A 461,373-nucleotide genomic window follows, 5' to 3' on the forward strand; every position below is an offset into this window, starting at 1 on the left:
TTTTTACTTGTTGAAAGTCTATAAAATTAGAATATTCAGTTGATTGAACTGAAACTGGTTGATGAAAATATAAAAAGCAAAAGAGAACAATTTGCTTAATTAATCATCATTGGATATTTACGTAATTAATTTTTTCAAATAAACGCTTTATTGTCAATAAAAATATCTCTATATGAGAATAAGTATGATTTTTTATCATTGCATAGGCCATTATGCTGAATATTTGTCTCTTTTCTTCCTATATCCTCATGATTCGAGAATTTCAGGTAAATAGTTGCCTCTACTGCCCTCTTTTAAGCTAAAGTGAGTCATCACCTTTTTCAATGGTCAGCACTTCAGGTTTTTTTATGGCGCAAGCAAGTTTTGGAAAAATTCTTACGGTTCTCGATCTATTTTCGTTATCACGTTCAGTGATTAATGTAGATATCATCAGTGAAGAATTAAACCTCTCCAAACCCACCAGTTATCGCTATTTAAAAGAATTGGTATCGGCTGAACTTTTACAGCGAATAAGTGGCACATCCGGTGACTATACGCTGGGTTCAAAAATTGCTGTTCTGGATTATATTTCAAGAAAAACTGATCCTTTGGTACAGATCAGCATTCCCTTTATGCAGGAAATCGTCGAACGGACTGAGTTCTCTTGTATATTGACTCATCTCAATTATGATTCGTGTATCGACTTACATGACGAAGTCTTTAAAAATGCACATCTGCTTTCATTTGGACGCGGTTGTCCACGTCCGGTCTATGTAGGTTCATCTTCAAAAGTCATCATGGCACATTTATCGAAACAAGCGTTGCTTGATTATTACCAACGTTATGCAGATGCATTTGCAGAAGTAGGATTTGTGCAGAATGAAACCGCTTTTCTGGAACAAATGAGAAAGATCAAAAAACAGGGGTATTATTATTCTAGTGGTGAACTTGATCCTCAAGTTGCAGCTTTGTCTGTCCCAGTTAAATTCTCTCTTAAAGAACCGCCCTTAGCGCTTACTTTATTAGCCTCAAAAAATAGATTTGATTTTGTAAATCTGGAAAAATTAGTACAAATTCTTCAGGAGAAAGCACAGATTATTGAAAATAAGTTCCTCTACCATCCTGAAAGCACCAGTGACATTCGTAATAATTTAACCAAATAAAATTTAAATTATGTTTGAAAAACTATTCATATTCTCATAATATGATTATCAGTCTTTAAGCCATAGCATTCTTACTGAATTAAATGACGAGAAGATTCCTCAGAGGTAAAAAAGCCTATTTCGAATGAGATAGGCTTTTTTATTTTAATTTTGGATTTATCGCAATAATGCAGATACATTTAACGATAGTTAAGAGTTTCGCAATTGCGATGTGTAGATAAAATCTAAAGTTAGAAATTTGAAATCGTATAAATTCATCCATTTGATGCTTTTAATCTTAGCTCTTCCTTAGAATCCTTGTTGATCAAAAAAGGGATAACTAAAAAACCATTGAAGCTTTCTCTAATTAGATCATAAAAATTTTATAATTTAAGAATATTATCCCAGTACGGCGGATCTCCAATTTCTTTTAAAATGAAATCAAGCACAGTTCTGACTTTTTGTGAACGAATTCTGTTTTCGGGAGAAACCAGATGAATCCCTATAGAATAAGGCTCTACTGTACTGATCCAGTTAGGAAGGAGTTGAACCAGTTTATGTGTTTTGAAATAGTCTTCCGTAAAAATCCAGGTTGGAAATAATACAATCCCCCGTCCTTCCAATGCCGCATCTACCAGGACTTCTGCATTATTACTTCTTAAAGGCCCTTGTGGCTCAATTAAAACCGGAGTGTCATGCTCTTGCTGACGGAAATACCAGCGTTGGCTTCCGGAAACGCCCTTATACACCAGACATTGATGATTCTGAATCTCGTGTGGAGAATGTGGAGTTCCATATTTTTCAAGATATGCAGGACTCGCACACAGCACATACTGTTGATCACAGACCTTGCGTGCAATTAATGCTGAATCCTGTAATGAGCCAATCCTTATCGCAATGTCTACGCCTTCTTGTACAGGATCAATAAAAGTATCCGTCAAGATTAGCTCGACTGAAAGATCTGGAAAGCTATCATGCAATTTATTCACTATACGCGATATATGTAGCCTCCCCAGCGCAACCGCTGTATTGATACGAATTAACCCTCTGATCGCGTTTTTACCAGAAATTTCTTCATTGGCCAGATCTAGCGTATCCAGTACTTCCTTAATTTGCACAAAGTACTTTTCACCTATCTCAGTCAGGCGAACAGAGCGTGTATTACGATAAAAAAGTTGCTGTCCAATTTCCTGTTCAAGTTTGGAAATAAAACGAGATACTGAGGAAGATGGAACCTGAAAATGCTTTGCTGTAGCTGAAAAACTGCCTGTCGTTGACACCATCACAAAATAGCGTAATGCATTGAGTTGCATAATTGATCTGTCCCTGAATTTAATTCAATCATTTTATTATTGTCATAATAGCAATTATGTTTTGAAAAATTGTGGAATTGTAGCTTTTAAATAAGAGAATATAATTCGGTGCTTTCTTCCTTTGGAAAGCATATATGAAACAGTTGTGGATTTTCCCATTAGTCGTTCTTGCAGGTATGGGGTTATCTGTTGAAGCGGGTTTACTGGGTCCACTCGGGGAAGAAATTGGCCATTTCTGGGCGACCTTAGGAATTTTCGCGATCGGATCACTGCTCTTAACCTTGGGGTTGATCTTCAACCGTCCAAAGCTTTCTCTCATGTTCAAGCAGCCACGGTGGCAACTGACTGGCGGTATATTAGGCCCTATATATGTAGTGGCTTTAACTGTAGCGACACCTCATATTGGCGTTGGCCTGACCATGGTGGGCATCCTGTTTGGCCAGGTTGCAACCAGTCTTATTATTGATCACTGGGGTTTGTTAGGTAGCCATAAACGGGCTGTAGACAAATATCGTATTGGCGCGCTGGTAGCTATTTTAGCTGCATTATGGCTTATTCAATAAGGAAGCTTCTCCATGATTTATATAATGTTATTAGTCGTTATTTTTGGCGGAGCAGTTTTATGTACTCAATCTTCAATTAATGGTCGTTTGGGTGCTAAAGTAGGTGTATTAGAAAGTTCTTGGCTGACCTTTGTCTTAGGTGCTCTAGTCAGTTTTCTAATCGCTTTCTTTCTTGAACCCAACCATGCATTGAATTTATTCACCGCACCAAGATGGCAATTAACAGGTGCATTTTTTGGCGTGGCCTATATGCTTACGATTGTATTTGCTATGCCTAGACTGGGCGCTGCTGCCACCACTGTCGCCGTCATTAGTGGCCAGTTATTAATGAGTCTGCTCATCGATCATTTTGGATGGTTGAATAATCCGGTGATTCATTTAGATGGATCCAGACTAGCAGCAATTGCCCTATTAGCTGTTGCACTATTTTTTATCTATAAAAGTAATATTGCAGCCAAAGCACAAGCTGAAAATTAAGATACTGTGAAAGGAAAGAGATTTTAGGTTTTAAAATCTCTTTTTTTATGAGCTCATAAAGTTATTTTGAGGAATCTAAGGGTAATATTAGGCATAGTTCATAAGTCATTTCACTTAAGCATGCATAATCAATTTTCAGGCAATAAACAAATTCGTGTAGTCTCAAACTTTTCAGAACTCGTTAATTCGGATTTTAAGGGTGCGATGAATGCGATTTGCTGGTCTAGAAATTTAGCGGGTGATTTTGCCGAGATCGTGAATAAGCTTCATTTACAGGAAAATATGACTGAAGTTTCAATTGATGATCTTATGAAACTCCAGCTGTCAGAAAGCGGTCATCTGGCAAGAAAGATTATCTTAGAAGATATACAGCGACTGACTGACTACGGCGCTTCCCCTTCACTCAATTTACTTAAGTGCTATGAACGGGATGATGAGCTCGATTTCATTACTACAGATGTCTATTCATTTCATGTCGATCGCTCACCGATTGAAACAGATACTTTCTTATGTACCTATCATGGCGCTGCAAGCGATATCTTGCCCAATGATCAGGTGGAACAAAAGATTCTGATTCCAGAAATCAGGGCAAAGCTGAAAGAATTATATGATGGCCCAGAAGCCGGATTTAAAGATTTTCTGGAAGAGTATTTCTTTGATCTGCATTATCAACCTAAGCCTGATGCAAAACCTGTAAATTTAGGTCAGGGACATCTTTGGCGATTGGCAGTCGATCATCCAGCCCAAAGAGCCCTACCTTGTGTACATCGGGCTCCGGTTGAAAATGAGGGTGAATATCGATTGCTTTTGATTTGTTAAATTCGATACAAATCTTAAAAATGAGAAAATCCACATTATCTTATTGTCATTTTTCTCATTTTCATTCAAGCAAATTCTAACTGTCCAACCGAATGGTAAGTACGATTAAAATACACCAGGCTCTGATCTTGTTCGCTCCGTTGAATCGCAACCACTCGACACATAAAGATACTATGTGTCCCTACTTGCTGGATATTCTCGATTTCACAGTCAAAACTCACTAATGCATCGCCTAGTACAGGTGAGCCTGTTTTTAGTATTGTCCAAGAACCTAATTGAAATCTTCGTTCAGAACTGAATTTGCTGGATGCAAATGCATTGGAAATCTGTTCGTGTTGTGGACCCAAGACGTTCACTGACAAAATTTTGTTCTCAATAAAATGCACATGTGATCGAGATGACTGATTCATACAGACCAGCAATGTCGGTGGCGTATCGGTTACGCTGCATACGGCAGATGCCGTAAAACCATGCATTCCCGTCTCACCCGAGGTTGTAATGACATTCACTGCTGTGGTGAGTAAGGACATTGCATTTCTAAAGTCAGTCGCTTCAATCATCTCTTAAATCCCTAATTGACTATCGCTTTGATGAAGAGCGGTAAAAGTACATGTATTCCTTATACAGCTCTTAAGACAAATGAATACTCAGGCTGTCAGTTCTTGACGAACAATAGCTGCGCCAGCACTTAAAGCATTCAGTTTGCCTTGTGCGACTTGACGCGATAAAGGTGCCATACCACAGTTGGTTGAAGGATACAGCTTGTCAGCATCCACGAACTGAAGCGCCTTTCGTAAAGTATCTGCAACCTGTTCTGGTGTTTCAATTTGATTGGTTGCGACATCTATGGCGCCGACCATGACTTTTTTGCCACGAATCAATTCAATCAGATCCATTGGTACATGAGAGTTTTGGCATTCAAGTGAAACAATGTCGATCTTAGACTTTTGCAGTTTCGGAAAAATTGCTTCGTATTGGCGCCACTCTGAACCTAGAGTCTTTTTCCAGTCCGTATTGGCTTTGATACCGTAACCATAGCAGATGTGTACTGCTGTTTCACATTTCAGACCTTCAAGCGCTCGTTCTAATGTGGCAATGCCCCAGTCATTTACTTCATCAAAAAATACATTAAATGCAGGCTCATCAAACTGGATGATATCTACACCTGCTGCTTCGAGTTCAAGTGCTTCCTGATTCAGGATTTTTGCAAATTCCCAAGCCAGTTTTTCACGGCTCTTATAATGAGCATCATAAAGCGTATCGATCATGGTCATTGGACCCGGCAACGCCCATTTGATTGGCTGCTTAGTTTGACTACGCAAGAACTTGGCATCATCTACAAATACAGGTTTCTTGCGAGCGACAGCACCCACGACGGATGGCACACTCGCATCATAGCGATTTCGAATACGCACCGTCTCACGCTTTTCGAAATCCACACCTTCCAGATGTTCAATAAAGGTGGTCACGAAGTGCTGACGGGTTTGTTCGCCATCACTGACGATATCAATGCCTGCCTGTAGTTGCTCATGTAGGGACAAGCTCAAAGCATCTCGCTTGGCTTCAAGGAGCTGCTCGCCTTCCAGTTTCCAGGGTGACCAAAGTTGCTCAGGTTCGGCAAGCCAAGACGGTTTCGGCAAGCTGCCAGCTGTAGATGTTGGGAGTAAAATGCTCATGTCTAATCTTCTATCTCTATATTCGTTAATTTATTTCTTCATTCAGGCAGTATGCTCTTGATGAGCATTATCTACAGTAAAATTTGCGGCCCACTTTTCAAGAATGTCTTTATACGGCTTAATAAAATTTTCTTCTGTCCATTTGCCCTGCTTAACTGCTAATTGACTACGCTCCACACGGTCGTAAACGATTTGTGTCAACGAATAATCCTGATAATTCAGGCTTGGTTGATAGATCAAACCTGCAGGCGAATTGGTGTTGTAAATTTCAGGACGATAAATCTTCTGGAAACTTTCCATGGTACTGATCGCACTGATAAGTTCGAAGTCCGTGTAATCACGCAATAAGTCACCGGCAAAATAGAATGCCAACGGTGCATTGCCATGTTCAGGTTTGAAATAGCGAACGCTTAAGCCCATCTTCTTGAAGTATGCATCTGTACGTGAATAATCATCATTTTTATATTCCACACCGAGTACAGGATGCACATGTGCAGTACGGTAATAGGTTTTCGTGGTAGATACACTCAGACAAATCACCGGCTGTTTCTTAAACTCGGCTTTAAACACATCTGAATGAATTAAATGCTGATAAAGTTTGCCGTGCAAATCGCCAAAGTCGTCAAGCTTTGCATCAGTTTTATCGCTGATGGATGGCAATACAACGCTAAAGTCATAATCACGTACATAAGATGAAAAGCTATTGCCAATCATGCCTTCAATGCGCTCATTGGTTTGATGATCAATGACGGTACTTTTCAGCATCTCGATAAAAGGGAAAGTTTGACCATTGCCTTCAACATCCAGTTCCGCAGAGATAATGTCAATTTCAAGGGAATAACGGTCGCCTTTGGGATTATCACTTGTTGCTAATGAATTAAAACGATGATTAATCATGGCCAGAGTTCTGCACAGGTTTTCCTGTCGACTTTCACCACGTGCCAGATTGGCAAAGTTTGTGGTTAAACGTGTGTTGTCTGCTGGTTGATAATTTTCATCGAAACGAATGCGCTTGATTGAGCATGTAAATTGATTACCCATGGAGATTCACTATCCTAAATTTTTAAATAAAGCCAATTTTCTGTATGACTTCATTTAAACGTGAATCTAAAGATGAGTAAAACGATATAAATTCAGTAAAAGATGAGAAAAATTCACTATAACCAGGTTAATTGTATGAATGCCTCCTTAAGATCAAATAGGAAAAAATACATTTACTTATTAAAAACTACTGGAGATCCCTTTTTGTAAAAATGAGCTATCAAATTGATTTTAAAGGCAGAAGTTATTTATATGTTTTTGCAGCTGGTTCCCTAGCAATAGTACCTAGTTTGCATCTTTTATTTTAACAACACACAACTTCTGCGTATAAGAAGAACCGACATCGATATAGTGGCAATTATCAATTTGGGTATGTTCTTTTACAATCGTATGACCCAGATAGATCTCATCGATATTTTTAACGGTTCCATAGCGATAAGAATGATTGCGAATTCTCCCTCTACCCCAAAGTGCATTGGTATATGCTGAAGTTAAGCCTGGAATTCTACTTTCACCTTTTGCAATTTTCTTTTTAAATATATTCCAGTCATTAAGCGCAATATCTGCGTGCAAAATGCCAATCTTTTTATGTTTTAGGTTTAGTTCAATGGCCAAAGGAAGTGCCGAAAAAATTTCACTGAGTTCATCCTGTCTTTCAGTAGATAAAAGATAGAACCACTCACCGCCATTCTGTGCATGCATATCTTGAATCCATGCATCGTCACGGCCCTTAATACACATTTCCTCATGATTACCGCGAACGCAATAAAACCAGGGCTGACTTAGCAATGAAACGCATTCTAGATTTTCATTACCGCGATCGACTAGATCTCCGGTACAAATCAGTAGATCTTTCTCAAAATTAAAATGAACTTTCTCCAGTTCTTGCATGAGCAAGCTATAACAACCATGCAGATCCCCAACCACATATATGGCAGAGAAATCAGATCCATCAATTACCTTAGTGAAAGTGTTCATAAATATCTTCTATAATATGGAATCCTGTCTTCCAAACCTGAAGCAAAAGATGATTCTTAAATCATATCTTTTAATTTTAATGCTGTTTATAACTGGAAAATAGTTATTTATACACTACACTTGAATGATTTTTATCTTCAAAAACCTTTGTAAAATATAAGAATATTCACATAATGTTAACTTTTGTATAAATATATTATTTTTTGTAAGTTTTGGCTTACATAGATTGGAGTAAATACTCTATATCTTGATTCCTCAATTTTTGACATTATGTTTCACATAAAGAGTCAGCAAGGAAAGCTGATAATAATCGCATTACAACGATAATAAAGTCGAAAGACAGCGAACTTACTGGGATGGTAAGTGATAAAAGTAGAGACTACAGCCGCTAAGCCTTATAGTTTTGGGAGAGACTATAAGGCTTTTATTTTATTAGCATCTACTTATTTATTGATTCGGTGATACTCGCCAAATCACGTTCCCTACATCATCAGCAACCAATATTGCGCCTTGAGCATCTGTAGCTACACCCACAGGTCGACCAAATGCATCCCCTTTTTTGCTTAAAAATCCGGTCAAGACATCTTGAGGCTGACCAGAAGGTTGACCATTTTGAAATGGTACGAAAATAACTTTATAACCACTATGAGGTTTTCTGTTCCAGGAACCATGCTGACCAATGAATGCTCCATCACGATATTGAGGCATTAAATTGGCTTTATAAAATGTCAGTCCCAGTGATGCAGTATGATTTCCCAATGCATAATCTGGCTTAATTGCTTTTGCGACCAGTTCAGGCTTTTGCGGTTTTACCCGGGAATCTACATGCTGGCCATAATAACTATAAGGCCAGCCATAAAAAGCACCATCTTTAACCGAAGTCATATAATCAGGAACCAGATCATTACCCAGCTCATCACGCTCATTCACTACGGTCCATAAAGCTCCACTCTGAGGCTGCCAGCCCATGCCATTGGGATTACGCAGGCCTGTAGCAAACGGCCGGGCTTGACCTGTAGAAAAATCAAACTCCATGATCAGGGCGCGCCCTTCTTCTTGAGCTATGCCATTTTCCGCCACATTACTATTGGAACCTACCGTAATGTAGAGCTTCGTCCCTGCAGGATTGGCAATAACATTTTTTGTCCAGTGATGATTTAAGGGGCCAGCGGGTAAGTCCAATACTTTAGTGCCTTTTTCCTTGATCTGGGTCATACCTGGCTGATAAGAGAATCGCACTAAAGCATCGGTATTTGCGACATAAAGCACATTACCCACTAAGGTCATTCCAAACGGCGAGTTTAAATTTTGCAGAAATACCGTTTTCTGATCAGCAACGCCGTCTTGATTACTGTCACGTAGCAGGCTAATACGGTTGGCGCTTGGATGGGATGATCCTGCTCTTCTCATCACCATTTTCATGATTTTGCCTTTAATCCCTTTACTGTCTTCGGGCTTAGCCGGAGCATCGGTTTCAGCCACCAGTACATCTCCATTCGGCAATACATATAACCAGCGCGGGTGTTGAAGGCCTTGTGCAAATGCTTGCACTTTTAAACCCGATGCCGGCGTCGGCATGACGCCTTCAGGCCAACCTTTTGCAGGGGCAATGTTGACGACCGGAAACAATCTTGATTTCGGTTCAGGTAAAGACGGCTGGGAGCCATAACTATCTGTTACGGGTGTTTTGGATGAAACCGTACAGCCGGTAAATGCCAATATGATTACGGTACTTAAGGCTGATAGGAAAAATTGAGCCACCATGGTATTTCCCTGCTTTTTGTTTTTATCTCTCCCATTTTAAAAGGTGATTGAAATCGTAATGATATAGTTCTTGTAGTTTCTGGTTATGGATTGATTGCCATAAATTTACTAGTGACACAAGCTGCCCAAAGCATAGAACACGGTCTAATTTTTTACTTATATTCACTCCGACCTTCTTAAATAAATGGCCATGCAATACTTAATAAAAGTAAAAGTCCTAATACAGCACTACTGATTTGCCAAAAGCGTAAAGGATCACGTTCAATGATGGTAGGAGCTTTGGATTTTAATAATTCTTTAGATGGATGTTCCAGATCATGAATCAATTCAGTCAATGCCTCATAACGATACATTGACTCAATATTCAGTGCCTTTTTTAGAATCCGGTCTAACCAGAGTGGTAAATCTGGCCGATATTTCTGGATGGCATGATATTGAACTTTCTTAAGCTGCTTCAGCGTTTTACAACGAGCCAAATCTGTACCATAAGGAAGCTGTTTAGTTAGTAAATAATAAGCCATTGCCGCCAAAGAAAATTGATCAGACTGAACGGATGGTGAATGTTCAATGAAATATTCAGGCGCCATAAATGCCAAGGTACCAAGTGGCCGATTTGCATGTTTAGGATTAATTTCAACTAAACCTCGTACAGCAGTTGAACCATAATCAATCAGTTTGACTTTAAGTGTATTATCGACGTTTAAGACCATGATATTTTCCGGACGTATATCCTGATGCAACATTTCCAGTCGGTGCATTGCATTCAAGGCCAATGCTGTTTGCTGCAAAATAGGGAGAATATTTTCTAGTTGCAAAGGCTTTTTCTGTTGATGCAGCCAGCGATCTAAGGTTTCTCCCTGTAAATATTCATAACTTTGGAATAAATATTTTTTCTCTGATTGATGCGGATAACATTGCAGCAGATTTTCGTGCTTAAGACGCTTTGAAACCCAGTCTTCAAGTTGAAACTGTTCAACAGCCTGTTCATCTTGCTGTAAATCTACTGCCAGAGTTTTAATCACTAGCGGTTGCCGATCATGATCGTGTGCCAAATACAGGCAACTGCGATGATTTTGGTGCAGGATTTTGTCAATGACATAGCCTTCGAATGCTTCACCTTTGCTGAGCTGCGGTGGAAAGACATAATCTTGGTGCATATAAAACTGATCTGCTTCAGGCAATTGATCAATACGGAGTACTTGAAGACTTAAATTGTCATCACTACCCTGTTTTAAAGCCTGTTCAACCAGGAATTTGGCAAGCTGATTTAAGTGATCTGCAGCCAAAGTGAAATCTAATAATTGTTGGTCTGTAACAAATTCATAAACCCCATCGGTCATCAGTAAAAAGATATCTTTTTCTTTTAGCTCAAGGCTTTGATAATCAATTTCCACACGATAATCCACGCCTAAGGCACGACTGAGATAATGTTCTGTCGAAGATAGACAAACGCGATGATCATGGGTTAATAATTCAATTTCACCGTTCCTGATTCGATAAATACGACTATCACCGACGTGAAAAATATGCGCCTGATGCTGCTTCAAAATCAGTGCGGATAAGGTACAGACATAACCCCGATCTTTGTCGAAACGTCCCTGACTTTGTTGGGTTTGTGCATATAACCATGAATTAGTGGCACGAATCACCCGTGCTGCTGAAGTCTGAGTGCTCCAGGCATCCGAAGTCGAATAATAATCAGAGAGAAAACTGCTAACGGCTGTTTCTGCGGCAATGTGACTGACATTGCTACTACCGATCCCGTCGGCAATCGCACAAGCTATACCTTTTTGCTTCAGTACATGACCTTCTGGTAAAAAGATGCCATAAAAATCCTGATTCTGATCTTTAATACCAGCCGTAGAATATTGTCCAATAGCGACTTTTAATGTTTTTTTCATATTGAAAACTCAAAAAAGGGATCATATTGATCCCTTTAAAAATGATTCATTATTAGAATTCTTTTTTCGCGCCAGTACGTACATGTGTGGTGTAAAGTGCCAGACCTGTTAAGGCTAAACCACCGACCAGATTACCTAAAGCAACCGGTAACTCATTCCACAGGAAATAATCTGCAATCGAGAAGTCACCACCCATCATCATAGCAAATGGGAACAGGAACATGTTTACTACTGAGTGTTCAAAGCCCATGGCAAAGAACAGCATCACTGGCATCCACATTGCGATGAATTTCCCACTCACTGTAGTTGACATCATTGCGCCAATCACACCTAAAGACACCATCCAGTTACACAGCATGCCGCGAATAAAAATAGTCATCCAGCCTGAGAAACCATAAGCCGCATAACCTAAGGTGCGGTCTTCACCAATATGAGAAATCTTTTCACCGACTGGATTCGGATCAGTCGCAAAGCCCATGGTATAAACAACGGCCATCAGTACTGCAACGACTAAACACCCAGTAAAGTTACCTAAAAATACCAGTCCCCAGTTTTTTAAAATGCGTGCCCAAGTTACGCCAGGACGTTTATCCAGCCATGCCAGCGGTGTTAATACAAATACCCCAGTCAGCAAGTCATAGCCCAATAAATACAACATGCAGAAGCCAACAGGAAACAGTAATGCGCCAATCAGTGGCACACCAGTTTGCACTGCAATCGTAATTGCAAATACGGCTGCCAAGGCCAGAATCGCACCTGCCATAAAGGCACGAATCAAAACATCACGGGTTGCCATATGAAGCTTGGATTCACCCGCATCTACTACTTTTTTTGCAAACTCCGCAGGAGCAAGATATGCCATGTTGTCGTCCTCTTTTTCAATATACGGACCTGTTTTTCGAAAAAAAGACGCCTAAGATCACTGAAGACCTTAGGCGCCGTTGCCTTGAATATTAGAACAGGTAATGGTGAATGGCGTCGTTGCCATGTATATCGAAATAGAAGCAAAAGCTGTGCCATAAATAATTAACAATCGCTTAAATATTCATTTTTTATTTAGCATGAACTCTAAAATGCTATTGGCATGATATCTGCATTGTCCGTTCTGCATACATTCGTTTGAGAATAATTTGGAGAGGATTATGATTACCCATCGTCAACAAGTAACTGACATGATCATTTCAGCGAAAGTTCTAAAGTCAATTAAGTGGTCAGATGTTGCCAAAGAGATTGGTCTTTCTAAAGAATGGGTAACCGCTGCATGTTTAGGTCAGATGGCATTTAATAAAGAGCAAGCAGAAAAGATTGGTCAGATTTTTGGCTTAAGTGATGAAGCTGTTGCATGGCTACAGATCGTGCCATATAAAGGTTCCCTGCCAACCAACGTACCAACCGATCCTTTGATTTACCGTTGGTATGAAGTGGTGAATGTATATGGCTCTACCATTAAAGAACTGATTCATGAAGAATTTGGTGACGGTATAATGAGCGCGATTGATTTTAGTATGGATATTCAACGCGAAGAAAATCCGAATGGCGACCGTGTCAATGTCGTATTGTCTGGCAAGTTCTTGCCTTATAAAACTTATTGATCAATATCATTTATAAAAAGCCATCAATGTGATGGCTTTTTTTTATTTCATTTTTCTTTTTATATTTGAGCATTAATCTCATTCTCTACATGAAAAAAATTTAGCGAATATACTTTATAAATTTAAAAAATTAATATGAAGTCAATAATTTACATATTATTTTACTAAAATAAATCGTTTTTATTTTAAGCAAAATCTTAACCCCTTCTTCTTTTAATCTGCTTTAACTGCAAAGTATTCCTCTATCAATGAGTAATTTTTAATTTAAATTTCCTATTGTATTTAGATTGATTTAAAAATATCTAATCAATAACATTAGCGATAATTATTATCATTTACATTCATTAAAATGTTTTATACCAATCATCCAACTTTCAAGCTATCTTTGCTCAGTTTTGCCATATTGATGACACAGCAAAGTTTTGCAGAAAATAGTCAGCAACTTCCTACCATCACGATAGTCACTGATGCAGCACAAACAACAGAAAGCTCTGAACAGACTAAAAGCTATATTATTCAAAATTCTGCAACAGCTTCTAAACTAAATATTCCTCTTAAGGAAACGCCACAAACAGTGAATGTAGTGACGCGTCAACAATTAGATGACTTTGCACTGGATAATACCCGTGATGTACTCCGCAACTCACCGGGGATCATTGTAAGTAACCAGGAGACCGAACGAACTTCCTATCTATCACGTGGTTTTGAAATCTCAAACCTATTGGTAGACGGCGTTGGGATTCCGCTTGAAGGCTATAACTACAATAATGACAATCCAGACAGCTTTTTATTTGACCGTATAGAGATCGTTAAAGGTGCAAATGCCTTAAATAATGGTATTGGCGATCCGGGCGCTACCATTAATATGATTCGAAAACGCCCTACTCAGGAGCTTCAAGCCGCGTTTAACACCAGTTATGGTTCATGGAATACCCAACGTTATGAAGCGGATGTTTCCTCTCCCCTGACACAGGATGGAAAAATCAGAGGCCGAGTATTTGGCTATCAGCAGACAGGTGATAGTTATCTGGATCACTATGAACTCGAAAAAAATGGCATTGGTGCAGTTGTTGAGGCTGACCTGACTGATTCGACCTTAATAACTGCTGGTTATACCGAAACGAATCATAATCCCAATGGTGTCAATTGGGGTTCCAATCCTTTAATCAATACTGAAGGTGAACAGTTAAGCTATTCAAGAAATTATAATTACAGTCCGGACTGGGCCTACTGGGACAGTAATATTAAAAACTATTTTGCCGAGATCGAACAACAACTTGGCGCTGATTGGAAAGCTAAACTTAGTTATGAGGAAAAACGGACTGACCGGGATTCAAAACTTTTATTCCTGTCCGGTAAACCTGGTGCTGACGGTACTTCAGGTATTTTCTTATATCCAGGTATGTATATTGATGACAACAAGGAACAGCAGGCTAGTCTAAGTTTTAGTGGTACCTATCCACTTTGGGGACAACAACATGAAGCATCTTTTGGCTATATCTGGGCTGAAAACAATCTGAATGAGTCAGGTTATGCAGGCAGCTTTACCAACCCACTTACCACAGATTTATCCAGCTTTACGCCGCCCGAACCAGTCTGGGATATGTCAAAAACCAGTGGTGAAATGCACATCCGGCAAAAAAACCAAAGCCTATATGCCGCCACCCGATTACATATGACTGATGATCTGAAACTGCTTTTAGGTGCCAACTATGTTCAGGCTGAAAGTACAGGCAGTAGTTATGGAACAGACACGATTTATGATGAGAATAAGCTATTACCTTATGCAGGCCTGACTTATGAATTTAGTCCTGAATATACAGGTTATCTAAGCTATACCTCAATTTTCCGTCCACAAACAACCAAAGCTCTGGATGGCAGTATTAATAAACCGGTTGAAGGTGAAAGTTATGAAGCTGGGATTAAAAGTTCCTGGCTAGATGATAAGCTCACCGCCAGCATGGCCGTATTCAGAACAGAGCAAAGCAATTATCCGTTACGAGATTCTGACGGTATCCCGACTTTACGTAAAACCCAGGTGAGTGATCTACGTTCACAAGGTTATGAATTTGGTTTGGCTGGTCAGTTAACGGATCATTTAAATCTAAGCTTTGGCTATACTCAGTTTAGTCTTAAAGATCTGATCAACGGTGGTGATGCCCGTACCTTTAATCCTAATCAGTCTTTTAATCTTCTGACCACCTATCAGGTGCCACAGATTCCAAAACTGAAACTGGGCCTTGGTGTGCAATGGCAGGATAAAACTTATCTAGAAGTTCCTGAAGCTGCTACAGAGGGTGTTGTTACCCAACAAGCAGGCATTATCAAACAGGATGCATATGCGCTTGTGAATCTGATGGCCAGTTATGAACTCAATGATCACATTACTTTGCAGGCCAACGGGAATAATCTGACCAATGAAAAATACTTATTTAATTTCCCGAATCAGCAAGGCTTCTATGGTGCACCGGCAAATTACAGTGTGGCCGTAAAATTCAAATATTAATTTTTCGCTTGAGCTTTGAAAGAATATTCGGAGCTCATTTTCTTATATGTAAACAATAATCAGGTAGAATTCATGAAAAAAATCATTACTTTGACAATTGGACTGTCACTGACCCTTTCTGCTCAGGCCCATATGCTTTGGCTAGAACGTGCTTCAGATGCAAAAACACATGCATTCTTTGGTGAATATAGTGAACAGCTCAAAGAGACTCAAGAAGGTGCCTTAAAGTCATTCAGCCAAGCAAAAGCGATTCAGACTAAAAAACAATTTAGTCCCCAACTACACCAGGATCATCTGGTCTACTCTACAAAAGATCAAGCAGATGTACAGCTCCATCATGAACTGATCTATGGGGAATCCTTACTCAGCTATCACGCGAAATCCGGCAGACAAAACCAGAAAGCAGACTCAGAGCTGGATATCGTACCGGTTCAGCCGAACAGTAATACTTTTACAGTCATGTATCAGGGTAAACCAGCTGCGGATGTCAAAGTGACTGTCTATTCCCCACAGCACTGGCTTAAAAATTATACGACCAACAACCAAGGCCAAATTAATATTGCTACGCCATGGAAGGGTCAATATGTACTAGAGGTGAGTCAAGAAGTAGACAAGAAAGGAAAATTGAATCAGCAAGTGTATAAGAAACAGTACCTGGTCACTACTTTAAGCTTCGTGCATTAAGTTGCCTCAATATTTATTTATACAGATTCATATAAAGGCCTTTCCATGATTTCTACCTTTCAGCCCCTTGCTATCCTGTATCGATTAAGCATGAGCTTTGGTATTGGTTATTTATGTAGTTATCTGATTGCTCTCGATCTGGCCTATTTTTTACAGGCGAGTTTACCTAAAGCTGAATCGGTTTATCTGGCTGCCTTTATTGCCCTGATTTTTTATGTCTGTTTTGTGATTAGAATCTTCTGTATCCAAAGTCTTAAAACACTTTCAGTCTATAGCCTGATTCCTCTCATTGTTTTATTTGTCATTTCCCGCTTCATAGGTTAAACCATGCATAAATCTGTCCGTCAATCTATGGCATGGCTACATTCATGGCTAGGTTTAAGTTTTGGCTGGCTCCTCTTCGCGATCTTTTTAACAGGTGCGGTCACTTATTATCGCCATGAAATTACAATGTGGATGCAGCCACAATTCGCCACGATGCAGGTTAACCAGGAAATTGCTTTAAAAACTGCTTATAGCTATTTACAGCAACATGCACCTGATGCACAGAACTGGTATATCGGGGTAGCGAATCAGGATTCACCGGTTAATAAAATTTATTGGCAAACTGCAAAGGGTGCTTATCAACTTAAAACCTTGGATGCTATGACAGGTAAGGAATTAACGCTTTCGGCTACACAGGGCGGAGATTTTTTCTATAACTTTCATTTTCAGCTATATGGCGTACCTTATACCATTGGTCGTCTGATTGTAACCATTGCTGCATTCATCATGTTAATGACCCTGATTTCCGGAATCATTACCCATAAAAAAATTCTGACTGACTTCTTTACCCTGAGAGCTTTTAAAGGACAACGTTCCTATCTGGATTTTCATAATGTCAGTTCCGTCATTGCACTACCGTTCTTTTTAACTATGACTTTTACTGGACTGGCTATTTTCTTTTATATTGTTTTGCCTTCTGGCATGAAGCAGCTATATCCAGAAAATCCATTTCAATATTTTGAAGAAATCCGAACCATAAATGTGTTTGCTCCCTCTGCTGTGCCCATTAAAACGGAGATGTTGCCGATTCAACATTTTATCACTACGGCGCAGCAGCACTGGGGAAAATCAGAATTTGACAATATTACCGTGAAGCAGCCGAATACCCAGCTGGCACAGATTACCTTAACCGAATTGAAAGATCATTCTATTACCCGCAATCAGGCACAACTCGTATTCAATGCGACAACAGGCAAATTGCTTGAAAACACCCGTAATGACAGTGCAATTGCTACCCTGAATGCCGGAGTATATGGTTTGCATATGGCACGTTTTGCTGAACCTGTTTTACGTTTCGCCCTATTTTTCTCAGGCATATTAGGCTGTGCCATGATCGCTTCCGGATTATTGCTCTGGAGCCTGAAACGACAGATGCAGAAAAAATCGGATCGTTTTCACTTTGGACATTATCTAGTGAATCGTCTGAATATCACCATGATAATTGGTTTACCTATTGCCATGCTGGCTTATCTTTATGCAAACCGTTTGATTCCCATTCCTGTAGGCACCACAAATTATGAAATCTATATCTTCTTTAGTATTTGGCTGAGCAGTTTGATCTTGGCCTGTTTAACGCCACAACAGCACTTATGGAAAACGCAGCTTAAAATTCTCATCTGTGCCGCTTTTATGCTTCCACTCATCGACTTATATTATTTATGGTCCCAGCATTATCTGGATTCTTTTGCAAACTATTGGCTGTTTTTGCGTATCGATCTGATGCTCTGGATCTTGGCACTTCTCGCTTACTTCCTACATCAGAAAATTACACCTATCCAGCAAAAAGCCGTTCATAAAATTCAGGCCAAGCTTAAAACTGCACAGCAGGAGTCTTCTTCATGATATGGATGGCAATAGTAGGACTAATCTGGATGGCCTGTTTTGGTTTTTATGCAGTGAGTGAAAAACAGATTTTAAAAACCAGACAATCTCGATATTCTTTTCTGGTGAGTTATCCGGTCATCGTTAAATTGATCTCAAGCAGTCTTTTACTGTTGGTATTGTTGCTTTTACGAACTCAATTCAGTAGTAGTATTAGCTTTATGGCACTTTGGGTTTTTATAAGTCCAATCGTATTTATATTTATTCTGAAGATGAATAATTTAAAACAAACAAAAGCATGATTACAGTCTTATGAAAGTCTGTGAAAAATAAGATCTAGCTAAGCATAGATGAGGCGAGAAAATGATTTTCCCGCCTCATAAATATTGCTTATATAGATATCTGTTTAGAACATCATTCTTAAACCGATTCCATAACGCCAGCCTTGTTCAGAATCAGATGCGTCCTGCCATGAGGTTTTCTCATTGCCCTTGGAATATTCATAAGCAATATCAAGGTAAGGCATGATCTTTTTATTGATCTCATAACGGGTTTCCAGACCTAATGCCGCATGACTTATTCCAGTCTTTTTAGCATTGACTGCCTTATCCTTTAGAATGAGGTCAACTTCAAAATAAGGTTGCAAAATCAGTTTTTGTGTGAGTAGCAGATCACGTTCTGTTTCTAGCTCAAGTCCGATAAAATCATCTTGACCAAGATACAGATGTGCATTGGTTTCAAAGAAATACGGCGCCAACCCATGGAATCCAAATATTGCATCTACATGTTCAATATTTTGCCCAGCATTAGGCTGACCCAAATTTTCCTGACGGTAGCGAAGACCCGCCTGAGCATCCCAGAAATCTGAAATATTCCGGCTATACAGCGCTTGGACTGCATATTCTGTTGCTCTGGATTCCTGCTTGTCAGCTTTGAGTTTAATGAACAGTTTATTTTCATCCGTGCCAATCCGAAGCTCATTCTCAGACTGTAAGCCTCCCTCACCTTCTGAGTTTTTGATCCATTTATTGTCCAGTTTGACCCGCGTATAAATTTGCCCTCCATGTTCCTTGCGATGATCATGTTCGCTGGAATAGGTTGAAGCTGAATCTGGAATTAAATTTTCAGTAATTTCCGGTGCTACTGAAGTTAAATGATGCTCTGAAGATTGGATAAATTGTTGATGATGCATCGAATGATCAGCATGCTGTTGAGATATATCTTCGGCAAAAACAGTCATATTTCCCAACGCCAATACACTAGCCAAAACAGGCTTCAAACAAAGATTAATGGTGTGCATGAGCATCTCCTTGTTTTTCTACTGGTTTTGTCATGTGATGATGGGAATGCTCTTCCCGCACAGTATTCTGAGTCGAAACGTCATTTTCCTGAACATTTGCTACAATCAGTTTATTCATCATTCCGGCAGTCATGTGATACAACAGATGACAATGAATCGCCCATTCACCTAGTTCATCTGCAGTCAGCAAAGTCGTAACGGTTTTTCCAGGTGGGACAATCACTGTATGTTTATTCGGCATATCTATTGCAGACTGGCCATTTTCGAGCTGCATGAACATGCCATGTAAATGCATCGGATGTGCCATCATACTGTCATTGATAAATTTCAGCCTGATCCGTTCCCCAAATTTCACTTTGAGCGGCTCTGCTTCATTAAATTTCTTGCCGTTCATGGTCCAGATATACCGTTCCATGGTGCCGCCTAAACGAATCACCAATTCGCTTTCTGCGTCGCGAATATCTTTTTGCGGAGTTAAAGATTTGAGATCGCTATATTGCAAAGCTTTATGCCCTACCGGTGTAGAGGCATTGGCCCAGCCGTAAACTGGTTGCTGCGTAGAAGTTTTGGCATCTTTTTTATGTTGCATATGCCCGGTCATATTTGTGTGATTCACATGATCTATAGCGGATGGAGTATCTGAATGCTCGGTATGATTGCCCTCTCCTTGCTCGATCACTTTGGCCGATGCATGCTGCTTATGCCCTATCATTGAATGTTCAGTATCCCTTTTAACATTTATGTCATGACTAGCATGATTCTGATGATTCATCTGCTCGTGTTCTTCACCCTGCATGTTGCCATGTCCCATATCTTCCATGGTCAATAAGGCACGAGGACGGGATATAGGTTTATGTATGGCATGATGAACTGGCTTTAATTCATTCTGTAAGCTGCCAATCGCAAAACCGGAACGGTCAATCGATTCAGCTTCAATCTGATAATGTTCCGCAGTGGGTTCCACAATCACATCATAGGTTTCTGCGGCACCAATGCGGAATTCATCGACAACTACAGGTTTGATAGGCTGCCCATCTGCACTGACGACTGTCATTTTTAACTGTGGAATACGCACATCGAAGAATGACATGGCAGAGGCATTGATGAAACGCAGTCGCACTTTTTCATTCGGTTTAAACTGTCCTATCCAGTTCTGTTCAGGCGTTTTTCCATTCACCAAAAAGGTATAGCCGGTTACATCAGACAGATCGGTTTTCAGCATGCGCATCTGGTTCCACATTTTGCGATCATTCCAGGTGGCTTTAAGCCCTTCCCGTTTGATTTGCTGAAAAACATCGCTCAGAGTTTCACGCTGATTTTGATAATACTCGGCAGATTTTTTTAAATTATTCATGATCTGCTGGCCGGACTGCTCATGAAATTCTGAAAGCATGACCACATAATCACGCTCGGTCTGCTCATGTGCAGGAACTTCCGCCTGGTTTTTGGGATAAATCACAAAGGCGCCGTAAAGGCCGTCCTGTTCCTGCCCCTTGGAATGGGCATGATACCAGTAGGTTCCACTCTGACGAATTTTAAAGCGATAGACAAATTCCTGATCAGGTGCAATGCCCTGAAACCCGTTAAAACCGGGGACGCCGTCCATCAAACCAGGTAGCAATAAACCATGCCAATGAAGAGAGCTTTCTTTATTCTTTAGCTTGTTTTTGACGCGAATAACAGCTTCATCACCTTCCTCAAATTCCAGTAAAGGTGCAGGAAATTTTCCATTCACTGTAATACGCTGTACGGTTTTACCGGTGAGATTAACAGGTCCTTCTTCAATAACCAGCTGATATTCTTTTACAGCAGCCAATAATGAAGACGAAATCACTAAACTTAAGCCCAATAACAGGCTTTGACTAATTTTAATCGACATAACTTAATCCTTGATTTATTAAAATATAAATAACGAGGATTAAGCTTTAGGTGGGCGCAGAATTTCCTGCCAATACCCGGCAAGGTGCTTGGCTTGATAATTAGAAATAAAAGTAGTTTCTAAGGCATGAATCACAGGGAGATTTAACTTCGAGATTTCCACATCGATCCAGCTACTCAAGTTATGGCAAGAGCTATAAATACAATCCGGACAGTCATCTTTATGGTCATTTAAGTCGGAGTGGCAATCCATGTCCTGACTCATATCATGAGCAGAACCATGCATAGTTTGATGCTGGCTATGTAACTTCTCTATTTCTGCCATTTCCTGACAATGGGAACTCATCTGCTTGGCTGACGTTTCCAGATGCATCGTTTTTGATGAAGCAACAGACATGCTGCTCCAGCCTACGGCGAAGACCATAAGCATCACAAACCAGATCTGTTTAAAGAACTGTCTGAGCACGATGCACCCTGAAAATATAAAAATGAGTTAACCCAAATAGCATAGGGTGGAATATTAAAATTCGCAAACTTTATAAGCGCTTAATTTAAAGATTAATATTTCGTTCTTGATAAATTGATCACTTCTTAAAATAATTTAGCGGCAGCTTCAAATAAGACACACCATTGTCTTCTGGCATTGGAAACTGCCCTCCATTCATATTGATCTGGATGGCAGGCAAAATCAGCTTCGGCATACTTAAACCTGCATCACGCTGCTGACGCATCTGTACAAATTCAGATTTGCTAATCCCTTCACGGATATGAACGTTTTGCTGTTTTTGCTGATGGATCGTCGTTTCACATTGATATTCATGACGTGACTCTGGCAAATAGTCATGACACAGAAATACTCGGGTACTTTCCGGGAGCTGAAACAGCTTTTGAACAGAGTCATATAAAACCGGTGCACTGCCATTTGGAAAATCACAACGAGCCGTGCCATAGTCTGGCATAAACAGTGTATCTCCTACAAAGACGGCGTCACCAATCACATAGCTTAAACAGGCAGGTGTATGGCCTGGTGTAGGAATATTATAAACTTCCAGTTCGCCAATTTTGAAATGCTCACCATCTTCAAACAGATAGTCAAAAGGCTGATGCGCATTAATCTGTTTCATGTCTAGATGATAAATTTCGGCAAACGTTTCCTGCACCAGCGCAATTTTCTTACTGATTGCAATCTTGCCACCTAATTGCTGTTTTAGATATGGGGCAGCTGTCAGATGATCAGCATGTACATGAGTTTCCAGAATCCATTCCACGGTCAAACCTTGTGATTTTACATAGGCAATCATCTGATCGGCATGCTCGGTCGATGTGGTGGCAGACGCAGCATCGTAATCCAGCACGCTATCAATAATGGCACATCGGGCAGTTTGAGGATCGCTCACTACATAACTAAAAGTATTGGTATTTTTATCAAAAAATGCTTTGACGTTTGGCTGCTGTGTCATATTTATACTCCTGCCCATTTACGGTGAATCCAGACCCCAAGCAGCATAGCTGCAATAAAATACAAGGCTTGATAATGTCCCAAACCAATCAGGGTAAAACTGGGTGCCGGACAAATGCCTGCAATTCCCCAACCGATACCAAATAATAAACTACCCGACAGCAGTTTAGGGTCAATCTTTTGATTCTTTGGTAAATCAATGGGTTCATTAAATAAAGTGGTCGGATTTGGATTATGTTTAGCTTTCTGGAAAGGAATAAAAGCCACCAGAATTGCCCCCATCATGACAAAGGCAAGGCTCGCATCCCAATCCCCAAACAGATCCAGAAAATCCAGAACTTTTTCAGGATTAGACATACCTGAGAGCATCAAGCCGACTGAAAACAGGCCACCAAATAGAAAAGCGAATAGATTTTTCATTTAGATAGCTCCAACCAGATGACGAATCACATAAACCGTGATAAATCCCGCCAGCATAAAAGACCCGGTCGCAACAAAGGAGCGATTTGACAGACGGCTAATCCCACAGATGCCATGCCCACTGGTACAACCTGAACCTAAACGTGTACCAAAACCGACCAGCAAACCGCCAATGACCATCATCCATGGGCTGGCATTCAGCTCAATTTCTGGCTGAAACAAAACGCCATAGATAAATGGAACTATAAATAGTCCTGCTAAAAACCAGACCGCAGGAGTTTTGAAAATCGTCTTTCGATTGAGTACCTGCCCAACCAACCCACTCACGCCCGCAATGTGGCCATTGACATACAGATAGCCGACCACTGAAAGACCAAGCAGTAATCCACCGAGAAACGCTGCCAAAAAGTCATGCATGAGCATATCCCACTTACAATATATAATTTTATAATATATAATTAAAAATATTAATCAAGACAGTTTTTGAATATTGCGTGACTAATACAGGTTTTTTATATGACAGCAGATGAATCTCAGACACGTATTGATTTTTCTCAGGCTCATGTGGTGAGCGAACGCTTAAAAGTGTTGTCGAATTCTGACCGTCTGAAAATTCTATGTGTACTAGTCGATAGTGAAATGAATGTGCAACAGATTGAGCTACAAACTGATATTCACCAACCTACACTCTCGCAACAACTTACCGTACTGCGAAAAGCCGAAATGGTCAGCACGCGTCGGGAAGGCAAGCAGATTTTCTATCAGCTTTCCGACCCCAAATTACTCACCCTGATGCAAACCTTATATCAGCTTTACTGTAAGGCTTAAGTGATAAGAAAAATTTTCATTTAGCTATAATTGCAGAATACAACTATTAAAATATTTAAAGATTAAGTATTTTCAGGAATATCTGCTGGAGCTGTTCTGGTATCACTTTGAATCAGGCCGTCAACTAACTTGATGGTGCGATCACAACTAACAGACAAGCGCGGATCATGAGTCACCAGCAAAATGGCACAGCCCTGTTCCTTATTTACTTTACGGAACAGTTCAAAAACTTCAGATGCGGTCTGGGTATCCAGGTTCCCGGTCGGTTCATCAGCCAGTAACAAGGCGGGTTCTGTAATGAGTGCTCGAGCGATTGCAACACGCTGCTGTTGTCCACCGGAAAGCTCATTCGGTTTTCGATGTGCATATTTTTCCAGTCCGACTGCAGCCAGCAGTTCATGGGCACGATCTAGAGCTTTTTGATCCGGCTTTCCATGTGCCATCATTAACGGCATTAGGACATTGTCTAATGCATTAAAAGCTTGAATCAGATGGTGAAACTGAAATACAAAACCAATACTGCTGCCGCGTAATGCGGTACGTGCAGCGTCATCCATACGGCTGGTGGGTTGACCAAGCAGATACAGTTCACCGCTAGTCGGCTGGTCCAATAGACCCAGAATATTCAATAAGGTACTTTTTCCCGATCCTGATGGACCTATTAGTGCTGCAAAGTCATTACGTTCAATACACAAATCAATGCTATGCAGAACTTCAACTTCATTGGGCTGACCAATATTATAGGATTTACGGAGTGCTTCCAGCCGCAGAACCTCATTCGATGAGTCAGACATGACGAATTGCCTCCACAGGGTCCAGTGCCGCAGCACGACGGGATGGTATAGCCGCTGCCACTACACCAGTCAATGTGGCCAGCAATAAAGCCAGCAATAGCAGATAGATTGAAATTGGGATATAGAACAAACCTGGGCCAAATTCATTAAAGATCCAGACCAGTAAATAACTGACTGCACTGCCGATAATAGACCCCAACAAGCCAAAAATTGCGCCTTGAAACAGGAAAACGCGCAGGATTTGTCTTTGTGTAGCCCCTGTTGCCCTTAAGATGCCAATTTCACGAGTCCGTTGTACGACACTAACTGACAAGACGCTGGCGATACCAAAAGCGACGGAGATGGCCACAAAGATAATAATCATATTGGTTGAAAGGCTTTGTGCTGAGATGGCATTCATTAACTGACCATTGGTTTTAATCCAGCTTTCTGCCTGTAAGGAAGTCAAACGCCCGACCTGCGTTGCAATATTTTCTGCTTCAAAAATATCTTCTACCGTCAGGTCGATTACAGTGATCCCACCTGGCAGGCTGAGTAAGGACTGCGCCTGTTTTAAATCCATATAGACATAGCGCGAATCCAGTTCACGTACTCCGAGTTCAAAAATCCCGGCAATATTTACGACAGTACTGTTATCCTGACCGGTATCTAATCGTAGCTTGCTACCCACCTGTACACCCAGATCTTTAGCCAGCTGACTGCCAATGAGTACATCATCCGCGCCGACACGTAACTGCCCACTGATCATATATTCTTTAAGTGGAATTATTTTCTGATAACGTTCTGGATCCATGCCCACCAGCGCAACCGATTCCTGAGCTTCACCGCGCTGTGCAAATGCAGGTCCAGAAACTACAGGAGAAACAGCTGTCAATAAAGGCACCTGATCCAAGGTCGTCACAACCTCTTGCCAGTTATTGATAGAACGCAGACGCTGGGCCCGTTTATCTTCCAGAACCAGCTGCACAGTGCCTGCGGGTGCTGGTATAACTTGGTTCACTTCATCGGGAGACAGTAAACGGATATGTGCCTGTGTCCCCAAAGTCCTGTCTATAATATTGGACTGCAAGCCCTGTATCAGTGCCGAGATAAAAACAATCACAGACACCCCTACAGCAACACCCACTGTAATCATCAGAGACTGCATCCGGCCTTCTCGCAAAAAACTGATTGCGATCTTCCATTCAATCCAGAGACGCCCTAGTAATTTTTTCACTCGAATTTCACCGGTAATTCATTTTTATTGCTGGCATCATTGTTCTGGTTGGCATAGTTAATTTCTTCGGGCTTAAATCGAACTCGTGTGCCATCTTTTAAAGCTGAAGTTGCATCAGACAGTACCTGATCACCCGTTTTTAAACCGGAAATCACTTCGGACATGGCAAGTCCACGCAGACCCAGTTGCACTTTTTGTCGCTGGATTTTGCTATCACGTACCAGTAATACGGTGGCCTGATCGCCCTGTACTTTCCCTAGCGCATCATTCGGAATTGCTAAGGTACGATCACGGCGACCTGTCTCGACATTAACCGATACCGTCATATCCTGACGCAGAAAATCTGGTACCGGATCAACCGATAAACGCACTTCTACTGTGCCGCGTTGGGGATCGATACTCGGTGCAATAAAGTTAATCCGGGCTGGGAAAGGCTTATCCGGGTATGCATCGGCAATTGCAGTCGCTTTCTGGGACAACGCCAGCCGTGACAGATTACGTTCATCCAGTGGTACACGGATTTCGGTATTGCCATCCATTGCAATGGTAAATAAGGTACGTCCTGGCTGAACCAGATCACCAGGCTCAACATCACGGGTCAGCACCGTTCCAGCAATAGTTGCCCGGATTTTGGTTTTAGCCAGTTGAGCCTGTGCCACCGAAAGCTGCTCACGTAATGAAGCCTCTTCTACCTGACCCGGTGCCAGTGCAGCTGCTTTTAAACGCACGGTTTCATAATTATTGCGTGCTACCCTTTCCGCCTCTACAGCCTGTTCAATTTCTTCTGCCGAAAGGATGCCTGCTTCGGCATTGCGACGACGCGTCGCTTCACGGCTGGCCTGTTCCAGCTGAGCTTTTGCTGAAGCTAATTCTGCTGAGGCTTGTGGACGGCGATTGGTTGTCAGTTCATTCAATGCGACTTCTGCCTGACGAACTTGGGCTGCCAGTTCATCCGATTTAAGTACAACCAGCAAATCGCCCGGTTTGACCCGATCGCCTTCCTTGACCCGACGTTCCAACACCACGCCGGTTACTTCACTACCGACTTGAGCACGCGAAACGGTAATTACCTGCCCGGTAGCAACGACTGATTGCACCAGCGGCATCGGTTCCAAGGTATAACCTGTGACTTGTGGCCCTTGCCACCAGCGAAATACGCCAAATGCAACGAGCAGAAGTAGAAGAATCAGGACAATATATTTATAGCGGATAGCGCGCAATGTGCTTCTCCATTCTGGTTAAAAGCGCAGTTGTAAAGAAATACTTGTAGCTTATCTAGCTGTATATTTTAGATTTATTTGGTTGTAAATAAGTTATTGGTTTTATTTTGCAGATTGGTTCTTAAATCGACTTAACTCTTCTGTAATCCACTGAAGGTATATTCCTGCTTATCGCTCTTTTCCTTAAAAAGAAACCCGATATTTCATTCTAGAAGTCGACTTTAAATAACTAAAACAGGCAGTTCTAAAGTGTCAATTTAAGCTAAATGAATAAATGCTAAATCCTGCAGAGGTTCTGTTATGAAATGTTGAGTCTAATTTAATCCCAACTAAAAGCTCCTAATATATTTTTTCCTCAAGAGCAATCAAGGAAAAAATATGAATAACTATCCTGAAACTCCAGCTTCAACTGAAACCCAAGCTCATCAACCCGGTGATCAGACCAAAATGGATCCTACCCCGGAAGTCATTAAAGAGAATTATAAAGGTAGCGATAAATTAAAAGGCAAAGTAGCACTCATTACAGGTGGTGACAGCGGGATCGGTCGCTCTGTATCAGTATTGTTTGCCCGCGAAGGTGCTGATATTGCCATTTGCTATCTGGATGAAGACCGGGATGCGCTTGATACCAAAAAAATGGTTGAAGCAGAAGGACGCCGTTGCCTGTTGATTCAATGCGATTTACAGCATCCTGATGAAATCAAAAAAATGGTTGAGCAAACCAACCCTTCAGGAATTTAAAACCATTAATATTCTGGTGAATAATGCAGGTGTGCAATATCCGCAGGACAGTATTACTGATATTTCTCCAGATCAGTTATTCAAAACCTTCAATGTCAATATCCTGTCCATGTTCCATCTGACTCAGGCGGTGCTTCCGCATATGCAGGCAGGTGACAGTATTATCAATACCACCAGTATCACCAGCTATCATGGGCATGACACGTTGATAGACTATTCGAGCACCAAAGGCGCAATTACTTCATTCACCCGCAGCTTATCTACCAATCTGGCGAAGAATAAAACCGGAATTCGTGTGAATGGTGTTGCACCCGGCCCAATCTGGACACCACTCATTCCAAGCAGCTTTGATGAAGAACAACTGGAAGATTTTGGTAAACAGACACCAATGGGACGTATGGGACAACCGAGTGAAGTCGCTTCTGCCTATTTATTTTTGGCCAGTGAAGAAGCCAGTTATATCTCAGGACAGGTCATCCATGTAAATGGCGGCAGTATTATTAACGGTTAATCAAAGTTTGAAAGTAGATAGCAGTCTTTCTAGCTGTTATCTACTTTTTTCTAAAATATTTAATACGTTTTAGTTTTTGAATCTTTAAAAAAACAGAATTTAATGAATATCAATAAAATTCATCTTATAGCTATAAAACAATTCAAACAAATCCTGACAGATGATTACCCGCGCCAAAATCGTCCCTTGTTATAGTGATTTCAGACTCTACCTGATGAGGATTCTAAAATGCCTAGAGGTGATAAATCAGCTTATACCGAAAAGCAAAAACGGCAAGCTAAGCATATTGAAGACAGTGAAAAAGATCGTGGTCGTTCTGAAGATGAAGCAGAACGTATTGCCTGGTCGACTGTGAATAAGCAGGACGGCGGTGGCAAGAAAAAGAAAGACTGAGCTGTCCAAAGTTCAAGGAAAGTGATGCTATTGATTTAGCATCATTTCAACTATTTCGATTTTATTCCTTTTATTTTTAAGTAATCGAAAAAGTCTGATGGCCTCAGGTATTCAGATTCTTTCCTCTGTTTTGTTATTTCATCAAGTCATTCAAGATAATTTTAAGGAAAAATATGAAAATTCTGATTATATTAACCTCCCATGATCAACTTGGCGAAACGGGTAAAAAAACCGGATTCTGGCTCGAAGAACTCGCCGCGCCTTACTACACTTTTATTGATGCAGGCGCAGACGTAACGTTAGCCTCTCCTGCTGGTGGCCAGCCACCACTTGATCCAAAAAGTAATGAACCTGATGCGCAAACCGAAACAACCAAACGTTTTGAAGCAGATGAAGTAGCCATGCAGGCTCTTGCCAATACGCATAAATTAAGTGAAGTGCTAAATCAGGATTTTGATGCGGTCTTTTATCCGGGCGGTCATGGACCGTTATGGGACCTGGCCAAGGACCAGAATTCTATTTCCTTAATTGAACAGACTCTACAGGCTAATAAACCTGTGGCACTTGTGTGTCATGCACCGGGTGTACTTCGCGATGTTAAGAATGCAGAAGGCCGACCTATCGTTGAAGGTAAGTCGGTAACTGGTTTTAGTAACACTGAAGAAGATGGTGTTGGCCTGACTGATATCGTGCCATTTTTAGTTGAAGATACGCTGAAAGAACAAGGCGGACAGTATTCCAAGGCTGAGGACTGGCAGGTGCATGTACAGCAAGATGGCCTGTTAATTACCGGACAAAATCCGGCATCTTCTGCTGCAACGGCTGAGGCGCTGTTAAAGTTATTAAAATAATTTCATCCAGATATAAGTCATTGGAGACCAGTTACTTATTTGCTGGTAAAAAACCCTGATGTCATGTCACATCAGGGTTTTTATTAGTTTTATGCCGAGATTCTAATTCACTACTGCTGCTGTTGATGCAATATGCTGGGCCAGTAACTCTCTGAGTTTAAATTTCTGGATTTTCCCCGATGGCGTCATGGGAATCTCGTCCCAAATTTCCAAACGTTCTGGAATATATTGCACTGCCAGATTATGGGTTTTCAGGAAATCGACCAAATCATTAAAACTTAAAGACTGTGAAGGATCTTTTAACTTAATAATCGCACAGGCACGCTCACCCAGCCGTTCATCTGCATAAGCCACTAAAGCGACCACCGCCACATTGGGATGTTTATATAAAAGTGATTCAATTTCTGCGACCGGAATATTTTCACCGCCACGAATGATTACATCCTTTTTACGGCCACAAATCCGGATATAACCTTTTTCATCCTGATAGGCGATATCGCCCGTATCAAACCAGCCATCTGCATCGGTATCATTTAAATGAGCACGTTTGAGGTAGCCACCGAATCCAGAACAAGCACGAATCATCAAACGACCAGACTCATTTACCGGCTTGGTCTTCCCTGTTTTATCGACAATTTTGACGTCTACACCCGGTAAGGCAATACCATCAGTATTAAAAGAACGTTCATCGTCATCTTCTGGACAGGTAGTAGTGACCGCACCACATTCGGTCATCCCCCAAGCTGAAATCACTTTAACCCCTAAAATTTCCCGGGCTTTTTGTACCAGTGGTCCAGGAATTGGCGCACCGGCACAAAGGAAAATTTTCAGTGAGTCGACTTTGTCATGCTGTTCAGCCACAGTATTGGATAGGTCATTCAGGAATGGTGTTGAAGCCATGGTGAAATTCACCTGATGCTGATGAATCAGATCCACGGCTTTGGAGACATCCCAAACATCCTGTAATACCACTTTGGTATTGAGCTGAATTGGCATCATCAGACCATACATAAAACCGGTCTGATGCGCCATCGGTGAAGCCATGAGTACCACATCATTTTCAGTTAAATGTAGTCGCTCGGCATAAGGCACAATATTGGAAAACAAGGTATTAGCGGTATGCATCACGCCTTTCGGTTCACCTGTGGTGCCCGAGGTAAAGATCAGTTGGGTAATATCATTGGGGCCAGACTCAAGCTCACCCAGTGCAGCAACGGCTGTAGGATTCTGTTCTAGCCCATGATTCAGCAACAGGCGATCAAAATTATTCTCGCCCTCCCCATTCACTACGACGACATGTTGCAGGGTGTCCAGCTTGTTGTGTAGGTGATTGGCCAACTGTTCATGGCTAAAATTGCGGAAAGTCTTAGGCACAACAAATACTTTAGATTCACCATGTTTAAGCATGAATTCGAGTTCACGCTCACGGAATATCGGCATGAGTGGATTCAATACGGCGCCAATACGACTACAAGCCAGATACAGCAAAGTAAATTCCCACCAGTTCGGCAACTGACAAGACACAACATCATTTTTCCCGACGCCCAACTGTTTCAAGCCCAACGCAATTTTATTGGTCATGTCCCAAAGCTGCTGGTAGCTGAAGGTCTGTTCAGTTTGATTCTCGACCTTAAAACTCACTAAAGCTGTTTTGTCCGGATTTTTTTCTACCGCACTGCGTAAAAAATCGAGAATTGTTTGATTGAGCCAGTGTCCCTGTTTGAGCATGGCCTCTTTTCTTGTCGGGATCAGAACCGCATCGAAATCCATTCGCTTACTCCTCATTTTTTATAATAGTCTTATTCAGGCTGGGGCGTACTTTTCTTAAGCTGGTACAGCCTTACGTCCTGCCTTATGCCGAGCGATAATTGTTTTCATAATCTGTGCTGTGCCATCACCAATCTGGAAGCCCAGCACATCACGCATGCGCTGTTCCATCACCCCACGGTCATAACCGGCATGACCAAAAGTCAACAGGCATTGATGAATCACATCATAGGCCAGTTTTGGCCCCCACCATTTACACATGCCAGCTTCAGAGGTATGCGGCAGATGGTTGTCTTTGAGCCATAAAGTTTGTAGACAAAGTAAGCGCGCAGCTTCAACCTGCGTTTCATATTCTGCCAGTGGATGCGAAACGCCTTGGAAAGCGGTGAGTGGCTGACCAAAGGCTTCACGTTGTGCCGCATATTCCCAAGCCTCATCCAGACTGACGCGTGCAACCGCCAAAACTTGCAAACCAATCAGGGCACGCGAGAAATCAAAGCCTTGCATGACTTGAACGAAACCTTTGTTTTCATCCCCTAGACGGTGGTTTACCGGTACACGGACATTGTCAAAGAAGATCGAACCGCGGCCAATCGCACGCTGGCCGTGACAGTCAAATCGTGTGGTGCTGATGCCCGGTAAATTCATTGGCACCAGTAAGGCGGTTACGCCATGTGCGCCACTTTCATTTGAACCAGTGCGACCGAAGACCACTGAAGCATCGGCCTGATCGGCTGCTGAAATCGAAGTCTTTTCACCGTTAATGACATATTCATCGCCATCACGTTCGATCTTTAAACGTAAGTTGGCAGCATCTGAACCACCACGCGGTTCGGTCAGCGCAATTGAGAAAATTGCTTCACCACCAGTCAGTTTTTTTAACCATGACTCAACCACCTCAGGCTGTCCATGTTCTGCCAGAATCTGGCCATTTAACGATGCAAGCAGGTTGATATAGGAAAAACTTAAATCAGCCTTGGCAATGGCTTCATGGATAATTCCTGCTGCCAGTCGACCCATACCCTGACCGCCATATTGTTCTGGGAGCTCTGGTGCAATAAAGCCCATTTCACCCATCTTTTTCACCAGATCACGATCAAAGACTCGGCTTTGATCACGCTCTAGAAATCCCGGAGCCACATATTTCTGGGCAAATTTTTCTGCTGTTTCAGCTAAAAATTCTAGATCTTCGGTGATATAAGGATTCTTTTTCATTAATGAGTCTCCTTATTTGGCATATTTACGGAATTCAGGCTGACGTTTTTCCTTCAATGCATTCACGCCTTCACGAGACTCTTCAGTATCGTAATAAAGTTTTAGCGCATACATGCCCATGCCAGCGATCCCTGCCTGATGTGCGGTATCCATATTGAAACTGCGTTTGGCAATCGCGATTGCGGTCGGACTACGCTGACAGATTTCTTCGCCCCATGCCTGAACTTCTGCATCGAGTTGATCTGCCGGCACACATTTATTGGCCAAGCCAATTTCAACCGCTTCTTGACCAGAATAACGGCGGCACATATACCAAATTTCACGGGCTTTCTTCTCACCCACGACGCGCGCTAAAAATGCTGTGCCATAGCCTGGATCAACTGAACCCATCTTTGGTCCGACCTGACCGAAAATAGCTTTGTCTGAACAGATCGTCAGATCACAAATGGTGGCCAGTACATTACCCCCCCCAATAGCATAACCTTGTACGCGCGCAATTACCGGTTTTGGAACATCACGAATGGCGGTATGCAATTCTTCCATCGGTAAACCAATGGTACCGCGACCGTCATAATTGCCATCATGCGCAGACTGATCACCACCAGTACAGAAGGCTTTTTCACCTGCGCCAGCCAATACAATCACACCAACGTTACGGTCATAACCAGCTTTGTTTAAGGCCTTAATCAGTTCGTCACAGGTTGTACCACGAAAGGCATTCATTTTTTCTGGACGGTTAATCGTGATCCAGGCTACACCGTTTTTAACTTCATATAAGATATCTTCAAAATTCATGTTCATTACGTCCTGTACTGTTTTTATCTATCTAATTTAGTGTTAATTAATTTGATGCTTTAACCGTTCATGGTCAGACCGCCAGAGACACTAAGCACCTGTCCGGTAATAAAGTTGGCATCTTCACTCAAGAAAAAGGCAATCGCAGAGGCTAAATCATCTGGTTGACCCAAACGGCCCAGTGGAATAGCACGAATAAAGGCTTCACGTAATTTTTCCGGATTTGATGCACCTTCAGTTACACCTGCCAGTAAGGCCGTATCCGTCGGTCCTGGGCAAATCACATTAATTTTGATGTTGTGGCGTGAATGTTCGCGTGCCAGAGTTTTGGAGAAAGATAGCAATCCTCCCTTACAAGCTGCATAAACTGCTTCGCCTGAAGAGCCGACACGAGCCGCATCTGAGGCAATATTAACTATGCTGCCAGCATTACGCTCGACCATGCCTTTCAGCACAGCAAAGTGCATATTCAGCATACCAACCAGATTGATCTGGATGAGTTTTTGCCATTCATCAGGCGTACTTTTGATGAAAGGTTTGAAAATGTCCCATCCGGCATTATTCACCAGTCCATCGATCGGACCCAATTCATCTTCTGTTTTTTGAACCGCCTGTTCAACGATGTCACTTTGGGTAATATCACACTGAATTGCTAACGCCTGACCGTATTGATTAATTTCATTTGCCAGCTTCTCGGCAGCTTCCAGATTCATATCAAAAATGGCAACTTTTGCGCCTTCTTCAGCCAGACGTCGGCAGGTTGCGGAACCAATTCCGCCAGCACCACCTGTCACAATCACGACCTTATCTTTTAATCCTTTCATTGTTTTATCCCTACGCTATTTGTTGTCGAATTTAATCGGCTGTTGTTCTAATTCGGTGTGTTTTATCTAAAATAGAAAGAGATTAGATTTATGTCAATATATTTACATAAAATAATATTTATATTTCTATAAATATATATATAACAAATACTTAATAATTTTATTTATTCAATGTATTGACCTATATTAACTTTTTTCTTTAGAGTAGCCCATATCTAGCCCCAGCTTATAACTAAGCTATTTCTGTTTCATGAAGGATGTTTTATTTCTTTAGATTGCTAGATGGCTGCCTTGATATTCAGCTAGGGAACGAACTGAGACCGTGAATATCAAGAGAGATATTTGGAATGATTCAACTGCTTAGTACAGAATTTAAAGGTGCAGATTTCTGCTAAAACACTATGATTTTTAAAACAAATTATAAAAGAAACTGATTTATGCGAAAAAGCGATAGGTTATACTTTGCGCCGTTTGGCTATTTCAGTTTTGAGGATGTTGCATATAGTGAGTGATACTTTGTCAAAAAAATATGATCAATCCTTATATTCCGCTCATAACCGGCTGTTTTTCCGTCTGTTTCAGGTGGGAAACAGTCTGGATCGAAAGTGCTTAAATGAGCTAAAAATATCTCCTGTGCATTGGGCTGTGCTGGGTGCCCTGTCTCGTCCTAAAGTTAAATCTGGTATGTCTTTTTCAGATCTGACCGAATATCTGGGTGTGAGTCGCCAAAATCTGGATGCTGTCTTAAAACGACTGGAACGTGATGGACTGGTAGAGCGTGTTATCAATGAACAGGATCGCCGTGCCAAAATTGTTGCGCTCACCACTGAAGGTTTTCAGACCTGGGATAGCCTGCAGGATGATTTTTTTGAGTTTTATGGACAGGCCTTAAATAAACTGGCTTTTGATGATGTGATTACCCTGATTCATTTACTCAATAAAGTAAATGATGGACTAAAAAGTATTCATCTGCAAAAAGAGCCGGATCAATAAAAAATAGACATCTTATTTTTAAATTAAATAGAAAAAAAATGAGCCCTTATGAGGCTCATTTTTAACATCATTGTTTAAAAGATCATTATGCTTTTTGTGGGTCGTATTGACGATCTTTGATAAAGATCCCGGATACTGCACCACACAAGAAATAGGCACCGCCCATAATCAAGAAGCCCAAACCAATTGAACCACCACTCGCTGCTGCACCAATAATCGCAGGTGCAAACATGGCCCCAATACGCCCTGCATTATAAGCACCACCGACGGCTGTACCGCGGATCGAAGTGGCAAAGCTTTCGGTCATATAAGTGGCATTAATTGCATACGGAATACCATAGAGGAAGCCAAAGAAAATCAGCAGATAGGCAATATTATCCGGGGTGTTGAACAGCACAATTACCGGTAAGAAAATCGCTGTACCAATCGCGCCAAACGAGAAAACGGCGCGTCGACCTAAACGGTCTGCAGCAAAACCGGCCAGAACTTTACCAAAAATCATGGCAACATAGGTTCCGATCATATAACCCGCCATTGATTTAAAGTTCATATGTAATTCAGATTCTAGATAAGCTGGCATCCAGTTATTTACACCGTAATAGCCAAACTGCAGAAAACCAGCCGTGAAAATCCATAAAATAAACATCTTGCGATTCGCAGGATCTGCAAAGATTTCTTTGACGGTACTTTTCTTAACAGGCTGTTTGGTAGTGACTTCAGCGGGTGCATATAAACGCAGTAATCTTGCACGCTGCCACGATTCTGGTTCAGGAACCAGTTTCTGGATAAAAATCGCCATAACGGATGGGATAATCGCGACAAAAAACAGTGTACGCCAGCCATATTCAGGAATAATCCAACCTGCCAATACAGTAGCTACGATATAACCAACCGTCCAACCTGCCTGTAAGGTACCTAAAATTGTAGTCCGGTATTTGGTTGGTACATATTCAGCCATCAGTGTACTGGCTGCAATATATAAAGACCCGATCCCAAACGCAGACAGGAAACGTAGTACGGCGAACTGTTCATAGTTTTGAGTAAAGCCCAAGGCTGCAGTTAATACTGAAAAGATCAGAATTGAAATAACGACTGTACGTACCCGGCCTAAACGGTCACAAGCCCAGCCACCAATAAAACCACCGATCGCCATACCCGCGAGTGTAAAACTACCCAGGGTACCGGCTTGTAAATTACTTAAACCAAATTCTGCTTTCAGGCTGTTTAAGCTGAAGGACAGCAGTAGCATGTCCGCGCCATCGACCAGGAGTGCCAAAAAGGCAAAGACAAAGGCAATCTGCTGGGTTCGCTTGGTGGTGGGTTTTATCTTTGCGAGTTCTCTTTCTAAAACTTGTTCTCTTACTAATTCCGTCATATTTAAATCTCTATTCCTATCCTTAGGTTTTTTCATTCTGATCTTGTGTATGCACACTTCTATATGCATGCGCTTTAAGCGCGATCCGTTTTCAAAGCACAGTATTTACTCCTGTTCTTATAGTCTCTTTCCCGAGACTTTTCCCTCTCCCTGTTATTTTTGAACCGTATTTATTCTCATCATCAGGCTAAAGAAGTTAGGATGATTTTTTAATCATTTTAGATGTTTTATTTTGTTAGGCGAAATTAAGTATCATAAAGTTGATTGTTTTTCCATTTTCCTATAGCTTTAAAGCGATTATTAAAAACGACATGCAATCTAAATAACATCGAACAAGGAGCGTAACGATGGGTGCTTTAACAGGCTTTCGTGTACTGGATTTAAGCCGGATTTTGGCTGGTCCTTGGTGTAGCCAGATTTTGGCTGACCTGGGTGCAGAAGTGATTAAAATTGAAAAGCCTGATCATGGAGATGACACACGCATCTGGGGACCACCTTGGCTTAAAAATAATCAGCAGGAAGATACCCATGAATCGGCTTATTATCTTTCAGCCAATCGTGGTAAGCATTCGGTTGCCGTAGATTTATCTACCCCGGAAGGTCAAAGCATTATCAAGAAACTCGCAGAACAAAGCGATGTAGTTATTGAGAACTATAAAGCGGGTTCGTTGAAAAGATATGGTCTGGACTATGAAAGTCTGAGCCAGATAAATCCTCGTCTGGTGTACTGTTCAATTACCGGCTTTGGCCAGAATGGCCCGCGTGCGCAAGAACCAGGCTATGACTTCATTGTTCAGGGTATGGGCGGCATGATGAGTGTTACGGGTGAACGTGATGACTTACCTGGTGGCGGCCCGCAAAAAGCAGGTCTGGCCTTTGCCGATCTGACCACCGGCTTATATGCCGCAATTGCGATCCAAGCTGCTTTATTGTCCCGTGAAAAAACTGGTGAAGGTCAGCATATTGATATGGCGCTGCTGGATACCCAGGTCGCTTCCCTCTCTGTTTTGGCCATGAATTATCTGACCTCAGGTAAAGTACCTGGGCGCTTTGGTAATGCCCATGCCAATATTGTGCCTTATCAGGTGTTTAAAGCACAGGAAGGTGAATTCATTATTGCCTGCGGGAATGATCTGCAATTTCAAGCACTGTGTCAGGCCGTGGGTTTGAATAACGTGGCAGAATATCCGCGCTTCTTGAAAAATTCAGGACGGGTTACACATCGTGAAGAACTCACCACTCTCTTACAGGCTCATTTCTACTCTCAACCGGCAAAACACTGGGTAGATCTGATTCATGCAGTCAAAGTTCCAGTGGGCATGATCAATAACCTGAAACAGGCTTTGGAAGAAGAACAGGTTCTGGCGCGTGAAATGGTCATTCATATGCCGCATACTCTACGTGACGATTACACCTCGATTGGTTCGCCAATTAAACTTTCCAAGACCCCGGTAGAATATAAAAAAGCACCACCGTGTCTGGGTGAAGATACAGATGCCATTTTGAGTCAGTATTTAAGCCCTGATGAAATGCAAGAATTGAAAAACAAAAAAGTCATTCAGCAGCGCTAAACTGCTCAGCAATAAAAAAAGGAATCTTTCGATCATTGCTGTCCCACAATTTTTCACAAGAGGAAGCTCAAATGAGCTTCCTCTTGTTTTATGGGTATTTTATCGGGTGAAAATAAAGCTTTTAAAGTTCTTCTTTCAAACAAATTCACTTGAATTATTCTGAGTAAACGTTGAACTGTCCAACCTGTTTTTCCTAAATGTTGAGCGAAACTCACCAATAAATAGGCGATCATCGCAATCCAGATTTGTGTCTGAATTGCGTTCCTGCTGCGGCCTAGAAACGCTTTTAATTTGAGATTCTGCTTAATCGCCTTAAAGAACAGCTCAACTTTCCAACGATCTTTATAAATCGCCGCAATGGTGGAGGCGGCTAAATGAAAGTTATTGCTGAGAAAGCTAAAGTGCTTGCCACTTTGCTGATCTCTATATTCAATTCTTCTTAACACTGGGGCTTTTCTTTTTAGGGCATGTGCGCTATTCAGCTGAATGGTTTCATCTTTTAGAATACCTTTGGATTCAAGCACTGGATGTTGCTGGATCACCTGATACACAGATTTAGGCCTAAAACGTGTGACAAATCCAATGTTTTGAGCAGTCAGATTTGCATACCATTGGTAATCGACATAGCCTTTATCAAAAACTACAATGCTGCCAGCAGGAAACTGGAATTTGCGGCCTTGTACCATGTCATTTTCTTTGCCATTTTCAACTGCAACAAACTCAGGAATATCATTGCTGTGATTCAATCCTATACTGAGTTTCATGCTGGCTTTTGAGTCGTGAACTTTGGCCCATTCACATAAGGAAAGCGACAGGTCAATATGACTGGCATCCAAGGAATACAAGGGATTCTTAAAGCGAAATTTATGAGCGACTTTTGAGTGTTCATAGTATTTAAGCAACTTGTAAAATAGCTGTTGATACAAGGCAGCAGGCTGCTGCTCATTGATTCGTGCCAGCGTGCTTCGGGGAATAGACTTTGCTCCGAGATGACTTAGCTTTTCCTGTTGGCACTCCAAATTGGATTGAATATCTCTCAGACTTTGCCTACAAGAGAATTGAGACATCAATATGGCAATAAACTGATCCCACCGGGAAGCTGCTCTAAATTTCTGTCCAACATGGTGTACTTTAGCAAGTTGTTCAAAATCCTGTCGCACAACAGGTTTAATTAGCTCATGAAATACGGTATTCTGATGTGACAAAACCTGAATCCTGGTCGTTAAAGTGTTTGTTTGCACTCATATTTTAACTGTTAGGACTCAGGTTTTTTTATTTAAAGCAAACTATGGGACAGCAGTGATCTTTCGATTCCTTTTTTATTTTGACTATGTCATTCCTTAACAGGCTTTGGCATCCGGCTGCACGGTTTTAGGCAACTCACGACGTAGAATTTTACCGACTGCAGATTTCGGTAATCCAGACACAAACTCAATATATTTTGGCAGCTTATAACTGGTCAGTTGTAGTCTCAGATAGGTCATAACTTCATTCTCGGTCAGACTGGTATCCCGTTTTACAATAAAGGCTTTCGGAACTTGTCCAGATTTTTCATCATCCACTCCAATGACGGCACATTCCAGAATTTTCGGATGTTTGGATAAAACGCCTTCCAACTCATTTGGATAGACATTAAAGCCCGAGACCAGAATCATGTCCTTTTTACGGTCCAGAATGGTGATATAACCCTTCTCATCCATACAGCCGATATCACCTGTCAGGAAGAAACCATCTTTGGTAAATACCTGTGCTGTTGCTTCCGGTTGCTTCCAGTAACCTTTCATCACCTGAGGGCCGCGAATAGCAATTTCTCCAGCCTGATGAAGTGCTACAGGTTTTCCTTCATCATCCAGAATCTGAATTTCTGTGCCTGCCAATGGCAAGCCAATACTACCGCTAAAGCGCTTGCTTAAAGGCGGGTTAAATGTTGCCGTTGGTGAGGTTTCAGAAAGACCGTAGCCTTCATAGATATGACAGCCTGTGACTTCGCACCATAATTCTGCCGTGTTTTTTAAAACAGATGCACCGCCGCCTGTCGTGGTTTTTAGGCGTGAGTGATCCAGCTCGCGGAAACGTGGATGATGAGCCAATGCATTAAACATGGTATTCACGCCCGGAAACACCGTCGGAGGATGCTTATGATATTGATCTACCAGTGCATCCAGATCTCTTGGATTTGGAATCAGGACATTGGCAAAACCGCGACTCAGACCATAACTGAACAGGCAGATGGTAAAACCATAAATGTGATACAGCGGCAAGGCACAAAACACATATTCATCTTCAGTCGCATAGCGGTCCCCAAAATGACTGATAAACACCGTACTGTTCTGGGCGATATTAAATAAGATATTGCGATGACTGAGCTCAGCCCCTTTGGAAACCCCTGTAGTTCCACCGGTATATTGCAGAATAACGGTATCTTCCTGCTGCTGTACAGGGGCTTCAAAATCAATCACCTGTACCTGGTCAATGGCCTGCTTAAAGTCAGAAAACTGTTTTTCTGGATATTGCGCCGTTTGGCTATAAATTGATATCGGCTGATCCTGAATGAAATCAAGTGGATGGGTAGAAATCACATATTTCAGTGCAGGACATTCATCTAATTGATTCAATTGCTCCAAAGTTGAACCCAGAATAATCAAGGCCTCTGCCCCTGAATCCTGTACTTGATGATACAGCTCGCGTTGGGTATACATCGGGTTTACATTGACCAGAATATAACCCGCACGAATAATCGCAAAAGTCGCAATTGGATATTGAATAATATTCGGTAACATCACCGCGATTCGGCTACCGGACGCCAAGCCTAGATTCTGTAGGTAAGTAGCCAGCTTCTGGCTATAAACATCAATCTCCTGATAGCTGAACTTTCGATCCAGATAAAAGAAAGCAGTCTTATCTTTGAACTTAAGTAGATTCTCAGCAATTGTCGTGCTCAAAGTTTTATCAGGGTCAGGCCGGGTAAATTCCGGATTGACGTTCCATTTTTTATATTCTTCCATCCATGGCTGGCTGTTCATGACAACACTCCTTTCTTTTAATTTGATTCTATTTTGTATGTTGAAACTCTGAAGTTCCGATTATTCCTGATTGATCTTTACACCACTTTCTGCTGCATTGCTTCGATGTACTGGTAGTGATAACCGCTGCGAATAAAATGCTGGTTTTTGTCTCTGAATGAATGCGCATAATCTGGCCAGACCAAAGTCAGCTTGCGACTCAGCGGGTCCAGATACCAGCTTTTACAGCTTTCTGATAACCAGACACTGCCTTGGGAAAGTTGCTGTAGTTCTTGCATATAGTGATTTTCAGCGTTCTGATCGGCTTCAAAGACCTGAATCTGTTCTTGTTCAAAAAACCGCAAGGCATCCAGTACCAAATCAAACTGGGTCTCCAAGAAATAAAGCGCTGAGTTATGCCCACTTCCGGTATTTGGACCATTCAGAATAAACAGGTTTGGAAAATTATGCACTGTCGTAGATTGATAACCCTGCATCCCACTAGACCATTGCTGCTCCAAGCTTAGGCCATGTTTACCCACCACCTTTGCGGCATAAGGTGGGCGTGCTGCTTCAAACCCGGTAGCAAAGACAATGATATCTGCAGGAAATTCATTGCCTGATTTGCTGATTACACCGTCTTTCGTAATTTCAGCCAAAGCTGAATCTTCAAGCGTGACATTCGGTTTTAGAAAAGTCGGATAATAATCATTGGACAGCAATAAACGCTTGCAGCCCGGTTCATAATTCGGTGTGAGTTTCTGCTGTAATTCAGGATCTGAAATCTGATGTTTTAAAAATTGCAGACAATTTTTCTTGACCCGCTCGATCTGGCTTTTCAGATTACGGCGCTGGGCAAAATTGTATTCATTACCCCAGAACAAGGAATGTCTTAACGCTGACATGCTGTCCGGATCTTTGCGGAAGAGCTGTTTTTCTGACTCAGAATAAGGTCGGTCTGGTCGCGGCAAAATATACGGTGCACTGCGTTGCAATACGGTCAGACTTTTTGCTGTTTTGGCAATTTCCGGTACAAGCTGAATAGCAGAAGCCCCTGAACCTACGACAACGACGCGCTGATTATCCAGATTAACTTCGTGATTCCAGCGTGCAGAATGCATCACCTGACCTTGGAATTCTTCTAGTCCCGGAATTTGCGGGAGATGTTCATCTGCCAGATGCCCAGTAGCGGTAATTAAAAATTCCGCTTCATAAACACCTTTAGAGGTCTGAATATTCCAGCTACGTTTTTCGGTATTCCAGCTGGCTTTTTCCAGTTGTGTCTGAAAATCAATATGTGGCCGGATATTTTCCTGATCACAGCATTGAATCAAATAGCGCTGAATTTCTGCCCCTTGCGGAAAGACACGTGACCAGTTGGGATTTTTAATAAACGAGAAAGAATATAAATGTGACGGTACATCACAGGCGACTCCGGGATAAGTATTATCCCGCCATGTGCCACCTACTTCTGCTGCACGTTCAATGATTTTAAAATCGTGAATGCCCTGCTGTTTAAGACGGATCGCCATTCCTAGGCCACCAAAACCGCTGCCTACAATTAAAATCTTGCTGCGCTGTCCTTGAGCTTGCATTATTTTTCTCCTTTTTTAAGGCATCATGGGCTGGATTTTTTGATTCGCCGGATACTGCTCTGGATGCTGGCTAAACAGGTTGATCAATTGCACCACTTCCGCTGGTGCTTCAATATGAATCGCATGTCCCGAAGAAATTTCGATATAACGACTATTCTGAATCGAAGCAAACAGTAATTTGGCTTGCGCTAAAGGCACCATACGATCTTCACGACAGGCCACGATCAAGGTCTCAGCAGAGATGTCCGGCAAAATGGCGGTGATATCAATGCAATAATTCAGTTCACGCTGTTTGGCTGCATCTTGAGAAGGTTTTACAAAGCGTGCCAGATCAAGCACCTGTTTTTCAGTTCGTGCAGACAGATAATCATCGCTATACAGGCAATAATTTACAAAATGTGGCAAAGCCGCGGATTGATCATTAAATAACTGTTGCCAGATCGTGGTCCGCAGTTGTTGGACTGAACTGGTTTTTGCCCAACCGGCTAGCAAGATTAAATGTGCTACGCGTTGTTTAAGACTCGCGGCTACTTGTGCAGCAATCACGGCACCGAGTGAATAACCCACCACAGTAATCACTTCATCAGCTGCTACCGCATGCTGGATCAGTTCTTCAACTTGCTGACTAAAATCAGTCACTGCCAGATCGGTTTTATCTGGGGTATGTAAATCAATGGATAAAACCCGCTGATGAATACCGAGCATGGGAAAAATATAACTGAAATGCTTGTCGGTATTTCCACCTGTGCCATGAATCAGAATAATGGTGGGATATGAGGATTTCTGTCCGACTTCATGATAAGTCAGTTGTAGATCACCATAAGGACATTGTCGTGTAATCGTGTCTAAATCCATATAGACTCCTGATCTTGTTGTTTTATGGCCGATGCAATACTGAAAAGTATCCATCGATATTGAATTTTGTGCAGGATGAAAAAAGTAGTAAGAAAAAAAAGACCCACAATCGAGAGATTGATCGTGGGTAAAAGGATTAATCGAATTTAAACTCTTCTGGTGCAAGCAGGAACAGGCTCTCACCACCGGCCTGAATATTGGCAATGTGGGTTGAAGTTCTTGGCAGAATCCGGGCAAAGAAGAATTGTGCGGTTTTGATCTTCGCTGCATAGAACGGATCGGTATTGCCCTCTTCAATTTTTTGCTGCGCCGTAATCGCCATTTTCAGCCATAAATACGAAGACACCACATAACCAGAGAAATATAGGTAATCGACAGATGCCGCACCGATTTCATTGGCAGACTGTTGTGCCTGCGCCTGAATCGTTTTGGTTAATTCTAGCCATTGCTCAGTCAACTGGCTCACTTGTGCCACTTGCTGATTAAACTGGGCATGTTGCTGATGTCCTTTCACAAAGCCTTGAATCTCATCCGTTAATGCAGTGAGCAGACCCAATTTTGAACCCAGCACTTTACGCGCCAGCAAGTCGATTGATTGAATTTCAGTAGTACCTTCATACAGACTGGCAATACGTGCATCACGGGCAATCTGTTCCATGCCATGTTCAGCAATATAGCCGTGTCCACCAAAAACCTGCATACCATGTTTGGCCGCTTCTACACCTGTTTCGGTCATTAATGCTTTAGCAATTGGGGTTAATAATGCCAGACGGTCTTCTGCGGCTTTCTTCTCTTCAGGATTGTCCGTTGCTTCCGCAATATCAGCATAAGTCGCCAGATAATAAGCCAAGGCACGTGAACCTTCTGCAAATACTTTTTGAGTCAGTAGCATATTACGCACCGCTGGATGCACGATGATTGGATCCGCAGGTAGGTTTGGCTCTTTGGCACCTTCAAGTGAACGCATCGCCAGACGGTCTTTGGCATAAGCCAACGCGCCTTGATAAGAAGATTCAGCTGCAGCCAAACCTTGAATCGCTGTGCCGATACGCGCAGAGTTCATGAAAGTAAACATGCAATTCAAACCGCGGTTTTCAGGCCCGATCAGGAAGCCTTTGGCATTGTCAAAATTCAGTACACAAGTCGCATTGCCATGAATACCCATCTTGTGTTCAATCGCACTACACACCACGCCATTGCGAGAAGCCACATTTCCAGCTTCATCCAGACTGTATTTAGGCACGATAAATAGTGAAATACCTTTGGTGCCGGCAGGTGCATCCGGTAAACGCGCCAATACGATATGCACGATATTTTCCGCCAGGTCATGCTCACCTGCAGAAATAAAGATTTTCTCACCGCTGATGCTATAGCTGCCATCTTCATTTGGCACTGCTTTGGTACGGATCAGCCCCAAATCAGAACCGGCATGTGATTCAGTCAAACACATGGTTCCGGTCCAGCGACCTGCAATTAAAGGCACCAGGAATTTCTGTTTTTGTTCATCGCTACCGTGATGCTCTAAGGTACGCATCGCACCATGTGACAGGCCTGGGTACATACCCCAAGACCAGTTGGTCGCCGTAATAATTTCAGAAATGGCAATACGGTATAAGGTCGGGAAGCCTTGGCCACCATATTTTTCATCGCCAGTTAATGAGGTAAAGCCGAGTTCTACATATTTGTCATAAGCCGCTTTAAAACCATCCGGTGTAGTTACGACGCCATCCTGCAAACGGCAGCCTTGCTGGTCGCCTGTTGCATTAATCGGTAGAAGTTCGTTTTGGCAAAAGTCCGCAGCGACTTCCAGATATTGTTCCATAATATCCATAGAAACTTTGTCTGCGAACTTTGCATAGCCTTCATATTTCTGTTCAACATTGAGCAGATCTTTCAGCACAAACTTCATGTCTTTTAATGGCGCAATATAATTTCTCATCGTAATTCCCTTGTATGAGTTCTAATTTGTATATTTATGACAATTAATTTCATAATACGAAATTATGTTTTAGATCGAATATAATATAAGTTCATGGATAAAATCTAGTCATGACATAAAAAATCACATTTAAAAATTAAAACTTTGGTATAAAAAAGCCATTCGGTAATGAATGGCTTTTGATTAAATGATTAAAATAAAGCGATCTAGCGCGGGAAAAACTGAGCCAAACGTTGCTGAACAATCTGTTCTGCTTCTTGCATGATAGTGTCAATCAGCGTTTGACAGGTTGGAATGTCATGGATCAATCCCATCACTTGACCTGCTGTCAGTATGCCTGCATCAACATCGCCATTCTCCAAAGCCAGCTTGCCTTTTAAGCCACTGACATAAGGGCGAATCTGTTCAAATTCCAGATTTGGATCTTCACCCATTTTAACGACGAGATCAGATACTGCATTTTTGGCAACACGGGCCGTATTCCTGAACTGACGGTAAAGCAGATGCGTTGCCCTTTCATCATTGTCGACATAAAATTGCTTGATGTTTGGATGGATTGGCGCTTCTTGAGTAGCACAAAAGCGTGTCCCCATATTGATGCCTTCAGCACCTAAAGCAAGTGCTGCCACCAGACCACGTCCATCAGCAAAACCACCACTAGCAACAATTGGTACGGTAAGCTGATCAGCGGCTGCAGGAATCAGAATCAGTCCGGGAATATCATCTTCACCCGGATGGCCGGCACATTCAAAACCATCAATCGAGATCACATCCGCACCGATTCTTTGTGCCGAAAGTGCATGACGGACCGAGGTACACTTATGAATCACAATGATGCCGTGCTGTTTAAAGGCTTCAATGTGTTCATGCGGCTTGTTGCCTGCCGTTTCTACTATCTTGATGCCACTTTCAATAATGGCCTGACGATATTCGGCATACGGCGGTGGGTTTACAGCGGGCAATAAAGTCAGATTTACTGCAAAAGGCTGATCTGTCATTTCACGGCAGCGTGCAATTTCCTTGGTCAGCGCTTCAGGTGTGGGTTGTGTCAATGCCGTCAGCGTTCCCAAACCACCTGCATTGGAGACTGCACTGGCCATTTCTGCGGTACCGACCCACATCATGCCGCCCTGAATAATCGGATAGCGAATGCCTAAAAGCTCGGTAATACGCGTTTGAATTTTCATGAATGCTCTCCTTAGCGTCCGGTAAATTGTGCGGGGCGTTTTTCGACAAAGGCCTGTACACCTTCTTTATAGTCCTGACTACTCAAGGCTAGATATTGCAGGTTTTGTTCCAGCTCCAGTTGCTGGTCTATGCTATTTTCCGCACTGCGTTGCAGCGCCTGTTTAGTTAAAGCCAGCGCATAAGTTGGCTGTTGTGCTAGTCGCTGTGCAAGGTCATCGATATAAGCATCAAATTCTGCATCAGGGATCATTTTCCAGATCATGCCCATTTCAGCCGCGTCTTTGGCATACACAGGTTCACCGAGTAAAGTCAGTGCCATAGCGCGTGCATAACCAATTAAACGCGGCAACATCCAGGTACCGCCGGCATCGGGAATCAAGCCAATTTTAGAAAAGGCTTGAATAAATTTGGCACTTTCCTTGGCAATGACCAGATCACAAGCCAAAGCGATATTAGCCCCTGCACCGGCAGCCACACCATTTACCGCTGCAATCACCGGTTTGGGACTTTTGCGGATCAGATTAATCAAAGGATTATAATATTTGGCCAGCGAACCCTCTGGTGGTAAAGGCACATTGCCGAGCTGCCCAGCACGTTCTTTTAGATCTTGTCCCGCTGAAAATGCCCGGCCATTACCCCGAATCACAATTACCCGAATGTCTGAATCCGTATTCCAGCTTTTCAGCACCTGCTGCACTTCCTCATGCATTTGCCGGTTGAAACTGTTCAGTGAATCTGGACGGTTAAAACTTAAAGTGGCGACGCCTTGCTGAACCTGGGTCTGAATCATTTCCCACATCATCAATTCCTTATTTTTTGTCTGTATCCCTACAATTAATAGCCTTTATTGACATCCACTTGATGACACAAATCCAGACCCTGATTTAAACGACGGTCATTTTCCAGTATCTGCTCTACCACCACAGACATTGGGGCATGTGAGGCCACATGTGGTGTCACCACAATTTTTTCGTGCTGCCAAAACTGATGATCCGCAGGTAATGGCTCCTGCTCAAAGACATCAACAATCGCACCACGTAGATGGCCAGAATCCAGTGCATCCAATAAATCCTGCTCGATTAAATGCTGGCCACGCCCGACATGAATCAAAGCTGACTGTTCAGGCAGTTGCTGAAATAATTCAGCAGAAAGAATCCCAGTATTCTCTTCGGTGAGTGGTAGCAGGTTAATCAGAATCTGACTTTGAGCCAGGAACTCGGAAAGCTGTTCTTGGCCCACATAACTTTTGACTTGATTAATGTCTTTTGGGGAATTCGACCAACCAGAGACTTGATAGCCCATTTCTGCGAAACGTTCTGCTACATAACCGCCCATATGCCCCAGTCCCATAATCCCGATCTGGATATGATGGCTATAGCTCTGGCGATACTGCTTCCAGAGCTGCTGATTTTGCTGCTGGATCATGCGGTCAAAATAACGTTGAAAATACAGTACACCCCAAAGCAGATAATCAAACATGCCCTTTTGATGATGCGGATCCAGTACCCGACAAACGGCTTGATCTGGGCGTACAGTATTTAAATTTAAATGTTCTACTCCAGCAGCAATCGAATGAATCAGACCCAACTTTGGTAGCTTCTGCACTTTTTCCAGATCTGGAAACCAGGCAGCAACTGTGGTTGCATGTTCAGCTTCAGGACTGTCCACTGTACAGAAACTGCCAGCAGGCGCATATTTTTGAAAAGACTTGAGTAGAATGGCCTCAATATTCGGTACAGAACTGGAAATAACAATCATGATGCATACTCCGTATATTGATGCTCAATCAGGGACAAAGCGGCCTGCCAGGCACGCTGTAAAATCGGTTCAATGAGAGGACTGGCGAACTGCTTAGCGGTTTTAATTCGGACTTCTTCTGCTGGATAATGCAATTCAGCACCGCCACTTAAGGCCTTGACCTGTGCCTGACAGGCGCGTTCTAGGAAATAGATTTCATGAAAAGCCCGTGCAATAGTCTCTCCAGCCGTTAATAGGCCATGATTACGTAAAATCATGGCACGATGACTGCCTAAGTCCTGAATTAAGCGTTCTTGTTCATCAGTTGAAAGCGCAACGCCTTCATATTCGTGATAGGCCACATGCTGATAAAATTTCATGGCGTGCTGGGAAATTGGGAGAAGCCCGTGTTTCTGAGCAGAAACAGCAATTCCATCCGCGGTATGCGTATGAATGACACAGTTCAGATGAGGATGTGCTTCATGAATCGCAGAGTGAATCACGAAACCAGCCATATTTACTGGCTTGTCTTGTTCATAGCTTTCCACCACCTGCCCTTTATGATTGATTTTGACTAATGTGGAAGCACGCATTTTTTCAAACGCGACTCCATATTGATTAATCAGAAAGCAGTCTGGTTGATCTGGGACTCTTAAACTGATGTGGGTATCAATCAGGTCAGTCATCCGATAATGCGCAATAATGCGATAAAGCGCTGCGAGTTCACAGCGTGCCTGCCATTCAGCATCTGTGACGAGATTTTTTATTGTCATCATTCCATCCTGGAAAAATATAGCATTTCGATCACTATCTGTTATATCATAATTTTAGAAAAACAGAATATTATTTCATAAAGCGAAATAAATCGTTACAAGGAGTAGATATGCCCACATCACAATTAAACGGACTTGAATATCTCACCGCAATTAAAAATGGGGAAATTTCCAGTTCAGCCATGAGTGAAATTATTCCCATGCGTCTGACCTTAGTGCGCGAAAACTATGTGGAATATGAAGTGCGTCCTGATCAGCGCCATTACAATTTACAAGGCGGAATTCATGGCGGCTTTTGTGCAACGGTTCTAGATAGTGCTACTGGCGCTGCCGTGCATACGACAATAGATGCAGGTGTCAGTTTCTCAACAATTGACCTGAATGTGAAAATGCTGAAAGCAATGAAAAGTGGTGAAACCTATACTGCGATTGGTGAAGTCATCCGGATCGGACGTAATGTACTGACCTCAGAAGGCCGGATTGTCGATAAAGAAGGTAAAGTTTATGCATTTGGTTCAGCGACTTTATTAGTCACTGCCCGTAAGTAAATCATTACACTGATGTAATCAATCCCTGCATGTGCAGGGATTTTTATTTTGAAAGAAAAATCCCAATAAAAAATGCCATGCATATCACATATACATGGCATTTAGGTGATGACTTAAGCTGTTATGCAGCTTCAGGGTTTTCAATCACCATCGCCAGGCCTTGACCCAGACCGATACATAAGCTGATCACGGCATATTTTTTACCGGTACGCTGTAACTGACGTGCAACGGTTAAAGCTAAACGCGCACCCGAACAGCCCAGTGGATGACCAATGGCAATCGCACCACCATTTGGATTGACACGCGGATCATCCAAAGCGACATCCAGACCTTTCAGGCAAGATAATACCTGACTGGCAAAGGCTTCATTAATCTCGATGATATCCATATCGTCTAGCGTCAAACCCGCACGCTGTACTGCCTTTTTAATCGCTTCAATTGGGCCTGCTCCCATGATGCGTGGCTCAATGCCAGCGGCTGCAGAAGACAGGATACGTGCTAAAGGTTTTAAGCCATACTGTTCCTGAACTTTTTCACTGCCGATAATCAGTGCTGCAGCGCCGTCATTGATACCTGATGCGTTACCCGCAGTCACTACACCACCTTCGAAAAGCGGTTTTAGCTTGGATAATGCTTCAAATGTTGAAGATGGACGTGGATGTTCATCTTCAGTCACTAATTTAGGCGGTAATTTACGCCCTTGTGAAACTTCAATCGGGGTAATTTCACCTTCAAAGAAACCTGCTTCTTTTGCAGCTTGATATTTCGCTTGTGATGCAGCAGCAAAAGTATCTGCCTGTTCACGCGTAATGCCAAACTCTTCAGCGACGTTATCACCTGTTTCTGGCATGCTGTGCGCGCCAAACTGGTCGGTAAATTTACGGTTCGGGAAACGTGTACCAATCGTGGTGTCATAGATTTTTGCATCACGTGAATACGCGCTTTCAGCTTTAGCCATTACAAATGGTGCACGCGTCATGCTTTCTACACCACCTGCAATATACAGCTCACCTTCACCTGCGGTAATAGCACGTGCTGAATCAATCACAGCACCCAAGCCTGAAGCACAAAGACGGTTTACCGTTTGACCCGGAACTGTCACTGGCATACCTGCAAGCAGTGCCGCAAAACGAGCCACGTTACGGCTGTCTTCACCGGCCTGATTCGTGCTGCCAAAGATCACATCTTCTACGTCAGCTGCTGGAATACCGGTTTTTTCTAACAGATTTTTAATAACTGTTGCTGCTAGATCATCTGGACGCACAGTGGCCAGGCTTCCTGCGTGGCGACCGATTGGTGAACGTAAACCATCATAAATATAGGCATTTAACATGAGTGTTATTCCTTTAACTTTTTAATTAATGTGTAGTATGAACAAGAGCTAAACCGAGCTGAACGCGGCGGCGCAACCAAGGACTTGGGCGGTAACGCTGGTCACGAGTAATCGCAGTCATACGGTCTAAAATTTTCAGAATTTTTTCAGCACCTAATACATCGCCCCATTCAATTGGGCCGTATGGATAACCAAGGCCTAATTTCACGGCAATATTAATGTCTTCTACAGTGGCAACACCTTGCTGGGCAATATCACAGCCGAGATTCACAATCATTGCCAAAGCACGCTGAGCCACAAAACCAACACTTTCCTGAATTGTGCTCGCGGTCACACCATCCAGATTGAAAATCGATTGCGCTGCGTTTACCAGTTCAGCTTTGGTCACAAACGTTGGCATCAAGGTACGGTGTTTATTTAGGCCATAAAGCAGATCAATGCAGACTACTTGCTGCGGAGACACCTGATAGCGGACTGCGGCTGAAGTGGCATCTTCGCCATAAGTGGCAATTAAAATTAAAGCATCTGCTGAAGGTGTTTCAGTTTGCTCAATCTGGATGTTGAACTGCTGCAGATATTGCTCAAGCGCCTGACGGTCTTCGCTATATTCTGTACCTAACCAAACCGATGGATATTGATCCAGCTTTTCAACCAAGGTTGGAGCCACATCACCTACTTTGCTCCCTGAGGTATAATCGTAAAAACCTTTACCGGTTTTACGGCCTAATTGTTTGGCAATAAAACGCTGGCGGGTAATCACACTTGGGCGGTAACGCGCTTCTTCATAATATTGGTGATAAATCGATTCACTTACTGGATGCGATACATCCATGCCGGTCAGATCGCCTAGCTCGAATGGCCCCATCTTGAAACCGATCCCGTCACGGTAGATGCGATCAATGTCATAAAATGGAGTAACATTTTCATTCAGAATCGCATAGGCTTCGCTACCGAAAGCACGACCAGCATGATTGATAATGAACCCTGGGGTGTCTTTGGCTTTTACCGGGCGATGTCCCATTTTCGTAGATAGCTGAGTGAGCGCATCTACAATATCAGCACGGGTATTAAAGCCTTCAATGACCTCAACCACTTTCATCAGTGGAACCGGGTTAAAGAAATGATAACCAGCAACACGTTCCGGCTGACTGCAGTTGGCAGCAATTGCACTGATTGACAGTGAAGATGTATTGGACGCAAGAATTGCTTCCGGTTTCACAATGCCTTCAAGTTGCTGCATCAGCTTTTGTTTGATTTCCAGATTTTCAATAATCGCTTCAACAATTAAATCGCAATCTTTCAGGTCTTCGATCTGATGAGCAATCGATAAATGAGCAATATCTTCAGCAGCTTTTTCATGGCTGAATTTACCTTTGTCAGCCAAGGTATTTAATGTTTTAGCCAGCTTTTCCTGTGCCTGTTCAGCAGCACCTGCTTTGGCATCAAACAGTACGACATCATGGCCAGACTGAATTGCGATCTGGGCAATGCCCGCACCCATCGTACCTACGCCAATAATACCGATTTTCTGAATTTGAATGCTCATGCTTATCGTCCCTGATAATTTGGTTTACGTTTTTCAATAAAGGCTTGCATACCTTCTTTTTGATCTTCTGAAGAGAACAGCATCTGGAAGGATTTACGTTCCAGCATTAAGCCGGCATTGAGTGGCACATCTTCAGCCAGTAAAGCCACTTCCTTGATTTGTTCCAGCGCGATTGGCGGCATTTTTGCCAGACCTTCAGCCATCTTGATTGCTGTTGCCAGGGTTTCGCTGTCTTCCGTTACTTGTGACACCAAACCAATCTGATACGCTTCTGGTGCAGGTACCAGGCAACCGGTCATGATGATACGCATCGCATGGAATTTACCCACGGCACGGAATAAACGCTGTGTACCACCAGCACCCGGCATTACCCCTACTTTGACTTCAGGCTGACCGAACTGGGCACTTTTCCCAGCAATAATAATGTCTGCATGCATCGCCAGTTCACAGCCTCCGCCCAATGCATAACCGTTTACTGCTGCAATCACCGGCTTTGAACACTGTGCAATGGCTTGCCAGTAACGCTCAGTACGACGTTGCATCATCTGGATGGTTTCAGCATTGGCTAATTCTTTAAGGTCAGCGCCTGCTGCGAAATCAGTTTCACCACCAGTGAGAATGATGGCACGGATATTTTCATCGTCATTCAATTGCAGAAAAGCCGCAGCCAGTTTCTGACGTACTTCTGTATTCAGGGCATTTTTAGCTTCTGGACGATGGATCTTGACCATCGCCACATGTGTCGAGATTTGCTCTACTTGAACTACCTGTTCCATCAAAAATCTCCATTTATTTTGTATAGCGAAATTTTATTTTATATAAAACTACGGTTTCTAGACCCATAAATCAAGATTTTTTCTCTCAAAAACTCAAAAAAGTTATTTTTTAATAAAAATTAGAGTAAAAACTCTTGTTCAGTTGGCTATTTTATGATTAATTGATTTCGCAATACGGAATTAATTATTTAATTCGAATTTTGGTTATTCATTTATGTAAATAATAACCACAATACAAAATAAAAAAATTAATTTCCGTCATAAGGATACTACGTTGTTCAGTGATTTTTCACTCAAGGTGAAACGGAAAAATCAGATCCAGCCTGATCGTAACAGGACGAATGTGCACAGACGCTTAGACCGTAGATAAGGAAAATGCTTTTCCGTGAGGAAGAAAATGGATTTAGCGGTAGCAGAGGAAATGCTACTTTTAATTTATAGAGGATATAAGAATGACAAGCGATACCATCGTAGCTGAGGAAACTAAAACGGGGGTCTCCTCCGACGGCACCGTTAAGCAGGCACCTAAACGTCTGTGGATGACGGCCTTTGTCTTTGCTTTTTTGATTTTACTATGTGACGGTGCAGACATTGGTATTCTGGCTTTCAGCTTGACCAGTCTGAAAGCGGAATGGGGACTGACTTCTGTACAGGCTGGCGCCTTGGGAAGTTATTCTCTTTTGGGTATGGGAATTGGTGGCTTTGTCGGTGGATGGGCTTGTGACAAGTTTGGACGCGTACGTGTCATTGTATTAGCAACCATCGCCTTCTCAATTTTATCTGCCTATTCAGGTTTTGCCCAGTCTTATCAAGAGTTTGCGATTTTACGTACCCTTTCGTGCTTGGGTTTAGGCTGTTTATATATTGCCTGTAATACCCTGATGTCAGAATACGTACCGACTAAATACCGTACCACCGTACTGGCAACATTAATGACCGGTTTCACTTTAGGTTCTCTGGTCATCACCATGCTTTCAGGCTGGATTATTCCTGAATTCGGCTGGCGTATGCTGTACTGGATCACGATTGCTCCATTGGCTTTAGGTATCCTCATGCATTTCATGGTACCAGAGCCTGAGTCATGGAAGCGTGTCCGTGAAATGAAAAGAACTGGTCAGATTGTGGATAACGATGCCAAAAAGGGCAATCCATACATCACCATTCTTAAAGACAAGACCCATGGCAAGATGTTCATCCTGTGGTCTTTCAGCTCCGGGTTCCTATTATTTGGTTACTTCGGTGTAAGTAACTGGTTGCCAAGTTATCTTGAAGCTGAACTAGGCATCAAGTTTAAAGAAATGGCGTTATACATGGTAGGTACCTTTATCACCATGATGTTCGCCAAAATCATTGCAGGCTATGTGGCTGACAAAATTGGTCGCCGTATCGTATTTGCTTTCGGCACCATGGGAACAGCGCTATTTATTCCTGTTGTCGTGTATATGCATACCGCCGATAACATTGGCGTTCTCATGCTGATCTTCGGCTTCCTGTATGGTATTCCATATGCGATTAACGCAACCTATCTCACTGAAAGCTTCCCGACTGGCGTTCGTGGTACTGCCGTAGGCGGTGCGTTCAACATTGGCCGTATCGGTGCGATCTTCGCGCCAATTACCATTGGCTATCTGGCGATGCAAGGTTCGATTGGTACAGGCTTGATGGTGATGGGTGCAGCATACTTCCTGTGCGGCTTGATTCCAGCCCTGTTTATTAAAGACCGTTTATACGATCCGCAAAAAGCAGAATAAGTTTTAAATCAGGAGAGCTGTGTATTTACGGCTCTCCTGAATCCAAATTTCATGACTTTAATATCGAATCCATATGCTTTGATCTGATCAGGATGTGTCGGGTTGAACTGATCGCGTATTCACTATTTAAAAGTCAAAATTTCTGCACTTAGCAATAAGAGCAACGACAAGGAAAGATTTTCCTTTTTAGATATCAGAAAATTTCTTTAGGGATTAAGAAATGAAAAAATTAGTTTTAGCGACACTATGTGGCATTGCTTCAGCACAGACATTTTCAGCAGAAGCATCTGAAGACCGGATGCAGTTCTTAGAATCACAGTTAAAGCAAATCCAGGCCGAACTGGAACAGCAAAAAGCCGCGCAACTTGCGTTAAAGAATCAGCAGGAAGAAGCCAAAGCACAAGATTCTAAAACTTTAAGTTCGATGGTGGATAATGTCGATGTTTATGGATTGATTCGCTTTGATGGCGCAGTCGATTTCAAAAGTACCACTGAAGCTCGTGGCCGTACCATTAACCAGATCAATAAAGTCCCTTTTACTGAACCTGACTCTACCCGTTCAGATTTTACTGCAGCTGCCAGCCGAATTGGTTTCCTGGCAAAAGACCTCGGTGGAAACCCAAATGTTTCTGCTCGTTTAGAAGCGGACTTCTGGACCAATAATGGTAAAGGTGATGGTGGATTACGAGTTCGTCATGCCCACTTAAAATACTATAACTGGACATTTGGTCAGGCCTGGTCACTGATGTCCACCCCTGAAATTAGTACAGAAGCTGTAGATTACAGTCTGTTCCTGGGCGGGTCGATATTACGTACTCCTCAAGTCAGTTATGCTTTTAAACTTGATCCGGAAAATACCTGGAATGTCGGTTTAGAGTACATGGCCGGTGGTGATCGTTCTTCTGCCTTGCCTGCTTTAACCACTAAATATGTTCATCAATCAGGTCCGCTGCATGTATTAGCTCAAGGCTTTGTCAATCAAAAGCAGGCGCAAACAGATACAGGTGATATTGAAAAAGTTGGTTGGGGTGTAGGTCTTGGTGGTCGTTATCATCTCGATGATCAAAACTCGATCCAGGGTAACTATTTCCATATGGTCGGCGACCAGCGTATTGCAGCTTTCTTGACTCAAGGTTCAACAACTGATGGTGCTGCCTGGGGTGGTGATTATTCAGTCGACCCAATCAATAATGAACTTTTACTCAATGAATTTAATAGCTTAAATATCGGCTTTACGCATAAATTTACGCCAAAACTACGTAGTAGCATTAATGCCAGCGTTGTTGATTTTGATGATTCCAGCGACTATGCACGCGCGAATCCTGAAACCAATAAACGTTTAACCGACTATGTGGCTAACGTGATTTATTCTCCAGTTCCAAAGATTAATCTGGGCGCAGAATATCACCACGGTAAGCGTGAAACTTTTGATAATCGAGAAGCGGATGTTTCTCGTGTGAACTTATCAGCGACTTATAGTTTCTAAAGCCTTAGGAGACAAGGATGTCAGCCCAAGGGCAAATTTCAAGAAAATTTATGTTTATGATGGCTATGACCTGCGCACTCTGCGCGGGTTGTAACTATTTTAACCAACCATTAATTTATTCTATTGCAGAGGATCTGCATATCAGTGTAGCCGAGTCGGGCTGGACTGTTGTTTTAACCCAGATTGGTTATGCTACTGGGTTATTTTTGTTTGTGCCTCTAGGCGATTTATTTGAAAAACGCCTCTACATTTGCAGCCTCATGCTATGTACCGGTCTGGCATTGATCGGGCTTTCTGCCAGTACTAATCTGCATATGCTGTATGGTTTTACCCTGCTCGCCTCTTTCTGTTCGATTACCACCCAGATTCTGATTCCTTTTGCGGCCAACCTGTCTCAAAGAGAAAAAAGTGCTGAAGTGGTTGGTCTGCTGATGAGTGGTGTTTTGGTCGGCATCCTGTTTGCCCGGACTGTATCAGGACTGATTTCTACCTTATGGTCTTGGCATGCCGTTTACCTATTGAGTGGCTGTTCTATTCTCATATTGAGTATCGCCATGTGGTATCAGTTACCTAAGGCGAAAAGTCAGCTACAGATGAGCATCTTGCAGATTTATCGCTCACTATTTACCTTTGCTAAAACCGAACCGATGCTGATTCGACGCAGCATCATTGGTGGTTTGGGCTTTGGTATGCTGAGTATTATTTTTACCACCATGACTTTTGTGCTGGCGGAAGCACCCTATCATTTTAATGATTTCCAGATTGGCTTGATGGGCATCGTTGGTATAGTCGGCATCTGGTCATCACAATGGACCGGTAAAATGATTGGACGGCACCGAGAAAAATGGGTCGCACAACTCGCTACCACAGGATTAATTCTGGCCTGGATTCCCCTATTTTTTGCGCAGAGCTATTTATGGGTATATATCATTGGTTTAATTCCTGCCTATTTTGGGATTTCTTCACTGCACGTCTTAAACCAAAATCTGGTTTACCGGATCTCGGTGCAGGCCCGTTCCCGTATTAATGCCATTTATATGACCTGTTACTTTTCAGGTGCCGGGATTGGTGCGTTTCTATCACTCAACCTATGGAAAATGTATGGCTGGTCAGCCTGCGTTGCATTAGGCTTTGTCTTTGCCCTGCTAATCTTTAGTATTAACCGCTACGACCTAAGCCGCGAACGCAATCTGGTCAATATCCAGTCCCAATCCTAATCAATCTAAACTCATACATTGTGCACTCATAGAATATAAGATTGGGTGCGCAGTACATGACACATTATCTCTGCATTTCCATTTTGAATTCTTTGCTGTGAAATTTAGGACTGCCCCCAGTTTAAAAAGAACTCGGCTCCTGCCAGCATCATTTTCAGGTCAAGTATTGAATTCTTTTTTCACTTAAATAGAGAATGTTACTAAACCATAATTACTTGGATATCTATTCTTATTGCATCGGGACATTTTTTCCGTTTATAGTTAAATGAGACTACATAAAACCGTGGAACATTGCTTATTTATAAAGCGTGAAACATGAAAAATTATAAAAAGCCCAATCTATTATGCTCTTACAACTGAAAAATTTAGAGAGATTTACCAATTTAAAAAAAATAGGATTCAAATAATGACAAATAAAAAAGACTTTAAAAAAATATTTATAGACTTCATAGCTGAATGTCCCATTCAAGTCTTAATTATAATGATATTGGCTATCGGAGGAATAGCCCCTTTAGGATATACATTTTTAGGACTTGGTGTTATTTTTATTCTCTTACCCTATTTAGCGATAATCTATTTTTTTTGGAAAAAGAAGAAATTTACGCATACTATTAAATCTTCATCCAAATAAGAAAATTTCTTATTGAACTCCATTCTATTAAATATAATGGCGATTATACAAAATTTAATTGTAAGCTAAAAATAGAAATGTCCGTTTTTAGAATATGCAACTAAGCGCATAAAAAAATCGCAGCCTAAGCTGCGATTTTTAATCATGTTTAAATGATTTAGAGAATTATTATACTGATGCTTTTAACTGTGCAGCTGCACGGCCATCAAGTAACTTGCAACCTGTCTGTTGCTGAAGTTCCTCAAAACTTAAGCCATCCACCATTTCTAGCACCCAAGCCTGATTATCTTTGAGTTCAATAATGCACAAATCGGTATAAATGCGGTCAACGCAGTTTTTACCGGTAATTGGATAAGTCAGCTCTTCCACAATCCGTGGTTCGCCATTTTTAGTGACATGTTCCATGCAAACATAGACACAACGAGCACCAACCGCCAGATCCATCGCCCCACCCACCGCTGGAACCGCATCTAGTGCACCAGTATGCCAGTTAGCGAGATCACCATTCACAGCAACCTGAAAGGCGCCCATAATACAGAAATCTAAATGGCCGCCACGCATAATATCGAAGGAATCCGCAGAGTTCATAAAACTGCCGCCATCCAGCATGCTGACCAGTTCTTTACCAGCATTAATCAGATCATCATCAGCCTGTTCAGGATCAGTTAAAGCGGTAAAACCCAGAACGCCATTTTCAGAATGCAGCACAATATCCTGTTCAGGTTTTAAATAACCGGCAACGCGTGTTGGTAAACCAATACCTAAATTCACATAAGAACCGGTTGGAATATCTTGTGCAACTTTTTCTACAATTTGTTCACGTGTACGTTTTTGAATTGTCATTATTTAATATCTCCTACCTTCACCACATGCTGCACAAAAATACCTGGTGTTACGATAATCTCTGGATCAAGCTCGCCTAGCTCTACAATTTCATGTACTTGAGCAATCGTGGTTTTGGCTGCTTTTGCCATTAACGGGCCAAAGTTTCGCGCTGCTTTACGGTAGGTCAAGTTGCCCCATTGATCAGCCTGATTGCCATAAACCAAGGCATAGTCCGCATGAATTGGATATTCCAACACATAATCCTTACCATTGATATGACGGGTTTCTTTGCCTTCAGCAATCTTGGTGCCGTAACCTGTTGGGGTAAAAATAGCGCCCAGACCTGCACCCGCTGCCTGGATACGGCAAGCCAAGTTGCCTTGTGGTACCAACTCTAGTTCAACCTTTCCAGCTTTATACAGCTCTTCAAACACCTTGGAGTTATTGGCACGAGGAAATGAACAGATCATTTTCTTTACCAGTCCAGACAATAACAGGTTGGTTAGGCCACGATCACCAGAAGCTGCATTATTGTTGATGATGGTCAGATCTTTAGGACCAATATCGATCAGGGCTTCAATCAGTTCGATTGGCTGTCCTGCCAGACCGAAGCCACTGGTCATAATATGCGCACCATCTGGAATCTGCTTGAGTATGGTTTCGATATCCTGTGTGATTTTATTCATTTAATTGCTTCCTAGCATCTTCCTGTCTTTATAAATGTTTGATTCATCAATTAGTCAGCTTTTTGTGGGTCAAATAAACGGTTTTTAATGAAAATCGCTGGGATCAAACCACAAATAAAATAAGCCACACTCATGATAAGTAGACCTGTACCAATTGAGCCACCTTGCGCAAAATAACCGATGGTTAAAGGTGCCAATACTGCGCCTAGACGGCCAATGTTATAAGCGCCACCTGTAGCTGTACCACGGACTTTGGTAGAGAAACTTTCAGTCATATAAGTCGCGTTAATGCCATATGGAATACCGTAAAGGAATCCGAAAAACAGCATTAGCCATAAGATATTGTCCGGTGTGTTGCCAAAGACAATGATGGGAATAAAGATGGCGGTGCCCATGGTACCGAAAGCAAATACTGCGCGACGACCAATTTTATCCGCAATAATGCCCGCGATCACTTTGGTACACATCATGATCAGGAAGGTCCCAATCATATAGGTGGTCATTTCTTTAAATTTAATACCGAGATCTGATTCCAGATAAGCCGGTAACCAGTTACTTACACCGTAATAACCAAACTGTAAAAATGCGGTACTGAACGACCAGAGGATGAACATGCGACGGCTTAAAGCATCGGCAAAGATCATTTTAAACGTATTCTTCGGTTTTTCCTGCACTACGCCACTGGCTTTGGCTGCCAATCTTTCTTGACGTGCCTTTAACCAAGCTTGTGGTTCTGGTACCAGGAAGAACATGCCAATGGCAAGAACAATCGGAACAATGGCAATATAGTAAAGGTAGCGCCAGCCTAGTTCTGGAAGTAACCATCCTGCAAGTACAGTGGCAACCACTGAGCCTAATGTCCAACCTGTCATTAAAGCAGCAAGTACTGTAGAACGATATTTTGTTGGTACATACTCTGCCATAAGCGTATTACAGGCAATATAGAGGGCACCTAAGCCAATCGCTGAAAAGAATCGCAACCATTTGAATTCTTCATAGCTTTGAGTGAAGCCCAGCCAGAAGGTTAATGAAGAGAATAAAGCGATCGCAACAACAATCACCCGCACTCGTCCGAAGCGGTCACAAGCCCAGCCACCAAAAAAGCCACCAATGGCCATACCAGCAAGTGTCCAGCTACCGAGTGCACCTGCCTGAATACTACTTAAAGAAAATTCTTGTTTAAGGCTGGTTAGACTGTAGGCCAATAGTGCAAGATCTGCACCATCTACCAATAACGCTAAAAATGAAAAGATAAAAGCCAGAATCCAGACCTTTTTCTTAGGCATATTTTCTTCTGGTAGAAGGTTTTGTTGTGAATTAAGCGTATTCATAATGTCCTTTACACTTTGCTGGCACTCCTGTGCCCTTTAGAAGTTTATGTTTCACCTAATTAATTAAATGAAACATAGAATATTTAATTAATCTTTAATTCTGAAACTGACTAGATTTTTAAAATCCATCCCAGAACTGGATTGGCTGACTTCAATTAGAGTCAGCCAAAACAAACTAGCCAGCAATGCTGGCTAGAAGTTGATCTGCATTTAGTTGGAGAATGCAGCAATACCTGTTTGAGCACGACCTAGAATCAAGGCGTGTACATCGTGTGTACCTTCGTAAGTATTGACCACTTCCAGGTTCACCAAATGACGAGCTACACCAAATTCATCAGAGATCCCGTTACCACCCATCATGTCACGCGCTAAACGGGCAATGTCTAAAGCTTTACCACAGTTATTACGCTTGATCAGAGAAGTTCCTTCAACTGATGCAATGCCTTCATCTTTCATGCGGCCAAAACGTAAAGCGACTTGCAGACCTAACGCAATTTCAGTTTGCATGTCTGCCAGTTTTTTCTGGATTAGCTGATTCGCAGCCAATGGACGGCCAAACTGTTTACGGTCCATGGTATATTGATGCGCTGTATGCCAACAGAATTCCGCTGCACCCATCGCACCCCAAGCAATACCATAACGGGCACTATTCAGGCAGGTAAATGGACCTTTTAGACCACGAATTTCCGGGAACGCGTTTTCCTCTGGAACAAAAACATTGTCCATCACGATTTCACCGGTAATCGAAGCACGCAGACCGACCTTACCGTGAATCGCTGGTGCAGAAAGCCCTTCCCAGCCTTTTTCTAGAATAAAGCCACGAATGTCACCGACATTGCCTTCAGGAGACACTTCTTTTGCCCAAACCACAAAGACATCAGCAATCGGACTGTTGGTAATCCACATTTTCGCGCCAGTCAGACGGTAACCACCATCGACTTTTTTGGCACGAGTAATCATTCTGCCTGGATCAGAACCATGATCTGGTTCAGTCAGACCGAAACAACCGATGTATTCACCGGTCGCCAGTTTTGGCAAATATTTCTGTTTCTGTGCTTCAGAACCAAATTCATTGATTGGCACCATCACTAGCGAGCTTTGTACACTGGCCATTGAACGGTAACCGGAATCCACACGTTCTACTTCACGGGCAATCAGACCATAGCTAACATAATTTAAACCTGCACCGCCGTACTGTTCTGGAATGGTTGGACCAAGTAAACCTAACTCACCCATTTCACGGAAAATCGTTGGATCGGTTTTTTCATGACGGAACTGTTCTAGTACACGTGGCATCAGCTTATCCTGACAGTACGCATGCGCGCTGTCACGGATCATGCGTTCTTCTTCAGTCAGTTGCTGTTCCAGTAAAAATGGATCTTGCCAGTCAAATCTAATTCTTGTGCTCATTTTAATATTTCCAATATTCTAAAATCTGCTGCTTACGCGGTCGCTTGTTTAATCATTTCACGTGCGATGATGATTTGCTGGATTTGGGTCGTACCTTCATACAGACGGAACAAACGCACATCACGGTAGAAACGTTCAATTGAATATTCACTGATATAGCCTGCGCCACCATGGATTTGCAGACAGCGATCCGCTACACGGCCACACATTTCAGTCGCAAACATTTTCGCGCATGAAGATTCTGTGGTCACATTCTTACCTTCGTCACGCAGACGAGCAGCATCTAGAACCATACATTTCGCTGCATAAATCTCAGCTTTAGAGTCTGCCAGCATGCCTTGGATGAGCTGGAAATTGGCAATCGGTTGACCGAACTGCTTACGTTCCACTGCATAATTTAAAGCGTCTTCCAGCATACGCTCTGCCATACCTACACTATAGCCAGCAATGTGCAGACGGCCTTTATCTAGGACACGCATTGCAGTTTTGAAGCCAATGCCTTCAACACCACCGATCAGCTGATCTTTATGAACCTTACAGTTGTCAAAAATCACGTCACAAGTGTATGAACCGTGTTGGCCCATTTTTTTATCAATTTTGCCCAGACTTAGGCCCGGTGTATTCGCTTCTACCAGGAATGCAGAAATGCCGCTTGCACCTTTGATATCAGGATTGGTACGCGCCATCACCGTAAATGTCGTTGCACGCGGTGCATTGGTAATAAAACGTTTGGTACCGTTTAGAATATAGTAATCGCCATCCTTGACCGCGCTGGTTTTTAAAGATGCAGCATCTGAACCTGAATCCGGCTCAGTTAAACAGAATGAACCAATGATTTCACCAGTCGCATAACGTGGCAGGTATTTCTGTTTTTGCTCTTCTGTACCATCAATCACGATCCCGCTTGAACCGATCCCGTTATTGGTCCCGATCAAAGAACGGAATGCAGCCGATGTACGGCCTAATTCCATTGCGACCAGAATTTCCTCTTCCATGGTGATACCTAAACCGCCGTACTCCTCTGGAATGGTTAAGCCAAACAGACCCAATTCTTTCATCTGCTCGACAATACGCTCAGGAATCGCGTTACTTTCTTCAACTTCATGTTCTAAAGGGACTAGTTCATTTTTGACAAAGTTACGAATAGTCGAAAGAAGTTGCTCAAGCATTTCCGGATCGCGAATCATAGGAATCTCCATGTTATTTAGTTCATCTGGGTAAATTCCTTTACCCTTTAATTTTAGTTTCGTAATACGAAATAAATAATCATAAAAATTCATTTTGAGCAAGAAAAATTATTAAAAATTTTATTTTTTAAGCAAAAAAGCAAATTTTTCTAGCTTTAATTAAAAATTATAGTTAGAATTTTATTTCACAATGCGAAATTTTTAGATTGTTGATAGATTTAGAAAAGAGTTAGATGATCTGAATCAGATCATAATTCCTTCTATAAAAGCGCAGCGAAATAAGAATGTTTCAATTAAATCGTGCTGATGATTCTCGTTTTGATTGGGTCCATTTTCCTAAAATTTTATCTGGCGAACTTTAAATTTTCTAAAGATACTTAAAAATCATTACAGGTCTCAAAAACCTATAAATTCTGCATTGTTTTTAGCTAAATAGCGTTAATTGACCTAAATACAGATAAAGTGAGCACTTTTTTATTTATTTTTATCATTAATAGAAGTGTTTTATTTTGTATCGTGAAATTTAATTGCTATCATATTTATTAATTTACCTTTAATTGCTCTGACCATGACAAAAAATAAAACTGGCGAAATACCTAATTTTGATGAGATCCGTTTAGATCCGATTTCACATATTCATAGAGAAAATAACCCACAATTTATCGCGTCTATTGCACGTGGTTTAGAAATCCTCAGATGTTTTTCTGCAACGAATCAATTACTGGGCAACCAGGAAATTGCACAGCTGACTAATCTACCAAAACCTACTGTTGCCCGGATCACTAGCACGCTGGTTTCTTTAGGTTATCTAAAACAGTTACCGAATACGACCAAATACCTGTTGGACGTTGGTGTATTGGCTTTGGGTTATGCGGCGTTAAGCAATATTTCGGCCCGTACTCAGGCATATCCATTTATGGAAGAAATGTCACGTTATGCACAAGCACCTGTCGCCATGGCAACCCGTGATCGCCTGAGCATGATTTATTTGGAAGTGGTTCATACAGAGTCTACTTTAACCATGCGTCGTCCGGTTGGCTCTACCCTGCCTATCCACAGTAGTGCGATGGGTCGTGCCTGCCTGGCTGCGATGGAAGTTAAAGAACGTGAATATTTATTTGATGCGATCAAGAAAAGAAATGAAGATCAATGGCCAACCATTAAGCGTAATTTAGAACGTGCCATCCGAGACTATCAGGATTATGGCTATTGCTTATCTCTCGGTGATTGGGCCAAAGATGTGAACTCTGTCGCTGTGCCATTGATTCATCCTAAACATGGTATTTTGACCTTTAACTGCGGCGCGCCAACTTACCTGCTCAATCAGGAAAAACTGGAAAATGAGATTGGTCCTCGTCTGATTCATATGGTCAATAACATTTCCCTGACTTTAAATAATATTTAAGCTGTTATTTAAGATTTAAATGGGCGGCAATGATCGCCCTTTATTTTTCTTTTTTAAATCACTCGCAAAATATTTGTGCAATATAAAAAATAGCCCATTCTAAGATGGGCTATTTTTTAAAGATTTAAAGACTAGCAAAGTCTGCTAATCATCTTCACTTATTACGCTGCTACAAACTTGGCACGCGCTGCATGCAGTTTCTTATAGCTATCAATTAAACGTAGATGACGATCCAGACCTTCAAGCTGCATATTGGTTTCAGCTAAACCGTAGAAACGTACTGTACCTTCTACTGAACCGAGGACTGCATCCATACGGGCATCGCCAAACATACGGCGGAAGTTATGTTCATAGTCTTCCAGTTCCATTTCATCATCCAGAATGACTTCAAGCACTACATTCATGCATTGATAGAACAGGCCACGTTCAACCGTGTTGGTATTGTATTGCAGGAACTGTTCGACCAGGTCTTTAGCTTCTTCAAATTGCTGTAAAGCCAGATAGATCAGGAGTTTTAGTTCCAGAATGGTCAACTGACCCCATTCGGTATTTTCGTCAAATTCAATCCCGATCAAGGTACGGATTTCGGTGTAATCATCTTCATCTGCTTCTTCCAGACGTTCAACCAGAGCTTCCAGCTGTTCATCATCCAGACGATGCAGGTTCAGAATATCTTCACGATATAACAGCGCCTTGTTAGTATTGTCCCAAACCAGATCTTCAACCAGATAAATTTCAGAATAACCTGGCACCAGAATACGACAAGCGGTTGCACCTAAATGCTGATAGACCGCCATATAAACTTCGTGGCCCATCTCTTCCAGAATGGTAAACAATTCCTGCGCTTCATCGGCATTTGAGTTTTGACCATTATTGGTGAAATCCCACTCGACAAAATCATAATCAGATTTTGCACTGAAGAAACGCCAAGACACCACACCACTTGAGTCAATAAAGTGCTCAACAAAGTTATTCGGTTCAGTGACTGCATTTGAGCTAAAGGTGGGTTTTGGCAGATCATTCAGGCCTTCAAAACTACGGCCTTGTAACAGTTCAGTCAGACTGCGCTCTAAAGCCACTTCAAAGTTTGGATGTGCACCGAATGAGGCAAAGACACCACCCGTACGCGGGTTCATCAAGGTGACACACATCACCGGGAACTGGCCGCCTAATGACGCATCTTTGACCAGAACCGGAAAGCCCTGTTCTTCCAGACCTTTAATGCCTTCAACAATTTTTGGATATTTTGCCAGAACATGTTCAGGCACATCCGGAAGTGCCAGTTCACCTTCCAGAATTTCGCGTTTAACTGCACGCTCAAAAATTTCAGACAGACATTGTACTTGCGCTTCAGCCAGCGTATTCCCGGCGCTCATACCATTGCTCAAGTATAAGTTTTCAATCAGATTCGACGGAAAATAAACGGTTTCACCATCAGATTGACGTACAAATGGCAATGAACAGATGCCACGAGCCTTATTACCCGAGTTGGTGTCATAAAGATGGGTACCCAATAACTCATCTTCAGGATCATAAATTTCACGGGTATGTTCATCTAAAACTTCTGCAGGTAGTTCGCCATTCGGACCTGGCTGGAACCATTTTTCATCTGGATAATGCACAAATTCTGCATTGGCAATATCTTCACCCCAGAACTGATCATTATAGAAGAAGTTGCAGTTCAGGCGTTCAATAAATTCACCCAAGGCAGATGCCAACGCACTCTCCTTGGTAGAACCTTTACCATTGGTAAAGCACATCGGTGACTGAGCATCACGAATATGTAGTGACCAGACATTCGGTACAATGTTACGCCAAGACGCAATTTCAATTTTCATGCCGAGGCCTGCCAGAATCGCAGACATATTGGCAATAGTTTCTTCGAGTGGTAAGTCTTTACCCGGAATACAGGTTAGGCTGTCTGAAGCCAGATTTGGCATCAACAAAGCCTGCGCATCGGCATCAATGCTTTCAACTTCTTCTATGACAAATTCAGGACCGGTTTGAATGACTTTTTTGACGGTACAACGGTCGATCGAACGCAAAATCCCCTGACGGTCTTTTTCAGAGATATCAGCCGGTAGCTCGACCTGAATTTTAAAAATCTGTTTGTAGCGGTTTTCAGGATCGACGATATTGTTTTGAGACAGACGGATATTGTCGGTTGGAATGTCACGCGCTGCACAATAAACTTTAACAAAATAAGCTGCACACAACGCAGAAGATGCCAGAAAATAATCAAATGGACCTGGCGCAGAACCATCACCTTTATAGCGGATCGGCTGATCGGCGATTACCGTGAAGTCATCGAACTTGGCTTCCTGACGAAGATTATCGAGATAATTGACCTTAATTTCCATGTGGATACCTAAATATTCTTATGTGCCGCCACGGACAGATAAGATGCTAAATCTGAATATACAAGCCGAATCACGGAGGAGAATTTGACTCAAAAATAAAAATAACCCGGGTTAAACCTTCAACTAGTTAGTTTGAGGATTAGCTCGAGTAAGAATGGGCGCTATTATAGAATCATTTTATGAAATTGATAATGTTTGCTCGAATTTCCTGCAGATTTATCAAAATATCTGTTAATTAAATATTCAGGAAATCTGGCTTTAAGCCGGGAACAGGCTGTTTTTATTGATACTTGCTGTTCCCGACTGGATTTTATGGACTGCGAAATGCGTCTTTTAAATCAGATCAAGATCCAACTTAAAAGTCATAGCCAATACCAAACACAGCGAGATCGCGCTGTTTATCACCAAAACGGTCGTAACCACCGAAGATATAATCACCAGACAAGGTCAATTTCGGCGCAACTTCATAACTTAATCCAGCAGTTGCATAACGGAAAGCATGCTGTTTTGTGGTATTACCTAGCTCATTACCTTCATATTTACCTTCATCATTAAAATAACCACCTGCTGCACCGACATGCGCACCAAACTTGTTATTAATCTGATGGGTTAAATCCAGGGTATAAAAAGTATCACCTTGATTGGCATAGGCGACATCATATAAATAGGTCGATACACCCGCTGTGACGCTGGTCTTGTCATTCAGTGCACGACTTACATTCAAACCTAATTCATTTGAAGTGGTATGGCTGCCACCCGGATAATAGTAGGTCGCATCCCAAAAATTCCAGTCGTAGTTTTCACTGCTATAGGTATAGCCCACGATAAAATCATGTTCGACTTTATCGCGACGATGTGACTTCTTGCCTTCCAGTTCCGGATAGGAATAACCTAAGGTTGAGCCCCAGTAACCGACATAAAAATTACCATAAGCCAGATTCAGCGCTGCCTGTAAGGCAACGTCATCATTTTCTGGCGCATTGGTCAGACCACGGGAGATGTATTTAGAAACTACACTGATGTTTCCACTGGTTTCAATTTTTTTTGCTTCTGCATCATCTGCAAAACAATAAACACTAGAAACAGCAGCACAGCCGAAAAGGACTGTTTGTTTGAAAATTCTCATAAAATATAAATTATATTAAGCAAAGAATGGATAACACTGAAACCGATGACAGCCCTATCCAGCTTTGGGTAAAAATAAATTTCGCTATATTCCTTGATGCAACAAGCAACAGGAATATAGCCATGACTTAAGCGCGTGGGGCCCGGTAGAAAGGCGCTGTAGAAGCAGGTAATGCCTGCTTGCCACGGATATGATCTGCAAGCTTTTCAGCCATCATGATCGTGGTTGCATTGAGGTTGCCTGTAATAATAAGCGGCATAATTGAAGCATCGATAACACGCAGGCCTTGCATCTCATGCACACGCCCATAACCATCGACAACTGCCATATCATCCTCACCCATTTTACAGCTACAGGACGGATGATACGCTGTTTCTGCATGATTACGAACAAATTCATCAATTTCTGCATCAGTTTGCAGATTTTTGCCCGGACTGATTTCTTCACCGCGATAAGGATCCAGGGCGGGCTGATGCATAATTTCACGGGTAATACGGATAGCATCCCGGAATTCGCGCCAGTCCTGTTCCGTACTCATATAGTTAAACAGAATACTTGGATGCTCAAACGGGTCTTTGGATTTCAGACGGACACGGCCACGCGACGGCGAACGCATTGAACCAACATGAGCTTGAAAACCATGCTCATGAATGGCATTGGTGCCATTGTAGTTAATCGCAATCGGTAAAAAGTGATACTGAATATTCGGCCATTCAAATTCATCTGAAGAGCGGATAAAACCACCTGCTTCAAACTGATTGCTCGCGCCAATGCCCTTACCCAAAAATAACCATTCTGCCCCAATCATCGGCTGGTTATACCATTTCAAAGCCGGATATAAGCTCACCGGTTTTTTGCACTGATATTGCAAGTACATTTCCAGATGGTCTTGCAGGTTTTCACCCACTCCCGGTAAATCCTGAACTACAGGAATATCCAGACTTTTTAACAGTTCAGCCGAACCCACACCAGAACGTTGCAGGATTTGCGGTGATGCAATTGCACCAGCACAAAGTAGCACTTCACGATCGGCAAACACCTGAATCGGCTGCAAGGTATTTTGCCCCTCGAAATACTCTACACCTATCGCCTGTTTCTGGTTAAACAGAATTCTATTGGTCATGGCATGGGTAATAATCGTCAGGTTGTCGCGACCTTTGGCCATGTCCAGATAACCGCGTGCAGTACTGGATCGGCGACCTTGCGGCGTCACAGTTCGATCCATCGGACCGAAGCCTTCCTGTTGGTAACCGTTCAGATCATCGGTACGTGGATAACCGGCCTGTACACCTGCTTCGATCATGGCATGAAACAGTTCATTATTGCCCTGTTTAGGCGTTGCCACCGAAACCGGACCTGAATCGCCATGATAGTCATTGCCGCCAATATCGCGGGTTTCAGCTTTTTTGTAATAGGGTAGACACTGCGCATAGTTCCAGTGTTCCAGACCTTTAAGGCTGGCCCACTGTTCCAGATCCATAGCATTACCACGGATATAGCACATGCCATTAATCAGTGAAGATCCGCCCAGACCTTTACCACGGCCGCATTCCATACGGCGATTGTTCATGTGGGGTTCTGGATCGGTCAGATAGGCCCAGTTATAACGGCGTCCTTGTAAAGGATAAGCTAAAGCAGCCGGCATCTGGGTTCTAAAATCCAGACGATAGTCCGGGCCACCTGCCTCAAGTAATAGCACCTTAGTATCTGGATCTTCAGTTAAACGCGCTGCCAGAACATTACCCGCAGAGCCCGCACCGATAATAATATAGTCGTAATTCATCAAATCCCCCTTATGCGCTAAATACAGATTGGAAAGGACTGAGTTCGACCTGAACCGATTTGGTCTGGGTGTAATGCTGCAAGGTCACAAGCCCATTTTCACGTCCAACACCGGAATGTTTATAACCACCGACAGGCATTTCTGCAGGCGATTCACCCCAGGTATTGATCCAGCAGATACCGGCTTCGACCTGATGAATAATTCGGTGTGCACGGGCTAAGTCTGGTGTGACGACACCTGCAGCCAGACCATAATCAGTATCATTGGCACGACGAATGGCTTCTTGCTCGGTGTCATAACTCAGGATGCTCATGACTGGACCGAAGATTTCTTCACGTACAATAGTCATGTCATCGCGGCAGTCGGTAAACACGGTTGGCAGGACATAAGCCCCTTGGGCAAACTGTTCATCCTCAGCACGGCCGCCGCCACATAATAGACGTGCCCCTTCTATCTTGCCTTTTTCGATATAGCCCAGCACTTTTTCCATATGCTCAAAGCTGGAAACCGGACCGAAATTGGTTTCAGGATCAAGTGGATCACCCATACGGATATGTTCAACACGCTGCAAAATCTTTTCTTCAAATGCTGTTTTCAATGCCAAAGGCACAAATACGCGAGTACCGTTGGTACACACCTGACCGGAACTATAGAAATTGGCCATCATGGCAATATCGGCCGCCAAATCCAGATCGGCATCTTCACAGATAATCAGCGGAGACTTACCACCCAGCTCCATGGTGACTTCTTTCAAACTAGAATTAGCAGCTTGCGCCATGACTTTTTTACCGGTTGAAACGCCACCAGTAAACGATACTTTGGCAATATCAGGATGCGAAGTCAGATAACCACCAATTTCACCACTGCCGGTAACCACATTAAAGACACCATGCGGTACACCAGCTTCAGTATAAATTTCTGCCAGTTTCAGCGCAGTTAAAGGCGTAACTTCACTGGCTTTGAAAATCATGGCATTGCCTGCAGCGAGTGCCGGTGCAGATTTCCACAATGCGATCTGAATCGGATAATTCCATGCGCCAATCCCGGCAACCACACCCAAAGGTTCACGGCGGGTATAGACAAAGGAACTGCTTCTCAGCGGGATTTGCTGGCCTTCAAGAACCGGTAGAATCCCCGCATAATATTCGAGTACATCTGCACCTGTCGTAATATCAACAGTCGATGTTTCACTAAAGGCTTTACCGCTGTCCAGGCTTTCTAATTTTGCCAGCTCATCGTTGCGCTCGCGTAAAATGGCGACTGCCTTGTTCAAGATGCGCGAACGTTGAATCGCGGTCATTTCTGCCCAGACTTTTTGCCCTTGTTGTGCAGATTCAACCGCACGATCGATATCATTTTTTGAACAGACCTGCACTTCAGCCAGGACTTCGCCTGTTGCAGGATTAATCGTTTGAAACGTGCTATTGGACGTTGCATCGACATATTGTCCATGGATATAAGGACGTTGCAGTTTGAATGTTGTCAATGGAATTCCCTCGCAGATTGGTTATTTGAGTTGTTGCCGGATATATTCACTACACAGTTCAATCGGCAGTTCTGGATCAATTTCGCCACTTACTAAAGCACCTCTTAGCCAGAATCCATCAATGAGTGCAGCCAGACCTTGTGCTGCCTTCTCAGCTTGATCCTTACTCAGCTTTTTCATGAATTCATATTTAAGATTGGAATGTAAGCGGTAATGGTTTATTTGCTGTAAACGATGTAAATCAGGCTGGTGCAGACTGCTGGCCCAAAAAGCCAACCACACCTTCATGGCCGCTTTATCTGTTTGTGGAGCAGTAAAATTGCCACGCACAATCGCCAGTAAGCGTTGTTCAGGGGCGTCATTCACCTGTGACTTGATTTCAGCAACAGACTTACCTAATTGCTGCAATAAGTAACGCATTGTGGCTTCAATTAACCCATTTTTACCTTGAAAATAATGACTTATGATGCCGGTTGAGACACCTGCCCTCTGAGCAATCTGACTAATTGAAGCTTCTGCAAAACCTAGCTCATTGACTGCAGCTAAGGTGGCATCGATCAGTTGCTGACGACGGATCGGTTGCATACCAACTTTTGGCATAGGACTAACCTGAATAACGGATGTAGCAATAAAAAATCACTCTGCTAAAGCAAATAGCTGAATGATGTAACAATTCATAAACGCTTTTTTAATTGAACGTTCAATTAATAAAAATTATAGTGCCAGCTCACCCTTGATGTACAGCGCAGTTTGTTTTGGATTTGCAAAAGTTTGTAATTCACGAAAACAAGGAAGCTTTAGGGCCAGCTTTTGCTTTTAAATCACACTGCACTGTAGATCATCCGGCAACAAAAACGATGGTCAGAGATTTATGCAAAAGAAAAACGAAGAGGTGCAAGATAGTCTGAATAAGGTAGTCTTTTATTGTTCGGCGACGCTTATTCTGCTGTTTTCTATCATCACGATTTTATTTAATGAACAAGCCAATCTAATCATTATTAATATTTTAAACTGGGTCAGTAGTACCTTTAGCTGGTATTACCTGCTGGCGGCAACGCTGTATCTGGTTTTTATTGTCTTTATCGCCTGCTCACGTTATGGCGAAATCAAGCTTGGTCCCAAACATTCTAAACCCGAATTCAGCCTGCTGAGCTGGTCGGCCATGTTGTTCTCAGCCGGGATCGGGATTGATTTGATGTTCTTCTCGGTCGCTGAACCCTTGTCTCATTATATGAGTCCTCCAGTCGGTGAAGCTGAAACCTTTGAAGCCGCGCGTCAGTCTATGGTCTGGACCCTGTTTCACTATGGTCTGACCGGCTGGAGCATGTACGCGCTGATTGGGGTTGCGTTGGGTTATTTCAGTTATCGCTATAATTTACCGCTGACAATTCGCTCTGCGCTTTATCCTATTTTTGGAAAAAGAATTAATGGCCCAATTGGCCATACAGTAGATACCGCTGCAGTACTCGGTACGATTTTTGGTATTGCCACAACCTGCGGTATTGGTGTGGTTCAGCTGAACTACGGTCTGCATGTCCTGTTCGGCTTGCCGGAAAATATCTGGATTCAAACTGCATTAATTGGTGTTGCAGTCATTATTACTATTATTTCCGTGACTGCGGGTGTCAATAAAGGTATTCGGGTTCTGTCTGAAATTAATATCTATGTATCAATCGGGTTGCTGCTCTTTATTCTCTTTATGGGAAATACAGAGTTTTTATTAGCGGCTCTAATTCAGAATTTTGGTGATTATCTCAGCCAGTTCCCGAAACTCTCTTTAAGCAGTTTTCCTTTTGAGCAGCCTAAAGAATGGATGAATAGCTGGACCCTGTTCTTCTGGGCATGGTGGATTGCCTGGTCGCCTTTTGTCGGTCTGTTCCTGGCACGTATTTCCCGTGGTCGTACTATTCGTGAATTTGTCACCGGGACTTTAGTTATTCCTCTGTTATTTACCCTGACCTGGTTGTCTATTTTCGGTAACAGTGCTTTATACAGCGTGATTTTTGATGGTAATACTCAGCTTGCGACAACTGTTTTAGAAAATCCAGCGCATGGTTTTTATGACCTGCTAGCACAGTATCCAGGTTTCACATTTCTCGCAGGTGTCGCCACCATTACAGGTTTGCTGTTCTATGTGACTTCAGCGGATTCAGGGGCATTGGTATTGGGGAACTTCACCACTAAATTCACTAATATTGAGCATGATTCACCGCGCTGGCTCAGTGTGTTCTGGGCCATTGCTATCGGTTTGCTAACTTTGGCAATGCTCATGGCGAATGGCGTGACAGCATTACAGAACACCACGATTATTATGGGTCTGCCTTTTAGTTTCGTGATTTTCTTTGTGATGGCCGGACTGTATAAGTCCTTGCGTCTGGAGGATTTTCGGCAGGCCAGTACCAGTCTGAATGCTGCGCCTGTGGTCGGTAATGTGGACATCCTGAACTGGAAGAAGCGTCTGAGCCGGGTCATGCTGCATCCAAGCCTATCCCAGACCCGAACCATGCTGGATAATGTTTGCAAACCAGCCATTGAGGCCGTTGCAACCGAGTTAATTGACAAAGGCATTCAAGTAAATATTCAGGAAAAACCGCTTGAGGAAGAACCTGAACTGTATCATCTGGATCTCACCATTCAGCTGGATGAAGAAGAAAACTTTGTCTATGAAATATGGCCGGTACGCTATGACACGCCAAATTTCAGTTCACGGGGTAAACGAACCAAACGTTATTACTATCGTCTGGAAAGTTATCTGTTTGAAGGCTCTCAGGGCAACGATCTGGTCGGTTATAGTAAGGAACAGGTGATCAATGACATCCTGGATAAATATGAACGCCATATGATGTATCTGCATATTAACCGGATCAGCCCAGGTAAACGTCCGCTGTTCCCGGACCGTGAAATCTAGGATATCTCAACTACGGAAGGACTGAATGATGTCAGAAAGTTTGAATGCATTTGCCCTGTTTTTCTCCCTGCTCAACCCTTTTCTGATGAGTATTTATATGCTCGGAATTATCCGTAATTCCGACGCAAAAGTATTCAACATGGCATTGATTCAGGGCAGTCTGATCAGCTTTATTGTGTTCATCATTTTTGCAAAAACCGGTGAAGCCTTCTTTAATGAAGTCTTGCATGTACGGTTTGAGTCCTTCCAGATTTTTGGCGGTATTATTTTTCTGGTGATTGGCTATCGTTATGTCTTTGAAGGTGCTGATACGATTGGTGTGATGCGTGGAGCGCCCAGTCATCTGGCGGGTACGATTGCCATGCCGTTTATGATCGGTCCCGGCACCATTTCGGCTTCCGTGATTACCGGGATTCAGCTCAGTTTAATGCAAACCATTCTGGTGATTTTCTTTACCCTGTTTCTGACCTGTAGCTTGCTAATTCTGATGAAATACCTGCATGATCATTTACAGCATAAATATTCCAACTACATTGACCTTTATGTCGATATCGTTGGTCGTGTCGCAGCGTTACTAATCGGTACTATTGCCATTGATATGATTGTGACAGGTGTCAGTGGAATTCTGGAAGGTTAGTTTTATACAAGCTGACAGGATAAAAAAAGCGGGCAAAAATGCCCGCTTTTTTATGAAGTGATGATTTTAAAATTTAAACGACACACCTGCATAGGTCGAGAAACCTTCACCTGGTGAAGATCGTGCTTCATCTTTCCCATTATCATTAAGACCTGGAATCACCACTGCTGCATATTTCTCATCGGTGATGTTCTTGAAGTTAACCCAGGCACTCCATGACTGATCTTCTGGCGCATATCCCAGATTAATACCCCAAATCTGATAATCATCACTGAAGCGGCTATTGGCATAATCATGTGCCATCTTCGATGCATATTCAGTATTTAACCCCACATAAAAACCATTATTCAAGGCATAACTGAGCTGCGCCTGATAAAGGTGTTTTGGAATTCCCGGCAGCTGGTTTTTGCCAAATAAAGGATCGTTTTTATATTGGAAATCACTCAAGGTATAAGCCTGTCGTAGGCGAAGTTCACCCTGCTGTGATGCATACAATGATGTATCCAGACTGAGTTCTACACCTTGATGAAGGGTGGGAGTTGCATTGGATTCAACGGCAATTGGTTCAGAAGGTCGTTCCGATCCATCCTCATAGGTTTTGATCAACTCTGAGGTTAATAACTCGTTTTTAACCTTGGAATAATAATAGCTCAGTGCCCAATCACCCCAAGCTGATTGGCCCCTGCCACCCAGTTCTAAAGTATTTGCAGTTTGCGTGTCCAGATAAATAGGTTCACGTACCCGCCCTGAAGCGACACCACTATCAAAATAATAAGGTGAAGACCATGCCATTGCCCATGGATGTGCCGGTTCAATACTACGACTTAAATTGGCAAACCATTGCAGCATCTCACTTGGCTGATAAGTCAGGCCAATACGCGGGGCGAAATTCCATTCATAGCGGCTAACTTCAGGACTAGCCACAGGATAAGTCACTTCACTCTCACGGTGGGTATAGGCTGCTGCCAATCCTAGATCAAGCTTAAACTGATCATTCAACTGAGTTTCCTGATCAAATTGCAGCACATTGTCTGAACCACGATAAGTATAATGGCGTGTTACGGTATCTGCCGGATAAAGCGTGCCATCAATTGTAGTATCGCGTCGAATTGTTTCGGTTACACCACTATTCGGACGGTGCGTGGTACTTCGAAAAGCAACTTTTCCTTGATGTTCAAGACCGAATAACTGATAAGGTTTCTCATACTGGATTCTTGCACTAATATCTTCATAATCGACATTGGTACGATAACTACTTTCACGTAGATCCAATGGATAATGATGATAAGCCAGACTACCGGTCAGTTTGGAATCATCCTGCAAGTTCCAGGTGGTAGTATTTGCCAGCCAGGTACTGCCCGGCTGAATCCGCTTGGCATCTACAGCCAGATTAAAATCATTGGCTGCTCCAGGATTATTCTTGAGCTGTTCCTGGGTAATGCGCCCCGGCGTTAAATGTTTGCTTTCACGGTAACGGGCATAAAAGCGGGTCTCAATATCTGGACTGATCTGATAACCCAGATTAAAAGCCAGACCTTTACCATCACTTTCGGCATGATCCTGAATCCCATCAAACTGCGAACCCGTCACTGCCAGATAATAATCTAACTTGTCGAGTTGTCGGCCAGTACTAAACTGGTATTTCTGATAGCCATGGCTACCCGCTTCGTATTTTAATTCAGAGCCATTCTGCTCTGCACCAGTCTTACTTTTATAGTTAACTGTTCCACCTAAGGACAATCCGCCCTGTTTTAAACCATTGGCACCACGGTACACCCCAACATGATCAATCCACCACGGTTCAAGCAGTTCATAAGCTGTACCACCTGGCCCGGTAAAGGGAATATCATCGATCATGACATAAGTTCCGGATGCGTGTGCACCAGAAGTACGGTTAATGCCAGAACCACGGATAGAAATTTTGGCTCCTTCATTGCCCGGTGACTGGGCATAAATACCGGGCTGGAGACGGAAGACGTCAGCAGTGGTTCCCAAACGCTGATGTTCGAGCTGCTGATCTGAAATAAAATTGGTTCCTCCCGAAACGCTGGCAAGTTCCGCCTCAGTCCCTTGCTGGGAATTTGTATTTTGCTCTGTGGTCACCACAATAGTGTCCAGTTGCTGAACACTATCCTGCACTAGCGTAGTTTCAGCATAAAGATGGCCTGAAAATGCCGATAGTATCATTAGGCTAAGCGGATTTTTCTTGAGAGGAATTTTTATCATATTCATGGCGAATTTATACAATCCTGTATAAGTGATCCTGATCTGCTTTAGGACTTGGCTTAAAAATTTAAGCTGTAGCATAAATGAAGCATGCAAAATTAAGCAGATATTTTCTGCCAAAATATCTGACTGGTGCGGCAATATTTTTAATTTATTCTATACAAATAATCTGTCAGTACTTTGCAATATCGCAGATAAATTCAAACAAGTTCTGACATCTAATTTATTAAGTATTTGTAATTTATAGATATATATTTTTTTCTTGTAACCATCTCATTCGAGTTGGCAAAAAGTGATTTAAATTAAAAATTTTAAGGATATAAACAATATTCTGATTCATAAAGATCAGTTTAGTAGACAGGTTTCCAAACCAAGATCTAAGTAATAGCCAGAAAATAAAACTCTTACTTTTCGAACTACGGCTTATAAATTTCAGCCAAAAAAGAAACCCTCCTGCTGGAGAGTTTCTTCATGTATTTTGGCTATTGTTATTTAGAGGTATTTTTGATTACTTGCGCTTGTAATGGTGCAGCTTGCTGGGTTTCGGCTAATTTTTTCTTGGTTTTCATTTCTGTCACTTTGGCCAGATTTTTCTCAGTAAAACGTAAACCACCATCTTCTGCCATCACATTACCCGCCATCAAAAGACTGCTTATTACTAGCAGTGATGGTATAAGTTGTAATTTCATGTCTATTCCACCTTTTTATTTTATAGTGGATTAAAAATAAGCAATTATTATTCCAATATTTTTATCTATATTTGATTTTTTATTTTTCCCGATCATCTGGATGAAATTAAAATTGATCTAAGCGATGAATTTTATATTGGCGGATTCAAGCGGCAAGTGCAACAGTATAAAAACCAGCCATAACTTGACTCGGTGTATACCAACCTAGCGTTTTTCTAGGACGATGGTTGAGTGCAAATTCTATCTGCTCTATTTGTTCGTTTGACACGTCATCAAACGATGATGATTTTGGCAGATATTGACGGATTAAACCATTCGTATTTTCATTTCTAGCTCGCTGAATAGACTTGTAAGGATCAGCAAAATACGTCTCTATCCCGGCATCAGTAATTCTTTTGTGTTCGGAAAATTCTTTACCATTATCAAATGTCACACTATAAGCATGGCTCATTCGTAAACGATCTAACGCACAAGTAATCGTTTGAGAGGATGCTCTCGTTGATCCTAAATGAACAATATGTACATACAGGCTCTTTCGATCAACAAGGGTTAATAAAGCACCTTTATGATGTTTACCAATCACCGTGTCACCTTCGAAATCTCCTAAACGTTGTCGTTGATCAATGACCTGGTCTCGACAGTGAATACTTGTTTTATCAATGATTTGCCCCCTAAGATCCGTGTTTTTGTAACCTCGTTTTCGATATTTCTTCTGATGCCTTAAGTGTAGATGGAGTTTACCGCCTTTTGATTTATCTTGATAAATGTACTGGTAAATCCACTCATGTGAAGGTACATCCAGCCAACCGCGTTGTGTTAAAGCACCTGAAATTTGTTCTGGTGACCAGTCCAAGCCAATTAAATAATCAATATAGGCGAAGGCAAATGCTGTCATTGATGAGGAAGGACGGTACCGTCTTTGACTTGCAAATTTAGCTGCCTGTTGAGCCCTATATCCACGTTGCCCAGTATTTCTTTTTAATTCACGGTAGATGGTTGATCGTGAACGCCCTAACTCCCGAGCAAGGTTAGCGATTGAGCTTTTACTTTTCAAAGTAGCATAAATTTCGTATCTTTCATCTTGAGAAAGTTGGGTGTATTTCTTCATTGTGTGCTTTCCAATTGCGAGTTGAAAAAGTCTAATGATTCTATGAATACACCTAACTTTTTCAACTAACTACAAATGTGTCGCACTTGGGATTTGAATCTGCGATTCTTATTCGCCTTAAAACTCCTTCTTTTAGTGCGCTTATTTCAAGAACGCCTCATTTTAGTCAGGTTAATTCGGCCTTTTAAGTTCCTCTGCACTATTTTTATGACACTTTTAACCTGATCTCCTGATTTTTTGCACCAAATTGCATGGTATGTTTTTTGCATAAGTCCTTATGGAATATTCCCCGATGTACTAGCTAAAAATCTTGCATGTCTAAATTACGAATTGCCCTGATTGATGATGATCCAGAACGCGCTGAATTTATTCAGGCTTCTTTGCTTGCACATGATTTTCATGTGGTGGCCTGTGTCATTCTGAATGACCTCAACATTGTTGATATCAAAAGTCTGCATGCCGATGTAATTCTGTTAAATATGGATCATCCTCATCGCGATATTATCGAAAGCTGCGTGAGTCAGTATGAATTACCAACGGTTCTGTTTACCCAAAATTCCAACAAGGACACCATCAGAAATGCCATTGATGCCGGAGTCACGGCATATATTGTGGACGGGATCGATCCAACCAAACTGGAAAATATTCTGGAAATATCAATTGAACAATTCCAGAAACATAAAAAGTTGTTACATGACCTGAAGGAAACTCAGGAAAAATTAAGTGATCGCAGGGATATTGATAAAGCCAAAGTCCTGCTGATCCAGCTGCATGGACTGAGCGAAGAAGAAGCATTTGCCCTGTTGCGCAAAAATGCCATGAGTCACCGGATTACCATTGGCGATATGGCAAGGCGCTTACTTGATGCACAAAAACTGTTATCCGGCCAATAAGGAGCATTCAATGACAACATTAGAAAAAACAGAACTCAATATTGGCTATATTCCACTGCTTGATTGTGTTGCCATTCTCTGGGCGGAGCGTCAAGGTTATTTTACTGAACAGGGTTTAAAGGTAAATCTGATCCGTGAAGCATCCTGGTCCAGCTTACGCGACCGTCTGGCCTATGGCTTTCTGGATGCTGCCCATTGCCTATCTGCCATGCTTCCCGCGGCTGCTTTGGGCGCAGACCAGTTACAAGTCGCTTTGCAGACTCCATTAGTACTCAGTATCAATCAGGCATTTATCAGTTTAAGACAGGATCTCTGCTATGAACTCGGCATTCAGCCTGAAGATAATGAACGGATCACGTCACAAAAGCTGGTCAGTGCCTTAAAGCAGCAACACAAAGTAGGCCTGGCACATGTTTATAAATACTCCATTCATCATTACTGTTTAAGAGAATGGCTGGCCTTAAGTGATCCGCAATATGCCAAAAATATATTGCTCAAGACCTCACCACCCCCTTTGATGGTTAAAGGAATTGCAGCACAGATTTTTGATGGTTTTTGTGTGGGTGAGCCATGGAATATTCAGGCCAAGCTTGAAGGTTATAGCCTGATTGTTGCAGCTAGTCAGAATGTCATTCCTAAAGTGGCAGACAAAGTGTTGGCAATAACTCAGGAATGGGGCGAGTTGCATCCACTGACTGTAGAGGCCTTAGTCGCTGCTGTAAAAAAAGCCCAGATAGATTTAAAGCATACTACCAATCTTTCTGAAGTCTGGGACATGCTGATGGATTATCAGATTATCCAGTTTGAATGTTCAGCTTCCCGACACGTTTATGACTTCCATAAGATTCAGAATATTATCCGTAACCTTGCAGGTGAAAATGTTGAGCCTCAATTCACCGATTTTATCTGGTTATTGGGGCAGATGGAAAAATGGGAAAATATTGATCTGTCTGCAGATGATCAGCGACAGATTGCCCAATCCTGTATTTATCAGCAAGAATCCACGACTGTATAAATTATAAATTTATAAACTTCCAATAAAAAACCCAGAAATTTCTGGGTTTTTTATTTACTGCTGATATTTAGCTGAGCGCTTGCTGCAAATCCAGTTGCATGAATTTTTGTAAGGACAATTTTCCAGCAATCATCTGATTGATGAATTGTGACATTTCATCATACAAGGTCTCATATAGCTGCGGTTCTAATGCCATATGTCTTAACTGGATCTGTAAATGCATCAACAGTTCCTGCTGCTCGCATTCACCCTGTTCCAGAGCATAGATATAACCCAACACTGCGCCTTTTAAAACCACATCAAATGGCAAGCTATATTTAAGCAAGGTCGATAATGAACCCATAACCCGTTCATTGTGTTCCAGCTTTCTTAGAGGTTCTCGCCCTACACGTGCACATGGATCCTGATAAGCATAGGCACAGGATTCAGTAAAACTTTGCGCCAGACGTTCCAGATCTGAAGCATGCTTAGGAATCTGGTAGCAGAGACTATGCTTCACCTGCGCTAAAGCCTGCTGCATGAATTTTCTGACCGCATGATCTGACATGGCCACGCCAATGGTCTGATGACCGCGCAGGCTGGCATACCAGGCCATCATCGCATGCACACCATTCCATAAGCGGTTTTTAATCAGCTGGATATTGGCAATATCATCTACCAGAATCATTTGGCGCATTTTAGCCAATAATGGACTGTTATTTTCTACATAGATTGGCATATCCGTTTCGGCATTAAATAGAATCAGGTCCATCGACTGCAGAATATGACTTGGCTGGAAATTACGGCGCAGGTCTTCAATATATAAGCCCGCCTGATGTTCCTGCTCTGCATTCAGGGCTGTAGAATCATCCAGATCCACTACGGACAGGTCTTCATCCAGCTGATACTGCTTGAACATGTTGTATTTAATGCGCAGCTGACGATACAGTTTCTGGTCGGACAGTTTGGATACCATACGGTTCACCACTGTGTCACAGAAATAATGCTGATCCATAATGTGCTGCGCTGTCTGTTCATCCGTAATCTGTTGCAGACGGCTCAGAATCTGCTGCATCACCAGCTGTTTGGCTCCGATTTTATTCAGGATAATTAACAGCGTCAGCGGCTGCTCCTGTTGCTCATAAGCCAGGTATCGCGCATATAAACCCTGTGCAATCACCTCTGCTTCAGAAACCAGCGCTTCCTCAGGGACACAGACTGCGACCAGACTGGATTCAATATACATGTTCTGCATTTGCTCCAGATCATGCGCATCAATCACACTCATATTCTCAATACGCTGGTCAAAAGAGTTCTGACCATAACGAATGCAATAGGTGCCAAATGCATTTACGGCAGACTGATAGAGTGGATTACGGGTCGAGGCAATAATTTTGCGTGGACGCGTATAGCCATCCCAGTGTGATAACACCTGAGCCAGATAACCACCGCCAATTGCACCGAAGCCGTGAATCCCAACTGTTAACTGATTCAGCGTTTGCGGAAATGCCGTCTCAAGTTCTGGCATTTCCAGAATCGGAACAAACTGGTTCAGGTCTGTCAGAAAATCTTCCATCGTTTCATAATAATACTGGGCTTGTGCCAGCATCGATTCATTCGGCGTTTTAATGTCTTTGAAAAGTACCGTCATACCACCTGCATCATAAGCAGATCGCAGGCCATTTTCAGAATCTTCAAACATCAGGCATTGAGCCGGACTTAAATTGATTTTTTCGGCTGCGCTGATAAAAATTTCTGGATGAGGTTTCCCCTGTTTAATCTCATCGCCACACACCAGCACATCAAAAAATTTATAGACATTGGCATTGATCAGATATTCTTCTGCGATCGCACGTCGACTCGAAGTCGCCACAGCCATTTTTAGGCCTGCCTTGCGTAGGCGTTCCAACACCTGTAATAAACCTTTTTTAATTGGAACACCATAATTGCGTACATGTTCTAGTTCCAGTACATCAGCACGCTGGCGGATCTCGGCATAAGGAACATCTTGTCCATAACGCTCTTTGGCCAGCTGCTCGGCACTTCGGGCACTGAGACCCAGACATTGCATCAGATAGTCTTTAGAAAATTCGACGCCAATCAGCTCGAGTGAAGCCTGCTGCAATGTCTGAAAGCGTAAACGCTCGGTATCAAACATTGTGCCATCCATATCGAAAATTGCGCCGTGTACAATGTGATTTTTAAATTCTAGCATTTCTCCCCTTTTTATTTTTCAATGATTTAAGACAGGACATTACCCTAAAGGCTGAAAAGCTCTAATGAAACAGATGTAAAAATATGAAATAATTTTGACTAATTTTTAATCAATAAAGACTAGATTAAATGGTTTTAAGTTTTCTTATGTAACTACTAGGTAACAACAAGTAATCAATAAGTAGTTTCTTATAAAAAAATAAATATTAAAAAAATGTCTGAGTAGAAAAAATGAGCTTGTGCATCATGGCATCCATTTTGCTTAAGAGTATTACGTTTTATAAAAATTGTAATATTGGGGGCAGCCACGATGAGTTATATCGCTCGTGAACTGAGTCAAAAACAAAAAGTCCTGTTCGGTTTGGGTTCATTTTTAATACCCATTCTGATCTGGTGTGCGGTGAGCTATCTGCCATTCGTATGGCATCCACAAGTCCAGATTACTGACTCGGGCAGCGTGACCTTTTTACAGGAAGGCAGCCGTGTCGAAAAAGCCATTTTCTATCAGGAAGCACAAAATGCGGTCGACAATGGCCTGACACCACCACAAGGCAAACTGGTCAATCCGATTTACTTGCCTGCTCCACATGAAGTGGCGAAAGCATTAGTGACTGCCTTTACCACTCCACCGCTGCAAGACAATGCCCCTTGGTTCCATGAAAGCTTGTGGCACAGTATCAAGTTGGTATTTACTGCCTTTATCCTGTCTTCGATTGTGGGCGTACCACTTGGCATTTTGTGTGGCTTCTCCAATAAGCTGTCGCAACTCACTGAACCATTTGTAGAATTCTTCCGTTATTTGCCTGCCCCAGCTTTTGGCGCACTTGCAGTGGCTATTTTAGGCATCAATGATGCACCAAAAATTGCCATCATCGTGATTGGTACCTTGTTCCAGCAAATTCTGATCATTGCCAATACCACACGACTGGTGGATCGCAGTCTGATTGAAGCCGGTTTTACCTTAGGCACCAATAAATTAAAAAGCCTGTTTCATGTGGTCATTCCAGCAGCCCTTCCTGAAATTTACCGTAACCTGCGTGTACTGCTCGGCTGGGCATGGACTTACCTAATCGTGGCTGAACTGATCGGTAGCACTTCCGGTATTACTTGGTTTATTACCCAGCAGGCCCGTTATCAGAATTTTGACAATGTCTTTGCAGCGATCCTGATCATTGGGGTAATTGGTCTGCTCTGTGATGTGATTTTAATGAAATTGGGACAACGCTTATTTAAATGGAAACCGGGAGCCAACTGATGCAAAACTCTGAATTTAATACCCGCGAATACTTTGACAAGATTTATAGCCGTCCGGTCATCCTGGAAGCCAAACAGCTCACTCAATCCTTCAAGCATGGCAAAACTGAACGCACCATTTTAAATGGCATTGACCTGAAAATTCATAAACGTGAGTTTATCTGTGTGATTGGTCCATCGGGTTGCGGTAAATCCACCTTTAGCCGCGTTGTTGCTGGACTTGATCCTTATACCAGCGGTGAAATTCTGGTGGATGGCAAGCCGATTACTGGCCCAAGCCCAGAACGCGGCATGGTGTTTCAGGGCTATACCCTGTTCCCATGGAAGACTGTGAAAGAAAACATTATGTTTGGCCCGAAAATGAAAGGCCAAAGTAATGCTTCTGCTGAAGCGCAGGCACGTGAATGGATCAATATCATTGGTCTGGAAAAATATCAGGATCAGTATCCGCATCAACTTTCAGGCGGAATGAAACAACGTGTGGCGATTGCCCGCGCTTTGGTCAATGAACCGAAAGTGTTGCTGATGGATGAACCTTTTGGTGCACTGGATCCGCATACGCGCCAAAAAATGCAGCGTCACCTGATGGATCTGTGGCAAAACATCGACATTACCATCATTTTCGTGACCCACGATATGGATGAAGCCATCTTGCTGGCAGACCGGATTGTGGCGCTGAAAGCCAATCCAGGTGAAATCAAGGAAATTATTGAAGTGGATTTACCACGTCCACGCCATCCAGATCTGATGCTGACTCCGAAATTTAAACAGCTTCGCGAGCACGTCAATCATCTGGTACACGCTCAAGAAGATGAACTGGATCCTGCACTGGCCGATCTTCCAGAGATTCCACGCTTGACCAAAGTCAGCACGAGCAAATAATCCGTTTTAAAGAGCCTTTGGGACGACCCAAAGGTTTTAGTCGCTGTGTTGGACGACCAACAATAAGGTGATTGCAATGCAAGACCAATACGTACTCCCACTCGTCGATATTTCTAAAATGCAAAGTCCACATCTGGCCGATCGTCTTGAAGTTGCGGCAGCTTTAGACCAGGCCTGTAAAGATGTCGGATTCCTTTATCTTAAAGGGGATCAGTTTAATTTTGATTATGCCAAGTCACTGGTTGAACTGGCCAAATCCTATTTCGAGCAGAATCTGGACACAAAAATGCAGCACTATATTGGCAAATCCAGTAACCATAGCGGTTATGTGCCAATTGGTGAAGAACAGTTCGCGGGCAACAGTTATGACCTCAAAGAAGCCTACGATGTGAATTATGACTATCAGGGTTCCAGAACAGACTGCCCATTGCTAGGCCCAACCTTATGGCCTGCATATCCGAATTTTAAAGCCATTGTCAGCCAATATTACGGCCACTTGCGCACCATCAGCGAACAGATTTTTTCTGCTTTTGCCCTGGCTCTCTGTGTCAAAGAAGATTTCTTTGCCGATAAAATTAATGATGCGCCAAGTCAATTGCGCCTGATTCATTATCCGTACAATCCGGATATCAAAGATGCCGAAGGCATCGGCGCACATACCGACTATGAATGCTTTACCTTGCTATTACCAACTGCGCCAGGTTTGCAGGTGCTGAACAAAGCCGGTGAATGGATTGATATTCCATTGATTGAAAATACGCTAGTGATGAACATTGGGGACATGATGGAAATCCTGTCCAATGGCAAATACCTGGCAACCAAACACCGCGTAAAAAAAGTATCCGAAGAACGTTACTCCTTCCCGCTGTTCTGTGCCTGCAACTATGACACCGTGATTGAACCGGTAGTACAAACTGATGATTCCAAATATAAACCTTTGATTGGTGGTGAACACCTGTTTAACCAGACCGCACAAACGTTCCAGTATTTAAAACAGCGAATTGCCAATGGTGAGCTGGTCCTAAAAAATGCCGTTCCGCTGTCTTCCTTTGGCTTAAATGAAAAAGCGGAGGCGACATCATGAACCTGTTAGAAGCCATAAAAACCTTAACGCCAACCACTGCTCAACCTGAAGTTGTTCCGAGCTTTTTATATGGGGCATTTCGCAGGAAAAGCATCAGTTTCTTTAATGGCCTGACCGACCAAAACACCATTGTGTACTGGTTCCAGTCACGCAGTTTTACTATTGATCTACGACTGAAAAGTCAGAATGACACCCCGGTGACAGAACGTCAGGGCTGGATTGGCAATACGGTATGGGATAATGCAACACAGCTCTTGTCCTGGGAAGTAGAAGACTACGCCAATTACCAGAACCATGTGCAATGGCCTGAACCCGCAAAACTGCATGCGATCGGGAACTGCATTCTGGAATTTTCACCAAGCAATGTCTATGTAGAAGACTGGCGTCAGCAAGTGAAGAAAGGTCTGTTCTTAGGTCTACGCCTAGAATCTGCATTAGATGTCCAATCAGGCGCAAAGCTGCAAATGGATGGCGGTTTGATTATCTGTGATGATCATATTGCTTATGCCCTCACCCGCTTGCCAGAAGTACAAACTCAGGTTGCAGAACTCGCTATCCAGTCAGCCGATACTACTTCATTTGATCTATTACAAAGCTTTGAAGTCTCTATTGGCACTCAAGGTTTCAGTAAAACCTACAGCACCCGTACCGGTGAAACAGGCAATGCCTTTGACCTGGACAATTTTGAAATTCTGGATGTAACCCATCTGGTCCAGCATGTAGAAGTTGAGGGCCGCGCAATTGATCTGATTTTTGAGATTGATATCTACCAACCTGAATATGAGTTTCAGCACACGACTACCACGACTGCAGAAGCTGAACAGTGGATGAGCGCAGAACAGAATCACCTGCTCCCTCATGCAGAACGGGTGTTATAAGGAGGAATATGGCTTTTTTATATCTATTGATACAGAAATATCTATTACATAATTATCATTTTATTAAATTTAACAATATTAAATAAAACTAACATTATAAGATTTTAAGACTAATTTATATTAGCCTTTTTATTTTGGCTATTAATAGTGCGGTTTTATTTATAAAGTGCACCATTTAATAAGAAAATAAATTTTAAAATCATAAAAACTACCATTAATACACTTAACAATAAAGAAAACATATATATTCCACTGATTTTAAATAATGGCATAGTAGTTGCATTATAAATATCAGTAATACTTTTTTAAATATTCGTATTACTAAAATAATGCCGTATGACGGCCTACCTTATATCGTGAGATTATAATGCTTTGGTCTGAATTAACCTGGGAAGAAATTCCTGAAGTTTTAAAAGCTGTGAATTATTCAGCGATCTTGCCTGTAGGTGCAACTGAACAGCATGGTCCACATTTAGGCTGTGGCGTAGATACTGTTATCGCCGATATTGTATGCAAGGAAGTTTCTAAGCGTACCAAAGTCCCTATGCTACCTACCCTGCCATATGGTTGCTCTATTGGGCATAGTAAACATTGGCCAGGAACAATTGCCATCCAACCTATTACTTTAATCGAATTTGTCAAACAAATTGGAGATTGGGCATACGCTGGTGGTGTTCGACGTTTATTTATTGTTAATGCCCATGTAACGAATGCAGCCCCGCTACGCTGTGCCCTCGAGATGTTACGAGCAAGTTACGATGATTTGATGGTGAGTATTATCCATACTGCCAGCATCAGCACACGTGTCAAAGAATTTCATTTTTCAGATGCAGAAGACTGGCATGCAAACGATGCCGAAACCTCAGTCATTATGGCTCGTACACCAGAGTTATTCCGTGCCGACAAGCTTGATGTTGCTGATGACCCTGACCGTACTGAAAATCTAATCTTTGCTCATCCAGTAAACCATACCAGCAAAAATGGTGTCACGGGCTATCCAAGCCGTGCCAGCATTGAAAAAGGTAAACAAGGCTTTGAGTGGATGGTCGAAGACCTTTGTCAAGTGATTTTAAAAGGTAGCCAAGAAGAGCCGCCTTTAGACACCCCATATTGTTGCAAACACTAAATAACCCTAACTGGAAAAAAATTCTTACCAAATAGAATAGGTGAATACTATGTATACAAATGAACAAATTACTGAACTCAAAGATGAACTTGTTGAAAAAGGGGTTAAATACTGTATCGGTGCTTATGTAGATATTCATGGTATCCCCAAAGCCAAAGTTGTTCCAATCGACCACTTACACCAAATGGCAAATGGGTCTGAACGCTATACAGGTTATGCCCTTGACGGTTTAGGTCAGGCTCCAAACGATGATGAGTTAACTTCTGTACCTGACTTGGACAAAGCGATTCAAATTCCTTGGGAACCAAAATTGGCGTGGATTCCTGCTGATAACTATTTCCAAGGTAATCCATACCCATTGAATACCCGTGTGGCGCTTAAAAACCAACTGGCTGAAGCTGCAAAAATGGGCTATGGCATGAACCTAGGCATCGAGTGCGAAATTTACCTTCTTAAAAAATTAGCAGATGGCACCCTCACTGTGCCACATGCAAAAGATAAATTGGTCAAACCATGCTATGACGTACAATCTTTTGTAGACAACTTCTCTTGGTTGGATAAAGTTGCAACGCAAATCAATAACTTGGGTTGGGATCTTTACTCTTTCGATCACGAAGATGCTAACGGTCAATTTGAGTTTGACTTTAACTATGCTGATGCCCTTACTAGCTGTGACCGTTTGATTTTCTTTAGATTTATGGCAAAACACTTTGCTGAAGAAGAAGGTTTGCTGGCAACTATGATGCCAAAACCATTTGCAGATAAAACAGGGAATGCTGCTCACTTTAATATGTCTTTATATGACTTAAAAGATGGCAAAAACCTATTTGCATGCGACCCGAAAGATGACCCACGCGGTATAGGCTTAACCACACTTGGCTATCAATTTATTGCAGGTATTTTAAAACATGGTCGTGCACTTTGTGCGGTATTCGCACCAACAGTGAATAGTTACAAACGTCTAGTACGCCGTGGGGCCATGAGCAACTTTAGCTGGGCACCTGTGTTTAACTCTTATGGTTCTAATAACCGTACAAACTCAGTTCGTGTACCAAGTGGTGGTGGTCGTTGTGAATCCCGTAATGTAGATGGTGCGGTAAACCCATATTTAGCTTCTGCATTGGTATTGGCTGCAGGTTTAGAAGGGATTCGTGAAAAGCTTGATCCAGGTGAGCCAAACGAGGATAACTTATACGAAATCACAGATGCAGAACGTGAAGCACGTGGTATCGAATTCTTACCACAAACTTTACAAGAAGCAGTTCAAGCATTTGCTGCTGATCCTTTAGTTGAAAAAACTTTAGGCAAAGAGTTACGAGATGAGTTTATTAAATACAAAACTATGGAATGGGAAAGCTATCATTTATCTGTAAGCAAATGGGAAACTGAACGTTATAGCGATATGTTCTAATCCTTTAATTTTAAGGATATTTATCAGAATCCAGTCCATCTTTTTTGAACTGGATTCTTTTTTATATCTACTTCTCTCCACTATGTAACATTCTAAGTTATTTAAACAGTGCTTTTAAATGCCTTGTAAATGGGCTCAATTCAACTTTTCTGCACCATTTTAAAATAAAATTAGGTTGAATATTCAAACGACCAATATTGTTCTATTTACCCGAAAATAATTATATTTATCAAAATCTTAATCTAATAGATCAACTAAATTTAGCGCACTTTTGGCATTTTTTCTGTAACCAACTCAGTAATACTTTTACGCAATTTCATATGACTAAAAATTTCCTTGGTTTTCGTTTTTTGCCTTTGATCTCAACTCCAATTTTGCATTTTAGAATGCATAACTCGAGGTAAAATTTACAATTAAACCAATGGCTTAGTTTTGGATAGCTATAAACGTCTTGTACGTCGTGGTGCAATGAATAATTTTAGCTGGGCGCCTGTATTTACCTCTTATGGTTCTAATAACCGTACCAACTCTTTTCATATTCAGAATGACGGTGGTCATTGTAAATCCCGTAACGTTGATGGCTCAGTTAATCTATATTTGGATATTTGGCTGCGGCACTTGCACTCTCTGCAGGTTTGGAAGGAATCCGTCAACAACTTGATCCAGGTAAACCAAACAAAGATAACTTATATGAGTTAACCGAAGCAGAATGCCAGACACGAGGTATCAAATTCTTACCACAAACTTTACAAGAGGCCGTACAGGCTCTCGCCGATGATCCCCTAGTGGAAAAAACTTTAGGTAAATAGTTACGAGATGAGTTTATTAAATACAAAACTATGGAATAGGAAAGCTATCATTTATCGGTAAGTAAATGGGAAATTGACCGTTATATTGATAGGTTCTAAATATCTTATATTTAAAAAAACCTGCTATAGCAGGTTTTTTTATAGTTCATATTGTTAATCCAATAAAGAATTCTCTTCTTTAAACTAGGTATTATTAATAGCAAAAAACCAAACTTGACGTTTGGTTTTTTTTAAATTAAATTTTACTCAATACTATTAACAATTTCATCAGTAATTAAACTATCAACATTAATATCTTTTTCATAGATATTAAAATCAAGATTAAATTTATTTACATAATAGCTTGACCCATAAATAGATTCCAATCCCTCAGACTTTTTAAATACGTTTTTATTATCTGCCACAGACAGGAAATGGGTGCCGCTGATAAATTGCTCATATTGTTTAGGGTCTACCCCTACACGATTTGCCATAATCCGAACGGCATCATCATGTGTTTTAGGATCATTAATGTATGAAACAACTTTATCCCAGACCTTAACAATTTTTTTCCATTCTTCTTTGTGTTGGGCAAGATGCTCTGCATTTACAGAAACTGTGTCATATATAAGTCCAGGCTTCTCGGCTGAACTATAAATAATTTTTGAACCTGTTACATTTTTTAGAGCTTGGTTAGCTACTGGTTGCCAAACTGCAACTGCTGACACATCTTGTGAGGTAAATACTTGTGGTAATTCATTTGTTACAGCGTTCGTTATTTTCACATCAGATGGTGAAAGCTTTGCATCAGCTAAAGCTGTATTAAATAAAAGATGATCTACCAAGCCTTTTTCTAATGCTACAGTCTTACCTTTTAAATCCTGGATCGAATTAATTCCTGGTTTAGCTACAATTGCATCATTGCCGGCAGAGTAGTCTGTTGCCATTATTATGACACCTCTCATACCACCTGCACCTATTACTAGATTATCACCATTAGTTACGGTTACAGCATCAATTTGCTTTGCCGAAAATGCATTTAAGGATGATGAATAATCAAACCATTTAAAGTCTACATTCACTCCAGCTTCTTTTAACCAACCTTTTTCAATAGCCACTTGCCAAGCTACCCAACCAGGGTAATCACTATAACCAATAGTAATTGGTTTAGTACTAACTGTGGTGGATTCTTTCGCACCATTATTTGGTTCTGGTATTTTTGCACTGTTATCACAACCAGCTAAAAAAATTGCCCCAAGAATAGAAATAGATAAACCGGCTTTCTTGATCATTGTGCTACTTCTCCTATGAAATTACATTTAAAACGTGTATTTGAAAGTTGTTTTGATTTAATAAAGTCTCGCCAGCCACCAAAATGACTGATGTCAGTTGCATCTTCAAGCGCATAGCCTTCGCAGATAAAACCTTTGACCCAACTGCCATCTGCCAGCTGTACATTGCCAATGCCCAGCGGTGCTGGAACTTCCGCCACGATCTGGCCAAAGTTGGCAAACGGAATATCCCAGACTTCCACTTCGATTTCTTGACCTTTACTGTGATGCTGCAAACCTGGTTTTAGTGGTGTGGTATTTTTCAGTGCAAACAGTTTGTAGCTGGCTGCGGTTTTGGTTTTTTGCACTAAAGTGCCACCACGTGTGGTGAGCTGGAAGTTCAATGGCATACCAGTCAGATGCGCACCGACGACTGCCAGTTTTACTGCATGCTGTGACTGAATCTGGCTTGTTTGTTCATAAGTTTTTTGCGAAGTGCCCAGTGTTAAAGCTGTTGCCTGCTGCCAACTCTGACCAAAGTTCGCCAGTGCCTGATCCATCCAGGCGGGTGCAATAAAGGTCACCCCACTTGGCAAACCATCAGCACGAATTGCATTAGGCAGTGCCAAAGCCGATAAATCCGCAAAATTCACAAAGTTGGTATAAGCGCCCATGTGGCTGTTTTTGACTAATGGATCCGCTTCCACATCAGCAATCTTGTAGATGGTTGGCGCCGTTGGCACCATCAAGGCATCAAAGTCAGCCAAGGCTAGATTGATCTGACGAGCCAATTGCGCTCGTTCATATTCCGCCTGCATCATATCGACAGCATTAAAGTTGTCTGCCTGACTGATAATCTGGTTAATCACCGGATGCGTTACATCACGAGAAACCAGTTTTTCAACAGCATTGGTCCGTTCAGCCACCCAAGCCTTGTTATAAAGTGCGGATGCCAACTGGTTGAAAATGCTGAAATCAATCGCTTCAACTGCATAACCAAGCTGTTTGACACGGGCAATTGCCAATTCAAAGGCTTTTTCAGTTTCAGCATCGCCATAGAATTCCAATTGTGCCGGAATCGCAATTTTGCCTTTGGAAAATTGGGTTGGGACATTGGCTGGATGCTGGCGTGAATATTCATCTGTCGCATCATAGCCTTGCATGATTTGAGCAACTTGCCACGCATCATCGACAGTCAGGGCAAAAATCGAAATCACATCAATGGTGCGGCACGCAGGTACCAGACCCGTAGTGGAAAACCAGCCTTTGGTGGGTTTCAAGCCAACAATATTGTTATGTCCTGCCGGTACACGGCCAGAGCCAGCGGTATCCGTGCCTAAGCTAAATGGCACTTGACCATTGGCCACGACTACAGATGAACCCGAACTTGAACCGCCACTGATATATTCCGGATTAAAGCTGTTTTTCACTGCGCCGTAGGGTGAACGTACACCGACCAGGCCAGTCGCAAACTGGTCTAGGTTAGTTTTACCTACGACAACAGCACCGGCAGCTTTTAATTTAGCCACAACCGTTGCATCGCTGGTTGCGAGATAAGAAGCTTCTTTACAGGCTGCAGTGGTATAGAAACCGGCAACATCAATATTGTCTTTGACTGCGAATGGAATGCCGTAGAGTGGCAATTCGGCTGGTGATTTTCCTGTTAAGGCATCAATTTGTGCTTGTAATTGTTCTGCAGATGCAATTGAAATCCAGGCATGATCATCATTCTGAAATGATGCTACATAATCGATCAGATCCTGTAACTGAATCTGCTGCTGTTGGTAGGCGTTCTGCCAGTCTTGAATTGTCCATAAAGTATTCATGACAATACTCCTTTATTGGTATTTTGGGGAATGGGAGGCATCACGGCATCCATCAGTTCCAGGTGTCCTTTCAGCACACCTTTTAATGCAATAAATTGCTCACTAATTTCTTTTAAATCACTGCTTACACCCTGCATCAGCATCACTTGCAGGACTTTCTGATCATCCAGCTGGATATGCAGCGAGCTGATTACCTGTTCCAGATATTGCTGTTGCAAATCGACCAGCTGGGAACGTAACGGTTTCAGGCTGACGTCATAGACCAAGGTCAACGTGCCGACCATGACTTCATCACGAGAAACCAGCTCATCAATCAGGTGGCGGTTAATCATGTCGACAATGGCCTGCGAGCGGCTTTCATAGTGCTGCTCGACAATTTTCTGATCCATGGCCTGTAATGTGGTTTCCGGCACGGTGATACTGATTCGTGCCAATTTCGGTTTAGACACGTCTGCTTTCCTTGAGTGAATCCTGTTTGACATAAAGCCCGGCGCGAACGCTGAGAAGTTCAATTAAAAATTGGGCAAATGGATGCAGCTTGGCTTTTTTGCTTTGATTATTCATGCGCATCTCCTCGGTATTACTGAATGTAAATTTCGTATTACTTAGGGAAATGCAGAAAACGTGCCAGTTTTAGGTAGGGAAATTTGCTAATTACGAGGAGAAAAGGTAGAAATGCAGCTCAAAAAAAGCCCCATCAACGGTTATGGGGCTTATTTGGAATCAAAATGAGTGAATTAATTCACCAAGAGGCCGTTAAATTAATCATGTACTGTAATTATTTTTAGACATGATGGATTGATCGAGAATTGCGTCTGGTTCTTCAAGTAATATGCTCTCCTCTTTTAATTCGGTATATAAATAAAAGCAGAAAATATGCCAAATATAAAGAGTTTTTTATTATTAAAAAATTGATTTAAAACAGTTAGTTGAAACTTAATAAATGCTACAAAATGTGTCTAAAATATTTATGCGCCAAGAGTGATCAAACTTGCACCAAAACGATATCAAAATGGGGTTTTATGGTACAGTTTTTGATAATGGAATCTTCACCAATTACTCTTCTCTGGCTTTAATTATGAATACTAAAGCCGCTCAGATTTAGGTTTTGATTAAAATTTGCACTACAGGTGAATTTCTATACAATAAATTCCATAAAAATGCCCGAACAATAAGGAAATTTAATGAAGACTTCCACTCTCCTTCGTACTGCCATTCTTTGTATGCCTTTTATTTTTGCGGCATGTAGCAAAACCGAGCAAGCAGAAACCTCCAAAACCGAAATCCAGCAGGAAGATACCACGCAAGCTGCCGAAACGGCACCGGCACAAGCTTTTGACATCAGTAAAATTCCACTCAGCACAGCGACACTCGGTGACTTTCCTTATATTTCCCTGCCAGACGGTTATATCTATCAAAATACTGAGCAGCGCAATTTTGAGCGCGTTCCATTCTGGACAGGACAGCAACTGGAATGGGTTGAAGGCAAATTATTCAGTTCAGGCATTACCTCGAAACCGGAATATAAAGAAGGCAATTTTTTAGAAATTCAGCGTAATCTGGAGAGTGTGATCAAGGATTTGGGCGGTGTAGAAATTGCCAATAGCCAGATTCCCAAAGATATCATTGAGAAAATTCCTAAGGATTTTCAGGTGCAGTATTATGCTGGCCTGGGTGATATTTTTAACTACCCGACCAAGACTTATGTAGTTCGCCAGGAAGATAAGACCGCATGGTTCCAGCTAACCCAATCTGGCAATTATATTTCGCTGATGGTGGCTGAATCCAAGCCTTTAAATGTCACTGCCAAAGCACTGACTTCGAGTGCACTAAAACAAAGTCTTGATCAGGACAATAAAGTCAGCGTACAGATTAACTTTGCAACCGATAAAGCCGAGATTTTGCCGGACTCACAAGCGCAAATTGAGCAGATGGTTGCCTTATTAAATGACAACCCGGATTTAAAACTGGGCATTTATGGTCATACCGACAATACCGGTGATGCAGCTTATAACTTAGAGCTGTCTGATCAGCGTGCGCAAAGTGTGGTTACTGCCCTGACCAAAGCAGGTATTGAAGGCAGTCGTTTAACTGCCAAAGGTTTCGGGAATACTCAGCCTGTTGCAGATAATGCAAGTGAAGGTGGTAAGGCAAAGAATCGTCGGGTGGAGTTGGTGAAGTTATAAGATTCCGACTTAAATAAAGACCGCTTTATTGCGGTCTTTTTACATCTTTTTATAAATGGTATCTCTACGGTGCATATTCTTATTAACTTGAACAAGTAATCTTATCATCCCTTGAACATATGTTCTTATTGTACTTGGACACTTCTTAACTTCAAAATCAGTTTCTCTGCCTTAAGAATAAACTGTTCCGCAATTTGCGGATTGAGCTTATCGAAATTTTTCAGCGCGGTTTTTGTGAACTCGCTCTCGTAGATCGTCTAAAGTGAACTTTATAGTTTCTTCAGTTTTAGCTTTTTCTGCTAGTTCTGTAATATATACATCATCCGAAAGACAATCTTTCAAAATTATTTTTGCATTTCCCAAAATTCGGTTTTGACTTTCGATACTACGCTCCACTAGAAGTTCTTCTAGTTTTTTAGCCATACTTGATAACTCTCTAGGTTTTTTTGAGGTCTGGAATGCTTGTGGAAAGCGTAAAATTAATCAAATAATCTATAAGATATATCATATATAGGTTTATTCAAAAATTTGTTAAGAATAGCATTTTCCTTACTGAACCAAATCGGTTCTTGATCATCATACTCATCTTTATCCATAATAATCATTATGCCTAAATTATTCTGCAAAATATTTCCAATAAACTCATCAACTAAGTTGTATATTTTATTACTCTTACAATAACCAACCAAATTTTTATGTTTATCATAAATTTTCCCATCTATAAAATACCCTTTGATCTGTCCGAAAATATCAATGATATTAATAAGAGCATCCCTAGCGTAAAAAACTAATTTATCAATTTTAGTTGGTATACGCGGTATTCCATTTATAGATATACCAACTCTACAATGGGATGCGCTAATAGAACTAAAACGATTATTAGCACCTCTAGGATCAAAAACGATATCCCCATTTTTTTCTATCACTACGTGCGTGTTGAGATAACTCATATTAATTCTATTAATGCGTATTGATTTATAACCTTCTAAATCAATATCTAATGTAATTTCTTTAGGTCTAGATCTAACCTCTACTCTACTAGCAATGCTTTTAATATCAGCTGTTTTTACTAAACCTATAAAATGATTTTTATTCAAATAGCCAATTTTATTTCCATCAGAATCATAAAAAATCGCATTATAAAATAGCGGACTGAATTCATTATAGTCATCGCGACTAACCCAAATTAATGGTTTGCCATTAATTTCGAAAATAATTTGTGTATCTCTAAATACCGATGATCCGCAATAGATCTCCATCTTGGTGGGATCAGGGTAAAATTGACCTTTTACAATACCTTTCTTTTTACAATAGGGATTAGCTTTAAGTCTTTTAATTAATTCTTTAGGTAATCTTCTTCCTGTGCTATCCCCATGACATCCTTTACACAATAACGTTATTTTTTCAGGAGCATGAACTTTTGCGTCACAATAAAGTGGATCAATATGCTCATATTCAATAAATAGATTTCCGCATTTCACGCAACCATAACCATCAGCACGTCTAATTTGATTTTTAATATCTGCCGGAATAGTTCTACTTAATCCATATTTATTAATATTTTCTTTAGACATCTCTAATAAGCCATTATTTTTTAATAATTATATATAAAAAACCGCCCTTACGGACGGTCTTTTTTATATCTAATTTATTAAGCCACTGGCGCCAGAGTAAACAACACCTGCCCTGTTTTCACCGTTTGCCCTTTCTCAATCGTAATCGTATCTACACGCATACGTTCAGGGGCAATAATCGGAATCTCAATCTTCATCGCTTCAATCACGGCCAAGGTCGCACCTTCTTCCACGATATCGCCAGACTGACATTCAATTTTCCAGATCGAACCCGGCATATGCGATTCCACTGCACAGCCACCATCCGGAATGGCAACCGTTTCACCATCATCGACCGCATCCAGACTTTCAGATACGTATTCCGCCAGTCCAACTTCATGCCAGCGACGGCGTTCCGCTTCAAAGTTCGCTTGTTGCGTTGCCTTAAACTCGCTAATGGTGTCGGCATTGTCAGTCAGGAACTGGTTGTACTCTTTCAGGTTCAACACACCTTCTTCAATACGCAGTTTCAGACGGCCTGCCTTAAAGTCCTCACGCATTTGCATGAGTTCTTCTTCAGACACTTCATAGAACTTGATCTGGTCAAAGAAGCGCAGTAACCATGGTTTGCCTTGCTCGAAGTCGACATTTTTACGGTAACGCGACCACATTTGCGTAGTACGACCCACGAACTGATAACCACCAGGGCCTTCCATACCATACACGCACATATACGCACCACCGATACCCACTGCATTTTCAGGTGTCCAGGTACGCGCCGGATTATATTTCGTTGTGACTAAACGCTGACGCGGATCAAGTGGCGTCGCTACAGGCGCACCCAGGTACACATCACCCAGCCCCATCACCAGATAGCTAGCGTTATACACCACATCTTTGACTGCCTGTTTATCTTTCAGGCCATTAATACGGCGGATAAACTCGATATTGTCCGGACACCACGGTGCATCTGGACGCACAGTTTGCATATAGCGTTCGGTTGCCAGTTGGGTTTGGGAATCTTCCCAAGCCAGTGGCAAATACACGGTACGTGATGGCACTTCCATTTCAGTGACATCAGGCAGTTCAGTTTCAGCCACTTGCAACAGACGCAGCAAGTCGAGCTGATCCAGCTTGATCGAATCAAAATGAATTTGCAGTGAACGGATGCCTGGCGTCAGGTCGATAATGCCCGGAATATTCTGTTTTTGAACCCATTGCATCAAGGCATGGATACGGAAACGCAGGTTCAGATCCAGTACCAGCTCACCATATTCCACTAGCAGATAGTTGTTACCCGCTGGACGATACACCACATCCGGCGCACCATTTTCACTTTTTAAGGTATCCAGTACGGCATTTTTCAGCGTAGCCAGTTCAGGATAGAAGGATTCATTAAATGAAACTTCCTGAGTATCCAGCGCTTCAAGCTGTGCATGATATTTTTCATTCAGCAATTTGGCTTGGTGATAGCTGACTGGAACAAATTTCACTTTGTCACCGGCTTTGAGCTGACCCAGTTTCCATAGCTCAGAATTGATCACCACCGCAGGACAAACGAAGCCACCGAGGCTTGGACCATCTGGACCGAGGATAATTGGCATATCACCAGTAAAGTCGATCGCACCAATCGCATACGCGTTGTCATGAATATTGGATGGATGCAAACCGGCTTCACCACCATCTTCACGTGCCCATTCCGGTTTTGGACCAATCAAACGGATACCGGTACGGCTGGAGTTAAAGTGGATCTCAAAGGTATTGGCAAAGAAAGTATCGATGTCAGTTTTGGTGAAGAAGTCTGGCGCACCATGTGGACCATACATCACCGCAATTTCCCATTCATGACTGAATGTTGGAACTTGTTCAGGTGCCAGTACTTTGACTTCATCGCTTGTGAATGACGTAATTGGCAGCATATCGCCGATCAGTAAGTTACGGCCGGCATGACCACCAAACTGACCGAGGGTAAACGTCGCTTGTGAACCCAGATATTCAGGTACATTCAGTCCATCTTTGATGCCGATATAGGTACGGCAACCGGTTGCGATCTTGCCACATTTTAAAATCTGACCTTTACGCACATTGATGGTTTGCCACATTGGCACAGCCACACCATCAAGCGTTGATGGCATGTTACCACCCGCCAGCACGATCTGGCTGTCACAGTGGAATTTCAGTGTTGGACCTTGCAAGGTACATTCCAGACCAGCTGTATTTGGCGCATTACCTAAAAGCTGGTTTGCGACATTTAAAGACAATGGATCAATCGCACCTGATGGTGGCACACCCACGTCCCAGTAACCCAAACGACCAGTGACATCCTGCACCGCAGTTTGAATACCGGCTTGCAGCACTTCAATCTTTTGGGTTTTCCACTCAAAGGTATTCAGGAAACGTGTGGTTTGTGTTCCCGCCTTAAACACCTCACAGTCGATGATGTTTTGCAGATATTCCAGGTTGGTTTCGATGCCAGCCACTTGGGTTTTAGCTAGCGTGTCGGTCATGGCTTGAATTGCTGATTCACGATCATCTGCTGTGACAATGATTTTGGCAATCATCGGATCATAGAAAGACGATACGTTTGATCCGGTTTCTACCCAGGTTTCGTTACGTGCGTTTTCATCAAACTCGACATAGGTCAGCAGATCGGCGCTTGGCTGGAAGTTCTTGATCGGATCTTCGGCATACAGACGCACCTGAATCGAATGACCTTGGGATTCCAGTTGCTCGGTTGGTGCAGTCCAGTCACCGCTGGCCAATGTCACCATCCATTCCACCAGGTCCACACCAAAGACTTGCTCGGTCACGCCGTGTTCGACTTGTAGACGGGTATTCACTTCCAAGAAATAAAATTCTTGCGTATCGGTGTCCATGACGAATTCAACCGTACCGGCAGAACGGTAATTCACTGACTCCATCAGCTGAATCGCGACATTCTGGATATAAGCACGTTGTTCATCGTTAATGTGCGGTGCTGGCGTTTCCTCGATCACTTTCTGGTTACGGCGTTGTACTGAACAATCACGTTCACCTAAAGCAATCACTTTGCCTTGGCCATCACCAAAAATCTGCACTTCGATGTGACGGGCATTTTGTACAAATTTTTCCAGGTACAGACCTGCATCTTTGAAGTTGGCTTGTGCAAGATAAGATACGGTTGCATAGGCATCTTTCAGCTCAGCTTCGTTCCAGACCAGACGCATGCCGATCCCGCCACCGCCTGCGGTACTTTTCAGCATCACAGGATAGCCAATGCGACTCGCTTCCGTTAAGGCTTCAGCTTCATCTGCCAGTAACTGGCTACCTGGAAGTAAAGGTACATTGGCTTGAATTGCCAGCTCACGCGCCGTATGCTTTAAACCAAAAGCACGCATTTGTGCTGAGTTTGGCCCAATAAAGGCAATGCCTTGTGATTCACATAGGTCGCAGAATTCAGCATTTTCAGACAGGAAGCCATAACCCGGGTGAATCGCTTCAGCACCGGTCTGTTTCGCGACTTCCAGAATTTTCTCAATATTCAGGTAACTTTGGCTGGCTGGGGCTTCACCGATATACACCGCCTCATCCGCTAAAGTCACATGGAGTGAATCACGATCGGCTTCTGAATAAACGGCTACAGATTGAATCCCCAGTTTTTTCAGGGTACGGATCACGCGGCAGGCAATCGCGCCACGGTTGGCAATCAGAACTTTATTAAACATGACTTAAGCCTCCTCGCCTTCACGCACAACTAGCTGGATTTGTGTCGGGTTGTAGGCATTACATGGGTTATTCAACTGCGGGCAGTTCGAGATCAGCACGATCAAATCCATTTCGGCCTTGATTTCCACATATTTGCCTGGTGCAGAAATACCATCATCAAATTTCAGGTGACCATCGGCAGTCACAGGCACATTCATAAAGAAGTTGATGTTTGGACCGATGTGACGCACGTTTAAGCCATGTTTTTTTGCCACTGGATGTTTTGCCAGCGCATACATAAAATTGTTACGGCAGCTGTGCATCGGGTATTTGTCATATGCATAACGAATTGTATTACTTTCACATGAACATGCACCACCTAAAGTGTCGTGACGACCACAGTTATCATCATTGATCACAGCAATGGCACGGCCAAAGTTACTGTATAAAGTCGTGCCTTTTTCCAAATAAATCTGTTGGTTAATCGCCAGTGTATCGGTTGCGCTATAACGCTCTTCCGGATTTTCAGCAGAGATAAATAAGGTATCGACTGCCTGATTTCCTTCCAGATCGATGATGCGGAAATACTGGCCTTTTTTGACTTCGCACATCCATGCTTCACCGGCAGGACAGATTTCGCTAAGTACGGTTTTTTCGAATTGTTGTAGAGCTGTCATGGTTATTCTCCTGCCTTAAACGTTTGAAAGTGCGTAGTAACGTGCGTTGTTCTGGAATGCACGCTGGTTCTGTGGACAGGAGTCGCGACAGATATCGGTTTCGCCTAAGCTATTGGCTTTAAACAAAGATAATTGAATATCAGCCGGTTGATATTCCGCACTGTTATCTAGTCCATGTGGTGCAGCAGACAGGAACACCAGACAATCCATTTCAAAACGCAGTTCAATGATTTGATCAGTATTGTCTGAAGGCACATAAGACAATGCGCCGGCATCATTTGGAGTGACTTTAGAGAACAGATTGACGGTTGCACTCAGGTCAGTCTGACCGAGTGAGAATTTAGATAATTCAATTAACAGACCATCTAAACCGCTTTGGTACATGTCATTGCGGGCATCCTGGAAGCTACGGATGCCAAACTGTTTTTCAATCTGTTCAGGACGAGATGGACCACAGAAGGTATCGTTCCAGCCAGCTTCATCTTTAACAATGGAAGCCATCACACGACCCAGATCGGAATACAGCACATTCCCTGCTGTCAGGTAAGCTGTATGCTGGCCTTTCAGACTGTCTGGCATGTTGTAACGTTCCAGTTTATCTTCAGCATTGACACAGAACAGGGATACGTTGGCATTGGCACCTAGTGCCTTGAATTGCAGAACCGCACCTTTTTGAATGCGCCCGGACCAGTGATGCCCTCCCGGCAGGATTTCAGTCCAAAGTGTTTGATTGTTATGGTACTTATTGTCTATTGCGCCCATGTACATGACCTCTCTAAGGTTTTTGTTCCAACCTCCCGGGCTTTTATCCCTCCGTGTAGCTCAAATCGAGCCGTGAACTCTCGGTCTCAGCCGCAGTTTTTTTGAAAAAACTGCCGGAACCCTAGATCACTTTATGATGGGTAGATAAATGCAAATGCTGTGCCAATTTAGTATTACGATTTTTATTATTAGTAATACTTAAAATGCTCAAAATAAGTTCATTTTAGGAATTCATTGATAAATACAGTCTGGATGTGCACCCAAACTGGACTTTTTATCTCTTTCTAAAAACGGGATAATGGCGGTGAAAGAGAAATGGGGGGTGTCATGTTTAAAGATAAAAAGCTGGTGTGTTTTGACCTGGATGGAACCCTGATTGATTCAGTGGGAATCTGGAACCAGGTCGATGCTGCCCTGATTCAGGAATTATCTGGAATTGAAATTGGTCTAGATCAGATTCAACAACAACGTGACCTGCAACTGAAAGCCTTTAGACATATGCCCGATCCCTATCTGGAATATTGTGGCTATTTAAAAGACCTATATGGTTTCAAGCCAAGCAAGGAAGAGGTTAAAAACCGCCGTTACGGTATTTCACGGCATTTTCTGGATCATGTGATAGAACTCAAACCGCAAGCTGAGCTGCTGATTCAAGCCTTAAAACAGCAAGGGATACAATTGGCACTCACGACTACCACCAGCTTATTCAATGTGCAGCGTTATCAGGATAATAATCAGAAGATTAATCAGAAAATCAGTTTTGATGATGATTTTGCGATTATTTTGACTCGTGAAAATGTCGAGAATATCAAACCGCATCCAGAGGTGTATTTAAACGCGCTCCAGCATTTTGAAATTGAGGCTAAAGACTGCCTGATTGTTGAAGACTCTTTAATTGGGGTGGAAGCTGCCAACAATGCGGGAATTGATGTAGTGGCAATTTACGACCAGTATTCTGCGCATGAAATGGATCTGATCAAAGCCAAGGCAAATTATTTTGTAGAAGATTTTGCTGGTCTCATAAAATTGGTGAACTAAAAAAATGCCATGAATCCTTCCTGATCATGGCATTTTTTGTGTTATCTCTGAATTGATTAGATTAGAGCATTATTTGGCTTTTTTATAAACGGAGCCTGAACCAACCAGATTGCCAGTTTTTTCGTCAATTGCGAAATCAACGACACCTGCACCTGAATTAATCTGAAGCAGGCCATTATCAGCGACTGAAGCGGGCATCGGATTTTTCTTGTCGGTTTTGCCGCTTTCTTTATCTTTAATGGTATTGGTAATGAAATAGTTTTCACCATTTTTGGAAATCACCAAGATATTTTCCAATTTTGGATTTTCCAGTGTATTTTTCCAGTTCCCCTGATAATCTGGTGCAGGAGTTTCCGGGGTATTACACGCGGTTAACAGCAATAACAGTGAGATGCCTGAAAAATATTTAAGATATTTCAAAACTGAGACCTTGAATAATAGAACGCGGCCATTATAAAAAGAACCTTCTTGAGGTAAACGCTTAGCTTGTAGGCGAAGCGTTTCAGCCGTAGTAAATCTGTCCCAGCTTCGTCATTTTTTGAAAATCATCTTCATATTTCATTCATAAATTCGTGTGAACTTGCCACTTTTTAACAGATAAAAAAATCCTCAATAGACCATCCAAATCTATTGAGGAGTACCAAACTGGATAATAGAGAAACCTTAAAAATTAATTTACAAGCTTAGATTTAAAGTAACGAAACACCGATTTAACTGCATGAGTTTTTTCTGCAATTTGCTGATTCCATTCATTTGGCAGTGAGCATTTCGCCAGTCTGACCCATACAGTCGAGAACTGCTTCATAAAGCTAGCTTCGTTATAGTGAACCCCGTACTCAGCACATAAGACTTTGATTTTTGGTGCAACTTCGGCATAACGGTTTGCTGGCATATCTGGGAACAGATGATGCTCAATCTGATGGCTTAAATTACCACTCAGAATATGCAACCAGTTCGCGCCACTGAAGTTGCTCGAACCACGGATCTGACGCAGATACCATTCCGCACGGGTTTCATTGTCGGTATTGTCCATTTCAAAGGTTTCAGCATCTTCAGTGAAATGTCCATTGAAGATCACTGCAGACGCCCATAGGCTACGAATCACATTGGCAACTGCATTCCCAGTAAATACTGGAATCGCATTTGGACCGGCAATAATCGGGAAAAATACATAATCTTTCAGAACCTGACGGCGCATTTTTTTGCGTAAAGGCGCTGCTTCTTCCCAGACCTGTTTCCAGGTTTTTGTTTTATAGGCAATTACATCTTCCAGATGCAAACGCTGTACACCCACATACCATTCAAAGAACACCATCAACTGAATGGTTAAAGGAATATTCCAGATAAAACGTAGTTCCCAGGGCTGAGATTCACTGACACGGATCAGACCATAACCGACATCATGATCCATACCGACAATATTGGTATACGTGTGATGAATATAGTTATGAGTGTATTTCCAGTCATCCCCAGTGGAAATAGTATCCCAATCATAAGTCGAACCATTCAGGCTCGGATCATTCATCCAGTCGAACTGGCCGTGCATCACATTATGGCCAAGTTCCATATTTTCCACGATTTTCGAGATACCCAATAAGCCTGTGCCCGCTAACCATACTGGTGGCAACCAGCCTGCAAACATCAACATGCCGCGGGAAGCAATCTCGCTATAACGTACAAAATTACGGATTTTATAAATATATTCTGCATCTTTTTCGCCCAAATCTTCCATTACTTCACGGCGGATAGCATCAACCTTGGCACCGAACTCTTCAACCTGTTCCGGGCTTAGAAATTGAGATTTACTGTGTTTTTTAAAATCAATTTGCATATTCATGGGAGCACCTTCTTATTCGTTTAGTAATGGTTGAAATAGCTTATAAATTAATCACCACAGGACTGACGGCCTGTGAAATACAAAGTTTGATTGGAGTATTGCTGCCGTGGTCGATCTCACCCGTCAGCATGTTTTTCACCGAACCGCTGACTTTAGTACATGAGCAAGTATTACAAATGCCCATACGGCAACCATGCGCTGGACGAAGACCCGCCTGCTCTGCACTTTCCAGCAGATTAGATTCTGCCTGGAATTCCTGCTGCGATCTTAAAAACTGTACAGGCTGTGCTTTCACTTTTTCATCCATTGCAATCTGGAAATATTCAGAATGGAAGCTAGATTTCACCGCCAGTTTATCGGCAATTTTGAGTGCAGTTTTCATCATTCCCGCTGAACCACAGGCATAGATTTCACGCTGTTCAAAATCTGGTACCAGCTTGTTTAGCAATTGCTGGCTCAGATGCTGCTTATGCTCGACTGTATTAAAATGATGATATTTCAGATGAGGATGCATCAACGCCAGGGTTTTGATCTCGGCATGAAATGCATCATCACGGGTGAAATAGATCAGATCAATCGGATGCTGAAACTGCACGACTGCTTTTTGCAATAAGGAATAAATCGCAGTAATGCCACTGCCTGATGCCAGAAACAGAATCGGTTTAGGAGAGTTTAATAAGGTAAATTCGCCCTGTGGCTGAGACAGCTCGACCACTGCACCCAGTTGCAATAAAGTTAAGGCACGCGACACTTTACCTTGCTGCTTGACTGCAATAATCACATCACCATTTTTTAAAATGGTCACGATAGAATAATGACGTTGATGACGTACTCCATCCAGACGCAGAGTCACCGCGATATTTTGACCGGCCTGAAATGACCCGCGATTAAAGTTATAATTTGGACGTAACTGGATTTTGAAAAAGTCCGGGCTGACCGCCTGAATATTCACGATCGATGCTTTGACTTTTTTGAGTGCCCAAGTTGGATGGATTTTTTCACCAACAAAATCAATGAAATCTTCACGAATCCAATGCGGCTTGTAGGTTGTCATACTTGTCATTTTTATCCCCTCTATTCCGCAGACAGTATTAATGTACAACTGTCTATTTATTATGTAGTCCAGAATAAAGAATTCTGAAGCTCACACCATGTCAATGTAGGTCAAATTATGTGCTTAGAAACCATAGTTGGACTTTTTGTAAGACAATCTTAGCCAGAAAGTGCTGTTAAAACTGTATGAACTGAATAAATTGCTTTTTTGGTCTGTATATTTTTAGCAAAACCATATAAAAAAACTGACCTCTATATAAGAGATCAGTTTCTGTTTTAAATATTGGGTGAGTTAAAAAGGCAAAAATTTACCCTTTTAAAGAAATAGCTTAACCTACGGCCTGTTCCAGCAAGATAGAGCCATAAAGTTCACGCAGGTCTTTTTTCAGCATCTTGCCGGTTCCACTTAACGGAATAGAATCTACAAAGATCACGCGATCCGGAATTTGCCATTTAGCGACCTTGTCCGCATAGTAATCCAGTATTTCAGCTTCACTCACATGACTCTCTGGCTTTTTAATCGCAATCAGAACGGGACGCTCATCCCATTTAGGATGCTGTGCCGCAATCACGGCAGCCATGGCAATTTCAGGATGTCCCATGGCCATATTTTCAAGATCGACTGAAGAGATCCATTCACCACCTGACTTGATCAGATCTTTGGAACGGTCACACAGCTTCATAAAGCCATCTTCATTTAAGGTGGCAATATCTCCGGTATCAAACCAGCCATCTGCTGTGAGCGCAGATTCTTCCTTGCCAAAATAATGATCAATGATCCAATGTCCTTTAATTTGCAGATTACCTATGGTTTCACCATCTCGGGCGATTTCCTGGGTCCCTTTTTCTTCATCGGTTAAACGTAAATCAACGCCAAACGGTGGACGACCTTGAGACAGACGAATCTGCATTTTTTCTTCATCCGCCAGATCGAGGTGTTTGGTTTTTAGCTGATTGGCACTCCCGAGGGGACTGGTTTCAGTCATCCCCCAAGCATGAATGGTTTCGCAATTAAACTGCTCTTTAAAGGTTTTCAGCATCGCCGGTGGACAGGCAGAACCACCGACCACATTCCGTTTCAGGCTTTCCAGTTTTGAACCACTTTGCTGGGCAGCCGCAATCAGCCCTTGCCAGATCGTTGGAACGCCTAAAGCTACAGATACTTTATACGTATCAATCAGATTGACCAGACTGGCTCCATCCAGGCCCGGCCCTGGCAGCACTAAAGTACAACCGACCATGGCAGCGGCATATGGGGTTCCCCAGGCATTGACATGGAACATTGGTACCACTGGCAGCATGATGTCACGCGCTGCTACATTCAGGGAATCCGGCATAATAATGGCATAACTATGCAATACTGTTGAGCGATGGCTATATAAAACCCCTTTCGGATTTCCAGTCGTACCAGAGGTATAACACAATGAACTCGCTGTATTTTCATCCAGTTCAGGCCAGTCAAATTCTGCAGATTGCTGGGCAAGCAAATCATCATAAAACTGAACTTCCGGAATGGCTTCACGAATCGACGAATCTTCAGCATCCAGACAGATATACTGTTCTACAGTTTTTAATAACGGTTTGACGGCTTTAATTAAAGGTGCAAAGGTTTTATCAAACAGCAGTACCCGATCGGCAGCATCATTGATAATAAATACCAGCTGTTCCGGAAATAAACGCGGGTTAATGGTATGGCAAACCAGCCCGCTCCCCGAAATGGCATACCAAGATTCTAGATGTCGATGATTATTCCAGGCAATGGTCGCAACCCGATCGCCGAGTGTCAGACCGAATTGCTGTAAAACATTGGCAAAACGTTTCGAGTTTTCCCGGATTTCTCCCCAATTGGTCTTTTTAATGCTGGTATCGGTATTTTTAGAAATGATCTCGGTATCGGCATGATAACGGCCGGCATGTTCAATCATGCTGCTGATCAGTAAGGGCTGGAACATCATATTTCCGAGCATGCTTCACTCCTTTATCCTTGTTATTTGTCCATCTGTTATATGGTTGTTATTTCTGTATGATGCGCTGGCGAAAAGCCTGTATTCATTTTTATCATCAAACAGTCTGAATCTAGCAAGGAAATCTGACTTTGTGAGTGTCAAATTGTGACAAAGTCACAGAGTGGATGCAGAAAAATTAGAAAATAAAACTGGGAATGTGTGCCATAAAAAAAGCCCCAATTTAGATTGGGGCGATGATAGTGTTCAGGGAGAGAATTTTAAAAGCCGCTCATCATAATTTTGTCTGCATTTACGACAAAGATAACGCCTAGGCAGAATAAACCGGCATAAAGTGTAAACCAGAGAATCATCTTCTTGAATGCTGCATCAGAAATACTGCTATCCGCATATTTTGGTGCTTTGTTGTCTTCTGAATTCATATGATCACCCATAGGTTGGTCTGGCGTTATGAGTTTTATTATCAGCAGACCTAAATCAGCTGTATAGATACAATATACATTTAAAAAAATATAACAGTTAGCCACTTATTTTTTTGATTTGTTATATTTTAATAACTTATTCATAATATAATTCTGATTATATTAGTACAGTTTAGATTTTATTTTCTTATGTTCAAATCTGAAAAGCTGGCCCAGAATATTCGCCAAATGATTGAAAATGGCGCATGGAAGGCGCATGACAAATTACCTTCATTGCGGGAGCAGACTGAATTGTCCGGCTATAGCCTGATGACGGTGCTTAATGCCTATCAGGTGCTTGAATCACAAGGATTGGTTTATGCCAAAGATAAATCTGGCTACTATATTGCAGAGCGACCACAAACCTATAGCAGTAAAGAACCCGCGGTACAGATTGGCTTAAACTCCAAAGTTAAAATTAACTCTGTGGTATTTAATTATTTAAAGTCACTGCAAACTCCAAATATTGCGCCTTTTGGTTCAGCTTTTCCAAATGCTGAACTGTTATATAACAGCCGATTTATGCAGATTCTGGCGCAGCATAGCAAAAGAAAAAGCAGTTATAGCCATCAAAATCATATGCCACCGGGTAATCAGGAATTACGCCAACTCATTGCCAACCGCTATCAGTTACAAGGCATAAACTGCATTTCGGATGACATTGTCATTACTTCTGGTGCCTTGGAAGCTCTCAATCTGTCTTTACAGGCTTTGACTCAACCGGGTGATTTTATCCTGCTCCAGCAAACCATTTTTTATGGTGCCTGGCAGGCGGCTGAACGTTTAGGCTTGCAGGTTATTACAATCCCTGAACATCCGCAGTTTGGTTTTGACCTGGAATCATTTGAGCAAGCACTTAAACAGTACCCGATCAAAGTCTGCTGGCTGATGCTGAATGCACATAATCCGATTGGCTTTACGGTAAATTCAGAGATCAAGCAAAGAATTGCAGAACTGTTAAATGAATATCAGGTATATCTGATTGAAGATGATGTCTATCAGGAACTCAATTATGGCGCTCATAAGCCGGTTTCCGTGAAATATTTTGATCAGCGTCAACGGGTATTGCACTGCTCTTCATTTTCCAAAACATTGGGCATGGGTGCGCGGGTTGGCTGGGTTTTCGCTGGCCCATTTTCCGATGCAATCCAGCATTTACAGCTCATGAGTACTTTGACTGTTAGTCCGTTATTACAAAATGCACTGGTCGATTTTCTGTCCCATCATCATTATGAAAAGCATTTGCGTCATCTAAGACAGCAGCTGGAAAAGTATAAACAAAAGTTTTATCAGGAACTCAAAGCGCGTTTAGATTCAGTCTGTGAAATTTATTATTATTCCAGTGGCTATTTTCTCTGGATCAAATTGCCGGAACAGCTGGATGGTCAGGTTTTATATGAACAGCTGATTCAGCACAATATTGCCATTGCCCCCGCTTTGCTGTTTAAACCGGAACATACCAGCCAGAATTATATTCGCCTGAACTGTTCATTTGACTGGACTTCTGAGATAGAAAACGCTGTCAATGTACTGGCAGAGGTAATCCTGAATCATATAAAAAGCGTGGATTAATTCATCCACGCTAGATTTCTTATATTAAATCGCTAGAGTTTAGAAACTGTAAATTGCAACGGCATTCACTCGGTTATCTTCACCCTTTGTACTGCCATTTGGTGCAGCCCCCAGTGCTTCACGTTCACCATAAACATATTCCAGGCCAAAACTCAGCGGTTTTGTAGGGTTATAGAACACATTGGCCCAAGCCTGCCAAAGGTCTTTGTTCACTGCTGTTAGATTCAGACCAGGAGCAGCAAGATAGCCATTATCTTGGTCGAAATTCATATAACCATAGCCTACTGTGCCACGCAATTTATCATTAAACTGCTGCGTTAGCCCTACAGTAATCGAATCAAATTCACTCTGTAGAAGATCTCCATTAGCAGCTGTAACGACACCTGGGTTAGCGTAAGAGACAAAACTGCTATCCCCTTTGACATGATAATAATCTGCCTTAAGGCTGGTGCCTGGAACAAACTCGTATTTGGCACCTAAGCCCACACCCCATGCTGTTTTTTCATCTTCATTCACGCGTTTTTCATTCCCCATCGCACGTGCGCTGACAGAAAGATTATCCGCAAATTTGTGGTTTAAGCGTGCAGTTAAAGCCGGTAAACGCTGTTTGATTCCCGTAATGGTCGCATCTTTCGGATCTTCTACTGCAAGCACCAGATTGGTCGCTGGACTCAAAGTACTGGTATGACGAATCTGAGGCGTCCGTTTAATTGAACCACCGGCATAAACCAGTGCATCTACCGTCTCAGGTATATAGTCTGGGGTCGCAAAGTTTGACCAGGTTTGACCAATTAACCAGTCAGCATAGCTGATATAGGCATGGCGGATACGCAGGTTATCAAAACTAGCCCCACCCAGGAAATCGACCTCAACTTTACCACTTAAGGCTTTATCCCCAGCACCCACGGGCGCTTGAAAATCCATCCCTAAACGCGTGGCTGAAAGCGTGGATTTAAACTCATCACTGCGTTCACCTGTGCCTTCAAGAGGTACCGCATTAATCTGGTTATACATACGTGTCGCTGCACCGCCCTCAGCCTGATAAGAGGCATCAGCACGGATATTACCGTATAGATTAAACTCGGCCCCACTGGCAATTTTCATCACAGGTTTGCTCGCAGGCGCTACTGCTGTATTTGTAGGTGCTGGCGTTATCGCTACAGGGGCAGTCACAGCAGCTGTCTGAGTTTGCTGCTGCTCAATCAAGGCACGTAAAGCTTGAACCTCTTGACGCAACTGCTCAATTTCCTGCTGATTGGACTGAGCTGGAGTTTGTGCTTGGGTAGACAAGCTAAGGCCCCCTAAACTCATTGCCATCATGCTCATCAGAACCGTGCGTTTTAATGTGATTGTTTGATTATTAAATAATTGTTTCGTGTTCATCCTAAACTCACTTTTTTATTATGCGTCTCGATTCTAGCAACAGATCACCACCGCTTACGATGGCGATCTCTATCATTAGAAGTGTTTTCTTTATTAATTGATATTTAATCCATTAACTTGCTTTTTCAGCGAGAGAATCAGTGCGAATCTCAGGTGCAGCAAGGGCTTGACCTTCTACAGACATTTTTAAGTTCACCAGGAAAATTGCCAGCGCAGCAATCAAACCGGGAATCGCAATTGCAAAGAAGTTCATTTGATGCGGTAAATTCATGGTGAGTAAAGCACCTGTCAATACCGGTCCAACGATCGCACCAATACGTCCAATTCCGGAAGCCCAACCCATGCCGGTAGAGCGCACCGTTGATGGATAATATTGTGCCACGAAGGTATACAGGAGAATTTGTGAACCAATAGTTGCTGCACCGGCCACTGCAATCAAGCTATAAAGCACGAATTGCGGACTGTTATAACCGAGCAGGATTAAAGAAGCTGCCCCGCAAAGAAACATGATGGTCAACACTTTTTTAATATGGAAACGATCTGCCAGATACCCCCCACCAATAGCCCCAATCATGCCGCCAATATTCAGGGCAAACAGGAAAATCATGCTGGCACCCAGTGAATATCCAGCCTGGATCATCAGTTTTGGTAACCAGCTACCCAGTGCATAGACCATTAATAGACACATGAAAAATGCCAGCCAGAACATAAAGGTACTAAATGTGCGGCCTTGCTGGAATAATGCTTTTAAAGGTGCTTCATCGCCTTTTTGCACTTCATTCAGGACAAACTGGGTGTCAGATCCAATTACCTGTGTTGGCGAAATTTTCTGGATAATGCTTTGCGCTTGAGCCGTTTGCTGCTTATTGGTCAGATACATCAGGGATTCTGGTAAATATTTCCAGAGTATCGGCAGGAACAGTAAAGGAGTACCCGCAAGCAAGAACATGATTTTCCAGCCAAACTGTGGCACCAGCCATGCGCCAAGCAAGGCAGATGTCATCCCGCCGATGGCATAGCCACTAAACATCAAAGCGACCAGTGTACTGCGAATCCTTTTTGGTGCGTATTCCGTCATCAGGGCAACGACGTTTGGCATCACGCCACCAATTCCTAGTCCGGCAAGAAAACGTAGAATTCCGAATTCGACAGGTGATGTTGCAAAGGCACCGATAAACGTAAAACCACTAAAGATCGCGACACAGATCATGATGGTTTTTTTACGTCCCAGTTTATCGGACAAAGTGCCAAAGCTCATGGCACCAAACATCATACCGAACAAGGCGGTACTGGCTAACATTCCGGCCTGTACTGCACTGAGTGACCATTCCTGCATCAGTAGTGGTAAAGCAACGCCGTAAATCACCAGGTCATAACCGTCAAAAATAATGATCAGCAAACACCAGATCAGGACGCCCCAATGAAAAGGCGTGAACTTTGCTTCATCAATCAGCGTATTTATATTCACTTTATTTGTAGACATCTCCACCTCCTAATTGTGAAGTTCAATTTATGAGATTCACAATGCAGAAGATGTGCATAAATGTCCAAAACTGAATAGGCATGCTTCTATACCTATAAAGTCTGCCTTAAAGAAAAGGCTTTATTTACTATGCTTTAATGATATTCATCTAAATAAAACGACTTTAATTCAGTCATTAAATAATAATTTCACTTATTTTATATAACATCTAAAAAGTTTTAATCTTGTTTAAAACACCGCACGATCATATTTAATCGCTTCAAGATCATAGACCTGATAGACCGCATCAAACAGATAACGAATATATTCACTTTCATCCATATTACGAATAGCCATAAAGACCGGACTAACCGCAAATTCATCTAATAAAGGGATAAAGTTTAAATGTGCCAGCCGAATATTCTGGGCACTTTCCGGCACAATACAGACACCCTCTCCAGCAGCCACAAAACCCAGCGCCAGTTGCAATTCACTGACTGCACGGATATTTTTCGGCTCTAGTCCATACTCGGAAAATATACCGCGCACCTGGGTAGAAAAATTAGCCTTACCATTATTCGGGTATAAAAAGAGTGGCTGATCTACCAGTTCAGCCAGATTCACGCCATCTCGTTGCAAAAGAAAATGGCTAGAATGTGCCGCGACCATCAGCCGTTCTTCACGCAGTAATACCCGTTTCACTGCCGGATCTGAAATCCTTAAACGTCCAAAACCGACATCAATCCGCCCTTCTTTAAGTGCCTGAATCTGCTCTGAAGTATTCATTTCAACCATCTCAATTTTGAGCTGGGGATGTTGCTGCTTAAATAGAAACACAATACGCGACAGTAAACCGAATAATAAAGATCCGACAAAACCAATGCTAATAGTGCGATCCGCGATGCCAATCCGCTTGGTCATCGATTTGATTTCTTCCGCATTAGACAAAAGTTTAACCGCATGTTGATAGAAGAATTGACCTGCTTCTGTGGTCTTAAGCGGTCGGCTACCTCTTTCAAAGAGCTGAATATCCAATTCCTGTTCCAGATTTTGTATCTGTCTACTTAAAGGTGGTTGAGCAATAAACAGTTTTTCTGCCGCCTTGGTAAAACTTTGTTCTTCGACGACTGCGACGAAGTAACGCAAATGCCTGAGTTCCATATTTATGCATACCTTTAAAGTATAAAAAAATGCTAAATCGATCTTAGACCAATCAAAATTATTCTTTTAAGGTATATCAAGTCAAAACATTAAAGCAAGAATGTGAAGCGTAATTATGTATAAGTCAGTTGAAACCTTGCTGGTTCAAATACCGACGATCCGTCCTCACAAGATGGCTGTCGCAACCATGCAAACCCAGACACTGGTCCTGGTCAAAATCACCACCGAAGACGGCTATGTGGGTTGGGGCGAAGCCACCACCATTGGCGGTTTAGGCTACGGTGAAGAAAGCCCAGAAAGTGTCAAAGTGAATATTGAGACTTACTTCGCACCGCTTCTGAAAACATTATCGGGTTTGAATGTTGCACAGACATTACAAGCCATCAAAAAGAATATTAATGGTAACCGTTTTGCCAAATGTGCCATTCAAACTGCACTACTGGATATCCAGGCACAACGTTTGAACCAACCACTGAGTGAAATTCTAGGTGGACGTTTACGTGACAGCATCCCAGTGCTGTGGGTACTGGCATCTGGCAATACCGAGAAAGACATTGCTGAAGCCCAGAAAATGATTGCGGCCAAACGCCACAATATTTTCAAACTGAAAATTGGTTCACGTCCAGTGGAACAGGATGTTGAACACGTGCTTGCCATTAAACAGGCATTGGGCAAAGACATTTCGATCCGTGTGGATGTGAACCGTGCCTGGTCAGAGCTGGATGCGATTAAAGGTATTCAGTTACTCCAGGACGGCGGCATTGACCTGATTGAACAGCCGTGCGCCATTGACAATCTGGATGCAATGCGACGTCTAACCCAGCGTTTTGATATCGCCATCATGGCGGATGAATCCTTGATGGGCCCGCAGTCTGCTTATCAGATCGCACGTCAGCATGGCTCATCAGTTTTTGCAGTTAAAGTGGCGCAATCTGGTGGCCTGATTGAAGGCTGTGAAGTTGCAAAAGTGGCACAGCTGGCAGGCATCGATCTGTATGGCGGCACCATGCTGGAAGGCCCGGTGGGCACCATCGCCTCTGCCCATGCCTTCTCGACTTTTGAAAGTCTCGCTTATGGCACCGAACTGTTTGGTCCTCTGCTGCTAACTGATGAAATTTTAAAAACCCCACTCCAGTATCAAAACTTTGAACTTGAGATTCCGAAAGGACCAGGTCTGGGTATTGAGTTGGATGAAAACAAAATTGACAACTTGCGTCGTCAATAATTCCAGGAGAACCCCATGCTTTTCCAAGTACGAATGGACGTCAATATTCCAAAAGATATGCCAGTTGAACAGGCCAATGAAATTAAGGCTGTCGAAAAAGCCTATTCACAGGATCTGCAACGCCAGGGTAAGTGGCGTCATATCTGGCGCATCACCGGGCAGTATTCAAACATCAGTATTTTTGATGTTGAAAGCAATGAAGAGTTGCACAACCTGCTACAGGGCTTGCCGCTCTACCCGTATATGAACATCGAAGTTATGGCATTGAACCGCCATCCATCATCGATTCGAGATGATGACAAGTAATGAATAAATTCGGGAATGGAAATAAAAAAATCCTTCTCACCCATACACCTGAGGGTAAACCAAAAGGACTTGTGGCCAGCCAAATTTAGCCAGCCGATAAAGCTAAAGATGCGCCACTAAAATATGAAAACATACTTTAGGAGCAATAGTATGAACCGCCAAGAAATTGATGCATTGGTTAAAAAAATGAATGTCGATACAGCGACAGGACCAGTTGATGAGCGTGTACAACAAGTTGTTGTACGTTTATTAGGTGATCTTTTCCAGGCTATTGAAGATCTTGATATTTCTCAGACTGAACTCTGGAAAGGTCTGGAATACTTTACTGATGCAGGTCAAGCCAATGAATTAGGCTTACTGGCTGCAGGTCTGGGTCTGGAACATTACTTAGACTTACGCGCGGATGAAGCAGATACCAAAGCAGGCATTACTGGCGGTACACCACGTACCATCGAAGGCCCGCTCTATGTTGCAGGTGCACCTGAGTCCGTTGGTTTTGCGCGTATGGATGACGGTTCTGAAGAAGGCAAAATTCCAACCCTGATTATTGAAGGCACAGTGACCGATACTGACGGCAACATCATTGAAGGTGCAAAAGTTGAAGTCTGGCATGCCAACAGCCTGGGCAACTACTCTTTCTTTGACAAGTCACAATCGGACTTTAACCTGCGCCGTTCTATCTTTACCGATCAAGACGGTAAATATATTGCGCTGACCACCATGCCGGTCGGTTATGGTTGCCCGCCTGAAGGTACCACCCAGTTCGTACTGGACAAATTAGGTCGTCACGGTAACCGCCCATCTCATGTGCATTACTTCGTATCTGCGCCGGGTTATCGGAAGTTAACCACACAGTTCAACATCGAAGGCGATCAATACCTGTGGGATGACTTTGCATTCGCCACACGTGATGGTCTGGTCGCAACTGCTGTTGATGTGACCGATGAAGCTGAAATCACACGCCGTGGTTTAAATGGTCCATTCAAACATATCCAGTTCAATATCGAACTGGTGAAAGACCAGGCTGCTGCACCAAGCACTGAAGTAGAACGTCGTCGCGCAAGCGCTTAATTCAAAATGGAATCGGGATGTCAGTCTGAGCAACATCCCGATGACTTCCCCTCCTTGGAAAGTCGGAGACTGGACATGCCTCGTATTCCTGTAATTAACACCAGCCATTTAGACCGTATTGATGAATTACTGGTCGATGATTTTGAATCTGGTGAATTTAAACTGCACCGTTCCGTATTTACTGATCAAGCCCTGTTTGATCTGGAAATGAAATATATCTTTGAAGGAAACTGGGTTTATCTGGCCCATGAGAGCCAGATTCCCCACAACAACGATTACTACACAACCCATATTGGCCGTCAGCCAATCATCATTGCACGTAATCGTAATGGCGAACTAAATGCCATGATCAATGCCTGCTCTCACCGCGGTGCACAACTGTGCCGTTATAAGCGTGGCAATAAAGCAACCTATACCTGCCCATTCCATGGCTGGACATTCAATAACTCAGGCAAGCTGTTAAAAGTGAAAGACCCGGCTGATGCAGGCTATTCAGATTGCTTTAACCAGGACGGTTCTCATGACCTGAAAAAAGTAGCCCGTTTTGAAAATTACAAAGGCTTCTTGTTTGGCAGCCTGAATCCGGATGTTCCTTCTCTGGAAGAATACCTGGGTGAAGCCACGAAGATCATCGACATGATCGTGGGTCAGTCTGAGCAAGGTCTGGAAGTTTTACGCGGTTCATCGACTTATACCTATGAAGGTAACTGGAAGCTGACTGCAGAAAACGGTGCCGATGGTTATCACGTCTCTGCCGTGCACTGGAACTATGCTGCAACGACTCAGCAACGTAAGGAAAAAGAAGCTGGCGATAATATTCGTGCCATGAGCGCAGGTTCATGGGGCAAACAAGGCGGTGGTTCTTACGGCTTTGAACATGGTCACATGCTGCTTTGGACACAATGGGCCAACCCGGAAGACCGTCCAAACTTTGCCAAGAAAGATGAATATACCGAGCGTTATGGCGAAGCCATGGCGAAATGGATGATCGAGCGTTCACGTAACCTGTGTATCTATCCAAACGTTTACTTCATGGATCAGTTCGGCTCACAAATTCGTGTCCTGCGTCCGATCTCTGTCGATAAGACTGAAGTGACTATTTACTGTATCGGTCCTGTTGGTGAAGAGCCTGAAGCACGCACTCGCCGTATCCGTCAGTATGAAGATTTCTTTAATGCTTCTGGTATGGCAACTCCGGACGATCTTGAAGAATTTCGTGCCTGTCAGGCTGGTTATGCAGGGATCGCACTGGAATGGAACGACATGTGTCGCGGGTCTAAACACTGGATTCAAGGGCCGGATGATGCAGCCAATGAAATTGGCCTGAAACCAAAGCTGTCTGGCATTAAAACTGAAGATGAAGGCCTGTACCTAGCTCAGCACCAGTACTGGCTAGAACTGATCAAAAAAGGCATTGCGACTGAAAAAGAAATTGCTGCAAGCACTGAAGGAGAAACCGCATGAGCGACATCACTTTAGAAAATATTGCGCAGTTCCTGTATCAGGAAGCCCGCTTTTTAGATGATGAGCAATGGGATGACTGGTTACAGTGCTACGCCCCTACTGCTTCTTTCTGGATGCCAGCTTGGGATGATGATGACCGTCTGACTGAAGATCCACAGTCTGAAATCTCACTGATCTACTACCCTGACCGTCAGGGCTTGGAAGACCGTGTGTTCCGGATCAAGACAGAACGTTCATCTGCCACCATGCCGGATACCCGTACCAGCCACAACATCTGCAATATTGAAATTGTGGAACGTGACAGTGACAAGGTCACTGTGCGCTTTAACTGGAATACCCTGAGTTTCCGCTACAAAACCAGCTACAGCTATTTCGGTATGTCTCGTTACGAGATCGATTTTTCAGGTGAAAAACCACAGATTCTAAGCAAATACGTGGTGCTGAAAAACGATTACATCAACCAGGTTATCGACATTTATCACCTCTAAGACTGTTTCGACAGCAAGGTCAAAAAGCCCTTCAGCCAGGGAAATATGGCTGAAAGGCTAAGTTTCAAAGATTTATATAGGATATTCAGCCATGTCAAACCACAATGTTGCACTCCAATTTGAAGATGGCGTTACACGTTTTATTAGTGTTGCCCAAGGCGAAACCCTGTCCGATGCAGCTTACCGTCAAAAGATCAATATCCCTCTAGATTGCCGTGACGGTGCATGTGGAACGTGCCGCGCTTTTTGTGAATCAGGTGCGTATGACATGCCTGAAGAAATGTATATTGAAGATGCACTGACTCCAGAAGAAGCCGCAGAAGGTTTTATTCTGGCTTGCCAATGTAAACCGACTTCAGATGCCGTGTTCCAGATTCAGGCTTCGTCTGATGTTTGCAAAACCGAGATTCACGCATTTCAAGGTACGTTGGCCCGTGTAGAAAACCTGTCTGATTCCACCATTACCTTTGATATTCAACTCGATGATGGTCAACCAGATATCCATTTTCTGGCCGGACAATATGTCAATGTCGGCATTCCTGGCACCACTGAAACCCGTTCTTACTCATTCAGTTCCAAGCCGGGCAACCGTTTAACCGGCTTCGTGGTGCGCAATGTGCCGAACGGCAAAATGTCGAGTTTCCTCAGCGCTGATGCAAAAGCGGGTGACAAAATGACCTTTACCGGTCCATTCGGCAGCTTCTATCTGCGTAATGTGACCCGTCCGGTATTGATGCTGGCAGGTGGTACAGGCATCGCGCCATTCATGTCGATGTTACAGGTACTGGAAGAAAAAGGTTCTGAATATCCAGTACGTCTGGTATTTGGTGTGACCAATGACTTTGACCTGGTCGCAATTGAAAAGCTGAATGAACTACAGGATAAATTCCCATGGTTCGAATATCGTACAGTGGTCGCAAATCCAGAATCTGCACATGAGCGTAAAGGCTATGTAACCGGTCATATCGAAAACGAATGGCTGAACGCTGGAGATGTCGATATCTACCTATGTGGTCCAGTGCCAATGGTTGAAGCGGTTCGCGGCTGGCTGGATGCTGAAGGTGTCAAACCTGCCAGCTTCTTGTTTGAAAAATTCTCTGCCAACTAAGTTTAGAAGCCGGAGAATCTCATGAACCGTAACCCAAGATTTGAAGATAAAGTCGTAATCGTGACTGGTGCTGCGCAAGGCATCGGTCGCGGTGTAGCCATCCAGGCTGCTGCTGAAGGCGCACAAGTCGTCATGGCCGACCTTTCTCCCTATGTAGAAGAAGTGCTGGCGGAAATTGAAGCGAAAGGTGGCGATGCCATCATCGTCAAGGCCAATCTGGAAACCTATGTTGGTGCCGAGGCTGTCATGGCCAAAGCACTGGAGACCTATGGACGTATTGATGTACTGATCAATAACGTCGGTGGCGCGATCTGGATGAAGCCTTTTGAAGTGTTTTCTGAAGAAGAAATCATCAAGGAAGTGAACCGCTCTCTTTTCCCAACAATGTGGTGCTGCCGTGCAGTACTACCGCAAATGATCAAGCAGCAGCATGGCACCATTGTAAACGTATCGTCAATTGCAACCCGTGGCATTAACCGGGTGCCTTATTCGGCTTCTAAAGGTGGAGTTAACGGCTTGACTGCTGCTCTTGCCTTTGAACATGCCAAAGACGGGATTCGTGTCAACGCCGTTGCAACGGGTGGTACCGAAGCACCGCCACGTAAGGTTCCACGTAATGCCAATCCATTAACGGAAACTGAAAAAGTATGGATGCAGCAAGTGGTGGATCAAACTATTGACCGTACTTTCCTGGGACGTTACGGCACGATTCAGGAACAAGTGAATGCCATTTTATTCCTGGCTTCGGATGAATCGTCCTATATGACCGGTACGGTAGTACCTGTCGGTGGTGGCGATCTGGGTTAATCCCGATCCATACCAGATCAACAGGATCATTGCTAGACGCAAGGAGGCATATTGCCAATGAGTCACCTGTTTCAAACCTTAAAAAATGACTGGTCGATTTCAGCCACTGTTGCAGGATTTTTAGCAGTACTGATTTCTTATGCCGGTCCCCTCATTATTTTTTTCCAGGCGGCCCAGCAGGCACAAGTATCTGCAGCCATGATGATTTCCTGGATCTGGGGGATTTCCATAGGTGCTGCTGTTTCCAGTATCTATTTATCCATCAGGTTCAAAGTGCCGATTGTGATGGCTTGGTCAGCACCTGGTACGGCACTTTTAGTGACCTTATTTCCCGATATTTCACTGAATGAAGCGATTGCTGCCTATATCACCACGGCGGTGGTGCTGTTTGTGATTGGCATTAGTGGCTATTTCGATAAATTGTTAGCGCTGATTCCACAAGCGGTTGCCGCAGGAATGATGGCTGGCATTTTGGTGAATTTCGGTTTGGACTTGTTTAGTGCCACAGACAATATGCCCATGATCGTACTTGGCATGTTGCTGGTGTTTTTAGTCGCCAAACGGCTGAATCCCCGTTATGCCATGTTATGGGTATTGGCGGCTGGTGTCTGTTTAAGCATGATTCTAGGGCAGTTCCAGCCAGTCAGCATGGACTTCAGTTTAGCCATTCCGCAACTGATTCAGCCGGAGTGGACATGGTCATCGACTTTTAACCTGGCACTCCCTCTGATTCTAGTCAGCCTGTCTGGCCAGTTTTTGCCGGGGATGAGTTTATTAAAAATCAGCGGGTATCAGGTACCAGCCAAACCCATTATTACCATAGCCAGTATTACCTCTCTGGTAGTGGCCTGGGTTGGTGGTATTACCACAGTTCTGGGTTCAATTACTGCAGCACTTTGCATAGGCAAAGATGCGCACGAATTACCAGAAAAACGTTATATCGCTGGTGTATGTAATGGCCTGTTCTACATTTTAGGTGGCCTGTTTGCAGGCAGTATCGTGATGCTGTTCAGTCTGTTTCCCAAAGAACTGATTGCAGCATTGGCAGGATTGGCTTTACTCGGTGCAATTTCCAGCAATCTGACCGTGGCCATGCAAACAGAAAACCAACGTGAATCTGCTCTGATTACCTTTCTGGCTACCGCTTCTGGCATGAGCCTGCTTGGCATGAGTTCCGTGTTCTGGGGCATCTGTATCGGCCTGCTGGCGCACTTTGTACTTAGCCCGAAGAAATCTTCACTGCAAACAAATTTAGCTTCTGATTCAAAACGTGCCTGAGTGATAGGCAGTAAAGGAAAGATTATGATTGATAAAAGTTCTGCTTCTCTGGTTGAAGCACTCTCACAAATCAAGGACGGCTCCACCATCATGATCGGTGGTTTTGGTACTGCCGGTCAGCCCGCTGAACTGATTGATGGCCTGATTGAGCTGGGCGTGAAAGATCTGGTGATCGTTAACAATAATGCCGGCAATGGCGACTATGGCCTGGCAAAACTGCTAAAGACCGGCGCAGTTCGTAAAATCATCTGTTCTTTTCCACGCCAGTCAGACTCCTGGGTCTTTGACGAGCTGTACCGTGCCGGCAAGATCGAACTGGAACTGGTGCCGCAAGGCAACCTGGCCTGTCGAATTCAGGCTGCCGGTATAGGCCTAGGTCCAATCTACACGCCGACTGGTTTTGGCACCTTGCTGGCAGAAGGCAAGCCAACCTTGAATTATGAAGGCAAAGATTACGTTTTAGAAAATCCAATCAAGGCGGACTTTGCTCTGATCAAAGCGCATAAAGGTGATCGCTGGGGCAATCTGGTCTATCGTAAATCCGCACGTAACTTCGGTCCAATCATGGCGATGGCGGCAGATGTGACTATTGCCCAAGTTGCTGAAGTCGTTGAACTCGGTGAGCTGGATCCGGAACACATTATTACCCCAGGCATCTTTGTCCAACATGTTGTTCAAGTACAACCGGCACAGTAATTTAGGAGCAAAATCATGAGCTATATCAAACTGACCCGTGACCAGATTGCTGAACGTGTTGCCCAGGACATTCCTGATGGTGCCTATGTCAACCTTGGTATTGGCCTGCCGACCAAGATTGCCAGCTATCTTCCTGCAGACAAGGATGTTTTCCTACATTCTGAAAATGGCTTGCTGGCTTTCGGTCCGCCACCTGCCAAAGGCGAAGAAGACCCTGAGCTGATTAATGCCGGTAAAGAATTTGTGACCATGCTGACTGGCGGTGCTTTCTTCCACCATGGCGATTCTTTCGCCATGATGCGTGGCGGTCACCTGGACATTGCGGTACTGGGCGCTTTTCAGGTCGCTGAAAATGGTGATCTAGCCAACTGGCATACCGGTGCACCAGATGCAATTCCCGCAGTCGGTGGTGCGATGGATCTGGCCGTCGGTGCCAAGAAAGTCTTTATCACAACAGATCACGTCACTAAAAAAGGTGAACCGAAGATTGTGGCTGAACTGACTTATCCTGCCACTGGCCTGAAATGTGTAGACCGTATTTATACCGATCTGTGTGTGATTGATGTCACGGCTGAAGGTATGAAAGTGATTGAAAAAGTTGAAGGTCTGTCATTTGAAGAATTGCAGTCGATGACGGGTGCCAAACTGATTGATGCAACACAAGGTTAAGTAATAAAGGAAAATTAAATCCCCTTAAATCCCCCTTTTTTCAAAGGGGGACTTTCGAAAATATATGCCGGAAGCTCTCCTCCCTTTATCAAAGGGAGGTCGGGAGGGATTAGAGAACTGGAAATAGAAACAATGAAAAACGCATACATCATCGATGCCATCCGTACCCCATTCGGTCGCTATGCGGGTGGACTGGCACCTGTCCGTGCTGATGATCTTGGCGCGATCCCGATTAAAGCGCTGATGGAACGTAACCCAAGTATCAACTGGGAAAAAGTGGATGACATCATCTATGGCTGTGCCAACCAGGCCGGTGAAGATAACCGCAACGTGGGTCGTATGTCCGCTTTGCTCGCAGGAGTGCCTTATCAGGTACCGGCAACTACGATTAACCGTCTTTGCGGTTCATCACTCGATGCGGTAGCCATTGCGGCTCGTGCCATTAAAGCCGGTGAAGCCGATCTGATTATGGCTGGTGGTGTGGAATCCATGTCACGTGCACCGCTGGTGATGGGTAAGTCTGAAACCGCTTATGGCCGTACTCAAAAGCTTGAAGATACTACCATGGGCTGGCGTTTTATCAACCCGAAACTGAAGGAACTGTATGGCGTGGAAACCATGCCGGAAACTGCGGAAAATGTGGCAGCACAGTTCAATATCAACCGTGAAGATCAAGACAAGTTTGCCCTGACCAGCCAGCAACGTACTGCAGCGGCGCAGGCCAAAGGTTTCTTTAAAAATGAAATCATTCCGGTAGTGATTCCTCAGCGTAAAGGCGAACCTGTGGTTGTTGATACAGATGAACATCCACGTGCTTCTACGACACTAGAAGGTTTAACTAAGCTAAAACCAGTTGTAAAAGCGGATGGTACGGTGACTGCCGGCAATGCTTCTGGCATTAACGATGGTGCAGCGGCACTCCTGATTGCCTCTGATGAAGCTGTTGCTGAATATGGCCTAGAAGTGCGTGCCAAAATTATTGGCTCAACGGTTGTCGGTGTTGAACCACGCATTATGGGCTTTGGTCCGGCACCAGCGATTAAAAAGCTACTGGCCCAGACCGGTTTGACACTAGATCAGATGGATGTCATTGAACTGAATGAAGCCTTTGCTGCACAGGCCTTAGCCGTGACCCGTGACCTTGGCCTTCCAGATGATGCTGCCCATGTAAACCCGAATGGCGGTGCCATTGCCATTGGCCATCCACTCGGTGCTTCCGGTGCCCGTCTGGTGACAACCGCACTGAACCAGCTGGAACAGACTGGCGGGAAATATGCTCTCTGCTCTATGTGCATTGGCGTAGGTCAAGGTATCGCGCTGATTATTGAACGTGTTTAAAAAACCCCTCCTAACCTCCCTTTCTTGCACAAGGCTTAAGCAGTGCTTATGTCTTGTTCAGGGAGGAATTTTTAGAAGGAAATAAAAGGAATAACAAATGCCAACATTTACATCAAATGATGCCCAGATTAATTACCAGACTTTTGGGGATGCCAACAAACCTGTCTTGGTATTTTCCAACTCACTGGGTACCAAATACAGCATGTGGCAGCCACAGATTGAACATTTCCAGCAGGATCATTACGTAATCTGCTATGACACCCGTGGTCATGGTGCATCATCTGTACCACAAGGCCCGTATAGCTTGGAGCAGCTGGGTCAGGATGTCGTGAATCTACTGGATCATTTGGATATTGCAAAAGCAGCATTCTGTGGTATTTCTATGGGTGGCTTAACCGGTCAATGGTTGGCGATTCATAAGCCAGAACGTTTTAGCCAGGTGATAGTCTGTAACACCGCAGCCAAAATTGGCCAGGAACAGGCATGGCAAGACCGTGCTGTGCTTGTCCGTGAGCAAGGTCTTGCTCCGATTGCAGCAACTGCGGCATCACGCTGGTTTACCGATCCCTTTATCCAGAGCAACCCGGCAGTCGTTGCAGAACTTTCAAACGACCTCGGAGCTGGCAGCCCAGAAGGCTATGCAAACTGCTGTGAAGCTCTGGCTAAGGCGGATGTCCGCGAACAACTTAGTAGCATTCAAATCCCTGTGCTGATTATTGCGGGTCAGCAGGATCCTGTGACGACTGTTGCAGATGGCCAGTTTATGCAGCAACGTATTGCGAACAGCCAGCTATATGGAATAGATGCCTCGCATATTTCCAATATTGAACAGCCGGAAGCCTTTAATCAGGCCGTACAAACTTTTCTTGCTGCTTAAATTTATTCTTATAAAAAAGCCACGATATATCGTGGCTTTTCTTTTATTCGTGTATTCGTTAAGCCCAGATCACCAGCATCGCTGCAATCACCACCAGTCCCAAGCCCCAATGCTCGGCACGCGCCAGTTTTTCTTTAAAGAAATAAACTGAAATCAGCAGACTGAACAGGATTTCGATTTGTCCCAAGGTTTTCACGATTGGCACGCTCATCATGCTCATGGCGGTAAACCAGCCTAGGGACGCCATAAAGCTACAAAAACTGACTTTAAAAGTAAGTCCCAAACGTTGCCACATAGCAACTAAGGTTTTTCGACTAAACAGGCTCAGGTAAATCAGCATACTGATGCACTGGAAACCAATGACAGAAATCAGCACCCATGAAGCGCGATGTACGGTTGGCAACATCGGTAGTTCCAGACTAGCTTCACGTACCAAAAGTGAAGTAATGGCAAAGCTCAAACCGCTGCCGATTCCGATGGCTAAAGTCTTGGTGGATAGACCGGTGAGCTGATTGCCCTTACTCAGCAGGAATACCGCATAACCACCGATCAGCACCCCGATCCATGCGAGTACAGAAAGATGATCTGACAGAAAAATCACTCCGATAATGGCAGCCAGAATCGCTTCACTTTTTGCCAGTCCAACGCCAATCGCATAATTTTTCTGTTTAAACAGCTGCACCATCAAGGCGGTTGCCAGAATCTGGCTAATACCGGCAATCAGAATATAGATCCAATACTTCGGGGTAAAATGCACCACACTTTCTACCGGTTTGAAGTGGTATAAAGCTGCAATGTAAAGCCCGGCCAGCGGAAAGCCAAACAGGAAACGTGCCAGTGTCACGCCCCAAATATCGACAGTAGTACTGAGCTGTTTTTGAAAGGCATTTCGCCAGGCCTGCATAAATGCAGCCATTAAAGTGAAGAAAATCCAGCTGATTGCCATACCCTGATCATTAATACCGTAAAAGTGAATTAATTCTATGCCTTAGTACAATCTATGACTAATTAAAAATGAGATAATGGCTAATAGCTAAAAGTTTAATTTTCTAATTTAAAAATAATTAAAATTTATCAAATTGACAGGGATAAAATTGATTTCTCAGATTCCAACTATGCTAATAAATAAGAAAATAACTCCTGATCTTTGATTAACTTATAATAAACGGCTCTTCTATTTTAAGAGACCGAAGATGTTTCATCAGAATAAACTTTTTCCATTGGAATAAAGCGAATGCCATGTTCATGAGTAAGTTCACCCGTCTCAACAAAACCAAATTTTTTATAAATATTGAAGCCATATAAACTGGATTTGACTGTAATCTTTTGATGCCCTTGATTACGGATTTGTTCTTCTAAAAAATTCCACATTTGTCGTCCATATCCCTGACCCTGATAAGCTGGATCCAGAAAAAAGTGCATGAAGTGTGCAGGTTCCATATAGGCCACCACGCCCACAATTTTTTGATTAATTTCTCCAACAAAATAATGAATATCAGCTCGGTCAAAAATGGTCTGAAGAATTTCAGGTTGAAAACGCTTGCGTCCCTCTTCACTAGAAATCAAGACATCAACAAATGGCGCAATGACGTTCGCAATTGCAAGTGTATCCTGAACAGTGGCGTTTCTAATCTTCATCATATTTTAATACCCCCCAAAGCAGAACTATAAAATGAAAAATAATTTATTTTTCAGCATTATATATTTTTGAACATTGAGCAAAATATATACCAATTAGGTCTTTTGAAAAACGCTATTCAATCAATTTTTTTCAATAATTTTTGATCTCTGATTTTTTTATTATTTGCGTTATTCAGATTTTTTAAATTGATACTCTCGTTTTTATTTAAGAAAAAATACATAAGTTAGTTCATCGGTTTTTTTATTTCTGTCAGCTTTTCTTCTATAAACAGTCACTAAACTATAATTTAATGAATAATCGATCACACGCATTTTACAATTAATCAACATAGTGTTTTTTAAGAAATTTTTAAGATGAATTTTTAAACAGGATAAAATTCCGCAATGCAATCTGAATATAAATTACAGAGGTTCAGCAGATCATTGTAATTCATTCATTTTGCAGGGAGTATCGATGAAGTATTTTGAATGTCCAGTTTGCGAACAGCAGATCTTTTTCGCCAAATTCGTATGTGATCACTGCCTTTCCCCTATCGGCTATATCGCATCTGAAAAAGAAATGACGACATTTAAAAAGCTGAATGCTCAGGAGTGGGTTCCGGTTGCCGAAAAGTATCAACATTCCCGTTATAAACCTTGTTATAACTATACCCATCATCAGGTATGTAACTGGATGATCCCTGCAGATGATGAGGAAGATTTTTGCGAATCCTGCCAGCTGACGCATGTAATTCCAAATCTGGAAAATGCCGAAAACATGATTTACTGGTATCGGCTGGAGGAAGCCAAACGCCGTTTTCTATATCTGACCCAACGTATGAACATTATGCCTCATCCAAAACATTCGGATGATGATCCATTGGGTTTGCGATTTGATTTTCTTCTTCCTGAAAAAGACAAGCCGGTACTTACCGGTCATGCTAACGGGGTAATTACCTTAAATGCCTTCGAGGCCGATGTGGTTTATCGTGAAACCACCCGGGTCAATATGGGTGAAAATTACAGGACATTATTAGGGCATTTTCGTCATGAAAGTGGGCATTTTTATTTTAATGTCATCCAGCACCTACATCCGGAATTACTCGATGAACTTCGCCATTATTTTGGAGATGAGCGGCAAAATTATAGTGAAGCACTAGAGAGGCATTATAATCAAGGTGCGCCTATTAACTGGCATGAAAAATATATTAGTCCCTATGCCACCGCACACCCGTGGGAAGATTGGGCTGAAACCTGGTCGCATTATCTGCATATCATGGAAACACTGGAAACTGCATTTTATGCCGGTCTACGCGTGGAAGGTAATGGCCGAAATCTAGCCAGTATGGACTTTAAAGAATGCCCGATTGGTGGACAGGATTTTGAACATATCCTGGAAAACTGGGTCACCCTGACTTTTAATTTGAATGCCTTAAACCGCAGTATGGGTCTGGAAGATGCTTACCCCTTTAAGCTGACTGAAGCTGTGAAAGATAAACTGCGTTTCATTCATCGGCATATCTTGGATAAAGTCTTTAATAACCCACGTCTGATTCAGAACTAAAATATTTATCTAGTACAATAAATAAAGCCCGTGATTCACAGGCTTTATTTTGGGCTTATTTTAAGAAAGAGAACTAAGCAATTTTCATTGAACCGGTTTCTTCAAACTGGGCATGCCAGGACAAAGCTTCATTTAACAAATGCGGTGTTTGCCCACCATGCGCACAGGCGCGCTCAAAGTAATCATTCAGACTTTTACGATAATCGGGATGAGCACAAATATCGATAATCTTGCGGGCACGTTCACGTGGTGCCAATCCGCGCAGATCGGCCAAACCTTGCTCTGTTACCAGAATATCCACGTCATGGTCAGTATGATCTGTATGGCTCACCAGTGGAACCACAGACGAAATCGCACCACCTTTGGCATAGGATTTAGTCACAAAAATCGCAATATGTGCATGACGGGTAAAATCACCTGAGCCGCCAATACCATTCATCATCTTGGTGCCCGCAACATGGGTCGAATTTACATTTCCATAAATATCAAATTCAAGAGCCGTATTAATCGCAATTATACCTAAACGGCGGATCAGTTCAGGATTGTTGGAAAGCTCCTGCGGGCGCAAAACCATTTTATCTTTATATTTATCAAAGTTCTTCATGACCCGTGCTGCACAGTCATCCGTTAGAGTCATTGAGCATCCAGAAGCAAAAGTCATTTTGCCTGAATCGATAAGCTGGAAAGTACAGTCTTGCAGGACTTCAGAATACATTTCAAGATTATTGAAATTAGAATGTTCAAAACCTGCAAATACGGCATTTGCCACGGAACCTACTCCGGACTGCAGCGGCCCCAGATTTTCAGGTAATCGCCCTGCTGCAACCTCTTGTTCAAAGAAGTTAATCAGGTGACTGGCTATTGCCAGCGTTTCTTCATCCGGCTCATCCATTGCGAAAGAAGTATCCGGAATCTCATTAATGACAATCGCAGCAATTTTTTCAGGTGCAACATGGATTCCGATTGTACCTATCTTGTCACTGGCTTGCGTCAAAGGAATCGGACCACGGTTTGGACGGGTTTTAGGCAAATAAATATCATGTACGCCTTCTAGCACCGGATTAACTGTTGTATCAATTTCAACAATGACCCGATCTGCCATTTCGATGAAATTCGCCGAGTTTCCACAAGAACCGGTCGGAATAATCTGGCCATCTTCAGTAATGGCCGTTGCGGCAATTATAGCTACATTAATCGCCGGCAGGTTTTTATGACGGATATTGTCTGCCAGTTCAGACAGATGCTGATCGATATACATCACTTCACCATTATTGATGGCCTGACGTAAAGAAGGATCAGCCTGATAAGGATAACGGCGGGTTATAACGTTAGCTTCATTCAGTTTTCCATCAATCCGGTTCCCCAGACTTGCACCTGTCGCCAGTGTGATATGGATCGGATGCTGCCGGGCATATTCAGCCAATGCCAAAGGCACAGTTTTCGCTTCACCGGCGCCGCCAAACCCGCTCAAACCAATTACATCACCGTCTTGAATCAATTGTAGTGCTTTTTCTACAGGTACTACTTTATCTTGTAATGCGAGCAAACGAATACGCTCTAAACCGTTCATAAAAATTCTCAAAAATTAAAAATAAAGAGACGCCTGCTCCTGGCGTACCAGAAGCATTGTGGTCTAATTCAAAAAATATTTAAGTTTGCTACTTTGAGCATATGATCATGCAATTATGAAAAGACTTAAATTAGTTCTACCGCAATCGCTGTTGCTTCACCGCCACCAATACATAGCGCTGCAATACCTTTTTTGCCGCCAGTACGTTTCAAGGCATGAATCAGGGTCACAATGATACGGGAACCCGAAGAGCCCAGTGGATGACCTAGAGCACAGGCACCGCCATTAATATTCACTTTGGCAGGATCCAGTTCAAAGGCATCAATCGCAGCCATGGTCACCATCGCGAAAGCTTCATTAATTTCCCATAGATCCACATCAGCTGCATTCCAGCCAGTTTTCTTCAGTACTTTTTCAATTGCGCCCACCGGTGCAATCGTGAATTCTGATGGATGTTGTGAATGGCTGGCATAAGCCAGAATATTCGCTAGAGGTTTCAGGTTACGCTGTGCTGCAATCTCGCTCGATGTTACAACCAGTGCGGAAGCACCATCGGAAATTGAACTGGCATTTGCCGCAGTAATCGTACCATCTTTTTTGAATGCCGGACGTAAAGATGGGATTTTGTCTGCTTTGGCATTCAGTGGCTGTTCATCCTGCTCAACCACCACATCGCCTTTACGCGTGCTGACTGTAACTGGCACGATTTCATCTTTGAAGAAACCTTGCTGAACAGCAGTCACAGCTTTATTTAAAGAGCCAATCGCATAATCATCCTGTTGTTCACGGGTATAGCCTTTCTTGTCCGCCATTTCTTGTGCCAAGATGCCCATAGATAGACCAGTTTCAGCATCTTCCAGGCCTTCCTGGAACATATGATCCGTTACTTTGCCGTGGCCCATACGGAAACCGGCACGAGCTTTATCCATTAAGTACGGTGCGTTCGACATGGATTCCATACCGCCCGCCACTACGATTTCTGCCGAACCCGCCTTGATCGCATCCGCAGCCTGCATCACGGCTTTCATACCTGAACCACAAATTTTATTGATCGTGGTCGCGCCGGTTGAATCTGGCAGGCCTGCCTGACGCATAGCCTGACGTGCCGGCCCCTGTTTTAAGCCAGCTGGCAGTACGCAACCCATGATCACTTCATCAATATCATTGGCTGCCAGACCTGCACGCGCTACCGCTTCCTTGATCACTACAGCACCCAAATCTGGTGCCGTACAGCTTGAAAGTGAGCCTTGAAAACCACCCATCGCGGTACGTACAGCTTCTACAATTACAATCATTCTAATTTCATCCTTTAACATCATTGTTATCAACACTGCAAAGTGATAGCTCTACAGTGTTTGTCCTTCGCAATATTTGCGGGTTTAGGCTTGTGCAGTGAAATATTCTTCTGGCAATTGCATCACCAGCTCTGCACCTGCCTGAATGCGTTGAATTCTCGCACTCAAATCCGGGAGTACTTTAGCAATATAGTAATTTGCCAGTACCAGTTTATTCTGGAAATAGCTCTCTTCTTTGGTAGCCGCCGCTTTGCTGATACGTGCATACATATAGACGAAGCTCAGCAGACCTACAGCGTGTAGATAATCAACAGCAATGGAGTTGGCGAAATCAGGATTCTGCTGAGACTGCTCAACAATAAAATTGGTAATATCTTCCAGTTGCTGACAGGTATCTAAGGTTGCCTTTTTAATCATTAAGGCATCATCCAGACCTTGGGCGAAATCGCGAATTTCCGCGATATATTCTGCAATATAAGCACCTTTACATTTTGTGGTTTTACGGCCAATCAGATCAATCGCCTGCACACCATTAGTCCCTTCATAGATCTGTGAAATGCGCAGGTCACGGATACATTGTTCCATGCCCCATTCACGGATATAGCCATGACCACCGAAGCACATTTGTGCTTCAAGTGCAGCATCCAGTGCTTTATCGGTGAGATAAGCTTTGGCAATAGGCGTTAATAAAGCTACACGATCGGTTGCTTTACGTACCGCCTCTGGATCGGTTGAGTATTTGGTAATATCTAGCTGCTGACCGACATAGACTGCAAAAGCACGAGAAGCTTCATTATTGGCACGTACATTCAGCAACATACGGCGTACATCACCATGTACCAGAATCGAATCAGCTGGTTTTTCTGGTGATTTTGCACCAGTCGATGCACGGCCCTGTAAACGGTCAGTCGCATATTGAGCTGCATTCTGATAAGCAAATTCTGCCGCGCCAATGCCTTGAATTCCCATCGACAAACGTTCATAGTTCATCATCACGAACATGCCCGCCAGACCTTCATTTTCATTGCCCACCATATAGCCTTTGGCACCATCAAAGTTCATGACACAGGTTGCCGAGCCTTTAATACCCATCTTATGTTCGATCGAACCGGCAGCGACTGCATTGCGCTCACCAAGTGAACCGTCTGCATTAACCAGGAATTTCGGGACAATAAATAGAGAAATGCCGCGTGAACCTGCTGGCGCGTTCGGTGTTTTGGCCAGTACCAGGTGAATGATATTTTCACTCAGATCATGCTCACCGCTGGTAATGAAGATTTTGGTCCCGGTAATGTTGTATGAACCGTCTTGATTCGGTTCAGCCTTGGTTTTGATAATGCCCAGATCTGTCCCTGAATGTGGCTCAGTCAGACACATCGTACCTGACCATTCACCCGTATAGAATTTTGGCAAATAGGTTTCTTTCTGTTCCTGCGAAGCGCGGTCATTAATCGCCATGCCAGCACCGACAGTTAACAGCGGGTAAAGCATGAAAGATGGATTGGTACTCCAAATCATTTCATCAGCCAGTACGGTCAGCATTTTTGGCATGCCCTGACCGCCCCATTCTTCAGGCGCACCCAACCCCACCCAGCCGCCTTCAGCAAACTGTTTGAAAGCTTCTTTAAAACCTGCAGGTGTTTTGACTTCACCATTACTAAACTGAGCACCACCTTCTTCATCTGCAGGGCGGTTTAGATCAAGAATCACATTCTTGGAAAACTTGGCCATCTCCTCCAGAATTGCATTTGCAGTTGCCATATCTAAATGTGCAAGATTTTCATTATCTTGCCAAAATTGTTCGGCCTGAAACACATCATTTAAAATAAATTCCATGTCTTTTAGCGGCGCATTATAAATAGGCATTTTCATATTCCTTCACTGGTGATACTCAATTCTGTTACTGAGTATTTTTTCATTATGGATTCGAGAAAATATTTTGAGGATTTTTGCTCGAATCCATGCATGTCATTCAAAAATCATCATATCGAATTAATCTGGCGATGAATTCATTGACATAAATTAGCGATATAAAATTTAAAATCAAAAACCTTATACCTCTGGTATTTACTGAATCATTAAAACTTAAATCCATTGATGAATGAAAAATTTAAGCTGCTAAAATGACTCTGGCTTCACTTCGCTAAACCTTGTCTGGTCTGGGTTTAAAACGAAAATATGATTCAGCTTTATGCCCTAAAACCATAAATCAAATATATTGAAAATGGAATTTTATTTAGCAAAGTTGATCTCAAGGGTTCAATTTTCTTGACAATATTTTTAGCGCAGCTGTATATGACTTTTTTCTACAATAAATGTTGAATAAATATACGAATTTAGATAAATATCACGACCTTAGTTTTATAGCTATACCTGTGAAAATAGCATATTCTTAGTAGGTTCCTTTTCTAAAATGATGAGTCAAGAAGATGACGACTGTAAGACAGCAGAACTTCCTTCTTCGTAAAGAGAAGATCCTGAGCATGGCAGAAAGTCTACTGCTTGATAATAATCAGGACATCACCTTGAGTGAACTTGCTGAAGAACTGGACATCGCCAAAGGAACCATCTACAAGCATTTTAAAAGCAAGAACCAGTTATATTTAGAACTCATCATTCTGAATGAAAAAAGAATTCTGGCAATTTCCGATAAATATAATAACGATATTAAAAATTATGTTTCGCAATATATGCTTTATCACATGCTCAATTCAAACCGGACTATTTTGCTGCATGTTATTGAAGAGCGTTTAACCAATAATGAAAAAAACCTGAAAGAGTTATTTCAGGAACTCTACCGTATTCGTGAAGAACGGATTATCCGCATTAAAGATATGACCCATGATTATCTGGTGTCTTTAGACAGTGCCATGTCAATCCGGGATTATTTATCTTATATCTGGACAGTCACTTATGGCGCTTCATTATTATTAAATTCGACCAGTTATCAAAAAGCGATTGGTTCGCGTGAACGCCTGATTAAGCTATATATTAATCAGGCATTGATGACGCCAGATAAAATATCGGCAGTTTCATAAAAAATGCCTAATCATAATTAGGCATTTTAGAATTATCTTTTAAATAGTACATATCAAGCCATAGTTTCAGGCGGGAAGCCATCTTCAGTTAATGCCGCGATAATCTCAGATTCGCTTGCACTCGATTCAACTTCCACCATTTTACTGACCACATCAACATCTACTTTAGCATTTTCATCCAGCTCCTGAATGGTTGCAGTCACACTACGCGCACAACCACCACAAGTCATATTTTCAATACGGAATTTCATCTTGATCTCCCTTTGATCAGTTTAAATTTGGGTTAAGCGAATTTTAATACAAGCCTATTAATCTGCTTTGATAAGCATTTTCGCAGTTTTCCCATGTGACACACCCTGCTCAATCTGTTTCAGGATCTGGCAGTCAGACTGTTCATTTCCAGCACACTGCGCAACCGATTGCTGCAAAATTTTCATCATATTTTGCATATCCGCAATTTTCTGTTGCAGTAACTCGATATGCTTTTGCGCCAACTGTTTGACATCACTGCTGTGTCTGGCATCGTTCAGCCACAGGCCGAGCAATTCTTTCATCTGCTCGGAAGAAAAACCCAATTCACGCGCATGCTGAATAAAACTTAAAGTCTTGATGTCATCGTCACTATAAATGCGATAACCCGAGTCGCTACGTTTAGGATTGGGTAATAAACCGATATCTTCATAATAACGGATCATTTTGGCCGAGATCCCGGAGCGTTTCGCGGCCTGTCCAATATTCATTACACTGCCTCCTTCAACTGGATCGGCTGATAAGTCTTTAAACGAAGCGCATTGCTGACCACAAAGACTGAGGATAACGCCATTGCACCTGCTGCAAACATCGGTGATAACAAAATACCGAAGAATGGATATAGTAGACCTGCAGCAATCGGAATCAAGGCAATATTATAAACAAAGGCCCAGAACAGGTTCTGTTTGATATTGCGCATGGTTGCTTGACTCAGGCCAATACCGGTTGCCACATGCTGTAAATTTCCTGACATCAGTACCACATCTGCTGCTTCAATTGCGACATCCGTACCAGTTCCTATTGCCATCCCGACATCGGCCTGAGCCAAGGCAGGTGCATCATTAATCCCGTCACCGACAAAAGTGACGATGCCATGTTGCTGTTGGAGTTGATGTACCGCATCGACTTTTTCATTAGGTAAAACTTCGGCAATGACATGGTCAATCTTCAACTGTCTGGCAATGGCCTGTGCAGTATGCTGGTTATCACCGGTAATCATGGCGATCTTTAAGCCTTGATCATGTAAGGCCTGAATCGCACTATAGGTTGTGACTTTAATCGGATCAGCCACAGCAATAATGGCAGCCAACTGCTGATCTATAGCGACATATAAAGGAGTACGTCCCTGTTCGCCTAACTGTTGTGCTTTCTCTTTAAAAATATCGACACTTAAACCCAATTGCTGCATCAGGCGCACTGCGCCAATATGAATTTGCTGACCTGAAACTTGAGCTTTCACGCCTGCACCGGTGATTGAATCAAAATCACTGACTTCAGGTAGTTGCAACTGTTGTGCTTTCGCAGCTTCCACAATCGCATGGGCAATGGGATGTTCAGACTTGGCTTCCACTGCTGCGACCATTTGCAATACTGTTTGCTGCTCAAAACCAGACGTCACTGCAAAATCGGTCAGGGCTGGTTTTCCTTCAGTTAAGGTTCCGGTTTTATCTACCGCCACAACTCTGGTTTGCTGTAAGAGTTGCAATGCTTCTCCTTTACGGAACAATACACCCAGCTCTGCCGCCCGGCCGGTGCCGACCATAATAGATGTTGGCGTAGCCAGGCCCATTGCACAAGGACAGGCAATGATCAGTACCGCGACAGCATTGACCAGTGCATAAGTCAGATTCGGTTCAGGACCCAACAGGAACCAGACAATAAAGGTCAAAGTCGCGAGAAGCATCACAGCCGGCACAAACCATAAGGTCACTTTATCGACTGCCGCCTGAATCGGAAGCTTTGCACCTTGTGCCTGTTCCACCATATGAATAATCTGAGCCAGGACTGAATCTTGACCAACCGCAGTCGCCTTGATTTGCAAGGTGCCATTCTGATTTACCGTTCCGCCAATCACCCGATCCCCAGCCTGTTTAGCCACCGCTAAAGGTTCACCGCTGATCATGGCTTCATCAATATAACTTTGACCAGAAATGACTTCACCATCAACCGCGGCTTTCTCACCCGGACGAATCTCGATCAGCATACCCTGCTGTACATCAGCAACCGCCAGATCAACCCAAGTTCCATTTTGCTGTACTCGGGCGGTTTTTGGTTGCAAGCCAACCAGATATTGAATCGCTTCAGAGGTTTTACCTTTGGCTCGGGCTTCCAGATAACGTCCCAGTAAGATCAAGGCAATAATCACAGCCGCTGCTTCGAAATACACATGTACAGTGCTTTGCGGCAATAATTGCGGAAAAAACGTAGAAATGCAGGAAAATCCATAAGCGGCTATTGTTCCCACGGCAACCAGAGAATTCATATCGGGCGCTAGTCGCAATAATGCCGGAATCCCATGCTGATAAAAACGCCGTCCCGGAATCAGCAAGACCAGAGTGGTCAGCACAAACTGGATATACCAGCTGTTTTGGGTACCTAGCGTATGTGCAATCCAGTGATGAAAGGCAGGAATCAGATGTGAACCCATTTCCAGAATAAACACCGGAACAGCTAAAATTAGCGCCAACCATAAGTCACGTTTTAGCTGTTCAGTTTCAGCGGTTTTCTTTTCCTGAAATGCCGTCTGGGCATCGGTAGCCTGTGCATCTAATTTTGTATGGGCGTTATAGCCAGCTTTTTCGACGGCAGCAATTAAAGCTGGAAGCTGACTACGTGGCGCCTTGACCCAAGCTGTTTCAGTGGCGAGATTGACTTGGGCTTCACTTACCTGATCGACTTTTAATAAGGCCTTTTCTACACGTGCCACGCAGGAGGCGCAGGTCATTCCTTCAATAGCCAGTTCAATTCGGTCGGTTTGAATATCAAAGCCAGCTTTTTGTACAGCCTTGATCAATTGAGAAACAGCGAGAGGATGAATTACAGTGACATGAGCTTTTTCGGTTGCCAGATTAACCTGTGCATCCAGTACCTGATCGACTTTTTTCAAGGCTTTTTCAACACGAGCTACACAAGAGGCACAGGTCATGCCTTCAATATTTAAATCAAACTGCTGGATCACGGCTTCAAAACCGGTTTTATTGATAGCATTAACAAGTTGCGTTGCAGGAATGGGTTGTTCACTTTTAAAAAAAGCCTGTTCAGTGGAGAGATTAACGTTCGCTTCCACCACACCGTCAATTTTCTTTAAGGCTTTTTCCACACGAGCTACACAAGAGGCACAGGTCATTCCTGAAATCTGTACCTGCTGTTCGTACAACTGTGTGGTTGCTGGTGTATTCATTCTGCGCTCTCCATTCACCCATTCACTGCCTATGCTATAGCTTAAACATTACCATAATGGGAAGGTCAAGCTTCTGGTTTAAATTCTTGATCTTTCATTATATGAAGGCATAAAGTCCAATAAAAAAGCCCAAAGATGACTTCAGGCTTTTTCGAGATTTAGTGAAACTAATTTGTTAAATATTTACTCAGCAGAAATATCTTCAAAAAGAATTGAAGATAAATAGCGCTCACCACCATCTGGCAGAATCACCACGATATTTTTGCCTGCATTTTCAGGACGTGCAGCCAGTTGCGCAGCTGCAGCCATTGCAGCACCACTTGAAATACCCACCAAGATACCTTCTTGAGTCGCAGTTTTACGTGCCCATTCCACTGCATCGCTACTGGTAATGGCAATCACTTCATCGACCAGATCCAGATCCAGGTTCTTTGGAATAAAGTTTGCGCCAATACCCTGAATTTTGTGTGGTCCTGGAGTGAGCGTCTCGCCACGTTTTGCCTGACCAATAATGGCAGATTCAGCCGGCTCTACAGCAACTGAATAAATCGGCTTGTTTTTCACTTTTTCAAAAAAGCGTGAAATACCGGTAATCGTACCGCCTGTGCCTACACCCGCTACCAGAATATCGACATTACCTCCAGTCGCTTCCCAGATTTCAGGACCGGTCGTCTCTTCATGGATTTTCGGATTGGCTGGATTTTCAAACTGTTGTGGCAGGTAATACAGTTCAGGATTTTCATTCACCAAACGTTGTGCTTCTTCTACGGCACCTTTCATACCTTTGGCTGGATCTGTCAGTACCAGATTGGCACCTAAAGCCTTAACCACTTTACGGCGTTCTATACTCATGCTTGATGGCATAGTTAAGGTAATATCATAGCCTTTAGCCGCTGCTACAAATGCCAGCGCAATACCGGTATTACCACTGGTTGGCTCGACAATGTGCATGCCCGGCTTCAATTTACCTGACTTTTCTGCATCAGCAATCAAGGCTGCGCCAATACGGCATTTCACCGAAAATGCCGGGTTACGGCTTTCAATTTTCGCAAGTACAGTCGCTCCGCCTGAAATGACACGATTGATACGAACCAGAGGGGTATTACCAATTGCCTCTGCATTATTGCTATAAACCGCGATACCTAAATTGGCAGGTGTTGGAAAAGCTGAATCTGTAGTCATTAGAATATCCTTGATGTTATTCGCCAAGATGTATTTACATGATACAAGCATTTTCCGGCTTTGTAGATGCCTGAAACAAGATGGAATCACGATAGCAGTTTGAAATGAAACATCTTCTTCCTAAAAAACCGGAACACGATAAAATTATCTTATATTTTAATTAGTAAATTATAACTATTCTTGATAACACAATTCATTAAAAACCATAGTAATTCACGCTTTCTATCCATCAATTCACGCTGTTCGAGTCGTATAATTCGCGGGCTGTAATTGTATAAATGGACATAGTAAATGAAAACCGATCTTGAAATTGCCGCGATGCGGGATTCAGCTCAACAGGTTGTCGGTATTTTAAAGTTAATGGCCAATACGGACCGACTGCTCATTTTATGTCATCTCTCCCAAAATGAACTGAATGTCTCTCAAATTGAAGAGATTACCGACATCAGACAGCCAACCCTGTCTCAGCAGCTCATGATTTTGCGTAAAAGCGATGCGGTAAATACCCGTCGAGACGGTAAACAGATCTATTATTCGATCAAAGACCAGAACCTGGTAGAAATGTTAAAAAAGCTTTATCAAATCTACTGTGTAAATCAAGCAGTCGCTTAAAGCTGCAATTTACCTCATTCGTCCTGTTTTATTTTAAAGCGATCTGCCTGATTTAAATTTTCTCTACTGAGAGTTTTAAGTCTTTTGCCTTGATCCTTTGTCCTCTCATTCATTTTTTAAAATGTGAATGATCACCTATTTATATCCTAAGACTTCTTAGCAGAATTTGTGCATAATATATCTATATTTGTGATTTAGACCTGTATATGCCAAATTTTAAGTCTAGACTGCTCAATAGACTCCCTGCCTGGTCATGGTTAAGTCAGTACAGCCCAGTGAAATTAAAATCAGATGTACTGGCTGCCCTGATTGTCGTCGCGATGCTGGTACCCCAAGGGATGGCCTATGCCATGCTGGCAGGTTTGCCACCGATTATGGGACTCTATGCCAGTATTCTACCAATGATCATTTATGCCTTATTGGGCGGCAGTACGACCTTATCGATTGGACCAGTAGCCATCATTTCCATGATGACCTTTGCCACACTGAATCCATTATTTGAAGTGGGTTCTCCGGTCTATATTGAAGCGGCAACTTTATTGGCATTGATGGTCGGCATTATTTCCCTGCTTTTAGGTGTATTCCGTTTCGGCTTTTTAATTCAGCTGATCAGCCATCCGGTCATTCAGAGTTTTATTATTGCTTCGGCTCTATTGATTGCTTTTGGTCAGTTCAAGTTTCTGGTGGATTTACCTTTAAAAGCCAATAATATTCCCGAGCTGGTGAAAAGCCTGATTGAATATTTACCACTTTTGCATCTCCCGAGTCTGATCTTTGGCCTGCTTTCTATCGGTTTACTGGTTTATCTGCCGAAACTATTAAAATCTCAAGCAGTACAAAGCCGGATCGGTTCGACTGATTTTCTGGTTCGAGCAGTTCCACTGATTCTGGTTTTTCTCGGTATTGCAGCCGTTCTGTTTTTAGACTTAAAAGTTCAAGGCATTAAAACGGTCGGTGAAATTCCTTCAGGCTTTCCGCCTTTGTCTTTCCCACACTGGAACTGGGAGTTGGTGATGACCTTATTACCGGGTGCCAGCATGATTGCCATGATCAGTTTTGTGGAATCTCTCTCTATTGCTCAGGCAACGGCGCTACAGCAGCGTAGCAATTTGAACAGTAATCAGGAACTGATTGCGCTCGGTGTAGCCAATATCAGTGCCGGAATCAGTTCCACCTTTCCTGTAACCGGTAGTCTGTCACGTACTGTGGTTAATGCTGACGCTGGCGCCAAAACACCTTTGGCTGGCGTATTGTCTTCTTTATTGATTGTCGTGGTTAGTCTGTTTTTTACCAGCTTCTTTGAGGATCTGCCGCTGACCATTCTGGCTGCAACCATTATTGTGTCTATCTGGAAACTGGTCAATTTCCAGCCTTTCGTCGATGCCTGGCGTTATTCCAAAGCTGATGGCATTGCCATGTGGATTACTTTTTTTGGTGTGGTATTACTGGATATTACTACCGGTCTAATCGTCGGGATTATTTCGACCTTTATTCTTATGCTATGGCGCATCAGCCGCCCTCATATTGCAGTCGTGGGTCTGGTCGAAGGCACCCAGCATTTCCGGAATATCCAGCGTCATCAGGTGATGACTTCTGATCGGGTTCTATCTCTGCGTATTGATGAAAACCTAAGTTTTTTAAATGCGCATACTCTTAAAGGTTATCTGATTAATCAGTTAAGTTTAAATGACAAGTTAGAGCATGTGATTTTGAACTGCTCCAGTATCAGTGCGATTGACTTGAGTGCTTTGGAAACGCTGGAAGAGCTCAATGCTGAATTATCCAAACTAAATATTCGCCTGCACTTTGCAGAAGTGAAAGGCCCGGTATTCGACCGCTTGCAAGCCTCCAAACTCATGACACATTTGAGTGGCCGGATTTATCTAACCCATTTTCAGGCAATTCAGGATCTGGCTCCGGAAATCTTCGAGAAGCCTCAACATTATATGATTTAAGATTTTTTAATTCCTTGCATGATAGACATGCTGTCATGCAAAGAATTGAACTGAAACATAACTGGAAATGATTGATTTAAATTCTATATTCATTTAAAAAATAAAGATTAAAAACCAATCAGTAAATCTGGCTATTTCTAAGAATTTTGTATGGAAATAATACGATCAAGATAAAAAACCATCTTAATTATTTATTAATTTTCAGTCACTTAAATATTATCTAAAAATATATTTTAAGCGATCCTTAATTTAAGTATAAAATAACGCAAATTTTTTTCGCATTTAGCCCTCGTAATTTTCACAAGGCAACCTTATGTTTTCTGCCCTATCGCGTCTGAGTTTAGTCTCCCGAATCATCATCGCCATTATTCTAGGCGTTGGTGTGGCTCTGTTATTTCCTGAAGCTGCACCTTCCTTAAGCCTGTTGGGTGATCTGTTTATTAAGGCACTAAAATCCGTCGCGCCAGTTCTGGTTTTCATTCTGGTTCTTGCATCAATTGCAAATTTCCAGGTTGGCCAGACCAATTCAACGATAAGACCTATTATGCTGATGTATGCTGTCGGCATGTTCCTGGCAGCATTAAGCGCTGTGATCGCCAGTATTTTATTTCCAAGCACATTGTTCCTGGATATTGCAGCGCAAGGTGATTTACAGCCGCCAGGCAGCCTAGGTGAAATTCTCAAAAATCTGGTGCTGAGCTTTGTAGCGAACCCGGTGGTTGCCATTGCTGAAGCGAATTTTATTGGAATTCTGGCATGGTCAATTGCGTTAGGAATTGCCTTCCGTCATGCATCACACACAACTAAAACCTGTTTAAATGACGCTGCCAATGCAATCAATTATGTAATTCGTCTGGTGATCAGCTTTGCACCAGTCGGTATTTTTGGTCTGGTTGCCGTGACTTTTGCCGAAGCGGGCCTAGATACCTTGACCAGCTATGCGCATTTATTAGCTGTTCTGCTGGGTACCATGGTATTTGTAGCCTTGGTGATTAACCCGTTAATGGTCGGTTTCATTACCCGTCGTAATCCGTATCCACTGGTCTTTACCTGCTTACGTGAAAGTGGCATTACCGCGTTCTTTACCCGCAGTTCTGCTGCCAATATTCCGGTAAACCTGGACTTGGCAAAACGCTTAGGTGTGAAAGAGACTACTTCAAGCGTAGCAATTCCTTTAGGTGCAGCAATTAACATGGCCGGTGCATCAGTGACGATTACCGTGTTGTCTTTAGCTGCAGTAAATACTTTAGGTGTTAATGTTGACTTCACTACTATGCTAATTCTTTCTATCGTAGCGACTGTGTCTGCGTGTGGTGCTTCAGGTGTGGCGGGTGGTTCACTATTGCTGATTCCCGTGGCTTGTGGCCTGTTCGGGATTTCTTCAGATATCGCGATGCAAGTGGTGGCGATTGGTATGGTGATCAGTGTATTGCAGGACTCTACCGAGACTGCACTCAACTCATCTACCGATGTTTTATTTACAACAGCAGTAGACCGCGCTACAGATTGATTTTATATTGAAGAATCAAGATGTTTTTCTAATGATATTGCCATGCCATTACAGCGTTTACCATCGTGGGTTCAATTGGGTGCATTCTTCCTTGCGGTAAATGCCGGAATGATTAATGTATTAGGACTGGTGACCGTGTTGCATCAGTCCGTTTCACATATGACCGGTAACGTCAGTATGCTGGCGATGGCGCTGCTGGACTGGCAACCACGCCAGATTTTGTATCTGATTCTGGTTACGCTCTGTTATGTGATTGGCTCGATGTATAGCGGGCTGATTTTAGGAAATAGTCACTTTCGCTTGGGACGCCTGTATGGTTATCCTTTAAGCCTAGTGGCTTTTTTTATATTCATTTGCTGGCTGTTATTGCCCTATTTCCCGCGTTATGCCTTGTTATGGGCCTGTGTCGCGATGGGTGTACAAAATGCCATGGTCAGCCACTATAAAGGTGCGATTATCCGGACCACCCATTTGTCTGGTGTACTGACCGATTTAGGTCTGGCTATGGGCTATCGTCTGCGTGGTCTGGTCGTAGAATCCCGTAAAGTGATCCTGCATATGCTGATCTTGGCCGGCTTTTTGGTGGGTGGCATACTTGCCAGCTGGATTTATCCTTATTTAAAATTAAATGCATTCCTGGTCCCTACAGTGTTAAGCCTGCTGCTTAGCCTGACCTATTGGGTGATCTATTTACGTTATCGACATCAACACGACTAATTTCTGGAAGTTCTCATGGTTAAAAATGCATTACAGGCACAATTGTTAAAGGCAGGCCTGGTCGATAATAAAAAAGCCAAAAAACTGTCTAAACAGGCGGTACATGAAAAGCGCACAGGCGACAGTAAAGAAGCCGAAATCAAAGCCAAGATTGAGCAGGACAAACAGGAAAAGCTGGCTAAAGACCAAGCCATTGAACAGGCTAAAAAAGCCCAATTGCAGGAAAAAGAACTTAAAGCGGCGATCATGCAGATGATTAATCAGCATAAAATTCGTGATACGGATGGCGAGATCAGTTATCAGTTTATTGATGACAGCAAGATCAAGAAAGTTTATATCAACCAACAGATTTATAATGCACTAGTCGCTGGCAGTCTGGTGATTGCACGTGAAAATGAAAGTTATGCCTTCCTGCCTAAAGCTCTGGCAGATCGTATCAATTCAAAAATGGAAGGCTTTATCATTGTGAATAATTCAGAGAAAAATGAAGAAACCACTGATGAAGAAGATCCATATGCAGCTTATGTGATTCCTGATGATTTAATGTGGTAAGCACATTTTCCTTAAAAAGGAAAGCATAAATAAAAAACCGGCATATTTGCCGGTTTTTTTAATCTGTTTCATTAAGTCTATGTCAGCTTGCCTTTTGCATATTCTTGTTTTAATAGATAGCAAATTTCACTCAATTCAAATCCTATTTAATAACTTTAGATTTCATATAACGAGCCTTAAATGAAAGCGCTAATCACTAAAATTTAGTCTGTAAATACTCAATAAACCCCTCAATTTTCTTAATAACGTATAAGCAGATATGCAAAGGACTCACGTTATTTTGCTAAGCTTTTTCTACTCTATACTTTGCTCTTTCTAAGAGCGCTATTACATAATGTATAGAGCTTTTAAGAATTTTTTTCGGATCTTTTTTTGAATACAAGTAACGATCAATTTTTTCAAAAGATTCATCATTAACCACTATCTCCAATATAGTGTTATTAATTTCATGGCTTATTGATTGCTCAATATGTTCCAGTTCATAGGAATGTAGAACTTGTGCTATAACTATTTGAAGATTTTTCATTTTTAATGATTAAGATTATATGATTTTAATCCTAGCACTATCGTAAGTATATAAAATGTAAAATAAACATTAAGTTATGTCGAATTAACATAATTAAACGCTATATTAAATTCTTTAATTCACTTTGACATTTTTAATTTTTTAAAGTTAGAAAAAATACAAGCTAGGCTGTTATATCAATTTTTCACGTTTCCTAGCCATTAACCGATCAATTTTTCATCTATTTATTCAATCTGAATTAATCTCAAGGAAGAAAAAACTATTCCGATAAAATAAAAACAAATGCCTGAATAGTGATTAAGTTCGCAGTCTCTAAGAAAGATATGTTTTAAAAGGTTATCCTGGATTAAAAAATTGCGTTTAAACCTATAAACTCTAACAAATTTTTTGAGTTAAAGAGAAAGATCAGTTGGAACAGTTTAATTTTATTCAGAATATTCGAGATTGGGCCGATCAGTACCCATGGCTGGAAATGTTATCTTCACTGAGTATTGTGATTTTACTGGCCATCCTTGCCAATGTGTTTGCCAAACAGATTGTCGTACGTGGCATTCGTCAACTGATTTCCAAAATGCCCTTTGCCAATAATCAGATTTTTGCTGAACATAGCGTGATTCGCCGGATTTCCAATATTGTTCCGGCAATCGTGATTATGAACGGGATTACCACAGTTCCACATTTATCCGACAAGGTACAAACTTTTGTACAAATGGGTGCTCAGGCATTTATTTTCCTGACCATTGCTCTGGCGCTCGGTGAATTATTGAATATCTTTAACCTGATCTATCAGCGCAATCCTAAGTCACGCAATAAGCCGATTAAAGGTTATTTACAGCTGGTCAAGCTGATCATCTTCATTGTTTGTGGCTTAATGATTTTAGGCACCTTCCTGAAAAAAGATGTATTCACCTTACTTGCCGGTTTTGGTGCGATGGCCGCTGTCCTGATGCTGGTTTTTCAAAATACCATTCTGTCACTGGTCGCTTCGGTTCAGATTTCATCTTATGACATGGTACGTATTGGTGACTGGATTGAAATGCCGACCCTAAATGCCGATGGTGATGTCATTGATATGTCATTACATACAGTGACTGTGCAGAACTTTGACAAGACAGTGACCACCATTCCAACCAATAAACTGGTGACTGATACCTTCAAAAACTGGCGCGGCATGCAGGAAGCGGGTGCCCGTCGAATCAAGCGTTCAATTCATATTGATCAAACCAGCGTGCATTTCATGACAGCTGAAGAACAGAACAAACTGAAAAGTTTCATCCTGCTTGATCAATATCTGAATACCAAATCAGAAGAGCTAGATAAATTTAACCAGCAGCTCCAGCACCATTCACAATACAACCAGCGCCGTCTGACCAATTTAGGCACGTTCCGCGCTTATTTGGAATTTTATCTGCAACAGCATCCTGGCATTGCCAAAGATTTCTCATTGATGGTGCGTCAGTTACAACCGACCAGCGAAGGTTTACCACTGGAAATTTATGCTTTCACCAATACGACGGTTTGGGCAGAGTATGAAAATATCCAGTCCGATATCATGGACCATATTCTGGCGATTATTCCGGAATTTGGATTGAAGGTGTATCAGGCGCCTTCTGGGAGTGATTTTAAGGAATCTTTTAATGCGAGTTCTTCATCTCCGATTATCACTTAAGCTAACCTCTTAACTTAAGCCCGAAATAATCTCTTATTTCGGGCTTTTTTATTCTCAGTATTTAAAACGATTTCAAGCTCTTATTTTTAGTTTTCATATCAGCTGGCATAAATCTGGCATGAGTTTCTGCTCTGCAACCTAAAGTTTGATTTAGTTAAACATTTGTGGCAATTTCACTCAAATTCAGACTTCAAAAAGCAGAATCCTTTATAATCCTCGCAAAGAAAATACATGATAAGAGTACGTGAATGTTTCGATGGCTTGAACGGCTGGTAGATCCCTATCCCACCAAAAACCTGAATCAACCCTTACCCACCAGGTTTTTCCCCTTTGTCTGGCAAGCAGCTTATGGGGTACGTCGTTATTTGCTGGTTCTGGTGCTGTGTACCGCAGGTGCAGCCAGTTTCGAGGCCTTACTGTATTCAAAAATTGGCGATCTGGTAAACTGGTTGAGCCAAAGTCAACCAGAAACTTTTTTAGATCAACATGCCAGCAACCTGACCTTATTAAGTATTATCTTGCTGGCCAATATCCTGTTTGCCAGTGCCCAGTCCCTGATCAAGCATCAGATTTTATATAGTAATTTCCCGATGCGTCTGCGTTGGCGCTTCCATAATTTATTGCTCAAACAGAGTTTGGACTTCTTCCATAATGATTTTGCCGGACGTTTATCGGCCAAAGTCATGCAAACGGCGCTGGCGATCCGAGAATTCTGGGTCATTTTGGGCGATATGCTGGCCTATGTGCTAATTTATTTCGTCACGATTAATATTGTTTTGGGTGCCATTTCACCCTTACTTATTTTGCCGCTTATGGTCTGGCTACTCTTGTTTATTTGTGCCGCCTGCTATTTCATTCCAAGATTAAGCAAGATTTCATCCTTACAAGCGGATGCGCGTGCAGTCATGACCGGACGTGTGACTGATGCCTATACCAATATTCAGACCGTAAAACTGTTTGCGCATGCAGGCCGAGAAAGTCAGTATGCCAAATCCTCCATGCAGGAATTTATGGTTACGGTATATAAACAGATGCGTCTGGGCGCTCAATACGAAATCAGCATTCTGATGCTAAGTGTTGTGCTATATGCAGGTGTGCTGGGAACTGCAATCTGGCTGTGGATGCAAGGTCAAGCTCAGCTCGGGATCATTGCAGCAACCACAGCGATGGTATTAAAGCTGAATAGTATTGCCGAGTTTATGATGTGGCAGACCTCTGCCCTGTTTGAAAATGTCGGTACTATTCAGGACGGGATGAAAACACTGGGACGTCGAATCAATATTCAAGACAAAGAAGATGCGAAAGAACTGGAACTGAAACACGGTGAGATTAAATTCGATAATGTCACTTTTGCCTATAATGAAAAACCGGTGATTGACCAGTTTAATCTGACCATTCGTCCGGGTGAAAAAATCGGCATCGTAGGTCGTTCCGGTGCCGGTAAATCGACTCTGATTCAATTGTTACTGCATTTCTATCATCTGAATCAGGGCCGTATTCTGATTGATGGTCAGGATATTGCCGATGTCACTCAGGATAGCCTGCGTAAAAATATTGCGCTGGTCACTCAGGATACGTCTTTGCTGCATCGTACCGTGGCTGAAAATATTAAATACGGCCGTCCGGATGCAACTGATGAAGAGATGTTTGAAGCTGTACGCAAGGCCAAAGCAGAAGAATTCATTCCAAATCTGACTGATTTGCGTGGCCGTAGAGGCTATGATGCTTATGTCGGTGAACGTGGCGTGAAGCTTTCTGGTGGACAGCGTCAACGTATTGCCATTTCCCGGGTATTCCTGAAAGATGCACCGATTCTGATTCTGGATGAAGCCACGAGTGCTCTGGATTCCGAGGTCGAAGCAGCTATTCAGAATAGTCTGGATGACTTGATGCAAGGTAAAACGGTTATTGCCATTGCGCATCGTCTTTCTACCATTGCGCAGATGGATCGTCTGATTGTGATGGATCAAGGGAAAATTGCCGAGCAAGGTACGCATGATGAACTGGTTGCCTTAAACGGAATCTATGCGCAGCTATGGCAGCGTCAAACCGGCGGGTTCTTGGTACAGCAACATCCCAAAACTGACAACTTGCACGAAGCATAATTGCTCTATCCAGTAGTAACTGACATCTACAACAGAAACCGAAGCGTTCTATTTGAGTCATTAGAATAGTAATGCTTCGGTTTGCTTTTATGTGAATATCGTCTATTCCATAAGAATTTTTTAAGTTTAGATTTTTCTAAAAGTGATCCTGTTTTGAATTAGAAGAAATCTGTAGCCTTAAAATTAAATCCCTAAAATATCTCTGTTTTACATTGATTTCCAACTTTAAATTAGGCTACTCTGCTTTAAGTTGATTGAAATCTGCTTGTGGAAATTGCCACAGCTTTGTCCAACAATTTTTATCAAGAAAATGGCTTTTTCATGCCAATATGAAGATGAAGTGAAAATAAAAAAATTTGAATGAGTGCAACGGATCGCGCATGAAAACAATAGCTCCTCGCCAAGACCAAGGTATTCCAGGTGTATACGGTCTCTTGCTTCTCGATGTCATTTCCCGCTGGGGGTATAATAATGAGTCGCTTTTTAAGCCTTTTGGCCTGACCAGTGAACAGTTGGCAGATCCTGATTACCGTATTCCGACACCAGTCGCCAATGAACTGGTCAAGCATGCCCTGAAACTCACTGGTGAACCGACACTGGGTTATCACTTAGGTACCCAGATGCGGATTTCAATTCATGGCTTTATCGGTTATGCCATCATGACGGCGAATAATATTACCGAAGCTCTGGTGCTGGCGAATCGATTCATTCAGTTACGTTTACCCTTCCTGCAGTTATTTTTCTCGACCTTTGGCGCTAAGGCAACGGTACAGCTGCAAACTGATATCCAGCTTGAACCGCTTCGTACCGAAATTTCGATTGCCCTGATGATTGGTCTGATCAGTATGGCTAAGGCTATTACCGGGGTTAACGATGCAACTGGTGAAATCGACTTCGATTTCAAAAAGCCGGAAGGCTTTGAACGCTTCATGGCGAAATTTCCTACGCACCAGTTCCGTTTTGAACAGCCGCATTTAATTTTAAGCTTTGATAAAAGCTACCTGATGAACAAGTTGGTACATGCCGATCCAATTGCCAGCCAGATTGCGATTAACCAATGTGAAGCTGAATTATCTGCACTTGGTGAACGACACCGGATTGCCATGCGGGTACTAGATATCCTGACTCATTCCGAACAGCATTATCTGAGTATTGAAAGTGTAGCTGAACGCCTGCATATGTCAGATCGAACCTTAAAGCGTCAGTTGGCCGCTGAAGGTACTTCTTTCTCTACGCTGGTGGATGAAGTGCGCTACCGGCATGCCACTTCCTTATTATCCCGTACAGACTTTACTCTGGAGCAGATCGCTGATGAACTTGGCTATAGTGATGTGGCCAATTTTAGTCGGGCGTTTAAGCGCTGGAGTGGTCGTAGCCCGAGCAACTGGCGTAAAGATCCTTATTTATAAGCAAGGATAAACCTTTTGTTTTGACCAAAAAGAATGTATAAAACATATCAAAAATGATCTTAAGATTTTTAGGGAGTTATCAATGAATCATCCTTCAGAATTAAAGTACGCAAGTACACATGAATGGGTACGCATTGAGGGTGATCTTGTTGTGACCGGTATTTCCGACCATGCACAGGATGCATTAGGTGATCTGGTTTATGTAGAAGCACCAGATCTTGACTCACATATTACTGCGGGCGAACAGGCTGGCGTGGTTGAATCAGTGAAAACCGCTTCTGATATTCATGCGCCTGTCTCTGGTACAGTCGTTGAAATCAATGCTGCACTTGAAGATGATCCTGACTTCATTAATGATGACCCGTATGGCAAAGGCTGGATCTATAAAATCAAACCGGACAATATGGCAGATGTAGAAAAGCTACTGTCTAATACAGAATATGAAGCTGGCCTATAAGCTACTTTGATTTAGTATGGAAAAATAAGAATCAGCCTGCGGGCTGATTTTTTTACGCATTGAAAACTTCGTATTTAAAGCTCACCATCAAATACAATGTATTTATATCGGAATTTTATTGTATTTTTCACACATTTTTCTTAAAGTCTTTGCTGTACCTGCTATCACTCGCATCAGATAGCTCAGGCTGCTTTATAAAAATAATATTCATGCTCATCGCAGCATTTCCCTATAGATCAATTTAGGAAAATTATGAAATCCAATCTATTGCCTTTATGGACCAAGCCTTTTGTGCTGTGTCTGGCCAATAACCTGTTTTTATTTATTTTCTATTTTGCACAAACCACGATTTTACCGATTTATATCCTGAAAGAATTAGGCGGAAACTTAGCTCAGGCTGGTCTTGCCATGACCTTGTTCATGATTTCAGCGATTGCGGTACGTCCATTTAGTGGCCTGATTATTGAAAAATTGGGTATCCGTAAAACCCTGATTATTTCTGGAATCTTTTTCAGTCTATTTTCCCTAGCTTACTTGCTTGCCGATCAGCTGACGACCTTATTTATCATCCGTTTTTTGCATGGGATCTGGTTTAGTATTTTGACTACAGTCTGTGTTCCTGTGGTGAATCAGTTTATTCCAGAACAGCGTAAAGGCGAAGGCATGGGCTATTACGTTATGTCAGTCAATCTGGGTATTGTTCTTGGACCTTTGATTAGCTTAAGTCTGATTGAATACTGGTCTTATTTTCAGATCACAACGCTGCTTATTGCATTAGTTTTTATCGGATTTGCTTTCTGCTTAATGATTCCGGTCAAGGAGCCTGAGCACATCATTCAAACTGTTCCTGAGAAAAAAGGACTGGTGTTGTCTGATGTTGTAGAAAAGAAAGCGCTGCCTGTTGCTGTTCTGGCAGCTCTGATTTCCTTCTCTTATGCCAGCATCATGTCTTTTATTGCACCTTTTGCTGCCAGTAAAAATCTGATGACTTATGCCAGTTTGTTTTTTGTCGTATTCGCCATTTCCATGATGAGCTTGCGTCCAATTACCGGAAAAATTTACGATCGTAAAGGCTCACAATATGTGATTTATCCTGCGCTATTAGTATTTAGTTTAGGACTCTTTTTACTGAGTCAGATTCAGACCCTATGGGGATTTCTGCTAGCTGCGGTATTGATTGGTGTCGGTTTTGGCAGCGCACAACCTTGCATCCAGACACTAGCCATTCAACGTGCACCGAAACACCGGATTGGTTATGCAACTTCGACCTTTTATACCTTCTATGATGTAGGAATTGCGGTCGGCTCGCTACTGATTGGGGCGCTTATTGCGACTTATAGTTATCAGTTCGCCTTTATTCTGTGTGGTTTACTCACCTTATGCAGTATCGTTTACTTTAAATTGGTCGTTCAAGTTAAGACTGCCTAATACAAGTTAGTGTCTAAATATAATAAAAAACAGGCAGATGAACTGCCTGTTTTAATTCTGACGCGAAGATGTACTTATTCAGATGCTGAAGTATTTTCCTGTTCTTTCTCTTCAGCTTTCGGTTCTTGCATCATCGTGAATTGTGTTGCTTCTCCAGCAGCAGGATTATCCTGGCGGTTGCTTTTCAGCTTGATCTGTAAACGTAATTCATTAGTCGAATCAGCATTACGCAATGCTTCCTCATAAGAAATCGCACCCTCGTTATACAGGTCAAATAAGGCCTGATCGAAAGTCTGCATGCCCAGTTCACGAGATTTGCCCATAATGGCTTTCAGCTCATGAAACTCACCTTTTAGAATCAGATCAGAAATCAAAGGTGTATTTAACATGATTTCAATTGCAGCCCGACGCCCTTTTCCATCCTGAGTACGAATCAGACGCTGGGAAATAATCGCCTTCATATTCGAAGATAAATCCATTAATAACTGATTACGGCGTTCTTCCGGGAAGAAGTTAATAATCCGGTCCAAAGTCTGGTTAGCATTATTGGAATGCAGTGTACCCAGACATAAATGTCCGGTTTCAGCAAAGGCAATTGCGTGTTCCATGGTTTCGGTATCGCGAATCTCACCGATCAGAATTACATCGGGGGCCTGACGCAAGGTATTTTTCAGCGCATTGTGCCAGGAATGGCAATCGACTCCAACTTCACGGTGAGTAATCATGGATTTCTTGTGTTTATGTACATATTCCACCGGATCTTCCACGGTAATGATATGCCCCGCCGAATTTTCATTGCGGTAGTCAATCATCGCTGCCAGAGAGGTCGATTTACCTGAACCCGTTCCTCCTACAACCAGTACCAGACCGCGTTTTTCCATAATCACGTGTTTCAATGATTCTGGTAATTTCAGTTTCTGGAAATTTGGAATTTCTGCCGTAATGGTCCGGATTACCATCCCGACCTGAAGCTGTTGTACAAAAACATTTACCCGGAAGCGCGATACACCCGGTACAGTAATCGCGAAGTTACATTCTAGTTCAGCTTCAAACTCTTGACGCTGTTTATCATTCATCAAGCTATAAGCGAACAGTTTGGTTTTTTCAGCAGTTAAAGTCTGTTGTCCAAAGGGCTTCATTAAGCCCTGATGTTTAATACTCGGTGGAAAATCTGCGGTAATAAATAAGTCTGAGCCCCCATATTCCACTACTTTGGTCAGCATGTGATGCATGAATTTTTTTGCTTCGTCCAACAGTTCTGCCGTGAACATTCTCTTCCCCTGGAAATACACAATTACATGAATTTAAATGCTTGATTCATGCCAATATCATTTGATTTTTATTGTGCAGCGTTTTTTTTAAAGCCTCAAATTGATTTGATTTATAAAGAAAATATTTTTGGAATATTATGTGATGAAGTTCAACAAAATATCAATTAACTAGGCAAAATTTGCATTTTAAAAACTACTTCATTTTAAAAGAATATTACGATGAACAAGATCATATTCAGGATAAATGCAAGATGGTGAAACTGAATTCACCAGGTAAGTAAGGATAAAATTAAAAAATTAGATAGGTGGCTGAAAGCTGCCTTGCTTAAAAGCCACCATTAAAGAAGATTTATGACTCAGTTCTATTGAGCTGAATAGTAATCTGTTTATTAAAAAAAGATTAATCAGGAGAAAGTACACGCGATCCGGACTGTTCCAGAAGTGAAATCTGTGCATTTTCTGCCTGTAAAACAGGATTAATACGACTGCTCTTCAGCTTGATTTGCAAACGTAATTCATTGCTGGAGTCTGCATTACGCAAGGCTTCTTCATAAGAAATAATGCCTTGGTTATATATATCAAATAATGCCTGATCAAAGGTTTGCATGCCCAGTTCCCGCGAACGAGCCATAATCGTTTTAAGCTCATGGAATTCACCTTTACGAATCAGGTCAGAAACTAAAGGGGTATTTTGCAGAATTTCTACCGCAGCCCGACGACCTTTACCATCTTCAGTGCGAATTAGCCGCTGAGAAATCACGGCTTTGATATTAGCTGATAAATCTAGCAGTAACTGATTACGGCGTTCTTCTGGGAAGAAGTTAATAATCCGGTCCAGTGCCTGATCGGCATTATTAGAATGGAGTGTGGCAAGACATAAATGGCCAGATTCAGCAAAGGCAATTGCATGCTCCATACTGTCTGTATCCCTGATTTCGCCAATCACGATGACGTCAGGTGCCTGCCGCATGGTATTAATCAGTGCATTGTGCCAGGAAACACAATCTACACCAATTTCGCGCTGGGTGATCATCGACTTTTTATGCTGATAGACATATTCCACCGGGTCTTCGATCGTAATAATATGCCCTTCAGTATGAGTATTACGGTAATCAATCATAGCTGCTAATGTAGTCGATTTCCCGACACCCGTTGCACCAACTACCAGCACCAGACCACGTTTCTGCATGATGACCTGTTGCAATGAATCCGGTAAGCCTAGTTGCTCAAAGCTGGGAATATCGGTCGTAATGACCCGAATCACCATGCCTACATTGTGCTGTTGCTGGAAGACATTAACCCGGAAACGCGACACGCCCAGGATGCTAATACTAAAATTGCATTCCATCACCGATTCAAATTCCTGAATCTGTCGCTCATTCATCAAGGCATAAGCAAACAAACGGGTCTTATCGGCTGTGAGTTTCTGCTGGCCAAACGGTTTCATTAACCCTTGCTGTTTGATACTGGGCGGGAAATCAGCTGTAATAAAAAGATCGGAACCACCATATTCAACGACTTTGGTCAGCATATGGTGCATAAATTTACGTGCTTCATCGAGTAATTCAGTTGTATACATAGCAAGCTTACCGGGATCATTACTCATCCGCTGTTTAAAAACAGTATCAGGCTGACCTCTAATAAATTATTGTTATTGTTTATTTTTTTAAATTAATTATTTTTTATGAATTTTTTAAAATCGTTTTAATACTCATTGTTTTAATTTTCAAAATATCGAATTGTTGCTTTCAGCATTTAGAAAAATACTTCTGAACAACCATATCCGATCATAATATCTTTCCTCAACGAATTGAGGAAAGATAAGATCGTGAGTTTAAGCGCTACGCTTTAAACTTTCGCATCGCAGTGAATCAGCCATATTTAACAATAATTGCTCGGTTTTTGTCCAGCCCAGACATCCATCAGTCACTGACTGGCCGTAAACCATATCTTCAGAGATTTTCTGATTGCCATCGACCAGATGACTTTCGAGCATTACACCCCGCACATTGCTGTGCAAACGTTCAGCGACGATTTGCTCCAGCACTTCAGGTTGTAGCATTGGGTTTTTTGAACTATTACCATGACTGCAATCAATAACCAGGGCCGGCAAATCGGTTGAGTGTTTCGCTTTAATTTTTTCAATTTCAGACAACTGGTAGTTCGGACCACTATTTGAACCACGCAGGATCAAATGTGCTTTTGGATTCCCTTTTGAGCTCAGGATACACGGCAGACCCGATTGGCTCATGCCCATGAACTGATGTGGATTGGAAGCTGACTGAATAGCATCAAGAGCAATTTGAATCGAACCATCTGTCCCATTTTTGAAACCGATGCTGTACGGCATATGGCTGGAAATTTCACGGTGAATTTGTGATTCACTGGTACGCGCGCCAATCGCGCCCCATGCCAATAGATCATCGAAATACGCTGTCGCCATTGGACTTAAGATCTCTGAGGCAATCGGCAGGCCCATGCCAATCAGTTTTAGGTACAGTGCACGAGATTTTTCCAGACCCAATTGCATATTGGATGAGCCATTGAGTTCTGGGTCATACAGGAAGCCTTTCCAGCCGACAGTAGTCCGTGGTTTTTCAATATAAGCCCGCATAACCAGGAAAATTTGATCTGAGACCTGTTCCTGAAGCTGTTTTAATTTTTCTGCATATTCCAGTGCGGAAGCTTCATCATGAATGGAACATGGTCCAGTAATCACCATTAAACGGTGATCTTTACCCTCTAAAATATTTTGAATAATTTGACGCTGTTCAGCGACTTGTACAGCCAATTGCGGAGACAGTGGCAATTGCTGCTTAAGCTGCTGTGGTAAAGCTAAAATGGTTTCTGTTTGATGTTGTTGTGATGTATGTGCAATATTCATGACTTTAAATCCTGGGACTGGCAATCAGTCCAAACTTTTATTTGAGCGTTATGGGTCTAATCGAAGATGTCGAAAGCGTCATTAGCTGGCTAAAGTAAGACCAATAAAAGTTGCTAAAGTATGAATAGTTAAAGTTTGTCATGGCTGTCTCCAAAAAATTGTTAAATCACATGCATAAAAAAACCTGATCAGGGTTGCCGATCAGGTATTAACTGGTGGGCAACCTTTTCATTGCCCAAACGCATTCAGGCAATTATCTAAACTGCCAGAAATAAAAATAAGCGTTTGAAATGATAGGTTGCTTTAACATGTTTATGTCTTTCATAAAAATGTGAATCTGAAATTAAAATACGCGCTCTATCCAGTTTTGACAAGTAGTAAATATAAAAAAAATATTTATCAGTATTTATACTTTTACTTATCGCCCTAGAATTCTAACCTTTCAGATATTAATAATGGACAAAGTCGTGACGGTCAGCAGACTTTGCCCATTTCCTTAAAACCAAGAGCATATTAGATCTTGGTTTTGGCATTTGCAATTAACGGGTTACGCGATTCCATGCATCACGTACTGCAAATTTTGCCTGTTCCCAGTTCAGACGTGACTGGCCTTTTGCCTGTTCCCATTTTACTTTCAGATCGCTTTCTACATCTTCAAAACGGGTATTAGCATCATATGCTCCACGGTTTTCATAACCGACACGATAGGCCGCATCATAGTCACGATCGTAATCTAAATCGCTATACGTGGTACGGGCATCTGAATAATAAGGGGTTTCAACGGCATTATCTCGCCAGAATGCTGCTTCTTCAGTCGGGTTCACAGCTTCGCCTACGCCTTTACCTGCGAGACCACCGACCACTGCCCCCACAACACCGCCTACTGCTGCACCAACAGGACCGCCTGCTGCACCGACCGCTGCACCTGCAGCTGCGCCACCGGCAGCACCTACGCCTGTGCCAATAGGATGTGCACCTGGCTCGCCGCTAATTGGATCGGCATTTAAATCATCACGGACATCTTTAGGAGAATTTTTAATACGATCAAATCTATCATTCGACATAGAGCTTATCCTTATTCTTTAAAATGATTCTTAAACATGGTTTTAATCGCGTCTCTCAATACGCTTCTATTCACTATAAGCATCTGGCATGTAATGACCTTAGAAGCCTTGTGTTTTTTAGGTAAAGCTCTGTGGTGCTTTGATAGGCAAATGTATCTGATATATTTTAATTATTAAAATAAAAGGCCGGTGTTTACCGGCCTTTATGAAGTTTAAATCGCTAAATCATTTTAATCAAAATGAATCACGCTACGGATCGACTTGCCTTCATGCATCAGATCAAAGGCTTCATTGATCTGTTCTAATGGCATCGTATGTGTCACAAATGGTTCTAACTGAATTTCACCTTTCATGGCCTGTTCAACCATGCCCGGTAATTGAGAACGACCTTTAACACCACCAAATGCCGTACCCATCCATTTACGGCCTGTGACTAGCTGGAATGGACGAGTTGAGATTTCTTTACCTGCACCTGCTACGCCAATAATCACAGACTGACCCCAGCCGCGGTGTGCACATTCCAGTGCTGAACGCATTACGTCGACATTACCAATACATTCAAAAGAGTGGTCTACGCCCCAACCGGTCATTTCCACAATCACTTGCTGAATTGGCTTGTCATAGTCTTTCGGATTCACAAAATCAGTAGCACCAAACTGTTTAGCCAGTTCGAATTTATCCGGATTGGTATCCACGGCAATAATACGGCCGGCTTTAGCCTGACGAGCACCTTGTACAACTGCAAGACCAATACCGCCTAAGCCAAATACAGCGACGCTATCGCCTTCCTGTACTTTAGCAGTGTTATGTACTGCACCAATACCTGTAGTCACGCCACAGCCTAATAAACACACTTGCTCATGGTTAGCTTCAGGGTTAATTTTCGCTAGAGAAACTTCTGCAACGACTGTATATTCAGAGAACGTTGAACAGCCCATATAATGATAAATCGGCTGGCCATTATAAGAAAAACGGGTAGTTCCATCTGGCATTACACCTTTACCCTGAGTCGCACGAACCGCTACACACAGGTTGGTCTTACCCGATTTACAGAACAGACATTCACCACATTCTGCTGTGTAAAGTGGAATCACATGATCACCCGGTTTCAGACTCGTTACGCCTTCACCTACCTCAACGACCACACCCGCACCTTCGTGGCCTAAAATGGCTGGAAATACGCCTTCCGGATCATCACCAGACAAGGTAAATGCATCGGTATGACATACGCCAGTATGGCTAATTTTTACCAGTACTTCACCTGCTTTTGGTGGAGCAACATCTACTTCCACAATTTCTAATGGCTGACCTGGGCCAAATGCAACCGCTGCACGTGATTTCATGTAAGACGATCCTTTTATTACTGATTTACAGATGATTAACAGTAACCTCTTTCTATTCGGATATTCAACCATTAACATCACTAGTTGAGGAATAAAACCCCTATAACTAATGGAACATCAATGACTAAGCCCTCGTCAATTACATGTTTAAGTATTTTTGTTTTTAGCCTGACTATTTCTGGCTGTGAATTAGCTCCCAATACAGCAAAAGAAGAAGCTATTACTCCAGTACAATCGGCCCACTGGATTAAAGAGGAACAACTGCCACAGATTCAGGAAGGTAAAACGGCTTATCTGCCTTTATATGACGGTTTTATGAGTATGGCGGCACGGTTATATCTGATCAATCAGGCCAAATACCATCTCGACCTACAATATTACATCTGGAAAGATGACTATATTGGCAATATGATCCTCTCCCAATTATTAAAAGCCGCAGACCGTGGCGTGAAGGTTCGAGTTCAAATTGATGACCAGAACGGAACTAAACTGGATGATAAGCTGCTGGCCTTAGCCCAGCATCCTAATTTCGAAGTCCGACTATTTAATCCTTATAAATTCCGTCAATTGCGTGCCCTAGATTACGGATTCCGTATGAAATATGTTAATCCGCGCATGCATAACAAACTGATTATTGCGGATGGTACGGCAGCGGTCACGGGTGGTCGGAATATCAGTAGTGAATATTTTGATGCCAGTGAGGATTTTCAGTTTAGCGATGTCGATATTTTCTTTGCCGGGAAACCAGCCCACGATGCGAATCAGACCTTTATCAAATTCTGGAACGATGATCTAAGCTATGATATCCGACAAGTTCTGAATGATTCAGGCAATCCACAACTTTTAAAACGGTTGAGAACCGAATTTAAAGAAGATGAAGTCGATAAGAATGAGCTGAAACGCCGAGTCGGTATTGCGGAACAGCAGATTGATGAACAGCTGAGAAAGCGCCCGATCAAATGGGGAAATGCCTATTTTGTTGCCGATGCCCCTTCCAAGGTCCGTCGTAGCGCCCAGAATGGCGATTATATTTATACCCATATGCTGGAACTTATGGGTGAACCCAAAGATCATCTGGAACTGGTTTCTTCTTATTTCATTCCCACTCAGGAAGGTGCGGATTATTTAAGTAAACGTGCCCAACAGGGTGTCAAAATCAGAATTTTAACCAATTCTTTCCAAGCGAATGATGTAGCTTTAGTACATGCCTATTATCAGCAATACCGTAAACAGCTCCTCAAAAATGGAATCGAACTATGGGAATTCAAACCTTATATTGAACGGCCAAAACGGACCTGGTATGAAATTATGACCGGTAATATTATTCCGGCTAAAAATAAGAACAGTTCCAGTCTACATGCCAAATTCTTTGATCTGGATGGTATGGTATTTATTGGTTCCTTTAACTTTGATCCACGCTCTGCCTATTTAAACACTGAAGTCGGTCTGGTGATTGAATCAGATCAGCTCCAAGACGAAATTACCAAGTCCTTAAACCAGTATTTACCCAGAATGGCTTATCAGCTTAAGTTAAATAAAGAGGGTGAGATCATTTGGCTGGAACACCAAAAAGATAGTTCAGTCATTCAGCATAATCATGATCCTGAAACAACACAATTCCAGCGTTATATGATGAATCTGGCGACAAAATTCCCAGGAGAATGGTTAATGTAATGACAGATAAATTGCAATCAAATTACATTTAATGTGATTTTTCCTTAATTGATAGTTGGCTCTGGATATTTTAGATCTTTATTGGTGATAAGCTGAACAATATAAAATTGACTAAATCTATAAAGCAGGTTGTTCTACTTATATTTTTCAGCTTATTTCTTATACATTAATCAGATCAATGCTGACAAAGGTTTTACCTATTCCGTTGATTGCTCTAAAATTACACTTTTCCAGTATTTTGCGAATTTTCGCTTTCCACTCCCATGCAATTTTTTGATTTAAGCCGTCAGTTTAAACTCAGTGATATTCTCACCCCTGTTAAGACCTTGCAGGATCTGTCTCAACAAGAATGGTTTTTAGCCAAAGTACGGGTTGAACATGATTGCCTGTCTGATTCAGACTTGGTCGAAGGTCAGGTCGTACTTAAATCTAATCAGAATATCCAGGTCGAACTGGAATGGCTGATTCAGGATACCGGTTATGAATTACAGGTGCTATTTAAAGGTGTTGAAACCGAAGCTTCTGAAGAAACGCTGGTGATGGTTAAAGGTGCGCAACTGGTCGATGAACAACAGCAACTGATTTCTGCACAAGCTTTAAGTTTATGGATTGACGGGACATTACTTCCGATGTTGCCAAATATTCGCAAAGAAATTAAAGTGCGCTTAAACCTGTGGGATTATGTGGAATATGATGGTTAATTCATTTTTTCATTTCTAAAATTTAAAAGAGCCATATCGGCTCTTTTTCGTTTACAGGGAATTTACCTGATATTTTTAATTGGTTAAATTGCCCTTGCCTGAATATTTTTATGGCAATGCCTATTTTAGACATACAGATTAAGCTTGATTAAAATAATAAAGAGAAAACATCATGATTCCCCCTTCTGAATGGCAAAATATCCGTCAGGTAGTTGCTAATGCACAGCGTGCAGCAATGCATTGTTCGATCGCAACCGTCAATCCCCAAGGCTTTCCAAGTATTACTCCGATCGGAACTGTCTTTCTGGATCAGCAGTCTAGTACAGGTTTCTTTTTTGATACTTACTCCACCACCTTCTCTGAAAATTTACAGCATCAGCCACTTGCCTGCATTCAGGCTGTGAATAGCAGCAAACTGTTCTGGTTAAGTTCCATGTTCAAGGGAAAATTTAAGCATTATCCCGGTGTACGTTTATATGCAGAGATTGGCTCTTTACGTCCTGCAACAGCGGAAGAGATTGAGAAAGTTGAATCTCGTATCTCTACATTAAAATGGAGTAAAGGTAGCAAACTGATCTGGTCCAGCTTTCATCATGTTCGGGATATTAAAGTTAAGGATTATCGCTGGGTCGAATATCCCAATATGCAGGTAGAAAATACTTAAATACTTTCTAAAAATAAGCTTATTTCATAAATATACTTAATATTTATATTTATTCATAACTCAAATTAGACCGACATGCTCGAACATCATCCGGTAACTATCTGCTTTCTTATCCAGAGCCAAAGGATAAGCCCGGGATGAAGATGGCATCCGGTATAGATACAGGTCACGGCCAAGAAAATGTGCCTGTGTTGGCTCACCTATACCGGGTTTCAACGTACCTTCAGGCATAGAGAGCATCAAAGTATCTGTGGCCTTGTCGCCTGTAGTCATGATGTGGTTGCAGTCCGGCATTTTCCCTAATAGATCTTGCAAATTCGTTGGCACTACAATTTCCAGAAATTTATCGGAAGCATTTCCCTTCAGGCGTCGGATCTGATAAGCACTGTCAAAAATCGCAATCCCCGTTTCAGTTAGAAACTCACGGATTAGATGTTCCTGAAATTTTTTATTAGGTAAGTCCAAAAAGTAATCTTTATTTTTAAAGAAAATTAACCCAAATATCCGCCACATATCATTTTGGTAATTCGGATAATAAAAATTCATTTTCCAGCGCGTTGCGGGTGGCGGAAAACTGCCCAACATCAATAATTTGGCATTGGGCGGTAAAAATGGCGGTAATGGATGGGTTTCAATATCCGACATAAACTGTTCCAGATTCAGGTATTTCAGTTATTTTAGAATGCCTGACGGATCTTGCTAGCGACTTCTTGTCCCCAAAGTGTATAAACTTCCTTACTTGGATGAAAACCATCTTTGGCCATTTGTAAATTCATGGCCCGATATTTTTCAATATCGTATTCAATCCATTGCATGTTGATCTGCTTGTTCACAAATTTTTCCAGTTGTTGGTTCATGTGTTTGGCATATTGACCAAATAACCAGGCCAAAGGATTCGGTAAAGCTGGGAACATGTTCATTGGAGGGACACCGGCTGCAATGACCAGTTTTGGATTAAACTTTTGCTGGATTTTGCCATAAAATTGTTCCTGCTTCTTGATCCAGACATCGGCAGGCATGAGTTTAGTCACATCATTCACGCCAACTGAAGTCACGACCACATCATAGGATTTAGCTTCAATCTGGTCTAAAGTACGAATGACCTTTGAGGTGGTATCGCCCGTTTTTGCCTGTAACTTCCATTCAATTTCAAAGTCATTTCTTAACTCATGCAGAATTGCGCCGAGTAAGGCATCATCCTGATGATCTACGCCGACGCCTGCTGCTGCTGAATCACCTACAATCAGTAATGAAAGTTTTTTACCTATTCCTGTTTGACCTTCACGTGCACCTTCTGGTTCTGGAAGTTTTATCGTATTTTTTTTGACACGATTACCCTGAATTATGAGCGCGGGAATTAAGGCGATAGTGGCAGCTTTGAGCAACATAATGGACTAATTTATATAAAGATATGATTAATTTTACTGCAATTTATGGATTACGAGTAATACCTCAGCAGTCATTTTTAATGAATATTCACGTAACTTAGAATTTTGTCCGTACGCGACTTTTTAATCTTTATGTCTAAAATTTTTACTTAACGAGTAGATTAAAAAATTAAAAAAACCCGCCATTTAGCGGGATTTTTTAATGTAACTGATCTATCAAACTTTATGATCATTCCAGCGGTTCATGCGCTTGAACGTCCCAATATCATTAAAGCGAACACCCACTTCTTTCATGACTTTATGCGCTGTTTTAGAGGTCAACTGACGTATATAAAAGGGTTCTTTGACCACAAAATGATGGATCGCATGAGTTGAACCGAAATTACAGCAAAATAACTGGAATGGCACCATCCACCATGGATTCAATACCTGAGTTTGCTTGATGACATCGCGTGGATCAATATCACCATAATAATGCATATTGGAGCTAACGAATTGCAGGCTAAAAGAACGGATAAAATTCGGAATGATCCAAATTACTGCCAAGAAATTTACGAGCGGCATAGCTTCGATGATACTTTCCGACCAAAGCATTTCATAACCAAAGATTGGTGCAACGGCATTGCCTACATGAAAAACTACAAATAAATAGCACAAGCCATAATAAATCATACTTAATGGTAAGAAGCCTAATAGCTGAGAAATCATAGCAACTTTACGTTCTTTTTCAGGCTGTTTTTCCATAAAAAGATGAATCATCTTAAACATCTGAAATGGGCGTAAATAGACCGACATGAGCTGGTCACTAATCACTAGTATGCGGCGAATCCCCCATGGCATACCATTACTGATGCCACGTTCTTCAAGATCATATTCAGTGCCTGAATATTTATGATGATGCAAATGCATGCGTCGGCGAGCCCATGGACTAATCGTATTTGGACGAGCCAGCCACACTAAAGCCAACATTAAATGATGTGCCCAAGGTGTTTTTTTGAAATACATATAATGAATCAGGTCATGTTCTAATTCATGTGTCAGTGAAGCAAAAATTGCAATTAGGGGAATGGTGAACCACGCAGAAAGATAACCATATCCATATGCCAATGCGCATGCGATCATCCCCGTCCAGGCAAAACCTAAAATACTCGCACCAATGAAATTCTGATGTTTAAGTATAGGATAACGGGTACGTATTTCTTCCCCGGCCTGTGTAACGATATTTCTGACCTTAGAGATTCGCTGTTGGTCAGTCATATCCGAAGATGTAGACATATGGACAACCTTTAATTTCTGAACAGTTGTACATTAAAGGAATTTATAAAAAAGAGAAGTTATCTTTCCACTTTCGTAGCGAGTATGTCCAAGTTTTGGGCAGTTTTAGTAATTTTTTTAAGATCAAGAATAAAGCAGAAAAATAAGGAGATATTTTCTATAAAATTTATCGTCTAAAAATTCTTTTCTTAAAAATTTAATCATCTCTATTCTAATAGAATTTTTATTTTTATAGAAAAATAAAATTTATTCATCATCAAAGTGTTAATGACTTTTAGAGATTTAACTAATTATCTTAGTAATTTATAACGTTTTTAAATCCGATACCAGAATTATCCTACCTACTTTTATCCAAAATTTTGAATACTAAAAAGTAAAAAAGCCCCGAATGGAGCTTTTTAAATTGAGGTTTTAACCTAATTTATTGACTAATTTTAGCGGTAATACTTTCATTGCCAAACCGAGTGGCAACCAAGGCCATTTCGGTACATAGGCTTTGACTGGCGCTTTCTCAATTTCTTCTGCCAATAAACGTGAACCAGTTTTCTCATCTACTTCAAAAGGTAGCTTTTTCGCGCCTTCATTGATTTCAGTACGAATATATCCTGGGAAAATGGTAGTGACTTTAATTGGTGTATCTATCAGTTCAGCACGAATGCCTTCAGCCAGATGTGCAACTCCAGCCTTACTTGCGCCGTAAGCGGTCAAGTGTTTTGGCATACCACGCATTGCACTCATCGATGAAATCATCACCAGATGACCGGAGTTTTGTGCACGGAAAATTTCTACTGCAGCTTCACATTGTGCCAATGCAGAAATAAAGTTAGTTTCAACAGTAGCTTTATTGATCGCAAAGTTTCCTTTACCAATCCGGCGGCCTTCACCTACACCGGCATTGACAATAATTCGGTCAATGGTGCCAAAGTTTTCTTTAAAGGCACGGAAAACTTCAAAAACCTGATCATAATTGGTCACATCCAGTGTTTTGGCAATGACTTTAATATCATGTTGGCTTTCAAGTTCTTGCTTCAAAGTTTCCAGACGTTCCAGACGACGTGCACAAATCGCCAGGTTATAACCTTTTTTTGCAAATTCACGTGCCATACCGGCACCAATCCCTGAACTTGCACCAGTAATTAAAATCGTTTTAGCCATATTTTACCCTATCCCTTTATTTTTTCTAAGGTGTTTTATCTTCAATAATTTTTAAATCCAGGTTAGCAGGTCTGGACGCTGTGCTTTAATAAAATGATGTTCGTTCAAGCTGAGTAGCTGGGGTTCATTTCCGACCAGACGCAATGTAGTAATACTGGTATTGGTGATTGCCCAGTTTAAAGCGAAAGTTTTCTCTGGACTCAGACCTAGAATTTTACCTACCGCGACAGAAATGACACCGCCCGAGGTATACACGATTGCATAGCGCGGTTTAGTTTGCGCAAGCTGGTCGCATAAATTTTGCAAACCGGTTTCTACACGGCTTTTAAAATTGGGCCAGGATTCATCATATTCATGGTGATAATCATCACAGGTCCAGCGAGCAATCGCTCCACTAAAGATTTTGCTCAGATAATCCCGTGGATTGGCATGTTCTGAGACATCCTGCTTAAGCAGTTCTGGCTGATTAAAACGCGGTTCATAGCGGGCAAAGACCTGCTGATGATTAAACTCATTCCAGGCACTATCGGTCAAAATCTCGCTTTCAGGAAAACATTCATCTAGAGATAACTGCGCCGTTTGTTGATGACGTTGCATAGAACCAGCCACTACATACGGTGCTTCTTTCAGAATTTCATCAAAATAACGACCGAGCAGTTTTGCCTGTAATTCTCCATTTGGCGAAAGCTGATCATAACTGGCTGCCCCGAAAGATGCCTGCCCATGCCGGATCAAGTAAATGGTGGTCATTTTGGCATTAACTCTTTAAATTTCAGGATATATTTTTGTGCAATGTCATTGGCTTCCAGCTTTTGTAGACCAATCAATTTTAAGGCACGAATATGCAAGGCATGAGTCACTACCCAAAAATCCTTAAAGGCCTGATTATTGGTTTGTTTGTGGTAATAACGGTAATAGATCTGCTGGGCAATTACCGAGAGACGGAAAATCCCAAACACTTCATAAAATGTCCAGTTTTCCGGTTGCAGACCGGTTTTATCCAGATAGTAATCCACCACTTCTTTACGGGTAAACATACCTTTTAAATTGGTCGGCTGGCGACGTGTTGCTTTAAAAATGGCATTGTCCGTATCTTCTACCCAATAAGCCAAAGCAGAACCCAAGTCCATCAGCGGATCACCCAAGGTGGCCATTTCCCAGTCCAGCACCCCAATAACTTCAGTTGGATTTTGTGGATCAAGGATGACATTATCAAAACGCCAGTCATTGTGAATGACACAGGTTTTAGAATCAAATGGAATATTATCTTTCAGCCAGTTACGTACATATTTAAAAGATGGAACATTTAATGTTTTGGCTTTTTCATAACGCGCATCCCAACCTTCGACCTGACGACGGCAATAACCTTCACCCTTGCCCAGTTTTTCCAGTTCTGTACCGGTGTAAGGAACTTGGTGTAGTTCGATCAGCTTATCAATCACATTAATACATAGAGTCTGGATGTCTGATTTAGTCAGCTGCAGTTCAGGCGGTAATTTGGCGCGTGGAATAATACCTTCAATGCGTTTCATCACATAGAAGTCACAGCCAATGACTGATTCATCCTGACAGAGCGCCACCATTTCAGGTACGACTGGATAATGTTCAGCCAAGGCTTTTTGTACATGATATTCACGTGCCATGTCATGCGCAGATTTGGCTTTGGTGCCTTGAGGCGGGCGACGTAAAATTAAATCGGCATTGGCATATTGCAAACGATAAGTCCAGTTTGAAGCTCCACCGGAATATTGAGTAAGCTCTAAAGGACCTTCTACATTTACTCCTTGTTGATTTAACCAATCTGTGATGGCCTGTACATCCAGTTCCTCACCTTCACGAACTGATCCACCTACATCAATGACCGCCATAATTTTTCCTTAAAATCTTCTAATACGTTTCAATGTTCTGTATATAAAGCCAGCTTATTTTTTACGACGTGTGCTATAACCACGTTTTGCCAGTTCCAGCTTGGCAATCATACCTTTATGCACTTCATCCGGACCATCAGCCAGACGTAAGGCACGGGCTTGGGCAAAGAATCCGGTCAGCGGTGTATCACGAGAAACACCCGCACCACCGTGGATCTGAATCGCCATATCCACAACTTTTTCCAGTACACTTGGCGCAACGACTTTAATTGCAGAAATTTCAGTCAGTGCTGCCATATTCCCTAAAGTATCCATTTTATAGGCAGCATACAAGGTTAATAATCGAGCCTGATCAATGGCAACGCGAGCTTCAGCCACACGTTCCAGGTTACCACCCAGTTTTAAAATCTCTTTACCAAATGCGGTACGGCTCATACCCCGGTCAATCATAAGTTCTAATGATTTTTCAGCAGCACCGATGCAACGCATACAATGGTGAATACGGCCTGGCCCTAAACGGCCTTGGGCAATTTCAAAGCCTTGACCTGCACCGCCAATAAAATTCGAAACTGGAACACGAACATTATCAAAGCTGACTTCGCCGTGGCCATGTGGCGCATCATAGTCACCAAAGACTGGAAGCATCCGTTCGATTTTTACGCCTGCAGTATCGACTGGAACTAAAACCATGGAATGCTGATGATGACGGTCTTTGGTCTCATCCGGTGTATGTGCCATAAAGATAATGATTTTGGCATTTGGATCACCAAGGCCTGAAGACCACCATTTACGGCCATTCAAGACAATCTCATCACCTTCAACCACCGCCGTCGCCTGCATATTAGTAGCATCACTTGAAGCCACTGCAGGCTCAGTCATACAGAACACTGAACGGATTTTCCCTTCCAGTAGTGGCATTAACCATTGCTGTTTTTGTTCTTCAGAACCATAGCGCCACAATACTTCCATATTGCCACTATCTGGCGCATTACAGTTAAAGACGGTAGGTGCAATTAAGCTTCGTCCAGAAAGTTCAGCGATATGCGCATATTCCTGAACGGATAATCCCTGACCTAATTCTGGACAAGGCAAAAACATATTCCAGAGACCTGCCGCTTTGGCTTTATCTTTCAATGTTTCAAGTTCTGCCGGCCATTGCCATTTGGTCCAGTCACCGCCTTGATTCAGTTCATGCACCTGATGCCAGAAATCAGCCTCGACAGGTTCAATTTCATCAGTAATAAACTTTTTTGTTCTATTTAAATAATCCTGTGCACGTGCTGACAGCTCAAACATTGCTTTATCCCTCTGAATATTCTAATTCATACGCTTTACAACACCTTAACCCAAAACTTATTATGAATAAAATGATTTAATTCCATATAGTAGTATGCATAGTATTCATTCAAAAACCGTGATGGATCTACGAAATTTTCATCGTATTGATATTAATCTTTATCCACTTTTTATTGCCATTTACGAACAAAACAGTATTTCTAAAGCTGCGCAAATTCTATCGATAAGCCAGTCAGCGGCCAGTCATGCTTTACAACGTTTAAGACAGCATTTACAGGATGATTTATTTGTGCGAACGGGTAGCAAGATGCAGCCCACACCGTTTGCGGATCAAATCTATCCTGAAATTAAAAATGCACTTTTTGCGATTCAGAATATTTCGATGCAGCATCAGCAATTCAGACCAGAATTGATTCATAGCTTAAAAATTGCTGTACATGATGAAATTGAACCCATGATCTTTCCTAAACTGGTTCAACATTTTCAACAAATAAATCTGGACCTTCAACTGAGTAGCATGAAACTCGACCGTAAAAATATTGCTGCAGATCTTGCCTCTCAACAGGTCGATTTTGTCATTGATCTGGAGCAAAGTATTAGTGAAAAAATCCAATTTGAACGACTGGTACAAGATGAATTCGTGGTCTGTACACAACAAACAGAAATGAATGAACAGGTTTATCTAGCCTCACCTCATATTGGGGTTTCCTCACGCCGTACAGGAGTTCTAGTTGAAGATATATATTTAAGTCGAAAACATTATTCCCGACAGATTTTTTTACGTTGCCAGCACTATTCGACAGCCCTGCAAATTCTGGAACAGCAAAAGACTGCCATGCTGACGATTCCTAAAAATGTATTGATGCATCTACAGTTAGCAAACTGTCTGAATATTTTTGACGTTCCTGTACAACTGCCGAAAATTAATATGGGGATGTATTGGCATAAAGATTTGCAAGAAAATAAAAGACATCAATTTTTGAGAAATGAAATTTATAAAATTTTTGCTTAGGCTATTTATGAGATGATTTAAAATTGCTTAGGCTATTTTTACTATCAGGTTTTAGGATTAAGGTTGGCTTGGTTTTATACTGCTTAGGCTATTTTATCGGTACAAAACAAAACACCGATTGATGGCTTTTTAAGCCCTATGCGGAGTGGCTTTGATCTAAAATGGCTCAACTTTTAGCTGTGTTTATGCGGCTGTTTTTGCTGATTTGGATCTTGCCCTTGTTACATCTCTCCACTACCTGGCAAATTGTGCTGGGCTTCGTACTTCTGTGTTTTTCCTATTATCTGCTGCATAAAATTACCGTGTATTTAAAGGACCTATTTCGCCCCTTTAAGAAAGGTAAGAAATACTGGTGCAGGGTAAGTGCTGTCAGTGATGGTGACACCCTCACCTGCTACCGTTTTAATATCCGTCGCTCTGAGACCAAACTGCGTTTTGCCTATGTCGATGCGCCTGAATCTTCACAGGCCTATGGTAAGGAATCGCTACGCCTGGTTCAAAGCATGGTCAAAAATAAAATGATTCGGGTACAAATTACGGATATTGACCGTTATGGTCGCTGTGTCGGTGTGGTCTATCGTTATCGCAAGAATATCAATGAAGAGATTGTGAAACGTGGTGCGGCATGGGTCTATGAGGAATATATCCGGGATAAAAACCATTTACTCTATATGATGGAACTACAGAATAAAGCCAAAAAGCAGAAAAAAGGGTTATGGAAAAATAGCCGCCCTGTCCGTCCAAGTGTGTATCGTAAACAGATCAAAGCCTCATCTTGATTTTAAAGATCTAAAATTCAGCCTATAAAAAAGGGATTTGTACTAACAAATCCCTTTTCTGTTCAGTTTATATTATGACCTAATAGGCCAAATGCACCAGAAAGCGGAATGCTCCTGCAATAAGTGCTAGTGTCAAAAAACCTGCAAGCCATAAGCCTACAAACCATACTATCTGTTTGCGTGTCATGCCTGCTCCTTAATGATAACCATCATCACCAACACGCACCTTGTGTCGGAATACCCAATAGGACATACAGGTATAAATCACGATAATCGGAATCAGGATCAAGGCTCCAATCAAGGCAAATAACTGACTATTTTCATGTGCCGCTGCCTGCCAGATCGTGACTGATGGTGGAATAATATAAGGCCACAGACTAATCAGAAAACCGGTATATGCCAGGAATACCAGTACCAGCATATAGGAAAATGGACCTAGTTCACTGCGTCTTTTACAGGCACGTAAGGCTAGCCAAGTAAACAATATGACCAAGATCGGTACGGGCATAAAGTAGGTGAATTGTGGCTGACTGAACCAGCGCTCCGCAATTTGCGGATGGGTCAACGGCGTATAAACGCTAACAGCGCCTAGAATAATCAATAAAGCTATAATCAGCTTCGGCATCAGTTTAAACATGCGATCCTGTAAATCATCACCGGTTTTATAAATGAGCCAGCCACATCCTAATGCTGCATATAGCACCACAACACTGACTCCGGTAAAGATACTGAATGGGCTAAGCCAGTCTAGACCACCGCCTACATAGACACCATTTCGTGTTTCGATCCCCTGAATATATGCACCTAGAATCATTCCTTGCAAGAAACTGGTAACGATTGATCCCCCTATAAAGGCCTTATCCCACCAGTGTTTGCTTTTATTCGCCTTAAAACGGAACTCAAAAGCGACACCACGAAAAATAAGGGCGATCACCATCAGGATGATGGGCATATATAGCGCTGAGAGTACCGTCGAATAAGCCAATGGAAAGGCAGCAAATAATCCGGCACCCCCTAGAACCATCCATGTTTCATTACCATCCCAGACTGGAGCGACCGTATTCATCATGACATCGCGTTCATCCTGATGCGGGAAGAATGGAAATAGGATGCCAATGCCCAGATCGAAACCATCCAGAATGGTATAAACCAATACACCCAGTCCAATAATCGCAATCCAAATTAATGATAAATCAATCATTTTTATCCTCCTGATCCGGATGTTCAGGAACTTCTTCAATACGTTCGCGAATACTGCTCAATGGTCGACGAGAAGCTTGAACCACATCGCTATCCGATTCATGGTGTGGTCTGGAATGAATAAATTCTGGACCTCTATGCATAAGTCGCAACATATAGAAAATTCCTACGCCAAAAACGACGCAGTACACCACTACAAAGATAATCAGAGTTAGACCGACCTGTTCGGCAGACACTGGTGATAATGCATCTTTGGTCCGCATAATGCCGTAGACCACCCAAGGCTGACGTCCGACTTCTGTGGTAAACCATCCTGCCAGCATGGCAAGAAATCCGGATGGCCCCATGATGAGTGCAAAACGATGCAGTCCACGTGACTCATAAAAACGTCCTCGGGTACGTGACCATAGCCCCCATAGTGCAAGCAAGAGCATCAACATACCCAGCCCGACCATGATCCGGAAACTCCAGAACACGACCAGTGAATTGGGTCGATCTTCAGGCGCAAAATCTTTAAGCCCTGTGACTTTTCCATCCATAGAATGCGTCAGAATCAGGCTACCCAATTTAGGAATACCAATTGCATATTTAGTTTCTTCAGCTTGCATGTCTGGAATTCCAAACAGGTATAAAGGCATTCCTTCATCATGATTGGTTTCCCAATGGCCTTCCATTGCGGCCAGTTTGGCGGGCTGATGTTCAAGCGTATTCAAACCATGCATATCCCCCACAAAAATCTGTAAAGGTGCAAGTGCCAGAATCAGCCACATAGCCATAGAAAATGAAGTTTTGACTAAAGGATCGCGACGGCCCTTGATCAGATGCCATGCCGCTGTTGAGGCTACAAGTAAGGCCGAAACCAGAAAGGCAGCCATCGCCATATGGGCCAGACGGTAAGGAAAAGACGGGTTAAATACGATCGCTACCCAGTCCTGCGGGACGATCAGGCCATTTTCAATCGCAAAACCTTGTGGAGTCTGCATCCAGCTATTGGAAGATAAAATCCAGAACATGGAAATACAGGTGCCGATTGCGACCATTAAAGTGGAGAAAAAGTGCGCTCGTGGGCCAACCCGATCCCAACCAAAGAGCATGATGCCCAGGAATCCGGCTTCTAAAAAGAAAGCAGTTAAAACTTCATAAGCCAGCAAGGGCCCCGTCACACTTCCCGCGACCCGGGAAAACTCACTCCAGTTGGTTCCGAACTGATAGCTCATCACCACACCGGATACGACGCCCATACCAAATGCGACGGCAAAAATTTTGACCCAAAACTTGAACAGATCCTGAAAAATCGGATTTTTAGTCTTTAACCAACGCCATTCCAGAATAGCCAGAAAACTTGCTAACCCGATTGAAATTGCAGGAAAGATAATATGGAAAGATACAGTAAAGGCGAACTGTATGCGTGCTAACTCTAATGCAGTTAAACCCAGAGTCATAAACTTCACCTATGCAGTGTTATTTGGCATATCTGCCCTTCAGTTATTAAGTGATGGATTTTTCTAGTGCTTAGGTAGCTTAGGCTGATTCATTCTTAAAAGTATGTAGTCTTTTGTTGATTGTTTTTTAATCAGGTTAAGGACTTGTAACAACTTAGTCTAAAGGACGTTAACCATGCAAAAATTTTCAAAATTTCCCTCTTGTTTAATTGAATAAAGAGGCGTAAATTAGGCACAATTTAGTTAGCCAGGTTAACTATATGTTTCAACCCTCTTCTAGATTTCGTTCATTGTTGCTGCGTTGCGCACGACTCATGAGTGATGAAATCAATACTATTTTATTATCCTCCCAACTTAATTATTCCTTATGGCAAGTGCTCTACACCATTCAATCCCAACAGCAATGCACGCTGGTTGATATTTCAAGCTATTTAAATGTTTCAAAACCAAGCATCACCAAACGTATCCAGCATTTAAGTGAACTCGACTTAATCTGCCAGATCGAAACCGAAGATAAACGTCAAAAATTATTTAAACTCAGCGAGCAAGGGGTTAAAACCTTTAACCTGTGTTCTAAACAGATTGATGCTTTTGAAGATCAGTTACTGCAACAAATTGACGCAGATGATCTGCAAAGCAGTAAAAATACTTTGGTACAGCTGATTCAGCAACTACACCCTTCATCTCAGGAAACACCACAATGAGCCAAGATCAAGCCCGCTTATGGACCCCTAATTTCGTCCTGCTCAGTCTGGTTAATTTCCAGCTCGTTCTGGTGTTTTACCTGCTGGTGATTGTGATTGTCGGTTTCTCGGTCGCTGAACTGGGAGCATCGACTGCACAAGCCGGTCTGGTATCCGGTCTGTTTATTGTCGGAACGCTAATTGGACGCTTATTTATTGGGAAATTGCTGAATCGTCTAGGACTAAAAAATACCTTGGTGATTGGCCTGACTGGCTTTTTGCTATTTTCCGGACTTTATATGATTCCGGCCAAGCTGGAAGTGTTATTAGGTATTCGCCTGATACACGGCTTTATGATGGGTATGGCCTCTACCGTACTTGGTACAGTAATTGCGCAAACCATTCCGGCAACACGACGTGGTGAAGGTATCGGTTATTTCAGTATGAGCAGTACACTTGGTACAGCGATTGGTCCTTTTGTCGGGATCTGGCTGATGACGAATTTTAATTATCAGGTGATTTTTATCTTCACCACGATCGTTGCGCTCAGCTGCCTGATTTGCGGTCTGTTTATCCAACCACCGCGTCTTAAAGCGAGTGGTACATCGACTTCCTCTGTTCCACAATCTGCCAGTAAACTCGCTCAATATGTAGAGCCGAATGCCTTGCCGATTGCTGTCATTGTACTGCTGGTAGCTACCTGTTATTCAGGCGTACTGTCCTTTATTCACTTTTATGCCAAGGATATCAATCTGGTCGAAGCAGCCTCTTTCTTCTTCCTGATGTATGCCTTCGCCATTTTGCTATCGCGTCCTTTTACTGGCCCATTAATGGATCGTAAAGGTGAAAACATCATTATCTACCCTGCAATAGTGATTATGGCAGTAGGTATTCTGATGCTGAGTCAGGCGCAAAACTCTGTGATGTTACTGGCAAGTGCCGCGTTATTAGGTTTTGGTTTCGGTAATATTCAGTCAGTGTGTCAAACTATTGCCGTGAAAAGTACCACCTTGCAACGGATGGGTCTGGCAACCTCGACTTTCTTTATTGCACTAGATGCCGGTCTTGGTTTCGGACCTTATTTCCTCGGTATGCTGCTGGATCAGGTGGGTTATCGTCAGCTTTATTTGTTTTCCGCAGTGCTTACCTTTAGTTGTCTGATCTGGTATTACCTGCTGCATGGCCGCAAGGTTAAATCGACCTCAGTCAAAGCTTAAACCAGCTGATTCAAAAATTTTTAAACGGGCATCAAGCCCGTTTTTTATATCTCAATCTTTTAAATAACACTTATTTTTATCATTATGAAATATATAGTTTACATAATGTTAAATATATATTACATTTTGAGTGATGTTGGAGTAAAGACATGTTAAAGAATGACATCATCGTGTTCCGTGCTAAAAAACGTTGGACACAACAACAGCTTGCTGATGCAGTGGCAGTCAGCCGCCAAACGATTGCCGCATTAGAAAAAGAGAAGTACAACCCTTCCTTGATACTGGCATTCAAGTTAGCAAATGCGCTTGAAACCACGATTGAGGAACTGTTTAGTTATGCTGAGGAAGAAACATGACACTATATTGGTTATTGATGGCTAGTATTTTAAGTATTGTGGTTGCTGTGATTTGCTGTGAAATATATAAAATACGCTTTGAATGCTCACAGGAAGCCAAAGACGAAAGAGGAACCATGATTTTATTAAAGCAGAAATCATTGTCCTATAACATTTTATTTTTGGGGATTAGTTCAGCCTTTTTGATCATCATCGGATTTGAAGGATTCGGACTAAAATGGTTAGAACGTGAAGTTTTCATTTACTGGATTATGTTTACGGGCTTCCTGCAAAGCATCGCCTCAACCATTTATACACATTATTTACGTAAAGACATCTTTAACTAATATTTATGTCAAGAGAGATTTTCGAATCTCTCTTTTTATCAAAATCTAGAAACGTCGACTAAAACGACGGCGATACTCTAAGGGTGTTAACCCTGTTTTTTTATAAAATAAACGCCGAAATGAGCTTGGATCCTGATAACCGATATTTTGCATAATTACATCAATAGCCTGATCAGTTTCTTCAAGTCGTTTGCGTGCTGCTTCAATGCGAATGGCTTGCAGATACTGGTTCGGTGCAATATTTAGCGCCTGTTTAAAATGCCGGATTAAAGTACGAGTCGTGACATTAAAACGTTCTGCCAGCGCATTCAAAGTAAACTCTTCATGAAAATGCTGCTCTAACCAGTCCTGAACTTTTTGCACCAGTTCATCATGATGCGGTTGGCCAATCTTCATTAATGAATAGGAGAGTTGGCTATCGCGTCGATAATCAATCACAAAGGATTTAGCAGATTGCATGGCAACTTCAAAACCATAGAAACGTTCAATCAGATGCAAGCCTAAGTCAAACCAAGCCAAGCCTCCACCTGCACAGTAAATATTCTGATCCCGGCTAATCATCAGATCGGCATTGAGTTTGACCTGAGGATAACGTGCACGAAACATATCTTGAAAGCCCCAATGCGTTGTCGCCACACGATCATCTAAAATGCCGGCCTCTGCCAGAAAGAAATTCCCGGTGCAGTTTCCAGCGATTAAGGTGGATTGTGCATGAGCAGAAGTTAAAAACTGAACCAAGCTTGGATTTTCATCCAGTGCCTCTTGAATAGGCGCGGCAATGGTCGGCACTACCAGAATATCGGCAGTTTGAATCTCTTGATATGCACAATGAGCCTGCAATTTCAGACCGTTAATACAACGAATTGGTTGTCCATCTGGACTGGCGATCCTGACTTTAAACAGGCGTTGCACATCCTGCTGCTGAATCCGGTTCCAGCTGACGCCCGCCATAGCAAATAAATCGACGACACCCGTAATTGCTGAAGCTAAAGCACCATCAAAGCCTAAAATCACTACCTGTTGCATATTTTTCTATTTGTCGTTTTTCACCCGTTTCATGTCATTATTGACAATCCTCCTTGATAAATGCAACTGCTAGTCTTGATGCTATCTCAAGGATTGCATATTCAGGACCGTACCGTGACTCAGCTGATTAATGATAAAAACCTCAATTTTCTGCTTTATGATGTCTTCAAACTTGAAGCTTTAACTGAACTGGAACGCTATCAGGACCATGACAAAAATACCTTTGATAGTATTCTGGAAACGGCAAAAGGCATCGCGACCGATTATTTTGCACCGCATAATGCCAAGGCTGATCATCACGAACCGAGCTTTGATGGCAAACAGGTGAAGACCATTGATGAAGTGAAAATAGCATGGCAACAATTTGCTGATGCTGGTCTACTTTGTGCCCAGCATGATTACGCAGACGGCGGCATGCAATTGCCGACTTTGGTCAATATGGCCTGCAATGCCTACTTCATGTCGGCGAATCCTTCGACTGTTGCCTACTCTTTTCTGACAGCCGCTGCAGCAAATCTGATTCAGGCCTTTGCCTCTCCAGAACAAAAACAAATGTTCTTGCCGCATATGCTTAGTGGCCGCTTTGCCGGGACTATGGCGATGACCGAGCCGAATGTGGGTTCCTCTTTGGGAGATCTGACCACTAAAGCGGTTCCACAGGCAGATGGAAGCTACAAAATTAAAGGCCAGAAAATGTTTATTTCTGGTGGTGATCAGGACATTACTGAAAATATTGTGCATCTGGTTTTGGCGCGTATCCAAGACGCTCCACAAGGCGTAAAAGGTATTTCCCTATTCATCGTGCCGAAATTCAAAACCAATACAGATGGAAGTATTGGTGAATCCAATGATGTACAGTTAGCCGGCCTTCTGCACAAAATGGGCTATCGTGGCACCACTTCAACAGTGCTAAGCTTTGGAGAAAACGACAATTGCTTAGGCTATTTAATTGGTGAAGCGGGACATGGCCTAAAATACATGTTCAAGATGATGAATGAAGCACGTGTCGGTGTTGGCCTCGGTGCAGCCATGATTGGTTATCGTGGTTATCTGGAGTCTCTGGACTATGCCAAGAACCGTCCTCAAGGCCGGCTGGTTCATGAAAAAACACCTGATGCCAAGCCCGTGAATATCATTGAGCATACGGATGTCAAACGCATGTTATTAGCACAAAAGTCTTATGTTGAAGGTGCTTTGGCGCTGTGCTTATTTGCAGCCCGCTTAATTGATGAACATCAGGCTGCACAAGATGAAGAGAGTGCCATTTTGCTGGATCTCATTACACCCGTGGTCAAGTCCTTCCCTTCTACTTATGGTCCTAAAGCCAATGATCTAGCGATTCAGGTCTTGGGCGGTGCCGGCTATACGCGTGAATATCCGGTTGAGCAATGCTATCGGGATAACCGACTTAATCCGATTCATGAAGGCACCTATGGGATTCAGTCTCTGGATCTACTAGGCCGTAAACTCTGGCAGCACAATGGCAAAGGCCTGGCCCTGCTCATGCAACGCATCCAGAAAACCTTGTCTGAGATTCAGGATAGCAAGTTAACAGAACTGGCAGATGTCTATAAACAGCATCTTGCCACTGTGCAAAAGACCACTCAGGTTTTAGGTCAGGCGCTGCATCAAGGCAAAGTTAGTGAAGCTTTGGCCAATTCGGGGCTATATCTGGATATGATGGGCAAAACTATTATTGCGTGGCTGTGGTTGGAAATGGCTAATCAGGCTCAACTTAAATTTGGCACATCTTCTCAACAGGAAGATCAAGCCTTTCTGACGGGTAAAATTCAGGCAGCTCAATATTTTATTCATTGGGAGCTGCCTGAAATTGAACATCAGGCTAAGTTACTGATGAACTTCGATGACACCTGTCTAAATATGCAAAGTGACTGGTTCTAAATAAAAATCAATAAAAAATGCGCCTCGAATGGCGCATTTTTTATTTGTTTACATCATCAAGCCGCAGTGTCTTTTAGACCAAATTTCTTAAGCAGCTTGGCACGTTTCGAAGGCAAAATATTCGCTTTAGTCAGATCGCCTTGATAATGTTGATACACACGTTGATCCATCATCTTGTACCACAATGGTGGAATCAGTGCCGGTATCAGCATGGTGGCATAACCACTTGGTAATTCTGGTGCTTCATCAAAATGTCGCAATGCCTGAAATGGTCGGCTTGGATAGGCATGATGATCCGAATGGCGTTGTAACTGGTACAGGAACAGGTTGGTCACGATGTTGTTATTGTTCCAGCTATGCTCGGGCAAGGTTCGCTCATAGGTTCCATCCGCTTTTTGCCCGCGTTTCAATCCATAGTGTTCGATATAATTCACGATTTCAAACAGGCTGATGCCATAAAAGGCTTGGGTCAGCGCATAAGGAATAATTTTCTTGCCATACGTTTTCAACATCAAGGCATGATAGCCCGCACTCATCGCCCAGCCATGAAATAGCTCATTTTCCTGACTAAAGAATTTTAAGCCTTTACGTTCCAAACGTCTTTTTTCTATCTCAATTGCTGATTTCAAGCCACCAAATACGGTACGTGGCCAGAAACGGTAGAAAGATTCACCCATTTTCGAAGATGCCGGGTCTTCTGGCGTCGCCACCCGTTTATGATGTCCATAAGGATGCTCAATCCGGAAATGGTTATAAGCCAGCGGCATCAGGCTGGCATGTGACCAGTAGTGATCTTTTTTCTGAGGACGGTGGCTTAGCTCGTGCGCAGTATTCACGCCGATTCCATTAATCGCCCCCATAGATACGCCAAGTAGCACCTGATCGACCAGAGAAACATTAGGACGGGATACGACATAACCAGCAAAAGCATTGGCAGCCATTTGCAATGGAATAAACATCTTCACGATCCGGTCATAATAAGGATCTTTGACCAATGCCTGAATCTGCTCATCATTTGGGTTATTGGCATCATCACCAATTAAAGCATCTAATGTTGGGATAATCACATGCAATAATAAAGGCCCACCCATCGCAAAGACTTTTTTAGTGGCTTTGGGACCAAAATGATAGCCAGCCAGAATTCCCATACCGATCATAGGCAAACCGGGACTGAGCAGCCAGCCAAAACGTTTTTTATCCAGTTGGACACCTTTCAGCGCTGACGCATCCTGCGTGAACTGAGCTTTGCTAATTTGTGCAGGGGCATTCATTGCGACCCTCCTTTTTTATGTTACTCTGCACATATAGTTGAATATTTCTGCATTAGCGAACAGTATTGAACGTCCAGAAAAACTATGTCAGCGTCTTTGGCGCATTAGGCCAAATCTTGGCCTTAAATCACAAGACTGGGCTATTTAAATTTAATTAAATGAATTAAAACAAAAGAATAGAGTCAGGCATGGATGCTTTAAGTAAAATTTTTGATGATATTCATCTGGAAAAATCCGAATATCTCTACCTCAATGTGTTTCATCCAGGCGGGTTTGATTATCAGTATGAACCGTCCATGCTGGCTTATGTGTTATTACAAGGCCAAGCTCAATTAATATTTAAAGATGGCGATCTGCTTGAGCTGCAACAAGGTGATCTGGTGTTATTGCCTGCTGGTTCTGCCCATCGGATTTCTAGTCCCGGCAATGCGGATTTTTCTGAACATCATTCGATTAATTGTTATTTTCAGACTCATGCACAGCAATGTGTGGATCTCAATATCACCCATTCAGCAGAACGCAGTTTTATCTTGGCGATTCGTTCCAATCTGGATATCCAGATGGCGAAACCTCTATTGAGTGCTTTACCTAAATTTCTGCACATTCAGCATATTCTTGGAGATACAGCACCAGAATGGTTACAAGTCGGTTTGCAATTTCTTGCATTGGAAACCCAGCAACTTCGTCCGGGACGGGACAAGATTCTGGATCATCTGGTCAGTATTTTACTGATTGAATGCGTACGAGATTATATTTTGAATCTGGAAAATGCTTCGAGCTGGCTGAATGCCCTTTCGCATCCTGAACTGTCCAATGCCTTGGCAGCGATTCATGGCAAACCGGAACAAGCTTGGACCGTTGAAAGTCTGGCTGAGCAATGTCATATGTCGCGTTCAAAATTTGCCCAGCTGTTTACCCAGATTGTTGGTGAGCCGCCATTGGCTTATTTACAACAGCATCGACTTCGGCTGGCAGCACAATATCTCAGAAATAGCGGATTTAGCATTCAGCAGATCGCCTATCTGGTGGGCTATTCTTCTGAAACGGCGTTTAGTCAAAGCTTTAAAAAACAGTTTGAACAAACCCCGACCCAATATCGTGTTGCCTGTCAAAAAAGCAAGACGCCTTTATTGGACTAAGTCTAGTACCGCTTTGACAGGATCTTCACTATTACCGGAAAGCAGCTGCTTGTGCATGGTGAGATGCTGCATCACCTGAATTTGAGCTGCTTCAATATCCATCAATTTTTCAATTTCAGCAGCCAGATTTTCAGGCGTTGCTTCAGACTGAATCAATTCCTGAATGACTTTTTTTCCCGCAATGATATTTGGTAATGAGAAATAAGGAATTTTGACCAGCAATTTGGCAATCTGGTAAGTCAGCCAGTGCAATTTATAAAAGGTTACCATCGGACGATGCAATAACATGGCTTCCAGTGTCGCAGTACCTGAAGCTAAGGCAATGATATTGCATGCATTCATCACCTGACGGCCAATTTTTGACTCGCTACTGGTATTTTCCATCAGGCGGATATGCGCTTTTAAACTGTCCGGATATTGTGCCAGCAAGTTTTCAATCTGCTGTTTGCGCATCTCATTAATGGCAGGAATCAGAAACGTATAATCCGGATATTTCTGATGCAGAATTTTGGCTGCATCCAGTACCAATGGCCCTAAGCGTTCAATTTCACCACGGCGGCTCCCCGGCAGCAATGCAATATATTTTTGTGCAGGATCTAAACCCAGTTCTGCCTGTGCTTCAGCCAGATCATTGTTGAGGGGTAACTGGCTTGCCAATGGATGACCGACAAAAGCTGCCGGAACATCCCATTTCTTGAAAAATGCTTTTTCAAATGGAAATAGGCACAGCACCAGGTCAATACTGGCCTTGATACCATGTACCCGGCCTTGACGCCATGCCCAGACCGAAGGGCTGACATATTGCACGGTCTTAATCGGTAACTGCTTTTGCTTTAGAATCTTGGAAAGTCGCAAATTAAAATCAGGCGCATCAATACCGATAAACACATCGACTGGATCTTTCGTCCAGGTCTCGACCAGACCATCACGAACCGCGAACAGTTTTTTAATATCTTTCAGGACTTCAACAATGCCCATGACTGAGAGAATATCCATTGGATAGTAGCTCTTGAAGCCTTCTGCCAGCATTTGCGGCCCGCCAATCCCTTCAAATTCTGCATCAATACCCTGCTCTCGAAAACTACGGATGAGCTTCGCACCAAGCGTATCTCCCGATACTTCTCCCACCACGATTCCGATTTTAAGTTTCCGATTCTGCAAGTGTATTCCCTCAAATGAGACAAATTAATTCCGTTCAGATTCTATCATAAAGCGTGATTTGAGCATGCCTAAGTGTTGAACTGACAAATCATGGCTATCTTAAATCATAAAACTCTGGAAGCTGTACAATGCGCGCTTTAGCTAGGTCTAAAAAATTAAAAGTGACCTAAACCGAATGATCTTTAAACAAATAAATAAAAAGCATTTTGCAGAATCTTTATCAATTATCGTACTTAGCAATAGAAAGGTGTGCTAGATGATTCAAATTAAAATATAAATCAGGATGAATTACTTTAAATTTTACGGTCTTTATCTCTTTTTAGAATAAGCAAATCAATAATCAAGACAACGACTTATATTTAAAAGTCATAAGATATGCTCGTTTTTTGATTTTGGCATATATGCATGTTTGGTCCGATTGAATTTATTTTAGCAGGTGTATTGGTTGGTTTCTGTGTTGGGATTACCGGTGTCGGTGGCGGTTCGTTGATGACCCCAATCCTGATTACACTGCTTCGGGTTGAACCGCATATCGCAATTGGTACAGACCTTCTTTATGCCGCAATTTCTAAATTCTGTGGTTCACTGGTTCATGCCAAGAAAATGAATATTGTCTGGCCTATTGTGATCTGGCTGGCGATCGGTAGTATCCCTGCCTCATTTGTGACCCACTGGGTACTTGAGAATTACCTCAGTCAATCGACACATTATAAAGCAACGCTGACTATGGTATTGGGCTTTATGCTGACCCTTACCGGTGCATCTATTGTATTCCGCAATTCTATTGAAAAGTTTTTTAATAAATACCGCAAACAAGAACTGCCTGACATGACTCAGGATCTGGACAAAGTTGACTTTAAATCTGGCAATAAACGTGTCTTGATCGTGATCATGGGGATTGTATTGGGCGTGTTTGTGACCTTATCATCTGTCGGTGCCGGTGCTTTCGGTATTATGGCCTTGATCCTGATGTTCCCGAATCTGCCCATGATTCGCATTATCGGTTCGGATGTAGTACATGCCGTACTTCTAACTTTAGTCGCAGGTCTGGGCCATATGAGCGCAGGTAATGTAGACTTTACTTTATTAGGCTGGTTACTTTGCGGTTCTATTCCAGCGATTGTAATTGGTACGTTGATCAGTTCACGTATGCCAGAGAAAATTATCCGTAAAATTCTTGGGATTACCCTGTTCTGTCTTGGTGTGAATTTCATTGTGAATCCAGTCAAGTCAAAACCAGTGCAACCAGCCCAACCTGAATTGGTAACAGCAGTAGAAAAAACAGCTGCTGTTTAAACTAAATCATGGATTCATCACTTTTTTTTCAAAGAAGTATTCATCTTTTTTATAACAAAGTGACGCATCATTCATGTTATATTCAGGCTATTAAACAACCTTTTGTATGATCAAACCAGTGACGGCAATGAATACACTACAGTCAAAACCTATTTCAGCATCAGATATTGATGACGTGAATATCCAAAGCATGATTCCTTTGGTAACACCTGCTCAGTTGAAAGCAGAGTTACCTTTGACTGAAACTGCTTATCAAACCGTACTGCATGGTCGTGAAACGATTCGTAATATCCTGGATGGTAAGGATAAGCGTATTTTTGTAGTGATTGGTCCATGTTCAATTCATGATCCAGCGGCTGCGCATGAATATGCTGAACGTTTAAAAGCTTTAAGCGAAAAAGTAAAAGATAGCCTGTATATCGTAATGCGTGTTTATTTTGAAAAACCGCGTACAACTGTAGGCTGGAAAGGTCTGATCAATGACCCGGATATGAATGACTCTTTCAATATTGAGAAAGGTCTGCGTATCGGTCGTAAACTGTTACTGGAGCTAAATGAACTTGGCCTGCCATGTGCGACAGAAGCCTTGGATCCAAACTCTCCACAGTACTATCAGGATCTAATTTCATGGTCAGCGATCGGTGCACGTACTACCGAGAGCCAAACTCACCGTGAAATGTCTTCTGGCCTGTCTTCACCAGTCGGCTTCAAAAATGGTACAGACGGCGGTCTAACTGTTGCGACCAATGCAATGCAATCTGTTAAACATGGTCACAGCTTCCTGGGCCTTAACGATCAAGGTCAGGTTGCGGTAATTCGTACTTCAGGTAACCCATATGCACACGTGGTTCTACGTGGCGGTAATGGCAAACCTAACTACGATGCAGGTTCAGTTGCAGATGCTGAGGCAGCGCTTGCGAAAGCAAAAGTCAGCGGCAAGATCATGATTGATGCCAGCCACGCAAACTCAAATAAAGACCCGTACTTACAACCGCTTGTCTTAAAAAATATTACTGAACAAATTCTTGATGGAAATAAGTCAATTGTTGGTATTATGGTAGAAAGTCACCTGAAAGGTGGCCGTCAGGATATCCCTGCCAATCTTTGTGATCTGGAATATGGAAAATCAGTAACTGATGGCTGTATCGATTGGGAGACCACAGAAAAAGTGTTGCTTGACATGCATGAGGCATTGAAGGACGTTTTACCTAATCGTTAAACGAACTGACAAACGCCATCGACAAGATGGCGTTTTCATTTCTGAACAAGGAAAATTTTATCTGATGAATGAAATTGAAACTGCATTAAGTCAAATTGAAAATTTTCAGTTCATCCATGACCATCTGTTCAGCTCTGGTCAGCCGACAACTGAACAACTAAGGTTGATTAAAGAATATGGTGTATCCACCGTAATCAATGTGGCATTAACAGATAGTGATCATCATCTGTTACATGAAGATAAAATTTGTCTTGATCTTGGCCTAAACTATATCCAGGTACCGATCTCTTGGGAAACTCCCTCAGATAGTCAGTGCCTGCTGGTATTGGATCTGATTGATCATCTGGTTAAAGAACAGATGGTCTGGGTACATTGTACGCAGAATTATCATGTCAGCTGCCTGATGTATTTATATCGACAATACTATATGAATATGGACATGCCGACTGCACAGGAATATCTGAATCAGCTCTGGGAACCGAATGAAACCTGGACCGGTTTAATTCATGCGGTTGCCCTACAGCTGCAAGGCCGTAAAGCAACACAGGAACTGGAATTATCTCTGATCCATCCCAATAACTTCGGTTGATGTTATTTGTAGTGGCTGATCAAAACAGTTGCCATAGACAGAATACCTTCCTGACGGCCAGTAAATCCTAATTTTTCGGTGGTTGTGGCTTTAATACTGATTTGAGTCACATCCACATCCAGCACATTGGCAATGCTCTGACGCATTTCCAGATTATATTTAGCCAGCTTTGGACGTTCACAGGCCACCGTAATATCGGCATTATTCAGGCGATAACCGCGATCCAGTATCAGCTGATAGACATGCTTTAACAAGACCTTACTATCCGCACCCTTAAACTGCGGATCGGTATCCGGAAAATGTTGACCAATATCGCCCAGTGCTAAGGCACCTAATAAAGCATCACAAAGTGCATGTAAAACTACATCACCATCAGAGTGTGCTTTCAAGCCATGCGTATGTGGAATCTGAATACCTGCCAGAGTGACAAAATCACCTTCTTCAAATGCATGTACATCCAGTCCCTGACCAATACGAATTTGTGCAATCACTTTTATATCCTTTAGAAATAACTGATTGAAATCTTGTACACGACGTTTCTATTTCGCTATAGTTAGACCTAGCGTAACACAGTGAAAGTATAAGCGATCATGCTACTGAAAACTGATATAAATATGATGAAAATAATGGGACTTTTACTCGGGACAGGCCTTTTTGCTAGCAGCATTCATGCTGAATCGCTGGACTGTAGCAGTCATCATAACAATAACGCAGCCATGAAAAAGATCTGTTCAGCCTCTCTAGATGAACCGCGTGAAAAACTGACTGATCAATATTTTACCGCCTTTCTGATTACAGACGCGCCTGTTCGCTTGTTGCAAGATACCCAGCAGCTATGGAGCACACGTTTACAGCAATGTAAAACGCTGGACTGCTTTAAACAGCAATTTGACCAGCGTCTGGATGACCTCAATATTTATATTTCTTTGAATCAGAGCCTGACTCAACACTATCTCAAGGTTGAACAGGGACAAATGGCCAAGCAGCCGATTCATCTCAAGATTCATCAGCTGACAAAAGACCGCATCAAGATTGAAGGGATCGCTTACCGCAATCCGAATAATCGTGCAGAAACCCAGACCATTCCTTTTCTGGCTTATACCACGACGGAAACTAAAAGCCAGATTACGGATAATGAGCATGACTGCAAATATACCTTTAACTATAGTAAGGCAATCTTGACGGTCAGTACTGAGCAAAAAGGCTGCGAGCGCTTTAGTGGTATTTATCGTTTATATGATTAAACAGCCGACTTTTATTTTTATCTATCAATCTCCTAAATATATATTTAAAAATTTAAACTAGGAATTCCCTCTCCTTATAGGAGAAGTTTTTATAAAGATTCCCTTCCCCCTAACCTTCTTCCCCAAGTAGAAGGAGCTTAATGAATAAACAATTATTTTTTGAGCTTTAAAATAGCCCGCAAACGGGCTATTTACTTAGGCCGGGTAATGCTGAGCTATTTCTTGGCTAATCATAGCTGCGGTTGCCGCTGATAATGTCCAGCCCAAGTGTCCATGACCGGTATTATAAAAGACACGTTCCTGTCTACCACGGCGCACTACAGGCATCATATTCGGCATCATGGGACGCAGACCTGCCCACGGAACCACATGTTCAGTACACAGATCGAAATTGCGTTGTGTCCAGTCAATTAAAGGCTGAATCCGGTCTACGCGAATATCCCGATTATAGCCATTAAATTCCGCGGTTCCTGCAACACGTAAGCGGTCTTTACCTAAGCGTGACAAGACGATCTTGGCACTCTCATCGAGGAGACTGACCCAAGGAGCATTTTGCTGGCTTTGCTCATCATTGAGCTGTACCGTAATTGAATAGCCTTTCACCGGGTAGACATTCACCCGCTCACCCAACAGATCGGCTAGCTGATAACTGCCGACACCTGCACATACCACAATGGTATCCGCCTGAATATCGAGCACATCTTCAGCATTGGCACGCACATTTTCAGGGCTTGGGCGGCATTTAACTGTAATCTGCTGTGCCTGGTGATCGACTGCAAATACATCCTGACCAAATTCGAATTTCACCCCTTTTTTCATACAGGCATTTGCCAGTCCAGTACTGAATTTATGAATATCTCCAGTCGCATCACTCTGGCAATAAAACCCCGCGTAATAATCCCCAGTTAATGCAGGTTCAATCTGCTTGATTTCCTCATTGGTAATTGCATTACGTTCCAGACCACCACTACATAGGAGATCATTGACCTTAATCGCGACATCATAATCAGCTTTATTATGATAAAAATGCAGAATTCCGCGCTTTTCCAGATCAAAATCAATCTGCTCAATTTCGGCAATTTCAAACAGGCGTTTTCTGGCCAGTAACGCGAGTCTTACCGTTTCCCGGGTATTGGCTTCATAATTTTTAATATGCCCTAGAAATTCCATCAGCCAGCTATATTTATGCAGACTAAAAGAAGGATTAAGCAATAGCGGCGCGGTTTTTTGTGACATCCATTTGATGCCTTTCAACACAGTAGCTTTTTGATTCCAGACTTCTGCATTACAGGCAGAAAGTTGCCCGCCATTGGCAAAGGATGTTTCCATCGCGGGATAAAGATGACGGTCAACCACCGTGACCTGATAACCGAATAAGGCGAGCTCATAAGCTGTTGTTACACCGGTAATGCCTGCCCCCACCACAATAACATGACGCATAGACACCTCTCCTCAATATGTGATGTCTTTCCCATCTGTCATGTGTACCTGAGAGCTTCGGTGACTGCATCATAGCTGTATGCAGCAACCTTCCCCCTTCGGTGAGTGATTCAACACTTCTCTCCAGAGTTTAATATATTATTGCAGTCCTTTTGCCTGAGAGTTTCCTGGGACCTTGCTCCTTCGGCGAATGCAGTAGCATTTCTCTCCTGCAATAATATTTTTATTATCCTGAGCAATTTATATACCATCTTATCGGGGACTACAGTTTTTTATTTATGTTAATTCACGTGATTTAAGTGGTAACGCTACTTTCAATAAATTTAGAAGAAATAACACTATCTATTTCAAATGAATCTTAAGATTTTAATTTGGTTTTTTGCCTCATTTTCCTACGTCATGCTCCAATGCAAGGCATTTAAGAAAAGCAATAAAGTTAATAATTGCTTAGGCTATTTTCGGGATTAGTTTACGAGAAGACTCTCAATCTATGACCAGATTTCAGATCCTAAAATTAAATTAAGCAGGAAAGAATCAACATGAGAGATCCTGCCGCGACTACCGTTTGCATACTGATAATACTGGCCATGAACTGGCTATCTCCTCCATAGACACGCGTCAGTACATAAGAAGCTGAAGCGGTAGGTAAAGCAAAAAACAACACCAGTACCTGTGTGGTTAGAGTATCAATGTCAAATAATTGGCAGACAAAGAATGCAGCAAGCGGCATTCCTAATAAACGTCCAAAAGTTGCCAGGCCCAATGGTAAGATATCTCGCTGAAAGCCTTGGAATTGTAAGGCAGCCCCCACACACATCAAGCCAAGCGGCAAACTGCACAAAGCAATCTGTTTTAGAAATAATTCAAACCCGGCCCAGAGTGACAAGCCTGAAAGATTAAATAGGCCTCCAACAAGAGAACCTAGAATTAAAGGGTTCTTTAACAAATCAATCAGGATTTTGAAGATCTGCATATCTGAACTACGGGTAAATGCCAGTACAGACAAGATATTGACCAGCGGAATACATAACACCATCACTACGGCGAAAATGGTCATGCCCTGCTGATGAAATAAAGCATTCACTGCTGCAAGTCCGATATAGGTGTTAAAGCGCAGAAGTGCCTGTACATAAACCCCAAAGCGTGCATAGCCAATCTGATAAATCTTGCGCAGCATATAAAGAGCAATACTGACCACCGCCATAAGGCTAAAGACCACCAGAACCACATCTTTAATGACTGCCATTTCAATATTGGCTACGGCCAGATTTAAAAACAGCATGACTGGAAACAGGACAAAATAATTGAGTTTTTCTGCCCCACGCCAGAAACTATCTTCCAGCCATTTCCTTTGTTTTAATACATAGCCCAAAGTAATCAGGCCAATAAGCGGAAACAGTACAGTGAAGATAGTCTGAAACATTGAACAACTCATGATATGGGTTTTGCGGCAATCGCATCCAATTCAATTGCCTGTCAATGAGCAAGGATACAACAACCGACTCGTTTCAGGATAAAAATAGTGGAAAATTCAATGGATAATAAATAAAAAACACTCTCGCTGGCTTTAATTAAAATACGCTTTAAATCCAACTTTTATCTTTTGCAACATTTAGTGCATCATTTTTTAGTCTTTCAAGCTCCTCATAAACCTTTGCATCAAGCTTCGGACAGACTTTTTCAAACTTAACTTTTAACAAATCTAGGCTTCTTAAGAGCATCCTAAAAATAAGTCTCTCACGGCCTAAATCATCTGTTGCCTTAAAAGTTGTTGGATCAATCCTTAAACGGAAATCCATATTTCTACGTTTAAATGAATAAAAAATACGTTCATCAAAACTATCATTTCCCATCATAATTTCAATGCACTTCCATTTATCTATCGGAATATCATACGACTTATTTTGTAGTTGAGCATTCAAGACATTTTCTACTGCGTTACGTGCTTTATTTTCGAGATCAAGATGATATTCTGTTAACACTTCCCTACTTAATTCAGCACTTAACCATACTTCCATTCATACATCCTGTCATTATTCTTATTAAACACACTTAGAATCAAAAATAGATTCACATAACTTCATAAATCTTTTCGAGACTCTTTTCTAAGATCACCAGATTTAAATCTACTAAAGGTTGTCCAACATCTGCATCCAGTGGATAACTGTCTGTTTCGCCGGTTTGGTGATAACCACGACGCTCATAATACGCGATTAATTCAATGCGAACATTAAGAACAGACATTCTAAGTTTTTTGAAAGGTATTTTTTCTCTGGAGTATTGTTCAGCGAAATCTAACAATATTCGGCCATAACCTGAATTTTGCCGGACTGGGTCAATAGCAAAACTGCCGATTTCAAAACAATCTGGGAGGTGTGTCAAACCAATACAACCCACCAGTTGGTCATCATTTTCCAAGACATAAAGTTCAACATCAGGCCGTGCTAAAAGCTCACTTAACTGAGCCTCATTAATTCGATTACCTGAAACAATGTCATGTTCATGCGTCCAGCCTAAATTAGATCGATAAGCTGTATTGATCAACTTAACAATGCTTTGAATGTCCGTAGCTTGGGCTAAACGAATATTATTATTTTTCATTTTATAAATATAAAAAGCCAGACCGAAGTCTGACTTTAATTTCATTTACTTCTATAAAGCAAATTATTTAGGTTCAATTGGCTCAAACGGCGCAACGACATCGGCATTTTGTGCACGATGACGCATGAAGTGATCCATCAAAACAATTGCTAGCATCGCTTCTGCAATTGGGGTGGCACGTACACCCACGCAAGGATCATGACGGCCTTTGGTCAGGACATCCGTATCTTCACGGTTAATGGTAATAGTTTTACCCGGAGTTGTGATGGAAGCCGTTGGTTTCAATGCAATCGAAACACGAATATCCTGACCGCTAGAAATACCACCTAAGATACCGCCAGCATGGTTCGCCAGGAAGCCATCTGTTGTGAGTTCATCACGGGTTTCATGACCGAACTGCTCAGCCACACCAAAACCATCACCAATTTCCACGCCTTTCACGGCATTGATTGACATCATGGCATGGGCAATGTCAGCATCTAAACGATCGAATACTGGCTCACCCCAACCCACTGGCACTTTAGAAGCAATGATCTCAAGGCGTGCGCCACAGCTTGTGCCCTGTTCACGTAATGAAGTCACGAGTGCTTCAAAGCGCGGCACCGCATCAACATCACCACAGAAGAACGGGTTATTTGGAACTTCATTCCAGTCCAGTTTTTCTGCTTTTTCAGTACCGATTTGGGTCACATGACCACGGATTTCAATACCGAATTTCTCAAACAGGAATTTCTTGGCAATCGCACCTGCTGCTACACGCATTGCAGTTTCACGTGCACTTGAACGGCCACCACCGCGATAATCACGGAAACCATACTTCTGGGTATAGGTATAGTCTGCATGACCTGGGCGGAAAGTTTGCGCGATATTGCCATAATCTTTCGATTTTTGATCTGTATTACGGATTAAAAGGCCAATTGAAGTGCCGGTAGTTTTACCCTCAAACACACCTGAAATAATTTCAACTTCATCTAGCTCTTTACGCTGCGTTGCAAATTTCGATGTACCCGGCTTACGACGGTCCAGATCCTTTTGCAAATCAGCTTCAGACAGTTCAATCCCTGGTGGAACCCCATCAATAATGGCCATTAAGCCAACACCATGAGATTCACCACAAGTCGTTACACGGAAGAGTTGCCCTATACTATTACCTGCCATGTCAACGACTCCTTATGAATTAACAGATTGAATGAATAAATCGCGATATTGACGGCATTGGGCTGCAGTCAGTGCAAAGATACCTGAACCACCACGTTGGAACTGCAACCAGTGGAAATCAACAGTATTGAAGTTTTGCTTCATCGCCCATTCAGAGTTACCCACTTCAATCACGATTAAACCGTCTTCAGTCAGGTAATCAGCTGCTTGAGCCAGCATCTTACGTACTAGATCCAGACCGTCTTGACCAGCAGCCAATGCCAGCTCTGGCTCATGATGGAATTCATCAGGAAGATCAGCCATATCCTCTGCATCGACATATGGAGGATTAGATACGATTAGATCATATTGGTTTTCAGCTGGAATTTTGGCAAATAGATCAGATTCAAGTAAAGCCACCTGATACTGTTTACTGTGATGTTCACAGTTAATCTGCGCCACTTCCAAAGCTTCTTTAGAAATATCGGTTGCATCCACTTCTGAATCCGGGAAAGCATAGGCCAATGCAATCGCGATACAGCCAGAACCGGTACACATATCCAGAATGCGTTGTGGAGTTTTTGGATTCGGGTTTTCTGGCAGGTTATTTACTGCTGCACCCATTTCACCATTTTCAGTCAGGCAATAAGGAGCAAAGCGGTTTTCAATCAGCTCAACGATTGGCGAACGTGGAATCAGAACACGCTCATCCACATAGAATGGCTTGCCGAAGAAATAGGCTAGATTCAATAAATAAGAGGTTGGAACACGTTCATTAATGCGGCGTTCTAGCAAGCTCAAGAACTCAGCCACTTCGCTTGGCAATAATTTAGAGTCCAGAATTTCAGGATCTGCATTCCAGTCCAGTGACAAGGTTTGTAGAACGAGCGCTGAACTTTCAGCAAAATAATCTTCTGTACCTTGACCTAAGTGCGCATCGTATTGACGTAATGCTGTAACCCCAAAACGAATAAAATCACGAATGGTAGTTAAATTTTCAGCGGCTTCCTGCAAATGTTCAGGGCTAATAGTCGGTCGATCCACTTAAGGCGTCTCCAAGGTCATTTTTTAAAACGCCTTATGATACCTTGTTTTGAGGTCTTTTATAATGCCAAAACCATGAAAAACCCGAATTCTCCATGGTTTATCAATGACAGATCTTCTAGATTTCAGACAGATTAGAATCCTACTTTTTAAGATTTATCACTATTTCCGGAAGGATTTATTAACTTAAAACCAGTTTAAGTACCGGCACGATAAGAACGTGATTGATACAAATTCGCCTGATCTTTTACCATCTCCAGCGCACATTGACCCTGTTTAATCTGGGCATATTGGGTATTCATGGTCAGCTTGCATTGCTGTGATAGTTTACGTTGCCACACTGTATGCTGATCACGAATATTATTACGATAGCCAGCATTCAATTTCAGATAAGTCTTATAGTTTTTCTTCAGACGTTTATTCTGTGCTTTTAATTCTTTTTTCACACATTTCTGCAGTTTAGCTGTATTGCCATAACTAAAATTCATGCACTGGGTATATTCCTGAGAATAACCTGTAGCAGCCTGAACCTGTAATGTCATCGTCCCCAAACAACCTGCCATTAATAAACATGCAAAACGCATAGTATCCCCTTCACCAAAACTGGCTGGTTTCCAATCAATATTGAATAATGAATCTTGTTTAAATTATTGCCTGATACTAACTTAGTCCTCGATAAAATCCTATATTTTTCTCGCTTAAAAAGATGTCACAGTTCTTTGGTTGAAACTTGATTTTATGGCCGCATATAATTCGGCAATGATGTCCAAACGAGTCCAGATCTTATGAGCTATAAGCACAACAATCTTATGGCCATGCGCCAGAACTACTGGAATGACCAGTTATCCAGTCAGGTGCAGCAGGAAAAGGTATTTTTACAGACCACGTTAATGCAGCAAGGTGTATTTAATAGTGCGACTTTGGAAGATGCCAAATACCTGTTTTTCAGCTTGCCAAGCATCATTATTGTGAAGGGTTATGCGCTGGGTTTTATGCATGAAACAGTCCAGAACCTAATTCATCAACATATTCAAACAAATAAACAACAGTTACAACAACGATCTGAATTAAAAATTCAATTTCAAATGTCATAATATTCACCCTACACTGGTCAAAACGGCAAGCGATATGCTCTTGCCGAGATTTTCACCGTGAATTCAGCGGCTTAAACTTTTTTAATACGTGCAGACACGGTAATATCCACTACAATGATTTATTCCGCTTTATGCTGATAAAAGGATTGAGTTTACATGTCAGATCAGAACGATAAGCTTAAACAATTGAAAACTTCCTCAATGGATCGACGCTTATCGATCGCAAAGGCATCTTTGCTGGCAGGTACGCGCTGGGCAGCATCCAGTGCGGGTTCAATGTTCTCAAGCGAAGAAGAAAAAGAAAGAAGACGCAAAAAAGCCATGAAAGAGCAGGCCGATTATCTGGTTGCAGAAATTGGCAAGCTTAAGGGTTCAATTGTCAAAATTGGTCAGATGATGGCCTTGTATGGCGAGCATTTTCTGCCAGAAGAAGTCACTCAAGCCTTAAATACATTAAATAATAAAACAGTCGCTTTGGCTTGGCCGGCGATCAAAGCCCAATTACAGCAGCAATTAGGTTCCAAGCTAGATGATCTGACAGTTGATCATGAGCCCTTAGGTACTGCCTCTTTGGCTCAGGTGCATCGTGCGGTGCGTAAGTCAGACGGTATGGAGCTGGTGCTTAAAATCCAGTACCCGGGTGTAGCTGAGGCTATTGATTCTGATATGAGCCTGTTTAAGAACATGCTCAAATTGACCCGTATGGTGCCGCAAACCCGTGAATTTGATCAATGGTTTGATGAAGTTCGCGAGATGATGCATCGTGAGGTCAATTATAAAATCGAAGCAGATACCACTCGCCGCTTCTGTAAACGTCTACAAAATGACCCGCGTTATATCGTACCGACCATCATCGATAACTATTGTACTGACCGTGTTCTGTGTATGACCTTTGAACGTGGTGTACCCATCAATAGTCCAGTGATGCTGTCTCTACCACAGGAACGTCGTAATAAACTGGGTGAAGCTTCCCTGGAAATCGCTGTACGTGAGATTTTTGAATGGGGCGAGATGCAGACTGACCCAAATTTCGGCAATTATCTGGTACGTTTAGGTGATGGCGAAAATATTCAGGACAAGATTGTACTTCTTGACTTCGGTGCAATCCGTCAGTTTGACCAGCATCTATTAAACGTTGCACGTAATCTGATCCAGGCCGGTTATCATCATGATTCAGACATGATGGTGAAAGCCATGACCGGTTATGAATTCTTTGATTCTATTCCGCCTAGCATCAAACCGGATATGGCGAAAGTCTTTCTGCTAGCCACAGAAGCCTTCAGCTCGCCAATGAACAATAAAGACTTGCCGCCAGGCGTGATGGATGAACATGACCGCTATAACTGGAAAAAAAGTCAGCTTCATAGCCGTGTGATGCAGCAGGCTTCTAAATCCATGGCTTCACGTTATTTCAGTGTACCGCCTAAAGAATTTATGTTTATCAGCCGTAAGTTCATTGGCGCTTATACCTTCATGACGGTAATTGATGCGAAAACTAATGTACGCGCAATGATTAAACGTCATCTCTAATCGACTAAGTTATTATTAGCCTTATATAAGACCCGGATGATTTTGTCATTCGGGTCAATTTTTGATAAAAACCAAATTTTTCTTATTTTATTTTTCTATTTATTTTCAATATTTTAAATTTTTAAATCCCCTCTTTATTTTAATTATAAATTGACAATGATTCATGTCATTGATGACATGGTTTTTTCTATAACTGCATGTCAACATCAGACAAATAAGATAACACCCCGTAGGATAATTAGAATGAACAATATGGTGAACAAAGCACAAGGATTTGGCTTGTCCATCCTGACCAAAGTGGCTGGAAGTGATTTACTCGACCAATTAAAGCTGCGTAAATTTTTAGAAAAATCTCTTTATCAAAGCTCTAAAGCAGGTTTTAAAACACTCAGCCAAACTCAGAAAATCCTGAAATCTGGTCAGAAAATTCAAAAACAACGTTTACCACATCAGTCCAAATCCCTGTTTGATCTGAATCTGACTGAAGAACAGCAAATGACCTGCGAGGCGATGCAACAGTTTGCCAGCGAAGTCCTTTATCCTTTGGCACATGATGCAGATCATCATGAAATCTTCCCAGAGGAACTCTGGCAATATTCAACTGATCTGGGTCTTAATTTTTATGCGCTGCCTGAAGCTTTAGGTGGTGTAGCTGCAGAACAGAATATCGTCAGCAATGTCCTGATGGCTCAACAGTTGGCTCAAGGTGATTTCAGTTTGACCGCTGGTCTGCTTTCTACCTTTAGTGTGATTAATGCGATTACCCGTTGGGGTTCAGAACAGGTTCAGACTGAGTATTTGACTGCATTTGCCGATGATCCGCATCTTAAAGCTACCTTCGCAGTACAGGAAGCAACAGCTGCCTTTAATCCTTATCAGTTAAAAACTCAAGCAACGTCGAATGAAGATCACTATTTAATTAATGGTGAAAAAACCTTGGTGATGCTCGGAGAAAGTGCTGATATCTATCTGGTCAGTGCAGATCTAAATGGCAAAACCGAAGTATTTATTGTGCAACGCAATAATACCATCACTGCGCAAAAATCTCCGGCTATGGGCTTGAAAGCCACTGAAACCATGAACCTCAAATTTAATAACACACCGGCACAACGCTTGGGAGATGACGATTTTGATTACACCGCTTTTCTTGATCTGGGCAATTTAATGTGGTGTGCCATGGCGGTCGGTACCTGTGAAGCAGTTAAAAAATACTGTGTGCAATATGCCAATGAACGGACAGCCTTTGGCGAACCGATTTCTCATCGGCAAAGTGTAGCTTTTATGATTGCAGATATGGCGATTGAAATTGATGCCATGCAAATGCTGATCCTGAATGCCGCCGGTCTGGCAGAATCCGGGAAAGACTTTCATCGTGAAGCTTATATAGCCCGTCTGCTCTGTGCAGAAAAATCCATGAAAATTGGCACAGATGGCGTGCAGATCCTCGGCGGACATGGTTTCACCAAGGAACATCCGGTAGAACGCTGGTATCGGGACTTAAGAGCAACAGCAATCGTACATTCTGGCCTTCATGCCTGAGCAAAGAATAAGGAAATAATAAATGAACTTACAAAATCCTAAAAAATTCAAATTGCTGATTGATCAGGCACATGAAGTTGCTCTAAATGTACTCCGCCCTATTTCACGCAAATATGACAAAGCTGAACATGCTTATCCGAAAGAGTTAAATATGCTCGCTTCTGTCGTCGACGGCATGAACCAAGGCAGCGAAGGCATGAATGCGGGAGCTGCGGTCAATAAACGCGGTGATAACGATGAAAGCAATAAAAATGGCGTAAATATGTCCACTGCACTTAGTATTGTCGAAATGTGTTATGGCGATACCGGACTACTTTTATCCATGCCGCGTCAAGGTTTAGGAAATTCAGCCATTGCTGCTGTTGCTAATGATGAACAGTTACAACGCTTTCATGGCATCTGGGCAGCGATGGCAATCACTGAACCAGGCTGTGGTTCCGATTCAGCTGCCATTCGTACTACTGCCATTAAAGAGGGTGATGACTATATCCTCAATGGTGAAAAAATCTTTGTCACCTCTGGCGAACGTGCAGATGCGGTTGTAGTCTGGGCGACTTTAGATAAAAAACTTGGCCGTGCTGCGATCAAGTCCTTTGTCGTACCCAAAGGTACGCCTGGCATGAAAATCGAGCGTCTGGAACATAAGCTGGGCATTAAAGCCTCGGATACGGCTACGATTAGTTTTATTGATTGTCGTATACCTGCTGCTAATTTGCTTGGACATGCTGAAATTGATGTGGCCAAAGGTTTTGCTGGGGTCATGGAAACTTTTGATAATACCCGTCCACTCGTTGCAGCGATGGCAATTGGATGCTCTAAAGCTTCCTTAGAAAGAATTAAGGAGATTTTTAAGGATCAGCTAGATCCTGAGTACAATACGCCTTTTTTACAAACATCGAATATTGCAGCGCAAATTTACCGCATGGAAGCCGAATGGGAATCTGCCCGTTTATTAATGTTGAAAGCTGCGTGGATGGCGGATAACCGCAAGCCTAATTCTCGTGAAGCTTCTATTGCTAAAGCCAAGGCAGGTCGTATCGCGAATGAAATCACTTTGAAGTGTGTCGAATTAGCAGCATCTGTAGGCTATAACGAGGCAGAACTTTTAGAAAAATGGGCGCGGGACTCCAAGATTCTGGATATTTTTGAAGGAACTCAACAGATTCAGCAACTGATTATTGCTCGACGTGAATTAGGTAAATCTTCAAGTGAATTAAAATAATCAAAAACTGGAAATACCGCTTTATTAAAGAACGAATCATCAAAAAGGATGGATTTTTTATAGTTTTCGGACTATAAAATTTCCATCCTTTTTCATGTCATGACCTATGTATTCTATTCGTCCTATACAACCTCAAGATAATACTCAAATTGCCAAGATTATTCGTGAAGTTTCCGTAGAATTCGGGCTTGCAGCAGAGTCGGGCTTTGCTGTCGGTGATTCAATTCTGGATAACCTGTATGAAGTATATCAACAGCCAAATGCCGCTTATTGGGTTATTGTTGATGAACAGGATCAAGTCTTTGGCGGTGGAGGTATTGTGCCATTAGAGGGTGATCAGAGTATTCTAGAAATACAGAAAATGTATTTCTTACCTATTATTCGTCGTTATGGATTTGCAAAACAGATTTTAAATCTGGCTTTTGACTTTGCTCGTGAGCAGAACTTTAAACGAATCTATCTTGAAACTACTGCAAGTCTTTGGCAGGCTGTGAAGCTTTACGAAAAATTAGGTTTTGAACATCTCGATCATCCCGAAGGCAATACGGGTCATAGTGCAGCTTGTGAAATCTGGATGCTAAAAACTTTAGACTAAGCTATCTTGTGCATCCAAATATATACACTTTAAAGAAGAGCCAGAGATACAAATTCGGCTGCTAACTGGCTTTTCTTTAAGCAATTCTTCATAAAAAATTCATTATTCAACAAAATCTAAGTTGTCTTTGTAAACAAATCATCTAATTTCTTGACGATTTTCATACATCTTCCTAAGATCAATCTAATTTTAAAAATACAGGGAAGCTGAAAGTTGTTGGGCAAATTTTCTAGCAAAAACTATTCATTATTAAAGGTCTTAAATCCTACTACTTTAAAAATTGGGATGCTTGGCTTAAGTACAATATTAATAAGTGCTTGCTCCTCACTAGGAGGTAACTCCTTAGAAAAACGCTCTGCTAAACTGTCTCAAGGAATTCAGACTGCATATGCTGTGCCTGCGACAACTGCTACTCGCGTTTCACCTTTAATTATTCAGAATGCCGAAAGACATAGTCTAGATCCTTTGCTGGTTGCAGCCGTGATTCGACAGGAATCTACCTATCGCAGTCAAGTCGCTTCACCTGCAGGTGCTGTGGGTCTTATGCAAATTGTTCCGCGTTATTGGCAATCTACATGCGGACCTGATTTATTTAATGAAGCAGTCAATATTGGATGTGGGAGTTATATTCTTTCACGTTATCAGGAATCTAGTGGCAGCCTAGAAAAAGCGCTGGGTTATTATAATGTAGGCCCTACTGCCTATGAGAAAGATCGGAAAATGCGTAAACAAGGCAAAAAATATGCTAAAGAAGTTTTAACACACCAGAAGCAACTTAAAAAATCCATGTAAGTTTTATAATTTTAGTATCTAAGGCTTAAATTTATTTAAGTCTTTTTATCTTATTTTATTAAATCCCACGCATAAAAAAAGCCCCCTGCTTCTGCAGAGGGCTTTTTAGGAAAAATGAGCTGGCGATGACTTACTCTCACATGGGATACCCCACACTACCATCAGCGCTAAGAGGTTTCACTTCTGAGTTCGGGAAGGGATCAGGTGGTTCACTCTTGCTATGGTCGCCAGCACAACTGGTATGCTTACTCGCTATGGTCTTATTTACGTTGCTTGCGCTTCGTTTGCCTAGCTTTCTTCAAATAGAATGCATTAACAGATGTATCTGAGTCGCAGTAGTTTGTTCGATTAGCTTAACTAAATCAAGGCTTCGTCTGATCGTTAGATCAATATGAAATCAATTGATGCTTTATATACAACTGCTTGGGTGTTGTATAGTCAAGCCTCACGAGCAATTAGTATTGGTCAGCTTCATGCATCACTGCACTTCCACATCCAACCTATCAACGTCGTAGTCTTCAACGGCTCTTTAGGAGACATAAAGTCTCGGGGAAATCTTATCTTGAGGTAGGCTTCCCGCTTAGATGCTTTCAGCGGTTATCCCTTCCGAACATAGCTACCCGGCGATGCGACTGGCGTCACAACCGGTACACCAGAGGTTCGTCCACTCTGGTCCTCTCGTACTAGGAGCAGATCCTCTCAAATTTCCAGCGCCCACGGTAGATAGGGACCGAACTGTCTCACGACGTTCTAAACCCAGCTCGCGTACCTCTTTAAATGGCGAACAGCCATACCCTTGGGACCTGCTTCAGCCCCAGGATGAGATGAGCCGACATCGAGGTGCCAAACACCGCCGTCGATATGAACTCTTGGGCGGTATCAGCCTGTTATCCCCAGAGTACCTTTTATCCGTTGAGCGATGGCCCTTCCATACAGAACCACCGGATCACTAAGACCTACTTTCGTACCTGCTCGACTTGTGGGTCTCGCAGTTAAGCGCGCTTTTGCCTTTATACTCTACGCGTGATTTCCGACCACGCTGAGCGCACCTTCGTACTCCTCCGTTACTCTTTAGGAGGAGACCGCCCCAGTCAAACTACCCACCAGACATGGTCCTCGCTCCCGATCAGGGAGCAGAGTTAGAACCTCAATATTACCAGGGTGGTATTTCAAGGACGGCTCCATGGCAACTAGCGTCACCACTTCAAAGCCTCCCACCTATCCTACACAAGTAAGATCAAAGTTCAATGTCAAGCTGCAGTAAAGGTTCACGGGGTCTTTCCGTCTAGCCGCGGGTACACCGCATCTTCACGGCGAATTCGATTTCACTGAGCCTCTGCTGGAGACAGCGCCGCCATCATTATGCCATTCGTGCAGGTCGGAACTTACCCGACAAGGAATTTCGCTACCTTAGGACCGTTATAGTTACGGCCGCCGTTTACTGGGGCTTCGATCAAGAGCTTCGCTTACGCTAACCCCATCAATTAACCTTCCAGCACCGGGCAGGCATCACACCCTATACGTCCACTTTCGTGTTTGCAGAGTGCTATGTTTTTAATAAACAGTTGCAGCGGCCTGGTTTCTGAGGCTGCCAACAGCTCAAGGAGCAAGTCCTATCACCGCCGGCAGCGTACCTTCTCCCGAAGTTACGGTACCATTTTGCCTAGTTCCTTCAGCAGAGTTCTCTCAAGCGCTTTGGTCTACTCGACCTGACCACCTGTGTCGGTTTCGGGTACGATTCCAGTGTAACTGAAGCTTAGAGACTTTTCCTGGAAGTATGGTATCAGCCACTTCACCAGTAAACTGGCTTGCTATCAACTCTCAGCATAGAGCACCCCGGATTTGCCTAAGATGCATGCCTACTGTCTTCCACCTGGACAACCAACGCCAGGCTGACTTAACCTTCTCCGTCCTCTCATCGCATTACACTGAAGTATTGGAATATTAACCAATTTCCCATCGACTACGCCTCTCGGCCTCGCCTTAGGGGTCGACTCACCCAGCCCCGATTAACGTTGGACTGGAACCCTTGGTCTTTCAGCGAACGGGTTTTTCACCCGTTTTGTCGTTACTCACGTCAGCATTCGCACTTCTGATACCTCCAGCATGCTTCTCAACACACCTTCATCGGCTTACAGAACGCTCCCCTACCACTTGCAATAAATTGCAAATCCGCAGCTTCGGTACATAGTTTTAGCCCCGTTACATCTTCCGCGCAGGCCGACTCGACTAGTGAGCTATTACGCTTTCTTTAAAGGGTGGCTGCTTCTAAGCCAACCTCCTAGCTGTCTATGCCTTCCCACATCGTTTCCCACTTAACTATGATTTAGGGACCTTAGCTGGCGGTCTGGATTGTTTTCCTCTTGACTACGGACGTTAGCACCCGCAGTCTGTCTCCCGGATAGTACTCATTGGTATTCGGAGTTTGCATCGGTTTGGTAAGTCGGGATGACCCCCTAGCCGAAACAGTGCTCTACCCCCAATGGTATTCGTCCGAGGCGCTACCTAAATAGCTTTCGGGGAGAACCAGCTATCACCGAGTTTGATTAGCCTTTCACCCCTATCCACAAGTCATCCCCTGGCTTTTCAACGACAGTGGGTTCGGTCCTCCAGTTAGTGTTACCCAACCTTCAACCTGCTCATGGATAGATCACCCGGTTTCGGGTCTATACCCAGCAACTAAACGCCCTATTAAGACTCGATTTCTCTACGGCTCCCCTATTCGGTTAACCTCGCTACTGAATATAAGTCGCTGACCCATTATACAAAAGGTACGCAGTCACCACACAAAGTGGCTCCCACTGCTTGTATGCATGCGGTTTCAGGATCTATTTCACTCCCCTCACAGGGGTTCTTTTCGCCTTTCCCTCACGGTACTGGTTCACTATCGGTCAGTCAGGAGTATTTAGCCTTAGAGGATGGTCCCCCTATATTCAGACAAGGTTTCACGTGCCTCGCCCTACTCGACATCATCATATCAGCCCTTTCGTGTACAGGACTATCACCCACTATGGTTGCACTTCCCAGAGCATTCCACTAAAACTGATATGACTTAATGGGCTGTTCCCCTTTCGCTCGCCGCTACTGAGGGAATCTCAATTGATTTCTTTTCCTACGGATACTGAGATGTTTCACTTCTCCGCGTTCGCCTCATAAACCTATGTATTCAGTTTATGATACCGACCTTATAGCCGGTGGGTTTCCCCATTCAGACATCTCCGGATCACAGGATATTTGCCGCCTCCCCGGAGCTTTTCGCAGGCTATCACGTCTTTCTTCGCCTCTGACTGCCAAGGCATCCACCACATGCACTTAATTACTTGACTATACAACCCCAAACAGTCGTTCATCCCTACAAGTAGAATAAACAACATAATCAACCGATCACTCAGTTAATTACACAGTTAGAGTCTCGTGAACTTAATCACTGTACAGCTTCAATTAGATTCATATACCAAAACGCTTGATTCAGTTAATTTCGCTAGTTCTCATTCAATCACTTCAACTTCACAACCGAAGTCGTGTCGTTTCCGCTCTTGTATGAGTATGAACAAATTATTTCAACTCAAATATATTCTGTTAATGATTTAATGCATCCTCGTCGGACTGCATTACTGTGATAAATCACAGAGGTTAATAACAATGCCGCGCATTATACGCCGCTTTCTTACTAAGCTCTATAAGCTATCAAACCGTTTGACTAAGGCTTAACCTCCAAGACAACTACGCGATCACTTCGTGATCTTGTCTTGCATACTTTTTAAAAGCAGTGCTTTAAAAAGTATTCTGGTGGAGACTAGGAGAGTCGAACTCCTGACCTCCTGCGTGCAAAGCAGGCGCTCTACCAACTAAGCTAAGTCCCCAGCTTATCAATAAGTCAATGTTCTGATTTTCTGTTTTCTGGCAGATGGTGGGTCTGACAAGACTTGAACTTGTGACCCCACGCTTATCAAGCGTGTGCTCTAACCAACTGAGCTACAGACCCTCAGATACATCGTCATGAAGAACAACTTGTTGTGGATTCTTACCAATCGTCAATCTTTCGTTAAGGAGGTGATCCAGCCGCAGGTTCCCCTACGGCTACCTTGTTACGACTTCACCCCAGTCATCGGCCACACCGTGGTAAGCGTCCTCCCTAAGGTTAGACTACCTACTTCTGGTGCAACAAACTCCCATGGTGTGACGGGCGGTGTGTACAAGGCCCGGGAACGTATTCACCGCGGCATTCTGATCCGCGATTACTAGCGATTCCGACTTCACGCAGTCGAGTTGCAGACTGCGATCCGGACTACGATCGGCTTTTTGAGATTAGCATCTGCTCGCGCAGTAGCAACCCTTTGTACCGACCATTGTAGCACGTGTGTAGCCCTGGCCGTAAGGGCCATGATGACTTGACGTCGTCCCCGCCTTCCTCCAGTTTGTCACTGGCAGTATCCTTAAAGTTCCCACCCGAAGTGCTGGCAAATAAGGAAAAGGGTTGCGCTCGTTGCGGGACTTAACCCAACATCTCACGACACGAGCTGACGACAGCCATGCAGCACCTGTATCAGAGTTCCCGAAGGCACCAATCCATCTCTGGAAAGTTCTCTGTATGTCAAGGCCAGGTAAGGTTCTTCGCGTTGCATCGAATTAAACCACATGCTCCACCGCTTGTGCGGGCCCCCGTCAATTCATTTGAGTTTTAGTCTTGCGACCGTACTCCCCAGGCGGTCTACTTATCGCGTTAGCTGCGCCACTAAAGCCTCAAGGGCCCCAACGGCTAGTAGACATCGTTTACGGCATGGACTACCAGGGTATCTAATCCTGTTTGCTCCCCATGCTTTCGCACCTCAGTGTCAGTATTAGGCCAGATGGCTGCCTTCGCCATCGGTATTCCTCCAGATCTCTACGCATTTCACCGCTACACCTGGAATTCTACCATCCTCTCCCATACTCTAGCTAACCAGTATCGAATGCAATTCCCAAGTTAAGCTCGGGGATTTCACATTTGACTTAATTAGCCACCTACGCGCGCTTTACGCCCAGTAAATCCGATTAACGCTTGCACCCTCTGTATTACCGCGGCTGCTGGCACAGAGTTAGCCGGTGCTTATTCTGCGAGTAACGTCCACTTATCCCAGGTATTAACCAGGTAAGCCTCCTCCTCGCTTAAAGTGCTTTACAACCAAAAGGCCTTCTTCACACACGCGGCATGGCTGGATCAGGGTTGCCCCCATTGTCCAATATTCCCCACTGCTGCCTCCCGTAGGAGTCTGGGCCGTGTCTCAGTCCCAGTGTGGCGGATCATCCTCTCAGACCCGCTACAGATCGTCGCCTTGGTAGGCCTTTACCCCACCAACTAGCTAATCCGACTTAGGCTCATCTATTAGCGCAAGGTCCGAAGATCCCCTGCTTTCTCCCGTAGGACGTATGCGGTATTAGCGTCCCTTTCGGAACGTTGTCCCCCACTAATAGGCAGATTCCTAAGCATTACTCACCCGTCCGCCGCTAGGAATCAGGTGCAAGCACCCTATCCCCGCTCGACTTGCATGTGTTAAGCCTGCCGCCAGCGTTCAATCTGAGCCATGATCAAACTCTTCAGTTAAAATCATTTCGAACTTTATAAGTAAAGTTCTTAAACTTGGCTCATCAATTTTCTGACAAATATTTCTCAAATAAACTTCGAGTAATTTCTACCATTCAATCAATGAAAATAATTTCGATCAATCAACCAGTAAAAATCCACACAAGTTGTTCTTCATAATCTCTTAATGATCTTACTTAAAACCTCGTCAGTTTTAAGCTCCAACCCAACCACTTAACGTTTCGTTTCATGCATTGCGTTGGTGTGCTGCGTATTCTATACAGTTTCCGAACCAGTGCAAGAGCTTTTCTTAAAAATATTCAAAAAAGCGCACTGTACGTTTATTTTTTAATCTGAATTGCTATTTTTAGCAGTTTTAATGCTTTTTTCCAGTCATTTTTGGCCCGAAAGTTTAAGCAAATGTGAATTTCTACTGGTTTAGTTTTTATTAAAAGGGATCGTTGCATACGATCCCTTTTAATATTGAACAATAAATTTTAATTTGCCTGCTCGCCAAGCCAATTCATAAATTTTTGTCGTTCAGCTTTAGATGCCTGTTTCCACAACTGAATTAATTGCTGATCAAGCTGACCAACTGATACATTTTCCCGAACGTTTGCAGTAGCCACATTCGGTGTGCTTGCAGTTTGAGTGTAGACCGCTGCTGGCTGATTTGTTGGAGTTACCACTTTATTCGTTGTCAAATCCACAGATTTTCCTAAAACGCTTTGCCCTAGTAATGGTTTCGCTGCATCTTTTGCTCCCGCCTGCTGAACCAAAAGCTGATTTTTTGCATCATATAAACCAATAATTGGCTGATCTTTATATTTTTTCGCTTCATCAAAATTTTTAGGCGCGTTAATTAAAGCCAATTTATAAGCTTCACCATCTTTAAGTTCTGGAGTTTTTACAGTTACTACGCCAGATTTTAAAATGTCATGAGAATTGTCATTGTGCTGGAAAAATTCAGTATAACGAACACTAATCGCATTCGTACCAGCATCCAGTTTATAAGTTTGATCTGAGCGTAATAGACCTGAACGTACTTCCTGATCATTCACTGCGATTATCTTGATTTCTTCAGGTACAGTTAATGTCACGGCTGAAAAAACTGATGTGCTGCCCAATAATGCAACTACAGCTGCTGTGATACGTAAATCCATGTCTCTCACTCATTCTGGTTAATATATAAAATTTTCATTGCACTATGCCGTGTACAAATGACAATTCTATGACAAATGCTTTGCCTCTACAGCACTTTACTCAGCATTTATCAGACTATCTATCTTCTGATTTCTGCTATATCACACATAAAAAAGAAGTACTTAACAGTACTTCTTTCTCATCTCTAAATCGATTATGCGAAGGTCTTAAATCGTTCTGCATCATCCATAAAGGTTTTTTCACCTGGAGGCGCTTCGATTGAACCAAATACCAATTGAGCACGAAGCTTCCAGTTTGATGGAATACTAAAAGTTTGCGCTACTTCTTCATCGATGATCGGATTGTAGTGCTGTAGTGATGCGCCAATATTATGTTCAGCCAAAGCTGTCCAGGTTGCAAACTGCGCAATACCGCTAGCATGCTCTGACCAGATCGGGAAATTATCTGCATACAGCGCAAATTTTTCTTGCATTCCTTTAATGACATTCTGGTCTTCATAAAACAGTGCAGTTCCATAACCTGCCGCAAAACCATCTATTTTGCTATTGGTAGCCTCAAAAGCATCTGCTGACACTAGGTCGCGTAAAGTTTCACGCACAATATGCCAAAAAGTATCATGTGATTGACCAAACAAAATCACCACGCGTGAAGATTGCGAGTTAAAAGATGATGGACTATGTTTCACCGCCTCTTTAATAATGTGCTCAATTTCTGCCTGATCCAGGCTGACATTTTTCCCAATAGCATAAATACTACGGCGCTTTTTAATATGATCTAGAAATGCCATGATCTCACCTCGTTCTATTCTGATTATTTAAAACCAATAAGATCATCCTAAGCATTTTCACTGCCCAAAACAGTCTTATTTCGATAACAATGTGTTTTATTTATAGAACATTCTCAGAGATACTAAGGTTGATCCTTTGTATCAATCACCTTAGCGCATGCTAATTTCAAAAATCGCCGGTCTTAGCTAAATACCTGGAAGCTGTCTGGATTCACAGACTCAATTTTATCTTCTATTGCTTCTTCAATTGAACCGAAACAGAGCTGAGCACGTAGCAACCAGTTTTCATCAATCTTAAAATGCTCAGCTACAGCGTGATTGATCTGCACATTATAATGTTGTAACGAAGCACCTAGACCAGCATCTGCCAGCGCAGTCCACGCAGCAAACTGCACCATGCCGGAAGTCTGCTCTGACCACAGTGGAAAATCATCAGCACTAAATGGAACCTTCTTCTGTAATTGCTGAATGGTACGCTGATCTTCATAGAATAAAATCGTGCCATAGGCATTTGCACATTGATCCAGCTTGATTCTAATCCCCTCGTAGACCAATGCCGGCACATGCTGGCGTTGAACATCTTTCACAATGTTCCAGAATTGATGATGTGAATCGGCAAATAGCACGATAATGCGTGCACTTTGTGAATTATAAGCTGAAGGACAACTATGCACAGCTTCCTGAATCAGCTCGGTCAGATAAGCTTGACTGAAATGCACACGCTTACCTAGCTGATAGATCCCACGACACTTTTTTTAATTTCTCAACAAAAGTGAATTCTAAATTTTCAACTACTTTACTCTTTTTAGGAAATTTAAAATCCTTAGTCAGGTCAGTTGTTAATACCTGCCCAATTTTATTGAGTAATGCCATTTTCTACCCTCTACATATAGCCTGAACTTCAATCACCAGGCAAATTCCATACAATATAATGGGTTTATTTAGGCAGGCAGGATTTGCTGTTTTTTTCATGCTGCTTTTTAGAGCATTCAAACTCCTTAAAAACAAAAAACTCCGCATTTAGCGGAGTTTATGTGACGCAAGTTGCATTAATTATTTTTCAGTTTCAAACAATGCCGCAACGAATGATTTTGCCGAGAATGGACGCAAGTCATCAATTTTCTCACCTACACCGATAAAGCGAATCGGTACATGGGTACGGCTGGCAATATTAAACAGCACACCACCTTTTGCAGTACCATCCAGTTTGGTAATGGTTAAACCCGTTAAACCCACTGCTTCATCAAACATTTCAACTTGATTAATGGCATTCTGTCCTGTACCGGCATCCACCACCAACATCACTTCATGTGGCGCAGTCGCATCAATCTTCTGCATCACACGTTTAACTTTGGTCAATTCCTGCATCAGGTGACCTTTGTTATGTAGACGGCCTGCAGTATCCGCAATTAAAACATCCACACCTTTGGCACGCGCACTTTCGAAAGCATCAAAAATGACTGAAGCGGAGTCAGCACCATGACCTTGGGCTACGACGGCGATATTGTTGCGTTCACCCCAGATCTGTAACTGCTCAGTTGCAGCAGCACGGAAAGTATCACCCGCAGCCAGCATGACTTTTTTACCTTCGCCTTGCAGACGTTTTGCCAGTTTACCAATGGTTGTGGTTTTACCTACACCATTTACACCCACCACCAGAATTACATATGGATTTTTATTCGGATCGATATGCAGCGGTTTTACACGCGGAGCCAGCAGAGCCACCAGTTCTTCCTGAAGCGCTTTATACAGTGAGTGAGAATAAATCAAGTCACCGCGTGCAGTACGTTCAGTCAAATTGGCAATAATCGTTTTAGTTGCATCAACACCGATATCTGCAACCAAAAGCTGTTCTTCAACTTCTTCTAATAATTCATCGTCAATTTCTTTGCCACCAATCAGGATATTGACCATCCCATCGGCAAGATTTTTACGGGTTTTGGTTAAACCCTCTTTCATACGGCTAAAGAAACCACCTTTTGTAGCAGGTTCTTCTTCCTGAGCTTCCGTCGCTACAGGTGCAGAAATTTCAGCAGTTGCGCTTGGTGTTTCTACAATCGGCACATTAACCGCAGGTAAACTCGGTAATGTGACATCATCATCTCCGATATCAGCATCAATCAAAAATTTGTTTTGCCCATTAGATTGCTGTTGCATGCCGAATCCTTGAAAAGCATTGCGTTAAAAAATTGAATTCTAGCATAACTTGCAGTGTTTTGAGCGGGCAATCCAATCCATGAATAAACAACCAAAAAATAACAGTGTTTGGTTGCTTTCAATACAAGATTTCTGAAAAATAATCCTAAATACAAATATCTATTCATTGGAAGACTTTGTGTCCATATCTTTTTTTACTATCTCCTCCTTATCCAGAATCATCAAACAGCGGATTTCTCCAGTTGCAGTACTCATCCTGAGTTTCGGTTTTAACCCCGTACATGCCGCAACACAGAGTGAATTATCCCGCACCACTATCGAAACCTATTTAGGTAATGGCTTAAAAGTCATCATCCGGGAAGATCATCGCTCCCCGATGGTGATGACACAGATCTGGTATAAAGTCGGCAGTAGTGATGAGTCCGGTAATATTCTCGGCGTCTCTCATGCTTTGGAACATATGATGTTTAAAGGCACAAGCAAGGTTCCCAATGATGAATTTACCCGCCTGAGCCGGATTTATGGGGGCAGTATTAATGCCGCAACCTTTACCAATTACACGAACTATTATCAGCTCTATCCCAAAGCCTATTTTCCGATGGCGCTAGAACTTGAATCTGACCGTATGAACAACCTGTTGTTACGCCAGCAAGATTTTGATCCGGAAATTAAAGTGGTAATGGAAGAACGGCGTCAGCGTACTGATGATAATCCGCGTGCCCAGGCATTTGAACGATTTAGATGGATCAGTTACCCCACCAGTCACTATCGTCAGCCCGTGATTGGTCACATGAAAACGCTCAATAATATTCAGCTGAGTGATGTTAAAAAATGGTATCGAGACTGGTATAGCCCGAATAATGCCATTCTGGTGATTGTCGGGGATGTTGACGTTCAAGAAGCTCTCGTTCAGGTACAGAAATATTTTGGCGATATTCCGGCACGTCCTACACCATCACGTAATGACGTACTCGAGTTCGAACGCTTAGGCTATCGTCATATGGAAATTGAGAGTAATGTCCAGGTACCTAATCTGTATATGACCTGGAATGTAAAATCTTTGGCTACCGCCAAGAATCCTCAAGATGCCTATGCTCTAACCATTATTCGCAGCCTGCTGGATAGCGGGATTTCTTCTCGCTTGCAGGATCGTCTGGTTCGCGACCGCAAAGTGCTTACTTCTGTGAGTGTGTCTTATGATCCTTATAACCGTGGAGATAGCCTGTTTGGTATTTCCGCACTTCCGGCTCCAGGTGTAAATCTGACAGAAGCACAAGCCGCCATCCAGAAAGAAATTGATTTACTAAAAACTGAAACTATTTCTGAGCATGAACTGGCACGGATCAGCACACGCTTTATTTCAAATCTGATTTATAGTCAGGACAGTCTGAGCGGACAGGCCAAAATGATTGGAAACCTTGAAGTAAACGGATTGAGTTACCGCCTGATGGATGAACTGCCTCAGCATTATGACAGTGTCCGTGCAGAGGATATTCAGCGGGTTGCTAATGCCTATTTTGTCCGTGAAAATTTAAGTACGCTCTACCTTTTGCCTGAACAGAAAGCTCAATAATGGTTATTACAATGTCTAAAGTTCGCTCTCTTATCCTTTTAACCAGCTTAAGCCTCAGTTCAAGCCTTTGGGCAGAAAATTATTTAGATACCCAACCTGATCTGAATGATAATCCCAGTCAGCTACAAGCGATCCCTCTCCTGCAAAGTTTAAAAAATATTAATCAAAAGCAGGCATTCCAAGCACCTTTTATTCATGACCTGAACAATCGTTACAAAGTTCGCACTTTATTTGTTGAAACCCGAGATCTGCCGATGGTGGATATTCAACTGACCTTTAATGCCGGATCAGCACGAGATCAGGAAATTGCTAAAGGTCTATTTGGTTTATCCAGTACGGCAGCCAAACTGATGCGTGAAGGAACAGATAAATATACGGCTGCACAGGTGGCTTCCGTCTTTGATGCCACAGGCGCACAATTTAGCGTACAGGCTTATCGCGATATGTTTGTCGTTCGCCTTCGAACTTTATCAGACCCCAAGAAAATGGAACCTGCTTTGGCCATGATGATGGAAGTTCTCAAAAATGCCACATTCAAGCCTTCCAGCATTCAGTTAGCACTCAGCAATACTCAAGTAGGACAAAAACAGCTTCAGGAAAATCCAAGTAAACTGATGGATATCCGGTTTTATCGGGCATTGTATGGACAGCATCCTTATGCCGAACCGATTACCGGCACGATTGGCAGTACCAAAAAAATTACGGCTGATTTACTGAAAAAATTCCGCGACCAGTTTCTGGTGGCACAAAACATGAATATTGCCATTACCGGCAAACTCAGTCCTAAACAGGCATTGGAACTTTCTGAACGAATTGCAGGCAATTTACCTCAAGGACAGAAAGCAGTTGCATTAGCTGAACCTGAAGAAAAATCGGGTTTTGATATCGTACATTTGCCTTATAACTCATCCCAAGCGCATGTGACCTTCGGCCACTTAGGACCAAACCGATTTACTGAAGATCGGCTTGCTCTGGAAGTGGCCAACCGCATGTTTGGGGGTAGCGGCTTTAATGCAGTATTAATGCAGGAATTAAGGGTAAAACGCGGCTATACCTATGGTGCCTATAGTACATTCAGCTTTAGTCAGGCACCCGGTATATTTAGCTTCCGTTATTCCACTAGACAAGATCAATTACTGGATAGCATTCAGGTCGCACATCAGGCTTTTATCAAATTTGTAAATCAGCCGATTGATACTAAGCGCCTGGAAGAAACCAAAGCCGGGATATTAAGAGCATTTCCAAATAATTACAGCAGCAATGCCACGATCAATGCCCAGTTAGGCACGATGGGCTTTTATGCAGAGCAAGCCGACTATCTGTCACGCTATCCAGAACGTCTAGCCAAAATTACCGCAACAGATGTGCAAAATGCCGTGCGCAAACATCTGCATCCAGAACGTTTAACACTGGTCGTGGTGAGTCAAGAATTGAATAAAGAAACTTTAAAATTACGATTGGAACAGAACCTGTCAGATCCTTCTAAACCACTGCCGAATACGATTCCAATACCTAAGGCATATCCACAGAAACCGGCGGAAGCTGACGAGCCCGTAGAGATTCCTGTTGATACGCCTGCATCAATTTAAGATATTGACCGCGATGGATGCGTTGCTGTTGCAGCAAAGTCTGAGCCATATCCTGGGTTTGAGGTAAGCTCTGCTGCTCTGCAAGTTGCTGAAGTAAATTAAATTGGGGAGTCGTCAGTGGACGATAAATGGCAAATGTAGCCAGACATAAAATTAATGCCACAATAAAAATAACAACCGCATTATAAATCTGTTCAAGCTTAATTTTATTCAGAAAATCGCTTAATTTTTTGCTATCTATAGCCATACACTACCTCAAGTTGCAGCTAGTGTATGGCTGGGCCCCATGAAGTTCAAGTCAAAGATTGAATGACCAGTATAAATACACATCTCGATATGACTATAAATCGGTTAGGATTTCAACAATTCGTACACACTCCAGGCAATGACCATAGCCACCAGACCTAAGACCAGTAAAATTGCAAACTTGCTCAAGCCGGCTTCTGCTTCAGGTGGATGCAGTCGATCTTCATCTGCAATTCGGACCAATTCATCATTATAGTGACTATAAAATTCTGCACGCTGGGTTTCGTCCAGAGCGCGGGTAAAATCATAAACTTCTTTACGTTGAGCCAGACTGTAATCACCTAGATGGGTATATTTGTCATAAATTGCCTCATCCAGTTTTTTACGGTGTACATGCGCCAATTCTGTAATCTGACTGGCTGTTGGGGGCATATCAAAACTGAGCCCTTCAAGAGTTCTTTGCATCATGTTGTTCTCCTTTTCTTTTGTTCTATTGTTAAAATCTATACCAACCGCACTTTCATGTGTGTATAGTTTGATCGTACAAACTATAAATTAAGTAAACGGGAAAGCTGATATAGTTGACTTTTCCATTATTCTGTAATATTAGTTTAATAATAGTAAGTTATATTTGTATTTAGACTTAAAAGTCTATCCAAAATCATAATTAAAATTAAGGAGTTTTTATATTATGCAGAATATCTCTCAACATGATTTGGAACATCTGTATGCAGATGCAGTGAATACCATTCAATCGCAAATGAACTTTGTCGATGCAGTAAAACAATTAGAAGATGCAGCGCGCGCCGGTCACGGTAAAGCAGCTCTCTTTTTAGCTGAACTATATTATCAAGGTTTTCGTGTAGAACGAGATTCACTCAAAGCACAATACTGGCAGAACATGGCCACCATGCAAGCCTGAAGAAACGTCACCGAGGTGACGTTTTTTTATGCCAATTTTTCGAAATACTGCAATTAAGACATAATTTATTACGATTGCTTGCAAAGCTGAAACAGTAATTTCACTGGAACTTTCTAGAATAGAGCTGAACTCTAATAGCACTTTATTTTAACGACAATGCGAAAAATTATTCAATACGACCCGATTTGTAAAAACTTTCTTTTGAGGCTCACCATCCTCAAATCTATGATGTATTGCGGCGTTTTGTGGGGCGTCTATCATCAGGGTTGGGCGATGATGCGCGATCAGGAAGATTATATTTTTCCATTCTGGCTTAATTCTCTGGATGCCAAAAATTATGCCAAGGAACATTGGCCAGGTTATGTACCACGTAGAATCAACCCGGAAGATTTCGAAAACAACTTATTACCTACACTGTCCCGACTAGCCGTGACACCTACTTTATGTAGCGGCAATGGCACTAAACTGAAATTATCAATTCCACAGATGCGTCACCTGTTTTTTTCACAACAAAGGCTGCACTTTGCCTAAAAACATGTTATTTATAAAGACATAGAATAGACACCTAGAGATGTTCGGTTGGATACATACTCTAGGACTTATAATAATTAGATAAAAAGGACTCAATAGAATGACCAACGTAGCACAAGTGCTCAGTGATAAAGTACATCAGGCAGTTTATACCATCCGTCCAGACTCTACAGTTTTAGAAGCAATTAGCCTGATGGCAGAAAAAGGAATTGGGGCGCTGGTCGTTACCCACGAAGATAGTGTGGTCGGCATTTTGTCAGAGCGTGATTACACCCGTAAAATCGCATTGATGCAAAGAACCTCTTTTGATACCACGGTCAATGAAATTATGACACCTAAAGTCATAACCGTGACTTCTGCAACTTCTGTTGAAGACTGCTTAGCATTAATGACTGACCGCCATTTACGCCACTTACCTGTAGTTGAAAATGACAAACTGATTGGCCTGATTTCGATTGGTGACTTGGTCAAAGCTGCAATGGAAGATCAACGTAAGCTGATTGATCAATTACAACAATATATTTCAGGCTAAATTCTTTCTTAGTTCAATACGTAAATTAAGATTTAAACTCAAATGTCATTACAAATAAATGACAATGCCATATCAAAACCAGATCAGATATAAAAAATCCCAGTCTTAAAGCTGGGATTTCTTTGATTATGACTATAAATCAAATTAAAGACCGAGTTTCTCTGCCACGTAATCAGAATCTTTATCACCACGACCTGAAAGATTCACTACAATCTTAGTCTCTTTAGGCAGCTTAGCCGCTTCACGAATTGCCCAAGCCACTGCATGTGAACTTTCTAATGCTGGCACAATTCCTTCAACGCGCGACAGGGTCATAAAGGCATCCAGACACTCCTGATCTGTCGCCGTAGTGTATTCCACACGACCTAGATCTTTAAGCAGGCTGTGCTGTGGTCCTACGCCTGGATAATCCAGACCGGAAGCAATCGAATGCACAGGTAAAGGTTCACCCTGCTCATCTTCGAGTACATAGCATGCCATACCATGCAACTGGCTTGGTTTACCCAAAGTCAGCGTTGCGGAATGCTTATCAGTATTTAGGCCATGACCAGCAGGTTCTACTCCCACCAGTTTGACTTCTTGATCATTTAGAAATGCAGTGAATGCACCCATAGCATTTGAACCACCACCTACACATGCCACAACATAGTCTGGGTTTGCACCGAAGCGTTCATTGGTTTGAACCTTGATTTCATCGCCAATAATAGACTGGAAATCACGCACCATCATTGGGAATGGATGCGGTCCTACCACCGAACCAATCGCATAGATATAGTTTTTCGGATCTTTCAAGTATTCTTCAAAAGCACTGTCAACTGCATCTTTAAGGGTCGCAGTACCACGCGTCACAGAAATCAGCTTAGCACCCAAGATTTTCATCTTAACGACGTTTGGATGTTCTTTTTCGATATCCACCTGGCCCATATGAATTTCACATGGAATACCCACCAAAGCACATGCAGTAGCCAATGCCACACCATGCTGACCTGCACCCGTTTCAGCGATGACTTTGGTTTTACCCATGTATTTCGCTAGCAGTGCTTCACCCAGGCAGTGATTGATTTTATGTGCACCGGTATGATTCAGGTCTTCACGTTTTAAATAGATCTGTGCTCCACCTAACTGGTCAGAAAGACGTTTAGCATGAAACAAAGGACTAGGACGGCCGACATAATTGGCAAACAGGTCTTTTAATTCATTCTGGAATTCTTCAGTTTGACGGATTTCCTGATAGGCAACATTGATGTCATCCATGGCCTGTTTTAGATCTGGTGGAATGAACTGACCGCCATATTGACCAAAGAAACCCTCTTCGTTCGGCAACGCAATACCATTAATTTGATGAGCCATAATAATTCCTGAATATTGGAATAAGGTATAACAAGTGACTTTATACTAGAATATTTCGTTTTAAAGCACTAATAACTATAGATAAAGTCACTTATAGATAAATGGAATCAACGCGCCAGATATTTGGTCATATCCTCAATGCCTTTTAAGGTCATTGGAAACATATGATCTTCAAAGATTTGCTTAATCAGGCCAATAGTATGCGTGTAATGCCAGTATTTTTCTTCTTCAGGATTAAGCCAGGCGGTTTTATCAAAATGCTGACGCAGACGCTGTAACCAGACCTGTCCTGCCTCATCATTCATATATTCGACCGAACCACCGACGGAGTTCAACTCATAGGGAGCCATGCTGGCATCACCCACTACAATCACCCGGTAATCCCGTCCATAGGTATTGAACAAGTCCCAGGTATTCATGCGCGAGCTGGAACGACGGACATTATCTTTCCAGACATAGTCGTACAGACAGTTATGGAAATAGAAATATTCCAGAGTCTTAAATTCGGTTTTGGCGGCGCTAAACAGTTTTTCACACTGAGCAATATGCGCATCCATCGATCCGCCAATATCAAACAGCATTAAAACTTTAATACGGTTACGTCGCTCCGGTACCAATTGCACATCCAGAATCCCCTGTTTGGCGGTTTCACGAATAGTGCTATCAATATCCAGCTCTTCAGCCGCACCCTGACGGGCGAACTTACGCAAACGGCGCAGTGCCATCTGCATCTGACGACTACCAAGAATCTGATCATCATCCAGATTACGGTATTGACGTTGTTCCCAGACTTTGACAGCGGAACGTTTACGCCCCGGCCCACCAATGCGCACACCTTCAGGATGATCACCATAGGCACCAAATGGCGATGTGCCACCAGTACCAATCATCTTATTCCCGCCCTGATGTTTTTTATGCTGTTCACGCAAGCGCTCTTCCAGCATTTTCATCAGTTCTTCCAGCGATCCGGCCTTTTTTAGTTCTTCACGCTGTTCAGGAGTTAAGTGCTTTTCCAAAAGTTCTAGATCAAACCAGTCTTTGGGCAATTTATGCACCTGATTCAGCAGTTCATCCAAATCAAAAGTCGCGATACCATCAAAGTAATCTTTCATGGCGCGATCGAACTTGTCGAAGTAGCGCTCGTCTTTGACCATCACAGTTTTAGCAAGCTGATAAAACTCGTCCTGATCGGCAAAAACCACGCCTGCCGCTACCGCCTGATTCAGATCAATCAACTCACGGGTGGAAACCGGTACGCCATATTTTCTAAGGGTATAAAACAATCGCACAAACATGCGTGTTTCTCCCTTAGCGACGCGACATAAAGGCTAGACGTTCAAGCAGTTGTACATCCTGCTCATTTTTGATCAGCGCACCGTACAAAGGCGGGATCGCTTTGGACTTATCAGTATTTCTTAAAATGTCTTCCGGCATATCATCTGCCATCAACAGACTTAACCAGTCGATCAGTTCAGAAGTTGAAGGTGGTTTTTTCAAGCCTGGAATCTGGCGTAATTTGAAGAAGATTTGCAGAGCTTCATTCACCAGCGTTGTTGAAATATTCTCAAAATGCACATCGATAATTTCACGCATGGTCGCTTCATCCGGAAACTCGATATAGTGGAAGAAACAACGGCGCAAGAAGGCATCTGGAAGTTCTTTCTCGTTATTTGAAGTGATGATGACAATCGGACGCTGGGTCGCAGTAATGGTTTCACCCGTTTCATAAACGAAGAAAGACATCTTGTCGAGTTCGTGCAGCAAGTCATTTGGAAACTCGATGTCTGCTTTATCGATCTCATCAATCAGCAATACACAGCGCTCTTCACTGGTAAACGCTTCCCAGAGTTTACCCGGCTTGATGTAGTTCTTGATGTCATAAACGCGATCATCACCTAACTGACTATCACGCAAGCGTGATACTGCATCATATTCATACAGGCCCTGCTGTGCCTTGGTCGTTGATTTGATATGCCAGGTAATCAGCTTCAGTCCGAGGCTTTGTGCCACCTGTTCAGCCAACAAGGTTTTACCTGTACCCGGCTCCCCTTTAACCAGCAAGGGTTTTTGCAAACTACGCGCAGCTTTCACAGCCAGTTTTAAACTGTCAGTGGCAATGTACTGATCCGTACCTGAGAATTGTTGAATATCAGCAGACATGATTGAACCTTATTTTTCTATTTACAGCGGTGAACTTTTCTTGTTTGACCCAAGACCCGTTTTACTGGATGCATAGGTCGACCAGCAATAGCCAATCACAGACCCGATACCAATGACAAATAAAATAAGTGACGCATTAATCCAAACGAGTTCATATTCCTTGGTCAGAATCCCAAACAGCAGCCCGAAAATAGCAGGTGCAACTGAAGCATTACTGCCTTCAGAAACGGTTGGGGTCAACAGCACGGCAAAGGCCAATAGCCATAAAAAACCGCCCATTGCCTTTGGCATGCGCTTGGTCACGCCATACCAGCAAGCTAACGCAATCAGACTGCCCAGCAGATACACTGCAAACGCAATACTCTGGTCAGGAATTGAGTCCAATACAGCTACAAAACCATTCATTTCACAACTCCTGAACTGAGCTTAAGCCCCACGAAGACCTTCTGGCGCTGGTGCATTCGGGTTAATCAAACCTTCTGGTGGCATTTGCAGGAAGAAACCACGGGTAGAAATTGAATCCATCACATGTAAAACATTAGCACGTGCCAGTTTACGCGATTCACTCAATTCAAGATGCATAACAAAAGTCGCACGACCAAACGCCACACGTACCGGTTCAGCCAATACCTCTAGTGGTTCAAATGTTTCGGCTTCGTTCTCATCTGCAGGACGCGCCACATAAAGATACATTTCATCTTTTTTGCTAGATTTGTAGATAGACACTTGCATATTTCAAACGACTTTTCTGAAAAAACAATCGCAAGGATACATCAAAAAAACGACAGAAACATTAGCCGCTTCAAATGCATCAGTCGTGATTTTGTATAATTGCTTTATCTTTAATCAATCCAGTAAAAATCACTCAACCACTTTCATCTGGGTCGACAGATAAGACTCATCCTGATGCAATACCTTAATTAGTGGCAGAGTTAATAACTCATAGCGCCAGCCGAGCAAGTAGTTTGGCAGATCCTGTTCATCCTTATGACATACTACATGCTGATATAAGGCATTCAGCCATTTCTTTCGCATCAGCACTTCTTTCGGTACAGAGATTTCATTGGATATATTCTGGATCATTGTTTCGACCTTCTCGCCAATCTCTCTGGATGAATGGCGGATTGGACGTGCCAGACGCAGCGGCCATTCGGCTTGATCAGGCAGGAATTTCAACAGATCCAAAATGGTCTTGCCATGTTCGCGGACAATATTGGCCCGGATGTCCTTTATCTGACTGAGCTGGAAATTATTGCGCGGGAATTTCTCTACCAGATCAATCATGGTCGAGTTTTTCAGAATAAAGCTGCGTGGCTGATTCAACGCCTTGGCAATCTGCTCACGCCATACAGCCAGTTGTTGCAACTGCATTAATTGACGGCGTGAATGACGATAATTACCGACATCCTGATAAAGTAAGGCAGTCGGTGTTTCTTCACCAATTTCATGGGTCAGAAAACGGCAATCCTCAAGAGCGAAATCGAGCAGATATTTGCTTTCCAGATCCTGTTTGACCTTATCCGACAGTTGCACCAGATAATGCACATCATTGGCTGCATACAGTAACTGCTCAGAGCTTAAAGGACGTGCCAGCCAGTTAGAGCGGGTCTGATCTTTTTCAATATCGACATCCAGCATCTGTTTCAAGGCATTCTGATAGCTGACCTGCAAACCATGTCCGAGGAAAGACATACCGACCTGTGTATCAAAGACATTGCTCAGGGCTTTTTTCTGGGTGTAATGGTAAATCAGGTCAATGTCTTCACTGCAGGCATGGAAAATATTCTGTTGAGCATTAAAAATCTTGTTCAGAAATTCACTCAGATCCAGTGTTGTTCCATCCAGCAAATAGACATTGTTATTGACATTGATTTGAAAAACACCAAGTTTTGGCCACAAGGTGTCTACCTTAATGAATTCTGTATCCAGGCCATAGACCGGATTTTGATCCATAAGGTTCAGGACATGGTTTAAGTCGTGCTGATGTTGAATAAATTGAAACATAAAGACTGAGTCTAAAATTAGATGCTCGATGAAGCTATATTACCCGATATATAGAATTTTTATATAAAAATATGACAACCAAATCACACTTTTTGTTCCATATTTTTCGAATATAGCTTATCTAGTAAACATTTTATATTTTTACTAATATATTTTTTATATTATATATTAAGAGAATATAATTAATATTTCACTTAATTCGCATCCGGTTATGCACTGCCTGACTCAATGTATGACTATCGACATACTCCAGTTCTCCGCCTTGAGGCACCCCTTGAGCGATACGCGTCATTTGCACCGGTAAATGTTTACTGGCTTCAACCAGATAATGCGCGGTTGCCTGTCCTTCGACAGTCGCATTGGTAGCCAGAATCACTTCCTTGATCTGTCCCTGACTTAAGCGTTGCAGTAAATAGGGAATACCGATTTCTTCAGGCCCGATTCCATCTAGAGGTGACAGATGACCACCCAGAACATGATATTTACCGCGGAAACTGCCGCTTTGCTCAATTGCCATGACATCTGCCGGTGATTCCACGACACAAAGCAGTTCATCATCACGCTCAAGTGAGGTACAGATATTACAGACTTCATCTTCCGTCAATGAATGGCAGATCGAGCATTCATGAATGTGATCGGTTGCTTCAGTTAAGGCATGTGCCAGACCGATCGCCCCTTCACGATTTTTCATGATTAAATGCAAAGCCATACGCTGGGCCGATTTCGGCCCAACGCTTGGCAAAATGCGTAATGCTTGAACCAGTTGATCAAAACGATCACTAAACATTGCGCATACTTCCTTAGAATAAACCAGCCAGACCAGGTGGTAAGCCCATACCTGAGTTTGCAGATTTCATTTTCTCTTCAGAGATCACTTCTGCTTGACGCGCTGCATCATTCATCGCTGCTGCAATCAGATCTTCGATCATATCTGGATCGTCCTGTAACAGTTCAGGATTGATCTCGATACGTTTCACCACATTGCGGCAAGTCATGGTGACTTTCACCAGACCGCCACCAGCCTCAGCATGCACTTCAGTTTGCGCAAGCTCTTCTTTGGCTTTTTTCATGTTGTTTTCGACTTCTTTTTGCATGCGCTGTGCTTGCTGCATCAACATATTAATGTTCATAAAGATCTCCGAACATATATTTATAAAATTAGATTAGATCTAAACCGCGTGTAATGTCGCGAATAATATCATCAATCTCTTCCAAACCAACAGAAACGCGAATTAAACCTTCACGAATACCCGCTGCTGCTTTGGCTTCTGGGGACAATTTACCATGCGTGGTTGTTGCTGGATGAGTAATCGTTGATTTCACATCACCCAGGTTACCAGTGATTGAAATGAACTGGGTATTGTCGATTACTTTCCAGGCACCTTCACGGCCGCCTTTCACTTCGAAAGATACGATACCACCGAAACCGGTTTGTTGTTTTGCAGCCAGTTCATGACCAACATGTTCAGGCAAACCTGCATAGTAAACTTTTTCTACTTTCGGATGTGCATTTAAGAACTCTGCCAGTTTTTGTGCATTGGCAGAATGTTCACGCATACGTAAACGTAAAGTTTCCAGACCTTTCAGGAATACCCAAGCATTGAACGGGCTCATAGAAGGACCAGTGGTACGTACATAACCGAAGATTTCTTCAAGCAGTTTATGGTTACCTGCTACAGCGCCACCGAGTGCACGGCCTTGGCCATCCAGATATTTAGTCGCAGAATATACGACTAAGTCTGCACCAAATTTGAGTGGTTGTTGTAACACTGGTGTACAGAAGCTGTTGTCAATCGCGAGCAATGCATCATTGGCATGTGCAATATCTGCCAAAGCCTGGATATCTGCCACTTCAGCCAATGGGTTTGACGGAGATTCAACAAAGAGTAATTTGGTTTCTGGCTTGATAGCATTTTTCCATGCATCCAGATCCGTCAGATCGACAAACTCAACTGCGACACCGAATTTAGCTACGTATTTTTCAAATAAAGAAACTGTTGAACCAAATACGGCGCGTGAACAAATGACATGATCGCCTGCTTTCAGGTAAGCCATCGCCACAGCCATAATCGCAGCCATACCAGAGCTGGTTGCAACAGCGCGTTCTGCGCCTTCTAAGGCAGCCAGACGCTTTTCAAACATGGCAACGGTTGGATTGGTAAAGCGAGAGTAAATATTACCCGGCTCCTGGCCTGAAAATTTTGCTGCAGCTTCAGCCGCATTTTCATAAACAAATGACGATGTTAGAAAAATCGGTTCACCATGCTCACCCTCAAAGCTACGGGTGTGACCGGTACGGATGGCTAAAGTTTCTAATTGATAGTTAAAATCGTCTTGCTGGCTCATCACTTTACTTCAGCCCAAAGGCTGCCTTTTGTAAAAAATTGCCAACATTTTGAGCGTCTAAGCTATTTCAGGTCAAGGCATAATAAGCAATTATTGCTTAGACTTCGACCAATTCTCCTTTGTATACGGATAAATTATTTACATGATTCAGTTAAAACAAAATATTCAACGCCAGAAGAAAAAATTAAAACACCTGAATGCACGGTTATTTAACTCGTCGTCCCTGATTCTTTCGCAAAAAACGCCCTTTGAATATATTGCTGCGACTGAATTCTGCAAAATTCGCTATTATGCAGCGCCTGAAAAAAAGTACCGTGAGCCGTTAGTCTTTGTTGCCCCTCTTGCGATCAATATGGATATTTATGATCTGTATCCTTACCGTTCACTGGTCAAGCATTTTCAGCATAGCGGTTTTGATGTCTATTTAGTGGAATGGAAACGTTTCCGTTATAAACACCGTCACTTGAATTTCCTGTCTTTTATCGACGGCGCAATACCTCAGGCGATTGAACGGATCTGCTCGCATTCAGGTAGTCAGTTTATTTCCCTGCATGGCTGGAGTATGGCCGGAATTTTTGTCACGCTTTATATGGCATTGCATTCACCTGAACATGTTAAAAACCTGATTGTGCTGGGCAGCCCGATTGACAGTTATGCCTCAGGTCGAGTCGGCAAGTTATTTAGCACCACCAATAAGCTCATTTCCAAAAATAAAAACCTGCAACAGGCGATTCACCAAGGATTGATTCCCAAGGAATATATTCATTCACCCGGCATCATCAATGCATTAGGATTTAAGCTGCTTGATCCGATTGGCTGGTTTAAAAGCCAGAAGCAGTTTCTGCTGAATCTGGAAAATGTTGAAGATGTCTATGAACATGCCACCATGGGTAATTTTCTGAACAAGATGATTGATTATCCGGGTGGAATCAATCAGGACATGGTGCTGCATCTATGGCTGCAAAACCCTTTAAAAAATGGCTCGATGACTTTAAACGGCCGAACGATTGACCTGAAAAATATTAATTGTTCCTTACTGGTCGGGGCTGGGAAAACCGATCAGATTGTTACGGAACAGTCAGCTAAGCCTTTGATGGAATTGACAAGTAGTACTGATAAGACGTTTACTCTTATCCCGGGTGGTCATCTTGGACTGATGTCCAATCAGAAAACAGCCAATACATTCTGGCCGAAACTGACCACCTGGCTGGCACAACGCTCAACCCGGATAGATGCTTAATTCCGGAAGAGCCGGCAATTTTCAGGTATTTATTATTTTGTTCAGAGGGTATGACATGATTCAGTCAGTGGCATTTATTGGTTTAGGCGCAATGGGTTATCGCATGGCAGCGCATTTACCCAAGCATTTTGAGACAGTCTATGTCTGGAACCGTACTTTTGCCAAGGCTGAAGAACATGCTGCTGAATATGGCACACAAGCTGTCGCTTTAGAACAGGCAGTTCAGGCAGATATTATCTTTTCCTGCCTGCCGACCAGTGCCGATGTTGAAGCATTAGTCCAAGGCCTCAGCCTTAAAGCTGGCAGTATCTGGGTAGACTGTACCAGTGGTGTTCCTGACGCTGCCCGACGCTTAGAAGAAGCACTGGCTGAACAGGGTGTGATTTTCCTGGATGCACCTGTGAGTGGCCAGACCATTGGTGCGGAAAATGGCACATTGACTGTGATGGTCGGTGGTAATGCGGAAGGCTTTGAAAAAGCCCTTCCTGCGATGCAGGCTTTTGGTAAGCTGATCAAGCATGTCGGTGAATCTGGCGCAGGTTTTGCTGTGAAGGCGGTAAATAATATGTTAATGGCTGTAAACCTGTGTGCCGTTGCTGAGGGCTTTACTACCTTGAAAGCGCATGGGGTAAACCTTCATGAAGCACTGGATTGTATTAATGCTTCAAGTGGTAAAAGCATGGTGACTGAAACCGTATTGCCACAGCGTATTTTAAACCGCAGCTTTCCCGTAACCTTTGCCCTGCCTCTTTTAGCCAAAGATACCGGCATTGCACTTGATCTCGCGCGTGATGCCAAACTGGCAGTGCCACTTCTCGCTTTAGGTCAAAGTCTGGTGCAAGCTGCTAGCAATCTGTCGGATAAAAATAGTGACTTTTCCAGTGCTGTAAAAATGTATGAATCATGGAGTAATATTACCATCGAGTAATATCTCGCCATTGAATAATGATAACGAAACCTCATATTGTGACTATTAGGCAGGCACATATAGTGGATAACCCAGAGGAAACTCTCATGAAGAAATTTTCTGTTGCAGCATTGATTGGCTTTGCAACTTTGTTCGGGGCTTCAACATCGGTTCTTGCATCTGAACAAGAGTGCAAAAAATTAAAAAATGATCATGATGTGATTTATGCGTCTAAAGGTTTCTGTTTTAAAGACCCTGAAGCGAAAGCAAAGTTTAATGACAATTGCTACACAACCAAGCCAAAATTTTCAGAAAAAGAGCAGCAACGTCTTGACGCGATCAAAGAACGTCAGAAAGAATTGAACTGTAAATAATACAATTCAATTCTGCTCAAGGAATGCACTTATGACTTACGATGACCAAAATATTTTTGCACGAATTCTGCGTGGTGAACTTCCAGCAATTAAAGTGTATGAAGATGACCGAGTTCTTGCATTTATGGACATCATGCCACAGGCCGATGGTCATACTCTGGTCATTCCTAAAACTCCAGCAATTACCTTGCTTGACCTGGATCCTGAAGTTGCAGCCTATACCATTCAGGTGGTGCAAAAAATTGCCAAAGCGATTGAAAAAGGTTTAGGTGTAGATGGCATTGTACTCATGCAGCTCTCTGGCGCTGCGGCGGGTCAGACTGTTCCGCATGTTCATTTCCATCTGGTACCTACCTCTTTGCACAACCTTGGCAAACATGCGGCACAAATGGGCGATCAGGAAAAGATCAAGCAACTTGCAGAGAAAATTAGAGCTGCTCTTTGATACATTCTTAGTCCTCAAAAATGGAGCTTCGGCTCCATTTTTTATGCCTTATTTTTCATTTTTTATCATTATTAATAAATACAGAATTTATCTCAAATAATTTTGTTAAGAACAGTATTTCTTATTCACCTGATCAGCTTTAACTAAAGCAAAAGAAATCCTACACAGATCCTTAAAAATTAAAATTGCTCCCTTTTAGATTTCATAGATCTGCAATATTTCCTTAATCATATTGACTTATTTGTAATGAATACTTGGCACCAATAGAGCGGTACATGTTTCAAGACATGACTGAAACTTGTTTTAAGACGATGAATAAAAAAGTCTTTATTGGAGCAACACATGAAAAAAACGTTATCTGCATTAGCAATTGGGGCAACAATTTTAACACCAGTCATGGCAGCTGCTGCTGACGTTAAAATTTATGGTCGTGCACACGTTTCTTTAGATTATCTGGATGATGGTAAAGACTACAATGAGGTGGCTTTATCATCGAACTCGTCACGCTTAGGCTTTAAAGCTGAAAAAGAACTAGAAAATGGCATGACGGCTTTTGCTCAAATCGAACAGCAAATCAACTTTTCAAGTGGCTCTGACGACACAGAAGATTCTATCAACTTCTCAACACGTGATACTTTTGTAGGACTTAAAGGTGACTTCGGTCAGGTGAAAGTCGGTCGTTTTGACAGCCCATTTAAAGCAGCTCGTGGCCCTGCAAACTTCTTTGGTGATCAGGTTGGCGACTTACGTAACATCACTCGCGCCTATAACCATCGTTTTGATGAACGTAACCCGAATACGATTGAATATAAATCACCTAAATTTGGTGATGGTTTCACCGCAACAGCAGCTTTGTCTTTACATGACGGCACTATGATCAACAATGATACAACCGAAGAGACCAATGAAAAGTCTCAAGCATATGATCTGGGCCTAAACTACAAAGCAGGCAACTGGGATGTAGCAGCTGCTTATGAGCATTATGCTGAAGATGTCAGCCGAGGAGAACGTGATGGTGTACGTTTAGCGGCTGCCTATAAACTGACTCCAGAATTAAATGTGGGTGCACTTTATCAGTTTACTACTCTTGATGATGGCAACGGTACCAATGCAGATGCCAATGTTTACGGAGTCGGTGCTGAATATAAACTGACTGATAAAAATACTTTGCGTGGCCATGCCTTCCATCGTGACATTGATACTTCTCACGCTAACTCTACCCTGCTGGCACTGGGTTTAGAACATCGTCTTGATAAGCAGTTCCGTATCTATGGCAATCTGGCAGCAATGCTAAATGATGATAATGCCAACCTTACCCCATGGTCACAGGCACGTAGTAACAAAGCTGGTTCAGCTCAAGGTGTAAATGCTGCTGGTGAAACTGCACTTGGACTCTCAGTCGGTATGCGTTACGACTTCTAAGCTGAATACCTATTCGCTTAAAGAGAACATCTCTGTAGCTATTATTTATTAAACATGACATACAAAAAGATCCCTAAACGGGATCTTTTTTTTGATGCATTTTCTTAAAGAAACAGTATGAGAAAGCCTGTGATCAAGATCACTTATCAGGCACATCTTTGAATAACATCCTATAACACTTCCCTTTCAACCCTTATAAAACCAACCAATTTAGTTTGATTAATTTATCCCATTATTTTAAAACCAAGCATTTTAATCAAATTAAAAAACCAATAAAATTACATAAAATAATAAAAACTAATTAGAATAAATTTTAACTCATATAAATATATATTTATTATTTTCAAATGCTTATAAATATATATTTATTTAAATTGTATCGTCTATTTATTTTTTAGTTACAATCGATTAATAATATATAACAAACCACATAATAGGCTTGTTCACATGAGCTTAGTTTCTAAAAATTTAAACCAAAAAACAGTAAGAGAGATTACTGCGATTTTAATTATCAAGATTATTCTACTTCTGATAATTAAAAATATTTGGTTTGATGCGCCTACTATTCCAAAAGATTTTGACACTCAAGTCGCCGAGCGTATCGCCGGCAATCCTTCCCAAATCAAGGAGACACGTTGATGATTTCTGAAAGCGTGGTCGATCTTTCGCGGTTCCAGTTCGCTATGACCGCGATGTATCACTTTATTTTTGTTCCACTGACCTTAGGCCTGGCATTTCTGCTTGCCATTATGGAAACCACCTATGTAATTTCCGGCAAAGAAATTTACAAGGACATGACTAAGTTTTGGGGAAAACTGTTCGGGATTAACTTTGCCTTAGGGGTAACCACAGGCTTGACCATGGAGTTCCAGTTCGGAACCAACTGGGCATATTATTCGCATTATGTGGGTGATATTTTCGGTGCACCATTGGCTATTGAAGGTTTGATGGCCTTCTTCCTTGAATCTACTTTCATTGGTTTATTCTTCTTCGGTTGGGACCGTTTATCCAAAGTACAGCATCTGGGCGTGACCTGGTTAGTTGCACTGGGATCTAACATGTCTGCACTGTGGATTCTGGTTGCCAATGGCTGGATGCAAAACCCGGTTGGTTCAGCATTCAACTATGAAACCATGCGTATGGAAATGGTGGACTTTGCAGCACTGATCTTTAACCCGGTTGCACAGGTTAAATTCGTACATACTGTTTCTGCAGGTTATGTAACTGGTGCCATCTTCGTACTGGCAATTTCAAGTTACTACATGCTGAAAAAACGTGACCTGCCATTTGCACGCCGTTCATTTGCGATTGCTGCCATTTTCGGTTTAGCATCTACTCTTTCAGTGATCCTGCTGGGTGATGAATCAGGTTATGAGCTGGGCGATGTACAAAAAACCAAACTGGCAGCAATTGAAGCCGAATGGGATACCCACCCTGCACCTGCATCATTTACTTTGTTCGGTATCCCGAATAAGGAAACCATGACTACAGATTATGCAGTGAAAATTCCTTATGTGATGGGTCTGATTGCCACACGTTCTACTACAGAACAAGTCACAGGTATTAAGGACCTGCTGGTTCAGCATGAAGCGCGTATCCGTAATGGTATGGTGGCCTATTCACAACTGGAAAAATTACGTGCTGGTGATCAGTCTCCAGAACTGAAAACCGCTTTTGAAGAAAGTCAAAAAGACTTAGGCTACGGTCTGCTTCTGAAAAAATACACGCCAAATGTTGTTGATGCCTCTGATGAGCAAATTAAAGCAGCAGCTAAAGATACTATTCCACATGTACCAAGCCTGTTCTGGGCATTCCGTGCCATGGTCGCTTCAGGCTTCCTGATGCTGGTTCTATTTATTCTTGCGACTTTTGCAGTGGCTAAACGCAATGCAGAAAACAAACCTTGGTTATTAAAATTTGCATTATTTGCACTGCCGCTTCCATGGATTGCGGCACAAACCGGCTGGTATGTAGCAGAAGTAGGTCGTCAACCTTGGACCATTGGTGAGGTATTACCGACGCATCTTTCAGCATCAAGCTTAAGCACAGGTGATGTCTGGGGTTCAATCCTTGCATTGGCAGCGTTCTATACCGTGTTACTGATTATTGAGATGTATCTGATGATCAAGTTCTCACGTCTTGGCCCAAGCTCACTGCATACCGGTAAATATCATTTTGAAAAGCTTGCAGCTGCAGAAAAGGCAAATGGGGAGACTCACGTATGATCGAATATGAATTATTAAAAATCATTTGGTGGGTGCTGGTCGGCGTATTGCTGATTGGCTTTGCCCTCACCGATGGCTTCGATATGGGCTCTATGGCAATCATGCCATTTGTGGGCAAAAATGATAGCGAGCGCCGTGCAGCGATCAATACCATTGCGCCGCACTGGGACGGTAATCAGGTCTGGTTTATTACTGCCGGCGGTGCGTTATTCGCTGCCTGGCCAATGGTCTATGCAACAGCCTTCTCTGGCATGTACTGGGCACTGTTGCTGGTCCTGTTTGCCCTGTTCCTGCGTCCAGTCGGTTTTGACTATCGCTCAAAACTGGAAAATACCAAATGGCGTAATTCATGGGATTGGGGGCTAGCCATTGGTGGTGCAGTGCCTGCATTGGTCTTCGGTGTAGCATTCGGCAACATGTTCCTCGGTGTACCATTTACTTTAGATGAAACTGTACGTTCTACTTATACTGGCAGCTTCTTTGCCCTGCTCAATCCGTTTGCGATTGTATGCGGTCTGGTCAGTTTATCGATGCTATGTGCACATGGTGGTGCATGGTTAATGCTGCGTACAGATGGTGACCTACGCCAACGTTCTGCCAAAGCAACACAAATCATGGGTCTGGTTTATCTGGTTACCTTCCTGGCTGCAGGCGCTTGGCTGTACTTTGGTGGTATTCAGGGCTATACCCTGGTTACACCTTTTGATACCAATGGTGTTGCCAACCCGCTGGCAAAAGAAGTATTGACCAATGCCAACCCAGGCTGGATGAATAACTACTCGACTTATCCAATCACGATGGCAGCGCCTATTGCCGGCATTTTGGGTGGCTTGATCATTGTACTGGCAGCAGGTAAAAATAAAGCTGGCTTGAGCTTCCTGGGTTCATCTTTAGCGGTGATCGGTGCGATTTTAACTGCCGGTTTTGCCCTGTTCCCATTCCTGATGCCTTCTAGCATTAATCCAGTTGCAAGCTTAACCATGTGGGATGCGGTATCCAGCCAAAATACCTTAACTGTGATGACTGTGGCTGCATGCATCTTCGTTCCACTGATCCTGTGCTACACCACTTGGTGTTACTACAAGATGTGGGGCGTGATTACCAAAAAACATATTCAAGAGAATTCACACAGCCTGTACTAAGGCTGTGTCTTAGGAGATAAAATTATGTGGTATTTCGCATGGATTCTCGGCATTTTGATGGCCTGTTTCGCCGGTGTACTCAGTGCACTATATATTGAAAATCATCAAGACCTGGATGAGAAATAAGAGATGACAGACGCTGCAGTTGAACAAGTAAAGATAGAAAAAAAATCTAACCCTTTTGCAATGGTGATTTCTTGCCTATTGGCTTTTCCACTCGCAGCGGTGTTGCTGGTTCATCCTGCTGCAATGCTGGATGCTAACGGGGAATATAGCCACCGCGCCATGATGTTTATCATGATCGGCATTTCAGGCGGTTTTATTCACGGGGTTGGCTTTATCCCTCAGCACTGGTTCTGGAAATGGCTATTTAGTCCGTTTCTGGCTTGGCCGTTAATGCTATGGGGTTATTACACCTGGTTTCTTAATTAGGTATTAAACAGCCAAAAACAAAGCCCTCATTTGAGGGCTTTTTGTTCTTTATTTTTTTTTGTGAAACACAGCCTGTTTCATAGGTAGTTCCCAAATCCTGAAGAGATTGAGTAAACTGATTATCTAGTTTACTCACAAACTGGAATTCATCTTGCGCTGCCGCAAGATGCAGATTCTGTTTTGATAGATGCTTTAACTGCTTTAAACCGGTTGCATATTCACAGGCTTTAGCAATCATAAGTGCAGGATGCTCACGTCGGTCTACCGATGAGTTCAATACAGCAAGTTTTAACTCCAACTCATCATATTTTTGTTTGGTTTTTGCCTTAAATTCAGCCTGACTCAGTGGTTTGGCCCAAGCTGAAACAGATAACCCGAAAATTCCAATGGTTATCATTAATTTATTCATTTTCCCCTCAACAATAAAAACTACATACGATTTATCTAAGTTCTTGAATATTTATAACATAAAGCTACTTTTAATAAATACGAGCAATAAAAAAGCCAGAACTACTCTGGCTTTGAAAACTTACTTCATTGAATTTTCTACCGATGAGTATGAATTGACATCACAATACCCATCCCTGCCAACATGGAAATTACGGCTGTACCACCATAACTCATCAATGGCAAAGGGTCACCCGTCACAGGTAAAATCCCACTGACCATGCCTGAGTTTAAAAATACAAAGAAGAAAAAAGTCAGTCCGATCGCACCGGCATACAAACGGCCAAAGTTATGAAAGCTATTCATACCAATAATCAAACAGCGAATAATAATGGCCGTAAACAGGCTGAATAGCAGAAACACCCCGATAAAGCCAAATTCTTCTGCATAAGTCGACATAATAAAGTCGGTATGATGTTCAGGCAGATAACCTAGATGAGACTGCGTACCTTGTGAGTAACCTTTTCCCATAATTCCGCCTGAACCGATGGCAATTTTGGACTGGATAATGTTCCAGCCTGCGCCCAAGGCATCTGATTCTGGATCGAATAAAGTTAGAATCCGTTTCTTTTGATATTCCTGCAACAAGAACATCCACAGCAGCGGCACTGCAATAGCTAAAGCAACAAAGGCTCCAGCAATTAAACGCCATGACATGCCACTCAGGAACAGTACAAAAATCCCGGGGATCACCAGACCGATATTTAGATCGGGCTGTAATGCCACCAGTACGAAAGGTACGCCTAAAATTACCAAAGCACCGACAATGTCCAGAAACTTTGGAGGGAAAGGTTTACGGGCAAAGTACCAGGCCATCATCAGTGGCATGGCAAACTTCATTACCTCACTCGGCTGCATGCTCCCCACACCCGGCAATGTAATCCAGCGTGTTGCCCCCAGACGCTTTTCACCAATCACAAAGACCAGCAGTAGCATAAAGATACCGAACATATAAAAATATGGACTGGCAGCCTGATAAACCTTCGGTGGCACCTGTGCACAGATAAACATCACCACAAAGCCCACACCAAAACTGATCGCCTGGCGAATCACCATCCCCGAATCTTCAGAGGTAGCACTGTAAACCACCATCAGACCCAAGATCGCATTTAAAATCAGGAAACAAAGCAGCCATGGATCAAGGTGCAACTTGGTCCATCGGGAGGCATTCTGGGGATTAATACTACGACCATCGCGTGCGGACTGCCGCAAAAAACGATACTGCTGTGAAGGGATCATTGGCCCACGGGTAGAAAATTCATGATGGCGAAATTATAAGTTAAAGTGCTCCGGAATAAATCGCCATTGACTGATTTATTCCATTTTTATTGCAATATATTTAGCGCTGGGCAGCCAGAATCAGCTTGGCCAGTTCCAGATCATCTGGATAGGTAATTTTAATATTGTCAGAGCGACCTTGTACTACTTGAACTGGTTCGTCTATATGTTCCAGTGCACTGGCTTCATCGGTAATGGTAGCGCCATCTGCTAGTGCCTGCTGAATGGCACGTTTCAAGATTCCCAGTTTTGCCATTTGCGGGGTTTGTGCCTGCCATAATGTCGAACGATCTACTGTCGTTTCAATATCATGATTCTTTACGACACGTTTTAAGGTATCCCGTACCGGAATGGCCAGAATCGCCGCTTGATCGGTTGCAGTTGCAGTATTGACCAGATCAATCAAGGAACTCTGACTCACACAAGGACGGGCAGCATCATGCACCAACACCCAATCCTCTTCTGAAGCAATCTCAGATAAATATTGCAAGGCATTCAGTACAGAGTTGACGCGTTCTGCACCGCCCAAGCAAAAATGTGCTTTATCCAGATGAGAAAATGGCAGAGTCTTGGCAACATCATCCTGCACACCAATCGCAAGGACATAACCTGCTAATGGCAATTGATTCAGACGTGCAACCGTATGTTCAAGAACGGTTTGTTCCTGAATCATCTGGTATTGTTTAAGTTCGGTTTTGGAAAATCGGCTACCGGAACCTGCAGCTGGTAAAATGACCCACAATTTATGGTGTTGTTGGAACATCAGCTGATTCATTGGTTCTCAGGTCTACTTTATTCGGATTAAGATAAATCGGTTTATATTGAGTACTAATAGTGCTCATTTGCACAAAGGTTTCATGCGGCTTGATCAAACCTAGATCGAGACGAGCATGTTCTTCGATGGCTTCAATACCATTCTTCAAATCATAAACTTCTGCAGCCAGAACGCGATTACGTTCTTTCAGCTCTTCATTCAATTCTACTTGTTGCTGAATTTTCTGGGTCAATGCCTGATGGTCATTATAACCACCTTCACCAAACCAGTATAAATATTGAAACCCTGCGATCAAAACGATCGCAAGGCCCAACAGTACTTTACTCATCAAGGAGTCGAATACATTTAACATTGACATAAGTCGCTTAGTTCAAACCTTTGAACTCAGCTTTACCGCGATATGCAGCTTGAGTCAATTCTTCGATACGAAGTAATTGGTTATATTTCGCTACACGGTCAGAACGACAAAGTGAACCAGTCTTGATTTGACCTGCTGCTGTACCCACTGCAAGATCCGCAATAGTAGAATCTTCAGTTTCACCTGAACGGTGAGAGATTACAGTAGAGTAACCATTTGCTTTCGCAAGGTAGATGGCATCTAGAGTTTCAGTCAATGTACCGATCTGGTTGTACTTGATCAGGATTGAGTTACCTACTTTCTCGTTGATACCGCGTTGAAGAATCTTAGGATTCGTAACGAACAGGTCATCACCGACTAACTGGATCTTGTCGCCAAGGATAGAAGTCAGGTAAGACCAGCCTTCCCAGTCAGATTCGTCCAGACCATCTTCAATTGAGATGATTGGGTATTGGTTTACCAGACCTGCAAGGTAGTCAGCAAACTGGTTGCTTGTGAACGATTTATTGCCTTCGCCAGCCAGAATGTATTGACCGTCTTTGTAGAATTCTGAAGATGCGCAGTCAAGTGCAAGCATGATGTCAGAACCAGCTTTGTAACCAGTTTGCTCGATTGCAGACAGGATCACAGTAATAGCTTCTTCGTTAGAACGAAGGTTTGGTGCAAAACCACCTTCATCACCAACTGCAGTGTTTAAACCTTGTTTCTTCAAAACTGATTTTAAAGAATGGAAGATTTCAGCACCAGCACGTAACGCTTCAGAGAATGATGTGAAACCTACAGGCTCAATCATGAATTCCTGAATATCAACAGTGTTGTCTGCGTGAGCACCACCATTCAGGATGTTCATCATTGGAACAGGCATAGTCAAAATCTTTTGACCACGAAGATCTGCGATATATTGGTAAAGCGGAGTTTTCTTTTCTTCAGCAGCAGCACGCGCAGCAGCAAGAGATACTGCCAAAGTTGCGTTTGCACCTAATTTTTCTTTGTTTTCAGTACCGTCTAAAGCGATCATCGTGTTGTCGATGTCTTTTTGTTCGAATACTGATTTACCCACTAACGCATCACGAATCAGAGTGTTTACGTTGTTAACCGCAGTTTTAACACCTTTACCTAGGTAACGTGCTTTATCGCCATCACGAAGTTCTAAAGCTTCACGAGAACCAGTTGAAGCACCAGATGGTGCACATGCACGGCCAACTACGCCAGATGCCAGGATAACGTCTGCTTCGATGGTTGGGTTACCACGAGAGTCCAAAATTTCACGTGCACGAATGTCAACGATTTGGCTCATGAACAATTCCTCAGTTGATTAATAACAGGATGCTTAAAACTGCATCAATGGGTATCTAATTTTTCAAATCCTTTCACTAGAGTATCCAGCTCTTTTAATTGAGCCAGGAATGGTTCTAGTTGAGATAAACGCAAGGCACAAGGACCATCACATTTTGCCACATCCGGATTTGGATGAGCTTCCAGGAACAAACCTGCAAGACCTGTTGCCATACCGGCACGCGCCAGTGTAGTAATCTGCGCACGACGACCACCGGCAGAGTCAGCACGACCGCCCGGAGTTTGTAATGCATGCGTTACATCAAAGAACACAGGCACGTTCATTTCTTTCATGATGTCGAAGCCCAGCATGTCTACAACCAGATTGTTGTAACCAAAGGCAGAACCGCGCTCACAAAGAATTAGCTTGTCATTCCCTGCTTCCAGACACTTATGCAAAATGTGGCGCATTTCGTGCGGAGCAAGGAACTGGGCTTTTTTGATGTTGATGATGGCATCAGTTTTTGCCATCGCTTCAACCAGGTCAGTCTGACGACTTAAGAATGCAGGTAGCTGGATAATGTCAGCAACTTCTGCCACAGGAGCAGCCTGATACGGCTCATGTACATCAGTGATAATTGGCACATTAAAATGTTTTTTAATGTCGGCTAACCACTCGATTCCTTTTTCGAGGCCAGGCCCACGGAATGAGTTCAGGCTTGAACGGTTGGCTTTGTCAAAACTTGCTTTAAAGACATATGGAATATCTAAACGTTTGCAGATATCAACATAAGTCTCTGCAATTTCAAAAGCTAAGTCTTTCGACTCAAGTACGTTCATGCCGCCGAATAGTACAAATGGCAAGTGGTTTGCCATTTGTATATCGCCTAAACGTACAATTTCTTGTGGTTTTAATTGTGACATTTAAACTTCCTAGTTGTGTCTTAAACTCGCATTATTTGGTTTTTTGGTACTGTTTTTTCGCAGCATCAATGAAACCGGCAAATAATGGATGTCCATCACGTGGCGAGCTGGTAAATTCCGGATGGAATTGTACTGCAATAAACCAAGGATGTGCAGGAATTTCAACAGTTTCTACCAAGTGTTGCACCGGAGAATAACCAGAAATCTTCATGCCTTTTTCTTCCAGCACTGGGATATAACGGTTGTTCATCTCGTAACGGTGACGGTGACGTTCGATAATTTCATCCGCACCATACACTTCAGCAGTCTTGGTACCCGGTACCAGTTCAGACTTCTGTGCACCAAGACGCATTGTACCGCCAAGATCAGAATCTACTGAACGCTGTTGAACTTCACCGCGCTCATCTAACCACTCAGTGATCAGACCAATCAATGGAGATTTAGTTGAACGGTTGAATTCAGTCGATGTTGCGTCAGTAATACCCGCCACATTACGTGCATATTCGATCACAGCCAGCTGCATACCTAAACAGATGCCTAAGAATGGCACACCGTTTTCACGTGCAAAACGAATCGCTTTCATTTTGCCTTCAGTACCACGTTCACCGAAACCGCCTGGTACCAGAATCGCATCCGCATCTTTCAATACTTCATTGACATCTTGACTTTCAAGCTCTTCAGCATTGACATAATCGATCTGAACTTTCACGCGGTTTTGAATACCGGCATGTAAAAGTGCTTCGTTCACAGACTTGTAGGCATCTGGAAGTTCAACATATTTACCCACCATCGCAACACGTACAGTGTATTCAGGGTTCAGTAAAGCTTCTACCACATTATCCCAGTCAGACAGGTCTGCTTCTGGAAGATTGTCATAGCCGAAACGTTCACAGATAAGATCATCAACATTTTGTTCATAGAAAGTACGTGGAATCTGGTAGATCGTACGTGCATCTTTACACACGACCACTGCACGCGCTTCTACGTTAGTGAACAAGGCAATTTTACGCGTCGTATCTGCATCAACATCATGTTCAGTACGGCAGATCAAAATGTCTGGCTGAATACCAATAGACAAAAGTTCTTTTACTGAGTGTTGAGTTGGTTTAGTTTTTAATTCTGCTGCAGACTTAATGTATGGGAGTAACGTTAAGTGCATCAGCATCGTACGCTTATGACCAAGTTCAACCATTAACTGACGTACAGATTCCATGAATGGGAGAGATTCAATGTCACCTACAGTACCGCCGATCTCAACGATCGCAACGTCATAACCTTCGCCAGCGCGAAGTACACGTTCTTTAATGTTGTCAGTAATGTGTGGAATAACTTGTACAGTACCACCCAGGTAGTCACCACGGCGTTCTTTATTCAGAACATCCTGGTAAACACGGCCTGATGTAAAGTTATTCAGTTTGGTCATTTTCGCACGACGCAAGAAACGTTCGTAGTAACCCAAGTCTAAGTCTGTTTCAGCACCGTCTTCTGTAACAAAGACTTCACCGTGCTGGAATGGGCTCATAGTCCCTGGATCGACATTAATGTATGGATCCATTTTTACCATGGTCACTTTTAAACCACGGGCTTCTAAAAGTGCAGCAACAGAAGCAGCTGAAATACCTTTACCTAGTGATGAAACAACACCACCAGTCACGAAAATAAAATGGGTCATTGGGTTTCTCGTACAATCGAGCCTAAATCGGCCTGCAATGTTGCGCAATTTTACTTTACCTTGTACCAATAAAGCAAAGTCAATCCGCATCAAATCAAAGAACAATAAACAATTGACTATTCTAACAGCAATTCCTTAAAAAAATTACAGTAAGTTCATATGATTTATATATTGCATTTTGCTGCTATAATAGGAACATTCACACCCTACACTATTCTGTTTGATGCAATGATGATGAAGAAACTTTTAATCTGTACCCTGATCCTGACTGGCCTTACACTGACTGGTTGTGTAAAAAAAGAAGCTCCAAAAGAAGAACAAACCGAAGTTACTCCAGCATCTGAAGTGGTTGCTCCGGAACCTGTACAACTTGAGCCTGTTGAACCATTAGAATCAACACCAGTTGAACCGGTTGAAGAAGCACCAGCAGCACCGGCTGTTGAAATCCAGCGCGAACAAACTGCGAACACTACGACTGAAATTCGCCGTGAAGTTAAAAAACCAGAACCAGCTCAATCAGAGCCTGCGCCTGCAGCTGAAACAAATTCAAGCACTGAGCAGCCTGTAAAACCTGCAGCAACACCAGCCGCTCCTAAAAACAATTCATCTTCTGCAAACAAGTCTGAAGATGATGCAGTTGCAGATGCGATTGCTGCTGCTATGCCAGCACTTGAAAACTAATATAATCCTTCATCAAAAAAACCCAGCTTATGCTGGGTTTTTTATGGTTTAAAAATCTCTTTCAAGCTGCTGTCGGAGTATTGGAAAGTTGCAGTAAATAATCTGCCATCAGACGAGTGGCCCATGATTCTGTCTGCATTAAGCCCTGATAAAAGCCACAGTGGCTGCCTTTTTTAGTGGTGACGACCACAATATTCGGCATAGCTCGAATGGTATCCTTATACGGTTCCAGATTCTGGATATGACAGACCGGGTCATCTTCCGAGTTCAAAATCATCAATGGAATTTTGACATTTTCAAAGACATAAATTGGATTGGTGGCTTTTGTATAGCTTTCATAGTCTGAAAAGCCTGCCAGCTCATAGTAGTGTTGTTCAAATTCAGACAAGTCTTTCACCTCAAGCAATTGCTTCCATGAAGGATAAATCTGCCAGGTTTCCTGATAAGGATGGATAAAACGTTTGATCAGTTTTTTAGCCATGACTTTGCTATAAAACGGATGTACATAGGCAAAACCGGTTTCAGTGTTATAGCCTGGGCATAAAGCAAAGGCTGCTTTGAGCGGGGTTTGCTCGCCCTCTTCACCCAAGTAGCGAACCAACAGTCCTGTCCCCGCAGAGGAACCCACACCATAGAGATCGGACTGAGGAAACTTGTCCTGAATATAGAGCAGCTGTTCACGCAAGTCCTGAGTAGAGCCAAACAGATTCATTTTTGGTACAGGCATTGGCAGGTCAGCATGACCACGGCGCAAACACAGGGCAACACGCCAGCCTGTATATTTATGCAGATCACGTACCAGCTCCCGCATGGATTCTGGAGAACCGGTAATGGTATGTAATAGCACAATAGTAGGTGTACTTGGCGGTAAATCTAAACCATACCAGGCAATGCCAGTAATGCCGCCATCGGACATATTCAGCTGCTCAAGCACATCATATTGCAGCTTAATCGTGCGTTTTTTTATCAAGTCCAGATATAGAATGTGCGCATGCGCATTCGATAACCACGGTGTTGGACGATATTTCTGTTTTAAAAGTGGTAAACGTTCAATCACACCAGAAAATAAACCATTCGGATTATAATAAAGTGTTGGAAGATCTGCTCCGCTAAAGCGGTCCAGATATTCACTTGAAAGTTGACTCATTTTTTTAAGCCACATTTTCATCTGTATTCCCCTCTAGTTTTCTATCAGTGATGTACAAACTTCATGCCGACTTGAATCAATTTTAGGAAATTAAGTATTAGCCTGATAAGCCTGAATCCGCTGGCCCATTTCTATAGCTAAGGCTTCAAGTCCAGATTTCGGTCGTATCATTACTTCAAAATCAATGATCTGACCTTCATCATTGAACTGAATCATGTCGATTCCCTTAAGTTTCTTATCGCCGACATTGGCTGAGAACTCAAGTACAACATTGTTACCATCTTCACTAAGAAATTCGCGGTGATAAGTAAAGTTTTCAAAGACCTGAATCACATTGGTCAAGATAAAAAATACAACCTGTTTCCCGGGATAAGGCTGAAAAGCCACGGGCGAGCGGAATACGACATTATCCGCGAGGAGTTCATTCAATATGGACATGTCACGTGTTTCTAACATTTCATGCCAGCGTGTAATGGCCTGTTTTGTTGTTTCAATTGTCATTTTAGATTCCTTTTATTTTTAAAGTTCTATCTATACGCTTTCTTCGTTTTAATAATGAAATTCCCCCTGAGCGAGACTTAAGCACTGCTTTAAGTCGAAGCGCAAGAAAGAGGGTTAGGGGGATTCTGGTGTTTCAGAATAGAATCCTCTCCCTAACCCCCTCCTTTAACAAAGGAGAGGGAACGTTGCTAATCAACTTTCTTTCATGACAATTTCGCATGAAAGCAAAAACTGTCATCTTTTAAGTTTTATCAATTAAATCACCGCAGCCAATTCAGCACCCTGACGGATCGCACGTTTCGCATCCAGCTCACCTGCTTCTTTCGCACCACCAATGAGATGCACGTTTTTACCGGCAGCTTTCAGTTCATCAAACATGGCAGTATAAGATTCCTGACCGGCACAGATAATGACATTATCTACGTCTAACACTGCAGGTTGGTCATTTACCATCACATGCAGGCCCTGATTATCAATTTTTTCATAGCTTGCACCGGCAATCATTTTGACATTACGATGTTTTAAGCCAGTACGGTGAATCCAGCCTGTGGTTTTACCCAGACTTGAGCCAACAGAAGCTGCTTTACGCTGCAATAAATAAATTTCACGTTCAGGTTGTTCTACATTGGCTGTCTTGAGTCCACCGACATTTTCATAGTTAGTGTCGATTCCCCATTCATCATAGAATTTTTCCGGATTGACACTACCACTTTCAGTTCCATGACTGAGTAGTTCGGCTGTATCAAAGCCAATACCCCCTGCACCAATAATCGCCACACGCTGACCGACTGGTTTACGCTCTCTTAGTACCTCCAAATAAGACAACACTTTAGGATGATCAATTCCAGGGATATCGAGCTGACGCGGTGTCACCCCAGTGGCAACCACGATGTCATCAAATTCAGCTGAAACCAGCTGATCAAAGGTGGCGGTACAATTTAATTTCAATTGAATACGTGGTTGCAATTCAATCTGACGTTTGAAATAACGCAAAGTTTCATAAAACTCTTCCTTACCTGGAATGGTCTTCGCAATATTAAATTGCCCACCAATCTGCGCCGAAGCTTCAAATACAGTGACATGATGACCACGACCTGCTGCATAGATAGCAAAGCTTAAACCTGCCGGCCCTGCACCGATCACTGCAATATTTTTGGCAACACTGGTTTCCTTAAAAATCAGTTCAGTTTCATAACACGCGCGTGGATTCACCAGACAGGTGGCAATTTTCATCGAGAAAATATGATCCAGACAGGCCTGATTACAACCGATACAGGTATTGATTTCATCACTACGGCCCTGTTCTGCTTTTAAGACAAACTCAGAGTCTGCCAGCATTGGACGTGCCATTGACACCATATCGGCATCGCCTGTAGCCAGGACATATTCTGCCATTTCCGGGGTATTAATACGGTTAGACGTAATAAGAGGAATATTCACCTGACCTTTTAGCTTGCGCGTAACCCAAGTAAAGGCCGCACGTGGTACTTTGGTGGCAATGGTCGGAATACGCGCTTCATGCCAGCCAATGCCGGTATTGATAATTGTCGCGCCCGCTTTCTCAATGGCCTTGGCCAGCTGGATTACTTCTTCTAGAGTTGAGCCACCTTCAACCAGATCCAGCATCGAAAGACGATAAATAATAATAAAGTTTTCACCGACCATTTCACGGGTACGGCGTACAATTTCAATCGGGAAACGGATACGGTTTTCATAGCTGCCACCCCATTCATCATCACGATGATTGGTACGTGCTGCGATGAACTCATTGATCAGGTAACCTTCTGAGCCCATGATTTCGACACCGTCATAACCAGCGTATTGAGCCAGTCTGGCACAGTTGGCAAAATCATCGATGGTCTGCTGCACTTCAGCCGAGCTTAAGGCATGCGGTTTGACTGGATTAATCGGTGCCTGAATTGGAGACGGCGCAACATTTTCTGCCTGATAAGAATAACGGCCGGTATGCAGAATCTGCATGGCAATTTTCCCGCCAGCTTCATGTACAGCTTGGGTAATCACTTTATGCTTTTCAGCTTCTTCAATGGTGTCGAGTTTGGAACCACCCTGAAAAGTGACGCCATGATCATTCGGTGAGATACCACCCGTGACGATTAAAGCCACACCACCCTTGGCACGTTCTGCATAAAAGGCAGCCATCCGATTATAACCACCCGGTGCTTCTTCTAAGCCCACATGCATGGAGCCCATCAAGACACGGTTTTTAAGCGTGGTAAAACCCAGATCCAGTGGGGCAAGTAAATTCGGATATTTAGACATTTCAACTCCCTAGCGTGCAGATGTGCTGGCTATTTTTATTCAGGCTGACTGATTTATTTCCATCAAGCAGCAGCCTTATGCAACTTGTTGCACTAATTTATAGTGCAGAATTGATTTTTATGCAACATGTTGCATAATAATCCCGAGTCACTTTTTTGAGACGTTTATGTCTTTATCACATGTTTTACTCACCAGCCTGATTGAGAAACCGAGCACCGGCATTGAACTGGCGCGCCGTTTTGACCGCTCCATGGGCTTCTTCTGGAATGCCACCCATCAGCAGATCTATCGTGAACTGAATGCCATGCTGCAAAAAGGCTGGATTTCGACCATAGAAGAGGAAGATTCTCATAGCCGTAAAAAAACCTATCAAGTAGAACGGCTCGGCCGTGAAGAACTGGCTAACTGGATGTTAGAACATAGTTCACCTGCACAGCTTCGTGAAGAACTGATGGTTCGTCTGCGTGCAGAAGCCCAGCTTGGCGGCAACAGCACCTTACCTGAACTGGAACGTCATCTAGAAATACATAAAGAGAAACTTAAAACCTATCTGCAGATTTTCGCCAAAGACTTTGCTCAAGCTGACGAAAATGACCGAACCCTGTATATTCATAAAATGATTCTGCAACTGGGTATTGATCAGGAACTGGGCTGGATTGCCTGGCTGGAACAGGTTATTCCCAGACTTAAACAATTCGATGTAAAAAAATTATAAATACGGAGATATGCATGCCCTTCTATACCATGCCAGATGGCGAACAGTTATTTGTACGTGAATACGGTCAGGGTCAACCGGTACTGGTCCTATCAGGTCTGGGCATGTTGAGCTGGCAATGGGCAGCTTTTCTCTATCCACATCAGAAAAATTTCCGCTTTATTATTCCTGAATGGCGTGGTTTTGGAGCGTCTAGTCACTGCAAAATCCCGCAAGACCTGGATGCAATTTCCAGTCATTGGCTTGATGTTCAGTCGGTGATCCAGCAGCTCAATTTAGATCAATTTATTGTGATTGCTTACTCTATGGGCGCAACCACCACCATGCATGGCTTGTGCTATGGGGATTTTGCCAAACATATAGCAGCTTATTTGCATATTGATCAAACACCGAAGATTTCGGTCGATGATGCCTGGGTATTTGGACTTTTTGGTCCACGCCATCAGGAATTTATTGAAATTTTGCAGCAGCTTTCAACATTACTTGCAGAACATCGGCAGATTGAATTCATTCGGGATCTGGATAATTCAGTACGTCAGCAAATTGCAGCATTATGGCTGCGCTTTATCCAGCTACAAAATGATCGTCCTGCCAGTTTAAAAGTGTTTAAGTTCATCCTGAATCAACCTCGTCTGCAAAGCCTGCTCCTGCCTTCCAGCCGGGTAGACTATATGATGTGGTATATCAATAATTATTTATATCATCAGGAAGATTATCGTGAAGCTCTGGCGAAGCTTACTTGTCCGGTGACTTTCTTTAGCGGTGTGCAGTCTAAACTCTATCCTGTTGAAGGTCAGCGCCTGATTGCCCAAAGCCTGCCTCAGGCTAAACAGGTACTTTTCACAAAATCTGGCCATACCCCTTTACTGACCGAGCCCCTCAAATTTGCCAGGGAGCTCGGCATCTTTCTGAAAGAAAATTTACAGTCCAGCTCTTCAGCGGCCTAAAGACTCAGGAGAAGAAATCATGAAAAAACTGGTGGTGTTTTCAGGTGCTGGTATGAGTGCGGAAAGTGGGATCAACACCTTTCGTGATAGTGATGGGCTTTGGGAACAGTATCGTATAGAAGAAGTGGCCACACCGGAGGCTTGGGCTAAAAATCCGGAACTGGTGCAACGCTTTTATAATGCTCGACGTAAAAATATTCTGGAAGCACAACCAAATGCAGCTCATCAACTCATTGCCGAACGCGAAGATGATTTTGATGTCCATGTGATTACTCAAAATATTGATGATCTGCATGAACGTGCCGGAAGTTCCAAGGTCATTCACCTGCATGGCAATATCCGCCTAGCCAAAACCTCAGGCCCGAATTGCCAGTACACCACCGAGTTTTATCCGATTGAAGGGACTGAATTAGATTTAACTAAACACTTCTGTAAGGAAGGCTATCCACTACGTCCACATGTGGTCTGGTTTGGCGAAGCAGTTCCGGCTTATGAAGAAGCCCAAGATTGTGTACAGGATGCTGATATTTTTGTGGTCATTGGAACCAGTCTGCAAGTATATCCAGTTGCTGGCTTAATCCATGAAATTCCAGCTCACTGTACAGCTTACTATATTGATCCCAAAGCAGATCAACAGCATTTACCAGTTCAGTTTCACAAGATTTCCCAGACGGCCACAGAAGGCATGAAAACCTTACTTAAACTACTTGAGTCCGAGATCTAGTCATCATTCAAAATTCGTATTCTATAGTTGACAGTATGCAACAATCATTTTTTAATCAGCCTATTGTTGCAGGAATGGAATTAAACGATGCTGACTGATCTGGATGATTTTTACTGTTTTGCGCAGGTCGTGGAACATGGCGGCTTTAGTGCAGCCGAACGTGCCACCGATATTCCCAAATCCAAGCTCAGCCGCCGCGTTTATAATCTAGAAGAACGACTTGGCGTCCGCCTGATTCAACGTAGTTCTCGTCATTTTGCAGTCACCGATATTGGAATGAATATCTATCGACATGCACAAGTGATGCTCAGTGCAGCACAGGCCGCCCATGATCTGGTGGATCATCTCAGTACTGAACCGCGTGGCACCATTAAAGTGAGCCTGCCCGTCTCCATTGCCCAGAATGAAATGGCAAAAATCCTGCCGGATTTCCTGAAAAAATATCCTGAAATTAAAGTCCAGATGATGATCACTAATCGACGTGTGGACATTATTAATGAAGGTTTTGATCTGGCTTTACGCGTGCGCTCTAGCCTGGATGACGATCCAAATCTAGTGATTCGTCAGTTTGAAAAAATTGAACAGCATCTGTTTGCCAGTCAGGGCTATTTAAACGAATTTGGCGATCTGAAAACGCCTGAACAACTCTCTGAACATAAAATTTTAAGCATGGCTGAGGAACATACTGAACAGTTCCTGGTATTGCAGAATGAGCAACAGCAACAGAAGAAAATCCGGATCAGCCCCACCGTAATGGGATCAGACCTGAATATGCTGGCACAGCTGGCAGCTTCAGGCTGTGGTATTACATTACTGCCCGATAATGTCGTGCAGCAATATGTAGAACGTGGCGAACTGGTTCGGGTACTTTCAGACTGGAAAACTGCTCATGGCATTTTTCATCTGGTTTATCCTTCCCGTCGTGGTCTGTTACCAGCTGTACGGGTATTTATTGATTATCTGGTTGAACACCTGCATCTTGTATAAAAGGAATATTTCAGGCAAAAAAAATAGCTCATTCTTGGGGAAAAATGAGCTAATAAAAACGATTCACTACAGCATGAAGTGAACGAAAGGAAACTACTACCGCCAAGCCAAATCTAATCTACTCTAATATACAGCAATCAGAAATCTAACAAAGCAAACATCAACTAACTATAAATAGATATCAACTAACTATAAATAGATTAAGAGGATTTGGCTGGTTAAACCACTTCTTCATGTAGTGTTTTGTAAGCTTTCGTCACTAATAGCAAGCAAGCTGTAATTTATGTAAGCTACTGTATTTCAATGCATAACATGAAAAATAATTTAAATTTCCGGATACTCGCCTGTACCTTCTGGCCATGGTGATAACAGCTCAAAACCTGTGTCGGTTACAACTACCATGTGTTCCCATTGAGCTGACCAGGATTTATCTGCAGTCACCACTGTCCAGCCGTCCTTCAGCTCTTTAACACGCGCTTTACCCATGTTGACCATAGGTTCAATGGTAAAGACCATACCGGGTACCAGTTTGATGCCCTGACCTGGTTGTCCGTAATGCAGAATGTTTGGCTGTTCGTGATAAATTTTACCAATCCCATGACCACAATATTCACGCACGATGGTATAGCCTTCACGCTGTGCAACAGACTGAATTGCATAACCAATATCGCCTAGGGTTGCACCCGGTTTAACGGCATGAATTCCGGCAACCATGGCTTCATAAGTAGTTTCGACCAGACGTTTGGCTTCAGGAGATGGTGTACCGACATAATACATCCGGCTGGTATCGCCAAAATAACCGTCTTTAATGATCGCAACGTCAATATTAATAATATCGCCGTCTTGTAATACGGTATTTGGAGATGGAATACCATGACAAACCACTTCATTCGGTGAAATACAGGTGGTTTTGGTATAACCATAATAACCAATATTGGCTGGCGTCACTTTTAGCGTATTGACGATAAAATCATGACAGATGTCATCCAGATATTCAGTCGTAACACCCGGCTTGACATGCTCCCCGATCATTTCCAAAACCTGTGCAGCCAAACGTCCAGATATACGTAATTTTTCGATATCTTGTTCGGTTTTCAGAGTAATTGCTGGAGCTCGCATGGATCTATCCTCAAGGTGAATCAGGAAATTATAGTCCTTTTTCAGCCAAGATGCGCATTTGTTCGCTCTGCATGACAATTCTTAAAACTTGCTATAGAGAATCTCAATGCTGCTTATTTATACAAACAATAAGCCGAATATAATGAAATAAAGTCTAAATGATTTATTTATTTAAAAATAAATTATAATTTTTTCAACTGAATATCAAAGATATATTTCTACCAAGCTTTTAAAGTTCACATTATCCGATCGTCAAGATCAGTAAAATCAAGGCTTTCGGCATTAAATTAAACTCCAAAAATCATCATATATACACTAAAATCGCTTTCTTTTATTTATCTATTCTCCCTCTATGACAAGTCTCCGTACAAGAGATATTGTGGCCTTAGGTTTTATGACCTTTGCACTGTTCATTGGTGCGGGCAACATTATCTTTCCACCGATTGTGGCTCAACAAGCCGGTGAGCATGTATGGTTAGCTGCCTTAGGTTTCCTGATTACGGCAGTTGGCCTACCTGTCATCACCATCGTGGCATTGTCACGTGTTGAAGGTTCGATCCAGATCTTAAGTTCTCCATTAGGTAAAGCTGCCAGTCTTTTACTGACTGTCGTGTGTTATCTGACGGTTGGGCCTTTATTTGCGACACCACGTACTGCAACCGTTTCTTATGAAATCGGCTTCTCTTCATACTTTGGCAATGCACCTAGCAACCTGCTGATCTATAGTGTGATCTATTTTGCTGTAGTGACTCTGGTTTCCCTTTATCCAAATAAGATTTTGGATACGGTTGGCTACTTCCTGTCTCCAGTAAAAATTATCGCATTGATTATTTTAGGCGGTGCTGCAGTATTGATTCCTGCCGGCAAACCACCGGCTGCAGTGGGTAACTATGTTACAAGCCCGGTTACTGAAGGCATCGTTAATGGTTATCTGACCATGGATACCTTAGGTGCATTGGTCTTTGGTATTGTGATTGTGCGTGCGATTACTTCTCGTGGCGTAACGGATCGCAAGCTGATTACCAAATATGCAGTCAATGCAGCGATTATTTCTGGTATCGGTTTGACGCTGGTGTATCTCAGCCTGTTTAAACTAGGCTTAGGTAGTCATGATGTTGCCCCTAATGCTGCGAATGGTGCGATTATTCTGCATGCCTATGTACAACATGCTTTTGGTGATATGGGTGCTTATTTCCTTGCCACCATGATCTTTGTTGCCTGCATGGTGACTGCGATTGGCTTAACCTGTGCATGTGCTGAATACTTCTCCTCTATTACCAAACTGCCTTATAAAGCCTATGTCTTTGTACTGGTCGGCTTCTCGCTGGTGATTTCAAATCTTGGTTTGACCAAACTAATTGCCGTTTCTGTGCCTGTATTGAGCGCGATTTATCCGCCTGCGATTGCAGTGATCCTGCTAAGCTTCTGCGGTCATTTCTTTAAAAAGCCTGCTCAAGTTGTTGCACCGACTACACTGGTTGCATTTATTTTCGGTGTTTTTGATGGCCTTAAAGTTGCTGGCCTTGAATTACCTGAATTGCTACAGAACTTACCGCTTTCTGAAAAAAATATGGCATGGCTGATTCCATCTCTTATTGTTCTTGTCATTGCCGCTGTGATTGACCGCATCAGAAATTAATCTTTCTAAGAGGTCATAAAAATCGTATTTTTACCCAAAATCCGGTTTTAGCGTGATCAATATCTGTCAGGTTTTACCCAAACCGGCATTTATTGTTTACACCCTCTATTCTTGGTCACAGCCAAATTAAATTTTAAAATACTTTATAAACTTTTAATCAATTATTTTAATTAGCTTCTTTCTTACTTCCGTTTTCATTCTTTAGCAGAAGATCAACACAACTCGCTATTTTACTGTTTTTTAAACATATTGTTTCCTGATTAAACCAACTAACTCTCATCATTCTACATAGACTTACATTTTCTAGATTATCTCTACAAATCTTTGGCGTAGAATTTGCTTTTCCCTATGGTAGCAATGAATGATCGCTTGACACTTCAGTCGGACTGCCCTCGCTGAAATGTTTAAGATGATGATTCGGAGGCAATCATTGATTAGTGCAGTAATACGACTAAAGGAGGCCTTTTTTAACTGTTAAAGTTCACTTAAATAGTTGCAAAGGTTGAAATTAAGAAGTACAACTGTATATTCAATTCAGACTAAATCAATAAGATTTACTCTTCAATAATACAAATAAACGGGAGGGATGGAGATGTTATCAGTACATTTCAAAAAGCAAGTCTTCATTGACGCTCTTAAGGCAAATACCAATCTGGTGACTTTCTTGAGCACCACGGTTGCGCTTATGCTGACCTTGATTGTGCATTGTTTAATTCAAGGCAATTTAAAATTTGAGTACGTCGGTTATGCCTTGATTGTCTCAGCAGCCTTTTTCTTATGGGCTGTGATCGACCAGAAATACCGATAATTTATTAATAAATTTATATCCCAGTGGATGATCTGGCCAGTCATCCATCTGGCAGAAAAGAATTGAGCAAAAGGCTCAAAAAATAAAATCAACCATTAAAAATTAGAATAATCCGATCGCCGCCCCATAAAGAAGCACACTTGTCCCTCCTAATTCCGCAATAATCAAACCTAACATTGCCAAAGTCATAAGTACGCCCGGCAACTGAAATTTCCCCAGTTGATGCGGTCGCTTAAACTGATTTGTCGTGTCTTTCAAAAACCCATGCAAGATATACGCACCAATCGAGAAACTGAAAAAGAGAACATTGATCAATACACAGACCAAATTAACTTGCGAAGATAGTGCTGAATAGTAAGCCAACACTGCCAGAATCAATGTTGCAGGTGCATAAAGCAGGCTGCTGCGATGAGCAATATCCACATAATAATGCGCCCGTGAATTTACAGACTGACGGATTTGCCAATATTTCCATACCCCGGTTAACATCCCCACCCATAAGAATATTCCACTAAAAATAATCGCGATCTTTACTGCCAGATCAAGTTCTATTCCCTGCATATTTTCATTCCGTTTTTTATCATCGTACTGACTTTTTAGTCATTGTTTTAACAAGTTTCTTTGAAGAAGTCAGGTAAATTTAAGCATTCATTCTGATTCAAAAATATAGTGTAGCCCATGTCTGAATTCGAAACATTGACTCTAAAGTGCCAGGATGGCTATCAATTAAGTGCACGTTTTTATCCAGTCACTGAGACTGAAAGTAAGAAATCTCCCATATTAATCTGCCCTGCGACTGGCATTACCAAACAGTTTTATCATAGTTTTAGCTGCTGGTTGCAAACTCAGGGTTATGCAGTGCTGGTATTTGATTTTCGAGGTATCGGCGAATCTTTAAAAGGTTCGGTTAAGCAGTCTAAAGCCAGTATTGTGCAATGGGGACAACTGGACATTCCGGCTGCAATTGATGCGCTATTAGCTAAGACTCAGACAGAAAAGGTCATCTTACTCGGTCATAGTGCTGGTGGACAGCTTCTGGGTATTGTCCCAAACTATGCCAAAGTGGAAAAAGTCGTGGCAATTGCCGGATCGACGGGTCATGTTAAAGGTTTAAGAGGGAGAACCAAATTGCTGGCGCCAGTGATGTTCAATATCATTTTCCCATTGGCACGTATCACCAAAGGCTATGGTCCAACTCAAGCGATTGGTATGGGTGAAAACCTGCCAAAAGATGTGGCGCGTGAATGGGCAGAATTTTGTAGTAAACCAGGTTATATAATTAATGCGATTGGTAAAAAGATCGCACCAGCACATGACTATCATGCTCAGATCACCTGCCCGATTACCTCAATCTGGGCTTCAGATGATGAAATCGCCACTCAAGCAAATGTCAAAGACTTGCTGCGCTTATATCCAAAAGCAGCCACAGAAATGATTGAGCTAAAACCCCAGGAATATGGTCATAAAGGGATTGGCCACATGCTGATGTTCAAGAAATCTCATCAAAACTTATGGTCAGTCATTGAGCAACAGTTATCTGCCTAAAGATGATTTAAATGGCTATTGATAGGTTAATGTGCTTTAATACGCTCAGTATGAGATGAGCCTCTTACAGTATGTACCTCAGATGTGCATACGACTAGCCCCTAACCATGGGGCTTTTTAATGTCTATATGATTTTGAAGTCGTATTAAAATTTAACCGAAAAATGCAATGATACTCTGAATCACCACAGCATTCACAATATCAATAAAAAATGCACCACACAGCGGTACGATCAAAAAGGCTTTGTGCGATGGACCATAGCTATTGGTAACTGCCTGAATATTGGCAATCGCAGTCGGGGTTGCTCCCATACCAAAACCACAATGCCCTGCTACCAATACGGCTGCATCGTAATTTTTTCCCATAATCCTAAAGGTCACAATTGCGGTAAATAAAATCAGTACCGCTGTCTGCGCAAACAAAATGGTAATGAGCGGGCCTGCCAAATCGGCCAATAACCAGAGTTGCAGTGACAGTAAAGCCATAGATAAATACAGGGATAATGACGCATTTCCGAATACATCAATGGCACGGTCGAAAATATCGACTTTCAGTACATGCTCTAGGAAGTTACGTACAATCACCCCTGTCCCTAAAGCCCAGACAAAGGTCGGTAGTTCAAACCATCTTCCCTGACTGATCTCTGTCATTTCATTCGCAACAAATATACATAGTGCAAACATCCCCAAAGTCGACACTGCATTACTGGCTGTAATCAACCGGGTTTTCTTTGGATATTCGAAGGGTGCGGTGTTGATGCTAGTATCGAGTTGTTGTTCATTGGTCTCTTGCGCTACTGTCTCTGCCAACTGATTTCGTTTAATCAAGAATTTGGCAACCGGACCACCCACAAGCCCACCAATAACCAAACCAAAAGTAGCACTTGCCATTCCGAGGACAATTGCCCCCTGTATTCCATATTGAGTTTCAAGCACTTCACCCCAAGCACCGGCAGTACCATGTCCACCCGTTAAGGTAACAGAACCGACAATCAGACCAATCAATGGATCAAGCCCAAGTGCTGTGGCTAAACTCATACCCACCGCATTTTGTACAACTACAAATAGAATGACACAGACCAGAAAGATCAGCAGTGATTTCCCACCTTCTTTGAGCTTGGTAAAGTCTGCACTTAAACCAACAGAGGTAAAGAACATCAGCATCAGAATGGTTTGAATTTCTGAGTCAAATGTGGCACTGATATTAAAAAATTTATAGAGAATAAAAGCTGTAATCGCTGCGATTAGACCGCCGATTACAGGCTCAGGTAAGTTATAGTTTCTAAAGAAGCTAATTTTACTAACAAGATACCGCCCAATAAAAAGAAAAAATACTGCAATCACCAAGGTGCCAAAGGCATCGATTTCATAATTCATAACATTCCCTATTAGCTTTATTTTCATACAGTTTTAGGAAAACAGTATAAAAAATCAATTTTAGAAATGTTATGCAAGTTATTGTTTCTAGTAATTGTTTAATTTATGTCCTAAATAGATTCAATTAATACGATGGAATATCATAAACCCAATTGTGTACTTGCTGGTCTGTCGTACTTTCACAAACATAATAATCATGATCCCAAGCATCTTGATGGAAGATTTCCTTTTTATGGTAATTCACCTGTTTACCATTTTCGACTCAGACAAAGCTGTCACCTTGGTCTTTGATTTGGGTTCCGTTAAGGAAGCCACCGATACAGAGGAAGCGGGATTGTTTTGACATGTCTTTACTTCAACTTTTCATTTATTTATATATACGTGGATTCAACGATAGAATGAGCCAACTTTAAAGCTTTTGGACTTATACAAGCTTAAATTAGTGAGCTATGTTCGTTATAGGAAGCAAGTAAGCCGAGTCCATTACGGTCGTAGTAACGCTGACGATCGTACACTAACATATTGGTTATGACATTTTTAGTTTTAAGATACTATTCTTTTTATTTATCATACTTTTTAACTTCGACACTTGAACTTGTGGAGTGAGTAATTGCTAAGAGCAGCAATCTAAAAGTTAGTCTCATAAAAAGTCACCTCTTTTATAGAGATGATTTATAAAATTTGAAATGAATCCAATGTATTCGCATTTCTCGTAGATTTACTTTTTTAATATAAATTAAAATTAAATATTTACACCTTCAATAAAAGCCTAATTAGTATTTTATTATCTAAATTAGGTTATTAAAATAATATAAATAAATCATATAGTACTATTAACACTTAATTCATTCAGCCAAGCACAAAACTTATTCTTTTATATACTCTATATTAGAGTAACATACCTATTTCCATATTTAAATTCTCATAACATTTAAACTAGCACTGCAAATATATTAATTTTCTGCTAAATCTCCATATAAAATACCGCAAACTATATTAGTAAAGTCTTCCCCTTTCGAATCAGGTATTACAGGCTTATATTTTGGCACATTAAAAACATATTGATCTATCAATTTAGTTTTTTTATATGCGTAATATGCTTTTAAAGCTAGCTCATTTGTTTTACATTTCACACTATATTTAACAAGCCTATGATCACCAACAGATAAACTATCTTTTGTTTTATCCGTGTGAACTACCATCTTAAGCCAAAAATCAGCATATTCTAATGTTTCATAAGTTTTAGTAATCCGTGCTGGATCCATATATGTTGTAAATTCCTCATCTTCTATAATTTCTATCCATTCTGCATATGCAAAAACTGGGCAAGCAGCCAATAAAAGTGATATTAATTTTTTCAACTAATTTCTCCTAAAATACTTAATTTATTTCTACTATGTCAGATAATAAGTAAATTGATAAAAATAAGGGCTGATAAATCATCCCTTATCTTATACTGCTTATTGCTTAGTTAGCAAACAATTAAAATACTTGACATAAGTAGTTTTATGCAAAATTTTTACATAAATCTTTTTTTCTGATTTGATTATCAATTTACTTTACACCCAACTTAACTTAGGTACATCAACGATCCCTAAATTTTCTTTTGTAGATGACTTTAATTTTGATAAATTGGCATAAATCCAATCTACCAATTGTTTACCTTCCATAATATTGACTTGATTTAACTCAGCAAATTCTTTTGACTCATCTGAAATATAGCCTGTTGTAATTACCCATTTATAAGTAGTTGCATCAGTTTCATTTTCATATGCTATTAACTGCTCAATTGCATGTTTACTTGTTTCACCTCTATGATGCTTAACTTGAACAAGAATATCTTTTAAAAATGGGTTATTTTCTGATGTTGCTTGTATATCAACATCTGCTATTCCTTCTCCATTTTTCTTATCTAAAATATCTACACTTGAATATCCTTCAATTTCTAATAGTTCTTTTACCAACTCCTCTAAACCTCTCCCCCCAGCTTTTAGTCTTGTATGACCCTTGCAAATTGCCTCTAATAATTCTTTTTTAAATTCCTGCTCATAAAAATCAGCTTTTACCTGAAAGCTATTATTTACTTCAAAATGACCATAATTATTTAAATTTTGGATTAAATGCTCTATTTCATCTGAAAATCTAGACAAGTCGCCAATTGTTGTACGTAATTTCAATCTACTTTCTAAATTTTGCTTTAAAGCCGCTCTTGGAATTAAAATAACCTTATTGTCTTTCTTAAAAAACTCTACACTGATCTGATTAGCCCCATGACCTCCAGTGAATAGTGGATCAAAAAACTTCTCTCCTACTACTGTTGCTATAGCAATTCTTCTCCCTAAGGGAACAATAACAATATCATCTTGTTTTAAGTTAAAGTAATTTTTAACCTGGTTTGTCATCCGACCAATAGAACCATTTTTCTGAATAATTTCTTTTATGAGAGAATCCGCATTAACGTGATTAGCGAAATTTATTTGTTTCCAGCCATACCCAATTTTATTCTCTTTGATTAAAGATTCCGGACTTCTGACCATTAAATATTTTTTCATTTTTCTACACACAAAAAATAAGGGCTGATTCCTCAGCCCTTATCTTAAACTACTTATCGCCTAATTTTCAAAGTAAATCATAGATTTACTCTTGCGCTCGGGAAAAGCCTTTCGGCTTTTCTCCTCCTCGCTCATTAAGCCAATTGAGCAGCAGCAATTTTCTTAGTATCTACGTCTTTCGCAGCATCTGTATACTCGCTCATCTTGTCGAAGTTCAAGTATTGGTAGATGTCAGCAGACATGCTGTCGATTTGAGCAGCGTACTGTTGGTATTCTTCTGGAGAAGGTAATTTACCTAATACAGCAGCAACAGAAGCAAGCTCAGCAGATGCTAGGTAAACGTTAGCACCTTGACCTAGACGGTTCGGGAAGTTACGAGTAGATGTAGACACACAAGTTGTGTTTGGAGCTACACGTGCTTGGTTACCCATACACAGTGAACAGCCTGGCATTTCTGTACGAGCGCCAGCTTTACCATAAGTATTGTAGAAACCTTCTTCCATCAATTGGTGTTCATCCATACGAGTTGGAGGAGCCAACCATAGACGAGTAGATAAAGAACCACCAGGTACTTTGTCTAGAAGTTTACCAGCTGCACGGAAGTGACCGATGTTAGTCATACAAGAACCGATGAATACTTCATCAATTTTTACGCCTTGAACGTCAGAAAGAAGTTTCGCATCATCTGGGTCGTTCGGGCAGCAAAGAACTGGTTCTGTAATTGTAGAAAGGTCGATTTCGTATACTTTAGTGTATTCAGCGTCAGCATCAGCTTTAAGAAGTGATGGATTAGCCAACCATTTTTCCATGTTCTCAACACGGCGCGCCATAGTACGAGCATCGCCATAGCCTTGTGAAATCATCCACTTCAGCATAGTGATGTTAGAACGTAGGTATTCAGCAACTTTCTCTTCAGAAAGCGTGATCGCACAACCAGCAGCAGAACGTTCAGCAGAAGCATCAGAAAGTTCGAATGCTTGCTCAACAGTCAGGTCAGTTTCCATTTCTGTCAGGTCGATCTCAAGGATACGGCCAGAGAAGATGTTTTTCTTACCTTTCTTCTCTACAGTCAGGTCACCTTCTTGGATCGCTACGTAAGGAATTGCATGTACTAGGTCACGTAGAGTGATACCAGGCTGCATTTTACCTTTGAACTTCACAAGAACAGACTCTGGCATATCAAGTGGCATAACACCAGTTGCTGCAGCGAATGCTACAAGACCAGAACCCGCTGGGAATGAAATACCGATTGGGAAACGAGTATGTGAGTCACCACCAGTACCAACGGTATCTGGAAGAAGCATACGGTTTAACCAAGAGTGGATAATACCGTCACCTGGACGTAGAGAAACACCACCACGGTTCATGATGAAATCAGGAAGCGTGTGTTGCATTTGAACGTCAACTGGTTTTGGATACGCAGCTGTGTGACAGAAAGATTGCATTACCAGGTCAGCAGAGAAGCCTAGGCAAGCCAAGTCTTTCAATTCGTCACGAGTCATAGGACCAGTTGTATCTTGAGAACCAACTGTAGTCATACGTGGTTCACAGTAAGTACCTGGACGGATACCCTGACCTTCAGGAAGACCACAAGCACGACCAACCATCTTCTGAGCAAGGGTGAAGCCTTTGCCAGTGTCAGCAGGTTGTACTGGAGTACGGAACAGAGTTGATGGCTCAAGACCAAGCTCTTCACGTGCTTTAGTTGTCAAACCACGACCAATGATCAGGTTAATACGACCACCCGCACGAACTTCGTCTAGAAGTACTGGAGTTTTAAGGTCAGCTTCAGCGATTTGAGCGCCGTCTTTGAACGCAGTTACTTTAGCAGCAGCCTTGTCGATTTTAAGAGTGATTTCATCACCCATGTTCATGTTTGCTACGTCAATTTCAACTGGTAACGCACCAGCGTCTTCCATAGTGTTGAAGAAAATCGGAGCAATTTTAGAACCTAAGCAGTAACCGCCTTCTTTCTTGTTAGGAATGTGAGCGATTTCGTCACCGAAGAACCAAAGTACAGAGTTAGTTGCAGATTTACGAGAAGAACCTGTACCAACAACGTCACCTACGTAAGCAACTTTGTTGCCTTTCGCGATGAGGTCTTTAATTTGGTTTAATGGACCAACTTCACCAGGAACTTCTGGGTTGATGCCATCACGTTCGTTTTTCAGCATTGCATTTGCGTGCAATGGAATGTCTGGACGGCTCCAAGCGTCTTGTGCTGGAGACAAGTCATCAGTGTTAGTTTCGCCAGTTACTTTGAAAACTGTCAGTTTGATTTCTTCTGGAACGTCTGCACGGTTAGTGAACCATTCAGCGTCAGCCCATGATTGAAGAACAGCTTTTGCATTTGCATTACCTGCGCGTGCTTTATCAGCTACGTCATGGAACGCATCAAATACAAGAAGCGTTTTTTTCAAAGCTTCAGCAGCAAGACCACCAAGCTCTGCGTCTTCTAGAAGTTCAACTAAAGGAGCAACGTTATAACCACCAAGCATAGTGCCTAGTAAGTAAACCGCACGTTCTTTAGAAACTAGTGGAGAAGTCGCTTCGCCTTTTGCCAATGCAGCTAAGAACGCAGCTTTTACGTATGCAGCTTGGTCAACACCCGCTGGAACACGGTTTTCAAGCAAGTCAACTAAGTATGCTTCTTCACCAGCTGGGGGATTTTTTAATAATTCAACTAATGCAGCAGTTTGAGCATCATCAAGTGGCTTCGGTGGGACTCCGAGTGCGGCACGTTCTTCAACGTGTTGGCGGTAAGCTTCTAGCACGGTGTTATTCCTCTTTTTTAAAAAATTACCTGTGAATTCCTGCTTTATAAAAGCTTCACAAATAATATGGACTCTAAAATTTTACTAAAATTCCAGTTAAAAGTTAATGCAAGTACAGTGTTTCTTTGTGATGCTCATTATTTTATAACTAAATGATGCTTATAAAGATCATTCAATAAACAAATCATCATCGCCTTGCATAATTTAAATACAGATATGACAACTTTTAACCAAATTTGACGCATAAAAAAGGCAACATCGATGTTGCCTGATTTACTTAGAAAAAGATACTCCACCTTAGTGGACTGTCGTCGAGTTCAAATATTGCTGAAAAGCGTCCCGACAACCCTCAAATTTTAATTCACATTGATCTTCATAGGTCTGGCTATGGTTATTGCTGGCAAAGGAAATCTCGACCAGACAGCGTTTTTTGTCCTGCACCAAGATCTGCTTAATCACGACCTTGTCTCCTACACTCAGAACATAGCGTCCGCTACCGATAATCGCCAATCCTTTTTCATCTTCTAACAGCAGATCTGAGTGATATAAATACTTCACGACGTCCATATTATTGTTCTCCTCAAGGCTTTGGAGTTAAATTCATTATTCAATATAAAGATAAGCATTTCTATATTTTAGATTTAGCAATTGTCACAAATTATATTTAATGTTGCTTAGGCTATTTTTATTATTAGAAGAATATTCTTATATCTATAAACCACTATTTAATTTGAATGAAGATTCCTTAGTTTGCTTTATTTAGATATAAAAAAACCGTTCCTTAGAACGGTTTGTAATCTGGCATTTTATCATGCGGTGTGGCGATACATTTTTCAGTAAATTCAGCGCGGACTTTCTCACGGGCTGCATCTACATCGGTCTTAATTTCCTGTTCCGGAAGTGCATAGACTTCATCGATAATATTCAGGATAAAACCGCGAGTGATGTCATCATCGATCTTGTTGGCATGCTCAACAGCCTTTTCTTTCTCGATCGCATTCTGACGATCCAGCATAATGGTTCGTGCAGCATTCCCCACACTACGACAATAGCCATGCCACTGCTCTTCAGGGGTTAAAGGTTTTTTCTCTGCACAGCCGACCAGAGCAACCATCAGCGATAAAGCAAATAACTTTTTCATGAATTTCTCCTTCCGAGAGGCACTATAAGAGATCAGCGCAGATTTGTCATTTAAAATGAAATTTCTACCTATTCTTATTGATACTGCCTGCCCGAAAGTAGCATTTCATATCTTAACCACAGCTGGCCTGAACTACTTTCTTAGTAGCTGGATCTACAGTGACCGTCACGCGCTCTTCACGATAATCCATAGTGACAGGCTGGCCAGGTGCAACCATGCGTACCATTTGAGCTTTGGTTTTCTCTTTGATTTGCGCTTCAGTTAAATTGGATTGGCCAACCAACGCAGCTGCCTGATCAGCGATACATTTAGGCTGGTTTGCTCGGAAATATTCCCATTCTTCGACCACTTGCCCATTTTTTAAATGACAATAGCCCACTTGCCCATTAGTTTCATTACGGATTTCCAGCTTTCCACCCTGATTAATACAATAGGCACTTGCTGGATTCGCTGTTCCTAATGACGTAGAGTTTGAATCAGGCGACTGGGTTGTGCTACAGCCAGCAAGGAGGATGGATGCAAACAATCCGGACAAACCAGATAAAATTATTTTTGTCATGAGCGGTATTCTTCTAAAGGAATTCGCCTTTAATGTAGCATATTCCACTTATAGCGTCAGATCTGAAAAGGCTTGAGTGTTTGTAATTCTGTAAAAAGCGGCAGGAACAGTTCTTATTATCATTCGATTTAATTATATTTAGGATTCGCACTATTTCCTATGATTTACCTTAACCAATAATCAACCTTCAAAAGTAGTTTCTTTTTTCAAATAGCCAAAATTTAGTTTTAGTTAACTATTGGAATGGCTTTAAGATGACAATGTCATTACATTATTATACAAAGTGTTTATTACCCTTCATCAACCAAGCATTACTCTAATATTTTGTTTTTAGATTATTAAATTAATTATTGCCCAGCTTCTTTGTCCTTGCCTTTTTTATGCACGAAGCTTGATGTTTGTACTAGCGGCCATATTGCTTTAATATTTGATTGAATTTTAAACTTTATCTCAGCATGCAAGACGATCTCCAGCTTTCTTTAAAAGAATACCTTTCTACGGTTCAGGAAGTGGTCAAAATCACTTTCGATACACCGGTGTGGGTCAAAGCCGAGATTCGTAATTTAAATATTAAAACTGGCCATTATTATCTAGAACTGGCAGAAAAAGATCCTGACAATGATCAGGTCATTGCCAGTTGCCGGGCCACGATCTGGAAATTTGCTGCACAGAAAATTGTGACGCAATTTGAACGTGAAAGTGGTATTGAGCTAAGCCGGGATCTTAAGGTTTTAATCAAAGTAAAAGCTAGTTTTGATCCGCAATATGGGTTTTCCCTAAATATCGTAGAGTTTGATTCTGGATATACCTTGGGTGATATAGCCCGACGTTATCAGCAGATTGTAGAAAGACTGAAAACCGAAGGTCTGATTGATCGCAATAAAAATCTGCCTACACCTTTTGACCTCAACCGGATTCTGGTGATTGCTCCGGAAAAGGCTGCAGGTCTGGGCGATTTCAAGAAAGATGCTGATGCTTTGCAAGAAGCTCAGGTATGCGAATTTATCTATCACAGTGCGACCTTTCAGGGAAATACTGCAGCGCAAAGCATCATGCAAAGCTTGGCACAAGCTTTAAAGCAGTGGGCACAAACGTATCATCACGCGCCTGATCTGATCGTGATCATCCGTGGCGGTGGCGCAGTCAATGATCTGGCTTATTTGAATGACTATGCACTGGCTGCCCTGCTCTGCAAACGTTCAGTTCCCGTCTGGGTTGGTATTGGTCATGAAAAAGACAGGACGATTCTGGATGAAATCGCTCATCGATCTTTTGACACACCGAGTAAGGTGATTGCTGGAATTCGTAATCATGTGGTCGAGCTAACTCAAGAAGTTTTAAATAATCTGCAAAGCATCCAACGGCTTTCTCAACAGCAAATTCAGGCTTATCAAAACCAGAATGAGCAATATCTAAAACTAATCCAGAATCTGGCCAATCATCAGATTATGAATGCCTTGCAACGTTTAGAGCAGCTCAAGTCCAACACTTCTAACCTTGCCCAGCAACAGACCCAACTGATTAATCAGCAGCTAGATGCCCTGATGCGGGAAACACTACTGCAAAATCCCAAACATGTTTTGTCCAAAGGCTATGCCATTGTGCGGCAGCAAGATCACGTAGTTCGTTCAATCAATCAGATCAATGCACAACAACCCGTTCAAGTTGAATTACACGATGGCCTATTTTCAGCACAACTTACGCAGGTAACTCCCCATGAGACATGATACTTTGAGCTTTCAGGAAGGCTATGACATCTTGAAAAAGAATGCTGAATTACTTGAATCTCAGCAGGAACCAGATATTGATAATCTGATGAAAATCGTTGAAGAGTCTATGCAGGCGTATAAAGCCTGTAAATCCCGAGTGGAAGCCGTTCAGAATGCACTGAACGAGACCTTTAAGGATTAATTTTATTGAATACCTTAAATCAGTATAGCCTGATGATTTAAATAGCTTAGGCTATTTTGAAATCTCTTGCCTATAAAAAAGCCCTCATTTAGAGGGCTTTTGATTAGATTAGAATCGCCAGTTATAGAACAAGTCAATTGCACGCTCTAAAGATTGACTGGCTTCCAGATATAAACGCTGGTTCATTTGATAACGTAAAGTCAGCTTGTTCACTGGGGTAAATACGCCAACCCCATAACGGATATACAAGTCTGGCGTAATATAACCGGTTACAGACACCTGAGTATCATCCCCTGTGCCCTGTGCATCCAGTGCCAGACCGCTCAAGCCAAAGCTACGGCCAATCTGGTTGGTCAAGGCACGCGTACCACCCAAGCCCAGACTGATCCCTGCGGCAGCAATGGTGTTGTTTACATCAGATCTAAAACCTTCCGCCTGACTTAAACCTGAAGCCCCTTCATTGATACGACCAGTAATCAGGGCATTCAACGCTTCCTGTTCAGACAGACCAACATCGTTATACACCTGAATGGCAGGACTTGAGGCTGTACCAGTGACACGTACACCCACCGTACTACCTTGAATGGATTTATTGGCATCAATATCTAAAGTTGGATTCGACAGTGGGCCATTAAAACGCGCAATCGCACGGTTCAGATCCAGACTTTGCCCATAGGCTTCAATTTTCACCCGTTGCGATACCCCGATCGCGCCATTGGCACGCATCGCAGATTCCAGACCACGTTGCGTCAGATTGACACGACCTAAGAGTGGAATACGGCTGTCAAAGCCCTGGAAGATCACCTGGTTTCCTAACGACACTGCAACATCTGCGCGAATATCCCATGGACGTGCAGCTTTCAGAATGGCGAGCTGGTCATCTCCCTCACGTACTACGCGTACGTCAGAAGACAAGCCCACCACAGGTTCAGACGCTTCAGGCATTGAAATCAGTGCACGAGGAACATCGACCTTGCCACTCAAGCTCAATTTTTTATTGAACGGATACATATCCAAGGTCAAATCAGGTGTAACCACCGCAGTAATCAACGGTGCCTGACGAATCAGCAGATTTTCGCCCTGAAGTTTGAGCTGTACGCGAGGATCCCCTTTCCAGTCTACAGAACCAGTTAATTTACCAGCACCACGACCACTATTAAATGCACCATTAATAGTCGCGGTATTTTGACGGACTGATGAATAGAGCTGCACATTGGTCAGATTGACTGGCAATGAAATCATGCTGATCGCCCCGTCCTTAACCCGAATTTCACCTTCAAGTAATGGATCGGTTAACGTTCCGCTAATTTTACCTGCATACGACAAGGTACCATCCAGATTACGCACATCCTGAATGAATGGCTTAAAGACCTTCAGCTGAACCTGGTTAAAGGCAATCTCGCCACGCATTGGTTTATTGTCACGATATGGATCAATAATCACATTGGCATAGCCTGTACCAATATCCGGCGTTTTCACATCCAGACGAATCTGTAGTCCAGCAGCCACGCTTTTTGCGACCAGCCCCACTTCATCATATTTTAAAGTCGAGCCTAAATATTCCGGATCATCAGAAGATAAGCCGATCACCCCATTGCGGGTTACCAGACGTGCATCAATTTTCGGTTTGGCACCTTGTGCCCAAGCTGCCTTAGCATAACCATTCACTTTACCGGTTAATGCTATACCTTCTGGCAGGAAGGCACTAAAGTCAGCCAGATCCAGGTTACGGGTAATAAAAGAAGCACTGCCTCGAGTTTTATTGACTCGAATTGGCTGGTCAAAGCAAAGCTGGCTTTGCTGGCTCATCCAGCAATGAGCGCCCACAAATAGATCCGACTGAGCAGTGTTATAAATCACAGCTGCATTTTGACGCTGCACCAGATGGGTACGCAGTGAGTCAAAATCACCGCGCTGGATCTGGCCTAACCAGTTATTTTGCGCATTAAAACCACCTGCGAGCTGAACAAAAAATTTAGACAGCTTATTTTCAGCCTGAACTTGCAGCACATGCGCGGCGCGCGTTCCAGCTAGTGAAACTTCACCGCGTACAATCTGTCTATTGCCACTACGCAACTGATCCATGGTTGCAGTCAATAAAGTCGGTGTGGTTTGTGAAGTCGGCAACTGGCCGCGTACCCGAATCTTGTCTACGCTAAACAGGTTCTTGAAGGCAAAATTATCCACTGCCAGATTCGCAGTTGCTTGTAAACGCGGTTGTGCCTGCATATTGATGTAGCCTTGTACCCGGCCTCTTAATCCTGGATAAAGCTCATATAATGCCGGTGCATTCACTTTAAGTTGCAGATTCTGTGCATTACCTGTGGCCTGGAGCTGGTTGCTGGCATAAGACAGGAACAGGTTATTGGCTTCAAACTGTTGCGGTACAAAACCACGCTGCTTGGAGTCAATCAATACAGCCAGATTACCCTTACCGCGTACCGGTTTATTATTCAACATACCGGCCAGATTTAAGCGTTGAATCTGGACACGCTTCACTGCATCCGACCAGATACCTTGAGTTTGCAGATTGCCAGACAATTCACCTTTAAGCTTGGCATTGAAATACTGAGGTTTAAAACGCACCAGAGAGGCATTTACATTCCAGCCAATACCATTTGCTAAGTTCACCTGACCATTGGCATTAATTTTTCCAGCGACACCATCATGACGCAGTTCCTTGATATTCAGCATATCAGGCGTACCTGACAAGCGCAGTTTCAGCAATCCCTGACTGGCCTTGATCTGGCTGGCACTTAATGCACCATCATAATTGACCGCATAACTTTTGAATCCGCCACCTGCTTTTTCATCATGGAACAACAAGGCAATATTACTATTACCTGTCAGGTGAACGGTTTCATTTTGCGCAGCCAGTCGTCCGGTCAGATCTACACCGCTGAGATTAATAATTTGCTGATTCGGGCGTGCATAACCACTGGCTTTTACCCGACCATTCAAGCGGTCAATTGGTGAAGCTGCAGCCAGAGTCTGAGTATTCAGGTTCTGGGCATTTAATACTGCGGACCATCTGAGCTGACGTTTTTCTTCTGGCAGTTCAATTCGTGCATTACCTGTTAGGCTGCCGGCCTGTCCATTTCCGCTATATTTAAAACTTGGAACATTCAGGATGTTATTTTTCAAGTTTAGTTGTGCCTGATACATTCCTGTCGGCAACAGCCCTTCTTCATGCTGAGCAACTTGGGTAGCAACATGGATATTTTGCTGGCCTTCTACCAGTACCAGATCAACATCGCCTGATTCACTTTTTAACCAGCCAATATAAGGCACAGCACGATCAATATTTTTCCAGGCCACATCCAGCAACATCGGTTGAGCTTTATTGTCATTAACCGGCTTCTGATCCAGCTTGATATTCCAGGTTTCATAGCGGTCAAAATCAACCAATCCTGTTAAATGTAGGCCATTTTCCAGATTGCCGGCAGAGGCAATACTGCCATCCAGACTTGGTGGCAGAAAGTCCTGCACTACCTGTGGAATTCGCTGATGTTTCGGATCAATCCCATTCATGCGACCTGTCAGATCCCAATCCACCCGATCAGCCCAGCCCACAGTACCCGCCAGGCTTACCGAGCCTTTCATCAGCTGACCATTTAGATCAGTAATATTGAGCTGATTGACCAGATCGGTATACATCACTGCGGTATATTGCCCATCCGGGATATTTTCACCTTCAATATCGGTGCGGACATTCAAATCCAGGCGCTTGGTATTCCCATTAAACTCAGCCACACCATCTTTCGTAAACAGTTTTTGCTCTGTCAGAATTGGCCAGTGATATTGCTTAAACTGGAGTTCACCACGCATAGGTACATTAGGACGCATCGGGTGCAGAACCGCCCAGCCTGTCAGCAAATCTGGAGTGTTGGTCGCGACCCCGGCCTGAATGGTATCCAGTGTGCCTCTAGCACGCACTTGAATATCATGAATATTCAGGCTTTCTCTGAGTGAAGGCAGATTTAAAATACCACGTGCATCCAATGGATATTTACCTTCAAACTGCATTTTCCCAGTAGCTTCACGTACCGACAGATAGCCCATGTCCATGCGGGAATCTTCGAAATTCAGCTCGGTACCTGACCATAATGCTTCATTCAGTTCAATATTATAAAAATCCACTGCATCGGTCTGGGTTTTAATCACCAGGTGATCGAGAAGTAAGTGGTCAACCCGCAATACAAACGGTAAACGAATAGCATTGAACTTGAATGGCTCATCACTTGGCGGATTTTTATTAATAATCTGTAAATTCACTACATCTGCTTCAGTCAGATGAATTTCTTTTTTGATAATCGCCCGCCAACCCAGCTTGACATCAGCACGGTCAATTTTGACATCGACCGGTTTCAGGGTAACCAGAACATTTTTCAGGATAATCCCGCGCCACAGGTTCCCACCTTCATATTCATAATGAATGATTTCCTGGCGCTGCATCACCTGATCGAGCAGGAATTTACTGCCTTTATCGGTAGAAAACAGGATCGCCAGTACAGACAGCAGAAAAATAAGAGAAAAAAGAACCGACAATAGAATACTTCTAAAGATACGGCACTTTTTCGGCACAACTTCAGGTTGTTGCTCTTGTTCTGGCTGTGGTTGGTTCTCGACCATGATCTACCCAAATAACTATTTTTTAATTAATAAATGTTTTATAACTGCGAGCCAATAAAGAAGTGCAGACGAATCGGATAATTGTCATCCGACAGTCCGGTCGCCACATCTAAACGAATTGGGCCAATCGGTGAAGCCCAACGAATCCCCAGCCCCGCACCATATTCTGTTGGATTACTAAAATCCTCATTATAGGCATTTCCGGCATCCGCAAATACTGCAGCGCGCCAGCCTTCCCTGAACTGATAATTATACTCCAGTGAAGCCACACCCAAAGCCTGTCCGCCCACTTTAAAGCCTTCAATTTCCGGAGAAAGACTCTTATAGTCGAAACCACGGATGCTCTGGTCACCCCCACTAAAATAGCGCAGGTTATAAGGTACTTTGGCAAAATCTTCAGTAAAGATATAACCCAGATCCGCACGTCCAACAAACTGGTGATCGGCATTTTCACCTAATGAATAGATAAAACGCCAGCCTGCATTTATGATGGCCATATCGGCATCAGACAATAAAGCTTCACTGCCCAATTCGATTTTATAGGTTTGCTTAAAGCCCTTGGTCGGGTTCACCCGGCGATCACTATCGGTACGGGAAACTTCATAACCCACCAGTAAAGACTGCTGTTCATCTTCAGTATTGAATCTGAATGCTTCTGGAATCTGGCTAAAATCAACTGAACCATCCTGCGTCAGACGATCCAGGCGGTAACGCAGACCGTAAGTTTGTTGCCAGCTGCCACGCGGATTTTTAATAATCCGGTCAGCACCGAGTACCGCAGATTCAATTAACAGGCCATCACCTTGGGCCACACCATCACGTTCTTCACGCTCATAACCGCCCACGATACTGATATAGTCATTAAGTGGATGGTTGTATGGAATATTATAACGGCCATCAATGGACTGACGGATTTGTGACAATTCAAGGTTGGCATCAAATGAGTGACCACGCTTGTTTACGATCGCGCGGCGATATTGTCCACGTAAGCGTGTTCCGGTATCCGTACCATAACCCAGACCAACTTCGGCACTGTTAAGACGGTCTGCATTCAGTGTCACGATCACCGGAATTTTTTTCTCTTCACGAGCTTGAGCCTTTAAACGTTCTTCTTCGTCTTCTTTGGTCTGCTGCTGAACCCGCAAAGTTCTTAAATTTGGATTCTCTGCATCACGGCTACCGGCAAACTGATCTTCATCCACCACATCCTGTGTAACTTCCTGATCGGATGCCGGTACAGCTTTTTTGGCCACACCTATTTCATCTTCTGAAAACTTCTGTTCTTCTATCAGACTCTGAATATCCGGTGCCAGTTCCAGCTCCCGATCAATAGGATCAGGACGAATCGCATCCACCAGCGTATAGTTAAAATAACGTGAGTTCGTCAGGTTGTTGGCCAGGCTATTTACACGCCAGAAAGTGTAATCGGCACCATCTTCCCAAGTAACCAGACTTTCCAGCACATCACGATTCAGTGGAAATTCTTTTTCAGGATCACTCATCCTGAACTCGACATTACCCAGTTTATAACGCTCACCTGTCTCAAAGCGTAAATTTACATCGGCTGTATTTTCGGGTTGGGCAATGCGCACATCGTGCAAGCGCCAGTAAGCATCGAAATAACCATTATTGCTGGCTGCGGTATTAATCCGATCCTTGGTTTTTTCATAATCCCCATGGTTAAAGATATCACCTTCTTCCTGTTCAGGTAGAAGACTAATAACCTGGAACTGCGGCTGTTCACCACCTGGGCCACTAAACTCAATATTATGGGTATTGATAATGACTGGCTCATTCGGGGTTACATAAACTCTGACCCGACTGTCAGATAATTTTTCAAATCTGAACTGGGCATTGTAATAACCTACAGCTTGGGCAGCCTGATTGGACAAATTACGGAGTTGCGGTAATGCAGATGAAAAATCGTCAAAGGATTCTTGAGTAAAGCTAGAAAGTTTAGCTTTTACATTATTTCTGAGATTCGTATAACCTTCTGACCGGGCTTTACGATTCAATCCGCCATTGCTTTGTGCAGTACCATTTCCATTCACAATGACCACATCTGCACTGATCCGAGGCAAACTGGCGGTCATAATCTGGCGAGGTGGACGGATTTTATAAAACAGTCGTTTGAAAATATTCGGACGTTTGTCATTTTCAGGCGTTGTTGGTGCAGGCAACTCGGATAAGGTCGCACCGGACTCATTTCTTTGGACAATGATCTGGCTATCGGCCTGAATGGACTGCATAAGCTGATCAACATTCACAGGTGCCTGATTGATTTCAACCAGTTCCTGCTGACTCATATCATTGACTACCGTTTCAGTTTGCGCTGATTGGCGATAGGCTTGCGCCTCGCGTTTCGCTTCTTCTGCGACCTGATAAATCTCATTGGCCATACTCTGGTCAATCGTTTGCACCGGCAGGCTTTCTAAATCATCAAACTCAATTGGCTGAAATTCACCCAGAGACGTTCCCATAGTCTGCTGTTCTTGCAGCATTTGCATACTATCTACAGTCGAAGTTTCAGGTTCTAAAGCTTCTTCAACTTTTTCTGTGGCTTCAGCTTCGGTCGTAGCTACCCCTTGTCGTACGGCTTCCTGGGATAACTCTTCGATCATTTCTGCCTGAGATAGTGCTACCGGAGTTTCCGTCTGCTCGGTTTGTGCCATGCCCTGATGCGATAACATCATGAAAAATATGCTCATACATAGCCTGGCTCGGCCATGATATGGTACGAGAGACCCCATACTACGATTCAGCATCGTTTGTTTAAATTTTCTCTTTGCGGGCATAGCAAACTCTAAACGAATACATTCTTTAATTGATTATTTGACCGAAAAAGATAAGCTAAAGAACTTAAATTATTGGGTTTTGCCTTTACATGGACGAAAGTATCTTACATGATTTTTCTCAATGTTTACGTATATCTCACATTTCTTAATAAATCTTAATGTAGCACGTCTTATATGAACAACAATGAACATTTGTTAGCGAGCCGCCGCTTTTTACCCATGTTCCTGACCCAGTTTTTTGGTGCACTGAATGATAATGTTTTTAAACAGGCATTATTACTGGTGATTACCTATGGCTGGATTCAGCAACAATCAGCCAGTATTAGCACACTAAATAACCTGGCCGCACTATTGTTCATTTTGCCTTATTTTATTTTCTCTGCGACGGCAGGCCAGATTGCAGACAAATATGAACGTTCCCAGCTGATTCGCTATCTAAAGATTTTTGAAATTGTGATCATGATTGTGGGGACTGTTGGTTTCCTACTCGGTCATTTATGGATTCTATTGTTTGCCCTGTTTTTAATGGGTACTCAATCCACTTTTTTCGGCCCGATTAAATATGCCATTTTGCCTGAAGTATTAAAACCAGATGAACTGATGTCAGGTAACGCGCTGTTCCAGTCAGGCACTTCTTTAGCAATTTTATTCGGTATGATTCTGGGTGGTGCAGTCATTGCTGCTTCTACAGGCAATCTGATCTGGATCAGCCTGACGGTATTAAGTATCGCCGTGATTGGCTATCTCTCCAGTCGTTATATTCTGAAGCAGAGCATTCCAGCGCCTGAAATCAACATTGACTGGAATTTTTTCCGGACCAGCTTTCAGACCATTAAATATGCCAAAAGCTTACCGCTGGTTTTTTTAATTCTGCTGGGTAACTCCTGGTACTGGTTTTATGGTGCAACCTATCTTACCCAGATTCCTCAACTCACCTTACAAAACCTGCATGCTTCTGAAAATGTCGCCAGTTTGCTTTTAACCTTTTTCTCTGTCGGGATCGGCTTAGGTTCTTATTTATGCCGCAGATTAGGAGGTACTGAGGTCAATATCAAAATGGTTCCCATTGGTGCCATTGGCCTTGTAGTCTTTGCCTTATATCTAGCCGCAAGTCTTGCCTTTGTTCCGGAACGTACCGGTACGTTACTCGGCTTGGCAGATGTATTCCAGCAAGGCTGGAGCTATTATCATGTGATGCTGGCGGTAACTTTACTAGGCATCAGTGGCGGTTTTTATATCGTACCGCTGTATGCCATGATGCAAGCGCATTCTCCCCGCTCACATCGTGCACGTGTGGTTGCAGCAAATAACATCCTGAATGCCGTTTTCATGGTATCTTCTGCTATATTCTCAATTATTATTTTAAGCATTTTAGAGTTTGATCTTAAAATACTTTTCTGTATTACTGCAGTGTTGAGTGGCCTGTTTACCTTATGGCTGCTCTATAGATTGAAACCGATGATCAAAATCGCAAAAGCCCCTTTGGAGGATTAATTCATGCGTCAATATACAGGTGTCGATAAGCTTATTCATTCTTTTGACCAGGCATTACGCAGTCTTGTTCCAGGAACGACTTCCTCACAACGGGAAAATCCAGCCAAACCGGTTGAAACTCAGCTTACCGTGAGTGATGCCCGTCATGTGGCTGGTTTAATGCGTGTGAATCATAGTGGTGAGGTTTGTGCCCAGGCGCTTTATCATGGACAGGCATTAACAGCGAAATTACCAAATGTACGTCGGGAAATGGAACAGGCGGCAATTGAGGAACAGGATCATCTGGCCTGGTGTGAAGACCGCTTACAAGAACTGGATAGCCATACCAGTTTACTCAATCCGGTCTGGTACGGCCTTTCCTTTGGGATGGGTGCAATTGCCGGCATTGCGGGTGACAAATACAGTCTGGGTTTTGTTGCTGAAACCGAACGCCAAGTGAGTATGCATTTACAGCATCATATTAATCAGCTGCCCGCACAGGATGAACGCTCACGTCGCATTCTGGAACAAATGAATGAAGATGAACTGCATCATCGTGATACAGCTTTGGCTGCAGGCGGTGTAGATTTACCCCTTCCAGTCAAGATTGCTATGACCGGTATTTCCAAGTTAATGACTAAAACCAGTTATTATATTTAAGTATCAAATGAAGCCCTCTTTTTTGAGGGCTTTTTTCATTCTTATGAATTCTTAAACAAGATAACTCATTGATCGTTTTTTGAGTGTAGATCAATCAATTTAACCGCCTATCCAACAGAATATTGATTCACATTTTAATCAAACTCTATTCGTTTATTTAGCTGTTATAATCGAACCGGTTTCATCTCGTATTTATTAAAATTCTAGAACGATTGACATAGGTATAACTGCTAAATAGCTATGACCTATTTATCAAAAAAATAATGCTTTAAAGGTGACGTATGGAAACAGGTATTATTCTTGGCATTCTGTTTGCAATCATAGTGTTGTTAGTTGTTTTTTATCACAAGAAAAAATAGACAGCTGTTCTTAGCAAATTCCAATTCGCTAATTAAACTAAGCTAAAAGATACCTTTTACTCGCTTTAGATATAAATTAAATTTTGACTTGTGGATATTGAAGACGGCGATCATATTCAAATGCAGGATGAGACCAGATGTCATGCATCGGGATTTTTACGTCTAGGGCAAGCGGTAATTTTTTCGGATTAAAGTCCATCTGATTTAAATCATTTCCCCATGCAATCAGGTCGACATCCAGGCTGATCTGATGCGATGGTCGAACCCGCCCTGAATCCGTTTCCATTTGCTTTAATAAATCTGTCATATCTTGAACAGAAACCTCACTGTATAGGAGACAGGCTGCATTCCAGTAATCTGCTCCGATACTATCCCGACATGGAATGAGGTAAATTGGAGAAAACCGGACTTCCCCCAACTCACTGATCCGTTGCTGGGCAGCCTGAAAATGTTGCTGTGGATGACAATTACTCGCCAGTGCTAGGGCGAATATCGTTGCGGTGGCGTTCAAGACGTATCCCTACAGAATTGGCTTGCGCGATAATGGCAGGCTTACGGATCGTAATCATAATCGATTCTACACTTTCAAAGGTAGCAAAAAGCGCGTCTAGTACCAGTTTTGCTGCATGTTCGATCAATTTTGGCTGAGCTTCCTGAATCACCCGCGCTGAAATCTCGCAAATTTCGGCATAATTCAAAGTATCTTCCAGTTCATCTGACTGTGCCGCTTGTTCTAAGTTGGTACGAATGTTTAGATCCAGCATTAAAGGCTGAATGATTTGACGCTCCCAATTAAAGCAGCCGACTACTGTATCGACCTTTAAGCCTTCAATAATAATTGCGTCCATTTTAAAACTCGGAATTTAATATTTACCAATAATCTCCCTAAATCCCTCTTTAATACAGAGGGACTTTCATCACTTCTAATTATTTTGTAATGAAAGCCTCCCTTTATTAAAGGGAGGTCGGGAGGGATTAAATTAATGCTTTAACAGCAAATTTGGGTCCATGGTCTGAACCATCTGCAAACGCTGATCTGCATAAATGTCTGTATACGGTGCCAGAATTCGCATGAAACGGTCGAAATACAGCATTTGCTTAAACAATAAGGCAAAGTCACGTGGGAAGCGAATGCCATGACGTTCACCGACTGCCACCATATCCATCATAATATCGTTAAGATCTGCTGGGCTTGAAGTCAGTAATTCCTGAGGATCAGCTAACATCACACCACTAAACAAACGTTCGAGATCAGCCGCAAGCACTTTGGTATCAATCGCAACTGCAGTCATGCCCATTTTCAGCATATTCTCTGCCATCAGGGTATAATTGGTATGCTGCAAGGCATCCATAAAGGCCATACACGCTGTCCAGACTTCTGGTTTAAGCTGGCCGACAATACCAAAATCAATAAAGCCCACACGACCATCTTCAAGCAGCATCAGATTACCCGCGTGTAAATCAGCATGGAAACTGTTACACATCATCAGGCTGCCAAACCAGGTGTTCATTGCAGTGATGAGAACCTGTGACGGGTCTTTAGCGACCTTTTTCACCACTTCAAAATCAGTCAGTGGCACGCCATATAAACGTTGCATAGTCAGCACACGACGTGTTGAATATTGATGATAAACCTTAGGAGCAGTTGCTGCTTTGTTATTGGTGATATTCAGATAATTGACGAAATCATCCAGATTTTGTGCTTCTTCAATAAAATCAACTTCACGCACCATCCGGGTTTTGATTTCTTCGACAATATCTGCCAATGACGCAAATTTTACTTTCGGTACTGCTTTTTCCAGCAGTTTGGTCGCCCAATGCAATACATTTAAATCGGTATATAGAATTGTTTCCACACCCGGCTTTTGTACTTTAATAACTACATCTTCACCAGAAACCAGCTTGGCCGCATGTACCTGTGCAATGGAAGCAGAAGCCAGTGGTGTTTCTTCAATTGAGGCAAAGATTTCATCCAAGTTTCGGCCAGAAAACTCTGATGCTAGCACTTCTTGGATATAGCTGAATGGCAAGGTCGGTGTTTGATCCAGACAGCCCTGAAACTCTTCCACATATTCACGCGGAAACAGCGACGGCGTACTGGCAATAAACTGACCGAGCTTGATATAGGTTGAGCCTAAAGACTCAAATGTTTCACGCATGAGTTTGGCATTACTTGGCTTTTCAGTAGCATATTTAATGCCGGCCTTCGCCGCAACTACCGCGGTTTCACCCATACGGGCAACCGAACGTATTCCATCTAACCAGATATTTTTTTTCATAATGTCTTAGGAAAAATTAATTACATGCAGTGTAGCAAAAAAATTAAATTTTGCAGGCCTATCTTGCCTGACAGACCGGGCAATCTGTATCTTTTTCGAAACTTAAAATGCGCTGTTTGAAACTCAGACCATCCCAAAGTAAAAGTTTCTGCCTAAGTGGCATTTTACCCAGGCCTAAATAAAGCAAAGCATGATGAGCTTGCAAACTCGCCATCACATTCGGCGTAGTCGCCAATACGCCTGAATCTGCACAGCGCAAACTGGTATCAGCCTGATGTTCAGATGGGAACAGGCAGGCATAACAGGCTGAATCCCCTTCCATCATGAACAGTTGCCCTTGCAAGCCAATCGCAGAAGCACTGATTAAAGGCACATTCAGTTTTACACAGCTCTGATTGACCAGATAACGTGTCTCGAACTGATCACATCCATCCAGCACTAGATCCTGATGTTCAATAATACTTTCTGCATTTTCAGTCGTTAAAGCTTGATTGATATATTCAACCTGAACATTCGGATTAATCTGAGCCAGTCTTTTCGCGAGTATTTCTGCCTTATAAAAGCCTAAATCATTTGGCGTAAATGCCAGTTGTCGTTGCAGATTACTCATCTCAATCGTATCAGGATCGATCAGGGTAATTTTGCCAACACCTGCCCGTGCCAAAAGTTCTGCCAAGGCACAACCAATCCCGCCGCACCCCACGATACAGACATTAGAAAATTTCAACTTTTCCTGTGCTTCAATATCCCAGCCATCCAGAAGAATCTGGCGACTATATAAGTGCAATTCAGCATCGGTGAGTTCAAACTCTGGGGATATGGCATCCATAGTCGATATAGACAACGTCGTTCCTTGTTTCGAAGATTTTTAAGAAGCATGTGCCACAAAAAGTGCATTTACCGAAATTTCAATATGCGGATAAATCTCGAGCAAATTAACTTCTCTGCGCATAAACAGCAAATCAATAAATGGCTTGGCAATACTAGCGCTAAATAGCATATCAGTTAAATGCTCCGTATCAAGCTGATAGTGTCCTAATAAATATGTAATAGTCATATTATGAATGCACTTAACTTGATCTATATGCCACTTAATTTATTCACGTATTACATCTTCCTGGAACCTCGTTCTTCTATTCTTTTATCACCCTGTAACTGAATTTCGATTGTTTAGCACTTCTGTAGCTGCTGCCTGCAATTCAGTAGGAAAATGTATCAGTTCAGTGAGACCCTCTGTATCCATTCCTAAATATGATTAAGCTGCTTAAGGAATAAATAGTAATTATCCTCGCTTTCAAAAATAGTATGGAGCATATAGATGAACGAACAAAATCAGCATAATAATCGTGAAAAATTATGGGAATTAATCAAAGATGTGCGTTACACCATGATCAGCCATGTAACCGAAAGTCAGGAAATTCATTCTCAGCCGATGACCATGCTCAATTCTGAGCAAATGAATGAAGATCAGAACTTGTATTTCATCATGCGTGATACCAATGATCTGGTGAAAGCTGCCACTACTGGTCGCACTCAGATTGGCCTGTCTTTCGCTAAACCTTCTGATGGTATTTATGTATCGATCAGTGCAAATGCACAGATCAGTACTGACCGTATTCTGATTGAAAAATTATGGAATCCATGGGCAGAAAACTGGTTTGAGGGTAAAGACGATCCTAGCGTGCGTGTACTGATTGCTGAAGCTGAAAGTGCAGAATACTGGAATGTCACCGATAATAAAGTAACTCAGCTATTTAAGGCATTAAAAGGTGGTGTGACTGGCGAAGCTGGGGAACCAGATGCTGAGCACAAAAAAGTTGATCTATAAGTAAATAAGAATTTCACCTTCAATTTAGCCTCGCAATAAGAGGCTAAATTTTTGATTTATTTTATTTAAAAGATGAATAGTATTACATTGTAATGACAATTATTTTCTCTGATAAATTTAAAAATAAACAGATCAATCATATAAAAAAGGCCGCAATTGCGACCTTTTCAACATGTTTAAATAAATATTTTAACTGACCTGTTTGATACCCTGAATCTTGGCAATTTCCTGCTGTTTAAGTAGATTACGCTGAATTTTACCGCTAGAGGTTTTAGGCAAATCACTTAAAAACTCAATCTCTTTCGGATAGGCATGTTTAGATAAACGGGAACGCACATAGTTTTGCAATTTCAGCATCAGTTCTTCACTAGCAGCATATTGTGCTTTAAGCACTACAAAGGCTTTCACAATTTCGGTACGTTCCGGATCTGGCTTTCCAACCACAGCGGACTCCAGCACCTCTTCACACTCCAGCAAGGTACTCTCTACATCAAAAGGTCCAACTCGATAACCCGAAGTCGTAATAACATCATCCGCACGACCAATGAAATCTATTCCACCATATTCATTCAGTTTTACGGTATCACCCGTTAAATAGTACTGTCCCACGAAGGCTTTACGATTATTGCCGCCATAGCCTTCAAACCACATCAAAGGTGAGGCTGAGCAGTCCATGGCCAAAGTACCAATACCACCTTTTTCGACTTCCTGATGCTCTTTATTTAAAACTGCAAAACGATGCCCCGGAATGGCAAAGCCAGCAGAACCGATTTTCTTGTGATGCTCCAGCGCATGATGATTGGCAATCACCATTCCCAGTTCCGTCTGTCCATACTGGTCGTAGATATTGACGTCCATTTCATGATTAAACCATTGAATGACTTCAGGCGTTAATGGCTCACCTGCACTACTGACCACACGTAAACATGAGCTAATCTCAGCATCAAATTTTTCCTTAAAGCCATAGAACATCCGGAACGCGGTTGGAGAACCGGTCAGGTTATTTACCCGATATTTTTTAATGACTTCAACAGCATTGTCTACGCTAAAGGCACGTTCATCCAGAATGATGCTATGTCCCAGACTTAATGGACCTGCAATTCCATAATACAGACCATAAGCCCAACCTGGATCTGCCAGATTCCAGAAAGTATCTTCGTCACGTAAATCTACGGCGTGCAGCATATAGCCTTTAAATGCCAGTAAAGCTTTAAGCGGAACAGGCACTGATTTTGCCAGCCCCGTTGTACCTGAAGTAAACATCATCAGGAAAATGTCACTAAAACGACCTTGAACCGGCTCAAATTCAGTTGGGCATTTCTTGAGTTCTGTCCAGAAATCAGCATCCTGATTGGTACTTTCAGGCGTTTGATGTACGGTTAAAAGATGTGGAATATCGAGATCATTCAGTTTCGCTCGCTGTTCCTGATTGGTAATAATCAGTCGGGTATGTGCGGTATTAATACGATGCTCGATTGCCTTGCTTTCAAAAGCGGTAAATAAAGGCTGATAAATCGCACCAATACGCCAGGTAGCAAGAATAGTAATTAATAATTCGGGGGTTCGTGGGAGCAAACCAGCGATACAGTCACCTGCTTGTAAACCCAGTGAGGTCATATAATGAGCCAATTGTCCTGAAGCCTCAGCCAATTGTTCAAAAGTCCAATATTGGGTCTTGCCATTTTTACCTTCCCAGATTAACGCGATCCGGTTTTGTCCTAGAAAACGTCCACAGCATTCTGTATAGGCGTTGAGTGCATCTGGCACTCCTGCCAGATGTTGTTGAACCATAGTGTCAAAATTAAATTCACGATACGCTTGTTCTAGTGTCTTCATCACGACAACCTCTATTCCGTTTATAAACAGACTTTATGTCTGTGTCCGTTGTATTTGTTGTTCTGTCTACCGCCTGCGAATTCCATTGCAATGCCGGTTTTATATAACATGCCCTATTGCTAGGACATGTTAGGTGTCACTCTGCTGAGTCACTTTTCGCTTAATCAATAATTGACCATGTTTTATAGACCATCACAATTTCCATATCCCTCAAATGAGCTGCAAGATTTGAACAGTCGGCTATTTCATGACTTTTAAACTTTGCTCACTTCCCGGGCAATGACCAGACGCTGAATATCAGATGCACCTTCATAAATCTGGCTCACTCTGACATCACGGTAAATACGTTCAACCGGGAAATCTGAGACATAACCATAACCGCCATGAATCTGAATCGCATCCGAGCAGACTCGCTCTGCAATCGTCGAAGCAAACAGTTTAGCCATGGACGCTTCTTTTAAGCATGGTAATCCTGCATCTTTAAGCGTTGCTGCATGTAAGACCAGTTGTCTTGCTGCCTCAATCTGGGTGGCCATATCTGCGAGACGGAACGCCACTGCCTGATGCTGTACCAGTTCGACGCCAAAGGATTTACGTTCATTGGCATATTCAACAGCAGCATCCAGTGCAGCTCGTGCCATACCTACAGATTGTGCTGCAATCCCGATCCGGCCAGATTCCAGATTAGACAAGGCAATCTTGTAGCCTTCACCTTCTTGTCCTAACAGGTTCTCAGCCGGAATCCGGCATTGATCAAAAATGATGGTTGCGGTATCGGAACAATGCTGCCCCATTTTTTCTTCCAGATTCGAGACGATATATCCTGGACTATCGGTAGGTACTAAGAAGCATGAGATTCCTTTCTTGCCCGCAGATTTATCTGTCACTGCAAATACCAATGCAATCTGGGCATGCTTACCGGTAGTAATAAACTGCTTGGTGCCATTTAATACCCATTCATCGCCATCACGTTCTGCCTTACATTCCAGTGCGCTGGCATCCGAACCGGCTTGAGGTTCTGTCAGGCAAAAACACCCCAACCATTCACCGGTCGCTAGTTTAGTCAGGTATTTCTGCTTTTGTTCCTCGGTACCATAACGCTGGGTAATCCCGCAAGGCAGTGAATTTTGTACACTGACAATGGTCGAGATGGCTCCATCTCCAGCAGCAATTTCCTCAAGGGCTAGTACCAGCGACACATAGTCCAGGCCTGCTCCACCCCATTGTTCAGACACGGTCATACCGAGTGCACCAAGCTCACCGAGTTCTCTCAATTCTTGTGCTGGAAATTGAGCCGTTTTATCCCTTAAACCAGCGGTAGGTTTCAGTTTTTGCTGCGAATAGTTTCGCATCATTTCCTGAATCATTTTCTGTTCGTCATTTAAAAGCACTGCGTATATCCCTTACTTATCTTTTAATTTTCCATATAGAGTGAATAAACCTATCTACTCTGACTTTTGTATTTTGCTTTGTTGATTCGAACTTATTTTGGAGCCATACGGATGGCACCATCCAGACGAATCACTTCACCGTTTAGATAGCTATTTTCAAAAATATGACCCACTAACTGGGCAAACTCCTGAGGTTTAGCCAGACGTGGTGGAAATGGAACCATCTGCCCCAGAGCATCCTGTACATTTTGCGGCATGCCTTTCAGCATTGGGGTTTCCATAATGCCCGGTGCAATGGTCATGACACGAATCGCTTCACGCGCTAGCTCACGTGCTAGTGGCAGCGTCATTGCAACGACCGCACCTTTAGACGCAGAATAAGCTGTCTGACCAATCTGACCGTCAAAGGCTGCAACTGAAGCCGTATTCACAATCACGCCACGCTCCTCTTCATCCGTTTGCAGTTCATACTTGGCGATTAAAGCCGCCGCAAAACGAAGCATGTTAAATGTGCCACTTACATTGATATTCAATACTTTCTGGAACATCGCCAGTTCATGGATTCCATTACGGCCTAGCACTTTGGCAGAGGGTGCGATCCCAGCACAGTTCACCAAGCCATTGAGTTGACCATACTTGTTTTCAACATGATTAAAGAAAGCTTCAACCGCCTGCTCATCCGTTACATCCAATTGTACAAATTCAGCCTGCTCACCCAGTTGCTGTTGTAAGGCATTGCCCTGTTCCTGGTTCATATCGACCAGAATCACTTTTGCACCCTGTTCTACCAGATGAGCCGCTGTGGCTGCACCCAGACCTGATGCACCACCAGTTACCACAATCACTTTTCCCTGAATTTTCATGTTAATGTCCTGTTCCTATTTTTTATGACAAGCTACGACTTAATAGGCAGAGTAAACAGAGATTTTATTCTGTACAATTTCCAAATGTTGCATCTTCACTGATGGATTTGGACAATAAAGAAGGGATATCTGACTGGCTATGCAATTACCAGCCTTGGAATATAGTAAGGGAACCATTTCAATTGATCTGGTTCATGAAGCACTGCTGAATGCCAAAGCACAGCATTATGATATTGCTGCGATTCTAACTAAGGCTGCCATTCCCTTAGAGATTCTGCACTCTGCTAAAGCACGGGTGTCAGTAGCGCAATATGCCGCGCTATGGACTGCACTTGCAGACAGCATGAATGATGAATTTTTTGGCATGGACAGTCATCCGATGCGCCGTGGCAGTTTCAAGCTCTTGTCAAAAATGCTGTTACAGACCGATACGCTGGAAAAAGCTCTGCAGCAAATCCTGCAATTTTTTAATCTGATTCTGGATGATCTGCACAGCACCCTCATGGTCGAGGAAAACTTCGCCTATATCGTGATCTATGACCAGAAGCAGACCAAGCGCATGTTTAGTTATGCAACCTATCTAATGCTGACTCATACCCTGCTATGCTGGTTAAGCGGACAGCGGATTTTACTCAATCAGATCCAACTAAAATGTGCCGCGCCATTAGATGATTTCGATTATAAAGTCCGTTTTTGTGAACAGATTGAATATCAGGCCAGTGAAAACTATATCCAGTTTGATGCCGCCTATTTGCAGCTCCCGGTAAAACAGGATCAGACCTCCTGGTATCAGTTTATTCAGCAGACTCCGCATAACCTGCTAGTTCGCTTTAAAAATCCTTATGCGCTAAGTACACAGATCCGCAAACAGCTTTTAAAAGTACCTCCGGCTGAATGGCTTGAACTGAATGAGCTTGCTTTGAAAATGAATATGTCTGAAGCCACCATGCAACGGCGTCTTAAAAATGAAGGTGCGACTTATCAACAGCTCAAAAATGAAATTCGTCGTGATACAGCCATTGAACTTTTAACCTGTACGGATCAAAGTTTGCAGGACATTAGTGATCAGCTTAACTTTCAGGAAGTCAGTGCTTTTCATCGCGCCTTTAAAAAATGGACAGGGGTTAGTCCAGGTGCCTATAGACAAAATACTACTAGATAATTTATATTTAATAAGACTTAAAAACGATTAAAATTCAGCATATAAATTTAAATTTATATTTTCTCAACAGTTATATTTTTCAAGGCTTACAGCCCAAAAATAGAGGACTGAACGGTCATCCATAATGCTTTGCATTTCCTATTAATATAGTTTATTTTTCAATCAATTCTTTAGTGCTTCTCTTTTGGCTGTACTCCCTTTCCCTCTTTCCTTGTTGAAGGTATTTCCATGTTAAAGATGACTGATGTTCTTGGACAGAATCTTGTTCAAAACTTCGCCCAGGCTTTAGTTTCTTCGACCGATCTTAATGCAGAGCAATTGAATCAAGGCATCTTGAATGCGTCTGATTCTGCCCTCAAAGATGCTATTGTGCACTTCTTTAATCAGATTGATGCTACTGAAGCTGCGAAATCGCTTGAAATTCCGACTGAGCGCATCGTTGCATTACAACAAGGTATTGCGCTGAAAGATGAACAGTATCTTGCTGATACTGCCAAAGTCGTGGCCCTTTGCTTGGCAATGGAAACTGGTAGTCTAGATCAAGTCGAAGTTTATGACTGTCTGCAAGACTACCCAATGTAAGCTACCCAGATTTATAAAATAGTGACTCAAAAAGCGATGCTGATGCATCGCTTTTTTATGGCACTCGTTATTTATAAAATTTCATGCTGCAAGGACGAATAATTAGAAAAACAGCTTATCAATTTACGCCATACCATTTTTAAAATTTTATCTAAGCAAAACCTTTCTATTTTTTATTTAATAAATTTAAATAAAAACAAATACCTATATTTAAAACTGTTAATTATTTCATTTTTTGATTTGATTATCTTTTTTTCTTTTTTGTGTGCTCATCTATTTACCGCTATGAATGTCAAAAATTTAATTCAAGATTGAGATATTCATGAAAAAAACATTAAGAACATCAGGTCTGACTTTACTCGGTCTTTCTATTTCTTTCCTTACCGGCTTGGCTAACGCAGCGATTCCATCTGAATTAAAACTGGACTATGCCTATTATGCACCGACCAGTCTGGTGGTTAAAGAACAGAAACTGCTAGAAAAAGCTTTGCCAAAAACCAAGATTAAATGGGTATTTAGCCAAGGCAGTAACCGCTCACTCGAATATCTAAATAGTGGCAGTACCGATTTCGCTTCAACTGCAGGTTTAGCGGCAGTGCTTAGCCGTGCCAATGGCAGCCCGATTAAAACGGTTTATATTCAGAGCCAGCCTGAATGGACAGCACTGGTCGTCAATAAAGATTCGAATATCAAATCACTGAAAGATCTGAAAGGTAAAAAGATTGCTGCTACTAAAGGTACCGATCCTTTCTTATTTACCTTACAAGCCTTAGATACCATTGGCTTGGGCAAACGCGATGTAGAGCTGGTGCATTTACAGCATCCGGATGGTAAGACTGCGTTGGAGCGCAAACAGGTCGATGCCTGGGCAGGCCTTGATCCTTTAATGGCGTCTGCACAGGCGCAGTCAGGTGCCAAATTGCTGTATCGCAATGTCAGCTTTAACTCTTATAGCGTACTGAGCGTAAAAGACCAATTTGCCAAATCCAGTCCGGAAGCGATTGAAGCGGTGATTAAAGCTTATGAACAGGCACGTAAATGGGCGAAAGCCAATCCCGACAAACTGGCTGAACTACTGGCACGAGAAGCTAAGCTTCCAATTGAAGTCGCCAAGCTTCAACTCAGCCGTACCAATCTAGATCAAAATATTCCAACCACCAAACATACCGGGGCATTACAAAAAGCCGGTCGTATCCTGACGGAAGAAGAACTGGTTCGTAAAGGAACCAATGTCAATCAGGTCGTGACTCAATTATTTGATGCCCGCTATGCAAAAAAGGTTGTAACTAAGTAATGACTATACCGAAAAGCATCTCGGAACAGTTGAGCGTGGAAGAACAGCCAAAATCCGCTGTGCTACCACGTAGCATTTCGCTGATCAAAGCCCTCACTCTACCTGTTATTTTTATTGTATTGGTAGAAATATTAGTCCGTAATGGCGTGATCGAACCTTATCTATTGCCTGCGCCGAGTAGCCTGTTTCAGTCCTTTACTGAACTGGCTGAGGGTGATTTATGGCAGCATATTTGGACCAGTAGCTGGCGAGTTTTCTTAGGTTTTGGCATTGGTAGTGGATTGGGACTGATCTTTGCAATTCTGGTGGGGTTAAACAGACATGCAGAAGATTTTCTGGAACCAACGTTTTCTGCAATTAAATCTATTCCGAGTCTAGCCTGGATTCCTCTACTCCTGCTTTGGTTAGGGATTGACGAATCTTCTAAAATCACCTTGATCGCAATTGGTGCCTTCTTCCCGACCTATACCAATACTGTGGCTGCAATTCAGGGTGTGGATCGTAAGCTGATTGAAGTCGCAAAAGTCTATCGCCTGAAATACTGGCAACAGGTTCAGCAGATTGTATTGCCTGCTGCCTCACCGGGAATATTGACTGGCTTAAGAAATAGCCTGAGTTTGTCCTGGATGTTTATGATTGCGGCTGAATTGATTGCAGCTACTCAAGGGATTGGCTATTTGCTCAGTGATGGTCGTGAAACTTCACGTCCGGATATTGTGATTATTGCCATTATCCTGTTGGCAGTCCTAGGCAAAATCACGGACAGTATTATGAAGCTGTTTGAAACCCGCTTACTGCGCTGGCGAGATGTGATCAAAAAGTCATAATTTATTGAATAAAAGAATTAGAAAAGCGACCTATCTAGGTCGCTTTTTTATTAAATCAAGCTTTAAAAATTAATGTGGCCACTGGCCTAAAGTCACACGGTCATTGCCGCCATAATCTTTCACTGTACGGACCTGTTTATAACCAGCTTGAGTAAATAGATGACGAACCGCATCGCCCTGATCATAGCCGTGCTCAAGCACAACCCAGCCATTTACGGTCAGATGTTTTTTGGCTTGCTGAATAATCATCTCAATATCAGCCAGACCATTTTTGTCTGAAACCAGCGCACGTTCCGGCTCAGTTGCCAGATCTGGCATATGCTCATCATCAGCATCAATATACGGCGGATTAGATACAATCGCATCAAAGAACTGGCGGCCAAATGGTTTTAGCCATGAACCAAGAATAAATTGCACCTGATCCAAATCATGCTGTTCCGCATTGTATTTGGCAACTTCCAGTGTGGGTTCATAAATATCAGTAGCGGTCACAGACCAGTTAGGGCGCTCAGACGCCAGTGACAAGGCAATGGCACCGGTACCAGTCCCCAAGTCAACAATTCGCGCATCTTCCGGCAGGTCTAATTTCAGGACTGTTTCGACCAGCACTTCGGTATCCGGGCGTGGTACTAGCGTATCTTTAGTGACTTTTAGATCCAAAGTCCAGAACGGTTGTGAACCTATGACATAGGCCAATGGCTCACCTGCAGCAATCCTCGCCAGGCTTTCGACATAGGCCTGTTCCTGTTCAGGCGTTAACTGCTGGTCTTTTTTCATTACCAGATCAAAAGAATCAATCTTGGTAATGTGTTCCAACAGCCAGGCATTTTCCTGCCGTTCATAACTTTCAGGTTCACCACGTAAAGCCAGTGCTTCTTGAATGTTCATTAGCCACCATTCTGCTGTGCAAGCATGGCCAGCTGATCGGCCTGATATTCACGATGCAGACTGTCTAATAATTCAGTCAGATCACCCTCCATCACAGCATCCAGCTTATATAAAGTCAGGTTAATACGGTGATCGGTCATACGGCCTTGTGGATAGTTATAAGTACGAATACGTTCCGAACGGTCACCCGAACCGACCAGGTCACGGCGCATTTCAGAAGTCGCTGCATCTGCTGCGGCACGTTTGGCATTTTCCAGACGTGAAACCAGTAAGGCCATCGCTTTGGCTTTGTTTTTATGCTGTGAACGTTCATCCTGACATTCCACCACTGTACCGGTTGGAATGTGAGTAATACGCACCGCAGAGTCAGTTTTGTTAATGTGCTGACCACCGGCACCTGATGCGCGGTAAGTGTCGATACGCAGGTCAGCCGGATTAATGTCGACTGATGTATCCACATCCACTTCTGGAAGAATTGCCACAGTACATGCTGAAGTATGTACACGACCTTGAGATTCTGTTGCAGGCACACGTTGTACACGATGCGCACCACTTTCAAATTTCAGGCGACCATAAACGCCTTCACCATTCACCAGGCAGATGACTTCTTTATAGCCACCGTGCTCACCTTCATTTTCAGACAGGATTTCAATACGCCAGCCTTGAGATTCCGCATACTTGCTATACATACGGAACAAATCACCCGAGAAGATAGCCGCTTCATCACCGCCGGTTCCGGCACGGATTTCCAGATAAGCAGAGTTGGCATCATTCGGATCTTTTGGAATCATCAGGATATTCAAATCAGCTTCAAGCTGTTCGATCAGGGCTTTATTTTCCTTAATCTCTTCCTGCGCCATTTCCTTAAAGTCAGGATCAGACAGCATGGCTTGCGCAGTTTCAATATCTTCTTCAGCCTGTTTGTACTTGGTCCAAACGCTGGTAATCTCGGTTAAATCATTATGCTCACGTGATAACTGGCGAAAACGCTTGTTGTCCGAAATCACTTCAACATCTGCCAATAACGCAGTCAGTTCTTCATGACGGTCAGAGAGTTGGTCTAATCGTAAACGTAACGATTCTTTCATTTTCTAAAAAATCTCAAACATAAGGCTGTGACTAAACAAACAGTGATTTAGCACAGCGAAATCAAAAAATTGCGCCTAGTTTAACGATTCTCTGGGTCAATGAACATCATTATTCAGTAAGTCAGTGCTGAGATGCAGCGATGTCATCGTCATTTGTTAACAAATATAAATAAAATCTTCAGTTTTGGATTTTTTCTGCTCAATTTGATCCTTATTTATTTCTCATTTTACAAATTGGCAAATAAACACATTAAATATGGAGGTAGATCTTCACATTCTTTTGGGCACGATTTGTTACATTTTCTGCGTCGAAACACACTAACATATGAAAGTCCTATCAGGGACACGGAGTTACAACATGAAACTCAATGCAATTTTACTGAGTGCTGCAATGGCTGCAGGCTCAATGATGACAGTGAGTGCGCATGCAGACAGTACTGCACGTGTGGCAGCAGCAAGTGCTTTAGGTAGCGTTGCTGGTACTGCACTGGGCAAAAACATGGGGGGCAACACTGGCGCAACAATTGGTGCCGCGTTAGGTGGTGCAGGTGGTGCTGCTGTTGCAAGTAACAAGAAAAACCGTACCTCATCTGCAATTGGTGGTGCTTTAGGTGGCGGTGCTGGTTATACCGTAGGTAAAAACATGGGCGGTTCTAATGGCGGCTACATCGGTTCAGCACTTGGTGCTGCGGGTGGTGCAGCATTAGGTAATAAAATTTCTAAAGATAAAGCAGCCGATCGTGCCAAAGCGAATCGTGCTAAACACTGGAAAAAACGTCACCGTTAATTTCCTGGCCTCAGGCTCTTTAAATTCGACGCTACATTTAATATTAAAAGCACCTGTTTGGGTGCTTTTTTTATTGTGCGTTCAACTTATCCAAATTCATGTAATACATCAAATTATCAGAACTAGATCATGAATAAATTAAGGAGATAAAAATCACAATTCGCCAACACTGCCTCCATGCTATTTGACGGTTGCTAGATTAAATTTATCTCATCAACAAATACAGCTAGATATATAAAAGGTGTACTCATGAATTACAAATCTCTAATGATCGCTGTTGTAGCAACCTCAGCCATGGGTATGACAGCCGCCAATGCCGGAAATACAACGAATACGGCTTTAGCTTCTGCTTTGGGTGGTGTCGTTGGTGCCGCAGTGGGCAATAAAATGGGTGGTACAACTGGCGCGACAATCGGTTCTGCGATTGGCGGTGGTGCTGGTGCCGCAGTAGCTGCAAATAAACGTGACCGTAATGGTGCGATTATCGGTGGTGCTTTAGGTGGTGGTGCTGGTTATGCCGTAGGTAAAAACATGGCGGGTTCTAATGGTGGCTTAATTGGTGCTGCATTAGGTTCTGCAGGTGGTTCTGCCCTTGGTAAAAAAGTCAGCGAAGACCGTCGTTATGATGACCGTTATGACCGTCGCTATAGTTCAAAAAACTATCGTACTAGCAACTACCGTTATAACCACCGTCGCTAAGATTTCCTCTATTTACTTTTCCTTCTTGAATAAGCATCTTCGGATGCTTATTTTTTGTCTGTTATTTTGGTTTACATATATATCGATTTTTTTCGATATACAAATACAATGCAAAGACGTATGCTCTTAGTCATGTTTATTCAAGAGTAATATTATGCGTACGCTTACCGATACCCAGTTCTCTATTCTCGAACTGGTTCCAGTTCGTGACGATAAGACCATTCAATTCTCCCTGCAACATGCGCTGGAATTAGCTCAGACCGCAGAACGTCTAGGTTATAGCCGGATGTGGCTGGCCGAGCATCATAATATGGATGGTATTGCCAGCTCAGCGACCGCCGTCCTCTTAGGCTATTTACTGGCAAATACTAATAGCATCAAACTTGGCTCTGGTGGCATTATGCTGCCAAACCATGCACCCTTAGTGGTAGCAGAACAGTTCGGCACATTAGCGACTTTATACCCAGATCGTATTGAACTGGGACTGGGTCGTGCTCCTGGTACCGATCAAATGACCATGCGTGCTTTGCGTCGTGGCCGTCAGGAAACTGAAGATCAGTTCCCGCAGGATGTTTTAGAAATTCTGCAATACTTTAAAGAGCCGATTCCAGGCCAACGCATTGTGGCAACTCCAGGCCAAAGCACACACGTACCTGTGTGGTTATTAGGTTCGAGCCTGTTTAGCGCACAGCTGGCAGCAAAACTTGGTCTACCCTATTCTTTTGCATCTCACTTTGCTCCGCGTATGCTTGGTCAAGCGATTCAGCTGTATCGGGACAATTTCGAACCGTCTGAATATCTTGATCGTCCTTATGTTTCTATGGGCGTACCGACTTGTGTCGCAGATACAGATGAAGAAGCTGAATATCTGGCAACAAGTGCTTACCAGCGTGTCCTTGCCCTGATTCGCGGTCAAAGCCTGAAATTGAAAGCGCCAATTGATTCTATGGAAGGACTCTGGTCACCACCTGAAAAAATGTCTGTCGATAATTTCTTTGCCATGGCACAAGTGGGTTCTAAAGAAACTGTTAAAGCCGGTCTGGAAGCACTCATAGCAAAATATGATGTAGATGAGTTTATCTTCACCTGTGACATCTATGACACAGAGAAACGTCTGCATAATTTTGAATTACTGATGCAAATCAAAAACGGGCAGTAATGCTGTCTTGCTTTGCCTAATTTATTCTTATCTATATACCCATTCTCAGGAATGGGTATATTTTTTTAAACTGTGTTTGAATATTTCAAGTTTCCAAATGGATAAGTTTATGTCTAAGATGGATCTCCTGCACTTTAATCCATCTATCTCTCATTAAAAATACAATAGAAAAAAGAATGACTGTCTAAGTTAAATTTTGATCTTTACCGCTCTAGGGCTTTTGCTAATATCTATAACAAAGCAAATAAGACCAATTATTAAATAATTTCAAGGAAAAACAATGTCTACCAAGCAGGATGCACACGCGGGTATATTTGAGAATCGTCCCGAAAATTTCCAGCATTTTACTGGCATTAAAGTGCCCTCTTCCCAGCTCGCTGAACTTGACTGTACTGGAAAAGATATTGCGATTATTGGTACGGATCAATTTACCGTAAGCCAGCTCAACAAGATTAGCCAGCAAGCTCGCTCAGTAAAAGTTTTTCAGATTAATCCGCAATTTGTATTGCCAGGTACTGAACGTGGTTTGCAGCGGCTATTAAATCACCCATTGATCATTAAAAATCGACGCCTATTTAACAACCGGATTAAAAGTATTTTGTCATTACGTTATCTGGAAAATCAGGTACAGAATTTATGGCTCAGACGCCAGCTCATGCCAAATCTTGCAGCTGCATCCAAAGTTTATCTTAAATCAGACCACTATTATACTGCTCTGCAACGTGAAAATTGCCAGCTGATTACCTGGCCTATTGCAAAAATTTCCGAAAATAGTATTCATTGTATTAATGGAGATGAACATCAGGTTGAGCTAATTGTGCATACTTTTTAATCATCAAGTTAATCTGTTTTTAGCTCATAAGATTAAAAATTCGGAGTGTAGTGGGAAAAATTTAGCTCTGTAAAATTGAATTTCTGAGTTCATTGAAGAGCAAATAAGCTTAAAAACCAACCACTACATTTTTGATTAAAATATTGAATATTTCAACAACTTATAATATTCATATTTTATTTCTATGAAAGTAGTATTTTTTATTAATTTTTATCTATAAATCAGAGCCAAACTGAAGTCTGGCTCTGAATTCTTTTTAGCCAATTCGACGTTTTAGTCCTGTCATTTGTAAGACACGAGTTGAAATTTCTTCAATCGACATTTCCGAGACATTCAGATACTTGATCCCTTCCGAAATATAGATGCCTTCAATTGCACGTAGTTCCATCTGGCATTGGCTGAAGCTGGCATAACGGCTGTTGGCCTTACGTTCTGTACGGATTGCAACCAGACGTTCTGCATCAATCATCAAGCCAAAAAGCTTGTTTTTATGCGGTCTTAGCACTGCTGGCAGGCGGTTATCGTCCAGATCTTCTTCAGTTAGCGGATAGTTCGCTACACGAATTCCAAATTGCAGAGACAAATAAATTGAGGTTGGAGTCTTACCGGAACGCGATACGCCAATCAGGATCAGATCAGCCTTATCATAGTGACGCGTACGCGCACCATCATCATTGTCGAGCGCAAAATGTACGGCATCAATACGTGCCTTATAAGACTCAGAATCGGTCACCGCATGGGTCTGACCGACTAAAGTCGTAGGTTCAGTACCAAGCTCTTCTGATAGTTTACTGATAAGCCCTTCAAAAACATCAAGATTTACTGCATTTGCAGTATTAATGATGTCACGCACATAGGGATCCACCAACGTATCGAAAACCAAAGGTTTTTGACCGTCTTTTTGGGCACGTTCATTGATCTCTGTGACCACATTCATGGCCGCTTCTTCAGAGCTAATATAAGGGATAATATGAATGTCAAAATCCACATGCGGAAACTGTGCTAACAGTGAGTGGCCAAGGGTTTCAGCAGTAATGGCAGTACCATCGGAAATAAAAAACACACTCCGCTGAATTTGTTTACCTTCTGACATTAAAATTCTCCTCAAACATTTGTCTTAGTACTATATAATCTTTATAGTAAACCGATCTTACATGACTGTCGCTTAGTAAAATCAAAAACCTAGAAGATTTGCTATACTCTCATGCCAAGATAGTGATTAATACTGCAAAAGTGGAGTAACAACTTTGGAAGCGCGCGTAATTGGTCTAGAAAAATTAGGGAAGCACGATGTTGAGCTTGTAGGTGGGAAAAACTCATCTCTGGGCGAAATGATCAGCCACTTATCTAATGCTGGTGTATCAGTACCAGGTGGCTTCGCAACAACAGCTGCTGCTTATCGTGAATTTCTCGAGCAAAGTGGCCTAAACGCTAAAATCAATGCAGAGCTTGCTGCACTTAACGTTGATGACGTCAATGCACTTGCTGAAACTGGTGCAAAGATTCGTCAATGGATTGTGGAAACTCCACTTACTGCTGAACTGGAAAAGGAAATTCGTGCAGCTTTTGCAGAACTTTCAAACGGCAACCCTGATATTGCGGTTGCCGTTCGTTCATCTGCGACTGCAGAAGACTTACCTGATGCTTCTTTCGCAGGTCAGCAAGAAACCTTCCTGAACATTCGTGGTATCGATAACGTTCTGATCGCGATCAAAGAAGTGTTTGCATCTTTGTACAACGACCGCGCGATCTCTTACCGTGTACACCAAAACTTTGCGCATGACGTAGTTGCCCTTTCTGCTGGCGTACAACGCATGGTTCGCTCAGAAACTGGTGCTGCTGGTGTAATGTTCACTCTAGATACTGAATCAGGCTTCCGTGATGCAGTATTCATTACAGCTTCTTATGGCTTGGGTGAAATGGTAGTTCAGGGTGCAGTAAACCCAGATGAATTCTATATTTCAAAACCGCTGCTAAACGCAGGCAAACACGCTGTACTGCGCCGCAACTTAGGTTCTAAACACCAGAAAATGATCTATGGTGAAGAAGCTGCTGCGGGTAAATCAGTTGTTGTGGTTGATGTAGAAAAAGCAGATCGTCAACAATTTGCATTGAACGATCATGAACTGCAAGAATTGGCTAAACAAGCATTGATCATTGAAAACCACTACGGTTCTCCAATGGACATCGAGTGGGCTAAAGACGGTGATGACGGTAAAATCTACATCGTTCAGGCGCGTCCTGAAACTGTGAAGAGCCGTGAAAATGTCGGCACGATGGAACGCTACCTGCTAAAACAAAAAGGTAACGTGATCTGTGAAGGCCGTTCAATCGGTCAACGTATCGGTTCTGGTAAAGTCCGCATCGTAACTTCAATTAAAGAAATGGACAAAGTACAAGACGGTGACGTACTTGTATCTGACATGACTGACCCGGATTGGGAACCAGTGATGAAACGTGCTGCTGCGATTGTAACTAACCGTGGTGGTCGTACTTGTCACGCTGCGATCATTGCACGTGAGCTTGGTGTTCCAGCGATCGTAGGTTGTGGCAATGCAACTGAAGTGCTTGTTGACGGTCAAGACGTAACTGTATCTTGTGCTGAAGGTGATACTGGTTTCATCTACGAAGGTGCATTGGATTTCGAAATCCAAACCAACTCTATCGAATCTATGCCAAAACTTCCGTTCAAAATCATGATGAACGTAGGTAACCCGGATCGTGCATTTGACTTCGCGCAAATTCCGAACGAAGGTATTGGTCTTGCTCGTCTAGAGTTCATCATCAACCGTATGATCGGTGTGCATCCTAAAGCATTATTGAACATCGACAGCCTACCACGTGAAACTCGTGCTGCTGTACTTGCTCGTACTGCAGGTTATGCATCTCCAATCGAGTTTTATGTAGAAAAACTGGTTGAAGGTATCTCTACTCTTGCTGCTGCCTTTGCTGACAAACCAGTGATCGTACGTATGTCTGACTTCAAGTCAAACGAATACGCTAACCTGATCGGCGGCAAACTGTACGAACCTGAAGAAGAAAACCCAATGTTGGGCTTCCGTGGTGCAAGCCGTTATGTATCTGACAACTTCCGTGACTGCTTCGAACTTGAATGCCGTGCACTGAAAAAAGTTCGTGACGAAATGGGTCTGACTAACGTTCAAATCATGATCCCGTTCGTACGTACTGTTGCTGAAGCTAAACGTGTTATTGAGCTATTAGGTCAAAACGGTCTGAAACGTGGTGAAAATGGTCTTAAAGTGATCATGATGTGTGAATTGCCAACTAACGCTTTGTTAGCTGAACAATTCCTTGAACACTTCGATGGTTTCTCTATCGGTTCAAATGACTTGACTCAGTTAACGCTTGGTCTGGACCGTGACTCTGGTATTGTTTCTCACCTGTTTGATGAACGTGATCCAGCAGTAAAAGCACTGCTTTCTATGGCCATCCATGCTTGCCGTAAAGCAGGCAAATATGTAGGTATCTGTGGCCAAGGTCCTTCTGACCACCCAGATCTTGCACAATGGCTGATGGAACAAGGTATTGAATCTGTATCTCTTAACCCAGACTCAGTATTAGATACCTGGTTCTTCCTGTCTGAAGAGAAAGCTCAAAAGGCTTAATTCGCTCTATAAAAAAGACCCTTTCATAGGGTCTTTTTTTATGTTCTCAATATTACCTAGATATTGTCTTAATCACATTTATAGTTAAATGATTAATCATATGTTTTGATTTAGCTGAAATCAAATTATTTATATAAACATAAGCTTCTTAGTGTAATGACAAACAAATACCAACAAACAGCATGAGAAAAAATTGCATAATTAAATTTAAGTGAATTTTCACATCTTGATAGCAAAATCATCAATCCTTGCTACACTGTCTCAATTATGGAGGAATTTGGTGATGAACATTCTTGAAAATCCTAAACTTATCCATATATTACACTTATATTCTTTTATTTGTTTTCAGCCTGAAAATACTTAAACTCCTAGTTCAATTTTTGTCTAAATTTATATTTTTGAGATTCAGTCTATATGCAGATTTACTTGGCACGAAATAATCAACAAGCTGGCCCATATACGCTCGAGCAATTAAATCAGATGCTTGCCAACCAACAGGTACTTCTGACTGATTTGGCTTGGCATCAAGGTATGACCGAATGGAAAGCTTTAGGTGAACTCACCCAAGGGAAACTGATCTATCAGCCTGAAGGCTATGTAGCACCAGAAACGCCAGCGACACCAGCCTATCAGGCTCCACAGAACACAAATGAGTCAAGTACAGACCATCTTCGTGCCCGCAGTTCTCAAAATGTTGCAGCAAAAAAAGAACTGGCGAGTATTCCAAGCCGTATTTTAGCCAAAATCGTTGACCTGCTTTTATGGCTGCCTGCCACGTTTATTTTGACCGCATTTTTTACTCCTGAACAGGAAATCCAGTTTGCACAACTGAACCAGGAGTTCATGAATGTGATGTTAAGTAGTGACGCTGACCCTGCTCTGGCACAGCAACTACAAACTCAGATGTTTGACATGTTTTCACAACAGGCATGGATTGCGACTGCAATTTACCTGGTGATCATGCTCGCTATCCAGGCTTTTCTGATTGCCAAATCGGGTCAAAGTATCGGTAAAAAACTGACTAAAATTAAGATTGTAGATGCCGAGACTGGTGAAAAAACCAGCTTGATGCGTGCCTTCACTATTCGCAGTGTGTTCTTTATTTTCCTGAATATTATCTTCATGCCACTCAGCACAATTATTGACTGGGCGTTCGGTTTAGGGCAAAAACGTCAAACCGTGCACGATAAACTGGCAAAAACCCAAGTCGTTAAACAATAATTAGTTCTGCCATAAAATGGGATGTTTTGGCATCCCATTTTCCTACATAACTTTGAAATTACAATAAAATTCCTATAAATACTCTTGAAACCCGACCGACAAAATCGGTTTTTATTACAGTCATTTAAAGCACCTTTATATATAGCTTAGTTTGGCAATATCAGGCATAATGCCCTACAACGTAGCGGTGTATTATGATTAGAAGGGTGTTTTGTAAAAAAACGGCCTCTTTTATCATGCGACACTTTAATCGCTATCCCATATTAAATTAGGGAATGGGACTCTTCACCGAGGTTGTAAAATGAGACAAACGATTTTAGCTGTATTGTCTTTATCAACGATGGCTGCACTTTTAACAGGGTGTGGTGGTGATCTAGTACTTCTGAACTCTAAGGGTCCAGTTGCTGAAGGCCAAAGTAGCCTGATGATGACTGCGATTTACTTAATGCTATTGGTGGTAATCCCATCAATTATCATGGCATTATGGTTCGGTTGGAAATATCGCGCATCGAATAAAGACGCAGACTATAAACCTACATGGGCACACTCTACTGCGATTGAAATTGTAGTTTGGGGTATCCCTGTCATTATTATTGGTATTTTAGCTTGGTTAACTTGGTGGGGTTCCCACAAGTACGACCCATACCGCCCACTTGAGGCAGATAAAGCACCATTAACAGTTCAGGTTATTGCTGAACAGTTCAAATGGATCTTCATCTACCCAGAACAAAACATTGCGACTGTAAACGAAATTCGCTTCCCAGAGAAAACTCCGGTAAGTCTTCGTTTGACTTCTAACTTCACGATGAACTCATTCTTCATCCCTGCGTTAAGTGGTCAGATCTATGCAATGGCGGGTATGCAAACTCACCTGAACTTAATGGCAGACGAAACTAGCCCAGCTGAAGGCTACCGCGGTTTCTCTTCTAACTATTCAGGCTATGGCTTCTCACAAATGCGCTTCCGTGCACATGCTGTGACTGATGCTCAGTTTGCTGAATGGGTAGCTGCAGTTAAAGCAGGTAACGGTACTTCAGTAAATCCAGAAGCAGTTCAAAAAACTGTTTTAGACCAAGCTGAATTTGCAAGCTTGCGTGACGGTAACCGTGGTAAACACCAAATCGAAGCGATTATTGCAAAAGCTACGACTCCTGAAGAGAAGGCTGCTGCTGAAGCAATGAAGCCTTACCCAACTAAGCCACATCCAGTGACTTACTACTCTTCTGTTGAGCAAGGTTTGTTTGAATCTGTGATCAATAACTACATGAGTAACTATCACGGTGCTGATCACTCAGCGTCTTCTGTTGCTCACCAGGAAGCAGCTGCTTCTGAAGCACATGTAGATGTTGAACATGCGACTGCTTCTCAAGGAGAATAATTCATGAGCTTCTTAGGTAAGTTAGGTCCAGATGCAATTCCGTACGATCCAATCGTACTGGTAACTGTTGCAATGATGATCTTAGGTGGTATCGCAGTTGTTGCAGGTATTACCTACTTCAAAAAATGGGGCTACCTGTGGAACGAATGGTTCACATCTGTAGACCATAAAAAAATTGGTATCATGTATATCTTTGTATCAGTGATCATGCTGGTACGTGGTTTCGCCGATGCGATCATGATGCGTCTTCAGCAGTTCCTTGCAAAAGGTGGCGGCGAAGGTTACTTGCACCCAGAACACTATGACCAGATCTTCACCGCACACGGTGTGATCATGATCTTCTTCGTGGCAATGGGTCTTGTTGTTGGTTTAATGAACATCTCTGTACCGCTTCAAATCGGTGCACGTGACGTTGCATTCCCATTATTAAACTCTTTAAGCTTCTGGCTGTTTGCTGGTGCTGCAGGTTTGATGATGGTTTCACTTGCTCTAGGTGAATTCGCTGCGACTGGTTGGATGGCTTATCCTCCACTATCAGGCATTGAATACTCTCCTGGCGTCGGTGTGGATTACTACATCTGGGCACTGCAGATTTCAGGTCTGGGTACGCTATTAACGGGTGTTAACTTCTTCGTTACCATCATCAAAATGCGTGCGCCTGGCATGAAACTGATGGAAATGCCAATCTTTACCTGGACATCTTTATGTACAGCAGTATTGATTATCGCGGCATTCCCAGTATTGACTGCTACTATTGCAATGCTGTCTCTTGACCGTTACTTCGGCTTCCACTTCTTCACAAACGAGCTAGGCGGTAGCCCAATGCTTTATGTGAACTTGATTTGGACTTGGGGTCATCCAGAAGTATACATTCTGGTATTGCCAGCATTTGGTATTTACTCTGAAGTTGTATCGACTTTCGCTCGTAAAGCGTTGTTCGGTTACAAATCAATGGTATATGCAACAGTTGCAATTACAGTATTGTCATTCGTTGTATGGGTTCACCACTTCTTTACCATGGGTGCAGGTGCCAACGTTAACGCGTTCTTCGGTATCATGACCATGATTATTGCGATTCCTACTGGTGTAAAAATCTTCTCTTGGTTGTTCACCATGTACAAGGGTCGTATCGTTTACACTACCCCAATGCTATGGACACTTGGCTTCCTTGTGACTTTTGGTATCGGTGGTTTAACAGGTGTATTGATGGCGGTTCCACCAGCGGACTTCCTGGTACATAACTCTTTATTCCTGATCGCTCACTTCCATAACGTAATTATTGGTGGTGTAGTATTCGCGATGTTCGCGGGTATCATCTTCTACTGGCCGAAAATGTTCGGTTGGAGACTGAATGAGACTTGGGGTAAAGCAGCATTCTGGTTCTGGTTCTTCGGTTTCTACTTTGCATTCATGCCACTTTATATCCTTGGTTTCATGGGTATGACTCGTCGTCTGAATACATTTGATAACCCAGACTGGGATCCATATGTAAACATCGCAATGTTCGGTGCAGTTCTTGTTGCACTTGGTATTGTATGTTTCATTATGCAAATCGTTGTTGGTTTCCTACAACGCGATCAACGTCTAGATTTGACTGGCGATCCATGGGATGGTCGTACGCTTGAATGGTCTACATCTTCTCCTGCTCCGTTCTATAACTTTGCTCATCTTCCAAAGATCAATGGTATTGATACTTTCTGGATCGAGAAAGAAAACGGTGTTGCTTATGCAAAACCTACGAAGTACGAAGATATCCATATGCCGACTAACCGTGCTGCTGGTTTCATTATCGCAATGTTCATTACTGTTATGGGCTTCGCGTTAATCTGGCACATCTGGTGGTTAGTAGCGGTTACTTTCGTAGCAGCTATCATCAGCTTCATCGTGTCTTCTTTCACCAAGAAAGTGGATTACTATGTTCCTGCTGCTGAAGTTGAGCGTATTGAAGGTGAACGTTATGCGATCCTTGAAAAACACTTGAAGAAGGACTAAGACCATGGCTGAAGTACTTCATCACGATAACCACGGACACGATGAGCATCATCATCACGATGATACCGACATCACTGTCTTTGGTTTCTGGACTTACTTGATGAGTGACCTTATCCTTTTCGGTACACTCTTCATTGCATTCGCTGTTTTAAGTAGCCACGTTCCATTAGGCACTCCAAGCGCGCGTGATCTGTTTGGTGATTCATTAGGTTTCGTTTTAACTGAAACGTTTGCCCTTTTGATCTCTTCCGTAACTTTTGGTTTTGCCGTTCTAGCTGCCTACAAGAAAAACGTTGGTCAGGTTCTTACCTGGTTAGCGATCACTTGGTTATTTGGTGCTGCCTTCATCGGTATGGAACTTTATGAGTTCAATCATTTAGTTCATGCTGGTCATGGCCCTAGCACTTCTGCGTTCCTGTCTTCGTTCTTTACGCTGGTAGGTACACACGGTATCCACGTGACTTCAGGTTTGGTATGGATGATCGTGTTAATGATTCAAATCAAGAAATATGGTTTGACTCTACCTAACACTCGTCGTCTTGCGTGCCTAAGCTTGTTCTGGCACTTCCTTGACATCGTATGGATCTGTGTATTCAGCGTAGTTTACTTGATGGGAGTTCTATAATGAGTCATGATCATAACGCTGCTGGCGAATCACACGGTAACATGAAGCAATATACTGTTGGCTTCATCCTGTCTGTTGTCCTTACTGTAATTCCATTCGGTATGGTCATGGCAGGTGGTTTTAGCCGCGGTATCTTGATTACTGCTATTGCAATTACTGCAGTCGCTCAGATTCTTGTGCAATTAATTTACTTCTTGCACATGAACTCTTCTTCAGAGCAACGCTGGAACGTAATTGCATTTGTGTATACCATCTTAACCATCGCTATTCTTTTAGTGGGTTCTGTATGGATCATGAACTACCTACACTACAACATGATGATCTAAACTGGTTGTCATGCTGAAAAAGTATTTATTCCTGACTAAGCCAGGAATTCTCTTCGGTAACTTTGTTACCACTTTGGGTGGCTACTTCGTAGCCACTCAAGGTTCTGTAGATTTCCTTCTCCTGCTTCTTACTCTTATTGGTACTACTCTCGTAGTGGCATCAGGATGCGTGGTCAATAACGTTATTGATCAGGACATTGACCAAAAAATGCAGCGCACGCAAAATCGCGCACTTGTCAAAAAAACCATTTCTGTACCTGTTGCTCTCGCCTTTGCTTTTGTACTAGGTATGATCGGTTTTGGCATTTTATGGTTCTGGGTAAATGCATACGCTTTCCTATTCGCAGTTATTGGTTTTGTCGTATACGTTGGTTTTTACAGCTTATGGACAAAACGAACAACTATTCACCAAACACTGGTAGGCAGTATTTCTGGCGCAGCACCGCCTGTGATCGGTTATACCGCAGTTGCAGGTCAGTTTGACTTAGGTGCCCTTTTAATTTTTCTAGGGTATGCACTCTGGCAAATGCCTCATTCATGGGGAATTGCAGTTTACCGTTTTGAAGATTACAAAAATGCAGGCATTCCGATTCTGCCTGTCGCCCGTTCAATTCGACGTACCAAGATCGAATCTTTGATCTACGTGATATTGTTCGGAATTACCATGAATGCTTTATTTGTTTATGGTTATGCAAACTGGATCTATCTGGTGGTATTGAATCTGATGACGCTTTACTGGATCTATCTCAGTATTCAGGGCTTTAAAGCTGAAGATGATCAGGCATGGGCAAAACAGTATTTCATGTTCTCGGTCAAACTGATTACCGTGATCAGTATTATTTTCAGTTTTACCTCTACTGCCCCGCAGAATCCAATCATATTCTTTTAAGAAGATAGAGTTTTACTCTATCTTTTTTAATTCTTCTGCTAAATCCATAATTCCTTTCAAGCTTACTTAAAGTAATTGTGTTTCTTTTAGAAATTTAACTCTTGTAAATTTTTCATTTGTTTCCATACCTGCTTAAACATTCATCATCTGGCAAGATTTGCTTGTATTTCAGCCCCAAAACCACTAAACTTCACGCTTCGCATATTATGCGACACAACCAAGGTTGTGACTCCTTGCTTCAATTTCACTTAAATTGGGGCTGTTTAAACCGTAAGGAGCTGACAATGCGTCACTACGAAATCGTACTATTGGTACATCCAGACCAAAGCGATCAAGTTGTGGGTATGGTAGAACGTTACCTGACTCACATCAAAGAAGCTGAAGGTCAAATCCACCGTCTTGAAGACTGGGGCCGTCGTCAATTGGCTTATCCAATCAACAAGATCCACAAAGCTCACTACATTCTGATGAATGTTGAGTGTGGTCAAACTACTCTTGATGAGCTAGAAGAATTGTTCCGTTATAACGATGCAATCATTCGTAGCCTTATCATCCGTCGTGAAAACGCTATCACTGAAGAGTCACTATTGGCTAAGAGTGCTGAAGAAAAACGTGCGCGTAAAGCTCAACGTGAAGAAGCACAACAAGCTCAAGACTCTGCTGAAGCATAAGGAGAACCTAACATGGCACGTTTTTACCGTCGTCGCAAGTTCTGCCGCTTTACAGCTGAGAACGTTACGTACATCGACTACAAAGATATCGACACTTTAAAACAGTACATCACTGAAAACGGCAAGATTGTTCCTAGCCGTATTACAGGTACTAAAGCTCGTTACCAACGTCAGCTAGCACTTGCTATCAAACAAGCTCGCTACTTGTCTTTGATCCCTTACACTGACAATCATAAGTGAGGTTGAGCTGTGGATATTATCTTATTACAACGCATTAAAAACCTTGGTAAACTTGGTGATAAAGTTTCAGTTAAAGCTGGTTACGGCCGTAACTACTTGATCCCTCAAGGTAAAGCAGTTGCAGCTACTGAAGCTAACACTGCTGCTTTTGAAGCTCGTCGTGCTGAACTTGAGAAACAAGAAGCTGAAGTATTAGCTGCTGCTCAAGCACGTGCTGACCAATTGAACGAAGTTAACATCGTAATCACTGCGAAAGCTGGTGATGAAGGTAAACTGTTCGGTTCAATCGGTACTCGTGACATCGCTGACGCGTTGACAAATGCTGGTCTTACAGTTGACCGTGCTGAAGTTCGTCTTCCAAATGGCGCGCTTCGCAACACTGGTGAATTCAACATCGCAATCCAATTGCACCATGATGTTGCTGCAGAAGTTCTGGTTACTATCGTAGCTGAGTAATTTCTCACCGAAAAAAGGGCATGCTTTGGCATGCTCTTTTTTTATCTCTAAAAAATATAATCTGCTCAACAGTAGAAAATTCAATTTATTCTTCGTGTTCACAAAAAATTGCACTTCGCATTTTGGATCAGACCGCGTATCATTTCATCTCGTAGTGAATAAACCTTATTCATCTCCGACAATATTTAACCATTGTATTTAAAATCAGGGATTTATATGTCACAGGCGAATGCCAGCAAAAAGGCACCTACCGCTAAACCAGAAATTGTTGCTGATACCCAACTTAAGGAGTTCCGTACTCCCCCGCACAATTTAGCGATTGAACAGGCTGTACTTGCTGCCCTTATGACTGTGGCTGAATCTTTTGAACAAGTCGGCGATGTACTCACCGAAAATGATTTTTATGCGACCCGGCATAAATATATCTTCCGTGCCATTGAACAGCTTTCTAAGGAAAATTCGCCTTATGATGCAGTACTGGTTCATGACTGGCTCATCAAGCAGAACTTACTCGATGCGGTCGGTGGTGAAGAATATTTAATGCAGCTGATGGCTGATTCGCCTTCGAGTTTTTATAACCTGGAAACCTATGCCGGCAAAATTAAAGAGTTCTCTACTTTACGTAGCATGATCAAGGTCAGCTCTGAAATTTTACAGAATGCCTATGACACTAAAGGCCGTCCGGTGAGTGAAATTCTGGATCTGGCCGAAACTAATATTTTCTCGATTGCCGAACAACATAATAACAATGCCAAGGCTCAAGGTCCGAAAGCGATTAATACCGTTGTAGCTGATGTATTCGATAAGCTAAATGAACTGTCCCAATTAGAAGGTTCAATTACCGGTCTGACCACCGGTTTCGTGGAACTAGACAACAAAACTTCCGGTATGCAGGCTGGCGATTTAATTATTGTCGCAGCCCGTCCTTCTATGGGTAAAACCACCTTTGCCATGAACCTGGTCGAAAGTGTGCTGTTTAACAACAACCTCCCTGCGCTGGTCTATTCGATGGAAATGCCAGCGGATTCGATTGCGATGCGTTTGATTTCGTCATTTGGCCGTGTACATCAGGGTCACTTACGTGCTGGTAAAATGGACAGTGATGAATGGTCAAAAGTGACCAGTACCATTGTGCATTTACAGGAAAAGCATCTTTATATTGATGATTCCTCAGCACTACCACCAACTGAGGTACGTGCGCGTGCGCGTCGTATTGCCAAAATGCATGGCGGTAAGCTCGGTTGTATCATGGTCGATTATCTTCAGTTGATGAAAGTGCCGGGTATGGGTGATAACCGTGTAGGCGAGATCTCGGAAATTTCTCGAAGCTTAAAAGCCTTGGCCAAAGAGATGCAGTGCCCTGTGATTGCCTTATCACAGTTGAACCGTTCTCTAGAGAACCGTCCAAACAAACGCCCGGTGATGTCTGACCTTCGTGAGTCTGGTGCGATCGAGCAGGATGCCGATTTGATCATGTTTATTTACCGTGACGAGGTTTATAACAAAGAATCGAAAGAAGCCGGCACTGCCGAGATTATTATCGGTAAACAGCGTAATGGTCCAATTGGTACAGTTCGTCTGGCATTTGAAGGTCAATATACCCGTTTCAGTAACCTCTCTCCTGAGTTCTATGCCCAGTATGATGATGAAGAGTAAGCATTCAAGATTAATCTGATTCCAAAAAAGAGGCCGAGATGGTCTCTTTTTTATTTAGAATGCTTGCTGTGCATGAAATTATATAAATGAGCATGTCCATTTATGGTAGATAGGTCTACAATATTCGCAATTCTGAAATGACCGCTTTTGTTTTTACAATCCCGTTATTTCTCTCCCTCTTTTGTGTGTTTCACACGATATTATTTTTGTCATCCCGCAGGAGTATCTAGGGTGCGCCAAGCTACAGTTTATATTGACAGTGAAGCACTGCAATATAATTTAAACCGTGTCAAACAACTTGCCCCAACCGCTAAAATCGTCAGCATGGTCAAAGCCAATGCTTACGGACATGGAGTTAAAGACTGCTTAGCAGCCTTAAAAGATAGTGATGCCTTTGGGGTCGCCTGTCTGGAAGAAGCCCTGGAAATTCGTGAACTCGGCTACCAGCAACCCATTACCCTAATCGAAGGCATTTTCTCTGCAGATGAAATGCAGGTTGTGATCAATCAGAATATTGAAGTCATTGTGCATCATCAGCCACAACTGGACTGGTTACTGGCAAATAAAGAAGCCTATATTGCGAAAGGCTTAAAAGTTTGGGTGAAACTCAACAGCGGTATGAACCGTCTTGGTTTTAAAATTGATGTGATTAAAAATGTGATCAATCAATTAAAAGCAGAAGGTTTTACCTGCGTGCTGGCGATGCACTTTGCCAATGCTGATGCGGAACATCCTCTCAATGAACAGCAAATCCAGCAGTTTCTTGAAGTAAAAAATGACTGCGCACCTTTAATGGGTTCTTGCTGTAACTCAGCTGCGATCTATAAATATCCAGAATTGCATTTTGACTTTGTTCGTCCGGGCATCATGCTCTACGGCGCGACTCCATTTGCAGACAAGACTGTACATGATCTGGATCTAAAACCAGTCATGACTTTTACTGCCGAAGTGATTGCATTGAATAATATCAAAGCGGGTGAACATGTCGGTTATGGTTCTACTTTCACTGCTGATCAAGATATGACTTTAGCCATTGTTTCTATCGGTTATGGTGACGGTTATCCACGTGCTTTCCCTAAACAGAACCATGTAGCGATTAATGGTCAGCAAACCCGTGTGATTGGCCGTGTCGCAATGGACATGATTGCCATTGATGCAACGGGTCTCAATCTGGAATTAGGTACTGAAGTCGAACTATGGGGCAAATCCCGTCTGATCGATGATGTGGCTGAAGCCAATGGCACCATTGGTTATGAATTACTTTGCCGTATGTCTGCCCGCCCGGTACGCAAACTGGTTTAAAGAAAAACTAGCCAAAAATAAAAAAGCCCAATATAAATTGGGCTTTTTATACGGTCAGTATTCAAGCTGATTTTTGCTCTTCATTTTCGATTAATGACAGTTCAAGTAATAAAGCATCTACTTGTTCCTGGTTAAAATCATTAGGCGTAAAAACTTCAAATCCCATCTCTTGACAGAATTGTTGAATAGAACTACGTTTAGAAATATATTTCATTGACCAGTCGCCAAAAGTACGCTGCTCAATCTCTTTAGTTTCAAATAGTTTAATATTTTTATGGCGTGAATCTTTAGATAGTCTCTCTGTCAGTAAAGCTTTTAAAACCAGACATTCACCCTCCAGGCACTGGAAAAAATGTCCATCAGCAAAATAAAGCACACCTGTTATTTGATTAGGATGATTAAAATCACGTGCTTCTTTAAGGATATCCGTTAAATCTTGAAGTAAGTCGGCTTTGGACGAGGTACTTTCACTGGCGTAACAAAATTGGTACATGCGGCTAACCTCTATTCTTATCTATGCAATATCTTATAGAAGTTAGCACTGTACACTAAGCAGTCAATTTTTACTAATTCTTATAAAAAAAACTTATTTTTATTCCTATAAATATTATAAGAAATAATCATTCGATGGGGTGGGTAATTCAGCCAGGCCTTTCTTTAAAGTTTCAGACCATTGCCGGCTAATATCCGTAAAATACTCATCGTCTTCAGCAATACGCTTACCCTTTGGCATCATTAAACTGTCTTTTTTATAGACGAGTACATCTAACGGCATACCGACAGATACATTTGAACGTAAGGTAGATGCAAAAGAAATTAGCGAACAACGTAATGCCTCATCGAGTGGCATATCATAGGTCAAGGCACGATCCAGAATCGGCTTACCATATTTACTTTCACCAATCTGGAAATATGGCGTATCCCGTGTCGCGCAAATAAAATTGCCTTGCGGGTAGATATGATAGAGTTGCATTTCCTGATTTTTAATCTGGCCGCCGACCAGGAAATTACAATAGTAAGTACTTTGTTCCAAACTATCATCTGTGACATTGGCAATTACTTTTTTAAGCGTATTGCCCATCAGTTCCGCAACATCAAACATAGTTGGCAAACTCAGGATATTCGGTTCTTGCCTGAGTTCTAGCTGATTTCTGATATGTCCGATCACTGCCTGTGTTGTTGCCAGGTTTCCGGAGGCCTGGAGTACGATGACGCGCTCCCCATCTACCCCAAAGGTATATAATTTTCGAAATACCGAAATGTGATCCACACCGGCATTGGTGCGTGTATCACTGATAAATAGCATACCTTGCTCTAAACGAAGGGCACAACAATACGTCATTTTTTGTCCTTATTAATGAATTAACATCCTAGTACCTGGACGATGGAATACATGGATTCCACACCGCCTTCTTCTCTTACACCACGTACTGGTGCAACATCCCAATAGTCGCGTCCCACCGCGACATAGACATGCGCACTTGGCGTAAATAACAGATTACTCACATCAAAACAGTACCATGCCTGTTCAACAAATACCTCAGCCCAAGCATGACTCGCCAGATGTGAGGCATTCTGTGCATAAAGATAACCTGATATATAACGTGATGGTAAACCTAAATGTTTACACATGGCGATAAAAATATGACTGTGATCCTGACAGACACCCTGACGTGCTTCAAAAGCATCAATCGCAGAACCCTGTACCGTAGTACTATTTGCTATATAAGGAACGTGTTCGAGTACGGCTTGGGCCAAGCCGATTAAATGTTTACGAGTTAATGCTGGAACATGCCGCCCTGCAAAATCCTTCATCTCTGCATTACATTTTGTGGCTTCAGTCGGCTGTAAAAACAGATATGGATTTAAGGAATCATTTAAGCCCTGCTCATGCTTGAGATTTAGCTCAACGATGCCTTGTGCCATGATCATCAGGCTATGATAGGATTCACGCTGTGTACTTGTCATCCAGAGATTTTTAAAGGCATCATGCCGAATCACTTTCTGACCCGGTACACTGACATCCCAATAATGCACTTTCTGATGCTCATTGGTGGAAGGCATCATTTTGATATACTGAATACTGTTCCTCACCTCGGCTGTGTACGTATATTGCGTTTGGTGATTCACCATCAATTTCATACATCAGCCTCGAACAAGCGATGAATATGATCACTAAACTGGTAAAATTGCTTCAGATCAGGTGCGGCACGTAACTGTGTCCAGTATTGCTTTACACTGCCCCAGCCAATTTCACAGAGTGTATCCACGATATAATCGATTTTACATAAGGTACGGGTCGTATCTTCACCGAGACGTAACTGCTGATCAAGCTGTTCCAGACATTGGCCCAGACTGAAAAATAGAAATACATCTGATGATTCTGCTTCCAGAATTTCGGCACAATCTGTCACGACATCGCAGATATAACCGGCATTCTGATCGGCAGTTTTAATCAGTTTCAGTAGTTCGGAATAGGCTTTGCTAGACAATACACCGCGTAATTCCTGAATATTGTCTTTTGCCACCTGAAACTGCTGGGTAAATGAAGTCGGCTGGGTACTATCCAGAACCAGCTCATTTAATGAACTGGCATCAAACGCAGGCAAACAGAAAGCATGTGCATAAGCCACAGCAGCTTCATCATCTAAAAATGGAAAATGCGAACATAAAAACTGGGTACGAGATAAATAACGGCCTAACCAAAAAATATGTTGCGCATTGGTATTTAACAAAACCATGACGTTATCCTTCTTTGGAATGTTATGAATGTAAGTTGTCGACTACCCAGGTATCTTTGATCCCGCCACCTTGCGATGAGTTGACCACCAGTGAGCCTGCCTGCATGGCTACCCGGGTCAGACCACCTGGCACAATTTCAGTGCGGTAAGGTGAGCTCAAGACAAAAGGACGCAAATCAATATGTCGTTCAGCAATACCAAAATTGCTTAAAGTCGGACTGACCGACAAATCCAAAGTTGGCTGCGCAATATATAAATGCGGCGCAGCTAAAATCTTATCTCTGAAAATATCAATATGCTGTTGAGAGGCTTGTGGCCCAATCAGCATGCCGTAACCGCCAGAACCTTGTGCTTCCTTGACGACCAGCTGATCCAAATTTGCCAATACATAGTCCAGATCTTCGGGATTACGGCATTGGTAGGTTGGAACATTATTTAAAATCGGTTTTTCACCTAAATAAAAATGAATCATTTTATCGACATAAGGATAAATCGATTTATCATCTGCCACACCTGTACCCGGTGCATTTGCGATTACAACATTATGCTGTAAATATGCGGACATTAAGCCTGGAACACCCAAAGTACTGTCTGGTTTAAAGCACAGTGGATCAAGATAGGCGTCGTCGACCCTTCTATAAATAACATCAACCTGTTGACGCCCACGTATCGTTTTTACATAAACCTTCGAGTTCTCAACAAAAAGATCACGTGATGTCACTAAAGGCACATCCATCTCCCTTGCAAGACAGGCGTGTTCATAGTAAGCGCTATTGAAACGACCTGGAGTCAAAACTACGATGAAAGGATTATCGGTATAGGCATTTTCCGCCAGAATTTCTTTTAAGAGTTTTGGATATTGTTCAATACCAGCAATATTGGATTGCTCAAAGACTTTTGGCATTAACTTCTGGCTGATCTTGCGGCATTCCAGCATATAGGACACACCAGATGGCGTTCTCAGGTTATCTTCTAGTACATAAAATTCGCCTTTGGAATCCCGGATAATATCGATCCCGCTAATCTGGCTATAGATACTGCCTTTCAAATGATGCTGGTACATATGCGGCTGATACGCTTCATGAGTCAGCACCTGAAGTTCAGGGACAATATTGGCTTTGAGAATATCCTGCTGATGATAAATATCATGTAGAAACAGGTTTAAGGCTCGAACGCGCTGTGCTGAACCGAGTGCCACCATATTCCACTGTTTACGGGCAATCACCCGGGGAATTACATCAAAAGGAATAGTCCGCTCAGTGCCTTGCTCATCGCCGTATACGGTAAACGTAATACCGTCATAAAGAAAATGTTCTTTTGCTACTTCATTTAGCTGATTCAGTTCATCCAGTGTATGCTGTGTCAGCCATTCTTCAATTCGTTGACCTGCTTGACTGTTTATTACCTGATGATCACGCATTTCATTGAAAAATTTCGAGGAAATCTCTTGGTATAAAAAATGCGGACTATACTTAATTGAAATATTGAGTGCTGTAGTATCTGTAAAATTTTTGCTTAAATCTGCTGCAGTATGATTTTCTACTGTTGTAATAGTATTTGTATCCTGGCTTTCTTTTAGCATACAAACCTCGTCATTGTAATCTATTATAATAAAATCAGAGCAATATCCATGCCATTACATCCGTTTCGAAGTCTGTATTAACCCAGTAAAGTGCCTATTCACTCAATATCATTTTTCACCAAGATGTTTACGGATTGTAGGACAATTGTTGCGCAGAATAACTTGCGAAAAAAATCCAGATTTCTTATTGTGGTAAGCTCATATTTAATTTGTTTCCACTGATTGCCAGTAAAAATACATTATGTCAGCACAAGAAAAAGAAACCTCCAATAGCCTTTACCGCCAATGGCAAATCTTGTCGCGTCTTTCTACCGGCAAATGGATGGGAACCCGTGAACTCCAAGAAATCCTGAATCGTGAAGGGATTGAGATCAGTCTGCGTACCATTCAGCGTGACCTGAACCAGATTGCCCAGCGTTTCCCGATTGAAAGCAGTAAAACTACACCCCAAGGCTGGCGCTGGCGCTCAGATGCGCCTATTCAAAGCTTGCCGCACATGACCAGTTCACAGGCGGTGACCTTTATGATGGTTGAGGAACACCTGAAACATCTGCTGCCGCCTAGTCTGATTGAAGAAATGAATCCCTGGTTTGATCTGGCTCGACGCAGCCTGTCATCACAAAATAATGTACGGCAATGGATTAACCGGGTCAGAATCGTGCCCGCCACTCAGCCACTTATTCCGCCTGTAGTCGATAAAACGGCCCAACAGGCGATTTACGAAGGCCTGTTACAGGACAAACAGCTGGAATGTGTTTATCAGGGTCGTGGTCATAATGGCGAAGAGAAAACCTATATTTTAAATCCGCTGGCATTAGTACAAAAAGGTTCAATTATCTATCTGGTCTGTACCCGTCATGATAAATCGGATATTCAAACCTTTGCCCTGCACCGTTTTAAATCAGCGGTGGTGCTGAATTCTCGTGCCCTGCATCCGGTAAATTTTGATATTGATGAATACATCGAATCTGGCGCTTTAGGATTCCGGGTCGATTTTAACCAGCCAACAGAAAATGTATTGCTTCAACTGAGCATGCCTGAATCTGATGCACACTATTTTGAAGAAAGTCAGCTAAGCAAAGATCAAAAAATTGAAAAAATTGAAAATGGCATGGCTCTGATTAGTGCTACTGTGCCTTTTACCTCGCAACTGGTCTGGTGGTTGCGCAGTTTTGGCAATAAAATCAAGCATATCGAACCAAAAATAGTGGCAAATGCTGTTTATCAAGCGAATGACACTGATTCAGCTTCTTCCAAAGAATAAAAAAGTCCCCATTTTGGGGACCTGATCAATTTATTATTTTATTTTTATTATTGCTCTGGTGGTCTGCTACTGAGCCAGTCTGCTTTCCTCTTGCCCCAGAAAACAGACCGGATGTGTCACATTAAAAATTAAAGAGTCTGACAACATGAGCAAGCCAGCTCTGCCTTATTAAAACGAATCGATTTTTTTATCATAATTTACACTCCTGCTATTGGGATAAAAATTACTATAAAGCGCTTAAGCCTGTTTTTGAAATAAAAAGAATGCATGCCTTTTGCACAATTTTTCCATAGAAGATTATTTGGAAAATTTATTATCTATCTTGAAGTCAGGTATAACCACTATCATTCCATTTTCAGCAAGCTTATAAAATTAAAAAACAATTCTATGCTTGTATAAGCCAGGCAGCTCTGCACATTATTAAACGCTATCGTAGTGGAAATAGGGATTTAATTTCATAATGGCTAACCCTGCGCAATTAGTACGACACAAATTACTTAATACTTTCTTTTCACGGCATTCGGTCTGGTTTGCCTGCATCACCATCGCCGTTATTTTTACGATTTTTCATATCGGTTATGAACCGCGCTATATCTATTATTTTATGCCGGCAACTTTGGTGAATACCTTATGGATCGTCAGTATTCTGCTGAGCCTGCTAGGCTTATATGACGTCTTGCAGAACAGACATTCAATCTTAAAAAATTACCCGATTATGGGTCATTTCCGCTTTATCTTTGAAGAATTCCGTCCTGAAATTCGTCAGTATTTTATTGAAGCGGATCGGGATGCCCTGCCATTTTCACGTATGCAGCGCAGTCTGGTGTATCAACGGGCCAAAAATGAAAATTCAGATAAGCCCTTCGGCTCAATCATGAATGTCTATGAAGAAAACTATAAGTTTATTAGCCATTCCCTCACCCCTTGCAGACCTGCCGATCCAGAAACCTTCCGCATTCTGATTGGCAATGAGCAGTGTACGCAGCCCTATTCTGCTTCAATTTTGAATATCTCGGCTATGAGTTTTGGCAGTTTAAGTGCTAATGCGGTTCGGGCTTTAAATCTTGGTGCACAAAAAGGCAAATTCTTTCACGATACCGGTGAAGGTAGTATCAGCCCTTATCATCTGGAACATGGCGGTGACATTGTCTGGGAAATTGGTAGCGGCTATTTTGGTTGCCGGACCTTAGAGGGTCAGTTTGATCCGGTGAAATTTGCAGAAAAAGCCAAACTTCCTCAAGTGAAGATGATTGAAATCAAACTCTCACAAGGTGCAAAGCCTGGACATGGCGGGATTTTACCTAAAGCCAAGATTTCAGAAGAAATTGCTCAGATTCGCGGGATTAGCCGTGAACATGACTGTGTCTCACCTTCTGGACATCCGGCGTTTAAAACCCCGATTGAAATGATGAATTTCATTCAACAACTACGTGAGCTTTCTGAAGGTAAGCCAGTCGGATTCAAGCTTTGTCTGGGTCAACCTTGGCAATTTATGAGTATGGTGAAAGCCATGCTACATACCAAAATTTATCCTGATTTTATTGTGGTAGATGGATCTGAGGGCGGTACCGGTGCTGCACCAATTGAATTGATTGACTATATGGGTACTCCTTTAAGAGAAGGTCTTTTGTTTGTGCACAATACCTTGGTCGGTGCAGGATTGAGAGACAAGATTAAAATTGGTGCAAGCGGGAAAATTATCAGTGCCTTTGATATTGCTAGTACCATGGCACTTGGAGCTGACTGGGTCAATTCAGCGCGCGGATTCATGTTTGCAGTCGGATGTATTCAGGCTCAAAGTTGTCATACCAATCAATGCCCTGTGGGAGTCACTACTCAGGATAAAGAGCGTCAAAAAGCCCTGCATGTCCCGACTAAGGCCGAGCGAGTATTTTATTTCCATAAAAATACAATGCATGCCCTGTCTGAGCTAATCGCTTCAGCAGGTTTAAAACATCCTTCTGCTATTAAACCGCATCATCTGGCACAGCGAATCAGCAATCATGAAATCAAGAACTTTGCCCAGATTCATTTCTGGCTTAAAGAAGGTGAATTATTACACTGTGAAAATAAAGATGAGGAAAACTTTTATTTCCGTATGTGGAATATGGCCAAACTGGAAAGTTTTTGAGCCTATAAGAATCAAAACTTAGTCAAATTAGACAAGAAAAGGGCGTTTACTAAAACGCCTTTTTTAATTGAGAGCGAGATAATTTAATAATAGGTCTTACTGCCATGCGCATGTAAAAAGGCTGGAATTAAACCCGTTAATGCTGCACGAATATCCGCGCGTTCATTAATCAATTGATGTGAACCTTCTTCCAGCATTAGCAAAGTTTGCAGGCGGAACTTGCGCCGGATAAATTCAATATTGTAACGCCAGTCCACTGTCTGATCCTGAGCACCTTGAGCTAACCAGACAGGGATTCGACAGGCTGGACGTGCTTCCATTTCCAGCATCCAGCGTGACATCGCCAGAATCCAGTCCATACCCATCATGCGGGGTTGTAAAGGATCTTTGAGTCGGATAAAACGTAGAAATTCAGGATTATGGTTATTACGGCGGAAATGACGTGGTACTTCACGCTTGATCCGGCTGATAATGCCGAGTCCGAGCGGATTATGCCACCAGGCAGTTTTAGCCGGACGAATCAACGGTGACAATAACAGCACGCGATCTACAAACGGATTTTCGCGTCGTTCTGCAAATTCGAGCAAATGGTGCATCCAGATCGCACCACCGGTACTTTGTCCAATACCGACCCATGGTTTAGGTAATTGCTCGGCATGCTTCACATAACGATATACCGCATGCAAAACCTGCTGGTAATGATCAAAATTCTGGATACTGGCAGATGAACCATCGCTGAGACCATGCCCCGGCAGGTCATAGGTCAGGACGCTAAAGCCCTGTTCCAGCAACTCACGTACGATCGGCTGATAAATTCCGCTATGTTCCAGATATCCATGTAATAGAAACGCCGTTCCCTGAATCTTGTCAAAACGGGTATTTTCCAGATTAGGTGTAAATACTTGCACATGCAGTTTAAACAGCGGCATCTGTACATAGCCCTGCCAATGCTTGCAATCCAGCAAATCAAAGCCATACAGTCTGCGATAAGACAGCAGATCAATAGTCGGCTGGTCATCCCTATTCAGGTTTAAGGGCTGCAAAAGCTGTGGCGTTGTTTCCCTGCTTGGCACAGGTAAATCCAGCTGTTTCAGGATGGTCGGATTTAAAAACGGAATATCAGACATTAAGGCACCTCCCGACAGTCACTGGAGCCAAACCACATATCGCGGATAGTGGCCAGCATTTCATAATTGGCACGGCGACTATGATCATAATTTTGTCGGCTTGGACGCCAACGGGTCAAGGACTTCGGCATCGGTGCTTCCACTGGAATGGTTTGAATACCATTCAGTGCAAACAGACGACGGGTACGCGGCATATGATAACGGTCGGTAATCAGAATCACAGTCGGTGCCCCACCTTTTTTTTGCAATAATAACGAGCTGAAACGGGTATTTTCACAGGTATTCATGCTGCGGTCTTCAAGCAATTTGGCATCGACATTGTAATTTTGTAACCAGCGCTGCATATACGGCGCTTCCACACCACTCAATACGATCGGTAACTGATACTGTTTTTCAACTGCGAGTGTGGTTTCCAGACGCAAACGGGTATAGTCATTGACCACAATATCCTTACCATTTTCATGCAAGGTTAGACCCCCACCCAAGACCACAATGGCATAAGGTTTAGACTGATTGACCGGTTTCTGTTGCTGCTGTTCTTGCAGTAAAGCCAGATCTTCCTTGATTTCTTCTTTCGCTGTGACCTGAACGGCACTCGCTTCTTCATCTTCCAGAGGATGAGTCGTCAAGAATTCAATATATTGCTCAATGCGTTCTTTGTTTTCATTACTATCCCATTCCAGCAGTTCGCGGACCTTCTGAGTCGGGTCAACGGCTTCCACAGGTTCTTGCTGGGATAATAAAGGCACTTGTGCGGGTTGGTTCTGTTCTGCTTTTTCTTCCTGCTGTTCACGCTGATGTTCTTCAATCATCTGTTGCAGTATCTTGTAGCGTGCCTGAATCAGCATCAGATTGGACGAATGATTTTTCTGGATATCCTGCTCCATCACACGCAAATAAGCCTGACGGGCAATCCACTGATCAGAACCTGGTTCAAGCGTATCATCTTCACTCAGGGAAGCCATTTTCTGGCTTTGTGCTGCAACTTCGTTAATTTCAAAGGACACAAATCGATTGAGTCCCTTAACCACGAGCTGAGAATAAAATGGCGAATAGATCAACATCACCAAACAGCCGAAAAATACAAACAGTCCTGCGACGATTTGTACTAAACGGACCATCCAATGGGTGTTTTTCATATACGTTATTTATCCTGATGAGATCGAATTAAGCCTTTACAATCAAATAATACCGGTTCAGGTTCGAGCATAATCTTGAATTTGTCCCAGACAGCCTGCTGTACTGCGCCATAGGTTTGACGGACATCCGTCAGAGAAGCATGACCATAGTTCACCAGAACCAGTGCCTGTTTATGGAACATGCCTACTGGCCCAAGCTGTTTCCCCTTCCAGCCTGCCTGATCAATCAGCCAGCCTGCCGCCATTTTAACCTGATCATTGGCCTGCGGATAATGGGGCAAATTAGGAAAATGCACAGCAATTTGGTCAAAAACCTGTTGATTTACGATAGGATTTTTAAAGAAACTTCCCACGTTTGGAAATTCTTTAGGGTCAGGCAGTTTGCTCTGACGAATCCGGATCACCTGCTGCTGCAAGTTTTCTGCTGTGAGATTATCACCCACCGCTGCTTTAAGATCACCATAATTCAGTTTCAGATTTGCCTGTTTTAATAATTTAAAAGTAACATATGTAATCACATAACGTGTTGGATCATCTTTAAAAATACTATGACGATAGGAAAAATGACAGTCTGAGGCAGGAATGGAATCAAATTTTTTCAGCTTACGGTCATAGACCTCTACCGCATGAATAAATTCGCCGACTTCGACACCATATGCCCCAATATTCTGCACGGGAGATGCACCGACTAGTCCGGGAATCAGGGCCAGATTCTGCAGACCATAGAATTTCTGTTCTGTCGTCCAGAGTACGAAGTCATGCCAAACTTGACCCCCACCTACTCGCAGAAATTGATGCTGCTCATTTCCTTCCAGCATTTCAATGCCCTGGATATTCATATGCAGGACGAGTGCGTCAATCTGTTCTGGCAATAACATATTGCTACCGCCAGAAAGAATCAGCACATTCAGTTGTTGCTGCTCAGCAAACTCCAGTGCAGTAATCAGGTCTTCAGTTGATTGGATCCGGCTGTAGTAAGCGGCAATCGCTTCAAGATTTAGCGTGTTAAAAGGTTTAAGTTGAACCTGAGTCTGAATCTGCATGACTTAAACCTTTTCTGTTTGATGTTGTTTAAAAATTTCTACCCAGGCCTGACTGCTTGACTCACATTGGTTCAGGACACGTTCAAAACCATCTGCCCCACCATAATATGGGTCTGGTAAAGCCTGTTTTGGATAGTGCTGATCATGTTCACTCATTAAAGCAACCTGGGCACGCAGGCGTCCGAATTCTGCCTCTGCCTGATGCTGAAGCGCCTGAATATCTGCCAGATTTTCCAGATCCATCGCTAGAATCAGATCATAATCAATAAAATCATGGGTTTTGAGTTGACGCGCACGCAGGCCAGAAAGATCATAACCCCGTTTTAAGGCATGTTGCTGGCTACGCAAATCAGGTGCTTTCCCCGGATGGTAATTACTGGTTCCTGCTGAGTCGACCACAATATCGAGTTTCTGTTCATCACAATAATGTCTGAGTACCACTTCTGCCGTGGGAGAACGACAAATATTTCCCAAACAAACACATAACACCTTATATGGCGTTCTGGATGACATAAACAACCTCAGAGTTAATCATTTTCAAGATACTTATGTTAAGTTATTTACCTGATGAATCCTATATCACCGCCCCATAATAATTTTGTATTTGCGATAAAAATTAAAGGATAAAGACATGAATCGATTTCAGTTTCAAACCGTTCCCAACATCATCGCCGGCCTCGGCACGATTCAGGAATTATCCTCTATTCTCAAACAGGGCTGTTATCTGCGTGTTTTACTGGTCACTGATCCAGGCATGCTACAGCATCAATTACACCTGCCTATTCTGGAAATTATTGAAGATGCGGGACTGGATTATGCAATTTATTCCGATGTACAGGCCGATCCACCTGAGCATGTAGTGCTTGAAGCAGCAGATTTTGCCAAACAGGAAAATGTCGATATCGTAATTGGCTTTGGTGGTGGCAGCTCTATGGATGTCGCCAAGCTGATTGCAATCTTGAGTCATCCGGCACAGCACCAATCTTTGTCTGATCTGTATGGCGTAAATCAGGCTACTGGCCCCCGTTTGCCCTTGATTTTGGTTCCTACCACTGCAGGTACGGGATCTGAAGTTACTCCGATTTCAATTGTCACTACAGGTGAAACTACAAAAACCGGAATTGTGGCACCGATCCTGTTTGCAGATACTGCCATTCTGGATGCAACCTTTACCCAAAATCTGCCGCCCTTAATTACTGCTGCGACCGGCATTGATGCCATGGTCCATGCCATTGAAGCTTATACTTCTAAAATCAAAAAAAATCCCTATTCCGATATGCTGGCCAAGCATGCTTTGAAACTGTTAAATGCCAATCTACAACGTGTGCTGGACGATGGTCAGGATCTGGACGCACGTCAAAACATGCTGGTCGGCTCGATGCTGGCAGGTCAGGCCTTTGCCAATGCACCAGTGGGTGCGGTACATGCACTGGCTTATCCGCTAGGTGGACACTTCCATATTTCGCATGGACATAGTAATGCGCTGGTATTAACTGAGGTGATGAAATTTAATACACCGGATGCCAAAGCCCTCTATGCCGAACTGATGTGCTGGTTAGATCCACAAAGCAAAGGCTGTCATGATGGCCTGACTGACCTGTTTATCGATCATTTTAATAACCATCTGGTGAAAAGTGGCTTAACTCTGAAACTTAAACAGTTAGGAATTCCTGAACATATGCTGATGATCATGGCGGAAGATGCCATGAAACAAAGCCGCCTGTTACAGAACAATCCACGTGAACTTACTTTGGAAGATGCTTACAACATTTATCAGGCGATTTATTAAGTTTAGGATATTTTTAAACTCGGCAGACCTAGCCACTACAAGTTATTTTAAAATATGAAAGCAGCTCTTAAACAACGCGAACATTATTCATTTTTTCTGCCGATACAAACTCGTTGGGCAGACAATGATCTGTATGGCCATGTCAATAATGTCACTTATTACAGCTATTTTGATACGGCCGCGAATGCCCTCTTGATTCAGGAAGCCGCATTCGATCCCAAATATTCTCCAATGATTGGACTGGTGGTCAGCTCGCAATGCCAGTTCAATCAGGAGCTGTCTTATCCGGAAATTATAGAGGTAGGTGTCGCCATAGAAAAAATGGGGAATAGTTCTCTCAGCTATGATCTGGCAATCTTCAAAATGAACTCTGATACGGCAGCAGCTCAAGGCAGTTTTGTGCATGTGTTTGTCGATCGCTACACACGAAAAAGCACCCCGATTCCAGCTGAAATGCGGGATGCTTTAGCGCGTTTTGTCTCAGCCTAAAATATTTTATTTCAGCTGAATATTGTGCAACTCACCATCAAACTGTTCCAGCAAGTCACGTACAGCCGGTTCAGCATGCAGTAGCTCTTCTGCGCGTTTAAAAGCGCGTACTTTACGTTCTTGCTGCATGGTATATGGCGTTAACTGCTCTACATCTTCAAACTTCACCTGGAAAATGGTCTGCGGCCATTGTTCCCGCAAAGCTGCTTCCAGATGATGTTGTAACTGCGACAAAAGCGGTTGATAACGCTCTGGAATATGAAAGACCGATGCTGCATTAATCTGGCCGGTCATGATGCCATACTGAGCCAATTCCTGAACTGCCGGAGATAACTGGCTGTTACGGAACCAGAATTCCCATTTTTCTACCGTCCATTCACCCTGCATATCCTGTACCGGAATTTGCAGAATATCCTGCGGCATCAGATTACGGTCTGTAGAAATATTTGTATTTGCGATCTGAGCTGATGCAGCCTCTGTCTGAGTAGAAATTTCTGGCTGGCTTTCATCTGCTTTATGAATCACTTGTTCTGATTCAGGAATCGAAGTATCCAGACTAAACTCGGATTTTTGTTCTACTGTTGCAGCAGTATCATTGTCAGGAATGAATTCTTCTAAGAGAAAATCATCACTGCTGGCTTCAGGACTGGATGGAACAGGTTCTGCAGGAACATCGTCAAAACCAAACAGACCATCTTCCAGGTTTGGATCAAATAAAATTTGATCAGACTCAGATTGTTCTACCTTAGTGGATTCAGCCTGTATGACTTGAGACTCAGAATTGGTTTCTGGCTCGTCTTCATCCAGAAAGTCATCCGAAGATGGTTCAGACTGTGCAGTGACTGGATGATTATCTTGCTCGTCTTCATAGCCCTCATCTAAGGAAAAATCTTCTACAGCTTGAATAACCGGAACACGCTCCTGCTGCGTTATCTGGTTTTGCTGTGGAACTGATGCAGCAGGTACAGCTTGTGGTATCTGAGCTGTATTGGCTGGAATTTCATTGGGCTGTAACGGACGGAAGGCTAGCAAACGCAACACTGTCATCTCAAAGCCTTGCTCTTGCGTAACCGCGAGCTGTAGGTCAGCACGTCCTTTACAGGCAATCTGATAATACAGTTGCAAATCTTGTGCTGAAATCAAAGCTGATAACTGCATGATCTTTTGATTGATCTCGGCACTGTATTTCAGGCTTAAATCCGGCAGATATTGTAATAAAGCCAGTTCATGCAAGGTAGAAATCAGCTGATCTAAAACCAATGATACATCCAGCGCCTGTTGACGGAATTGCAATAATAATTCGCTAACACGTGCTTTCTGGTTCTGATGAATTGCCAGAATCAGATCGTAAATGATGGTTCGGTCGATCAAGCCCAGCATGTCTTTGACATCCTGATGCTGAATGGCACCCTGACCATAGGCAATTGCCTGATCGGTTAAGGACAAGGCATCACGAAGCGAACCCTGTGCTGATTCGGCAATCTGCCAGATCGCATCCTGATCAGCCTGAATGCTCTCTTTCGTCAGAATATTGCCCAAATGTTCGGTAATTTCATCAACGGCCAATGGACGCAAAGTAAATTGCAGACAGCGTGAAATGACGGTAATCGGCAGCTTTTGCGGATCTGTGGTGGCGAACAGGAATTTGACATGCTCCGGTGGTTCTTCCAGTGTCTTTAATAGAGCATTGAAAGAATGCGTGGACAGCATATGTACTTCATCGATCAGATAGACCTTAAATCGGCCTTGTGTAGGCGCATAAGGGACATTATCCAACAGCTCACGGGTATCTTCGACTTTGGTACGTGATGCCGCATCGATCTCAATCAGGTCAATAAAACGGCCTTCATTGACGGCGGTACAGGTCGGACACACCTCACAAGGAGTCGAAGTAATACCAGTTTCACAGTTCAAGCACTTCGCCAAAATACGTGCAATCGTGGTTTTACCAACACCACGCGTTCCCGTAAACAAATAGGCATGGTGCAAACGGCCACGCTCCAGTGCACTAGTTAAAGCACGTGAAACATGGTTTTGACCGACCAATTCGTTGAAATTGCGGGGACGGTATTTTCGCGCAAGTACTTGATACATGTATGCTCCTTTTTACAGGTCTAAGCATACTGTTTTTTTATAAAATAGTGAATGAATTAATCAGTTACGATCTGGAGAGATAGACCTATCAATCTGATTTAAATCAACTATCTTGAAGCTGTTTGCTCCATTTTTATGCCTGACAAGAATATCAGGATAGTTTTTGTATATTTGGAAAATAAAATATCTATTGATCTTCCATCTATTTGAGTAGATGAATACAATCTTAAAAATAAAAATTTCTGATCGAAGGTAAAGAATTGAGTTGAATCTGCTTAAGCGAATCGCCCTAAAATAAAATCACTCTGCATCTGGTAGCGTTTACCGCTTTTGTCTTCACGGATTTCCAGCACATGCTCTTCCAGATCAACATACAGTAAATTACGAGTCGCTACATTCACCAGTTCAATCTTCTGATGAGAATCATCCTGAAAACGAATCGGGCCGCTAAAGGTTTCCACCTCATTATGTCCACTCAGGCTTTCACGTTCTAAAGTATAAGTCTGATCTTCATGCAGGGTTAGCATGACAGCCATGCCCGGACAATCATCACAACGGGACAAGCAGCCCATACAAGGAGTTGTACCCTGATACTCTCCCGCCCATGCTGGAATCTGTGCCTTGGCTTCAACAATAGTATTTTTAGCTGACTGGGTTTGATCCTGACAACCGAATAAAGCACCGGTTGCCACTAAGGGAATCAGTATTACTTTTTTCATGGTTTCATTTCACAGCGCTGGAATTTGCCACAAAATAGCATATTTTAAATGACTGACTAAACTCCCAAATCAAGGATATTCAGTTATCGCCAGCCTTTTCTTCCTGTCAATACCGCATCAGCACAGCGCAAAGTTTCCTGCGTCAGCCCCCAAAGACGGTAATCTCCAGTCAATGAACCTGTTGGGAAATTATGGGTATAGGCAAAACTTAAACCGCGTTCTGGATCGCACCAGGCACCAGAACCGTTAAAGCCCATATGACCAAAACCTGTAGAGGCTTTACCCAATGTCAAAATACGGTGATAACCCAGCCGCCAGTGCATGGGCACAGGCATCACCCGATCACGACGGATATATTGCACCTGGCTTAGTCGCTGGAATACTGGAGGTGAAATCAACTGCTGGCCTTGCCAAGCACCGTGATTGGCCAACATCGCATAGATTTTTGCCAGACTGTCTGCAGTAAAGACCCCATTGGCTGAAGGAATAATCGCCTGTAATCCCTCATCACTAAAGAAGCTAAAATTCTTCATGCCTTTAGGAATCATGCCATCCTGAAAATCTTGGGGGCTCTGACCACTCCAGACCAGGGCGCGCTCCATTAAACCAGGTTTGCGTGCAGCTACTTTTTTGCTTTTAGAGTGTTGAGATGCAGATTTTGCTTTAAAGATCGGTCGCGCAACCCGAGGTAGTTCATCTATCGGCACACTAAAATAGGCACCATTTAATTGCAGAGGCTGAACTAAATATTCCTGCATTAATTGGCCTAATGATTTACCGGTTGCCTTTTCCAGTACTCCACCCACCTGCCAGCCAAAAGTCAAAGGTTGATAAGCGGCATCTGTCGTGGTCTGAAAACGTGGTTCAGCTGCCGCGATCCGCTCCAGCATGTGTGGCCAGTCAGCCATTTCAGTGGCATCATCAATAATATTACGGATATCAAATAAACCACTTTGATGGCTCAGCATATGTGCCAAAGTAATCGACCGTTTACCTTTCTGGGCAAATTCAGGCCAGTATTCTGCAACTGATCTGTCATAGTCCAGGTAACCCTTACTAACCAGAATATGCGCTAGAGTCGCTAGTACACCTTTGCCAGTGGAATAGCATAGTGACATGGTATCGGGCTGCCAGTTTTCAGTGGCAGACTTCTTTCCGGTATAAATATCGACAACTTTTTGTCCCTGAAAATATACGACAAGTGCTGCACCACCCTGTTCAGTACGTGCATCCTGTAGGCGGCTAAACTGACGAGCAAGGTCGCGAAAACGTGTATCAACATCGCCCTGATAATTATGCTGATCAGCAAACAGATAATCTTTGATTGGCTGCATCATTCTATCCATAGAATTTTGATCCCTTAAAATGAAAAAGCCTAAATCGAGTTTAGGCTTTTGATTTAGATTTAAATCGCTTTTACATGGCCGGTCACATGCGGCTTCTGGTTTTTGCTGTTCCGGATCAGGAAATCTGTATCATTCGCTGCTTGAGCCGTTAGAAACTCAACTTTAGAAGGCAAGTACATCGGTAGCTTGAACCAGACATCGGCTTCATAGGCATCCGGCAATGACAGATTAGCCAGCGCTTTGGCTTTGCTCCACATACCATGTGCAATCGCCTGTTTAAAACCAAAAGCCTTCGCTGTAACAGCATGAATATGAATCAGATTAAAATCACCTGAAGTCATGGCATAACGGCGGCCGGTATTTTCTGAAATTTTCCATTCAGTATTCAGCTTATAGTCTGGTGCTTTACTTTCTGCTGATTTTGCAGCAGCTTTAGCATCAGTCTTTTGACGTGAAAGATAAGTCGTTAATGCCTCAACGACGACTTCATTGCCCACTTTGACTGTGGTAATAAAATCAAACTGAACCCCTTTGTCATGTGGCTGTAATTCACCAAACTTGCATGACAAGGTTAAAGTCTCATTTACACCGACTTTACGGTATTGCTTGACCTGATTACGGATATGTACCAGTCCTAAAATCGGGAACGGAAATGCTTCCGAGGTCATCATGTGCATTTGCAGACTTTGAGATAGCACGGTCAAATAAATAGCTGGAATATAACCATTATTTTTAAAGCCACATACTTGATTATAGGCTTTTAAATGTTTCTGATCGACCTTGAATGAATCCACCACATATTCAACTTGCGGTAGAACTTTTTCAGCTTTCGGCTTTTTAAAAATCAAGCCTTGAATCACTTTTGGATAGGCTAAATAAGGTTTTGGAAGTTGACTAAAATGGCGCGTATTCATACTGAACCTTTGGAAATATTATCTTTATAAAGGTGACCTCTCCTGAGCATACTTCAATCATTGTATGAAAGTGAAGTACTGGAGAGGTTTTGAGAATTCTTGGAATTTTCTCTTTAGAATTTTAATCCCCCTGAATCCCTCTTTATTAAAGGGGGAATTCTCCTCTTTTTTATAAAGAGAGGTCGGGAGAGATTCCATTAAGCCCCTAACAGGCTTTGACCACAGACACGAACCACATTGCCATTTAAACCTGTTGAAGCCGTAGAAGCAAACATGGCAATTGTTTCTGCAACATCTACAGGTAGACCACCTTGGCTCATTGAGTTCATACGGCGGCCAGCTTCACGGATTGCAAATGGAATCGCAGCCGTCATTTGTGTTTCGATAAAGCCCGGTGCAACGGCATTAATCGTTACACCATTTTTTAAGGTTGGTGCTGTGAATTTCACCACACCAATCACACCCGCTTTAGACGCTGCATAGTTGGTTTGACCCAGGTTACCTGCAATGCCTGAAATTGAAGATACACAGATAATACGGCCATTGGCATTTAGACCATCGTTGGAGATTAAATAGTCATTTACACGTTCAATGGCAGACAGGTTGATGTTAATCACCAGATCCCATAGCTCAGGCTTCATATTGGCCAAAGTCTTGTCGCGGGTAATACCGGCATTGTGCACAATAATATCCAGACCGCCCTGTTCAGCTGCTGCCGCTTTGATTTTTTCGCCTGCATCTGCAGCAGTAATATCAATAGCTAAAGTTGAACCACCGATCTCACCAGCTACACGGTCAAGGTCTGCTTGCTGTTGCGGAACATCCAGACAGATGACATGTGCGCCATCACGTGCCAATACATGAGCAATCGCTTCACCAATACCACGGCTCGCACCAGTCACTACAGCGGTTTTTCCTGCTAATGGTTTAGTCCAGTCCACATCCACTTTTTCAGCAGGTGAAACACGGATCACCTGACCAGAAACATAGGCAGAACGTGGAGAAACTACAAAACGTAAAGCAGACTCAAGATTTGCTTCAGCACCAGCATCTACATAGATCAGGTTCGCTGCAATTCCCTTTTTAAACTCTTTACCCACAGATTTTACAAAACCTTCCAGTGCGCGTTGAGCAATTGACTGACTGACTGATTTAGCAGTTTCAGGCGTAGTCCCCACAATCACGACACGGCCAGAACTTTGGATTTGACGCGCAATCGGGTTGAAGAAATCATAAAGTGATTTTAACTGTTCTGAATTTTCGATTCCTGAAGCATCAAAAATGACAACTTTGAATTTTGATTCTTTATCGCCCGGATTAAACGCACCCAGATTCAGTCCAGCTGATGCAGCAGCCTGTTGCAGTTCAGCATTGTTACCTGCATAGCTATTGGCATGAATATTTGCCAGAACCTGAGCAATAGCACCGGTCAATGTACTTGCTGGTGCTGCTCCAAACAATACCGCGCCTTTAACTACAGGTGTAGCAGACTCAAAACGGTCTAAAGAAGTTGGGGATGGCAGACCCAAATTTTTAATGACAAATTTACCAATAGGAGATTTTGCAAAAGTTTGGTACTGATCAGTCATGTTTATTATCTCTCATACAAATTAATTTTTGGTTGATCTAAAGTTATCCTTAAACTTCAGTATGATGCCAGACACTTATATTTCAATAGATCTACCAGATTCCGCCCAATCATACTTGAGATAACAGGCAGATGACTTGACCTAAGCGCAGTCTGTAATGTCATTGTAGTCAATACAGCCTATCTTCTTCTATGCTAATGTAAGCGCCAAGAAGACGATCTATTTGCCTGGTAAAGCCTTATGAGCAAAACAACTCAAGATAATCCAGCAGTCGAGAACTCTGCGACAGAAACTGTGTCAAAACCATCAACGCGTAGCAAGCGTAGCACTAAAAATCCTGATACAGCCAATGCCGCAGAAAGAAGTCCGGCTAAAACCACACGTACACGCAGTACATCTGCACGTACCAAAAAAACGACTTCAAGCCAACAAGATTCAACATCTATAACACAGACTTCTGTTCAACAGGAACCAAACATGAGCCAAAATACAGTTCGCCGCGTTGCTATTATCGGTGGTAACCGCATTCCATTTGCACGTTCTAACGGTGCTTACTTTACGGCATCCAATACTGATATGTTCACAGCAGCCCTGAATGGTCTGGTTGAACGTTTTAATCTTCAAGGTCAACGCTTAGGTGAAGTGGTTGCAGGTGCTGTACTGAAACACAGCCGCGACTTCAACATGACTCGTGAATGTGTATTAAATACTGCTCTTGCACCAGAAACACCTGCTTATGACATTCAGCAAGCATGTGGTACTGGCCTTCAAGCAGCATTCCTGGTCGCAAACAAGATTGCTCTAGGTCAAATCGAAGTGGGAATCGCAGGCGGTGTAGATACGACTTCTGATGCACCAATCGCTTTTGGTGATGGCTTACGTAAAGCATTACTTGAGCTAAACATTGCGAAAACAGCGAAAGATCGTTTAAAAGCACTGACAAAAATCAATGTGAAAGACCTGATGGATGCACCAAAAAATGGTGAGCCACGTACTGGCCTGTCTATGGGTGACCATCAAGCAATTACTACACTGGAATGGGGTATTTCTCGTGAAGCGCAAGATGAGTTAGCTGCTTCTTCACACCAGAAAATGGCAGCAGCCTATGAAGAAGGTTTCTTTGATGACCTGGTGACTCCATTCCTGGGTCTTGAACGTGACAACAACTTGCGTCCTGATTCTTCAGTTGAAAAACTGGCGAAACTAAAACCTGCTTTTGGTAAAGGCGATGCACGTACCATGACTGCGGGTAACTCTACTCCACTGACTGATGGTGCGTCTTGTGTGCTATTGGCTTCTGAAGAATGGGCTAAAGCAAATGGTCATGAAGTATTGGCTTACCTGACTTTCCAGGAAACTGCTGCCGTTGATTTCGTAGACAAGAAAGAAGGCCTGTTGATGGCACCTGCTTATGCAGTTCCTCGTATGCTGGAACGTGCTGGTCTGAAACTTCAAGATTTTGACTACTATGAAATTCACGAAGCATTTGCATCGCAAGTACTTTCAACGCTGAAAGCTTGGGAAGATCCAAAATTCTGTAAAGAGCGTTTAGGTCTGGATGCTCCACTAGGTTCAATTGACCGTGCCAAACTGAACGTAAAAGGTTCTTCTCTTGCTGCAGGTCACCCATTTGCAGCAACTGGCGGTCGTATTATCGCAACTGCGGCAAAACTGATTAACCAGAAAGGTTCAGGTCGTGTGCTTGTTTCGATCTGTGCAGCTGGTGGTCAAGGCGTAACAGCAATTATTGAAAAATAATCCAAGCCTCATATAAAAAAACCGCTCTCTATGAGCGGTTTTTTTATTGCAATATTATTAGCGAAGCATTTGAGGATTACTCTAATAAAGACTCAAGTTAAGCTTTTCGGTAGTCTGGTTCCAGACCCATTTTGGCCTCAAGCTGGTCATAGCACCACTGGAAGATAAAGGTATATACCAGAATACATAATGTCATCGCCAAATCCAGAAGAAAAGCCTGTGCCAGACCGATCTGTAATGCATAAGCCACCATCGGAATCGTCGCCAGCATCAAACCACCCTCAAATCCAATCGCATGAGCAATCCGTACTTTGATGGTTCTTTTCAGACGATGTTTGGCTTCAAACTTTTCAAAATAATGATTAAACAGCATATTCCAGAACATTGAAGTCACAGCCATCGCAATTCCGAGAGCACCTGTGACCTCAAGCGGCATATGCATGAGCGTACTCAGTAATATGGCAATCACCACCAATAAAATGCCTTCATATAAGGTGGCATGAATCAGTCTTCTTTTCGAAATTAACATTTCAGTTCATCAAGTCAGGAGATAAAAGAATTTTATTTCTTTAAATTTGATTATTCGAGTTAGAATCTATCAATAAAAATGAAAGATAGAATTCATGAATATTAATCAAGAACAGCTACAGATGTTTAAACTGGTTATGGAAACTGGCTCCTTCTCTGCTGCTGCGCGTAAACTTGGTAAAGTTCCTTCTGCAGTGAGTATGGCCATTGCCAATCTAGAAATTGATCTTAATCTGATGCTATTTGAACGCATTGGCCGTGAGCCAAAACCAACTGCACAGGCGAAAGTACTGTATGAAAAAACTGAGCAGCTTTTGGTTGAAATCAACCAATGGAAGCAACATGCCCTAGCACTTAGTTCAGGTCTTGAATCTGAACTGAATATTGTGGTGGTGTCTGAGCTCCTCCATACCCGCTGGACTGATTATATCGTTTTGCTGGAACGGGAATTTCCAGCGCTGCAAGTTAATGTCTTTAGCGCACCTCAGGAAGATGCTCATCACATGCTATTTGAAGGTTCAGCGCAGTTAGCGCTGATGTTTGAGCGGGAGCAATTAGAAACCCGTGAACAGTTTATAGAATTAAAGCGTGAGGTACTGGTTGCTGTGGCGGCCAAACAGCATCCATTAAGTCAATTTCACCAGGTCAGCTATGAACAGATTTTACAAAACCGACAGATTGTTGTTGCCAGTCGTGATCGTAGCATTAAGCCAGAACTGCTCTTTTCCCGGAATTACTGGCGCACTGACAATCATCATTCAGCCTGTAACATGATCCAGCAAGGTTTGGGCTGGGGTGTACTCCCTCTGGAAATGATCAATGAACAGCTACATTTGCAGGAGCAGCTACAGATCTTGCAGCTGCTCGATTTCACCCCAAAATTTGAATATTTTGTCGATCTGGTCTGGAGCCGGGAAACTCGACTGGGTACAGCTGCTCATTTTTTGATTAATCACTTGCGTCAGCAGCGAAAAACCGACCATTAATCACAGAAATTCAACGACAGTCTACTTGGTAAGAGGATGATTTATGATATATAAGAATGCATAAGCAATAACCATAGAACTAGATCGTAATGACATTAACTGCATTAAACCAATTAAAAAACTTGACGACTATTGTGGCAGATAGCAGTGATTTAAGCGCAATTGAGAAATTTCGCCCTCTGGATGCAACCACAAATCCATCTCTGATTACTGCTGCAGCGAAACAGCCTGAAAATCAGGCCTTGATTGAAGCAGCTTTTCAACAAGCCCAGCAAGAAGGCTATGTGAATAATGCCCTGATTGAACGCACGATTGATATTTTGACTGTCAAATTCGGTGTTGAAATTTTAAAACTGATTGAAGGTCGTGTTTCGACTGAGGTGGATGCTTCCCTGTCTTTTGATACTGAAGCGACCATCGCCAAGGCTAAAGAATTACTTGCGCTGTATGATCAATATGGGATTAATTCTGACCGCATCCTGATTAAGATCGCATCGACTTGGGAAGGCATTCAGGCAGCGAAAGCACTGGAAGAAGAAGGTATCCATACCAATCTGACCTTATTGTTTGGCCAGCATCAGGCCCATGCCTGCGCTGATGCCAAAGTGACTTTAATCTCACCTTTTGTCGGCCGCATTCTAGACTGGTACAAGAAAGCGGAAGGTGTTGAGTCGTATCCGATCGAAAAAGATCCGGGTGTACTCTCAGTAAAGCGCATTTATGAGTTCTATAAAGCACATGGGATTAAAACTGAAATCATGGGTGCAAGCTTCCGTAGTATTGAGCAGGTCTTGGGCCTCAGCGGTTGTGATCTACTGACTGTTGCACCAAACTTGCTGGAACAACTTGAAAATGATCAGCGTGAAGTTCAGGCTCAGCTTTCAGCCAAAGATATTCAATCTCAAGGTGAACTGAATCCAATCAGTCATGCCGATTTTGATGCTCAACTGAAACAGGACCAGATGGCCAGTGAATTACTGCAAGGTGGTATTGATGGCTTTATCAAGGCACGTGAGCAACTGGCGGCTTTATTAAAGGAAAGTTTTTTGAGCACTACCTAAATTCACAGCGAATTTATAGAATTTCTGCAGACCGATGTTGCTATAATGCCGCATCGGCTTTTTTCATTTTTGCGAGTTCTTCGTGTTTGGTATCACAGATCTAACGACCTTTATCATTGGGACAACGTTAATTGTGTTACTGCCGGGGCCGAATTCCCTCTATGTCATGTCGATTGCCTCCCGCTTTGGTATCAAGACCGGTTATATGGGCGCCTTAGGGGTTTATACCGGTGACCTGATTCTGATTCTATGTACGGCGTTAGGCGCAGCCTCTCTACTTCATGCGTTTCCCGTGCTGTTTATTGCCCTGAAAATTATTGGTGCTGTTTATCTCAGTTATCTTGGTATCAAACTGATCATTGCCGCCTATCAGACTTTCTTTCCGAAACAGTCGTCACAACGTGTTCAGATTAAAAAGACTACTCCTGAAACTGTCGGGTCGATTCAGCCCTTCCGTACAGCATTAACAATCAGTGTTTTAAATCCTAAAGCGATTCTGTTCTACCTGTCTTTTTTCGTGCAGTTTGTTGATCCTGTTTACCCTTATCCGGCACTGACTTTTGCACTCTTGGCTTTAATCCTGCAACTGATCAGCATGACCTACCTTTCAATCCTGATCTTTTCCGGGGTCAAACTCGCGAGCTATTTCAACCAGAATTATAAATTGACCGCTGGCGGGGTTGCTTCAGTAGGAATTCTATTCTGCGGGTTCGGCATCAAACTGGCGACATCTACTTTCTAAGAATCAGCAGCTTTCTGGCAAGAGCAGCGCTTTCAAAAATTGTTAAAAACATTGTGTTGAGATATGAAAAGCGTATGATTTAAACGCATTTAAAAATAGTGTCATGGATGATGCCTAAACTTTTACAAGATCTCTCCTTTCCTGCCATCATGGCGGGTTTTATTACCTGCATGATTGGGATCAGCGTATCCGCCGTACTGGTCATTGAAGCAGCCCAAAGCCTGGATGCAAATGCAGCGCAAATCAGTTCCTGGTTATGGGCACTCGGCATAGGTATTGGGGTTTCCGGCTTTCTGCTTTCCTGGAAATATCGTTATCCGATTTCCACCGCCTGGTCGACAGCCGGTCTAGCGTTAATTATTGCCTCCGCAGGCCATTACAGTCTGGCCGAAGCGATTGGCGCTTTTCTGATTTGCGGCATCCTGATTGCCTGTCTGGGATTTTTCGGAATATTTGACCGGATTTTTCAGTTTATTCCACAAAGTTTGACCAGTGCCATGCTGGCTGGTGTCTTGCTGAAATTTGGAATTTCGGTATTTGGCAGCCTGCAACAATCCTGGAGCTTTGTGCTCACTGTACTGGCCATCTATCTCATTTCCAAAAAAATGAGTACGCGTTATAGCATTGTTATTACTGTGCTGCTTGCAATTGCACTCTGTCCGTTCTTTATCGATTTTACGCTTCCACATTTGGACTGGAGCATCGCCCAGCCTGTATGGACCACACCAGAATTTAGCCTGCAAGCTATTTTAGGACTGGCTCTTCCGCTGATGGTGATTAATCTGGCATCGCAATATTTACCTGGCCTGGCCGTGATTAAAAGCTATGGCTATCCACCCAAGGTGAATCCGATTTTAGGCTGGACGGGCCTCACTCAGGCGCTTCTCGCTCCTTTTGGCTGTTTCAGTGTTAATCTTGCCGCGATTAGCGCAGCAGTCAGTCTGGATGCACAAGCCCATCCTGATCCGGCTAAGCGTTATATCGCAGGTATGAGCTGTGGTCTGTTTTATATCCTGATGGGTTTCTTCGCTGCGACCCTGACCAGCTTATTGATGGCTTTTCCGGGTATTCTGATTACGGTTCTGGCTGGCATTGCCCTGTTTGGCACCATTGGCCACAACATTGCACTGGCTTTTCAGGACAGTCATGACCGGGAAGCCGCACTGATGACCTTTCTGTTCAGTGCATCCAATATCCAGTTTTTTGGCATAGGTTCAGCTTTCTGGGGCCTACTGCTTGGTTTGATGGTTTATTTACTATTTAGGCTTAAACCTCAGCTGGCTTAAATTCATGAAAATAGAGATGACTTATGTCTATCTCTTTTAATGTCCTGCCGTTTGAGAAAACAGATTAATGACCACCACACCGGAAATAATCAGGGCAATACCAATAAAAGCAGGAAGATCCAGCGCCTGCTTAAATACAATATAACCGACAATGGCTGTGAGAATGATCCCTACACCGGCCCAAATCGCATAAGCAATGCCTAAAGGAATTACCTTAATCACCTGAGACAGCAAATAAAACGCGATACAGAATAAAACGACCACCGCTAAAGAAGGCCACAAACGGGTAAAGCCTTCAGATTTCACTAGAAATGTAGATCCAGTGACTTCGGCAATTATAGCCAAACCCAACAATAGATATGCCCAAGTCGCAGGATTCATTTTTTCACTCTCCAAATCTATCTTTCCTAAACCAAAGCTTAGTTATGTCTTAAGAAATAAATTATTTATCACTGTATGTTGAGGGGTGAAAGCTGATGCAGAAAATCCAGCGTCTTGATAAAAGTCTGCTGACTTTCTTTCTTGCCCATAAAGAACTGATATTCATGAATCAGCCAGGCTTTTGATTCGGGATAAAAAACTTCTGTCACTGGAACTTGCTGTGCTTTTAAAGCTTTGATAAAAGGCAAGGATTGGGTGTCGGTCAGAAAGTCCTTGTTGCCCCCGCTAATGAATACTGGCGGATAAGACGGCGTAATATATTGGATTGGAGAAATACGTTTGAGAAATTCGGCATCATTTTTACGGTCACCTGTATAGGCCTGAATCAGGCTATATACTCCCCACTCTACGATCTTCATTTCATCAGGTGCGGTACTGGCGAATGACTCCAAGTCATAAATACCACAGTGCAGAATCAGACCTTTAAGTTGGGAAGGTTCCAGATAAGGCTGAAAATCAGATTGTTTGGCGAAGTCAGGATTTGTTAGAAGCGCAGCATAATGGCTAGCCATATTCGCCCCGGCTGAATCTCCGGCCAGATATAAATTCTGGGCATCAATATGGTATTCGGCTGCATGTTGAGTAATAAACTCCAAGGCCTGATCAATCTGATGTAACTGACTTGGATAAATCGCTTGAGGTGCAAACTGATATTGGACCGATACCACGTTATAACCTTGCGCAGCCAGAAGTTTAAAATAACCCCGGGCATGTTCTTTGGAACCAGAAATCCAGCCACCACCATGAATCCACACAATAGTTGGTTGCGGGCCAATAGTTTTGATATTTTGTGGTTGATACAGATCCAGAGAGAGCTTTTTCTGCGGTTCATAGACCATATTCTGATGCACGATGACCGAACCTGGTGCATAGCGATCCATCACCTTTTGCTGCATCCCTGTGGTCAAATTAAAAGCACCGGCAATGACCCGGCTATTCTGTACAGTATTTTGACAGCCTGCCAGAATAATTGAACAGAGCAGCAATAAATGAATGACAAAGAACCTCAAAACCTTCCCCCTCGATCAGCCAAAAAATAAGCCTAGGCAGTTTAAACTATCCCCAGAAAAACAGCGTCATTTATCCTGTTATTTTTGATCAATAAAACCTGAATTCCTAGTTTTTTACTCTGTTTTTTCTTTCATCAAATCTCTGCTTTTATGTGAAAAATATCTGTAATTTAAAGATTTTTTGCCATTTTCAGCTTTTTGCAATTGCACCCTTGGGCGCACTATGCTATCAATAAATCAGAGCGTAAAAACACACAACATGCGGAGAAAAATCATGGCTTACCAACATATTTTAGTCCCAGTAGACGGTTCAGATATTTCCTTTTCTGCAGTTCGACATGCAGCCAAAATTGCCAAGGCATTTGGCAGTAAACTTTCCCTGATCAGCCTGATTGCAGAAGACCCTTTTACCGAAGCTGACTTCTACTACAGTTCAACCATCATGAAAGAGTATTTTGCTCAAGCTCATGCCAATGCAAAAAATGCCCTAAAAGAAGCCACTGCAATTGCAGGCAGTGAAGGTATAGAAGCAGATTCCCGCATTGTAACTGGTCTGGTAAATGCCGAACATATTGCTGAGACTGCAGAGGAAACCCAGGCTGATCTGATCGTCATGGGTTCACACGGCCGTAAAGGCTTCCAGAAAATGATTCTGGGCAGTTTCGCACAGGATGTTCTTGGCGCCAGTCAAATTCCGGTGTTAATTGTTAAAAAATGATCTAATTTGCGCATCTTCAAGGTGCGCAATTTTTTCAGGCAGTGTTTCTGTCTGAACCCTTCTACAGTGAACCTCCATTTTCTAAATGATCATTTCACTGCATATTCTAAAAATGAGGAGGCACCATGCAAAACTATGAACATATTCTTGTCGCACTCGATGAATCCTCGATGTCCTATGCTGCAGCTGAACATGCCCGTGAGCTGGCCAAAGCTTTTAATAGTAAGGTGACATTGGTCAGTATTATTGCTGTAGATCCATTTAAAGGCGTGGACTTTTATAAGGTTGCTCCCGCAGTTACTGACTATTTCATGCAGGCAGAACAACATGCACTAGATCTTCTAAATGAGATCAAGGAAAATTTTGTGCATGATGGTACACAAGTCACTACCAAGATCATTCATGGTATGGCACCTTCTGAAGGAATTCTTCAGGCAGCGCAGGAAGTTCCGACCGATCTGATTATCATGGGCTCACATGGCCGCAAAGGTCTGCAAAAACTGATGCTGGGCAGCGTGGCACAGAATGTCCTTTCCCAGTCCGAGATTCCGGTATTGATTGTGAGACCTTAACGTAACCCAGACAACAAAAAAGCCTGCGATGCAGGCTTTTTTTAGCGAACTTTTTGATTCAGTTCGTTCAGGAAGAGTTCAGCATCCAGCTGGCTATTAAATACTTTTTTGTATTCTCCAGCTTGCTGAATAGAATGCGGTGTATATTGAAGGGAGATTTCAAACAGACCAGTCGCAGCATTTCTGCTGACATGAACCGCAATAATATGCCGAGTATTTAAATAAAAACCATCTTCGATTTTCACTAACATCTTGAATAAGACCTCTAGTATATCAATTTGAAGATTTCTTCATGTTTAATAGAAAAGTATAGTTTTACTTTCCTGTCTAGCCTCTTACTGTAAACCTTTTATGTGACTGATTTCACATTATAGTATTTTAAATGCGCTTAAATTCACCATTTAAAATAAGTCAATAATAAAAAGCCGGATCAGGTGATCCGGCTTTTTACATAACGATCTTATACGCTTAACATGCTGTTCAATGTCTCTGAGACATTTTTCGATTTCACCTGTGGTTTTAAAGCTTCAAGTTGTGCTTTGACTTCACTGCGTTGTGGTTCAATCAGGGTATACCAGCGTGAAAGCACCTGAAGTAGACGTGAACCGACAATCGGGTTTTTCTGATCCAGATATTTCGCCAGCTCGATATAATGCTGCACACCAAAGCTCCAGGTATTGACCGGATTGGCATTCAAACCGCCACTCACCGCACGGATACGGTTTGGCACTTTCAAGTCATAATCCGCATGCTCAGTGAGTGCTTTAATTGTTTCTGCAGTCGCTTTTGGATGAGCTGCTTGCAGCATGAACCATTGATCCAGTGCCAGTGCTTCATCTTTAAAGCGGTTATAAAAATCATCCAGAAATGCTTTGGCTTGAGGGGCGTCATTCCATACCAGCACACGCAAGGCACCCAAACGTTCAGACATATTGCCTGTGTTTTGGTATTGCTGCTCTGCCAATTCAAATGCACTTTCATCACCTTGACGTGCAATCAGCATTAACATGATATTTTTCAGTGCACGTACACCCATCGCCTGAGAGAAATCTGACTGCAACTCAGGATCCAGACTCAGATAGATTTCTTTAGCTGTGGCTCCAAAGGCACGTGCCAATTTATGCAGCAAGGCATCACGTTTTTCCTGGATCATGGCTGGATTGTAGTCTGTATCAATCCGGCTACCCAGGTAACCTTCTGCCGGTACATCAAATAAGCGCGAAGCCAATAGCGGATCTTTCTGAATCAGATCAGGCAAGGTATTCAGCATTGCCTCGATATAGATTTCAGAAGGTTGATCATCCAGCAGAATGCGTTCTAATAAAGTCTGGGTCGCCTGCCACTGGTTAAAACCATTGGTTTCATATTGCAACAAGAACGCCAGTTCTTGTTCAGAGTAATCAAAATGCAGATCAACGGGTGCAGAAAAGTTACGCAGTAAAGAAACAACCGGCTTGCTGGTCACACCGCTAAACTCGATGGTCGCTTCATCCTGATCAAACAGATACACCCCATCTTTGACGCCATTTTCAAATAAGGCATCAGAGTTCAGGCTCAGCTGCTCACCGGTATTCGCATCAAACAAGGCCAAAGCCACTGGAATCGGAACAGCTTTCAGATTCGGATATTTCGGATGAGCTTTCAGACTTTGCTTAAAGCTAAGACGATAAGTTTGTGCATCTGCATTATACTCACCTTTTGCGACCAGTTTCGGTGTACCAGGCTGGTTATACCAAGTCAGAAAGCTCGATAAATCTACCCCTGAACCGGCAGTCAAGGCAGCCACCCAGTCTTCAACCGTTACGGCCTGACCATCATGACGACGGAAATATTCATCTGTACCTTGACGGAATTTTTCTTTACCGAGCAAAGTCGCCATCATACGGTTAATTTCTGCACCTTTTTCATACACGGTCGCAGTATAGAAGTTATTAATTTCTACAAAATGATCCGGACGTGGTGGATGTGATAAAGGGCCAGAATCTTCCGGGAATTGATGCGCTTTTAGTACTGCCACATCATCAATACGCTGTACCGCAGCAGATTGTAGGTCTTCAGAGAAAGACTGATCACGGAATACAGTCAAACCTTCTTTCAAGCATAGCTGGAACCAGTCACGACAGGTAATCCGGTTACCCGTCCAGTTATGGAAATACTCATGAGCAATCACGGACTGTACACGCATGATGGCAGCATCAGTTGTATATTCTTCATCAGCCAACACGCATGAGGTATTGAAGATATTCAGACCTTTGTTTTCCATCGCTCCCATGTTGAATGCGCTGGTTGCTACGATCATGTAATTATCGAGGTCATATGGCAGACCATAATGCTCTTCATCCCAACGCATGGAATGCTTTAAGGCTTCCATCGCGATTTTACATTTAGGAATGTCCTTTTCTTCAGCATAGATTTCCAGTGCCACATCACGACCCTCTGATGTGGTATAGCGATCTTTCATCACTGCCAGATCGCCAATCACGCAGGCAAATAAATAGCTTGGTTTCTTGGTCGGGTCTTGCCAGAGTGCATAGTGACGGTTTTCATCCACTTCGCCGGTTTCGATCAGGTTACCGTTAGCCAGTAGAACCGGATACTTTTTATCGGCTTCAACACGCGTAGTAAAAACTGATAAAACATCAGGACGGTCTGGATAGAATGTGATTTTACGGAAACCTTCCGGTTCGTTCTGAGTGACGAACAAATCTGAACTGGCCTGATACAGACCTTCCAGCATGGTATTACTTTCCGGATGAATCTTGACAACTGTTTCAATGGTCGCCTGATCTGGAGCATTGCTAATCACCAGTTGCTCAGCATCCAGAATATAATCTGATGCATTTAGTGGCTGACCATTTAACTGGATCGATTGCAGTTCCAGGTCACGGCCAAGCAATACCAGATCACCTGCTGTTTGGCGCTGCATCTCCAGTTTGCTGCTGACCAGCGTATGATCATCATAGACTTGAATATTCAGGTCGATTGAATCTACAACAAAAGAAGGTTTTTGATAGTCTTTTAAATAAATGGTTTGATCTGCTTCGATCACCGGATTCGCCGCGATATTCATATAATGTCCTGATCCTTTATTGCACAGCTTCTAAGGCAAAAGATTGTCAATGTATTGATCATACGCCTTGATCTTGAACCTGTCTGTGCATTTCATTTGTATTGTATATGGGAATAATTACTGATCTTTTCAATTGAGCTACATCAAAATATACGATAATCGCCTTATATTTGCCCGATATCTAAAATCCCCATCTCTAAAACAACTTAAAGATAAAATAAAAAAAGCTTTCATCTGCATTGTATGATTCCTTTATGCATGTTTCCTGCACATGCAAAGTATTACTTCAATATGAAAAATTACTACCTAAATTCAGGACAACCTTATCCAATTTAGATGCTGGGCGCTGCAAAACCTGACTTCTAAAAGATTAAGTTCTGGTTAATCTGCGTTCTGAATTTCATTTTAAATGCACAAATGACATGCACCAGTTTGAATGCATTTTGTCTCACCCAACAGCAATGGCAGGATTCAAAGAAAGATATATGCCAAGTTTTCAGCCAATATCATATTTTTTTACATTTTCTTATGTGTTTGATTTAAAAATATATAATTTATGATTAATAGCAATTCCGAAATACTGATTAAAAAATGAGCATGGTTTTTGCTACAGTCTAAGTGTGTTTTCTCCAAGCGCAAAAACTCCAAGAATAACGACAACAAAGAAATTGAGGTGAGCTATGTATTTAAAACAGCATGTGGTACGGATTGAAAATCTTAAAACACTTCAGGTTCTGGATCAGGCCAATATTGATCACAAAGTCATTGCCCTGTTCATGAGTTCTGAAGGCGTTCAGCTACAAGCGCATGAGGTCAGTGCGATTCTGAATACTTATGATGCACTTGGTGCCAAAAAGGTTCCATCCAAAAAAGTGCAGGCATTGATTCAAGCGAAACATCAAGGAGAGGAAGACGAAACATTACCCTGCCCCGTTTAAAAACGATAATCCAGTTTTCTTGAATACAGGGCTACTTCGGTAGCTCTGTTCGTTTAAAGACTCTCTTCTCCTAAAAATCTGCTTTATTAAAAATATTCTCAAATGACGCGTGATTTTGATGAGCTGTGTATAATCGCAGTTTCTCTTTATTCTGGAGTTGTGCGCAATCATGGTATTCAACGTTCTGCAAAAACAGCTAGATGAAAGTACGCAGTGCCCGCTATGTAAGGCCTCCATGTACTGGATCGAGGCAGAACAGTATGATCAGGATATTACTTATCATGAATGCAGCCACTGCCAGCATCAGCTCTATACCGACCAGAAACACAACTGTTATTGCGATCAGTGTCTGGCTCAGCGTAAACGTATGCTGAAAGAAGTCCGTTTACAGGAAAACCGGAAATTTCATAAAAAGCAGGATCGGCATGAATATGAGCTTAATCAGCTCAGCTTTATAAATAAACTGTTTCTGCTCTCGATTCTGGATGAACAGGTTCAGGAACATAGTCAGCATCAGGAATATATTGACTGGCATGCCATTAAATATTATTGCATCAGCCCGAATTACCTGTATCAGCATGGTCTGGTCAAAAATCTGCTGAAAGATCAGATTCTAATTCCTAGAGATATTCAACAAGAGAATCAGCAGTACTATATTAATGTACGTCTGGATGGCTATTCTGAGCCAAGCCTGTTTAGTATTACCCAGCAATTGCGTTACTGGTTCTATGAAAATCTGAGTAAAGGCGTGCCTTTTAAAAGTTCGGATGAAGTCAAAGATGCACTGTATTGCTTGTTGTATCAGGAAGTCATTCAATTCGCACAGTTCTATTGCCGTAGCTGGGGTATCCAGATTGCGGGCAATCAAAGTTTTCAGACCTTCTGCTATCGCCTGCTCGATGTTTTAGCAGTGGGACAGATTTATTATCTGGTGCAGTCGGCACTCGAATATCTGTATCAGCAGAAAGCTTTAAAACCACGAAATGAAAATTTCATTAATACCAATTTACTGAAAAAGACCCTACAGCAGTATCGGGAACGTTCAGTGAATGAAAAATGGGAAACCTCTATCCTGCCTCGTCCACCACAATTGCCTTTGAGCAAGATGAGCAGCATCCTGTTCTTCCGCTTTCTTGGTTATGATGAAAATATTTTCTTCCAACCGATCTGGCGTTCATGGCAGAAGATTGAACCACGCTTGAAATTTTATTCACAAAAACGCTGTATGCATTGCGGCTCACAAGAGCTTACTGTTGAATATGATGCCAGCGATTATGTCAGCCTGTTATGCCGTAACTGTAAGCATCAAGACCATTATTTTACCCGCTAAGCATTTAGCAGCCCTATTCATATTTGAAAGATCATGATGATGAATACTTCCGTGCAACAATTACAAAACACTCTTCTCGATCAGATCTGTGAAGCCTGGTCATTGCTTCAAGCGCAGCAACCCTTGGTGCATGTGATGACCAATACGGTGGCCAGCAACTATGTGGCCAATATCTTGCTGGCTGCGAATGCTTCACCCGCCATGATTGATAATCCTTTTGAAGCAGAGAGCTTTGTCAAAATTGCCGGGGCACTCAGTTTAAATCTAGGAACACCGACTACCGAACAGGTCGAGGCGATGCAGATTGCTGCGAAAACAGCACACAGCATTCAAAAGCCATGGGTACTAGATCCTGTCGGTTATGGAAATGTACTGCATTGGCGTTCAAGTGTTGTGGATCAGCTCATGACCTATCAACCCACAATTTTACGGGGGAATGCTTCAGAAATTGGTGCTTTTGCTGGAAAGAATATCGAGTCCAAAGGCGTCAATAGCACTGTAGATAGCTCGGAAGTCTATCTACAGGCGCAGTCCTTACTGGAACAATGTGAATGTATCGCTATTTCAGGTGAGTCTGATTACATTATTTCCAGAGATTATCCGGTGATTCAGGTTTTAGGCGGTTCATATTTACAGCCGCGCGTCACAGCAACTGGATGTGCCCTAGGCGCACTGATTGCAGCGTATAGTGCAGTAAGTTCTCCTGCGATCGCAGCGCTCTCTGCTCATGTTCATTTTGCAATCGCCGGTCAATTGGCTTTTGCCAAAGCACCGACCTTAGGCCAGTTTAATGCTGCATTTACCGATGAGATCCATCAATTGAATATAGAAACGATCCGTCAATATGCAGACTTTCGGATTTTGGCGGATTAAGCATCAGTCGGGTGTTTTATAATGAACACATAGAACACCCTATTACACTATTCAACTTATTTTTTAGATAATTAAAGTCAGCCCAATCTGGCAAAAATAATTTTTCAAGCGCTCAAGCTGAGTATTGTGTAAGCTTTGGATGAGCTTTTGTATCTCGAATTTGTCTAAAATCTTTCAAAATTACGTGAAATATATATTTTACCACTTAGTCAAATTCACACTTATTTTTAAACTTTATTTAAATTTGCTTAATAATTCTAAATACAGCATGTCTGGAATTTGATACTTCATTAAGATTTCTTACTTCTAAACCAGTAAAACCTATTACGCATTCTTGGCTTCTGAAATATTCAATACTCCATTTGGCCTGAAGAATAAGCTTAGGTGAGCATTAATATCTAAGTCATAAATAATATTCAATAAAAAAGTCAGTTGCCCTTAAGCAACTGACTCAAAAAAATAACAAAGACAGGCGATTAACCCTGATAATGGATACTCACCGATTTAATCCGGTTATTTTCGATTTCCATTACCTTGAATTGAACACCTTGGTAGTTCAGTTCAGTGCCTACCTCGACCACACTATTGGTTTTATCCAGAATCAGACCGGCAACACTGATATAGCCTGCATCTTCATCAATCAGATCCAGCATACCGAGCTCAAGTTCTAACTGATACAGGTCCAGCATACCGGACGCAATCCAGTGTGTATCATCAACTTTGACCAGATCCAGCTGCTCATCGGCATCCGGGAATTCACCGGCAATTGCCTCAAACACATCTAGCGGTGAAATCAGACCTTGTACATGACCAAATTCATCGCTCACCAGCACCAGAGAGCCTTTTGATGTACGCAAGGTATTAATCGCGTCAATCACCTTCATTCTTTCAAAGATATAGATAGGACGATGACGCTTGATCAAAGCTTTTAATTCTTCCGGTTCATCCAGTACATCTAACAGTTCTTTAGCACGGACGATGGTAATCACCTTATCCAGACTGCCCCGGCAAACCGGAAACAGGCTGTGGGGTACAGACAGGATTTTTTCACGAATCTGTTCCGGACTATCCTCCAGATCGACCCAGGAAATCTGGCTTCGTGGGGTCATGATCGATGCTACAGAACGCTCTGCCAAGGTCAATACTCCGCCAATCATATAGCGTTCTTCATCCGCAAAGGTTTCCTGCGCCTCATGCTGAGTAGTACTGGTAGTTTCCAGCTTGGCACCCATCAGTTGGAGAATACTGTTGGCGGTACGATGACGCAGCGGAATCTTGGCTTCATGTTTCGCAGCATTGCGCTGACTAAACTGGTTAAAGGCTTCAACTGCAATAGCAACGCCAATACCAGAATAGATGTAGCCTTTCGGAATATGGAAACCGAAACCTTCTGCCATCAGGCTGATCCCGATCAGTAACAGGAAGCTCAAACACAGAATCACGACCGTAGGATGACGATTTACAAAGTTAGTCAATGGTTTAGACGCCAATAACATCACGGCCATCGCGATAATCATGGCTGCCATCATGACATAGATATTATCGACCATACCTACGGCGGTAATTACCGAGTCCAGTGAAAATACGGCATCCAGGATGACAATCTGAGCCACAACTGCCGTAAAGCCCGCATATGCCACCTTGGTCGTGACCTGTATTTCAGGCTTGCCTTCAATTTTTTCATGAAGTTCGGTAACGGCTTTATAGAGCAGGAATAAACCACCAAAGAGCAGAATCAAATCCCGTCCGGAGAAAGTCCAGTTAAATAATTGAATAAGCGGTTGAGTCAAGGTGACTAACCAAGAGATCGCAAACAGCAGACCTAAACGCATCAGTAAGGCTAAGGATAGACCGATCACGCGGGCCTTATCACGCTGTTCAGGAGGAAGTTTCTCAGCCAGAATAGCAATAAAGACTAGGTTATCAATACCTAAAACGATTTCGAGAATAATAAGAGTAATTAAACCAACCCAAATTCCGGGATCTAATAAAAATTCCATTAGAACACCATCCCGTTTGAGTATGTAAGCAACGAATATGGAAGATCAACGCACGGCGAGGGATCCATTTAATTTAACCTTTTCGACTTAAGATGCATCCATTATGCATAAACTTATGATTTTTGAACAATAAAATTTATGAAAAACTGTTGCACCGCTTTGCCTCTCCTTATTCTAAAATCTTTTAATTTTCAAATCATTGGCCTGAATCTGTTATATTCTACATAACTCATTACAAATTAAAGAAAATTTAGGCTTCTTTTTGACCCTAAGCGCATTAAATCTATCTGATAGAAGCCTGAGATATAAATTACTGTTTCTCTTAATATTCGTATCTATTCATGCATCATAAAATATTGAATCATCCACTATCCTGCTACACCGATTAAATCCACTTATCTAAAGACATATTTTAAATATGGATTTTTTTATTAAAATAGTTCATACACGTTATAAATAGTTAGTCGTGGGATCAAAAAGATGCATAAGTTTCTCATCCAAAACGGTTTTATTCGATGAGTGACCAATTTAAATGTACTCGCTCTAGCTTTCGATCAGATTTGAGAAATCCGAATCTGCATCGTGCTACAGATTAAAAAATGTATCAGAGCATTCATTTAAACAGCATCGATTTTGAATTGTATTTCCGCATACTCACCAAAAGTAAGATATGCGCAGGTCGGCCATTTATCCATATGGTTTGCCAATCCAGTTTTTATTCAGACTCTAAACCTAATCTGGAGCCTTAAGATTTGCATGTCATATCAATGCCATTCATCTGGATAAAGAGAGTTACAATTTGCCCCCGATTGATCTACAACATGTAAATCACCTGATTTTTTTGATGTTAAGAAGATCTAACAAATGCAATCTCGTTAACATTTTAAAAATAAAGGTTGAAACATGTATAAACTTTTACATAAAATGTCAGTGCCCTAGAAAAATAAATAAAAGGAACATTTCATGACTAAAAAATATGCAAAATTTTTACCTTGTGCAGAAGACTTTAATTTAGAAAACTTTCCATACTACTGGGTGACTCAAGTTCATGCCCAATATGTCCTAAATGTAGATCATGCACTTAAAAAATATGGTGTCGATAATTCACGTCGCCGTATCTTGCTTGCTCTTAAAGCCAAACCACATGCCAGCGTTTCTGATCTGTCAGAAATGGTCGTATCTAAAATGTCGACAACCACCAAGATTGTTTATCGCTTAAAAGATGAAGGTCTGGTTGAAACCTATTCCTGTGAAGACGATGCTCGTATTACCCGTGTCGTGCTGACTGAAAAAGGAATGGAAATGACACATAAAATTAATGACCTGACCAATGTTGTACTGGAACAGTCATTTGAAGGGCTAACCCCATTACAAATTGAAAAAACTATGGAAAGCTTACGCCATATCTTTAAAAACTTGGCCCGTTAAGTATTTTTTCAATTTTGAATTTAGCTGGCGAGATCAATAACACCTTTTATAATAATTAACGATCCGCCATTGCTTTCTAGGTTTTAGGAATCAAAAAAGTTCAGCTGTGGACTGGCTTTTTTGATTCTTTCTTTTGGTACATGTGAACATTCGAACTCCTCTACTGGAAATCCCTGTACAAAGCTGCGAATATCTGGTTGTGTGAGATTCAGCCATTCATGTAAACGTTCATGCGGAATCACAATGACTGAACGTTTAATATTTCCCGGCTCATGAAACTCTTTCATCATGGGATGGTCTATTGCATCCATCGTAATCATACTGGCCGAACGTACAATTTCATCCTGCACCCGTGCAATTTCATAGAGTGCCGCAATAAAGGTCGCTTTTCCATCCTTGCGTCTGACGCCCCAGCGCTGTGGTTTATTATCAAAATACTTTGACTCATAAAATTCCGAGACGGGAATCACCCCAAACTTGCATTTGACTGTCGCTTCTGCAAAGGTTGGTTTTTGCAGCAAAGTTTCATTTCTGGCATTGTAGGTTTTTGTCCCAATCGTTTTATCCTCTGCCCATTTGGGAATAAAGCCAAAGTTAACCGAGCGCCATTCCAGACCTTGATCAGATTGAAATAACAAGGGGGTAGCATAATTCGGATAGACTTCTTCCGGATATTCAAAGGGAATTTCCGGCAAGCCCAGATCATGTATTTGCTGTGAAGTTAAAGGCTTAAAGTTGGCACACATGCTTAAATCAGACAGATCACTTGATGTTCTGATTATAGCTTGATGCCAAGCTTAAACCTGTATGGATTATGGATAAGTTTCTATCATTTAATATTATTCACTGGGTACAGTCAGCCAGTGAGTACGGGTGAATTCCTCAAAAATCCAGCGTCCATTAAAACGCCCAAGCCCAGAGTTTTTCTCTCCCCCAAACGGAGCATTAGCCTGATCTGCCACACTAATACCATTGATATGAGTCATACCGATATCCAGCTGTTCTGTAAAACTGATACCACGTTCAATATTCGAGGTACAAACCGCACTGGATAAGCCAAAACGGGTATCATTGGCCAGCTTTAAGGCATGTGCTTCATCACGAGCTTTCAGTACTGGCAGAATCGGTCCAAAACTTTCTTCCTGAGCCAGTGGAGATTCAGGTGCTACCCCAGTAAAGATATGTGGATAGACCAGATTACCTTCTATCCCCCCTTCGTATACCAGCTCTGCACCCTGCTCTTTTGCACTTTGAATAATCTGCTGATGTTTTTTGATCTGACTTTGATTGATGATCGGCCCAATGATGGTCTCTTCTAGATTTGGATCACCCACAGCAACAGTTTTCACTCGCTCTAAAAGTTTTTCCACATAGGCATCATGAATAGACGCATCGACAATGACCCGATTGGTGCTCATACAGATTTGCCCCTGATGCATAAAGCGCCCCATGATTGTCAGTTCTACTGCCAGATCAAGATCAGCATCATCCAGAATCACCAGTGGCGCATTTCCGCCCAGTTCCAGCGCCAGACGTTTAATTCGAGGGCTGGCTAAGGCTTTGCTTCCTACATTCTGTCCGACTTCTGTAGAACCCGTGAATGAGATCATTTTTGGAATCGGATGTTCGACAAAATAGTCACCAATTTCACTGCCTGCACCTGATACCACATTGAGCACACCTGCAGGTAAGCCAGCTTCTTCAAACAGCTTTCCTAATAAGGTTCCACCTGTCACTGGCGTATCACTTGCTGGCTTGAGTACCACACTATTTCCACAGGCAATCGCTGTTGCTACCGAACGCATGGATAAATGAAATGGAAAATTCCATGGGCTAATGACACCAATCACACCCAAGGGTTTACGCAGTACTAGACTTTTACGTTGGGGATCTTTGCTCTCCAGCTGTTCAGTCTTGATCTGCTCCGGAAATTTCTGACTTTCCTGAATAATGGATAAAGCAGCGCCAACTTCCAGACCCGCTTTAAAACGGGTACTTCCAGACTCAAGAATTAACCAGTCAATAATTTCATCTTGGCGTACCTGAATCACATGTTGTAGTTTTTGCAGGATTTGCTGTCTTAACTCTACTGATTTAATAGCACCCTGCTGAAAGGCTTTATCAGCTGCCGCATAAGCCGCATCAACATCTGCAGTACTGGCCGCCTGCAAAGTAAAGATCGTATCCTGGGTGTAGGGATTCAAATTCTGAATCATTTTCTGGGAACGGCCGGGTTGCCACTGACCCGCAATAAACTGCTGATCCAAATTTTGATATGCCATGCTGTTCTTCCCTGCAATTTATTGATTTGCTTTTACTTTAGCAGAGCCATTTCAGGATGGAAGTGACAGCGACGAATTGTTACGCTTTTATCTTTAGCTTTATAAGTAAGTGGAACTTACTGATGCATGATTCTCTTTTATCGCAGTTTAAATCTTCCAGTACATCAGCCAAAATACGATTCTTAGAAATTAAAAATTGTGAATTAAACTGAGTCTTAAATACACTATCCAAAGATCTACAACTACCCAGCATGAGGAGCTGTAAACACTCATAGGAATAGCGATTTGCAAATATAAAGCTACTGTTTAACAGATAATTATTATTAAAGTTTTCTCCCTTAACCTTACTCTGTTTTAGGTGTTCAGTCAGTTAGTTTACATTCCAAAAATACATTTTTAACCTTAGATCTTATTTTAGAGCAATAAAAAAAAGCCCCCGAAGAGGCTTTTTTTTCAAGTTACAGGATTAGTCACCTGTATAACCTTTAAGCTTTAAACGCGCTGCATGTAGAAGCGGCTCTGTATAACCTGATGGCTGTTCACCACCTTTGAAGATCAGGTCAGAAGCAGCCTGGAATGCAATGCTATTGTCAAAGTCAGCAGCCATTGGCTTGTACAGTGGATCATTGGCATTTTGCTCATCCACGATTTTCGCCATGCGTTGCATTACTTCTTCAACCTGTTCACGCGTTACGATCCCGTGACGTAACCAGTTTGCAACGTGCTGAGAAGAAATACGTAAAGTTGCACGGTCTTCCATCAAGCCCACATCATTGATGTCTGGAACTTTAGAACAACCTACACCCAGATCAACCCAACGAACAACATAACCCAAGATACCTTGACAGTTATTTTCTAGTTCTTTCAGTTTCTCTTCTTCAGACCAGTTTGTATCAGTCGCAAGAGGTGGTGTTAACAGATCATCTAAAGGCAATGCTTCAGTTGCAAGCAATTCTTGCTGACGGTTTGCCACGTTAATTTGGTGGTAGTGAATTGCGTGAATCACTGCACCTGTTGGAGATGGAACCCATGCACAGCTTGCACCTGCTTCTGGATGTTCAGTCTTGGTTTTGTACATGTCTAACAGCATGTCTGGTTTTGGCCACATGCCTTTACCGATCTGTGCTTTACCACGTAGACCTGTTTGCAGACCTACCATCACGTTGCGGTTTTCGTAAGCTGGGAACCATTTTTGGCCTTTGATTTCGCCTTTACGAACGAACGGACCTGCTTCCATGAAGGTATGGATTTCATCACCTGTACGATCCATGAAACCGGTGTTAATGAAGATGGTACGGTCTTTCGCCTGAGCAATACAGTTTTTCAGATTAACCGAAGTACGACGCTCTTCATCCATGATACCGATTTTCAGGGTTTTCTCAGGTAAGCCAAGCGCTTGTTCAGCACGTTCAAACAGCTCAACCGCAAATGCAACTTCTTCTGGACCGTGCATTTTTGGCTTAACGATGTACATCGAACCTTTGCGTGAGTTCTTGATCGTGTTCTCACCACGGATATCAGCTACAGAAAGCAATGGAGTTACCAATGCATCCATGATGCCTTCGTAAATCTCTTCGCCATCTACAAGGATCGCCGGATTTGTCATCAAGTGACCAACGTTACGAAGCAGCATCAATGAACGGCCATGAACCTTGGTCTCACCACCTTCAACATTTTTGAAGGTGCGGTCAGCATTGAGTTTACGGGTAATGGTCTTGCCATTTTTTTCGATAGACTCTTCAAGCGTACCTTTCATCAAGCCTAACCAGTTACGGTAGCCTTCGACTTTTTCTTCAGCATCAACTGCTGCAACAGAGTCTTCCAAGTCCTGAATCGTTGTTACAGCCGCTTCAAGCACAACGTCTTTTACACCTGCTGCATCTGTCTGTCCAATTGGGCTGTTTGCATCAATCTGGATGATCGCGTGCAGGCCGTTATTTTTCAGTACGATTTCAGTTGGTGCAGAAGCTTCGCCATTGTAACCAACGAATTTAGAGCTATCTGCAACAGTTGTGGTAGAGCCGTCTTTCAGCGTTACAACCAGTGCATTACCTTCAACTGCATATTTGGTTGCATCAGCATGTGAACCTTGTGCCAGCGGGAATGTTTCATTTAAGAAGTTTTTCGCGAATGCGATAACTTTTTCACCACGTTTCGGGTTATAGCCTTTACCTTTTTCAGCACCATCTTCTTCAGAGATCACGTCGAAGCCGTATAAAGCGTCGTATAAAGAACCCCAGCGTGCATTCGCTGCGTTCAGGCAGTAACGTGCATTACGTACTGGAACTACCAGCTGTGGGCCAGCCAATAGTGCAATCTCTTCGTCTACATTTTCAGTGCTGATCTGGAAATCTTCTACTTCTGGTAATAAGTAGCCAATTTCAGTCAAGAAAGCTTTGTAAGCTTGTAATTCAAATGTGTTATTGCGATGCCATTCATCAATTTTAGCTTGAATATCATCACGCTTAGCCAAAAGTGCTTTGTTTTTAGGGCTAAGATCAACAACGACTTGTTCAAAGTTCTTCCAGTATGTTTCGCTGTCCAAACCAGAACCTGGTAGTGCTTCATTTTCGATAAAATCGTAAAGTTCTTTAGCAATCGCTAACTTGCCTTTTTGAATACGTGCAGTCATTGTCTTTCCTGATATTGCTACTTTTTATACAAGAGATTCTAGTATACCGATTAAAATCTAGCTGAATAGTACTATCACACCGCAAAATAATGAGCATTTTTCCAATAAGAATACCCTCATATCCTTATTAAATGATGTCTCACACGATGCAATATCATCCTGCTAAATACCCTCATGACAGTGTATAAAGTTTTTGAAATGTAGAAATTAGACTTAAGTTCAGATTTTTGAATAAAAGTTGTCCGTTCTTTTTATACAAGGTCATATTTAGATCAAGATTAAGCCATGTTTGGCTGAGCTTGTCGATCTTTGACGCAATGAAATGCATAAAAAAGCGCCGGTCATGACCAGCGCTTGTTGTATTTATTCAGGCTCGCTTGAAGCTATTTTCTCGATCTGGCGATGTTCAGAATGCAGATATTCATCTGACTGCATCTCTAGCAAACGTGAACGGGTCCGTTCAATTTCAAAAGCCAGTCGCTCACCTTTATAAAGATCAACGATATTATCTTCTGAAGTCAGCAATAATTTGACTCCACGGTCATAAAATTCATCAACCAGATAAATGAAACGGCGTGTGGCATCATTCAGAAAATCGGTTAAATGCGGCACATTACTGACCAATACTGTATTGTAAATATTCGCAATTTCAATAAAGTCAGCTGGACTACGCGGTTTTAGACACAGTTCAGAGAACTCACACCACAAGACATCTTCAGTATGTGCCACAGTTTCAACAATACGGTTATTGATGATAATTGGCTCTTGAGAGGAGGTTTGGGTTTGAGTCAGTGCAGTATAGCGATGTGCCAACCAGTTTTTATTGTCGTGCGTTAATGGATACTTGAATAACTGCGCCTGCTTTAAGACACGTAAACGGTAATCCACACCGGCATCTACATTCAGAATGACACAGTTTTTCTTAACCATTTCAATGGTTGGTAAAAAACGGTCACGATGAATCCCGTTTTTATATAAACCATCCGGTGCAATATTCGAAGTCGCTACTAGCGTAATGCCACGTTCAAACAGCTTCTGGAACAGATCACTCAGAATCATGGCATCTGTCACGTTAGATACAAAGAATTCATCAAAACAGATCACCACAGCATCTTTATAAATCTGATCCGCTACCAGATCCAGCGGATTGCGCTGGCCTGAAAGCTTGTTTAACTCACGATGCACATGCTGCATAAAGTGGTGAAAGTGCATACGGGTTTTACGGCGAAATGGAATCGACTCATAAAACTGATCCATGAGCCAGGTCTTTCCACGACCTACTCCACCCCACATGTATACACCTTTTGGCGAAGTCTGACGACGGAAACGGCGAAAGGCCTTCTTAGAAGCTTTAAAACGCTGAATTAATTCCAGCCAGGTACGATTCAGCTCATGTACTGCCATGGCCTGTGCATCATCAGGCATAAACTGTCCTGAAGACAAAGCCTGTGCATAACGTTCTGCAGGAGAGATCGGACTAAAAGCGGTGCTGTGCTGTGAATTAAAATCGGACATAGGTTTCGTACTATTCAGGATCTGTTTAATTATAGCGGAGTTTAGAACGCACACTATAACACTTTGGCATTAACTAACTTAGGCTATTTTATATATTGCCGAGGACTTTGCCCAAACCAGCGCTTAAAGGCATGGTTAAAAGCAGCCGGTTCGGAATAACCCAATAACTCTGCAATCATTTCAATCGAATACTGTTTATATTCAATGAGTCGCAAAGCTTTATCTTTAATAATCTCTTCGCGAATCTGTTTATAACTGGTATCGAACTGCTGTAATTGATGGCGTAAAGTACGTTCTGGAATATTCAGAGCCTGAGCCGTTTCAGCCATACTCGGCATCAAACCGGTTTGCAGCTCAAGATAATCCTGTACTCGCTGTACCACAGTCGGGACATCAGCATCTTCCGCCAGACGTTCCAGTTCAGCCAGACACTTTGCTTCATAGACTGCAAAGGTCTCCGCATCTGCTGAAGGAATCCGGATATCCAAAATAGCCTCATCAAACCAGAATGCAGCTCTTGCAGCACCAAACTGTACCTGTGTTCCATAATAATCATGATAGATTTTCTGGGTAGCAGGTTGTTCCGGTGCGGCGAAAGGCAGTTCAATCTGCAGGTCAGGCTTGGACAGGCCCATCATCTTGTAAATATCGCGAATGAACTTGAATGTACCTGAAATCTCAGCTTGCGCGACCAGCATTCCCAGATGATCTTCCGTTTTCTTGGGATAATAGCAAAGCGCACTGCGGTACTCACTTTGCTCTAGTCCCAACTGACCGGTAAGATGCGTCAATTGCTGAAAACGAATTACCTGATGCATTGCATCCCGTACGGTTGGACTGGTCACCAGTAACATCAGCAAAGGCCCATAACCTGCCAATGCATAATGCTGGCCGATCAATAAACCCTGTTCTGGCTGGATATCCTGACCCACTACTTTGAGCACATCATATTCCACGCTTGGGTGAATAATTGAAGTCGGATCAAGCGCATCAACACGCAAGCCGATATTTTGCAGTTTTTGATCGACCTCTATGCCAGCCTTGCGCATGCCCTGGATCAGATACATCAGACTGAGAACAGAACGTTTCATAACCATACAAATACAATGTGATAGCTCTAGTTGTACTATAAAAATAAGCAATCGGCTATTGCCGTTTAGATCAATTTTATATCTAATAGCTAGTTAATAAATCAAGATAATTATCCATTATTAAAATAAGCAAGGAATGCAAAGATGCTGGACAATACAAGCCTTACCCATAATCATCCTTATACCAAAGTGGCCATTATCGGTGCCGGTTTTGGCGGGATAGCGATGGCAATACGTTTACAGCAGCAAGGTATCCATGATTTTATTATTTTAGAAAAAGATAGCGATTTTGGTGGAACCTGGCGCGATAATCAGTATCCTGGAGCGGCCTGTGATGTGCAATCACATATGTATTCCCTTTCCTTTGCACCCAAAACTGACTGGTCAAAACGCTATGCCGAAGCACCAGAAATTTTCAGCTATATTCAAGATTTAGTCAGTGATTATAATCTTCGGGCTTTTGCTCGGCTCAATACTGAAGTACTCGGGATTCATTATCAGCAAGACCGATGCTTATGGCAGATCCATCTGCATGATCAAAGCATTCTGGAAGCTCAGTTTGTAGTATTTGCCTCTGGCCCTTTACATGTTCCTCAAATTCCCCATATTGCGGGCATTGAAAAATTTAAGGGTAAAATCTTTCACTCTTCTCACTGGGATCATCATTATGATCTCAAGGGGAAAAATGTCGCATCGATTGGGACTGGTGGCAGTGCAATTCAATATATCCCTGAAATTGCACCCGAATGCAAACAGTTATATGTCTTGCAGCGTACTGCGGCTTGGGTCATTCCACGAGATGAACGCCTATATCATGACCTGGAAAAAAAGCTGTTTTCCAAATATGAATGGTTCCGCAAGTTACACCGTATTCGGCTGTACTGGTCTAATGAATCGCGTGTGGTGCCTATCGTTAAACCAGCTGTTATGAAATATGCCCAGAAACTGGCTGAAGCTTATATTCGCTATCAGGTCAAGGACAAGGAAACTGCCAAGAAATTGACCCCAGATTACATCATGGGCTGCAAACGGATTCTGGTGTCTAACCAATATTTCCCTACCTTTAACCGTAAAAATGTGGAACTGGTGACTGAAGGTATTCGTGAAGTGACCGAAAACAGTATTATTACTGTAGATGGTAAAGAACGTTCGATCGACTGCCTGATCTACGGTACCGGATTTATTACCGATCCAAGAATTTATCTGAAAAATTTCGATTGCACTGGCCTGAATGGCATTCACTTGAATGATGTCTGGAAAGATGGTGCCGAAAGCTATTATGGGATCTGTGTTAAAGGTTTTCCGAATCTGTTTCAGCTATTAGGACCGAATACTGTGCTGGCACATAACTCAGTGCTTTTTATGATTGAAGCCCAAGTAAGTTATATCCTGCAAATGATCGCCCTAGTGGATCAATCACATAGTGATGCGATTGTGGTCAAAGATCAGGTACAGGAAAAATTCAACCAGGATGTCCAACATATGCTAGACAATACGGTCTGGCAATCTGGCTGCGTTAGCTGGTATCAGCAGGAAGGCGGGAAAAATTTTGCCTTGTGGCCCACTTATACCTGGAAATACTGGCTCAAAACCAAAACCCTTAATACAGCAGATTATTATTTTTTAAATAAAGCCAGTTAAAAGCCCTTCACATTCATAGGGCTAGCGATGGCATAATAAAGACTGATTTATCATACTTTTTTATTATGCAATCGCTTTGGTTAGTATCCCAGCTTCTGGTCTGTTTAGCGCTTGGTTTTGTTTTTGCAAAACGGCTTCCTGCTTCACTCACGAAAATATGCTTTAAGGTTCTACCATATTTTAGTTATATCTTACTGGTCGCTATTGCTTTTGAGTTTTCTGGGCTTCTGACGGAATTACCTCACCCTGCCCAGATTCTAAATACCTCTATTACAATTGCTTTTCTCACCTCTATTGGGGCATTTAGCTGTTGTTATCTGCTATTTAAATGGGCAGATTTTCAACCTTCTTCTGGACGAGTCTCCACTGAGCTAGTGATTAAATCACTGATTAATATCAGTTATGCATTCTTCGCCTTAGCTGCTGGGTACTTGCTGCATTATAGTTTCACTCAAATGGGTCTTTCTGTTCAGATCAGCACCTGGCATTTATTACTGGTCTTTATGTTTCTGATTGGACTGGATCTTGCCTACTCACCACTTGATCGCTCATGGTTGAACTGGAAAATCCTGCTGGTCCCAACAGGTTGTATTGCTGGTTCATGCGTGGCAGCAATTGCCTATTCTTTCTGGAATCCGGATATTCATTTAAAAGACCTGATTATGCTGTCACAAGGTTATGGTTTTTATTCAATGTCGGGTGTTGTCGTTACAGAACTAAGAAATGCGGAACTCGGCAGTATTGCCCTGATGAATGACCTGTTTCGGGAAATTTTTGCGATTTTACTGATGTATTGTGCCGGCTGGCGTTACCCAAGATCAGCAATTTCTGCTGCAGGTGCGACTGCGATGGATGTGACTTTACCCATGGTCAAACAGGCCTGTGGCAATGATTTTATTCCACATGCCATGGTGAGCGGTTTTATTTTATCTGTATTGGCGCCAGTAGCGGTAAGTGTGTTGGCGGTAATTTAAAAATCCCTCCCGACCTCCCTTTTAAAAAGGGAGGAGAAGTCCCCCTTTCATAAAGGGGGATTTAGGGGGTTTAATTAGAAATAAAAATAAACTGAGGAATATTAAAAATTCAAATCAACCCTACTCAATGAATCCCCTACTGTCTCCATCATTTCTGAAGCGAGTTCTACAATATCTATGCTATCAAGGCCTGACATCCAGTCCCATGAACCCGACTGTGCCTGTTGTTTGTATTTTTCCTGCTGTTCGAATTGATCTGCTATTTTTTCCATCTCCAGCCTTTGTTCTAGCATTTTTTGTTCTGGTGTCTTTATTATTCTCATTTGAAATTCCTTTTTATTTTTATACAGCTTTTCTCAATGTATAAAAAAAGCCTTTCATATGAAAGGCTTTTTATCGGGTAGTAGAAATTACAATGTTGCCAGAATATCTTTTAAGGTTTGACGAGGATTTTCCGACTTTGTAATTGGTCGACCAATCACCAGATGTGTTGATCCATCCAGCATTGCCTGTTTTGGTGTCACAATACGTTTTTGATCGTCTGCATTTGAACCTTCAGGGCGGATCCCAGGAGTGACTAGTGCAAAGTCTTGTCCAATAGTTTCACGCAGCATTTTCGCTTCTTGTGCGGAACAGACCACCCCATCTAGGCCACTGTCTTTAGTCAGTTGAGCCAGACGTTTTACATGTTCATTAGGCTCGATATCCAAGCCAATATCTTTCAGGTCTTCACGTCCCATTGAAGTCAGCACAGTTACCGCAATGAGTTGAGTATTATAGTTACCTGCTTTTAAACGCTCAACGCAGGTCTCCATCATTTTACGACCACCTGAAGCGTGGACATTGACCATCCACACCCCCAAGTCTGCCGCGGCACATACCGCTTGTGCAGTGGTATTCGGAATATCATGGAACTTCAGATCTAGAAACACGTCAAAACCTTTGTCCTGAAGTGCTTTTACAATGATAGGACCTTCATGAGTAAATAACTCTTTGCCCACCTTTACTCGGCATAAGGCAGGATCGAGCTGCTCTGCAATCGTTAAGGCATCAAATTGACTTTTAGCATCCAGTGCAACGATGATACTCATGAGAAGACCCTTCAAATTGACAAAATTAAACCATTATACGGATTAGCCCTATAACAACCAAGAATATTTTCGCAAAAATGATTTTTTGATTCAAATTAAGTCATTTATTTATATAATTTTTATATATTTCTTCTAAATATAATTTAGCAATAAAAAACGCCTTAGAAGCTAAGCTAAAAGGCGTTTAATCAAAACAGGCGAAGTAAAAATTCGATAGATTACTTCGACTTCTCATTTTCGTTTAAAGCGGTGCCGATGGCCTGTCATTAGAATTAATATCTAATACTGTTTTCTCATGTCGTGTATGAGCCGCCGCTTCTGCTGCCATCATCTTTGCAGTATTCAACTGTTCCTTACGTAGATGCTCAATATCTTTACGTAGTCGCTTAATTTCCCAATTGCTCTGAAAAACGCGGAAAACCTGCACACCGAGTAACAAGCCAACCACTATTCCTAAGGAAAGAGTCAAAAGGAGCAATAACCCTAAGCGCATTGCAGGAACTTGAGTAAATAACAAGTCCACTGAGACCTCAGTACCGTTTTGCAACACCAAAGCTAATGAATAGCCAAAGACGAGCAATAAAAGAATGACCAGAACGTAACGCATGAACACCCCGTAAATATCTTGTTTATTTGTTTGCAGATTCGTTTACTGCATCACGAAGTGCTTTACCTGGCTTAAAGTGTGGAACAGCTTTTGCTGCAACTTCAACAGATTTACCAGTTTTAGGATTACGACCCACACGAGGCTCACGATGATGCAATGCAAAGCTGCCAAACCCGCGAATCTCAATACGGTTATCAGATGATAAAGCTTCAATCATTTGATCAATCATAATTTTAACTGCTTCTTCCACTAAAGGTTCAGCCAAATGCGGATTCTTTAGCGCGATGCGCTCTATTAAGTCAGACTTATTAAGTGCTTCAGTAGTCATCTGCGACCTCTTTAATTATCAAGCTACTCGGGATCTATTTTCCGATAATAACCTGTTTAAATACAAAACGGTAGCGCAATAATTAAATACTACGCTACCGTTTACAGTATTTGTGTAAAAAGTATTACTTAACTTACATTAACAATACAATTCACCATCTACTCTTAGTGATTCATTTGCGCTTTGATCAAGTCACCAATAGTTTTAGGACCATTGTCTTGACCAGCAGCAGCTGTTTTCAGATTCGCAACAGCTTCTTTCTCTTCAGCTTCGTCTTTCGCTTTGATAGACAAGTTGATAGAGCGAGATTTACGATCTACATTGATAATCTTAGCTTCAACTTCTTGACCAACTTCAAGGAATTTAGTTGCATCTTCAACGCGGTCGCGGTTGATTTCAGATGCTTTAAGAGTTGCTTCAACTTCATCAGCTAACTTAACAGTAGCGCCTTTAGCGTCAACTGCAGTTACAGTACCTTTAACAAGCGCACCGCGTTCGTTAGCAGCTAAGAAATCGTTGAACGGATCGCTGTTCAATTGTTTGATACCAAGGCTGATACGGTTGCCTTCAGCATCTACAGACAGGATAACTGCTTCAACAGTGTCACCTTTCTTGTAACGACGAATCGCTTCTTCGCCTTGTTCGTTCCAAGAGATGTCAGACAAGTGAACTAGACCATCGATACCGCCTGGTAAACCGATGAAGATACCGAAGTCAGTGATTGACTTGATAGTACCTGAAACTTTTTCACCTTTGTCGTGGTTCTTAGCAAACTCTTCCCATGGGTTAGCACGAGTTTGTTTGATACCAAGAGAAATACGACGACGCTCTTCGTCTACTTCAAGAACCATAACATCAACTTCGTCACCGATCTGAACTACTTTAGATGGGTGGATGTTTTTGTTAGTGTGGTCCATTTCTGAAACGTGTACTAAGCCTTCAACGCCTTCAGCGATTTCTGCGAAACAGCCGTAGTCAGTCAGGTTAGTTACGCGAGCTTTAACGATAGAACCTTTAGGGTAACGGCTCATGATCGCTAACCATGGATCTTCGCCTAATTGTTTAAGGCCTAAAGATACGCGGTTACGTTCGCGGTCGAATTTAAGTACTTTAACAGTAACTTCTTGACCCACTTCAACAACTTCTGAAGGGTGCTTGATGCGTTTCCAAGCCATATCAGTGATATGAAGAAGACCATCGATACCGCCAAGGTCAACGAATGCACCGTAGTCAGTAAGGTTTTTGATAGTACCAGTAACTGTTTGACCTTCTTCAAGCTGAGCAAGAAGCGCTTCACGGTCAGCTGAAGATTCAGCTTCCATAACAGCACGACGTGAAACAACAACGTTGTTACGTTTAGCGTCAAGTTTGATTACTTTGAATTCTAACTCTTTACCTTCCAAGTGAGTAGTATCACGGATAGGACGAGTATCAACTAAAGAACCTGGAAGGAACGCACGAACTGGACCGATGTCAACAGTGAAACCGCCTTTAACTTTACCAGAGATAACACCAGTAACGATTTCGCCGTCTTCAAAGATTTTTTCAAGTTTAGTCCAAGTCTCAGCGCGTTTAGCTTTTTCGCGAGAAAGAACTGTTTGACCCATACCGTTGTCAAGTGCTTCAACAACTACGTCTACAGTGTCGCCAACTTGAACTTCAAGTTCGCGCTGTTCATTTAAGAACTCAGCACGGTCAACAACGCCTTCAGATTTAAGGCCAGTGTCAACAGTTACCCAATCAGAGTCGATGCTTACTACAACGCCTTGGATGACTGCACCCTTTTCAACGTTGAGGTTTAATTCGCTTTCTTCAAAGAGGGCTGCAAAAGATTCGGTCATGATATATCCGATAAAGTCAGCGGTCTTGGATCAGACAAGGCCGGTTTAATTAAGCATCTACATAGTCCATATAAAACTGATCAAGCTATGCGTCTGCTGAAATAATAGGGTTATTGAGCTAATTGCTGATCCACATACGTAGTCATCAGCTTGAATACTTCATCGATATTCAAATCTGAACTATCGATAATGTACGCATCAGCAGCAGGTTTGAGCGGAGCGACAGTGCGTTCCATATCTCGTTTATCCCGCGCTTCGATATTAGCTAAAATGTCGTTTATTTTAACATCCAGCCCCATACCCTGCAACTGCTTTACACGTCTTTGCGCACGGGATTCAGCCGAAGCTGTCAAATAAATCTTGGCCTGTGCCTCTGGAAAGATACTGGTTGCCATATCGCGGCCATCTGCCACCAGACCAGGAGCTTGAGCAAAAGCATGCTGACGGGCCACCAAAGCGGTTCTAAGTTCAGGAATTGCAGCAACTTTTGAAGCATACTCACCGACCCGTTCAGTACGGATAGTTTGGGAGACATCTTCACCATTCAGCCATACTTGAACACCTGATTCAGTACTGACAAATCGGATGTCCAAATTTGTTGCAATTTGTACGCATTCAGCCAGTTTAGTATCCAGTTCATCGAGTAAATTATGGTGATGCAATGACAGTCCTAACAAACGATACAAAGCCCCTGAATCCAGTAAATGAAACTGGTAATGTGCTGCCAGTTTTGCAGCCAGTGTGCCTTTGCCAGATCCGCTTGGACCATCAATGGTAATAATTTGAACTGTCATTACTTTCCCGTTATTTATACAGATTTTGCAAGTTTTGCGAGGCCTAGTTTAATCCCTGTCTTGAGCTGTGCAAGAATTAATTTACTGACAAATGGAAGACGTGCCTGCAATTCTATCGTATAAGTCACCAGACTTTTGTTATCGTCCAATGCTTCAAACTCAATAATACCCAAATGATGTTTAATCAAAGGATTCTTTACGATCTTGTATTCAATACGGGAGTTCGGCTCTAGCAAGGTAATTTGCTCTTTTAGCGGCTTGACTGGACCTAAACCCATGCTACGCACAGAACCCACACCATCTGGGCGCTCAGGGTCTGCCGAATCCTTGATTCGTTCCACCTGCATTGGTGCAAAAGCCACATTATAAGCATCGTGTTTAGACAGCAATTCAAAAACCTTATCAATCGCTGCTGGGAATTCTTTTTTTACCTGAATCGCATTTTTCATTTTTCTTTTTCCTGAAAATAAATGATTTTAAAGTGAGCAAAGTTTAACGAATTAGATTCGATTTATTTATGAGCATTCAGTAATTTTTCTTGCAATTTCAGCTGGCGTTTTTGTTCACGACGCAACTTAAAAAATGCACTGAGCTGTTCAGCACACTGCTGCTGCATACAGCCCGAGTCAAATGGAAATACATGATTATAGTAGCCTGTCTCAAAAAGCTTGCGCGCACTCACCAAAGAACCTGCTTTGGGCTCAGTTGTGCCAAAGACCACCCGTGAAATACGCGAATGCACCAACGCCCCTACACACATAGTGCAAGGTTCTAATGTTACATAGAGAACAGCATCTTCAGGCAGGCGGTAGTTTTGCAGGTACTGACATGCTTCACGTAATGCTACGATTTCAGCATGGGCAGTCGGATCATTTAAAGAAATAGGCGCATTGTAGCCACGGCCAATAACTTGATTTTGACTGACAATCACAGCACCTACAGGAATTTCACCCTGCTCAGCCGCAAGTGCAGCCTGCTCATAAGCAAGCTGCATCCAATATTCATCGGTAAATTGTGTTTCGGACATTCCGGCTTAAATCACACCATAGTGTTTAAGTAGCTCATTCCAGCTTTCAATGGTGGTTACCGGTGGATTCTGAGACAGAATACCTTTCAAACTTAAATCACTACCCTTTTGCCATTCTGGAGACAGATCTTTATCAACCAGTCGTGCACGTACACCTTCAACAAAGTCAGGATGACGGATTTTCCAATCTGAAATCTGGGTTTCCAGTTCAAAAATTTCATTCCATGAATGAACCTGTTTACCCCATTGCCATAATAACCAGCTTAGAGCAGCGGTTGCAGGTGAACCTTTTTGCAGGTTTTCGCTGGCCTGACGCAACCAGTCACTGCGCGCATCACTTAAACCAATAATCGATTCATAATCGTGCTCGAAGTTTACGCCACGACATACACTGTGGATTACATCCAGTGAGTTTTGCAAAGGACCCGGGCCTACCGGACGGTGCATGCTGTTCAAGGTGTCATCAATCGCACGGAAATCCCCAGCTGGATAATGTTCCCAGTCTATATTTACGACCTTATCTAATACTGAATCACGCTGTGCATCACAGATATGAGTCGCCCAGCCAATACCGTAAGCACCCGCAGCAGTCATAATGGAACCCGTTAAACCTGTAAACAGGCCAATCGCTCCACGGTCTGCCAGGAAGCGGGTCGCACCCACATCTGGATATAAACCAATATTAATCTCAGGCATGGCCAGACGTGAATACGGCGTCACCAAACGGAATGGAGCCGCCATAAACAGGCCTAAACCACCACCCATAACATAACCTTCACCCCACACCAATACCGGCTTGGCATAGTTATGCAACAATAGATCTAGCGCATATTCCTGTTCAAAAAACTTATTAGCGGTTGCCACTTCATCATTAATTACTAACTGACGCAGCTTACGTACATCGCCACCGGCACAAAATGCTTTCGGGGTAGTTGAATCCAGCCAGATCGCTTTTACGCTGTCATCTGTATGAAAGTCCTGAAAGACTTCTAGCAATGCTGAAACCAGAGATTCATCTAAAGCGTGTAATGATTTTGGACGATTCAGGCGAACAATGCGCCAGCCATTATTGGCTTGTTCAACAATCAGGTCCGGATGGTAAGGTTTAGTTACAGGAGAATAAGTCATGCGTCCAGCTGCCAATCTATAGGCTCAATGCCATGTTGTTTGAGATAATTATTCGTTTTCGAAAAAACTTTACAACCAAAAAAACCACCGCGGTTTGCTGACAAAGGCGAAGGATGTGCCGCCTTTAAGACCAGGTGTTTATTTTGATCAATGCGCTGTCCTTTACGCTGTGCGTATGCGCCCCAAAGAATAAAAACGATATGTTCACGCTGTTCATTCAATACATCAATGACGTGATCTGTGAATTCTTCCCAGCCACGTTTCTGATGTGAAGTTGGCTGTGCTGCCTCTACAGTCAGTACAGCATTGAGCAGAAGTACACCCTGTTCCGCCCAATGAGTTAAATCACCATGTTTAGGGATTTTTACGCCTAAATCATTGTGTAACTCATGAAAAATATTACGTAAAGATGGAGGTAATGCAACCCCTTTTTGCACCGAGAAGCTTAAACCATGCGCCTGATTCGGGCCATGATAAGGGTCCTGACCAATAATGACCACTTTGACCCGGTCTAATGGCGTTGTATTCAAAGCATTAAAAATCAGGTGATTCGGTGGATAAATCACTTTGTCTGCTTTTTTTTCTTCAATTAAAAACGTTTTTAACGCATCCATTTTTGGACTCAATAAAAACTCACTGAGTCCATATTTCCAGCTGTCATCTAACTGAACTTTATTCAGTTTCGCAATTTGCTGTTCATTTAAAGACATGCTTCAATCCTAAATCTATGTCAGTCTGCGTTTATATTCGAATTTTTAAGGCTGGACTTGGATATCTACAGCCGGATTATGAAATGGAAGACCCTGTTTCAGTTTCGCAAACATCTCTGGATCTGTCCATTCTGCCCGCACCTGCTCCGAGAATTCAATCTGTTCCAGGCTAAGTGGACCCATCTGTTCATTCTGGATATCTTCCAGGAAACTTTGCGCATAGCCTGTATCAGTTTCATGGACAATCACAGAGTAAACTTCAACATCCCCTTCACCATTCTGAGTAATGGTAGATGCCAATACCTGCTGAGCCAGAAAGAAGAAAATACGTGAAAACTGTTCTGCAGATGGCGAAACCGGCAAAGATACCCAGCGTGCACTAAAGTTTTTACATGCCTGAATATATTCAGGATCATCTTTTTGCCAGAAACAGATCGCATGGTCAAAAGAATCAAAGAAATCCTTAATCACCCCTTTGAGCAGACCAAAATCATATACCATCTGGCCATGATCCAACTTCGACGCTTTCAGCAATAACTCGACTTTATAACTGTGACCATGGATCGAACGTTTACAGCGATCCGAGGTGCAGTTACGCACAATATGAGCATTTTCAAACTTAAATAACTTACGAATTAACATATGCCGTAATGTCGTCAAAAAATAGGTGAATTAATTTCAATTATAAAGCAAAAGTATACCTATGAGGATTAATTTTGCAGTTCATCATGATAGGGAAAAGGGATTAAGGCTACGCGAATCAAGTTCAAGAAATGAGAGCATTCTAAAATGGTGATATTTTAAAAAGGCGCCATGCTTCGATAGGCAACATAAACCTTTTTGTCCTGCCGCACTAGATCACTACTAAACTGACGTTTACGTTCACTCAGCATCACTTCGATACGTGCTTTAAAGTGATTGGATTGCACCCCAAGCAGGTTATTAAACAGGTTGTGTTTGGCTGCATCCACCTGAGCAAAGGGTTCTAGTGTCCAGAGATCAGCCACATTGGAAAAATATTCCAGATTTGCCTGACGGCGATCCAGCAATTGCTGCACAGCATTCACATCCAGCTTTTCATCCATGCTCGCCAAAAGAAATGCAGATGCGGTATTAATATTGACTGTACTGTCTTCTACAGGCGCAGCACTGAGATAAGGTGCGATTAGTTTGTACTTGTTTTCTTCAAAGCCTCGTACCAGTTTCAGCTCTTCAACGTTGTGAAATTTGGCATTCGGAGGTAGGGAACCATTCGGCAAGCCCTGATAATAATTAGATTCTGCACCCATTGGGCCACTTGGTATTTCATCTTCATCCTGCCAGTCGATCACGGCTTCACTCAACTGCTCTGGCAATCCAGCACGTTTTAATATCAGCTCGAACCAGGCTTTAGCATTTTCATTCACTGTGCCTTCAGCTGTAATCAGGCTATTTAAATTAAACTTACCCGACTCATCTTGCAGTATTCCCGAGACATAACCATCTTCAACTGGAAAAGCCGGCATTGGCTGCGCCCAGGTTTCATTTAAATGATCAACTTCCGCTGCATTCTCTGCGTCATCAACTAGCAATTCAGAAAAAAACGCTTCAGCACTTTTGGCATACATCAAAGACTGGTTTTGTCGCATTAAATAAGCGGTACTTTCAGCAGTTGCGGCCTGACGTTTAGCAATAGTCGCAGCCAAAATAGTTGCAAGTGCCACCATCACTAGAATGGTAATCAGAGCAATCCCCTTCTGCTGTTTGATCATCATTGCTTTGTTCATCTGCATTTTATTATTCTTTGTCAGGTTAACTTTTGGGTTTCAAGCAGGAAATCTGTATTCAATAAACTGAAAATCCACTCATAACTGACCCCATTAACCATTAAGTTAATTTTAATGCCTTTGGGTAAACGCTGTTTTTGCTCAATCTGATTTAAATCAAAAGATGAGTCTGGCCATTGGGTCATTTCATTTGGATTAAGTACTACGATCTGAAACTGCTCAACATCGGACAACAACACACTGGATTCAGGTTGATCACGCCCGGTCTGGTTTAAATTCCGGTATTTCAGGCGATAGAGTTTTTGTTCATCTGCCCGGTACTGATATTCAACCCGCTCATCTGGAGAAACCCCCTCTTCCAGAGGATCGGTGACTCCAGTCTTACTAAAGTTAAAACGCCCGTTTTGCAAAACCAGTGCCGGCTGAATATCACCATTAATATTGGCCGTTAAAGGCACCGCCTGCACCGTATCACGCAAAATCTGCTGATAAGTATCTTGCAACTGACTTAAGCGCTGTTCATGCACCGCATTACGGTCTTTGGTTTGTACAATATAATCAAATACTTTCCAGCCTAGAGCAGAGAGTACGGCGAAAATAGCAATAGCAACCAGTAGTTCGACCAGCGTAAATCCCTTAGACTTCATGGCGCTTCATTCATCCGGTGATTAAAGAACATCAAGCTGCTAATTCCATTTTCTGCCTGACCGGTTTCAGTGTTGACCAGACTCACTTGTAATTCAATGCGTTGTACATTAGGACTTACAGTGGGTTCACTGCGCTTATCAATTTGCCAGGTTTCGCCCTGTTGAGTGAGTTGTTTAGATTCTGTACCAGTAAGCCACTGCTGATTAATTTCCATCAGTGCCGCTTCATTCAAGGCAACAAACTGGGCTTGGGTTCTCAAAATGGCATTCGAAGTCGATTGGGTATATTGCATAGCAACTTTAGTCAGGGTCATGGCTGCTGTGGCAAAGATCGCCAGCGCGACCATCACTTCCAGCAAGGTAAATCCTGAGGCACGATTAAGTCGAGTAATCCTCGACCTGAGCGGCATTATCGCGCAAAAAAGTCCGAAAGCTGTGCTTGAGGAGCCGCGATGAGTGAAACGCTGTTTCACCGCTGCGCAAGACGAAGAGCTATACTCGGATTGCGCACGATCAGCATTTGACTTAAACGGCTTGATTACATCAGCTTCGGCACTCTGCTTGAAAACCCTAGCTTTCATGGACTTTACCCAAGTGATCAATTTCAATCGGATTGCCCACTACACGATCTTCCAGATAGAACTGGATTCTGACCGGTTTAACTTCACCATTGCCTAACCAGATCAGCTTGGGTGCATTGGCTTCAGTAAGATCCCGATTTTGGGCATTATTATAACGCTGCTCTAAAGACTGAATCCGGAAAGAGACCTGCTCTGGCAAATTACGCAGATTAAACTCCGCATAGCTTTGCCATTTCTGCTGATTTAAAGTGGGTTCTGCTGGATTAAGGGCGCGATATTCCACGACCCCGTAGCGAAATGGTGAAACATCAGTGGCAGCCTGAACATCAAGCGCAAGAATACGAGACTGATCATTGGATTCCCGCAAGATTCTTTGCAAATCCAGTAACAGGACTTCCCGCGCCTGCATTGCCTTGCGCTGATCTACCCCACTAATATTGAGCACGACCAGTGACGCCATAATACTCATAATCACAATCACCACCATCACTTCGATTAGAGTGAATCCACGAATGGAGGCGTGATGTGATCTGATCATAGGCAACTCTTAGGCGAACTGCTCGGCAGGATGGACCTGTTTCGGTAAAGCTAAAGCTTGATCAATAAGGGCAACGCGCAAGGTATCGCGTGAACCGAGATAGCGCTGATAAAAACTGGAGTTCAGAATCGCAGCTGCACCATGGGTCATCGACCAAATTGAGGCCAGATAATCACGCACCGACATGCTGCTATTGATTGAAGCCAGATAGCTTTCCGTCATACGAATAATCAGGCGTAAACGCTGTTTGCGCACCTGATAAAGTTCGCTAAACAGATGCTGAATTCCAACACCTGTTGTCGAAAGACGTTCTTCAATCTGATGAAACAGGACAGTACGTTCAGGGTGATGCAGATGGTGCAACATAAAGAAAGCCAAATGTTCAGGAAAAGCCTTGTCACTATCCTGAATCATTTCCAGCAACATGCGCTCATTACGAATAATCAGCAACATGTACAATTCATCTTTGCTCTGAAAATGCTTATAAAGAGTGCCTTTGGCCAGATCCAGTTCTGCTGCCAGTGCATCCAGGGTCATCCCGGCTTCACCATTTTCTAGCAGTAACTGTTCTGCAACTTGAAAAATCAAGGTTTCTCTTGCTCGAAACTGAGCCTGACGATCCATCTTCACCCTATAACTCTCTTGTACTCTTATCTAACTTTATTTACTTTGAATTCAGAAGATTCTCAAAGTTCTGCTTTGTGATATAAGCCATTTCTTCTAGCGACTTATCATATACATCGCAAAGCGCTTTGGCTACATAAGGAACGTATTTTGGTTCATTAGATTTGCCACGATATGGCATTGGAGCAAGGTAAGGACTATCCGTTTCGATTAAAACCCGATCAAGTGGAACCTGTTTGGCAACGTCACGCAAATCCTGGGCATTTTTAAAAGAAACAATACCTGAGAAAGACACATAATAACCGCAGTCTAAAACAGCTTTAGCGGTTTCCCAGTCTTCGGTAAAACAGTGCAAAATGCCATGGGTAGATTTCTCTGCACGGATAATATCAACCGTGTCATGCTTGGCAGAACGGGTATGCACGACGACAGGTTTTTTCACGATTTGTGAGGCATGGATATGACGGGCAAAACAGTCTTTTTGCTCGGCAATAAAATCGGTGCTGTGATAATAATCGAGTCCCGTTTCACCCAGTGCCCAGACTTTTTCAGGCTGTGCCAGTTCAACCAGATATTCAGTGGTCGCACGCGCCATCGTCGCAGCATCTTCGCAAGGATGTACACCGACGGTATAACCGACATCAGGATGACGGGCCGCGATTTTCGCCAGCTCGATATGATCATCCAGATCCACCGAGATACTCATAAACTTGGATACGCCTGCTTCACGGGCCTGAGCGAGCGCCTGATCCAGATCACCGTTATAAGGTGTTAAATCAAGCAGGGTTAAATGGCAATGAGTATCTACAAACACAATGAGTTCCTACCGAAGGTAAATTAACTACATAGTGTAACTTTTACGTCCATCAGATTTAAGACCCGCAACCAGACGATCGGCTTCATTTTTGAAGAAAACGCCTTTTTCACCAGTGAGCTGAATCCCAAAACCTTGTGGCTTGATGCCATTCTGCTTTTGAGACACCCAGATTACTTTTCCGGTTAATGGAATTTTCTGCGTCTGTTCAGGTAAAGTCGTCAAAACAAAAACTTCTTCACCTAATTTTACTGGCTGCTTGGAAGGAATAAAAAGTCCACCACCTACAACATATGGCATATAACTGGCAAATAATGTTTCAATATCCGGAATATTGGCCTGAATAATACCGCCCATACGTGGTTGCATCTTGTTTTCCCCTTAAGCTAAAGATTCATCAGCTTGATACACAATTCATCGAGCACCAGATTACTTTGTACGTTCTGCTCTAGGTATTGTTTGGCTCGCTGAAAATCCTCATAAATTTTAAAAAGTGTTTCCAATGAATATTGTTCGGCCAATACACTAAAGTCCAGATCAATGTTTTTTACGGCCTGATTTAGCTTGACACAAATTAAATCGGACAACAAGTATTCAAACATTTGACCAAATTCACCAAAACTCAGGCTTTTATTCCATTTGGTCGCAATTGCCATTGGCGTATTTTTTTGAATGACCAGTTTTTTCCAGTCTTCCATGAATTCCTGACGTAGTGGCAGCCATGAACTTTGTGCAACCTCAATCGCTTGCAAAGGCATCTGATTGGATAAATTCATCAATAACTGCTGCTGGCTCGAACCTGCTTCAGGTAACTGCGCCTCTACATATTCACTGAATTGCACCGATGAAATCCGGTCTAAGGCAAAATGCTGTAAACGACTGCGGATAGTTGCAGGTAATTTCAGATAATGGTCCGCAAGCAGAATAATGACAATATTTTCACCCGGTTCTTCCAGAGTTTTCAGCAAGGCATTAGAAGAGGCAATATTTAATGCTTCAGCGGGTTCAATGACAATGACGCGCCAGCCATCAACGGTCTGCTGTACAAAAGGAAGAAGATCACGGATTTTTTCAATTTTAATTTTGGCATTCTGTTTTTTATTGTCTTCATCAGTACTGATATAGACGTAATTCGGATGGGTATCCGCTTTCAGCCACTGACAGCTACCACACTCACCGCATGGCCCATCAGGCTGACGGTTCAGGCATAAAACCCAGGCCAGAAACTGCTGGGCAAAGGCTTCTTTACCACAGCCTTTTTTTCCATAGAATAACAAACCATGCCCAAGCTTAGGAAAACGCCCGGTTAGCGTATCCCAAACCTGTTGCTGCCATGGATAAATCTGTGCATTGACATCAAGCGGCATGGAGAATTCTCAAATTAAGCAAAAGAAGATGGATCCATCTGGTTTAAGCGATCCAGATCTTCCTGCGTATCAACACCTGGCGGTAAATTGGCTTCTGCCACAGCAATGGCAATACGGTGACCATTTTCCAGTACACGTAACTGTTCTAAAGATTCCAGTTTTTCCAGCACACCCATTTCCCAGGTTACATATTCCTGTAGCAGTTTCACGCGGTAAGCATATAAACCCAAATGACGATAAGCCCGATCATGCAGTTTTTGTTCAGTCAGCTTGGCACCATCACGGTCATAAGGAATCATAGCGCGACTAAAATACAATGCCTGATTGTGCTTAGACATCACAACCTTAACAATGCTGTCACGCTTGAATTCCTCTAAATGATGAATTGGCTCACACAGAGTAGACATTGAACAAGCCGGTTGATCTTCTAAGAGTTGCGCGACCTGTTTAACTAACTGGGCTGGCAATAAAGGTTCATCACCCTGCACATTCACGATAATGTCATCACTCGCCCAACCCTTGATTCGAGCGACTTCACTCAAACGATCCGTACCTGAGGGATGATCTGCTGAAGTCAGGACCACATCCACGCCTTCAGTACGGCAGACTTCAGCAATACGTTCATCATCTGTCGCCACACACAGGTCATCAAAGCCCTGTACTTTTTTAGCCTGATCCACGACACGCAGAATCATTGGACGACCATGGATTTCCAGCAAAGGTTTACCCGGCAAACGTGAACTGGAGAAGCGTGCAGGAATAACTATATGTTTCATCGTAAATAAACCTTAGGAAATAGAAATACCCTGTTGCTCTAATTGCTGCTGCAATATTGTATAACAGGCAGGTGACAAGACTGCATCGACTGGCACCACCCAGATATCGCGCTGATAATCTGGATACTGTTTGAGTAATGCCATAATTTTAACTGCATCTTTTTCAGTCGTAATGATCGGGCTATTATCATCAAATTGCAGATCTTCAATTTCATAATCATGATGGTCTGGAAATTCGTGACACTGGAATTGTTGCAGCCCCAGATATTCTAGCGTTTGATAAAAACGCTGTGGAAAACCGATGCCGACTACTGCATAAAAAGCCGCAGTTGGATCAAAGCTTTTGATGACATCTTGTTGATTTAATAGATAGGGCTGAGAGGCTGCAAGATGCATATGCAAAGGCGAAACTGGATTTGCTGCATGTTCAATCACGGTACCTTTTTCCAACCGGGTAACGGGTTCACGCAGATAACCTTCAGGTAAAAGTTTCTGGTTACCCAAACCACGGTTATTGTCCAGCACAATCCATTCGATCTGATGATTTAAAGCCCAGTGCTGCAAGCCGTCATCACAAATGATTAAATCCAGTCTATGCTTTTCTAGCAGAAGCTCAATGCTCTTCTGGCGATTTGGCCCCACAGCCATCGGCACACCAGTCGCTTGGACAATTAAGGCTGGTTCATCACCTACCACTTCAGGCAAGGTATTTAAATCGACATAAGCAGGAAAAGGACCTTTACCACCATAACCTCGGCTGATCACACCAATCCGTAGGCCTTTTTCAGTGAGGTAATCCACCAGATGAATCAGCAAAGGTGTTTTACCACTACCGCCTACGGTAATATTCCCAATCACCATTACTGGAATAGGTGCGGTATAGCTTTTTTTGATCCCTTTTTGGTAAAGCCAGTGATTGCTGACAAAACCCAAACGGTAAAGCCATGACAAAGGACGCAGCACAACCAGCCACTTTGCCTGTGTATTCCAAGCATCCTGAATGATCTGTGCCAAAGCCATGACTTAATGTTCCTCAAAATTACGTTGGTGCAGCTGATAATAAGCACCTTGACGTGCAATTAGCTCAGCATGATTACCCTGCTCTATAATACGACCCTGATCCATTACGACAATGCGGTCGGCATTTTCAATTGTTGATAGACGGTGGGCAATCACAATCGTAGTCCGATCTTGCATCGCCTGATCAAAGGCACGCTGAATAAAGTATTCAGATTCATTATCCAGCGCACTAGTCGCTTCATCCAGAATCAGAATCGGTGCATTTTTCAAAATGGCACGGGCGATGGCAATACGCTGACGCTGACCACCTGACAGATTCAGACCTTGAGCACCCAGTGGCGTATTATAACCTTGTGGCAAGGCCATAATGAAATCATGGGCATAGGCGGCTTTTGCCGCTGCAATGATTTCTTCATCACTCGCATTTTCTAGCTGGCCATAAGCAATATTTTCACGAACAGTACGGTTAAACAGCACTACCTGCTGGTTTACCATTGCGATTTGGGTACGTAAAGCAGTCAACTCATAATCAGTAATCGGTTTTTGATCCAGCAAAATTTGCCCGGATGAAGTTTCCTGATAACGTACCAACAGATTCACCAGCGAGGTTTTACCTGCTCCTGAACGCCCAACCAATGCTACAGTCTCGCCCGCTCTCACTTCCAGGTTAAAGTCATGAATCGCATGGTGACCATCGCCATAAACCAGATTGACATCTTTAAAGTGAATGTTGCCTTTTAAGGCATCATTGAGCTTGCCGGTATTATGTTCTTCAGGCATATCTAGCAATTCGAATACAGAATGTGCGGCCGCCATACCACGCTGAATTTTTTCATTCACATCAGTTAATGTCTTGATTGGTCGTGCCAACATGCCTGCAGCTGTAATATAAGCAACAAATTCACCCGCAGTCGTATCTCCCAGAATTTGTGGGCGCAACGCAATATACATCACGATACTGAGTGAAACTGACATGATCAACTGTACCACTGGACTGTTCAGCTGCTGTACTGCCACCATTTTCAAACCACGGCGCAGGTTTTCCAAAGAATTTTGTTTAAAGCGTTCCTGCTCATAAATCTGACCACCAAAACCTTTAACGATCAGATTGGCATTTACCGTTTCCTGAACCACATGGTTTACGTCACCCATGGTGTCCTGAACCTGTTGTGATAGCTTGCGCATCCGTTTTGAAGCTTTACTGATCACAAAACCAATCACAGGTCCAAAGATCAAAATACACATGGTTAAACGCCAGTTGGTATATAAAAGATATCCCAATAAGGCAATCGTGATCAGACCTTGCTGAATGATCGTTCTAAGTGCTTCAGTTGAGGCTGCAGTGAGCTGCTCAACGTTATACATAATTTTGGCCGTAATATGACCACTGGTATTGTCCAGAAAATATTGCGCAGGCAAACGCAATATTTTGGCAAAGACTTCCTGACGTATATTAAATACCAGATTACGCGAGATGACCGCCGTATAATACCCACCGAGGAATAGGCCTAGACCCCGAAAGAACATCAGTACTACCACTAAGAATGGGAAAAGTAAGGTGAAACCCTGGTCTCTGTTTTGAATCGCCTCAATAATATATTCCAGTAATTTGGCTACAGAAACTTCTGTCGCCGCATTAATAGAGAAACCAAGCAGGACAATTAAGGCTGTGCCCCAAAATGGTTTTAAATAGCTTAAAAGGCGAAGATAGACCTTAAAATCGTGCTTCACTAATAACCTCGAGTTGGTACTTTCGTACTGATGTTGACATTGACAAAGCCAAGTTGCCCTGCAACGTCCATGACACGAATAACATCCTGATGTGTCGCTTTTGCATCAGCGGCAATGACAAACATTAAATCACGACGTTCATTCGAAATCTGTTTAATTGCCGTATTTAAATCTGCTGCGTCTTTACTGGCAATAGACTGACCATTCACGGCATAGTGACCATTGGCATCCACAATCACTTCAATTTTCTGGTCAAAATTCTTTGGCGGTACACCTTGCGCATCTGGGAGCGTCAGGTTCATTCGGCTCATCTGGTTAAACGTGGTTGAAAGCAGCAGAAAGACCAAAATAAATAACAGGCAATCAATCATGGGCGTCAGATTGATATGTACATCTTCCACCTGGTTACGTTTAAATTTCATGCCACTGCTCCTAACTTGCTTTCTTGATGCGTTCTTCTACATCATCTGAAGCATTTAAATAGAACAGGTTGGCATGAAATAACGTTGCTTGCTGCTCAAGTTCCGCCACATATTCCTGAACCAGACGCTGGAAATAACGATGTGCAAATAAAGCAGGAATAGCAATCAGCATACCCGCTGCTGTCGTGATCAGTGCTTTGGAAATACCGGGCATCATTAAAACCGGGTCACTATTAGTACCGACATCAATCATTAAGAATGATTCGATAATCCCAATGACTGTACCCAGCAAACCGAGTAAAGGCGCTACTGCACTCAAAGTACCCAGAAAATTAATATTCTTTTCCAGATAGCCTATTTCCTGTGAAGCTACCACTTCCATCTGGGCACGAGCATATTGCTCAGACTGGTGACACGCTTCAAAACCAGCTGTAAATACACGACCCAAAGTACTGTTTTTTAAAGCTGAACTTTGCTGCAACTTTTGCATGGCTTGGTCTGCATTTTGTGCAGGACCCATCAGAAGTGAGTTGGGCAGTACCAGACTCTTTTTTAAACGAATGAAACGCTCAACTGAAATCGCCAACATAAATATCGAACACAATACCAGCGGCAGCATCAACCAGCCGCCTGCTTTAACCAATTCCCACATCTGATTTATTCCCCAATAAAAACAAATTTTAAATTAATTATTCATCGCCCAGGATTGAAAGAATCCCGTCCAGCTCTTCTAAAGAATGATAGCTAATGACCAGTTTGCCTTTCCCTTGCTTGTTGTAGTCAATTTTAACATCCGCACTAAAGCGCTCAGACAGACGCTGAGTCAACTGCTGAATGTCCGGCGCAATCGCTGCTTTTGGTTTTTCTGTTTTCGGTGCATTGTAGTCGCGTACCAACTGTTCGGTTTGGCGTACTGACAGGCTCTTTTCAATGACCATCTCAGCAACTTTAAGCTGATCTTTAGCCTTCAAAGTCAGGATGGCACGTGCATGTCCCATATCCAGCAGGCCCTGCTGCATAAAGTCTTTTACTTCTTCAGCCAGAGTTAGCAGACGCAGTAGATTACTTACTGTAGTACGTGCCTTACCGACGGTATCGGCAATTTCCTGATGGCTTAAACCAAACTCGTCATGGAAACGCTGCAAAGCCATCGCCTGATCAATCGGGTTCAGGTCCTGACGCTGAATGTTTTCGATTAAAGCTAATGCAATTGCGACCTGATCATTCAGCTCACGCACAATCGCAGGAACTTCAGTCAGACCTGCTAACTGTGCCGCACGCCAACGACGCTCACCCGCAATAATCTCGTATGGATAGCGTTCATCATCGACCGGACGGATCACGATTGGCTGCATGATGCCATGCTTTTCAATCGATGCGGCCAGTTCCTGCAGATCCTGCTCATTGATATAGCGACGTGGCTGATATTCACCACGTTTCAGCAGATTGACATCAATCTGTTTCAACTGACCATGATCAAGACCTTGTGCTTCGAGTTGTAATTTTTCTTTTTGAATTGATCCCAGCAAGGCATCTAAACCACGACCTTTGGCGAGTCCACGTTTCTTGACGGTCATGCTTTACTTCCTTTTTTCACTTTGCTTTTCTTTAATACTTCAGCTGCCAGATTTAAGTAAGCAACTGCACCCTTTGAACTTTTTTCAAAATAAATCACTGGTAGACCATGTGCCGGCGCTTCAGCCAGACGGATATTACGTGGAATCACGGTTTCATAAAGTTTTTTACCAAAATATTGCTCTAACTCTTCTGAAACATCACGGGTCAAGGCATTTCGTGCATCATACATAGTACGCAATACACCCACGATCTGCAGGTCTGGATTAAGTGCCTGCTGAATCCGGTCGATGGTTTGTGTCAGATCAGCCAGACCTTCGAGAGCATAATATTCGCATTGCATCGGAATAATCACGCCATCCACCGCTGCCAGTGCATTTACGGTGATCAGGCTTAAGCTTGGTGCACAATCAACAATGATATAGTCGAATGAAGATTCAATTTCCTGCAAAGCTTCACGCAAAATGAATTCACGGCCTTTCTGCTCGGCAATCGCCAGCTCCACACCAGCCAGATCACGGTTTGCCCCTAAAACCTTGTATCCGACTTCAGCCTTAGTAATCGCAGTTTCAATCGGCACTTCACCCAGCAATACATCAGTCACTGAATACAGCAGGTCATTTTTCTGAATCCCCGACCCCATGGTCGCGTTACCTTGAGAATCCATATCCACAAGCAAAACGCGTTTTTTTAGCACAGCGAGAGATGCCGCCAAATTTACTGCGGTTGTGGTTTTACCGACACCACCTTTCTGGTTGGCAATCGCAATAATTTGTGCCATGTTGACCCCGATCCTTCAAAAATTTTAAATACGTTTTAATAGAAGTAAATGACGTTGTTCGTCCAAGCGCGGAACCTTCAGTTCAATAATCTGACAGCTAAATTCATCTTTTAATGCTGCCACTTCCTCTTCAGGAATCAAACCTTTCATGGAAGCAATAATACTCTGCTCATGCATATACGGTTTAGACGCATTCACAAAATCTGTCAATGAAGCAAATGCACGACTGGTAATCACATCAAACTGACCCAGCTCATTGATACTGTCTTCATTTTCCACACGGGTTTGTACTGCAATGACATTTTTTAATTTTAGGTCTGCAATAAACTGCTTCAGAAAACGAATTTTTTTACCGTTTGAATCCAGTAGTACGCAATCACGCTCAGGCTGACATAAAGCAATGATCATGCCCGGCATACCACCACCAGTTCCGATATCGAGCAAACGACCTGCAGGCAAATCCTTCAAAATACTCAGACTGTCAAGCAGATGCTTAACCAGCATTTCCTTAGGATCACGGATTGCAGTCAAATTGTATGCTTTATTCCACAGTACCAAAGCGTCCTGGTACTTGAGTAATAAATTTAAAGCTTCATCAGACAGCTCTAAACCTAAAGCCTGGCTACCCTGCTTTAGTTCTTGAAAAAACGTGTGCATAAACAATCAACGCTCGAAAAAGTTAAGTGGAAGTATACCGTTTTCTCTATATTGGCACAGTAGGGAGTGCTTAGTGAATATTCACTTAAGCAGACTTCCCTTCACGGATCATTAAATCCAGTGCATTCAAACGCTCAGGCGTTCCCACATCCACCCAAATACCTGTCAATTTAGAAGCAGCAATCTTGTTTTCCAGCATTGCTGCTTTTAATAGTGGTGCTAAAGGACGTTTTCCAGCCTCTAAGCCTGCAAACATTTTCGGATGAATCACTGATACACCGCTAAAAGTCAGATTTTCACCACTGATCTGCTGATCAAAGATATAAGCCTTGCCGTCTGCAAGTGTGAAATCACCGTTTGGATGCTGTTCCGGGTTTTGTACCAATACCAGATGTGCCAGATTTTCACCCAGCTCAACATTCAATAAAGGTGCAAAGTCCATGGTTGTCCAGACATCACCATTGACCAGAATGAAAGGTTCATCACCAAGCAGTGGTAAAGCATTAATAATACCACCGGCTGTTTCCAGACCTTCACCTTCATGTGACCATAAAATCTTGACACCAAACTGTGAACCGTCACCCAACGCCTGAGCCAGTTTTTCACCTAGCCAGGCAGTATTGATGACAATTTCATTCACGCCTATCGCCGCCAGTTTTTCAATATGCCAGACAATTAATGGTTTGCCACCCACTTCCAGTAAAGGTTTTGGCGTATGCAAAGTTAAAGGACGCATGCGGTTGCCCAAGCCAGCCGCGAGAATCATCGCTTTCATTTAGGCCGCTACCTCGTATGAACCATATTTTGCTTCAAAGACAGGCATGACTTTTTCATGAATAAACTGCATAAATGGTTGTAATTCTGGATAGTCTTTGGTTTCTTCCAGTAGATACCACATCACACGTGGCAGGTCTTTTAGATAGCCAGATTTACCATCTCGCTCAAACAAGCGGACAAAAATACCTAAAATCTTGATATGACGCTGAATCGCCATCATATCCGCATCTTTTTTAAACTGTTCGAAATCACGGTCCTGTTTTGCAGCTGCTGGCAATAGGTCATAGAACACTTTAAACCAGCGATACACGCGATCTGCATTCCACTGTACATAAGCATCACGGGTAATAGAGATCAGGTCATAGGTATCAGCACCAATCACTGCATCCTGAAAATCAATCACACCCAGTTCGGTTTCATTTTCGATTTTCATCAGGTTACGGCTATGAAAATCACGATGCACAATGACTTGTGGTTGTGCCAAAGCAGCATTCGCCAGAATCGCAAATGTGCGCTTGATCAGCGCAGACTCTGATTCTGTTGGCTGAATTTTTAGAGCAGGCAGCATCCAGTCAGTCAGCAGCTCCATTTCAGAAATCAGCTTCTCATAAGAATAAGCAGGAAACTGACCTTCTCCCGGAATGGACTGTAGCTGAATCAGCTGTTTAAAACTTTGCTCATAATAGGTATCAACCGTCTGATCATTCAGCAAATTTGATAACAGCACATCACCAAAATCTTCGAGCAGCAAAAAGCCATTTTCCAGGTCTTTGGCCACGATGTGTGGAACACGTACGCCATGGGCATCAAAAAATTCATCAATCGTCACAAAAGGCACACAATCTTCTTTTTCTGGTGGTGCATCCATGAGCATAAATGTTTTATTATTCAGTTTGATTCGTGCATAACGACGAAAACTTGCATCGCCTGCTAAAAAATGTGTTTCAAATTGATCTGAACCGAGTACAGAAGCAATCCAAGATTGTATCAATTGTTCGCGTTGAGTATTCATTTGCAATAAATTCTAGTACAGGCTGAGTTTTTAAAGTGCTAAGTGTAGCTACTTATCAACTTTTTCTCTATGATGCGACAATAATTAATTGCGATAAAAGCATGATTGGTTAATGAGACAAATGAAGCATCACTTTAAAATAAACCCTCTAGCGACTGCGATCTTAACCCTTTTATGTAGTAGCTCGGTCTCAAGCTATGCTGCATCAAATGACTCATCCAATGTAAATGCGGAACAACTTAAACAACGCATTAATGAGACCTATCCCGGTGAAGCATTCTTCTCACAATATTATGTAGATAAATCTTCACCAGAAGCACAGCAGCGTCAAGGTAAATATCTCAGTTCAGCCTATTGTGAGGGCGCCTGGGTCACTCCTATTACACCTGATGCACCGACGATTGACCCTGAACAGGCAACTTCAACCATTACTGCAGACTATGGTCATTATAATCCGGCCGGTGATTCCTACTTAGAAGGCAATGTGGTCATTGATCAGGAAGGTCGCCAGATTCGTGCGGAACGCGTGACGATTGATCAGACTCAAACCTATGCTAAGGCAGAAGGTCAAGTCCAATTGGCCCAAGGTGGCTTGATTTCGCAAAGCGATGATATCAATTACAACCTAAAAACCCAGCAAGGTGACTTAAACAACAGTTTTTTCATTGCCGAAGAACAGCATGCGCATGGCCGTGCTGAAAAGATTGCCAAAACCTCAGACGATACGCTTGAACTGGAAAATGCCACCTATTCTACCTGTCCACCTGAGCAAAAGCCGACCTGGAAAATTCAGGCAGACCAAATCAAGCTAAATCAGGAAACCGGTCGCGGTGAAACCCGTAATACCAAGCTCTATGTGAAAGATGTTCCGGTACTGGCTGTTCCTTATTTTAACTTCCCAATCGATGATCGCCGTACCACAGGGATTCTGACGCCAACTTTCGGATTTACTAATGATGGTGGTCTGGAACTGGGTGTGCCGGTTTATCTCAACCTGGCACCACAATATGATGCGACTATTACGCCACGTTATATTAGTGACCGTGGTGCGATGCTGGATGGCGAGTTTCGTTATTTAACAGAAAATTATGGTGAAGGCCGGATTTGGGGTGGCTACCTGCCATCTGATGAAAGTTATGACAATAAAGACCGTAAAGACCTGCACTTCCTGCATAACTGGCAAATCAACGATCAGTTCTCAACAAATCTTGAATATAATTACGCATCAGACAAGGACTTTTTTGCCGATCTGGATAATAACCCAGATTCAAAAACAGACCTGAACTTGCGCCGCGCCTGGGAAGTTAATTATAAAAATGGCATCCCTGGCTTAAAAGCTCAGTTTAAAGTTGAAGATTTCCAGACACTTGATCCTGCCGTTCTGGATGAAGACCGTCCTTATGCGCGTTTGCCGCAGCTTTTGGTGAATTATAAGACCGGTAACCCACTGGGTTTACAATACGAATTTAATAACGATACGGCTTATTTCCAGAAAGACATCAGAAATACTGAAAATATTGATACCGGTGATGAAGCCATCTATCAACCAAGTGGTACACGAATCTATAATGATTTCTCGGTACGCTATAATCACTTTACGCCTTGGTCATTCTTCATTCCTCAGGCGACATTACGCAATATCAATACTTTCTATGATCAAGATACTATTGATCGTATTAATAATAATCAAACCAGCTCATCAAGTGAAAATCATTCTATCGTAGTACCACAATTTACGCTGGATACCGGTTTAATTTTTGAAAAAGATGGTCGCTATTTACAGACCTTGACGCCTCGCCTGTTCTACGCTTATTCACCGTATGAAAACCAGCGCAATCAGCCAAACTTCGACTCTGTCGTAGCCTCAATTAATTATGACCAATTATTTAGTGCACGCCGCTTCTATGGTAATGACCGCTTAGAAGACAATAACTTCGCTTCTTTAGGTCTTAGTTACAGTTTATTTAATGAAGAAGGTTTAGAGCGATTACGCGCCAGTGTGGGGCAAAGTTTCTTCTTCGAAGATCGCCGTGTCACCCTAGATCGTGAGGCAGATGAATTTGACCGTGAAAGTCATACTGGACCAGTTATTCAGCTTAGAAGTCAGTTAAACAAAAACGTGCATGTCAACCTGAATTCTAGCTGGATGTCGAATGGCTCCAATGCCCAGCGTGATGTACAGGTTTATTATACGGGCGATCAAGGCAATCTGTATAACTTAGGCTATTTCTATCGTAAAGATATTCCAAACCGTCAGGAAAGTTATGATCAGGTGGTTGGCTCATTTATCCAGCCAATTGCCAATAACTGGCGTCTGGTCGGCCATGCGCAATTTGACCTGGATAATAGTGTCGCACGTGAATATTTACTTGGCGTAAACTATGAGTCATGCTGTTGGGGAGTATCTGTCTATGGCCGCTCATACTACAATGACCTAGACGATATCAATGACCCAGATGTGAAAGCGAAACGTGCAGTAATGGCTGAAGTAACGCTTAAAGGTCTTGGCGGGTTAAGCAACAAGCTAACCTCATTACTAGAAAATCGTATTCTAGGTTTTAACAATATCAATCAAACTTGGACAGAACGTTAATGAAGACAAAACAGTTAAAACAAATTTTTAAAGCGACCGCACTTGCGCTATGTCTTTCTTCAGCGATGACGACTTTTGCTGTTGCCCAACCTAAAGATGAAGTTGTAGCTGTTGTCGACAATAGCGCTATTCTGCGTAGTGATCTGGCACAAAGCGTTGCTGAAATTTCTCACCAGTTGCAAAAGCAAAACAAGCCTGTTCCACCACAACCTTATCTTGAACAACAAGCACTTGAACAGCTAATTGTACGTCAGGCTCAACTGGAACAGGTAAAACGCTACAATATCCGTCCAGATGAAAAATCTTTAAATGAAGCAGTGCTTAAAGTAGCACGTGATTCAGGCTCCCCTAGCTTGGAAGCTTTCCAGCAAAAACTGGATGCTATCGCGCCGAATACGTATGCCTCTTTGCGTAACCGTATTGCAGAAGATCTAGCACTTAGCCGTTTACGCCAGCAAGCCGTAAATTCACGTATCCAGATCAGTGATCAGGATGTGAAAAACTTCCTGAATACACCGCAAGGTCAAGCTTTGTTAGGCAGCCAGGTACATGTTCTGCATTTACGTATAACCGGAGAAAATGCACAGCAGGTTGCAGCACAGGTAAGAAATGACTTGAGTAGCAGCAATGATATTCAGGCGATCAGCAAAAAATATTCAACTGGCGATATTAAAGTAGATGCGTCTGATATGGGTGTTCGAAACCTGTCAGAAATTCCAGGAGAACTCGCTGCACGTGTTTCTACCCTGCAAGCGGGTCAAACATCAGAACTGATTCCAGCAGCAGATGGTGTGCATGTCCTGAAACTTCTAGAACGTAAAGGTGGTGAGCAAAAAGCACTGGTTCCTCAGTACCAGACTCGTCATATTCTGATTCAAACATCAGAAGTGGTTAGCCCAGAAAATGCCAAACAGATGATTGATAGCTTGTATGCGCGTCTTAAGCAAGGTGAAGATTTTGCAGTATTGGCATCTACTTTCTCTAATGACACAGGTTCAGCGCGTGATGGCGGAAGTTTAGGCTGGGTCAGCCCAGGTGTCATGGTACCTGAATTTGAACAGCGTATGAAAAGTACGCCAGTAGGTCAGATTAGTGAACCATTCCAGTCACAATTTGGCTGGCATATCCTGCAAGTGACCGATACACGTCAGCAAGATATGACTCAGGAATATCAGGAACGTATGGCACGCCAGATCCTGGGTGAACGCCAGTTTGATGCTGAGCTAGATAGCTGGTTACGTGAAACTCGTAGCAATGCCTATGTAGAAATCAAAGATCCTCAGCTAGATCCTAAACGCGCTCGTTAATATAAGAAAAGAAAGCCAGCATAATGCTGGCTTTTTTAATGACTTAATTCTTTAAGCAATAAAAAAGCCTCTTATTAAGAGGCTTTTTTATTTCAGATCCGATTAACGATTGTTTTCGTCGTCAGAAGAATCTTCAAATTTTGAATCGTTGTCAAAACCAGCGCCTTGACCACCGAAACCAGCGCCTTGACCACCAAAGCCAGCGCCTTGACCACCAAAGCCACCTTGACCGCCGAAGCCACCAGCAGCACCTTGACCACCGAAGCCACCTTGACCGCCGAAGCCGCCTTGACCACCAAAGCCAGCGCCTTGACCGCCGAAGCCACCTTGACCGCCGAAGCCACCAGCAGCGCCTTGACCACCGAAGCCACCTGCGCCGCCTTGACCACCGAAGCCAGCACCTTGTGGACCAGCAGGAGCACCAGCTGGACGAGGGTTACGAGCAGGTACAACTGTAGAAATCGCGTGTTTGTAAACCATTTGGCTTACTGTATTTTTTAATAATACAACGTATTGGTCAAAAGACTCGATGTGACCTTGTAATTTGATACCGTTTACCAGGAAGATAGAAACTGGAATACGTTCCTTACGGAGAGAATTCAAGAATGGATCTTGTAAAGTTTGACCTTTAGACATGTTATAACTCCAAAAATTTAAAAATCAGCGCAAAAAACTATCTCTATTTTTCAATTAAAAATTATAAAAAAGATAGTACTCAAATTTTGCTTTATCCGTGACAGTTTCGCAAGTCTTCTTGGGCCTGCTCGAGCGTAAAATATGTTGTAAATTTATGCTTTTCTTGCAAAGATCTCAACCAGGTATATTGACGTTTGGCAAGTTGTCGTGTCGCAAATAAAGCCTTATCCTCCATTTCCCGTTGTTTTTCATGACTTAGGTCACCTTTTTTTAAGAATTCTATGGCTTGGCGGTAACCTACTGAACGCATTGAGGGTAAATTTTCGTCAAAATCGTATTTTCCCATTAATCCTTTAACTTCATTTAAAAATCCGTTTTTCCACATAATTTCAAGACGTTTTTCAATACGTTTGTGCAATTCTAACCGATCGGGCATTAAGGCATAATTATGGAAACTGTAACGATATGGTAAATTTTTTGGTTGTTCTGCTTGTAGTTTTGTAATCGGTTTGCCTGTCAGCTTAAAAACTTCTAATGCACGGATAATTCGCTGTTTATCACTGACTTTAAATTTCTGGCCAGCTAAGGGATCTACCTGACATAATTCAGCATATACCGCTTCCCACCCTTCACGAGCGGCTTTCTCTTCAATCTGGGCACGTACTGCGTAATCTGCACTTGGTAAATTATCAGATAAACCTTCAAGTAAGGCTTTAAAATACAGCATGGTGCCACCCACCAGAATTGGGGTTTTACCACGCGCATGAATATCATCAATCAGACGGCAAGCATCTTCGACAAAGTTTGCTGCAGAATAGACTTCCAGCGGACTAATAATATCGATCAAATGATGCGGATAGCGCTCTAATTCCTCTTTAGAAGGTTTCGCTGTACCAATGTCCATTTCCTGATAGACCAGCGCAGAATCGACAGAAATCAGCTCAAAATGACCTTGCTCGTATAGTTCACATGCCAAAGCAGTTTTACCGCTTGCAGTTGGTCCCATTAAATTGATGACCGGCAGTTGATTGGACATGTAAGGCTACTCTCCCCGAGCAAAAAGTTTATCAAGTTGAGACAATGGAAATGCTCGCCAGGTTGGACGACCATGATTACATTGGCTCGCAAATTCAGTTTGTTCCATCTGACGCAGCAAAGCGTTCATTTCAGACAGACTCAACATTCGATGTGCACGTACCGCACCATGACAGGCCATGCCCGCAAGAATCTGATCACGTTTTTGCATTAAACTTTGTCCCTGATCATTCGGATCCAGATCATTCAATAATTCAGGGATCAAGGCATCAAAATCAGCCTTATGTAAAATGGCCGGTACGCCTCGCACAATGACCTGTTCATCACCATACTGGTCAATTTCCAGACCTAAACGAGCAAGTTGATCTTTAAGTTCGTCAACACGCATGGCTTGCATACGACTAATGCTTACCACTTTAGGAATCAGTAATTGCTGGGATATCCAGAATTCCGGTTTATCCCAAGCCATTTTCATCTGTTGCAGCAGAATACGCTCATGCGCCGCATGCATATCTACAATGATTAAGCCTTCGGTATTTTGCGCCAGAATATAAATACCATGCAGCTGGGCGATCGCAATCCCTAAAGGATGCTCATCCACTTTACTATGTAAATGTGACTGTAATGCATTCGATGCTGAATGACTGGTTTCTGCTTCAGTTTCTCTTAAAGGAGCGAGATAACTTTTCAGGGCATTATTCAGCTGCTGCGAACCCGAATATGACTTATTGTAATCCTGCGCATAATGCACAGTTTGTGGACCTGATGACTCAAAATCCGTTAACACATCAGAAGCTTCTTCTTCACGCTGATGATACGGAGATGTGACTGGAATAACCGGTTGAGTGGCTACGGACTGATGCAGGCTGAACTGCTCCTGATAGCGCGGCTGAGGTGTTATCGCAACAGCTTCAGACTCAGTTTTCATGGCCTCAGCCAGATCAGCGGTCGCAGTCTGGAATTGCGCCAGGGTTTCCTTGGCATAGTGACGTACAAATTCATGTACTTCACGCTGGTTCAGGAAACGAATTTCATGTTTGGTCGGATGCACATTGACATCAATACTTTCTGGATCGATTTCCAGAAATAGTAAATAAGCAGCATGCTGATGGCCATGCAGGATACCATCATAAGCCATACGCAAAGCGTGCGAAATGGTCTTGTCTTTAACAGTCCGGCCATTCACATAGACATATTGCAGATCGGCTTGAGCCCGTGCATCCGAAGGATGTCCGAGCCAGCCTGATAAACGCATATTGATACTGTCTGCATCAATCCAGTAAGCATTTTCAGTAAACTGACGGCCAAGTAATTGTTGCACACGCTGAAAACGCAAAGCACCACTATCTGCAACTGGCAAATTCAGCTTGATGGTTTGGTTATGTTCCAATACAAAGCGAATATCGAAATGCGTTAAAGCCATACGGCGGACAATTTCTTCGATATGTCCAAATTCAGTGCCGGGCTTTTTCAGGAATTTGCGCCGCGCCGGAACATTGAAGAATAAATCCTGCACCCGGATCTGAGTTCCTTTAGATGCCGCGACCGGTCGAATCTCCTGATGATCAAAAGCCGTACCGTTCACTTCCACCTGATAGCCAATCCCATCTTCATTCTGGCTACTGGTTAAAGTCAGACGAGACACTGCGGCAATTGAGGCCAATGCCTCACCACGAAAGCCCAAACTGGTAATCGCATGCAGCTCTTCAGCCGTTTGAATCTTACTGGTCGCGTGACGCATCACGGCCAGTGGCAAATCTTCATGATGGATACCACGGCCATTATCAATGATTTCAATCAGCGTACTGCCGCCCTGTTCCACCCGGATAATCAACTCGGTCGCACCTGCATCAATCGAGTTTTCCAGTAACTCCTTGACCACAGATGCGGGCCGTTCAATCACCTCACCTGCTGCAATCTGGTTCGCCAGCGCAGGATCAAGTGCACGGATACGGCGTATGCTTAAATCATCAACCATTTGGGAATTCACGCTCCAAAGCTTGCTGTAATGCCAGATTAGAAGAAATCAGACTCGCGGTACGGGTCAGCTCATCTTCTGATTTTAAAATTTCAATAATTAAATCGGCTTGCGGGATTTCATCACCCCCCTTAGAAGGCCATTCGAATAAAAATAGCGCATTGGGAGTTTCTAAATAATCCCGGATCCCCATCAATTCAAGTTCATAAGGGTCATTAAGACGATATAAATCAAAATGAAAGATATCCTGACCATTCACCTGATACGGTTCCACCAGCGTGTAAGTCGGACTTTTTACTGAGCCTTTATGACCGAGCTGTTGTAAGTAATAACGCGTCAGCGTGGTTTTCCCCGCACCCAAGTCACCAATCAGATATATAACGCCCGCAGAAAAATTATTTGCCAGAACTTTGGCCAGATTTTGGGTGTCATCTTCATGTTTTAAAGTGACGTTAAATGAATAAGGCATATTACTCACGACATGATGAAAAAGAATAATTATGATAGCATCGCAACGCTTTAAAAGCCTATTTACCTCTGTGAGAAACTGTATTTTTTCACAGCATCCGTTCCAGACCAGAGATAGATCCACGTTGTGATGACTTCGACTGTTGAATTTAGCCCACCCATGCTGAATGGGGTGACGGCAAGTAAAGTATTCCTGCAAGCGACAGCTGATTCACCCAAGACAGTCTATGCCTATCTCTGTGCACAATTTCCACATATTGATCCGAGCGAATGGCAATCCCGTTTCGATAATGGTCTGGTTTACGATGCTCAAGGCAATACCTTAACCATCGAAAGTTCTTTTCAAGCGAATACTCATTGTTTTTATTATCGTTTTTTGGCACACGAAGTGCATGTTCCTTTTCAGCATCAGATTCTGTTTGAGAATGAACATTTGCTGGTGGTGGATAAACCGCATTTTTTGACCATGAGTCCTACTGGAAAATATGTACAGGAAACCTTGCTGGTACGCCTAAAACAGCAAACTGGAAATGAACATCTTACTCCGATTCATCGCTTAGATCGTGAAACGGCAGGTGTGGTGCTGATTTCAAAATGTGTGCAATCGCGTGGGGTTTATCAGCAAATATTTGCGACTCGGCAGGTACAGAAAACTTATCATGCGATTGCGGTTTATCGTAATGATTTAAGTTTTCCGCTCATCACAAAGCTCAAAATGGAAAAAGGCCAGCCCTTTTATACCATGCAGGTGGTAGAAGGAGAGCCTAATAGCGAAACTGAAATTCAATTGCTGCAACATAATGGGCAATGGGGCAAATATGAGCTAAAACCGCATACAGGAAAACAGCATCAGTTAAGGGTACACTTAAGCCATTTAGGGATTCCGATCCAGAATGATCCTTTTTATCCGCAGGTTTCCCATAAGGCGGATGATGATTTTTCTGCACCTTTACAGCTACTGGCCAAACACATTCATTTTACGGATCCAGTTACCCAAAAGCAGATGCAATTTAGCTCTGAACTTGAATTGACACTGTAAATCTCTTGTCATTACAGATTATTTTCTAAAAACGGCAACTTGAGGATTGAAATCCCAAAGTTATCGATTAGAATAAGGCGAAAAGTTAAGTAATTTAAAGCTTTGAAAATATTATGAGAAAAACTGAAGTTTATCAAATTCGCCTGGATTCCCAAGAAAAGAAACAGGCATTTGCAGTATTTAAACAATTGGGGATTACGCCGGCTCAGGCAGTTCGTCTTTTTTTTAAACAGGTTGTTCTGACCAAATCAATCCCCTTCTCGATTGAAAATCAGAATATTAATCTGGAACAGCTGATCAAGTTACGCAAGCAGAAACAGAATGAACTTAAGGCAGAACAAACCTCAAGTCCAAGTACTACAGCTATTCCAGCAGATCATCAGGAAATGAATCTGGATGATGATCATTTTGATTTATTTGAAGAACTGAATGCTATTTTAGGTGAAAGCGACAAAATTTAACATTGTTGCATTTACGAACAATTCTTAAGTTTCTCTCCTTTCAAACTTCGCTATGCTTGATGTTAATGATAAATAATAAAATTAACATGGAGTAAGCCGATGATCGTGCGACGTGCCCAGTCAGAAGATCTACCTAACCTGGCCGTTTTATTTGATGAGTACCGTCAATTTTATGGTACTTCTTCCAATCTGGATTTATCTTACGAGTTTCTGAAACAGCGTTTTGAAGATGGTCAAACTGTCATTTTTATCAACACTAAGGATGATATTTTTACCGGATTTATTCTGCTGTATTTAAGATTTTCCTCAGTCGCATGTTCTACTTATTATGTGCTGGACGATGTCTATATTAGCCCGCCTTATCGCCGGCATGGTGCAGCCAAGCAACTGATTGACACTGCTATCTTGTTTGCCCGACATGAAAATGCGCTTCGAATCAGCCTGGAAACGCAAAAAACCAATTATCAGTCACATAAACTTTATGAGTCACTTGGATTTATTCAGGACAATGAATTCGTGACTTTCCATTGTTTCCTGAAATAAATCCCAGACTTTATTCGGTACGGAATTTTGCCTGTGCCACTTGTTCTGCGTCCAGATAGGTCCATTCCCCTATTGCCAGTTCACTCAAGGCCAATGCACCAATCTGGGCACGATGCAGCTGCTCCACTTTATTGCCAACAGCTGCCAGCATACGTTTCACCTGATGATAAACCCCTTGATGAATGGTCATTTGCAGACGATTTTCATCTAGACGAACAATATCTGTAGCAGCAAAGGTGCCTTTTTCATTTCTCAATTCCACACCCTGTTCAAGCTGTTGAATCTGCTCATCTGTCACGGGATCGGCAGTAGTCATCTGATAGACTTTCGCTACATGTTTCTTAGGATGGGTCAATGCTTGTAGAAACTGACCATCATCCGTCAGTAATAATAGTCCGGTAGTGTCCTGATCGAGACGACCTACACATTGAATTCCACGGTTTAACAGAATGTCATCAAACAGATCAAATACACTGAAATGATGGGTAGCCTGATGTGAGCACTCATAATCTTGTGGCTTGTTGAGTGCAATATATACTTTTTCCCGATAGCGGTATTCATGACCATAAATACTAAAGGTCAGATCTTGCAGATTTAGTTTATGCTTGGGATTATCAATGATTTCATTCTGAATCGAAACAGCACCATTTTTAATCAGTTGCTGACAATGTTTTCGTGAACCGAAACCCTGTGATTGCAACATTTTTTCCAATAGCATCCATCTGAACCTGTTTAAATGAGCGATAGGCGCATTCTATACTGAAAACTAACCAGATTCATTTCTTGTAGGGCTTTCCCCCTTTAAATGGCTAAAAAGCCTATAATCCTGTGACTTTTCATTTTTTTTATCTCCTCATGTCCCAACTTGATCTGAATCTGCTTGTTCTTCTGGTTTTATTGGCTTGCGGTATTTTTAGTCATAATACTGCTGTGACCATTGCTGCGGCCGTGTTGATCGTCCTGAAGATTACACCTCTCAATGACCTCTTACCTTATGTACAGCAACATGGCTTAAATATCGGGATTATTATTTTAACCATTGGTGTATTGGCTCCGATTGCTAGCGGGAAAATTCCCGGTGACAGTATTCTGAAATCATTCCTGAGCTGGAAATCTTTACTGGCAATTGCAATCGGTCTATTTGTTGCCTGGCTTGGTGGACGTGGGGTGAAACTGATGTCGAGTCAGCCTGATGTCGTTGCAGGTCTATTAATTGGTACGGTCGCAGGTGTGGCGGTACTTCGTGGTGTCCCAGTCGGGCCATTAATTGCAGCCGGGATTTTATCGTTATTGATTGGAACGCAATAAGTCTTTAACCATGATTGTGCAATATTCTTAAAAATTAATATTCTAAAATTAAGAACTGCATAGTATTAAATCACATGATCAGCGACATGGATGTCGCTCGTTGGATTGAGGTACAGGATGTACCTTCAATCCAACAAAAGATTTTTGTTACTTTTGATCTTTCAAAAGTAAAAGCTCAGGTTAAATACTAAAATTTAAAAACCCAAATTTTATTCCACAAACAGCAAAGCCAAACGCACCTGATCATAACCCATACGCGGACTGGTCAGTTCTACGATCGGACGTAATTTAATACTGCCGTCATCATTGAAATGATCTGAGTTTTGACGTTTGGTTAGACGTTTATAAATCTTGCGGACTTGTTCAACAACTTCTTCACCCGGATGAGCCACCGAAATATCCAGCCCTTGCTCTTTATGCAAACGTCCCAAATGGTTAATGATAGTAGCAGGTGTCAAGCCACGTTCAGTTGCAATATCGGAAATCTCATAACCTTCTTCAAACAATTCACGGGTTTCATCCAAGGTTGCAGTCGCGTAGTTTTGCTTGCCACCATTTTTAGCAATTTTCTTCTCATTGCGCTGGATCTCGACTTCGTTCAAAGTGCCACCACAATGACGGATAAAGGCCTTATGCTGTACAGTCAAATCTACATTTTCAAAATTCGCTTCTGCTTCATCTGACAGTTCCTGAAAACGGCGATCAGCCTTAATGGCAAGACTATCCAGTTCCAGAGCCTGTTCATTAAAGCCTTTTAGACGTAATCCATTTAAGCTTTTCAAACGAGATAATGCTACATAACCTTGCCCTTTTTCAAAGGTATGGCTCAGGTCAATCTCAGCAGCTTCTAGCGTCATGCCTTGAGACTTATGAATGGTAATCGCCCAAGCCAGACGTAGTGGAATCTGCTGGAAACTGGCAATGGTTTTGCCTGCTTCATTATCCACTGACCAGGTTTCAGGTTCTACAATCAGGGTAGTTCCGTCTGTCAGTTTGACCTTTGGCAAAACGCCATGCTCATCATCATCTTCAAAGCCGATCACTTCACCCAAGCTGCCGTTGATATAGCCCATATCAAAGTTATTTTTCACGAACATGACCTTGGCATGTTTTTTCAGGGTTAAGGCTTCGGGTGCACGGACTGAAGACTTTAAGGTTTCAATCAGTTTTTCATTGCCATCACATTGCGCATCAAACTGGCGGGGATCCTGATCAATTTCATTCAGATGCTTAAAGTTAATGCTGTCGACATCCATATTGTGGGTGTAGAGACGTGTATAGGTATCGCCAATGTCCTGCTGACGTGTGGCCTGTAATGCTGAACGATGTTCAGGTGAAATGGCCTGCGCACGAATGGCATTCAGAATATCATTCAGGTAGTCATTACCCTGACGATGCTGCTCAGTCAGATAACAAACCCGAAATTTGGCTTCAACCCAGGCATCCGACATAAAGCAGAATTTATCGCGGTTACGTTCATCATTTTTTCCAACGGGTGGCAACTGGAAAAAGTCCCCTGCAACAATGACCTGAATCCCGCCAAAAGCTTCATCACTTTCCTTGAAATATTTCAGTACTTGATTGACCAGATTGAGCTGCTTGGCATGCAGCATGGAAATTTCATCAATAATCAGAACTTGCGCATTTTCCAAGTGTTCTTTCAGGTATTTACGCTCTTTCATGCGCTTCAGGTCTTCTTCAGACAAAAAGTCTTTGATTCCGATTCCGGCCCAGGTATGAATGGTCATGCCATTCATATGCGTTGCCGCAATACCAGTCGATGCAGTAATGGCGACCGATACCTTACGGGCTTTCAGATAATTAATATATTGATTGAGCGTATAAGTTTTCCCTGCACCCGCAGAACCGGTTAAAAAGACATTTTCCCCTGCTTTTAAGAGCTTAAGTGCAGTTTCCTGTTTCATAAAAGAGATACCGTAAAAGAACGGCTATAGCCTAACGATTTTTGCAGGAAAAGTTAAGCTTCACGGATAGAAAAGCACTGAATCCGGTCAAGCCTGCAGGTTTAACCAGTTAATAAAATGCTGGGCAATATTGATATATTCAACTTGCGCTTTTTGATTATTTGGATACTCAAGCTGGTCAAAGATGACTTGGTCATTCTGCAACTGACAGCCTAAAATCAGAGGTAATTTGATTGCAGGATGTGACATGCGAAAAGCCACATATTCACCTTCGACTATACGCTGTGCATAACTTGCAGCCAGACAGTTCCGGAATATTCTGGCCTCTTCAATAATCCGCTCTAGTGTTTTCAACTCCTCAAACCGCCAATTAAAATACAGTAGAAAATGTGCCTGTGTGAGTGGCCTCCAGCTGGCTAAAGCAAAGTCTTTTTTGAGCTTGGCAATAATCTCTTGCTTCTGAATCTGTTCATGCCAGGCAACTGCCTGCGTAAATAAACTGGTCCAGCTTAAATTCTTAGGCACTTCCGTTTGAGTAGAAAAATACTCCGGCAGATAATCACGGATATAACCATCAAAACAGGATTCCCGCACATGTCTGGCATGCAAGTAAAAACGCTTCCTGAACTCTACAAATGGAATCTGGTTACGTTGTAGTACATTATAAAAATCGCGGTCTTGCTGAGTTTGGGGCCGAATATAAACCAGCACATCCTCAGGCAAATCACAGGTAATCTTATACAGATGCTGCATATAAGCTTGCATGACCCGACTTAAGTTAGCATAGACCCTTTTGGTCATCTGATCATCCATTGCCACTACATCCCGCAATAATCCGATCCATTCATCCAGATATAGAATCGATGGACTAATCGCAATGCGATGATCCTCAATAGCCTGACGCGTCCCTTTGAGAACAACTGTTCGATTCAGCTCATGCTCAAACCAGTGATGCTGAAGGGCATATTGATGAACATCATCAATAAATAGACGTGCTGCGATATATTGAAAATATTGCAAGGTAGCTAAAACAATCTGCGGATGAATATGATGCGTATCGATAAAGCTTAAGGCTGTTGCTGCTACCCGCACACTGCTATGTTGAATATTGCTGCTCAGCCAATCCAAGATTTCCGCAGGCTGTTTAAATAGCCAGTTCACTACCCGATGACAATCAAATAAGGGAAGTTTGGCGACTTTTTTTTGCCATAAATAAGGATTATTTTCCAGAAAATTGCGTTTGGATAGCAGATCACTCCGATGCCAGCTATCACGATTCATCAGCCGGACAAAGCCCAGTAGATGACTTTGCTCTTCGGCATGCCGATACAGCAAACGGATATCGTCAATATGGTCATTCAACTCATGCAGATTGAACCGGTTTTCAAAGGATAAGGAGATAATCCGGAAGGTCGCGGGGTGCAGAAACTCAGGCGCACTAAAACAGAAGGCATCCAGACTGTCCATCACTGACTGAATCGATAGAAACTCATCTGGCTGTAAATATTGCAAGGAGAAGATTAGCTGTAGCTGTTTTAAGATATTCGCCGGAATCTCATGACCGCTTTGAATCCAATTGCTGATCAAAGGCTGAGTATAAACTTCAGCCTTAATCATAAAGGAGTCGATAATTTCAGCCTGCACAAGCGACATCTGCTTTAAGCAATTAGCAACTCGTTCAGGCGCATTAACCCATATATAGACTTGATCAATAATAAGTTGACGGAGCTGTTTGGCCTTATCCCGTAAAAACAGGGAATGTTGAGGCTTTAAATCGCCAGTCAGAAAGTAAATATCCTGAAAGAAGAATTCTTCCAAAGCCTCTGCTTTACCCAGCCTAGAATCAATGTGCATTTCTGCTAAGGCATGAGGACTTTCCGGATTTAAATCTTGTGGCATATACAGCTGGATATTTAATAAGCCATTAAGCAGATCAATTCGATGCTCATCCTGATGAATCCTGAATAAATTCTGGGCATTCACATGACCAATAAGCGCCATTTGATCCAGATACAGCTGATTTAACTCAGGAAAAATACTGAGGCATTGTTGAGCAAGCTGTCTGAATGACAGTAACAAACCCTCCTGTTCCATATTTCCCCCTTCGTTTTAATCCTATTGAGTTACAGACCTACTGAATTTCAATCTTTTAAAATCACTTTTTCCTTTCTATTACAGAAATTGAAGCATGGTAATTTTTTAGACGATTCGATCTCAATGTAAAGCAAAGCAGGAATGATGAAAAGACCTAGACTTCATCTTGCCGACGTCTGTCAGCCAACAGTTCTAGCCCCTGATAGATCTTTTGTTGTAAATGCTCACGAAAATCAATCAGATCATTCTCATGCTGCACATGATGAATCGGCTGCCGTGGCATAAACTGAAAATAAAAAGGCAAGCGTTTGGGAAACAGATTTTTAGGTAAGGAAGGAATCACATCACCATGACGTAATAATTTATTGAGTTGGGGGATTTTTAATAATTTTTGAAAATACTTATGTTGAATGATTTTATTTGCATCAAATCCAATCTCATAGATTTCATCACCGCCAAGTGCAGCAAAAGGGACAATATCATATTGAAACTCTTGAGCTAATTTCAGAAAACCGTAACGCTCTTTCCAGATCAGCTGATACTGCTCACCTTCCCGTTTCAGCACTTCACGGCCACCACCCGGAAAGACCAGAATCGAGTAGCCTTGCTGCATGGCCGAGCGGACATAGTCCTGTACACCATCAATAGCACCAAATTTCTTCACTGCTTCACGCCATAGCGGCACATAAAAATGGCTATGATCAGCAATACTGACCACAGCCACTTGATGTTCGTTGTACAGGTAATCAATCAGCATTGGCGCATCAAAGATGCCATACATGGAATGATTACCCACATACATTGCAGGTCGACTGGCATCAATATTTTCAGCCCCTAAAAAAGTAGGCGTGAAATACAGTTTGGATAAGGCACTTAAGCGCCTGATCCATGCTCCGTCATGCTTGACCTGCAAAATATGCTCCCGGCTTATGCCACGCGTTTTTGTACCAGGATTGAACCCACTGAGTAGCCTGCACCAAATGAACACAGTACGCCATATTCGCCGTCTTCAACTTCATTTGCAGTACGGTGTAAGGCAATGATGACACCTGCGGAAGAAGTATTGGCAAACTCATTCAGAATGATGGGTACCAGACCTGGCTTGGCATTTTCTTTGCCCACTACCAGTTTCAGAATCAATTCATTCATGCTGGCATTGGCTTGGTGCAACCAGAAGCGTTTTACATCTGTAGGTGCAATATGATTTTTCTCAAGTTGAGCAGTAATCATCTTGGCAACCAGTGGACACACTTCTTTAAATACCTTACGACCGTCCTGACGGAAACGTTTGTCATCGATATCAGCATTTTCAGACGTATTCAGGAAACCGAAGTTATTGCGGATATTGTTCGAGAACTGGGTAAATAATGAAGTATCCAGAATCTCGAAACCGGTTTTAGTTTCAGTATCTTCAATGATCGATGCAGTTGCGACATCACCAAAAATAAAGTGACAGTCACGTGAACGGAAATCGGTATGTGCAGAGGTGATTTCAACATTCACTAGCAATACACGACGTGCACCTGCTTTGATGGCATCGGCAGCCTGTTTCAAACCGAAAGTTGCTGCTGAACATGCGACGTTCATGTCATACGCATAACCTTGAATACCCAGAGCAGTCTGGATTTCAATCGCAACCGCAGGATAAGCACGTTGCAGGTTTGAACATGACAGGATCACGACATCGATATCTTCAGCAGTAACACCGGCATTTTCCATCGCCTGTTTAGCGGCAGTCACGCCCCATTCTGCCTGAAGGGAAATTTCATCATCTGAACGTTCACGTAGATTTGGACGTAAACGTTTTGGATCGAGGATGCCAGTTTTTTCTGACACATAACGGCGTTGTACGCCTGACGCTTTTTCAATAAATTCTGCGCTAGAACCACGACGCGCATCTAATTCGCCTGCAGCGATTTTATCTGCATTTTCGTGATTATACAGTTCCACATAAGCATTTAAACTTTCAACTAACTCTTCATTGGTAATGACATCTTCCGGATGGAACAAGCCAGTACCCGTAATACGGATGCCCATGTAAAACTCCTTCTCAAAATGACCTATATCTTAACTGATTCCAAGACGTTCCCATACTTTTTGCAGGCGAGTTGGAGAAACGGGTGTTTTCGTTTTCATCGGTTGAGAAAACAATGAAATCCTTAACTCCTCAACCATAAAATACAATTCTTTAAGGCGAGCGTCATTTTTAAACTTAAATAATTTTTCCATCCACGGATCAATTTGGTCAATGGCGGAATCATCCCTCTGTAGGTTATTTGGCAAGCGCTCTAAACGCAAGATCAGGGCTTTCAAATAACGTGGAAATTCTGACCATACGTCGGAAGGTTTCCGATAAACGAAGTCAGAAAGACTCATCAAATCAAGCTGATCCTCAATATCATCAATATTTTTTCCAAATATAGATGGGTCTAAAACCAGTAATTTACGACGGATTTCCTGCCACTGGATATAAATATCTGTGATTTCTTTCAGTGCAGTCTGGCCATGAGTCAGGAAAGATTTTTTTACATCCTCTACCAACTTTTGGAACTCTTGCATATTGACAGGCAGCTCATTAATTGACAGGTGCAGTGTGGCATAAACTAACATTTGCTCCAACTGAGCCTTATCGCCAAGCGGTGAATATGCCAGTGCCAGCGGTTTGGAAATTTGTTTTTTCAGCTGACGCACCAGATCTCCGAGCTGCATATGTACCAGTCGAATGATCCCTTCCCGGTGCTGTTTGACGGCTTCAGCCTGATCATTAAAGGTCTGAATCACCACACCAGATTCATCTTTCTGTTCCAGTGCAGCAAAGTCTTTGGTCGGAACCAAAGCCTGATATTGCTTGACCACTACACCCGTCACTTTCTGCGATGCTTCAAAGACAAAGTTTTCCGGGAAGGCTTTAAACTCACCTTTTAACTGTTTCACCGGACTATGAGTTTCAGTACGGCAACGGGCTTTCAGCTCGGCCAGATCACGGCCTTGTTCAATCACACGACCTTTTTCATCAATCACCTTGATCAAAGGCAAGAGATATTGCTCAACCCGATCCAGGCTGAAATCTTTTTCTGTAATCTGCTCGCCACGCAACTGGAAAGCTAGAAAACTGAAAATATGCTCATGTAAATTTACCGCATCAATACGGGCTGCCAGCTTTTTCGCAGTATCTGGAATCGGCACCAGACTGCGGCGTTTATCTTTAGGCAAAGTCTTTAATAAAGCTTCGATCAGATCCAGACGCCAGCCTGGAACACCCCACGACCAGATATTTTCATCGACCTGCGGCAAAGCCTGCAGCGGGATTTTAACCGTTGCACCATCTTCATCATGACTTGGGTCAAAACGGTAACTGGTCGCCAGACGCAATTCACCATTACGTAAATAATCCGGAAACTGTTGTGTGGTCGGACGATCATTCAGCCACAGCGCATCATTATCAATAAACAGATAACGCGGATCATGTGGCTCAACTGTGGCACGCCAGTCTTCAAAACTGCGGCGGCTGGCTACTTCAGGCGGCACTTTGGAGGCATAGAACTGGTAAATGGTTTCTTCATCCACTACCAGATCACGACGGCGCAGTTTGTCTTCTACCCGTTCCACTTCTTCCAGTTTCAGCAGATTATGCTTCAGGAAGGGTGGATTAATACCGAGATTTCCAGTGGTCAGTGCATCACGCAGGAAGATTTCATGCGCAGCCGGCTGATCCACTTTCTCATAATTAACCGGACGTTTTGGTTCGATGATCAGGCCGAATAACGAAATCTGATCATAGGCATTGACCACACCCGCTTTTTTCGACCAGTGCGGTTCGAAATAATGATGTTTCAGTAAGTCCCGCGCAGCCAGCAGAATCCATTCCGGCTCAATTTTCGCTAGAGTCCGTAAATACACCTGCGAGGTTTCAACCATTTCAAAAGCCATCACCCATGGGGTATTGGTTTTGTGCAGCGTTGATGCCGGGAAAATCCGTGCTTTCTGCTGACGGACTGCCATAAACACATTACGTTCATCAGTCTTGTTGGCAATAAAAGATAGCAAGCCAGTTAACAAGGCACGGTGCAGGTTTTCATAACTGGCTTTCTTTTCATTAAAGGATAATTTTAAGCCTTTAGCCAGATCCACCAGCTGCTCATGAGTTTTCTTCCATTCACGCAGACGTAACCAGCTCAGGAAATGATTCCGTGCAAAAGTACGACGTTTGTTTTCGCTCATACTTTCACGGTTATTATGCAAGGTATCCCAGAGCTTGATATAAAACAGGAAATCTGAATCTGCTTCACGGAACAAGGCATGTTTCTGATCAGCTTGCATCTGCTTATCCGCAGGACGTTCACGTGGGTCTTGTACTGCCAGCGCCGCGACAATCACCAAAGCTTCATTCAGCGCACCAAAATGGGCACCGCCAAGAATCATTCGCGCCAGACGTGGATCAATTGGCATTTTTGCCATTTGCTGACCGATTTTAGTTAGAGAATCTCCCTTGCCTTGAAGTCCTCCTTTCGTAAAGGAGGATTTAGGAGGATTAGTAGAATCTCCCCCAACCCCTCTTTCAGAAAGAGGGGCTTTACTCTTCTCCACCATTGCCCCAAGCTCAATCAAGAGCTTGCGACCATCATTGACCAGACGGTGATCTGGTGGCTCAATGAAATCAAAATCTTCCAGTGAACCTAGGCCCAGACTTTGCATCTGTAAAATAACGGATGCCAGATTGGTCCGTTTAATCTCAGGTTCGGTAAATTCAGGACGACTTAAAAAGTCTTCTTCACTATACAGACGAACACAGACACCTGGCGCAATACGGCCACAACGACCTTTACGCTGATTGGCAGCAGCTTGAGAAACTGCTTCGATCGGTAAGCGCTGCACCCGTGAACGGTAGTTATATCGGGAAATACGGGCAAAACCGCTATCAATCACATAACGGATATTCGGAACAGTTAATGCTGTTTCTGCTACATTGGTGGCGATAATAATGCGTCGACCACCACCCGATGGATTAAAGATTTTTTGCTGTTCTGCTAGTGCTAATCGTGCGTAGAGTGGTAACACTTCAGTATGACGTGGACCATGCTTAATCAGGGTTTCCTGCAGTTCACGAATTTCCTGTTCGGTACTGGCAAAAATCAGGATATCGGCATGTTCCGGATGGCCTCTCTCTTGTGCATCCTGAAAACATTCTTCTACTGCTGCAACCACTGCGCGTGGCAGATTTTCTTCAAAATCATCAAACTCGTCGTCATCACTGCCGACAATGCTCATTTCAGAAATTGGACGATAACGCACTTCTACCGGATAGCTACGCCCTTCCACTTCATAGATCGGCGCACCATTGAAGTAGTTACTGAAACGGTTTACATCCAGCGTTGCCGAAGTAATGATCACTTTTAGATCTTTACGACGCGGCAACAGCTGCTTGAGATACCCCATGATGAAGTCGATATTTAGCGAGCGTTCATGCGCTTCATCAATAATAATGGTGTCGTATTTGGTCAGGAACCGGTCATTGGCCAGCTCTGCCAATAAAATACCATCCGTCATCAAACGGACAATTGAATCCTGCGAGCCCTGTTCATTAAAACGGACTTTAAAGGAGATCGATTCACCCAGTTTCTCGCCAACTTCTTCCGCAATACGCTGTGATACGCTACGCGCAGCCAGACGACGTGGTTGAGTATGACCAATCAGACCAGTCAGGCCGCGACCTGCCAACATGGCGATTTGTGGTAATTGTGTGGTTTTACCGGAACCAGTTTCACCAGCCACAATAATAACCTGATGCTGCTGGATCGCTTCAATCAGCTTGTCTGCATACTGGGTAACAGGCAGATCCTGATTCAGCTTGATATTGGGAATGCGTTCGATACGCTGCATGACTTTGGCATGCGATTTTTCAAATAATTCTTGATATTGCTTTTGGTTGGCATCTTTACCTTTTTGGAGTCGATTTAAACGATGACGGTCACGCGCCATAACGAGCTGATCTACATTTAAAGGACTCTGCACTGAGAAAACACCTGATATAAAAAAAGACAATAGGCAGCTATTTTACGCTGTATTGCCCCTAAGCGAAAGAACGGCCATTTTGAATATTTTTATAATTTTTTAATTTTTACCCTTGAATTTTACTGCTTGCGGCATCATGTCTGAAGAGGCATTAAACCGGGGTGAGTCTTGTCATGATGTATTCACCATTTTACGGTTGAATCATTTATATCAAGAGCAATGCTGTTTGCGCTGATGGTGTTTTATTTTTAGCTTAATTCGGTTTTTCCGATGTATGTTATGTAAAAATACTGTTTCAGCAAGAAAAATAATTTCTGTACCCTATTGGAAATTAAATACAAACCTCAATCATGGAGACAATGATGAGCTTAATTAATACTGAAGTTAAACCGTTCAAAACAACTGCGTTCCAGAATGGTAAATTCATTGAAGTAACAGAAGCTGACCTTAAAGGTAAATGGTCTGTAGTATTCTTCTACCCAGCTGACTTCACTTTCGTTTGCCCAACTGAACTTGGCGACCTTGCTGACAACTACGAAGAATTCAAAAAATTAGGCGTTGAAATCTACTCAGTTTCTACTGACACTCACTTCACTCACAAAGCTTGGCACGATTCTTCTGAAGAAATCAAAAAAATCCAATACGTAATGGTTGGCGATCCTACTTGGACTCTTGCTAAAAACTTCGACGTATTAATCGAAGCTGACGGCCTTGCTGACCGTGGTACTTTCGTGATCGATCCAGAAGGTAAAATCCAAATCGTTGAAATCAACGCTGGCGGTATCGGTCGTGATGCTCAAGAACTTCTTCGTAAAGTTAAAGCAGCTCAATATGTACACGCTCACCCAGGCGAAGTTTGCCCAGCTAAATGGAAAGAAGGCGACGCAACTCTTGCTCCTTCAATCGACCTAGTTGGTAAAATCTAATCTGCATTAGATTGAACTGATTCAAAAAAACCACGCTTTTAGCGTGGTTTTTTATTTGAACGTTTATTTGATTGCTCTATTGGCCAAACGTTTTATTTTCCCTTTTCTTGTATCTAAAGCCATCCTATTAAATCTTTATTTTTCACTTTAAAGATCATATAAAAATCAGGCATGCATATTGCATTCTCTTCATAACAATCCCCTACTTATGCTTACAATTCAGTTATACATCTTCAATGTCAGTTGGCATAAGTTCAAGACATAAGATAATAATATTCAGTGGAGGAAAACGTATGCAAAAACTGCTAACCGTGATCTCATGGGCTTATAGTCCTTCTAGCCGCCACCTGAAAATCATTTATAGCAATGGCGATATAGAGCTCTACCATCCTGTTCCCGAATTTGTTTATGACAACCTGTTAAGACGCCAAGATAAAATGGCCTTTGTACAGAAATATCTTGAATACAACTTACATTTTGACCGGGTTTGCCTGTTTTAATTTAACTAATTTCTGCTTAACGATAAGTCACCATGAGTAAGCCAGCCCCAATCGGCAACGTACTCATGATAAAACGTGAATTCTGCTGGATGAGCTGAATAAATTCTTCTACTTCCGCAGCATGTGAAATCACATTATCCACCAGTAATACTCCACCTTTTGGCTTGAGTAATCGGGCCAAATGGGTCCAATAATCCACATAAGCATCACGTTCCGCATCTAATAATATAAAATCAAATACGTCCTGTTCAGCTTGCAGATAATGCAATGCATCTGTCACTTTAAAATCAATCAAATCCTTCAAGCCTAGCTGACTTGCATACTGCTCAGCCTGCGCAACTCTTTCTGCATCTATTTCTAATGTTGTAATCGTCGCTTGAGTCTGCCGGGCGGCTTCGGCGAGCCATAAAGTGGAATAGCCTGTAGAAGTACCGATTTCCAGAATACGTTTGGACTGCTGGACACGAATGAGTAATGATAAAAATCGACCTGATTCAGGCTCAATATTTCGATAGCGTTGCAGACGTTCAGTTTGCTGAAGATCATGCGCATGAAAAGTCTTATACAGTTCCTGCATGAAACTTTCAAAATGTTGTAATTGATTCATTGCTCTTCCCTGAGGTTATCTAAATAAATTTTTTATGGATTGATTAAAGTGCCTGAACCAATTTAAAGCGTTCTACTTCACGATCATCACTGGTACTAATACTTTCCGTAAACATGGATAGCGGTCGAACCCAAATCGAATAGTCACCATAAAGACATTGATAAACCACCAGCTTTTCTTCCGTTTCACTATGTGTTGCCACATGCAGGACCTGATAAAGTTTACCCTTATAATGTTGATAAATACCGCGTTGTAATTCCATCGTTCAACTCTCAAATGCAGAATTCCAATCTTAACTGAAAAAGACCAATCACACTTTAAACTACTTGAAAATTCATGCTAAGCACCCATATATAAGCTTGAAATTAATCATGAATTTTTCAATACATTTGCAAAACCGATCAAATTTATAAAAACAAACTGTTTTATCTATTTATCGATTTGGCTTAGTATCTACTTATCGAATGAATTCTTACTCCTTTGGAGACGTTAGCAATGTTAGATCAAAATACTTCAGCTCAATTAAAAACACTACTTGAACGTTTGGAAGGCCCGATTGAATTAGTGGCAACTCTGGATGGCTCTGACAAATCAGCCAAAATCAAAGAACTGGTTGAGGAAATCGCTCAGCTTTCTGATTTAGTCACTGCCCGTTTTGATGGTACCAACAAACGTGCACCAAGCTTTGGTGTTGCAAAAGCCGGTGAACAGCCTCGTGTGTTCTTTGCAGGCTTGCCGATGGGCCATGAGTTTACTTCCTTGATTTTGGCATTGCTACAAACTTCAGGCTATGCACCCAAAGTTTCTGCTGAAGTTCTGGAATCGATTAAAGGCTTGGGCATTAAATCTGACTTTGATGTATTCGTATCACTGAGCTGTCATAACTGTCCGGATGTGGTGCAGGCATTGAACCTGATTGCCATTTATAACCCGGGTACAACAGCAACCATGATTGATGGTGCCTTCTTCCAGGACGAAGTGGAAGAACGCAAAATCATGGCCGTACCGATGGTCTTCCAGGACAATGAACATATCGGTCAGGGCCGTATGACTTTAGAAGAAATCATTGCCAAACTGGATACCAATGCGGCAGCCAAAGATGCGGAAAAACTCAATGCCAAAGATGCATTTGATGTGTTGGTGATCGGTGGTGGACCTGCTGGTAATACTGCAGCGATCTATGCAGCACGTAAAGGTATCAAAACTGGGATCGTGGCTGAACGCATGGGCGGTCAGGTGATGGATACCATGGACATCGAAAACTATACGTCAGTGCAAAAAACTCAAGGTCCAAAATTCGCCGCTGAAATGGAAGCACACGTGCGTGAATACGGTGTTGACATCATGAACCTGCAACGTGTCTCTGACATCAAAGGTGCAGATAGCACAGCCAATGGTCTGGTAGAAGTGACTTTAGAGAATGGTGCGAAACTTGAATCTAAAACAGTCATTCTGTCTACCGGTGCACGCTGGAGAGAGATGAATGTTCCAGGTGAAGCAGAATACAAAACTCGTGGGGTAGCGTACTGCCCACACTGTGATGGGCCATTGTTCAAAGGCAAACGTGTTGCGGTGATTGGTGGTGGTAACTCGGGTGTAGAAGCTGCGATCGACCTTGCAGGGATTGTTGAGCATGTAACGCTGGTTGAGTTTGATACCAAACTACGTGCTGACCAAGTGCTTCAAGACAAATTGAACAGCTTGCCAAACACCACTGTGATCAAAAATGCGCTTTCTACCGAAGTGATCGGTGATGGTTCACAAGTCACAGCGTTGAAATACAAAGACCGTGCAACTGATGAAGAGCACACTGTTGAACTGGCAGGGATCTTCGTTCAGATCGGTTTGTTGCCAAACACTGACTTCCTGAAAGGAACCGATGTTGAGCTAACCAACCGTGGTGAGATCGTGATTAACGAACGTAATGAAACCAATGTGAAAGGTGTGTTTGCTGCAGGTGACTGTACTACTGTGCCTTACAAACAGATCATCATCGCGACTGGTGAAGGTGCCAAAGCATCATTATCTGCCTTTGATTACATCATCCGTTCTGGTCAGTAATCCTTAAAATTCATGAATTAAAAAAGCCCGCGCAATGCGGGCTTTTTTATATCTTAAAGCTGATTTATTCCTGTAGTAATTGAGCAGCCAGTTTTTCAATATTTCCCATTTCAGGATGTACAGCAGCAACATTAGCTAAAATCGTCACTGCCTTCTTCTTGTTTAAATCAATCATCAAAATAGCAGAATGCCCTGCGGTATTTCCCCCATGCCAGATGATTTTGGTGCCATTGTCCTGTTCTCGTATAAACCAGCCCAATCCCAATTGGTAACTACCTGCTTGTTCTGTGGTTGCTTGCTGGGTTAATTGCACTGCTGCATTTTTTTCATCAAACTGAGCTTGTGCAAATCTGGTTAAATCTGAAGCTGTAGAGAGCACGCCGCCCGCAGGTAAAAAGGTATCAAATGTCCAGGTGGTGATTTCTTTTCCCTGGGCATCAAATGCAGGCACAAGTGGCTTAGCTGCTTGATCAGGCGAGGTATAGCTATTTTTCATCCCATACTTTTTAAAGACATATTCATTGAGTAACTCAGCAAAATCCTGATTTTGTGATTGACTCAAACTCTGTCCCAATAAAGCCACAGCCAAATTAGAATAATGTGGCACTTTTCCACTGTTATTTGCATGTTCAAGCTCTAATGAATTTTTTAAATATTCTTCTAGTTTAGCTGCATCATATTCCTTATATGGATCAGTATCATCATCTACTTCCAAATTACTCGGTAGTCGTGGCAGTCCTGACGTATGATTGGCTAAATCCTGAAAGCGAAGCTGGATATTGTCCTTAAATGGAAAGGTATAATAAGGATTAATCTTGTCATCCAGTTTAATTTTATTTTGTGTCACCAGTTCAGCCAATATGGTTGATGTCATTACTTTGGTCAGAGAACCAATTGCAAAGACTTTATCCTGATTGGCCTTGGCCTGGATTTTGTCCTTATGCTTCTGTACCCCATAGTAATGGGTTTGGTCTTGATCTAATACCGCTATAGCCACTTGAGTCTGTTCTGGAAAAGTACGAGTAGCCTGATAAATTTTCTCTGCAATCGCTTTTGGATAGCCTTGAATAGCATTGACTGTCTTATTATTTGCTGCAGTAGATTCGATATAGGGCGTAAATAAAAGACCGGAAATCTGTTGATCATTATTCAAACTCATGCTGAGTTTCAGACGGTCTTTTTCAAAGTTGGCCTTATAGACTGCAGTTTCTTTACCTTTGGATTCCAAGTACTCAAGACTTTGTATTGTGCCTAGTTGCTGCTGTAAGTCTTTAGAGACTTTTTCAAACATATTTAAAGGAATTGCCTTTTTCGCTTCAGGTGAAAACTTTTCAAAAATTGCTGCATAATTTTGCGCATTAAAATCCTGCTGAAACTGGGCAATAACTTCCTTTTCAATATCCGATTGTGCATAAAGACTGCTCATACAGAGCAAGGATGATAAAAACAGTGATATTTTCTTCATGAGATCAGTATTGTTCCTTAAGTTTATAATGCACTTTCATAAAAATTATTGAAATTAAACATTTTTATAGACTTAATACAGTGCAACGAATAGCTAAAAAATAAGCAAAATATATTCCATATCATTCTATTTTTTAGGGCAGATCAATTCATCTAAGTTCTTGCCCTGTCTATTTCCCATTTTATACTTGTTGTTCTTAAGCTCCACTCGAACTGGTTCAAAAATTGCTTATGAATTGATAGATAGCATATTTAATTATTTCAGAGAAATTTCTCGGAATAACTTAATGATGTTATGTACTTAGCCAATTATTATTTGTTTTCCTCACTGAGACTTGGGTAACTTTTTGTTATATGACTTGTCAGCGTCTAATTGCATCATTAACATGAAACACAGACCTGAGATAAAAGTCCGTGAAAGATAACAAAAAAAATATCAGAAATGTAATGGAGCTTAGCAATGTACTATCAATATCACTGTGCGTGCTGCGATAAAGTTGTGGAAGCTGGCCAAAAAGAATGTCATGCCTGTGGCTCACATAATATTCGCAGCCCTTATGGTTTTTGGATTTTATGTCTGGTGGCCTGTCTGGTTACTGCAATCGCATTCAAGGTAATGCATGTTTATATCCAGCCACAGCAGCAGGAAGTGCCAGCTCAGTCATCATTATTTGATGTGCTACAACAAGATAATAAACGTCAGCGCTAATTTTTTTATCCTCCAGCAAGACCTGACTTGGATCAGGTCTTTTTTATGCGTTTTTAACTTGAATATGAAACGCTGCCAGAATAGAAAATTTGAATTACAATAAGTCATCTTGCAGTGAGAGATGAAAATGGTTCAGTTAATTAAAAAAGGCGGGTTACGTGAGCGTGCCAATCGCAGTCGCAGTTATCAGGGTTCGGAAAATACTGAGGCCACCCTTAAACCGAATCGTTATCAGTCTCCAGTACAGAAACAGGATAATCCAGTTTCTGACGCTTCCGCTGCACAGCAGCTTTTTGCCGAAAACTCCTCTGTTACCCCATCGAATTAAGATTTTTAGTTCATTAGAATCAGCGCGTCATACCATAACCAGACTGCAAAAATCAGGAATAATCCGCCTGAAATCATATCGATATAACTTCCTGATCGCTGATAAGCCTCTTTAATTTTAGGATGGGAAATTAATAGCATCAGTAAAGTAAAAGTAATAAAGGTTTGCAGCGGAATAATCACTGCCAGTTGCGCTTTTAAATAATCAGAAGCTGATGAACTTAGGGCAAGTGAAAATACACTACTGAAATAGATCAGGGTTTTAGGATTCGACAGATTAGTCAATAAACCCTGCATAAAATAACTTTTTGGTGCTTCTACCGTATTTAAATCATCTTGAGTTTGATGTCTATTCTGAAAACTTTGCCATCCGCCTTTTAGCATGGCCCAGCCCATTTTGGCCAAAAATAACCCACCGATGACCATCAATACCTGCTGAATCCAGGGAAACTGGTCGATCAATACTGTAAAGCCTGCTAGCGTCAATACCACCCAAACTACGATCCCCGCTGAAATTCCAGCAATCACCTTTAAGGCATTCATACGTGTCGTAGAGGCTGCACTTTTTGCGATAAGTAAAATGTCAGGACCGGGGCTTAATTGAGCTACAAAATGTAGAAAACAGATGGTAAAAAGCAAAGACATTTAAAAAAGATCAAATGGTAAAAAAACTATTATAACTTTTGTTTAACGAAATTAGAAAGTTCCAATAAAAAAGCCGAATCATAAGATTCGGCTTAAAGCATTTATATTGAAAGCGTGATTTTATTTCTTGTTCACATCTTTCATTTCAATTTTCTTGGCTTCCGGGGTCACTTCACGAGCTTCACCATCAATAATAGTTGAATCACCATGACCACCCTGCTGGTTCTGCATATCTTGCATTTGACGCATCATTTCCGCAAACGGGTTTTGACCTGCACCGCCACCGACATCGCCCATCATGCCACCCATCATTTTTTCCATCATGGCTTGCTGACGTTTCATCATCATTTTCATCATGGCTGCCTGGAAAGCACGTTGTACAGGTGGAATTAGCATTAATACCGCAAGTACATCACTAATCAAACCAGGAATCAGCAGGAAAAAGCCGGCTAAGATCTTTGGCAAATTATTCGATAATGCCGGATCTGCACTCATCTGTCCCATCTGCATTTGCTGCATTTGTGGCATTACACCAGCCGAATATTTCCGGATCAGGTTCATACCAATAAAGAAGGCCGCCACGAACCAGAAAAATACGTACCACATGCTCCCGACAAGGTCACCCACGCCAATCCATACAAATACTTCGAGGACTAAGCCGGCCAGGATAATAAGAAATAATTTCATGAAAATTAATCTAATCTCAGTAAAATAAATATTAGGATGCTGTAATCAACTGCTTCATCAGGATCAAGCTTTTTTGATACGCTTATGTAACAATATGGGCATTATTTTATTTTTAAAGTGCAGGCATGTCATTAATTATTGGGATTGATCCCGGTTCGCGTCTAACAGGTTACGGTATCATCCAAAAAGAAGGTTCAAAACTCACTTTTGTTGATGCGGGAACGATTAGAACTGAAACAGCGGAAATGCCTGAACGTTTAAAACGAATCTTTGCCGGTGTAGAACGGATTGTCAAATTTTATGGCCCGACCGAGGCTGCGGTGGAACAGGTATTTATGGCACAAAACCCGGATTCTGCTCTTAAACTAGGCCAGGCACGAGGTGCGGCAGTCGCCGCCTTGGTGAACCTAGATCTCAAAGTTGCTGAATATACGGCGCGGCAGATCAAACAGTCTGTTGTAGGCTATGGCGCTGCAGACAAAGAACAGGTTCAGATGATGGTTATGCGTATTCTGAACCTGACAATCAAACCGCAACAAGATGCTGCCGATGCACTTGCTGCTGCGATTTGTCATGCTCATGCTTCAGGCAGCATGAGTAAAATGGCCGTATTGAATGCCTTAGGCGGTATGGCACGCGGACGCAGCCGGGTCAGCACCCGTCGTCGTTAGTCTTTAGTTAATACTCTAAAATCCTGAAAATCCGCGTCTTGAAGATTCAAACTCTGCTGATGAATTGCAGTGACTTCTGCACGTTGTGATCCAGTTCTGCTGAGCTGGATCATGTCCTGAACAATCGCTTCCTTCCCAACAATGACAGCCTCAACTTCGCCTGTTTCCAGATTACGTACAAAACCCTTTAAACCTAATTGAATTGCTTGTTGTTCAAACCAGCGACGGTAGCCCACGCCCTGCACTTTACCCTGAATGATTAAATGAATGGCCTGTATTTTTATTGTCCTTAGTGATTCACGACCTGGTAAATGGCATATTTCATATCTTGCGCCTGTAAGCCGCGTTCACCCTTTTCCGCCAGTACATCACCTGCAAGTGCATGCAAAGTTACGATCTCGTGTAAATGGATAGTATTTCTAAATTGGGCTTTCAAACTGGCGATCATGCCAGCAAGTACATCTCCCATCCCTCCGGTTCCCATACCGGCATTGCCTGCGGTACAGATGAAAAGAGCATCTTCTAAAATCAGGCTACCTGAACCTTTGAGCACCCATTGTCCCTGATATTTTTGCTGGAGCTGTTGAATTGCCTGAATACGATCTGCTTCGACTCCTGATGCTTTCATTTCTAACAAAATAGCCGCTTCACCCGGATGCGGTGTTGCATAAGTATGGGCATTCAACTTTTGTGGTGCTTTTGCCAGAAACCACAAGGCGTCTGCATCGAGAACTGTCTCCAGTTCTGATTGCTGAATCAGGTCAAACCAGTAATTATATTGCTGTTCAGCCCAAGTATCGCGTCCTAGCCCCATACCAAAACAGACAGCATCCACATGATTAATTAAAGCTTGGCGTTGCTCAGCATCTAGCGCATTAATATCACGCAACATGATATTCGGAGCACGTGACAAAATGGCCGTATGATGTTTGGCATCACAAACCACAGTGACCTTACCACCACCAGCAGCAAAGGCCGCCTCAGCTGCCATAATGACCGCACCACCCATATCAGCATGTCCTCCAATCACGAGCACATGCCCATAACTGCCTTTATGTCCAAAAGCCTCACGTTTAGGCAGATGAATTTGAGTCGAGGAAAGTTGAGCTATCGGCACAAGTTCAACATCAGGAGGAATAGCCGAGATGACCTCTACCTTGCCGGCATATTCTTTGCCTTGTCCGGTAAATAATCCCACCTTTAAACCTAAAACAGTAAAACTATGATCTGCCTTAATGGCTACCGGCAAAGGCTGTCCAGTATTGACATGCAGTCCGCTTGGAATATCCACTGCGATTTTGAGTCCTTGCTGGGCATTAATACTTTGAATAATCTGTTGCCAATTTTCATTCAGATCACGGTTCAAGCCGATCCCAAATAAGGCATCGATATAGACTTCATATTGTTTCTGAAAATTAAAATCTGAATAAGTGGATATACCGATTTCCTGAGCTTCCTGGATTGCTTGAACCAGATCCTGTGATGGACCGGGTTCTGCTGCATAAATATCTATTTCAAAACCGGCCTGTTTTAAATATTTACCTACCAGATAACCATCACCGGCATTATTACCCTGACCGCAACACACAGCGATTTGAGTCAATTGCCGTTGTTCCAACAAGGGGATGAGTCGCTGCGCAATCGACCATGCCACCTGTTGCATCAAACCATAAGAACTATTTTGCTTGCCAAACCAACGCTGCTCCCATGCTTGTATATCGCGGCTATGATAAACTTGCTGCTGCATTTCTTATTTCCTGTTTCTGGTTTATGACAACACCCGATTCCCAAGCGCAAATTCAAGTTTATCAACAAGATCCAAATGAACTGAAGGCGTGGATCAAAGCGCAGGCACGAGAGCTGGGTTTTTCTGATTGTGTCATTGCCAAACCGGATGCTCAAGCAGAATTAGCTCGCTTGCAGGAATATTTAGACCGCGGCTATCACGGTGATATGAAGTTTCTGGAAGAAAATCTGGAAAAACGTGCCGATCCCACACTGCTTATTCCTAATACCAAATCCGTGATCTGTGTACGAATGGACTATCTGGTCGATCTTCCAGAACCGCGTCTAGTACCCTATGCACCAAATTCTGCAATTATTGCCCGTTATGCCCGTGGTCGTGATTATCATAAAACCATGCGCGGGCGCCTAAAAATGCTGGCTGCAAAAATTCGGGAAAAAGTCGGTAAATTTGAATCCCGTCCCTTTGCAGACTCTGCACCTGTATTTGAAAAATCTCTGGCCGAAAGTGCGGGTATGGGCTGGACCGGCAAACACACTTTATTAATCCACAAAAAATCCGGATCTTTTTTTGTTTTAGGAGAACTGTTTAGCTCACTGGAACTGCCTTTTGATGAACCTGAAAGCAAACATTGTGGTTCATGCACAGCCTGTATTGATATTTGCCCCACACAGGCTATTGTTGAACCTTATATGCTGGATGCACGCCGCTGTATTGCTTATTTAACTATTGAATATAAAGGAATCATTCCAGAGGAGTTACGTCGAGGAATTGGTAACCGGGTCTTTGGTTGCGATGATTGTCAGTTGATTTGTCCGTGGAACAGTTTTGCTCAAAAAACTACGATTGAAGATTTTCATCCCCGACATGGACTGGATCAAGTGAGTTTACTGGATCTCTGGCAATGGGATGAAGCTACATTTTTAAACTCAACTGAAGGCAGTCCATTACGCCGCACTGGCTATCAAAGCTTTATGCGCAATATTGCGATCGGCTTGGGTAATGCGCCATTTGATCCACAGATTGTTCAGGCATTACAAGCTCAAAAAAATCAACATGATGAGATTGTACAAGTTCATATTGACTGGGCCATACAGGAACAACTGGCAAAATCCCGGTAATTTTCAATTTTTACTTCGGTTCACATTTTCTCGTCAAAGCCTTACACAGTTACTGTGCAAGCTATGGCATAAAGGAAAAAGAATAGAAATAAAGCCGGAGGTGGATATGCAAAAGTCATCTGATACACAACATCAAAATCAGGAACAGCTTGAAGAGTTGCAACATCAACACCAGAAGCAGCAACAACAGCAACAGCAGCAGTCACAACATGGCCCGCTTGGCTCTCCAAAAAATAACCAGCACGAACAAGATGAACGTGTATTAAACAAGCAACATCGTAGTGATTTACAAAATCAGAATATTCACGGAAATCATCGTGAATAAAGTCTGATCAAGAGTTCAACAACAAAGCCCACCTTGTGTGGGTTTTTTTTCTATAAGGTCATATTTTGCTAATGAAGACGGCGATACTTTTACTTAAGATGGAGCCTGATAAATAAATATGAACAAGGATGGACAGATGAACAGTATTAATCCGATACGTAATGATTGGTCTCGTGCAGAAATTGAGGCCCTGTATCAACAACCTTTAATGGATTTGCTCTTTCAGGCTCAACAGGTTCATCGTCAATATTTTGATGCCAATGCCGTTCAGGTCAGTACCCTACTCTCTATTAAAACCGGTAAATGCCCGGAAGATTGCAAATACTGTTCTCAGTCCGCACATTATGATTCCAAACTCGAAGCAGAAAAACGCATTGCAGTAGAAAAAGTAATTCAGGAAGCAAAAGAAGCACTGGCTTCTGGCAGTTCGCGTTTCTGTATGGGAGCAGCGTGGCGTAATCCGCATGAACGTGATATGCCTTATGTGCTAGACATGGTACGTGAAGTGAAAGCACTTGGACTAGAAACCTGTATGACTTTAGGTATGCTGAATGCCTCACAGGCAGAACGCCTGAAAGATGCTGGACTGGATTATTACAATCACAATCTGGATACGTCACGTGAATACTATTCACATATTATCAGTACCCGCAGCTTTGATGACCGATTGGATACACTGGACCATGTACGCCAAGCGGGTTTAAAAGTCTGTAGTGGTGGCATTGTTGGCTTAGGTGAAAGTCGCAATGACCGGATCGGTTTATTGTTTGAGCTTTCTACCCTTCCAATTCATCCGGAATCTGTGCCCATCAATATGCTAGTGCCAATTGAAGGCACACCGATGGCAGATGTTGAAAAACTGGATGTGATTGAATGGATTCGAACTATTGCAGTGGCCCGCATTCTGATGCCAAAAAGTTATATTCGTCTTTCGGCAGGCCGTGAATCACTGACTGACTCAGATCAGGCATTGGCATTTATAGCAGGTGCCAACTCGATTTTTTCAGGCGAAAAACTGCTAACGACTCCAAATACAGCCAAAGGTCGTGACCAGCAGCTCTTTGAAAAATTGGGACTGGTAGCAGAACAACCTAAGCCAAGCATCCGCGCATTGGCGACTGATGCAATGGCAAGTTAATTGAAATAATTCAAGACGCTGAAAAGTTATGTGCAGTAATTAAAATGCCATAATTGGCATTGAGATAATCACCGACCCGGATCACATCTGCACCATTGGCATGTTCAACCGTGAGTGTCTGACTTAAAGCATCATAATGAAAAGAATCATAGCAATCCTGATGCAGGCTTAGCCAATGCAGAGTATCTGCCAGATTCTCATCAACAATATAGGTATCAGACTGAAAGTCTTTACTCATGTTGCACCCGTAGAAGCTCTTTATTCACGGATATTTTAGCGAAAACTTCCGGATTTCAGGCACAAAAAAGTGAGCATCTGCTCACTTTTTTCTGTTCAGTATCAGTCTTTGTTGACCCCACACTTGCGACATTCCCAATGCGTTCCAATCTCTTCCATGTGTTGATATTCATAAATGTGCAAGCAGAATAGTTTTTTCAGTAGTTGAAGCATTATAAAACTCCCGTTTCATCATTTTTAAAATACGCTTCTTTAGGCACCCTTCCTGAGTGTCGATTTGTTGTTCTGGATAAAAACCACCTCTAACTTATAACCAGAATTTTTCAAAATGTAAAACCTATTTCATTCATTTTTACAACTTTCCGATAAAGTTAAATTTCAATTGATTCATGCTTTTAATTAGCATCTGTGATCTATATCTCAAATACCACTTATTAAAGATTCTCTACTATAAAAAAAGCGAACCGAAGTTCGCTTTTTTGCTTTTATTTAGAAGAAACCAGCTGGCTTGGTTGAATAACTCACCAACAGGTTTTTGGTCTGCTGGTAATGATCCAGCATCATCTTGTGGTTTTCACGACCGATCCCAGATTTCTTGTAACCACCAAAGGCTGCATGGGCCGGATAGATATGATAGCAGTTGGTCCAGACACGACCCGCTTCAATGGCACGGCCAGCGCGATACGAGGTATGTGCCGAACGTGACCAGACACCAGCACCTAGGCCATAAATCGTATCGTTGGCAATCTTGATGGCATCATCAAAATCTTTAAAGGTGGTTACTGCCAGTACCGGCCCAAAAATTTCTTCCTGGAAGGTACGCATATTATTGGTGCCTTTAAAGATGGTCGGTTCAATGTAGAAGCCTTGCCCGACTTCCTGACGTACACCGCCACCAACAAGCACTTCTGCACCTTCGCCGCGACCTGTTGCAATACACCCCAGAATCTTGTCCTGCTGTTCCTGCGATGCCTGCGCACCAATCATGGTTTCAGTATCGAGTGGATGACCAGTTTTAATACGTTTAACCCGATCGATTGCCAGTTCCAGGAACTGATCAGCAATACTTTCCTGGACCAAAGCACGTGATGGACAGGTACAGATTTCCCCTTGGTTCAAGGCAAACATGGTGAAACCTTCCAGTGCTTTTTCCAGATAATCATCCTGCTGCGCCATGACATCTTCAAAGAAAATATTTGGTGATTTACCACCAAGTTCCAGTGTCACCGGAATAATATTTTCAGTGGCATATTGCATGATTTGCTGACCTACAGCAGTCGAACCAGTGAAGGCAATTTTGGCAATACGCGGATTCACAGCCAGTGGACGGCCGACTTCAACACCATAGCCATTCACGATGTTTAATACACCTTCAGGTAACAGGTCCTGAATCAGCTCAGCCAGTACCAGAATACTGACCGGGGTCTGCTCTGCCGGTTTCAGAACGATACAATTGCCTGCGGCCAAAGCCGGTGCCAATTTCCATGCTGCCATCAAGATCGGGAAGTTCCATGGAATGATCTGACCAACCACACCTAAAGGCTCATGGAAATGGTAGGCAATGGTATCTTCATCAATCTCAGAAATGCCGCCTTCTTGCGCACGGATACAGCCGGCGAAATAGCGGAAGTGATCAATCGCTAAAGGAATATCAGCAGCCAGGGTTTCACGGATTGGCTTGCCATTGTCCCAGGTTTCAGCCACCGCCAGCAGTTCCAGATTGGCTTCGAGACGATCAGCAATTTTGAGCAGAATGTTAGAGCGAGTCGTTGGAGATGATTTATTCCATTGTGCTTTAGCTTTATGCGCAGCATCCAGCGCCAGTTCGATATCTTCCACGCTAGAACGTGGCACTTTGGTAAACAGCTTGCCATCTACAGGAGAAATATTATCAAAGTATTCGCCTTTGACTGGCGGCACCCATTGCCCACCAATAAAGTTGTCATACTGGGCTTTGAAATGAACTTTTGAGCCAGGCTGGTTCGGATCGATATAACGCATATGTATTTCCTTTGCTTATTTTAATCTTTAAAAATGCTGCATCTACAGCTTTGGTATAAGGTACATCCGTACTCTATTTAGTTAACATACGCGTTATAAGGTTGGAGAAAGGTTGGCACTCAACCGATTTACATTTCTTTTGATTCCTCATAAAAACAATAATAATTACATTTGGATGTAAATCATGAATTATTGTGAGAATAAGGAATGATGACAGAACAGAGCTTGATACAACAAAGGCAAAAAATTGATCAGCTTCGTCAAAGCAGCAGTTTATCGCCTTCACATGCAGCACAACTCGAACAGAGCATTGTTAGCTCCTGGCAGCGCTCTTCTTTAGCCGAGATTCCCAAAAATCGTCTGGCTGCCCCATTAACAGATATAAAACAAATCAGCACTTCTTCGGCTTTAAGTCATGCCTTGGAACATTGTGCGGAAAATTTAAAGCATATTGCTGAACAGTCCTCTATGGTTTTGGCCGTTGGAGATATTGGCAGTACGGTACTATGGAGAGCCTCCTGCCCTGAATTGCGCACAATTGCTGATAATATTCATTTAGTTGAAGGAGGTCAGTGGCGTGAGGAACTGGTCGGAACCAATGCCCTTGCCCTATCCATTAAAACCCAACAATCGAGCTGCGTGTTTTCCAGCGAACATTACATGCCATCAGTACAAGATCTGGTCTGTTATGCCTCCCCCATTATTGATCCTTATTCCAAACAGATTCTAGGGGTCATTGACCTGTCCACCCACTGGCAAAAACATAATAGCTTAGGGCTATTAGCAGCCGAACGTTGTGCATCCATCATTCAATCTGCTTTACTGGAATCGCAAAAACAGCGTTTATATATTCGTGCCTTTTCTGTACCTCAGGTGATTTTTAATGGTAAGACCCTGACCATAACCCCACGCCAGACTGAAATTCTCGCTATTTTGGCTTTATGCCCACAAGGTTTAAGTCTGGATCGCCTACATCAAGCACTTTATGGCGAGCGTAAAGTCAGCATGGGTACGCTAAAAGCTGAAATGTCACAGTTACGCGATATTCTGGGCGGTATGCTTGGTTCGCGTCCTTACCGTTTACTGGCGCATGTTGAAGCGGATTTCTTACAGACTGAACAGTCGCTTGATGCTGGTTATATTGATTCAGCCTTAAAACTGTATACCGGAGTCTTTCTGGCAAAAACTGAAAGCCCATTTTTATGTGCTTGGCGGGATTGTCTGGAATCACGTCTCAGTGATGCCATTTTTAAAGCCAATGAAACTGATGTATTACTTAAGCATGTTGCTCGCTTTCCTGAAGCAATTGATGCGGTTGAACGTCTGATTGAACTGATGCCAAAAGGTCATCCAGTACATCAAACCCTGCTTAAATTTCAGGATATTTAAAAATCAGATCATTTCTTGTTTGGCTTCTCGTTAGCAAGATAATTACGGCTATCTTCCATTAAGAAGATTTCAACTTATAAAAATATAAAAAGCATTTAACTACTTTAGAATTATAATTTTTTTATAACATTTTATTGATTTAGCTCATGCTACGAATAAGCTTTTAGCAATACTCTGCTCATTCCAGTATTTTATTATTATCGAATTCATTCAGTTAATTTTAATAAGCTATACCCTGATGAATTAACTGCCCAAATATATTTTTTGAAAGCAAAAATTTAGGCAAAAAAAGAGCAACGCCTGCTCCATATCCTTATCAAGGGTGGTAAGGATCAGCCAAGATCATCGCATGGGGATACGTTTATCTTGGCGCACTTCCTAAGAAGCGCGAACAGGGTTGCATAAAATGTAAGTCTGCCGAGTGGAGAGAATCGACTTACATAGAGGCTTACAGCGCCGCTTTAAAAATCTCTACGACTTGTGCATGGCTAGCCTTACGCGGGTTGGTCAGCATACAGGCATCCTTTTGCGCATTTTCTGCCATAATGGCAAGGTCTTCCTCTTTAACCCCTAAGCCTTTCAGACCAGATGGAATTCCAATTGAAGCTGAAAGCTGGCGAATCGCGTCAATCGCTGCATAAGCTGCTTCAGTCACAGTTAATCCTTCAGTATTTACACCCATCAGCTGGGCAATTTTTGCATAGCGATCCGGACAGGCAATCAGGTTAAATTCGCATACGTGCGGTAGCAAAATCGCATTACATACACCATGTGGCAGGTTATAGAAACCACCCAGCTGGTGTGCCATCGCATGCACATATCCGAGTGATGCATTGTTGAATGCCATGCCTGCCAGATACTGTGCATAGCTCATTGCATCACGCGCTTCAATATTTTCACCATTTGCCACTGCCTGACTCAGCCATTCACTGATCATGGTAATGGCTTTCTCTGCACAGGCATCTGTGATCGGATTGGCTGCTATAGAGACATAGGCTTCTACCGCATGAGTCAGTGCATCCATACCTGTTGCCGCAGTTAAGCCTGCTGGCTTGGCAATCATCAGTTTTGGATCATCGATCGCAATCAGTGGGGTACAACGCCAATCCACAATTGCCATTTTGACATGGGTATCGGTATTGGTAATGATACAGAAGCGTGTCATTTCCGACGCAGTACCCGCTGTAGTATTCACTGCAATAAGCGGTGTCATAGGCACAGTACTTTTATCAATACCTTCATAGTCACGGATATGACCACCACCAGCAGTGACTAGACCAATACCCTTGGCACAGTCATGTGATGAACCGCCACCGAGCGATACAATAAAATCGCAGCCGTTGTCATTGTAGGCTTGCACGCCATTATGGACGTTAATATCGGTTGGGTTTGGTTCTGCACCTGGGAAGATATGGCTGTCAACACCAGCCTCTTTTAAATAATTTGCGATGGTATCTGCGACACCAAATTTGTATAAGCCTTCATCGGTCACAATCAGGGCTTTCTTGGCACCTAAATTTTGTGCTTTAACGCCAATTTCTTTGGCACAGCCTGGACCGAAAAGTGAAACACAAGGGATATAAAAACCGTTTGTTTGATCTGCGATATTCTTAAAAGCCATGGTTCGATTCCTTCTACCATTCATCTTATTATCGGTGACCCTCACCGTGATTTAAGTATTGAATGAACGATAAAAGAATCCCACCTACTAAAAGCCTACCTTATGATAAGAGATTGAAATTTTAGTTATTTTTGAAGATAGATAGTGCTTAAATGAATTCAAAAAATAAAAAAGCACCTAAGAGTATTGCTCCTAGATGCTTGATGTATTTGGTGGGCCCAGACGGACGATAACAAAATTTTATCTTATTGAATTTAATATAAAAATTATCATAAAAATATCTAAGGATACAAATCAGGATACACGATTTATTTGTTTATTTTTTAACCAAAATTAAAGTTTAGTAACATATAATTTAAGGTGGTTTTAGTAGACTTTTTAAGAATACAACATCACCATGTACATAAGAATACTTTATGATGAGATCATCATATAATTCATTTTACCAAGATCAGATAAAACTCATAGTAATATAGGAGAGATTATCCTTACCTGAAGGTAATAGTCCTTTATAATATCTTTAAATTGCCAATACAGTAGCTACGATAGCTAAATGCATCACCCTAATTTAAATTTCGAGGTGATCTAACCACTTTACCATTATATGCAATTTCTCAAAGATCTCTCTAACAATTGTTTATTCTAAATGTTCATCAACCTCGACCTTTTTATCAGGAAATTTCCATTTATAACTTACATACTTAAACGTAGCTTTACCTCTTTGCATAGCTGAAACTTTGCATCAAGATTTGGCATGTATATTCCCTATTCAAATCCCTGTATAAAAAGTCTGAATGAACTGTTTTGTCTTATCCCACAACTGATTAAATACGGTCTCTCTTTCAAAGAGCTTAACTTTAAAGTTCGGTAAATCCTTTAGCTCTTCTTTTCTTGGTAAACGCTTTGTAAATTCGTAGTTTTCCAGAACCGTTTTCATTGCTTCTGGTTTAAGGTTTTCTTGTTCACACAGATGTTGATATGCCTGTTCTTTTTCTGCATCCCAGAATGCAGCAAAAGCCGTTTGGACGCTCTGCCCATTGATCATCTTCGGCATGTTTTCTTCAATGAACTTCTGAATCAGGTCTTGTTTATCGTGCAAACTAATATCGCTACTGATTAAATCGTAAATTTGCGCTTGGTACTTCTGACGCTTATCCTCTGAGTCTGTATCAACAACAAGCTGTAGCAGATTAATAATATAACCAACATTAATGCGGTCACTGTGCAGTAGATCCAGTTGAAAATCGACATCATCCAATACCGATACTTTTTCTTTCTTGGTGGTCTTTCTAACGGCACGGCATAGGTCAGCATACTTAGAGGCGAAGTTCGCGAAGTGCTGCTTATCCAGTTGTGTTTGGTCTTGATCGTACTCAATAAAAGTTTGTAATTGCGCGTTATAGCGCATCACTTCACGGAAAGCTTTAATAAATTCCAGTTGCTGTTCTTCTGTAACAAGATCATCGACTGATTGGTAATTGGGCGTTAAGGCAAACAGTTTGCTCACCGCTGCTTGGTAATCCTGTTCGATTTCCGCATAGCTGGGAACAAGGACGATCTTGGTCGTTTCTTTATTGGAAAATAGTGCCAGCGCTTCATCCGTTGCACGTTTTAGGTTACGGAAACAGATGATATTGCCAAATGGTTTTTTATCGTTGTAGACACGATTGGTACGAGAGAATGCTTGAATCAATCCATGATATTTTAGGTTTTTATCGACATACAAGGTATTTAACGGCTTAGAGTCAAAGCCCGTGAGGAACATATTGACCACGATTAGAATATCAATCTGTCTGTTTTTTACGCGCTGTGCAATGTCGCGGTAGTACGCATAAAATTGATCACCTGAATTGTAGTTGGTTTTAAACTGTCGGTTGTAATTGGCAATGTAGCGATCCAGCTTATCCCGACTGGATGAATTGACCTGAGTTGGAATATCTGCGGCTTCTTCATGAATCAAGCCAGTTAAGTCATCAGTCGGTACAGCCTCATTTGCCGCATAGGAAAAGATGGTGGCAATGGTCAACGGTTTAAATATCCGACCTTGTGCTTCATCTTCAATTTGCTTTTCAGCCTGCACCTTTTCAAAGAGGTCGTAATATTGGGTCAGTGTTTCGACCGAACTGACACAGAACATTGCGGTAAATTCACGATTACGGGTTTTGGTATCGTGGATATTGACAATGTAGCGGGCAATCATTTCTAGGCGTTGCGGGTTGTCATACAGTTCTTTGGTATCGATGCCTTCTACATCTTCCTCATAACTGTCATTCGTCGCCATGCCTTTGGCGGTGTATTTGCCACGATAATCAATCTGGAACTGCAAGACGTTACGATCACGGATGGCATCGACAATCACGTATTTATGCAAACACGCATTAAACAGGTAGTCTGTGGTGAGTTTTAAACCTGCTTTGCTTTGGCTGTTCTTTTCAAAAATAGGCGTACCGGTAAAACCAAACATCTGTGCATTGCTGAAGAATTTTTTGATGTTCTGATGAGTCTCACCAAATTGACTGCGATGACATTCATCAAAAATAAAGACCACTTTTTTATTTTTAAGATAATCAATCGATTCTAAATAACGTTCGGTGCTGATGGCCCGATTGAGCTTTTGGATGGTGGTCACAATCAGTTTGTCATGACGTTGATCCAGCTGTTTCACCAAGGTCGATGTGTTATCGGTGCTGTCCACACTGTCTGCTTTAAAAGCATTAAACTCACGTGAGGTTTGTGTGTCGAGGTCGTTACGATCCACCACAAACAAGACCTTTTCTACATCGGGCATTTGCATGATGATCTGACTGGCTTTAAATGAAGTCAGGGTTTTACCTGAACCTGTAGTGTGCCAGATATAGCCGTTCTGATCGGAGTTTTGTACATGCTCCACAATTTTCTGTACTGCATAAATCTGATAGGGACGCAGCACCATCAGGCTTTTGGTGGTTTCTAGCAGCACCATGTACTGGGTCAGCATTTGGGTTAGATGCTGTTGATTGAAAAATGCGTCGGCAAAGTCGACAATTTCATTGATGTGTTTGTTATGGACATCCGCCCAGGGAAAGGCAAACTCGATGCCTGTGGTGCCGTTGGAGTAATAACGGGTATTGGCACCATTACTAATGACAAACAGCTGAATAAAACCAAACAGCCCTTGCCCTGCCCAATAGGCTTCACGAATATAGCGTTGCGTTTGATTAAAGGCTTCGGCGATTTCCATGCCGCGTTTTTTTAGCTCGATCTGTACCAAAGGCAAACCATTAACCAAGAGTGTGACATCAAAACGGCTGGTTCTGCCATTATAGTCACGGTGATCAATGGTGATCTGGTTGGTGACCTGATAGATATTTTTGCTTGGGTCATCGGACAGGAAAAAAAGGTGTTTACTGGTACCATCATCAAATTTGACTGGGAACAGATCACGCAGATTTTTGGCGCGCTCAAATACTGTGCCCGTATTTAAAAAACTGATGACCTGTTTCCATTCCGTTTCTGACAGTGGTGCTAGCCCATTGGCACGTTCGACTTGGGTTTTGAGGTTAGACAGTAGTTGGCTTTCGTCCTTGATGGTCACCGCAGCATATCCCAATTGCTTGAGCTGGCTAATCAGTTCGTTTTCAAGTTGGTATTCGCTTTGTACTGTCATTTCACCCTCTAATCTTTTAAATTATACACTTCAATCTTTATTATCTATAATCAAGAACTTAAGCAACTTTGATACCTTGCGCATCAAGATAATTATCTAACTCTTCTGAGTACGCATCATAATCTTGCTCAAACAATGCCTTGCTATAACTTAAACCACTAGGTAATTCAAATTGCTCATCAAGAAAATCATTAAATTCAAGATAGTCCTCGTAACGATAACTTTGTGTGTAAGAGAGATCAATTTTAAGTAGAAGAAGAAGCAATATATATGATAATCGATCTGTTGTTTGTGCAATAATCTGAGCTAATTCCACTCCAACTGAATAACTCTTTGGAAGAATTTTGCCGTGAGATATCTCACCAACATTATTTCTCATCTCCCCCAGAAAACGTATCCATTGATTAAGTGCTGAAAAATAATTTTCTATGTCGCTTTTTGGCATTACATTTTCAATTGCTGAATGTTCGTAAATGCACTCCTTAGCTTTTTTAAACAAGCGCCCTAAATCCAATAAATTAATATCCTTGGCGTTTTCATACGGTCTAAGTTTTAAAATAATATTTTTAGCTATCGCTTCTATAAATGATTTACTACATTCAATCAGTGTATCTCCACACTGATTAGTTTGTTGATCAATTTGATTTAATAATCTTTCTAAATCTTGCAACCATTTATGTTTAGATGAATGTAGTGCTATAAGTTCTCTGGATTTTTTCATAACAAAACCTATATAAACATCTGCTGCAACAAGCCTTTTTTCCATTGTTTAGCCTGTTCAATTTGCTGTGCAACCACTTCAATTTTTTGGTCAATGCTCGATAAGAAATTGGCGATTTTGGTTTGTTCTTCTAGACAAGGAATATTAAGAGTTAAAGCAGATAACGACTCTTGATTAATATTTGTATTTGCACTTGTTGTACTTTTAGCAAGTAATCTCAATCTAAAATCATTATTCATGAAACAATACTTCTTAAAACCTAAATCTAAGCCATAATTATCTCTAAATCTAATCAAGAATCCGCTATAAACAGTATTAGGTAAGTCATCTATAACCAATGCAGTTTGTCCTACCCCTTCAGCTTTGACCGATGACCGTATAAACAGCACATCACCTTTTTTAAGATCATAATTTTCTAGGTCTTTTTGATTAGCCTCAACTAACCCTAAATTATCTGTCTGAACAACTTTTTTTCCAAATACATCCATTAAATTGATAAAAGGCGAACCAAAACCAAATGATTCTTTATCTTTATTGAGACCATTTTTAAAAGCTCCAATTTCAGAAAGTAATTTTTCCTCCCACTCCCCAAACTCACTCCCATCATCCGCTTTAAAACGAATTTGCTGGCTAAACAGCTTTTGCATCATGCCTTGTTTATATTGGCTGAGTAGTTCGTGTTTTTGTGTGAGTTGGTTGATCTTTTCATCCACGTTCGATAGAAAAGAGGCGATTTTGGTTTGTTCTTCTTTGGATGGGAAACCAAAAGGTGTAGCTTTAGCTTGCTCAATCGTAAAATGAGAAATTGTTCCAGTATGAGAAATACTTTTTAAATACTCTCTAAATTTAGGACTAATAAAAAAATTATAAAGGAAAGATCCTTCAACAATTCCTGACGATTTCATCCAAAGTAAATCGGCATCTTTAAAATAAAGAGGCTGATCATTTGGAACTAGGTAAGGAATACCAATACTCCCTCCGCCAGTAACCAATAAATCACCTTGCTTAATTTTTCCTGATTTTTTAGCTAGTTCTTCAAATAACTCTAAAGAAATGTATGCTTTTTCATTTTCTTTATTCTTGAAAATAGAAACTACATCACTAGTACGAAAGAATGGAACGCCAGAATCCTGCCATTGTTCTTTAAAAACACGAGATGCTGAGGAAATTCCAATAATTTTTCCTAATTGCTTACTCGTCCAATCACCATCAAACTCTTTAAATCTTAACTTTGGCACAGCCATTACTTCACCCCCGCAAACGGTGAAACAATGCCTAGCTCTTTGCAAAAATCTGTAATGATGGCATCGGTTTTTTGGCTCTCAACTTCCAAAGCTTGAAGCTGTTGGGCAATCGCATCTAAATCAATTTCGGCTTCCGCTTCAAAAGTATCCACATAACGTGGAATATTCAGGTTGTAATCGTTATCTTTCACTTCCTGCAAGGTCGCCACATGCGCATATTTTTCAATATTTTCACGCTGTTCAAATGCCGCAACAATCTTATCCAAATGCTCAGGCAATAACTTGTTTTGGTTCTTCTGCTTTTCAAAATCATTGCTGGCATCAATAAACAGAATATTGCCGCTCTGCTCACGGTTTTTCTTCAACACCAAAATACAGGTCGGAATTGAAGTACCATAGAAAATATTGGCAGGTAAACCAATAATGGCATCCACCACGTTCATCTGCTCAATCAAATACTGACGAATCACGCCCTCACTCGAACCACGGAACAAGACGCCATGCGGTAACACCACCGCCATGGTGCCATTGTCATCCAGTTGATACAGCATGTGCTGTACAAATGCCATATCCGCTTTGGAGCTTGGCGCCAGTTTGCCATACGCAGCAAAGCGTTCATCTTGTAAAAATAACGGATCGGCAGACCATTTTGCAGAAAATGGCGGATTCGCCACCACCGCATCAAACTTTTTATCTAAATGCTGCGGACGGGTTAAGGTATTTTCCTGCTTGATGTCGAACTTGGCAAAATGCACATCATGCAGAATCATGTTCATGCGCGCCAAGTTGTAGGTGGTACGGTTCATTTCCTGACCGTAAATCATATCGACATCTTTCACTTCACGTTTTACCCGAAGCAATAACGAACCTGAACCGCAAGTCGGGTCATAGACTGAACGTAAACGGTCTTTGCCTTGGGTGACAATCTTTGCCAGTAAAGTCGATACCGTTTGCGGGGTATAGAATTCCCCCGCTTTTTTGCCCGCGCCTGAGGCAAATTCGCCAATCAGGTATTCGTAGGCATCGCCCAGTACATCGGCTTCGGTATTACTAATATCAAAATCAATATCATCTAAATGACTCAGGACTTTCGCCACCAGTGCATTACGGTCGCTGGCATTATTGCCAAGCTTGGTCGAGTTTAGATCTAAGTCTTCAAACAGGTTGGCAAAGTCATCGGCAGAGTCGGTGCCTAACGTGCTTTGTTCAATTGATTTTAAGGTCGCAGTTAAATCATCCAAAATGAATTCGCCCTGACGACCACGCTCGGCTAAGGTATGGAATAGCTGTTTGGGTGTAAGCGCATAACCCACTTCGGCAATGGCATTCTTTTTAATTTCTTCGATGTACGGCACATGCTCAGCATTATTTTCATCTAATTCTAAAAAGCTGACGTCTTCACCATCGAGCAATTCATTGGCAAAGTTCACCGATTTTTCTGATAAATATTTAAAGAAAATAAAACCCAGAATGTAATCACGGAATTCATCGGCGCCCATGGTGCCGCGCAAAGTATTGGCGATATTCCAGAGCTGTTTTTGCAGTTGTTGGAGTTGTACTTGGGTCATGTTAAAAATCAACCAAAAATCATTATTTTAGAATGGCAATACTTTGCCATATCTGACTCTTTAAATTAAGCACTAATTTCTTAAAAGATTACTCTTACGACATAAATTGTCGTAACATGCTTAAGCCTAGATTTCCTTATTTTATTGATTTAATAATAAGAATTATGGAGTTAATATGCTTTTTGATAATACGATGAATAAAGAGTTGCAGTCCTTTTCTAGAAACATTGCTTCTCAATTACTCTTAGGGGGATTTGCATTATTATCTCTCTATACAATTGATACTAAGTCTAATTTATCTTTATTTAACTATACCTGCCTTTATATATTAGGAATATTACTTATTCTTTGGTCTATGTACTCTGCTATTAGTAATGTTTGTATTTTATATAACGACTATCGAGATTATTTATGGCGTCAGGGAGAGAAATTTGATCGTATTCGCCTTATGACTAAGCCAAATAAAGAAGACAATAACTTAATTGAAATATCAAAAAAATTCAAAGGATTAAGAAATAGTCTTTTAATTAAGTTCAGATTAGAAGGTGCTTTCATATTGCTAATTTGGGCTTCGTTTGGATTTATTTATATACTAGGTATTGTTATGGTATTTCTACAGCAAACTAAAGTTCTGAGTATTTAGCCTAGCATATTGATAATAAGTTTAGGTTATCATTTTAAAATATTGCTATCCCACTACTCATAGGTTCCCATTTCTTACTACTACCCATGGTCAATGTGGCACAATTATAAGCATCCTGCAGAAAGCCTCGCCGCGCTTGCTCTGTAAATCCTGTCTGGGCAATTAAAGTTTCTCTTAATGGATGATGGCTAGTAATCAAATACTCATTACGCTTATGCAAGCGTTCTAATAAGTTTACTGAAGGCAACCTATCAAACTTCCCTTGTTGACCACGATTACATGAGGGACATGCTAATACTAAATTCGCAACTCCGTTGATAGGCTTTTGAATATCACACTCACGAAGTTTATGTGGGAAAAAATGATCAACATCCGCTGAATGTTCAAAAAGCTGTTCAATTGTAATTGGAGCAAAACAATAAAAACACCTGCTCTTCTGGTATCCATTTAAAGCAGGCTTAGCTGATGTGACATTTATTCTTCGTATTTTATTGTCCGCAACCAAAATTCCTTGATCGTCGTGCTGAATTTGTACTAAATGCTTAGGCAAATTCATATCCCAAGCTGTTTCAACTAAGCGCCATCTTGCTTCAGTTTCATCGATCAAATCTTTAGAATTCTGTGCTTCAAATAGCTGAAACACTTCATCAGTCAAAATGATGCCTCCATGCGTTTTTCGGGCATCCATAAAAAATCTTTGTGGAAGTTCCTGACCATGTACATTATGAAAAGCATCAATAACATTCACAAAACCATATTGCACTGTCTTCGCGATCAAAGTTTGCTGATCTATTTCATCTGCATTAAACGCGCGGCAAAAATCCAAGAATTTACTAGAGCTTGAAGTTGCCTGCTTATCCACTAATTTTAAGTGTTCGCAGATATGATGACTAAATGGGCCAGCCAGTTGATCGAGTGTAATGACCGTACCAGAAGAGGCTTGTAACTCGTATAGCGACTTAGCTAAAGCAAACTTGTAGGAAGCTACATTACGTCCAAATAGAATAACAGCACGCCAATAATTTTCTAAAGATGGCTCAATCTCGTAAAACTCAGACATTAAATCGATTTCCGTATTATTTTATTTCTTTTTCCAAAGTATATTCAGCCATTTTTCATTACGTTCAGGACGTTTATCTACTGTGATCCACTGTTCTAATATCTCATTACCATCTAACTGGTCTAGCAATGCTTTGGCCTGATTTTCATCTAGATCCGTAAATGATCTACCATCTTTTTCACGATCTGTCGTTCCATATTTAAAAGACATATAGCAAACACCAGTACAGCGCAATGAACGATGAATTCTGCGCAGTACATCAAGTAACTTATCCCTCTCGCAATGTAGTAAGGATGCACACGCCCAAACACCATCATATTGATTGGATTCAGCTAATTCATAAAAACTTGCATGACGCACTTGAATACCTGTTAATATCGTAGCTTGCTCAACCAATACTTTGGAATAATCCATTGCTTCAACCGTATAGCCTTTATTTTTAAATGCTAATGTATCGCGACCAGATCCACAGCCTAAATCTAAAATATGAGCATTATTTGGTAATTTTTCTAGAAACGGCTGATACAAACTTTCCATATCAACGTAGAGTGTGGCTTGCGTAAATTCATCTGCATACTGATTGTAATAGTCTATTGTTTTCATAATTAATGCTTGGGCCAAAAACTAAACGTAGTCTACTCAAAAACAAAAAATTAAGGGAGCCAGTGCTCCCTTAATATCTCACTAAACGATATTATCTTCTGTTAGTGTTTTACCCATTACTCTAGAAATGATCTTCAATAATTGCTGTTGACGAGCATCAATAAACGCTTCGAAATTATCAGTTCTTAGCAACTCAGGCTCAATAAAGTGTGATGCTAAGATTTGGTTCATACTGATATCATCCATCAACACTGTCTTATGATTTTGCAAGTCATTAAGATATTTCGACGGTGCCTTACCACCAATCATACGATTTGCTTTATACGAAATTGGTGTCTTATTAAGGATAGAGTCATATATTTTAGAAGGCTTATTATTTTCTTCACACCATTTTTTCGGAAAGATGTGATGAATGTCCAATGCAACTTCTTCGACATCTAAATTTTGAACCGATTCCTTCCAGAAGAAGTCTTGTGCCCCCTCTCTCAGCGCCAATGTATTTAAGCCTTTATATGCTGCACTCAAGCGAGATCTCAACGTTTTCAGGCGTTGTGCCTGAAATGAGGATTCTTGAATTGTTCGAATTTCATGATCAGGGTTTACAACCCAATTGCTAAAATCTTCTAAATCATTAGCAATCCGCGTTTCAACGGCGCCACCATAAAGCTCACCGAGTACACCACACCAGTACCATTGGCTTAATTTTTCATAGATTTTCGGCTCTAACCATCTTTCCTGAAGCAATGTTAAAATCGCTGCCAATGGAACTAGCTGTGTTCGATAAGGTAAATCTTTGGTAAAGAAAAAGCATTCTTTCCTTAAAAATTTTGCGACTAATAAAAATCCTCTTTCTACTTCGTCTGCCCATTTTTTATAATCTGAAAGAGACATACCCAAAATAGCTGAACGTTTTGCACTGACCGCAGAAATAAATTTACCAGTCTTCTTAGCTGCGATATCTGCTTTTCTCTGTTTCAAAGTACTTAATAAGCTAATAGCTTGTAAGTAATCTGTTGGCTCTACAAGCTTTAATATAGATTCTTTATCACTCAATCGTTTAGCACGACCAATTGGATTACGCTCAGGATGCCCATACCAATCATCCCTGAGGTTATATCCTTCAGCAGCAAATGTTGCTGTAACAAGTTCAAATACAGATAATGGCACACCACCTGTATTCACTTTTTCAAATACCAAACAGACTGCTTCTTTAGAATTTTCTTTATTTAATTTAATGACCGGCACAGCATACTGTCTAAAGCTTTCAAGAATTTTCTCTCTAAATTCCATATATTCTTGAATTCTGTTTGTATGGTTTTTAAATAAAACAACTTCCCATTCATTGGTATTAAAAATTCGATTACATGGGAAAAAAAATGCTTTGCATTCTTTTTCTATCGTTGAGAAATCTAACTCAATTTCCTCACCTTTCTCGTTTTTTATTTTTTTGATATCTCGCCCAAAGTTTGTCTTAACAACTTTATCTTCTTCTACAGAAATGAATGCGTCCTCTAAGTTCCCGTTTAGTGCCATTTCTATATCAATATAATAAAACCGCTTGATTACCCGCCCCTTTTCATCAAAGGTTTTTACTGGTTTCTCTAGCTTAAGTACTTGTGTTAATGAAGTTAACCGCTGCTGACCATCTAAAATTAACTCTTCAGGTTCAATGTCTTTTTTTATAAGCTCAACATTTTCTACAGGTCGTACTTGAAACCTAACTTCTCCACCTGTTTCTAGGAGCATTACTGCACCCACAGGAAAAGATCGAGAAATACTGACTAATAAAGACTTAATGTGCGCATCATCCCAAACCCACCCTCTTTGGAAATCAGGAAGCTGTAATTTCCCCTCAACTATCTTTTTCAAAATATCACTTAAATTTTCTTTTGTACTATCAAAATTACTCATGTACAGCCTTTTCCAAAATGGTTGTTCCAAAAATCCTAGTATTAATAAAATACAATATGGGTTAAAACCTCAGAGATTTTATTTTATAAATATTTTTATTTTATATTAATTTAAGACAATTAGGCCTACTAGAGTTCTTATTTAAACTTTAACTAGATTCAAATTTTTCAACAAAAACCACCCTCCTTTATTCCCAAGTTTTTGATCAAGCATTCAGAGCATGTATTTAGGTTCTATCATAGAGATAGGTCATAAAAATAATAAGAAACCTCTATGAAAAGAAATTTACCCACTGCGATGGCTAAATCAATGTCACACAAAGAAAAGGCTCTTAAACTACTAAAAATAGTGAAAGGCTTTGACCTTTGTCTCCATGAAGTCACTAAGGCAATGCCTTCAGTACTGCCTATCCACCCAGGAATCCAAGCCTTCACTACGGTTCGAAAGAAAATTCTGAGGCATGCAGAAAAACTGGAGTGGGAAGATATCCATTTTCAGCTCACTCAGCAATTTGTCACTATGTTGGTACAGTCTAAAATCAATATTGACCAAATCTTTCCAAACAGACTGCTGATGTTATTCAATCAGTATCTGAGCAAGACCTTTATTTATGATCTGAACAGTCGTATATACGACAAACCTCATACCTCGATGTCGATGGAACTGCTGGCCAAAATCCTAGGTTATACACGGAACCAGCTCAACTATCGCCAATCTCAAATTGATAAAACGTTTAACGCTAGATTCTCGACCCTTCAAGCTAAATGTGAAGCTCTAAACCATATACAAATAGAGCCTTCTATGTTCTGGAGAGCTGAACATGCATGACTCTCTTCAATCCATCATGGTTAAGCTGCTAGCCCCTGAAAAAACACTGGAGACCTTTCAGTATCTAGGTACTCATTTCTTATGCCAGACGCCATTGCTTGAAGACCTTAAATCGCTGCATCCATACTTCGATCAATCTCTATCATTAGAACTACCAGCGATTCAATTACCTCAACAGAAACCGCATCCAACTCAACAGCCTATTAGTAGCTATCTATACTGCTTAAAAGACTTAAAGTCAGATCACCCAGCCCATCTATGGGGCATCAATACAGTCTTTGCCTTGAGTACTTTAAGTAGCATCAATCCAACAACAACCTCTAACCATCAAACCACTATTACAACGCTAGCCAGCCGGTTCCGCCTCGCCTCCCTGGCCCTGATCAAAGCTCAACAGAATAAAAAACTGTCTAAATATGAAAAATTATATGTATGGCTTTGGGATCAGTTACCTCAATCTCCAACTTCTCTGAAAGCTTTTGTTCAGCAACTTTGTGATTTGGAACAATCTGGCAAGTTAACAACCTTCCAATTTAATCTCATCCGGGATATTAGACGGGCCTATAGTTATGTACTGAATCTGACAGCAAAAAAGCAGGGACATCACAACTCATCCCATAAACGCTTTGAACAATATAGCTTGGAAGATTCAGACAGTCTTCTTATCCTTCAGGAATTGTCCACATCCAAGCAAGTCCGGTCTCTGCAGTTTGAGGAACTATCTGACCAGCCAGAGGTACAGCAGGTTCAGATTGATACGGAAGCAGTGTCACCGTTATGCAAGCAATCTAAAAGCATGCAACAGCAGTCAGTCAAATTGATGCAGCAACATATTGTGCGCCTGCAACATCGTTTTAGAAGTAGTAATCATTATCCTGATCTGGAATCTATTCGTTTACTGATTACACATTGCTGGAATCAATACAGTACAGCGCAATACAAAAATAAAGCCTATCTCATCATCCTGCTCAGCTTTCTCACTGGCAACTCGACGGAAGAATGGCTCAAGGTACAAAGTCCAACAATCTCTCGACTGAATCAACGGCAACGTTTAATCAGCGTTGATGGCAGGTATGTCCTGCGCTCTAAGTTTACTTTGTTTGATCCAGTGCACTTTCCCCATAAAGAGGCTTTACAGAATCAGATCACGCATTTTGATTTACCCTTACCCTATAACTTTATCGAAGGGTTAAAGGAAGGCCCTTTTCTTGAACAGTCTCATATTAGAAATACATTACAACGATGCCGTGAGGAACTCTACATCCCTTCTCTGACGAGTAAGAAGCTAAGTACTTTATTGCATGCCTCTATTTATCATATGAGTGGGAATGTACAACTTGCTGATATTCTGACTGGTATAGATGCTAACCGATCCAGTTCTATTTCCTACTGCTCTTACCCGGTCTATCGTTTGCAGAGTCAGTATCTTGAAACAGTTAAGCACTTATCTGCTGAAATGACCAAGCTGTTTCATATCGATCAACCATCAGAAAATTTCGGTAGTCTTAAAGCACCGACACCTTCTACTGTGACCAGTGTCTTTGCCTACCTGTACGCTCAAGTGATTCAAGCCATGCATCAATTTGATGTAGTTGCCACCTATAACCATTACAACATCTGGCTATGGCATATCCTGCTATTATTTACAGCAGCACGACCTGTAAAGGATTTTCCAGGAGTGTTAAAAGACTTTGATTTAAAGCAAGGCTGGCTGTGGGTGTCAGATAAGGAGATTCATGGGAGACAGGATGATGGACGCATACTGCCTTTATGTGACTTTCTTAGAAATGAACTGAAATGCTATCTGAAATATTTAAGAAAGAATACTGCGAGTATTGCTGTACATATAGAGAACGGCTCACAGTATATCGATGATATATTTGAGAGTAAGAAGCCATTACTGGGGGTATTTCTTGATCACCAGTGGCAACCTCTTAGTCCTTCCATTGTGGCGGAATTTACCGAAGGCATGCAGCTTGATCATGCCAACTGGCTCAGACATACCACACGCGCATTTCTTACTGACAAAGCTGAGGAATCGTTAATTCTTGCGCTGTTTGGACATGAAAAGAATCAGCAGGAAATAGGCAATCGTTATTCTAGCCTTCCTATAAATGCTTATCGAACACTGGCTAATACACTCAATGAAATGAAAGGCTTCTTTCAGATTGATGGAATGTATGAAGACATTGGAGATCTTTAGATTCATAAGATAAGTCACATAGTCATAACCGGGTAAAGCATCATGTGAATTAAGTTGTGACTCATTAAAAAAATACAATTTAGCTTAAAATCAAAGAGATTTTTTATTTAAAAGTCATTGATTTTAAAAAAATATAATCATAAAGAACTATTTTAATACTTACATTTTCTCTCTATAAACACAATCTTTTTCAACAAAAATTTCCCCTTTTTACTCTAGGTTTCTGATCATGAATTCCTAAGATAGCTTTTACTTCTATCATTAAGATAGAAGTGAAGTAAATGAGCATAAAACTTCTGATATTTACCAAGCTTTTTCATAACTTAAAATATGCTCATTTTTAAAATTCTTATAGTGTGAAGAACTTCTATACCTTATGCCTATTCATAACTAACTTATGAACTAGCAATCAAAGCCGAAAAAATTGCCCGTTTTTCTGGTTCAGATAATTGATGGGCTAAAAGACCTTCAATGGTGAAGACAGCTATTTTTACTCTAGGCTCAATTTGATCAGTGGCCACCCCTATCTTCTGTAGCTCTAAACGAAACAATGCTTCCACCATGACATGGAACCTCTCATGCCACTCCTTTAGTTCTGGTGAAAATTTTAATCTGGCATGCACAGTACTCACTAGGCGATCAACTAATTGAAGTTGATCCACTACCCAGATTAAACGTTCAGAAAGATCCTTTGATGATTGCAACATGTATTCATTTACATGCTTGGTTAACTCAGCATTCAGAATGCTCACTAGCAGTTCATCTTTGTTTTTGAAATACCAGTAAATGGTATTTGGGGCAACTCTAGCTTCAACAGCAATACGACTCATGGAAGTCGCATCATACCCTTCGGTTAGAAACAACGAACGTGCAGCATCAATGATCTCTTGTTGTTTTTCTTCCCGATCTTGTACACGTTTATTACGGGCCATTCAGTTTTCCCACTCTACTAAAAATTAAGGTGCTATCACATAAAACGGATCAAAGCAGTATCGTAAATTCTTCTTGAATGCTATTCAATAATATAGTTAAATCATACTATCTTGAACAACATTCAAGATAATGTAAAAGAATAATAATGCACTACTGATTGATCAAAATAAATTTAATTTTCTGGTGCATTTTTAACAAGAAATAAGATGGAAGGCAGCCATCAAGAAATCTAAGAGCAGGCCAAACTATATGACAAAACGCAAATATCCTGATACCTCACATATTGAAAAATCAGTTTATGAGTCTAACTTCCTAACTGAGGGCGATATGTGCTCAGCAACATTACATGTACCTAAAGAGTCAACAACGCAAAAGCTGCCTGCTGTTTTAATGGTAGGTGGTTGGGGAAGTATTCAAGGTGCATTGACCGATTCTTTCATCAATCACTTTGTTACCCAAGGTTATGCTGTGATGGAATTTGACTATCCAGGCTGGGGATTGAGTGGAGGTCTGCCACGTCAGGATATTAATCCGTGGAAGCGAGTAAAAACCGTTAATAAGGCATTATCACATTTAAAGTCCCTGCCTCAGGTGGATGCAGACAATATTATTGCCTGGGGTACTTCATTTGGTGGTGGACATGTGGTGGATCTGGTAGCAGAACACCCTGAATTAAAAGGCGCCATTATTCAAGTTCCTATGCTAGATGGGATCAGTACAGTACGTTCTGTACCTCTACCCCAAATGTTTAAGTTTTTAGGGTATGGTTTAGCGGACAGAATTAAACCAGGTGAACGAATTTGTATTCCAACTGTGTCACAACCGGGTCAATTAGGAGCAATGGATCGTGATCAGGCCTGGAATGCCATGGAACTTGCTAAAGAGAAATTAAATATAGACTATGATAATCGTGTTACTGCACGTTCGCTTTTGACCATGGGGTTCTATCGCCCATGGAAACGTTTAAAGCAGGTCAAAGTACCTATGTTGATTGTAGGGGCAACTCAAGATACCGTCGCTCCGTTCGTAGCTAAAAAGATCGAAAAGGTAAAGAATCCTTTCATTCAAATGAAGAAAATTGAAGCGGACCATTTTGACCCTTATTTTGAGCCATACTTCTCACAAAATTTAAGTTATCAGTTAGACTTTTTAAACAGCTTAAAGCCTTCAAGAGCACACGTATAAATGCCATACTGCTTATAACAGCTAAAATAGCCTTATCCTTGGATAAGGCTATTTTTTAAAGCTATAGATAGAAAATTTTTAAATTAAAGCTGCTGTAGAAATGATATATGTTGCGATTGGATGCGATCGATAAAGGGGGCATGAAACAGATCGAAATGCCCACAGTCTTCTTCTAAATAGCGGATTAAATTTGATTTTTGCGCCGTTTTACGTGTACTTGATATTGGAATTAAAGAGTCTTGCTTTGCTCCAATCATTAAGGTAGGGGTCTGAATTTTATGGCTAATAGAGATAGGACGATAAAATGGAATTGTGAGGACGATTCGTGCAGGAACCTGGTTATCCCAGTTTTGCTTTTCCTCAACTAATGAATAATAACCCCGATAACAATCTGAACCCGATAGGACTGCAAACCGGCTTTTTGCCACGATCTTCATCAATTTTGACTTGCCAAATAGACTATAGAACAAGTCAGTGATTGCTAAATAGGTTGCAGGTAAGAGATAACGTTTAGGGTAACCCAGCAAACTAGCCAAACCATCCACATGCGGAAAGTTAGCAATAACGGCATGGTACTTCTGTTCACTGGCGAGTGTTAATACATGTCCCCCGCTAAATGAGTAACCCCATAATACAAAGTCCTGCTCAGTCAGATTAAACTCATTTTTGAGATATTGAATGACTGCTTTCCAGTCCTTTAATTGACTATTTTTATCGACAAGATTTTTATATTTACCACTACTCTTGCCAAATCCTCTATGATCAAAACAGCAAACACTATATCCCTGTTCCAGATAAGATTTGATATATCGATCTAGGGCACAACTTTTGTCTCCACCCAAGCCATGAGCCATAATGACAAAGGGCAAGCCATTATTATTTATATATAAATCAGCCTGAATTTGAAAAGAGTCTAAAGGTATAAAAACATTTTTTATTTGCATTACTCATTCCCTGTAATACATTTTTTAAATATTAAAACGCAATAAGTGCGAGCAGCACTTATTGCTTAACTTCATATTTGCCTAGGCAGCAAATAATTTAGAAATTAATTTTAATGTTGAAATATTATAATCACGTGGAGGAATTTTCACGCCTGCTGAGGCGAGATCCGATACCAGTTCAGCACGGAAAGTGTTGTAATCAACTTCTACAGCATGACGTTGTCCACCCTCGAATTTGTAGTGAGGATGATCCAGCTCATACTGAATAGCTGCTTTCATATCTTTTGGACGCTTATACTTACCTAATATTTCCTGACATGCGATACGTGCTTGAAAATCTGATAACGGCCAAATACATCCAATAGGTTGGAACAAGCCTATGAAATATAAATTGTCATAATCAGCATGCATCATCTTACGATAAAGCGGTACCTTCTCAGCATGCTGGAAATTAATAAAGTCAGGATCAAAGAATGGGAATACGGTCCAGAATCCTGTACAGCAACAAATAATGTCAAACTCTTGCTTGGTACCGTCCGTAAATTCAACTGTCTTTCCATCAATTTTTTTGATTGCAGGTTTTGGCTTAATCTTGCCATGGCGGACATAGTCAATTAAATCCGAATTAACCGTTGGATGCTGGCTTAATACAGGTTTAGTCGTTGGAGGTAGCCCAAAACTTGCATAATCACCCGTAAGAATTTTTAAGGATTTGGTGAGGATGGTCTGACGTGCCTTAGGTCGTAAATTTTCTAACGCTTTTGCGACCATATCACTTGGGAGACCCAGCAAAAATTTGGGTAAAAACCACTGTGGGCTGCGCATAGATAAATAAATATCTTTACTTACACGAGCAGCTTCTACAGCAACATCACAACCTGAATTACCCGCACCAATCACCAGAATTTTTTTATTACGCCACTCTTCATTCACACCTTTAAAGTCATGTGAATGCATCCATTTGCCAGTGAACTCTCCTTCGTATTTTGGATATTTCGGCATCCAGTGATGACCATTACATACCATCAGATACTGATAAATTTTTTGATGTTTCTGCCCTTCTGCATCCGTGTAATCGACTTGCCACTGACCATCAGACGTGCGTTCAACATGGTCAACAGTATGGTTAAACTTTATTTGGTTATACACATTAAAGTTTTTACTATAGTTTTCAAAATACTGCTGTAATTGATCATGCCGTGGGTAATCCGGATAATGATCCGGCATCGGGTAGTCTTCATACTCTGAAAGTTTTTTAGAGCTGATGATATGCGTATTTTCATAAACAGAAGAATGGCCTGTTTTGGAATTAAATACCCAGTTACCACCAACTTTGTCATTTTTTTCAAATAGATCAAACGCTATATTATAATCTTTACAGTTTTTTGCTGCGGCAATGCCTGAAGGGCCAGCGCCAATAATGCAGACAGTTTTATTCATTTTCAGCTCCATGAAAATATTTTATTCAAAAATCCGTCACATGTCGGTTTTTAAAAAATATAGGGGAGTTTTTTTAATAAATCAATGAGGGGATGCAAGATGCTGATGAATGAAATAAAGATGCCTGTTCAGAAAAGAAGTATCGAACGTCTGGAAAAAGTGATTCAAACCACTATAGACCTTTTAGAAACCAAGACCTTAGCAGAATGCAATATTCAGGAAATTTCACAAATTTCAGGTGTTCCAAGAAATCACATTTATCAGTATTTTCCTACGATAGATCATCTATTTAGCTTAATCGTAAATCGTTATTTCCAAAAACTTCAAAGTTACCTGACCCATAACGCTCAAATCTACAAGACTTGGACTGTGCTAGATATCATTCAAGATGCTTTAAGTAAAGCTTCAACTTTTTATAATCAAAACAAACCAGCAAGTATGCTTATTCTCGGTGGTCCTGTGAACATTGAAGGTTTTAGCCTCCATGAAGCCGTAATCGAAGAGATATCTAAAGAATTCGTCAAAATTTTTACTCAAAAGGAAAATCCTCTAACACTTAAAAAGCCAGATGACATTACCATTATGATTGAATTAATTTTTGCATTGATGAAGCATAGTTTTTATCGTAATGGTTATATTACTGAAGAATTACAACAAGAGGCTCTACTAATTTGTGAAGCTTATTTGGAGAAAAAGACCTATATTTAACTTATACGTAATCGAAAAAGTTGAAGACTTTATTGAATATTTAAATACTAAATTTTCTCAGACTTTTATTTCACATAGTAAAAATATAAAGAGCTAGAAATTTTTTATTTTTAAGTCAAAAAAATATCGAATTCAAAAAGTTAGTGAACTAGAATAATTTAAATATTAAAACTATATAGGCATAAGCAAATTCATGATTTTATTAATGTTCAAATGATGTTTTGTAATGATTACCTACTTCAAATATCAACCCTTCTATTATTAAAGATATTTATAAGCTTTAATTTCCTCTTTATAAAAAGCTTTCCATAAAAGTTAATTTTGAAACTTCCTACAAAAATTAAAGCTAAAAATGAAATTAGAGCCTTAGACAGACATTTCATTTTTATGGACTGCCACCACTCTCCTAGACAAATTTCGTCTATTTTTCCCACATACAGAGTCTATCTCCTCCACCTAATTTAAGCTCATTTGTGCTTCACAGGTAGCAGAATACAAGATCTAAAAAACCGTCTAAATGACGGTTTTTATTATTATATTATTAAACAATTATAAAAAAAGATTCTTTACCTAATTACTAGATCAAATTATTGAATTTCTGAATCTTCCAAATTTTTAGGTAAATTCAACCTAACTTTAAAGTTAGAAATTTCATGGTCATTTCCCCAATCACCATAGATTAGAGCTTTTACTTCTAATCCGGTAAACTTTGATAAATGATGATCCTTTAATAACTCTAAAAACTTTTCAGTATCCTCTTCACTCAGATAACCCACTTGAACATTATTTACAACCACCATGATTGCATTCACTTTATCAGGATCTATAATTAAAAGCGCACTAACGACTTTACTGACAGTATTTTCAATCTCCGGGCCAATGATCGTAATTAAAGGTCGCTGAAAATTGGTTGCACTTGAAACTTCATGTCTAAATTTGTTTTTAGTTAATTCTTTAAACTTTCCACTAGGCTTATACCTAGTATTCGGTCTTACCATTACTAGAACAGTTATAAAGATAATAATAATTAAAAGAAACAGCCCCATGACTAAGACTCTTTTATCAAGGAAAGGAGGTCATATATTTCTTGAGCCATATCAGTTTCTATTAAGATGTAATTGAACTATTAAAGTAGAGAATTTTTGACATGAATGGTATGTGAAAAATGTAGTAGTTCTTTGCTAATTTTAAAATAATAGAAATAAAAGGCCTGCCTTTTTCTGAATCCTTGTCATTATATTGACATCAAATCGTCATAGCACTGTCATTTGTTAGTGTTGATATAAGCCAATAAACTTAAGAAGATTAAATGAGGACAAAATATGGCAGGGTTATCCATCTGGCATGTACTAATTTTTGCAATTGTAGTGATCTTACTGTTTGGTACTTCTAAACTAAAAAATCTAGGAAAAGATGTAGGGGGTGCAATCAAGGACTTTAAGAAATCTGTCCGTGAAGAAGAAACTAAAACAGCTCAACTTCAGCACTCTCGAACGATTGATGCGGAAGTTAAAGCCAGTGAGAGTTCAATCAAGAATTAAGGTATTACCATGCTCAATATTGGAATGACTGAGCTATTGGTCTTTGGGGCTATTGCCCTGCTCATTCTTGGACCAGATAAACTCCCTGAGGCGGTACGTTTTATAGGTAAATGGTCAGCCAAAATCAAAAGGATCGCCGGTAATATACAAAATGATCTTGACCGTGAATTGCGACTATCGGAACTACGGGAGCAAATGCAAAGCGAGCTGAAACGTATTCAGGAATTAGAAATCAAAGTGCAGGCACAGATGGATAATATCAATGTAATCCATCAGCCCTTCATTAGAAATCCGGAACAACATCTTTTGAACCATGAGCCGACTTACCAATTAATTAATGAATCAGTTTCACCTGTTCATTTACCGCCAATCCAGCTGAATAAATTAACAAAACAAGAAAAAACTTATACTGATATAAAGGTGGCCGTATGAGTATTTTGCCTTCGACTCAAACAAACAACGATACCCGGCAAATCCCGTTAGAAGAAATGCCAATTACCAAGCATCTAGTGATTCTTCGAAAGCACCTTTTCAAAATTGTGGGCGTATTATTAGGACTATTCTTATGTTTACTGCCTTTTGCAACCCAAACTTATCAGCTTTTATCAGAGCCTTTACGCGCTCAGTTACCTGAAAGCTCCACCATGATTGCAACAGATGTGACTGCGACTTTCATGGCTCCATTTAAGTTGAACTTCTTTATTGCTTTACTTATTGCCATGCCTTTTATTTTGTATCAACTTTGGGCCTTCGTTAGACCAGCATTGTACGTAAAAGAAAAAAAGTTAGCTTTACCACTATTAATCAGCAGTATTGTACTGTTTTATGCAGGTATTGCTTTTGCCTATTTAATCGCTTTACCTTCTATCCTTCATTTTTTTATCAGCGTATCACCTGAGACTGTTGCGCCGATGACCGATATCAATAGTTATCTGGCTTTTTGCTTAAAACTATTTTTAGTTTTTGGATTTACTTTTGAAATCCCTATTATCACGCTCCTACTTATTATAATTGGTGTTGTCAGCACACAGACCTTGGTGGAAAAAAGACGATTTATTGTGGTGGGATGTTTTTTTATTGCCATGTTTGTGACACCACCCGATGCCCTATCAATGATTATGTTAGCTGTTCCAATGTGGCTGTTATTTGAATTAGGTTTAGCAGCAGGAAAATGGATAGAAAAATGATGCCTGGACATAACTGAATAATAATAAAAACAACATAAAAGAAGAAAATTCTCTATGAGCAGCTTAAGCTGCTTTTATTTTTGATTTATAAATCAATATTATATTTAATAAATCCGCAATATTAGCTTCACCCGACTGTCATATTTAACCGCTAATTTATTCCTGACTTTAAAACAACCAGACCTTAGTTATGGGAATAAAACAATGACAGACTACTTACCTTATGATGAAAATCAGGAATTGGATAATAATACGTCAGATAATCATCATTTTCGGGATATTTTAGAACAATCTATCTCTCGTCGTGACTTGATTGCCAAAACTGCAAGTGGGGCTGCAGCATTGGCCCTTGCATCTTCTCTGACTGGATGTGGGGATAACGATAATAGCTCTACTCTGCCCCCAACCGAGACTGCACCAAACCCGCCTGCTACTGACCCAAATACAAAACCAGAGCAACTGAACTTTACACCAGTTGCCAAAAACTTGAATGATATCGTTACTGTACCAGACGGTTATGAAGCCAATGTCCTGTATGCTCTTGGAGATTCTATTAATCCTGCATATTCAGACTGGGATGATAACAATATCCCGAATGGTCCAAGCTTTCAGTTTCGCTCTGGCGACTGCCATGATGGAATGAGTTTTTTTGGCTTAAATATTACTACTGGCCGCTATGACCCGACTGTGTCTGAGCACGGTCTACTCGTTATGAACCATGAATATATCAATCCGACTTTTTTACATCCTCAAGGACCAACCAAAGTTGATGGTCGCCGCCCTGAAGATGAAGTCATTCGTGAGACAAATGCACATGGTGTTTCAATCGTTCATATCAAAAAAGACAATTCCAACCAAAAAATAGAAATTGTCAAAAATTCGATTTATAACCGTCGAATTACTGCCTCAACTGTCATGAGCTTTTCAGGTCCTGCGAGTGGATCTACTCTTCTATCTACACGCTTTTCACCAGGTGGAAAATTAACACGCGGTACGCATAACAACTGCGGCAACGGCTATACCCCCTGGGGTACTTATCTCACCACTGAAGAAAACTTTATTGGTTACTTTGTCCGTAGCAAAACTGATGATGTTCATCGCTTAGCGCAAGAAAAGATCGCTTTGGAGCGTTATGGTTTAAAAGCAGGTTCAAGCTCACGTTATGGCTGGGAATCTGCAATAGGTACAATTGAACCTCAGGATCTTTATGATCGATGGAGCGCAGATATTACTGCCGGTGATGCCAGCAAGGATTATCGTAATGGCCCAAATACTTTTGGCTGGATTGTAGAAATTGATCCATTTGATAGCCGACAAAATCCAGTTAAGCGTACAGCCTTAGGGCGTTTTGCCCATGAAGACTGTCGTGCTAGTCGTGCTCGTGAAGATGATAACCTGGCTTTCTATATGGGCGATGACTCACGTGGAGAATACATCTATAAGTTTGTCTCTGACTACAAATGGAGTGAAAAAGACCGCAATGGCGGTTATGCAGCCGGAGATAAATATATGGATCATGGCAAACTTTATGTTGCCAAATTCAATGCAGACGGAAATGGTCGATGGATTGAGCTGAGTTATGGTATTAATGGGTTGAATGAGCTGAACAATATCTACCCTTTTAGTTCCCAGGCGGATGTCGTGACCTTTGCCCGTCTAGCAGCAGATAGCGTAGGCGCTACTAAAATGGATCGTCCAGAATGGGTTGCAGTCAATCCTGAAAATGGAGAAGTCTATGTTACGCTCACTAATAACTCTAACCGCGGCACTACACATGCCTTAGATGCAGCCAATCCACGTAACTATAGCGATCCTGAAGGTGGCAAAGGTAATGTAAATGGTCATATTATCCGTTTACATGAAGATAAGGATACGACTACAGCCATCACATTCAAATGGGATATTTACCTATTTGGTGCTGAAGCTAAAATGGCACAGAATATTAATCTATCGGGTTTAAATGATAATAATGACTTGTCTTCACCAGATGGAATGTGGTTTGACCCTCGTGGTGTACTCTGGATTCAGACTGATGATGGTGCTTATACAGATACGACCAATTGTATGATGTTGGCTGCTTTACCTGGTAAGGTTGGAGATGGTACTCGAACAACCACATCTTCTGGTCAGGAAACTATAGTCGGTGCTCAAGTCTCAGATCAAACTTTACGTCGTTTCCTGACAGGTCCGAAAGGCTGCGAGATTACGGGGGTAACCATGACACCAGACTATAAAGCGATTTTCATCAACGTACAGCATCCTGGAGAAGATTCTCGAAGTTATGATAAGCCCACTAGTCATTGGCCTGCATCACAGACTAACTCATCTGCTACTTCCCGGCCACGCTCTGCAACTGTAGTAATCACTCGTAAGGATGGCGGGTCAATAGCGGGTTAAAGAACTCAAAAATTTAAAATGCTGGCTTAATGCCAGCATCTTTATTACTAAAACAGATGTCTATAAAGTTCTTAATATTTCATATTTTGGTGTAATGGATGCTGGGCTCGATATCAATTTCCTGTTTAAGACATTAATTTACCTAGAGAGTTTTTTATTCAGTTGCTAATTGCGTATTCTTATTTTAATGGACACTAAATCTCACAGAAAAGTGAACAGAGATTCCTATCTTACTTGGACGCTTTAGAGTTCATATAATCGTCACTATGTTAAATAGATATAAATTGACTTAATATATGGATATACGTATATTTGAATAAGAGTATAAATTGAGTCAACTTAATGGATCAAACTGATTTCTTTAAATGCCTTTCTGATCCAACTCGCTTGGATATCTTAAAGCTTGTTATAGCTAAGCAGAATATTTGCGTTTGTGAACTCACTGAACGTTTGCAGCTTAGTCAGCCTAAGATTTCCAGACACCTAGCATTACTTAGAAACCTTTCGATTTTGCTAGATCAGCGACAAGGACAATGGGTCTATTACCGTCTGAACCCAAATCTTCCTGAATGGGCTAAAGCTGTACTAAATATCATCTCGAATCAAAACGAAGACATGATTAATAGCACCTCTACCGATACCTCTATCTCTATTCATTGTGATTAATAACTATGAAATTCCTTTTCTTATGTACAGGCAATAGTTGCCGTAGCGTCCTTTCAGAAGTGTTATTTAACAGCCGCGCTCCTGAAGGATGGAAAGCTTATAGTGCTGGCAGTAAGCCGACAGGCAAAGTTCATCCCTTAACAATTAAGACTTTGGAAAACTTAGGACTATCTACAGAAGGCTTATCCAGCAAAACAATGGATGACTGTGAACGATACCAACCTGATGTTGTGATTACAGTATGTGATTCGGCTGCTCAAGAGTCATGTCCCCTATATTTGAATGATGCAATTAAAGCTCATTGGGGATTAGCCGACCCATCACATTTAGACCTTCCTGAAGAAGAAAAACTTCAAGCATTCTTAAGGACTGTTGATCACATTAATAGACGCTTAGACGCTTTATTTGCACTTGATGTAAATAGCCTTTCTCGTTCTGAACTAATCAATGAAATCAGCAAGATTTCTAATATCGAGTAAGCCATGTCTAACTCAAGACTTTCTTTTCTAGACCGAAACCTGACCCTATGGATTTTTATTGCCATGGCATTAGGGGTAGGCATTGGCGTGTTCTTTCCTCAAGCCTCTGTTGCACTGGATAAATTAAGCGTGGATTCAGTGAATATTCCTATCGCAATAGGGCTCATTCTGATGATGTATCCACCACTCGCTAAAGTCGATTATGCAACTTTGCCAAAAGTGTTCGAGGATAAATGCACTCTGACTTTATCCCTTATTCAGAACTGGCTGATAGCTCCATGTCTGATGTTTATCCTGGCAATAGTTTTCTTACATTCCTATCCTGAATATATGACAGGCTTAATCTTGATTGGATTAGCTCGATGCATCGCTATGGTGTTGGTATGGAATGGATTAGCTTGTGGCGATAATCAGTACGTAGCGGCATTGGTGGCTTTTAACAGTATTTTCCAAATTTTGTTTTTTAGTACCTATGCTTGGCTTTTCCTGACCTTCTTACCGCCTTATTTTGGTGTGGAAGCACAGGTCATTGATGTGAGCTTTTGGACAATTACTCATGCTGTCCTCGTTTATCTCGGCATACCATTTCTACTTGGTTTCTTAACCCGAATGATTTTAGTGAAGCAAAAAGGGTTGCTATGGTATCAAACCAAGTTTATTCCCAAGATCAGTCCACTTAGCCTGATTGCGCTCTTATTTACGATTGTAGCCATGTTTAGTCTAAAAGGTGGTGAAGTCGTTCATTTACCTCTAGACGTGCTGAGAATCGCAATCCCTTTAACCTTCTACTTCATTGTAATGTTCTTCATTAGCTTCTTTATGAGCAAATGGATGGGCAATGACTACCCTAAAACTACCGCTATTTCCTTTACTGCTGCAGGCAACAATTTTGAATTGGCGCTTGCTGTCGCTATTGCCACTTTTGGACTGGCTTCGCCTGTTGCATTTACTACGGTGATAGGTCCATTAGTTGAAGTACCGGTGCTCATTATGCTGGTATCAGTGTCTTTATGGCTGAGAACAAAAGTTTTTAAAGAGGTATAAATCTGATGAATTTACCGAATATTGATTTAAGTCTTTTAGACAAGCCTACTTTAGAAAAGGTTCAAGCCAAAGAGCTGGATCATCCACCAAGAATACTGCTTCTGTATGGTTCAAACCGTGATAGATCATATAGCCGTTTAGCTGTTCAAGAAGCTGGCCGAATCCTAGAGTATTTCGGTGCCGAAGTTAAAATTTTCCATCCTAAAGGTCTACCTCTCCCTGAAGATGGCGATATGGAACATCCAAAGGTTAAAGAACTACATGAACTCTTAACATGGTCAGAAGGTATGGTGTGGTGCTCTCCTGAACGTCACGGCTCAATGAGTTCCATCTTGAAAGCTCAAATCGACTGGATTCCACTTGCCGCAGGTGCAATACGTGCAACTCAAGGTAAAACCTTAGCTGTAATGCAAGTGTGTGGAGGTTCTCAATCATTTAATGTGGTCAATCAATTACGTATTTTAGGGCGCTGGATGCGGATGATCACGATTCCGAATCAATCATCAGTACCTAAAGCATTCCTAGAGTTTGAAGAGGATGGTCGTATGAAGCTCTCTTCTTACTACACTAGGATCGTGGATGTGATGGAAGAGTTATACAAGTTTACGCTCTTAACGAGAGGACAGTCCTCATACCTCACTGACCGCTACTCTGAACGGGTAGAAAGTGCTGAAGAATTATCTAAGCGTGTAAATCAACAGAGTCTTTAAATTTCCTAAAATTAACATAATACACGTTATAAGAAATTATTCATTATATTGTATAAAAATCAAAAACTTAATACACATAAAGAAGCCCAAACAATACCGATTGGGCTTCTTCATGGATTTTTCATGTTCCACAGTCATTAAGTGAGCAATGTTTCACGAATTTATGTAGTCTCATTGTAAGCGTCCGCTGAACACACCTTATGAATTCATCCTATAAGCCTTAATTTAGTCCCCACTTAAAAACAAGTGGGGACTTAAATTTATGACTATAAATAATCAGACATCCATCGCATCTCTTGCGAAAAAACGAAGAACATACAGTGCTGAATTTAAACAGCAGATCGTTCAGGCTTGTAAAGCACCGGACGTTTCAATTGAATACAAATCTTGTATCCAAATGGATTCGCTTAATTGATGGTAAGCAAGGGAATGATCGCTCACCACTACCGAATAAACCTGCATTTATTGCTTTATCTTGCTCTGCACCATTAGATCCTATTCCTACTGAGATGTTAACGGTTCAAATTACTTTACCCCACTCAAAAGCAGAATTTGGCTTGAAATGGCAAGTATCAGAAATATCTGCTTTAGCAGAATTACTCAAGGCACTTGCAACATGATCCGCATTGATGAAATCTGGCTTTCTACCCAACCTCTGGATATGCGAGCAGGGATGGATACTGTCATGGCTCAGGTGCTGAGAGCCTTTGGCTACATCAAACCGCATTGCGCTTACCTGTTCTGTATACAGGCGGTCTAAGCAACTATACAAAATCACAATTACTTATAGATCTTCATGATGATGCTCTGGTAGTAGTAGACAGTTCGTACTATAAATTTAGCAGTCACACTTTTTGACTCAGCCGCAACTTCTTTAACTGCACCACCCTTCACGCTTGGCAGAATCAGTACCGCACTCAATGAAACAGCCATGAAGATTTTTGCAAACTTAGGATTGTTCTCAAATACAAAAAGTGAGATCAAAGACAAAAAGTTCGTGATCAGGAAGAAGATTGAGAAGCACAGGCCCACCATAGGCATCACGATTGATTTATAGGCATCTTTAGCATCCATTTCTTCACCAGCACGAGGCATTTTAGGCTTCTCATTTTGTGCATTCAGTTCAGAAATATATGGACGATACTTATTATAGGTTCTAAACAGTGAATCTGGCATTGAGGCAATAATCTGTTCTTTAAAATCCTTTTGCTTAGGATCATAGATACGAGTCTGGTTCGTTTCTTTGAAGATATAAGCCTTTACATCAGGGTGATTAAAGAACTGGCGTTCAGTCATGTTCGGTGGAACATTAGAATTTGGTCCAAAAGTTTCTTTGCTTTGCTTAACCCATTCTTGATGGATTTTTTCTTTCTTTTTAGTAAAGAAAACCTGATCCATGTAACGGTTATATTCCTCGCTCTTGCCGATATAGCGACCCCAAGCGTTTTGTAATTGAGTTAGAACATTGCTCGACATCATTTGGCGATTGTAATAAGCATCATCGTTCATTAAGCATGTAGCGAATGATGTAATCGCTTGCTTGTATTTATCTTCACTATAAGTCTTAGTCATCTCAATATATGGGAAAAAGGCCCGATCTAAGGTGCTCTCGACATTAAAGATATTTGGATGCTGTTGGCATGATTGAGCCTGAGAATAATATTGCTGACGTTCAGCTTTTGATTTGGCTTCGGCATATTCCGGTGTTAATTCCCTATTGATGTATATCCCATCACGAGGGTTCATTTTTTGTTTAAGCCAAATTTTGAAATTAAACCAATAAAGATGCTCCCTTTTTGTGGCCCAACGGTCGTTATAATACGGAACAATGGTGTTATGAGCGCCTGTAATCAGCAAAGCCTTGCCCTTCTGTTCATTAGAAGCGCTATTCACAATGTAATTAATGACCTGGTTCTGCACAAAGAATGAGATACCAATTGAAATTAAGGCCACTGGAATAAGCCAGAGAATGAATTGATGGATTTTCTGGAATCCTGGCAGAACTGCTTTCATGAACAGTAGGCAGATCCCTATTCCGGTAAAGGCTTTACCATATCGTTCCACCGTTTCGATCTTTGTAGCCGAGGTTGTAGTGGACATCTGGCTAATGATCATCGAGTTAAAATAGATTTCTAAACCGAAGTAACCTAATGACAAAATAAGGAATAAAACAAGGCAAACTTTTTGTTGGAAAGTTGCAATTTTAAGAGCTTTTAACATAGCAGTTTTTATAGGTTATAAAGATATAAATTTGCTGGAAACTTATCACATTAATCAGTTCTTTTTTAGGCAAAAACTATCAAAAATACATATACAAAAAGCGTCCTAATACCCAGACAAACTCTTTCATCTCACAATTTAATAAGATTAATTCCAAGTTTAAGATAAAAAACCCCCATAAATTTCCTGTCTATGCATATAGGTAGTACGATAAGTACGAAAATTGGAACTTAACTAGCCCAAAAGTACCGCTTAGTACCGGCTTTGTTGCATAAACATTCAAAAGCTGAGTTTTCCCCAATCCATTCAAATTTAAGTGACAACTTGGGTGTGAGGTCTACCTAATTCCGTAAATCTATTCAGAACTGCCACACGCGCATGAACTTCATTGACCTGACTTTGAAAAAATACAATTAGGCTTAAAACCAAGAAGATTTTTAGAACCAAAAACCCTTAATTTTCAATATATTATTTAAAATAGCAGTTTATAAAACTCTTTTTTATATCTTTAGACATACCATCTTTTCAACAAAAACCTGCCCCTTTATTCCCAAGTTTTTGATCATGCGTTCATAAGTTAAATTTCAGTTTTATCATAGAGACAGGACATAAAAATAATAAGAAACCTCTATGAATAAAAGAATACTCTCTGGGCTTCTTCCCTTGGCGTTATCTCAAGCAAAAATAGTTGCTGTGATTAGCATCGCGCAAAGCACCGCTCTCTTTCCAATTGACGGGATGGATGACTGATGCCAAAGATCTCTAAGTTCGCCAGTGAGCGCCGTCATACAGAACGGAAACAGGTCATACAAAAGGAGATGCAGCAGGCCCAAAACTTTATTCAAACGCATCTGCCTTTAGATGATTTCCTCGAGGCGTACCAAAATCATCAACACATAGGACTGTTAGAAAAACTTGAAGCGGCCATTGAACGAGAAGCCTCCTCGGTTCGTTATAAAAAAATGCTGTATCACTGCTACCGCAGGCAGATCATGCTATTCAACCATCGCTACGAAATCGAGCTTGATTTACCCTCCCGGCAATTCCTGAGCATTGAACGTGAGCCCATGGAATTCAACCGGGAGTGGCTTGAACACTCCAAGTATGCCCATATGATTTATCAAAGGCTGTGGCGTTACTGGAACACGGCATCACAGTTCTCCGATGCAGAAATCATTGGTAATATCCTGATCTCGAGTATTCTCTTTGCCGGGATCTGTACCCGCAATACTCTGGATGCATTTCTTGAACAGTTACAGCAAGGACTGATGATTCAGTACCTTAAGACTATAGATCTGCATCTGGTCTTTCTTGAACCCTTATCCCCGGGTTATGGAGACATCTACCATCCTGAAGCCCCACTAAGAAAATCGCGCACACTGGTTTTAGACCGCATCACTCAACTCTGGCTGGTCCGATACCTTGAAAACTCCCCGACTGTACGCATGAATGCCTTTGACTATCTCAGTATCATCTTCAGGAAAATGGAGTTTACCGGTCAATATTCTGAGATTACTAAACTTCTGGCTTCGGCAAGTTCTCATTGGGTGCAACTGGATAATGTCACACTGGATACCGCTTTAAGCCGCTGCCTGGAAGACAAAAATGAAACCTGCGGCTTAAGCCTGACATCATTCAAAAATTATCTGGATCCACCTCTGTTTTCAGCACAGTTAAATGAGGGTCACATCACGAATAGGCCTTCAGTAAAATGCTCAACCACCGTGATAAATGAACAATCGCTGGCCAGCATCAAAAAACTGCATAGGTATTTGCTCAAGACCATTCGACACAATCAAGACGGTTTGACTGAACTCATCGACTATGTGACCCAAGAACATGCTGTCCTGTCTGAAGCCTCAATCCGAATCTGCCTATGGCTGATCAGTATGTTTCAACCCAGTACAGCGCAAGTACAGCACTTAAGCCAGCTCTTCAATCTCGACACAGAAGCTTGGCTCAAATATTTAGGTTACCAGCAGAAATTAAGGCGATCCTCGATCTATAGCTACTATGCCAAGTTTGCAGAAGCCTGGTTGTTGCATGCGCTTCCCTATAGTGAAGATCCTGATTTCAATACCCACCTTGAGGACATCTACAGCAGGATTATGGGAGAAAACACCAGGTCCTCGCATCAAAAACTCGATCTGCTACGACGATTTCATCATTTCCAAAAAATTCTGTTTAAATCAGAAGATTTTCCTTTGTACCGCGATCTTCAGACATCCTCCCATCCCAAGACACAAATTATCTCAGCCAAAGTATTTTGCGCTGTACTTGCTCTTATCCCTGCTTACGTAAAGTGTGACAGCTTTAATCAGCATGATGCCGAAATGCTCAAAATTATCTTCATCCTCGCCTTTCGTACCGGGATGCGGATTAATGAAATTTTAGGCCTAAGAATTAAAGATCTGGAAGGCCCCACATGTACATCCATCTGGATTAGGCCTTACCGCTCTAGTCAGCAGGAACATACATTAAAAACGGACAGCGCTGAACGTAACATCCCGGTCAGTACGCTGTTATGTCCCAATGAACATGAAACATTTAAGGACTACTGTTTATCCAGACGCATCAGCTTCAATAAAGATGACTATGTATTTACCATGTGGAATAGCACTGAACGCTTATCCGCACATTTTGTCTCTCAGATTTTCTCGAATCTGATCAATACGGTATTACCGGGGTGTCAATATTCATTTCATACCCTCAGACATTCTGCCGCCAATCATCTAGCACTGATCCTCAATATGCCCTATGAACTGGTCAAGGTCTTTAGTGATTATACTCAGCAAGATTATGCGCGGATACGCAGTGACCTGATACGTGGTAAAACAGCACAGGATCTCTGGTATATTCTTGCCCATTTACTCGGGCATATCACGCCAACAGAAACCTTTAAAAGCTATCTGCACTTATGCTTTATCATGGCAGGATACAAGCTCAGTCAATATGATCCATCTATTCCCTATTCAACTCTTAAAACCATTTATCCTGGCCTCTCAATCAAACCCACTTCGAAAGACATTCATCCAAGTAGTTTAAGTCCGATGCTTAGGCTAAATTTGACTGCTGAGCACCTGATAAATAGCGCTACACATAGAAAAAGTTCTAAAAGAGCCAAACCATCCGTTACCCGAAAAAATGAGTGCAGTAACGAAAAATATTATCCGGGCACGGCTACATCAGGTATCTCCGCTCATATGGCAATCCAGATCATTAGACACTGTGAACGATTTGATGATATTGATTACATCGCTAAAAAATTGAACCTCCCACGGGCTTTCATTCAGGCATGTAAAGACAATATCAACAAATTACAGATGCTGAAAAATCAGAAAGGCAGGTCAAGGTTCATCATCAATCCTGACAAAGATAGACGCATATTGCCCTGCGTAGAAACTTTTGAAGAAAAGAAACTGATTCCGTATTTTTTTAAACAGCTGGGTGATTATTCCAGAGATAATAAAAATCTCATTCAAGGATTAAAAATATTTATTCAAAAGGTGAATATCTCTGAATCAGGATTAATATTCCACATTAAAGAACTAGATCAAATTAATATCTTTTTTGAGGCAATCTTTCCACTTTTTCCCATCCATTACTGGACCATTGAAATACCCTATAGGATAAAAAACATAGATTTATCATCAATTAAATGCATTCAAAAAATTAATCAGGCCAACCTAATACCTGGAAACTTTCAAAATTCTTTCCGTGTATACTTAAAATCAAAAAATACCAATAAATCACTCAGTTTTCTTAAGTACAGTCTTATTCTCTTATGTGTATTTAATCAAAAGGTTTTTATTTAGAATAAATACTAGATAACCTATAAACTTCAGTTACATCTTGGAATTAGACAAGCCCTAAAATTTATATTAAAAAGAATCATCGATGATAATAAGAGATACGCAGATGCTTAATAGAGAAAAGATCAATAATATATTGCGTAAACTAATTCATGAGTTTCAAATTCTCGATGGATATACGCTAGGACTGTTCTTTAATGAAGATAATAACTGTAGTAATTATCGGGCCATCTATTTATGGATTGAAGAACTGATAGACCAGAATCCTGACATTAGCTTTGATGAAATAAGAGTTCTATATCGAGAACGACTTCCTGATTCATATTCTATTTATTAAAAAAAGCCCCTGGTTACAGGGGCTTAATAAACCTACTCTCCCAGGAATTTATTTCTATACCAGGCCCAAAGCTCCTCAGCTATAAACAAATTCCCACCTTGCAGAGAACTTACAATTTTTTTGGGTCGAGGAAATGTAGGATCTATTTTCATAAGCTTATATAAGCTTGTTCTAGAAATATTTAAAAGCTCGCACACCTGATGAAGCTTTAAAAGAAGGCTTTCAAATACTTTACCATTATTATGATCGTGATGACCACTTGGCATAGTTTCTGTTCTCCTCTGGAGGTTTTTATTTAAATAATTGAAATTAATCTGCATTAATTTCCCAATTGTTTTGCAACCATGTTTCTATTTGCTTTGTATCGTAATACACTCCTGCACGACGCTGGGTAAAATCCTTTTGTGGATGAGGAAAAGTTGGATCACTATCAGCAATTTTTTTTAATTGTGCTCTAGTAATACCCATTATTTTACAAAGATCCAATAATTTAATTCTCCAAGGCAAGAATTTTTCAATGGCATCAAAACTATTTTTATGTATACACTCTTGTGTGATTAAATCAGACACTTTTTCCTGTGTACATAATAAGAAATACTTCCGAATTAAAAAATTATTGACATTATCTTTGGGGTTACTCATACATTTTAATGAGGTGGTGATTAATAACTAAACACTACCTCACTAGAAAATATTTGCAACACCCTGTAGGAGTTTTTTTATATTTTCTTTGTAAAATTAGATGCATTTTGTAACAATAGAGTCTATATAGTTACCCCACCATTCCATGACTTTAATACGCTCCCGAAAATGCTGACCTTTATTATAAGTACCAGGCATCCCCGCCTTAAGGTGTGCTAGGCAGGCTTCTATCACCTGCTGTTTATCACTTAAAATATCGTTCAATTGGGTGGCTGCAATATGGCGAAAGCCATGTGGATTTTGCTTGTCTTTGTAGCCCATTCTGTTCAAAGCAGCATTAAAAGTCAGATTACTGATCGGCTTCATTGCACTGTCTCTGGAAGGAAATAAATATTTACTTTCTCGCCCAGGAATTGCCTTTAACTCCTCCAGCAACTTAATAACTTGTGGAGATAAGGGAATATCGTGATCTTTTCTCATTTTCATCATGGAACCTGGCCTTTTCCAAATTTTGAGATCGAAATCAAACTGATCCCATGTCGCGATTCTTAATTCACCTGGTCTTGGAAACATGAGAATTAATAATTCCAAACCAATAGCGATTTGTCGGGTTCGATAATTTCTGATCTTTTGAAGCATTTCAGGCAATTCACGAATATCAATGTGCTTCATATTATTTCCTATATTCTTATCCAGGTATTTTTTCAGGGTTGCTACAGGGTTGCGTTGCATCCGCTCATGATGAATGGCGTAATCATAGGCATTCCGAACATAGGAAAGTAGTTTCTCGACTCGGTTAAAAATCTTCTCTTTTCTTTGTTTACCCTGAAAAAATTTTTGCCATTCTTGAGTCTTGATCTCTGCAAATTTTCTTTTGCCAAATACAGGTAAGAGATGCCTCTCGATAGATTGAACCTCCTTTTTAAATGTTTGTGCTGTCCACGAATTTTTTTTGGTATCCAACCATTCCCACATCAACTGTTCAAACAGCTCTTTATTCTCTTCTTGCAATTTCAACGCTTTTTCTTTACGGGTAAGCGGTACCACTATACCCTTTTCTATATCTCTCACTTTTTCACGAGCCTCTTTAAGAGAAACTTCTGGATAAGTCCCTAAACCGATCCATGCCCATTTTCCCTGACTATTCTTTTTACGCATTTGCCAGGATTTTTTACCTGAAGTTTGAATCCTCAGATAAAGACCCGGAACATCACCAACCCGATATTCCTTCTCTTTTGCTTTCAATGCATCGCATTTCAGATCACTTAAATGTCGTTTTCTAGTCATGGTCTAAAACTCTCAATTGAAAATATGTATCCTCGTTATAGGGTGAACTCGGGATACACACAATAGGATACACAGGGTCCATTTTTATACGCGAACGTATGTGAACATATGCGTACATATGTGTATTTTTTAGGCAATAAAAAAACCCTAATTCTTTTAGAATTAGGGTTTTATATTTCACATAAGAATAGTATGAGAATGAAATTTGGTGGGCCCAGACAGACTTGAACTGTCGACCAACGGATTATGAGTCCGCTGCTCTAACCAACTGAGCTATAGGCCCTATATAGGCTGAATTTGTTATATTTCAACTAGTTCAGGCGCATTGAATACTAGCCAAGATTAGATCAAAAAACAAGTACTTTTCTTGCTGCTTGCACACTTAGCCAGCAATCATTTTTTATCTTTAATAACTGTTCTGTTTAGGATTTAAGACTTCAGTCTAAGTTGAACTAGCAAAAGCCTCATATGACATCTATATTTTCTATCTAAAATAAAGAGAGCTACGCTAATTATTCGAATATCAAATCAATAAATTGATCGCTTTTACGTCTCAATACAACCATAATCAATAAAAATACCAACTATTATGTATAGAAATATAATCACAAAAGATATTCTTTAAAAATTTATAAAGACTAAAATTCCGATTCCAATTTCTCGTCTTTACGCAAATCCATATAGATTTCGATTAAAGACCATACAATAACCAGTGCTAAAAGGAGCATTGAGAACATGAAAGCTGTAATATACGTCATAGGTTTCAATCTCAGAGAGAAAATGACCAGAAAATAGAAAAGACACAATTTCTTCTTTTCTTCGACAAAAGTCTAATAACTAAAATTTGTGCTGGATAGTCATTTTTTCATCATTTTAAGACTTATTTTATATAAGATGATATATACTAAGGATTATTAAGCATTTATTTATATCTTTCAGGTCTTAAAAAATTATTTAATATACTTTTTTGATCTTGGATTTTTCATATTATTAATGAATTTGAAATAAAGCCTATTGACTGTGAATAAGAACAGGAAGAAATTATGCAGTTCATACCGTTAGCTCTTATTTCTTTCTACTTATGCTAAACAAATTTATTGGCGAATCTGCATTTAAACTTGCCGGTTGGCAATATCATGTCGAACCCGATGTACTCGAAGATAAACAGGTCATTGTCGGATTTGAACATACATCCATGATGGATGCAGTTCTATCTTTGGCACTCTTTAAAATGTATGACATCAAAATTCATACCCTGATCAAGAAAGAACTATTCAAAGGCCCAATGAAACCAATTCTGGAAGCCATGGGTGGTATCGCGGTCGACCGTAAGGCGAATAAGGATATTGTCAGCATAATGGTTGAACATTTTCAGAATAATGAAAAATTCAATCTGGTGATCGCACCTGAAGCAACCCGTGCCAAAAATGGTGAAACGCGTAAACCAATCCGTACCGGTTTCTGGCATATTGCCAAAGCTGCCAATGTGCCAATTGTGCTGATGTATGCCAATTCCAAGACCAAGCAAGGCGGGATTTTTGGCAAAATCTATCCGACTGATCTTGCACATGATCTGGCTTTAATCAAGCAGCTCTATAAAGAGAATGTTGGTCTGGATATTATTATCCCGGAATAAACACTCCATAAAAGGGCTTGAGAATAATATTTCTCCTGCCCTTTTCTTATTTAGGTATTTTCTCAGCAAACATTTTCTTAAGTTTTTATTTACATTTATTGCTTTGCCTTTCTATTTTATTGCCTATTTTTTTGGCATTATCATTAAATCTCAAATTCAGACTCTTTTTTCAAAAAAAGAGCTTATGGTAGAATCGGCGCAATTCGATAGGCATACAGCCAATCTACAAGGAGCATATTTCGCATGGCGGGTCATTCCAAGTGGGCCAATATTAAGCATCGTAAAGCAAAACAAGATGCCAGTCGTGGTAAGTTGTTTACCAAATACATTCGTGAATTAACAACTGCTGCTAAACTCGGTGGCGCTGATGCGGGTAGTAATCCTCGTCTACGTGCTGTTGTAGAAAAAGCATTATCTGTAAACATGACACGTGATGTGATCAATCGTGCGATTCAGCGTGGTGCCGGTGGTGAAGATAACGACGATCTGAAAGAAGTAACCTATGAAGGTTATGGCGTAGGCGGCGTTGCGGTTATTGTTGAAACCATGACAGATAACCTGAACCGTACGGTTCCTGATGTACGTCACTGTTTCACTAAAACTGATGGTAACCTCGGTACCAACGGTTCAGTATCCTTCCTGTTCACTAAACGTGGCGAGATTACTTTTGAAGATGTGTCTTTAGAAGATCAAATCATGGAAGTAGCACTTGAAGCGGGTGCTGAAGACATTGAAGTGGATGAAGATGAAATCCTGGTGATCACTACGCCAGAAAGCTTCGGTACAGTACAAGATGCTTTAGCTGCTGCGGGTTTAAAATCTGATAACGCTGAAGTGGTGATGAGCCCATCTACCAAAGCTGAAATCACAGATATCGACCAAGCGAAAAAAATCATGAAAATGATTGATATGCTTGAAGATCTGGATGATGTTCAAAACGTTTATACCAACGTTGAATTCTCTGATGAAGTTTTAGCACAACTCGATGCCTAATTTTCTATGAGATCAAAACGCACCTTCGGGTGCGTTTTTTATATGTCCTAAAAAGCCTAGAATTTTAAACCTTATTTAAAAGACCACTACAGTTAAAGACATTATATTCCTTAATCACGAAGCTGGAATGCAGCGCTACGACATGCTCGATCTTGCCGATTCTACTTAATAGAATCTGACTATAATTTTCCATATCACGTGCCACAACTTCGACAATAAAATCCGCAGACTGCCCTGTCACCAGAAAAGCATTAATGACTTCCGGAATATTTTCTAATTCTTCTAAAAATTTGGCAAAAGTATCGCTATCATGCTTGCTTAAGGAAACCTGCAACAGCACATGCAGGCTAAAGCCCAATTTTTGATAATTAATCTCGCGCTTCAAGCCACTGATAATATTATGATCGATCAAATGCTTGATCCTGCGGTGTACCGAACTCACAGATAAATTTACTCTCTCCGAGAGTTCATTCAGATTGACATCTTCATGGGTCAAAATTTCAAGAATGTGCTTATCAAAACGATCTAATTCCATCTTTAATCTCTTGCCATTTTATTTAAATACATCATCATTTAACTCTTAGTATTGTTTTTTTTTTCGTAAATTACCAGTTATTTGAAAAAAAATGCCAGATATATCTTAATAGCCAGTTTTAAGCCATGTTTATAGTCATTCGTCGTATAAAAAAATTTTCGATAACCGTCTCTTTTAAATAAATCATTCTTATTTATCACTAAACTATTTATGAATAAAAACCATTACCCTGATAATCCTATTTTCAAAGCATGATTAATCCAACTTAGATTTACACTTGTATAGAAATTGAATAAGAATTGAGCGGTTTATCTAAAACACACAACAAACATAACAAGATAAAAATTCGCAAGGAACGGTTATGGCTTTTAGTATTCTTAGTTCAATTAAAACTAAACTCAGTCCAGTGCTCACGACAGAGACACAAAATACGAGTTTACTTGGCAGTTTATTGGGTGGCAGTCTTTCTGGCATCATTGGTTCTATTACAGGTTCTACCCCCTCTACACCCTCCCTGGATTCTCTCTTAAACAGCCTGCTTTCTGGCAAAAGTTTAACTTCCAGTTCCCTCACTGATTTAATTAGCCAATTTACAGGCTCAAATGCTTCTAAACTTGATATCAATAGTTTAATTAGCCAGTTAACTAAAGCCAATGGTGGCAGTTTTGACATAGGTTCAATCAGCAATTTGCTTGGCAGTTTAATGGGTGGTAATACATCAACCCTGGATTTAAATGCAGTTATCAAATTGGTCAGCGGATTGATGGGTGGCAGTACTGGCAATGTAGACCTCGGTAAAATTGCTGAACTGGCTGGCAACTTATTGCAAGGTGGCGACCTTGATCTTACCCAAATCACTCAACTGCTGAGTGGCTTGATTGGAGGTACTGGTGGTCTTGGTGGAACAGACATTGGGGCCATCGTCGGTATCGTCAGTGGTCTCATCCAAGGTGGTGATATTGATATTACTCAAATCACCCAACTATTGAGCGGTCTGATTGGTGGTTCAGGTGGATTAGACGGCATTGATATAGGAGCAATTGCAGGTCTAGTTAGCGGCTTGATTCAAGGTGGCGATATTGATATCGCACAAATTACTGAACTGGTTAGTGGCTTAATTGGTGGTTCTGGCGGACTTGGCGATGTAGATATTGGTCAAATTGCCAACCTAGTCGGTGGTCTCATCAGTGGCAATGCCGCTAGTGATCTCGACATCGGTGCAATTGTTGACTTGATCAGCGGATTGATCGGTGGCTCAACAGGTAGTTTAGATACCAGTTCAGTCAATCTGTTAGCCAGTAACCTAATGAGCAATGCAAGCAGTGACCTTGATATCGGTGCTATTACCAATTTGCTCAGTGGTCTAATCAGCAATTCAGGCAATATCGATACGGGCACCATTGCGCAAACTGTAACGCAAAGCCTGATGCCACTGCTTGTATCGATTGATACAGGTAACTCATCCATTGATATGGATCAACTTACCCAAGTTTTACCAACAGTGGTTGGTAGTGTGACTACATTGGTATCTGCAATCAGTTCTGCAGGTTCAGGTAATGTGCCAGACACCATCGCGGATGTACTAAAAGGCATCAATCCACTGTTGAATCTATTAGCGAATAGTGACGTTCTTGACGCTGATCAGGCAGAAATCTTGAATTCTCTTTACGATGTCTTGAATAGCGTACAAGTGGTGCTGGATTTTGTGAATAACCCATCACTGCTCACCTTATCCAGCGACCTCAATAATGTGATTACCGCACTAAAACCTGTGATTGCGCTAATTGATAGCGAAGGTCAATTTACAGATGCACTGGATGGTATTCAGTTCCCTGAAATTGGTGACTTACTTGGATCACTCGGTTCTGGCATACCAAGCTTAGACGGTTTAGGTCTGGACGCATTCACAGATAGTCTTGGCAATTTAGTCGGTAACAACTCGTCCCTACAACTGCCTGATCTTAGCGAATTGATCTCCGGCATTAGTAATACTGATACGGCTACGAATATCAGCATTACTGAAATCCTCCCAACCATTAAAGAGACCATTACCAATCTCTCAAGTGGTAGTTCCCTGCCGAAGTTTGACTTTAGCTCACTGCTCAGTGGCTTCAGTAAAACAAGTGATATTGATCAAACCAACCCTTGGGGTTAATTCTAATCTCATAAAAAAACGCGCTTTATGCGCGTTTTTTTTATTTCATTTTTAATTTTATACACCGCGCCAATCGACACGAGCATTACGCTCATTACGATACATCTTTTGAATATATTGCCCTAATGGCAACTCAGCCAAATGACTTTGATATTCACGGTATTCATCCGACATTGATTCAAAGCTTTCTCGCTCCCACGGCGTTCCCGGAATGGCCAGTAAAGGTGCTAAAATGGAACAAACTGCAATATCGGCCAGAGAGAAACGTGAACCGACGAGATAAGGTCCTTCTTTTTCCATACGAATCTGATTAAGCTGCTCAACCGAATCCGTGATAAATTGTTTGGACTGTTCCAGTGTTTCTTCAGTTAAGGCATAACCCTTGGTCAAAATGGTTTTTAGCAATGGCTTGGAGAATTTTTCAAACTGGCGCAGATAGCCTTTTTCTCCAATCAGAATATCCATCGATTCATGATCATGCGATAAAGCCTGAGCCAGCATCCAGCGACGCACATGGCGGCCTAATTCCTGAGTGATTTCATCAATATCTAATGCCTGCTGGCGCAAGCTTGTTTCTGCAGGTAGCAGACGGTGTTCAGGATATTGCTCATCCAGATACAGGGCGATTTTGGTCGAGTCCGCAATCCACTGTTCCCGATCGCGCAGAATCGGTAAACGGTTTTGTCCCGTTTTCAGGCGAGCAAAGGCACGATGAGCACCCGGCATCAGATTTTGCGCAACATATTCCAGCTCTTTGTAATCCAGCATCCAGCGTGCCTTTTCACAAAAATGAGAAAGTGGAAACTGGTATAAGATGCGCATAAATTCTCCATGCTTGTTTTTAGGTCAGGTCGCATTAAAACCATCTAATTTAGTCGGATACTTTAGTCACCCCCGACTGGAAATACAATGAACTTTTTATTCAAAATAAAGATGTTGCTTATTCGACACGGCGATGAGTATTTTTATACATTTTTTTGTCTTAATTATCTATAAAGCAGATATGCACTACTTTAAACTCATCTTTTAAAATCAAGGAAACATTAAAAACCTATTTAATTTTAATCAGTTACTATATTCCAAATTTATAAGAATCTAGTAGTTTTTGTCCTAAATAGCTTTTTTCATAAGCTTTGCAAAAGCAATTGCTTAATTACATAAAGCTTTCGCTGTAACGTTTTAGCATCGATTTAGGATGTCATTATGTCTCGTTTAACTTCTGAAAAAGTTCATATCATCGAAAATGATCTCGACGCGATTAATGCTGCTTATCAGGTTGCAGACTTTGCCCTAGAAGGCCGTAATCAGCGTGATCAACAACGTCTATTACCTTTTGCTGAGATTGACCTGTTCAGCCAGAAAGGCCTGGGCGGCATGCGCATTCCGAAACAGTACGGCGGTGCATTTGTTGCCAATAAAACCCTGGCGCATGTATTCCGGATTATTAATAAAGCTGACTCAAGTGTCGGGCAAATTCCGCAGAACCAGATTGCATTACTCAACATGATCGGGATCATGGGCACAGAAGAACAAAAACAGTTTATTTATAACGAAATTCTAAAAGGTAAGCGTCTGGCCAATGGTGGTCCGGAACGTAATACCAAAGACACCAAAACACTGGCAACCACGCTCACGATTGAAAATGGCCGCTATTTTATGAATGGTGAAAAATTTTATTCGACCGGCAGCAGCTTCGCGCACTGGTTAGCGATTAAAGCGATTCATCCTGAAGGACATGTGGTGCTGACTATTGTCAATCGCAATGCCGACGGCATTGAAGTGATCGATAACTGGAATGGCTTTGGTCAACGCACGACTTCGAGTGGCACAGTCAAACTTCAGCATGTCGAAGTTGATCCACTATTGATTTTTGATGAGCGTCTGTTAGGGAGTCAACCAAGCTACCGCGGTGCCTATTCCCAATTGATGCAGGTTGCGATTGATGTCGGCATTGCCGAAGCTGCTTTTGCCGATACGCTGACTGCGGTGCATAAGGCCCGTCCAATCGTGGATGCTCAGGTAGAAAAAGCCAGCTTTGAGCATTACACCTTGCAGGAAGTCGGTAAATCTTCTGTGCTGCTCGATGCCGCGATTTTACTGCTGAATGAAGCCGCTGAATATCTGGATGAACTGGATCAGCTGGAATCTGTGACTGATGAGCAGGCCGCTAAAGCCTCAATTCTAGTGGCTGAAGCCAAAGTCTATGCCAATGATGCAGCTTTGCATATCTCGGAAAAATTACTGGAACTAGGCGGCAGCCGCTCTAGCTTAAGTCAGCATAACCTCGATCAGCATTGGCGTAATGCCCGTGTGCATACCCTGCATGACCCGATCCGCTGGAAGCTGCATGCGCTCGGGGATTATTACCTGAATCATAAACTCCCTGCCCGCCACGCTTGGATTTAAGGATATTCGCCATGACTTCATTTCAAAATATTATTCCATTGCAGTCAGAACAGCTGGCACATGCGCACATCATCAAATCTGATGAAGAAGCACTGGAAATTGCCCATAATCTGGCAGAGCAGTTCAAGGCTGGTGCCGTAAAGGTGCCCGTTTTGGTAATGCCTTGGCTGAGTTTAAAACCAAGACTGCCGCTCAACGTCAAACTGCCATCCGCAAAGCAGAGCAAGGTTATGTCATTAACGGCGAAAAATTCTATTGCACCGGCAGCCTGTTTGCGCACCGTATTCCAACCCTAGTGGTGGATGAACATGAACAGCAGTTTCTGGTCTTTGTGCCACGTAACAGCGAAGGTCTTACCTTGATTGATGACTGGAGCGGTTTTGGTCAACGTACCACTGGCAGCGGCACGGTGAAATTCGACAACGTGCATGTGCTTGAGGAAGATGTGGTACGTTTTGATACGGCCTATTCGCACCCAACCATTTCGGGCCCTTTCGCACAATTACTGCATGCCTCTATTGAAACCGGCATTGCCCGTGCTGCTTTTGAAGAAACCTTGAATCGCGTGTGTCAGGCCCGCCCTTGGATTGATTCGGGTGTGGACAAAGCTACCGATGATCCGCTGACTAAATTTGAACTGGGCCGCGTGGTTGCTGATGTACGTGCTTCAGAAGTGTTACTGAAACAGGCCGCCCGCTCTGTAGATGCAGCTAAAGCTGATCCAACTGAATCTAGTGTTGCCAAAGCCTCTCTAGATGTAGCTAAGGCCCGTGCACACAGTAGTGAAACCGCCTTAAAAGCATCATCCAAACTGATTGAACTGGCTAGCAGTCGTGGTAGCCAACGCGAAGATGGCTTGGATCGTTTCTGGCGCAATGCCCGCGTGCATACCCTGCATGACGCTTCACGCTGGAAATATTATTTCATTGCCAATTATTTGTTGAATGGTGTCCTACCTCCACGCCGGGGGACCTTGTAATGACAAATACGACAACCAACCCAAAAGCTAAAAAAATCCTGCTAAATGCCTTTGATATGAACTGCGTGGGTCATATCAATCATGGCTTGTGGACTCATCCACGGGATGAATCTCACCGTTTTAATGAACTCAGCTACTGGACGGATCTGGCAAAAACACTAGAACAAGGTTTATTTGATGGCCTATTTATTGCCGACATTACTGGAGTCTATGACGTCTATCAAAACGGTATTGATCTGACGCTAAGAGAATCAATTCAGTTACCCAGTCATGACCCAAGTACGCTGGTATCTGCTATGGCAGCAGTAACTGAAAATCTTGGTTTTGGTGTCACGGTGAATTTAAGCTATGAATCACCGTATCAGTTTGCCCGCCGCTTTGCCAGCCTGGATCATCTGACCAATGGCCGTATCGGCTGGAATATTGTTACGGGTTATCTGGACAGTGCACAACGTCTGATTGGTGAAAATGGCCTGAAAGACCATGACCTGCGCTATGAACAGGCCGAGGAATTTTTACAGCTTTGCTACAAGTTCTGGGAAGGTTCTTGGGAGGATGATGCTGTGCTGAAAAACAAACAGCAGCGCATCTACACTGATCCAGCCAAGGTGCATCAGGTCAATCATCAAAGCCAGTTTTATCGCAGTCAGGGCGTATTCCAGGTTTCCCCTTCTGTTCAGCGTACGCCGGTACTATTCCAGGCTGGTGCATCACCGCGTGGTATCGCTTTCGCTACCCAGCATGCTGAAGGCATGTTTATTGGTGGTGAACATCCACACAAGATCAAGAAACAGGTCGATCAGATCCGCCGTCAAGCGGTTGAACAAGGCCGTGATCCTGAAGCAATCAAGATTTTTGTCGGCATTACCGTGGTAACCGCAGAAACAGATGAACTGGCACAGCAAAAACTGGATGAATACCGTGCTTACGCCAGCCCTGAAGCTGGTCTTGCACATTACTCCAGTTCGGTTGGCATTGACTTGGCCAAATTTGCCGATGATGAGCCGATCCCGTACAAGAAGACCAACAGTATTGCGACGGTTAATGACAAATTTAAAGAGCAGCAGATCACACCCAATGACCTAAAGGCTCAACATGTGCTGGGTGGACGTTATCCACTGATCGTTGGCAGTGGCGCCACCGTGGCAGAAAAACTGATTCAGCTGATTGATGATACCGGTATTGATGGCTTCAACCTGACCCGTACGGTGGCACCTGAATCACATCAGGATTTTATCCAATTTGTGATTCCTGAATTACAGCAGCGCGGACGCTATAAAACTGAATATGAACAAGGCAGTTTCAGACACAAACTGTTTCAGCAAGGAGACCGCTTACCTAGTGCGCATCCAGTACAGCAATTCCGATGTCAAAAATCCGCCTCAACAGCGAACACAAACTTAAAGCAAAAACAATCAGCATAAATTCATTTTGAGGTGCAACATGGCACAAACCGCTAAAACAAAATTCACCATTATTGGGGTAATTATTGCTGCCATCATCATTGGGCTGGTGATGTGGAACCAGCAAAAGAAATCCGGTTCGGATGAACTGGTGATTGGGATCAGCCCATCTTTTGCTAAACCTTTGCAGGTCGCAGCCGAAGAAGCCAAACAGCAAGGCGTAAATGTCAAACTGGTTGAGTTTTCTGACTGGAATACTCCAAACATTACCCTAAATCATGGCGATATTGATGCCAACTTCTTCCAGCATCAGCCATTTTTGGACAATGCTAAAAAAGAAACTGATTTCAAGATCAAAGCCTTTGCCAAAGGTGCAGCGACACATGTTGGTTTGTATTCCA

Annotated in this window: 420 protein-coding genes, 3 tRNA genes, 3 rRNA genes, 6 pseudogenes and 2 riboswitches (1 of these 434 running past the window's edge); of the genes and pseudogenes, 186 read left to right on the top strand and 246 right to left on the bottom strand. The window is 42.1% G+C overall.

Features of this window, described 5'->3' with window-relative positions:
- Window positions 1–347: 347 nt before the first annotated feature.
- Window positions 348–1,142 (top strand): IclR family transcriptional regulator, encoded by a 795-nt coding sequence (locus tag AC4MBN_RS06950; RefSeq protein ID WP_419364244.1) that lies wholly within the window; start codon window positions 348–350, stop codon window positions 1,140–1,142.
- Window positions 1,143–1,504: 362 nt separating this feature from the next.
- On the opposite strand, the gene AC4MBN_RS06955 is transcribed toward AC4MBN_RS06950, so the two are convergent.
- Window positions 1,505–2,434 carry a LysR family transcriptional regulator gene (locus AC4MBN_RS06955; RefSeq protein WP_419364246.1) on the bottom strand — a complete coding sequence of 310 codons (930 nt, stop codon included), beginning with the start codon at window positions 2,432–2,434 and terminating at the stop codon, window positions 1,505–1,507.
- A 134-nt stretch (window positions 2,435–2,568) separates the two neighbouring features.
- On the opposite strand from AC4MBN_RS06955, the gene AC4MBN_RS06960 reads away from it, so the two are divergent.
- From AC4MBN_RS06960 to AC4MBN_RS06970, 3 genes are all read left to right on the top strand, one after another.
- Window positions 2,569–2,997, top strand: coding sequence for a DMT family transporter (locus tag AC4MBN_RS06960; protein WP_180012210.1), 429 nt, complete (start codon window positions 2,569–2,571; stop codon window positions 2,995–2,997).
- A gap of 12 nt (window positions 2,998–3,009) precedes the next feature.
- The gene (locus AC4MBN_RS06965; protein WP_491880909.1) at window positions 3,010–3,474 is read left to right on the top strand and encodes a DMT family transporter; all 465 of its coding nucleotides are present in this window, start codon (window positions 3,010–3,012) and stop codon (window positions 3,472–3,474) included.
- Window positions 3,475–3,594: 120 nt separating this feature from the next.
- Entirely contained in the window at window positions 3,595–4,293 is a 699-nt protein-coding gene (locus tag AC4MBN_RS06970) for a DUF1826 domain-containing protein (protein WP_491880910.1), read from the top strand.
- 65 nt (window positions 4,294–4,358) lie between these two features.
- Here AC4MBN_RS06970 and AC4MBN_RS06975 read toward each other — a convergent pair whose 3' ends face one another.
- The 7 genes from AC4MBN_RS06975 to AC4MBN_RS07005 form a co-directional block, all read right to left on the bottom strand.
- Window positions 4,359–4,853: a flavin reductase gene (locus AC4MBN_RS06975; protein ID WP_159123555.1), complete on the bottom strand. Its 495-nt coding sequence runs from the start codon at window positions 4,851–4,853 to the stop codon at window positions 4,359–4,361.
- An 87-nt stretch (window positions 4,854–4,940) separates the two neighbouring features.
- Window positions 4,941–5,969: a methionine synthase gene (locus AC4MBN_RS06980; protein WP_180001986.1), complete on the bottom strand. Its 1,029-nt coding sequence runs from the start codon at window positions 5,967–5,969 to the stop codon at window positions 4,941–4,943.
- A gap of 42 nt (window positions 5,970–6,011) precedes the next feature.
- Window positions 6,012–7,010, bottom strand: a complete 999-nt coding sequence (locus tag AC4MBN_RS06985; protein ID WP_491880911.1) for a putative oxygenase MesX — start codon at window positions 7,008–7,010, stop codon at window positions 6,012–6,014.
- Between the two features lie 285 nt (window positions 7,011–7,295).
- Window positions 7,296–7,988 carry a metallophosphoesterase gene (locus AC4MBN_RS06990; protein WP_419364257.1) on the bottom strand — a complete coding sequence of 231 codons (693 nt, stop codon included), beginning with the start codon at window positions 7,986–7,988 and terminating at the stop codon, window positions 7,296–7,298.
- Between the two features lie 447 nt (window positions 7,989–8,435).
- Window positions 8,436–9,752 carry a PQQ-dependent sugar dehydrogenase gene (locus AC4MBN_RS06995; RefSeq protein WP_491880912.1) on the bottom strand — a complete coding sequence of 439 codons (1,317 nt, stop codon included), beginning with the start codon at window positions 9,750–9,752 and terminating at the stop codon, window positions 8,436–8,438.
- A gap of 176 nt (window positions 9,753–9,928) precedes the next feature.
- A complete protein-coding gene (locus AC4MBN_RS07000) occupies window positions 9,929–11,653 on the bottom strand; it encodes a bifunctional protein-serine/threonine kinase/phosphatase (RefSeq protein ID WP_491880913.1) in 1,725 nt (574 codons plus the stop codon).
- Between the two features lie 52 nt (window positions 11,654–11,705).
- Window positions 11,706–12,515 carry a formate/nitrite transporter family protein gene (locus AC4MBN_RS07005; RefSeq protein WP_004785766.1) on the bottom strand — a complete coding sequence of 270 codons (810 nt, stop codon included), beginning with the start codon at window positions 12,513–12,515 and terminating at the stop codon, window positions 11,706–11,708.
- Window positions 12,516–12,795: 280 nt separating this feature from the next.
- Here AC4MBN_RS07005 and cynS point away from each other — a divergent pair, with 280 nt between their 5' ends.
- The 6 genes from cynS to AC4MBN_RS07035 all read left to right on the top strand — a co-directional run bounded on the left by cynS (window position 12,796) and on the right by AC4MBN_RS07035 (window position 18,603).
- Window positions 12,796–13,245 carry a cyanase gene (gene cynS, locus AC4MBN_RS07010; RefSeq protein WP_491880914.1) on the top strand — a complete coding sequence of 150 codons (450 nt, stop codon included), beginning with the start codon at window positions 12,796–12,798 and terminating at the stop codon, window positions 13,243–13,245.
- A 349-nt stretch (window positions 13,246–13,594) separates the two neighbouring features.
- Entirely contained in the window at window positions 13,595–15,751 is a 2,157-nt protein-coding gene (locus AC4MBN_RS07015) for a TonB-dependent siderophore receptor (RefSeq protein WP_491880915.1), read from the top strand.
- A 72-nt stretch (window positions 15,752–15,823) separates the two neighbouring features.
- On the top strand, window positions 15,824–16,435 hold the full coding sequence (locus AC4MBN_RS07020) for a DUF4198 domain-containing protein (protein WP_491880916.1): 612 nt from the start codon (window positions 15,824–15,826) through the stop codon (window positions 16,433–16,435).
- Window positions 16,436–16,480: 45 nt separating this feature from the next.
- A complete protein-coding gene (locus AC4MBN_RS07025) occupies window positions 16,481–16,759 on the top strand; it encodes a hypothetical protein (protein WP_491880917.1) in 279 nt (92 codons plus the stop codon).
- Between the two features lie 3 nt (window positions 16,760–16,762).
- Window positions 16,763–18,322 (top strand): PepSY-associated TM helix domain-containing protein, encoded by a 1,560-nt coding sequence (locus AC4MBN_RS07030; RefSeq protein WP_491880918.1) that lies wholly within the window; start codon window positions 16,763–16,765, stop codon window positions 18,320–18,322.
- On the top strand, window positions 18,319–18,603 hold the full coding sequence (locus AC4MBN_RS07035; RefSeq protein ID WP_491880919.1) for a hypothetical protein: 285 nt from the start codon (window positions 18,319–18,321) through the stop codon (window positions 18,601–18,603). Before AC4MBN_RS07030 ends, AC4MBN_RS07035 begins: the two co-directional genes overlap by 4 nt.
- 104 nt (window positions 18,604–18,707) lie before the next feature.
- On the opposite strand, the gene AC4MBN_RS07040 is transcribed toward AC4MBN_RS07035, so the two are convergent.
- The 6 genes from AC4MBN_RS07040 to AC4MBN_RS07065 form a co-directional block, all read right to left on the bottom strand.
- Window positions 18,708–19,601, bottom strand: a complete 894-nt coding sequence (locus tag AC4MBN_RS07040; protein WP_491880920.1) for a copper resistance protein B — start codon at window positions 19,599–19,601, stop codon at window positions 18,708–18,710.
- Complete coding sequence (locus tag AC4MBN_RS07045; RefSeq protein ID WP_491880921.1) at window positions 19,588–21,480, bottom strand: copper resistance system multicopper oxidase; 1,893 nt, start codon at window positions 21,478–21,480, stop codon at window positions 19,588–19,590. The genes AC4MBN_RS07040 and AC4MBN_RS07045 overlap by 14 nt, the downstream gene beginning before the upstream one ends.
- Before the next feature lie 39 nt (window positions 21,481–21,519).
- On the bottom strand, window positions 21,520–21,945 hold the full coding sequence (locus AC4MBN_RS07050) for a hypothetical protein (RefSeq protein ID WP_419364276.1): 426 nt from the start codon (window positions 21,943–21,945) through the stop codon (window positions 21,520–21,522).
- Window positions 21,946–22,063: 118 nt separating this feature from the next.
- Window positions 22,064–22,939, bottom strand: coding sequence for an MBL fold metallo-hydrolase (locus AC4MBN_RS07055; protein WP_491880922.1), 876 nt, complete (start codon window positions 22,937–22,939; stop codon window positions 22,064–22,066).
- Window positions 22,940–22,941: 2 nt separating this feature from the next.
- A complete protein-coding gene (locus AC4MBN_RS07060) occupies window positions 22,942–23,358 on the bottom strand; it encodes a DUF6691 family protein (RefSeq protein ID WP_419364280.1) in 417 nt (138 codons plus the stop codon).
- Window positions 23,359–23,775 (bottom strand): YeeE/YedE family protein, encoded by a 417-nt coding sequence (locus AC4MBN_RS07065; RefSeq protein WP_491880923.1) that lies wholly within the window; start codon window positions 23,773–23,775, stop codon window positions 23,359–23,361.
- A 99-nt stretch (window positions 23,776–23,874) separates the two neighbouring features.
- On the opposite strand from AC4MBN_RS07065, the gene AC4MBN_RS07070 reads away from it, so the two are divergent.
- Entirely contained in the window at window positions 23,875–24,186 is a 312-nt protein-coding gene (locus AC4MBN_RS07070; RefSeq protein ID WP_005235664.1) for an ArsR/SmtB family transcription factor, read from the top strand.
- A 62-nt stretch (window positions 24,187–24,248) separates the two neighbouring features.
- On the opposite strand, the gene AC4MBN_RS07075 is transcribed toward AC4MBN_RS07070, so the two are convergent.
- From AC4MBN_RS07075 to AC4MBN_RS07085, 3 genes are read right to left on the bottom strand one after another with little or no spacing between them, the layout of a single operon-like run.
- Window positions 24,249–24,980: an ABC transporter ATP-binding protein gene (locus AC4MBN_RS07075; RefSeq protein WP_491880924.1), complete on the bottom strand. Its 732-nt coding sequence runs from the start codon at window positions 24,978–24,980 to the stop codon at window positions 24,249–24,251.
- On the bottom strand, window positions 24,973–26,196 hold the full coding sequence (locus AC4MBN_RS07080; RefSeq protein ID WP_491880925.1) for an ABC transporter permease: 1,224 nt from the start codon (window positions 26,194–26,196) through the stop codon (window positions 24,973–24,975). The genes AC4MBN_RS07075 and AC4MBN_RS07080 overlap by 8 nt, the downstream gene beginning before the upstream one ends.
- Window positions 26,193–27,416 (bottom strand): efflux RND transporter periplasmic adaptor subunit, encoded by a 1,224-nt coding sequence (locus AC4MBN_RS07085; RefSeq protein WP_491880926.1) that lies wholly within the window; start codon window positions 27,414–27,416, stop codon window positions 26,193–26,195. The genes AC4MBN_RS07080 and AC4MBN_RS07085 overlap by 4 nt, the downstream gene beginning before the upstream one ends.
- A gap of 378 nt (window positions 27,417–27,794) precedes the next feature.
- Here AC4MBN_RS07085 and AC4MBN_RS07090 point away from each other — a divergent pair.
- From AC4MBN_RS07090 to AC4MBN_RS07100, 3 genes and pseudogenes are all read left to right on the top strand, one after another.
- Window positions 27,795–28,668, top strand: a pseudogene (locus AC4MBN_RS07090) (SDR family oxidoreductase).
- Window positions 28,669–28,896: 228 nt separating this feature from the next.
- Window positions 28,897–29,061, top strand: coding sequence for a hypothetical protein (locus AC4MBN_RS07095; protein WP_180013705.1), 165 nt, complete (start codon window positions 28,897–28,899; stop codon window positions 29,059–29,061).
- A 173-nt stretch (window positions 29,062–29,234) separates the two neighbouring features.
- Window positions 29,235–29,912, top strand: a complete 678-nt coding sequence (locus AC4MBN_RS07100; protein ID WP_419364294.1) for a type 1 glutamine amidotransferase domain-containing protein — start codon at window positions 29,235–29,237, stop codon at window positions 29,910–29,912.
- 102 nt (window positions 29,913–30,014) lie between these two features.
- Here AC4MBN_RS07100 and aliA read toward each other — a convergent pair whose 3' ends face one another.
- From aliA to AC4MBN_RS07120, 4 genes are read right to left on the bottom strand one after another with little or no spacing between them, the layout of a single operon-like run.
- Window positions 30,015–31,682, bottom strand: a complete 1,668-nt coding sequence (gene aliA, locus AC4MBN_RS07105) for a cyclohexanecarboxylate-CoA ligase (protein WP_491880927.1) — start codon at window positions 31,680–31,682, stop codon at window positions 30,015–30,017.
- A 54-nt stretch (window positions 31,683–31,736) separates the two neighbouring features.
- Complete coding sequence (aliB, locus tag AC4MBN_RS07110) at window positions 31,737–32,894, bottom strand: cyclohexanecarboxyl-CoA dehydrogenase (protein ID WP_491880928.1); 1,158 nt, start codon at window positions 32,892–32,894, stop codon at window positions 31,737–31,739.
- A gap of 12 nt (window positions 32,895–32,906) precedes the next feature.
- Window positions 32,907–33,689, bottom strand: coding sequence for a 2-ketocyclohexanecarboxyl-CoA hydrolase (badI, locus tag AC4MBN_RS07115; RefSeq protein WP_180192244.1), 783 nt, complete (start codon window positions 33,687–33,689; stop codon window positions 32,907–32,909).
- A 59-nt stretch (window positions 33,690–33,748) separates the two neighbouring features.
- Window positions 33,749–34,513 carry a glucose 1-dehydrogenase gene (locus AC4MBN_RS07120; RefSeq protein ID WP_180192243.1) on the bottom strand — a complete coding sequence of 255 codons (765 nt, stop codon included), beginning with the start codon at window positions 34,511–34,513 and terminating at the stop codon, window positions 33,749–33,751.
- 504 nt (window positions 34,514–35,017) lie between these two features.
- Here AC4MBN_RS07120 and AC4MBN_RS07125 point away from each other — a divergent pair.
- Window positions 35,018–35,506: a MarR family winged helix-turn-helix transcriptional regulator gene (locus AC4MBN_RS07125; protein ID WP_180192242.1), complete on the top strand. Its 489-nt coding sequence runs from the start codon at window positions 35,018–35,020 to the stop codon at window positions 35,504–35,506.
- A gap of 85 nt (window positions 35,507–35,591) precedes the next feature.
- Here AC4MBN_RS07125 and AC4MBN_RS07130 read toward each other — a convergent pair whose 3' ends face one another.
- A complete protein-coding gene (locus tag AC4MBN_RS07130; RefSeq protein WP_491880033.1) occupies window positions 35,592–36,881 on the bottom strand; it encodes an MFS transporter in 1,290 nt (429 codons plus the stop codon).
- Window positions 36,882–37,228: 347 nt separating this feature from the next.
- Between AC4MBN_RS07130 and AC4MBN_RS07135 the strand changes: the two genes are divergently transcribed.
- Window positions 37,229–38,452 carry a CaiB/BaiF CoA transferase family protein gene (locus AC4MBN_RS07135; RefSeq protein ID WP_491880034.1) on the top strand — a complete coding sequence of 408 codons (1,224 nt, stop codon included), beginning with the start codon at window positions 37,229–37,231 and terminating at the stop codon, window positions 38,450–38,452.
- Window positions 38,453–38,505: 53 nt separating this feature from the next.
- Here AC4MBN_RS07135 and AC4MBN_RS07140 read toward each other — a convergent pair whose 3' ends face one another.
- From AC4MBN_RS07140 to AC4MBN_RS07180, 9 genes are all read right to left on the bottom strand, one after another.
- Window positions 38,506–39,657 (bottom strand): IS4-like element ISAbe18 family transposase, encoded by a 1,152-nt coding sequence (locus AC4MBN_RS07140; protein WP_058951619.1) that lies wholly within the window; start codon window positions 39,655–39,657, stop codon window positions 38,506–38,508.
- Window positions 39,658–39,792: 135 nt separating this feature from the next.
- Window positions 39,793–41,475: an AMP-binding protein gene (locus AC4MBN_RS07145; protein WP_491880035.1), complete on the bottom strand. Its 1,683-nt coding sequence runs from the start codon at window positions 41,473–41,475 to the stop codon at window positions 39,793–39,795.
- Between the two features lie 77 nt (window positions 41,476–41,552).
- Window positions 41,553–43,049, bottom strand: a complete 1,497-nt coding sequence (locus AC4MBN_RS07150) for a flavin-containing monooxygenase (RefSeq protein WP_491880036.1) — start codon at window positions 43,047–43,049, stop codon at window positions 41,553–41,555.
- 15 nt (window positions 43,050–43,064) lie between these two features.
- Window positions 43,065–43,904 (bottom strand): alpha/beta fold hydrolase, encoded by an 840-nt coding sequence (locus AC4MBN_RS07155; protein ID WP_491880037.1) that lies wholly within the window; start codon window positions 43,902–43,904, stop codon window positions 43,065–43,067.
- A 136-nt stretch (window positions 43,905–44,040) separates the two neighbouring features.
- Window positions 44,041–45,843 (bottom strand): acyl-CoA dehydrogenase C-terminal domain-containing protein, encoded by a 1,803-nt coding sequence (locus tag AC4MBN_RS07160; protein WP_491880038.1) that lies wholly within the window; start codon window positions 45,841–45,843, stop codon window positions 44,041–44,043.
- Between the two features lie 206 nt (window positions 45,844–46,049).
- Window positions 46,050–47,030 carry an NAD(P)H-dependent flavin oxidoreductase gene (locus tag AC4MBN_RS07165; protein ID WP_491880039.1) on the bottom strand — a complete coding sequence of 327 codons (981 nt, stop codon included), beginning with the start codon at window positions 47,028–47,030 and terminating at the stop codon, window positions 46,050–46,052.
- Window positions 47,031–47,041: 11 nt separating this feature from the next.
- Window positions 47,042–47,830, bottom strand: coding sequence for an enoyl-CoA hydratase-related protein (locus tag AC4MBN_RS07170; protein ID WP_491880040.1), 789 nt, complete (start codon window positions 47,828–47,830; stop codon window positions 47,042–47,044).
- 35 nt (window positions 47,831–47,865) lie between these two features.
- Window positions 47,866–48,789, bottom strand: coding sequence for a 2-hydroxyacid dehydrogenase (locus AC4MBN_RS07175; RefSeq protein WP_491880041.1), 924 nt, complete (start codon window positions 48,787–48,789; stop codon window positions 47,866–47,868).
- Window positions 48,786–49,541: a class II aldolase/adducin family protein gene (locus AC4MBN_RS07180; protein ID WP_491880042.1), complete on the bottom strand. Its 756-nt coding sequence runs from the start codon at window positions 49,539–49,541 to the stop codon at window positions 48,786–48,788. Before AC4MBN_RS07180 ends, AC4MBN_RS07175 begins: the two co-directional genes overlap by 4 nt.
- Before the next feature lie 110 nt (window positions 49,542–49,651).
- Between AC4MBN_RS07180 and AC4MBN_RS07185 the strand changes: the two genes are divergently transcribed.
- The gene (locus tag AC4MBN_RS07185; protein WP_419364322.1) at window positions 49,652–50,089 is read left to right on the top strand and encodes a PaaI family thioesterase; all 438 of its coding nucleotides are present in this window, start codon (window positions 49,652–49,654) and stop codon (window positions 50,087–50,089) included.
- A 121-nt stretch (window positions 50,090–50,210) separates the two neighbouring features.
- Here the strand turns inward: AC4MBN_RS07185 and AC4MBN_RS07190 are convergent, their stop codons facing one another.
- From AC4MBN_RS07190 to AC4MBN_RS07200, 3 genes are read right to left on the bottom strand one after another with little or no spacing between them, the layout of a single operon-like run.
- A complete protein-coding gene (locus AC4MBN_RS07190) occupies window positions 50,211–51,422 on the bottom strand; it encodes a 3-oxoadipyl-CoA thiolase (protein WP_491880043.1) in 1,212 nt (403 codons plus the stop codon).
- 25 nt (window positions 51,423–51,447) lie between these two features.
- Window positions 51,448–52,968: a 3-hydroxyacyl-CoA dehydrogenase gene (locus AC4MBN_RS07195; protein ID WP_491880044.1), complete on the bottom strand. Its 1,521-nt coding sequence runs from the start codon at window positions 52,966–52,968 to the stop codon at window positions 51,448–51,450.
- Window positions 52,969–52,970: 2 nt separating this feature from the next.
- Window positions 52,971–53,744 carry an enoyl-CoA hydratase gene (locus tag AC4MBN_RS07200; protein ID WP_004785705.1) on the bottom strand — a complete coding sequence of 258 codons (774 nt, stop codon included), beginning with the start codon at window positions 53,742–53,744 and terminating at the stop codon, window positions 52,971–52,973.
- 452 nt (window positions 53,745–54,196) lie between these two features.
- On the opposite strand from AC4MBN_RS07200, the gene AC4MBN_RS07205 reads away from it, so the two are divergent.
- The 4 genes from AC4MBN_RS07205 (at window position 54,197) to AC4MBN_RS07220 (ending at window position 58,829) form a co-directional block, all read left to right on the top strand.
- Window positions 54,197–55,495 (top strand): MFS transporter, encoded by a 1,299-nt coding sequence (locus AC4MBN_RS07205; RefSeq protein ID WP_419364326.1) that lies wholly within the window; start codon window positions 54,197–54,199, stop codon window positions 55,493–55,495.
- Window positions 55,496–55,715: 220 nt separating this feature from the next.
- Complete coding sequence (locus tag AC4MBN_RS07210; protein WP_491880045.1) at window positions 55,716–56,981, top strand: DcaP family trimeric outer membrane transporter; 1,266 nt, start codon at window positions 55,716–55,718, stop codon at window positions 56,979–56,981.
- Window positions 56,982–56,998: 17 nt separating this feature from the next.
- On the top strand, window positions 56,999–58,198 hold the full coding sequence (locus AC4MBN_RS07215; RefSeq protein ID WP_214001199.1) for an MFS transporter: 1,200 nt from the start codon (window positions 56,999–57,001) through the stop codon (window positions 58,196–58,198).
- A 406-nt stretch (window positions 58,199–58,604) separates the two neighbouring features.
- Window positions 58,605–58,829: a hypothetical protein gene (locus AC4MBN_RS07220; RefSeq protein ID WP_419364332.1), complete on the top strand. Its 225-nt coding sequence runs from the start codon at window positions 58,605–58,607 to the stop codon at window positions 58,827–58,829.
- Window positions 58,830–58,997: 168 nt separating this feature from the next.
- Here the strand turns inward: AC4MBN_RS07220 and AC4MBN_RS07225 are convergent, their stop codons facing one another.
- The 5 genes from AC4MBN_RS07225 to AC4MBN_RS07245 all read right to left on the bottom strand — a co-directional run bounded on the left by AC4MBN_RS07225 (window position 58,998) and on the right by AC4MBN_RS07245 (window position 64,268).
- Complete coding sequence (locus AC4MBN_RS07225) at window positions 58,998–59,672, bottom strand: 3-oxoacid CoA-transferase subunit B (protein WP_200228520.1); 675 nt, start codon at window positions 59,670–59,672, stop codon at window positions 58,998–59,000.
- A complete protein-coding gene (locus AC4MBN_RS07230; protein WP_005235708.1) occupies window positions 59,672–60,340 on the bottom strand; it encodes a 3-oxoacid CoA-transferase subunit A in 669 nt (222 codons plus the stop codon). The genes AC4MBN_RS07225 and AC4MBN_RS07230 overlap by 1 nt, the downstream gene beginning before the upstream one ends.
- Before the next feature lie 50 nt (window positions 60,341–60,390).
- Window positions 60,391–61,671: an MFS transporter gene (locus AC4MBN_RS07235; protein WP_004785691.1), complete on the bottom strand. Its 1,281-nt coding sequence runs from the start codon at window positions 61,669–61,671 to the stop codon at window positions 60,391–60,393.
- 210 nt (window positions 61,672–61,881) lie between these two features.
- Window positions 61,882–63,081, bottom strand: a complete 1,200-nt coding sequence (locus AC4MBN_RS07240) for an acyl-CoA dehydrogenase (protein WP_491880046.1) — start codon at window positions 63,079–63,081, stop codon at window positions 61,882–61,884.
- 32 nt (window positions 63,082–63,113) lie between these two features.
- On the bottom strand, window positions 63,114–64,268 hold the full coding sequence (locus AC4MBN_RS07245) for an acyl-CoA dehydrogenase family protein (RefSeq protein ID WP_034171043.1): 1,155 nt from the start codon (window positions 64,266–64,268) through the stop codon (window positions 63,114–63,116).
- A 568-nt stretch (window positions 64,269–64,836) separates the two neighbouring features.
- On the opposite strand from AC4MBN_RS07245, the gene AC4MBN_RS07250 reads away from it, so the two are divergent.
- Window positions 64,837–65,673, top strand: coding sequence for an IclR family transcriptional regulator (locus tag AC4MBN_RS07250; protein WP_004785687.1), 837 nt, complete (start codon window positions 64,837–64,839; stop codon window positions 65,671–65,673).
- A gap of 161 nt (window positions 65,674–65,834) precedes the next feature.
- Here AC4MBN_RS07250 and AC4MBN_RS07255 read toward each other — a convergent pair whose 3' ends face one another.
- From AC4MBN_RS07255 to betI, 6 genes are all read right to left on the bottom strand, one after another.
- On the bottom strand, window positions 65,835–68,033 hold the full coding sequence (locus AC4MBN_RS07255; RefSeq protein WP_312533510.1) for an OsmC domain/YcaO domain-containing protein: 2,199 nt from the start codon (window positions 68,031–68,033) through the stop codon (window positions 65,835–65,837).
- Between the two features lie 164 nt (window positions 68,034–68,197).
- Complete coding sequence (locus AC4MBN_RS07260) at window positions 68,198–68,359, bottom strand: hypothetical protein (RefSeq protein ID WP_488192938.1); 162 nt, start codon at window positions 68,357–68,359, stop codon at window positions 68,198–68,200.
- Window positions 68,360–68,388: 29 nt separating this feature from the next.
- The gene (locus AC4MBN_RS07265) at window positions 68,389–69,159 is read right to left on the bottom strand and encodes a TorF family putative porin (protein ID WP_491880047.1); all 771 of its coding nucleotides are present in this window, start codon (window positions 69,157–69,159) and stop codon (window positions 68,389–68,391) included.
- Window positions 69,160–69,286: 127 nt separating this feature from the next.
- Window positions 69,287–70,942 carry a choline dehydrogenase gene (betA, locus tag AC4MBN_RS07270; RefSeq protein WP_491880048.1) on the bottom strand — a complete coding sequence of 552 codons (1,656 nt, stop codon included), beginning with the start codon at window positions 70,940–70,942 and terminating at the stop codon, window positions 69,287–69,289.
- A 10-nt stretch (window positions 70,943–70,952) separates the two neighbouring features.
- Window positions 70,953–72,428, bottom strand: coding sequence for a betaine-aldehyde dehydrogenase (gene betB / locus AC4MBN_RS07275; RefSeq protein ID WP_491880049.1), 1,476 nt, complete (start codon window positions 72,426–72,428; stop codon window positions 70,953–70,955).
- Between the two features lie 21 nt (window positions 72,429–72,449).
- Window positions 72,450–73,028 (bottom strand): transcriptional regulator BetI, encoded by a 579-nt coding sequence (gene betI, locus AC4MBN_RS07280; protein ID WP_005235723.1) that lies wholly within the window; start codon window positions 73,026–73,028, stop codon window positions 72,450–72,452.
- A 271-nt stretch (window positions 73,029–73,299) separates the two neighbouring features.
- Between betI and AC4MBN_RS07285 the strand changes: the two genes are divergently transcribed.
- Window positions 73,300–75,336 carry a choline transporter gene (locus AC4MBN_RS07285; protein WP_034585196.1) on the top strand — a complete coding sequence of 679 codons (2,037 nt, stop codon included), beginning with the start codon at window positions 73,300–73,302 and terminating at the stop codon, window positions 75,334–75,336.
- 28 nt (window positions 75,337–75,364) lie between these two features.
- Complete coding sequence (locus tag AC4MBN_RS07290; RefSeq protein WP_005266373.1) at window positions 75,365–75,973, top strand: MarC family protein; 609 nt, start codon at window positions 75,365–75,367, stop codon at window positions 75,971–75,973.
- A gap of 66 nt (window positions 75,974–76,039) precedes the next feature.
- On the opposite strand, the gene AC4MBN_RS07295 is transcribed toward AC4MBN_RS07290, so the two are convergent.
- From AC4MBN_RS07295 to AC4MBN_RS07305, 3 genes are all read right to left on the bottom strand, one after another.
- The gene (locus AC4MBN_RS07295; RefSeq protein WP_491880050.1) at window positions 76,040–78,205 is read right to left on the bottom strand and encodes a TonB-dependent receptor family protein; all 2,166 of its coding nucleotides are present in this window, start codon (window positions 78,203–78,205) and stop codon (window positions 76,040–76,042) included.
- A gap of 482 nt (window positions 78,206–78,687) precedes the next feature.
- Complete coding sequence (locus AC4MBN_RS07300; RefSeq protein ID WP_491880051.1) at window positions 78,688–78,888, bottom strand: hypothetical protein; 201 nt, start codon at window positions 78,886–78,888, stop codon at window positions 78,688–78,690.
- Between the two features lie 145 nt (window positions 78,889–79,033).
- Window positions 79,034–79,996 carry an IS30-like element IS18 family transposase gene (locus AC4MBN_RS07305; RefSeq protein WP_491880052.1) on the bottom strand — a complete coding sequence of 321 codons (963 nt, stop codon included), beginning with the start codon at window positions 79,994–79,996 and terminating at the stop codon, window positions 79,034–79,036.
- A gap of 314 nt (window positions 79,997–80,310) precedes the next feature.
- On the opposite strand from AC4MBN_RS07305, the gene AC4MBN_RS07310 reads away from it, so the two are divergent.
- Together AC4MBN_RS07310 and AC4MBN_RS07315 are read left to right on the top strand one after the other, a co-directional pair.
- Complete coding sequence (locus AC4MBN_RS07310; RefSeq protein WP_004785667.1) at window positions 80,311–80,889, top strand: ANTAR domain-containing response regulator; 579 nt, start codon at window positions 80,311–80,313, stop codon at window positions 80,887–80,889.
- Window positions 80,890–80,899: 10 nt separating this feature from the next.
- Entirely contained in the window at window positions 80,900–81,904 is a 1,005-nt protein-coding gene (locus tag AC4MBN_RS07315) for an ABC transporter substrate-binding protein (protein ID WP_491880053.1), read from the top strand.
- Window positions 81,905–81,971: 67 nt separating this feature from the next.
- Here AC4MBN_RS07315 and mtlD read toward each other — a convergent pair whose 3' ends face one another.
- Window positions 81,972–84,098 (bottom strand): bifunctional mannitol-1-phosphate dehydrogenase/phosphatase, encoded by a 2,127-nt coding sequence (gene mtlD / locus AC4MBN_RS07320; RefSeq protein ID WP_491880054.1) that lies wholly within the window; start codon window positions 84,096–84,098, stop codon window positions 81,972–81,974.
- A 309-nt stretch (window positions 84,099–84,407) separates the two neighbouring features.
- On the opposite strand from mtlD, the gene AC4MBN_RS07325 reads away from it, so the two are divergent.
- From AC4MBN_RS07325 to AC4MBN_RS07360, 8 genes are all read left to right on the top strand, one after another.
- A complete protein-coding gene (locus AC4MBN_RS07325) occupies window positions 84,408–85,352 on the top strand; it encodes an ABC transporter permease (protein WP_491880055.1) in 945 nt (314 codons plus the stop codon).
- The gene (locus tag AC4MBN_RS07330; protein WP_419364358.1) at window positions 85,352–86,233 is read left to right on the top strand and encodes an ABC transporter ATP-binding protein; all 882 of its coding nucleotides are present in this window, start codon (window positions 85,352–85,354) and stop codon (window positions 86,231–86,233) included. The genes AC4MBN_RS07325 and AC4MBN_RS07330 overlap by 1 nt, the downstream gene beginning before the upstream one ends.
- Window positions 86,234–86,309: 76 nt before the next feature.
- Window positions 86,310–87,317, top strand: coding sequence for an isopenicillin N synthase family dioxygenase (locus AC4MBN_RS07335; protein ID WP_491880056.1), 1,008 nt, complete (start codon window positions 86,310–86,312; stop codon window positions 87,315–87,317).
- The gene (locus AC4MBN_RS07340; protein ID WP_347473906.1) at window positions 87,314–88,195 is read left to right on the top strand and encodes a hypothetical protein; all 882 of its coding nucleotides are present in this window, start codon (window positions 87,314–87,316) and stop codon (window positions 88,193–88,195) included. The genes AC4MBN_RS07335 and AC4MBN_RS07340 overlap by 4 nt, the downstream gene beginning before the upstream one ends.
- Before the next feature lie 367 nt (window positions 88,196–88,562).
- Window positions 88,563–89,321, top strand: coding sequence for a creatininase family protein (locus AC4MBN_RS07345; protein ID WP_347473907.1), 759 nt, complete (start codon window positions 88,563–88,565; stop codon window positions 89,319–89,321).
- A gap of 49 nt (window positions 89,322–89,370) precedes the next feature.
- Window positions 89,371–90,732 carry a type III glutamate--ammonia ligase gene (glnT, locus tag AC4MBN_RS07350; RefSeq protein WP_200228548.1) on the top strand — a complete coding sequence of 454 codons (1,362 nt, stop codon included), beginning with the start codon at window positions 89,371–89,373 and terminating at the stop codon, window positions 90,730–90,732.
- A 468-nt stretch (window positions 90,733–91,200) separates the two neighbouring features.
- A complete protein-coding gene (locus AC4MBN_RS07355) occupies window positions 91,201–91,431 on the top strand; it encodes a hypothetical protein (protein WP_404798907.1) in 231 nt (76 codons plus the stop codon).
- The gene (locus AC4MBN_RS07360) at window positions 91,338–91,541 is read left to right on the top strand and encodes a hypothetical protein (RefSeq protein WP_347473908.1); all 204 of its coding nucleotides are present in this window, start codon (window positions 91,338–91,340) and stop codon (window positions 91,539–91,541) included. Before AC4MBN_RS07355 ends, AC4MBN_RS07360 begins: the two co-directional genes overlap by 94 nt.
- Window positions 91,542–91,783: 242 nt before the next feature.
- On the opposite strand, the gene AC4MBN_RS07365 is transcribed toward AC4MBN_RS07360, so the two are convergent.
- From AC4MBN_RS07365 to AC4MBN_RS07380, 4 genes are read right to left on the bottom strand one after another with little or no spacing between them, the layout of a single operon-like run.
- Window positions 91,784–92,812 (bottom strand): ABC transporter substrate-binding protein, encoded by a 1,029-nt coding sequence (locus AC4MBN_RS07365; RefSeq protein WP_180137891.1) that lies wholly within the window; start codon window positions 92,810–92,812, stop codon window positions 91,784–91,786.
- Window positions 92,809–94,617, bottom strand: a complete 1,809-nt coding sequence (gene atzF / locus AC4MBN_RS07370) for an allophanate hydrolase (protein WP_491880057.1) — start codon at window positions 94,615–94,617, stop codon at window positions 92,809–92,811. Before atzF ends, AC4MBN_RS07365 begins: the two co-directional genes overlap by 4 nt.
- A complete protein-coding gene (locus AC4MBN_RS07375) occupies window positions 94,614–95,066 on the bottom strand; it encodes a CopG family ribbon-helix-helix protein (protein ID WP_099339103.1) in 453 nt (150 codons plus the stop codon). Before AC4MBN_RS07375 ends, atzF begins: the two co-directional genes overlap by 4 nt.
- Window positions 95,059–95,181, bottom strand: coding sequence for a hypothetical protein (locus AC4MBN_RS07380; RefSeq protein ID WP_257225439.1), 123 nt, complete (start codon window positions 95,179–95,181; stop codon window positions 95,059–95,061). The genes AC4MBN_RS07375 and AC4MBN_RS07380 overlap by 8 nt, the downstream gene beginning before the upstream one ends.
- 620 nt (window positions 95,182–95,801) lie before the next feature.
- Here AC4MBN_RS07380 and AC4MBN_RS07385 point away from each other — a divergent pair.
- Window positions 95,802–96,803 (top strand): OmpA family protein, encoded by a 1,002-nt coding sequence (locus tag AC4MBN_RS07385; RefSeq protein ID WP_491880058.1) that lies wholly within the window; start codon window positions 95,802–95,804, stop codon window positions 96,801–96,803.
- Between the two features lie 207 nt (window positions 96,804–97,010).
- On the opposite strand, the gene AC4MBN_RS07390 is transcribed toward AC4MBN_RS07385, so the two are convergent.
- From AC4MBN_RS07390 to AC4MBN_RS07410, 5 genes are all read right to left on the bottom strand, one after another.
- Window positions 97,011–97,226, bottom strand: coding sequence for a hypothetical protein (locus AC4MBN_RS07390; RefSeq protein WP_491880059.1), 216 nt, complete (start codon window positions 97,224–97,226; stop codon window positions 97,011–97,013).
- Between the two features lie 56 nt (window positions 97,227–97,282).
- Entirely contained in the window at window positions 97,283–98,377 is a 1,095-nt protein-coding gene (locus tag AC4MBN_RS07395; protein ID WP_491880060.1) for a hypothetical protein, read from the bottom strand.
- A 77-nt stretch (window positions 98,378–98,454) separates the two neighbouring features.
- Window positions 98,455–102,060 carry an urea carboxylase gene (gene uca, locus AC4MBN_RS07400; protein ID WP_491880061.1) on the bottom strand — a complete coding sequence of 1,202 codons (3,606 nt, stop codon included), beginning with the start codon at window positions 102,058–102,060 and terminating at the stop codon, window positions 98,455–98,457.
- Between the two features lie 3 nt (window positions 102,061–102,063).
- Window positions 102,064–102,717, bottom strand: a complete 654-nt coding sequence (locus tag AC4MBN_RS07405; RefSeq protein ID WP_491880062.1) for an urea amidolyase associated protein UAAP2 — start codon at window positions 102,715–102,717, stop codon at window positions 102,064–102,066.
- A gap of 15 nt (window positions 102,718–102,732) precedes the next feature.
- A complete protein-coding gene (locus tag AC4MBN_RS07410) occupies window positions 102,733–103,479 on the bottom strand; it encodes an urea amidolyase associated protein UAAP1 (protein ID WP_491880063.1) in 747 nt (248 codons plus the stop codon).
- A gap of 30 nt (window positions 103,480–103,509) precedes the next feature.
- Window positions 103,510–103,615, bottom strand: a riboswitch (guanidine-I (ykkC/yxkD leader).
- A 191-nt stretch (window positions 103,616–103,806) separates the two neighbouring features.
- On the opposite strand from AC4MBN_RS07410, the gene AC4MBN_RS07415 reads away from it, so the two are divergent.
- Window positions 103,807–104,517, top strand: a complete 711-nt coding sequence (locus AC4MBN_RS07415; RefSeq protein ID WP_491880064.1) for an HAD family hydrolase — start codon at window positions 103,807–103,809, stop codon at window positions 104,515–104,517.
- 69 nt (window positions 104,518–104,586) lie between these two features.
- On the opposite strand, the gene AC4MBN_RS07420 is transcribed toward AC4MBN_RS07415, so the two are convergent.
- The 5 genes from AC4MBN_RS07420 to AC4MBN_RS07440 all read right to left on the bottom strand — a co-directional run bounded on the left by AC4MBN_RS07420 (window position 104,587) and on the right by AC4MBN_RS07440 (window position 109,793).
- Window positions 104,587–104,937: a hypothetical protein gene (locus AC4MBN_RS07420; protein WP_034703248.1), complete on the bottom strand. Its 351-nt coding sequence runs from the start codon at window positions 104,935–104,937 to the stop codon at window positions 104,587–104,589.
- 250 nt (window positions 104,938–105,187) lie between these two features.
- Window positions 105,188–106,354, bottom strand: coding sequence for a fatty acid desaturase family protein (locus AC4MBN_RS07425; RefSeq protein WP_491880065.1), 1,167 nt, complete (start codon window positions 106,352–106,354; stop codon window positions 105,188–105,190).
- 40 nt (window positions 106,355–106,394) lie between these two features.
- Window positions 106,395–107,417, bottom strand: coding sequence for a flavin reductase family protein (locus AC4MBN_RS07430; RefSeq protein WP_419374728.1), 1,023 nt, complete (start codon window positions 107,415–107,417; stop codon window positions 106,395–106,397).
- A 319-nt stretch (window positions 107,418–107,736) separates the two neighbouring features.
- Window positions 107,737–109,374, bottom strand: coding sequence for a long-chain-fatty-acid--CoA ligase (locus AC4MBN_RS07435; protein ID WP_302700588.1), 1,638 nt, complete (start codon window positions 109,372–109,374; stop codon window positions 107,737–107,739).
- A 257-nt stretch (window positions 109,375–109,631) separates the two neighbouring features.
- Window positions 109,632–109,793, bottom strand: a complete 162-nt coding sequence (locus AC4MBN_RS07440; protein WP_491880066.1) for a hypothetical protein — start codon at window positions 109,791–109,793, stop codon at window positions 109,632–109,634.
- A 189-nt stretch (window positions 109,794–109,982) separates the two neighbouring features.
- On the opposite strand from AC4MBN_RS07440, the gene AC4MBN_RS07445 reads away from it, so the two are divergent.
- Window positions 109,983–111,404, top strand: a complete 1,422-nt coding sequence (locus AC4MBN_RS07445) for an aminotransferase-like domain-containing protein (protein ID WP_491880067.1) — start codon at window positions 109,983–109,985, stop codon at window positions 111,402–111,404.
- Between the two features lie 39 nt (window positions 111,405–111,443).
- Here the strand turns inward: AC4MBN_RS07445 and AC4MBN_RS07450 are convergent, their stop codons facing one another.
- The 3 genes from AC4MBN_RS07450 to AC4MBN_RS07460 all read right to left on the bottom strand — a co-directional run bounded on the left by AC4MBN_RS07450 (window position 111,444) and on the right by AC4MBN_RS07460 (window position 115,410).
- Window positions 111,444–112,787 carry a DcaP family trimeric outer membrane transporter gene (locus AC4MBN_RS07450; protein WP_491880068.1) on the bottom strand — a complete coding sequence of 448 codons (1,344 nt, stop codon included), beginning with the start codon at window positions 112,785–112,787 and terminating at the stop codon, window positions 111,444–111,446.
- Window positions 112,788–112,899: 112 nt separating this feature from the next.
- On the bottom strand, window positions 112,900–114,270 hold the full coding sequence (locus AC4MBN_RS07455) for an MFS transporter (protein WP_180131716.1): 1,371 nt from the start codon (window positions 114,268–114,270) through the stop codon (window positions 112,900–112,902).
- A 228-nt stretch (window positions 114,271–114,498) separates the two neighbouring features.
- On the bottom strand, window positions 114,499–115,410 hold the full coding sequence (locus AC4MBN_RS07460; RefSeq protein ID WP_312157081.1) for a LysR substrate-binding domain-containing protein: 912 nt from the start codon (window positions 115,408–115,410) through the stop codon (window positions 114,499–114,501).
- 115 nt (window positions 115,411–115,525) lie between these two features.
- Between AC4MBN_RS07460 and AC4MBN_RS07465 the strand changes: the two genes are divergently transcribed.
- The 12 genes from AC4MBN_RS07465 (at window position 115,526) to pcaD (ending at window position 126,737) form a co-directional block, all read left to right on the top strand.
- Complete coding sequence (locus AC4MBN_RS07465) at window positions 115,526–116,635, top strand: muconate/chloromuconate family cycloisomerase (protein ID WP_419364396.1); 1,110 nt, start codon at window positions 115,526–115,528, stop codon at window positions 116,633–116,635.
- A 15-nt stretch (window positions 116,636–116,650) separates the two neighbouring features.
- Window positions 116,651–116,941, top strand: coding sequence for a muconolactone Delta-isomerase (gene catC / locus AC4MBN_RS07470; RefSeq protein ID WP_104426111.1), 291 nt, complete (start codon window positions 116,651–116,653; stop codon window positions 116,939–116,941).
- A gap of 150 nt (window positions 116,942–117,091) precedes the next feature.
- Window positions 117,092–118,012: a catechol 1,2-dioxygenase gene (catA, locus tag AC4MBN_RS07475; protein WP_491880069.1), complete on the top strand. Its 921-nt coding sequence runs from the start codon at window positions 117,092–117,094 to the stop codon at window positions 118,010–118,012.
- A gap of 75 nt (window positions 118,013–118,087) precedes the next feature.
- Window positions 118,088–119,476: a benzoate 1,2-dioxygenase large subunit gene (gene benA, locus AC4MBN_RS07480; protein WP_180031198.1), complete on the top strand. Its 1,389-nt coding sequence runs from the start codon at window positions 118,088–118,090 to the stop codon at window positions 119,474–119,476.
- Window positions 119,473–119,964: a benzoate 1,2-dioxygenase small subunit gene (gene benB / locus AC4MBN_RS07485; protein ID WP_491880070.1), complete on the top strand. Its 492-nt coding sequence runs from the start codon at window positions 119,473–119,475 to the stop codon at window positions 119,962–119,964. The genes benA and benB overlap by 4 nt, the downstream gene beginning before the upstream one ends.
- 91 nt (window positions 119,965–120,055) lie before the next feature.
- Complete coding sequence (benC, locus tag AC4MBN_RS07490; protein ID WP_491880071.1) at window positions 120,056–121,072, top strand: benzoate 1,2-dioxygenase electron transfer component BenC; 1,017 nt, start codon at window positions 120,056–120,058, stop codon at window positions 121,070–121,072.
- A 21-nt stretch (window positions 121,073–121,093) separates the two neighbouring features.
- The gene (benD, locus tag AC4MBN_RS07495; RefSeq protein ID WP_491880072.1) at window positions 121,094–121,879 is read left to right on the top strand and encodes a benzoate diol dehydrogenase BenD; all 786 of its coding nucleotides are present in this window, start codon (window positions 121,094–121,096) and stop codon (window positions 121,877–121,879) included.
- Window positions 121,880–121,936: 57 nt separating this feature from the next.
- On the top strand, window positions 121,937–123,157 hold the full coding sequence (benE, locus tag AC4MBN_RS07500; protein WP_491880073.1) for a benzoate/H(+) symporter BenE: 1,221 nt from the start codon (window positions 121,937–121,939) through the stop codon (window positions 123,155–123,157).
- 24 nt (window positions 123,158–123,181) lie between these two features.
- Entirely contained in the window at window positions 123,182–123,853 is a 672-nt protein-coding gene (locus AC4MBN_RS07505; protein WP_491880074.1) for a 3-oxoacid CoA-transferase subunit A, read from the top strand.
- 15 nt (window positions 123,854–123,868) lie between these two features.
- Window positions 123,869–124,522 (top strand): 3-oxoacid CoA-transferase subunit B, encoded by a 654-nt coding sequence (locus AC4MBN_RS07510; protein ID WP_491876771.1) that lies wholly within the window; start codon window positions 123,869–123,871, stop codon window positions 124,520–124,522.
- A gap of 132 nt (window positions 124,523–124,654) precedes the next feature.
- Entirely contained in the window at window positions 124,655–125,860 is a 1,206-nt protein-coding gene (gene pcaF / locus AC4MBN_RS07515) for a 3-oxoadipyl-CoA thiolase (RefSeq protein WP_419364410.1), read from the top strand.
- 97 nt (window positions 125,861–125,957) lie between these two features.
- Window positions 125,958–126,737 carry a 3-oxoadipate enol-lactonase gene (gene pcaD / locus AC4MBN_RS07520; RefSeq protein WP_419364412.1) on the top strand — a complete coding sequence of 260 codons (780 nt, stop codon included), beginning with the start codon at window positions 125,958–125,960 and terminating at the stop codon, window positions 126,735–126,737.
- Window positions 126,738–126,795: 58 nt separating this feature from the next.
- Here the strand turns inward: pcaD and AC4MBN_RS07525 are convergent, their stop codons facing one another.
- Together AC4MBN_RS07525 and AC4MBN_RS07530 are read right to left on the bottom strand one after the other, a co-directional pair.
- Window positions 126,796–127,683: an EamA family transporter gene (locus AC4MBN_RS07525; RefSeq protein ID WP_491880075.1), complete on the bottom strand. Its 888-nt coding sequence runs from the start codon at window positions 127,681–127,683 to the stop codon at window positions 126,796–126,798.
- Between the two features lie 233 nt (window positions 127,684–127,916).
- The gene (locus AC4MBN_RS07530; protein WP_491880949.1) at window positions 127,917–128,375 is read right to left on the bottom strand and encodes a GNAT family N-acetyltransferase; all 459 of its coding nucleotides are present in this window, start codon (window positions 128,373–128,375) and stop codon (window positions 127,917–127,919) included.
- Between the two features lie 457 nt (window positions 128,376–128,832).
- Here AC4MBN_RS07530 and AC4MBN_RS07535 point away from each other — a divergent pair, with 457 nt between their 5' ends.
- Window positions 128,833–129,921, top strand: coding sequence for a zinc-binding metallopeptidase family protein (locus tag AC4MBN_RS07535; RefSeq protein ID WP_491880076.1), 1,089 nt, complete (start codon window positions 128,833–128,835; stop codon window positions 129,919–129,921).
- A gap of 73 nt (window positions 129,922–129,994) precedes the next feature.
- On the opposite strand, the gene scpC is transcribed toward AC4MBN_RS07535, so the two are convergent.
- The 3 genes from scpC to AC4MBN_RS07550 all read right to left on the bottom strand — a co-directional run bounded on the left by scpC (window position 129,995) and on the right by AC4MBN_RS07550 (window position 134,652).
- The gene (gene scpC, locus AC4MBN_RS07540; protein WP_491880077.1) at window positions 129,995–131,491 is read right to left on the bottom strand and encodes a succinyl-CoA:acetate CoA-transferase ScpC; all 1,497 of its coding nucleotides are present in this window, start codon (window positions 131,489–131,491) and stop codon (window positions 129,995–129,997) included.
- Between the two features lie 125 nt (window positions 131,492–131,616).
- Complete coding sequence (locus AC4MBN_RS07545; RefSeq protein WP_491880950.1) at window positions 131,617–132,792, bottom strand: thiolase family protein; 1,176 nt, start codon at window positions 132,790–132,792, stop codon at window positions 131,617–131,619.
- 78 nt (window positions 132,793–132,870) lie between these two features.
- A complete protein-coding gene (locus tag AC4MBN_RS07550; RefSeq protein ID WP_419364420.1) occupies window positions 132,871–134,652 on the bottom strand; it encodes an acyl-CoA dehydrogenase C-terminal domain-containing protein in 1,782 nt (593 codons plus the stop codon).
- Between the two features lie 563 nt (window positions 134,653–135,215).
- Here AC4MBN_RS07550 and AC4MBN_RS07555 point away from each other — a divergent pair.
- Window positions 135,216–135,824, top strand: a complete 609-nt coding sequence (locus AC4MBN_RS07555; RefSeq protein ID WP_005235816.1) for a TetR/AcrR family transcriptional regulator — start codon at window positions 135,216–135,218, stop codon at window positions 135,822–135,824.
- A gap of 53 nt (window positions 135,825–135,877) precedes the next feature.
- Here the strand turns inward: AC4MBN_RS07555 and AC4MBN_RS07560 are convergent, their stop codons facing one another.
- The 4 genes from AC4MBN_RS07560 to cysK all read right to left on the bottom strand — a co-directional run bounded on the left by AC4MBN_RS07560 (window position 135,878) and on the right by cysK (window position 140,436).
- The gene (locus AC4MBN_RS07560) at window positions 135,878–136,075 is read right to left on the bottom strand and encodes a heavy-metal-associated domain-containing protein (protein ID WP_034704558.1); all 198 of its coding nucleotides are present in this window, start codon (window positions 136,073–136,075) and stop codon (window positions 135,878–135,880) included.
- Between the two features lie 57 nt (window positions 136,076–136,132).
- Entirely contained in the window at window positions 136,133–136,564 is a 432-nt protein-coding gene (gene cueR, locus AC4MBN_RS07565; RefSeq protein WP_491880078.1) for a Cu(I)-responsive transcriptional regulator, read from the bottom strand.
- Window positions 136,564–139,254: a heavy metal translocating P-type ATPase gene (locus tag AC4MBN_RS07570; RefSeq protein ID WP_491880079.1), complete on the bottom strand. Its 2,691-nt coding sequence runs from the start codon at window positions 139,252–139,254 to the stop codon at window positions 136,564–136,566. Before AC4MBN_RS07570 ends, cueR begins: the two co-directional genes overlap by 1 nt.
- A 183-nt stretch (window positions 139,255–139,437) precedes the next feature.
- Window positions 139,438–140,436: a cysteine synthase A gene (gene cysK / locus AC4MBN_RS07575; protein WP_491880080.1), complete on the bottom strand. Its 999-nt coding sequence runs from the start codon at window positions 140,434–140,436 to the stop codon at window positions 139,438–139,440.
- 291 nt (window positions 140,437–140,727) lie between these two features.
- Here cysK and AC4MBN_RS07580 point away from each other — a divergent pair, with 291 nt between their 5' ends.
- The 5 genes from AC4MBN_RS07580 to AC4MBN_RS07600 all read left to right on the top strand — a co-directional run bounded on the left by AC4MBN_RS07580 (window position 140,728) and on the right by AC4MBN_RS07600 (window position 145,782).
- On the top strand, window positions 140,728–141,048 hold the full coding sequence (locus tag AC4MBN_RS07580) for an ArsR/SmtB family transcription factor (protein ID WP_104426093.1): 321 nt from the start codon (window positions 140,728–140,730) through the stop codon (window positions 141,046–141,048).
- A gap of 206 nt (window positions 141,049–141,254) precedes the next feature.
- Window positions 141,255–143,003 (top strand): SulP family inorganic anion transporter, encoded by a 1,749-nt coding sequence (locus tag AC4MBN_RS07585; protein ID WP_491880081.1) that lies wholly within the window; start codon window positions 141,255–141,257, stop codon window positions 143,001–143,003.
- 313 nt (window positions 143,004–143,316) lie between these two features.
- Window positions 143,317–144,513 (top strand): serine/threonine transporter SstT, encoded by a 1,197-nt coding sequence (gene sstT, locus AC4MBN_RS07590; protein WP_004785593.1) that lies wholly within the window; start codon window positions 143,317–143,319, stop codon window positions 144,511–144,513.
- Between the two features lie 42 nt (window positions 144,514–144,555).
- The gene (locus AC4MBN_RS07595) at window positions 144,556–145,230 is read left to right on the top strand and encodes a YoaK family protein (protein ID WP_104426089.1); all 675 of its coding nucleotides are present in this window, start codon (window positions 144,556–144,558) and stop codon (window positions 145,228–145,230) included.
- A gap of 15 nt (window positions 145,231–145,245) precedes the next feature.
- Window positions 145,246–145,782 (top strand): DUF2058 domain-containing protein, encoded by a 537-nt coding sequence (locus AC4MBN_RS07600; protein WP_104426088.1) that lies wholly within the window; start codon window positions 145,246–145,248, stop codon window positions 145,780–145,782.
- A 196-nt stretch (window positions 145,783–145,978) separates the two neighbouring features.
- Here the strand turns inward: AC4MBN_RS07600 and AC4MBN_RS07605 are convergent.
- Window positions 145,979–146,308: pseudogene (locus AC4MBN_RS07605) on the bottom strand (hypothetical protein).
- Between the two features lie 409 nt (window positions 146,309–146,717).
- On the opposite strand from AC4MBN_RS07605, the gene AC4MBN_RS07610 reads away from it, so the two are divergent.
- The 5 genes from AC4MBN_RS07610 to AC4MBN_RS07630 all read left to right on the top strand — a co-directional run bounded on the left by AC4MBN_RS07610 (window position 146,718) and on the right by AC4MBN_RS07630 (window position 153,376).
- Window positions 146,718–147,977 carry a mechanosensitive ion channel family protein gene (locus AC4MBN_RS07610; RefSeq protein ID WP_491880082.1) on the top strand — a complete coding sequence of 420 codons (1,260 nt, stop codon included), beginning with the start codon at window positions 146,718–146,720 and terminating at the stop codon, window positions 147,975–147,977.
- Between the two features lie 248 nt (window positions 147,978–148,225).
- Window positions 148,226–150,082 carry an ABC transporter ATP-binding protein gene (locus tag AC4MBN_RS07615; RefSeq protein WP_491880083.1) on the top strand — a complete coding sequence of 619 codons (1,857 nt, stop codon included), beginning with the start codon at window positions 148,226–148,228 and terminating at the stop codon, window positions 150,080–150,082.
- Between the two features lie 380 nt (window positions 150,083–150,462).
- Window positions 150,463–151,491, top strand: coding sequence for an AraC family transcriptional regulator (locus tag AC4MBN_RS07620; RefSeq protein WP_491880084.1), 1,029 nt, complete (start codon window positions 150,463–150,465; stop codon window positions 151,489–151,491).
- Between the two features lie 82 nt (window positions 151,492–151,573).
- The gene (gene gcvH / locus AC4MBN_RS07625) at window positions 151,574–151,948 is read left to right on the top strand and encodes a glycine cleavage system protein GcvH (RefSeq protein ID WP_104426083.1); all 375 of its coding nucleotides are present in this window, start codon (window positions 151,574–151,576) and stop codon (window positions 151,946–151,948) included.
- A gap of 252 nt (window positions 151,949–152,200) precedes the next feature.
- Window positions 152,201–153,376 carry an MFS transporter gene (locus tag AC4MBN_RS07630; RefSeq protein ID WP_419364437.1) on the top strand — a complete coding sequence of 392 codons (1,176 nt, stop codon included), beginning with the start codon at window positions 152,201–152,203 and terminating at the stop codon, window positions 153,374–153,376.
- Between the two features lie 74 nt (window positions 153,377–153,450).
- Here AC4MBN_RS07630 and AC4MBN_RS07635 read toward each other — a convergent pair whose 3' ends face one another.
- The 5 genes from AC4MBN_RS07635 to AC4MBN_RS07655 form a co-directional block, all read right to left on the bottom strand.
- Complete coding sequence (locus tag AC4MBN_RS07635; RefSeq protein ID WP_005235842.1) at window positions 153,451–154,647, bottom strand: PilT/PilU family type 4a pilus ATPase; 1,197 nt, start codon at window positions 154,645–154,647, stop codon at window positions 153,451–153,453.
- A 400-nt stretch (window positions 154,648–155,047) separates the two neighbouring features.
- Window positions 155,048–156,226 (bottom strand): PilT/PilU family type 4a pilus ATPase, encoded by a 1,179-nt coding sequence (locus AC4MBN_RS07640; RefSeq protein ID WP_491880085.1) that lies wholly within the window; start codon window positions 156,224–156,226, stop codon window positions 155,048–155,050.
- 255 nt (window positions 156,227–156,481) lie between these two features.
- Entirely contained in the window at window positions 156,482–157,531 is a 1,050-nt protein-coding gene (locus AC4MBN_RS07645; RefSeq protein ID WP_491880086.1) for a 3-deoxy-7-phosphoheptulonate synthase, read from the bottom strand.
- 539 nt (window positions 157,532–158,070) lie between these two features.
- Window positions 158,071–158,595: a hypothetical protein gene (locus AC4MBN_RS07650; RefSeq protein ID WP_159122907.1), complete on the bottom strand. Its 525-nt coding sequence runs from the start codon at window positions 158,593–158,595 to the stop codon at window positions 158,071–158,073.
- 230 nt (window positions 158,596–158,825) lie between these two features.
- Window positions 158,826–159,938, bottom strand: coding sequence for an S-(hydroxymethyl)glutathione dehydrogenase/class III alcohol dehydrogenase (locus tag AC4MBN_RS07655; RefSeq protein ID WP_166138145.1), 1,113 nt, complete (start codon window positions 159,936–159,938; stop codon window positions 158,826–158,828).
- Between the two features lie 120 nt (window positions 159,939–160,058).
- Between AC4MBN_RS07655 and AC4MBN_RS07660 the strand changes: the two genes are divergently transcribed.
- The 3 genes from AC4MBN_RS07660 (at window position 160,059) to AC4MBN_RS07670 (ending at window position 162,977) form a co-directional block, all read left to right on the top strand.
- Window positions 160,059–161,612, top strand: a complete 1,554-nt coding sequence (locus AC4MBN_RS07660; RefSeq protein WP_491880087.1) for a phospholipase D family protein — start codon at window positions 160,059–160,061, stop codon at window positions 161,610–161,612.
- A gap of 263 nt (window positions 161,613–161,875) precedes the next feature.
- A complete protein-coding gene (locus AC4MBN_RS07665; RefSeq protein WP_432242433.1) occupies window positions 161,876–162,313 on the top strand; it encodes a hypothetical protein in 438 nt (145 codons plus the stop codon).
- Window positions 162,314–162,485: 172 nt separating this feature from the next.
- Window positions 162,486–162,977 carry a pyridoxamine 5'-phosphate oxidase family protein gene (locus AC4MBN_RS07670; RefSeq protein WP_432242434.1) on the top strand — a complete coding sequence of 164 codons (492 nt, stop codon included), beginning with the start codon at window positions 162,486–162,488 and terminating at the stop codon, window positions 162,975–162,977.
- A gap of 60 nt (window positions 162,978–163,037) precedes the next feature.
- Here AC4MBN_RS07670 and AC4MBN_RS07675 read toward each other — a convergent pair whose 3' ends face one another.
- The 7 genes from AC4MBN_RS07675 to AC4MBN_RS07705 form a co-directional block, all read right to left on the bottom strand.
- Window positions 163,038–163,622, bottom strand: a complete 585-nt coding sequence (locus tag AC4MBN_RS07675; RefSeq protein WP_034704166.1) for a uracil-DNA glycosylase family protein — start codon at window positions 163,620–163,622, stop codon at window positions 163,038–163,040.
- Window positions 163,623–163,654: 32 nt separating this feature from the next.
- Complete coding sequence (locus tag AC4MBN_RS07680) at window positions 163,655–164,365, bottom strand: SGNH/GDSL hydrolase family protein (protein ID WP_419364452.1); 711 nt, start codon at window positions 164,363–164,365, stop codon at window positions 163,655–163,657.
- A gap of 216 nt (window positions 164,366–164,581) precedes the next feature.
- Window positions 164,582–165,640, bottom strand: coding sequence for a fatty acid desaturase (locus AC4MBN_RS07685; protein ID WP_491880088.1), 1,059 nt, complete (start codon window positions 165,638–165,640; stop codon window positions 164,582–164,584).
- A gap of 411 nt (window positions 165,641–166,051) precedes the next feature.
- Window positions 166,052–166,795, bottom strand: coding sequence for an SDR family oxidoreductase (locus AC4MBN_RS07690; RefSeq protein WP_419364456.1), 744 nt, complete (start codon window positions 166,793–166,795; stop codon window positions 166,052–166,054).
- Window positions 166,796–166,846: 51 nt separating this feature from the next.
- Window positions 166,847–167,545 carry a histidine phosphatase family protein gene (locus AC4MBN_RS07695; RefSeq protein ID WP_034702771.1) on the bottom strand — a complete coding sequence of 233 codons (699 nt, stop codon included), beginning with the start codon at window positions 167,543–167,545 and terminating at the stop codon, window positions 166,847–166,849.
- A complete protein-coding gene (locus AC4MBN_RS07700; RefSeq protein WP_491880089.1) occupies window positions 167,542–168,663 on the bottom strand; it encodes a phosphotransferase family protein in 1,122 nt (373 codons plus the stop codon). The genes AC4MBN_RS07695 and AC4MBN_RS07700 overlap by 4 nt, the downstream gene beginning before the upstream one ends.
- 54 nt (window positions 168,664–168,717) lie before the next feature.
- Window positions 168,718–169,959, bottom strand: a complete 1,242-nt coding sequence (locus tag AC4MBN_RS07705; protein WP_180002058.1) for an acyl-CoA dehydrogenase family protein — start codon at window positions 169,957–169,959, stop codon at window positions 168,718–168,720.
- Window positions 169,960–170,053: 94 nt separating this feature from the next.
- Between AC4MBN_RS07705 and AC4MBN_RS07710 the strand changes: the two genes are divergently transcribed.
- Together AC4MBN_RS07710 and AC4MBN_RS07715 are read left to right on the top strand one after the other, a co-directional pair.
- The gene (locus AC4MBN_RS07710) at window positions 170,054–170,971 is read left to right on the top strand and encodes a LysR family transcriptional regulator (protein WP_491880090.1); all 918 of its coding nucleotides are present in this window, start codon (window positions 170,054–170,056) and stop codon (window positions 170,969–170,971) included.
- 161 nt (window positions 170,972–171,132) lie between these two features.
- The gene (locus AC4MBN_RS07715) at window positions 171,133–171,750 is read left to right on the top strand and encodes a thermonuclease family protein (protein WP_419364463.1); all 618 of its coding nucleotides are present in this window, start codon (window positions 171,133–171,135) and stop codon (window positions 171,748–171,750) included.
- 196 nt (window positions 171,751–171,946) lie between these two features.
- Here AC4MBN_RS07715 and cydB (AC4MBN_RS07720) read toward each other — a convergent pair whose 3' ends face one another.
- Together cydB (AC4MBN_RS07720) and AC4MBN_RS07725 are read right to left on the bottom strand one after the other, a co-directional pair.
- Complete coding sequence (gene cydB / locus AC4MBN_RS07720; protein WP_034702762.1) at window positions 171,947–172,951, bottom strand: cytochrome d ubiquinol oxidase subunit II; 1,005 nt, start codon at window positions 172,949–172,951, stop codon at window positions 171,947–171,949.
- Window positions 172,944–174,392 (bottom strand): cytochrome ubiquinol oxidase subunit I, encoded by a 1,449-nt coding sequence (locus tag AC4MBN_RS07725; RefSeq protein WP_419364465.1) that lies wholly within the window; start codon window positions 174,390–174,392, stop codon window positions 172,944–172,946. The genes cydB (AC4MBN_RS07720) and AC4MBN_RS07725 overlap by 8 nt, the downstream gene beginning before the upstream one ends.
- A 260-nt stretch (window positions 174,393–174,652) precedes the next feature.
- Here AC4MBN_RS07725 and AC4MBN_RS07730 point away from each other — a divergent pair, with 260 nt between their 5' ends.
- The 4 genes from AC4MBN_RS07730 to AC4MBN_RS07745 all read left to right on the top strand — a co-directional run bounded on the left by AC4MBN_RS07730 (window position 174,653) and on the right by AC4MBN_RS07745 (window position 176,974).
- Window positions 174,653–175,096 carry a MarR family winged helix-turn-helix transcriptional regulator gene (locus AC4MBN_RS07730; protein WP_491880091.1) on the top strand — a complete coding sequence of 148 codons (444 nt, stop codon included), beginning with the start codon at window positions 174,653–174,655 and terminating at the stop codon, window positions 175,094–175,096.
- Window positions 175,093–176,292 carry an MFS transporter gene (locus AC4MBN_RS07735; RefSeq protein WP_491880092.1) on the top strand — a complete coding sequence of 400 codons (1,200 nt, stop codon included), beginning with the start codon at window positions 175,093–175,095 and terminating at the stop codon, window positions 176,290–176,292. Before AC4MBN_RS07730 ends, AC4MBN_RS07735 begins: the two co-directional genes overlap by 4 nt.
- A 149-nt stretch (window positions 176,293–176,441) precedes the next feature.
- Window positions 176,442–176,648, top strand: a complete 207-nt coding sequence (locus AC4MBN_RS07740; RefSeq protein WP_180014751.1) for a helix-turn-helix transcriptional regulator — start codon at window positions 176,442–176,444, stop codon at window positions 176,646–176,648.
- Window positions 176,645–176,974, top strand: a complete 330-nt coding sequence (locus AC4MBN_RS07745) for a hypothetical protein (RefSeq protein WP_438113757.1) — start codon at window positions 176,645–176,647, stop codon at window positions 176,972–176,974. Before AC4MBN_RS07740 ends, AC4MBN_RS07745 begins: the two co-directional genes overlap by 4 nt.
- A 45-nt stretch (window positions 176,975–177,019) precedes the next feature.
- Here the strand turns inward: AC4MBN_RS07745 and AC4MBN_RS07750 are convergent, their stop codons facing one another.
- Window positions 177,020–178,000: a GlxA family transcriptional regulator gene (locus tag AC4MBN_RS07750; RefSeq protein WP_491880093.1), complete on the bottom strand. Its 981-nt coding sequence runs from the start codon at window positions 177,998–178,000 to the stop codon at window positions 177,020–177,022.
- Window positions 178,001–178,078: 78 nt separating this feature from the next.
- On the opposite strand from AC4MBN_RS07750, the gene AC4MBN_RS07755 reads away from it, so the two are divergent.
- Window positions 178,079–179,902, top strand: a complete 1,824-nt coding sequence (locus AC4MBN_RS07755; protein ID WP_491880951.1) for an acyl-CoA dehydrogenase — start codon at window positions 178,079–178,081, stop codon at window positions 179,900–179,902.
- Window positions 179,903–179,958: 56 nt separating this feature from the next.
- Here AC4MBN_RS07755 and AC4MBN_RS07760 read toward each other — a convergent pair whose 3' ends face one another.
- Window positions 179,959–181,173: an alkane 1-monooxygenase gene (locus AC4MBN_RS07760; RefSeq protein ID WP_491880094.1), complete on the bottom strand. Its 1,215-nt coding sequence runs from the start codon at window positions 181,171–181,173 to the stop codon at window positions 179,959–179,961.
- Window positions 181,174–181,361: 188 nt separating this feature from the next.
- Between AC4MBN_RS07760 and AC4MBN_RS07765 the strand changes: the two genes are divergently transcribed.
- A complete protein-coding gene (locus AC4MBN_RS07765; protein ID WP_491880095.1) occupies window positions 181,362–182,312 on the top strand; it encodes an AraC family transcriptional regulator in 951 nt (316 codons plus the stop codon).
- Here AC4MBN_RS07765 and lpxB read toward each other — a convergent pair.
- Window positions 182,301–183,473: a lipid-A-disaccharide synthase gene (gene lpxB / locus AC4MBN_RS07770; protein ID WP_491880096.1), complete on the bottom strand. Its 1,173-nt coding sequence runs from the start codon at window positions 183,471–183,473 to the stop codon at window positions 182,301–182,303. The genes AC4MBN_RS07765 and lpxB overlap by 12 nt on opposite strands.
- A 405-nt stretch (window positions 183,474–183,878) precedes the next feature.
- Between lpxB and AC4MBN_RS07775 the strand changes: the two genes are divergently transcribed.
- The 3 genes from AC4MBN_RS07775 to AC4MBN_RS07785 all read left to right on the top strand — a co-directional run bounded on the left by AC4MBN_RS07775 (window position 183,879) and on the right by AC4MBN_RS07785 (window position 186,577).
- A complete protein-coding gene (locus AC4MBN_RS07775; RefSeq protein ID WP_125278642.1) occupies window positions 183,879–184,769 on the top strand; it encodes a sulfite exporter TauE/SafE family protein in 891 nt (296 codons plus the stop codon).
- A gap of 127 nt (window positions 184,770–184,896) precedes the next feature.
- Window positions 184,897–185,988: a 3-deoxy-7-phosphoheptulonate synthase gene (locus AC4MBN_RS07780; protein ID WP_125278643.1), complete on the top strand. Its 1,092-nt coding sequence runs from the start codon at window positions 184,897–184,899 to the stop codon at window positions 185,986–185,988.
- A 64-nt stretch (window positions 185,989–186,052) separates the two neighbouring features.
- On the top strand, window positions 186,053–186,577 hold the full coding sequence (locus AC4MBN_RS07785; RefSeq protein ID WP_419364480.1) for a protein tyrosine phosphatase family protein: 525 nt from the start codon (window positions 186,053–186,055) through the stop codon (window positions 186,575–186,577).
- A 2-nt stretch (window positions 186,578–186,579) separates the two neighbouring features.
- Here AC4MBN_RS07785 and ispF read toward each other — a convergent pair whose 3' ends face one another.
- Window positions 186,580–187,068 (bottom strand): 2-C-methyl-D-erythritol 2,4-cyclodiphosphate synthase, encoded by a 489-nt coding sequence (gene ispF / locus AC4MBN_RS07790; protein WP_491880097.1) that lies wholly within the window; start codon window positions 187,066–187,068, stop codon window positions 186,580–186,582.
- Between the two features lie 99 nt (window positions 187,069–187,167).
- Here ispF and AC4MBN_RS07795 point away from each other — a divergent pair, with 99 nt between their 5' ends.
- Window positions 187,168–187,821: an A1S_1983 family putative colistin resistance protein gene (locus AC4MBN_RS07795; protein WP_419364484.1), complete on the top strand. Its 654-nt coding sequence runs from the start codon at window positions 187,168–187,170 to the stop codon at window positions 187,819–187,821.
- A gap of 195 nt (window positions 187,822–188,016) precedes the next feature.
- Here the strand turns inward: AC4MBN_RS07795 and AC4MBN_RS07800 are convergent, their stop codons facing one another.
- The 7 genes from AC4MBN_RS07800 to AC4MBN_RS07830 form a co-directional block, all read right to left on the bottom strand.
- On the bottom strand, window positions 188,017–189,261 hold the full coding sequence (locus tag AC4MBN_RS07800; RefSeq protein ID WP_491880098.1) for a D-amino acid dehydrogenase: 1,245 nt from the start codon (window positions 189,259–189,261) through the stop codon (window positions 188,017–188,019).
- A gap of 134 nt (window positions 189,262–189,395) precedes the next feature.
- Window positions 189,396–189,483: riboswitch (glycine riboswitch) on the bottom strand.
- Between the two features lie 292 nt (window positions 189,484–189,775).
- On the bottom strand, window positions 189,776–190,684 hold the full coding sequence (locus tag AC4MBN_RS07805) for an AEC family transporter (RefSeq protein WP_419364488.1): 909 nt from the start codon (window positions 190,682–190,684) through the stop codon (window positions 189,776–189,778).
- A 160-nt stretch (window positions 190,685–190,844) separates the two neighbouring features.
- Window positions 190,845–191,279 (bottom strand): Imm44 family immunity protein, encoded by a 435-nt coding sequence (locus AC4MBN_RS07810; protein WP_419364489.1) that lies wholly within the window; start codon window positions 191,277–191,279, stop codon window positions 190,845–190,847.
- 52 nt (window positions 191,280–191,331) lie between these two features.
- Window positions 191,332–191,862, bottom strand: a complete 531-nt coding sequence (locus tag AC4MBN_RS07815; protein WP_419364508.1) for a GNAT family N-acetyltransferase — start codon at window positions 191,860–191,862, stop codon at window positions 191,332–191,334.
- 63 nt (window positions 191,863–191,925) lie between these two features.
- Window positions 191,926–193,020 carry a chorismate synthase gene (gene aroC, locus AC4MBN_RS07820; protein ID WP_491880099.1) on the bottom strand — a complete coding sequence of 365 codons (1,095 nt, stop codon included), beginning with the start codon at window positions 193,018–193,020 and terminating at the stop codon, window positions 191,926–191,928.
- Window positions 193,021–193,032: 12 nt separating this feature from the next.
- Window positions 193,033–194,043, bottom strand: coding sequence for a 50S ribosomal protein L3 N(5)-glutamine methyltransferase (gene prmB / locus AC4MBN_RS07825; RefSeq protein WP_104426049.1), 1,011 nt, complete (start codon window positions 194,041–194,043; stop codon window positions 193,033–193,035).
- Between the two features lie 197 nt (window positions 194,044–194,240).
- Window positions 194,241–194,627: a DUF1311 domain-containing protein gene (locus AC4MBN_RS07830; protein ID WP_491880100.1), complete on the bottom strand. Its 387-nt coding sequence runs from the start codon at window positions 194,625–194,627 to the stop codon at window positions 194,241–194,243.
- 201 nt (window positions 194,628–194,828) lie between these two features.
- Here AC4MBN_RS07830 and AC4MBN_RS07835 point away from each other — a divergent pair, with 201 nt between their 5' ends.
- The 6 genes from AC4MBN_RS07835 (at window position 194,829) to AC4MBN_RS07860 (ending at window position 200,815) form a co-directional block, all read left to right on the top strand.
- The gene (locus tag AC4MBN_RS07835; RefSeq protein WP_166138211.1) at window positions 194,829–195,137 is read left to right on the top strand and encodes a hypothetical protein; all 309 of its coding nucleotides are present in this window, start codon (window positions 194,829–194,831) and stop codon (window positions 195,135–195,137) included.
- 156 nt (window positions 195,138–195,293) lie between these two features.
- Window positions 195,294–196,667, top strand: a complete 1,374-nt coding sequence (locus AC4MBN_RS07840; RefSeq protein ID WP_005235905.1) for an ABC1 kinase family protein — start codon at window positions 195,294–195,296, stop codon at window positions 196,665–196,667.
- A 252-nt stretch (window positions 196,668–196,919) separates the two neighbouring features.
- A complete protein-coding gene (locus AC4MBN_RS07845) occupies window positions 196,920–198,206 on the top strand; it encodes an acyl-CoA dehydrogenase family protein (protein WP_491880952.1) in 1,287 nt (428 codons plus the stop codon).
- Between the two features lie 22 nt (window positions 198,207–198,228).
- Window positions 198,229–199,428, top strand: a complete 1,200-nt coding sequence (locus tag AC4MBN_RS07850; RefSeq protein ID WP_491880101.1) for an acyl-CoA dehydrogenase family protein — start codon at window positions 198,229–198,231, stop codon at window positions 199,426–199,428.
- Between the two features lie 106 nt (window positions 199,429–199,534).
- Window positions 199,535–200,023 (top strand): GNAT family N-acetyltransferase, encoded by a 489-nt coding sequence (locus tag AC4MBN_RS07855; protein ID WP_491880102.1) that lies wholly within the window; start codon window positions 199,535–199,537, stop codon window positions 200,021–200,023.
- A gap of 285 nt (window positions 200,024–200,308) precedes the next feature.
- Entirely contained in the window at window positions 200,309–200,815 is a 507-nt protein-coding gene (locus AC4MBN_RS07860; RefSeq protein ID WP_257224643.1) for a lytic transglycosylase domain-containing protein, read from the top strand.
- Between the two features lie 117 nt (window positions 200,816–200,932).
- Here AC4MBN_RS07860 and rrf read toward each other — a convergent pair.
- The 9 genes and pseudogenes from rrf to ftsY all read right to left on the bottom strand — a co-directional run bounded on the left by rrf (window position 200,933) and on the right by ftsY (window position 210,486).
- Window positions 200,933–201,047: ribosomal RNA gene (rrf, locus tag AC4MBN_RS07865) — 5S ribosomal RNA — on the bottom strand.
- Window positions 201,048–201,249: 202 nt separating this feature from the next.
- Window positions 201,250–204,141 (bottom strand): 23S ribosomal RNA (locus AC4MBN_RS07870).
- A 461-nt stretch (window positions 204,142–204,602) separates the two neighbouring features.
- Window positions 204,603–204,678 (bottom strand) — tRNA-Ala (locus AC4MBN_RS07875).
- A 45-nt stretch (window positions 204,679–204,723) separates the two neighbouring features.
- Window positions 204,724–204,800: transfer RNA gene (locus AC4MBN_RS07880), tRNA-Ile, on the bottom strand.
- Between the two features lie 61 nt (window positions 204,801–204,861).
- Window positions 204,862–206,399: ribosomal RNA gene (locus tag AC4MBN_RS07885) — 16S ribosomal RNA — on the bottom strand.
- Together the 16S, 23S and 5S rRNA genes with 2 tRNA genes alongside form the textbook arrangement of a ribosomal RNA operon.
- Before the next feature lie 476 nt (window positions 206,400–206,875).
- Window positions 206,876–207,541, bottom strand: a complete 666-nt coding sequence (locus tag AC4MBN_RS07890; protein WP_419364753.1) for a DUF2057 domain-containing protein — start codon at window positions 207,539–207,541, stop codon at window positions 206,876–206,878.
- 194 nt (window positions 207,542–207,735) lie between these two features.
- Entirely contained in the window at window positions 207,736–208,329 is a 594-nt protein-coding gene (locus tag AC4MBN_RS07895; protein ID WP_004783692.1) for a nitroreductase family protein, read from the bottom strand.
- Between the two features lie 182 nt (window positions 208,330–208,511).
- Window positions 208,512–209,202: pseudogene (locus AC4MBN_RS07900) on the bottom strand (nitroreductase family protein).
- Between the two features lie 180 nt (window positions 209,203–209,382).
- Entirely contained in the window at window positions 209,383–210,486 is a 1,104-nt protein-coding gene (ftsY, locus tag AC4MBN_RS07905; RefSeq protein ID WP_419364756.1) for a signal recognition particle-docking protein FtsY, read from the bottom strand.
- Window positions 210,487–210,664: 178 nt separating this feature from the next.
- Here ftsY and AC4MBN_RS07910 point away from each other — a divergent pair, with 178 nt between their 5' ends.
- Both AC4MBN_RS07910 and AC4MBN_RS07915 read left to right on the top strand, forming a co-directional pair.
- Window positions 210,665–212,059, top strand: a complete 1,395-nt coding sequence (locus AC4MBN_RS07910; RefSeq protein WP_491880103.1) for a M16 family metallopeptidase — start codon at window positions 210,665–210,667, stop codon at window positions 212,057–212,059.
- 11 nt (window positions 212,060–212,070) lie between these two features.
- Window positions 212,071–213,648, top strand: coding sequence for an insulinase family protein (locus AC4MBN_RS07915; protein WP_419364760.1), 1,578 nt, complete (start codon window positions 212,071–212,073; stop codon window positions 213,646–213,648).
- On the opposite strand, the gene AC4MBN_RS07920 is transcribed toward AC4MBN_RS07915, so the two are convergent.
- Together AC4MBN_RS07920 and AC4MBN_RS07925 are read right to left on the bottom strand one after the other, a co-directional pair.
- On the bottom strand, window positions 213,572–213,895 hold the full coding sequence (locus AC4MBN_RS07920; protein ID WP_419364762.1) for a hypothetical protein: 324 nt from the start codon (window positions 213,893–213,895) through the stop codon (window positions 213,572–213,574). The two genes, AC4MBN_RS07915 and AC4MBN_RS07920, sit on opposite strands and share 77 nt — an antisense overlap.
- 104 nt (window positions 213,896–213,999) lie before the next feature.
- A complete protein-coding gene (locus tag AC4MBN_RS07925; protein WP_081402667.1) occupies window positions 214,000–214,362 on the bottom strand; it encodes a hypothetical protein in 363 nt (120 codons plus the stop codon).
- Window positions 214,363–214,582: 220 nt separating this feature from the next.
- Here AC4MBN_RS07925 and AC4MBN_RS07930 point away from each other — a divergent pair, with 220 nt between their 5' ends.
- The 3 genes from AC4MBN_RS07930 (at window position 214,583) to AC4MBN_RS07940 (ending at window position 215,879) form a co-directional block, all read left to right on the top strand.
- Entirely contained in the window at window positions 214,583–214,816 is a 234-nt protein-coding gene (locus AC4MBN_RS07930; RefSeq protein WP_034171084.1) for an SEL1-like repeat protein, read from the top strand.
- A gap of 156 nt (window positions 214,817–214,972) precedes the next feature.
- Window positions 214,973–215,347: a DUF2750 domain-containing protein gene (locus AC4MBN_RS07935; RefSeq protein ID WP_034171083.1), complete on the top strand. Its 375-nt coding sequence runs from the start codon at window positions 214,973–214,975 to the stop codon at window positions 215,345–215,347.
- 100 nt (window positions 215,348–215,447) lie between these two features.
- A complete protein-coding gene (locus AC4MBN_RS07940) occupies window positions 215,448–215,879 on the top strand; it encodes a CBS domain-containing protein (protein WP_419364764.1) in 432 nt (143 codons plus the stop codon).
- A 144-nt stretch (window positions 215,880–216,023) separates the two neighbouring features.
- Here the strand turns inward: AC4MBN_RS07940 and trpB are convergent, their stop codons facing one another.
- The 9 genes from trpB to AC4MBN_RS07985 all read right to left on the bottom strand — a co-directional run bounded on the left by trpB (window position 216,024) and on the right by AC4MBN_RS07985 (window position 223,739).
- Entirely contained in the window at window positions 216,024–217,229 is a 1,206-nt protein-coding gene (gene trpB, locus AC4MBN_RS07945; protein ID WP_312536754.1) for a tryptophan synthase subunit beta, read from the bottom strand.
- A gap of 107 nt (window positions 217,230–217,336) precedes the next feature.
- Complete coding sequence (locus AC4MBN_RS07950; protein ID WP_180003757.1) at window positions 217,337–218,524, bottom strand: vWA domain-containing protein; 1,188 nt, start codon at window positions 218,522–218,524, stop codon at window positions 217,337–217,339.
- Between the two features lie 13 nt (window positions 218,525–218,537).
- On the bottom strand, window positions 218,538–219,389 hold the full coding sequence (locus AC4MBN_RS07955; RefSeq protein ID WP_180179955.1) for an AAA family ATPase: 852 nt from the start codon (window positions 219,387–219,389) through the stop codon (window positions 218,538–218,540).
- Between the two features lie 21 nt (window positions 219,390–219,410).
- Window positions 219,411–219,794: a hypothetical protein gene (locus AC4MBN_RS07960; RefSeq protein WP_180003755.1), complete on the bottom strand. Its 384-nt coding sequence runs from the start codon at window positions 219,792–219,794 to the stop codon at window positions 219,411–219,413.
- A gap of 21 nt (window positions 219,795–219,815) precedes the next feature.
- Window positions 219,816–220,121, bottom strand: a complete 306-nt coding sequence (locus AC4MBN_RS07965) for a YcgL domain-containing protein (RefSeq protein ID WP_004783715.1) — start codon at window positions 220,119–220,121, stop codon at window positions 219,816–219,818.
- A gap of 129 nt (window positions 220,122–220,250) precedes the next feature.
- The gene (locus AC4MBN_RS07970; protein WP_104426037.1) at window positions 220,251–221,393 is read right to left on the bottom strand and encodes a ribonuclease D; all 1,143 of its coding nucleotides are present in this window, start codon (window positions 221,391–221,393) and stop codon (window positions 220,251–220,253) included.
- 190 nt (window positions 221,394–221,583) lie between these two features.
- The gene (gene recR, locus AC4MBN_RS07975) at window positions 221,584–222,180 is read right to left on the bottom strand and encodes a recombination mediator RecR (protein ID WP_125279141.1); all 597 of its coding nucleotides are present in this window, start codon (window positions 222,178–222,180) and stop codon (window positions 221,584–221,586) included.
- 13 nt (window positions 222,181–222,193) lie between these two features.
- Window positions 222,194–222,523, bottom strand: a complete 330-nt coding sequence (locus AC4MBN_RS07980; RefSeq protein ID WP_004783723.1) for a YbaB/EbfC family nucleoid-associated protein — start codon at window positions 222,521–222,523, stop codon at window positions 222,194–222,196.
- A 28-nt stretch (window positions 222,524–222,551) separates the two neighbouring features.
- Window positions 222,552–223,739 (bottom strand): O-succinylhomoserine sulfhydrylase, encoded by a 1,188-nt coding sequence (locus AC4MBN_RS07985; protein WP_180012395.1) that lies wholly within the window; start codon window positions 223,737–223,739, stop codon window positions 222,552–222,554.
- Between the two features lie 142 nt (window positions 223,740–223,881).
- Between AC4MBN_RS07985 and AC4MBN_RS07990 the strand changes: the two genes are divergently transcribed.
- The 10 genes from AC4MBN_RS07990 to AC4MBN_RS08035 all read left to right on the top strand — a co-directional run bounded on the left by AC4MBN_RS07990 (window position 223,882) and on the right by AC4MBN_RS08035 (window position 231,926).
- A complete protein-coding gene (locus AC4MBN_RS07990; protein WP_491880104.1) occupies window positions 223,882–224,979 on the top strand; it encodes an alpha/beta fold hydrolase in 1,098 nt (365 codons plus the stop codon).
- Between the two features lie 55 nt (window positions 224,980–225,034).
- On the top strand, window positions 225,035–225,907 hold the full coding sequence (locus AC4MBN_RS07995; protein ID WP_491880105.1) for an NAD(P)-dependent oxidoreductase: 873 nt from the start codon (window positions 225,035–225,037) through the stop codon (window positions 225,905–225,907).
- Between the two features lie 86 nt (window positions 225,908–225,993).
- Window positions 225,994–226,260 (top strand): YARHG domain-containing protein, encoded by a 267-nt coding sequence (locus AC4MBN_RS08000; RefSeq protein ID WP_419364772.1) that lies wholly within the window; start codon window positions 225,994–225,996, stop codon window positions 226,258–226,260.
- A gap of 31 nt (window positions 226,261–226,291) precedes the next feature.
- A complete protein-coding gene (locus AC4MBN_RS08005) occupies window positions 226,292–226,705 on the top strand; it encodes an HIT family protein (RefSeq protein ID WP_491880106.1) in 414 nt (137 codons plus the stop codon).
- Window positions 226,706–227,047: 342 nt separating this feature from the next.
- Window positions 227,048–228,127, top strand: a complete 1,080-nt coding sequence (locus AC4MBN_RS08010; RefSeq protein WP_475654362.1) for a porin — start codon at window positions 227,048–227,050, stop codon at window positions 228,125–228,127.
- A gap of 447 nt (window positions 228,128–228,574) precedes the next feature.
- Window positions 228,575–228,766 carry a cytochrome oxidase putative small subunit CydP gene (gene cydP / locus AC4MBN_RS08015; RefSeq protein ID WP_419364778.1) on the top strand — a complete coding sequence of 64 codons (192 nt, stop codon included), beginning with the start codon at window positions 228,575–228,577 and terminating at the stop codon, window positions 228,764–228,766.
- A complete protein-coding gene (locus AC4MBN_RS08020; RefSeq protein WP_419364780.1) occupies window positions 228,766–230,352 on the top strand; it encodes a cytochrome ubiquinol oxidase subunit I in 1,587 nt (528 codons plus the stop codon). The genes cydP and AC4MBN_RS08020 overlap by 1 nt, the downstream gene beginning before the upstream one ends.
- On the top strand, window positions 230,349–231,494 hold the full coding sequence (gene cydB / locus AC4MBN_RS08025; protein WP_419364782.1) for a cytochrome d ubiquinol oxidase subunit II: 1,146 nt from the start codon (window positions 230,349–230,351) through the stop codon (window positions 231,492–231,494). Before AC4MBN_RS08020 ends, cydB (AC4MBN_RS08025) begins: the two co-directional genes overlap by 4 nt.
- 24 nt (window positions 231,495–231,518) lie before the next feature.
- Entirely contained in the window at window positions 231,519–231,620 is a 102-nt protein-coding gene (gene cydX, locus AC4MBN_RS08030; protein WP_004783742.1) for a cytochrome bd-I oxidase subunit CydX, read from the top strand.
- A gap of 3 nt (window positions 231,621–231,623) precedes the next feature.
- Entirely contained in the window at window positions 231,624–231,926 is a 303-nt protein-coding gene (locus tag AC4MBN_RS08035) for a cyd operon YbgE family protein (protein WP_159123153.1), read from the top strand.
- On the opposite strand, the gene AC4MBN_RS08040 is transcribed toward AC4MBN_RS08035, so the two are convergent.
- The 7 genes from AC4MBN_RS08040 to pyrG all read right to left on the bottom strand — a co-directional run bounded on the left by AC4MBN_RS08040 (window position 231,919) and on the right by pyrG (window position 238,655).
- Window positions 231,919–232,335: a hypothetical protein gene (locus tag AC4MBN_RS08040; RefSeq protein WP_491880107.1), complete on the bottom strand. Its 417-nt coding sequence runs from the start codon at window positions 232,333–232,335 to the stop codon at window positions 231,919–231,921. The two genes, AC4MBN_RS08035 and AC4MBN_RS08040, sit on opposite strands and share 8 nt — an antisense overlap.
- Before the next feature lie 137 nt (window positions 232,336–232,472).
- Window positions 232,473–233,612: a rod shape-determining protein RodA gene (rodA, locus tag AC4MBN_RS08045; protein ID WP_180003734.1), complete on the bottom strand. Its 1,140-nt coding sequence runs from the start codon at window positions 233,610–233,612 to the stop codon at window positions 232,473–232,475.
- A gap of 100 nt (window positions 233,613–233,712) precedes the next feature.
- Window positions 233,713–234,426, bottom strand: a complete 714-nt coding sequence (gene ispD, locus AC4MBN_RS08050) for a 2-C-methyl-D-erythritol 4-phosphate cytidylyltransferase (RefSeq protein WP_491880108.1) — start codon at window positions 234,424–234,426, stop codon at window positions 233,713–233,715.
- Complete coding sequence (locus tag AC4MBN_RS08055) at window positions 234,395–234,784, bottom strand: septum formation initiator family protein (RefSeq protein WP_004783752.1); 390 nt, start codon at window positions 234,782–234,784, stop codon at window positions 234,395–234,397. Before AC4MBN_RS08055 ends, ispD begins: the two co-directional genes overlap by 32 nt.
- A gap of 7 nt (window positions 234,785–234,791) precedes the next feature.
- Window positions 234,792–236,081, bottom strand: coding sequence for a phosphopyruvate hydratase (gene eno, locus AC4MBN_RS08060; RefSeq protein WP_034171067.1), 1,290 nt, complete (start codon window positions 236,079–236,081; stop codon window positions 234,792–234,794).
- A 44-nt stretch (window positions 236,082–236,125) separates the two neighbouring features.
- Window positions 236,126–236,983, bottom strand: a complete 858-nt coding sequence (gene kdsA, locus AC4MBN_RS08065; RefSeq protein ID WP_004783756.1) for a 3-deoxy-8-phosphooctulonate synthase — start codon at window positions 236,981–236,983, stop codon at window positions 236,126–236,128.
- A 31-nt stretch (window positions 236,984–237,014) separates the two neighbouring features.
- Window positions 237,015–238,655 carry a CTP synthase gene (gene pyrG / locus AC4MBN_RS08070; protein WP_180054055.1) on the bottom strand — a complete coding sequence of 547 codons (1,641 nt, stop codon included), beginning with the start codon at window positions 238,653–238,655 and terminating at the stop codon, window positions 237,015–237,017.
- Window positions 238,656–238,883: 228 nt separating this feature from the next.
- Between pyrG and AC4MBN_RS08075 the strand changes: the two genes are divergently transcribed.
- Window positions 238,884–239,336: a hypothetical protein gene (locus AC4MBN_RS08075; protein WP_491880109.1), complete on the top strand. Its 453-nt coding sequence runs from the start codon at window positions 238,884–238,886 to the stop codon at window positions 239,334–239,336.
- 61 nt (window positions 239,337–239,397) lie between these two features.
- Here AC4MBN_RS08075 and AC4MBN_RS08080 read toward each other — a convergent pair whose 3' ends face one another.
- The 3 genes from AC4MBN_RS08080 to AC4MBN_RS08090 form a co-directional block, all read right to left on the bottom strand.
- The gene (locus AC4MBN_RS08080) at window positions 239,398–240,504 is read right to left on the bottom strand and encodes a YheT family hydrolase (RefSeq protein ID WP_491880110.1); all 1,107 of its coding nucleotides are present in this window, start codon (window positions 240,502–240,504) and stop codon (window positions 239,398–239,400) included.
- A gap of 69 nt (window positions 240,505–240,573) precedes the next feature.
- Complete coding sequence (locus AC4MBN_RS08085; protein ID WP_312308569.1) at window positions 240,574–240,984, bottom strand: nuclear transport factor 2 family protein; 411 nt, start codon at window positions 240,982–240,984, stop codon at window positions 240,574–240,576.
- A 255-nt stretch (window positions 240,985–241,239) separates the two neighbouring features.
- Complete coding sequence (locus tag AC4MBN_RS08090; protein WP_419364793.1) at window positions 241,240–243,264, bottom strand: oxidoreductase; 2,025 nt, start codon at window positions 243,262–243,264, stop codon at window positions 241,240–241,242.
- A gap of 166 nt (window positions 243,265–243,430) precedes the next feature.
- Between AC4MBN_RS08090 and AC4MBN_RS08095 the strand changes: the two genes are divergently transcribed.
- From AC4MBN_RS08095 to AC4MBN_RS08110, 4 genes are all read left to right on the top strand, one after another.
- Entirely contained in the window at window positions 243,431–243,979 is a 549-nt protein-coding gene (locus AC4MBN_RS08095) for a PadR family transcriptional regulator (RefSeq protein WP_419364795.1), read from the top strand.
- Between the two features lie 14 nt (window positions 243,980–243,993).
- A complete protein-coding gene (locus AC4MBN_RS08100; protein WP_419364797.1) occupies window positions 243,994–244,926 on the top strand; it encodes an alpha/beta fold hydrolase in 933 nt (310 codons plus the stop codon).
- Between the two features lie 19 nt (window positions 244,927–244,945).
- Window positions 244,946–245,650, top strand: coding sequence for an SIR2 family NAD-dependent protein deacylase (locus tag AC4MBN_RS08105; protein ID WP_419364799.1), 705 nt, complete (start codon window positions 244,946–244,948; stop codon window positions 245,648–245,650).
- A gap of 87 nt (window positions 245,651–245,737) precedes the next feature.
- Window positions 245,738–246,637, top strand: coding sequence for a LysR substrate-binding domain-containing protein (locus tag AC4MBN_RS08110; protein WP_419364800.1), 900 nt, complete (start codon window positions 245,738–245,740; stop codon window positions 246,635–246,637).
- A gap of 324 nt (window positions 246,638–246,961) precedes the next feature.
- Here the strand turns inward: AC4MBN_RS08110 and map are convergent, their stop codons facing one another.
- Entirely contained in the window at window positions 246,962–247,756 is a 795-nt protein-coding gene (gene map / locus AC4MBN_RS08115) for a type I methionyl aminopeptidase (protein ID WP_004783779.1), read from the bottom strand.
- A gap of 352 nt (window positions 247,757–248,108) precedes the next feature.
- On the opposite strand from map, the gene brnQ reads away from it, so the two are divergent.
- Window positions 248,109–249,395 (top strand): branched-chain amino acid transport system II carrier protein, encoded by a 1,287-nt coding sequence (gene brnQ, locus AC4MBN_RS08120; RefSeq protein ID WP_491880111.1) that lies wholly within the window; start codon window positions 248,109–248,111, stop codon window positions 249,393–249,395.
- Window positions 249,396–249,987: 592 nt separating this feature from the next.
- Entirely contained in the window at window positions 249,988–250,203 is a 216-nt protein-coding gene (locus AC4MBN_RS08125) for a hypothetical protein (RefSeq protein WP_004783783.1), read from the top strand.
- A 102-nt stretch (window positions 250,204–250,305) separates the two neighbouring features.
- Here AC4MBN_RS08125 and AC4MBN_RS08130 read toward each other — a convergent pair whose 3' ends face one another.
- Window positions 250,306–250,764, bottom strand: coding sequence for a hypothetical protein (locus AC4MBN_RS08130; protein ID WP_419364803.1), 459 nt, complete (start codon window positions 250,762–250,764; stop codon window positions 250,306–250,308).
- Between the two features lie 117 nt (window positions 250,765–250,881).
- On the opposite strand from AC4MBN_RS08130, the gene AC4MBN_RS08135 reads away from it, so the two are divergent.
- Window positions 250,882–251,748, top strand: coding sequence for an alpha/beta hydrolase family protein (locus AC4MBN_RS08135; RefSeq protein WP_491880112.1), 867 nt, complete (start codon window positions 250,882–250,884; stop codon window positions 251,746–251,748).
- A 152-nt stretch (window positions 251,749–251,900) separates the two neighbouring features.
- On the opposite strand, the gene gltS is transcribed toward AC4MBN_RS08135, so the two are convergent.
- The 8 genes and pseudogenes from gltS to AC4MBN_RS08175 form a co-directional block, all read right to left on the bottom strand.
- On the bottom strand, window positions 251,901–253,124 hold the full coding sequence (gltS, locus tag AC4MBN_RS08140) for a sodium/glutamate symporter (RefSeq protein WP_016659076.1): 1,224 nt from the start codon (window positions 253,122–253,124) through the stop codon (window positions 251,901–251,903).
- Window positions 253,125–253,248: 124 nt separating this feature from the next.
- Window positions 253,249–253,470, bottom strand: a pseudogene (locus tag AC4MBN_RS08145) (hypothetical protein).
- A gap of 607 nt (window positions 253,471–254,077) precedes the next feature.
- Complete coding sequence (locus tag AC4MBN_RS08150; protein WP_491880113.1) at window positions 254,078–254,485, bottom strand: surface-adhesin E family protein; 408 nt, start codon at window positions 254,483–254,485, stop codon at window positions 254,078–254,080.
- A 198-nt stretch (window positions 254,486–254,683) separates the two neighbouring features.
- The gene (locus AC4MBN_RS08155; RefSeq protein ID WP_419364808.1) at window positions 254,684–255,676 is read right to left on the bottom strand and encodes a restriction endonuclease; all 993 of its coding nucleotides are present in this window, start codon (window positions 255,674–255,676) and stop codon (window positions 254,684–254,686) included.
- A 134-nt stretch (window positions 255,677–255,810) separates the two neighbouring features.
- Complete coding sequence (locus AC4MBN_RS08160) at window positions 255,811–258,450, bottom strand: bifunctional aconitate hydratase 2/2-methylisocitrate dehydratase (RefSeq protein WP_419364810.1); 2,640 nt, start codon at window positions 258,448–258,450, stop codon at window positions 255,811–255,813.
- 297 nt (window positions 258,451–258,747) lie between these two features.
- Window positions 258,748–259,017, bottom strand: coding sequence for a hypothetical protein (locus AC4MBN_RS08165; RefSeq protein ID WP_005235947.1), 270 nt, complete (start codon window positions 259,015–259,017; stop codon window positions 258,748–258,750).
- 214 nt (window positions 259,018–259,231) lie between these two features.
- Entirely contained in the window at window positions 259,232–259,591 is a 360-nt protein-coding gene (locus AC4MBN_RS08170; protein ID WP_004783806.1) for a hypothetical protein, read from the bottom strand.
- A 112-nt stretch (window positions 259,592–259,703) separates the two neighbouring features.
- Complete coding sequence (locus tag AC4MBN_RS08175; RefSeq protein WP_419364812.1) at window positions 259,704–260,150, bottom strand: I78 family peptidase inhibitor; 447 nt, start codon at window positions 260,148–260,150, stop codon at window positions 259,704–259,706.
- Between the two features lie 455 nt (window positions 260,151–260,605).
- Between AC4MBN_RS08175 and xseA the strand changes: the two genes are divergently transcribed.
- Together xseA and xseB are read left to right on the top strand one after the other, a co-directional pair.
- Window positions 260,606–261,877, top strand: a complete 1,272-nt coding sequence (gene xseA / locus AC4MBN_RS08180) for an exodeoxyribonuclease VII large subunit (protein WP_491880114.1) — start codon at window positions 260,606–260,608, stop codon at window positions 261,875–261,877.
- A complete protein-coding gene (gene xseB, locus AC4MBN_RS08185) occupies window positions 261,867–262,061 on the top strand; it encodes an exodeoxyribonuclease VII small subunit (RefSeq protein ID WP_419364816.1) in 195 nt (64 codons plus the stop codon). The genes xseA and xseB overlap by 11 nt, the downstream gene beginning before the upstream one ends.
- A gap of 108 nt (window positions 262,062–262,169) precedes the next feature.
- Here the strand turns inward: xseB and AC4MBN_RS08190 are convergent, their stop codons facing one another.
- Both AC4MBN_RS08190 and AC4MBN_RS08195 read right to left on the bottom strand, forming a co-directional pair.
- On the bottom strand, window positions 262,170–266,693 hold the full coding sequence (locus AC4MBN_RS08190; protein WP_491880115.1) for a translocation/assembly module TamB domain-containing protein: 4,524 nt from the start codon (window positions 266,691–266,693) through the stop codon (window positions 262,170–262,172).
- Window positions 266,694–266,731: 38 nt separating this feature from the next.
- A complete protein-coding gene (locus AC4MBN_RS08195) occupies window positions 266,732–269,488 on the bottom strand; it encodes an autotransporter assembly complex protein TamA (protein WP_419364820.1) in 2,757 nt (918 codons plus the stop codon).
- A gap of 174 nt (window positions 269,489–269,662) precedes the next feature.
- Here AC4MBN_RS08195 and AC4MBN_RS08200 point away from each other — a divergent pair, with 174 nt between their 5' ends.
- Window positions 269,663–270,982, top strand: coding sequence for an MFS transporter (locus AC4MBN_RS08200; protein WP_419364821.1), 1,320 nt, complete (start codon window positions 269,663–269,665; stop codon window positions 270,980–270,982).
- A 3-nt stretch (window positions 270,983–270,985) separates the two neighbouring features.
- Complete coding sequence (coq7, locus tag AC4MBN_RS08205; RefSeq protein ID WP_004783823.1) at window positions 270,986–271,621, top strand: 2-polyprenyl-3-methyl-6-methoxy-1,4-benzoquinone monooxygenase; 636 nt, start codon at window positions 270,986–270,988, stop codon at window positions 271,619–271,621.
- 435 nt (window positions 271,622–272,056) lie between these two features.
- Here coq7 and AC4MBN_RS08210 read toward each other — a convergent pair whose 3' ends face one another.
- From AC4MBN_RS08210 to AC4MBN_RS08230, 5 genes are all read right to left on the bottom strand, one after another.
- Window positions 272,057–272,491: a 2-amino-4-hydroxy-6-hydroxymethyldihydropteridine diphosphokinase gene (locus tag AC4MBN_RS08210; RefSeq protein ID WP_419364824.1), complete on the bottom strand. Its 435-nt coding sequence runs from the start codon at window positions 272,489–272,491 to the stop codon at window positions 272,057–272,059.
- Window positions 272,448–272,828, bottom strand: a complete 381-nt coding sequence (folB, locus tag AC4MBN_RS08215; protein WP_004783828.1) for a dihydroneopterin aldolase — start codon at window positions 272,826–272,828, stop codon at window positions 272,448–272,450. Before folB ends, AC4MBN_RS08210 begins: the two co-directional genes overlap by 44 nt.
- A 132-nt stretch (window positions 272,829–272,960) precedes the next feature.
- Complete coding sequence (locus AC4MBN_RS08220; protein ID WP_491880116.1) at window positions 272,961–274,259, bottom strand: ABC1 kinase family protein; 1,299 nt, start codon at window positions 274,257–274,259, stop codon at window positions 272,961–272,963.
- Between the two features lie 58 nt (window positions 274,260–274,317).
- Window positions 274,318–275,088, bottom strand: coding sequence for a HesA/MoeB/ThiF family protein (locus AC4MBN_RS08225; RefSeq protein ID WP_180002248.1), 771 nt, complete (start codon window positions 275,086–275,088; stop codon window positions 274,318–274,320).
- 39 nt (window positions 275,089–275,127) lie between these two features.
- Window positions 275,128–275,316 carry a hypothetical protein gene (locus AC4MBN_RS08230; RefSeq protein WP_180013001.1) on the bottom strand — a complete coding sequence of 63 codons (189 nt, stop codon included), beginning with the start codon at window positions 275,314–275,316 and terminating at the stop codon, window positions 275,128–275,130.
- A 261-nt stretch (window positions 275,317–275,577) separates the two neighbouring features.
- On the opposite strand from AC4MBN_RS08230, the gene AC4MBN_RS08235 reads away from it, so the two are divergent.
- The gene (locus AC4MBN_RS08235; protein ID WP_034704527.1) at window positions 275,578–276,087 is read left to right on the top strand and encodes a pyridoxamine 5'-phosphate oxidase family protein; all 510 of its coding nucleotides are present in this window, start codon (window positions 275,578–275,580) and stop codon (window positions 276,085–276,087) included.
- 189 nt (window positions 276,088–276,276) lie between these two features.
- On the opposite strand, the gene AC4MBN_RS08240 is transcribed toward AC4MBN_RS08235, so the two are convergent.
- The 3 genes from AC4MBN_RS08240 to AC4MBN_RS08250 form a co-directional block, all read right to left on the bottom strand.
- Entirely contained in the window at window positions 276,277–277,923 is a 1,647-nt protein-coding gene (locus AC4MBN_RS08240) for an AMP-binding protein (protein WP_491880117.1), read from the bottom strand.
- 254 nt (window positions 277,924–278,177) lie between these two features.
- Complete coding sequence (locus tag AC4MBN_RS08245) at window positions 278,178–279,314, bottom strand: acyl-CoA dehydrogenase family protein (RefSeq protein WP_491880118.1); 1,137 nt, start codon at window positions 279,312–279,314, stop codon at window positions 278,178–278,180.
- A 92-nt stretch (window positions 279,315–279,406) separates the two neighbouring features.
- Window positions 279,407–280,177, bottom strand: a complete 771-nt coding sequence (locus tag AC4MBN_RS08250; protein ID WP_125279513.1) for a 3-hydroxyacyl-CoA dehydrogenase — start codon at window positions 280,175–280,177, stop codon at window positions 279,407–279,409.
- A gap of 139 nt (window positions 280,178–280,316) precedes the next feature.
- On the opposite strand from AC4MBN_RS08250, the gene AC4MBN_RS08255 reads away from it, so the two are divergent.
- The 4 genes from AC4MBN_RS08255 (at window position 280,317) to AC4MBN_RS08270 (ending at window position 284,042) form a co-directional block, all read left to right on the top strand.
- Window positions 280,317–281,339: an AraC family transcriptional regulator gene (locus AC4MBN_RS08255; RefSeq protein WP_419364832.1), complete on the top strand. Its 1,023-nt coding sequence runs from the start codon at window positions 280,317–280,319 to the stop codon at window positions 281,337–281,339.
- 228 nt (window positions 281,340–281,567) lie between these two features.
- Entirely contained in the window at window positions 281,568–281,921 is a 354-nt protein-coding gene (locus tag AC4MBN_RS08260) for a hypothetical protein (RefSeq protein WP_419364834.1), read from the top strand.
- A gap of 322 nt (window positions 281,922–282,243) precedes the next feature.
- A complete protein-coding gene (locus tag AC4MBN_RS08265; RefSeq protein WP_491880119.1) occupies window positions 282,244–283,215 on the top strand; it encodes an aliphatic sulfonate ABC transporter substrate-binding protein in 972 nt (323 codons plus the stop codon).
- Complete coding sequence (locus AC4MBN_RS08270; protein WP_491880120.1) at window positions 283,215–284,042, top strand: ABC transporter permease; 828 nt, start codon at window positions 283,215–283,217, stop codon at window positions 284,040–284,042. Before AC4MBN_RS08265 ends, AC4MBN_RS08270 begins: the two co-directional genes overlap by 1 nt.
- Window positions 284,043–284,111: 69 nt before the next feature.
- On the opposite strand, the gene prmC is transcribed toward AC4MBN_RS08270, so the two are convergent.
- Together prmC and prfA are read right to left on the bottom strand one after the other, a co-directional pair.
- Window positions 284,112–284,930: a peptide chain release factor N(5)-glutamine methyltransferase gene (gene prmC / locus AC4MBN_RS08275; RefSeq protein WP_491880121.1), complete on the bottom strand. Its 819-nt coding sequence runs from the start codon at window positions 284,928–284,930 to the stop codon at window positions 284,112–284,114.
- Complete coding sequence (gene prfA, locus AC4MBN_RS08280) at window positions 284,930–286,018, bottom strand: peptide chain release factor 1 (RefSeq protein WP_004783856.1); 1,089 nt, start codon at window positions 286,016–286,018, stop codon at window positions 284,930–284,932. Before prfA ends, prmC begins: the two co-directional genes overlap by 1 nt.
- Window positions 286,019–286,376: 358 nt before the next feature.
- Here prfA and AC4MBN_RS08285 point away from each other — a divergent pair, with 358 nt between their 5' ends.
- The 4 genes from AC4MBN_RS08285 (at window position 286,377) to AC4MBN_RS08300 (ending at window position 289,495) form a co-directional block, all read left to right on the top strand.
- Window positions 286,377–286,805: a glycine zipper domain-containing protein gene (locus tag AC4MBN_RS08285; protein ID WP_034171622.1), complete on the top strand. Its 429-nt coding sequence runs from the start codon at window positions 286,377–286,379 to the stop codon at window positions 286,803–286,805.
- Between the two features lie 249 nt (window positions 286,806–287,054).
- Window positions 287,055–287,504: a hypothetical protein gene (locus AC4MBN_RS08290; protein WP_004783858.1), complete on the top strand. Its 450-nt coding sequence runs from the start codon at window positions 287,055–287,057 to the stop codon at window positions 287,502–287,504.
- A 154-nt stretch (window positions 287,505–287,658) separates the two neighbouring features.
- On the top strand, window positions 287,659–288,663 hold the full coding sequence (locus tag AC4MBN_RS08295) for an LLM class flavin-dependent oxidoreductase (RefSeq protein WP_419364843.1): 1,005 nt from the start codon (window positions 287,659–287,661) through the stop codon (window positions 288,661–288,663).
- 280 nt (window positions 288,664–288,943) lie between these two features.
- Window positions 288,944–289,495: an NAD(P)/FAD-dependent oxidoreductase gene (locus tag AC4MBN_RS08300; protein WP_419364845.1), complete on the top strand. Its 552-nt coding sequence runs from the start codon at window positions 288,944–288,946 to the stop codon at window positions 289,493–289,495.
- Between the two features lie 256 nt (window positions 289,496–289,751).
- On the opposite strand, the gene ppsR is transcribed toward AC4MBN_RS08300, so the two are convergent.
- Window positions 289,752–290,588 (bottom strand): posphoenolpyruvate synthetase regulatory kinase/phosphorylase PpsR, encoded by an 837-nt coding sequence (gene ppsR / locus AC4MBN_RS08305; RefSeq protein WP_004783863.1) that lies wholly within the window; start codon window positions 290,586–290,588, stop codon window positions 289,752–289,754.
- Between the two features lie 154 nt (window positions 290,589–290,742).
- Here ppsR and ppsA point away from each other — a divergent pair, with 154 nt between their 5' ends.
- From ppsA to alr, 12 genes are all read left to right on the top strand, one after another.
- Window positions 290,743–293,121 carry a phosphoenolpyruvate synthase gene (gene ppsA, locus AC4MBN_RS08310; RefSeq protein ID WP_419364847.1) on the top strand — a complete coding sequence of 793 codons (2,379 nt, stop codon included), beginning with the start codon at window positions 290,743–290,745 and terminating at the stop codon, window positions 293,119–293,121.
- A 414-nt stretch (window positions 293,122–293,535) separates the two neighbouring features.
- On the top strand, window positions 293,536–294,342 hold the full coding sequence (locus AC4MBN_RS08315) for an RDD family protein (RefSeq protein ID WP_419364849.1): 807 nt from the start codon (window positions 293,536–293,538) through the stop codon (window positions 294,340–294,342).
- Window positions 294,343–294,643: 301 nt separating this feature from the next.
- Window positions 294,644–295,720: a ubiquinol oxidase subunit II gene (gene cyoA / locus AC4MBN_RS08320; protein ID WP_005236020.1), complete on the top strand. Its 1,077-nt coding sequence runs from the start codon at window positions 294,644–294,646 to the stop codon at window positions 295,718–295,720.
- Window positions 295,721–295,723: 3 nt separating this feature from the next.
- The gene (gene cyoB, locus AC4MBN_RS08325; RefSeq protein WP_180013021.1) at window positions 295,724–297,712 is read left to right on the top strand and encodes a cytochrome o ubiquinol oxidase subunit I; all 1,989 of its coding nucleotides are present in this window, start codon (window positions 295,724–295,726) and stop codon (window positions 297,710–297,712) included.
- Between the two features lie 4 nt (window positions 297,713–297,716).
- Entirely contained in the window at window positions 297,717–298,337 is a 621-nt protein-coding gene (gene cyoC, locus AC4MBN_RS08330; protein ID WP_004783873.1) for a cytochrome o ubiquinol oxidase subunit III, read from the top strand.
- Window positions 298,334–298,663 carry a cytochrome o ubiquinol oxidase subunit IV gene (locus AC4MBN_RS08335; RefSeq protein ID WP_171064814.1) on the top strand — a complete coding sequence of 110 codons (330 nt, stop codon included), beginning with the start codon at window positions 298,334–298,336 and terminating at the stop codon, window positions 298,661–298,663. The genes cyoC and AC4MBN_RS08335 overlap by 4 nt, the downstream gene beginning before the upstream one ends.
- A gap of 10 nt (window positions 298,664–298,673) precedes the next feature.
- Window positions 298,674–299,552, top strand: coding sequence for a heme o synthase (gene cyoE / locus AC4MBN_RS08340; RefSeq protein WP_419364851.1), 879 nt, complete (start codon window positions 298,674–298,676; stop codon window positions 299,550–299,552).
- 284 nt (window positions 299,553–299,836) lie between these two features.
- A complete protein-coding gene (rpsF, locus tag AC4MBN_RS08345; protein WP_004696436.1) occupies window positions 299,837–300,223 on the top strand; it encodes a 30S ribosomal protein S6 in 387 nt (128 codons plus the stop codon).
- A gap of 12 nt (window positions 300,224–300,235) precedes the next feature.
- The gene (rpsR, locus tag AC4MBN_RS08350) at window positions 300,236–300,463 is read left to right on the top strand and encodes a 30S ribosomal protein S18 (protein ID WP_004278792.1); all 228 of its coding nucleotides are present in this window, start codon (window positions 300,236–300,238) and stop codon (window positions 300,461–300,463) included.
- Between the two features lie 9 nt (window positions 300,464–300,472).
- On the top strand, window positions 300,473–300,919 hold the full coding sequence (rplI, locus tag AC4MBN_RS08355; protein WP_004783880.1) for a 50S ribosomal protein L9: 447 nt from the start codon (window positions 300,473–300,475) through the stop codon (window positions 300,917–300,919).
- A gap of 216 nt (window positions 300,920–301,135) precedes the next feature.
- The gene (gene dnaB / locus AC4MBN_RS08360; protein ID WP_004783882.1) at window positions 301,136–302,575 is read left to right on the top strand and encodes a replicative DNA helicase; all 1,440 of its coding nucleotides are present in this window, start codon (window positions 301,136–301,138) and stop codon (window positions 302,573–302,575) included.
- A 231-nt stretch (window positions 302,576–302,806) separates the two neighbouring features.
- Window positions 302,807–303,877 (top strand): alanine racemase, encoded by a 1,071-nt coding sequence (gene alr, locus AC4MBN_RS08365; protein WP_419364854.1) that lies wholly within the window; start codon window positions 302,807–302,809, stop codon window positions 303,875–303,877.
- Between the two features lie 61 nt (window positions 303,878–303,938).
- On the opposite strand, the gene AC4MBN_RS08370 is transcribed toward alr, so the two are convergent.
- From AC4MBN_RS08370 to AC4MBN_RS08390, 5 genes are all read right to left on the bottom strand, one after another.
- Window positions 303,939–304,370 carry a BLUF domain-containing protein gene (locus tag AC4MBN_RS08370; protein ID WP_419364856.1) on the bottom strand — a complete coding sequence of 144 codons (432 nt, stop codon included), beginning with the start codon at window positions 304,368–304,370 and terminating at the stop codon, window positions 303,939–303,941.
- Between the two features lie 114 nt (window positions 304,371–304,484).
- Window positions 304,485–305,219 carry a proteasome-type protease gene (locus AC4MBN_RS08375; protein WP_419364857.1) on the bottom strand — a complete coding sequence of 245 codons (735 nt, stop codon included), beginning with the start codon at window positions 305,217–305,219 and terminating at the stop codon, window positions 304,485–304,487.
- Window positions 305,220–305,239: 20 nt separating this feature from the next.
- Window positions 305,240–306,019, bottom strand: a complete 780-nt coding sequence (locus tag AC4MBN_RS08380) for a transglutaminase family protein (RefSeq protein ID WP_419364859.1) — start codon at window positions 306,017–306,019, stop codon at window positions 305,240–305,242.
- Complete coding sequence (locus AC4MBN_RS08385; protein WP_419364861.1) at window positions 306,016–306,618, bottom strand: alpha-E domain-containing protein; 603 nt, start codon at window positions 306,616–306,618, stop codon at window positions 306,016–306,018. The genes AC4MBN_RS08380 and AC4MBN_RS08385 overlap by 4 nt, the downstream gene beginning before the upstream one ends.
- A 22-nt stretch (window positions 306,619–306,640) precedes the next feature.
- Entirely contained in the window at window positions 306,641–308,200 is a 1,560-nt protein-coding gene (locus AC4MBN_RS08390) for a circularly permuted type 2 ATP-grasp protein (RefSeq protein ID WP_419364863.1), read from the bottom strand.
- A 241-nt stretch (window positions 308,201–308,441) separates the two neighbouring features.
- Between AC4MBN_RS08390 and AC4MBN_RS08395 the strand changes: the two genes are divergently transcribed.
- Entirely contained in the window at window positions 308,442–309,464 is a 1,023-nt protein-coding gene (locus tag AC4MBN_RS08395; protein WP_419364865.1) for a helix-turn-helix transcriptional regulator, read from the top strand.
- A gap of 460 nt (window positions 309,465–309,924) precedes the next feature.
- On the top strand, window positions 309,925–311,595 hold the full coding sequence (locus AC4MBN_RS08400) for an FMN-binding glutamate synthase family protein (protein ID WP_004783900.1): 1,671 nt from the start codon (window positions 309,925–309,927) through the stop codon (window positions 311,593–311,595).
- Window positions 311,596–311,678: 83 nt separating this feature from the next.
- On the opposite strand, the gene AC4MBN_RS08405 is transcribed toward AC4MBN_RS08400, so the two are convergent.
- The 4 genes from AC4MBN_RS08405 to AC4MBN_RS08420 are packed head-to-tail and all read right to left on the bottom strand — an operon-like array spanning window position 311,679 to window position 315,417.
- A complete protein-coding gene (locus AC4MBN_RS08405; RefSeq protein WP_005236036.1) occupies window positions 311,679–312,722 on the bottom strand; it encodes an alpha/beta hydrolase in 1,044 nt (347 codons plus the stop codon).
- Window positions 312,722–313,861: a YdcF family protein gene (locus AC4MBN_RS08410; protein ID WP_180002226.1), complete on the bottom strand. Its 1,140-nt coding sequence runs from the start codon at window positions 313,859–313,861 to the stop codon at window positions 312,722–312,724. Before AC4MBN_RS08410 ends, AC4MBN_RS08405 begins: the two co-directional genes overlap by 1 nt.
- A 5-nt stretch (window positions 313,862–313,866) precedes the next feature.
- On the bottom strand, window positions 313,867–314,904 hold the full coding sequence (murB, locus tag AC4MBN_RS08415) for a UDP-N-acetylmuramate dehydrogenase (RefSeq protein WP_419374611.1): 1,038 nt from the start codon (window positions 314,902–314,904) through the stop codon (window positions 313,867–313,869).
- A 3-nt stretch (window positions 314,905–314,907) separates the two neighbouring features.
- Window positions 314,908–315,417, bottom strand: coding sequence for a low molecular weight protein-tyrosine-phosphatase (locus AC4MBN_RS08420; RefSeq protein WP_419374610.1), 510 nt, complete (start codon window positions 315,415–315,417; stop codon window positions 314,908–314,910).
- Between the two features lie 118 nt (window positions 315,418–315,535).
- Between AC4MBN_RS08420 and AC4MBN_RS08425 the strand changes: the two genes are divergently transcribed.
- Both AC4MBN_RS08425 and AC4MBN_RS08430 read left to right on the top strand, forming a co-directional pair.
- Complete coding sequence (locus AC4MBN_RS08425; protein WP_419364870.1) at window positions 315,536–316,693, top strand: iron-containing alcohol dehydrogenase; 1,158 nt, start codon at window positions 315,536–315,538, stop codon at window positions 316,691–316,693.
- Window positions 316,694–316,747: 54 nt separating this feature from the next.
- Window positions 316,748–317,182: an acyl-CoA thioesterase gene (locus AC4MBN_RS08430; RefSeq protein ID WP_104425981.1), complete on the top strand. Its 435-nt coding sequence runs from the start codon at window positions 316,748–316,750 to the stop codon at window positions 317,180–317,182.
- A gap of 6 nt (window positions 317,183–317,188) precedes the next feature.
- Here AC4MBN_RS08430 and dnaX read toward each other — a convergent pair whose 3' ends face one another.
- The 5 genes from dnaX to AC4MBN_RS08455 all read right to left on the bottom strand — a co-directional run bounded on the left by dnaX (window position 317,189) and on the right by AC4MBN_RS08455 (window position 323,844).
- Window positions 317,189–319,276 (bottom strand): DNA polymerase III subunit gamma/tau, encoded by a 2,088-nt coding sequence (dnaX, locus tag AC4MBN_RS08435; protein ID WP_491880122.1) that lies wholly within the window; start codon window positions 319,274–319,276, stop codon window positions 317,189–317,191.
- 275 nt (window positions 319,277–319,551) lie between these two features.
- Complete coding sequence (locus AC4MBN_RS08440; RefSeq protein ID WP_004783916.1) at window positions 319,552–319,995, bottom strand: copper resistance protein NlpE N-terminal domain-containing protein; 444 nt, start codon at window positions 319,993–319,995, stop codon at window positions 319,552–319,554.
- An 83-nt stretch (window positions 319,996–320,078) separates the two neighbouring features.
- On the bottom strand, window positions 320,079–321,329 hold the full coding sequence (locus AC4MBN_RS08445; protein WP_419364874.1) for a serine hydrolase domain-containing protein: 1,251 nt from the start codon (window positions 321,327–321,329) through the stop codon (window positions 320,079–320,081).
- A 71-nt stretch (window positions 321,330–321,400) separates the two neighbouring features.
- Complete coding sequence (locus tag AC4MBN_RS08450) at window positions 321,401–322,255, bottom strand: MaoC family dehydratase (protein ID WP_419364876.1); 855 nt, start codon at window positions 322,253–322,255, stop codon at window positions 321,401–321,403.
- Window positions 322,256–322,452: 197 nt separating this feature from the next.
- The gene (locus AC4MBN_RS08455; protein WP_419364878.1) at window positions 322,453–323,844 is read right to left on the bottom strand and encodes a 3-oxoacyl-ACP reductase; all 1,392 of its coding nucleotides are present in this window, start codon (window positions 323,842–323,844) and stop codon (window positions 322,453–322,455) included.
- A gap of 240 nt (window positions 323,845–324,084) precedes the next feature.
- On the opposite strand from AC4MBN_RS08455, the gene AC4MBN_RS08460 reads away from it, so the two are divergent.
- Window positions 324,085–325,602 (top strand): acetyl-CoA C-acetyltransferase, encoded by a 1,518-nt coding sequence (locus AC4MBN_RS08460; protein WP_419364880.1) that lies wholly within the window; start codon window positions 324,085–324,087, stop codon window positions 325,600–325,602.
- A 97-nt stretch (window positions 325,603–325,699) separates the two neighbouring features.
- Here the strand turns inward: AC4MBN_RS08460 and aceI are convergent, their stop codons facing one another.
- Window positions 325,700–326,131 (bottom strand): chlorhexidine efflux PACE transporter AceI, encoded by a 432-nt coding sequence (gene aceI, locus AC4MBN_RS08465; protein WP_419364882.1) that lies wholly within the window; start codon window positions 326,129–326,131, stop codon window positions 325,700–325,702.
- A 94-nt stretch (window positions 326,132–326,225) separates the two neighbouring features.
- On the opposite strand from aceI, the gene aceR reads away from it, so the two are divergent.
- The 4 genes from aceR (at window position 326,226) to AC4MBN_RS08485 (ending at window position 330,205) form a co-directional block, all read left to right on the top strand.
- Entirely contained in the window at window positions 326,226–327,116 is an 891-nt protein-coding gene (gene aceR / locus AC4MBN_RS08470; protein WP_419364884.1) for an HTH-type transcriptional regulator AceR, read from the top strand.
- A gap of 89 nt (window positions 327,117–327,205) precedes the next feature.
- The gene (tal, locus tag AC4MBN_RS08475; RefSeq protein ID WP_159124304.1) at window positions 327,206–328,177 is read left to right on the top strand and encodes a transaldolase; all 972 of its coding nucleotides are present in this window, start codon (window positions 327,206–327,208) and stop codon (window positions 328,175–328,177) included.
- 82 nt (window positions 328,178–328,259) lie between these two features.
- Window positions 328,260–328,919: a leucine efflux protein LeuE gene (gene leuE / locus AC4MBN_RS08480; RefSeq protein WP_179992453.1), complete on the top strand. Its 660-nt coding sequence runs from the start codon at window positions 328,260–328,262 to the stop codon at window positions 328,917–328,919.
- A 110-nt stretch (window positions 328,920–329,029) separates the two neighbouring features.
- Window positions 329,030–330,205 (top strand): benzoate/H(+) symporter BenE family transporter, encoded by a 1,176-nt coding sequence (locus AC4MBN_RS08485; protein WP_419364886.1) that lies wholly within the window; start codon window positions 329,030–329,032, stop codon window positions 330,203–330,205.
- 36 nt (window positions 330,206–330,241) lie between these two features.
- On the opposite strand, the gene AC4MBN_RS08490 is transcribed toward AC4MBN_RS08485, so the two are convergent.
- Window positions 330,242–330,586, bottom strand: a complete 345-nt coding sequence (locus AC4MBN_RS08490; protein WP_004783937.1) for an SMR family transporter — start codon at window positions 330,584–330,586, stop codon at window positions 330,242–330,244.
- 68 nt (window positions 330,587–330,654) lie between these two features.
- Window positions 330,655–331,656, bottom strand: a complete 1,002-nt coding sequence (locus tag AC4MBN_RS08495; protein WP_419364889.1) for an alpha/beta hydrolase — start codon at window positions 331,654–331,656, stop codon at window positions 330,655–330,657.
- Window positions 331,657–331,930: 274 nt separating this feature from the next.
- On the opposite strand from AC4MBN_RS08495, the gene AC4MBN_RS08500 reads away from it, so the two are divergent.
- Together AC4MBN_RS08500 and AC4MBN_RS08505 are read left to right on the top strand one after the other, a co-directional pair.
- The gene (locus AC4MBN_RS08500) at window positions 331,931–332,374 is read left to right on the top strand and encodes a universal stress protein (protein ID WP_125279008.1); all 444 of its coding nucleotides are present in this window, start codon (window positions 331,931–331,933) and stop codon (window positions 332,372–332,374) included.
- A gap of 125 nt (window positions 332,375–332,499) precedes the next feature.
- A complete protein-coding gene (locus tag AC4MBN_RS08505) occupies window positions 332,500–332,946 on the top strand; it encodes a universal stress protein (RefSeq protein ID WP_419364891.1) in 447 nt (148 codons plus the stop codon).
- A 41-nt stretch (window positions 332,947–332,987) separates the two neighbouring features.
- Here AC4MBN_RS08505 and AC4MBN_RS08510 read toward each other — a convergent pair whose 3' ends face one another.
- Both AC4MBN_RS08510 and pepN read right to left on the bottom strand, forming a co-directional pair.
- Window positions 332,988–333,197, bottom strand: a complete 210-nt coding sequence (locus AC4MBN_RS08510) for a hypothetical protein (RefSeq protein ID WP_004783945.1) — start codon at window positions 333,195–333,197, stop codon at window positions 332,988–332,990.
- A 209-nt stretch (window positions 333,198–333,406) separates the two neighbouring features.
- Window positions 333,407–336,016, bottom strand: coding sequence for an aminopeptidase N (pepN, locus tag AC4MBN_RS08515; protein ID WP_419364894.1), 2,610 nt, complete (start codon window positions 336,014–336,016; stop codon window positions 333,407–333,409).
- Window positions 336,017–336,696: 680 nt separating this feature from the next.
- Here pepN and AC4MBN_RS08520 point away from each other — a divergent pair.
- From AC4MBN_RS08520 to thiM, 3 genes are all read left to right on the top strand, one after another.
- A complete protein-coding gene (locus tag AC4MBN_RS08520) occupies window positions 336,697–336,954 on the top strand; it encodes a hypothetical protein (RefSeq protein ID WP_004783954.1) in 258 nt (85 codons plus the stop codon).
- Between the two features lie 169 nt (window positions 336,955–337,123).
- The gene (locus AC4MBN_RS08525) at window positions 337,124–338,284 is read left to right on the top strand and encodes a hypothetical protein (RefSeq protein WP_419364896.1); all 1,161 of its coding nucleotides are present in this window, start codon (window positions 337,124–337,126) and stop codon (window positions 338,282–338,284) included.
- Window positions 338,285–338,323: 39 nt separating this feature from the next.
- A complete protein-coding gene (gene thiM, locus AC4MBN_RS08530) occupies window positions 338,324–339,157 on the top strand; it encodes a hydroxyethylthiazole kinase (protein ID WP_491880123.1) in 834 nt (277 codons plus the stop codon).
- 476 nt (window positions 339,158–339,633) lie between these two features.
- On the opposite strand, the gene AC4MBN_RS08535 is transcribed toward thiM, so the two are convergent.
- The gene (locus tag AC4MBN_RS08535) at window positions 339,634–341,157 is read right to left on the bottom strand and encodes a TerC family protein (RefSeq protein WP_313483988.1); all 1,524 of its coding nucleotides are present in this window, start codon (window positions 341,155–341,157) and stop codon (window positions 339,634–339,636) included.
- Between the two features lie 963 nt (window positions 341,158–342,120).
- Between AC4MBN_RS08535 and AC4MBN_RS08540 the strand changes: the two genes are divergently transcribed.
- A complete protein-coding gene (locus tag AC4MBN_RS08540) occupies window positions 342,121–342,585 on the top strand; it encodes a MarR family winged helix-turn-helix transcriptional regulator (protein WP_179992445.1) in 465 nt (154 codons plus the stop codon).
- An 83-nt stretch (window positions 342,586–342,668) separates the two neighbouring features.
- On the opposite strand, the gene AC4MBN_RS08545 is transcribed toward AC4MBN_RS08540, so the two are convergent.
- The 5 genes from AC4MBN_RS08545 to AC4MBN_RS08565 form a co-directional block, all read right to left on the bottom strand.
- Window positions 342,669–343,331 carry an SOS response-associated peptidase family protein gene (locus AC4MBN_RS08545; protein WP_159124314.1) on the bottom strand — a complete coding sequence of 221 codons (663 nt, stop codon included), beginning with the start codon at window positions 343,329–343,331 and terminating at the stop codon, window positions 342,669–342,671.
- Window positions 343,332–343,424: 93 nt separating this feature from the next.
- Window positions 343,425–344,867: an aldehyde dehydrogenase family protein gene (locus AC4MBN_RS08550; protein WP_419364900.1), complete on the bottom strand. Its 1,443-nt coding sequence runs from the start codon at window positions 344,865–344,867 to the stop codon at window positions 343,425–343,427.
- A gap of 466 nt (window positions 344,868–345,333) precedes the next feature.
- Window positions 345,334–347,499: a malate synthase G gene (locus AC4MBN_RS08555; RefSeq protein ID WP_419364902.1), complete on the bottom strand. Its 2,166-nt coding sequence runs from the start codon at window positions 347,497–347,499 to the stop codon at window positions 345,334–345,336.
- Between the two features lie 363 nt (window positions 347,500–347,862).
- The gene (gene zapE / locus AC4MBN_RS08560; protein ID WP_166135048.1) at window positions 347,863–349,014 is read right to left on the bottom strand and encodes a cell division protein ZapE; all 1,152 of its coding nucleotides are present in this window, start codon (window positions 349,012–349,014) and stop codon (window positions 347,863–347,865) included.
- An 83-nt stretch (window positions 349,015–349,097) separates the two neighbouring features.
- The gene (locus AC4MBN_RS08565) at window positions 349,098–350,105 is read right to left on the bottom strand and encodes an AraC family transcriptional regulator (RefSeq protein WP_312209421.1); all 1,008 of its coding nucleotides are present in this window, start codon (window positions 350,103–350,105) and stop codon (window positions 349,098–349,100) included.
- A 144-nt stretch (window positions 350,106–350,249) separates the two neighbouring features.
- Between AC4MBN_RS08565 and AC4MBN_RS08570 the strand changes: the two genes are divergently transcribed.
- Together AC4MBN_RS08570 and AC4MBN_RS08575 are read left to right on the top strand one after the other, a co-directional pair.
- Window positions 350,250–351,746 carry a flavin-containing monooxygenase gene (locus tag AC4MBN_RS08570; protein ID WP_419364904.1) on the top strand — a complete coding sequence of 499 codons (1,497 nt, stop codon included), beginning with the start codon at window positions 350,250–350,252 and terminating at the stop codon, window positions 351,744–351,746.
- A 65-nt stretch (window positions 351,747–351,811) separates the two neighbouring features.
- Complete coding sequence (locus tag AC4MBN_RS08575) at window positions 351,812–352,720, top strand: LysO family transporter (protein ID WP_419374609.1); 909 nt, start codon at window positions 351,812–351,814, stop codon at window positions 352,718–352,720.
- 101 nt (window positions 352,721–352,821) lie between these two features.
- On the opposite strand, the gene AC4MBN_RS08580 is transcribed toward AC4MBN_RS08575, so the two are convergent.
- The 29 genes from AC4MBN_RS08580 to AC4MBN_RS08720 form a co-directional block, all read right to left on the bottom strand.
- The gene (locus tag AC4MBN_RS08580; RefSeq protein ID WP_005236122.1) at window positions 352,822–353,043 is read right to left on the bottom strand and encodes a hypothetical protein; all 222 of its coding nucleotides are present in this window, start codon (window positions 353,041–353,043) and stop codon (window positions 352,822–352,824) included.
- An 87-nt stretch (window positions 353,044–353,130) separates the two neighbouring features.
- A complete protein-coding gene (pyrF, locus tag AC4MBN_RS08585) occupies window positions 353,131–353,811 on the bottom strand; it encodes an orotidine-5'-phosphate decarboxylase (RefSeq protein ID WP_419374608.1) in 681 nt (226 codons plus the stop codon).
- 241 nt (window positions 353,812–354,052) lie between these two features.
- The gene (locus AC4MBN_RS08590; protein ID WP_005236124.1) at window positions 354,053–354,418 is read right to left on the bottom strand and encodes a lipopolysaccharide assembly protein LapA domain-containing protein; all 366 of its coding nucleotides are present in this window, start codon (window positions 354,416–354,418) and stop codon (window positions 354,053–354,055) included.
- A 22-nt stretch (window positions 354,419–354,440) separates the two neighbouring features.
- A complete protein-coding gene (locus AC4MBN_RS08595; protein WP_005097312.1) occupies window positions 354,441–354,746 on the bottom strand; it encodes an integration host factor subunit beta in 306 nt (101 codons plus the stop codon).
- 164 nt (window positions 354,747–354,910) lie between these two features.
- Window positions 354,911–356,587, bottom strand: a complete 1,677-nt coding sequence (gene rpsA / locus AC4MBN_RS08600; protein ID WP_004783987.1) for a 30S ribosomal protein S1 — start codon at window positions 356,585–356,587, stop codon at window positions 354,911–354,913.
- Between the two features lie 110 nt (window positions 356,588–356,697).
- Window positions 356,698–357,381, bottom strand: coding sequence for a (d)CMP kinase (gene cmk, locus AC4MBN_RS08605; RefSeq protein ID WP_166139451.1), 684 nt, complete (start codon window positions 357,379–357,381; stop codon window positions 356,698–356,700).
- A gap of 14 nt (window positions 357,382–357,395) precedes the next feature.
- Window positions 357,396–357,830, bottom strand: a complete 435-nt coding sequence (locus AC4MBN_RS08610) for an SRPBCC family protein (RefSeq protein WP_004783989.1) — start codon at window positions 357,828–357,830, stop codon at window positions 357,396–357,398.
- A gap of 62 nt (window positions 357,831–357,892) precedes the next feature.
- The gene (gene tadA / locus AC4MBN_RS08615) at window positions 357,893–358,408 is read right to left on the bottom strand and encodes a tRNA adenosine(34) deaminase TadA (RefSeq protein WP_419364913.1); all 516 of its coding nucleotides are present in this window, start codon (window positions 358,406–358,408) and stop codon (window positions 357,893–357,895) included.
- A gap of 6 nt (window positions 358,409–358,414) precedes the next feature.
- Window positions 358,415–359,536 (bottom strand): enoyl-CoA hydratase/isomerase family protein, encoded by a 1,122-nt coding sequence (locus AC4MBN_RS08620; RefSeq protein WP_180179580.1) that lies wholly within the window; start codon window positions 359,534–359,536, stop codon window positions 358,415–358,417.
- Window positions 359,533–360,246 carry a uracil-DNA glycosylase gene (ung, locus tag AC4MBN_RS08625; RefSeq protein WP_004783992.1) on the bottom strand — a complete coding sequence of 238 codons (714 nt, stop codon included), beginning with the start codon at window positions 360,244–360,246 and terminating at the stop codon, window positions 359,533–359,535. The genes AC4MBN_RS08620 and ung overlap by 4 nt, the downstream gene beginning before the upstream one ends.
- A 45-nt stretch (window positions 360,247–360,291) precedes the next feature.
- Window positions 360,292–360,888: a 6-pyruvoyl trahydropterin synthase family protein gene (locus tag AC4MBN_RS08630; protein WP_419374607.1), complete on the bottom strand. Its 597-nt coding sequence runs from the start codon at window positions 360,886–360,888 to the stop codon at window positions 360,292–360,294.
- A 158-nt stretch (window positions 360,889–361,046) separates the two neighbouring features.
- Complete coding sequence (gspK, locus tag AC4MBN_RS08635; RefSeq protein WP_419374606.1) at window positions 361,047–362,018, bottom strand: type II secretion system minor pseudopilin GspK; 972 nt, start codon at window positions 362,016–362,018, stop codon at window positions 361,047–361,049.
- Between the two features lie 14 nt (window positions 362,019–362,032).
- Complete coding sequence (gene gspJ, locus AC4MBN_RS08640; RefSeq protein ID WP_419364920.1) at window positions 362,033–362,659, bottom strand: type II secretion system minor pseudopilin GspJ; 627 nt, start codon at window positions 362,657–362,659, stop codon at window positions 362,033–362,035.
- A complete protein-coding gene (gene gspI, locus AC4MBN_RS08645; RefSeq protein WP_180014261.1) occupies window positions 362,656–363,240 on the bottom strand; it encodes a type II secretion system minor pseudopilin GspI in 585 nt (194 codons plus the stop codon). The genes gspJ and gspI overlap by 4 nt, the downstream gene beginning before the upstream one ends.
- Complete coding sequence (locus AC4MBN_RS08650) at window positions 363,230–363,778, bottom strand: type II secretion system protein (RefSeq protein WP_125279026.1); 549 nt, start codon at window positions 363,776–363,778, stop codon at window positions 363,230–363,232. Before AC4MBN_RS08650 ends, gspI begins: the two co-directional genes overlap by 11 nt.
- Window positions 363,779–363,787: 9 nt before the next feature.
- Window positions 363,788–364,402 carry a TetR/AcrR family transcriptional regulator gene (locus AC4MBN_RS08655; protein WP_419364926.1) on the bottom strand — a complete coding sequence of 205 codons (615 nt, stop codon included), beginning with the start codon at window positions 364,400–364,402 and terminating at the stop codon, window positions 363,788–363,790.
- Between the two features lie 40 nt (window positions 364,403–364,442).
- Complete coding sequence (locus AC4MBN_RS08660; protein WP_004783999.1) at window positions 364,443–365,216, bottom strand: TatD family hydrolase; 774 nt, start codon at window positions 365,214–365,216, stop codon at window positions 364,443–364,445.
- Window positions 365,217–365,243: 27 nt separating this feature from the next.
- A complete protein-coding gene (locus tag AC4MBN_RS08665) occupies window positions 365,244–365,585 on the bottom strand; it encodes a PilZ domain-containing protein (RefSeq protein WP_004784000.1) in 342 nt (113 codons plus the stop codon).
- A 17-nt stretch (window positions 365,586–365,602) separates the two neighbouring features.
- Entirely contained in the window at window positions 365,603–366,583 is a 981-nt protein-coding gene (locus AC4MBN_RS08670) for a DNA polymerase III delta subunit-related protein (RefSeq protein WP_419374605.1), read from the bottom strand.
- A 14-nt stretch (window positions 366,584–366,597) separates the two neighbouring features.
- On the bottom strand, window positions 366,598–367,359 hold the full coding sequence (gene kdsB / locus AC4MBN_RS08675) for a 3-deoxy-manno-octulosonate cytidylyltransferase (protein WP_419374604.1): 762 nt from the start codon (window positions 367,357–367,359) through the stop codon (window positions 366,598–366,600).
- Window positions 367,360–367,371: 12 nt separating this feature from the next.
- Window positions 367,372–368,379, bottom strand: coding sequence for a tetraacyldisaccharide 4'-kinase (gene lpxK, locus AC4MBN_RS08680; RefSeq protein WP_419374603.1), 1,008 nt, complete (start codon window positions 368,377–368,379; stop codon window positions 367,372–367,374).
- A gap of 3 nt (window positions 368,380–368,382) precedes the next feature.
- Window positions 368,383–370,110, bottom strand: coding sequence for a lipid A export permease/ATP-binding protein MsbA (gene msbA / locus AC4MBN_RS08685; protein WP_491880124.1), 1,728 nt, complete (start codon window positions 370,108–370,110; stop codon window positions 368,383–368,385).
- The gene (locus AC4MBN_RS08690; protein WP_004784014.1) at window positions 370,110–370,532 is read right to left on the bottom strand and encodes an ExbD/TolR family protein; all 423 of its coding nucleotides are present in this window, start codon (window positions 370,530–370,532) and stop codon (window positions 370,110–370,112) included. The genes msbA and AC4MBN_RS08690 overlap by 1 nt, the downstream gene beginning before the upstream one ends.
- A gap of 10 nt (window positions 370,533–370,542) precedes the next feature.
- The gene (locus AC4MBN_RS08695; RefSeq protein WP_125279032.1) at window positions 370,543–371,184 is read right to left on the bottom strand and encodes a MotA/TolQ/ExbB proton channel family protein; all 642 of its coding nucleotides are present in this window, start codon (window positions 371,182–371,184) and stop codon (window positions 370,543–370,545) included.
- Window positions 371,185–371,221: 37 nt separating this feature from the next.
- A complete protein-coding gene (locus AC4MBN_RS08700) occupies window positions 371,222–372,109 on the bottom strand; it encodes a ParB/RepB/Spo0J family partition protein (protein ID WP_004784018.1) in 888 nt (295 codons plus the stop codon).
- Entirely contained in the window at window positions 372,106–372,888 is a 783-nt protein-coding gene (locus AC4MBN_RS08705; RefSeq protein WP_004784019.1) for a ParA family protein, read from the bottom strand. Before AC4MBN_RS08705 ends, AC4MBN_RS08700 begins: the two co-directional genes overlap by 4 nt.
- A 24-nt stretch (window positions 372,889–372,912) precedes the next feature.
- On the bottom strand, window positions 372,913–373,545 hold the full coding sequence (rsmG, locus tag AC4MBN_RS08710) for a 16S rRNA (guanine(527)-N(7))-methyltransferase RsmG (protein ID WP_166139427.1): 633 nt from the start codon (window positions 373,543–373,545) through the stop codon (window positions 372,913–372,915).
- Between the two features lie 85 nt (window positions 373,546–373,630).
- Window positions 373,631–374,320 (bottom strand): N-acetylmuramate alpha-1-phosphate uridylyltransferase MurU, encoded by a 690-nt coding sequence (gene murU, locus AC4MBN_RS08715; protein ID WP_419364935.1) that lies wholly within the window; start codon window positions 374,318–374,320, stop codon window positions 373,631–373,633.
- Window positions 374,321–375,334 carry an aminoglycoside phosphotransferase family protein gene (locus tag AC4MBN_RS08720; protein ID WP_419364937.1) on the bottom strand — a complete coding sequence of 338 codons (1,014 nt, stop codon included), beginning with the start codon at window positions 375,332–375,334 and terminating at the stop codon, window positions 374,321–374,323. It lies immediately after the preceding gene.
- A 121-nt stretch (window positions 375,335–375,455) separates the two neighbouring features.
- Between AC4MBN_RS08720 and lptC the strand changes: the two genes are divergently transcribed.
- Window positions 375,456–377,927 (top strand): LPS export ABC transporter periplasmic protein LptC, encoded by a 2,472-nt coding sequence (gene lptC, locus AC4MBN_RS08725; protein WP_419364958.1) that lies wholly within the window; start codon window positions 375,456–375,458, stop codon window positions 377,925–377,927.
- A complete protein-coding gene (locus AC4MBN_RS08730; protein ID WP_419364939.1) occupies window positions 377,927–379,234 on the top strand; it encodes a peptidylprolyl isomerase in 1,308 nt (435 codons plus the stop codon). Before lptC ends, AC4MBN_RS08730 begins: the two co-directional genes overlap by 1 nt.
- A gap of 102 nt (window positions 379,235–379,336) precedes the next feature.
- Here AC4MBN_RS08730 and hfq read toward each other — a convergent pair whose 3' ends face one another.
- The 4 genes from hfq to tsaE all read right to left on the bottom strand — a co-directional run bounded on the left by hfq (window position 379,337) and on the right by tsaE (window position 383,352).
- Window positions 379,337–379,870, bottom strand: coding sequence for an RNA chaperone Hfq (gene hfq / locus AC4MBN_RS08735; RefSeq protein WP_419364941.1), 534 nt, complete (start codon window positions 379,868–379,870; stop codon window positions 379,337–379,339).
- Between the two features lie 91 nt (window positions 379,871–379,961).
- Window positions 379,962–380,906, bottom strand: a complete 945-nt coding sequence (gene miaA, locus AC4MBN_RS08740; protein ID WP_419364943.1) for a tRNA (adenosine(37)-N6)-dimethylallyltransferase MiaA — start codon at window positions 380,904–380,906, stop codon at window positions 379,962–379,964.
- A gap of 6 nt (window positions 380,907–380,912) precedes the next feature.
- Complete coding sequence (mutL, locus tag AC4MBN_RS08745) at window positions 380,913–382,883, bottom strand: DNA mismatch repair endonuclease MutL (RefSeq protein WP_491876739.1); 1,971 nt, start codon at window positions 382,881–382,883, stop codon at window positions 380,913–380,915.
- Entirely contained in the window at window positions 382,876–383,352 is a 477-nt protein-coding gene (tsaE, locus tag AC4MBN_RS08750; RefSeq protein WP_104425941.1) for a tRNA (adenosine(37)-N6)-threonylcarbamoyltransferase complex ATPase subunit type 1 TsaE, read from the bottom strand. Before tsaE ends, mutL begins: the two co-directional genes overlap by 8 nt.
- A 129-nt stretch (window positions 383,353–383,481) precedes the next feature.
- On the opposite strand from tsaE, the gene AC4MBN_RS08755 reads away from it, so the two are divergent.
- The 3 genes from AC4MBN_RS08755 to AC4MBN_RS08765 all read left to right on the top strand — a co-directional run bounded on the left by AC4MBN_RS08755 (window position 383,482) and on the right by AC4MBN_RS08765 (window position 385,394).
- The gene (locus AC4MBN_RS08755; RefSeq protein ID WP_491876847.1) at window positions 383,482–384,390 is read left to right on the top strand and encodes a pseudouridine synthase; all 909 of its coding nucleotides are present in this window, start codon (window positions 383,482–383,484) and stop codon (window positions 384,388–384,390) included.
- A gap of 113 nt (window positions 384,391–384,503) precedes the next feature.
- Window positions 384,504–384,851, top strand: a complete 348-nt coding sequence (locus tag AC4MBN_RS08760) for a type II toxin-antitoxin system RelB/DinJ family antitoxin (RefSeq protein WP_004784032.1) — start codon at window positions 384,504–384,506, stop codon at window positions 384,849–384,851.
- 99 nt (window positions 384,852–384,950) lie between these two features.
- Entirely contained in the window at window positions 384,951–385,394 is a 444-nt protein-coding gene (locus AC4MBN_RS08765) for a GNAT family N-acetyltransferase (RefSeq protein ID WP_004784033.1), read from the top strand.
- A gap of 10 nt (window positions 385,395–385,404) precedes the next feature.
- Here AC4MBN_RS08765 and AC4MBN_RS08770 read toward each other — a convergent pair whose 3' ends face one another.
- Complete coding sequence (locus tag AC4MBN_RS08770) at window positions 385,405–386,112, bottom strand: pseudouridine synthase (protein WP_491876738.1); 708 nt, start codon at window positions 386,110–386,112, stop codon at window positions 385,405–385,407.
- A 137-nt stretch (window positions 386,113–386,249) separates the two neighbouring features.
- Here AC4MBN_RS08770 and AC4MBN_RS08775 point away from each other — a divergent pair, with 137 nt between their 5' ends.
- Window positions 386,250–386,702 carry a DUF441 domain-containing protein gene (locus tag AC4MBN_RS08775; RefSeq protein WP_125279042.1) on the top strand — a complete coding sequence of 151 codons (453 nt, stop codon included), beginning with the start codon at window positions 386,250–386,252 and terminating at the stop codon, window positions 386,700–386,702.
- A 209-nt stretch (window positions 386,703–386,911) separates the two neighbouring features.
- Here the strand turns inward: AC4MBN_RS08775 and AC4MBN_RS08780 are convergent, their stop codons facing one another.
- The 5 genes from AC4MBN_RS08780 to hrpA form a co-directional block, all read right to left on the bottom strand.
- Window positions 386,912–388,627, bottom strand: coding sequence for an AAA family ATPase (locus tag AC4MBN_RS08780; protein ID WP_180068828.1), 1,716 nt, complete (start codon window positions 388,625–388,627; stop codon window positions 386,912–386,914).
- A gap of 87 nt (window positions 388,628–388,714) precedes the next feature.
- On the bottom strand, window positions 388,715–390,721 hold the full coding sequence (locus AC4MBN_RS08785; RefSeq protein ID WP_491876737.1) for a hypothetical protein: 2,007 nt from the start codon (window positions 390,719–390,721) through the stop codon (window positions 388,715–388,717).
- 154 nt (window positions 390,722–390,875) lie between these two features.
- Window positions 390,876–391,634 carry a lysophospholipid acyltransferase family protein gene (locus AC4MBN_RS08790; RefSeq protein WP_312087583.1) on the bottom strand — a complete coding sequence of 253 codons (759 nt, stop codon included), beginning with the start codon at window positions 391,632–391,634 and terminating at the stop codon, window positions 390,876–390,878.
- Window positions 391,635–391,648: 14 nt separating this feature from the next.
- Window positions 391,649–392,758: a beta-ketoacyl-ACP synthase III gene (locus AC4MBN_RS08795; RefSeq protein ID WP_491876736.1), complete on the bottom strand. Its 1,110-nt coding sequence runs from the start codon at window positions 392,756–392,758 to the stop codon at window positions 391,649–391,651.
- Between the two features lie 30 nt (window positions 392,759–392,788).
- Window positions 392,789–396,733, bottom strand: a complete 3,945-nt coding sequence (gene hrpA / locus AC4MBN_RS08800; protein WP_491876735.1) for an ATP-dependent RNA helicase HrpA — start codon at window positions 396,731–396,733, stop codon at window positions 392,789–392,791.
- Between the two features lie 362 nt (window positions 396,734–397,095).
- Here hrpA and ahpC point away from each other — a divergent pair, with 362 nt between their 5' ends.
- Together ahpC and AC4MBN_RS08810 are read left to right on the top strand one after the other, a co-directional pair.
- Complete coding sequence (gene ahpC / locus AC4MBN_RS08805; RefSeq protein WP_004784041.1) at window positions 397,096–397,659, top strand: alkyl hydroperoxide reductase subunit C; 564 nt, start codon at window positions 397,096–397,098, stop codon at window positions 397,657–397,659.
- Between the two features lie 293 nt (window positions 397,660–397,952).
- The gene (locus AC4MBN_RS08810; RefSeq protein WP_004784043.1) at window positions 397,953–398,159 is read left to right on the top strand and encodes a KTSC domain-containing protein; all 207 of its coding nucleotides are present in this window, start codon (window positions 397,953–397,955) and stop codon (window positions 398,157–398,159) included.
- Window positions 398,160–398,175: 16 nt separating this feature from the next.
- Here the strand turns inward: AC4MBN_RS08810 and AC4MBN_RS08815 are convergent, their stop codons facing one another.
- Both AC4MBN_RS08815 and AC4MBN_RS08820 read right to left on the bottom strand, forming a co-directional pair.
- On the bottom strand, window positions 398,176–398,766 hold the full coding sequence (locus AC4MBN_RS08815) for an O-methyltransferase (RefSeq protein ID WP_419374599.1): 591 nt from the start codon (window positions 398,764–398,766) through the stop codon (window positions 398,176–398,178).
- 43 nt (window positions 398,767–398,809) lie between these two features.
- Window positions 398,810–399,028, bottom strand: a complete 219-nt coding sequence (locus AC4MBN_RS08820) for a DUF1653 domain-containing protein (protein WP_125279047.1) — start codon at window positions 399,026–399,028, stop codon at window positions 398,810–398,812.
- A gap of 233 nt (window positions 399,029–399,261) precedes the next feature.
- Between AC4MBN_RS08820 and ahpF the strand changes: the two genes are divergently transcribed.
- Window positions 399,262–400,827: an alkyl hydroperoxide reductase subunit F gene (ahpF, locus tag AC4MBN_RS08825; protein ID WP_180131193.1), complete on the top strand. Its 1,566-nt coding sequence runs from the start codon at window positions 399,262–399,264 to the stop codon at window positions 400,825–400,827.
- Between the two features lie 64 nt (window positions 400,828–400,891).
- On the opposite strand, the gene AC4MBN_RS08830 is transcribed toward ahpF, so the two are convergent.
- Complete coding sequence (locus AC4MBN_RS08830) at window positions 400,892–402,292, bottom strand: serine hydrolase domain-containing protein (protein WP_419374598.1); 1,401 nt, start codon at window positions 402,290–402,292, stop codon at window positions 400,892–400,894.
- Between the two features lie 459 nt (window positions 402,293–402,751).
- Here AC4MBN_RS08830 and AC4MBN_RS08835 point away from each other — a divergent pair, with 459 nt between their 5' ends.
- A complete protein-coding gene (locus AC4MBN_RS08835) occupies window positions 402,752–403,000 on the top strand; it encodes a hypothetical protein (protein ID WP_419374597.1) in 249 nt (82 codons plus the stop codon).
- 127 nt (window positions 403,001–403,127) lie between these two features.
- A complete protein-coding gene (locus AC4MBN_RS08840) occupies window positions 403,128–403,328 on the top strand; it encodes a hypothetical protein (RefSeq protein WP_419365865.1) in 201 nt (66 codons plus the stop codon).
- A 5-nt stretch (window positions 403,329–403,333) separates the two neighbouring features.
- Here AC4MBN_RS08840 and AC4MBN_RS08845 read toward each other — a convergent pair whose 3' ends face one another.
- Together AC4MBN_RS08845 and AC4MBN_RS08850 are read right to left on the bottom strand one after the other, a co-directional pair.
- Entirely contained in the window at window positions 403,334–403,972 is a 639-nt protein-coding gene (locus AC4MBN_RS08845) for a LysE family transporter (protein ID WP_302700464.1), read from the bottom strand.
- Between the two features lie 120 nt (window positions 403,973–404,092).
- Window positions 404,093–404,659, bottom strand: coding sequence for an FxsA family protein (locus tag AC4MBN_RS08850; protein WP_159124495.1), 567 nt, complete (start codon window positions 404,657–404,659; stop codon window positions 404,093–404,095).
- A gap of 125 nt (window positions 404,660–404,784) precedes the next feature.
- On the opposite strand from AC4MBN_RS08850, the gene ruvC reads away from it, so the two are divergent.
- Complete coding sequence (gene ruvC, locus AC4MBN_RS08855; protein WP_004784062.1) at window positions 404,785–405,330, top strand: crossover junction endodeoxyribonuclease RuvC; 546 nt, start codon at window positions 404,785–404,787, stop codon at window positions 405,328–405,330.
- Here the strand turns inward: ruvC and AC4MBN_RS08860 are convergent.
- Together AC4MBN_RS08860 and AC4MBN_RS08865 are read right to left on the bottom strand one after the other, a co-directional pair.
- Window positions 405,327–405,608, bottom strand: a complete 282-nt coding sequence (locus AC4MBN_RS08860) for an acylphosphatase (RefSeq protein WP_419374615.1) — start codon at window positions 405,606–405,608, stop codon at window positions 405,327–405,329. The genes ruvC and AC4MBN_RS08860 overlap by 4 nt on opposite strands.
- Before the next feature lie 11 nt (window positions 405,609–405,619).
- Window positions 405,620–407,077 carry an NAD(P)H-hydrate dehydratase gene (locus tag AC4MBN_RS08865; RefSeq protein WP_419374596.1) on the bottom strand — a complete coding sequence of 486 codons (1,458 nt, stop codon included), beginning with the start codon at window positions 407,075–407,077 and terminating at the stop codon, window positions 405,620–405,622.
- Between the two features lie 23 nt (window positions 407,078–407,100).
- Here AC4MBN_RS08865 and queG point away from each other — a divergent pair, with 23 nt between their 5' ends.
- The 3 genes from queG to bioB all read left to right on the top strand — a co-directional run bounded on the left by queG (window position 407,101) and on the right by bioB (window position 409,658).
- Complete coding sequence (gene queG, locus AC4MBN_RS08870; RefSeq protein WP_180018392.1) at window positions 407,101–408,195, top strand: tRNA epoxyqueuosine(34) reductase QueG; 1,095 nt, start codon at window positions 407,101–407,103, stop codon at window positions 408,193–408,195.
- Between the two features lie 106 nt (window positions 408,196–408,301).
- Window positions 408,302–408,520 (top strand): hypothetical protein, encoded by a 219-nt coding sequence (locus tag AC4MBN_RS08875; protein ID WP_005236211.1) that lies wholly within the window; start codon window positions 408,302–408,304, stop codon window positions 408,518–408,520.
- Window positions 408,521–408,656: 136 nt separating this feature from the next.
- Window positions 408,657–409,658 carry a biotin synthase BioB gene (gene bioB, locus AC4MBN_RS08880; RefSeq protein ID WP_419365861.1) on the top strand — a complete coding sequence of 334 codons (1,002 nt, stop codon included), beginning with the start codon at window positions 408,657–408,659 and terminating at the stop codon, window positions 409,656–409,658.
- A 10-nt stretch (window positions 409,659–409,668) separates the two neighbouring features.
- Here the strand turns inward: bioB and AC4MBN_RS08885 are convergent, their stop codons facing one another.
- The gene (locus AC4MBN_RS08885) at window positions 409,669–409,896 is read right to left on the bottom strand and encodes a hypothetical protein (RefSeq protein ID WP_419374595.1); all 228 of its coding nucleotides are present in this window, start codon (window positions 409,894–409,896) and stop codon (window positions 409,669–409,671) included.
- A 488-nt stretch (window positions 409,897–410,384) separates the two neighbouring features.
- Window positions 410,385–411,896 carry an acetaldehyde dehydrogenase ExaC gene (gene exaC / locus AC4MBN_RS08890; RefSeq protein WP_180014192.1) on the bottom strand — a complete coding sequence of 504 codons (1,512 nt, stop codon included), beginning with the start codon at window positions 411,894–411,896 and terminating at the stop codon, window positions 410,385–410,387.
- Window positions 411,897–412,103: 207 nt separating this feature from the next.
- Here exaC and AC4MBN_RS08895 point away from each other — a divergent pair, with 207 nt between their 5' ends.
- On the top strand, window positions 412,104–413,285 hold the full coding sequence (locus tag AC4MBN_RS08895; RefSeq protein ID WP_034582940.1) for a transcriptional regulator: 1,182 nt from the start codon (window positions 412,104–412,106) through the stop codon (window positions 413,283–413,285).
- A 448-nt stretch (window positions 413,286–413,733) separates the two neighbouring features.
- Here the strand turns inward: AC4MBN_RS08895 and mdh are convergent, their stop codons facing one another.
- The 5 genes from mdh to AC4MBN_RS08920 all read right to left on the bottom strand — a co-directional run bounded on the left by mdh (window position 413,734) and on the right by AC4MBN_RS08920 (window position 422,085).
- Window positions 413,734–414,906: an iron-dependent methanol dehydrogenase gene (mdh, locus tag AC4MBN_RS08900; RefSeq protein ID WP_034582942.1), complete on the bottom strand. Its 1,173-nt coding sequence runs from the start codon at window positions 414,904–414,906 to the stop codon at window positions 413,734–413,736.
- A gap of 769 nt (window positions 414,907–415,675) precedes the next feature.
- Entirely contained in the window at window positions 415,676–418,552 is a 2,877-nt protein-coding gene (locus AC4MBN_RS08905) for a type I restriction endonuclease subunit R (RefSeq protein WP_491880125.1), read from the bottom strand.
- Window positions 418,553–418,610: 58 nt separating this feature from the next.
- Window positions 418,611–419,318: an abortive infection protein gene (locus AC4MBN_RS08910; RefSeq protein WP_253135443.1), complete on the bottom strand. Its 708-nt coding sequence runs from the start codon at window positions 419,316–419,318 to the stop codon at window positions 418,611–418,613.
- Window positions 419,282–420,517: a restriction endonuclease subunit S gene (locus AC4MBN_RS08915; protein ID WP_491880126.1), complete on the bottom strand. Its 1,236-nt coding sequence runs from the start codon at window positions 420,515–420,517 to the stop codon at window positions 419,282–419,284. The genes AC4MBN_RS08910 and AC4MBN_RS08915 overlap by 37 nt, the downstream gene beginning before the upstream one ends.
- Entirely contained in the window at window positions 420,517–422,085 is a 1,569-nt protein-coding gene (locus tag AC4MBN_RS08920) for a type I restriction-modification system subunit M (RefSeq protein WP_491880127.1), read from the bottom strand. The genes AC4MBN_RS08915 and AC4MBN_RS08920 overlap by 1 nt, the downstream gene beginning before the upstream one ends.
- Before the next feature lie 175 nt (window positions 422,086–422,260).
- Here AC4MBN_RS08920 and AC4MBN_RS08925 point away from each other — a divergent pair, with 175 nt between their 5' ends.
- Window positions 422,261–422,728 (top strand): hypothetical protein, encoded by a 468-nt coding sequence (locus AC4MBN_RS08925; RefSeq protein ID WP_166136778.1) that lies wholly within the window; start codon window positions 422,261–422,263, stop codon window positions 422,726–422,728.
- A 34-nt stretch (window positions 422,729–422,762) separates the two neighbouring features.
- On the opposite strand, the gene AC4MBN_RS08930 is transcribed toward AC4MBN_RS08925, so the two are convergent.
- From AC4MBN_RS08930 to AC4MBN_RS08940, 3 genes are all read right to left on the bottom strand, one after another.
- The gene (locus tag AC4MBN_RS08930; RefSeq protein ID WP_104501026.1) at window positions 422,763–423,788 is read right to left on the bottom strand and encodes an HNH endonuclease domain-containing protein; all 1,026 of its coding nucleotides are present in this window, start codon (window positions 423,786–423,788) and stop codon (window positions 422,763–422,765) included.
- A gap of 21 nt (window positions 423,789–423,809) precedes the next feature.
- The gene (locus AC4MBN_RS08935; protein WP_491876727.1) at window positions 423,810–424,391 is read right to left on the bottom strand and encodes a class I SAM-dependent DNA methyltransferase; all 582 of its coding nucleotides are present in this window, start codon (window positions 424,389–424,391) and stop codon (window positions 423,810–423,812) included.
- A gap of 81 nt (window positions 424,392–424,472) precedes the next feature.
- On the bottom strand, window positions 424,473–426,302 hold the full coding sequence (locus tag AC4MBN_RS08940) for a GmrSD restriction endonuclease domain-containing protein (RefSeq protein ID WP_491880128.1): 1,830 nt from the start codon (window positions 426,300–426,302) through the stop codon (window positions 424,473–424,475).
- Window positions 426,303–426,575: 273 nt separating this feature from the next.
- Between AC4MBN_RS08940 and AC4MBN_RS08945 the strand changes: the two genes are divergently transcribed.
- Together AC4MBN_RS08945 and AC4MBN_RS08950 are read left to right on the top strand one after the other, a co-directional pair.
- On the top strand, window positions 426,576–427,130 hold the full coding sequence (locus tag AC4MBN_RS08945; RefSeq protein ID WP_491880129.1) for a hypothetical protein: 555 nt from the start codon (window positions 426,576–426,578) through the stop codon (window positions 427,128–427,130).
- Window positions 427,123–429,333, top strand: a complete 2,211-nt coding sequence (locus AC4MBN_RS08950) for a hypothetical protein (protein ID WP_491880130.1) — start codon at window positions 427,123–427,125, stop codon at window positions 429,331–429,333. The genes AC4MBN_RS08945 and AC4MBN_RS08950 overlap by 8 nt, the downstream gene beginning before the upstream one ends.
- A gap of 395 nt (window positions 429,334–429,728) precedes the next feature.
- Here AC4MBN_RS08950 and AC4MBN_RS08955 read toward each other — a convergent pair whose 3' ends face one another.
- Window positions 429,729–430,265: a TetR/AcrR family transcriptional regulator gene (locus AC4MBN_RS08955; protein ID WP_491880131.1), complete on the bottom strand. Its 537-nt coding sequence runs from the start codon at window positions 430,263–430,265 to the stop codon at window positions 429,729–429,731.
- Window positions 430,266–430,515: 250 nt separating this feature from the next.
- Between AC4MBN_RS08955 and AC4MBN_RS08960 the strand changes: the two genes are divergently transcribed.
- On the top strand, window positions 430,516–431,451 hold the full coding sequence (locus AC4MBN_RS08960) for an alpha/beta hydrolase (protein WP_491880132.1): 936 nt from the start codon (window positions 430,516–430,518) through the stop codon (window positions 431,449–431,451).
- Between the two features lie 83 nt (window positions 431,452–431,534).
- Here the strand turns inward: AC4MBN_RS08960 and AC4MBN_RS08965 are convergent, their stop codons facing one another.
- Window positions 431,535–432,395, bottom strand: a complete 861-nt coding sequence (locus AC4MBN_RS08965) for an alpha/beta hydrolase (protein ID WP_491880133.1) — start codon at window positions 432,393–432,395, stop codon at window positions 431,535–431,537.
- Between the two features lie 81 nt (window positions 432,396–432,476).
- A complete protein-coding gene (locus AC4MBN_RS08970) occupies window positions 432,477–433,835 on the bottom strand; it encodes a flavin-containing monooxygenase (RefSeq protein ID WP_419365856.1) in 1,359 nt (452 codons plus the stop codon).
- A 99-nt stretch (window positions 433,836–433,934) separates the two neighbouring features.
- Between AC4MBN_RS08970 and AC4MBN_RS08975 the strand changes: the two genes are divergently transcribed.
- Entirely contained in the window at window positions 433,935–434,543 is a 609-nt protein-coding gene (locus tag AC4MBN_RS08975) for a TetR/AcrR family transcriptional regulator (protein WP_491880134.1), read from the top strand.
- A 587-nt stretch (window positions 434,544–435,130) separates the two neighbouring features.
- Here the strand turns inward: AC4MBN_RS08975 and AC4MBN_RS08980 are convergent.
- Complete coding sequence (locus AC4MBN_RS08980; RefSeq protein WP_491880135.1) at window positions 435,131–435,541, bottom strand: hypothetical protein; 411 nt, start codon at window positions 435,539–435,541, stop codon at window positions 435,131–435,133.
- A 324-nt stretch (window positions 435,542–435,865) separates the two neighbouring features.
- On the opposite strand from AC4MBN_RS08980, the gene tatA reads away from it, so the two are divergent.
- The 10 genes and pseudogenes from tatA to AC4MBN_RS09030 all read left to right on the top strand — a co-directional run bounded on the left by tatA (window position 435,866) and on the right by AC4MBN_RS09030 (window position 443,327).
- Window positions 435,866–436,084 carry a Sec-independent protein translocase subunit TatA gene (gene tatA, locus AC4MBN_RS08985; protein ID WP_419365558.1) on the top strand — a complete coding sequence of 73 codons (219 nt, stop codon included), beginning with the start codon at window positions 435,866–435,868 and terminating at the stop codon, window positions 436,082–436,084.
- A 9-nt stretch (window positions 436,085–436,093) separates the two neighbouring features.
- Complete coding sequence (gene tatB / locus AC4MBN_RS08990; protein WP_419365557.1) at window positions 436,094–436,516, top strand: Sec-independent protein translocase protein TatB; 423 nt, start codon at window positions 436,094–436,096, stop codon at window positions 436,514–436,516.
- Complete coding sequence (tatC, locus tag AC4MBN_RS08995; RefSeq protein WP_419375328.1) at window positions 436,513–437,271, top strand: twin-arginine translocase subunit TatC; 759 nt, start codon at window positions 436,513–436,515, stop codon at window positions 437,269–437,271. Before tatB ends, tatC begins: the two co-directional genes overlap by 4 nt.
- 204 nt (window positions 437,272–437,475) lie before the next feature.
- Complete coding sequence (locus AC4MBN_RS09000) at window positions 437,476–439,668, top strand: PhoX family protein (protein ID WP_419365555.1); 2,193 nt, start codon at window positions 437,476–437,478, stop codon at window positions 439,666–439,668.
- Window positions 439,669–440,010: 342 nt separating this feature from the next.
- On the top strand, window positions 440,011–440,334 hold the full coding sequence (locus AC4MBN_RS09005) for an ArsR/SmtB family transcription factor (protein WP_166136176.1): 324 nt from the start codon (window positions 440,011–440,013) through the stop codon (window positions 440,332–440,334).
- Window positions 440,335–440,339: 5 nt separating this feature from the next.
- Window positions 440,340–440,813 carry an arsenate reductase ArsC gene (locus tag AC4MBN_RS09010; protein ID WP_166136172.1) on the top strand — a complete coding sequence of 158 codons (474 nt, stop codon included), beginning with the start codon at window positions 440,340–440,342 and terminating at the stop codon, window positions 440,811–440,813.
- Window positions 440,814–440,816: 3 nt separating this feature from the next.
- Complete coding sequence (gene arsB / locus AC4MBN_RS09015) at window positions 440,817–441,857, top strand: ACR3 family arsenite efflux transporter (protein WP_166136169.1); 1,041 nt, start codon at window positions 440,817–440,819, stop codon at window positions 441,855–441,857.
- Between the two features lie 5 nt (window positions 441,858–441,862).
- Window positions 441,863–442,567, top strand: a complete 705-nt coding sequence (gene arsH / locus AC4MBN_RS09020) for an arsenical resistance protein ArsH (RefSeq protein ID WP_491876718.1) — start codon at window positions 441,863–441,865, stop codon at window positions 442,565–442,567.
- 262 nt (window positions 442,568–442,829) lie between these two features.
- Window positions 442,830–443,187 (top strand): annotated as a pseudogene (locus AC4MBN_RS09025) (transposase).
- Window positions 443,184–443,327, top strand: coding sequence for a transposase family protein (locus AC4MBN_RS09030; protein ID WP_491876717.1), 144 nt, complete (start codon window positions 443,184–443,186; stop codon window positions 443,325–443,327). The pseudogene AC4MBN_RS09025 and the gene AC4MBN_RS09030 overlap by 4 nt, the downstream one beginning before the upstream one ends.
- Window positions 443,328–443,347: 20 nt before the next feature.
- On the opposite strand, the gene AC4MBN_RS09035 is transcribed toward AC4MBN_RS09030, so the two are convergent.
- Complete coding sequence (locus AC4MBN_RS09035; RefSeq protein WP_491876716.1) at window positions 443,348–444,787, bottom strand: hypothetical protein; 1,440 nt, start codon at window positions 444,785–444,787, stop codon at window positions 443,348–443,350.
- Window positions 444,788–445,536: 749 nt separating this feature from the next.
- Between AC4MBN_RS09035 and AC4MBN_RS09040 the strand changes: the two genes are divergently transcribed.
- Entirely contained in the window at window positions 445,537–448,602 is a 3,066-nt protein-coding gene (locus tag AC4MBN_RS09040; protein WP_491880136.1) for a tyrosine-type recombinase/integrase, read from the top strand.
- Between the two features lie 366 nt (window positions 448,603–448,968).
- Here AC4MBN_RS09040 and AC4MBN_RS09045 read toward each other — a convergent pair whose 3' ends face one another.
- The 4 genes from AC4MBN_RS09045 to AC4MBN_RS09060 form a co-directional block, all read right to left on the bottom strand.
- On the bottom strand, window positions 448,969–449,256 hold the full coding sequence (locus AC4MBN_RS09045) for a helix-turn-helix transcriptional regulator (RefSeq protein WP_491880137.1): 288 nt from the start codon (window positions 449,254–449,256) through the stop codon (window positions 448,969–448,971).
- Window positions 449,246–449,506, bottom strand: a complete 261-nt coding sequence (locus AC4MBN_RS09050; RefSeq protein ID WP_166136154.1) for a hypothetical protein — start codon at window positions 449,504–449,506, stop codon at window positions 449,246–449,248. The genes AC4MBN_RS09045 and AC4MBN_RS09050 overlap by 11 nt, the downstream gene beginning before the upstream one ends.
- Window positions 449,507–449,674: 168 nt before the next feature.
- Window positions 449,675–450,865 carry a tyrosine-type recombinase/integrase gene (locus AC4MBN_RS09055; protein WP_419374618.1) on the bottom strand — a complete coding sequence of 397 codons (1,191 nt, stop codon included), beginning with the start codon at window positions 450,863–450,865 and terminating at the stop codon, window positions 449,675–449,677.
- Window positions 450,866–451,071: 206 nt separating this feature from the next.
- A tRNA-Ile gene (locus tag AC4MBN_RS09060) sits at window positions 451,072–451,148 on the bottom strand.
- Window positions 451,149–451,946: 798 nt separating this feature from the next.
- Here AC4MBN_RS09060 and AC4MBN_RS09065 point away from each other — a divergent pair.
- Both AC4MBN_RS09065 and AC4MBN_RS09070 read left to right on the top strand, forming a co-directional pair.
- Window positions 451,947–452,501: a 1-acyl-sn-glycerol-3-phosphate acyltransferase gene (locus tag AC4MBN_RS09065; RefSeq protein WP_312208885.1), complete on the top strand. Its 555-nt coding sequence runs from the start codon at window positions 451,947–451,949 to the stop codon at window positions 452,499–452,501.
- A 243-nt stretch (window positions 452,502–452,744) separates the two neighbouring features.
- A complete protein-coding gene (locus AC4MBN_RS09070) occupies window positions 452,745–453,494 on the top strand; it encodes a YebC/PmpR family DNA-binding transcriptional regulator (RefSeq protein WP_004784089.1) in 750 nt (249 codons plus the stop codon).
- Window positions 453,495–453,558: 64 nt separating this feature from the next.
- Here the strand turns inward: AC4MBN_RS09070 and AC4MBN_RS09075 are convergent, their stop codons facing one another.
- Window positions 453,559–454,029, bottom strand: a complete 471-nt coding sequence (locus AC4MBN_RS09075; protein WP_004784091.1) for an Lrp/AsnC family transcriptional regulator — start codon at window positions 454,027–454,029, stop codon at window positions 453,559–453,561.
- A 361-nt stretch (window positions 454,030–454,390) separates the two neighbouring features.
- On the opposite strand from AC4MBN_RS09075, the gene AC4MBN_RS09080 reads away from it, so the two are divergent.
- On the top strand, window positions 454,391–456,184 hold the full coding sequence (locus AC4MBN_RS09080; protein WP_491880138.1) for an autotransporter outer membrane beta-barrel domain-containing protein: 1,794 nt from the start codon (window positions 454,391–454,393) through the stop codon (window positions 456,182–456,184).
- Between the two features lie 57 nt (window positions 456,185–456,241).
- Here the strand turns inward: AC4MBN_RS09080 and AC4MBN_RS09085 are convergent, their stop codons facing one another.
- Window positions 456,242–457,006 carry a glutathione S-transferase family protein gene (locus tag AC4MBN_RS09085; protein ID WP_491880139.1) on the bottom strand — a complete coding sequence of 255 codons (765 nt, stop codon included), beginning with the start codon at window positions 457,004–457,006 and terminating at the stop codon, window positions 456,242–456,244.
- Window positions 457,007–457,387: 381 nt separating this feature from the next.
- On the opposite strand from AC4MBN_RS09085, the gene AC4MBN_RS09090 reads away from it, so the two are divergent.
- From AC4MBN_RS09090 to AC4MBN_RS09105, 4 genes and pseudogenes are all read left to right on the top strand, one after another.
- Window positions 457,388–458,590 (top strand): SfnB family sulfur acquisition oxidoreductase, encoded by a 1,203-nt coding sequence (locus tag AC4MBN_RS09090; protein WP_491880140.1) that lies wholly within the window; start codon window positions 457,388–457,390, stop codon window positions 458,588–458,590.
- Between the two features lie 139 nt (window positions 458,591–458,729).
- Window positions 458,730–459,569: pseudogene (locus tag AC4MBN_RS09095) on the top strand (acyl-CoA dehydrogenase family protein); the annotation flags it as partial.
- Window positions 459,569–460,993 (top strand): LLM class flavin-dependent oxidoreductase, encoded by a 1,425-nt coding sequence (locus AC4MBN_RS09100; protein ID WP_491880141.1) that lies wholly within the window; start codon window positions 459,569–459,571, stop codon window positions 460,991–460,993. The pseudogene AC4MBN_RS09095 and the gene AC4MBN_RS09100, both read left to right, overlap by 1 nt.
- A gap of 19 nt (window positions 460,994–461,012) precedes the next feature.
- Window positions 461,013–461,373: the start of a MetQ/NlpA family ABC transporter substrate-binding protein gene (locus AC4MBN_RS09105; RefSeq protein WP_419365534.1), read on the top strand. The gene runs 470 nt beyond the window's last position; only the first 361 of its 831 coding nucleotides appear in the window; it begins with the start codon at window positions 461,013–461,015; its stop codon lies off the right edge, out of view.

It is taken from the genome of Acinetobacter sp. CAU_H_60, assembly GCF_058599385.1.

Excerpts from the sequence above, each read along its gene's own strand:
- AC4MBN_RS06950 (WP_419364244.1), top strand. The coding sequence starts at position 348 with ATGGCGCAAGCAAGTTTTGGAAAAATTCTTACGGTTCTCGATCTATTT.
- AC4MBN_RS06955 (WP_419364246.1), bottom strand. The coding sequence starts at position 2,434 with ATGCAACTCAATGCATTACGCTATTTTGTGATGGTGTCAACGACAGGC.
- AC4MBN_RS06960 (WP_180012210.1), top strand. The coding sequence starts at position 2,569 with ATGAAACAGTTGTGGATTTTCCCATTAGTCGTTCTTGCAGGTATGGGG.
- AC4MBN_RS06965 (WP_491880909.1), top strand. The coding sequence starts at position 3,010 with ATGATTTATATAATGTTATTAGTCGTTATTTTTGGCGGAGCAGTTTTA.
- AC4MBN_RS06970 (WP_491880910.1), top strand. The coding sequence starts at position 3,595 with ATGCATAATCAATTTTCAGGCAATAAACAAATTCGTGTAGTCTCAAAC.
- AC4MBN_RS06975 (WP_159123555.1), bottom strand. The coding sequence starts at position 4,853 with ATGATTGAAGCGACTGACTTTAGAAATGCAATGTCCTTACTCACCACA.
- AC4MBN_RS06980 (WP_180001986.1), bottom strand. The coding sequence starts at position 5,969 with ATGAGCATTTTACTCCCAACATCTACAGCTGGCAGCTTGCCGAAACCG.
- AC4MBN_RS06985 (WP_491880911.1), bottom strand. The coding sequence starts at position 7,010 with ATGGGTAATCAATTTACATGCTCAATCAAGCGCATTCGTTTCGATGAA.
- AC4MBN_RS06990 (WP_419364257.1), bottom strand. The coding sequence starts at position 7,988 with ATGAACACTTTCACTAAGGTAATTGATGGATCTGATTTCTCTGCCATA.
- AC4MBN_RS06995 (WP_491880912.1), bottom strand. The coding sequence starts at position 9,752 with ATGGTGGCTCAATTTTTCCTATCAGCCTTAAGTACCGTAATCATATTG.
- AC4MBN_RS07000 (WP_491880913.1), bottom strand. The coding sequence starts at position 11,653 with ATGAAAAAAACATTAAAAGTCGCTATTGGACAATATTCTACGGCTGGT.
- AC4MBN_RS07005 (WP_004785766.1), bottom strand. The coding sequence starts at position 12,515 with ATGGCATATCTTGCTCCTGCGGAGTTTGCAAAAAAAGTAGTAGATGCG.
- cynS (WP_491880914.1), top strand. The coding sequence starts at position 12,796 with ATGATTACCCATCGTCAACAAGTAACTGACATGATCATTTCAGCGAAA.
- AC4MBN_RS07015 (WP_491880915.1), top strand. The coding sequence starts at position 13,595 with ATGTTTTATACCAATCATCCAACTTTCAAGCTATCTTTGCTCAGTTTT.
- AC4MBN_RS07020 (WP_491880916.1), top strand. The coding sequence starts at position 15,824 with ATGAAAAAAATCATTACTTTGACAATTGGACTGTCACTGACCCTTTCT.
- AC4MBN_RS07025 (WP_491880917.1), top strand. The coding sequence starts at position 16,481 with ATGATTTCTACCTTTCAGCCCCTTGCTATCCTGTATCGATTAAGCATG.
- AC4MBN_RS07030 (WP_491880918.1), top strand. The coding sequence starts at position 16,763 with ATGCATAAATCTGTCCGTCAATCTATGGCATGGCTACATTCATGGCTA.
- AC4MBN_RS07035 (WP_491880919.1), top strand. The coding sequence starts at position 18,319 with ATGATATGGATGGCAATAGTAGGACTAATCTGGATGGCCTGTTTTGGT.
- AC4MBN_RS07040 (WP_491880920.1), bottom strand. The coding sequence starts at position 19,601 with ATGCACACCATTAATCTTTGTTTGAAGCCTGTTTTGGCTAGTGTATTG.
- AC4MBN_RS07045 (WP_491880921.1), bottom strand. The coding sequence starts at position 21,480 with ATGTCGATTAAAATTAGTCAAAGCCTGTTATTGGGCTTAAGTTTAGTG.
- AC4MBN_RS07055 (WP_491880922.1), bottom strand. The coding sequence starts at position 22,939 with ATGACACAGCAGCCAAACGTCAAAGCATTTTTTGATAAAAATACCAAT.
- AC4MBN_RS07060 (WP_419364280.1), bottom strand. The coding sequence starts at position 23,358 with ATGAAAAATCTATTCGCTTTTCTATTTGGTGGCCTGTTTTCAGTCGGC.
- AC4MBN_RS07065 (WP_491880923.1), bottom strand. The coding sequence starts at position 23,775 with ATGCATGACTTTTTGGCAGCGTTTCTCGGTGGATTACTGCTTGGTCTT.
- AC4MBN_RS07070 (WP_005235664.1), top strand. The coding sequence starts at position 23,875 with ATGACAGCAGATGAATCTCAGACACGTATTGATTTTTCTCAGGCTCAT.
- AC4MBN_RS07075 (WP_491880924.1), bottom strand. The coding sequence starts at position 24,980 with ATGTCTGACTCATCGAATGAGGTTCTGCGGCTGGAAGCACTCCGTAAA.
- AC4MBN_RS07095 (WP_180013705.1), top strand. The coding sequence starts at position 28,897 with ATGCCTAGAGGTGATAAATCAGCTTATACCGAAAAGCAAAAACGGCAA.
- AC4MBN_RS07100 (WP_419364294.1), top strand. The coding sequence starts at position 29,235 with ATGAAAATTCTGATTATATTAACCTCCCATGATCAACTTGGCGAAACG.
- aliA (WP_491880927.1), bottom strand. The coding sequence starts at position 31,682 with ATGGATTTCGATGCGGTTCTGATCCCGACAAGAAAAGAGGCCATGCTC.
- aliB (WP_491880928.1), bottom strand. The coding sequence starts at position 32,894 with ATGAAAAAGAATCCTTATATCACCGAAGATCTAGAATTTTTAGCTGAA.
- badI (WP_180192244.1), bottom strand. The coding sequence starts at position 33,689 with ATGAATTTTGAAGATATCTTATATGAAGTTAAAAACGGTGTAGCCTGG.
- AC4MBN_RS07120 (WP_180192243.1), bottom strand. The coding sequence starts at position 34,513 with ATGAAAGGATTAAAAGATAAGGTCGTGATTGTGACAGGTGGTGCTGGC.
- AC4MBN_RS07130 (WP_491880033.1), bottom strand. The coding sequence starts at position 36,881 with ATGACGGAATTAGTAAGAGAACAAGTTTTAGAAAGAGAACTCGCAAAG.
- AC4MBN_RS07135 (WP_491880034.1), top strand. The coding sequence starts at position 37,229 with ATGGGTGCTTTAACAGGCTTTCGTGTACTGGATTTAAGCCGGATTTTG.
- AC4MBN_RS07145 (WP_491880035.1), bottom strand. The coding sequence starts at position 41,475 with ATGAACAGCCAGCCATGGATGGAAGAATATAAAAAATGGAACGTCAAT.
- AC4MBN_RS07150 (WP_491880036.1), bottom strand. The coding sequence starts at position 43,049 with ATGCAAGCTCAAGGACAGCGCAGCAAGATTTTAATTGTAGGCAGCGGT.
- AC4MBN_RS07155 (WP_491880037.1), bottom strand. The coding sequence starts at position 43,904 with ATGGATTTAGACACGATTACACGACAATGTCCTTATGGTGATCTACAA.
- AC4MBN_RS07160 (WP_491880038.1), bottom strand. The coding sequence starts at position 45,843 with ATGAGAAATTATATTGCGCCATTAAAAGACATGAAGTTTGTGCTGAAA.
- AC4MBN_RS07165 (WP_491880039.1), bottom strand. The coding sequence starts at position 47,030 with ATGAAAATTCAAACGCGTATTACCGAGCTTTTAGGCATTCGCTATCCG.
- AC4MBN_RS07170 (WP_491880040.1), bottom strand. The coding sequence starts at position 47,830 with ATGTGGGAAATGATTCAGACCCAGGTTCAGCAAGGCGTCGCCACTTTA.
- AC4MBN_RS07175 (WP_491880041.1), bottom strand. The coding sequence starts at position 48,789 with ATGATTGTTATTTCCAGTTCTGTACCGAATATTGAGGCCATTCTACTC.
- AC4MBN_RS07180 (WP_491880042.1), bottom strand. The coding sequence starts at position 49,541 with ATGACAATAAAAAATCTCGTCACAGATGCTGAATGGCAGGCACGCTGT.
- AC4MBN_RS07185 (WP_419364322.1), top strand. The coding sequence starts at position 49,652 with ATGCCCACATCACAATTAAACGGACTTGAATATCTCACCGCAATTAAA.
- AC4MBN_RS07190 (WP_491880043.1), bottom strand. The coding sequence starts at position 51,422 with ATGTTAAATGCCTATATTTATGATGGTTTACGTTCACCAATCGGTCGC.
- AC4MBN_RS07195 (WP_491880044.1), bottom strand. The coding sequence starts at position 52,968 with ATGAGCATTCAAATTCAGAAAATCGGTATTATTGGCGTAGGTACGATG.
- AC4MBN_RS07200 (WP_004785705.1), bottom strand. The coding sequence starts at position 53,744 with ATGGAACAGGTAGTTCAAGTAGAGCAAATCTCGACACATGTGGCGATG.
- AC4MBN_RS07205 (WP_419364326.1), top strand. The coding sequence starts at position 54,197 with ATGACAAGCGATACCATCGTAGCTGAGGAAACTAAAACGGGGGTCTCC.
- AC4MBN_RS07210 (WP_491880045.1), top strand. The coding sequence starts at position 55,716 with ATGAAAAAATTAGTTTTAGCGACACTATGTGGCATTGCTTCAGCACAG.
- AC4MBN_RS07215 (WP_214001199.1), top strand. The coding sequence starts at position 56,999 with ATGTCAGCCCAAGGGCAAATTTCAAGAAAATTTATGTTTATGATGGCT.
- AC4MBN_RS07220 (WP_419364332.1), top strand. The coding sequence starts at position 58,605 with ATGACAAATAAAAAAGACTTTAAAAAAATATTTATAGACTTCATAGCT.
- AC4MBN_RS07225 (WP_200228520.1), bottom strand. The coding sequence starts at position 59,672 with ATGACAATTCAAAAACGTACACGTGAACAAATTGTAGAAAAAGTTGCA.
- AC4MBN_RS07230 (WP_005235708.1), bottom strand. The coding sequence starts at position 60,340 with ATGAATAAAATCACACAGGATATCGAAACCATACTCAAGCAGATTCCA.
- AC4MBN_RS07235 (WP_004785691.1), bottom strand. The coding sequence starts at position 61,671 with ATGAATACGCTTAATTCACAACAAAACCTTCTACCAGAAGAAAATATG.
- AC4MBN_RS07240 (WP_491880046.1), bottom strand. The coding sequence starts at position 63,081 with ATGAGCACAAGAATTAGATTTGACTGGCAAGATCCATTTTTACTGGAA.
- AC4MBN_RS07245 (WP_034171043.1), bottom strand. The coding sequence starts at position 64,268 with ATGATTCGCGATCCGGAAATGCTTGAGCAACTTCTTTCGACTATTCGT.
- AC4MBN_RS07250 (WP_004785687.1), top strand. The coding sequence starts at position 64,837 with ATGACAAAAAATAAAACTGGCGAAATACCTAATTTTGATGAGATCCGT.
- AC4MBN_RS07255 (WP_312533510.1), bottom strand. The coding sequence starts at position 68,033 with ATGGAAATTAAGGTCAATTATCTCGATAATCTTCGTCAGGAAGCCAAG.
- AC4MBN_RS07265 (WP_491880047.1), bottom strand. The coding sequence starts at position 69,159 with ATGAGAATTTTCAAACAAACAGTCCTTTTCGGCTGTGCTGCTGTTTCT.
- betA (WP_491880048.1), bottom strand. The coding sequence starts at position 70,942 with ATGAATTACGACTATATTATTATCGGTGCGGGCTCTGCGGGTAATGTT.
- betI (WP_005235723.1), bottom strand. The coding sequence starts at position 73,028 with ATGCCAAAAGTTGGTATGCAACCGATCCGTCGTCAGCAACTGATCGAT.
- AC4MBN_RS07285 (WP_034585196.1), top strand. The coding sequence starts at position 73,300 with ATGCAAAAGAAAAACGAAGAGGTGCAAGATAGTCTGAATAAGGTAGTC.
- AC4MBN_RS07290 (WP_005266373.1), top strand. The coding sequence starts at position 75,365 with ATGTCAGAAAGTTTGAATGCATTTGCCCTGTTTTTCTCCCTGCTCAAC.
- AC4MBN_RS07295 (WP_491880050.1), bottom strand. The coding sequence starts at position 78,205 with ATGAATATGATAAAAATTCCTCTCAAGAAAAATCCGCTTAGCCTAATG.
- AC4MBN_RS07300 (WP_491880051.1), bottom strand. The coding sequence starts at position 78,888 with ATGAAATTACAACTTATACCATCACTGCTAGTAATAAGCAGTCTTTTG.
- AC4MBN_RS07305 (WP_491880052.1), bottom strand. The coding sequence starts at position 79,996 with ATGAAGAAATACACCCAACTTTCTCAAGATGAAAGATACGAAATTTAT.
- AC4MBN_RS07310 (WP_004785667.1), top strand. The coding sequence starts at position 80,311 with ATGTCTAAATTACGAATTGCCCTGATTGATGATGATCCAGAACGCGCT.
- AC4MBN_RS07315 (WP_491880053.1), top strand. The coding sequence starts at position 80,900 with ATGACAACATTAGAAAAAACAGAACTCAATATTGGCTATATTCCACTG.
- mtlD (WP_491880054.1), bottom strand. The coding sequence starts at position 84,098 with ATGCTAGAATTTAAAAATCACATTGTACACGGCGCAATTTTCGATATG.
- AC4MBN_RS07325 (WP_491880055.1), top strand. The coding sequence starts at position 84,408 with ATGAGTTATATCGCTCGTGAACTGAGTCAAAAACAAAAAGTCCTGTTC.
- AC4MBN_RS07330 (WP_419364358.1), top strand. The coding sequence starts at position 85,352 with ATGCAAAACTCTGAATTTAATACCCGCGAATACTTTGACAAGATTTAT.
- AC4MBN_RS07335 (WP_491880056.1), top strand. The coding sequence starts at position 86,310 with ATGCAAGACCAATACGTACTCCCACTCGTCGATATTTCTAAAATGCAA.
- AC4MBN_RS07340 (WP_347473906.1), top strand. The coding sequence starts at position 87,314 with ATGAACCTGTTAGAAGCCATAAAAACCTTAACGCCAACCACTGCTCAA.
- AC4MBN_RS07345 (WP_347473907.1), top strand. The coding sequence starts at position 88,563 with ATGCTTTGGTCTGAATTAACCTGGGAAGAAATTCCTGAAGTTTTAAAA.
- glnT (WP_200228548.1), top strand. The coding sequence starts at position 89,371 with ATGTATACAAATGAACAAATTACTGAACTCAAAGATGAACTTGTTGAA.
- AC4MBN_RS07355 (WP_404798907.1), top strand. The coding sequence starts at position 91,201 with ATGAATAATTTTAGCTGGGCGCCTGTATTTACCTCTTATGGTTCTAAT.
- AC4MBN_RS07365 (WP_180137891.1), bottom strand. The coding sequence starts at position 92,812 with ATGATCAAGAAAGCCGGTTTATCTATTTCTATTCTTGGGGCAATTTTT.
- atzF (WP_491880057.1), bottom strand. The coding sequence starts at position 94,617 with ATGAATACTTTATGGACAATTCAAGACTGGCAGAACGCCTACCAACAG.
- AC4MBN_RS07380 (WP_257225439.1), bottom strand. The coding sequence starts at position 95,181 with ATGAATAATCAAAGCAAAAAAGCCAAGCTGCATCCATTTGCCCAATTT.
- AC4MBN_RS07385 (WP_491880058.1), top strand. The coding sequence starts at position 95,802 with ATGAAGACTTCCACTCTCCTTCGTACTGCCATTCTTTGTATGCCTTTT.
- AC4MBN_RS07390 (WP_491880059.1), bottom strand. The coding sequence starts at position 97,226 with ATGGCTAAAAAACTAGAAGAACTTCTAGTGGAGCGTAGTATCGAAAGT.
- AC4MBN_RS07395 (WP_491880060.1), bottom strand. The coding sequence starts at position 98,377 with ATGTCTAAAGAAAATATTAATAAATATGGATTAAGTAGAACTATTCCG.
- uca (WP_491880061.1), bottom strand. The coding sequence starts at position 102,060 with ATGTTTAATAAAGTTCTGATTGCCAACCGTGGCGCGATTGCCTGCCGC.
- AC4MBN_RS07405 (WP_491880062.1), bottom strand. The coding sequence starts at position 102,717 with ATGACAGCTCTACAACAATTCGAAAAAACCGTACTTAGCGAAATCTGT.
- AC4MBN_RS07410 (WP_491880063.1), bottom strand. The coding sequence starts at position 103,479 with ATGGGCGCAATAGACAATAAGTACCATAACAATCAAACACTTTGGACT.
- AC4MBN_RS07415 (WP_491880064.1), top strand. The coding sequence starts at position 103,807 with ATGTTTAAAGATAAAAAGCTGGTGTGTTTTGACCTGGATGGAACCCTG.
- AC4MBN_RS07425 (WP_491880065.1), bottom strand. The coding sequence starts at position 106,354 with ATGAATATGCAAATTGATTTTAAAAAACACAGTAAATCTCAATTTCTA.
- AC4MBN_RS07430 (WP_419374728.1), bottom strand. The coding sequence starts at position 107,417 with ATGACAAGTATGACAACCTACAAGCCGCATTGGATTCGTGAAGATTTC.
- AC4MBN_RS07435 (WP_302700588.1), bottom strand. The coding sequence starts at position 109,374 with ATGCTCGGAAATATGATGTTCCAGCCCTTACTGATCAGCAGCATGATT.
- AC4MBN_RS07440 (WP_491880066.1), bottom strand. The coding sequence starts at position 109,793 with ATGAATTCAGAAGACAACAAAGCACCAAAATATGCGGATAGCAGTATT.
- AC4MBN_RS07445 (WP_491880067.1), top strand. The coding sequence starts at position 109,983 with ATGTTCAAATCTGAAAAGCTGGCCCAGAATATTCGCCAAATGATTGAA.
- AC4MBN_RS07450 (WP_491880068.1), bottom strand. The coding sequence starts at position 112,787 with ATGAACACGAAACAATTATTTAATAATCAAACAATCACATTAAAACGC.
- AC4MBN_RS07455 (WP_180131716.1), bottom strand. The coding sequence starts at position 114,270 with ATGTCTACAAATAAAGTGAATATAAATACGCTGATTGATGAAGCAAAG.
- AC4MBN_RS07460 (WP_312157081.1), bottom strand. The coding sequence starts at position 115,410 with ATGGAACTCAGGCATTTGCGTTACTTCGTCGCAGTCGTCGAAGAACAA.
- AC4MBN_RS07465 (WP_419364396.1), top strand. The coding sequence starts at position 115,526 with ATGTATAAGTCAGTTGAAACCTTGCTGGTTCAAATACCGACGATCCGT.
- catC (WP_104426111.1), top strand. The coding sequence starts at position 116,651 with ATGCTTTTCCAAGTACGAATGGACGTCAATATTCCAAAAGATATGCCA.
- catA (WP_491880069.1), top strand. The coding sequence starts at position 117,092 with ATGAACCGCCAAGAAATTGATGCATTGGTTAAAAAAATGAATGTCGAT.
- benA (WP_180031198.1), top strand. The coding sequence starts at position 118,088 with ATGCCTCGTATTCCTGTAATTAACACCAGCCATTTAGACCGTATTGAT.
- benB (WP_491880070.1), top strand. The coding sequence starts at position 119,473 with ATGAGCGACATCACTTTAGAAAATATTGCGCAGTTCCTGTATCAGGAA.
- benC (WP_491880071.1), top strand. The coding sequence starts at position 120,056 with ATGTCAAACCACAATGTTGCACTCCAATTTGAAGATGGCGTTACACGT.
- benD (WP_491880072.1), top strand. The coding sequence starts at position 121,094 with ATGAACCGTAACCCAAGATTTGAAGATAAAGTCGTAATCGTGACTGGT.
- benE (WP_491880073.1), top strand. The coding sequence starts at position 121,937 with ATGAGTCACCTGTTTCAAACCTTAAAAAATGACTGGTCGATTTCAGCC.
- AC4MBN_RS07505 (WP_491880074.1), top strand. The coding sequence starts at position 123,182 with ATGATTGATAAAAGTTCTGCTTCTCTGGTTGAAGCACTCTCACAAATC.
- AC4MBN_RS07510 (WP_491876771.1), top strand. The coding sequence starts at position 123,869 with ATGAGCTATATCAAACTGACCCGTGACCAGATTGCTGAACGTGTTGCC.
- pcaF (WP_419364410.1), top strand. The coding sequence starts at position 124,655 with ATGAAAAACGCATACATCATCGATGCCATCCGTACCCCATTCGGTCGC.
- pcaD (WP_419364412.1), top strand. The coding sequence starts at position 125,958 with ATGCCAACATTTACATCAAATGATGCCCAGATTAATTACCAGACTTTT.
- AC4MBN_RS07525 (WP_491880075.1), bottom strand. The coding sequence starts at position 127,683 with ATGGCAATCAGCTGGATTTTCTTCACTTTAATGGCTGCATTTATGCAG.
- AC4MBN_RS07530 (WP_491880949.1), bottom strand. The coding sequence starts at position 128,375 with ATGAAGATTAGAAACGCCACTGTTCAGGATACACTTGCAATTGCGAAC.
- AC4MBN_RS07535 (WP_491880076.1), top strand. The coding sequence starts at position 128,833 with ATGAAGTATTTTGAATGTCCAGTTTGCGAACAGCAGATCTTTTTCGCC.
- scpC (WP_491880077.1), bottom strand. The coding sequence starts at position 131,491 with ATGAACGGTTTAGAGCGTATTCGTTTGCTCGCATTACAAGATAAAGTA.
- AC4MBN_RS07550 (WP_419364420.1), bottom strand. The coding sequence starts at position 134,652 with ATGCCTATTTATAATGCGCCGCTAAAAGACATGGAATTTATTTTAAAT.
- AC4MBN_RS07555 (WP_005235816.1), top strand. The coding sequence starts at position 135,216 with ATGACGACTGTAAGACAGCAGAACTTCCTTCTTCGTAAAGAGAAGATC.
- AC4MBN_RS07560 (WP_034704558.1), bottom strand. The coding sequence starts at position 136,075 with ATGAAATTCCGTATTGAAAATATGACTTGTGGTGGTTGTGCGCGTAGT.
- cueR (WP_491880078.1), bottom strand. The coding sequence starts at position 136,564 with ATGAATATTGGACAGGCCGCGAAACGCTCCGGGATCTCGGCCAAAATG.
- AC4MBN_RS07570 (WP_491880079.1), bottom strand. The coding sequence starts at position 139,254 with ATGAATACACCAGCAACCACACAGTTGTACGAACAGCAGGTACAGATT.
- cysK (WP_491880080.1), bottom strand. The coding sequence starts at position 140,436 with ATGACTACAGATTCAGCTTTTCCAACACCTGCCAATTTAGGTATCGCG.
- AC4MBN_RS07580 (WP_104426093.1), top strand. The coding sequence starts at position 140,728 with ATGAAAACCGATCTTGAAATTGCCGCGATGCGGGATTCAGCTCAACAG.
- AC4MBN_RS07585 (WP_491880081.1), top strand. The coding sequence starts at position 141,255 with ATGCCAAATTTTAAGTCTAGACTGCTCAATAGACTCCCTGCCTGGTCA.
- sstT (WP_004785593.1), top strand. The coding sequence starts at position 143,317 with ATGTTTTCTGCCCTATCGCGTCTGAGTTTAGTCTCCCGAATCATCATC.
- AC4MBN_RS07595 (WP_104426089.1), top strand. The coding sequence starts at position 144,556 with ATGCCATTACAGCGTTTACCATCGTGGGTTCAATTGGGTGCATTCTTC.
- AC4MBN_RS07600 (WP_104426088.1), top strand. The coding sequence starts at position 145,246 with ATGGTTAAAAATGCATTACAGGCACAATTGTTAAAGGCAGGCCTGGTC.
- AC4MBN_RS07615 (WP_491880083.1), top strand. The coding sequence starts at position 148,226 with ATGTTTCGATGGCTTGAACGGCTGGTAGATCCCTATCCCACCAAAAAC.
- AC4MBN_RS07620 (WP_491880084.1), top strand. The coding sequence starts at position 150,463 with ATGAAAACAATAGCTCCTCGCCAAGACCAAGGTATTCCAGGTGTATAC.
- gcvH (WP_104426083.1), top strand. The coding sequence starts at position 151,574 with ATGAATCATCCTTCAGAATTAAAGTACGCAAGTACACATGAATGGGTA.
- AC4MBN_RS07630 (WP_419364437.1), top strand. The coding sequence starts at position 152,201 with ATGAAATCCAATCTATTGCCTTTATGGACCAAGCCTTTTGTGCTGTGT.
- AC4MBN_RS07635 (WP_005235842.1), bottom strand. The coding sequence starts at position 154,647 with ATGTTCACGGCAGAACTGTTGGACGAAGCAAAAAAATTCATGCATCAC.
- AC4MBN_RS07640 (WP_491880085.1), bottom strand. The coding sequence starts at position 156,226 with ATGTATACAACTGAATTACTCGATGAAGCACGTAAATTTATGCACCAT.
- AC4MBN_RS07645 (WP_491880086.1), bottom strand. The coding sequence starts at position 157,531 with ATGAATATTGCACATACATCACAACAACATCAAACAGAAACCATTTTA.
- AC4MBN_RS07650 (WP_159122907.1), bottom strand. The coding sequence starts at position 158,595 with ATGTCGAATGATAGATTTGATCGTATTAAAAATTCTCCTAAAGATGTC.
- AC4MBN_RS07655 (WP_166138145.1), bottom strand. The coding sequence starts at position 159,938 with ATGAAATCACGTGCAGCGGTTGCATTTGGCCCAGGTCAGCCATTAGAA.
- AC4MBN_RS07660 (WP_491880087.1), top strand. The coding sequence starts at position 160,059 with ATGACTAAGCCCTCGTCAATTACATGTTTAAGTATTTTTGTTTTTAGC.
- AC4MBN_RS07665 (WP_432242433.1), top strand. The coding sequence starts at position 161,876 with ATGCAATTTTTTGATTTAAGCCGTCAGTTTAAACTCAGTGATATTCTC.
- AC4MBN_RS07670 (WP_432242434.1), top strand. The coding sequence starts at position 162,486 with ATGATTCCCCCTTCTGAATGGCAAAATATCCGTCAGGTAGTTGCTAAT.
- AC4MBN_RS07675 (WP_034704166.1), bottom strand. The coding sequence starts at position 163,622 with ATGTCGGATATTGAAACCCATCCATTACCGCCATTTTTACCGCCCAAT.
- AC4MBN_RS07680 (WP_419364452.1), bottom strand. The coding sequence starts at position 164,365 with ATGTTGCTCAAAGCTGCCACTATCGCCTTAATTCCCGCGCTCATAATT.
- AC4MBN_RS07685 (WP_491880088.1), bottom strand. The coding sequence starts at position 165,640 with ATGTCTACATCTTCGGATATGACTGACCAACAGCGAATCTCTAAGGTC.
- AC4MBN_RS07690 (WP_419364456.1), bottom strand. The coding sequence starts at position 166,795 with ATGGCTAAAACGATTTTAATTACTGGTGCAAGTTCAGGGATTGGTGCC.
- AC4MBN_RS07695 (WP_034702771.1), bottom strand. The coding sequence starts at position 167,545 with ATGACCACCATTTACTTGATCCGGCATGGGCAGGCATCTTTCGGGGCA.
- AC4MBN_RS07700 (WP_491880089.1), bottom strand. The coding sequence starts at position 168,663 with ATGGCGGTCATTGATGTAGGTGGATCAGTTCGTGAAGGTGAGGAACTG.
- AC4MBN_RS07705 (WP_180002058.1), bottom strand. The coding sequence starts at position 169,959 with ATGTTTGAGCTGTCAGCACGTGCACAGGATTATTTAAATAGAACAAAA.
- AC4MBN_RS07710 (WP_491880090.1), top strand. The coding sequence starts at position 170,054 with ATGCATAGTATTCATTCAAAAACCGTGATGGATCTACGAAATTTTCAT.
- AC4MBN_RS07715 (WP_419364463.1), top strand. The coding sequence starts at position 171,133 with ATGGCTCAACTTTTAGCTGTGTTTATGCGGCTGTTTTTGCTGATTTGG.
- cydB (WP_034702762.1), bottom strand. The coding sequence starts at position 172,951 with ATGATTGATTTATCATTAATTTGGATTGCGATTATTGGACTGGGTGTA.
- AC4MBN_RS07725 (WP_419364465.1), bottom strand. The coding sequence starts at position 174,392 with ATGACTCTGGGTTTAACTGCATTAGAGTTAGCACGCATACAGTTCGCC.
- AC4MBN_RS07730 (WP_491880091.1), top strand. The coding sequence starts at position 174,653 with ATGTTTCAACCCTCTTCTAGATTTCGTTCATTGTTGCTGCGTTGCGCA.
- AC4MBN_RS07735 (WP_491880092.1), top strand. The coding sequence starts at position 175,093 with ATGAGCCAAGATCAAGCCCGCTTATGGACCCCTAATTTCGTCCTGCTC.
- AC4MBN_RS07740 (WP_180014751.1), top strand. The coding sequence starts at position 176,442 with ATGTTAAAGAATGACATCATCGTGTTCCGTGCTAAAAAACGTTGGACA.
- AC4MBN_RS07745 (WP_438113757.1), top strand. The coding sequence starts at position 176,645 with ATGACACTATATTGGTTATTGATGGCTAGTATTTTAAGTATTGTGGTT.
- AC4MBN_RS07750 (WP_491880093.1), bottom strand. The coding sequence starts at position 178,000 with ATGCAACAGGTAGTGATTTTAGGCTTTGATGGTGCTTTAGCTTCAGCA.
- AC4MBN_RS07755 (WP_491880951.1), top strand. The coding sequence starts at position 178,079 with ATGCTATCTCAAGGATTGCATATTCAGGACCGTACCGTGACTCAGCTG.
- AC4MBN_RS07760 (WP_491880094.1), bottom strand. The coding sequence starts at position 181,173 with ATGAATGCCCCTGCACAAATTAGCAAAGCTCAGTTCACGCAGGATGCG.
- AC4MBN_RS07765 (WP_491880095.1), top strand. The coding sequence starts at position 181,362 with ATGGATGCTTTAAGTAAAATTTTTGATGATATTCATCTGGAAAAATCC.
- AC4MBN_RS07775 (WP_125278642.1), top strand. The coding sequence starts at position 183,879 with ATGTTTGGTCCGATTGAATTTATTTTAGCAGGTGTATTGGTTGGTTTC.
- AC4MBN_RS07780 (WP_125278643.1), top strand. The coding sequence starts at position 184,897 with ATGAATACACTACAGTCAAAACCTATTTCAGCATCAGATATTGATGAC.
- AC4MBN_RS07785 (WP_419364480.1), top strand. The coding sequence starts at position 186,053 with ATGAATGAAATTGAAACTGCATTAAGTCAAATTGAAAATTTTCAGTTC.
- AC4MBN_RS07795 (WP_419364484.1), top strand. The coding sequence starts at position 187,168 with ATGCTACTGAAAACTGATATAAATATGATGAAAATAATGGGACTTTTA.
- AC4MBN_RS07800 (WP_491880098.1), bottom strand. The coding sequence starts at position 189,261 with ATGCGTCATGTTATTGTGGTGGGGGCAGGCATTACCGGTGTAACAACA.
- AC4MBN_RS07805 (WP_419364488.1), bottom strand. The coding sequence starts at position 190,684 with ATGTTTCAGACTATCTTCACTGTACTGTTTCCGCTTATTGGCCTGATT.
- AC4MBN_RS07810 (WP_419364489.1), bottom strand. The coding sequence starts at position 191,279 with ATGGAAGTATGGTTAAGTGCTGAATTAAGTAGGGAAGTGTTAACAGAA.
- AC4MBN_RS07815 (WP_419364508.1), bottom strand. The coding sequence starts at position 191,862 with ATGAAAAATAATAATATTCGTTTAGCCCAAGCTACGGACATTCAAAGC.
- aroC (WP_491880099.1), bottom strand. The coding sequence starts at position 193,020 with ATGGCAGGTAATAGTATAGGGCAACTCTTCCGTGTAACGACTTGTGGT.
- AC4MBN_RS07830 (WP_491880100.1), bottom strand. The coding sequence starts at position 194,627 with ATGCGTTTTGCATGTTTATTAATGGCAGGTTGTTTGGGGACGATGACA.
- AC4MBN_RS07835 (WP_166138211.1), top strand. The coding sequence starts at position 194,829 with ATGAGCTATAAGCACAACAATCTTATGGCCATGCGCCAGAACTACTGG.
- AC4MBN_RS07840 (WP_005235905.1), top strand. The coding sequence starts at position 195,294 with ATGTCAGATCAGAACGATAAGCTTAAACAATTGAAAACTTCCTCAATG.
- AC4MBN_RS07845 (WP_491880952.1), top strand. The coding sequence starts at position 196,920 with ATGGTGAACAAAGCACAAGGATTTGGCTTGTCCATCCTGACCAAAGTG.
- AC4MBN_RS07850 (WP_491880101.1), top strand. The coding sequence starts at position 198,229 with ATGAACTTACAAAATCCTAAAAAATTCAAATTGCTGATTGATCAGGCA.
- AC4MBN_RS07855 (WP_491880102.1), top strand. The coding sequence starts at position 199,535 with ATGTATTCTATTCGTCCTATACAACCTCAAGATAATACTCAAATTGCC.
- AC4MBN_RS07860 (WP_257224643.1), top strand. The coding sequence starts at position 200,309 with ATGCTTGGCTTAAGTACAATATTAATAAGTGCTTGCTCCTCACTAGGA.
- AC4MBN_RS07890 (WP_419364753.1), bottom strand. The coding sequence starts at position 207,541 with ATGGATTTACGTATCACAGCAGCTGTAGTTGCATTATTGGGCAGCACA.
- AC4MBN_RS07895 (WP_004783692.1), bottom strand. The coding sequence starts at position 208,329 with ATGGCATTTCTAGATCATATTAAAAAGCGCCGTAGTATTTATGCTATT.
- ftsY (WP_419364756.1), bottom strand. The coding sequence starts at position 210,486 with ATGCAACAGCAATCTAATGGGCAAAACAAATTTTTGATTGATGCTGAT.
- AC4MBN_RS07915 (WP_419364760.1), top strand. The coding sequence starts at position 212,071 with ATGTCTAAAGTTCGCTCTCTTATCCTTTTAACCAGCTTAAGCCTCAGT.
- AC4MBN_RS07920 (WP_419364762.1), bottom strand. The coding sequence starts at position 213,895 with ATGGCTATAGATAGCAAAAAATTAAGCGATTTTCTGAATAAAATTAAG.
- AC4MBN_RS07925 (WP_081402667.1), bottom strand. The coding sequence starts at position 214,362 with ATGATGCAAAGAACTCTTGAAGGGCTCAGTTTTGATATGCCCCCAACA.
- AC4MBN_RS07935 (WP_034171083.1), top strand. The coding sequence starts at position 214,973 with ATGCGAAAAATTATTCAATACGACCCGATTTGTAAAAACTTTCTTTTG.
- AC4MBN_RS07940 (WP_419364764.1), top strand. The coding sequence starts at position 215,448 with ATGACCAACGTAGCACAAGTGCTCAGTGATAAAGTACATCAGGCAGTT.
- trpB (WP_312536754.1), bottom strand. The coding sequence starts at position 217,229 with ATGGCTCATCAAATTAATGGTATTGCGTTGCCGAACGAAGAGGGTTTC.
- AC4MBN_RS07950 (WP_180003757.1), bottom strand. The coding sequence starts at position 218,524 with ATGTTTGTGCGATTGTTTTATACCCTTAGAAAATATGGCGTACCGGTT.
- AC4MBN_RS07955 (WP_180179955.1), bottom strand. The coding sequence starts at position 219,389 with ATGTCTGCTGATATTCAACAATTCTCAGGTACGGATCAGTACATTGCC.
- AC4MBN_RS07960 (WP_180003755.1), bottom strand. The coding sequence starts at position 219,794 with ATGAATGGTTTTGTAGCTGTATTGGACTCAATTCCTGACCAGAGTATT.
- AC4MBN_RS07965 (WP_004783715.1), bottom strand. The coding sequence starts at position 220,121 with ATGCAAGTGTCTATCTACAAATCTAGCAAAAAAGATGAAATGTATCTT.
- AC4MBN_RS07970 (WP_104426037.1), bottom strand. The coding sequence starts at position 221,393 with ATGTTTCAATTTATTCAACATCAGCACGACTTAAACCATGTCCTGAAC.
- recR (WP_125279141.1), bottom strand. The coding sequence starts at position 222,180 with ATGTTTAGTGATCGTTTTGATCAACTGGTTCAAGCATTACGCATTTTG.
- AC4MBN_RS07980 (WP_004783723.1), bottom strand. The coding sequence starts at position 222,523 with ATGAACATTAATATGTTGATGCAGCAAGCACAGCGCATGCAAAAAGAA.
- AC4MBN_RS07985 (WP_180012395.1), bottom strand. The coding sequence starts at position 223,739 with ATGAGCCAGCAAGACGATTTTAACTATCAATTAGAAACTTTAGCCATC.
- AC4MBN_RS07990 (WP_491880104.1), top strand. The coding sequence starts at position 223,882 with ATGATTCAGTTAAAACAAAATATTCAACGCCAGAAGAAAAAATTAAAA.
- AC4MBN_RS07995 (WP_491880105.1), top strand. The coding sequence starts at position 225,035 with ATGATTCAGTCAGTGGCATTTATTGGTTTAGGCGCAATGGGTTATCGC.
- AC4MBN_RS08000 (WP_419364772.1), top strand. The coding sequence starts at position 225,994 with ATGAAGAAATTTTCTGTTGCAGCATTGATTGGCTTTGCAACTTTGTTC.
- AC4MBN_RS08005 (WP_491880106.1), top strand. The coding sequence starts at position 226,292 with ATGACTTACGATGACCAAAATATTTTTGCACGAATTCTGCGTGGTGAA.
- AC4MBN_RS08010 (WP_475654362.1), top strand. The coding sequence starts at position 227,048 with ATGAAAAAAACGTTATCTGCATTAGCAATTGGGGCAACAATTTTAACA.
- cydP (WP_419364778.1), top strand. The coding sequence starts at position 228,575 with ATGAGCTTAGTTTCTAAAAATTTAAACCAAAAAACAGTAAGAGAGATT.
- AC4MBN_RS08020 (WP_419364780.1), top strand. The coding sequence starts at position 228,766 with ATGATTTCTGAAAGCGTGGTCGATCTTTCGCGGTTCCAGTTCGCTATG.
- cydB (WP_419364782.1), top strand. The coding sequence starts at position 230,349 with ATGATCGAATATGAATTATTAAAAATCATTTGGTGGGTGCTGGTCGGC.
- cydX (WP_004783742.1), top strand. The coding sequence starts at position 231,519 with ATGTGGTATTTCGCATGGATTCTCGGCATTTTGATGGCCTGTTTCGCC.
- AC4MBN_RS08035 (WP_159123153.1), top strand. The coding sequence starts at position 231,624 with ATGACAGACGCTGCAGTTGAACAAGTAAAGATAGAAAAAAAATCTAAC.
- AC4MBN_RS08040 (WP_491880107.1), bottom strand. The coding sequence starts at position 232,335 with ATGAATAAATTAATGATAACCATTGGAATTTTCGGGTTATCTGTTTCA.
- rodA (WP_180003734.1), bottom strand. The coding sequence starts at position 233,612 with ATGATCCCTTCACAGCAGTATCGTTTTTTGCGGCAGTCCGCACGCGAT.
- ispD (WP_491880108.1), bottom strand. The coding sequence starts at position 234,426 with ATGAATCAGCTGATGTTCCAACAACACCATAAATTGTGGGTCATTTTA.
- AC4MBN_RS08055 (WP_004783752.1), bottom strand. The coding sequence starts at position 234,784 with ATGTCAATGTTAAATGTATTCGACTCCTTGATGAGTAAAGTACTGTTG.
- eno (WP_034171067.1), bottom strand. The coding sequence starts at position 236,081 with ATGAGCCAAATCGTTGACATTCGTGCACGTGAAATTTTGGACTCTCGT.
- kdsA (WP_004783756.1), bottom strand. The coding sequence starts at position 236,983 with ATGTCACAATTAAAACCACAAGAAATTGTACGTTTAGGCGATATACAA.
- pyrG (WP_180054055.1), bottom strand. The coding sequence starts at position 238,655 with ATGACCCATTTTATTTTCGTGACTGGTGGTGTTGTTTCATCACTAGGT.
- AC4MBN_RS08075 (WP_491880109.1), top strand. The coding sequence starts at position 238,884 with ATGATGATGAAGAAACTTTTAATCTGTACCCTGATCCTGACTGGCCTT.
- AC4MBN_RS08080 (WP_491880110.1), bottom strand. The coding sequence starts at position 240,504 with ATGAAAATGTGGCTTAAAAAAATGAGTCAACTTTCAAGTGAATATCTG.
- AC4MBN_RS08085 (WP_312308569.1), bottom strand. The coding sequence starts at position 240,984 with ATGACAATTGAAACAACAAAACAGGCCATTACACGCTGGCATGAAATG.
- AC4MBN_RS08090 (WP_419364793.1), bottom strand. The coding sequence starts at position 243,264 with ATGTCTAAATATCCGAATTTACTTGCCCCACTGGATCTGGGTTTTACC.
- AC4MBN_RS08095 (WP_419364795.1), top strand. The coding sequence starts at position 243,431 with ATGTCTTTATCACATGTTTTACTCACCAGCCTGATTGAGAAACCGAGC.
- AC4MBN_RS08100 (WP_419364797.1), top strand. The coding sequence starts at position 243,994 with ATGCCCTTCTATACCATGCCAGATGGCGAACAGTTATTTGTACGTGAA.
- AC4MBN_RS08105 (WP_419364799.1), top strand. The coding sequence starts at position 244,946 with ATGAAAAAACTGGTGGTGTTTTCAGGTGCTGGTATGAGTGCGGAAAGT.
- AC4MBN_RS08110 (WP_419364800.1), top strand. The coding sequence starts at position 245,738 with ATGCTGACTGATCTGGATGATTTTTACTGTTTTGCGCAGGTCGTGGAA.
- map (WP_004783779.1), bottom strand. The coding sequence starts at position 247,756 with ATGCGAGCTCCAGCAATTACTCTGAAAACCGAACAAGATATCGAAAAA.
- brnQ (WP_491880111.1), top strand. The coding sequence starts at position 248,109 with ATGACAAGTCTCCGTACAAGAGATATTGTGGCCTTAGGTTTTATGACC.
- AC4MBN_RS08125 (WP_004783783.1), top strand. The coding sequence starts at position 249,988 with ATGTTATCAGTACATTTCAAAAAGCAAGTCTTCATTGACGCTCTTAAG.
- AC4MBN_RS08130 (WP_419364803.1), bottom strand. The coding sequence starts at position 250,764 with ATGCAGGGAATAGAACTTGATCTGGCAGTAAAGATCGCGATTATTTTT.
- AC4MBN_RS08135 (WP_491880112.1), top strand. The coding sequence starts at position 250,882 with ATGTCTGAATTCGAAACATTGACTCTAAAGTGCCAGGATGGCTATCAA.
- gltS (WP_016659076.1), bottom strand. The coding sequence starts at position 253,124 with ATGAATTATGAAATCGATGCCTTTGGCACCTTGGTGATTGCAGTATTT.
- AC4MBN_RS08155 (WP_419364808.1), bottom strand. The coding sequence starts at position 255,676 with ATGAAAAAATATTTAATGGTCAGAAGTCCGGAATCTTTAATCAAAGAG.
- AC4MBN_RS08165 (WP_005235947.1), bottom strand. The coding sequence starts at position 259,017 with ATGGACGTCGTGAAGTATTTATATCACTCAGATCTGCTGTTAGAAGAT.
- AC4MBN_RS08170 (WP_004783806.1), bottom strand. The coding sequence starts at position 259,591 with ATGAAAAAGTTATTTGCTTTATCGCTGATGGTTGCTCTGGTCGGCTGT.
- AC4MBN_RS08175 (WP_419364812.1), bottom strand. The coding sequence starts at position 260,150 with ATGACAAAAATAATTTTATCTGGTTTGTCCGGATTGTTTGCATCCATC.
- xseA (WP_491880114.1), top strand. The coding sequence starts at position 260,606 with ATGCAAGACGATCTCCAGCTTTCTTTAAAAGAATACCTTTCTACGGTT.
- xseB (WP_419364816.1), top strand. The coding sequence starts at position 261,867 with ATGAGACATGATACTTTGAGCTTTCAGGAAGGCTATGACATCTTGAAA.
- AC4MBN_RS08190 (WP_491880115.1), bottom strand. The coding sequence starts at position 266,693 with ATGGTCGAGAACCAACCACAGCCAGAACAAGAGCAACAACCTGAAGTT.
- AC4MBN_RS08195 (WP_419364820.1), bottom strand. The coding sequence starts at position 269,488 with ATGCCCGCAAAGAGAAAATTTAAACAAACGATGCTGAATCGTAGTATG.
- AC4MBN_RS08200 (WP_419364821.1), top strand. The coding sequence starts at position 269,663 with ATGAACAACAATGAACATTTGTTAGCGAGCCGCCGCTTTTTACCCATG.
- coq7 (WP_004783823.1), top strand. The coding sequence starts at position 270,986 with ATGCGTCAATATACAGGTGTCGATAAGCTTATTCATTCTTTTGACCAG.
- folB (WP_004783828.1), bottom strand. The coding sequence starts at position 272,828 with ATGGACGCAATTATTATTGAAGGCTTAAAGGTCGATACAGTAGTCGGC.
- AC4MBN_RS08220 (WP_491880116.1), bottom strand. The coding sequence starts at position 274,259 with ATGAAAAAAAATATCTGGTTAGATGGAATACGTTCGGTTGCCCGTATG.
- AC4MBN_RS08225 (WP_180002248.1), bottom strand. The coding sequence starts at position 275,088 with ATGGATGCCATATCCCCAGAGTTTGAACTCACCGATGCTGAATTGCAC.
- AC4MBN_RS08230 (WP_180013001.1), bottom strand. The coding sequence starts at position 275,316 with ATGACTATTACATATTTATTAGGACACTATCAGCTTGATACGGAGCAT.
- AC4MBN_RS08235 (WP_034704527.1), top strand. The coding sequence starts at position 275,578 with ATGAACGAACAAAATCAGCATAATAATCGTGAAAAATTATGGGAATTA.
- AC4MBN_RS08240 (WP_491880117.1), bottom strand. The coding sequence starts at position 277,923 with ATGAAGACACTAGAACAAGCGTATCGTGAATTTAATTTTGACACTATG.
- AC4MBN_RS08250 (WP_125279513.1), bottom strand. The coding sequence starts at position 280,177 with ATGAAAATTCAGGGAAAAGTGATTGTGGTAACTGGTGGTGCATCAGGT.
- AC4MBN_RS08255 (WP_419364832.1), top strand. The coding sequence starts at position 280,317 with ATGCAATTACCAGCCTTGGAATATAGTAAGGGAACCATTTCAATTGAT.
- AC4MBN_RS08260 (WP_419364834.1), top strand. The coding sequence starts at position 281,568 with ATGTTAAAGATGACTGATGTTCTTGGACAGAATCTTGTTCAAAACTTC.
- AC4MBN_RS08265 (WP_491880119.1), top strand. The coding sequence starts at position 282,244 with ATGAAAAAAACATTAAGAACATCAGGTCTGACTTTACTCGGTCTTTCT.
- AC4MBN_RS08270 (WP_491880120.1), top strand. The coding sequence starts at position 283,215 with ATGACTATACCGAAAAGCATCTCGGAACAGTTGAGCGTGGAAGAACAG.
- prmC (WP_491880121.1), bottom strand. The coding sequence starts at position 284,930 with ATGAACATTCAAGAAGCACTGGCTTTACGTGGTGAACCTGAAAGTTAT.
- prfA (WP_004783856.1), bottom strand. The coding sequence starts at position 286,018 with ATGAAAGAATCGTTACGTTTACGATTAGACCAACTCTCTGACCGTCAT.
- AC4MBN_RS08285 (WP_034171622.1), top strand. The coding sequence starts at position 286,377 with ATGAAACTCAATGCAATTTTACTGAGTGCTGCAATGGCTGCAGGCTCA.
- AC4MBN_RS08290 (WP_004783858.1), top strand. The coding sequence starts at position 287,055 with ATGAATTACAAATCTCTAATGATCGCTGTTGTAGCAACCTCAGCCATG.
- AC4MBN_RS08295 (WP_419364843.1), top strand. The coding sequence starts at position 287,659 with ATGCGTACGCTTACCGATACCCAGTTCTCTATTCTCGAACTGGTTCCA.
- AC4MBN_RS08300 (WP_419364845.1), top strand. The coding sequence starts at position 288,944 with ATGTCTACCAAGCAGGATGCACACGCGGGTATATTTGAGAATCGTCCC.
- ppsR (WP_004783863.1), bottom strand. The coding sequence starts at position 290,588 with ATGTCAGAAGGTAAACAAATTCAGCGGAGTGTGTTTTTTATTTCCGAT.
- AC4MBN_RS08315 (WP_419364849.1), top strand. The coding sequence starts at position 293,536 with ATGCAGATTTACTTGGCACGAAATAATCAACAAGCTGGCCCATATACG.
- cyoA (WP_005236020.1), top strand. The coding sequence starts at position 294,644 with ATGAGACAAACGATTTTAGCTGTATTGTCTTTATCAACGATGGCTGCA.
- cyoB (WP_180013021.1), top strand. The coding sequence starts at position 295,724 with ATGAGCTTCTTAGGTAAGTTAGGTCCAGATGCAATTCCGTACGATCCA.
- cyoC (WP_004783873.1), top strand. The coding sequence starts at position 297,717 with ATGGCTGAAGTACTTCATCACGATAACCACGGACACGATGAGCATCAT.
- cyoE (WP_419364851.1), top strand. The coding sequence starts at position 298,674 with ATGCTGAAAAAGTATTTATTCCTGACTAAGCCAGGAATTCTCTTCGGT.
- rpsF (WP_004696436.1), top strand. The coding sequence starts at position 299,837 with ATGCGTCACTACGAAATCGTACTATTGGTACATCCAGACCAAAGCGAT.
- rpsR (WP_004278792.1), top strand. The coding sequence starts at position 300,236 with ATGGCACGTTTTTACCGTCGTCGCAAGTTCTGCCGCTTTACAGCTGAG.
- dnaB (WP_004783882.1), top strand. The coding sequence starts at position 301,136 with ATGTCACAGGCGAATGCCAGCAAAAAGGCACCTACCGCTAAACCAGAA.
- AC4MBN_RS08370 (WP_419364856.1), bottom strand. The coding sequence starts at position 304,370 with ATGTACCAATTTTGTTACGCCAGTGAAAGTACCTCGTCCAAAGCCGAC.
- AC4MBN_RS08375 (WP_419364857.1), bottom strand. The coding sequence starts at position 305,219 with ATGACGTATTGTTGTGCCCTTCGTTTAGAGCAAGGTATGCTATTTATC.
- AC4MBN_RS08380 (WP_419364859.1), bottom strand. The coding sequence starts at position 306,019 with ATGAAATTGATGGTGAATCACCAAACGCAATATACGTACACAGCCGAG.
- AC4MBN_RS08385 (WP_419364861.1), bottom strand. The coding sequence starts at position 306,618 with ATGGTTTTGTTAAATACCAATGCGCAACATATTTTTTGGTTAGGCCGT.
- AC4MBN_RS08390 (WP_419364863.1), bottom strand. The coding sequence starts at position 308,200 with ATGCTAAAAGAAAGCCAGGATACAAATACTATTACAACAGTAGAAAAT.
- AC4MBN_RS08395 (WP_419364865.1), top strand. The coding sequence starts at position 308,442 with ATGTCAGCACAAGAAAAAGAAACCTCCAATAGCCTTTACCGCCAATGG.
- AC4MBN_RS08400 (WP_004783900.1), top strand. The coding sequence starts at position 309,925 with ATGGCTAACCCTGCGCAATTAGTACGACACAAATTACTTAATACTTTC.
- AC4MBN_RS08405 (WP_005236036.1), bottom strand. The coding sequence starts at position 312,722 with ATGTCTGATATTCCGTTTTTAAATCCGACCATCCTGAAACAGCTGGAT.
- AC4MBN_RS08410 (WP_180002226.1), bottom strand. The coding sequence starts at position 313,861 with ATGAAAAACACCCATTGGATGGTCCGTTTAGTACAAATCGTCGCAGGA.
- murB (WP_419374611.1), bottom strand. The coding sequence starts at position 314,904 with ATGCAGATTCAGACTCAGGTTCAACTTAAACCTTTTAACACGCTAAAT.
- AC4MBN_RS08420 (WP_419374610.1), bottom strand. The coding sequence starts at position 315,417 with ATGTCATCCAGAACGCCATATAAGGTGTTATGTGTTTGTTTGGGAAAT.
- AC4MBN_RS08425 (WP_419364870.1), top strand. The coding sequence starts at position 315,536 with ATGAATCGATTTCAGTTTCAAACCGTTCCCAACATCATCGCCGGCCTC.
- AC4MBN_RS08430 (WP_104425981.1), top strand. The coding sequence starts at position 316,748 with ATGAAAGCAGCTCTTAAACAACGCGAACATTATTCATTTTTTCTGCCG.
- dnaX (WP_491880122.1), bottom strand. The coding sequence starts at position 319,276 with ATGTATCAAGTACTTGCGCGAAAATACCGTCCCCGCAATTTCAACGAA.
- AC4MBN_RS08440 (WP_004783916.1), bottom strand. The coding sequence starts at position 319,995 with ATGAAAAAAGTAATACTGATTCCCTTAGTGGCAACCGGTGCTTTATTC.
- AC4MBN_RS08445 (WP_419364874.1), bottom strand. The coding sequence starts at position 321,329 with ATGCAGCCAATCAAAGATTATCTGTTTGCTGATCAGCATAATTATCAG.
- AC4MBN_RS08450 (WP_419364876.1), bottom strand. The coding sequence starts at position 322,255 with ATGAATACGCGCCATTTTAGTCAACTTCCAAAACCTTATTTAGCCTAT.
- AC4MBN_RS08455 (WP_419364878.1), bottom strand. The coding sequence starts at position 323,844 with ATGACTGATCAGTACCAAACTTTTGCAAAATCTCCTATTGGTAAATTT.
- AC4MBN_RS08460 (WP_419364880.1), top strand. The coding sequence starts at position 324,085 with ATGAGCAAAACAACTCAAGATAATCCAGCAGTCGAGAACTCTGCGACA.
- aceI (WP_419364882.1), bottom strand. The coding sequence starts at position 326,131 with ATGTTAATTTCGAAAAGAAGACTGATTCATGCCACCTTATATGAAGGC.
- aceR (WP_419364884.1), top strand. The coding sequence starts at position 326,226 with ATGAATATTAATCAAGAACAGCTACAGATGTTTAAACTGGTTATGGAA.
- tal (WP_159124304.1), top strand. The coding sequence starts at position 327,206 with ATGACATTAACTGCATTAAACCAATTAAAAAACTTGACGACTATTGTG.
- AC4MBN_RS08485 (WP_419364886.1), top strand. The coding sequence starts at position 329,030 with ATGCCTAAACTTTTACAAGATCTCTCCTTTCCTGCCATCATGGCGGGT.
- AC4MBN_RS08490 (WP_004783937.1), bottom strand. The coding sequence starts at position 330,586 with ATGAATCCTGCGACTTGGGCATATCTATTGTTGGGTTTGGCTATAATT.
- AC4MBN_RS08500 (WP_125279008.1), top strand. The coding sequence starts at position 331,931 with ATGGCTTACCAACATATTTTAGTCCCAGTAGACGGTTCAGATATTTCC.
- AC4MBN_RS08505 (WP_419364891.1), top strand. The coding sequence starts at position 332,500 with ATGCAAAACTATGAACATATTCTTGTCGCACTCGATGAATCCTCGATG.
- AC4MBN_RS08510 (WP_004783945.1), bottom strand. The coding sequence starts at position 333,197 with ATGTTAGTGAAAATCGAAGATGGTTTTTATTTAAATACTCGGCATATT.
- pepN (WP_419364894.1), bottom strand. The coding sequence starts at position 336,016 with ATGAATATCGCGGCGAATCCGGTGATCGAAGCAGATCAAACCATTTAT.
- AC4MBN_RS08520 (WP_004783954.1), top strand. The coding sequence starts at position 336,697 with ATGTATTTAAAACAGCATGTGGTACGGATTGAAAATCTTAAAACACTT.
- AC4MBN_RS08525 (WP_419364896.1), top strand. The coding sequence starts at position 337,124 with ATGGTATTCAACGTTCTGCAAAAACAGCTAGATGAAAGTACGCAGTGC.
- thiM (WP_491880123.1), top strand. The coding sequence starts at position 338,324 with ATGAATACTTCCGTGCAACAATTACAAAACACTCTTCTCGATCAGATC.
- AC4MBN_RS08535 (WP_313483988.1), bottom strand. The coding sequence starts at position 341,157 with ATGGAATTTTTATTAGATCCCGGAATTTGGGTTGGTTTAATTACTCTT.
- AC4MBN_RS08540 (WP_179992445.1), top strand. The coding sequence starts at position 342,121 with ATGACTAAAAAATATGCAAAATTTTTACCTTGTGCAGAAGACTTTAAT.
- AC4MBN_RS08545 (WP_159124314.1), bottom strand. The coding sequence starts at position 343,331 with ATGTGTGCCAACTTTAAGCCTTTAACTTCACAGCAAATACATGATCTG.
- AC4MBN_RS08550 (WP_419364900.1), bottom strand. The coding sequence starts at position 344,867 with ATGGCATATCAAAATTTGGATCAGCAGTTTATTGCGGGTCAGTGGCAA.
- AC4MBN_RS08555 (WP_419364902.1), bottom strand. The coding sequence starts at position 347,499 with ATGACTGCACGTATTCAAAAAGGCAAGTTAGCGATTGCTAAAGAACTT.
- zapE (WP_166135048.1), bottom strand. The coding sequence starts at position 349,014 with ATGTCCGATTTTAATTCACAGCACAGCACCGCTTTTAGTCCGATCTCT.
- AC4MBN_RS08565 (WP_312209421.1), bottom strand. The coding sequence starts at position 350,105 with ATGAAACGTTCTGTTCTCAGTCTGATGTATCTGATCCAGGGCATGCGC.
- AC4MBN_RS08570 (WP_419364904.1), top strand. The coding sequence starts at position 350,250 with ATGCTGGACAATACAAGCCTTACCCATAATCATCCTTATACCAAAGTG.
- AC4MBN_RS08575 (WP_419374609.1), top strand. The coding sequence starts at position 351,812 with ATGCAATCGCTTTGGTTAGTATCCCAGCTTCTGGTCTGTTTAGCGCTT.
- AC4MBN_RS08580 (WP_005236122.1), bottom strand. The coding sequence starts at position 353,043 with ATGAGAATAATAAAGACACCAGAACAAAAAATGCTAGAACAAAGGCTG.
- pyrF (WP_419374608.1), bottom strand. The coding sequence starts at position 353,811 with ATGAGTATCATCGTTGCACTGGATGCTAAAAGTCAATTTGATGCCTTA.
- AC4MBN_RS08590 (WP_005236124.1), bottom strand. The coding sequence starts at position 354,418 with ATGCGTTACGTTCTGGTCATTCTTTTATTGCTCGTCTTTGGCTATTCA.
- AC4MBN_RS08595 (WP_005097312.1), bottom strand. The coding sequence starts at position 354,746 with ATGACTACTGAAGCACTTAATAAGTCTGACTTAATAGAGCGCATCGCG.
- rpsA (WP_004783987.1), bottom strand. The coding sequence starts at position 356,587 with ATGACCGAATCTTTTGCAGCCCTCTTTGAAGAAAGCGAATTAAACCTC.
- cmk (WP_166139451.1), bottom strand. The coding sequence starts at position 357,381 with ATGACAGTTCAAATTATTACCATTGATGGTCCAAGCGGATCTGGCAAA.
- AC4MBN_RS08610 (WP_004783989.1), bottom strand. The coding sequence starts at position 357,830 with ATGAAAAATGCGATTCAGGTAAAAAAAGAATTCCCAGCAGCGATTGAT.
- tadA (WP_419364913.1), bottom strand. The coding sequence starts at position 358,408 with ATGTCCGAAACACAATTTACCGATGAATATTGGATGCAGCTTGCTTAT.
- AC4MBN_RS08620 (WP_180179580.1), bottom strand. The coding sequence starts at position 359,536 with ATGACTTATTCTCCTGTAACTAAACCTTACCATCCGGACCTGATTGTT.
- ung (WP_004783992.1), bottom strand. The coding sequence starts at position 360,246 with ATGTCTTTAAATGAACAGCAAATTGCGAAACTGAATAAAGTTCAGTTA.
- AC4MBN_RS08630 (WP_419374607.1), bottom strand. The coding sequence starts at position 360,888 with ATGTTAATTCGTAAGTTATTTAAGTTTGAAAATGCTCATATTGTGCGT.
- gspK (WP_419374606.1), bottom strand. The coding sequence starts at position 362,018 with ATGCAGATGAACAAAGCAATGATGATCAAACAGCAGAAGGGGATTGCT.
- gspJ (WP_419364920.1), bottom strand. The coding sequence starts at position 362,659 with ATGAAGTCTAAGGGATTTACGCTGGTCGAACTACTGGTTGCTATTGCT.
- gspI (WP_180014261.1), bottom strand. The coding sequence starts at position 363,240 with ATGAAAGCTAGGGTTTTCAAGCAGAGTGCCGAAGCTGATGTAATCAAG.
- AC4MBN_RS08650 (WP_125279026.1), bottom strand. The coding sequence starts at position 363,778 with ATGATCAGATCACATCACGCCTCCATTCGTGGATTCACTCTAATCGAA.
- AC4MBN_RS08655 (WP_419364926.1), bottom strand. The coding sequence starts at position 364,402 with ATGGATCGTCAGGCTCAGTTTCGAGCAAGAGAAACCTTGATTTTTCAA.
- AC4MBN_RS08665 (WP_004784000.1), bottom strand. The coding sequence starts at position 365,585 with ATGCAACCACGTATGGGCGGTATTATTCAGGCCAATATTCCGGATATT.
- AC4MBN_RS08670 (WP_419374605.1), bottom strand. The coding sequence starts at position 366,583 with ATGCCGCTTGATGTCAATGCACAGATTTATCCATGGCAGCAACAGGTT.
- kdsB (WP_419374604.1), bottom strand. The coding sequence starts at position 367,359 with ATGAAACATATAGTTATTCCTGCACGCTTCTCCAGTTCACGTTTGCCG.
- lpxK (WP_419374603.1), bottom strand. The coding sequence starts at position 368,379 with ATGGCTTTGGCACAGATCATTCAGGATGCTTGGAATACACAGGCAAAG.
- AC4MBN_RS08690 (WP_004784014.1), bottom strand. The coding sequence starts at position 370,532 with ATGAAATTTAAACGTAACCAGGTGGAAGATGTACATATCAATCTGACG.
- AC4MBN_RS08695 (WP_125279032.1), bottom strand. The coding sequence starts at position 371,184 with ATGTGGGAATTGGTTAAAGCAGGCGGCTGGTTGATGCTGCCGCTGGTA.
- AC4MBN_RS08700 (WP_004784018.1), bottom strand. The coding sequence starts at position 372,109 with ATGACCGTCAAGAAACGTGGACTCGCCAAAGGTCGTGGTTTAGATGCC.
- AC4MBN_RS08705 (WP_004784019.1), bottom strand. The coding sequence starts at position 372,888 with ATGGCACAAATTATTGCGATTGCCAACCAGAAAGGTGGTGTCGGTAAA.
- rsmG (WP_166139427.1), bottom strand. The coding sequence starts at position 373,545 with ATGCACACGTTTTTTCAAGAACTAAAGCAGGGTAGCCAGGCTTTAGGT.
- murU (WP_419364935.1), bottom strand. The coding sequence starts at position 374,320 with ATGAAAGCGATGATTCTCGCGGCTGGCTTGGGCAACCGCATGCGTCCT.
- AC4MBN_RS08720 (WP_419364937.1), bottom strand. The coding sequence starts at position 375,334 with ATGAATACTCAACGCGAACAATTGATACAATCTTGGATTGCTTCTGTA.
- lptC (WP_419364958.1), top strand. The coding sequence starts at position 375,456 with ATGAAGCATCACTTTAAAATAAACCCTCTAGCGACTGCGATCTTAACC.
- AC4MBN_RS08730 (WP_419364939.1), top strand. The coding sequence starts at position 377,927 with ATGAAGACAAAACAGTTAAAACAAATTTTTAAAGCGACCGCACTTGCG.
- hfq (WP_419364941.1), bottom strand. The coding sequence starts at position 379,870 with ATGTCTAAAGGTCAAACTTTACAAGATCCATTCTTGAATTCTCTCCGT.
- miaA (WP_419364943.1), bottom strand. The coding sequence starts at position 380,906 with ATGTCCAATCAACTGCCGGTCATCAATTTAATGGGACCAACTGCAAGC.
- mutL (WP_491876739.1), bottom strand. The coding sequence starts at position 382,883 with ATGGTTGATGATTTAAGCATACGCCGTATCCGTGCACTTGATCCTGCG.
- tsaE (WP_104425941.1), bottom strand. The coding sequence starts at position 383,352 with ATGCCTTATTCATTTAACGTCACTTTAAAACATGAAGATGACACCCAA.
- AC4MBN_RS08755 (WP_491876847.1), top strand. The coding sequence starts at position 383,482 with ATGACTTCGACTGTTGAATTTAGCCCACCCATGCTGAATGGGGTGACG.
- AC4MBN_RS08760 (WP_004784032.1), top strand. The coding sequence starts at position 384,504 with ATGAGAAAAACTGAAGTTTATCAAATTCGCCTGGATTCCCAAGAAAAG.
- AC4MBN_RS08765 (WP_004784033.1), top strand. The coding sequence starts at position 384,951 with ATGATCGTGCGACGTGCCCAGTCAGAAGATCTACCTAACCTGGCCGTT.
- AC4MBN_RS08770 (WP_491876738.1), bottom strand. The coding sequence starts at position 386,112 with ATGCTATTGGAAAAAATGTTGCAATCACAGGGTTTCGGTTCACGAAAA.
- AC4MBN_RS08775 (WP_125279042.1), top strand. The coding sequence starts at position 386,250 with ATGTCCCAACTTGATCTGAATCTGCTTGTTCTTCTGGTTTTATTGGCT.
- AC4MBN_RS08780 (WP_180068828.1), bottom strand. The coding sequence starts at position 388,627 with ATGAAACAGGAAACTGCACTTAAGCTCTTAAAAGCAGGGGAAAATGTC.
- AC4MBN_RS08785 (WP_491876737.1), bottom strand. The coding sequence starts at position 390,721 with ATGGAACAGGAGGGTTTGTTACTGTCATTCAGACAGCTTGCTCAACAA.
- AC4MBN_RS08795 (WP_491876736.1), bottom strand. The coding sequence starts at position 392,758 with ATGGGCATCCGTATTACGGGTACTGGCTTGTTCCATCCGGAAGATGTC.
- ahpC (WP_004784041.1), top strand. The coding sequence starts at position 397,096 with ATGAGCTTAATTAATACTGAAGTTAAACCGTTCAAAACAACTGCGTTC.
- AC4MBN_RS08810 (WP_004784043.1), top strand. The coding sequence starts at position 397,953 with ATGCAAAAACTGCTAACCGTGATCTCATGGGCTTATAGTCCTTCTAGC.
- AC4MBN_RS08815 (WP_419374599.1), bottom strand. The coding sequence starts at position 398,766 with ATGAATCAATTACAACATTTTGAAAGTTTCATGCAGGAACTGTATAAG.
- AC4MBN_RS08820 (WP_125279047.1), bottom strand. The coding sequence starts at position 399,028 with ATGGAATTACAACGCGGTATTTATCAACATTATAAGGGTAAACTTTAT.
- ahpF (WP_180131193.1), top strand. The coding sequence starts at position 399,262 with ATGTTAGATCAAAATACTTCAGCTCAATTAAAAACACTACTTGAACGT.
- AC4MBN_RS08830 (WP_419374598.1), bottom strand. The coding sequence starts at position 402,292 with ATGAAGAAAATATCACTGTTTTTATCATCCTTGCTCTGTATGAGCAGT.
- AC4MBN_RS08835 (WP_419374597.1), top strand. The coding sequence starts at position 402,752 with ATGTACTATCAATATCACTGTGCGTGCTGCGATAAAGTTGTGGAAGCT.
- AC4MBN_RS08840 (WP_419365865.1), top strand. The coding sequence starts at position 403,128 with ATGGTTCAGTTAATTAAAAAAGGCGGGTTACGTGAGCGTGCCAATCGC.
- AC4MBN_RS08845 (WP_302700464.1), bottom strand. The coding sequence starts at position 403,972 with ATGTCTTTGCTTTTTACCATCTGTTTTCTACATTTTGTAGCTCAATTA.
- AC4MBN_RS08850 (WP_159124495.1), bottom strand. The coding sequence starts at position 404,659 with ATGAAATTATTTCTTATTATCCTGGCCGGCTTAGTCCTCGAAGTATTT.
- ruvC (WP_004784062.1), top strand. The coding sequence starts at position 404,785 with ATGTCATTAATTATTGGGATTGATCCCGGTTCGCGTCTAACAGGTTAC.
- AC4MBN_RS08865 (WP_419374596.1), bottom strand. The coding sequence starts at position 407,077 with ATGCAGCAGCAAGTTTATCATAGCCGCGATATACAAGCATGGGAGCAG.
- queG (WP_180018392.1), top strand. The coding sequence starts at position 407,101 with ATGACAACACCCGATTCCCAAGCGCAAATTCAAGTTTATCAACAAGAT.
- AC4MBN_RS08875 (WP_005236211.1), top strand. The coding sequence starts at position 408,302 with ATGCAAAAGTCATCTGATACACAACATCAAAATCAGGAACAGCTTGAA.
- bioB (WP_419365861.1), top strand. The coding sequence starts at position 408,657 with ATGAACAGTATTAATCCGATACGTAATGATTGGTCTCGTGCAGAAATT.
- AC4MBN_RS08885 (WP_419374595.1), bottom strand. The coding sequence starts at position 409,896 with ATGAGTAAAGACTTTCAGTCTGATACCTATATTGTTGATGAGAATCTG.
- exaC (WP_180014192.1), bottom strand. The coding sequence starts at position 411,896 with ATGCGTTATATCGATCCGAACCAGCCTGGCTCAAAAGTTCATTTCAAA.
- AC4MBN_RS08895 (WP_034582940.1), top strand. The coding sequence starts at position 412,104 with ATGATGACAGAACAGAGCTTGATACAACAAAGGCAAAAAATTGATCAG.
- mdh (WP_034582942.1), bottom strand. The coding sequence starts at position 414,906 with ATGGCTTTTAAGAATATCGCAGATCAAACAAACGGTTTTTATATCCCT.
- AC4MBN_RS08905 (WP_491880125.1), bottom strand. The coding sequence starts at position 418,552 with ATGACAGTACAAAGCGAATACCAACTTGAAAACGAACTGATTAGCCAG.
- AC4MBN_RS08910 (WP_253135443.1), bottom strand. The coding sequence starts at position 419,318 with ATGGAAAAAAGGCTTGTTGCAGCAGATGTTTATATAGGTTTTGTTATG.
- AC4MBN_RS08915 (WP_491880126.1), bottom strand. The coding sequence starts at position 420,517 with ATGGCTGTGCCAAAGTTAAGATTTAAAGAGTTTGATGGTGATTGGACG.
- AC4MBN_RS08920 (WP_491880127.1), bottom strand. The coding sequence starts at position 422,085 with ATGACCCAAGTACAACTCCAACAACTGCAAAAACAGCTCTGGAATATC.
- AC4MBN_RS08925 (WP_166136778.1), top strand. The coding sequence starts at position 422,261 with ATGCTTTTTGATAATACGATGAATAAAGAGTTGCAGTCCTTTTCTAGA.
- AC4MBN_RS08930 (WP_104501026.1), bottom strand. The coding sequence starts at position 423,788 with ATGTCTGAGTTTTACGAGATTGAGCCATCTTTAGAAAATTATTGGCGT.
- AC4MBN_RS08935 (WP_491876727.1), bottom strand. The coding sequence starts at position 424,391 with ATGAAAACAATAGACTATTACAATCAGTATGCAGATGAATTTACGCAA.
- AC4MBN_RS08940 (WP_491880128.1), bottom strand. The coding sequence starts at position 426,302 with ATGAGTAATTTTGATAGTACAAAAGAAAATTTAAGTGATATTTTGAAA.
- AC4MBN_RS08945 (WP_491880129.1), top strand. The coding sequence starts at position 426,576 with ATGAAAAGAAATTTACCCACTGCGATGGCTAAATCAATGTCACACAAA.
- AC4MBN_RS08950 (WP_491880130.1), top strand. The coding sequence starts at position 427,123 with ATGCATGACTCTCTTCAATCCATCATGGTTAAGCTGCTAGCCCCTGAA.
- AC4MBN_RS08955 (WP_491880131.1), bottom strand. The coding sequence starts at position 430,265 with ATGGCCCGTAATAAACGTGTACAAGATCGGGAAGAAAAACAACAAGAG.
- AC4MBN_RS08960 (WP_491880132.1), top strand. The coding sequence starts at position 430,516 with ATGACAAAACGCAAATATCCTGATACCTCACATATTGAAAAATCAGTT.
- AC4MBN_RS08965 (WP_491880133.1), bottom strand. The coding sequence starts at position 432,395 with ATGCAAATAAAAAATGTTTTTATACCTTTAGACTCTTTTCAAATTCAG.
- AC4MBN_RS08970 (WP_419365856.1), bottom strand. The coding sequence starts at position 433,835 with ATGAATAAAACTGTCTGCATTATTGGCGCTGGCCCTTCAGGCATTGCC.
- AC4MBN_RS08975 (WP_491880134.1), top strand. The coding sequence starts at position 433,935 with ATGCTGATGAATGAAATAAAGATGCCTGTTCAGAAAAGAAGTATCGAA.
- AC4MBN_RS08980 (WP_491880135.1), bottom strand. The coding sequence starts at position 435,541 with ATGGTAAGACCGAATACTAGGTATAAGCCTAGTGGAAAGTTTAAAGAA.
- tatA (WP_419365558.1), top strand. The coding sequence starts at position 435,866 with ATGGCAGGGTTATCCATCTGGCATGTACTAATTTTTGCAATTGTAGTG.
- tatB (WP_419365557.1), top strand. The coding sequence starts at position 436,094 with ATGCTCAATATTGGAATGACTGAGCTATTGGTCTTTGGGGCTATTGCC.
- tatC (WP_419375328.1), top strand. The coding sequence starts at position 436,513 with ATGAGTATTTTGCCTTCGACTCAAACAAACAACGATACCCGGCAAATC.
- AC4MBN_RS09000 (WP_419365555.1), top strand. The coding sequence starts at position 437,476 with ATGACAGACTACTTACCTTATGATGAAAATCAGGAATTGGATAATAAT.
- AC4MBN_RS09005 (WP_166136176.1), top strand. The coding sequence starts at position 440,011 with ATGGATCAAACTGATTTCTTTAAATGCCTTTCTGATCCAACTCGCTTG.
- AC4MBN_RS09010 (WP_166136172.1), top strand. The coding sequence starts at position 440,340 with ATGAAATTCCTTTTCTTATGTACAGGCAATAGTTGCCGTAGCGTCCTT.
- arsB (WP_166136169.1), top strand. The coding sequence starts at position 440,817 with ATGTCTAACTCAAGACTTTCTTTTCTAGACCGAAACCTGACCCTATGG.
- arsH (WP_491876718.1), top strand. The coding sequence starts at position 441,863 with ATGAATTTACCGAATATTGATTTAAGTCTTTTAGACAAGCCTACTTTA.
- AC4MBN_RS09030 (WP_491876717.1), top strand. The coding sequence starts at position 443,184 with ATGATCCGCATTGATGAAATCTGGCTTTCTACCCAACCTCTGGATATG.
- AC4MBN_RS09035 (WP_491876716.1), bottom strand. The coding sequence starts at position 444,787 with ATGTTAAAAGCTCTTAAAATTGCAACTTTCCAACAAAAAGTTTGCCTT.
- AC4MBN_RS09040 (WP_491880136.1), top strand. The coding sequence starts at position 445,537 with ATGCCAAAGATCTCTAAGTTCGCCAGTGAGCGCCGTCATACAGAACGG.
- AC4MBN_RS09045 (WP_491880137.1), bottom strand. The coding sequence starts at position 449,256 with ATGCAGATTAATTTCAATTATTTAAATAAAAACCTCCAGAGGAGAACA.
- AC4MBN_RS09055 (WP_419374618.1), bottom strand. The coding sequence starts at position 450,865 with ATGACTAGAAAACGACATTTAAGTGATCTGAAATGCGATGCATTGAAA.
- AC4MBN_RS09065 (WP_312208885.1), top strand. The coding sequence starts at position 451,947 with ATGCTAAACAAATTTATTGGCGAATCTGCATTTAAACTTGCCGGTTGG.
- AC4MBN_RS09070 (WP_004784089.1), top strand. The coding sequence starts at position 452,745 with ATGGCGGGTCATTCCAAGTGGGCCAATATTAAGCATCGTAAAGCAAAA.
- AC4MBN_RS09075 (WP_004784091.1), bottom strand. The coding sequence starts at position 454,029 with ATGGAATTAGATCGTTTTGATAAGCACATTCTTGAAATTTTGACCCAT.
- AC4MBN_RS09080 (WP_491880138.1), top strand. The coding sequence starts at position 454,391 with ATGGCTTTTAGTATTCTTAGTTCAATTAAAACTAAACTCAGTCCAGTG.
- AC4MBN_RS09085 (WP_491880139.1), bottom strand. The coding sequence starts at position 457,006 with ATGCGCATCTTATACCAGTTTCCACTTTCTCATTTTTGTGAAAAGGCA.
- AC4MBN_RS09090 (WP_491880140.1), top strand. The coding sequence starts at position 457,388 with ATGTCTCGTTTAACTTCTGAAAAAGTTCATATCATCGAAAATGATCTC.
- AC4MBN_RS09100 (WP_491880141.1), top strand. The coding sequence starts at position 459,569 with ATGACAAATACGACAACCAACCCAAAAGCTAAAAAAATCCTGCTAAAT.